Genomic DNA, 460,268 nt, shown 5'->3' on the forward strand with positions numbered 1-460,268 from the left:
GTCGACCGGGGCGTCGGCGAAGGCGGCGTACGCCATGCCGGTGAGGACCTCGAAGAAGGAGAGCCGGTAGGGCTGCTGGGCGTCGACCATCTCGACGTACGGCTTGATGTCCTCGTACGTCTCGATGAACCGCTCGGCCTCGATCGGGGAGCCGTCGAGGCTGATCCGCTCGGTGATCGACTGGACGTGCGGGGAGGTGTAGCGGCCGGTGCGCAGCTCGAAGGCGTTGAGCAGGGCCTCGATCATGCGGGCCGTGGAGGTCTTGCCGTTGGTGCCCGTGATGTGGATCGAGGGGTAGGCGCGCTGCGGCTCGCCGAGGACGTCCATCAGGGCGGCGATACGCGTGACGGAGGGCTCCAGCTTGGTTTCGCCCCAGCGCCCGGCGAGCTCCTGCTCCACCGCGCGCAGCGCCTTGTCGGTCTCCGGGTCGGCCGGGCGGGCCGGGACCGCTTCGCCCTGCGGCTGACCCGAGTGGGCGCGCAGCGTGCGGCTCCCGGCCTCGATCACCGCCAGGTCGGGGTCGCGCTGGGTCGCCTCGTCGACGATCTCCTCGAAGGTGTCGTCGGGATCGGACGCGTCGTGCCGGTCTGGGCGGGGCTCACTCACGGGCCCCAGTCTACGGATGGGCACCGACATCGCGCGCAGCGCCCGGCGAACTGTCGGCGAGCGGTACGGCGAAACCCCCGCGTCCCGGTCGGTCGGGTGCGCGGGGGCTTCGCCGTGCAGGGGATCAGCTCTGCGGGAGGGCCGCCAGCTGGGCGGAGATCCGCTCGATGTCGGCCTCGGCCTTGGCGAGCCGGCCACGGATCTTGTCGACCACGTTGTCCGGGGCCTTGGCCAGGAAGGCCTCGTTGCCGAGCTTGCCGGTGGCCTGGGCCTTCTCCTTCTGCGCGGCCTCCAGGTCCTTGGTGAGGCGCTTGCGCTCGGCCGGCACGTCGATCGTGCCGGACAGGTCCAGGGCGACGGTGGCCCCGGCGACCGGGAGGGACGCGGTGGCGTGGAAGCCGTCGCCGGCGGGCTGGAGCCGCAGGAGCTGGCGCATGGCCGCCTCGTGGGGGGCGAGCGCCGTGCCGGTCAGGGTCAGCTCGGCCGGGACCTTCTGGCCGGGCTGGAGGCCCTGGTCGTTGCGGAAGCGGCGGACCTCGGTGACGACCTGCTGGACCAGCTCGATCTCCTTCTCGGCCGCGTCGTCGCGGAAACCGGAGTCGGCCGGCCACTCGGCGATGACGATCGACTCGCGTCCGGTGAGCGCGGTCCACAGCGCCTCCGTGACGAACGGGACGATCGGGTGCAGCAGCCGCAGCATCACGTCGAGGACCTCGCCGAGGACCCGGCCCGAGACCTCGGCCGGGCGGCCGCCCGCGAAGAACGTGGTCTTGGAGAGCTCGACGTACCAGTCGAAGACCTCGTCCCAGGCGAAGTGGCGCAGCGCCTCGCTGATCTTGGCGAACTGGAAGTCGTCGTAGAACGCGTCGACGTCCGCGACGGTCTTGTTGAGGCGCGACAGGATCCAGCGATCGGTGACCGACATCTCCTCGGCCGAGGGCAGCTCGCCCTCGATCGTGGCGCCGTTCATCAGGGCGAAGCGGGTGGCGTTCCAGATCTTGTTGGAGAACTTCGCCGAGCCCTGGACCCAGTCCTCGCCGATCGGGACGTCGGTGCCGGGGTTGGCGCCGCGCGCGAGGGTGAAGCGCAGGGCGTCGGAGCCGTACTTGTCCATCCAGTCCAGCGGGTTGACGACGTTCCCGAAGGACTTCGACATCTTCTTGCCGTGCTCGTCGCGGACCATGCCGTGCAGGACGATGGTCCCGAACGGCGGGACGCCGTCATTGACGTACAGGCCGAACATCATCATCCGGGCGACCCAGAAGAAGAGGATGTCGTAGCCGGTGACCAGGACGGAGTTCGGGTAGAACTTCGCGAGGCTGTCGGTGCGTTCGGGCCAGCCGAGCGTGGAGAAGGGCCACAGGCCGGAGGAGAACCAGGTGTCCAGGACATCGCTGTCCTGGGTCCAGCCCTCGCCGGTGGGTGCCTCGTCGTCGGGTCCGACGCAGACGACCTCGCCGTTCGGGCCGTACCAGACGGGGATGCGGTGGCCCCACCAGAGCTGGCGCGAGATCGTCCAGTCGTGGAGGTTGTCGACCCAGTCGAAGTACCGCTTCTCCATCTCCTGCGGGTGGATCTTGACCTTGCCGTCGCGGACCGCGTCACCGGCGGCCTCGGCGAGCGGGGCGACCTTGACCCACCACTGGAGCGAGAGGCGCGGCTCGATGGTGGTCTTGCAGCGCGAGCAGTGCCCGACGGAGTGGACGTAGGGGCGCTTCTCGGCGACGATCCGGCCCTCGGCGCGCAGGGCGGCGACGATCGCGGAGCGGGCCTCCAGCCGGTCCAGGCCCTCGAAGGGGCCGGGGACGGTGATGACCGCGCGCTCGTCGAGGACGGTGATGAACGGCAGGTCGTGACGGTTGCCGATCTCGAAGTCGTTCGGGTCGTGGGCGGGGGTCACCTTGACCGCGCCGGTGCCGAACTCCGGGTCGACGTGGTGGTCGGCGACGACGGGGATGGTGCGGTCCGTCAGCGGCAGCTTGATCTGCTTGCCGATCAGGTGCCGGTAGCGCTCGTCGTCGGGGTGGACGGCGACGGCGGTGTCACCGAGCATCGTCTCGGCACGGGTGGTGGCGACGACGATGGTCTCCTCCCCCTCCCCGTACGTCATGGAGACGAGCTCGCCGTCGTCCTCCTGGTACTCGACCTCGATGTCGGAGATCGCGGTGAGACAGCGGGGGCACCAGTTGATGATGCGCTCGGCGCGGTAGATGAGCCCGTCGTCGTACATCTGCTTGAAGACGGTCTGGACGGCCTTGGAGAGGCCCTCGTCCATGGTGAAGCGCTCACGTGACCAGGCGACGCCCTCGCCGAGGCGCCGCATCTGGCCGGAGATCTGGCCGCCGGACTCGTTCTTCCACTGCCAGACGCGCTCGACGAACGCCTCACGGCCCAGGTCGTGGCGGGACTTGCCCTCCTTGCCGAGCTCGCGCTCGACGACGTTCTGGGTGGCGATGCCGGCGTGGTCCATGCCCGGCTGGTACAGCGCCTCGAAGCCCTGCATCCGCTTCCGGCGGACGAGGGCGTCGATCAGGGTGTGCTCGAAGGCATGGCCCAGGTGGAGGGAGCCGGTGACGTTCGGCGGCGGGATGACGATGCTGTAGGGCGGCTTGTCGCTGTGCTCGTCGGCTTCGAAGTAACCACGCTCTACCCAGCGCTCGTACAGCTTCCCCTCTACATCGGCCGGCGCGTACGTGGTCGGCAGTTCGGGGTTGCTGGCTGGCTGCTGCGATGAGTTCTCGGTCACGGGAGACAGTTTAGGGCCGTCACAGGTCTGCACTGAAACGGATTGGTTCAGTAACGGTGTCCGGGCCGACCCCCCGTGTCAGGGGGGCTTCCGTCAGGATGTTCGCAACGCATAAGGAATTCTTGAGGGGACACCGCAATGAGCTACAACCAGCCGGGCCCGTACGGCGGGCAGCCGCCGCAGGGCCAGCCCGGACCGTACGGACAGCAGCCGGGCCCGTACGGCGCCCCGCCGCCGCAGGGCCAGCCCGGCTACGGCTACCCGCAGCAGGCCCCGCAGGGCGTCCCCCAGCAGCAGCCGAACCCGTACGGGCAGCCTCCGGCGCCGCAGCAGGGTTACGGCTATCCGCAGGCGCAGCAGCCCGGCCCGTACGGGCAGCAGCCGCCCCAGCCGCCGTACGGCGGGCAGCCCCTGTACGGCCAGCAGCCGCCGCAGCCGAAGAAGAAGACCGGGCTGATCATCGGCGTCGCCGTGGTGGCGCTGGCGGTCATCGCGGGCGGGGTGTACTTCCTCACGGGCGACCGGGCCAGCAACTCGGACGTCTCCGAGGCGACCAAGGGCTACAAGATCACGCCCCCGGACGCGGTCGACGACTACAAGCGGGACACCACGAAGCCGGTGCTCAGCGCCCCGCTGACCGGGACGAAGAAGACGGACGTCGAGGCGCTGGGCATCAAGAACCCGAGCGCGGCCAAGGCCGACTACTCGGTGGGCACCGCGGCCGCCGCCACCAAGGTGCTCAACTTCGAGGGCCTCTGGGGCGAGATCGCCGATCCGGCCAAGGTGGTCAACGACGCCTTCAACGACGTCGAGAAGGACGCCAAGTCGGGCAGCGGCGAGGTCTCCATCGAACTCGTCGGTTCGGCCGAGAGCGCCGAACCCGAGGGGTTCGACGGGGCGGTGATGAAGTGCCAGGACCTCAAGGTGACCAACAAGAACGGCGACGGCTCGGTCGCCAAGGGGCCCCAGCACTTCATCCTCGCGGTCTGCGTCTGGGCCGACTACAGCACGGCCGGCATCACGACGACCGCGGACAAGGCGCTGGCACTCGCCGGTCAGGGTGTGCCCAAGGACCAGGCCGCGGCCCTCACCGCCAAGCTCTACAACACCGCCCGCACCAAGGTCTGACCGCTCGAAGGGGCGCCCGCCGGTTCATCCGGTGGGCGCCCCTTCGGCGTAGGACAAGTCCTCTGCGGCTAGGCCGACTTCTCGTGGCGGCCGCCGTCGTTCTTGCCGATCGTGCGCGGCTCGCGCGGGACCAGCGTGGGGTTGACGTTGTCGCGGACGACATCGGGCGTGATGACGACGCGGGCGACGTCCTTGCGGGACGGGACCTCGTACATCACGGACTGGAGGACTTCCTCCATGATCGCCCGCAGACCCCGCGCGCCGGTCTGGCGCAGGATCGCCTGGTCGGCGATGGCCTCCAGCGCCTCGCGCTCGAAGTCCAGCTCCACGCCGTCGAGTTCGAAGAGGCGCTGGTACTGCTTGACCAGGGCGTTGCGCGGCTCGATGAGGATCTGGAGCAGGGCCTCGCGGTCCAGGTTGTGGACCGAGGTCAGCACGGGGAGACGGCCGATGAACTCCGGGATCATCCCGAACTTCACCAGGTCCTCCGGCATGACCTCCTGGAACTGGTCGCTCGCCTGGATCTCCAGCTTGGAGCGGATCGTGGCGCCGAAGCCGATGCCCTTGGCGCCGGCCCGGGACTCGATGATCTTCTCCAGGCCGGAGAACGCGCCGCCCACGATGAACAGCACGTTCGTCGTGTCGATCTGGATGAACTCCTGGTGGGGGTGCTTGCGTCCGCCCTGCGGCGGGACGGAGGCGGTGGTGCCCTCCAGGATCTTCAGCAGGGCCTGCTGCACGCCCTCGCCGGAGACATCGCGGGTGATCGACGGGTTCTCGCTCTTGCGGGCGACCTTGTCGATCTCGTCGATGTAGATGATCCCGGTCTCGGCCTTCTTGACGTCGTAGTCGGCCGCCTGGATCAGCTTGAGCAGGATGTTCTCGACGTCCTCGCCGACATAGCCGGCCTCCGTCAGCGCCGTCGCGTCCGCGATCGCGAACGGGACGTTGAGCATGCGGGCCAGCGTCTGGGCGAGAAGCGTCTTACCGGAACCCGTGGGGCCCAGCAGGAGGATGTTCGACTTGGCGAGCTCGATCGCGTCCTCACGACCGGCGCCGCCGCCGTTCTCCCCGGCCTGGACCCGCTTGTAGTGGTTGTACACCGCGACCGAGAGGGCCTTCTTCGCGGGCTCCTGCCCGACGACGTACCCCTCCAGGAACTCGTAGATCTCGCGGGGCTTGGGAAGCTCTTCCCAGCGCACCTCGCTCGTCTCCGCGAGCTCCTCCTCGATGATCTCGTTGCAGAGATCGATGCACTCGTCGCAGATGTACACACCGGGTCCCGCGATGAGCTTCTTCACCTGCTTCTGGCTCTTCCCGCAGAACGAGCACTTGAGCAGGTCGCCGCCATCACCGATGCGTGCCACGAGGTGCTTCCCCTTCGCCTGGGACGCCGCCTGGTTCAGCGGCTCCTGGTGCCTCTATCCGACGGTACCTTGCCTGGGCCCCCGTTCGGGCCCCCCTTGGCACGGTTCACACGGCCGTGGTCGTGCAAACGGAATGTGCCAAGGGGAAAGACCGACGTCAGAGCGATGCGCCCGCGGTGGTCTTGCGGGTGGAAACGATCTGGTCGACCAGACCGTAGGCCAGGGCGTCCTCGGCCGTGAGGATCTTGTCGCGCTCGATGTCCTCGCTGATCTTCTCCAGCGGGGTCGTCGAGTGCCGGGCCAGCATCTCCTCCAGCTGCGTACGCATACGGAGGATCTCGTTGGCCGCGATCTCCAGGTCGGAGAGCTGCTCGCGGCCCGTCTGCGAGGACGGCTGGTGGATGAGGACCCGGGCGTGCGGGAGCGCCATGCGCTTGCCCGGGGTGCCGGCGGCGAGCAGGACGGCGGCGGCGGAGGCCGCCTGGCCCATGCAGACCGTCTGGATGTCCGGCTTCACGAACTGCATCGTGTCGTAGATCGCGGTGAGCGCGGTGAACGAGCCGCCGGGGCTGTTGATGTAGATCGAGATGTCGCGGTCGGGGTCCATCGACTCCAGGCACAGCAGCTGCGCCATGACGTCGTTGGCCGAGGCGTCGTCGATCTGGACGCCGAGGAAGATCACGCGCTCCTCGAAGAGCTTCGCGTACGGGTCGTACTCGCGCACACCCTGCGAGGTGCGCTCCACGAAGCGCGGGACGACGTAGCGGTTGTCCACCTGCGGGCCGGTGTAGAGGCCGCTCGCGGAGGCGCCGGAGAAGTTGTTCATGTGGGTGTTCACCATCCTGGTGGCGTTCTGGGGCTGGAGGTCTCGGCGTACGAGATGAGGGTGCGGGAGTGGTGCCGACGGTCCGGTGGGGACCGGATCAGGCACCGGTGCCGCCGCCGCCCGGGATGCCCGACGCGAACGTGATGATCTCGTCGATGAGGCCGTAGTCCTTGGCCTCCTCCGCCGTGTACCAGCGGTCGCGGTCGCCGTCGCGGATGATCGTCTCGACGGTCTGGCCGGAGTGGTGGGCGGTGATCTCCGCCATCCGCGTCTTGGTGCGGAGCAGGTACTCGGCCTGGATCTTGATGTCCGAGGCCGTGCCACCGATACCGGCCGAACCCTGGTGCATGAGGATGTCGGTGTTCGGGAGCGCGAAGCGCTTGCCCGAGGCACCGCCGGTGAGCAGGAACTGGCCCATGGAGGCGGCCATGCCCATGCCGATGGTGACGACGTCGTTGGGGATGTACTGCATGGTGTCGTAGACCGCCATGCCGGCCGTCACCGAACCACCGGGGCTGTTGATGTAGAGGTAGATGTCCTTGTCCGGGTCGGCGGCAAGGAGGAGGAGCTGTGCGGTGATCTTGTTGGCGATGTCATCGTCGACCTGCTGACCGAGGAAGATGATGCGCTCGCCGAGCAGTCGGCTGTAGACCTGGTCACCGAGGCCACCACCGAGGGACGGCTCACCGGCGGCGTAGGGCATCAGATTCGTCACGTATCCACCTGCTCGTCTCTGACGGCTCCGGCCGTCTCAGCGTCTTCGTACCGGGCGGGTGGAGCCACTGCTCCACCCTTCCTCTTCATGGACCCTAACGCGCAGGTGGGACAACGCCATCCCGCTTCCGCAACTGTTCGCTGGGAGCGCAAGGTCCGCAGTGGGCACAAGGGTTCCGGGGGCGCACGGCGATCCGGCGCACTACGCCGACGGGCCCCGAACACAGGATGCGTTCGGGGCCCGTCGTGACGGTCAGCGCGAGGCTGCCGCGGGTCGGAGCGAGGCTCAGGCCTCGTTCTTCTCCTCGGCCTTGTCGTCCGCCTTGTCCTCGGTGGCGGCCTCGGCCGTCTCCGTGGCCTCGGCGGCCTCGTCCTCGTCCTCGAGGTCGACGACCTCACCGTTGGTGTCGACGACCTTGGCGGCCTCGACGACCACGGCGAGCGCCTTGCCGCGGGCGACCTCGCCGACGAGCATCGGCACCTGGCCGCCCTCGACGACGGCCTGGGCGAACTGGTCGGGGCTCATGCCGGAGGAGGCGGCACGCCGCATGAGGTGCTCGGTGAGCTCCTCCTGGTTGACGTTCAGCTTCTCCTTGTTGACGAGCTCGTCAAGGATGAACTGGGTCTTGATGCCCTTGATGGCCTGCTCGGAGGTCTCGTTCTCGAACTCCTCCAGGGTCTTGCCCTGGATCTCGAGGTACTTCTCGAGGTCGAGGCCCATCTGACCGAGCTGGTGGTGCTCCAGGTTGTGCTTGCGGGTCTGGACCTCGTCCGCGAGCAGCTTCTCCGGAATCGGGACCTCGGCGAGCTTCAGCAGCTCCTCCAGGACGCGCTCCTGGGCCTGCGTGGCCTGGTCGTACTGCTTGGTGGTCTCCAGACGCTTGCGGCTGTCCGCCTTCAGCTCCTCCAGCGTGTCGAACTCGCTGGCCATCTGGGCGAAGTCGTCGTCCAGCTCGGGGAGCTCACGGGCGGCGACGGCGGTGACCTTGACGGTGACCTCCGCGTCCTTGCCCTCGGCGGAGCCGCCCTTCAGCTGCGAGGTGAAGGTGGCCTCGCCACCGGCCTCCAGGCCGGTCACGGCCTCGTCGATGCCGTCGAGGAGCTCGCCGGAACCGATGGTGTACGAGACACCGTCGGCCACGCCGTCCTCGAGGACCTCGCCGTCGACCTTGGCCTGCAGGTCGATCGTGACGACGTCGCCGTCGGCGGCTGCGCGCTCGACCGGGTTGGTGGAGGCGAAGCGCTCGCGGAGCTGCTCCACGGCCTTCTCGACCTCTTCGTCGGTGACCTCGAGGGCGTCGACGGTGACCTCGATGCCGGAGTAGTCCGGGATCTCGATCTCGGGGCGTACGTCAACCTCGGCGGTGAAGGCCAGCAGCTCGCCGTCCTTCAGCTCGGTGATGTCGACCTCGGGCTGGCCGAGGACGTTCAGCTCACCCTCGTTGACCGCCTCGGTGTAGAACTTCGGGAGGGCGTCGTTGACGGCCTCCTCCAGCACCGCACCGCGGCCGAACCGCTGGTCGATGACCCGGGCGGGGATCTTGCCCTTGCGGAAGCCCTTCACCGTGACCTGCTGGTTGATCTTCTTGTACGCCGCGTCGAGGCTGTCCTTGAGCTCCTCGAAGGGCACCTCGATGCTGAGCCGAACCCGGGTCGGGTTCAGGGTCTCCACGGCGCTCTTCACGGTTCGGTCTCCTTGGTGGCTGACTTCTTGGGGTTCTGCTGGGCCGCCGAGTGGCGGCTTCGCGGACCGAGCCCGGTACATCAGACACACGGGCACGCATTTTGCATAGTAACGGCAAGGGGGAGGACTCCCACAATGCGATCTTGCTGGTGGTCGGGGTGGCCGGATTCGAACCGACGACCTTCCGCTCCCAAAGCGGACGCGCTACCAAGCTGCGCCACACCCCGTCGGTGCGACACGTAGGGTACATGCACGGCGACCGTGGGATCCGCCGCTTTACGGAGCGGCTCCACCGGGCCGGGACGGTCGCGGCAACGGGTCCGGTCCGGCGGCCGGCACAACGGGTGTGCGGGCACCGCCGCCGACCCGCTACGATGCTCTTCGTGCCGCGGTCCACGGACCTGCGGTGCGACGCTTGCGGGCGTAGCTCAATGGTAGAGCCCTAGTCTTCCAAACTAGCTACGCGGGTTCGATTCCCGTCGCCCGCTCCACGCAGTCGAGGGCCCGGCCCGGAGGATGATCCTCCGGGCCGGGCCCTCGCGCTTGGCACGCTGTGCGCGGCAGACCGCTCCGTGCTTCAGATTCAGAGCTTCAGAAGCTGATCTGGTTGATGGTGTCGGCCACCGAGTTCATGAACCTGTTGATCGACGGCGCCATGCCGGTCGACGCCAGGAAGAAGCCGAAGAGCACGGCGACGATCGCGGGTCCGGGCTTGATGGAGCCGCTACGGATCATTACCACCAGGATGACCGCGAACAGCAGCACCATAGACAGTGATATAGCCACGTCTGATCACACCCTCGGTCGGTCCGCCTTGCCGGCCCGGAAGCGTGCACCACCGCGCGCCCCGTCGCCTCCATCGTGCCACCAACTCCCCCGTGGTTGCTGCCGGGTGACGGAACGGGGTGATGGGATCCCGCCATCCTTGACGGCCGGCGCCGTCGCGGCGGCGGGTGCGGGCTCGGGGCCGCGGCCGCACGGCGCCCGGGAAGCGGGCGGGAGCCGGGCCGCTGCGCCACTCCCTGTGCGTCGGCTGTGAATACCCGGCGGCCGAATATCCGTCACCGTGATCGTTTCCGCATCCCCACACTTCATTCACAGCCAATTGGCGGCGTGGATGCGACGTAATTCACTCCGGCCAACTGCTCGGCGCTATGCCCTGTTTAAGCCGGATCAATGGTGTCATAGCGGGCGGTGTTCGACGGTTTCACATTCGAATTGAGGGGAACACGCGCTATCTCCCCGCAGTTTTACACGAGGCAATCGACCGGTCTAAGGTGCCTTAGATGTTCCACGCTCCGAGCGTATTTCAGAGGGCCCCGCTCCCCCCGGCCACCCGGGAGTCGGAGCCCAGACACGCGCAGACGCTCACCGCCACCGCGCCCCGGCCCGCCCCCGGGACCAGCGCTCCGGATGCCGCCGCTCCGGCGCCCGCGGCGGCGAAGAAGCGCGACCCCTACTTCGACAACGTGAAGTACCTGGCCATCGTCCTCGTCGCGGTGGCACACGCCTGGGAACCCGTGATGGACGGCAGTCGGGCCACCCGGGCGCTGTACATGGTCGTGTACATGTTCCACATGCCGGCGTTCATCCTCATCTCCGGCTATTTCTCCCGGTCGTTCGACATGACGGCGCCCAAGGTGAAGCGGCTGCTCACCTCGGTCGTGGTGCCGTACCTGGTGTTCGAGACGGCCTATTCGCTCTTCAAGCGGTACGCCGACGATTCGCCCGACATGGCGATCAGCCTGGTGGACCCGTTCTTCCTGACCTGGTTCCTGATCGCGCTGTTCATCTGGCGGGTGACCACGCCGATCTGGCAGGCGATCCGCCATCCGCTGCCGGTGGCGCTCGCCATCGCCATGCTCGCCTCCGTCTCGCCCGACATCGGTGACGACCTCGATCTCCAGCGGGTGCTGCAGTTCCTGCCGTTCTTCGTGCTCGGCCTGCTGGTGAAGCCCGAGCACTTCCAGCTGGTCAGGCGGCGCGAGGTGCGGCTGCTGTCCCTGCCGCTGTTCGCCGGTGCGCTGCTCTTCGCGTACTGGGCCGCCCCGCGCATGCAGCTCGGCTGGTTCTACCGCGCCAACAGCGCCCAGGAGATGGGCGCTCCGTGGTGGTCGGGCGCGGTGATGACGCTCGCGATGTTCGGCTGCGCCCTGGTGCTGACGGTCGGCTTCCTGGCCTGGGTGCCCGGCCGGGAGCGGTGGTTCACGGTGCTCGGTGCCGGCACGATCTGCGGCTATCTGCTGCACGGATTCCTGATCAAGGGGGCCGAGTACGCGGGCCTGTTCGACCGCTACACCTGGCTCTCCGACCCGGTCGGGCTGGTCGTCGTCTCGCTCGTGGCGGCGGTGGCCGTGACGCTCATGTGCGCCCCGCTGGTGGGCCGCGCGCTGAAGTGGGCCACCGAGCCGGACATGAACTGGGCCTTCCGGAAGGTCTCCGCGCGGCGCTGAGCCCCGCGGGACCGGCGCCTTCACCGCCCCGGTCGCCGCCCTCGCCGCCGCTCCCCGCGCCACTTCCCCTGATCCACCCGCCGGACCCGCCGCGGGTGGATCAGTGCGTTCCCGGGTTGGCCGAATTCTTTCGGTCCGAGGGTGATTCGCCGCCGACCAGCCCCAGCAGCTCTCGCACCTGCGCATACTTCGCCGTCAGCCGGGTACGGGTCGGCTCGTCCAGGACCGCCAGGCGGGCGGGATCCGCGTTGTGGGCGAGATCCGCCTCTTTGACGAGCAGCGCGCCCGGGGTGGCCAGGATCCGCGCGGTGTACGAGGACAGCTCCTCCCCCGGCCGCTTGGTCACCGCCAGGACCATGTCCTTCACCGCCTGCGGCAGAGCCGCGGCCGCCAGCCACCCGGCGGAGAGCGCGTCGTCCTCGACCGCGTCGTGCAGCCAGGCCGCCGCGATCTGCCCGTCGTCGCCGCCACGTACCCGCACGCCTTCGGCCACCGCCGCGAGGTGTTCCACGTACGGGCGGCCCGCCTTGTCGGTCTGCCGCGCATGGGCCGCGCGGGCGATGGCCTCCACCTCGGAGACGCTCAGATGCCGTCCAGTCATGGGCCGACTCTACGGCCGCGTCCGGGGCCGGATCCGAACTCGCCGCTACCACACCGGTGTTGACGGGGCCTGTTGATCGGACCAAGCGGATAAACAGGGGCAATCAGACGGATCCATAGTTGCAGCGTCAATCGTTCGGTAAACTAATTACTGATGGATTCTTGATGCCCTCTTGACCCGCTCTTGACCGACCTTGAAGGACCAGGCTCATCGGACACGCAGACACCCTTCTCGCCATGGGCGGCGCCTTCCTGGCCGCTGCCGTCCTCGCCCGCCTCGGCGGCCGTATCGGGCTGCCGACGATCCCCCTGTTCATCCTGGCCGGGATCCTCCTCGGCCCGCACACCCCCGGATACACGCTCCTCTCCAACCCGCACGACCTGGAGATGCTCTCCGCGCTGGGACTCGTCCTCCTGCTCTTCTACCTGGGGCTCGAGTTCCACATGGACGACCTCAGGACGGGCGGCCGGAAGATGGCCATCGCGGGCGGGACGTATCTCGTCCTGAACGTCGGCGCCGGTCTCGTATTCGGCTTCGCGCTGGGCTGGGGCACCTCGGAGGCGCTGGTACTCGCCGGTGTCCTCGGTATCTCCTCGTCCGCGATCGTCACCAAGATCCTGGTGGACCTCGGGCGCATCGGTAATCCGGAGACCCGTCCGATCCTCGGCATCATCGTCGTCGAAGACATCTTCCTCGCCCTGTATCTCGCCGCGCTCCAGCCGATCCTGTCCGGTGCGGACAGCCTCTCGGCCGCGCTGGTCGACGGCGGCAAGGCCTTCGGCTTCCTGCTGCTGCTCGCGCTGGCGGCCCGGTTCGGCACGAAGCTCATCGGCAAGCTCATGAACACCAAGGACGACGAGCTCCTCGTCATCTCGTTCCTGGGTGTGGCCGTCTTCGTCGCCGGTGTCTCGGAGATGTTCGGCGTCGCCGACGCGATCGGCGCGTTCATGGTCGGCCTGATGCTCGGCTCCACCTCGTCGGGCGACCGCATCCTCAAGCTGGTCCATCCGCTGCGGGACGCCTTCGGCGCCATCTTCTTCTTCGCCTTCGGCCTCTCCATCGACCCGGGTGACCTGCCGAGCGTGCTGTGGCCCGTGGTGGCGGCCGTGGTGCTGACGCTCGCCATGAACATCGCGGCCGGACTCGCGGCGGCGAAGGTGTACTCCTTCGGTGCGCAGGCCACGTCCAACATCGCCACCACGCTGGTGGCCCGCGGTGAGTTCGCGCTCATCCTCGCCACGATGGCGGCGGCCGCCGGACTGGACGAGCGGCTCTCGCCGTTCATCGCCGGCTATGTCCTCCTGCTCGCCGTCCTCGCGCCGCTGGCCGCCGGACGCTCGCACTGGCTGGCCCGCATCCTGCCGGGCGGCCGCGACAAGGACGACCACCAGGACCAGGAGCAGGTACCGGTGTCGGTCTGACCCGGCACCGGCTGAGCACCACCGAACGGCGGAGAGGCGCCCCGATACCCGGCCCCGGGTGACGGGCGCCTCTCCGCCGTCCGGGTCCGGCGACGGCTCCGGGGTCCGTCCGGCTTCCGGAAGGCTCAGGCCCGGCGGGAGAGCAGCAGCAGCGCCCGGTCGTCGTTGACGTCCTTGGCGCAGGCCTCGATCAGGTGCCAGGCCGCGCCCTCGAAGCCGGTGGAGACATAGCGGTCGGCCTCGCCCGTCAGCCGGTCGATGCCCTCGGCGATGTCCCGGTCGGACGCCTCCACCAGACCGTCGGTGAAGAGCATCAGGACGTCGCCGGGCGCGAGCGAGCCCTTCACCGCGTCGAACTCGGCCCCGTCGTAGACGCCGAGCAGGGGCCCCTCCCCCGACTTCTCCTCCCACTGGCCGCTGCCCGCGTGCAGTTGGAGGGCGGGCGGATGGCCTGCGGAGTAGATCTCGTAGTCGCCCGACTCCAGGTCCAGCACCAGGTGGATGGAGGTGGCGAACCCCTCGTCCCAGTCCTGGCGCAGCAGATAGCCGTTGGCGGCGGGCAGGAAGGCGTGCGGGGCCAGCGAGCCGAGGAGCCCGCCGAAGGCGCCGGACAGCAGCAGGGCCCGGGAGCCCGCGTCCATGCCCTTGCCGGAGACGTCGGTGAGGACGGCTTCCAGGGTGCGGCCCCCGTGGGTGCGGGCCGCGACGACGAAGTCCCCCGAGAACGACTGGCCTCCGGCCGGGCGCAGGGCCATCTCGCGGTGCCAGCCCTGGGGCAGCCGGGGCAGGGAGCTCTGGACCCGGATGCGTTCGCGCAGGTCGAAGAGCATCGTGCCGCCGCGCCGCCAGGGCACGCCGACCCGGGCCCGGAACTGGGCGAGGACCAGCCCGAAGAACCCGCAGGCGGCGACCACGAGCACGGTGCCCGGGGTGACCCGGGCGGGACCGTCCAGATACGGGCCGAGGGTGAGCGCCTCCACGATCAGCGCACCGGCTGCCGTCGCGTACAGGCCGAGCAGGCTGGAGGGGCGCAGCAGGAGGCCGCCCGCCACGATGGGCAGGGCGAGGGCGGCCGGGTCGAACCAGATCGGACTGACGACGGTGGCCACGGTGATGGCCGGGATCGTCAGCAGCAGACCGGCCAGGGCGATCCAGTCGGAGCCGTCCCCGCGGAAGTAGTCGACCCCGGATTTGCGCACCCCGATACGGACCCGGTGCATCTTTCTTCGCCACCGGGCCCAGAAGTCGTCTGTTCCTCCGCTACGGGCCACTGCCGGGACCTTATCCACCCGAAGGCCTCCGGTGCAGGGGGACCCCGGTGACAATGCGCTCGAAATGGGGTCGTCCGCGCGCTCCCGTCCGTCTTCTTCGGGCGGTTTTCAGCCTTTTCCGCCGTCGGAGGGGGCGGTGGGCTGGCACCGGGGGCACCAGAAGAGGTTGCGGGAGACCAGGTCCGCGGTGCGGATCTCCGTACCGCAGATGTGGCAGGGCAGGTTCGCGCGCCGGTAGACGTAGACCTCGCCGCCGTGGTCGTCCTTGCGGGGCGGGCGGCCCATGGCCTCGGGGAGGTGTTCGGGGCGGACGGTGTCGATGCGGTTGTTGCGGACGCCTTCGCGCATCAGCTCCACCAGGTCCGCCCAGATCGTGTCCCACGCGGCGCGGGTGAGGTCGCGGCCCGTGCGGTACGGGTCGATGCCGTGGCGGAAGAGGACCTCGGCGCGGTAGACGTTGCCGACGCCCGCGATGACCTTCTGGTCCATCAGCAGGGCGGCGATGGTGGTCCGGCTGCGGGAGATCCGCTGCCAGGCCCGTTCCCCGTTCTCGTCGCCGCGCAGCGGGTCCGGGCCCAGGCGCTCGTGTATCGCGCGCTTCTCGGGCTCGGTGATCAGGGCGCAGGTGGTGGGGCCGCGCAGATCCGCGTAATGGCCTGCGTTGACCAGGCGGAGGCGGACGGTGTCGGTGGGCGGCGGGGGCGGGGCGGCGCCGAAGCCGAGCTTGCCGAAGAGGCCGAGGTGGATGTGGACCCAGCCGGTGGCACCGAAGCCGAGGAAGAGGTGTTTGCCGTGGGCGTCGGTGGCGGTGAGGGTGTGCCCGTCGAGCAGGGCCGCGCTGTCGGAGAACTTCCCCTGCGGGCTGCTCACCCGGACCGGCGCGCCCGCGAAGCGTTCGGCGTGGTCGTCGGCGAGACGGCGGATGGTGTGTCCCTCGGGCACGGCGGGGCTCCTGCGACTGCGACGAGGACGGGCGGCGGCATGGCCGTGCCGCCGGGTCCGGGACCCGGCGGCACGCAAGGGGGTGGGAGCGGGGTCAGCCCTGCTGGGGGTGGTGGGCCGGGATCGGGGGGAGCTCGCCGGTGTTCTCGTACGCCGAGAGCATCTCGATGCGGCGCGTGTGACGCTCCTCGTTCGAGTACGGCGTGGAGAGGAAGATCTCGACGAACTTCGTGGACTCCTCGACCGTGTGCATCCGGCCGCCGATCGCGACGACGTTGGCGTTGTTGTGCTCGCGGCCGAGGGCGGCGGTCTGCTCGCTCCAGGCCAGTGCGGCGCGGACGCCCTTGACCTTGTTGGCGGCGATCTGCTCGCCGTTGCCGGAGCCGCCGATCACGATGCCGAGGCTGTCCGGGTCGGCGGCCGTCTTCTCGGCGGCCCGCAGGCAGAACGGCGGGTAGTCGTCCTGGGCGTCGTAGATGTGGGGGCCGCAGTCGACGGCCTCGTGGCCGTGGGCGCCGAGCCACTCGACGAGGTGGTTCTTGAGTTCGTAGCCGGCATGGTCGGATCCGAGGTACACGCGCATGGTGCGAAGTGTGGCACGAACTCGGCGGGGCAACCGTCACGGGGCGGCGGTCAGCGGGGCTCCGGCCCCGATTCGATGGTTCGCAGGCCTGGAACCGATTTTGTGTGGCGAACACCACTCAAGCAACGATCCGGCAAACGATCCGAAAGAGGGGGTTCCCCTTCCGCCTTGTATCGGGCTTGAATGCGTGGCCTTGTCTTCGCACACCCCACGGGCACGATCCGACGGCGGAGCAGGGCACACCCTCATGCTCGAAAAGGTAAGGAATCCCCCCATGACGTCGCAGACGACGCTGGCGAAGCCGGGCCAGGATCCCGGTGAGCCGGACCGGCCGGACTCGTCGGGCGGGCTTCAGGCAGGCCTGAAGAACCGCCACCTCTCGATGATCGCGATCGGCGGCGTGATCGGCGCCGGGCTCTTCGTGGGATCGAGCGCGGGCATCGCGGCCGCCGGTCCGGCGATCCTGATCTCGTACGCGATGGTCGGCCTGATGGTCGTCCTCGTGATGCGGATGCTCGGCGAGATGGCCGCCGCCCGGCCGAGCTCCGGCTCCTTCTCCGCCTACGCCGACCAGGCGCTGGGCCGGTGGGCCGGTTTCTCCATCGGCTGGCTGTACTGGTTCTTCTGGGTCGTGGTGCTCGCCGTCGAGGCCACGGCGGGCGCGGCGATCCTGGAGAACTGGATCCCGGGCGTGCCCCAGTGGGCCTGGGCGCTGATCGTGATGGTCGTGCTGACCGCCACCAACCTGGTCTCGGTGGGCAGTTACGGCGAGTTCGAGTTCTGGTTCGCCGGGATCAAGGTCGTGGCGATCGCCGCGTTCGTGGTCGTCGGCTTCCTCGCCGTCTTCGGGTTCCTCCCCGGTTCGGACAACCCGGGGTCGGGTCTGGCCCATCTGACGGACAACGGCGGGTTCTTCCCCGAGGGTCCGGGCGCGATCCTGACCGGTGTGCTGATGGTCGTCTTCTCGTTCATGGGCAGTGAGATCGTGACGCTGGCCGCGGGCGAGTCCTCCGACCCGCAGCGCGCGGTGTCGAAGGCCACCAACAGCGTGATCTGGCGTATCGCCGTCTTCTACCTCGGCTCCATCTTCGTCGTGCTGACGCTGCTGCCGTGGAACGACCCGTCGATCCAGGAGAAGGGCAGCTATGTGGCCGCCCTCGACTCGATCGGGATCCCGCAGGCCGGCAACGTCATGGACTTCATCGTGCTGACGGCTGTGCTGTCCTGCCTCAACTCCGGCCTGTACACGGCCTCCCGGATGGCGTTCTCGCTCGGTGAGCGGGGCGACGCGCCGAAGTCCTTCGCCAAGGTCAACCGGCGCGGTGTGCCGCAGGCGGCGATCCTGGCCTCGGTCGTCTTCGGCTTCGTGGCGGTGTTCTTCAACTACCAGTGGCCGGACACGGTGTTCCAGTTCCTGCTGAACTCCTCCGGCGCGGTCGCGCTCTTCGTGTGGCTGGTCATCTGCTTCACCCAGCTGCGGATGCGCGGGATCATCCTCCGCGAGACCCCGGGCAAGCTGGTCGTACGGATGTGGCTCTTCCCGTACCTCACCTGGGCGACGATCGCGGCGATCTCGTTCATCCTGGTCTACATGCTGACCGACGACACCGCCCGCGAGCAGGTCGTGCTGTCGCTGCTGGTCGCGGCTCTGGTGGTGGGCATCTCGCTGGTCCGGGAGATGCGCAACCGCAAGGCCGTCTCGCAGTGATCCATACCTGACGAAGGGTGTCAGGTATCCCGGGGAGGCTTTTCTTCGAACCGCGCAGAACGCGAGCGAAGGAGAGCCTCCCCTCATGGTTTCCGCATCATCGGGCCTCATCACCCCCGCCACCTTCCAGACCGGTTTCCCGATCCGGCCCGACCGGCTGATCGAGGCCCGTACCCCCGAGGACGTACGGGAGGCCGTGGCGTACGCCGCCGGGCACGGGCTCCGGGTGACCGCGCACGCCACCGGGCACGGGCTGCCCGGGGCGGTCGAGGGCGGCGTGCTGGTGGTCACCCGCGGCCTGGACTCCGTCACCGTCGACCCGGTCGGCCGCACCGCCACGATCGGCGCGGGCGCGACCTGGGGCGCGGTGACCGCGGCGGCGGCCCCGCACGGTCTCGCCCCGCTCAACGGCTCGTCGCCCTCGGTGGGCGCGGTCTCGTACACGCTGGGCGGCGGACTGGGCATCCTCGCGCGGCAGTTCGGGTACGCCGCCGACCAGGTCCGGGCGCTGGAGGTGGTGACCGCCGACGGGGCCCTGCGCCGGGTCACGCCGGAGCGCGAGCCGGAGCTGTTCTGGGGGCTGCGCGGCGGCGGGCGCCGGCTGGGGGTGGTGACCTCGCTGGAGATCGGCCTGGTGGCGGTGGAGCGGCTGTACGGGGGTGCGATCGCCTTCGACGGGGAGCGGGCGGCCGAGGTGACGGCCCGCTATCTGGAGTGGACCCGGACCGTGCCGGAGACCCTGACGTCGTCACTGTGCGCACTGCCCTACCCGGACCTGCCGCAGGTGCCCGAGGAGGTGCGCGGGCGGTACGTCGTCTCGGTGCGGGTCGCGTTCACGGGGGACGCGGCCGAGGGCGGACGGCTGGTGGCCCCGCTGCGGGCGATCGGGCCGGTCCTGGAGGACTCGCTGCGGGAGATGCGGTACACAGAGAGCCCGGCGATCCACAACGACCCGCCGTTCCCGCACGCGTACTACGGGGAGGGGCTGATGCTCCGGGAGCTGGACGCGGCGCGGGCCGCGCGGGTGCTGGAGCTGACCGGGCCGGGGGCGCCGATGATGAACGTGGTGCAGCTCAATCATCTGGGTGGAGCCATGGCCGGGCAGTCGGAGCCGGAGAGCGCGGTGCCCTACCGGGACGCGGGTTTCCTGCTGCGGCTGCTGTCGCCGCTGGACGGTACGGACGTGCCCACGGTGCGCGCGCTGTACGGGGAGGTGTCCGGGGTCCTGGGGCCGCTCGTCCAGGGGCGCTCGGCCAACTTCTGCTTCGGCGGCGGGGACCGTACGACCGGTTTCCATGAGCCGGAAACGGCGAAGAGGCTCGCCGGTCTGGTCTCCCAGTACGATCCGGCGGGCCTCTTCGGGGGGCCTTACGAGGCCTGAGCCCTCAAGGGCGGGTGTCAGCCGCGGCGGCCGAGCAGCTTCCAGGTGGTCGGCAGGAGGCCCATGGCCAGCGCCGCCTTGAGGGCGTCACCGATCAGGAACGGGGTGAGCCCGGCCGCGACGGCGGCGCTCAGCGACATCCCGGTGGAGAGCGCCAGGTACGGCACGCCGATGGCGTAGATGATCGCGGAGCCGAGGACCATCGTGCCCGCGGTGCGCAGCACCGAGCGGTCGCCGCCGCGGCGGGCGAGGGCGCCGACGACGGTGGCGGCCAGGAGCATGCCGAAGACATAGCCGAGGGACGGCATGCTCCAGCCCGAGCTGGCTTCGGCGAACCACGGCATGCCGGCCATGCCGACGAGGGCGTACAGCGCGAGGGAGAGGAAGCCGCGGCGGGCGCCGAGCGCGGTGCCGATGAGGAGGGCCGCGAAGGTCTGGCCGGTGACCGGGACCGGGGAGCCGGGGACCGGGACGGCGATCTGGGCCGCTATGCCGGTCAGGGCCGCGCCGCCGAGGACGAGGGCCGCGTCCACGGCGTAGCGGTGCCGGGCTGCGGGCAGCAGGTCGGCGAGGACCGCTCCGGAGCGGACGGGGGCGGCAGCAGTGCTCATCGGGACTCCGCGGGTGAGGGCAGGTGGGCCGGGGTGGCCCCCGGCGGTCGGGGTGGGTCGGGCTCCCGCCGACGTTAGTCCACAGGTCAACGCTCGTTCACCATCAGCCGCCCACAAAGCGGTGGTTGATGGGTTGGTGGGATTCACACAAAGCCTGCGGCGCAATCACGTTCCCGCGTGACGCTCGTCACTGAGGTCGGGCGGGTGGGGGTCCGTTTTGGTGGGAGAGGGACCGCGGCCCCAGACTGTAGGTTCCCGATAAATCATCCGAGAGTGAACCGCACCCCATGCACGAGGCTCCCCCCACCCCCTCCCCCACCTCGCCGGCAGCCCCCGCCGAGCCGCTGTCGCACGGGCTCAAGCAGCGCCATCTGACGATGCTGGGGCTCGGCGGGGTGATCGGGGCGGGGCTGTTCGTGGGCTCGGGCGCCGGGATCGCGGTGGCGGGGCCCGCGATCGTCGTCTCGTATCTGATCGCGGGCGCGCTCGCGATGCTGGTGATGCGGATGCTGGGCGAGATGTCGGCCGCGATGCCCGCCTCCGGTTCGTTCTCCGTGCACGCGGAGCGGGCGCTCGGGCGGTGGGCCGGGTTCAGCGTCGGCTGGCTGTACTGGTTCCTGCTGGTGGTGGTCCTCGCCGTGGAGGCGACGGCGGCCGCGCAGATCGCCCACGGCTGGGTGCCGGGCGTCGAACCCTGGGCGTGGGTGCTGCTGTTCATGGTGGTGTTCACCGTGGCGAACCTGACGGCGGTGAAGAACTTCGGCGAGTTCGAGTTCTGGTTCGCCTCCTTGAAGGTCGGCGCGATCGTGGTCTTCCTGGTGCTCGGCGGGCTGGCGGTCTTCGGCCTGCTCCCGGACACCGACCCGGTCGGGATGACCAACCTGACCGGCCAGGGCGGCTTCCTGCCGAACGGCTGGAGCGGGGTCGTCTCCGGGGTGCTGACCGTGGTGTTCGCCTTCGGCGGGCTTGAGGTCGTCACCATCGCCGCCGCCGAGACGGACGACCCGGCGCGGGCCGTGGGGCGGGCGGTGCGCAGCGCGGTGGTGCGGATCCTCTTCTTCTACGTCGGCTCGATGCTGGTGATCGTGACCGTGCTGCCGTGGACCGCGCAGCAGGCCGGGCTGAGCCCGTACGTGAAGGTGCTGGACGCGATCGGGGTGCCGTCGGCCGGGCAGATCATGAACATCGTGGTGTTCGTGGCGCTGCTCTCCGCGCTCAACGCCAATCTGTACGGCTCCTCCCGCATGATCTTCTCGCTGGCGGAGCGCGGGGAGGCGCCGCGCGGGCTGCTGAGGGTCTCGGGCGGCGCCGAGAAGGGCAGTGGTGCCGAGGGCTCCTCCGGTCAGCCCGGTGGGGTGCCGAGGCGGGCGGTGCTGGCGTCGGTGGCCTTCGGTTTCGTCTCCGTCCTGCTCAATCTGCTGTGGCCCGACACGGTGTTCCTCTACATGCTCAACTCGGTCGGCGCGGTCCTGCTGTTCGTCTGGGCGCTGATCGCCGCGTCCCAACTGCGGTTGCGCGCCCGCCTGGAACAGGAGGCTCCCGACGCGCTCGTGCTGCGGATGTGGTGGTTCCCGTATCTGACGTGGGTGACGCTGGCCGGGCTGCTGGGCGTGCTGTTGCTGATGCTGACCGATGACGCGGCCCGGCCGCAGGTGCTGTGGTCGGCGGGGGCGACGGCGCTGGTGCTGCTGGTGGCGGTGGGGCGTGAGTGGCGGGAACGCCGGGCCCGTCGGGACCCCTCGGCGTTGACCGATCGGTAGGCGCGTGTGCACCTTGTGTGAGCCTGGTGACCGTATAGCGGACAGTCATTCCGTGTGAGCGGTACGGATGCCCAGACTGTGGGTTCGTCCCCCTGTCTCAGCTAACGAACAGAGCTCGTCCATGCCTCGGACCTCCGCGTCTCCCCCCACCGCAGACTCCGCGGCCCCCGCAGGGCCCTCGGCGGACTCCGCGCTCACCCACGGCCTCAAGCAGCGCCACCTCTCGATGATCGCCCTCGGCGGGGTGATCGGCGCCGGACTCTTCGTCGGCTCGGGCGCCGGGATCGCCGCCGCCGGACCCTCGATCATCATCGCGTACGCCATATCCGGGCTGCTCGTCATGATGGTGATGCGCATGCTCGGCGAGATGTCGGCCGCCAACCCGGCGTCCGGCTCCTTCTCCGTGCACGCCGAGCGGGCGATCGGCCCGTGGGCCGGGTTCACCGCGGGCTGGTCCTTCTGGTTCCTGCTCTGCGTCGCCGTGGGCCTGGAGGGCATCGGCGCCGCGCAGATCGTCAGCGGCTGGCTGCCGGGGACCCCGGAGTGGGCCTGGGTCGCCCTGTTCATGGTGATCTTCCTCGGGACGAACCTGGCCGCCGTGAAGAACTTCGGCGAGTTCGAGTTCTGGTTCGCCGCGCTCAAGGTCATCGCGATCACGCTGTTCCTGGTGCTCGGCCTGCTGGCGATCTTCGGCGTGCTGCCCGACACGGACGCGCCCGGCCTCACCAACCTCACGGGTGACGGCGGTTTCCTGCCGAAGGGCATGGACGGCTTCATCATCGGACTCCTCGCCTCCGTCTTCGCGTACGGCGGTCTGGAGACCGTCACCATCGCGGCGGCCGAGTCCGAGAACCCGGTGCAGGGCGTCGCGAAGGCGGTCCGTACGGCGATGTGGCGCATCGCCGTCTTCTACATCGGCTCGATGGCGGTCATCGTCACGCTGGTCCCCTGGGACGACCCGAAGGTCGCCGAGGTCGGTCCGTTCTACGCGATGCTCGACCACCTGGGCGTCGGGAGCGCGGCGCAGATCATGAACGTGGTCATCCTCATCGCGCTGCTCTCCGCGATGAACGCCAACATCTACGGCGCGTCGCGGATGGCCCGTTCGCTGGTCGCCCGCGGCCAGGGCCCGTCCGTGCTCGGCAAGATCTCCTCCGGGGTTCCGCGCAACGCGGTGATGTTCTCCTCGGTCTTCGGGTTCCTGTGCGTGCTGCTCAGCTACTGGCGCCCCGACGACGTCTTCCCCTGGCTGCTGAACATGATCGGCGCGGTGATCCTGGTGGTGTGGATCTTCATCGCGGCCTCGCAGCTGATCCTGCGTCGGCGCACCGAGCGGGAGGCACCTCAGACGCTCGTCGTGCGGATGTGGTTCTTCCCCGTCGGGACGATCGTCGCGCTGGCGGCCATGGTGGGCATCTTCCTGCTGATGCTGCGCCAGCCGGACACCCGTGACCAGCTGCTGGCCACGGGGGCGCTGACGGTGGTACTGATCGGCCTCGGCCTGCTGCGGCAGCGGCGGCGGGGCGACGAGGGAGCCGACGACGGCACGGGGGCCGGCACCGGCACCGCGGCGGAGATCCCGGCGCAGCGGAAGTAGTTCGCGCCCAGCGGTACGGCTGTGGTTTCCTGCCCAGCTGTACGGCTGCGGTTCCCGCACGGCCTCTACGAACGCCGGGCTCCTCCTCGTACCATCGGGGCGGAGCCCGGCGTTTCGGCGTTTCGGCCTCTCGCGCTCCGGTGCCGGACCCCGGCGCGGCGCGCATCCGTGGCCGACAGGACATCGCAGGGCCGGGCGCCGTACCCCGGGCCGTCACGCGTGCTCGCTTCCGTGATGGCTCACCCCATCCGAGGAGCCGTCATGTCCGTTGCCCCCAGGCGCCGTTCGATCCTCCTGGCCACCGCAGCCGTCACCGCCGCGGCCGCCGCCCCGGCCGTCGCCGCCCCCGCCGGGGACCGTCACCCCCACCGCCCGTCGGGCCCCCTGGTCATCGGGCATCGCGGGGCGGCGGGCTGGCGGCCCGAGCACACCGCCGACGCGTACACCTATGCCGTACGGGCCGGGGCCGACTGGATCGAGCCGGACCTCGTGCCGACGAAGGACCATGTCCTGGTCGTGCGGCACGAGAACGAGATCGGCGGGACGACGGATGTCGCGGGGCGCCCGGAGTTCGCGGACCGCCGCACCACGAAGACGGTCGACGGCAAGGCGGTGACCGGCTGGTTCACCGAGGACTTCACGCTGCGCGAGCTGCGGACGCTGCGCACGGTGGAGCGGCTGCCGCTGGTCCGGAACCGCAACACGGTCTTCGACGGGCGGGGCCGGGTGCTGACGTTCCAGGAGGTCGTGGACCTGGCCCGGCGGCTGTCGCGGGAGTCGGGCCGGCGGATCGCGGTGTTCCCGGAGACGAAGCACCCGACGTACTTCCGCTCGATCGGGCTGCCGCTGGAGGAGGAACTGATCCGGGTGATCCGCCGCAACCGGCTGACCGCCCGGGACTGTGTCGTCCAGTCCTTCGAGCCCGGCAGCCTGCGCCGGGTGGCCGCCGCCCGCCTCGGCCTCCCGTTGTGGCAGGCGCTGGGCACGAGCGGCGGCCCGTACGGGCACGGGATCACCTACCGGGACATGATGACCCCGGCCGGGCTCCGCGAGATCGCCTCGTACGCCGACTGGATCGGCCCGGACAAGTCCTCGCTGGTCCCGCCGAACACCCTGCTGGCGGACGCCCACGCGGCGGGCCTGAAGGTCGGCGCGTACACCTTCCGGGCGGAGAACCAGTACCTCCCGGCGGCCTACCGCCGGGGCACCGACCCGGACGCCTTCGGCGACGCGTTCGCCGAGTACGCCTTCCACTACGGGCAGGGCGTGGACGCGGTGGTGACGGACTTCCCGGACATCGCGGTCCAGGCCAGGGAGGACCTGCGGGGGTAGCGGGCGGCCGACGACGGCGCTCGGGCGAAGCGTCCGGGCCGACCGCCCCTCCGTGGCAGGTGTCAGCGGGTGGTGCGCCGGCTCGCCGTCGTCTTCTTCACCGCCTTCTTGGCGGTCTTCTTCGCCGCGGTCTTCTTCGCCGGGGCGGGCAGCGCCGTCTTCGTGGCTGGGGTGCGCTTGGCGGCGGCCCGCTTCGGGGACGCGGCTTCGGCCGCCGCCTCCTCGGTGTCGGCTCCGGCGTTCGACAGGGCGCCGGAGCTGGACTCCAGGTGGGCCCGGACGAACCACTGGAACTGCTCCAGTCCGCGCAGGTGCTCGATGAGCAGGTCCTCCGTGACGGGGTCGATCGCGCCGGCCTTCTCGACCGCGGCGCGGTGGTCCTCGATGATCCCGGTGTAGACGAGGTCCAGGGCGCCGAGGTGGGCGATGGCGTCGGCGCGGCCGACGCTGTAGTCGTCCCAGGTGCGCTCCCTGACCAGGGCGCCCGGAGTGCCGTTCGGCTCGCCGCCGAGGGCGGAGATGCGCTCGGCGGCGGCGTCCGCCATGTCCCGTACGGCGGCGGTCTGCGGGTCGAGCATCTCGTGGACGGCGATGAAGTGCGGCCCGACCACGTTCCAGTGGATGTGCTTGAGGGTGAGCGCGAGGTCGTTGAGCGCGTGCAGGCGCAGCGTCAGGAGGTCGATGACCTGGCGGCCCTCGTCGACGCCGAGGCCGGGGACGGTGTAACGGGGGGTGCGTGCGGGGGACATGGGGCTCCTGTTCCTGTGTACGTCGATCGATCGGGATGGCTTTTTCGGTGCGCGGTCCGGGCAGGGCCGGGGCCTAACCGGCGTCCCCGGTGCCGCCTTCGGTCGGGGTCGCGCCGGGCCGCTCCCCGCCGGGCCGAACGGGTCCGGCGGCAGCGCGGATGCTGTCCCGCGCGGCCTCGGCGACCGCGCCGGCCGTGATGCCGAACTCCTCGTACAGGCGCTGGTAGGCGGCGGACGCGCCGAAGTGCTCCAGGCTGACCATGCGGCCCGCGTCGCCCACCACGTCCCGCCAGCCCTGGGCGACGGCCGCCTCGACGCTCACCCGGGCCCGGACCCCGGGCGGGAGCACCTCGTCCTGGTACGCGTACGACTGGTCGGCGAACCACTCACGGCAGGGCATCGAGACCACCCGTGCGTCGACTCCGTCGGTGGCCAGCAACTCCCGTGCCTCCAGGGCGATGTGGACCTCGGATCCGGTGCCGACGAGGATCACGTCCGGGGTGTCGCCCCGGCTGTCGGCGAGGACGTAACCGCCCCGGGCGGCCCCCTCTGCGGAGGCGTACGCGCCGTCGCCCCCGCCCCGCTCCAGGACCGGCAGCGGCTGGCGGGTCAGGGCGAGACCGGCGGGCCGGTCGTGGTGCTCCAGGACGGTGCGCCAGCAGACGGAGGTCTCGTTCGCGTCGGCGGGCCGTACGACGTCGAGGCCGGGGATCGCGCGGAGTGCGGCCAGTTGCTCGACGGGCTGGTGGGTGGGGCCGTCCTCGCCGAGGCCGATGGAGTCGTGGGTCCAGACGTAGGTGACCGGCAGCTTCATCAGGGCGGCGAGCCGGACGGCGGGGCGCATGTAGTCGCTGAAGATCAGGAACGTACCGCCGTAGGGGCGGGTGAGGCTCTGGAGCGCGATGCCGTTGAGGGTCGCGCCCATGGCGTGCTCGCGGATGCCGAAGTGGAGCGTGCGGCCGTACGGGTTGCCGGGGAACTCGCCGGTCTGCTTGGACTCCGGCACGAAGGACGGCTCGCCCTCCATGGTGGTGTTGTTGCTCCCCGCGAGGTCGGCCGAACCGCCCCACAGTTCGGGCAGCACGGGGGCCAGCGCGGTGAGCACATCGCCCGAGGCCTTGCGGGTGGCGATGCCCTTGGGGTCGGCGTCGAAGACGGGCAGGCTGTCGGTCCAGCCCTCGGGCAGTTTCTGTTCCCGCAGCCGGTCGAGGAGTGCGGCGCGCTCGGGGTGGGCGGCGCGCCACACCTGGTAGCGGGGCTCCCAGGCGCGGTGGGCCGAGGCCCCGCGCTCGACGACCGCGCGGGCGTGCTCCAGTACGTCGTCCTCGACGGTGAAGTCGGCGTCCGGGTCGAAGCCGAGCAGCTTCTTCGTCGCGGCGACCTCGTCGTCGCCGAGCGCGGAACCGTGGGCCTTGCCGGTGTTCTGCTTGGTGGGCGCGGGCCAGCCGATGATCGTGCGCAGCAGGATCAGGGAGGGCCGGCCGCTCTCGCTCTTCGCGGCCTCGACGGCGGCGAGCAGGGCGTCGACGTCCTCGACGTAGTCGCCGGTCCGGGTGAAGTCGACCGTCTGGACGTGCCAGCCGTACGCGGCGTACCGGGCGGTGACGTCCTCACTGAAGGAGATGTCGGTGTCGTCCTCGATGGAGATGTGGTTGGAGTCGTAGAAGACGACCAGATTGCCGAGCTCCTGGTGTCCGGCGAGCGAACTGGCCTCGGCCGTCACGCCTTCCATCAGGTCGCCGTCGGAGGCGACGACGTACACATGGTGGTCGAAGGGGCTGGTCCCGGCGGGCGCGTCGGGGTCGAGGAGCCCGCGCTCCCGGCGGCCCGCCATGGCCATGCCGACGGCGGAGGCCAGCCCCTGGCCGAGCGGTCCGGTGGTGATCTCGACGCCCCGGGTGTGGCGGTACTCGGGGTGGCCGGGGGTGATGGACCCCCAGGTGCGCAGCGCCTTGAGGTCGTCCAGCTCCATCCCGTACCCGCTCAGGTAGAGCTGGATGTAGAGGGTGAGGCTGGAGTGGCCGCAGGAGAGCACGAAGCGGTCGCGCCCGATCCACTGGTCGTCGGCCGGGTCGTGCCGCATGACCTGCTGGAACAGCAGGTACGCCAGCGGGGCCAGGCTCATCGCGGTGCCCGGGTGGCCGTGGCCCGCCTTCTGCACGGCGTCGGCGGCCAGTGCCCGCACGGTGTCGACGGCGCGGACGTCGAGCGGCCCCCAGCCCGCCGCCTCGGCCAGGGGCGGGGCCAGTCGCGGATCGCGGCCGCGGTCCGGGCCGTCCGTCGCTTCGGGGGCGTTGGGGGGTGCCATCGAGTCCTCCTGGTCAGCGGGGTGGGCGGGCTGCGGGCGGCGCGCACGCGGTCCCGGCACCGGCCGCCCGGCTGCTGGGCCGGGTCCCCCGGAACGACGGGATCAAACGCGCGACGGCGTACGCAGCACTGAAGTAGGAGCAAATCACCTTTGCGCGACAAAACGGCGAAGGGCAGGGGCGCTGGTCCTAGGCCGAAGGGCTGATCACTTCGCGGACCGTCCTGCTGTTAGCCTGCTCCTAGATTGCTCCTGCATATAGGTTGCAATAACAACTGGACGGCATTCCCAGCAGTCGGAGGGTTCGAACCATGGCCACGTACACGCTCCCGGAACTCCCGTACGACTACGCGGCGCTCGAACCGGTCATCAACCCGCAGATCATCGAGCTGCACCACGACAAGCACCACGCCGCGTACGTCAAGGGTGCGAACGACACCCTGGAGCAGCTGGAAGAGGCCCGCGACAAGGAGGCCTGGGGAGCGATCAACGGCCTCCAGAAGAACCTCGCGTTCCACCTCTCCGGCCACATCCTGCACTCGATCTACTGGCACAACATGACCGGCGACGGCGGCGGCGAGCCCCTCGCGGCGGACGGCGTGGGCGACCTCGCGGACGCGATCACCGAGTCCTTCGGCTCCTACGCGGGCTTCAAGTCCCAGCTGACGAAGGCCGCGGCCACCACCCAGGGCTCAGGCTGGGGCGTCCTCGCGTACGAGCCCGTCAGCGGCAAGCTGATCGTCGAGCAGGTCTACGACCACCAGGGCAACGTCGGCCAGGGCTCGGTCCCGATCCTGGTCTTCGACGCCTGGGAGCACGCCTTCTACCTGCAGTACAAGAACCAGAAGGTGGACTTCATCGAGGCAATGTGGCAGGTCGTCAACTGGCAGGACGTGGCGAAGCGTTACGCGGCGGCCAAGGAGCGCGTGAACGTGCTGCTGCTCGCCCCCTGAGTGACGCCGGCCCGCCGGAATCGTCCTGCCTCGTGATCGTCTTCTCAACCTTCACTTCGGCAGGCGGATGAAAGAAGAGCCCCCGCGAGGACGTGACTCGCGGGGGCTCTTCCATGGCCACTACTTAGCTGTTTAGCTCATGTGCTAAACATGCACACATGGAATCACCCGCCGTTCCGTCCGATGACGAGGCGAGCGCCTTCCGCGCGCTCGCCGATCCCACCCGCCGCCAGATCCTGGAGGACCTGCGGGGCGGCGAGCTGGCCGCCGGGGAGATCGCGAGCCGGTTCTCGATCAGCGCCCCGTCCATCTCGCGCCACCTGGGCGTACTGAAGGGGGCGGGGCTCGTCACGGAGCGCCGGGACGCCAACCGCATCCTCTATTCGCTCGCCGAGGAGCGGCTCGCCCTGTGCGTGGGCCGCTTCCTCAGCACGGTCTGCCCCGAGCAGATCGTGCTCCGCAACACCAAGTGGCGCTCAGCGCCGGAAGGCGACGCCTCATGATCAGACCCCGGCTGTCCAGCGTCATCGAACGCCGCCTCCTGGTGAACTACCGGGTGGACCCGCACGTCGCGGCGGCCCTGCTGCCCGCGCCGCTGCGCCCCCAGTTGGTGCGCGGCCAGGCGGTGGCCGGGATCTGCCTGCTCCGGGTCGGCGGCGTCCGCCCCGCCTGGGCCCCGGCCGCGACCGGGCTGACCAGCGAGAACGCGGCGCACCGGATCTCCGTCGAGTGGGAAGGACCGGACGGCGTCCAGCAGGGCGTCTACATCCCGCGCCGCGACACCGCCTCCCGCCTCAACGCCTTCGCGGGCGGCCGGATCTACCCGGGCGAGCACGGCCGCGCGGACTTCACGGTGCGGGAGGACCCCGACGCCGTACGGGTGGCCTTCGCGACCCGGGACGGCGAGGTGGAGGTGGACGCCACGGTGGAGCCGGCCGGGGAACTGCACGGCAGCGGCCTGTTCACGGACCTGGCGGAGGCGTCGGAGTTCTTCCGCCGGGGCAGCCTGGGCCTCTCCCCCAACGCGGGCGGCACACACCTGGACGTCCTCGAACTCTCCACGGACGCCTGGAAGGTGACGGCGGGCCGCCCGCGCCACGTACGCTCCTCGTTCTTCGAGGACCTGGACCGCTTCCCGCCGGGCAGCGCGGTGCTGGACAGCGCGCTGGTGATGCGGGGCGTGGCGGCGGACTGGTCGCAGGGGGAGCCGTTCCGGGTGGGGGAGCCTTTCTCGCTGGGGTGCGGGGCGGGGGCCGCGTAGGGGGTTACCGGTCGGCGGATCCGGAGCCACACCGTCCGGGGAACAGGACGGCGGGCGGGGCGACTTCGTCCAGCCGTGCGCCGTCGATGCGCAGGCACGCCTCGTCGGGACTCCGGTCGCTGAGCGGGTAGTGCGGCGCGACCTGCACGGCGAGCGGGGTGACGTGTCCGGCGCGGTGAAGCTCCGCCGGCTGCGTACCGCCCGGGAAGCAGCCTGCGAGAGCCCCGAACGCCACGACTCCGTCCCCCTCGACGACGGCTTCCTGGACGTCGAACCGCCAGTGGTGCGCGGCATCGGCGAGGAGCCACCTGCCCTCGGCCCCGGACGCGGCGAGCAGACCGGCGTGGTGTCGGAGGTGGTCGGCGAGGGCGCAGCAGAGCGGGACGGCTTCGGCGTACGAGGTCGCGACCCGGGTGTGCCGGTCGCGGATGGCGAACGCCAGGGCGTCGTCGAGGAGCCCGAGGGCGGTCGCCCCGGCGTCCGGATGGCCGTCCCGCACGATGGCGAGCAGGATCGGCGCGGCGGTCACGGCGGCGGGAAACACGGCCCCGCTGTGATCGTGCACGAGCCCGCCGCCCGCCAGGAGCGAGCCGGCGCCGGCGGCCTGAACGAGCCCCTTCGCGGTGGCGAGGGCGCGCAGGCCGGTGGCGACGCGGTCGGACTCGTACAGGTCGCGGGGGCCCGGCAGGTCGCCCCAGTTCACCGCGTCGATCGCCTCCAGCACCACCGCATCGTCCCATCCCGCCCGGGCGGGAAACGCGTCGCGCGGCACCGGCCCCGAATGCCACGATGATCCACGTCTCCGTCTGCCCACCCTCACCCCGTCCCGGAGCGACCCCGTGTCATCTGCCCCCACCCCTTTCCCCGCGGACCCCACCGTCCTGCACCCGATGCCCGGCCAGCCGCGCGTGGTGCAGCTGAAGCCGCTGGTCACCTCGGAGCTGATCGAGGTGGGCGACTACGCGTACTACGACGACCCCGAGCACGCCACGGAGTTCGAGACCCGGAACGTGCTGTACCACTACGGCCCGGAGCGCCTGGTGATCGGCAAGTTCTGCGCGCTGGCCACGGGGGTGCGGTTCATCATGAACGGCTCCAACCACCGCATGGACGGCCCGTCCACGTTCCCCTTCCCCACGCTCGGCGGCTCCTGGACCGACCACTTCGACCTGCTGACGGGCCTCCCCGACCGGGGTGACACGGTGATCGGCAACGACGTCTGGATCGGCTACGAGGCGGTGATCATGCCGGGCGTCCGGATCGGCCACGGCGCGATCGTCAGCGCCCGGTCCGTGGTCGTCTCGGACGTCCCGGACTTCGGCATCGTCGGCGGCAACCCGGCCCGCCTGATCCGTACCCGGTACGAGGAGGCGGACATCGCGCGCCTGCTGGCGGTGGCCTGGTGGGACTGGCCGGCGGAGCACCTCACGCGCCATATCCGTACGGTGATGTCGGGCACGGTCGCGGAGCTGGAGGCGGCGGCGCCGGGGGGTGCGTAGGGCGGGCCTGCGGGGCGGTCACGCCTACGAGAACCGGGCGACGTACTCGCCGAAGGGCTCGATGCCGACTGTCGCCCGGAGTTCATCCACGCGCTCGGGCTCCTCGCAGGGCCACGGAACCGGTGCACCGTCCTTCACCCCGGCGATCTGCGTGCCGTAGATCTGCTCACGGCCCTCATTGACACCTGTGCGGTCGTGCAGGAAGGCCAGTTCGCGTGGGCCGGCCGCGCCCGCCGACACCGCCTGCTGCATCAGCTGAAGGGCGCGACGCTGAATGTCGAGCTGCCGGTCGGCGTGCTGAGCGACCAGCCATGCCGCACGTGCGGCTTCTTAGCCGACCAGTTCCGCCGTCGGCCAGCCGTACTCCGCCATGATCTCGCCGAGCCGGTCACCGTGCCGGGCGGTCAGCCGCCGCCAGGCCAACTGCTCGGCGGGATCGTCGCTGTTCGCGTGGACTGCGGTCCGGTGATCGGCCGCGGCCATGTCGGTGAGTTCCACCGCCAGTGCGGCAACGTCGTGCGTCACTCTCAACTCCCCGATCAGGTCGGCACTTTGCGTTCTGCCGGCAACCCTAGAGGCGCAAAGGGGGCGTAAAGATCATTCCGGAGAACGGTGACAGGCGCCCCGCCGCACGGAGATAATGGATCTACCGCTGGGTCCGGAGCCGTTGCGTCGCCCTTTCCCTGCGCCCGGCACTCCTCCACGACCTGGTCACCCGTACCGTCAGCTCGTGCGCGCACTTCGACCGCCACCTCGGCCCGCATTCCTGGGCCGTGACCGACCCTCTTGACGGGCTCCGCCGCGGCAACGGTCAGGACGCCCCCGGCACCCGGCTCCAGAAGTGGTCGACGATGTTCTCGATGTAGCGGCGGCCGTCCTCGCCGGATGCCGTGGTGCCGCCCGCCCGGCTCAGGGTGGCCGTCATCAGGGCCTGGTAGTCCTGCTGCATGGCCTGCAAGGGGGCCTTCAGGTCGCGGCGGTCCATGGACACCAGCTTGGCGATGGCGCGGATGTGGGCCTGCCAGCGGGTGGAGACCGCCTCCGTGAGCAGGCGGGCCAACTCCTCCTCCAGCCTCGTGATCGCGATGAAGTCGCGGGGAGGCAGGCGGAGGACCTCGCCGAGCTTGGCCGACTGTCGTTTGTCGCCGGTCCAGTGACCGGCCTCCTCCATGTACAGGTACGCGTCGAGGGTCAGGCCCGTGGCGCGGGCGACGTCCTCGGCCGAGACGCCACGCGCGATGCGGTGTTCCAGCAAGGTGCCCGGGTGGCCCATCAGTTCACTCGGCTGGCACCACAGCGCGCCTGCCAACGCCGTCAGTTCGCCCGCGTCCGGGACGTGGGTGCCGCGCTCCCAGGCGATCACGTGCTCGGGGGTGATGTGCGTTGTACCGAAGGACGCGCGCATGCCGTAGGCGACATGACCGGGGGCCATCCCGAGCTTCTCGCGCAAGGCGCGCGCTGCCCGCGCGTTGAAGGGGAGTGGTGGGTGCACACACGGAGAGTAGGGGAGTTGTCACTGTCACTTCCATGCCCTCTGTCGGCTGCCTGCCGGTTTGGCGGCAAAGGTCGCCGTCGATTCCGTAGGAACGCACAGGAGCGAAAGAGCATCAACTGCACGCTCTACGCGGGTAGTTGCGATCGCCTGAGCGCCGCGTATGATCCGCTCGCAAGGTGCCGTATGTGCGTTCGCACAGTGCCTGTCACTCGCTGCGGGGAGCGTCGGCGCCCACCCCGTCCCCCTCATTCATCCGCATGCCCAGGAGACTCCGTCATGCACGACAGCCCGACCAGCCCACCGCCGCCTGACGCGAAGCCCGCAGGATCGGAGGGCGCCGTCGACCGGTTCTTCCGCATCACCGAGCGCGGCTCGTCCTACATACGGGAGATACGCGGCGGATTCGCCACGTTCTTCACGATGGCATACATCCTCGTGCTCAACCCGATCATCCTCGGCGGGGCCGAGGACAAGTTCGGTGAGACGCTGGACAGCGTGCAGTTGGTCACCGCCACCGCTCTGGTCGCCGCGGTGATGACGCTGATCATGGGTGTGGGCGGCAACCTGCCGCTGGCCCTGGCGGCGGGGCTTGGCATCAACGCCGTCGTGGCCTTCCAGATCGCGCCCCTGATGAGCTGGGAAGACGCGATGGGCCTCATCGTGCTTGAGGGCTTGCTGATCTGTGTTCTGGTGATGACCGGGTTGCGCGAGGCGATCATGCACGCCATCCCGCAACCCTTGAAGCAGGCGATCAGCGTCGGCATCGGTCTGTTCATCGCCTTCATCGGCTTCGTGGACGCCGGGTTCGTCACCCGTATCCCCGATGCCGCGAACTCCACCGTCCCCGTCCAGCTCGGCACCGGCACGCTCACCGGCTGGCCGATGCTCGTCTTCTGCCTCGGCGTGCTCCTGACGATCGTCCTGGTCGCGCGGAAGGTGAAGGGCGCGATCCTCATCAGCATCGTTCTGATGACCGTCGTCGCCATCGTCATCAACGAGATCGCCGACATCAAGGCCTGGGGTCTGACGTCGCCCTCGATCCCCGGCAACCCCGTCGCCGCACCCGACTTCGGGCTGCTGGGGCAGTTCGACCTGTTCGGGTCGTTCGGTCAGGTCAGCGTGCTGACGGTCGTCCTGCTCATCTTCACCCTGATCCTCTCCGACTTCTTCGACACGATGGGCACCGTCGTGGGTGTCACGGCGGAGGCCGGTCTTCTCGACGAGCGAGGCCAGGTGCCCGGTCTCGGCCGCGTCCTGCTCATCGACGGTGCTGCCGCCGTCGCCGGTGGCGCCGCGTCCTCGTCGTCGGCCACCACCTACATCGAGTCCGCGGCGGGTGTCGGGGAAGGGGCCCGCACCGGCTTCGCCAACCTGGTCACCGGTGGGCTGTTCGCGCTCGCGCTGTTCCTCACGCCCGTGCTGACCATCGTGCCGATGCAGGCGGCGGCGCCGGCCCTCGTCGTGGTCGGGTTCCTGATGATGACCCAGGTCAAGCACATCGACTGGGACCGCTACGACGTCGCCATCCCGGCCTTCCTCACCATCGTCGTCATGCCGTTCACCTACTCCATCACCAACGGCATCGGCGCCGGCTTCGTCGCCTACGTGGTCATCAAGGCGTGCCTGGGCAAGGCGCGGGAGGTCCACTGGCTGCTGTGGGGCACGGCGGCGCTCTTCCTCGTGTACTTCCTCATCGATCCGCTGGAGCAGGTGCTGGGAATCAATTGACCATGCTCGCCCCCCATGTCTGAGGGCGATTCCCCTTAGCTCGTGTGAGCGGGCTTCGGGGTTTCACGCATCCGCCTCCGGCCGGTGGCCGGGACTCGCGTCCTCGGGACGCTGCGCGTGCTGTTGGTGACCGTGCCACCGGTCCGGCGGGCACGGGACTCGATCTCCACCGAGGCGTTGTGGTCGGCGTCGTCCGCGTGTCCGCAGTGGACACAGGCGAACAGCCGTCCGCATCCCTTGCGGGATTCGGGGTCGACCCGGCCACAGGCAGCGCAGGTCTGAGAGGTGTGGAACGGCGGTACGACCCGCAGTTCCGAGCCGTACAGGCGGGCTTTGCAGGCGAGCTGGCGCCGCCGTTCGCCGGGGGTGTTGTCCAGGATCGACCGGTTGAGCCCGGCCTTGGCCCTGACGTTCTTGCCGGGGTTCTCGCCGGTGCCTTTGGCGGAAGCCGTCATGTTCTTCACGCGAAGGTCCTCGATACCGATCCAGCCGTGGTTTTTGGCGAGGTCGGTGGTGAGTTTGTGCGTGAAGTCCCGACGGCGATTGGCCTGCCTGGCCCTGAGCTTGCCGATGTCCGCGATCGTCCTGCACAGGCGGCGGCCGTACTTCCCTCCGTTGTGTTTCTTGGCGTACGTGACCTGGCGGGCTTTCCTCTGTTCCAGGTGCTTGAGCCGCTTCTTCTCGCTGTCCGTCAGCGACGGCGGCATGAGGCGCGGGGTGGACTCGGTGGAAACGTACGCAGATGCACAGACGCCGAAGTCCACGCCGCAGCCGGGCTTGCCGTTCGGGGCGGCGGGCCTGGCCCCGGTGTGGACACCGAAGGAGATGTGCCAGCCGTTGCCGTCCCGCGAGACGGTGACGTTGCGGATCGTCCCCCCGATGGCACGGGACAACCGGAACCGGAGCCGTCCCGGCTTCGGAATACGCACCTCGGCCCACTTGCGGTTGAGCTTGCGAACCTCGACGGCCTGACCGGGGAACGGAATGGACAGGCGATGGCCGCGCTTCTTGCGCGCCGGGAACCTCGCCGGATGGTCCGGGTTCCAGAAATTGTCATAAGCGGCGTCGAGACGGCGAAGGATCTGCTGCCCCGCCTGCGCGGGCAAGTCTCCCAGCCAATCCAGCTCGGCGCGGGCCGCAGTGAGGTGCTGGCACTGCTCAACGGCCCGCAGCGTGTACCCCCGCTGCTCCCACAGATACACCCGCTGCTCCAGGGCGACGTTCCACAGAGCACGCCCGGTATGCCCCGGGTCAGGACCGACTCCTGCTCCCCGGTGGGGTACGCACGGTACCTGCGCCCCGCATCCGCCTTCACGCTGATCAACGTACTCACAGTACATAACAACTGCCCGTGGCATAGGCCACGTTCACCCCCATGAGAGCAGCAGGGGACACTCGTTCGAATGAACACCGGCACTCGACTCCCGCAGGCTCCGCTAGGAGTTCGTCCCGTCTCACTGAACCTTGATCGATCTCACCGCAGTTTGAGCGATCCGTCTGCTCGGCGCTTCGCCGGACTTCCGAGGCGTTCAAGGTTCAGTGAGACGGGACAGAGTTCCCCGACCCCGGCCAGCACTACTACCGGGCCGACGAACCCCGATCCGGCTCCCACTTCGCCGGGTCAGCGAGCGGGGCACCGCTGAACATCGTGGATCCCGGAGCCGGTAGCCCCGGGGCCGCAGAGCTTCCGGATCGCAGAGTTCCGGAGGTGTAGGGCCTCGGCGGCGGTCAGTGGCTGCCCGCGTCCGCCAGGCAGAACTCGTTGCCCTCCGGGTCCTTCAGGACCGTCCAGGTCATCCCCTGCATCGACTGCTCGCCGACGACGGTCGCGCCCAGCTTCTCCAGGCGCTCAACGTCGGCCAAGCGGTCGGGCGAGGCGAAGTCGATGTGCACCCGGTTCTTGCCGGGCTTGGACTCGGGCACCCGCTGGAAGCCGAGGACCAGCGGGGTGGCCGCGAGGACGACGAACGCGTCGTAGTCCTGGGTGTCCTCGACGCCGAGCGCCTCGGCCCACCAGGCGGCCAGCGTCTGGGGGTCGGCGCAGTCGATCGTGATCATCTCCGGTGAGATACGCATGCTGCTCACCGTACGGCGCACCACTGACAACGCCCCGCGGCACGGGGGCTCGTGGGGCCGTTCAGGCCAGAGCGATCTCCAGCAGCGGCAGCTCGCGGCCCGGGATGGAGCCGGACGGCGTGGCGCCGATCCGGACCGCGCCCATGGCACGGTAGAACGGCTCCGCGTTCGGGTCGGCGTCAATGGTGAGGCGGGTGAAGGCTAGGCGGCGCGCCTCGTCCATGGTGTGGGTGAACAGGCGCCGCCCAACGCCCCTGCCGATGGTGTCCGGCTCGACGAACATCATGCCGATCGCGCCTTCCGGCGGCTCGCCGTCCAGCGTGGTGAAGCCCAGGATCCGGCCGTCCCCCTCGGCGACCGCCGTCCGCCGCGCCGCCACCTCCGCGGGCCGCATCGTCAGCTCCTCGCGGCAGGCGGCCAGGAACTCCGCGTCGTACTCCCAGTGCCCCTTCGACCGCAGGGCCAGGTCGGTCAGTACGGCGGCCTCGGCCGCCTCGCCCGCGCGTATCCGCATGGAGGCATTCTCCCCCCACACGGATACCCGCGCTCGCGGATTTCCTGCCCGCACCAGTCGAGGATCGGGCGCTGCGTCAGTCGAAGACCGGCCCCTGCGTCCGAGTCCGCTTGATCTCGTAGAAGCCGGGGATCGACGCGACCAGCAGCGTGCCGTCCCAGAGCTTCGCCGCCTCCTCGCCCTTGGGGGCGGGGGTGACGACCGGGCCGAAGAAGGCGACCTGCTCGCCGTCCGCGCCGGGGACCGCGATGACCGGGGTGCCGACCTCCTGGCCGACCTTGTCGATGCCCTCCTGGTGGGAGGCCCGCAGCTCGGTGTCGTACGTGTCCTTGTCGGCGTACTCCGCGAGGTCCTCGGGCAGGCCGACGTCCTTCAGGGCCGCGGCCACGGCCTCGCGGGTGGGGCCTTCGCCGTTGTTGTGGAAGCGGGTGCCGAGCGCGGTGTAGAGGGGGCCGACGACGTCGTCGCCGTGGAGCTGCTGGGCGGCGATGACGACCCGGACCGGGCCCCAGGCCTGGTTCTCCAGCATGTCCCGGTACTCCTCGGGCAGCTCGTCCAGCTTGTCCTCGTTGAGGACGGCGAGGCTCATCACGTGCCAGCGGACCTCGACGTCGCGGACCTTCTCCACCTCCAGCATCCAGCGCGAGGTCATCCACGCCCAGGGGCAGAGCGGGTCGAACCAGAAGTCGACCGGGGTCTTGCCGTTCGCCGGGGTGTTCTCGGACATGTCTCTCCTCTGAAAGGCGCGTCAAGGGCGTGTTCCGCAGCAGGCGTGCCGCGCGGAGGGCGTGTTCGCCTTCGAACGAGAACGTCTCGCCGGGACGACCCATTCCCTGCCTGCCGCCGCGCGAGGACGCATGCAAGGATCAATAGGTTCGAACACGACACAAGACGCGCGTCACGAAGGAGTGCCCGTGCCCGGTGAAAACCTGTCCCGCGACGAGGCCCAGAAGAGGGCCGAGCTGCTGACCGTCGACGGATACGAGGTCGCCCTCGACCTGCGGTCCGCCGTCGGGGAGCCCGAGGGGGCCGGCGGGGACGGCGGTCCGCTGACGTTCCGGTCGCTCACCACGATCCGGTTCCGCTCGGCCCGGGCCGGCGCCTCGACCTTCGCCGACCTGGTCGCGCCGGGTGTGGACGCCGTGACGCTGAACGGGAAGGCCCTGGACCCGGCGGTCGTGTTCGACGGCGTCCGGGTGGCCCTGGACGGGCTCCTGGAGGGCGAGAACGTCCTCGTGGTCGACGCCCGCTGCGCGTACAGCCGGACCGGCGAGGGCATGCACCGCTTCGTCGACCCGGAGGACGGCGAGGTCTACCTCTACACGCAGTACGAGCCGGCCGACGCCCGCCGCGTCTTCGCCAACTTCGAACAGCCCGACCTCAAGGCCCCCTACCGCTTCCGGGTCACCGCCCCCGCCGGCTGGCGGGTCTGGTCCAACGGGGCCGAGGAGTCCCATGAGGACGGGGTGTGGACCTTCGCCGAGACGAAGCCGATCTCCACCTACATCACGGCCGTCGTCGCCGGTCCGTACCACTACGTGAGCGACCACTACAGCCGTACCTTCGACGACGGCACGACGCTGGACATCCCGCTCGGCGCGATGTGCCGCAAGGGGCTCGCCAAGCACTTCGACGCGGACGACGTCTTCCTGATCACCAAGCAGGGCCTGGACTTCTTCCACGACCACTTCGACTACCCGTACCCCTTCGGCAAGTACGACCAGGCGTTCGTGCCCGAGTACAACCTCGGGGCCATGGAGAACCCGGGGATGGTCACCTTCCGCGAGGAGTACATCTACCGCGGCAAGGTCACCTCTGCGGCCTACGAGCGGCGGGCCAACGTCATCCTGCACGAGATGGCGCACATGTGGTTCGGTGACCTGGTCACCATGGAGTGGTGGGACGACCTGTGGCTGAAGGAGTCCTTCGCGGACTTCATGGGCTCCTTCTCGATGGTCGAGGCGACCCGCTTCACCAACGGCTGGATCACCTTCGCCAACAACCGCAAGGCCTGGGCCTACCGCGCCGACCAGCTGCCCTCCACGCACCCCATCACGGCCGACATCCGTGACCTGGAGGACGCCAAGCTGAACTTCGACGGGATCACGTACGCCAAGGGCGCCTCCGTGCTCAAGCAGCTCGTGGCGTACGTGGGGCGGGACGCGTTCCTGGAGGGCGCGCGGCGCTACTTCAAGAGCCACGCGTACGGCAACACCCGCCTCGGGGACCTGCTGTCCGTGCTCGCCGAGACCTCCGGGCGGGACATGACCGCCTGGTCGCGCTCCTGGCTCCAGACGGCGGGCGTCAACACGCTCACCCCGGTGCCCGCGTACGACGCGGCGGGCGTCCTCACCGAGCTGGCCGTCGTCCAGGAGGCCGCCGCCTCGCACCCCGAGCTGCGCCCGCACCGCGTCGCGGTCGGCCTGTACCGGCGTACGCCCGAGGGCGGGCTGACGCGGTACGCGCGCGCCGAGGTGGACGTGGCCGGCGAGCGGACCGTGGTGGAGGCGCTGGCCGGCTCCGAGCGGCCCGATCTGATCCTGGTCAACGACGACGACCTCACGTACTGCAAGGTCCGCTTCGACGAGGGCTCGCTGGCCACGCTCCGCGAGCACCTGGGCGAGATCAGCGACCCGCTGGCCCGAGCCCTGTGCTGGTCGGCGCTGTGGGGCCTGACCCGGGACGCCGTTCTCCCGGCCCGTGACTTCGTCGCGCTGGTGCTGGCGCACGCCGGGCGCGAGAGCGACATCGGCGTGGTCCAGATGCTGCACGCCTGGGCGCAGTCCGCGCTGGTCAACTACGCGGCTCCCGACTGGCGCGAGGAGGGCGGCCGGGCGCTGGCCGAGGGCGCGCTGCGCGAGCTGCGGGCCGCCGAGCCGGGCAGCCAGCACCAGCTGGCCTGGGCCCGCTTCTTCGCGGCGGTCGCCTCGTCCGAGGAGGACTTCCAGCTGCTGGGCGGGCTGCTGGACGGCACGGGCCGGATCGACGGTCTCGACGTCGAGCAGGAGCTGCGCTGGGCCTTCCTCTCCCCGCTGGCCTCGCACGGGGCGGCGAACGAGGCGGCGATCGACGCCGAACTGGCCCGCGACGACACGGCGTCCGGCAAGCGTCACCACGTACGGTGCCTGGCCTCGCGGCCGTCGGAGGCGGTGAAGGCGCAGGCGTGGGCGGCGGTCGTGGAGTCGGACAAGCTGTCCAACGCGCTGGTCGAGGCGACCATCGCGGGCTTCGAGCAGTCCTCGCAGCGGGAGCTGCTGGCCCCGTACGCCAAGCGCTACTTCGAGGTGATCGAGCGCATCTGGGCGGAGCGGTCCATCCAGATCGGCATGCATGTCGTGCGGGGGATGTTCCCCGGTCTCCAGGACAGCCCCGCGACCCTCGCGGCGACCGACGCCTGGCTCGCCGAGCACGAGGACGCGGCCCCGGCGCTGCGGCGGCTGGTGCTGGAGTCCCGGGACGATCTCGCGCGGGCGCTGCGCGGGCAGGAGTGCGACCGGGCGGCCTGAGTTACGGGCGCGTGCGGGAGTGAGAGAGGGGCGCTCGGGTACGGCGTGCGCGCGGCGTAAAAGCGGCGCTCGTACATCCGCCCGGGACGCCCCTCCCCGATTCCCGGCGCGACGGCCCTTTTCGGTTGTCGAACGTCCGTGCTTTAGGACGGCGTTGTCCGGGAATGTCGACGGGCGTGTAACAGGGGTTAGGACCCCCTCCGCGGGCGGGAAACCCCGGGACATGACCCAGAACACCCCGCTCTCCGCCCGTCTCCCGCGTCTCCCCCTTCACCCCGGTGATGTGACGCAGCGTGTCCTGTCCGCCGCCCAGTTGAGGGCGCGGGGCGTGTCCGCCGCGCAGACGTCGGCCCAGTGCCTGCCGGGCGGCCCCTGGCAGCCCCTGCTGCCGGGGGTCTATCTGCTGCACCCGGGCCCGCCCACCGGGCAGGAGCGGTTGCACGGGGCGCTGCTGTACGCGGGGCGGCCGCCGGTCTCCGCGCGGCGCGGCGCGGCGGGCCCGTCGGACGCGGGGTACGGCGATGCGATGGTCACCGGGGTCGCCGCGCTCGCGCTGCACGGCTTCGCCTCGGTCGGGGAACTGGGCGCGCTGCACCGGATCGACGTGCTGGTCCCCCGCACCCGGCGGCTGCGGTCCACCCGGTTCGTGGAGGTGCTGCGGACCGCCTCGATGCCGGTCCCGGTGCGGGTGGGCGAGGTGCCCGTCGCCCCGGTGGAGCGGGCGCTCGCGGACGCGGTGGCGGCGACCTCCGACGCGGCGGACGTCCGGCGGCTGCTGATCGAGGCCGTTCGGGACGGGCACTGTGAACCGGCTACCGTGGTACGCGAGTTGAGCGAGGCGAAGCTGCTGGGGCGGCCCGCCGTGGTGGGTGCGGTGGACGCCCTGCTGGCCGAGGGGCGGGCGGTGGCGGAGGCGCGGCTGTACGCGATGGTGCGCGAGTACGGGCTGCCGGAGCCGGTGTGGAACGTGGAGCTGCGACTGCCGGGCGGGCCGGGCCTCGGCGGGGTGGACGCCTACTGGCCCGACCACGCGGTGGCGGTGGAGCTGGACTCCCGGGCGCCCCGGCACGCCGTGCACGGCGTGTCCGGCCGGAGGGGCGGCCGGTTCCAGGAGGACCCGCAGTGGGCCGCGTGCGCCGCGAAGCGGGAGCACCTGGAGCGGCTCGGGATCACGGTCGTCCACCTCACGCCGAGGAAGCTGCGCGAGGCGCTGGACCAGCAGGCGACGGTGGTGCGGACGGCGCTGATGGCGGCGACGGACCGGGAGCCGGCCGCGTACGTGATGGTGCTGCCGCGGTGAGCGGCCCCTGAGCCGGTCCGGATCACCGGCACCGCTGGTCCGGACCACGGTCGGGCTGGTCCGGACCACCCGCCCGGCCACGCGGGTCATCAGGCGCCACCGGCGTACCGTTTGGCCTCATTCCTCCCTCGTGGCATATCGCGCCCCGTGGCGGATCTATGCCATGTCCCTGACTCGTCTCCGTCAACTCTCCACAAACCCCTGTCATTTACGACAGGCTGAGCGGTCATCCGGTACCGAATTCCGGACTCTCTCTTTCAATTACAGGGATGCTGATGACCAAGGAATCCCCCAGCTCCATACCCGGGGCGAGACGCGCGGCTCGTATCGCGGCCGCTGCCGGTCTGGCGGCCGCACTGGCCGCCTCCGGCGCCGCACCGGCCCTCGCCGTCGACGACCCGGCACCGGCACCCGTCAAACCGGCCGCCACCAGCGACCGGGGCGACAAGCTCGGCAAGGCCGACGCCGATGTTCTGGCGAAGGCCGAGGCCAAGGGCGAGAAGAACATCACCATGATGGTCGCCACCACCCCCGGGGCGACCGAGCAGGTCAGCAAGCAGCTCGACGCCGTCGACGGCTCGGTGCTCGGCCAGACCTACGACAAGCTCGGCTACGTCCGGGCGACGGTCCCGACGAAGAGCGCCGAGTCCACCATCAAGGCGGCCTCCAAGCTCTCCTCCGTCCTCGGCATCGATCTCAAGCAGGAGATCAAGCTGGACGACCCGACGCCCAAGGGCGACCGGGCCGCCGGCGCCAAGCAGACCAAGGCCACCGGAAGTTACGCGGCGCCGAACAAGAAGACCCCGGCGAAGAACCCGTACAACCCGTCGTTCGAGACGGGCGCGGTCGACTTCGTCGCGAAGAACCCGAAGGCCGACGGCCGCGGGATCACCATCGGCGTCCTGGACTCCGGCGTCGACCTCGGTCACCCGGCGCTCAAGAAGACCACCACCGGCGAGCGCAAGATCGTCGACTGGGTGACCGCCACCGACCCGGTGAGCGACGGCGACGGCACCTGGCTGCGGATGACCGAGTCCGTCAGCGGCCCGACGTTCACGTCCGGCGGCAAGACGTACGCGGCCCCCGCGGGCAGCTACAAGTTCGCCACCTTCGCCGAGTCCGCCACCACCGGCGGCGACATGGCGGGCGACCTCAACCGCGACGGTGACACCACCGACGTCTGGGGCGTGCTGTACGACCCGGTCACCGGCACCACGCGGGTCGACCTGAACAGCAACGCGGACTTCTCCGACGACACGGTCCTCAAGCCGTACAAGGAGAAGTTCCAGGTCTCCTACTTCGGTGAGGACGACCCGCGGACCCCCGTCGTCGAGCGCATCCCGTTCGTCGTCGAGACCCGCAAGGGCGTCACCTACAACGCGGCCGGCGCCAAGGCCGACTTCGTCAACATCGGTGTCATCGAGGGCTCGCACGGCACGCACGTCGCGGGTATCACCGCGGCCAACGGGCTGTTCGGCGGCGAGATGAACGGTGCCGCTCCCGGCGCCAAGATCGTCTCCTCGCGCGCCTGCACCTGGTCGGGCGGCTGCACCAACATCGCGCTGACCGAGGGCATGATCGACCTCGTCGTCAACCGCGGTGTCGACATCGTCAACATGTCGATCGGCGGCCTGCCGCCGCTGAACGACGGCAACAACGCGCGCGCCGAGCTGTACAAGCGGCTCGTCGACATCTACGGCGTGCAGCTGGTGATCTCGGCCGGCAACAGCGGCCCGGGTCTCAACACGATCGGCGACCCGTCGCTCGCCGACCACGTGATCTCGGTCGGTGCGTCGATCTCCAAGGAGACGTGGGCGGCCAACTACGGCTCCAACGTCACCAAGAAGTACGACATGCTGCCCTTCTCCTCGCGCGGTCCGCGAGAGGACGGCGGCTTCACGCCGATCATCTCGGCGCCGGGTGCGTCCATCAACACCACCCAGACCTGGGCGCCGGGCGGTCCGGTCAAGGAGGCGGGTTACGACCTGCCGGCCGGCTACTCCATGCTCCAGGGCACCTCGATGGCCTCCCCGCAGGCCGCGGGCGCTGCCGCGCTGCTGCTGTCGAAGGCCAAGCAGACCGGCATCGAGCTTCCCCCGGCCGACCTGCGTGTGGCGCTGACCAGCACCGCGGGTCACATCGCGGACGTGCCCGCGCACGTCCAGGGCTCCGGTCTGATCGACATCGTCAAGGCCTGGAAGCAGATCTCCAAGCAGGGCAAGCCCGCGCACGAGTTCTCGGTGAAGGCCCCGGTCGACACCGCGATCGACTTCGCGCTCAAGGACCCGGGCTTCGGCACCGGCCTCTACGACCGCGAGGGCGGTCTGAAGGTCGGCGAGTCCAAGGTCTACGACGTGGTCGTCACCCGCACCACGGGCCCGGACCGCGACGTCCAGCACAGGCTGACGTGGAAGAACAACGACGGCACCTTCGAGCTCAGCAGCCCCGAGTACGTCTCGCTGCCGCTCGACACGCCGGTCAAGCTGAAGGTCAGGGCCAAGGCCAAGACCGCCGGGGTGCACAGCGCCATCCTCCAGGTCGACGACAAGAAGACCTCCGGCGTCGACCACCAGATCATGACCACGGTCGTCATCGCCCACGAGCTGCAGCAGCCCGGCTACGCCTACAAGGCGTCCGGCTCGGTGCAGCGCAACGGCACGACGTCGTACTTCGTCAACGTGCCGGAGGGCGCGAAGACCCTTGAGGTCGCCCTCAGCGCGCTGCGCTCGGGCAGCCAGACCCGGTTCATCGCCCTGCACCCGTACGGGACGCCGGTCGACCCGACCTCCACGGTCAACTGCTACCCGAACTACGAGAACCCGGCCAACACCTGCCGCCCGGACGCGCGCTCCTACAAGGACCCGCAGCCCGGCGTGTGGGAGATCGAGGTCGAGTCGCGCCGTACGTCGCCGCTGCTGGACAACCCGTACAAGCTGGATGTCTCGCTGCTCGGCGTGACCTTCGACCCGGCGGTGCGCACCATCGCCGAGGCGAAGATCGGTGCTCCGGCCGCGGTGGACTGGAAGGTCACCAACACCGCCGCCGCGCTCCAGGGCAAGCTCCAGGGCGGTTCGCTGGGCTCGGCCAAGGTGGACAAGCCGTCGATCTCCACGGGTCAGACCCGTGAGACCACGGTGACCATCGGTGCGGGTGTCGAGAAGCTCGACTTCGCCATCGGCGGTACGTCGGACGCCAACGCCGACCTCGACCTGTACGTCTTCCGGGGCGCCACGCAGGTCGGCAGCGGCACCACCGCCGGTTCCGAGGAGGCGGTCAGCCTGCTGAAGCCCGCCGCCGGCACGTACACGGTCGTCGTCGACGGTTACTCGGTCCCGACCGGGTCGACCACGTACGACTACCGCGACGTGTACTACGCGGCGTCGCTCGGCACGATCAAGGTCGACTCCGCCAAGGCGGTGAACCTGGCCAACGGCGCGTCCGCCCAGGTCGGCGCCGAGGTCGTGGTCGCCGGGGCGGCTCCCGAGGGCCGTCAGTTCTTCGGTGAGGTCCAGCTGGTCAACGCGCGCGGCACCGCCGCGGGCACCGGCAGCGTCGTGATCGAGAAGGTCACGCCGTAACGGATTCCTGCGATACGGCAGCGGGGCGGGCGCTCTCACGAGCACCCGCCCCGCTGTGCGTGTTCCTCGTCACAGGCCGCGTACGGCGCCGCAGATGTTTCCCCACGCGGGCACGGACGTTGCAGATTCTGCGGCCCTCGCGGGAAGAGTCCGCAGGTCGGACAATGGATTGGACAACCCGGGCCCGGACATACGCATCATGGTGCGGCATACGGACCGCACAGACGCACAGGTGTACAGAACAGAGGAGTCCTCGTGAAGGTCGGAATCGTCGGCGCCACCGGTCAGGTCGGCACAGTCATGCTCAGGATCCTGGCCGAGCGCTCCTTCCCGGTCGACGAGCTGCGGCTGTTCGCCTCCGCCCGGTCCGCGGGCTCCACGATCGACTTCCAGGGCTCCGCCGTCACCGTCGAGGACGCCTCCACGGCCGACTACACGGGCCTGGACATCGTGCTGTTCTCCGCCGGCGGCGCGACCTCCAAGGCGCTGGCCGAGAAGGTCGCCGCCCAGGGCGCCGTGGTGATCGACAACTCCTCCGCCTGGCGCAAGGACCCCGAGGTCCCCCTCGTCGTCTCCGAGGTCAACCCGCACGCGGCGAAGGTCCGCCCCAAGGGGATCATCGCCAACCCGAACTGCACCACGATGGCCGCGATGCCGGTGCTGCGCCCGCTGCACGACGAGGCCGGTCTCGAAGCGCTGACCGTCGCCACCTACCAGGCCGTCTCCGGCTCCGGTCTCGCCGGGGTCTCCGAGCTGCACGGCCAGGCGTCCAAGGTCGTCGCCGACGCCGAGAAGCTGGTCCACGACGGCGAGGCCGTGGACTTCCCCGAGCCCGGCGTCTACAAGCGTCCGATCGCCTTCAACGTGCTGCCGCTGGCGGGCTCGATCGTGGACGACGGATCGTTCGAGACGGACGAGGAGCAGAAGCTCCGCAACGAGTCCCGCAAGATCCTGGAGATCCCGGAGCTGAAGGTCTCCGGCACCTGCGTCCGGGTCCCGGTCTTCTCCGGCCACTCGCTCCAGATCAACGCCCGCTTCGCCCGCCCGATCGGCGTCGAGCGCGCTTACGACCTGCTCAAGGACGCCGAGGGCGTCGAGCTGTCCGAGATCCCGACCCCGCTCCAGGCGGCGGGCAAGGACGCGAGTTACGTCGGCCGCATCCGGGTCGACGAGACGGTGGACAACGGCCTCGCGCTGTTCGTCTCCAACGACAACCTCCGCAAGGGCGCGGCGCTGAACGCCGTGCAGATCGCGGAGCTGGTGGCGGCCGAGCTGAAGGGCTGACGCGCGGCGTCACGCGTACCGCCGAAGGGGCGGCCACCGGAGTGCTCCGGTGGCCGCCCCTTCGCGTGCGCGGGTCAGAGGGCGAGGTGGCGGCGCAGAGCCTTGTCGATCTCCGCCATGCGCTGACGGGGCACCTCACCGAGGCGCTTCAGAATTCGGTCGGGGGAGACCGCCCGGATCTGCTCGCACTGGGCCTTGGAGTTCTGCGGGAGGCGGCTCTCCTCCGCGGTGAGAAGCACCTGGAAGCTGAGGATCCGCGAGGTGTTCGAGGTCAGGGGCACCACAGCGACGACGCCCCTGCCGGACACCTCGGCCGACCGGTTGGCGGCGTTGTTGGAGACGATCACCGCCGGTCGCACCTTGTTGGCTTCGCTCCCCCGCGCGGGCTCCAGGTCCACGAGATGGATGTCGCCCCTACGCATCCGTGAGCCCGTCGGCCACCGTGCGGTCCCACAGAGCGGCGTCCTCACTCGCGTCCCACTCCTGGAACGCCTCGGTGTACTCCGCCTCCAGTCCCGCGGTGCGCAGCAAGTCGATGGCGGCGTGTATGACGGCGGACCGGGAATCGGCGTCGGTCTTCGCCGCGTACTCGTCGACGAAGGCGACATCCTCCTGGGGCAGACTCACACTAATCTTCATACCGTCGATGCTACCAAGGGTGGCACCGCGCTGCTACCCGGGAAGCGGGGGCCTTCAAGGCCGCCGCACCTCGAAGTGGAAGCACCCGTACTCCACGGCCCGCACCTGCGCCAGCGCCACCTCCGGGTCGGCGAACGCCTCGTCCAGGGCCGCGTCGAACCCCTTCGCCTCCCCGGCCGGGATCTCCAGCAGCCGGCCGCCGGCGATACGGCCGTGCGCGTCGTAGCGGCGGACCGTACGCAGGGCGCCGGGGCGCGAGAACGGGTAGCCCGCGCGCTCCGGGTCCGGGCCTGCGCACGCCTCGGCATGGATGAAGACCGGGCCCTGCTCGTCGTACGCCCCCGGGCTCGCCCCGGTCGCGGCGGCCCAGCGGCGCAGCGGGGCGTAGGAGACGAGGGCGATGCGCTCACCCGGCGCGCTGCCGCGCAGGCAGCAGCGCAGGGGGTGGCCGCCCTCGTCGGCGGTGAACGGCCGGCAGGGGCGGCCCGCGTCGTCGGTGGCGCGGAGGTCGCCGAGGGCGGCGGGATCGATGGGGCGGGGCTCGTATCCGGTCATGGTTCGAGCCTGTCCCCCGGAGCCGTCCGCGTCCGGCGGAAAACGGACATCGCGCTGGGAGCACGGTACGTGGAAGGATGGCCGGAAACGCCGCATATCAAGTCGCACACCTAGGAGATGACCGCGTGCCTGGCACGAATCTGACCCGCGAAGAGGCACAGGAGCGGGCGCGCCTGCTGACCGTGGACGCGTACGAGATCGATCTCGACCTCTCCGGAGCGCAGGAGGGCGGCACCTACCGGTCCGTGACCACCGTGCGCTTCGACTCCGCGGAGGCCGGTGCGGAGACCTTCATCGACCTGGTCGCCCCGGCCGTCCACGACGTGGTGCTGAACGGCAAGGACCTGGACGTGGCAACCGTGTTCCGTGACTCACGGATCGCGCTGCCGGAGCTGCGCGAGGGCGCCAACGAGCTGAAGGTCGTCGCCGACTGCTCGTACACCAACACCGGTGAGGGCCTGCACCGGTTCGTCGACCCGGTCGACGAGCAGGCCTATCTGTACACGCAGTTCGAGGTCCCGGACGCCCGCCGCGTCTTCGCCTCGTTCGAGCAGCCGGACCTGAAGGCGACCTTCCGGTTCACCGTGAAGGCCCCCTCCGGCTGGACGGTCATCTCGAACTCGCCGACGCCGGAGCCCAAGGACGACGTCTGGTCGTTCGAGCCGACGCCGCGTATCTCCACGTACATCACGGCCCTCATCGTCGGCCCGTACCACGCGGTGCACAGCACGTACGAGAAGGACGGCCAGACCGTCCCGCTCGGCATCTACTGCCGCCCCTCGCTGGCGGAGTACCTGGACGCGGACGACATCTTCGCCGTGACCCGGCAGGGCTTCGAGTGGTTCCAGGAGAAGTTCGACTACGCGTACCCGTTCGCCAAGTACGACCAGCTCTTCGTCCCGGAGTTCAACGCGGGCGCGATGGAGAACGCGGGCGCCGTCACCATCCGCGACCAGTACGTCTTCCGCTCCAAGGTGACGGACGCGGCGTACGAGGTGCGGGCCGAGACCATCCTGCACGAGCTGGCCCACATGTGGTTCGGCGACCTCGTGACGATGGAGTGGTGGAACGACCTCTGGCTGAACGAGTCGTTCGCCACCTACACCTCGATCGCCTGCCAGGCGGACGCGGCGGGCTCGAAGTGGCCGCACTCCTGGACCACGTTCGCCAACTCCATGAAGACCTGGGCGTACCGGCAGGACCAGCTGCCCTCCACGCACCCGATCATGGCGGACATCAGCGACCTGGACGACGTCCTCGTCAACTTCGACGGGATCACGTACGCCAAGGGCGCGTCCGTCCTGAAGCAGCTCGTGGCGTACGTCGGCAAGGACGCGTTCTTCCAGGGCGTGCAGGCGTACTTCAAGGCGCACGCCTTCGGCAACACCCGCCTCTCCGACCTGCTGGGCGCGCTGGAGAAGACCTCCGGACGCGACCTGAAGACCTGGTCGAAGGCGTGGCTGGAGACGGCCGGCATCAACATCCTGCGCCCGGAGATCGAGACCGACGCCGACGGCCGCGTCACCTCCTTCACCGTGCTCCAGGAGGCCCCGGCCCTGCCCGCCGGCGCCAAGGGCGAGCCGACGCTGCGCCCGCACCGGATCGCCATCGGCGCGTACGACCTCGACGCGGACGGCAAGCTCGTGCGCACCGACCGGATCGAGCTGGACGTCGACGGCGAGCGCACCGACGTGCCCGCTCTGGTGGGCAAGGCCCGTCCGGCGGTCGTCCTGCTCAACGACGACGACCTGTCGTACGCGAAGGTCCGCCTGGACGCCGAGTCGCTGCGGGTCGTCACCGAGCACCTGGGCGACTTCGCCGAGTCGCTGCCGCGCGCCCTGAGCTGGGCCTCGGCGTGGGACATGACGCGTGACGGCGAGCTGGCGACCCGCGACTACCTCTCGCTGGTGCTCTCGGGCATCGGCAAGGAGTCGGACATCGGCGTCGTCCAGTCGCTGCACCGCCAGGTGAAGCTGGCGCTCGACCTGTACGCGGCCCCGGAGACCCGTCAGGCCGCGCTCAACCAGTGGACGGAAGCGACGCTGGCGCACCTGCAGACGGCGGAGCCGGGCAGCGACCACCAGCTGGCCTGGGCCCGCGCCTTCGCGGCCACGGCCCGCAACCCGCAGCAGCTGGACCTGCTCCAGTCGCTGCTGGACGGCACCGAGTCGATCGAGGGCCTGGCCGTCGACACCGAGCTGCGGTGGGCGTTCGTGCAGCGGCTGGCGGCGGCTGGGCTGCTGGACGAGGAGGAGATCGCCGCCGAGTACGAGCGGGACAAGACCGCCGCGGGCGAGCGCCACGCGGCCTCCGCGCGGGCGGCCCAGCCGTCCGAGGAGGCCAAGGCCCGGGCGTGGGCCGAGGTCGTCGACTCCGGCGAGCTGCCCAACTCGCTCCAGGAAGCGGTCATCAGCGGCTTCGTCCAGCCGGACCAGCGTGAGCTGCTGGCCCCGTACACGGAGAAGTACTTCGCCTCGGTGAAGGGCGTCTCGGACTCCCGCAGCCACGAGATGGCCCAGCAGATCATCGTGGGCCTCTACCCGGCCCTCCAGGTCTCGCAGGAGACGCTGGACGCCACCGACGCCTGGCTGGCCTCGGCCGAGCCGAGCGCGGCCCTGCGCCGGCTGATGTCGGAGTCGCGGTCCGGTGTGGAGCGCGCCCTGAAGGCCCAGGCGGCGGACGCCGCGGCGGCCACGGCCTGACCCGCACAACCCGAGGGGGCGTCCTCTCCGCCGCGGCGGAGAGGACGCCCCCTCGGCGTGCGTCCGCGTGGGTGCGCCGTGCGCTCGCGCTTTTGCCGTACGCCGAAACGCTTTTGCCGTACGTCCGCGCGCGGGTGGGTCTCCCGTGGCCTACGGTCCGAAGGGTCGTCGCAAGCTTCGGCCGCAGGCCACGGGAGGGTCCGGATGCCCGGCTTCGCCGCCGTGCCGGTCGCGCTGGCCCTGTGCGCGGGGCTGATGACGGGCAGCCCCTCCCCCGCGCCCGCCGCCGTCACGTCTCCCGCCGCCGACTGCCGGGCCGGTCCGGCGGGCTGCTACGACCTCTACACATACGGCTACACCCTGGGGCTGCACCCGTTCACCGAGCCGGACGCCGTACGGCGGCAGCTGACCGACCACTTCTGGCTCTTCCCGGTCAGCGGTGGCTGTGCGGGGCGGATCCGGGCCGGGGCACGCTGCGAGCTGCTGGGCGGCAACCCGGTCGAGGTCGAGTACATCGGGGACGACTTCTTCCAGATCAACACGCTGCCGGGGCACCAGCTGGGCCGGGGCATGCACATCCGCTTCGCGTTCTCGCGGACCCTCGGCTTCCACACGATGACGGTCCGGGCCTGGCAGGACCGGCCCACCGAGTGCACGGGCGAGGTCTTCTGCAACGGGGTGAACCGTGGGTTCGCCTGGGTGACCTGGCGGGTGCTGGCCAAGACGCTGTACGTCACGGCGTACGCGGCCTGAGCCGCCGGGCCGCCGGGTCCGTTGGAAACCGCCCGGCGGGCGGGCGCTGATGCGCAACCGTCCGCCGGGCGGAGACTGGGGTGCTTTGCGGGTTACGCGCCCGACTCCTCGTAGCGGCGGGTCAGCTCGGCCGCGCCGGACTCCGTGAGGCTGCCGTGCAGCCGCATCCGGGCCACCCCGCCGTCGGGGAAGGCGTCGAGGCGGACGTGGGTGACGACGGCCTGGGCGCGCAGCACGAAGCGGTGCAGGGTGTCGGGCTGGAGGCGGGTGCGCGGGAGGATCTCGAACCACTCGCCGGTGTCGCCGTTGCGGCCCTGGAGGGCGATCCAGCCGGCGGAGTTGCCCTTGAGGTAGGCGGTGTCGATCTCGATCGCGCGGACGGCGCCCTGGGCGGGGAGGCGGAAGCGCACCCAGTCGTTGGTGTCGCGGACCCGGCGGCGGCGGTTCTCCCAGCCGTCGTCCATCTTGCGGGAGGTGCCCGGCAGGATGATCTGGGTGGGCGAGGAGTAGAAGCGGTCGGAGGCGTCCTCGTACGTACCGCCGTTGAGGACCGAGATCAGGTCGACGGTGCCGAGCGCGGCGAGCCAGGCCGGGTCCGGGACGACCTCGCCGTGCACGCGGAGGCGGGCGATGCCGCCGTCAGGGTGCTGGCAGAGGCGGATGTGGGTGTAGCGGCGGCCGCTCGTGATCTCGAAGGCGTTGGCCGCGTGGCCGCGGACGGGGGTGGGCGGGAGGATCTCCTCCCACTTCACGTCGTCGGCGAGCAGCTGCTCGGGGCCCGGGGCGCCCTCGACGGAGGTGGCCTGCACGGATACGCGCTGCGGGTAGTTGCCGCGGAAGTGGGCGGTGTCCACGACCAGGCCGCGGATGATGCCGGGCGCGCCGAGGCGGACGATCGCCCAGTCGTGGTCCTCGGGGGCCGGGAAGGGGGTCCCGGCGTCGGCTCCGCGGCGGCGGCGGGTCTCCCAGCCGTCCATGATCTTGCCCTTGTGCCCGAAGTGCTCGGGGTCGAAGACGGCGCGCTCGCGGATCAGGAGGTTCTCGCGCTCGGCGAAGAACTCGTCGTTGGCGGCGATCACGCCCGCGCCGAGGCGGCGGTCGGCGAGGTCGACCAGCTCGGTGAAGGGGAGGTCGCCGGCCTCGCGGTAGTCGGCGTACGGGTCGCCGCCGCCGTAGGGCGCGGCGTCATTGGCGTGGGGGTCGGTGTCGGAGTTCTGGAATGTGGTCTCGCTCGCGTCGAAGGTCATGTCTCTTACCTTGACGCCACCGAACCCATCAGGTCCATCGAAAGTTTTCGCAGATATCGTTCAGTTCAGCCGAAAGATCGGGCGGTCTCGGTGAGCGCCGCGAGCACCCGCGCCACCGCCGGTCCGCTCTCCGCCCCGTGGCGGACCGCCGCCACCACATGGCGGCGCGGCCGGTCCGCCTCCAGCACCCGCATCACCACGCCCTCGCGGCGCTGTTCCCGGGAGGCCATCCGGGGCACCAGCGCGACGCCCATGCCCGCCTCGACCAGGGCGAGGATCGCGGTCCAGCCGGCGGCGCTGTGGGCCTGCTCGGGGACGAAGCCCGCCGCCTCGCAGGCGGCGGTGGTGATCTCGGACCAGGGCCCGGAGCCGCCGAAGATCCAGCGGTCGGCGGCCAGGTCCGCGAGGCGCAGTCCGGGCGCGTCGGCCAGCGGGTGGCCGACGGGGAGCGCCACGTCGAGCGGGTCGGCGAGCAGCGGGAAGAGGCGGAAGCGGGGGTCGCGGGCGGTGGGCGCGTGGGCGGCCAGCGAGAGGGCCAGGTCCACCTCGCCCGCGGTGAGCAGCTCGTACGCCTGGGCGGCCTCGGCCTCCCGGACGCGTACGTCGGGTCCCGGGCGGTCCTCGGCGCGCAGCAGCCGGACGGCGGGGACGACGAGGGCGGGCACGGCGGTGGAGAACGCGGCGACCCTGACCTCTCCGGCCTCGCCGCGCAGATAGCCGGTCAGTTCGGCCTCGGCCCGCTCCAGCTGGGCGAAGACGGCCTCGGCGTGGCGCAGGACGAGATGGGCGGCGTCGGTGAGGCGGACCCGGCGGCCCTGGGCCTCCAGGAGGTCCACGCCGAGCTGCTTCGCCAGATTGGTGAGCTGCTGGGAGACCGCGGAGGGGGTCATCAGGAGCGCCTCGGCGGTCGCCGTGACCGTGCCCCGGTCGCGCAGGGTGCGCAGGATGCGGAGCTTCTTGACGTCCCACTCGGTCATGGGCGCAACCTACCGGGCGGGCGCGCTCCCCGGCGGGCCCGTCCGGGGCCGGACGCACGGATGCGCCGCGCGGTAGCTCCTACCGGCGGCGCACCCTTCACGCGTGTACGCGTGCGGGTCAGACCTGCTTCCTGGACTTGTCCAGGACCATCACCAGGGCCGTGATCACCACGAACAGGGCGATGGGCGCGACCACGTAGAGACCGATGGTCTCGATCGCGCTCAGGCGCGGAGCCGGGTCGTCACCGTCGTCGGGCGTGAGCGCGAGCGCCGGGGCCGACATGAGCAGCATCATCAGCGTCGTCCCGGCCGCAACGACGCCGGCGCGCATAGCGTTCTTCTTGTCCACGGTGCAAACGTAGCGAACGCCTAAGGACGGCGCTCGCCCGGGGGTGCCGTACGAGGCTTTCGGGGCCTGAGGACCTCCATCAGCGCGTGCAGCCGGGGCGAGGCGGTGATCTCCTCCAGGGTGACCGGATGGCCCTCGGGGTCGGCGATCGGGAGCCGCCAGTTGGGGTACTGGTCCCAGGTGCCCGGAAGGTTCTGCGGGCGGCGGTCGCCCACGGTGTCGGGGAGCCAGACGCCGGTCATCCGGGCGGGGGTGCGCAGCAGGAAGCGGTGGACGGCCCGGACGGCGGCCTCCTCGTCGCCGTCGCCCTCGGGGAGCATCCGCAGCCGGGCCAGGAGGGCCTGCCACTCGGCGGTGTCGGTGAGGTCGGCGGTCAGCTCCTCCTCCAGGGAGCGGGTGAGCAGGCCGAGGCGGTGGCGCAGCGTCACATGATCGCCGGTCAGCCGGGCGGCGGTGGAGGGCAGATCGTGGGTGGTGGCGGTGGCCAGGCAGTCCCGGCGCCACTTCTCCGGGGCGAGCGGCCGTCCGTCGCCCTCCCAGTCGCGCTCGAACCAGAGCACCGAGGTGCCGAGCACCCCGCGCCGGGCGAGCGCCTCGCGGACCCCGGGGGCGACGGTGCCGAGGTCCTCGCCGACGACGGCGGTCCCGGCCCGGTGGGCCTCCAGGACGAGGACGGCGAGCATCGCCTCGGCGTCGTAGGCGACGTAGGTACCGTCGGTGGGCGGGCGGCCCTCGGGGACCCACCAGAGCCGGAAGAGGCCCATGACGTGGTCGATCCGCAGGGCCCCGGCGTGGGCCAGCAGGCCGCGCAGCAGGCCCCGGTAGGCGGCGTAACCGGTGGCGGCGAGGACGTCGGGGCGCCAGGGCGGCAGGCCCCAGTCCTGGCCGCGCGCGTTGAACGCGTCGGGCGGCGCGCCGACGGACATGCCGTGGGCGAAGGCCTGCTGCTGGGACCAGGTGTCGGCGCCGGCCGGATGCACGCCGACGGCGAGGTCGTGGACGATGCCGACGCCCATCCCGGCGTCCTCGGCGGCCCGCTGGGCGGCGGCGAGCTGCGTGGCGGTCAGCCAGGCGAGGCGGCAGTGGAAGTCGACCCGGTCGAGCAGTTCGGAGCGGGCGCGGGCGGTCCCCGGCGAGCGGGGGTCGCGCAGGGCCTCGGGCCAGGTGTGCCAGTCGGGGCCGTGCACCTCGGCGAGCGCGCACCACAGGGCGTGGTTCTCCAGCGCCTGCCCCTGCTCGGCCAGGAAGTCGCAGTAGTCGGCGCGGCGGCCGGGGGTGAGGGGCACCTGGGCGACCAGCTCCAGGGCCTGGCGTTTCAGCTCCCAGACGGCGTCCCGGTCGATCAGGGCGCCCTTGTTCAGCACGGCCTCGCTGAGGGCGGCGGCGTCCTGCCGGAGGTCGTCCAGGGTGGCCCGGTCGCGGACGTGCCCGTATTCGGGGATCGACTCGACGTGCAGGTGGACCGGGTCGGGGAAGCGGCGCGAGGAGGGGCGGTACGGGGAGGGGTCGGTGGGCTTCCCGGGAACAGCCGCGTGCAACGGGTTGACCTGCACGAACCCGGAACCGACGCTGCGCCCGGCCCAGACGGCGAGGTCGGCCAGGTCGCCGAGGTCGCCCATGCCCCAGGAGCGGGCGGAGAGCAGGGAGTAGAGCTGCACCAGGAAGCCGTGGGTGCCCTCGGGCGGCTGCGGCACGCGGGGCGGGGCGGCGACGAGGGTGGCGGTGGCCCGGCGGTTGTCCGGCGTACGGACGTGGATGCGGTGGACGCCGTGGGGCGGCGGGATCCACCAGGCAGGGAGGGCGTCCGGCTCCGGGCCCCGGGGCTGCGCGTGCGGCACGGAAGCGGTGGCACGGCCGTCCGGCGCCGGGGCCGGCCCCATGGCGGCGTCGGCAGGAGCCGGGGCGGGGGCGGCGTTACCCGGAAGCGGAGCCGGAGGGGCGCTTCCCGAGACCGGCACGGAAGCCGCCTCGCCGTCTCCCGGGAGCCGCACGGCACCGGCCGGGGCGGCCGCCCTGGAGCGCATGCTCAGCGGGGCGGGCGGGCGGGCGGCGGGGTGTCCCGGGGACTCGCCCGGCTCCGGCTCGACCGTGACGGTCGAGCCGGGGGGCAGGCCGGCCAGAGCGGGCGGCAGGGGCTCGCCGGCCCAGACCACCACGGTCGGCGGCAGCAGGCGCGAGCGGGACTCCGCGGCGGCGAGGCACTTCCGTACGTCCGCCGGAGTGCCGGCGTCGACGCCCAGCGCGGCGAGCACGGCGATGACCGTGTCGTCGGGGACGGACACCGTGACATCCGGCGACGGGGAGTAGGAGGTGGCGACACCGTGCAGTGCGGCGAGCCGGGACAAGCCCATTCAGACTCCTGGGAACTCCATGCCCCCCGCGGTGCCGGGTGCGGTCGGCTCGCTGGTCAGTGGGGCGACGGCGGCGAGCGGCGGCTCGCTCGTGAGAGGGGTGGCATCGGCGAGCGGCGGCTCGCTGGTCAGCGGCGCGGAATCGGCGAAGGAGGATTCACCGAGCAGCAGGGAGACATCGGCGAGCGGCGGCCCGCTGATCAGGTGGGCGACATCGGGAAGGGGAAGTTCGCTGGTCAGCGGCGCGGACTCGGACTGGGTGGGTACCTGTTTGGAGAGGGCGGAGAGCAGAAGCTGCGCGGCAGCGGGCATGGTGGCCTCCTGGCCGTGGAGAACAGGACACAGCAGACCTACCCAGGCCTCGCTCCGGCAGACGTGGATGTGATGCGGGCGTTATGACAACGACCCCAACGTGCCCTGGGTCACATTCCGTTCCCCCGTACGGCAGGTATGGACCGTTTTCAGCCACTCCCATCCGCCGCACCGGCCGCACGGGGCCCGAGGTGTCGCGATTTCCGGCAATTCCGGCAGAACGGCCAAGCGCATTGACACCCTTGCGCCCGGGTGGTGGGCTCGGAGCCCGCCAGGGGCAGTGGGGACGTACGGAAGGGGACGCGACGTGCGGATCGGGCGCAGAAGGCAGGCGACGGCCGTGGCCGCCGCCGTGATCGGCGGACTCCTCGGATCCGTCTCCGTCGCTCCCTCGGCGGTGGCCGCCCCCGCCGCTCCCCGTGATCCCGGCGGGCCCGTCGCCGACACCGCCGACCGCGCCGACGCCACCCGGACGCCGTCCGTGTGGCCCCGCCCGCAGAGCATGAGGACCACCGGGCCCGCCGTGCCGCTCGGCTCGGAGGCCACGCTCGTCGCCGCGCCGGAGGCCGACCCGTACGCCGTCGAGCAGGCGCGCGACCTGCTGCGCTCGGCGGGCGTCCGGACCCTGCACGAGAGCCTGCCGGGCCGCGGCCCCGTGATCCGGCTCGGCGGCACGGGCGCCGGCGAGGCCCTGCGAGCGCTGCGCGCCCCCCACCGGGCCGATCTGCCGTCGGGCGGCTACCGGCTCGCGGTCGGCGAGGCCGCCGGACGGCCCACCGTCGCGCTGGAAGGGCTCGGCGGGGACGGCCTGTTCCACGCCGTCCAGACCCTGCGCCAACTGGTCGCCGGCGGATCGGTGGCCGGGGTGACCGTCCGGGACTGGCCGGGAACCGCCGTACGCGGCATGGCCGAGGGGTTCTACGGACAGCCGTGGACCCGCGAGGAGCGGCTCGCCCAGATCTCCTTCATGGGCCGCACGAAGCAGAACCGCTATCTCTACGCGGCGGGCGACGACCCCTACCGGCTGGCGCGCTGGAGCGAGCCCTACCCCGCGGACAAGCGGGCCGACTTCCGGGCGCTGGCCGAGCGCGCGCGGGCCGAGCACGTCACGCTCGGCTGGGCCGTGTCCCCCGGTCAGGCCATGTGCATGGCATCGGACCAGGACGTCAGGGCGCTGACCAAGAAGGTCGACGCGATGTGGGCGCTGGGCGTCCGGGTCTTCCAGCTCCAGTTCCAGGACGTCAGCTACAGCGAGTGGCACTGCGATCTGGACGCCGAGACCTTCGGCAACGGTCCGAAGGCGGCGGCCCGTGCCCAGGCCCGGGTGGCGGGCGCCCTCGCCCGGCATCTGGCGGAACGGCACCCGGACGCGGCCCCGCTGTCCGTCCTGCCGACGGAGTTCTACCAGGACGGGGCCACCGACTACCGCACCGCGCTGGCGGCCGAGCTGGACGACCGGGTGCAGGTGGCCTGGACGGGGGTCGGGGTGGTCCCGAAGAAGATCACCGGCGGGGAACTGGCCGGGGCCCGCGCCGCGTTCCGCCACCCGCTGGTGACGATGGACAACTACCCGGTCAACGACTACGCCCAGGACCGCGTCTTCCTCGGCCCGTACACCGGCCGGGACCCGGCGGTGGCGAGCGGTTCGGCGGCGCTGCTGGCCAACGCCATGGAGCAGCCGTCCGCCTCCCGGATCCCGCTGTTCACCGCCGCCGACTTCGCCTGGAACCCGAAGGGGTACGACCCCGCCGCGTCCTGGCGGGCGGCGATCGACGATCTGGCGGGCGGGGACGCGGCCGCCCGGGACGCGCTGCTGGCCCTGGCGGGGAACAGCGCGGGCTCGGTGCTCGGCGCAAAGGAGTCCGCCTACCTCCAGCCCCTGTTCGACGCCTTCTGGAGCACCCGCGCCGACGCCTCCCGCCGCGACCGGGCGGCGGACGGGCTGCGGGCGGCGTTCTCCGTGATGCGGCAGGCCCCCGAGCGGCTGAAGACCCCCGCGGAGGGCCGGCTGACCGACGAGGTGCGCCCCTGGACCGAGCAGCTGGCCCGCTACGGCCGGGCCGGTGAGCTGGCGGTGGACCTGCTCCAGGCCCAGGCCGCCGGGGACGGTGCCGCCGCCTGGCGCATCCAACTGGCCCTGGAGCCGCTGCGCGAGGAGATCAGGGCGAGCCGGGCCACGGTGGGCAAGGGGGTGCTGGACCCGTTCCTGGACCGGGCGGCGAAGGTGGCCGCCGGGTGGAACGGCACCGATCGCGCCTCGGGCCGGGTCACCAAGGACGCCCGCAGCTATACGGTCCGGCTGGACACGCCCCGCCCGGTGGAGGCCGTCACGGCGCTCGCCGAGCCCGGGCACGCCCTCGCCGACGCGGTCGTGGAGGCCCATGTGCCCGGCGAGGGGTGGCGGTCCCTCGGGCGGCTGTCGCCGAGCGGCTTCACCCAGACCGCCGCGAAGGGGCTGCGCGCCGACGCCGTACGGGTCACCGTGCCGGAGGCCGCCCGGACCGCCCGGCCGCCCTACCTGAGCCCGACCCTGCCCGCCGCGCCCGCCGTCGTGGCGGGGGCCCCGCAGGTGCGGGCCCTGGTGCCGTGGTTCGGCGACGAGCCAGCGGCCACGCTCGACCTGAAGGACGGCGAGACCGAAGCGGAGATCGGCGGCGAACCCCAGCGGGTCGCGGCGCGGCTGGCGGGCCGGCGTCCGGTCGAGGTGAAGGGCAAGCTCACCGCGAAGGCCCCGAAGGGCATCGAGGTGCGGGTCCCGAAGCAGACGACCGTGCCGCGCGGATCGCGTACGGAGGTGCCCGTGGACATCACCGTCCCGAAGGACACCCCGGCGGGCGAGTACGAGGTGCCGCTGACCTTCGGCGGCCAGGAGTCGACGCTGACCGTGCGGGCCTTCCCGCGTACGGGCGGCCCGGATCTGGCGCGTACGGCGAAGGCCTCCTCGTCCGGCGACGAGACCCCGGACTTCCCCGCGTCGGCGGCCACGGACGGCGATCCGGAGACCCGGTGGTCCTCACCGGTGGAGGACGGCGCCTGGTGGCAGACCGAGCTGGCGAAGCCGGTGCGGCTGGGCCAGGTGGTGCTGAGCTGGCAGGACGCGTACGCCTCCCGCTACCGCGTCCAGGTCTCCGCCGACGGCCGCGTCTGGCGCACCGCCGCGACCGTGGCGGAGGGCCGGGGCGGGCGCGAGTCGGTCCGGATGGACGCGAAGGACACCCGGTTCATCCGGGTGCAGGGCGAGGGCCGGGCCACGCAGTACGGCTACTCGCTCTGGTCGGTGGAGGCGTACGCGGTCGCGGACGACTGAGCCGTACGGCAGAGACGGACGACTGAGCCGTACGAGGGAGCCGGAGGACAGCCGAGGACGACGAAGGCCCGGACTCAGGCGGACACGCCGTCGATGCGGGCCATCACGTCGTCCGCGCCGAACGGTTGCAGATACGGCAGCCAGCGCGGGTCGCGGTGACCGGTCCCGATGATCCGCCAGGCCAGGCCGGTCGGCGGGGCGGGCTGGTGGCGCAGCCGCCAGCCCAGCTCGGGGAGGTGGCGGTCGGCCTTGACGTGGTTGCAGCGGCGGCAGGCCGCCACCACGTTGTCCCAGGCGTGCCGGCCGCCGCGGCTGCGCGGGATGACGTGGTCGACGCTGGTCGCGGCGGCCCCGCAGTACATGCAGCGCCCGCCGTCCCGGGCGAACAGCGCCCGCCTCGTCAGGGGAACGGGCCCGCGGTAGGGGACCCGGACGAAGCGCTTGAGCCGGACCACGCTGGGAGCGGGCACGGCACGGGTGGCACTGTGCAGGAAGGAGCCGGACTCCTCCAGGCAGATGGCCTTGTTTTCCAGGACGAGGACGAGCGCGCGGCGGAGCGGTACGACGCCGAGCGGCTCGTACGACGCGTTGAGAACCAGGACGTGCGGCACGGTGGATGCCTCCTTGTACGCCGGCGGCGCGTGGCTCGCGCCGGGACGATCCGATCTCAGTCTCTCCTCATGCCTGGTCAAAGCGCCACCACGTACGGGTAACGGGCCGGGAGGATTTTTCTCACCCCGGGCCCCGCGCACCGTTCCGCGGGGGTCGGACAAGTGCCTCACCAGGGCGGCCGTCCGCGCTGTGCGATCGGCCACAGCGCAGGTGTTCCCGGTGAGACCTGTCTCTCCTCCCACAACGGCAACGATCCACTCCCCCGGCTTCGTTAGTGTTGTTGACCAGCCGTCGTGCCCCTGGAGGTCTCTGCCGTGTCCCTGTCCGTCCTCTTGGCCGCAGCCCCGTCTCCCGGGCCGGGTGGCTCGCTGGACGAAGCCGCCGAACAGGCCGGGAACGCCGCGGGCTGGGTCGAGGAGAACTGGTCCACCTGGCTGAGCACCGGGTTGCGCATCCTGCTGATCGTCGCCGTGGCGATCACGCTGCGTTATCTGATCCGGCGCGCTCTGACCAACCTGATCGACCGGATGAACCGCAGCGCCCAGGCGGTGCAGGGCACCGCGCTGGGCGGGCTGCTGGTGAACGCGGAGCGCCGACGCCAGCGCTCGGAGGCGATCGGCTCGGTACTGCGCTCGGTGGCCTCGTTCCTGATCATGGGCACGGCCGCCCTGATGATCCTGGGCGCCTTCAAGATCAACCTGGCGCCACTCCTCGCCTCCGCCGGGGTCGCGGGTGTGGCGCTCGGCTTCGGCGCCCGCAACCTGGTCACGGACTTCCTCTCCGGCGTCTTCATGATCCTGGAGGACCAGTACGGGGTCGGCGACACGATCGACGCGGGCGTCGCCTCCGGTGAGGTCATCGAGGTGGGGCTGCGCGTCACCAAGCTGCGCGGCGACAACGGCGAGATCTGGTACGTCCGCAACGGCGAGGTGAAGCGGATCGGCAACCTCAGCCAGGGCTGGTCCACGGCCGGGGTCGATGTCACGGTGCGCCCGACCGAGGACCTGGAGCAGGTCCGTAAGGCGATCACCGTCGCGGCCGAGACGATGACCAAGGAAGAGCCCTGGGCGGAGCGGCTGTGGGGCCCGGTCGAGGTGCTCGGCCTGGACGCGGTGCTGCTGGACTCGATGACGGTCCGGGTGACCGCGAAGACGATGCCGGGCAAGTCGCTCGGGGTGGAGCGCGAGCTGCGCTGGCGCATCAAGCAGGCACTGGAGGACGCGGGCATCCGCATGATCGGCGTACTGCCGCTCCAGGCCGACGGCGAGTCCCCGGCGGACCCGACGGCGGCGATGGCGGCCCCCTCCGCGTACGCGTCGGCAACCTCCCCGCAGTCGATGGCGACCACCCCGATACCGCCGCCGACCAACCTCAACAAGCAGTAGGCAGCCCCTTCCGCCGACGCCCCCGGCCGCGCCTGGATCCCAGGACAGCGGCCGGGGGCGTCCGCGTCGCAGGTAACACTTTGACTGCCGGACAGGTGGCACCCATTGACGCCCCGGTGACCTGCGCCCTACCGTCCTCTCAACCGAATAGGAAACTTTCCTAACAGAGTCACGGCGGACGTCACGGGCGAACGTCGCGTGCGGACGTCACGGACGTGAGTTCCTGACAGAGGGCGGTGCATCCACGATGGCGGGAACCACTCCGGGCTCACCCGGCGCATCCGGCACTCCGGGCACCCCGCGTGTGCTGCGGGCCATGAACGACCGGGCCGCCCTCGATCTGCTGCTGGAGCACGGGCCGCTCTCCCGGACGCGGGTCGGCAAGCTGACCGGGCTCTCCAAGCCCACCGCCTCCCAGCTGCTGGCCCGCCTGGAGGCGGCCGGGCTCGTCGTCGCCACCGGGACCAGCGAGGGGCGCCCGGGACCCAACGCGCAGCTCTACACGGTGAACCCGCGCGCCGCCCATGTCGCCGGTCTGGACGTGAACGGGCAGCGCATCGTCGCCGCCGTCGCGGACGTGACCGGGGCGACCGTCGGGCAGTTCGAGCTGGCCACCCCGGGGCGGCGCGCCGACAGCGTGGTGCGGCAGGTCGCCGACGCGCTGGACGGGGCGGTCAAGGACGCGGGGCTGACCCGCGCGGACGTGCACCGGATCGTCATCGGCACCCCGGGCGCGTTCGACCCGGGCACCGGGCGGCTGCGGTACGCCTCGCACCTGCCCGGCTGGCACTCCCCCACCCTGCTGGACGAGCTGGCCGCGTTCCTGCCGATGCCGGTGGAGTACGAGAACGACGTCAACCTCGTCGCCGTCGCCGAGCAGCGCCTCGGTGCGGCCCGCGGCCACGAGGACTTCGTGCTGCTCTGGAACGAGGAGGGCCTCGGCGCCGCCCTCGTCATCAACGGCCGGCTGCACCGCGGCTTCACCGGCGGCGCGGGCGAGGTCGGCTTCCTGCCGGTGCCGGGCACCCCGCTGGTCCGCCAGGTCGTCAAGGCCAACAGCGGCGGCTTCCAGGAGCTGGCGGGCGCCCAGGCGGTGCCCCGGCTCGCGAAGGCGCTGGGCATCGACACCCCGCAGCAGCCGTACGCGAAGGTCGCCGCCGGACTGCTGACGCGGGCGGCCGCCGCGTACGAGGAGGACGAGGCGTTCACCGAGCTGCTGCGCCAGTACGCCCAGCGGCTCGCCACCGGCCTCGCCTCCGTCACCGCCGTCCTGGACCCCGGGCTGATCGTGCTCTCCGGCGGGGCGGTCGCGGCGGGCGGGGAGATCCTGCGCTCCCTGATCCAGTCCGAGCTGGCCGAGCTGGCCGCCTCCCGGCCGCGCCTGGTCGTCGGCGAGATCGACCGCACCCCCGTCCTGCGCGGCGCCCTGGAACGGGCGCTCGCCGACACCCGCGACGAAGTGTTCGACACCTCGCGCTGAGCCACAACCCGTTCCCCATCCCCCGTCGTCTGCCCTTCTTCCCCGCCCCCGGTCCCTGGGAGTTTCGTCATGCGCACCAGCCGTCTCACCACCACCGCTGTCGCCGTCGCCGCGATATCGGTGCTCGCCACCGCGTGTACCGGATCGTCCGAGGCCGGCGCCTCCGACGATCCGGACGCGAAGACCACCATCAACTTCTGGCACGGCTGGAGCGCGCCCGCCGAGGTGAAGGCGGTCCAGGACAACATCGACCGGTTCGAGAAGGCCCACCCGAACATCACGGTGAAGGTCTCCGGCAACATCAACGACGACAAGCTCAACCAGGCGCTGCGCGCGGGCGGTTCGGACGGGCCGGACGTGGTCTCGTCCTTCACCACGGCCAACGTCGGCAAGTTCTGCTCGTCCGGCGCCTTCACCGACCTCAAGCCGTTCATCGAGAAGTCGAAGCTGGACCTGGAGAAGACCTTCCCGAAGGTCCTCCTGGACTACACCCAGTTCGAGGGCAAGCGCTGCGCCCTGCCGCTGCTCACCGACGCCTACGGCCTCTACTACAACAAGGACGCGTTCGAGAAGGCCGGGATCACCGCGCCGCCGAAGACGATGTCCGAACTGGCCGACGTGGCGAAGAAGCTGACGGTCGCGAAGGGCGACACCTACCAGCAGCTCGGCTTCATGCCGAACTTCCACGGCTACGAGACCGTCGTCAGCCACTACATGCCCTCGTGGAACCACGCCTACTTCGACGAGAACGGCAAGTCCAACATCGCCAAGGACCCGGCGTTCGCCAAGATGTTCACGTACCAGAAGAAGCTGGTGGACAGCCTCGGCGGTTACAGCAAGCTGGAGAAGTACCGGGGCACCTTCGGTGACGAGTGGGGCGCCAAGCACCCGTTCCACACCGGCCAGGTGGCCATGCAGCTGGACGGCGAGTGGCGGCTCGGGATGGCCGAGGACGCCGGGGCGGACTTCGAGATCGGGGTCGCGCCGATGCCCGTCGCGGACGACGAGGCGGACAGCTACGGCAAGGGCTACCTCTCCGGCACCATCGTGGGCATCGCCCCGGCCAGCAAGAAGCAGAACGCCGCCTGGGAGCTGGTCAAGTTCATGACCACCGACACCGAGGCGGTCGTCAACTTCTCCAACGGCATCCGGAACGTGCCCTCCACCCTGGAGGCGCTGAAGTCGCCCGACCTGAAGTTCGACCCGCGCTTCAAGACCTTCCTGGACATCGCCCAGCACCCCAAGTCCAGCACCTCCGACGGGGCCGTCAACGGGGCCACGTACCAGCTGACCCTCCAGGACTTCGGCTACCAGTACGAGAAGGGCGCGGTGAAGGACCTCCAGGCGGGTCTGGAGAAGACCGCGCGGCAGATCGACACCGACATCGCCAAGGCCAAGTAGCCCGACGATGACGACGCACACCCTCCGCTCCAAGCGCCGCAGGTCGGCGCTGCGGAACGCGGCCTTCATGTCGCCGTGGCTGATCGGGTTCTCGTTCTTCTTCGCCTACCCGATGGTCTCGACGGTCTACTTCTCCTTCACCTCGTACGACGGGTTCGGCGCCCCCGCCTTCAACGGGCTGACGAACTGGACGTACGTCTTCCAGGACTACCCGATGTTCTGGCCGTCGCTGTGGAACACACTCTGGCTGGTGCTCGTCGTGGTCACCTGCCGGGTCGTGTTCGGCCTCGGGATCGGGCTGCTGATCACGAAGATCAAGACGGGCACCGGGGTCTTCCGCACCCTGTTCTACCTGCCCTATCTGGCCCCGCCGGTCGCCGCGACGCTCGCCTTCGTCTTTCTCCTCAACCCCGGCACCGGGCCGGTCAACGCGATCCTCGGGGACTTCGGACTGCCGACGCCCGGCTGGTTCAACGACGCCTCCTGGTCCAAGCCGGCGCTCACCATGCTCGCGGTGTGGGGCATCGGGGACCTGATGGTCATCTTCATGGCCTCGCTGCTGGATGTGCCGACCGAGCAGTACGAGGCGGCGGAGCTGGACGGGGCGTCCGCCTGGCAGAAGTTCCGCTTCGTGACCCTGCCGAACATCTCACCCATCGTGCTGTTCGCGGTGGTGACGGGCGTCATCCAGGCGATGCAGTACTACACCCAGCCGCTGGTCGCCGGAAAGGTCGCCTCCGGGGTCATCGGCGGCTCCGGCCAGTCCTTCGAACCCGGCTATCCCGACAAGTCGACACTGACGCTTCCGCAGCTCGTCTACAACCTGGGCTTCCAGCGCTTCGACTACGGCGCCGCCTGTGTCGTCGCCCTCGTCCTGTTCGCCCTGGCCATGGCCTTCACGGCGCTGCTGATGCGGGGCCGCAACAACCTGATCTCGGCGGGTGACTGAGCCATGACCGACCTCCTCGACCCTGTCCGCAAAGCCGCTGCCGTCGCCCCGGAGCGCCCCGCGCGGACGCCCGCCGCCCGCACCGCCCGCCGCAAGGCGCTGCTGCACTGGATCGCCGTGCACTCCCTCGGGATCGCCGCCGCGCTCTTCTTCGTGCTGCCGTTCGTCTTCGTGGTGCTGACCTCGCTGATGAGCGACCAGCAGGCGCTGACCCGCGACCTCACCCCGAACACCTGGGAGTGGGGCAACTACGAACGGGTCTTCAAAACCCCGGGCTTCCTGACCTGGTGGCGCAACACCCTGCTGTACGCGGGCCTCGGCACCGTCCTCACCGTGGTGTCGTCGATCCCGGTGGCGTACGCGCTGGCGAAGTTCCGCTTCCGGGGCCGCAAGCTGTCACTGATGCTCGTCATCTCGATGATGATGCTGCCGCCGCAGGTCGTCATCATCCCGATGTACCTGTTCTGGGCCAAGCAGATGGACCTGTCCGGCACCTTGTGGCCGCTGATCATCCCGATGGCCTTCGGCGACGCGTTCTCCATCTTCCTGCTGCGCCAGTTCCTGCTGACCATCCCGAACGAATACCTGGACGCCGCGAAGGTCGACGGCTGCGGTGAGTTCCGTACGCTGATGAAGGTCGTCCTGCCGATGGCCAGGCCAGGGATCGCGGCCATCGCCCTCTTCCAGTTCTTCGCCGCCTGGAACGACTACTTCGGACCACAGATCTACGCCTCGGAGAACCCGGCCGCCTGGACGCTCAGTTACGGCCTCGAATCTTTCAAGGGCGCGCACCACACCGACTGGAACCTGACCATGGCCGCGACCGTTCTGGTCATGGCCCCCGTGATCGCCGTCTTCTTCTTCGCCCAGAAGGCATTCGTCGAGGGCGTCACACTGACCGGAGTAAAGGGCTGACATGAAGCTCGCAGTAGTGGGTGGCGGGTCCACCTACACCCCTGAACTGATCGACGGATTCGCCCGGCTGCGGGACACGCTGCCGATCGAGGAGCTGGTGCTCGTCGACCCGGCGGCCGACCGCCTGGAGCTGGTCTCCGGCCTCGCCCGGCGGATCTTCGCCAAGCAGGACCACGCCGGGAAGATCACGACGACCACCGACATCGACGCGGGCGTCGCCGGCGCCGACGCGGTCCTGCTCCAGCTGCGCGTCGGCGGACAGGCCGCGCGCAACCAGGACGAGACCTGGCCGCTGGAGTGCGGCTGCGTCGGCCAGGAGACCACCGGCGCCGGCGGCCTCGCCAAGGCGCTGCGCACCGTGCCGGTCGTCCTGGACATCGCCGAGCGGGTCCGCCGCACCAACCCGGACGCCTGGATCATCGACTTCACCAACCCGGTCGGCATCGTCACCCGCGCCCTCCTCCAGGCCGGGCACAAGGCCGTCGGCCTGTGCAACGTGGCGATCGGCTTCCAGCGGAAGTTCGCCCGGCTGCTGGAGGTGGAGCCGGGCCAGGTGCACCTCGACCACGTCGGGCTCAACCATCTGAGCTGGGAGCTGGGGGTGCGCCTCGGCGGCCCGGACGGCGAGAACGTCCTGCCGAAGCTGCTCGCGGAGCACGGCGACGCCATCGCGGACGACCTCCACATGCCACGGAAGCTGGTGGACCGGCTCGGCGTCGTCCCCTCCTACTACCTGCGCTACTTCTACGCCCACGACGAGGTGGTGAGGGAGCTCGGCACGAAGCCGTCGCGGGCCGCCGAGGTCGCGGCGATGGAGAAGGAACTGCTCGCGATGTACGGCGACCCGGCGCTCGACGAGAAGCCCGAGCTGCTCGCCAAGCGCGGCGGCGCGTTCTACTCCGAGGCGGCCGTGGACCTGGCGGCCTCGCTGCTGGGCGACGGCGGCTCCCCGGTCCAGGTGGTCAACACGTACAACAACGGGACCCTGCCGTTCCTCCCGGACGACGCGGTGATCGAGACGCAGGCCCGGGTCGGCCGCGACGGGGCCACGCCGCTGGCCGTCCCGGCGCTGGACCCGCTGTACGCCGGTCTCATCGCGAACGTCACGGCGTACGAGGACCTCGCCCTGGAAGCCGCGCTGCGCGGGGGCCGGGACCGGGTCTTCAAGGCGCTGCTCGCCCACCCGCTGATCGGTCAGTTCGACTACGCCGAGGGCCTCACCGACCGGCTGATCGCGCACAACCGGGAGCACCTGGCGTGGGCGTGAACGTGTCGGTCGTCGCCATCGACGCGGGCAACAGCAAGACCGATGTGGCACTGATCGGCGAGGACGGCACGGTGCTGGCCACGGCACGCGGCGGCGGTTTCCAGCCGCCCGTGATCGGGGTGGAGGCCGCGATCGACGTGCTGGCCGGGGTGCTGGAGCGGGCGGTCGCGGAGCTGCCGGCTCCGCCCGTCCTCTCCGGTCATGTCTCGGCGTGCCTGGCCAACGCCGATCTGCCGGTCGAGGAGGCCGAGTTGGCCGCCGCACTGGGGGCGCGTGGGTGGGGCTCCTCGGTGGAGGTGCGCAACGACACCTTCGCGATCCTGCGCGCCGGGGTGGACGAGCCCCGGGGCGTCGCGGTGGTGTGCGGGGCCGGGATCAACTGCGTGGGCATGACCCCGGACGGGCGGACCGCCCGCTTCCCCGCGATCGGACGGATCTCCGGTGACTGGGGCGGCGGTTCGGGGCTCGCGGAGGAGGCGCTGTGGTTCGCCGCGCGCGCCGAGGACGGGCGGGGCGAGGCTTCGGAGCTGGCCCGCGCGCTGCCGCGCCACTTCGGGCTCGACTCGATGTACGGGCTGATCGAGGCGCTGCACCGGGGCGCGATCCCGCTGGGGCGGCGGCACGAGCTGACGCCGGTGCTGTTCGCGACGGCGGAGGCCGGGGATCCGGTGGCGGCCGCGCTGGTGAAGCGGCAGGCGCACGAGGTGGTGGCGATGGCCTCGGTCGCGCTGGACCGCCTCGATCTGCTGGAGGAGGAGGTTCCGGTGCTGCTCGGCGGCAGTGTGCTGGCCGCGCGGCACCCGCAGCTCAACGACCGGATCGCCGCGCTGCTGGCGGCCCGCGCCCCGAAGGCCGAGGTGCGCGTCGTGTCCGAGCCGCCGGTGCTGGGCGCGGCGCTGCTGGGCCTGGACCGGACGGGCGCGGGTCCGGAGGTCCACCGGAGGCTGCGCGCGCGGTACGCCTGAGGGTTCCGGTGCACCGCTCGTCGGGGAAACGCCGGGGAAACGTCCCTCCACGCAGACCGCGTGGGGGGACGCTTCTCGTTCGTTCCTCGTTCCTGCCTCGTTCCTTCCTCGTACGGGTGAACGACTGGCGTACGAGGGGCGCGAGGGAACCGATCGGGCTTCTGGAACGTGTACCTGATGGGAAGTCCGTTCGCTTATGGGGATGTATCCGGGCACGTTGTGCTGCTTGCCTTGATCGGCCGCGTCCGCCCTGATCGAATGCGGGGACTGATGACGGGGACGGGACGGGGACCCAACTGTCAGTGACCGAGGGGGAGGTCGAGTGACACACCCGCCGAGCGGCGGCTCGCAGACGTCGCGTACGCCGGACCCGGTGTCCGGGCACGTCGCCGTGCCCGCACAGCGCACCACGTGGACCGCGCAGGCGCAGCGCCTGCGCGCCGTGGCGACCACCGAGCCCGGCCGGCTCCAGATCATCGGGGCCGTTCTGGCCCTGCTGGTCGTCGCGTTCGGCGCGGTGACCACGCTGGAGATGGCGCAGCGGGCCTCCTCGGCCGACGACGTGGTCAGTCGCAGCCAGCCGCTCAGCGCCGACGCGGCGGACATCTACCGCTTCCTGGCGGACGCGGACACCACGGCGGCCAGCGGGTTCCTCGCGGGGGCGCAGGAGCCGGAGGCGGTGCAGGAGCAGTATCGGAAGGACATCGAGGAGGCGGCCCGGCTGCTGGTGAAGGCGTCGGGGAGCACCGACTCCGCCAGTGCGTCCAGCCGTGAGATAGCCACCCTCAACAAGCTGCTCCCGGTGTACACGGGCCTGATCGAGCGCGCCCGAGCCAACAACCGCCAGGGCCTCCCGCTGGGCGGCGCCTATCTCCGGTACGCGAACCAGAAGATGACCGGCGAGATGCTCCCCGCAGCCGAGCGGCTGTACGCGGCGGAGACGGGCCGGTTGGAGAGCGACTCGGCCGACGCCCGGCAGTGGCCGCTGTGGTCGATCGGGGCCGGGATCGTCGTGCTGGGGGCGCTGGGGTGGATGCAGTGGCGCACCTACCGCCGGACGAACCGGGTGCTGAACCACGGGCTGCTGGCGGCGACGGCCGCCGCATCGGTGGTGGTGCTCTGGCTGGCCGTGGGGCACACGGTGGCGCGCTCGGAGCTGCGGTCGGCGATGGTGCACGGTCAGGAGTCGCTGGACGTCCTCAACGACGCCCGGATCAACTCCCTGAAGGCGCGCGCCAACGAGAACCTCACGCTGGTGGCGCGGGGCGCGGTGCTGACGCCCGACGGCTCCGCCGACCAGTACGAGGCGGACTACAGCTCGGGGATGAAGGCGCTGAAGGCGCAGCTGGAGAAGGCCGAGCGGCTCGCGGACGACGACAGCGGGAGCGCGCCGGTGGCCACGGCGGCGGAGGGCGTGGCGCAGTGGCAGGCGCGGCACCGCGAGGCCCGGGCCACGGACGACCGGGGCGACTACGACGGCGCGCTGGCGCAGATCATCGGGGCGGAGAAGTCCACCGGGCAGTCCTTCCAGCAGGTGGACGCCGCGCTGGAGAAGGCGCTCGCCCATGAGCAGGGCGAGTTCACCTCGGCGGCGAAGGACGGGCGCGGGGCCCTGCGGGGCCTGCCGACCGGGGCCGCGGCCCTGGCGGTGCTGGGGGCCGTCGCCGTGATCGTCGGGGTCAACCGCAGGCTCTCGGAGTACCGGTGAGAGGGGCAGCGATGAGCAGGTCCGAGGACCGGCCCGGGCGCGGCGGCCTGCGCGGCTGGGGCGGGGTGACGGGGATGGCGGTGGCGTGCGCGGTCACCGCCGCGGTCACGCTGCTGCCGCTGGCCCACCACGACGGCGGATCGGCCGGGGCGGGCACGTCGGGCGGGGTCGTGACGGCCGACCGGACCAGGGCGGATGCGTGCACGGAGCCGGAGGCGAGCCTGCCCGCGTCCGGCGCCGACGGGCCGAGCATCGACAAGATCAAGGAGCGCGGCAAGCTGATAGCGGGCGTCGACCAGAACAGCTTCCGCTGGGGCTACCGCAATCCGGAGAGCGGGGATCTGGAGGGGTTCGACATCGATCTGGTGCGGGCCATCGCCGACGACCTCCTGGGCGACCCGGACGCGGTGATCTTCCGGGCCATCCCGACCAACCAGCGCATCGCCGCCCTGGAGAACGACCGGGTCGACGTCGTCGTGCGGACGATGACGATCAACTGCAAGCGGCTTGAGCAGGTCTCCTTCTCCACCGCGTACTTCCAGGCCGGGCAGCAGGTGCTCGCGCCCAAGGAGTCTCCGATCACCGGCTACGACGCCTCGCTGAAGGGCAAGCGGGTCTGCTCGGCCGAGGGCTCCACGGCGTATGAGGCGCTGGAGGGGAGGTCCTTCGGGGCGCTCTTCAAGGACGACTTCGACGGCACCGAGCGCGACCCGGACCGGCTGACCGTGCCCAACCAGCTGGACTGCCTGGTGCGGCTCCAGCTCGGCGAGGTCGACGCGGTCGTCACGGACAACGCCCTGGCGGCCGGGCAGGCGGCGCAGGACCCGGCGGTGGAGCTCAAGGGGAAGGATCCGTTCACCACGGAGTACTACGGCGTCGCCACGAAGAAGGGCTCCGACGATCTGGTGGCCCGGGTCAACAAGGTCCTCGTCGACTACCGGGCGGGCGGCAAGGACAGCGCCTGGATGCGGTCCTACGAGAAGTGGCTGGCGACCGGCCTGCCCGGGATCACCGCACCGCCCGCCCCCAAGTACCGCACCGACTGACCCGGTGACATCGCGGCACCCGCGCCGCGGCACCGTGCACCACAGCAGCGAACCGACCGGAACGAGCGGACCGGAGCAGACCGAAGCAGACCGATCCCGCGGGCCCACCGGCCCCGCGGGGAGAGCGGAGAGGTGATCGATGGGCGTCGCGGGATCCTTCCCCAGCTTCGCGGGGAGGCCCCCCGGACCGGTCATGGACCGGGAGGAGGCGGACCGTGCGCTGGCCCGGCTCGGGGCGGAGCACGAGGCCATCGAGACCTCGCTCCTCGCGCTCCAGGACCATGCCGGGCGCCGGCTCCTGGAGGGCGCCGAGCTGACCGGCGTCACCCGGGAGCGCTGGGCCGCCACCGAGCAGTCGATCACCCGCCTGTGGGGGTACTTCGACGCGTACGCGGGGGCGCTGTCCGAGGCCCGCGAGATCCGTGCGCGCCGCCGCCACCCCAACCGGGAGGACCTCTCCGCGCTGACCGAGCTGCTGCGCGGCGAGTCGGTCACGGTCGCCAACCCGGGTGCGGTGCCGCCGCCTTCGGCCGACGGCCCGGCCCGGCTCTCCGAGCGGTTCTCGCTCCAGGAGCTGGTCGCCCGGATGAACGAGCTGTACGCCAGGTCGCTGGACATGGTCGTCGCCTCCGACTCCGTCTGGTCGGCGCTGCCCGCCCGTATCGACCTGCTCGCGGCCGAGCTGCACCGGACGCGTTCGCTGGCGCACTCGGTGGGGGTGCGGCCCGGGGAGCATCCGGCCGGGGACGATCTGGCGGAGATCACCGAGGAGCTGACGACGCTGCGGGTGCAGGTGATCTCGGACCCGCTGGCGTTCTGGCTGCCGGGTCCTGGCAGCGCCGCGCCCGGCGGCGGCCGCCCCGACACCTCGCGCTACGACCGGGCCGCCCGCGCCCTGGAGGACGTACGGCGCGAGATCGAGGCGGTGCTCGCGGTACGGCAGGACGCGGAGGCGCGCCTGGTGCGGCTGCGGGACGTGCTCTCGCGGGCCGACCGCACCCTGACGGAGGCGCGGGCGGCGCGCGGCGAGGTGCTGGCGAAGATCGCCGCATCCGAGGTGCCCGCGGTCAGCGGTCCGCCGACCGCTCTCCAGGAGCGTCTGGCGGCCGCGTCGGAACACCGCAGGCACGCCCAGTGGCACCGGCTGTCGCCGCTGCTGGAGTCCCTGGAGCAGGAGGCCGAGGACGAACTGCTGCGTGCCCGTGAGTCGTTGACCTCGGTGACCGCGCCGCTGGCGGTCCGTGCCGAGCTGCGCGGCCGGCTCGACGCGTACAAGGCGAAGGTGGCCCGGCACGGCCTGGCGGAGGACCCGCTGCTGATCGAGCGGTACGACGCGGCGCGCCGCATGCTGTGGAGTGCGCCGTGCGATCTGCGGGTCGCCGAGCAGGCCGTCCTGCGTTACCAGCACGCGGTCGCGGAGTCGCTGCCGTCGCGCCGGCCCGACGGACCGCAGGGTGGGCAAGGCGCGGGCGAACAGGGGGAATCACGATGAGTACGCAGTGCCAGCGCCCCGCGTGCGAGGGCGACTACGAGGACATGGGCGGCGGTGAGCTGTACTGCGACACCTGCGGTCTGGCTCCGGTCGTCTCGCCGACGGGGATGGTCTCCTCGCCGCCGACCGGGATCGCCGGGGGTGGCCGGGCGAGCAGCCGGGACAGTGCCTCGCAGCGCTCCGGCTCCCGTGCCTCCGCGCGGTCCTCGTCCCGTTCGTCGACCTCGCGCCGTTCGGTCTCCGGCCGGCTGTCGCGTTCGCTGTCCGGGGCGTCGACCTCCCGTTCGGTCTCGGTGCGCTCCTCCGGCTCGACGTCGGCGGCCTCGGCCCGGGGGCGGCTCGGCGTGGGTCTGGTGGAGGTCCCGGACGTCCCCCGGCCCGATCCGCGTACGGCGGTGATGGAGCGGGCGGAGGTGCCCGAGCGCAAGCGGTTCTGCTCGCGTTCGGACTGCGGGGCCCCGGTGGGCCGTTCGCGCGGTGAGCGGGAGGGCCGCACCGAGGGGTTCTGCACCAAGTGCGGCCACCCGTACTCCTTCGTGCCGAAGCTGAGCGGCGGCGACATCGTGCACGGCCAGTACGAGGTCGTGGGCTGCCTGGCGCACGGCGGTCTCGGCTGGGTGTATCTCGCGGTGGACCGGGCCGTCTCCGACCGCTGGGTGGTCCTCAAGGGCCTGCTGGACACCGGCGACCAGGACGCGATGGCCGCCGCGATCTCCGAGCGCCGCTTCCTCGCCGAGATCGAGCACTCCAACATCGTGCGGATCTACAACTTCGTCGAGCACCTGGACCAGCGCACCGGCTCCCTCGACGGCTACATCGTCATGGAGTACGTCGGCGGCAAGGCCCTCAAGGAGATCGCCAACGAGCGCCGCACCCCGGCCGGGAAGCGTGACCCGCTGCCGGTGGAGCAGGCCTGCGCGTACGGGATCGAGGCGCTGGAGGCGCTCGGTCATCTGCACAGCCGCAATCTGCTCTACTGCGACTTCAAGGTCGACAACGCGATCCAGACCGAGGACCAGCTCAAGCTGATCGACATGGGCGCGGTGCGCCGGATGGACGACGACGAGTCCGCGATCTACGGCACGGTCGGCTACCAGGCCCCCGAGGTGGCGGAGCTGGGCCCGTCGGTCGCCTCCGACCTGTACACGGTGGCCCGGACGCTGGCGGTCCTCACCTTCGACTTCCAGGGGTACACGAACGTCTTCGTGGACTCGCTGCCGGACCCGGACACCATCGAGGTGTTGCGCACCTACGAGTCGTTCTACCGGCTGCTGGTGCGGGCCACCGACCCGGACCCGGCCCGCCGGTTCGGCTCCGCCGCGGAGATGGCCGAGCAGCTGACGGGGGTGCTGCGGGAGGTCGTGGCGCTGCAGACCGGCCGGCCGCGCCCGGCCCTGTCGACGCTGTTCGGCGCGGAACTGCGCGTGGTCGACACGGAGTTGTTCGCCCCGCAGACGGACGACGTCTCGCAGCTGGGCGGCCGGGACACCGGCTCCGCGCGGGGCGGGACGCTGGGCCGCCGCAAGGGCCGCGGTGGTCAGCCGGCCGGCATTCCCGCGCAGGCCGGCGCGGGGCAGGTCCACGGCGGTGCGGCTCCGGTCGCGCCGGGGGCCGTGACGTCCGCGGTGGCCGGGGCGCTGCCGGTGGGCGCGCAGCCGTCCGGCCCGGCGGGGGGTCACGCGGCGGGCGCCGCTCCCCTGGCCGTGCCGCCGACCCATGTCCGGGGCTCCGCGCCGGGCGGCGGGGCGCCGCCCCCGTACGCTCCCCCGGCGCACGCTCCTGTTCCGGCGCCCCGGGCGCCCGGCCAGGCCCCGGTCGCCGCCCCCGGCCCGTACGCCACCGGTCCCTCGGCCGGACCGTACGTCCAGACCGCCCCGGCCGGACCGTACGGCCCCGGCGGGGGTGTCCGGCTCGCCCCGTTCGACGCCCCGGCCACCGCGTTGGCGCTGCCGGTCCCGCGGGTCGACGCGACGGACCCGAACGCCGGTTTCCTCGCGGGTCTGATGGCCTCCGCCCCGGCCGAGCTGATCACCGCCCTGGACACGGTCCCCGTCCCCTCGCTGGAGACCCGGCTGCGGGAGCTGCGGGCCCGGCTGGAGATGCGGGAGCCGGATGCGGCCGCCCGTGCGCTGACCACCCTGGAGGGTGAACACGCGGACGACTGGCGGGTCGTCTGGTATCGGGGCGTCACCTCGCTGGTGACCGGCGACCACGAGACGGCGGCGCTCTCCTTCGACGCGGTCTACGACGCGTTCCCCGGGGAGATGGCGCCCAAGCTGGCGCTCGGGATCTGTGCGGAGGTGCTGGGCCAGCTGGACAACGCCGCCGAGTACTACCGCCTGGTGTGGGCGACCGATCCCGGGTTCGTCAGCGCCGCGTTCGGCCTGGCCCGGGTGCAGATCGCCGCCGGGGAGCGGGGTGCAGCGGTGAGCAGCCTGGAGTCGGTGCCGGAGGCCTCGATCCACTACACGGCGGCACGGGTCGCCGCCGTCCGGGCGCGGCTGCGCGAGCGCTCGCACCGGGAACCGCTGCTGACGGATCTGTCGGCCGCCGGGGGCCAGGTGACCGCTCTGGACGCCTTCGGTCTGGACCCGGTGCGGCGCGAGCAGTTGTCGACGGAGGTACTGGGCAAGGCGCTCGACTGGGTACTCTCCGGTAGTCCCGGTGTCCCGGGGCCGGGCGGACCGGCCGCCGGTCCGCCGGATGCACGGAAACTGCTCGGCGCCGAACTGACCGAGCGGGGACTGCGGTTCGGGCTGGAACGCTCGTACCGGATGCTCGCCCGGCTCGCGCAGCGGGGCGACGAGAGGATCGAACTGGTGGAGCGGGCCAACCGTTTCCGCCCCCGGACGTGGGTGTGAAGATGTCTCAGAGCCACCAGCAGCCCGCCCTGTCGAAGTGCCCCGGCTGCGACGAACCGCCGGCCGCGGGTGACCTGTTCTGCGGGGCGTGCGGCTACGACCTCTCGGCCGTGCCCGCGCGCGCGGGTGACCGGCCCACGATGGCCATCACCGTGCCCCCGGCCGCGTCGGGGTCCGAGGCAGTGCGGTGGCCCGCCGCCGCGGAGACCGACAGTTCGGACGTGCCCGCGCCCGTGCACCGTCCGTCGGACCTGCCGGGGACGGACTCGGGCGGCAGGCCCCTGGCGGACCAGGAGCAGCAGCGGGAACAGGCCCAGGAGCCGAGTGCGGCGGCCGGGCAGGGCGCGCCGACAGGGCCCAGGCCGGGGCCCGTCGGCGGTCCTGAGCCGTCGGCCGTTCCGGTGCGCCACGACGACCGGGCGGAGCCGGGCGGTGCGGAGCACTCCGGTGACTTCGCGCTGGCCGCGCCCGATCCCCGTACGGCCGAGCACACCGCGGCGGCCGCCGCTCCCACCGCCGGGGGGAAGGTCTGTGTGGCCTGCCGCTCCGGCCGGGTGGACCCCGACGGCTACTGCGAGAACTGCGGGCACGCCCAGCCCCGTGAGCGCGACCACATGGAGCAGGAGCTCGGCTCGGTGGCCGCGGTGAGCGACCGGGGCCTGCGCCACCACCGCAACGAGGACTCCTTCGCGGTGTCCTCGACCGCGCTGCCGGACGGTTCGCCCGCCGTGGTCGCGATCGTCTGCGACGGCGTCTCCTCCGCGAGCCGCCCCGACGAGGCGTCGGCCGCCGCCGCGAACGCCGCCAACGAGTCGCTGCTGGCGTCCCTGCCGCGCGGCACGCATCCACAGCAGGCGATGCACGAGGCGATCGTCGCCGCGTCCGAGGCGGTCAACGCCCTGGCGCAGGAGCCGGCCGGGGCGATGGAGCACGACGCGCACCGCCACCAGAACGCCCCGGCCTGCACCCTGGTCGGCGCGGTCATGGCGGGCGAGCTGCTGATCGTCGGCTGGGTCGGCGACAGCCGGGTCTACTGGGTGCCCGAGGACCGGAGCCGGCCGACCGCCCGGCTCACCGAGGACGACTCCTGGGCCGCGCAGATGGTGGCGGCCGGCCTGATGAACGAGGCGGAGGCGTACGCGGACGAGCGCGCCCACGCCATCACCGGCTGGCTCGGCGCCGACGCGTACGAACTGGAGCCGCACACCGCCGCGTTCAAGCCGGACCGGCCGGGCCTGGTCGTCGTGTGCACGGACGGCCTGTGGAACTACGCCGAGTCCGCCGAGGAGATGGCCGCCGCGGTCCCGGACGACGCCCAGGAACACCCGTTGCGCGGCGCCCAGGTGCTCGTCGGACACGCGCTCGACGGCGGGGGCCACGACAACGTAACCGTGGCACTTCTGCCGTTCGCCGTCCGGCCGCAAGGGGCAGGATCGGCCTGCGAAACCGTTTGAGCCTCAAGGAGCCGACCAGATGGCCAACTTCTCCAAGTCGCAGGTGCCGCAGTTCTCCGTCGAGGTGTACCAGAACGAGTTCCTGCCCGAGGGCGGCCGTGAGGTCAACGCGATCGTCACCGTGACCTCGACCGGCGGCGGCACCACCGGCGGAATACCGCTGGCGGACGCGGCGCCCGCGTACGGGGCCGGGCAGGGGCCCGGCGCGGCCGTGGTGCTGATGGTCGACTGCTCGGGCTCGATGGACTACCCGCCGACGAAGATGCGCAACGCGCGCGACGCGACGGCCGCGGCCATCGGCACCCTGCGCGAGGGGACCCGATTCGCGGTGGTCGCCGGAACGCATGTGGCCAAGGACGTCTATCCGGGCAACGGCCGGCTCGCGGTCGCCGACGCGCAGACGAAAGCGCAGGCCAAGGAGGCCCTGCGGAAGCTGAGCGCGGGCGGAGGCACCGCGATCGGCACCTGGCTGCGGCTGGCGGACCGGCTGCTGAACTCGGCCGACGTCTCCATCCGGCACGGCATCCTGCTGACCGACGGCCGCAACGAGCACGAGTCGCCCGAGGACCTGCGGGCGGCCATGGACTCGTGCGCGGGCCGGTTCACCTGCGACGCCCGCGGGGTCGGCACCGACTGGGAGGTGAAGGAGGTCACCGGCATAGCCGCCGCCCTCCTCGGCACGGCCGACATCGTCGCCGACCCCGCGGGGCTGGCCGCGGACTTCACGCACATGATGGAGAACGCCATGGGCAAGGAGGTCGCGGACGTCGCGCTGCGGCTCTGGACCCCGGTGGGCGTGGAGATCCGGTTCGTGAAGCAGGTCGCACCGACCGTCGCCGACCTGACCGCCCGGCGCACCGAGGCGAACGCCCGGGCCGGGGACTACCCGACCGGTTCCTGGGGCGACGAGTCCCGCGACTACCACGTGTGCGTCCTGGTGCCGGAGGCCGGGATCGGCCAGGAGATGCTGGCGGCCCGGGTCTCGCTGATCCTGCCCGGCCCCGCGGGCGCGGGCACGCCGCAGACGCTGTCGCAGGGGCTCGTACGGGCCGTGTGGACGGACGACATGGTGGCGTCGACCTCGATCAATCCGCAGGTCGCGCACTACACGGGGCAGGCGGAACTGGCACAGGTCATCCAGCAGGGGCTGGACGCACGCAAGTCGGGCGACTTCGACGGCGCGACGGCGAAGCTGGGCCGTGCGGTGCAGCTGGCGTCGGCGTCCGGGAACCAGGACACCGCGAAGCTGCTTTCGAAGGTGGTCGACGTCGTCGATGCCGCGACAGGTACTGTGCGACTGAAGGCGAAGGTCGCGGAAGCGGACGAGATGACCCTCGAAACGCGCTCCACCAAGACCGTTCGCGTCAAGAAGTAGCACAATTCGATCGCCTCGCGGTCAAGGCACCGCGACCGACAGCATGCGGCCTCCGCGGCCGGTAGAGGAGAGGGGGAAGCGCCGACATGCCGACCTGCCCGAACGGACACCAGTCGGGTTCCGAGGACTGGTGCGAGGTCTGCGGACACCGCATGACGACCGGCGGTGCGCCCGCGGGCGCGGTGCCCCCGCCGCCTCCTCCGCCGCCCGCGCCCGGTTACGGCTACCCGCAGCCGGGTTCCGGCACCGGTGGCGGACAGCCCACCATGCAGGCGGAGCTCTGCCCGCAGTGCCGTACGCCGCGTGAGGCGATGGCGCCGTTCTGCGAGGAGTGCCGCTGGAACTTCCTCACCAGCACGGCGACCTCCTACACCCCGCTGGCCCCGCAGCACAGCACGCCCAGCGGCCCGCCGCCCGGCCTCAACCTGCCGCCCGGCTTCCAGGCGCAGGGCCCCGGCGGTCAGCCCGGCCCCGGCGGTCCTGGTGGCCCCGGCGGTCAGCCCGGTCCTGGTGGTCCCGGTGGTCCCGGTGCGCAGGGCGGTCCGCCCGGCGCGCCTCAGCAGCGCGACCCGTTCGACTACCAGGGCTCGCGGCCCTCGCAGATGAACCGTCCCGCCGAGCCGCTCACCCCGGAGCAGAACGGTCCGCAGGGGAACAGCGGTCCGCAGGGGAACGGTGGCCAGGGCGGTCCTCCGCAGTCGTTCCAGCAGGGTCCCCCGCCGTCCGCGTTCCAGCAGCAGGGCGCGCCGTCGGCGCGTTCGCCGTTCGAACCGCAGCAGTCGGCTCCGTCGCCGTTCGAGCCCCAGCAGGCCTCGCCCTTCGCGCCGCCGCAGCAGCATCAGCAGTCGGCGCCGCCCGCGCCTCCGCAGTCGTCGGGGCATGCCGGCGGCGGGGACGACTGGATGCTGTCGCCGCCCTCCCAGGCGCAGCCGCCCCAGCAGTTCCAGCAGCCGGGTCCCCACCAGGGCCAGGGCCAGCCAGGTCACCCGGGCCAGGGCCAGGGTCATCAGCAGCACGGGCAGGACCAGGGGTACGACCAGGGTCAGCAGCACGGTGTGCCCGGCCAGGGCAGGCCGCAGCAGCCCGCCACGTGGACCGCCGTGATCGCCCCTGACCGTGCGTACTTCCTCGCGATGATGCAGCGCAGCGGCCCCGAGGCGACCGGGCTGAACCTGCCCGCGTACTCCCCGGAGCAGCGCCTTCCGCTCACCGGCAGCCAGGTCACCATCGGTCGTCGCCGGCAGAGCACCGGCGAGTCCCCGGACGTCGATCTGTCGGTGCCCCCGGAGGACCCGGGCGTCTCGCACCAGCACGCGGTGCTGGTGCAGCAGCCCGACGGCGGCTGGGCGGTCGTCGACCAGAACTCCACCAACGGCACCACGCTGAACGGCGCCGAGGAGCCGATCCAGCCCTACGTCCCCGTGCCGCTCCAGGACGGCGACCAGGTGCACGTCGGGGCCTGGACGACGATCACGGTCCGCCGGGACTGATACCGCCGGGCCGGCACGCGCGGGAGCCAAGCACACACCGGGCCCGCGCAGAAGCCCGACCACACGCCGGGCCAGGCAGGACGCCGGTGCTCGCCGCCCCCGTTCACCGACCGGCGGCGAGCGGCCAGGTGTAGGGGCCCTGCGGATCGTCGAGCCAGGCCCACTGCCGGCCCTGGCCGACCGTGATGCCGTACCTCTCCCGCTGCGGGCGCCCCTCGCGCTCCCAGAGGGAGAGGGCCTCGTGCGGATCGAGGGTGCCCGCGGTCAGCGTCAGGAGGAACCGGAACAGGTCGTCCCCGGCCACCCGGCGCGGCAGTCCGCCGAGGTGCGGCAGCCCGTCGGCCAGCGGCAGCGCCCCGCGCAGGGGCACGAAGTACGCCGGGGTGTGCAGAAAGTGCCCCTCGGCGCGCGGTCCGTGCGCCGTCGCGCGGACCTCCAGCAGGACCAGGCCGGTGGCGAGCGGCGCGAGGACCAGCGCCCCCGGACGGCACTGTTCCGGCCAGCTCTGCGGTACGGAGGGCAGGGTGCAGGTCGCGATGATCCGGTCGTACGGGGCGCGCTCGGGGCAGCCCAGGGCGCCGTCGCCGGTGATCACCGTCGGGTGGTACCCGGCCGCGGCGAGGTGGGCGCGGGCCGACTCCGTGATCTCCGGGTCCAGATCGACGCTGGTCACGGCGGGGTCCCCGAGCCGGTGGGCGAGCAGGGCCGCGTTGTAGCCGGGGCCGGTGCCGATCTCCAGGACCGTGTGTCCGTCCGCCACATCGAGGGCGTCGAGCATCAGGGCCATGAGGGACGGCTGGCTGGAGGACGAGACGAGTTCGCCGTCCTTGAGCCAGGTGGCCAGCGCCCCGTCCGCGTACACCCCGTGCAGCCAGCGTGAGCGTTGCCCGGGGTCGGCGCCCTCGGCCCCGAGGCGTTCGTAGCCCCCGATCCCGTGCACGTAGAAGAACGGCACGAACAGATGGCGGGGCACCTCGGCGAAGGCGGTGCGCCAGGCGGGATCGGTGAGTCCGCCCCGCGCGACGATCTCCCGCACGAGGGCGTCCCGCGCCGCGTCGGCCTCGGCGTCGGGAGCGGATGGGGAGGGGCCCTGCCGGTGTGCACCCATGTCTCCACTGTCCTGCGCCGGAGGCGTGGGGGCGAGAGGGGAAGCGCACGGCCGGATACCGGACGTTGGTCCTAGGACCGCTGACCTCGGGCGGTGCGTCTGCGACCATGGACGGGTGACTGAGATTCCGCGCGACACGCTTCAGGAGCAGACCTTCTACGAGCAGGTCGGCGGCGAGGCGACCTTCCGGCGCCTGGTCCACCGCTTCTACGAGGGCGTGGCGGGCGACGAGCTGCTGCGGCCGATGTATCCGGAGGAGGATCTGGGCCCGGCCGAGGAGCGGTTCGCGCTGTTCCTGATGCAGTACTGGGGCGGCCCGCGCACCTACAGCGACCACCGGGGCCACCCGCGGCTGCGGATGCGGCACGCGCCGTTCCGGGTGGACCGCGCGGCCCACGACGCCTGGCTCGCCCATATGCGGGTCGCGCTGGACGAGCTGGGGCTCGCGCCCGAGCACGAGCGGCAGCTGTGGGACTACCTGACGTACGCCGCCGCCTCGATGGTCAACACCGCGGACTGACCGCTTCCGGACGTCGGCGGATCACCGACCGGCGACCACGTGAACGTTCTGTGACCGCACGCCTCCGGAATTCGACGCTCCACCTCCGGATAACGATCACGATCGCATCAAGGTGCGCCTGTAAGCGGTTACCGAAACCCAGGTGCCTCTGAAAGCATCACCGGTACGTCGGGGGGCGTGCGCATGCGGTGTTTCCGGGGCTGGGGGATCAGGTGACGGGTTTCGTCCTTCTGCGGGTGCGGGCTCATCGCCTGTTGCTCTCCGCGGCCGTCCTCGCCGTCCTGCTGACCACCTCCGTCCTGGCCGCGCTCACCGCGTTCTCGGGTTCCGTCGGGGACGCGGCCCTGCGCCACACGCTCACCCACCGGTCGGCCGCGGCCGCCGCTCTCGTCGTGTCCGCGTCGGTCGACCACGAACAGCGCGCGGAGGCCGACGAGGCCGTCCGCACAGCCTCCCGAGACGCCTTCGACGGGCTGCCCGTGACCGTGGGGAAGCTGGAGAGTTCGGGCTCGTACGCGCTGCCGCGGAGCCTCCAGGACCCGGCCGCCCGGCGCGGTGAACCGGATCTCACCCACTTCGCCGCCCTCGACCGCGACCGGGTGCGGATCACGGAGGGCAGGGCGCCCTCCGCCTCCGACGGCACCGGCCCCGTACAGATCGCGCTGCCCGTCGTCGCCGCCGAGGCGCTGAAGCTGAAGCCCGGCGCCCGGCTCACCGTCACCGACCGGCTGCACGACGACAAGAAGCAGCGGGTCCTGGTCACCGGTGTCTACGAGGCGGCCGACCGGTCCGACCCGTACTGGCAGTTGGACCCGCTCGGCGGGCGCGGGGTGCGCAAGCTCGCCTTCACGACGTACGGCCCGCTGCTCACCGACCCCTCGGTCCTCGCCTCGGGCGCTCTCGGCGGCGGGCAGACGTCCTGGCTGGCGGCAGCCGACTTCGCCACACTGACCACCGGCTCCATGGCGGGGCTGCGGGACGCGTCGGCCGGCGCCCCGAAGGCGCTGGCGGCCGCCCCGGTGTTCAAGGCCGGTGTCACCGCGCGGATGCCTCTGCCGACCGTGCTCGACCAGCTCGACCGGGCGCTGCTGGTCTCCCGTTCCACGCTGATGATCGTCGCGGTGCAGCTGGTACTGCTCGCCGCGTACGCCCTGCTGCTCGTGGCCCGGCTGCTGAACAGCGAGCGGGACGGCGAGCGGGAACTGCTGCGGGCCCGGGGCGGTTCGCGGGGCCGGATCACCTCGTTCGCCGCGATCGAGGCGCTGCTGCTGGCCGTGCCCGCCGCCGTGGTCGCCCCGCTGCTCGCGGGGCCGCTGACCGGGCTGCTGGCCGAGCGCAGCGCCCTGTCCCGGATCGGCCTCGACGTCGGCGCTGCCTCGACCGGAACGGTGTGGCTGGTCTCCGCGGCCGTCGCGCTGGCCTGTGCCCTGGCCGTGGTGGCCCCGTCGCTGACGGCCTGGGCGGGCGGGCGCCGGACCCGGGCCGCTTCGCTGCCGGGGCCGGTGCGGGCGGGCGCGGACCTCGGGCTGCTGCTGATCGCGGGGGTGGCGTACTGGCAGCTGGACCGGCAGGCCGGCGGCGGGGCGCTCACCGGCGACCGGGCGGGCAACCTCGGGATCGACCCTCTGCTGGTCACCGCCCCGGCCCTCGCGCTGCTCGCCGGAACGGTTCTCACGCTGCGGCTGCTGCCGCCCGCGGCGCGGCTCGCGGAACGGCGTGCGGCCAAGGGCCGGGGGCTGCCCGCGGCCCTGGCGGGCTGGCAGTTCAGCCGCCGCCCGTTGCGGGGCGCGGGTCCGGTGCTGCTGCTGGTCCTGTCGGTCGCGATGGGCATGCTGGCGATCGGACAGAGCGCCTCGTGGAACCGTTCGCAGTCCGACCAGGCCGACTTCGGCTCCGGCGCCTCGGTCCGGCTGGTGGGCGGGCACGGCAGCGGTCCGGCGTCGGCCGGGACCTACAGCGGCCTGGACGGGGTGCGGCAGGCGGCCCCCGCCCACCGGACGACGGTGGAGGCCTCCGGGGGGCGCACGGCCGAGATCCTGGCCCTGGACACCGCCCACGCGGACGAGGGGATGCTGATGCGCTCCGACCTCGCCGGCGGAAGCCCGCGCCGGGTGTTCGACACCATCGCCCCGAAGCGGACCCCGCGTCCCGGGCTCGTCCTCCCGAAGGACAGCACCCGGGTGCGGATGGACCTGCGGATCACCACGGTGTCGCCGAAGCGCTCCGAGGCCGCCCCCGGCACATCGCCGCCGGTGGTCACCGTGCTGCTGGAGGACCGCTACGGCCTCCCCTACCGGTTCCTGGCCGGCCCCGTGCCCGTGGACGGCCGCCCGGTCCCGGTGTCGTTCGCGGTGTCGGCGGCGGGCGGGCTGGCCGTGACAGGCATCGAGGTGGACGACGAACCGCCCGCCGGCCGGGCGGAGAAGCGCCGGGTCGCGGTGAGCGACGTCCGCGTGGTCACGGGATCCGGCGACGGCGAAGCGTCGGGCTCCGGCTCCCCCGCAGGATCTGAAGGCTCCGCTGGCTCCGAGGACTCCGCAGGCCAGGGACGCCCGGAACGCCCGGTCCCGGCCTCCGGATCGGTGCGCTGGGACGCGTCGATGGCGCTCACCGACCGCGGTGACAGCCGGCCGGGCACGACGCCGGTGCGCAACGGGACAGCGGGACTGCCGGACTTCACGTACGACACCGGGGTGCGCACCAAGGACACCTGGGAGCCGACCACCAGCACCCTGCGGATCACCGCCGCCCGGCCGAAGGCCGCGCCCCTCAAGGCGGTCGCGACGGACGCCTATCTGAAGAGCACGAACGCGAAGCTGGGCGACGAGATCGACCTCACCCTGGCCGGGAACACCGTCCGGGTGACCCTGGCGGACGCGGTGCGCCGGCTGCCCACCACCGGAACCGCCGAGCTGTCCGGCACCGCGGACCCGGCGCAGTACGGCGGCGCGCTGCTGCTGGACCTCAAGGCCGTCACCGAGCTCCTGGCCGGGCGGACGACGGCCACCATCGAGGCGACCGAGTGGTGGCTGAGCGCGGCCCCCGGCGACGCGCCGAAGGTCGCCGCCGCCCTGCGCGCGCTGCCGGACACCGACCCGGCCCAGGTGCTGGTCCGGGCCGAGGCCGCCCAGCAGTTGGTGGACGACCCGCTGGGGGCGGGGCCGCAGTCGGCGCTGCCCGCCGTCGCGGTGGTCGCCGCCGCGCTGGCGGCGGTCGGCTTCGCGGTCAGCGCCTCGGGCTCCCGGCGCGAACGGGCGGCGGAGCTAGGCGTGTTGCGGGCGCTCGGTGCCCCGCGCCGCCAGCTGGCCCGGATGATCGCCGCAGAACAGGGCGTGCTGATCGCCCTCGCCCTGCTGATCGGGCTCGGCATCGGCACGGTGCTGACCCGGGCCGTCGTCCCGCTCATCGTCCTGACCGGGCAGGCGGACCGGCCTGTTCCGCCGGTGCTGGTCGAGCTGCCCGCCGGGCAGGTCGCCGCGCTGCTGGCCGGGGTCGCCGCCCTGCCGCTCGTGATCGTCGCGACGATGGCGCTGCGCCGCGGGGACCCGGCGGTCACACTGCGCCACCAGGGGGACCACTGACATGAGGGACGGCAAGCGGGCGGCGAGCGCGCCCTGGATACGGACCCGGCTGCGTACCGCACCGGGCGCCGCGGTGGCCCTCGCGGTGCTGGTGCTGGTGACGGCGTTCCTCGCCGCGGCGTTCCCGCGGGCCGTGGACGCGTACGAGACGAAGGGGCTCCGCCACGACATCCGGCTGGCCGACGCGGGGCGCAGCGCCGTGGAGGTCTCCCGTCCCCAGCCCGGACTGGAACTGCCGCGGGAGCAGCGGGAGGCCGGAGTTCGGACGCCCGAGCTGAAGCGGGTCGGCGGTGCGCTCGGCAAGGCCCTGCCCGAACCGCTGCGCGCGGACATGTCGTCCGTGGCGTACGGCCTGCGCACCATGAAGCCGGTCCTGGCGACCGAGCCGTGGCTGCCGAGGCCCGACACGGTGCCGCCGCAGCTCTCGTACACGGCGCAGACGGGGCTCAAGGAGCACGCCCGGCTGGTCAAGGGGGCCTGGCCGACGACGCCCGACGCGGTGACGGCCGGCTCCCGTGCGGTGCGGGGCGCGGTCACCGAGGAGACGGCGGCCGCGCTGAACATGAAGGTCGGCTCGGCCCTCCGACTGCCCACCGCCGTCGGGGGTCCGCTGACGGTGACCATCACGGGCATCGTCGCCCCCCGTGACCCGGGCGGCAGTTACTGGTCCGCCGATCCGCTGGTGCGCACCCCGTCCCTGATCCCGGACCCCGCGAGCCCCTTCCCGCAGAACTACTGGACCGGCACCGTCCTGCTGGCCGAGGACGCCGGGCCCGCGCTCCTGGCCACCGCCACCGAACCGTCCCTGTTCTGGCGGTTCCCGCCCGCCCCCTCCGCGCTCACCGGCCCCGACGGCGCCCGGCTGACGGCCGTCGTCAACTCGCTGGAGAGCGGACCCGGGCTGCTGAAGGTGCGGGCGATCGCCGGGGACACGGCGGAGGTCCTCACCGGGCTCGGGCACATCGTGCAGGCCAACGCGCGGATGCGGGACGCGATCAGCCCCGTGATCGCGGTGGCCGCCCTCGGCATCGGCTCCGTGGCGGCCGTCGTCCTGGTGATGACGGGCGCCCTGACCGCCGCCCGCCGCAAGGCCGAACTGGCCCTGATGCGCTCGCGTGGCGGCTCGCTGCGCGGTATCGGCGGCCGTCTGCTCGCGGAGACCGCGGTGACCGTGGTGCCCGCGAGCGCGCTCGGCCTGCTCCTCGCGGTCCTGGCCGTGGGCGAGGGCCGCTGGTGGCCTGCGGCGCTGGCGGCGGCGGGCGTCGGGCTTCTCGTCTGCGTCGCGCTGCCGCTGCGGACGACGCTCCAGCACATCCGGCCCACCCTGCACGGCGCCCGCGAGGACATGGTGAGCGCCCGGCCCTCGCGTCGGCGGACCGTCGCCGAACTGACCCTGCTGGTGCTGGCGGTCGGCGCGGTGACGGCGCTGCGCCGTCGCGGTACGTCCGGGGGCGGCACCGATCTGCTGGTCAGCGGCGCTCCTGTGCTGGTCGCGCTGATCGCGGCGCTGGTGCTGGTGCGGCTCTATCCGTTGCCCCTGCGGCTCGCCGCACGCCCCATGGCCCGGCTGCGCGGGGCGATCGGCTTCCTGTCGCTGGCCCGGGCCGGACGTTCCTCGGCCGGTGGGGCGCTGCCGCTGCTGGCCCTGCTGCTGGCGCTGGCCACGGCGGCGTTCGGCGGCTCGGTGATCGCCGGGATCGGGGACGCGCGGGACGACGCGGCGCTGACGGCCGTCGGCGCGGACGCCCGGGTCAGCGGGAAGAGCGAGCGGGCGACCCTGCCCGACGAACTGGTCAGCACGGTGCGCGATCTGGACGGGGTGCGGAACGCGGCGCCGCTGCGGATCGAGTTCGGCGTGACCATGCCGGAGACGGCGGCCGGTGACGGCGGGGCGGGCAGTGGTCCGGACGACAGCGGTACGGATACGGGTCCGGGCGCGGACACCGGTGGCGGCGACGCGGCCGCGGCGAGGGCCACGACCATGGTGGGCGTCGACCCGGCCTCGTACACCCGGCTGGCCCGCACGACCGGGCTGCCGGACTTCCCGAGCGGCCTGCTGAAGGCCACCGGCCCCTCGGCCCCGCTGCCCGAGGGCGCGAAGTCCGTACCGGAGCGGGTGCTGCCGGTCATCGCCTCCCCGGCGGTGGCGGCCCGTCTGGGCAAGGAGCAGCACGCGGTCGACACCCTGTCCGGGAACTTCAAGGTCCAGGTGGTGGGGACCGTCGAGCGGGTGGCGTCGCTCGCCTCCACGAACTTCCTGATCGTCAACTCCGCCTCCCTGGAGGAGCGGGCGCCCACCACGCTGCTGCTCACCGGCGCCCCGGACCCGGGGAAGCTGCGCGCGGCGGCCGACGGGAACGACGAGGAGTTCGTCGTACAGCTGCGTTCCGAGGAGCGCGCGCGGTATGTCAACACCCCGATGCAGGCGGGGGCCGGGCGGATCTATCTGGCGGCCGTCGCGGCGGGCGCCGGATACGCGCTGCTGGCCGTCCTGCTGTCGCTGCTCCAGACCGCGCCCGAGCGCAAGACGCTGCTGGCGCGGCTGCGGACGATGGGGCTCACCACCGGGCAGGGCAGGCGGCTGCTGGCCTTCGAGGCGACCCCGCAGGCGCTGCTGGCGGCGGGCGGCGGCCTGCTCACCGGCTGGGCGACCATCGTCCTGCTCTCCCCCGGCATCGATCTGGTGCCACTCGCGCTCGCGGGCGTCGCCGGATCGGACACGAGCCCCGTCACGCTGCGCGCCGACCTCTGGTCGCTGGCGCTGCCGGCCGCCGGGGTGGTCGCGCTCGCCGCCGCGGTCGCGGGCGTGCAGGCGTGGTGGGCGAGCCGCCGCGGATCGATCACCGAACTCAGGGCAGGAGACTCCCGATGACCTCGTCCACCGAGACGGCAGGCACGCCCCGCGCGGCCGAGACGACGCTGGCGGAGCTGGAGCGGCGGGCCGCGGCCCGCCGGGACCGCCCCTCCTACGGGCACGACGCGCTGATCGCCTGCGACCGGGTGGTGCGGATCTTCACCACGGACGGGGTGGAGGTACAGGCCCTCCAGGGTCTCGATCTGCTGGTCACCGAGGGCGAGTTGATGGCCCTGGTGGGGGCGTCGGGCAGCGGCAAGTCGACGCTGATGAACATCCTGGCGGGGCTGGACGTGCCGACGGCGGGCTCGGCGAAGGTCGCGGGCTGCGATCTGCTGTCGATGGGCCCGAAGGAACGGCTGCGCTACCGGCGGGACGTGGTCGGGTTCGTCTGGCAGCAGACCGCCCGCAATCTGCTCCCGTATCTCACCGCGATCCAGAACATCACCCTGCCCATGCAGTTGCGCGGCGGGGGGAACAAGCGCGAACGGGCCGCCCGCGCCGAGTCGTTGCTCGCCATGCTCGACATCGCGGACTGCCGCGACCGGCGGCCCCAGCAGCTCTCCGGCGGGCAGCAGCAGCGGGTGGCGATCGCGGTGGCGCTGGCCAACAACCCGTCCGTGCTGCTGGCGGACGAGCCGACCGGTGAGCTGGACTCGGCCACCGGGGAGCAGGTCTTCGCCGCGTTCCGGCGCGCCAACGAGGAGTTGGGCACCTCGATCGTGATCGTCACCCATGACCAGGCGGTCGCGAACGAGGTCCGGCGTACGGTCGCCATCCGCGACGGCCGTACGTCCTCCGAGGTGCTGCGCCGTACGGAGGTGGACGCGGCGACGGGCCAGGAGTCGCAGGTGGCCCGGGAGTACGCGATGCTCGACCGGGCGGGACGGCTCCAGTTGCCCGCGGACTACACGCAGGCGCTGGGTATGGAGCACCGGGTGCTGCTGGAGCTGGAGCAGGACCACATCGGCGTCTGGCCGGACGCGCACGGCGCTCCGGAGAAGCCGGAGGGGTCTTCGGACCCGCAGGAGAAGCGGGAGAAGCAGGCGAAGTAGCGGCGGAGGCGGCCGGCCTCGCCGATCCGGCCGATCCGGCGGTCGGCCCGGTCAGCCGGGCCTCCGGTTCAGCCGGGCTCGACCGACAGGCCGAGCCCGCCGAGCCCGCCGGCCGGGTCGCGGCGCAGCGCGATCGAGCCGAAGGGCGTCCGCAGCCGCAGCCAGCCGCCCGCGGAGAGCAGCGAGACGGGGAAGTCCGGGTCGGGACGCAGGAAACCGAGGGACTGGGCGGCGTGCACGGCGCGCAGGGGCAGGTCCGTGGTGCCGACCGGCCGGGACCAGATCTCGCGCCCGATCCGGTCGCGCTCGGCGCGGGTGCGCGACTCCTCGGGCAGCGCCTCGTCCCGCGTACGGAATTCGGCGACGGCCTCGTCGAGCGCGGCGCGCAGCGCGTCGGGGGCGGGCAGCCCAGCCTGCTCCTGCCAGGGCCCCCGGGGCGGCAGGACGCCGGTCCAGGGCGGCCCGGTGACGGGCGCGGGCAGCGCACCTCCCCGCTCCCCCGGGCGCTCGACGTCGCCGTCGCCGGAGACGTCGAGGGACTCCAGCAGCTCCCCGGCCGACACCGTGACGTCGAGCGTCTCGGGGCGGGCCAGGCGGGCGGTGCGGATGGCGAGGACCTCGAAGGAGGGCGGACGGCCGAACACGGCCAGCGCGTCGCCGCCGCCCGCCTGCAACCGGACCGCGGCGGCCCGGTCGTAGTGAAGCAGCCGGCCGAGGAAGGCGGCGAGATCCGCCGCCTCCCTCGGGTCGGCGAACAGCAGCGACTGCACGGGCACGGTCATGCCGCGGCGGGCTCCTCTGCCAGGTACTGCTGGAGGAAGAGCTTCTCCTCGGCGGAGATCCGCCGGGGCCGCTCCGCCGCCAGGTCGTACGGCACGACGACGGTCGAGGCACGTACGTATACCTGCTCGGGGTCCTTGATCTCATAGGCGATCGTCAGGGACGCGGCGCCTATCTTCGTGACCCACGACTCGACGGTCACCGGCTCGTGCCGGTGGACCAGCGGCCGTACGTAGTCGATCTCGTGCCGGGCCACGACGGACCCGCCCGAGAACGACGGGGAACCGTCCCCGGGCGCCAGCCGGAACATGAAGTCGATGCGCGCCTCCTCCAGATAGCGGAGGAAGACCACGTTGTTGACGTGGCCGAAGGCGTCCATGTCCGACCAGCGCAGGGGGCAGCTGTAGAGGTGACGGGCCAAGACGATCAGCCTCGCGTGAGCTTCTTGTACGTGGCACGGTGCGGGCGGGCCGCGTCCGGGCCGAGGCGGTCGATCTTGTTCTTCTCGTACGACTCGAAGTTGCCCTCGAACCAGTACCACTTGGAGTCACCCTCGTAGGCGAGGATGTGCGTCGCGACGCGGTCCAGGAACCAGCGGTCGTGGGAGATGACCACGGCGGCACCGGGGAACTCCAGCAGCGCGTTCTCGAGCGAGGACAGGGTCTCCACGTCGAGGTCGTTGGTGGGCTCGTCGAGGAGCAGCAGGTTGCCGCCCTCCTTGAGCGTCAGCGCGAGGTTGAGGCGGTTGCGCTCACCACCGGAGAGGACGCCGGCCGGCTTCTGCTGGTCCGGGCCCTTGAAGCCGAACGCGGAGACGTAGGCGCGGGACGGCATCTCGACCTGGCCGACGTTGATGTAGTCCAGCTCGTCCGAGACGACGGCCCAGAGGGTCTTCTTCGGGTCGATGTTGGCGCGGGACTGGTCGACGTAGGAGATCTTGACCGTGTCGCCGATCTTGACCGAGCCGCTGTCGGGGGTCTCCAGGCCCTGGATCATCTTGAACAGCGTGGTCTTGCCCGCGCCGTTCGGACCGATGACGCCGACGATGCCGTTACGGGGCAGCGTGAACGACAGGTCGTCGATGAGGACCTTGTCGCCGAAGGCCTTCGAGAGGTTCTCGACCTCGACGACGATGGAACCGAGCCGGGGGCCCGGCGGGATCTGGATCTCCTCGAAGTCCAGCTTCCGCATCTTGTCGGCCTCGGCCGCCATCTCCTCGTACCGGGCGAGACGGGCCTTGGACTTGGTCTGGCGCCCCTTGGCGTTCGACCGCACCCACTCCAGCTCCTCCTTGAGGCGCTTCTGGCGCTTCTCGTCCTTGCGGCCCTCGACCTTGAGGCGGGTGGCCTTCTTGTCGAGGTAGGTGGAGTAGTTGCCCTCGTAGGGGATCGCGCGGCCGCGGTCGAGTTCGAGGATCCACTCGGCGACGTTGTTGAGGAAGTACCGGTCGTGGGTGACGGCGACGACGGCACCCGCGTACTTCGAGAGGTGCTGCTCCAGCCAGTTCACCGACTCGGCGTCCAGGTGGTTGGTGGGCTCGTCGAGGAGGAGCAGGTCCGGGGCCTCGATGAGGAGCTTGCAGAGCGCCACGCGGCGCTTCTCGCCACCGGAGAGGTTGGTGACCGGCCAGTCGCCGGGCGGGCAGCCCAGGGCGTCCATGGCCTGCTCCAGCTGGGCGTCCAGGTCCCACGCGTTGGCGTGGTCCAGGTCCTCCTGGAGCTTGCCCATCTCCTCCATCAGCGCGTCGGAGTAGTCGGTCGCCATGAGCTCGGCGACCTCGTTGAAGCGGTGGAGCTTGCCCATGATCTCGGCGGCGCCGTCCTGGACGTTCTCCAGGACGGTCTTCGACTCGTCGAGCTTCGGCTCCTGCATGAGGATGCCGACGGTGAAGCCGGGCGACAGGAACGCGTCGCCGTTGGACGGCTGCTCCAGGCCCGCCATGATCTTCAGCACCGTGGACTTACCGGCGCCGTTGGGGCCCACGACACCGATCTTCGCGCCGGGCAGGAAGTTCAGATTGACGTCATCGAGAATCACCTTGTCGCCGTGCGCTTTGCGCGTCTTGCGCATGGTGTAGATGTACTCAGCCAAGAGAAACCGTCCGGCAGCAATAGAGGTGTGGGCAGATACACCCATCTTGCCTGACACCCGCCCCCGGACGGAAACCCGTCCACCCACCGGCACCGGAACCCTGGTCACCGGGGCCCCCGGAACCGCGACGCGAGAGGGCATCCCCTCACCTCATCGCGGGCAGGTTGCCATCCATGTGACTTTCGCAATCAGCCAGGGGGATTCCATGGGAAGCGCGCTCATCGGCTTAGCCGCTGCGGTGGTCGGCGTGACAGGCACACTCATCGCCTCCGTTCTGTCGCAACGCCTCCTCGGCCGCGTCCAAGCAGAACAGTTCGAGCGCCAGCAGCAGGTGGCCGAAGCACAGTGGCATCGCGAGCAGCAAGTAGCCGAGCTGAACCGTCGACGAGACGGCTACATGCAGGTCAACGCTTCCTTTCGTCGCTACCGGACGCACCTCATCAACTTCTTGTGGACCGTACACAAGGGAGCTGTCACGCCGGAGGCTCGGGAGTCCGTCGAGGAGGCCCGACGTGATCACCACTCGGTTTTCGCGGGGGCTCAGCTCATCGCGTCCACAGCCGTTCTGGCCGAGTTGGATGAGATGACCACAGCACTGTCCGAGGTCTACCGACGGACCATGTGCCTGGAGGAGGGAAACCCCGATCCGGATGGTTCCTTCGATGACATAAGGGCAGACTTCGTCCGCCTTTGGGATCGCTGGGAGAGGATGCGCGGCATTATGCGCACCGACCTCGGCATCGGGCACGTCGTCGGCGACCCCCCGGCAACCGGAGCCTGACGGCACTGCCCCACGCCTGCCCGACGTCCCAGAACCCTTACCTGCGGGAAGCCTGGAGGGGAGGGGCTCCGGCACCGGAACCCCGGTCACCACGTGTGGACGGGTGTTCACTCACCGTCGGTGTGCGGCTTCTTCCGGCGGAGGGCGAAGACCGCGCCACCGCCCGCGACGAGCAGCCCGATGGCGACGGCGGCGAGCATCGGGGTGGCGCTGGAGCCACCCGTGGCGGCGAGGTCTCCCTCCAGACCGGACGAGGCGGCGCCGGTCGTGGCCGGGAGGGACTGCTCGGCGCTCTGCGTGCCGACGTCGTTGCCCGCGCCGCCCGCCTCCTCGCTCGCCTGCTCCAGGACGCTGCCGCTGGTGGCGCAGTCCAGCGTCCCGGTGAAGGTACGGCTGAACCCTGCGGGCCCGGTGACGGTGAAGTCGTACGCCTGGTCCTCGGCGACGGGGACGGTGACCGTGCTGGTCTCCCCGGCGGCGACGGTGTGCTCCTCACCGGCCAGCTCGAAGGTGAACGGCTCGTCGCCCCGGTTGGCGGCCGTGACGTCCACCCCGCCCTTCGCGCAGTTCTTCCGGGCGGTCACCGCCGGGGCGGCGCCGGTCTCGGCCCAGGTGGCGGTGGCCCGGGCGGAGACGGTCGACTCGCTGGAACCGGCCAGGATCTGGGTCTGGGTCCGGCCCGTCCCGGCGAAGGCCCGGCCGACCGGCACGGACGTGGTCGCCTGGACGGTCAGCGACGCGGTGCCGTCCGCGGTGTCCTTCGGCACGGCGAGGTAGAGCCGGTCCCCGTCGGACGCCTCGGTGACCGGGGCCCCCTTCTTGTCGGTGACCTGGACGCCGCTGGCAGCGGCGTCCACCGGGGGCGACACCGAGACCTGGCCCGCGGCGGTGCGGACGGTCACCGGCCCGAGCAGCTCGCCCGCCCGGCCGGAGACGGCGGCCGGCTCCAGGGTCAGCGAGGTCCGGGGCTCCTTCTCCTGGCGTGCGCTGCGCTGCAGCCAGTCGGCGAGCTTCTCCGCCTGCTTGTCCGACGCGGTGACGTCGGCGTTGTCCGAGTAGCGCCAGATGGCGACCTGGGTGCCGGCGGCGGCGGTCCGCTCCGTCAGCGGGCCGGTACCGGCCGCCTCGGCGAGCGCTGCCAGGTCGTCGACCTGCGGGTAGGAGTGCTGGAGGATCCAGCGGATCCTCCCCGCGTTCCGGTTGCCGCTGAGCGAGGTCTCGGCCCAGGGGGTCTCCAGGTACTTCGCCTGGTCCTGGGTGGGGTTGTGGAGGTCGATGCAGTAGGTCTTGAGCTTGCCGCCGCCGTCCACGGTCATCTCGAACAGTCCGGCGGGCAGTTCCTGGGTCCGGGCGGGCGCGCCGTCCTCCCCCGCGATGCGGAGCACGGCGCTGTCGAAGGTCTTGAGTCCGTCGAGCACGGCGGCCGCGCCGCCGTGATGCCGGCTGGTGTCGTCGGCCGCCGCAGGTCCGGCGCCGACGAGCGCGGCGGCCGCGACGAGACCGGAGACCAGCAGCGCGGCGACCGGGCGGAGGATCCCGCGGCCGGGGTCCGCTCCTGTCGTGCCGGACGACGCAGCGGACGCTGAAGGCGCAGAAAACACAGAATTCCCCTCCGGGCGAGGCCCTCGCGCGTGGTGCGCGTGTGGGGAATGCCTCGCCAGCAGACCCAAGTGACCCGTGAGCACTGGGAATCCTAAAGAACGGGCCGAGGTGAGTCCCCCGAACTACCCTTCGCCAACCATTCCGAATCGGAATCGTTATCGCGGGATGGCGCCCGAACGCGTCGCCGAACAGTCTTTTCAGGACACTGCGGCCATTGCGCCGACCTGTTCCCGTTCTTTCGGGGACTCCTCCGCGTCGCCGTCCGTGACGCGCTCCGGACGCTCCGTCAGTTGGGGTTCCATCCTGGGCGCCCGGCGGAAGGCGGCCGTCCCCCGGCTCAGGTCGTGGCCGACGGCGACGGCCTCGACATCGACGAACGTCCGCCGCTGACCGGCCTGTTCCTCCTCGCGGACCTTCAACCGCCCGTGCACGACCAGCGGTTCCCCGACCGAAACGGAACCGGCGAGATTCGCGGCGAGCGTCCGCCAGGACCAGACGGTGTAGAAGCTGGTACGGCCGTCGGCCCAGAGCTGTTTCTCGCGGTCCCAGCGGCGCGGAGTGACGGCGAAACGGAATCGCGCCATTCCTCCGGTGGCCGTCTCCCGGAAGTCCACCGCGGTCGCCGCGTTACCCACCAGGGTCACCAAGGTCTCGTTCATTTCCCGCCCCCGCTTTCCTTGTCTTCCGTGTCGCACCGCGCGTACCTCGTCGTCCGGCGGTGTGTACGCACTCCATGGTGGGGGCCGGAAAGGAATCGCGTCGGGGCCTGTGGACTACCGGCCGGTTGTGGAAAACTCCGTCACCGTCACGTACCGCTCGCGCACTTCCCGGTAGCGCACCAGCTCGGCCGCGACCGGGTCCAGGACCCTGGCCCGGCCGCAGCCGGCCGCGGCCTCGCGCAGCCGTCGCTCGGCGTCCTGCCCGTACCGTCTGGCCGGTCCCCGGATGGCCGCGGCGCAGGCCCACTCGACCAGCGGGCCGCCGACGACACCGGCCAGCATGATGAGCGCGGGGGTGACGAGCCCCGGCTCCAGGACGCCGATGATCTGGCCGACCAGCCACAGGCCGCCGAAGATCTGCAGGAGCGTCATCGACGCCTGGGCCAGCACCGCGGCCGGCCACCACTTCGGCCGGGGCGGCTTGGGCGGCCGTCCGCCGAGCTGGGGGACCGTGCTCCTCCCCGTCTCCGTCCCGCCGCCCTGCTTCGACGCGCCGGGGGCGCCTACCTTGACCGCCAGTTCGTCCAGCGCCTCGGGCAGCCCCTGCGCCCCGGTGAACGCGGCCTCGCGCACCGCCTGCGCCCAGGGTCCCGGCAGCCCGTCGGCGGCGTCGTCCGCGACGATCCGCACCGCCTGCTCGACCCGCTGCCGGGCCGTCAGCTCCTCCTCGGGCGGAGTGAGCGCCTGGCCCATCCGGTCGAGGCTGCCGGGCAGGCCCCGGTTCTCGTACCAGCGCCAGAGCCGCAGCCACGGCGTCCCGCAGGCCCGGCTCGCGTTGCGGCGCCACTCCCGCTCGGCGGCCTGTCCGGCGGCCGCCGCGCCGACGGCCTCGGCCAGCCGGTCGGTGAACTCGTCGCGGGCCCGCTCGCCGAGACCGGGCCGCCCCTCGGCGACGTACACCTTGCGCAGCCGGGCCGCCGCCGCGTCGACGTCGGCGGAGAGGCGGCGGGTGGCGGCGGTGCGGTCCGAGACGAACCGGCCGATCATCTCGCGGAGTTCGGGGACCCCGTCGCCGGTGAGCGCGGACAGGGACATGACCGTGGCGCCGGGTTCGCCGTGCTCGCCGAGCGCGATGCCGTCCTCGTCGAGGAGGCGGCGGAGGTCGTCGAGGACGAGGTCGGCGGCCTCGCCGGGCAGCCGGTCGGTCTGGTTGAGGACGACGAAGGTGACCTCCGCGTGTCCGGCGAGCGGGCGCAGATAGCGCTCGTGGAGGGCGGCGTCGGCGTACTTCTCGGGGTCGACGACCCAGATCACCGCGTCGACCAGGGCCAGCACCCGGTCCACCTGGTCGCGGTGCTCGGTGGCCGCCGAGTCGTGGTCGGGCAGGTCGACCAGGACGAGCCCCTGGAGCGCCTCGTCGAACGCGGCGGGCCCCGGATGGGGCCTGCGCCGCAGCCGCCCGGGGACGGCGAGGCGGTCCAGCAGTCCCGCCGCCCCGTCGGTCCAGCTGCACGCGATGGGCTGGGAGGTGGTGGGACGGCGCAGTCCGGTGTCGGAGATGGGGGCCCCGGCGAGCGCGTTGAACAGGGTCGACTTCCCGCTGCCGGTGGCTCCCGCGACGGCGATGACCGTGTGCCGGGAGGAGAGCCGCTGCCGGGCCGCGGCCTCGTCCAGGACGCGGCCCGCCTCGGCGAGGGTGTCCCGGTCGAGCCGGGCGCGGGAGAGTCCGACGAGTTCGCGCAGGGCGTCGAGCCGGGTGGGCAGCGGTCCGTCGGCGGGGGCGTACGCCTCGACCTGCGGCTCCGCGTCGTCCTCGGCGGGCGTGGGCGGCGCGGCTTCCTCCGCTTGGCGTGCCTCGGCCGCGCGCCGGGCGATGAGCCCGTCGTCCCAGCGCCCGTCCGCGCGCCCGTCCGGCTTCCCCGTGCCGTCGCCCTTGCCGTGGTCCTCGTCCGTGACGGCAGTCATCGCTGCCACCTCTCCTTCTGCAGTACGGAAAGCGCGGCGATCAGTTCGGCCTGGGGTTCGGGGGCGACGTCGAGCGCGTCGAGCGGGGCGAGGCGGCGTTCGCGTTCGCCGCCGAGGACCTGTTCGAGCGTGGTCGTCAGCTGCTCGCCGCCCTTGTCGCGGAGGCGCAGCGCGCCTTGGGCGCCGATGCGTTCGGCGAGCTGCTCCCCCGCCGCCCGGGCGCGCCGCCCGCCGAGCAGGGCGGCCGCGAGGAGGGCTGCGACGCTCTCGGGGGCGGGCGCCACGCTGCGGTCGAGCTGGCGCACCTCCTCCTCGGCCAGCTCCTCCAGAACCCGGCGCCACCGGCGTACGGCGACGGCGATCCGCCCTTCGACGTCCTCGGCGGGCCCCCAGCCCCCGGCCTCCCGTCCCGCGCCCTCGAACCGGAACAGGGCCCCGGCGGGTTCGCGGCGCCAGTGGGTGCGGATCTGTTCGTCGGCGGCGGAGACCGAGCACTGGAGCAGGGCCACCAGGCTGTCGACGAGGGCTTCGAGGAGTTCCTCGGGCGAGCTGTAGAGGGGGTAGCCGCGCCACCGGGTCCGCGCGTCCCCGGAGAGCACCGCCCCGTTCTTCAGCCGGCGGCGGATCCGGGTGGCTTCCTTGCCGTACGCCTCGTCGACCGCCGTGGTGAGCCGTACGGAGGCGGCGTACTGGGCGGCGACGGCGGAGGCCAGGGCGGGCATCCGTACGTTGAGCGACTCGATGACGCCGGAGGCGGTACGCCCCACCGCCTGCTGCCGGGCGGCGGGGTCCTGGGCCCGGTGGGCGAGCCAGGCGCGCAGCGGGGCGACGGCGCTGGCGGGGAGGAGCCCGCTGCCGCCGCCGGTGGACTCGGGCAGTTCGGGGATGGTGAAGCGGGGAACGTCCCCGAGTCCGGACCGGGTCAGCAGGGCCGCGTACTGCCGGGACACCTCGGCGATCACCTGGTGCGGCACCCGGTCGAGGACGGTCACGAGGGCGGCGTCGTACTCCTTCGCGGTACGCAGCAGATGCCAGGGCACGGCGTCGGCGTAGCGCGAGGCGGTGGTGACCATGACCCAGACGTCGGCGGCGCAGATGAGTTCGGCGGCGAGGACGCGGTTGCGGACGACGAGCGAGTCGATGTCGGGGGCGTCCAGGATGGCGAGCCCGCGGGGCAGGCTGAGCGCGGTCTCCACCCGCAGGGCGGCCTCCCCGTCCTCTCCGCGTGCGGCGAGGTCGTCGAGCCCGTCGGGGTCGGGCGTCTGCCCCGGCGGCAGCCAGATCCGGGTGAGCTGCGGCAGTACCCGTACGCCCGCGAACCAGTGGTGGTCGTCCGGGTGGCAGACGAGCACCGGGGTCCGGGTGGTGGGCCGCAGCACTCCGGCCTCGCTGACCCGGCACCCCACCAGCGAGTTGACCAGGGTGGACTTCCCGGCCCCGGTGGATCCGCCGATCACGGCGAGCAGCGGCGCCTCGGGGTCCTTCAGGCGTGGCAGGAGGTAGTCGTCGAGCTGGGCGAGGAGTTCGACCCTGGTCTGCCGGGCGCGTTCGGCCCCCGGCAGGGGCAGTGGGAGACGCACGGCGGCGACACGGTCGCGCAGGGCGGAAAGTGCGTCGATGAGCTGAGGCCGTACGTCCATGGTCACCACATGCGAAGAATGCCCAATTTTGGAGCCTTTTTGAAGCGTATAGACCCCTCTGCGCGGCGGTTCCACCCTCTGGACAGAGTCAGGACAGAGGGGACGAGTGGGGCAGGGGCATAACGACTGCACAACACCCGGCGCGTGGTAGGCGAAAAGCGCTGCGGGAATCGCACCTACCTGCGATTATCGGTTCGCTTCACCGAACCTCCACAACGTGCCACGCAGGTGAAGCAACCGGGTCCAGGGGATCGGAGCCCTATCCTTGTCCCGGCACGGCCACGGAACCACCGATCAGGACTCCCGGCCCCCGTAGCTCAGTGGATAGAGCAGGCGCCTTCTAAGCGCTTGGCCGCAGGTTCGAGTCCTGCCGGGGGCGCCACCGACCTTCCTGACCTGCACTTCATGGTCAGGGAGGCCACGGAAGGCCACGTGACTCACCTACTCGTAGCAGCTAGGTGAGGTGCCTAGAGAACTGGCCCTTGCCTAGCTCCCGTTCCAGGGAGTCAACGCATGTCGGCAGAGCTTCGTTCCCCTCTCAGGGCAGCCAGCGCCACCAGGAGCACCCTCCGAGCAGTCCCCGACCAGTTGGGACAGTCGGACGCCAGGGCAGCCCTACAGGCCGACTACGCCACCCACCTGAGGGCTAGCAACAACAAGCATGGTCGGCCGTACCAGGAGAAGACTGTCACTGCGTACTGCAAGGCAGTCAGGACCCTGGATCAGTGGATGACAGCAGAAGGGATGGAAGGGGACTTCCTCTCTCTGGACACTGCCACGCTCAACCGGTTCTTCCGTTGGTACTTCGACAGCCACAACCAGGGAGGGACCAACACTCTCCAGAGGAACCTTCGTACGTTCTGCTCCTACCTGGAAGCTGAGTACGACACCCCCAATCCCTACCGGGACAAGAAGCTCCAGAGGTATGCACCCCCGACTGGAGCCAAGCCCAAGACCCTGAGTCACGACTTCATTGGCGACCTTCTTAAGGTGACTGGTAACGGCCACCCGAGGATCAGGGACTTTGAGAAGGTCAGGGACCACGCAATTATTAGGGTCCTGACTGAAGGACTGAGGGCAGAAGAACTCCTCACTCTCCGCCTTGACTATCTGCACCTCGAACAGGGCCTGTTGCAAGTGGTCCCCCTCAAGGATGCAAGGGCAGCAGGAGAGGGCCGGATCATTCCCCTTCAACCCAAGACCGTGGTTGCTCTGACTCGCTATCTCAGGGCCAGGGAATCCCACAAGCTGAGTGGAGGGGAATGGCTGTGGCTCGGCTCCAGGAACAGGGGCAGGCTCACCTACTCCGGTCTCTATCGGATGCTCGGCAGAAGGGCTAAGGACTGTGGCTATGGATCAGTCAGCCCTCACCAGTTCCGGCACACCTTCACTGACGACCTTCTCTCTGCTGGTGTCTCAGGGGAGGACGTGATGACCGTTGCTGGCTGGAAGGATCGGACCATGCTCAAGCGTTATGCGGCTGACATGGCCACCAGCAGGGCAGTGAAGGCAGTCAAGAGCCAGGGGGACAGGTACTAGCCCTTAGAGGGGCGCTGAGAGCCTTACGGGAGGGACCAAGCTAAGGCTTGGCCCTCCCTTTGTCATGCAGTCACCGAGACAGCAGTACCCCTGTCCCACAGTTCTTCTGCATGCTCCGAGAACCGGGAGAACATCCCATCTCCACCAATCCGGCGGAGATGAAGGAGAGGGGAGTCGTGCCCCACAAGCCTGGCTAGGTGAGGAGTAACCAAGGCTTGGTCATCGAACCTGAACACCGACAGAGACACATGGTTCATGGCGTCATGAGGGGAAGAGAACCTAGCCTCTACCCCTTCCACTCCACCAAGCCTTTCCAGGTGCTCCAGAGTGATCCTGATCCGAGTGGAGACCGTAAGGGCAACACCCTCAATCTCTTCTCTCTGCCTGGTTACCTCTCCATTAGGGTCACCCAGAAGGAACCTGACACGGCAGCCGTTCTCAGCCTTCCGCCGAACGGTGCCGATGAAGTCTGGAAGCTGAGACCACAGGAAGTAATTGGTGTAACCGGCCAAGAAGATATCCCGGCCAGAGTCCTTGACCAGATCAGACCAGACGGTTGAAGGGCAGGCAGAGCGATAGGGGTAGCTACGAACAATCTCCCTGTCTTCACCTGTCTTCACGCGGTCAGTGATGAGCTTCGGCCACAACACGGTCTCTTCCTCCACTCCCAACGCCCTACAGGCATCCTCCCGGTTCCTCGGGTGAGGGATGAGCCCGGGGTCACTGAGCCACCTCTCGACGGTCTTCCCAGTGACCCCCACAGCCAAGGCCAAACGCCGTGGGGTGAGACCGGCAGAGTCCATAGCAGTACGTAAGGCTGTGTTCAAGAGTCCCCCAGTGGACATCTAGGCGTTCTTAGAGGCTAGCGCCGAGACAGCCCAACTGTCCCCAGTCCGGGGCAGATACGGCCCCAATGGGGGCCGATGGTCACTCCATGACTCGCTACGTGGTGATCAGCACTCCCGGCCAGACTGGCTACGTGATCCTGGACAAGCACCTGTTCGGGTACTGCACCCTCCCGGATGACAGCAGTGCAGGGCATCCCAATCTTCTGCCTCTGGAGTGGAAGACAAGGGGGGCTGCAACAGCCTGGCTCAATCGGTGTTACATCCTCTGGAGGTCTGGAATGGTGCCAGCACCAGACGATTGGGAGCCCTTCTCTCCACAGATTTCCCCATGGGCCAGGTGAATAGTCCAGAAGAACCGGGTGGGGCCTGCCTTAGAGCAGGCCCTTCTCTGGTTTCTATGGCGGATGAGAGAGGGGACAGTCAACCCCAGCACATACCCCGTCCCCCTTTCATCTCCGCCAACCCCTGTGTCTTGTGATCCATGCTGCATTTCTAATGGGTCTCACACACCACACCACGAGTCCGATTTAAACACCCCCGGGTAACTCTCTGCTGATATCAGGCATTCTTTCTGTCACAGTCTGTGCTTGGCCTCTGCTCCTCTCTGCATTCACACAGCTACTCAGCGGAGAGGAAAGGGGAGAGCTGGGACAGGGAGATAGATATAGATAGTAGGGGCGGGCTGGATATGAATAACCAATGCCATTGATGAGCGGGGAGAAAGACTCCCCGCCTTATGACACCCACTGTGATGGGACAGCTACTGAAGTGGTGTCATCCTTGAGGATGATATTCAGTGGGCCAGTCAAGCAAACCCCCAGCTTGACGGTATATCCATAGGTGGAGGGGAAAGAAAGTTCCTGGACCCCGTATACGAAACAGCCAGGTATCCGGTATATCCATAAGTAGAGGGTGCTTACTCCCCCTCGCCTGGTTGTGAAAACAGCCACTACAACGGTATATCCATAAGTAGAGGGTGATTACTTCCCCTCCCCCACACACTCCACCCCACTCGATCGGGGTGGTACATGAAGGTCTGGTCCCCTTCTGTTGGTGCACGCCAGTGGCCCGGTTCTCTCTGGAGGATCGGGCCTCTTGCATTTCACCAGAGGCAGACCAACACCTGAGGCAACGAAGGTGTGACCAACACCCGAAGCAACACTCACACCCACACGGGCAGCCGGACCGAACCGGCCTGCCCTTTTTTTGATTGGAGTCAGACCAACATGAAGCGCCACTACCTGAAGCAGCCCAGTGGATCGGTTCGCTGTGTCCTCTGCCGACAGCTCTTCCCTTCTCCCTCCGCCTTCGGTGCTCACTGCATCCCCAGGGGTGAGAGAAGGGGCAATGGAGCAACCCTCTGTAAGCCTGCCTAAGAGGCTTTCAGGGGCTAGCCCTAGCAACTCCTCAGACAGACACTCAGAAGCCCCGAGAAGGGCACACAGACACCACCTATGCATACGGGGGCATTAGAGCCCCCGTTCCAACAGAAGGACCAACACCAATGAGCAACACCGATGAGACCTGCGTAGTCCATGGCTGCACCAACCCTGCCAAGCCTGAGCGCACCACAGAGGCAATCACCCTCACCATCTGCCGAGAGCACGTGTGGGACCTGGCTGCCTGGCATCACGAGTCGGCAAGGAACGCCATGGCGGAAGTGAAGGAGCAAGGGCTACTGCTTGGACCCACCAGGGGATGGACGTACATAATCCGGCTGAGCAATGGCAACGTGAAGATAGGAAAGGGAGGCACCAGGAGTAAGACCCTGACCGACAGGCTTCAGTCCCTCTCTACGGGCCTCACAGGGAACCAGGGTGTTCCTGTTCATGTGCTTGCAGTTCTCCAGGGAGGGACCAGCACAGAGCTTCTGACACACAGGCAATGGCTGCACCTTCGAGTGCCTGGCCAGATGGAGGAGTTCTACCCTGACCCATCTCTTCTCCAGTGGGCAGAGGAACAAGGCATTCACCCCGATGCAGGGCCTGAGGAGTTCCAGGGGTGGCAGGAAAGGAAGCACGCAGACCCTAAGAGGAACAAGGCAGAGGAGTGGGCAGAGGAGCTGAACGTCAGCACCCGGCTCACCGGAGAACTGAACAAGGACCCCAGGGCAGATTGGAGCCTTGAGGTTAGGACCGAAGACGATTGGAAGTTCTGATGAAGGTAGCTATCAGCGACGCAAAGGCCCGACTGCCTGAGTTGGTTCGGGCGGCAGACCAAGGGCAGACAGTAGAGCTGACCCGATACGGAAGCACTCAGGCAGTCATCATCAGCGAGGAGAGGTACCAGCGGCTGACACGCAGCCTTATGAATGGTGACTAGAAAGCCCTGAGAGCCATTCTCAGGGCCTTGCAGTATCCAGGTGACCCGATGCACCAGGGATGCAGTGCGCGGCTCCTAGAGAGGCACACAGCAGGCCTTACGGGTACGGGACTAAAAGAGCGTTTTGTCCTGGCAGGAGTGTTTGGGAACGCAGCGCTGGCGTGGATGATTGCGGGGTGTTGGTCCAAGTGGAAGCGGTGGGGAAGGTCGCCGACGGGCGCGCGACGGTTCGGGTGCGCTCGGAGGTGGGTGCCGCCGCGGCGTTCTGGTGCGGCGGTCCGACGGGAGTGGGCCGCGAACATCACGTGGAGTGGACGGTTGAAGAGGACGCGGCCTGGGGCGGCAACACTCGACCGGCCACTTCAATTTCACCCGGGGTGGATGAGAAGGAAGGCGACCGGATCGTCTTTCGGGGGCGGTTGGGCCTGACGGGCGATGGCGGAGCCACGTTGGAAGTAGCCGGAACCCACATCCTTTTCGACCTCGCCGACCCGCCGCCATCGACTGCTGTCGATGGAACGTGGGTCGAGATCAGCGTGGAGCGGAACAGCGTCAGCCTGTGGCCCTACCTGCTGTGATTCACAGGAGCCCGACGCTGCCGCCGTTCAGCTGTCGCGCCAGTTGTGGGTCGATTCGCGGGTGAGTCTGCGGCTCATGAGGTCGATCATCGCTATGTTGATCATGGCTTCGGAGCGGTGAGGGTGGGTTTCGTAGTCGCGGGCGAGGCGGCGGTGGTGCATGAGCCAGCCGAAGGTCCGCTCGACGACCCAGCGCCGCGGGATCACCTTGAAGCCCTTCTGGGCGGGGTCGCGGCGGGTGACTTCGACGTCGATACCGAGGCGGGCGCCGTGGTCGATGGCCTTGGTGCGGTAGCCGCTGTCGGCCCACGCCTTCGTGATGCGGGGGCTGCCTTCGGCGATGTTCGAGAGCAGGCGGATTCCGCCGGCGTTGTCGGAGACGCTGGCGGCGGTGACCAGCACGGCCAGGAGGAGGCCGAGTGTGTCAACGCCGATGTGGCGTTTGCGGCCCGCGATCTTCTTGCCCGCGTCGATGCCCTGGCCGGCCGCGGGCACGTTGGCCGAGGTCTTGATGCTCTGGGCGTCGAGGATGCAGGCGCTGGGCTCGGCGTCTCGGCCCTCGGCCTTCCGGACCAGATGTCGCAGGAGTCCGTTGAGCTGGTCGAAGACGCCGTCCTTCTGCCAGGCGGCGAAGTATCCGTAAACGGTTTCCCACGGGGCGAAATCGTGTGGGAGGTAGCGCCAGGGGATGCCGGTCCGGTCGACGTAGAGGATGGCGTCCATGATCCGGCGCAGGTCGTGTTCGGGCGGCCGCCCGATGTCCAGGCCCTTCCCTCTGCGTTCTGCTCGCCAGGCTGTCAGGGTTGGTTCGAGCAGTTCCCAACGAGCATCGGACAGGTCACTCGGGTACGGCCGCTGTCGGCGAGGCATGTTTCCGTAGTACCGATGGCCGCCGTCCCGCTACAGGGCGCAAACAGGCGTGAGCGGGGGCGTGTTGGGATCAGACAGGAGCGAACGGACCGAAGCGGACCCTCGAAAGCCGTCATCCGCATCACCTGTCACAAGAGACGTCTGCTGGCTCAGCCAGCCTGAAGCGGCCCGTCGCCCGAACTGCAATGAAGCACCTAAGCCGGAGCAAAACGCTCTTTAAGACGTCGTTTCTTATGGCTGTCAGAGCAGTGTGAGAGCCTCCTGGCATGAGCTACGACCTGGCCGTTTGGGAAGGCGAGCGACCGACGGACGACAAGAGCGCCCGCCGGTCCTTCAGCGACCTGTACGACCGCTACCTCGACGGTGATGTCAAGGAGCCTCCGTCCGAGCGCATCACTGCCTACGTCGCGGGGCTTCTTGACCGGTGGTGTGACATCACTGAGGACGAGGATGAGACGTCGCCGTGGTCGGTCGGGCCGCTGATCGACGGCGCAAGTGGTCCACTGGTCTACTTCGGGTTGGCCTGGGGCAGGGCCGAGGAAGCGTCGGCCCATGCGGCAGTCGTGGCGGAGTCCATGGGGCTGGTCTGCTTCGACGTGCAGCAGGACCGGATCAGGCCGTGAGCAGAGTCGCCAAGCGGCGTTGGCCGATGAGGGTTGCGGCTATGCCGACGAAGGCGAGAAAGTGTTCGGGCTTGCGTTCGTAGCGGCGGTGCAGCCGTCGGCAGCCCGCCAGCCAGGACACGGTTCTCTCGACCACCCAGCGGTGTCGACCCAGCCGTTGCGAGGATTCGACGCCCTTGCGGGCGATGCGGTGGCGGATGCCCCGCTGGCGGAGCCATCGACGCAGGTGGTCGTAGTCGTAGCCCTTGTCGGCATGTAGTTTCGCCGGCCGTCGGCGCCGGGGCCCGCGGCGGGACCGGATGGGCGGGATGCCGCGTACGAGCGGCTCCAGGCCCTGACTGTCGTGCATGTTCGCGCCGGAGATGCCCAAGGACAACGGCAGTCCGTTCCGGTCACAGATCAGGTGGATCTTCGATCCCGGCTTACCGCGATCGGTCGGATTCGGTCCGGTCAGAGGCCCCCTTTTGCAGCCCGCAGACTGACCGAGTCGATCGCGCACCGCGACCAGTCCAGTTCACCTCGCGCTCCGAGTTCATCGAGGATCACGCGGTAGAGCTTCGCCCAGACGCGGTCCCGGCTCCACTGGGCGAACCTGCGGTAGACCGTGGGCCAGGCCGGGCCGAACACCGGCGGCAACTGCCGCCACGTGCAACCCGACGTCGCCACGAAGATGATCGCAGCCAGAGCCTCACGGTCACCCGCCCGACGTCGGCCACCACCCTGCGGACGTATCACCACCGTCGGCGGCACCACCCGCCTGAACAACGCCCACAAATCGTCCGGCACCAACCGCTCCAGGAGATCCGTCATGCACGGCTCAACGAACGATCAAGCCATAAGAAACGACGTCTAAGGTCCCTCCCCCTGGAAGAACAGAGCAGCAGTACCCAACCAAGGGGCTCTTACCAATCCGGTGAGGGCCCCTTTCGCATGCCCAGATGTGGGCGGAGAGAAAGAGGACCAGACGTGAACAGCAGCTACGAGCATCTGTACACCGGAGACCTCGGCAGGTTTGCCGAACAGTTCAAGGCAGGCACATGGGCCGGTACAGCCAAGGCAGGGAAGCAGTGGCCCAAGGGGATACCCGGTCAGACTTCCATCGTGGCGTTTATGGCCGGTGCCCCATTCAAGAGGAAGGGGACCGGCTTCCTTGCCCTGTTCTCCAGTGGCATTGAGAGGCACCGGAAGATGCTCAACCGCAGGGGGCGACACCGGGTATCGACTGAGCCCCTGGCTAAGTTCGCATTGCCAGCGGAGCACCTGCCCCCTACTGGCCAGGCTTACGGCTGGTATCAGGAAGTCATCCACTACGTACCGCTCAGCGCTATGCACGTGGCTAAGCAGCTAGCCCGGCTGGCAGGGGATGACTGCGGGGTGACCATCCCTTGGCGCTCCTTGGCTGATGCAGTGGGTAAGGCTGACCGACTCAATCGGACCGTTGCGTACGTTCAGCGAGGAGTAGAGGCATTGGTCGATGGGGGGTGGCTGACCGTAGAGACAGTGGGCAGCAAGCGGGGAGCCAAGACCACGTTCTCTTTCCAGGTGGGTGACCACAGCGAGGAAGCCAGAAGGACAGCGAGCAGCTATTCGGAAGACCATGACCTCTTGATCGCTGAAAGCCTGGCCGATGAGACCGACTGACTTATGTACAGAAGAGTAGGGCGACCACTTCCCGCGACTTATGTACAGAAGAGTAGAACGGCACTCCGGCCATGGGGCCTACGCGCCTTAGTGGTAGTGACTGCGACTTATGTACAGAAGAGTAGAGACCGACAGTCCTGACTTATGTACAGAAGAGTAAGCAGGTCAGCAGCCCTACAGTATGCCCTCACCAAAGAGCTGCTGACTTATGTACAGAAGAGTAGTGGCCTCTCTATAGAACTGCACAGTCCGTTCCTTTGGAACAGATCGTGCGGTGAAGCAGACTGAAGACCTGTACGTCACTCCGGGCTAGGGCCCTGCGCTCCTATGGCGGAGGAAAAAGACTGTCGTCAAGGGGGAGCGACCCTAGGAGCGATCCCGTACAGAACCAATGGAACTCTACGGCTGCCCCCCTTAGGTCGGGTCAGCCTGTAAGAGCATCCCCTTTCATCTCCGCCAACAGCCGCACGGTCTGTCTCGAAGAGACGGCATGTGCAGTACCTAAGAGAACCAACCAAACCTTACGAGAGCTACGCCTATGGGCTGCGCTCTCTGCAACTAGAAGGGACCAACCATGTTCAAGCTTCCCAAGACCAGCAAGCCCAAGGCCATCACTCTCAGCCGTAAGCAGCTCCGGGCTATCAATCCTCTGTGGCTTGAGGACTACTCCTTCATCCGCCGACTCACCAAATAACCAAGGGGCCCTGAGCTAGAGCGAAGGGTTCCCCGTAGAGATTGGACTACCGATGAACCAGACCGTTACTCGCATCAACTCTCTTCTTCTCCGCCTACAGATTGCAGACCGACAGAACCGGCAGGGTGGAGCTGAAGGGATGGTTGCCCGACTGGCCGAGCAGGTGCAGATACTCGAAGAGCTTTATGCCCTTAGCCCTCTGTTCCGTATGAGGCTGATCCTGGCGGAGATGAAACTAGCTGGAGCCAGGAGCATGGTAAGCAGCAATCAGTAACCAAGGAGAGGCCGGGATCTAAGTCCCGGCTCTCCGTAACCAATCAGCGTAACCGTAACCAATGGGTGTAACCGATGAGCGTAACCAGTTACCTGTAACCAACAGCGTAACCACTTCACCGGGAAGTCCCGGTGAAGCTAACCAGAAGGGACCGTAACCAAATGAACGTAACCGAGGAACTTAGGTCCGTAACCAGGACCCGTAAGCTACTCAATGCAATGCTCTGGCTGATCGTGCTTGGGGCTATCTTCTACTCACTGATGACCAGTACCCCCCTTGTCTCTGCTCACAGTGAATGGGCTTGGTCTGGGTGGGCACTGGGTGTTCTTACCGATGCTGCCTTCATCCTTTCTATCTCCGCCGATGCAGTCCTTTCCAGGCATGGCATTGATAGTGGCAGGTGGCCCACTGTATTCAGGTGGGTTACAGGACTGGCCTCCCTGTTCCTCAACACCTGGAGTTCTGTGGCGGAGAAGGACTGGGTAGGTGTGGCCATCCATGCCATAGCCCCTGCCATCCTGATCTGTGCCGCTGAGGTTGCTCCTATCTACCGCCGTAAGTTCCGGGACCTTGAGACTGTTCTCAGTGCACTGGTTACGGAGGAGAAGGTTACGCATCTGGTTACGCCGAAGAAGGTTACGCGTAACAAGAAGCTGGTTACGCCACTGGTTACGGAGCCATTGGTTACGGGGGCTGTGGTTGCGGCGGAAGAGAAGGAGGTTACGGGTAGCCAGCTAATCGCCCCTTACTCACGTCGGGAACTCTCTGCTACTAAGCAGGGAATCAAGGATGCATTCCTTGCCGGACTCTCAGCTACCGATGCAGCCAAGAAGGTAGGGAAGTCTCGCCCTTACGTCAGCAAGGTCTACAAGGAGATCAGGGAAGGACTGGAGCTGACCGCTTGAGACACCCACGGAGGGCCTGGCCCATGCCAGGTCCCTCCTTAGGATCGATCCTGGAGAACTTAAGCACCTTCACTAGGGGTTCCTGCGCAAGGTGCCTGATAGGGGCTTCCCTGCTAGCCAGGATGCATCGTCCCTGGTTAGAGTCGTGGCTAGTCACATTGCCTTCTAAGAGCGGCTAACACAATGAGCTACATCAGCCCCGGTGGCCGTGCCTCGTAGGCGAGTTGGGCGTTGTCCGGACCGTGGGGACTTCACCGTGGATCGTGCCGGATGACCTGTGGGAGCGGATCGAACCGCTGCTGCCCAAGAAGGAGCGGCGGTTCCGCTACCCCGGTCGACGTCCGGTCCCGGACCGCCAGGTCCTGTGCGGGATCCTGTACGTCCTGCACACCGACATCCAGTGGGAACACCTCCCCAAGGAACTCGGCTTCGGCTCCGGGATGACGTGCTGGCGCCGACTGCGGGACTGGAACCAGGCCGGCGTCTGGCAGCGGCTCCACGAGACGTTGTTGGCCGAGCTCAACGCGGCCGCCCGGCTCGACTGGTCCCGCTGCGTAGTCGACTCCTCGCACGTCAGGGCGCTAAAAGGGGGCTCCACACGGGCCCGTCGCCGGTCGACCGGGGCCGGGCAGGCTCCAAGCACCACGTGATCACGGATGGCCACGGGACCCCGCTGGCGGTCCTCCTCACCGGCGGCAACCGCAATGACGTCACCCAGCTCATGCCGCTGCTGGACGCCATCCCGCCCGTCCGCGGCCGGGTCGGGCATCCTCGACGCAAGCCGGACTCGCTCTTCGCGGACCGCGGCTACGACCACGACATCTACCGCGACCAAGTCCGAGCCCGCGGCATCGTCCCCGCCATCGCACGCCGAAACACCCGCCACGGCACCGGACTCGGCGTCTACCGCTGGGTGGTAGAGCGGACCTTTGCCTGGCTCCACGGCTTCCGACGACTCCGCGTTCGCTGGGAACGTCGAGCCGACATTCACGAAGCCTTCCTCAAACTGGCCTGCTGCCTCATCACCCACCGGCAAATCAGGTCACTGTGCGAGCCGCCGCCAGACGGTTGACAACTTCGTCGGGGGTGAAGCTCCAACCGACCAGGCGCGGCCCGCTCCAGTTGATCCCGATCACGAGTCCATCCCGGGCGGCATCGGGCAGCACGTGATCGCACCAGGTGTCCAAGGGCATGGAATCGATGCGAAGCCCATGTCCCCAGATCTTTGCTGCCCTCTGGGCCCGCGACGAGGTCGACCAGAAAGGCAGACTTCGCGTGCCATCCGCAGAGAGGTGAGTCGGGCTTCCATCGTCACCCCGGACGAGCCAGACCGCGCTGTTCTGGCTGACGTCGCGGAAGAACGCCGCCGCTTCCGCACCACTCTGGCTCATGACCACCGACCTTACCGTCCTCCAGTGCTCATTTCGTTAGGAGTTCTAAGCGCTTGGCCGCAGGTTCGAGTCCTGCCGGGGGCGCCACCGACCGCACGATCGTGAGGCCCTCCGCGCAGGAGGGCCTTTCGTCGGTCCGGGGGACGTTAGCGGGTCCGGCGTCATGGCGGCGTAAGCGGCGGGGACCCGGCCTCTCTACACATCCCGCCGCCGGAGCAGCACCAGCGCCCCCAGCGCGAGCACCGCCGTGTACGCGGCCACCAGGAGCAGGGAGGGCCAGGGGCCCAGGCTGCCCACCGTGTCGGCGGCGGCGTCCGAGGTCTGGGTGAGCTTCTCCAGGGCGGCCGTCGGGGAGAGGCCGGCGATCCAGCGTTCCGCGTCGCCGAGGAACGGGCCGAACAGGGACGGCAGGAGCAGCAGGCCGATCACCGTGGTGACCGCCCCGGCGGAGTGGCGTACGAGGGTGCCGACGGCGAGACCCAGCAGGGCGGCCACCGCGAAGGACGCGGCGATCCCGAACAGGGCGGGCAGCGGCTCGCCCTGGGCGTACCGGCCCTCGGGCAGCAGGGCGTCCCCGACGAGGTAGGCGAGCGTGCAGGAGGCCAGGGCGAGGACGTACATCACGCCCGCCACCAGCGCGGCCTTGGCGGCGAGGACCGTGGAGCGGCGGGGGCGGGCCGCGAACGTCGTCCGGATGGTGCCGCTCCTGCACTCCCCCGTCACCACCAGCGCACCCACCACCGCCGCCAGCATCTGGGCGACGACGGAGAGCGTGAGGCTGCCGCCGAGGACGGTCTCGTCGGACTGGAGGCTTCCGGTCGTGGCGACGAACACCGCGCCCAGAACGGGCAGTACGGCGGTCGCCACCGTCGTCCACACCGTGGAGCGCACGCTGCGGAACTTGATCCACTCGTAGGCCAGGGCCTGGGCCCCGGGAGCGGCTGTCGTCGTCATCGGACTGTCTCCTTCCGGTGGAGCGCGGCGGGGTGACCAGGCCCGTTTCATAGGCGATGACCACCAGCTGGGCGCGCCCGCCGCCTCGGGGGCCTTCAGCCGGGCGAACTCCTCGATCACCTGGCGGGTGACGGCGGGGGCGAGCAGGCTCCGGCCCGCCGCGACCGTGCGGATCGCGGTGCGCAGGTCGTCCGGTGACGGACTCCGCCGCCCACCGCGACTGCCCGCTCCCGCATGCCGATCAGGCCGAAACCCTGCCCGGAGTCCGGGGCGGCGGACGGCCGCGCCGGGGGGCCATCGTCCACCACCTCGACGATCAGCCGACCGCCCTCGCAGGTCACGGACACGGCGGCCTGCCGTGCCGCGGAGTGCTTCACCACGTTCGTCAGCGCCTCCTGCACGATCCGGTACGCCGTGGCCTCCACGACCGCCGGAAGCGCGGCGCCCCGGGTGTCCCGCCGCAGGCTGACCCGTACGCCGCCCGCCTCGCCCCCCGCGACCAGTTCGTCCAGCTGGTCGAGGCGGGGCGCCGGGGCCGTGGACTCCGCCGCGCGCAGCACGGACAGCGTGGCGCGCAGTTCCCGTACGGCCTCCTTGCCCGAGGCCCGCACCTGGGTCATCGCCTGCCGCGACACCTCCGGCGCGGCGTCCAGCGCGTCCAGGGCCACTCCGGCCTGCACGGTCATCGCGCTCACCGTGTGGGCGAGGATGTCGTGGATCTCCCGGGCGACCCGCACCCGCTCCTGGCGGACGCGGCGGGCGGCCTCCCGTTCGCGGTCCTCCTCGGCCCGGGCGGCGCGCGCCGCGTACTCCGCGAGCAGCTCCCGGCGGGTCCGCACCACCTCGCCCAGGAGCAACGGGACGAGCGGCCAGACCATCTCCAGGACGGGCAGCCCCTGCGGGTTGACCACGTCCCGGCCGACCCTCAGCGCCACGAGGCCGGAGACCGTCGCGCCGATCGCCCCGGTCCACAGGGTGCGCCGGCGGTCCCCCAGCACCGCGACCGTGTACAGCGCCACGATCACGGGGAGGTTCAGCAGCTCGCCGATGTGCCCGTGCAGCGCCCACCCGGCGCAGGCCGCCCCGGTCACGCAGACCACCGGAACGGGCCACCGGCGGCGGCAGGCGAGCGCCGCCAGCGAGACCACGAGGAGGGCCCAGGTCAGCGCGTCGGCCTGCCGGTAGCCGGGTTCGTTGACGGCCGCGTCGGCGGTGGTGAACGCCCCCACCACCGCCACCACCAGCAGATCCGCGACGATCGGCGGCAGCGCCCGCACCCGGGCGGCCAGGCGGTCCAAGGTCATCACCCCCTCACGGCAGGAGGCACGGCACCCGGCCGCATACGCCGACGGGAGTAGGGCGACGCGTCCGACGGCCGCGACCTTCGAGCAGGAGTTCGGACACAACCGGACGGGAGTTCGGGTGCGGTGAAACCTTCCGCCCGGCGGGACGTTCGTCAGGGCATGGGAGCGGGCAAATCGATCAGGTGGGCTCCGAAAGGCGGAATCCCCTCCCGCAGGACCGGCCCCCCACCCCGTCCCGTCACCCGGCGGGCATGCGCGCCCCCGTGCCGCCGCCCGCCCGCCCGGTCCCGCCGCCCGCACACCGAAGCGCCTGCGTGAACCACGCACCATCAGGGAAAGGAGCGCCGCGATGGCGACGCCGCTGTCCGCCGACAAGCTGCTCAAAGCCCTCCGCGACGAAGGCCTCCACGTCGTCGAACACCGGAGCTGGCGTACCAACAACCGCAACCACAAGGGTCCTTGGGGGCCGACGCACGGGGTGATGATCCATCACACGGTCACCTCGGGCACCGCGTCCTCCGTCGAGCTCTGCTACAACGGCCACTCCGCCCTGCCGGGACCGCTCTGCCACGGTGTCATCGCCAAGGACGGGACCGTCCACCTCGTGGGGAACGGGCGGGCGAACCACGCCGGGCTCGGTGACGACGACGTCCTGCGCGCCGTCATCGCGGAGAAGGCGCTGCCCCCGGACAACGAGGCGAACACCGACGGCAACCGGCACTTCTACGGCTTCGAGTGCGTCAACCTCGGTGACGGGAAAGACCCGTGGCCGGCGGCCCAGTTGCTGGCGATCGAGCGGGCCGCCGCCGCCGTCTGCCGGGCGCACGGCTGGTCCGAGCGGTCGGTGATCGGCCACCTGGAGTGGCAGCCGGGCAAGGTCGATCCGCGCGGCTTCACGATGAACTCGATGCGTTCGCGGGTCGGCAAGCGGCTGGACGGCGCCCCGGACGGCCCCTCCAAGCCGCCGCCGAAGCCGACGTACGAGCCGTTCCCGGGGGCCGCGTTCTTCACGGTCGGCCGGAACAGCGCCGTCATCACGGCGATGGGCAAGCGACTGGTGGCCGAGGGCTGCGGCCGGTACACGGTGGGGCCGGGCCCCGCCTGGTCCGAGGCCGACCGGAAGTCGTACGCCGCCTGGCAGCGCAAGCTGGGCTACTCGGGCGGGGACGCGGACGGCATTCCCGGGAAGAGCAGTTGGGACCGGCTCAAGGTGCCCAACGTGTGACACGCGGGAAGGCGGCCCGGCTCGCGCTCTCCGGGAAGCTCCGGACGAGCGCGAGCCGGGCCGCCACACGCGGATCAGCCGTCAGCTGTTTCAGCGGCTGGCCGTCAGCGCTCAACGGGCAGCGCTCAACGGGCAGCGCTCAGCGGTCAGCGGTCAGCGGTCAGCGGTCAGCGGTTGAAGCTGCTGCCCAGTCCTGCCTTCGTGGCCACCGTGCCGAGCGTCCCGTGCCCGAAGCTGAACGAGCCCTTGGCCGCCAGGCCGGAGGCGGCGGCCGGGAACACCCACAGGGAGCCCTCGCCCGCGTTCTCGCCCGGTGCGCCCACGGCCAGTTCGGTGCGGCCGTCGCCGTTCAGGTCGCGCAGGGACACCGCGCCGCCGAACCGGTCGTCCTTCTCCACGGCTCCGACGACATCCGGGGTGCCCTGGTTGAAGCCGTAACTTCCCTTGCCCGTCGGGCCGGTGGCGGTGCCGGGGAGGACGACCATGCCGCCCGCGTTCGCGACGGTGCCCTGGTCCTCGCCGGGGACGCCCACCGCGATCTCGCCGTAGCCGTCGCCGTCGGTGTCCCCGATCGCCACGGACGCGCCGAAGTTGTCGCTGTGCTCGGCGGCTCCGGGGACGCCGGGCGAGTCCTGGTTGAGGACGACGGCCTTGGTGCCCTGCGGTCCGCTCGCGCTGCCCGGTACGTAGGTGAGCATCCCGCCCTTGGCGAGCGGCAGGTCCAGGTCGCTGTCGTACCCGCCGATGGCGCGCCCGACGGCGAGGTCGGCGTACTTGTCGTTGTTCACGTTGCCGACGGCGAGGTGTTCGCCGCCCTCCAGGGAGTACCCGTCCTTCCCCTTGATGGTGGTGAGCTCCTGGCCGAGCCCGGCCGCCGAGCCGAGGCCGATGTGGATGCGCCGGGCGTCGAACTCGTCGCCGTCGTTGACCAGGACGGCGAGGTCGTCGCGCCCGTCACCGTTCACGTCGCCCGCCGCCAGGTCGAGGTAGCGCTCGTCGTCGAGGTTCGGGATCTCGCCCTTCCCGGCCGCCGCGCCGTCCCGGGTGAAGGGGCCGGTGAGCGTGCGCAGGGCGGCGCCGCCCCCGACGACGAGGTCGGGTGCGCCGTCGCCGTTGAAGTCGCCGACGGTCAGGCCGCGCCCGAGGCCGTCGTACTCCTCGCCGGACAGCAGGACCGCCCCGCCGGCCAGGCCGCCGGGGCCGCCCCACAGGACGGTCGCACCGCCCGCGGCTTCGGCGGCGCCGACCGTCTCGCCGGGCGATCCGACGACCAGGTCCGCGTAGCCGTCCCGGTCGAGGTCGGCGGAGGTGACGGAGGTGCCGAAGGCGTCACCGGCCTCCGGAGTGCCGGGGACGCCCGCCGACGCCTGGGTGAACACCCTCTTCGCGGAGTCCTTGACCCCGGTGCGGGAGCCGTAGGCCACACCGACGTATCCGGCGCCCTTGAACCCCTTGACCGTCGCTCCGGGCGCGGCGAAGGCCAGGTCCGGGTAGCCGTCGCCGTTGAAGTCGGCGCGGGGGCCGTGGGGATCGGGGGCGGGGGCCGGTGCGGCCTGGGCGGTGGCGGGCAGGGCGACGACTGCGGTGGCGAGGGCGAGGGCCAGGACCACACCGGTACCGAGTGCTCGGGATGTCACAGGGACTCCTTCTGCTGGAACGTTCGCTGCGACGGTGACGGGCGGACATGCAGCGGGAAAGCGCTGTCCACCCGTCGCCGTGGCGTACTTGGCTGACACGGAAACGGAGAAGATCGAGTGGCCACTCGCACCCCTTCAGACGGGCTCACCGGGCGAAGGGTTGTGCCGGGCAGGGCAGTTCGCGCTCGCGCCGCCCTCTAGGGTTTCCCCGCGGCACCGGTGAACTGCCGGTGGCCCGCCGAGGGATTCCGAGGGACGGTGCGATGACGACCGAGGTACGAACGGTGCAGGCCGGCGAGGTGATCCGGTACGCCGACGGCATCCGCGACGTGTACGCGAGAGCCTTCTCCGCCCCGCCCTGGAGCGAGGATCCGGCGGGGGCCGACCTCTATGCGGAACGGCTCGCCCGGGACGCGCTCCGGCCCGGGTTCACGGCGGCGGTGGCGACGGCCGGGGGGACGGTAACCGGTTTCGCCACGGCCTGGATCACCCCGGAGGTCTTTCCGGCCGACCGCAGCTACGGACAGGTCGCCGAGACCCTCGGGGAGAGGCGTACGCGGGCGTGGCTCTGCGGGGCGCTGGAGGTGAACGAGCTGGCGGTCGCCCCGGAGGCGCACGGCGGCGGGCTCGGCGCGGCGCTGCTGGACGCGGTGACGGGGCCCGCCCCGGGCGGCCGTTGCTGGCTGCTGACCTCCGTGCGGGCCGAGGCGGCCCTGCGCCTGTACGAGCGGACCGGCTGGCGGCGGGTCGACACACCCGTGCCGGGGAAGGCCGCCCTGGTGGTGCTGCTCGGCCCCCGGCATCCGGGGCGGGAGGACGCAGGGGGCGGGGACGGGGACGGCCGGTAGCCGCGCCCCAGGCCTACAACGCGACGGCCAGCAGCACGAACGCCGCCAGCGAGAGCACCGTGCGCACCCGGTGCAGCATGTTCCAGCGGGACTCGAAGGCCGTGCGGGCCGCGCTGTCGTCGCCGTCCTCGGAGCCGGCGAGGGCGTTGTTGAGCGGGATGTTCCCGGCCACGGTGATCAGATGGCCCACGACCGAACAGATCAGCGCCGCCAGGATCGCCGGCCCCGCCCCATCGTCGTGCTCGCCGAGGCCCGTGACGAACGCGGCGGCGAGCAGCGCGACGACGCCGAGGAACAGGACCAGGAAGACCGGCCCGGGGACCTTCTCGTTGAAGCGCCGTATGGCCGGGGTGAACTGCTCGTCCGTCAGTTCTGCGAGGCCGGGAATGATCCCGGTCACGAAGGTCAGCATGAAGCCCGCGTAGAGGCCGGTGACGATCGTGGCGAGCACCAGGAGGAGGAGGAGGTCACGGCGGACATCATGGCCCGGGAGGGCGGTGAGCAGGACGCATTATCGGGCGGCCGTGCGGCCGGACGCGCCCACACCGGGGTCCGGTGCGGGTGGGGCTCGGTGCGGGCCGGGTACGGCGCGGGGAGACCCGGGCCGGGCAGGGGCCGGGCCGGGCAGAGGCCAGCACGGGCAGAGGCCAGCACGGGCAGAGGCCGACACGGGCAGAGGCCGACACGGGCAGAGGCCGGCACGGGCGGAACCCAGCGCGGATCCACACCCGGCGGGCACCGGCGCACCGGCGCCGGCGCATGCGGGCCCCGGCCGACACCGGCCCCCGTGCGGGCCGGCCCTCGCGCACGCGGGGTCCGGCCCGCAGCTCCAGGCCCGCGGGCCCGATCCCAGGGAGGCTCCAGTGCGGGCGGGGCCGGCCCGGGCAGACCCCGGCGCACACAGGCCCCGGCGCACGCGCCCCCGACCAGCACCGACGCCGGCCCGCGCGGGCGGTCCGTCTCAGCCGATCTCGCCCTCGCTCGGTTCCGGTTCGTCGTCCGTCCCGGCTCCGCGCTGCAGCCGGTCCGCCTGGCCGATGGCCGTGGCGAGCTTCTCCACCGCGCTGTCCTCGGTCGACTCCGCCAACCCGGACGCCTGGGAGGCGAGTTCGCCCAGGCCGGGTGCGCCGGGCAGGTCACCTCCGCGCAGGCGGTCGGCGAAGTAGGCCGCCACGGCTGCGACTTGGAGCCGGTCGTTCTCGCCGCCCCAGAGGGTTGTGTCGACCGCCCCGGTCGTGACGGTCCCGGTCTCCTCCTGGGCCTTGCGGGTCTTGGGGTCGAGCCAGCGGACCGTCGCCCTGGCCACCGTGCCGGACGCGCCCTCGCGCAGCCGTACGGCGTACAGAGCGGTCACGGTGTGGCCGGGACCGACCTCGCCGCCGTCGACGCTGTCGTCACGGAAGTCCTCGTCGGCGACCTTGCGGTTCTCGTAGCCGATCAGCCGGAACTGCTGCACGTTCTTCCGGTCGAATGCCACCTGGGCCTTGGCGTCGCGGGCCCGGATCTCCAGGTGGGCGGGCAGCTGGTCGACGAAGACCTTGCGGGCCTGCGTCTCGTCGCCGACGTACGTGGTGTTGCCGTCGCCCTTGTTGGTGAGCTGCTCCATGAACGCGTCGCCGTAGTCGCTGCCGACACCGACGCCGAAGAGCGTGATGCCGTACTCGCGGCGAGCGGAGTCGATCTTCTTCAGGATGCCCTCGGCCTCGGTGTCGCCGGTGTTGGCGAGGGCGTCGGAGAGGAGCACCACGCGGTTGGTGGCGCCTTCGCGGTGGCCCTCGACCGACTCCTCGTAGCCGCGGGTGATGCCCGCCTCGACGTTGGTGGACTGGGCGGGCTCCATCTCCGCCACCACATCCTTGATCCGGTTCCGGTTGCCCTTGATCCGGGTCATCGGCAGCCGGGTCTCGGCCTCGTTGCTGAAGGTGACCAGGGAGAGGGAGTCGTCGTCGCGCAGTTCGTCGGTGAGGATGGCCAGGGACTTCCGGACCAGGTCCAGGCGGCCCGTCTCGGACATGGACCCCGAGATGTCGACGACGAACGTGAGCGCGGCGGGCGGCCGTTCGGAGGCGGGCGGTGCGGTCCTCGTGGCCAGGCCGACCCGCAGCAGCGACCAGTCGGAGGCTCCGGTTCCGCCGTCCCCGCCGTTTCCGGAGCCGATGCGCGCCCCGTCGACGTTGACGGAGAAGCCGTTGCCCTCGGGCCGTTCGTACCCCTGGCGGAAGCTGTTGACGAACTCCTCGGGGCGTACGTCCTCGGCCGCGGGCAGCCGGCCGTCGCCGAGGGTGCGGCGCGCGTAGCCGTAGCTGGCGGTGTCCACGTCCAGGGCGAAGGTGGAGAGGTAGTCGGGCGCCTTGACGTCCGGCGCGGCGGAGGCCCCGGACTCGGCGTCCCCCTCCGGTGCGGCCGACCGGCCCGTCCCGGGCGCCACCGCGTCCGGCGCGGGCTGTCCGCCGCCGGTCGAGCTCTGCCCCTTGCGGGAGCCGGAGCTCACATCGCGCGTGCTGCTCGATCCGCCGTCGGAGGCGCTGCAAGCGCTGAGCGCCACGGCACCCGCGAGGAGCAGCGCCACAGCCCCCGCCCGGCTGCCTCCCGCCCGGCCCCCTACCCGGTACCCCGCTCGGTCTCCCGCCCGCTTCTCATGTCGTCGGCCGGCCTGGTTCATGCGTAACCCCCCACGTCGTCACGGTGTCCTCGACACCTGTGAATGTGACGTACGGGCCCGCCGACCGGAGTCGACGAAAGCGTTGCGGAACCATCTCGATGCGGCAACAGCGGGCGGGAAACCGGCGGAACATCAGGTTCAGGACACGATGTCCTTACGACTGAACCCGCGGAAGGCCAGCGCGAACAGGATCAGGGCATAGGACACTGATACGGCCGCGCCCTTGATCATGCCGCCCCACTCCAACTGCGGCTGGAGCGCGTCGGCCCAGGCGAACTGCCAGTGCGCGGGCAGGAAGTCGCGCCAGGAGCCGAGCGCGGTCACCGCGTCGAGCACATTGCCGACGATGGTGAGGAAGACCGCGCCGCCGACCGCGCCGAGCGGCGCGTCCGTCTTGGTGGAGAGCCAGAACGCCAGCCCCGCCGTGACCAGTTGGGAGACGAAGATGAACGCCACGACGAGCGCGAGGCGCGGCACGGTGTCCCCGGCGGACAGGGCTCCCCCGGTCGGCAGTTTCAGCGGCCCCCACCCGTAGGCCGCCGTCCCCGCCGCCAGCGCGACGACCGGCAGGAGCACCATCGCGGCGAGGCTGAAGCCGAGCGCGACGACGAGCTTGGACCACAGCAGCCGTACGCGCGGTACCGGCGCGGCGAGCAGGTAGCGCAGGGACGACCAGCTCGCCTCGGAGGCCACGGTGTCCCCGCAGAACAGGGCCACCGGGATCACCAGCAGGAAACCGGCCGAGACGAACAGCGAGGTGGCCGCGAAGTTCGCGGCGGACTCGGTCGCCACGTCCATCAGGTTGATCCGGCTGCCGCCGCCCCGGCCCCCGCCTCCGTCCTCGCCGTCCGGCGTGCCGCCGATCGCGAAGGCGATGATCAGGATGAAGGGGAGGGCGGTGAGCACCCCGCCCATGAGCAGGGTGCGGCGGCGGCGCAGTTGCCGCATGGCCTCGACGCGGAGCGGGAGCGTCCGCCCGGCGCGGTAGCCCGCGGCCTCCGGGTGTTCGCTCGCCACCCGGGCCTCGGGCGGCTGGACGGGGGCGCTCATGCTGCTCCTCCGGAGATCAGGGTGAGGAAGGCGTCCTCCAGGCGGCGGTGCGGTCCGACGCCGGTGACCGGGACGTCGAGCCGGACCAGGTCGGCGACGAGCCGCGAGGTGGTGGCCCCGTCCAGGCGGACGAGGAGCCCGAGCCGGTCGTCGGTGGGGACGGCGGAGCCGATGCCGGGCAGGGCGGCGACCTTCTCCGCGAGCGGTTCGGACACCTCCTCTGCCGTGGTCACCAGGATCATGTCGCCGGAGCCGGTGATCTCGGCGACCGGACCGGCCTGCACGAGCCGACCCCGGTCCATGACGACCAGGTGGGTGCAGGACTGTTCGACCTCCGAGAGGAGGTGGCTGGAAACGATGACGGTCCGGCCCCCGGCCGCGTACCGGATCATCACGTCCCGCATCTCGCGGATCTGCGGCGGGTCGAGCCCGTTGGTCGGCTCGTCGAGGATCAGCAGGTCCGGCATGCCGAGCATGGCCTGCGCGATGGCGAGCCGCTGCCGCATGCCCTGGGAGTACGTCCGTACGGCACGGGCCAGCGCGTCGCCGAGGCCCGCGATCTCCAGGGCCTCGTCGATGTGGGAGTCCTCGGCGGGGCGGCCGGTGGCCTGCCAGTACAGGTCGAGGTTGGCGCGCCCGGAGAGGTGCGGCAGGAAGCCCGCGCCCTCCACGAACGCCCCGACCCGGGACAGCACCGGGGCGCCGGGCCGGATGGCCTGCCCGAAGACGCGGATCTCGCCCTCGTCGGGGGTGATGAGCCCCATGAGCATGCGCAGCGTGGTCGTCTTGCCCGCGCCGTTGGGGCCGAGGAGCCCGAGCACCTGGCCCTTCTCCACGCTGAAGGACAGCTCGCGCACGGCGTACCGGTCGACGGACTTCGCGTACTTCTTGGAGAGCCCGGTGATCTGGAGCGGTACGTCGGCGAGTTCCGGGTCCGGGGCGGGCGTCGCGGTCCGCCGCCGGGCGGTGATCAGGAGTGCGGCCGCGATGACGAGCGCGGCGGCCGGGAGACCCCAGGTCCACCACGGGAGGGCGGCCGCTGCGGTCTTCACGGCGGGTGCGGTGGGGACGGTCAGCGGTCCGTCGAGGGTCACGTCGTACGTGGCGGGCTCGGCCGGGGACGCGTAACCGAGGTCCGTCGCGGAGAACACGAGGCGCATCCGGTGTCCGGCGTCGAACTCGTGGTCCACGGCGGGCAGGGCCAGCTCGATCGGCTTGCCCTGCTGGTCGGGGGTGATCCGGTAGGGGGCGACGAGCTGGTGGGGCAGCACCTGCTGTCTGCCGTCCGGCGACACGTCGTACACCTTGCCGAAGAGCACCGCGTCCCGGTCGCCGTCGGCCTTCACGTTCACCGTGACGGTGGGCGTGCCGGTGACGCGTACGGAGCTGTCCAGCGGCGCGGACTCGAACCGGCCGAACTGTCCGGGGAAGTCGAGCGAGAGCCCGACGCCGAGGGAGGAGAGCCGGGCGAGTCCGCCGCCGACGCCGGGCACGGCGGAGATGGCGGGCGGTACGGATCCGGCCGGGTTGCGGAAGGTCTTCGTCCCGCCGTCGAGCGCGATGTCCCGGCCGCCGCTGCGCAGCCCCGGGTAGGTGTCGCTGCTCGCACCGCGCAGGAGGGCGGCGCCGTCGGTGGAGTCGACGCCTCCGGTACGGGTGACGCGGAAGGCGGGCCCGGTGGCGGTGCCGGTGTCCTCCTTGAGATACCGGTCGAACCAGTCCCCGACCCGCCCCTCCACCCGGCTCGTCTCGCTGTCGCCGCCGTCGTGGCCGCCGGAGATCCAGTCGACGGAGACGGGTGCGCCGTTGGCGCTGATGGCCTTCTGCATGGCGTCGGCCTGGCCGAGCGGGAAGAGGGAGTCGGACTGCCCCTGGAGGAGCAGTGAGGGGACCTTGATGCGGTCGGCGACGGCGGACGGCGACCGCTCGGTGAGGAGCTTCACCGCCTCGGCGTCGGGCTTGCCGCTGACGGCGACGCGCTCGTACATCTCGCAGAGCTGCTTCTCGAACCGCTCGCAGCCGCCGCCGGTGGTGATGAAGATCCCGGCCCAGAGCTTCTTGAAGACCCCGTCGGGGAAGAGGGCGTCGGCGAGGTTCCAGTAGGTGATGACGGGCGCGATGGCGTCGACGCGCTCGTCGTGCCCGGCGGCGAGCAGGGACACGGCCCCGCCGTAGGAGGCCCCGGTGAGACCGACCCGGGGGTCGCCCTTGCCGTCCAGCTCCACCTCGGGCCGCTCGGCGAGCCAGTCGATGAGCCGGGAGACGTCCTCGACCTCGTGGTCGGGATCGTTGAGGGAGATCTTCCCGCCGGACTTCCCGAAGCCGCGCGCCGACCAGGTCAGCACGGCGTATCCATCGGCGGCCAGCTTCTCGGCCTGGGCCCGGACGTCGTTCTTGCTGCCGCCGAACCCGTGCCCGATGAGCACGGCGGGCCGCTTACCGGAACCCTTGGCATGGAAGTACGAGGTGTCGATCGGCACCCCGTCCATGCGCAGGATCCGGTCCTCGCGCTGCACGGCGGGCGAGCCGTCGTCGGCGACGGCGGACCAGGTGCCGCCGCCCACGAGCACGGCGAGCGCGGCGCCGACCGCGGCCCACCGGCCAGGTGTACGGGGCAGCAGGCGCCGCCATCGAGCAGTAGGGGTCTCCATCCCTCGACCCTAAACGGAGGACGCAAGCCGGTTGCGTGCCGCCAGGGTGAAGTGCGCGGCCTCCCTGAGAGGTACGGTGCGCCTCGCCCGTACTCCGGACGCGGTACGGAATTTCTGCCCCGGGAGGCCATTGTGGACATTCGCCCCGCTTCGACCGTCGCGGAGCTCCTGGCCGCCGGCCATCTCTTCGACGCCCCTCCCCGCGAGGAGTGGGCGGCCCGTTTCCTCGCCGCGGGCGGTCATGTGCTGCTGATCGCATACGTGGACGGTGTCCCGGCGGGCTTCGTCTCGGGCATCGAGATGCTGCACCCGGACAAGGGCACGGAGATGTGCCTGTACGAACTCGCCGTCGACGACCCCTTCCGCCGCCGGGGCATCGGTGGGGCCCTGACCCGGGCGCTGGTGGACCTCGCCCGGGAGCGGGGGTGCTACGACGTGTGGGTCGGCGTGGAGCCGGACAACGAGGCGGCGCTCGCCACGTACCGGTCGGCGGGGGCGGGTGACGACGGGCGGTTCGCGATGCTGGTGTGGGAGTTCGGGGGCGGGGCCGGGCGGTAGCCCCCCGGCGCCGCGAGGTCGAGCGGCGTCTCCACGGGCAGCAGGGCGGCGGCCCGCTCCCGCTCCCCCGCCCGGACCGCCGCGTGGACCTCGCGGGCGAGCGGGGTGACATCGCGTACGGAGACGGTCCACTCGTCCGCGTACCGCCGGGACGCCTCGCCGCTCAGCCCGAGCTGGAGGGAGCGGTACGGGAGGGGGTTGAGGTCGAGGTCGCGTTCGGGGTCCCACTGCACCCGGGCGGGGGCGGCGCGCAGGCTGCGCTGCCAGGAGGCCTGATCCGGGTGAACTCCGCTGACGTAGTGGGAGATTTCGGCGTGGGCGAGGGCCCATTCCAGACCGGACCGCTCGATCTCGACGGCGAGGACGACCTCCTGCCCCTCCTTGGTGCCCCAGCCGCAGCGGTACATCATCCACAGGAAGCTGGGCTTGATCCAGGTCATCCGGTCCCGCTTCCACTCGGCGGGGAACCGTCCGTCGCGGGCGGCGGGGAGGCCGATGGCCGGCCGGTACGCCTGGTAGACGGTGACCGTCGTGGCGGTCTGGAGCGCGCGGATCTGGTGGCGGGGCGGGACGGGCGGGGTGTTCATGTGCCCAGGATGCGGGACACGGCAGCGCTCGGGCATCCGGATTTCGCCGGAGGCCCGGGCGCTGCCGGGGGTGCGTCGGTCAGTGGTTGCGCGGGAAGCCGAGGTCGACGCCGGCCGGGGCGTCGGCCGGGTCGGGCCAGCGGGTGGTGGTGACCTTGCCGCGGGTGTAGAAGTGCACGCCGTCGTTGCCGTAGATGTGGTGGTCGCCGAAGAGCGAGTCCTTCCAGCCACCGAAGGAGTGGTAGCCCACGGGGACCGGGATCGGCACGTTGACGCCGACCATGCCGGCCTCGATCTCCAGCTGGAACCGGCGGGCCGCGCCGCCGTCGCGGGTGAAGATCGCGGTGCCGTTGCCGAACGGCGAGGCGTTCATGAGGGCGACGCCGTCCTCGTACGACTCCACCCGGAGCACGCACAGGACCGGGCCGAAGATCTCGTCCTGGTAGGCGTCGGAGTCGGTGGAGACCTTGTCCAGGAGGGACAGGCCGATCCAGTGGCCGTCCTCGAAGCCCTCGACCGTGTGGCCCGTGCCGTCGAGGACGACCTCCGCGCCCTGGGCGGCGGCGCCCGTGACGTACGAGGCGACCTTGTCGCGGTGGGCGGCGGTGATCAGGGGGCCCATCTCGGAGGTGGGGTCGTTGCCGGGGCCGATCTTGATCTTCTCGGCGCGCTCGCGGATCTTCGCGACCAGCTCGTCGCCGATCGCGCCGACCGCGACGACCGCGGAGATCGCCATGCAGCGCTCACCGGCGGAGCCGTACGCCGCCGAGACCGCCGCGTCGGCGGCGGCGTCCAGGTCGGCGTCCGGGAGGACGAGCATGTGGTTCTTCGCGCCGCCGAGCGCCTGGACGCGCTTGCCGTTGGCGGAGGCGGTGGCGTGGATGTAGCGGGCGATGGGGGTGGAGCCGACGAAGGAGACGGCGGCCACGTCGGGGTGGTTGAGCAGGCCGTCCACCGCGGTCTTGTCACCGTGCAGGACGTTGAGGACGCCGTCCGGAAGGCCCGCCTCGGACGCCAGCTCGGCCAGCAGGTTGGCGGCCGACGGGTCCTTCTCGCTCGGCTTCAGCACGAACGTGTTGCCGCAGGCGATGGCCAGGGGGAACATCCACATCGGCACCATGGCCGGGAAGTTGAACGGGGTGATGCCCGCGACCACGCCCAGCGACTGGCGGATCGAGGAGACGTCGACCCGGTTGGATACCTGGGTGGACAGCTCGCCCTTGAGCTGCGTGGTGATCCCGCACGCCAGCTCGACGATCTCCAGACCCCGGGCGACCTCGCCCAGCGCGTCCGAGTGCACCTTGCCGTGCTCGGCGGTGATCAGCGCGGCGATGTCGTCGCGGTGGGCGTCGAGCAGCGCGCGGTAGCGGAAGAGGACGGCGGTGCGCTGGGCGAGCGAGGAGGTGCCCCAGGTGGCGTACGCGGCCTTCGCCGCCGCCACGGCCGCGTCGACCTCCGCCACGGAGGCCAGCGCGACCTGCGTGGTGACCGCGCCGGTGGCCGGGTCGGTGACGGGACCGTACTGGCCCGACGTGCCCTCCACTGTCTTGCCGCCGATCCAGTGGTTGACGGTCTTCGTCATGACGTACTCCTTCAGGCTTCGGGCAGGCGCGGGGGCTGGTCTCACAGGTGGCGGCGTCGGGCGGCGACCTGGCGGTCGTACTCCTCCCGGGCCTTCACCGCCGCCGGTCGGCTCGCGGTTTCGGCTACCGGAACATCCCACCACGCCTGCGCCGGAGGGGGGCCCGACACTGTGTCGGGCGTTTCGGTCTCGACGTAGACACAAGTGGGGCCCTCCGCGTCGCGGGCCTCGGAGAGGGCTTTGCGCAGGTCGTCGACGGTGGCGGCGCGCAGGACCCGCAGGCCGAGGGAGGCGGCGTTGGCGGCCAGGTCGACGGGGAGCGGCGGGCCGGTGAAGCCGCCGTCGGGGTCGCGGTGGCGGTAGGCGGTGCCGAAGCGTTCGGCGCCGACCGACGCGGAGAGGCCGCCGATGGAGGCGTACCCGTGGTTCTGGAGGATCAGCAGCTTCAGCGGCAGGTTCTCCTGGACGGCGGTGACGATCTCGGTGGGGTTCATCAGATACGTGCCGTCGCCGACCAGGGCCCAGACGGGGCGGGTCCGCTGCCCGGTTCCGGCGGCGAGCAGGACGCCGATGGCCGCCGGGATCTCGTAGCCCATGCAGGAGTAGCCGTACTCCACGTGGTACTGGTCGCGGGAGCGGGTCCGCCAGAGTTTGTGCAGGTCGCCGGGGAGGGAGCCGGCGGCGTTGATGAGGATGTCCTCCTCGGTGACCAGGTCGTCCAGGAGCCCGAGGACCTGGGTCTGGGTGGGGCGCGCGGTGGGGTCGGGGGTGGCGAAGGACGCCTCGACCCGTTCCTCCCACGCCTCCTTCGCGCCGGTGTACTCCGTCTCGTACGCCGGATCGACCCGGTAGCCGCGTCCGGCGAGGGCCGCCGTGAGTGCCTCAAGCCCCGCGCGGGCGTCGGCGACCAGGGGGAGGGCGGCCAGCTTGTGGGCGTCGAAGGCGGTGATGTTGAGGTGGAGGAAGCGGACGGCCGGGTCGGCGAAGAGGGTGCCGGATGCGGTGGTGAAGTCGGAGAAGCGGGTGCCGATGCCGATGACCAGGTCGGCGGTGCGGGCCAGCTCGTCGGCGGTGGCGGTGCCGGTGTGGCCGATGCCGCCGACGTCGGCCGGGTGGTCGTGGCGGAGCGCGCCCTTGCCCGCCTGGGTGGAGGCGACCGGGATGCGCGTCGCGGCGGTGAACGCGGCGAGCGTCTCCTCGGCGGCGCTGTGCCGGACCCCGCCGCCCGCGACGATGAGGGGGCGGCGGGCGGAGCGGATCGCCCGTACCGCCGTCTCCAGCTCGTACGCGTCGGGTGCGGGCCTGCGGACGTGCCAGTCGCGCTCGGCGAAGAACTCCTCAGGCCAGTCGTACGCCTCCGCCTGCACGTCCTGCGGCAGCGCGAGCGTGACGGCCCCGGTCTCGGCGGGGTCGGCGAGGACCCGCATCGCCTGGAGGGCGGCCGGGATCAGCGCCACCGGCCGGGTGATCCGGTCGAAGTAGCGCGAGACCGGCCGCAGACAGTCGTTGACCGACACGTCACCGGCGTACGGCACTTCGAGCTGTTGCAGGACGGGGTCGGCGGGCCGGGTCGCGAAGGTGTCCCCGGGCAGCAGCAGGACGGGCAGCCGGTTGATCGTGGCGAGGGCGGCCCCGGTGACGAGGTTGGTGGCCCCCGGCCCGATGGACGTGGTCACCGCCTGCGCGGAGAGCCGCCCCGACTGGCGGGCGTACCCCACGGCCGCGTGCACCATGGCCTGTTCGTTACGGCCCTGGAGATACGGCATGCGGTGCGCGGAGCCGTTCCCTCCGTGGCCCGCCTCCACGAGCGCCTGGCCGATGCCCGCGACATTGCCGTGGCCGAAGATGCCCCAGGTGGCGCTGATCAGCCGCTGCCGGCGGCCGTCGCGCTCGGTGTACTGCCGGGCCAGGAAGGCGACCAGGGCCTGAGCGGTGGTCAGACGGCGGGTGGGGGTCGGGGCCTTCGGGCTCGCGGAACGTTCTGGGCTCGCGGGACTCGTCGGGCTCAAGGCGTTACCTCCGGGCCGGGCGACGGATGCGCCGTGTAGAGCGGGAGTCTGGCGTCGATCGGCTCATCCGGCCAGGTGTCGCGGATCCACCGGTGGTCGGGATGGTCGCTGATCAGCCAGGCGCGCTCCTCCCCCGGCCCGGCCATCACGTTCAGGTAGTAGAGCGTCCGGCCGGGCGGGGCGATGGACGGGCCGTGCCAGCCGTCGGGGATGAGGACCACGTCACCGCCGCGGACTTCGGCGAGGACGTCCGTACCGCCGTCGCGCGACGGGGAGACCCGGTGGTAGCCGAGCCCGCCGTCCTGCACCTCGAAGTAGTAGATCTCCTCCAGTTCGCACTCCTCGCCCGGCACGTGCTCGTCGTGTTTGTGGGGCGGGTAGGAGGACCAGTTGCCGCCGGGGGTGAGGACCTCGACGGCGATCAGCCGGTCACAGTCGAAGGTGTCGGCGGCGGCGAAGTTGTTCACCTGGCGGGAGCAGGTCCCGGAGCCGCGCAGCTCGACGGGTACCTCCGGCGCGGGGCCGTAGCGAGCGGGGAGTCGTCGCTCGCACCTCGCTCCTGCCAGGGCGAAGCGGCCTCCTGCGCCGGAGGAGATCTCTGCGCGGGCGTCGCGCGGTACGTAGGCGAAGTCGGAGACCCCGCTGAACACACTCTCCCTGCCCCGCAGTTCAAAGGTCTCACCTGCGATACGCACCGTACAGCCACCGGCCAACGGCAGGACGATCCATTCGCTGCCTCCGGTGACGAGCGTGTGAACACCACCCGGCTCCAGCTCCAGCACCCGCAGGGCGGAGCGGTCCCAGCCGGCGCCCTCGGGATCGATGTCGACGGCGTACGCCCCGCGCGCGGCGCTGCCGGACGGAAGGTGGAACCGGTGCTGTTCCTGTCCCTGGTCTCCGAGCTGTCCCTGTCCCTGGCCCTGGTGCTGCCCCTGGTCGGGGTGATCCGTCGTCATGGCCCTTACCTACCCGGCCGGAGCAGCGATACGGCGGTGTCGACGGCGAGCGTCACGTCCCCGTCGACCGGGTAGAGCAGTGAGCGTCCCACGACCAGCCCCCGCACCGTGGGCAGCCGCAGCGCGTCGCGCCACTTCCCGTACGCGGCGTCCTGGTCGTCGCCGACCTCGCCGCCGAGCAGGACGGCGGGCAGCGTGGAGGCCTCCATCGCCCGGCCCATGGCGTCGGGGTCGTCGGTGACGGGCACCTTCAGCCAGGTGTACGCGGACGTCCCGGCGAGGCCCGACGCGATGGCGATGGAGGTCGCCACGGCGGCGGCGCCGAGGTCGTTGCGGAGGCGGCCGTCGACGCGGCGGCAGAGGAACGGTTCGACGAAGACGGGCAGCCGGTGGGCGGCCATCGCGTCGATGGTCCGGGCGGCGGTGTGCAGGGTGTCCAGCGAACCGGGGTCGTCGTGGTCGATGCGCAGGAGCAGCTTTCCCGCGTCGAACCCCTGCCGGACCAGGTCGTCGGGGCGGTAGCCGGTGAACCGGTCGTCGAGCTCGAAGGCCGCGCCCGCGAGACCGCCGCGGTTCATCGACCCCATGACGACCTTGTCCTCCAGGGCGCCGAGCAGGAGGAGGTCGTCCAGGACGTCGGCCGATGCGAGCACCCCGTCGACCCCGGGGCGGGAGAGGGCGAGGCAGAGCCGCTCCAGCAGCTCGAAGCGGTTGGCCATGGCGAGGGACCGGTCCCCCACGGCGAGCGCGCCGCGCGCGGGGTGGTCGGCCGCGATGATCATCAGCCGGTCGCCGGGGCGCCGGATCAGCCGCCGCCTCTGCCGTCGCGCGGCGGCCTCGGCGACGGCTTCGGGCCGCTCGGCGCGCAGCCGGACGAGCGCGGAGAGGGAGGGCGCGAGCGGCGTCATGAGCCCGCTCCGGTCCGGGGGGCCTTGGGGGCTTCGGGGGCGGCGGGGGCAGTCGCAGGGACCGTCCCGGCGCCCGGGGCGGCCGGAGCTCCCGGACGGGCCGCATCGCCCGAGGCGGTCGGAGTCTCCGGATCGGCCGCACCGCCGGTCTCGGCCGCTGTGCCCGGGTCCGCCCGCGACGCGAGTTCCGCCGTCACGGCGCCTGCCGCGAGGGCCTCCTCGACCTCGTCGGGGAACGGCATCGCGGACGAGCAGGCGAGCCGGGAGGCGACGATGGCGCCGGCCGCGTTCGCGTACCGCGCGATGCGGCCCAGCGGCCATCCGGCGAGCAGCCCGTGGCAGAGCGCGCCCCCGAACGCGTCCCCGGCGCCGAGGCCGTTGACCACTTCGACCGGCAGCGGCGGGCAGTCGGCGGTGGTGCCGTCGCGGTGGACGGCGAGGACGCCCTTCGGCCCCTGTTTGACGACGGCGAGCTCCACCCCGGCCGCCAGCAGGGCCCGGGCGGCGGCGTACGGTTCGCGTTCGCCGGTCGCGACGGCGCACTCGTCGACGTTGCCGACGGCGACCGTGGCATGGGCGAGCGCTTCGCGGTACCGCGCGGGCGCCTCGAAGCTGTCGTCGCCCCCGTCCCAGAACATCGGCCGCCAGTCGAGGTCGAAGACGGTGGCCGTACGCCGCGGGGCGCCCGCCGGGCGCTCGGCCCGCGCGGCGCTCTCGCTGCGGGCCCGGAGGGCGGCCAGCGTCGCGGACCGGCTCGGCTCGGCGCTGAGTCCGGTGCCCGTCATCCAGAAGATCCTGGCGTCGCGCACGGCGTCCAGGTCGAGGTCCGGGGCGTGGATCTCCAGATCGGGGGCCTTGGGCCGCCGGTAGAAGTAGAGCGGGAAGTCGTCCGGCGGGAAGATCTCGCAGAAGGTGACCGGGGTCGGATACTCCGCGACGGCCGTCGCCCAGCGGGGGTCGACGCCGAACCGCTGCAGTTCCTGGTGGAGGTAGGCGCCGAAGGGGTCCTGCCCGGTCCGGGTGATGACGGCCGTACGCCGGCCCTGCCGGGCCACCGCCACGGCGACGTTCGCCGGGGAACCACCGAGGAACTTGCCGAACGTCTCGACCCGGGCGAGCGGTACCCCGACCTCCAGCGGGTAGAGGTCCACCCCGATCCGCCCCATGGTGATCACGTCGTACGGCTCAGGCATGCCCATCCCTTCGCACCACCGGCTCGCACCGCCGGTTCGCCCCACCGGTGGCCGGCTGGTCCCAGGTCTAGCCCTCCGCCCGGAACCCTGTCAACATTTTGTCCGGACATTCGGACGAACCCTTGACACTCTTCCGCGCGGGCCAGGAGGCTGGCCGTTATGACCCCCTCCGTCCCCTCCTCGGCCCGCATCCGTATCGGCTCGGCCCCCGACTCCTGGGGCGTGTGGTTCCCGGACGACCCGCAGCAGGTGCCCTGGCAGCGCTTTCTCGACGAGGTGGCCGAGGCCGGCTACGCGTGGATCGAGCTCGGCCCGTACGGCTATCTGCCCACCGATCCGGCCCGGCTGGCCGACGAGACGCGCGGCCGGGGGCTCACGGTCTCCGCCGGAACCGTCTTCACCGGATTGCACCACGGCCCGGACGTCTGGGACCGGACCTGGGCGCATGTCGCGGACATCGCCGCGCTGACCCGGTCCATGGGCGCCGAACACCTGGTCGTCATCCCCTCGTTCTGGCGTGACGACAAGACGGGCGAGGTGCTGGAGGACCGCACGCTCACCCCCGTGCAGTGGCGCGATCTGACCGCGCAGACGGAGCGTCTCGGCCGGGAGGTCCGGGAGCGGTTCGGGCTGCGGATCGTCGTCCACCCGCACGCCGACACCCACATCGACACCGAGGAGAACGTCAACCGCTTCCTCGACGCCACCGATCCGGACCTCGTCTCGCTCTGCCTGGACACCGGGCACTACGCCTACTGCGGCGGAGACAGCGTCAAGCTCATCGAGACGTACGGGGAACGCATCGGCTACCTCCATCTCAAGCAGGTCGACCCGGAGATCCTGGCGGCGGTGGTGGCGGACGAGGTGCCGTTCGGCCCGGCGGTGGCCCGGGGCGTGATGTGCGAGCCGCCCGGCGGGGTCCCCGCGCTGGAACCGGTGCTGGACGCGGCGCGGGCCCTGGACGTCGACCTGTTCGCGATCGTGGAGCAGGACATGTACCCCTGCCCACCGGACAAGCCGCTCCCCGTCGCACGCCGCACCCGGGAGTTCCTCCGCTCCTGCGGTCGCCCCGGCTCCCCCCTCTGAGCCCGGGGGCTGGGGGCCGGGGGGGGACCGGAGGGCGGCGCTCAGGCCCCGGGCCCGCAAGGCCCCCGGGACCGGAACCCGGGCTCCAGCAGCGGGTCAGACCCCCGTACGTCCGTCCACGCGTTCGCGGATCAGGTCGGCGTGGCCGCAGTGCCGTGCGTACTCGCCGATCATGTGCGTGTAGATCCAGCGCAGCGTGACCCGCGCGCCCATGAACGGGCTGGTGTCGTCGAGCGCCCGCGCCGCGCAGTTCTCCCGGGCCGCCGCCACCTCTCCCTCCCACCGCGCGAGCGCCTGGGCATAGGTGGCGTCCTCGGCCAGCCCCCAGCCGCCCTCGCGGCCCTGACTCCCGTCCCCGCCGCCGGCCGGAGGGGCGAAGAACGGCGGGGCGTCCTCCTGTGCGAGCACCCGGCGGAACCAGTTCCGCTCGACCTCGGCCAGATGCTGGAGCAGTCCGAGCAGGGTGATCGGCGAGGGCGCCGCCGACGCCTCGCGCAGGCCCTCCTCCGGCAGGTCAGCACACTTCTGGGCGAGGGTGGCGCGATAGAAGTCGAGCCAACTCTCCAGGGTGGTGCGTTCGTCGGCGTCCAGTGGGGGCATCGGGCGTTCGGCAGTGCTCATGCCTTTCATCGTGGCACCCGGGTCTGACAGCAGCCGCGCTTCATCCTTTCTGTCACAGCAGTAACCGTTTCGGGACACATGTCTCCGTTACGCGGGTTTTCTGTCACAGCCGGTCGACAGCCCCACCCCGCCTGCCGCCCGGGGTCGTTCAACCGAGCACAGGCTGAGTGATCGTCGACTTGGTCAGTGCAGAGAGGTGTCACCGATGACGGACAGAACGCTCTGGTCCTACAAGGACATTGCCGCGCACATCCAGGTCCAGCCGGACACCGTCCGCTCCTATCGCAAGCACGGGCTCCTGCCCCCGCCCGACCAGGTGAAGAACGGGAAGCCGTACTGGTACGGAGACACCGTCCGCGCCTGGGTCGCCTCGCGCCCCCGCAACCGGGGGCGCTGACGCCCGATCACTCCTCTTCGGCGGCCCTGCGGAAGAGGGCCGTCCAGAGGAACGGCTCCCCGAAGAGCGGGGATTCGGGCGCCTCGTCGTTCATCCGGCGCAGTTCGATCTCCGTCAGCCCGGAGAAGACGCGGCGCAGCTCGTCGTCCGTGTAGGCGAGTCCGCCGTGCAGGCCACCCGTCAGATAGAGCTCGGCGTCCGGCAGTTCCGAGCCCATCCCGCCCGCTCCGGCGGCGAAGCAGGTGAGTGCGAAGTGGCCGCCGGGCGCCAGGCAGCGCTCCAGGAGGGCGAGATAGCTGATCCGCCGGTGGGGCGGCAGATGGTGGAAGCAGCCCGAGTCGTAGATCAGGTCGTAGGGGCCGGTGAGGGCGGCCCCCGTCGCCGTCAGGGCGAACGCGTCACCGTGGTGGAACCGGACGGAGCCGGCCCCCGCTTCCTCGGCCCGCTCCCGGGCCCAGGCCAGCGCCGCCGGGGAGAGGTCGACCGCGTCGACGTCGAAGCCGAGCGCGGCCAGGTGGAGCGCGTTGCGGCCGGGCCCACAGCCGAGTTCGAGCGCGCGCCCCGGGGCGATCCGCCCTTGGCGGAGGTGGGCGTCGAGGTTCTCGTCGGGCTTGTCCGCGAAGAACGGCACCTCCCGTGAACGGTCCGCGTAGAACGCGTCCCACCAGGACGCCCCGTCGGCCGTCCACCGGTCCGCCTCCGGGGCGAACAGGCCGTCCATCAAAGCCAGTACGTCATCGACCGTGGATACGTTCCGGTCCATCCGGGCCCCCTTCTCCGTTGAGGGAATTTTAGGCTGGATGAGTAGGAAATCCCAGGTCAGCGCCGCTTTGCCGATGCCGCGTACGGGCCTGTGGAGCCTCCCTCGCAGGCGGAGGAGCCGGGCCCCCGCCCGCCACCCGTTCGGTGGCGGGCGGGCCCGTCCTGTCGCCTCCGGAGGACATTCCCGGCTCCCCCGAGGACCCTTTCCGGACGACTTTCCCGCGTGGGTCTCAGCGTCGCGCCGGTTCGCCGATGCTCCTGCCGGTGTCCGATATCTCCTCGGTCTCCACCGTCGGTTCGCGGTCCTCCCCCGGGCCTCCCCGGCCGCCCGGGTCCGGCACCGCGGCGGGGACGACGGCCGGGGCGGCCTCCCCTTCGCTCAGGCCGAACCTGCGGTGGAAGGCCCGCAGGGGCGCGGGGGCCCACCAGGTCGAACGGCCCATCAGCTTCATCACCGCAGGGACCAGCAGACTGCGCACCACCATGGCGTCCATCAGGACCGCGAGGGCGATGCCGAGCCCCAGCATCTTGGTGTTGGTGACCCGTGAGGTGCCGATGGCGACCATGACGACCGCGAGGATCACGGCGGCCGCGGTGATCAGCCCGCCGGTGTGCCGGAGCCCGAAGGTGACGGAGTGCTCGTGGTCGCCGGTGCGGTCGTACTCCTCCTTGATCCGGGATATCAGGAAGACCCCGTAGTCCATGGAGAGCCCGAAGGCCACGCAGAACATCAGGACGGGCAGCGTCGTCTCGATGTCGCCCGTGCTGGTGAAGGCGAGCAGTCCGGAGAGGTTCCCGTCCTGGAAGACCCAGACCACCGCTCCGAACATCGCGGTCAGGCTGAGGGCGTTGAGCACGACCGCCTGGAGCGGGATGAGCACGCTGCCGGTGAGCAGGAAGACCAGGAGCAGCGTCGCGACCACGATGATCGCCAGCGCCCAGGGCAGCCGGTCGGCTATGGCGTCCTTGGAGTCGACGAGGACCGCCGCCGTGCCCGTGACCGAGATGTCGAGCGAGGAGGCGGCGGGCACGGCCCTCAGGTCCCGCACGAGCTGTTGGGTCTCCTCACCGACGGCTTCGCCCTTCGGCAGCACGCTGTAGTAGGCGGCGGGGCCCTCGGCGACCGGGCCTTCGACCCGCAGGACGCCGGGGAGCTGCTCGATCCGGGTCTTCAGGTCCGCGTGGTCGGCCCGGGAACCCTGCCCCTCGGCCAGCACTTCCAGGCCGCCGCCGGGGCTGCCGGGGAAGCCGTCGCGGATGTGTTCCTGGACGACCCGGGACTCCGCGGAGGCCGGCAGCTGGCGGTCGTCCGCCGTGCCGAACTTGACCCCGAGGAACGGCAGTCCGAGGAGGAGCAGCCCGACGGTCGTGACGATGGCGAAGACGGGCGCCCGGCGCATCACCAGCGCACCCAGCGACGCCCAGCCCCGGCCGGGCGACGCGTCGGCGCCGCCGGCGGAACCCGCCCCGGGACCACCGGCCGTAGCGCCCTGCGGGTCCGCCCCGGCCGCCCCGGCCTTCTTCCGGCGGCGGAGGAGCCGGCGCAGGTCCAGCGAGTTGATCCGGGGGCCGAGCAGCACGAGCGCCGCGGGCAGCAGGATCAGTGCGGCAGCGGCGGCCAGGAGGACCACGGCGATCCCGGCGTAGGCGAAGGACCGCAGGAAGTACTGCGGGAAGACGAGCATGGCCGACAGGGACACCGCCACGGTCAGCGCGGAGAACAGCACCGTACGCCCGGCGGTCCGCAGCGTCGTGCCCACCGCCGTTCTGGTGTCCGCACCGGTCGCCAGCTCCTCGCGGAAGCGGCGGACGATGAACAGGGCGTAGTCGATGGCGAGTCCGAGGCCGAGGGCCGTGGTGAGGTTCATCGCGAAGACCGACACGTCGGTGAACTCCGTCAGCCCTCGCAGCACGGCGTTGGTGCCGAGGATGGCGACGATGCCGACGGCGAGCGGCAGCATCGCGGCGACGGCGCTGCCGAAGACCATGACCAGCAGGACGAGCGTCACTGGCAGGGCGATCAGCTCGGCCCGCAGCAGATCCTCCTGGATGATCGTCTGCATCTCGTGCTGCACGGCGACCGGCCCGCCGAGGGAGACCGTCACCGGCCCCCGCTCCCCCGCGAAGGCCGGGGCCAGCCGGTCGAGGGTCTCGCCCGCGGTCTTCTCGTCGCCCCCGATCCGGGCGGCGATGATCGCCTCCTGGCCGTCCTCGGAACGCAGGGCGGGCGAAGCGGTCTCCCAGTAGGACCCGACGCCCGATATCCCGGGCTCGGCCTTCAGCCGCTCCGCCAGACGGGCGGCCTCGGCGGCCACGGCCGGGTCGTCGACGCCGGCGGAGCCGCTGTCCACCAGCAGGAGCAGATTGGGCTGCGAGGCCGGGAACTCCCGGGCCAGCACCTCCGTCGCGTACGTCGACTCGGCGTCGGGGGCCTGCCAGCCGCCGCTGCCCATCCGGTCCGCCACCCCGCTCCCGGCGAACACGGCGAGTGCGGTGATCACCAGTGCGGCCAGCAGCGCGAGCCGTGGCCGGGCGGTGACGAACCGGGTCCATCCGCCGACCGGGGGCGGCGCGGAACGGTTGACTTCGGGCATGGTGCGGTGTCCCCTTCACCGAGACCCGGGCAGCGCAGGGCAGCATGGGTCGGTCGTTGCCGTTTATCGTGGCAAACACGAGTAGTCGCTCGCGTTTCTCTAGAATGCGAGCGACCACTCGCGTTTGTCAATCGCGTCATGAGAGCTGGGGATTGACCGTGCCGGAGGCCAAAGCCAACAAGACCGCCGCCGAGGCCGCCGTCGAAGCCGCCACCGGGGCCGCCGGGGACACCGCCGACGAGGCGCCGGACTCCGCCCGCCCCCGTCGGCGCCGCCAGGCCCGCGGCGAGGCCCGGATCGCCCAGCTGCTCCGGGCCGCGGCCGACGTCTTCTGCACCAGCGGCTACACCGCGTCCAGCACCAACGCGATCGCCCGCGAGGCCGGGGTCTCACCGGGCACGCTCTACCAGTTCTTCCCGAACAAGGAGGCCATCGCCGTCGAGCTCGGGGACCGGCTGCTGGACCGCTGGCGGGACACCTACGGAGCAGCCTTCGCCCAGAGCCACACGGAGCTGACGCTCGACCGCATGCTGGACGCCGTGCTCGACCCGCTGATCGCCTTCAACTGCGAGAACCCGGCGTTCTTCGTCCTGATGCACGGCTCGGAGATCCCCGGGCAGATCACCGAGGCGCACGACACGCTGCACGCCACGATGCTGACGCGAGTGGAATCGGTACTCGCCGACTACCTCCCGGACATGCCCGCACCCCAGATCCACCGCATCGCCGAAATGGCCTTCATGGTGTTCAAGGCCGGGCTGGACCTGGTCATGGCCTCCGAGGGCGAGGAGCGCACGGCCTACATCCAGGAGCTGAAGACGGTGATGTTCCGCTACCTGGACCCCCTGGTCGGCGACGACGCGTCGCGCCCGGCGCCGACGGAGCGCGTTGATACCCCCTAGGGGTATAGTATGCGTGAGGCGGGGACGTCACGGGAGCCTCCGCGGCCCCACGTGCCCCGCCGTGCCGCCCGAAACGTGTTCGCGAAGAGGAGAACGTCATGACCGCCGAGACCGACACCACGCCGTCCACCGGTTCCTGCTGCTCGCCCACCGGCTCCTGCCACGACGGCGCGGCCGACGTGCAGATCGAGCAGGCCGACTCGGTCACCACCGTGTACCAGGTCAAGGGCATGACCTGCGGCCACTGCGAGGGCGCCGTGTCGGAGGAGATCTCCGGGATCGCGGGCGTCACCTCGGTCGCCGCGGTCGCCTCCACCGGTCTGGTCACCGTGACGTCCAAGGCCCCGCTGGCCGAGGACGCCGTCCGTGCCGCCGTGGACGAGGCCGGTTACGAGCTTCTCGGCCCGGCCGCCTGAGCGCCGGCCCTCCGCCGCAGCACCCGTCCGCCGTCGGGCCGGCCGCACCAGTCGATACTGGTGGGGTACGGCCCGATCTGCGTTTTCCAGGAGTTCCGGACATGGCCAGCACAGCAGCAGCCCACTTCCCGGCCGCCGACGCCTCCGAGGCCGAGCTCATGATCGGCGGGATGACCTGCGCCTCGTGCGCGGCCCGCGTCGAGAAGAAGCTCAACCGGATGGACGGCGTCACCGCCACGGTGAACTACGCGACCGAGAAGGCCCGCGTCACTTTCGGGGAGGGGCTGAAGCTGGGGGATCTCGTCGCCACGGTCGAGAAGACCGGCTACACGGCCCGCCCCGTCGCCCAGCCGCCTGTTCCGGCCCCTGCACCCGCCCCTGAGGGCACCCGGGAGGCCTCCGGCCCGGGACCCGCGCCGGAGGTCTCCCCGAAGCCCGCCTCGGAGCCCACGCCGGAATCCGCCCCGGTACCCGCGCCGGAGTTCACTCCGGAATCCGTTTCGGAGCCGGCTTCGGACCCCACCCCCGACTCCGTCGCCCGGGACGTCGAAGCCGAGCAGGACGCCTCCCTCGCCGCGCTCCGTCAGCGCCTCGTCGTCTCCGCCGTGCTCGCCACCCCCGTCGTCCTGCTCGCCATGGTCCCGGCGCTCCAGTTCGACTTCTGGCAGTGGCTGAGCCTCACCCTCGCCGCGCCCGTCGTCGTCTGGGGCGGCCTGCCCTTCCACCGGGCCGCCTGGACGAACGCGAAGCACGGCGCGGCGACGATGGACACGCTGGTCTCGCTCGGCACGCTCGCCGCGTTCGGCTGGTCGCTGTGGGCCCTGTTCCTCGGCGACGCGGGCATGCCCGGCATGCGCCACGGCTTCGACTTCACCGTCTCGCGTGCCGACGCCACCTCGACGATCTACCTGGAGGTGGCGGCCGGAGTCATCACGTTCATCCTGCTGGGCCGCTATCTGGAAGCCCGTGCGAAGCGGAAGTCCGGCGCGGCGCTGCGGGCGCTGATGCATCTGGGCGCGAAGGACGTCGTCGTACTGAGGGGAGGCAGGGAGGTACGTGTCCCGGCAGGCACGCTCGTCGTCGGCGACCGCTTCGTCGTGCGCCCCGGGGAGAAGATCGCGACGGACGGGACGGTGGTCGAGGGCTCGTCCGCCGTGGACGCCTCAATGCTGACGGGTGAGTCCGTGCCCGTCGAGGTCACCGTAGACGACACCGTCACCGGCGCCACCCTCAACGCCGGCGGACGCCTCGTCGTCGAAGCCACCCGCGTCGGCAACGACACCCAACTCGCCCGCATGGCCAAACTCGTCGAGGACGCCCAGAACGGCAAAGCCTCCGCCCAGCGCCTCGCCGACCGCATCTCCGCCGTCTTCGTCCCCATCGTCATCGCCCTCGCCCTCGCCACCCTCGGCTACTGGCTCGGCAACGGCGCCGGACTCACCGCCGCCTTCACCGCAGCCGTCGCCGTCCTCATCATCGCCTGCCCCTGCGCCCTCGGCCTCGCCACCCCCACCGCCCTCATGGTCGGCACCGGACGCGGCGCCCAACTCGGCATCCTCATCAAAGGCCCCGAAGTCCTGGAGACCACCCGCCGCGTCGACACCATCGTCCTGGACAAGACCGGCACCGTCACCACCGGCCGCATGACCCTCCAGACCACCCACACCACCGACACCACCACCGAGACCGAAGTCCTCCGGATCGCCGGCGCCTTGGAGAACGCCTCCGAACACCCCATCGCCCAGGCCGTCGCCACCGCCGCGACCGACACCACCGGCCCCCTCCCCACCCCCGAGGACTTCGCCAACATCCCCGGACTCGGCGTCCAGGGCATCGTCGAAGGCCACGCCGTCCTCGTCGGCCGGCCCCGCCTCGTCGCCGACGCCGGGATCTCCCTCCCGCCCGCGTTGTCACGGGCCCTCGAGGAGGACGAGGCGCACGGGCGTACGGCGGTCGTCGTGGCCTGGGACGGGGAGGCCCGGGGCGTGTTCGGGGTGGCGGACGCGGTCAAGGAGAGCAGCGCGGCCGCCGTGGCCGAGCTGCGCGCCCTGGGGCTGGAGCCCATCCTGCTGACCGGCGACAACCGGGCGGTGGCGGAGGCCGTCGCCCGCGAGGTGGGCATCGACACGGTCCATGCGGAGGTGCTCCCCGAGGACAAGGTGGACGTCGTGAAGCGCCTTCAGGCCGAGGGGCGGGTCGTCGCCATGGTCGGCGACGGGGTCAACGACGCGGCCGCGCTGGCCACGGCATCCCTGGGGCTGGCGATGGGCACGGGGACGGATGCGGCGATCGAGGCGAGCGACCTCACACTGGTTCGTGGAGATCTCAAGGTGACAGCTGACGCAATCCGCCTTTCCAGGCGTACTCTGGCCACCATCAGGGGCAACCTCTTCTGGGCCTTCGGGTACAACGTCGCGGCTTTGCCCCTGGCTGCAAGTGGCCTGCTCAACCCTATGATCGCGGGAGCCGCCATGGCGTTTTCGTCCGTGTTCGTCGTCACGAACAGCCTCCGGTTGCGTGCCTTCACGTAACTTCCACAAAGAGATTTAGATCACACCGGTTTCAGGGTAACCATCCGGTGGGTTCGCGAGTCTTAGAGTGCGACTGCCAAGGATGTCTTGGGGGACGTCCGACGGAGTGTCTTGGGGGACGCTCCTGATGGCATGCGTTGGCCGGGGCACGTGCACCGGGGAAGCTTTGAGCGGCCCTCCCGTGCGTACGTACCCCGGCAGATCGCGGCACAACAGAACAACGGGAGCTTCGGCTCCCAGCAGACGCCCGGCCGGATCCCGTGGGGGGAATCCGCTCCGGGATATGGGAAGCGCCCCGACCGTCGACCCGTGGGGGGATCGGCGGGGGGGCGCTTCTTCTTTTTCGGGGCCTGCCACAGGCCGCCAGGCCCGTTCGAGGGGCCGCCACCGGCCTTGCACCGGCCCCGGAACGCCGAATCGCCCCGGACACCGCGCTCTGTGCGAAGCGCGGTACGCGGGGCGAAGGCAGTCGGCCGAAGAGGCCGGGGCACTACGGGGCGGTCATGAGGTCCGGGTCAGCGGCCCTCGACCGGGACGAAGTCGCGCAGGACCTCGCCGGTGTAGATCTGGCGCGGGCGGCCGATACGGGAACCCGGCTCCTTGATCATCTCGTGCCACTGGGCGATCCAGCCGGGCAGCCGGCCGAGCGCGAAGAGCACGGTGAACATCTCGGTCGGGAAGCCCATGGCCCGGTAGATCAGACCGGTGTAGAAGTCCACGTTGGGGTAGAGGTTGCGCGAGACGAAGTAGTCGTCGGAGAGCGCGTGCTCCTCCAGCTTGAGCGCGATGTCGAGCAGCTCGTCGGACTTGCCGAGCGCGGACAGCACGTCGTGCGCGGCAGCCTTGATGATCTTGGCGCGCGGGTCGAAGGACTTGTACACCCGGTGGCCGAAGCCCATCAGGCGGACGCCGTCCTCCTTGTTCTTCACCTTGCGGATGAAGGAGTCGACGTCGCCGCCGTTGGCCTGGATGCCTTCCAGCATCTCCAGCACCGACTGGTTGGCGCCACCGTGCAGGGGGCCCCACAGCGCCGAGATACCGGCGGAGATCGAGGCGAACATGTTCGCCTGCGAGGAGCCGACCAGACGCACGGTGGAGGTCGAACAGTTCTGCTCGTGGTCCGCGTGCAGGATGAGCAGCTTGTCCAGCGCCGAGACGACGACCGGGTCCAGCTCGTACTCCTGGGCGGGGACCGAGAAGGTCATGCGCAGGAAGTTCTCGACGTACCCGAGGTCGTTGCGCGGGTAGACGAAGGGGTGGCCGATCGACTTCTTGTAGGCGTACGCCGCGATCGTCGGGAGCTTCGCCAGGAGGCGGATCGTCGACAGGTGGCGCTGCTGCTCGTCGAACGGGTTGTGGCTGTCCTGGTAGAACGTGGACAGGGCGCTGACGACCGAGGACAGCATGGCCATCGGGTGGGCGTCGCGCGGGAAGCCGTCGAAGAACCGCTTGACGTCCTCGTGCAGCAGCGTGTGCTGGGTGATCTCGTTCTTGAACGCCGCCAGCTCGTCGACCTTGGGGAGGTCGCCGTTGATCAGCGTGTACGCGACCTCGAGGAACGACGAGCGCTCGGCGAGCTGCTCGATCGGGTATCCGCGGTAGCGCAGAATGCCCTGCTCACCGTCGAGGTACGTGATGGCGGATTTATAGGCGGCGGTGTTGCCGTATCCGCTGTCCAGCGTCACCAGGCCGGTATTGGCCCGGAGCTTCCCGATGTCGAAGCCCTTGTCGCCGACGGTGCTGTCGATCACCGGGTAGGTGTACTCGTCATCGCCGTACCGCAGTACTACAGCGTTGTTGGTGTGCTCGCTCACGTCATCCCTCACCGACGTAGTGCCTCTTCTTCGAGGTGCCCTGACTGTCTTCCACCCTCCCCCATTCGGCTCAGGAGAGTGCACTCGGGGTCGTCCATTGGACCTACTGACGGCACTGAGTGCCGCCAACTTACTCATCCTGCCCCCTTGACTGCGGTTCCGGAAGACCTCCGTGATGTTTCCCACCGGTTTGATCGATCATTTTCGTGCAGGGGTCACGAGAAGTCTTCGCCGGAGCCGCCCCGCAGCCGGAAATCCAGTGCCGTACAGCGTCTGCCTGCGGAAACCGTGCGGACCGCCTGGCCGATCGCCTTACGGGACCCGACGAGGACGACGAGCTTCTTGGCCCTCGTCACGGCGGTGTAGAGAAGGTTGCGCTGGAGCATCATCCAGGCACTGGTGGTGACGGGGATGACGACGGCCGGATACTCGCTGCCCTGGGAGCGGTGGATCGTCATGGCGTACGCGTGGGCCAGCTCGTCCAGCTCGTCGAAGTCGTAGCCGATCTCCTCGTCCTCGTCGGTGCGGACGGTGAGCTTCTGCTCGTCCACATCGAGGCCGGTGACGACGCCGACGGTGCCGTTGAAGACGCCGTTCTCGCCCTTGTCGTAGTTGTTGCGGATCTGGGTGACCTTGTCGCCGACCCGGAAGACCCGGCCGCCGAACCGCTTCTCGGGGAGGTCGGGGCGGCCGGGGGTGATGGCCTGCTGGAGCAGCCCGTTGAGATGGCCCGCGCCGGCCGGGCCCCGGTGCATCGGGGCGAGGACCTGCACGTCACGGCGTGCGTCGAGACCGAACTTGGCCGGGATGCGGCGGGCCGCGACATCGACGGCGAGCTTGCCCGCGTCCTCCGTCTCGTCCTCCACGAAGAGGAAGAAGTCGCTCAGCCCCTCGGTGAGCGGCGGCTGTCCGGCGTTGATGCGGTGCGCGTTGGTGACCACGCCGGACTGCTGGGCCTGGCGGAAGATCCGGGTGAGCCGGACGGCCGGGACCGGGCCGCCCTCCGCGAGCAGATCGCTCAGCACCTCCCCCGCCCCGACCGAGGGCAGCTGGTCCACATCGCCCACCAGGAGGAGGTGGGCACCGGGTGCCACCGCCTTCACGAGCTTGTTGGCGAGCAGCAGATCGAGCATCGACGCCTCGTCGACGACGACCAGATCGGCGTCCAGCGGACGGTCCCGGTCGTACGCCGCGTCCCCGCCCGGCTTCAGCTCCAGCAGCCGGTGCACGGTGGACGCCTCGGCCCCGGTCAGCTCGGAGAGGCGTTTGGCGGCGCGCCCGGTGGGGGCGGCGAGCACCACCTTGGCCTTCTTCGCCCGGGCCAGCTCGACGATCGACCGGACGGTGAACGACTTCCCGCAGCCGGGGCCGCCGGTCAGGACGGCCACCTTGCGGGTGAGCGCGAGGCGTACGGCCTGCTCCTGTTCGGGCGCGAGATCGGCCCCCGTACGCGTGGCGAGCCAGGCCAGGGCCTTGCCCCAGTCGACGTCCCCGAAGGCGGGCATCCGGTCCTCGCCGGTGTTCAGCAGCCGCCTGACCTGCCCGGCGAGGGACAGCTCGGCCCGGTGGAAGGGGACCAGATAGACCGCCGTGATCGGCTCGCCGCCCTCGGGGGACGGCACCTTCTCCCGGACGACGCCCTCCGGATCGGCGGCCAGCTCGGCCAGGCACTCGATGACCAGCCCGGTGTCGACCTGGAGCAGCTTGACGCCGTCCGCGATGAGCCGTTCCTCGGGCAGGAAACAGTGCCCCTGGTCGGAGGACTGGGACAGGGCGTACTGCAGTCCGGCCTTGATCCGCTCGGGGCTGTCGTGCGGGATGCCGACGGCCTGGGCGATCCTGTCGGCGGTGAGGAAGCCGATGCCCCAGACGTCGGCGGCCAGCCGGTAGGGCTGGTTCTTCACGACGGAGATCGAGGCGTCCTCGTACTTCTTGTAGATGCGGACGGCGATGGAGGTGGAGACGCCGACGCCCTGGAGGAAGACCATGACCTCCTTGATCGCCTTCTGCTCCTCCCAGGCCGCCGCGATCATCTTCGTGCGCTTGGGGCCGAGGCCGGGGACCTCGACGAGCCGCTTCGGTTCCTGCTCGATGATGTCGAGGGTGTCGACGCCGAAGTGGGTGGTGATCCGGTCGGCCATCACCGGTCCGATGCCCTTGATCAGCCCGGAGCCCAGATAGCGGCGGATGCCCTGGATGGTGGCGGGAAGGACGGTGGTGTAGTTCTCCACGGTGAACTGCTTGCCGTACTGCGAGTGCGAGCCCCAACGGCCCTCCATCCGCAGGGACTCGCCGACCTGCGCGCCGAGGAGCGCGCCGACGACGGTGAGGAGGTCGCCGGCTCCGCGCCCGGTGTCGACGCGGGCGACCGTGTACCCGTTCTCCTCGTTGGCGTAGGTGATCCGTTCCAGGACCCCTTCGAGGACGGCCATGTTGGACATGACCCGACGCTACCGGGTGGCGCTGACAGTACCGTTACCGAGCGGGGGCCCCGCCGGGGGGCTCCGGCGCGCTACTCCCTGGGGGCCGGGCCGGCGAACCCGCTCTCCCCTGCCTCGTTGCTGCTCCGGCCGGCGTTGAAACGCGCCTTCTTCTGGCGGTTGCCGCAGGTGTTCATGTCGCACCATTTGCGCGTACGGCTCTGACTGGTGTCGAAGAAGGCGGCCCGGCAGGTCGGTGAGGCACACAGGGCCAGCTTTCCGTCCCGTTCGCCCGACATGACGTCGACGGCGTCGGCGGCGATCACAGCGAGGGCGTCCTCCACGGAGGAGGAACCGAGCCGCCACCGCCGCTCCCCCTCGGGCGTCAGGACCGCTGCGGCCCGCCCCTCGACGCTACGGTCGTCGATGACCTGGACCGCGGCGGCGGGGAGAGCCTCCCGGAGCGCCGCGGCCGTCGCGGCCGCATGGATCGACTCCCGCAACTCCCTTGCGAGTTCGAGCTGTTCAGGGGTGCAGGAGTCCACGGTGAGGCCGTACACCGCCAGCCAGTCGATGAGCCGCCGCGGCACGGGGATGCGCTCCACGGAGTCGCCGAAGCGCTCCGACAGGGTCCAGGTGAAGCTCGTCGCCAGCACGTTGCCGAGGCGGAAGTCAGGAAAGCCAGCACGCATGGAACCACCTTAGCCGGTTGCGGGGTGGCCCGGAGGGCTGCTAGAACCGTCTTAGACGGTTCACGACGATGAGTCGGCTTCGACGCCCACGATCGCCAGGAGGCCCCCATGCCCCGCCCGGCCAGCGACGCACGCCCGTCCAGCGGCGTACACGCAACCGACGACGTACACGTCCACGCCTACGAGACCCATGCGACCGACGCCGACCTCGACGACCTGCGGGCGCGACTGACTGCGGCGCGGCTGCCGGAGGCGGAGACCGTCCGGGGCGCGCCGCCCGGCCCCCGCCGGTGGGACCAGGGCGTTCCGCTCGCCGACCTCGCCGATGTCGTGGAGTACTGGCGTACGGGATACGACTGGCGGGCGTTCGAGGAGCGGCTGAACCGCATGGGCCAGTTCCGTACGACCGTCGACGGGCTGGGCATCCACTTCCTGCACCGCCGGTCCGCGCGCCCGGACGCCGTCCCGCTGCTCCTGACGCACGGCTGGCCGGGCAGCGTCGTCGAATTCCTGCACGTCATGGACGAGTTGGCTGATCCGCAGGACGCCGAGGCGCCGGCGTTCCATGTGGTGGCCCCGTCGCTGCCGGGCTTCGGTTTCAGTGAGAAGCCCGCCACCACCGGGTGGGGTACCGAGAGGATCGCGGCAGCGTGGGTGGAGCTGATGGGGAGGCTCGGATACGGCCGGTTCCTTGCCCACGGCGGCGACTGGGGCGGCAACATCACCACGGTGCTGGGCGGCAGGTTCCCGGACCGGGTGATCGGCGTCCACTCCACCTTCGCCGAGGCCCCGCCCGGTCTGACCACGGACGGGCTGACGGAGACCGAGCGCCGGTGGACCGAGGAGACCCGGGACTTCTGGGGCCGCCGGGCGGCGTACGCGAAGCAACAGGCGACGCGGCCGCAGACCATCGGGTACGCGCTCGTCGACTCACCGGTCGGGCTGCTCGCCTGGATCCTCGACAAGTTCGCCGAGTGGTCGGACACCGTGGACAGCCCGTTCGAGACGATCTCCCGGGACCGGGTCCTCGACAACGTCACCCTGTACTGGCTGACGCGGACGGGTGCGTCGGCGGCCCGTATCTACTACGAGAGCCACAACTCGCTCGACCCCGCGCTCCGGGTCGACGTCCCGGCGGCGATCACGATGTACCCCGCGACATCGAGAAGACTCCGCGCCCCTGGGCCCAGGAGCGGTACCGGAACATCGTCCGGTGGCGGGCGCCCGAGGCCGGGGGCCATTTCCCGTCGCTGGAGATGCCCCGCTTCTTCGTCGCCGACCTGCGGGAGGGTCTCGCGGCGGTGCTGGCCGCCCGCGAAGTCGCCTGAGCCCTCGGTTCACATGAGCTTGCGGCGTCCGGTCTCCTTCTTGAGGGCGCCCACGTTGATCGGCTGGAGGATGACCGTGATCGCGCCGACGGTGAAGTGCTGCACCGGGCCGCCGGTGTTCCGCCCGTGGAAACTGTTCGGCAGCGCCTGCCCGTTGGTCGGTTCCGTGCCCGCCGTATACATGTCGATGATGCCCTCGTGCCCCTGACGGGCCTTCGCGTCGTTGCCGTCCGCGGCCTGTTCCACGGTGATGTGGTCGTCGCCGTCCACGGCGACCACGGCCGCCACGTGGTAGGGCCAGCCGCTCGTGTTGTCGGGCCGCTCGTACTCCCCCTGCCACGCGGTCTCCACGATCGCGTACGCCTCACCGGGACCCGGCCGCTCCTCGCCGTTCGCGTGCGGGCCGCCGGGCCGGGCCGCCGCGTAGGCCTGGGCGCCCGCCACGTTCTCCTGGTCGCCCAGGCCGAACTGGGCACCGCCCAGGGCGAAGGCGCTGGCGTCCTGCCCGAGAGCCAGCCGCTGCTGATGCATGATCTCCTCGGCCGTGTGGGCGCAGTCCGCGAGGAAGGCCGTCTCCGGCTCGTACTCCGTGTACGTACGGCCCCCGATGTCACCGCTCTGCCCGGTCGGCGTGCAGTACCGGGGCGCCGGGGCGCCTTCCGCGACCCAGATGACGGTGGTGTCCGCGCCCGACGTGAGCGGCATGAGGTAGAGACCGTTTTCCGAGAGCCGTACGCTCCCCAACTCCGCGGTGTTGCTCTCGGCGAAGCGCTGGACGGCCGTGGCGTCGGTACCGCGCGCCGCGTCCCGGGCGGTGGCGTCCGCTTCGCGCTGTACGGGGGTGTCGCGGGAGCCCTGATCGCTCCGGTCACCCTCGGCTCTCTGCTCGGGCGTCCGCCTCATCACCCGGACCGCATTGGCCTCGGCCTCGCGCTCGAAGCGGTCGCCGGGGTCGGAGACGCTCAGGCCCGAGCCGTTGTCCGTACCGGCCACCGGGCCCTGGCGCTGCTGGATGACGTGCGTCAGCTCATGGGCGAGCGTGTGCTTGTCGCCGCCGCCGTCGCCGATGACGACGTGGCTGCCGGAGGTGTAGGCGCGGGCGCCCACCTCGGCGGCGGAGGCCCGGGCGGCGGAGTCGGTGTGCAGGCGGACGTCGGAGAAGTCGGAGCCGAGCCGGGACTCCATCTCCTCGCGCAGTGGTGCGTCCAGCGGGCGGCCCGGCGCGCGCAGCACGTCGTGCACGGCGGAGCGCTGCACCGGCTCCGCGCCCGGCTGTTGGTGCCCGCAGTCGGGGCCGTGCCGGTGCCGGTCGAGCTGGAGCATGCGGAGGACGGCGGCGTTGCCGGTGGTGCGCTGGAGAGCGAGAAGCGTGTCGGGCACCCGGCCACTAGGGGCCGCCGCCTCCCCCGGCCGCTCGGCGGCGCCCCTGGCGGGGCGCTGCGGCTCCTGCTCGTTCTCTTTCGGCTCGTGCGCGCGCATGGACTTCCGCTCGTAGGACCGGCGACAGGGCTGTGCCCTTCCTGCCTACCCGGTGCGGCGGTCGTGGGTAAGGTCTGTACGGGACACGGTGCGGTGACCCGTGGGGGCAACACGTCCGCCCGGCGGGCCCCGCCCCTCACCCCATGCTCGCCGCGACCTCGCTCCGGAGCTGCGGCAGCTTGTCGTGCAGGACGCCGGGACAGAGGGTGTCGCCGAAGTCCTTGTGTCCGTAGAGGCGGCTGGGTGCGATGGCGTACTGCCGGCAGACGTACGCGCAGAGCGCCACCAGAACCTCCCACTGAGCCCGCGGGGGCTGTGCGCCGTCGTGGTACGCGCCCTCGTTGGCGATACCGATGGCCTGGTCGTTCTGGCCGGACGTGTGGGCGCCGAGGACGAAGTCGCTGCCGCCGCGCAGGGTGCTGAGGCTCTGGTGGCGGCCCTCGGTGATCCAGCCGCCCCGGCTGACGAGGAAGTGGTAACCCGTGTCGGTCCACCCGTTCTTGTCCAGGTGCAGGTCCTGGACCCAGTGGGCGTGACGGTGGGCCTGGGCGCGGGAGATGTCGGAGGTGTTGGCGCTGACCGTGTGGTGCACGATGATTTTCGTCGGACGTTTCCCCACCAACTCGATCGGCCCCTGCGGCGGACGGGCCTGCCACTGGGTCGTACCGTCGATGTCCGGTTCGACGACGGCGGCGTCCAGGGCGTGGGCCGTGCCCGGTAAGGCTGCTGCGGCCAGTCCGCCGGCACCGGCGAGCAGGATGTGGCGGCGGGACGGCTGCGGAAGGTTCACGGCGGGCTCCTGGTGTGAAGGGGTGGGCACACGGTGGGGGTGCGGCCGGGTGAGCCGCCGGCGGGCTCACCCGGTCGTCACGAGAAGGACTACGCCGTGTTGTTGGCGAGGGCCTGGAGCCGCGCGAGGCTGCCGTTGAACTTGTTGCGGTCCACGTCGCCGGAGACTCCGCCGACCCGGCCGGTGGCCGTGTACTGCCAGATCGTCCAGGTGGGGAAGCCTGCGGGGACGGTCGGGCTTGCGGTGCCCCAATGCGCGATCCACAGAGGCGACTTGGCGGCCATGCCGGTCCAGCTGCCGGTGCAGGTGTTCCACCAGCTGGCCGTCGTGTAGATGACGACATCCCGGGTGGTGCGCGCCTTGTAGGTGCTGTAGAAGTCGTTGATCCACGTCCGCATCTGGGTCGTGGAGAGGCCGTAGCACATAGCGCCGTACGGGTTGTGCTCGATGTCCAGCACACCGGGGAGGGTCTTGCCGTCCTGGGACCATCCTCCGCCGTTGCTCGCGAAGTAGCCTGCCTGAGTCGCCCCGTTGGAGACGTCGGGGCGGGCGAAGTGGTACGCGCCGCGGATCAGGCCGGCGTTGTAGGAGCCGGTGTAGTTCGCGCTGAAGCTGCTGTCCTTGAAGGTGGTGCCCTCGGTGGCCTTCATGTAGGCGAAACTGATGCCCGCGGCCTTCACCGAGCCCCAGTTGATCGCCCCCTGCCAGTGGGAGACGTCGATGCCCTGGACGCCGCTGGTGTCCATCGGCGTGATCCCGCCCGCCGCCGAGGACCCGGGGCCCTGCTCGATGCGGGTGCCCGCCCCCATCCACGCCTGGCCGGACCGGACCGGCTCGTCGGGTGCGGGCGGTGCGGCGGCGGCCGTGCCCGTTCCGGTCAGGATCAGCGCCACGGCAGCGCCGAGAACGCCGGTCGGCACAGCACCTCGGGGTCTCCTGAGTCGGCGGGACGGAGAACGGTACGCGAGCATGGCCACCTCCGGGCACGTTGGCGAGGACGGGATGCGCACGGCATGGCATCCGAGCGGCATCCGATCATCGAATGCCATGCACATGTCACGAGTAAGGCATGGACCCGGGAAGGCGTAAAGAGGCCTTTTGGTCTAGACCTGTGCCGCCACCCTCCACCTGCGAGAACGCCCCGAGGAGTCGAGAATTTTCATTTCTGAAGGCTGCGGCCGCCGTTGACCGTGGTATTCAAATTTGACTACAGTGCGGCGCATGACCGAGACGACGATCCCGATGCTTCCCTGCCGGACCTCCCTGATCGACTCCGTGGTCGCCTTCTACACCGCCCTCGGCTTCGAGACGACGTCCCTGCAGAAGAGCCCGTACGCGTACGCCGTCGTCGAACGCGGTGCGGTCGAACTCCAGCTGTACGGGATGAAGGAGTACGACCCCGCGTCCTCCCACTCCGGGTGCTACGTCCTCACCGAGGACGTGGACGGACTGCACGCGGCGTTCCGGTCGGGGCTCAAGGCGGCCTACGGGCGCGTCCCGGCGCGGGGGCTGCCGCGCATCGGTCCGCTGAAGGACATGTCGTACGGGGTGCGGCAGTTCCTGGTGACCGACCCGACCGGCAACACGATCCGGATCGGGCAGCCGATCAGCGACGACCTGAACCACCAGCCGGCCCCTAAGGAGACGTTCGCCCGCGCCCTGCACATGGCGGACCTCTTCGCGGACTCCAAGCAGGATCTGCCGGGGGCCGCGAAGATCATCGACCGGGTGCTGGGGCTGACGGACGAGCGGCCGACTCCGGTGCAGAAGCTGCGGCTGCTCGTCCTGCGCGGGGACATCGCCCAGCGGATGGGCGAGGCGGAGCGGGCGGCGGGGCTGCTGGAGGAGGCAGAGACAGTTCCGCTCGACGCGGATCAGCAGGCCTTGGCCGCCGACACCCTGGCCAGGCTGGCGGAGCTGCGGGGCTGACCCGGCCTGCTCAGACGGTCCGCGTCAGCTTCTTCGCCGTGCTGCAGGAACCGGCCCGCGCATGCCGCCACAGCTGGACGGCCGTGAGGGCGAACAGGGCCGTGAACGCGAGCAGGAACACGCCCGCGATCCCGACCTGCCGACCGCCCGGATCCCGGTCGGCCTGAAGGACGAGAACCAACAGGGAGAGGAGCATCCCGCCGAGGTAGAGCGGCCGGATCCGCCGCAACTGCCGTACGGCACGGGGTGCGAGAGCTACACGCTTCGAGGTGGCCATGCTCGCCGGGTACCCCCCGCCCGGCCGGCCACGCGTCGGTGCACCCGTTCGTGTCGGCCGCCGGGCTTAATTCGATGGCCGGTCCCCCGGCCCCCTTGTTACGGTGCTCGCTCCTCCACCGCGGGACCGACCGCGGGTGACCTCTGGGCGCGAGCCCTGGAAAGCAGTTGATGTATGCCCCGGACAGTGACTCCGAGCCTCCCTCGTCGCATCTGTGACGCCGGGGTGACCGGGCCTGACCGTCCGCGGCCGCCGTGCGCGACCGACTGCTGACACCTCACGGCCGGCTGCCGTCGCGCAGCTGTCCCGCCCCGCTCCCCCTACGCCCCTGACGCGAGGGGTGCTCGGTACTTCCCTGCTGCTTCGTTCCTCATCTTCGGCAAGGAGTATCCGGGTGTCTCACGACAACCCCCAGCACCGCTCAGCCATGTCCTCCCTGGACACCTTCACCTGCGTCCGCTGCGGACTGACGGTCGCCGCGTACGCGCCCGACGGCAGCCGGCGCAACCACTGCCCCAGCTGCCTGCACTCGCAGCACCTCGTCGACCACGTCGAGGGCGGCCGCTCCGACTGCGAGGGCCGGATGACCCCGATCTCCATCGCGGTGCTGCGCACCGGCGACTGGATGGTCGTCCACCGCTGCACCCGGTGCGACGAGCTGACCTCGAACCCGGTCTGCGGGGACGACAACCAGCTGATCCTGATGCGGACGGCCGTACGTCCGCTGGCCCAGCCGCCCTTCCCGCTCGAAGCCTTCGGTGACCTGTGAAGCGGGTGGACGGGAGGCCCCGATGACGCGCCGCAAGCCCCGCCGGGTATCGGAACGGCGTCCGCAGCGGGCCAAGGACGTGCTGCACGGGCCGGCCGGGGCGCGCGGTGACGCGTTCCGGTGTGTCGGCTGCCGGCTCGACGTCCCGCTGGCGGCGCCCGGCACCGCTCACCGCAACCACTGCCCGTCCTGCCTGGTCAGCCTGCATGTGGACGGGCGCGTGCCGGGTGACCGGGCGGCGGGGTGCCGTGGGCGGATGGTGCCCCTGAGCCTGTCCGTGCGGCAGGACGGGGAGTGGATGCTCATCCACCACTGCCTCGCGTGCGGGCGGCTCAGCGCCAACCGCATCGCGGGCGACGACAACGCGCTGGCGCTCGTCCGGCTGGCGCTGCGACCGCTCGCGGACGCGGCGGTCCCCGTGCGGGCGATGCTCGCGCTGTGATCCCGGGGGCCGCCCGGCAACCGCCGGGCGGCCCCCGGGTGAACCCCCTGCCCCTCAGGTCACCCCGGGTCCTCGCCCGTCAGGCCGTCGACCGACTCGCGGATGAGGTCGGCGTGGCCGACATGGCGGGCGTACTCCTCGACGAGGTCCAGGAGGATGCGGCGGAGGTTGGGGCGTTCGCCGCTGCGGGTGACGTACGCGCCGAGCTGGTCCAGGCCGCCGCCGGTGCTGAGTGCCTCCTCGACGACGGCCCGGGAGCGGGCCGCCGACTCCCGCCACAACGTACGCAGGTGATCGGGGGTGTCCTCGGCGGCGGTGCGGTAGGCCCAGTCCGGGTCGTTGTCCCAGTCGACCGTGTTCCACGGTGCGCCGACCGGGGCGCCGAGCCAGAGGCGGGCGAAGTGGCTGTCCTCGACGTGCGCCAGGTGCTTGAGCAGACCGCCCAGGGTGACGGAGGACGCGCCGACCGTGGCGCGCAGTCCGGCCGCGTCCAGGCCGGAGGTCTTCCAGGCCAGCGTGGCCCGCTGGCGTTCCAGCGCGCCGAGGACGGCCTCGGCCTCCGCGCCGGCGAGGGGAGGTTCGGGCCATTCTTCCGCTGCGCTCTCCGTCATGGCGGCAGATCCTAACGAACCGCGTGAGACCGGCCGACGGATGGCGTAGGGCCCGCCGGGAAAGCGGAATGGGGCCCGGCCTCGCGGCCGGACCCCCCTCGCTTTCCCCTCCCGTCGGGCCTTCCCGTTCCCCCCGGACCCCTCCCCGGAAGTCCCGACGCCATGTGTGACCCGGGAGGGTACCCAAAGGTTGCAGCCCTTTACGATCTCTTTACCTTCGACCGCGTCCAGGGCTCTCAGCAGGCATGTTGTACGTACCGCTCAGCCACTTCCGCCAGGACCTCCGCCCCGTCGCGGGCCCACAGCGCCTCGTTGAAGATCTCCACCTCGACCGGGCCGTCGAAGCCGGCGGATTCCACTGCGCGGCGGAACGCCCGGAAGTCCACGCTTCCGTCGCCCAGTTGTCCCCGGCCCAGCAGGACGCCCGCCGGGAGCGGGGTGATCCAGTCGGCCAACTGGAAGGAGTGGATGCGGCCGCCCCGGCCCGCGCGGGCGATCTCGGCGGACGCCCGGTCGTCCCACCAGAGGTGGTAGGTGTCCACGACCACCCCGACCTGTTCGGCCGGGAAGCGTTCCGCGAGGTCCAGGGCCTGGGCGAGGGTGGAGACCACGCAGCGGTCGGACGCGTACATCGGGTGGAGCGGCTCGATCGCCAGGCGTACGCCGCGTGCGGCGGCGTACGGGGCGAGGGCCGCCAGCGACTCGGCCACCCGCTCGCGGGCACCGGCCAGATCGCGGCTGCCGGGCGGGAGGCCGCCGGAGACCAGGACCAGGGTGTCGGTGGACAGGGCCGCCGCCTCGTCGATCGCCGCCCGGTTGTCGTCCAGGGCGCGGGCGCGCTCGACGGGGTCGAGGGCGGTGAAGAAGCCGCCCCGGCAGAGGCTGGTGACGGTGAGCCCGGCGTCCGCGAGGAGCCGGGCCGTGCGCTCGACGCCGTACGCCTGCACCGGGGCGCGCCACAGGCCGACCTTGCCGATGCCCGCCTTGACGCAGCCCTCGGCGAGCTCCGGCAGCGACCACTGCTTGATGGTCTCCTGGTTGATGCTCAGACGTGCCAGATCGCCGTGGGTCATCGTGCGCCTCCGTGGACGGCGAGCAGCGCGCGCATGCGGTGGGCGGCCAGGCCGGGGTCCGGGAACAGGCCGAGGCCGTCGGCCAGTTCGTACGCCGTCGCCAGGTGCGGCAGCGAGCGGGCCGACTGGAGTCCGCCCACCATCGTGAAGTGGTCCTGGTGGCCGGCCAGCCAGGCCAGGAACACCACGCCCGTCTTGTAGAAGCGGGTGGGCCGCTGGAAGAGGTGGCGGGACAGTTCGACCGTGGGATCGAGGAGGGCCCGGAAACCGGCCACGTCCCCCGTGTCCAGCACCCGCACCGCATGCGCCGCCAGCGGGCCCAGCGGGTCGAAGATGCCCAACAGGGCGTGGCTGAAGCCGCGTTCGTCGCCCGCGATCAGCTCCGGGTAGTTGAAGTCGTCGCCCGTGTAGCAGCGCACCCCGCCCGGGAGGCGGCGGCGGACGTCGATCTCGCGGGCCGCGTCCAGGAGCGAGATCTTGATGCCGTCGACCTTGTCCGGGTGTTCGGCGATGACCTTGAGGAAGGTGTCCGTGGCCTCGTCGAGGTCGGTGCTGCCCCAGTAACCCTCCAGGGCCGGGTCGAACATCGGGCCCAGCCAGTGCAGGATCACCGGTTCCGAGGCCTGGCGCAGGAGATGGGCATACGTGGCGAGGTAGTCCTCGGGCCCCCGGGCGGCGCGGACCAGGGCGCGCGAGGCCATGAGGATCGGCTGGACGCCGTGCTCCTCGGCCAGGGCGAGTTGTTCCTCGTACGCCGCCGTGACCTCGGCCAGGGTGGGTACGGGACCTTCGGGCAGCTGGTCGGTGCCCACGCCGCAGGCGATCCGGCCGCCCACCGCCTTCGCCTCGGCGGCCGAGCGGCGGATCAGTTCGGCCGCGCCCGACCAGTCCAGGCCCATCCCGCGCTGCGCGGTGTCCATGGCCTCCGCGACGCCCAGGCCGTGCGCCCACAGGTGGCGGCGGAAGGCGAGCGTGGACTCCCAGTCGACGGCCGCCGGGTCGTCCGGGCCGATGTCCGCGTACGGGTCCGCGACCACGTGCGCCGCCGAGAAGACCGTACGGGAGGAGGGGGCCCCGGCTCCCGGCGTCAGGTCGAGCGGGGTGGCGCGGGGGGTGTAGGGGCCCTGGGGGAGGTGGATCGTGGTCGTCATGCGGGCCGCTCCCCGTCGTTGCGCCGGGCGGTCGGGTGCGGCAGCAGGTCTCCGCCGTCGCGCCGGGCGGTCGGGCAGTACGTCACAGCGTCAGCTCCGGGATGTCGAAGCGACGGCCCTCGGCGGACGACTTCAGCCCCAGCTCGGCCAGTTGGACGCCCCGGGCGCCGGCCAGCAGGTCCCAGGTGTAGGGCGCGTCCTGGACGACATGGCGCAGGAACAGCTCCCACTGCGCCTTGAAGCCGTTGTCGAACTCCTGGTTGTCCGGGATCTCCTGCCACTGGTCGCGGAACGACTCGGTGACCGGGAGGTCCGGGTTCCAGACCGGCTTCGGGGTCGACGAGCGGTGCTGGACACGGCAGTTGCGCAGGCCCGCGACGGCCGAGCCGTGCGTTCCGTCGACCTGGAACTCGACCAGTTCGTCGCGGTTGACCCGGACCGTCCAGGAGGAGTTGATCTGCGCCACGGCCCCGCCCGCCAGCTCGAAGATGCCGTACGCGGCGTCGTCGGCGGTCGCCTCGTACGGCTTGCCCTGCTCGTCCCAGCGCTGCGGAACGTGCGTCCTGACGTGCGCCGTCACGGAGGTGACCGCGCCGAACAGCTCGTGGAGCACGTACTCCCAGTGCGGGAACATGTCGACGACGATGCCGCCGCCGTCCTCCGCGCGGTAGTTCCACGAGGGGCGCTGGGCCTCCTGCCAGTCGCCCTCGAAGACCCAGTAGCCGAACTCCCCGCGCACGGACAGGATCTCGCCGAAGAAGCCGCCGTCGATGAGGCGCTTCAGCTTGCGCAGGCCCGGCAGGAAGATCTTGTCCTGGACGACGCCGTGCTTGATGCCGGCGTCGCGCGCGAGCCGGGCCAGGTCGAGGGCCCCCTCGACGTCCGTGGCGGTCGGCTTCTCGGTGTAGACGTGCTTGCCCGCAGCGATCGCCTTCTTGATCGCCTCCACCCGGGCCGAGGTGACCTGGGCGTCGAAGTAGATCTCGACCGACTCGTCCGCGAGCACCGCGTCCAGGTCCGTCGACCACTCGGTCAGACCGTGGCGCTCGGCGAGTTCCTCCAGGGCGTGGGCGCGCCGGCCGACGAGCACGGGCTCGGGCCACACCACCTCGCCGTCGCCGAGATCCAGGCCCCCCTGTTCGCGGATCGCGAGGATCGAGCGCACCAGGTGCTGCCGGTATCCCATGCGTCCCGTGACGCCGTTCATGGCGATGCGCACTGTCCTGCGTGTCACGAAGGTCCCTCCATACAGCCGTAGCAAGCGCTTTCTACGGAAGATGACGCTAGCCTGCCGACAGCGGCCGGACAAGAGGGGGCCGCACGTGACCTCACGGAGGACAGCGATGACAGTCACCCTGGCGGATGTGGCGGCCCGCGCCCGGGTGTCCCCGGCCACCGTCTCCCGCGTGCTGAACGGCAACTACCCGGTGGCGGCGTCGACCCGGGAACGGGTGCTGCGTGCGGTGGACGACCTGGACTACGTGCTCAACGGCCCCGCCAGTTCGCTCGCGGCCGCCACGTCCGACCTGGTCGGCATCCTGGTCAACGACATCGCCGACCCCTTCTTCGGGATCATGGCGGGGGCGGCGCAGACCCAGATCGGCGGCCCCGGGGACGGTTCGGGGCGGGCGGGCGGCGAGAAGCTGGCCGTCATCTGCAACACCGGCGGCTCCCCGGAGCGCGAGCTGACCTACCTCACCCTCCTCCAGCGCCAGCGCGCCGCCGCCGTCGTCCTCACCGGCGGCGCGGTCGAGAATCCGGAGCACCAGGCCGCGATGGCGGCGAAGCTGGCGAAGCTCGCGGACGCGGGCACCCGGATCGTCTTCTGCGGGCGGCCCCCGCTGCCCGAGGGCGACGCGCTCGTCGCCGCGCTCGCGTTCGACAACCGGGGCGGCGGCCGACGCCTCACCGAGCACCTGCTCTCGCTCGGCCACCGCAGGATCGGTTACGTCGCCGGGCCCCGGGAACGCACCACCACCCGGCACCGGCTGGAGGGCCACCGGGAGGCGCTGCACGCGGCGGGGCTGGGTGCCCTTCCGGCGGAGGGCGACACGGGCGGTACGGGGGCCGGTTCCGGCGACCTGGGGGCCGACGCCGACCCGCTCGTCGTGCACGGGCCCTACGACCGGCGCTCCGGCTACGAGGCCACCCTCGAACTCCTGCGCAGGGCACCGGACGTGACCGCGCTCGTGGCCGCCAACGACACCGTGGCCCTGGGCGCGTGCGCGGCGGTACGGGACCAGGGGATGCGCATCCCGCAGGACATCTCGGTGGCGGGCTTCGACGACCTGCCGTTCTCGGTGGACGCGGTGCCGGCCCTCACGACGGTCCGGCTGCCGCTCTTCGAGGCGGGCGCGCGGGCGGGGCGGCTCGCGATGGGGAAGGAGAACCCGCCGCCCGGTGGCATCGCGACCATCGCGGCGGAGCTGATGATCCGGGGGTCCACGGCGGCGCCGAGGGGCTGAGCCGGCCGGCGGGGCGGTCCCCCGGTTCCGCCCTGCCGCCCACCGCGCACACCCGTGCGTTCGCTCACGGGGGCGGCCGCTGCGGGCCGGAGGGCGAAAGATGGGGGCGACTCCCCCATGTGCCCGTACCCCCTTCCCCGCCACGATGGGCGCGGGCGGCCCGCACGGGGCCGGCCCGGGACCGGGGAGGTGCGGTGCGATGGCGGAGAAGAACCTGATCGACAGAGGGACGAGCCGTCGCGTCGCCCCCGGTGACACCTCGCCCGCCCTCGACCCCCTGGCACCGTTCGGGCGCGCCCCCTCGGAGCCGTGGTGGCTGCCCGGTGTCGTCGGGGGCAGCACCTCCGGCGAACCCGCCTGGGCGGTCTTCGCCCGGGAGGCCGTGGCCGCCGCCCCGCGCGATGCGGTGGTCGCCGACCGCGCGTACCCGGGGCTCAGCGGCTTCGGGCCGATCGTCGCGCCGTTCGTCGAGGCGGCGGCGGGGAGACTCCGGGAGGCGCTGGCGGACGGGGAGCCCGAGGGGGACGGGGCTCCCGTCCTGGCCGACTTCCGGCGGCAGTTGACCCGGCGGCTGGCCCGGATCGCGGCGCGCACCCTCGTCACCGAGCTGCACGAGGCCCGGCTCCAGGGGCGGTTGAGTGGTGAGGGGGCCGAGGAGCGCTTCCGGGACTTCGTCGCGTCGACCGCCCGCCGCGACGGCCTCGACCGGCTCGTCACCGGCTATCCCGTGCTGGCCCGCCTCCTCGCGACGGCCTGCCTCAACTCCGCCGACGCCTTCGCCGAGCTGGTCGCGCGGCTCGCCGCCGACCGGCATCTGCTGGCCCCGGCGGGGGTGCTCGGCGACCGGGGCGGAGCGCTCGGAGCGTCCACGGGGCCGGGGGCGCTCACCGGGGTCGAGGCCGGTGCGGGGGACAGCCATCGCGGCGGCCGGTCGGTGATGCTGCTGCGGTTCGCCGACGGCACCCGGCTGGTCTACAAGCCGCGTCCGCTCGCGGCGCACCGGCACTTCAACTCCCTGGCCGAGTGGTTCGGTTCGCTCCCGGACGCCCCCGACCTGCGGGTCCTGCGCGTCCTGGACCGGGGGGACTACGGCTGGGCCGAGTTCGTCGAGGAACGGCCCTGCGCCTCGGAGGCGGAGACCGGGCAGTTCTACCGGCGCCAGGGTGCGCTGCTGGCCCTGCTGCACGCACTGGACGGTACGGACCTGCACCACGAGAACCTGATCGCCTGCGGACCGCACCCGGTACTGGTCGATGTGGAGACCCTGTTCCACCCGCCGCTGGGGCCCGCCCGGTCCGCCGATCCGGCCGCCCGGGCCCTGCACGACTCCGTCCACCGGGTGGGTCTGCTGCCCCAGTTGCTCGTCGGGGACACGACCGCGCTCGACATGTCCGCCATCGGCGGGGGCGGGGCCGCCTCCTCCCCCATCGAGACCGCCGACTGGGCGGAGGCCGGAACCGACCGCATGCGGCTGGTGCGACGAGCGGGCCGGTTCACCGAGTCCGCCAACCGGCCCCGGCTCGGCACCGAGGCCGCCGACCCCTCCGCGTACACCGAGGCCCTCTGCGACGGCTTCCGCGCCGGGTACACCGCGATCCACGACCGCCGCGACGAACTCCTCCGCCCGGACGGGCCGTTGAGGCGGTTCGCCGGGGACGAGGTGCGGGTCGTCCCCCGCCCCACCTGGACGTACACGACGCTGCTGGACGAGTCGACCCACCCCGACCTGATGCGGGACGCCACCGAACGGCACCGGGTGCTGTCCCTGCTGCGCACCCCGCTCCTGGGCGTCTCCGCGCTGTCCGGCGTGGAGGACGAGGAGATCGCGGAGCTGTGGTGCGGTGACGTGCCGGTGTTCACGACCCGGCCGGGCTCCGCGGAACTGTGGGGCGGTACCGGCCGTACGGTGGCGGGTCCGGCCCCCGACGGGTCCGCGACCGGGGCGGACACCGCCACCGGTCTGGCGCGCGTCGAGGCGAAGGTACGCGCGATGGACACCGTGGACCGCCAGGACCAGGAACGGATCATCCGGACCGCCATGGTGAGCACATCGCCCCGGCCGCCGCACCGGCCGGGACCGGGCGGCCGGACGCCGGGTGCGGCGATCGCACCGGAGCCCGAGCAACTGCTGTCCGCCGCAAGGTCGGTGGGCGACCGGCTCGTCTCCCTCGCCTACCGGCACGAGGGCCGCACCAACTGGATCGGGCTCGAACTGCTCGGCGAGCGCTACTGGCGGCTCACGCCGATGGCGGCGGACCTGGCCGGCGGCTATACAGGACCCGCGCTCTTCCTGGCCCAACTGGCCGCGCTCACCGGCGTGTCCCGGTACGCGGAGGCGGCCCGCGAAGCACTCGCCCCCGTCCCGGGGCTGCTGGACGCCCTGCACGGGCGGGCCGACGAGCTCGGCGCCCTGGGCTCCGGCGCCTACGCGGGCCTCGGCGGCATCGCATACGCGCTGACCGAGGTGGGCACGCTGCTGGGCGACCCGGAGGTGCTGGACCTGGCCGGTCCGGCCGTCCGGCTGAGCTGCGCGGCGAACGCGGCCGAGGACGGGTACGGGGTGCGCGGCGGCGCGGCGGGCGGGCTGGTCTCGCTGCTCGCGGTGTACCACGCCACCGGCCGCCCGCAGGCCTGGTGGGGCGCGGTGCGCTGCGCCGACCGGCTCGCCGCCGCCCCGGCTCCGGACACCGGAGGCTTCGCCGACGGGGCGGCCGGGATCGGCTGGGCGCTGCTGCGACTGACCGGGGCCGGGGGCGACGCCCGCCACCGGAGCGCCGGTCTTGCGGCACTGCGCCGGGCGACCGCGCTGACGGACGCCGCGAAGGACCACGGGCCCGCCTGGTGCGCGGGGGCGGCCGGGGTCGCGCTGGCCATCGCGGACAGCCCCGCCGCACGGGAGGACCCGGAGCTGTCCGGCTGGCTGGCGGCGCGCTCCGGCGAGCTGGCGGGCATCGGACCGCTCGCCGACGACAGCCTGTGCCACGGGGAGTCCGGGCTGCTCGAACTCCTCGCCCACAGCGCCCTGCCCGCCCTCCTGCCCGACGTACGCACCGCGTGGGTACGCCGGGCCGGGACGCTGCTGGCCTCGGCGGACCGGGCGGGACCGCAGTGCGGGACGCCCGGTGGCGTACCGCACCCGGGGCTGCTCACCGGGCTCTCGGGCATCGGGCACGGGCTGCTGCGGGCGGGGTTCCCCGACCGGATCGGCTCCGCCCTGCTCCTGGAACCCTCCCGCGCACCCTGACCCACGGCCCCACAGCCCCACAGCCCACTGTCACACCCGTACAGCACCGATCACCCATCACCGATCAGCAGAGGATGAGGCAGAGATGAAGCAGTTCGGCGAATCGGCCCTGCAGGCGTCCGGCGACATCGCTCACGAGGGCACTCCGGAGCACCCGGCAGGGCAGATCTCCCTCGGGTCCACCGGAGGACTCGGTGCGCGCAGCAGACTCCTCAGTGCCTCCGAGGGCGAGAGCGGCTTCAGCCACGACCTCCCCTGGACCACCATGACCGCCCCGTGGTGACCAGATTCGGCCAACTGGAGGGCAATTGAGCCGGATTGGCCTGCTGCCGTCGAAGTTGTCGCTCCAGTAATCTGCGGCCATGCGAGCCACTTCGCCGGTCATCGTCGGGCGGGACGAGGAAATCGGACTGCTGAGCAGCGCCCTGGACGCCGTACAACGGCGTTCGGGGCGCGCGCTGTTCCTCCTCGGGGAAGCCGGTATCGGAAAGTCCCGGCTGGTGGGCGAGTGCGCCTACCGGGCCTACGGGCTCGGCATGCCGGTGCTGCGCGGCCGGGCCACCTCCACCGGACTCGTCGTGCCGTTCCGCCCGCTCGCCGAGGCGCTGGCGTCCCGGTTCCGGGCGGCCGGCACCCCGACCGATCCGGAACTCGCGCCCTACCATCCGGCGCTGGCCCGGCTGGTCCCGGAGTGGCGCAGGGCCGGGTCGCCCGGTTACCCGGAGACGGTCGTGGAGCTGGCCGAGGCGCTGCTGCGACTGCTGTCCGTCCTGGGCAGGGAGGCGGGCTGCACGATCCTGCTGGAGGATCTGCACGACTGCGACACGGAGACCGTCGCGGTCGTCGAGTACGTCATCGACAACCTCGCCGATCTGCCCATCCTGTTCCTCGGCACCCTGCGCCCCGAGCCGGGCGCCGCGCTGGACCTCGTACGCTCCGCGGAGCGCCGGCACGTCGCCACCGTGCGGGAGTTGGGGCCGCTCCACGACGACCAGGTGCGGGCGCTCACAGCCGCGTGTCTGGAGGCCGGGCCGCAGGAGATACCGGATGCGGTGCACCGGCGGCTGGCCGAGCGGGCCGCGGGCAACCCGTATCTGCTGGAGGTGCTGCTCGCGGACCTCCTCGACACCGGCCGGCTCCGGCGGACGGACGGCGCCTGGGAGGCGGTGGAGCAGCCCGGCGGTCCCGTCCCCTCGGACATCGTGCGCAGTTGGGCCCGGCGGCTGGAACGGCTCGACGAGCCGGTACGCGATCTCTTGCTCGCGTCGGCCACGCTGGGCAGCCAGTTCTCGGTGACCGTGCTCCAGACCGTCACCGGCTTCGAGGACCGGGCCCTGTTCACGCATCTGCGGTCCGCGGTGGAGGCCGGGGTCATCGCCCCGGACGGCGCGGCCCCCGACCGCTACACCTTCCGGCACTCGCTGACCGCCGAGGCCCTGATCTCCTCGCTCGTCCCGGCCGAGCGCGCCTCCCTGGCCCGCCGTGCCGCCGCGGCCATCGAGCACTCCGGGGAGCCGCTGGACGAGGACGGGCGGCAGCTCGTGGCCTCGCTGCAACTGGCGGCGGGCGACCGGGCGGGGGCGGCCCGCCAGTTCGCGGAGGCCGGAAGACGGATGCTCGCTTCGGGAGCGCACGGTTCCGCCGTGGTGCTGCTGGAGCGGGCGCACCCCCTGGCCGCCGAGGCCGACCGGGCCGCCGTCGCCGAGTCGTTGGCGGTCGCCCGGGCCGAGGGCGGCGATCTCGACGGCGCGCTGGCACTGGCCGACGCGCTGCCGCCGGTTCCGGCGCGCTCCGAAGCCGCGGCCCGGCGCGGACAGTTCCACATCGACCTCGCCTGGGCGGCCGTCATGGCGGAGCGCACCGCCGATGCCGCGCTCCAGCTCGAGGCGGCCCGCGTGCTCCTGGGCCCGGCGCCGCCCCCGGGCCGCCGGGCCGCGCTCGTGGTGGTCGACGGTTATCTGGCCCTGCTCCCCGGGCTCCCCGGGACCGGGCGGCCGCACCGGGATCCGGTGGAGACCGAGCAGGCCGTCCAGAAGGCCGCCGAGACCGCCGAGGCAGAGGGGCTGCCCGTGGTGGCCTGCCAGGCCTGGCAGTTGCTGGCGCTGCTGCGGCGCGAGGAGGGGTTCGACGCGGCGGACGCCGCGCTGGAGCGGATGCTGTCGATCTCCACCGAACACGCCCTGCCCGTCTGGCGGGTGGAGGCGCTGGTGCGGCTGGGCGCGAACGCCTTCATGCGGACCGGGGACGCCTCCCGGCTGCTCTCCGCCCGGGCGGCGGCCACCGATCTGGGCGCGCTGCTGCTGACCCGTACGGTCGACGGGCTGCTCGCGATGAACGCGGTGCTGTGCGCCCGGTGGAAGGAGGCGCAGGAAATCATCGACCGCTCGGCCGAGGCCAGTGCCCGGGTCGGCGATCTGTCCGCCCACCGCTATCTGCTGCTGGCCGGGGCGACGATGGCCGCACACCGGGGCCGGCGGCGGGACATGGACCGGGCGCTGGCGGCGTTCCGGCGGGCCGGTGGTGAGCAGTCGCTGCTGGTGCCGCTCCGGTCGGGGCTCTGCCGGGCGTTCGGGGCGCTGCTGGAGGAAGACCCGGAGCGGGCGGCGGCGGGCCTGGACGAGGCCCTGGCCTGGGAGCTGGACCACCCGAGCTACTACTACCTGAGCGGGCGGTACGGGCTGCGCCCGCTGCTGCGGGTCCTCGCGGGGCAGGCGGACCGGACGGAGCTGGAGGAGGCGCGGGCGGCTCCCGGGGGCTGCCTCGCCTGGAACCGGCAGTTCCTGGACCTGGCGGACGCGGTGCTGCTGGGCCGGAAGGGGGATCCGGCCGGGGCCGCCCGGCTGATGGCGTCCTTCACGCAGCGCTCCGCCCTCTTCCCGGTCGCCCACCACCTGGGGCTGCGGCTGGTAGCGGACGCGGCCCGGGCGGACGGGTGGGGCGACCCGGTCGCCTGGCTGCGCACCGCCGAGGAGTTCTTCTACGGGGCCGGGGTGCAGCCGGTCTCCGCCGCGTGCCGGGCGGCGCTGCGGCAGGCCGGGGCGAGCGTGGGCCAGCACCGGGGCGGCTGGGACCGGATCCCGTCGCCGCTGCGGACCAGTGGGGTGACGCCGCGCGAGTACGAGGTGTTCGTGCTGCTGCCCGAACGGCCCGGGAACCAGCAGATCGCCCGCCGGCTGTCGATCTCACCGCGCACGGTGGAGAAGCACATGGCCAGCCTGCTGAACAAGACCGGCCGCGCGGACCGGGCGGCGCTGTGCGAGTTCGCCGCCGAGTGCGCGGCCGAGCCGGCCTGACAGACGACGAGCCGGCCCGCGGGACGACGAGCCGGCCTGCGGGGCGGCGGACAGGACGTACCGCGTACCGCGTCGCGGGAATGCGCGTATGCGGGATGGGCGCATGGGGGGCCGGAACGGGCAACATGGGGGTGCCGGGCGGTTTCGGTCGGGTGCCCGGGCGGAAAATGCGGGCGGGGCCCCGATGTACGGAGGTCCGGGCGGCAGCAGGATCGGACGTGCGTACGGTCCAGTCCGCCGCCCGTCCCCCTCCCGGAGGCCCGCTGATGACCCGACCTCCCGTCCGTACCGGCGTCCCCGGTGCTGCCGGTACCGCCGGTGCCGTGCACTTCTCCCTGCTCGGCCCGCTGACCGCCCGGCGGGACGGCCGTGAACTGCCGCTCGGCCCCCGCAAGCAGCGCCTGGTCCTCGCCACCCTGCTGGCCCGGCCCAACACCCCCGTACCGGTGGATGTGCTGACCGACGCGGTGTGGCCGGACGATCCGCCCCGCACCGCCCGCAAGAACCTCCAGGTGTACATCAGCGCCGCCCGTGCCCTCCTGGGCCCGGGCGGGGACGGCGGCACGGACCGGCTGGTGCACGGGTGCGGGGGCTATCTGCTGCGGATCGCCGAGGGTGAGCTGGACACCCTGCGCTTCGGGTCGCTGGCCCGGGCCGGGCGGGCGGCGGCCGAGCGGGGCGATCTGTCCGGCGCGGCCCGGCTGCTGCGCGAGGCGCTCGACCTGTGGGAGGGGCCGCCGCTGCACGATCTGCGGGACTCGTCCGGGGTGGCCGACGAGGCGGACCGGCTGGAGGCCCGATGTCTGACGGTGTACGAGGACTGGGCGGAGGCCGAGACCGAGCTGGGCCGGGCGGCCGTCGCGGTGGACGGGCTGCGGGATCTGGTGGAGCGCCATCCGCTGCGGGAGCGGCTGCGCGCCGCCTGGATGAACGCCCTGCACCAGTCCGGCCGACAGGCCGAGGCACTGGCGGTGTACGACGACTACCGGCAGTTGATGGCACGGGAGCTGGGCCTGGAGCCGAGTCCGGCGATGACGGCACTGTACCGCTCGATGCTCGGCCGGGGGCGTGAGGTGCGGCGGCCCGCCGCACCCCGGGAGACGCCGGGCCGGGTCACGCTGCCCGCCGGTACCGGGGCGTTCACCGGCCGCCGCGAGGAACTCCGCGACCTGCTGGACGTGTTGGGCGGAGGCGAGGAGCGCGTGGTGGTCGTCTCGGGTCCGGGCGGTGCGGGGAAGTCGGCGCTGGCGGTCCGGGCGGCCCAGCTGCTCGCCGACCCGTTCCCCGACGGCCGCGTGCACGTCCGGGTGCGCGGGGAGGACGGCACGGCGCGCGGCCGGGCGGAGATCCTGGCGGAGCTGGGGCGGTGGTGCGGGGTGGCGGAGGCGCGGGCGTCGGGGGCGAGCGCCGAAGTCCCCGCGTCGGCCGGTGCCCTCGCCGTCCTCGCGGAGGCCTGGCAGGAGTGGCAGGCCCGGCACCGGGCGCTGGTCGTCCTGGACGACGTACCGGACGAGGCGTCCGTACGGGGGTTGCTGCCCCGGTCCGGGAAGTGCGCCGTCCTGGTCACCGCCCGGGGGCAGTTGCCCGGTCTCGCCCCGGTGCACCGGATCGCGCTGCCCCCGCTGGCGGACGGTGAGGCGCTGGAGCTGCTGGGGAAGCTGATCGGCGCCGGGCGGCTGCGGACGGACCCGGCGGCGGCGCTGCGGATCGTCCGGGCCTGCGGAGGGCTGCCGCTGGCGGTGGAGGTGAGCGGGATGCGCCTTGCGGTGCTGCGGCATCTGCCGTTGGCCGAGTACGCGGACCGGCTCGACGACCCGTCGGCCGCCCTCGACGAACTGGTCGCGGGGGACGTCTCCGTACGGCACCGGATCGCGTCCGGCTGGCGGGACCTGGCCGACGGCGACCGGTGGGTGCTGGGGCGGCTGGCCGGGCTCGCCGATGACGGGTGCTTCACCCTGGACCGGGCCACGGTGGCGCTGGGCTGCGGGGAGCGGGCGGCGATCCGGGCCGTGGAGGCGCTGATCGACGCCGGTGCGGTGACCTCCCCGGCGGGTGAGGTCACCGCGCATGCCGCGCTGTACGAAGTGCCGCGCCTGCTCTGCCTGTTCGCGCGCGAGCAGGAGGCGGCGGGTGATCAGAGGGAGGCGGGCGAGCAGGGGGAGGCGGACGAGCAGGAGGTGGCGGGCGGCCTGACCGGCGCGCCCGCCGCCGCTGTCCTCAGCCCAGGGTGAGCAGTTTCAGCAGATCGTGCGGCCGGTGGCCGTCGCTCCCGGGGCCATGGCCCTCCGGGGCGGCGGCCTCGTCGGTGTCCGTGCTGGCGTCCGCCCCGGCCAGGAAGTGCAGGGCAAGCAGCAGTCCGGCCGCCCCGGTGGCCAGGTCGGCGGAGCAGCGGCGCAGCCGGGACCCGGGTACCAGCAGCCGGTCCTCGTCGGCGACCAGATGCCAGGACAGGTTGCGCACGGAGGCGAGTACCTCGGGCCCGGCCGGGCCGCCTTCCTCCAACTGGCGGGCGGTGGCGACGAGTCCGGCGCGTCCGGTGAACAGCCCCGGCTCGCGCACGAACTCGTTGCCGCAGCCCTTGCGCACCCCCGGCAGCATTCCGGCGAGCGAGGGCGCCTCCTGCCGGGCCAGATAGGCGCGGGCGACCAGAGCGAAGCCGCCGCTGCCCTGGTCGAGGTAGAGGAGGTGGCGGCGGCCGTCCTTGACCTGGACCGTGCCGTCGTCCATCGCGACGCAGTGGCCGGAGTCCCGGTACAGGGCGGTGCGGGCGGCGCGCAGCAGCCACTCCTCGCCGGTGAGCGCGTGCAGTTCGAGATGGAGCAGCGCCGCGCCGCTGAGCCCGCGCAGCAGTCCGGCCGAGGGCGGGGCCTCCGGGCCGCCCGCCACCGTCTCGCCCCGCACCAGGCAGTCGAGGTCCCAGGCGGTGCGCAGGGCGGTGTCCACCAGCTCCGGGTCCGGGGCGCCGGGTCCGGCCGTGGCCAGGCGGACGGCGGCCAGCGCAGTGCCCGCGCGCCCGGTCAGCAGGTCGGCCGAGGGGGACGGGCGGGCGGCCTCGACGGCCCGGGCGAACAGTTCGCGCCCCTCGTTCGGGCGGCCGAGCAGGGCCAGCGTCACCGCGGTGCCCGGCAGCCCGTCGTAGAGGCCGCCCGGGGACGCGGGGTCGCGGCGGCGGGCGGTCTCCGCGAGCCAGTCGGCCCAGTCGGCCGGGACCGGGGCGCCGACGCGGTGGAGGGCGTAGAGGACCCCGGCGGCCCCGTGCGCCAGGTCCGTACCGCCGGTGGCGAAGCCCTTGGGGTCGCCGGGGAAGAGCCGGTCGCGGCGCTCGGGTGTCGCACCCGCGTGGATGCCCGCGATCAGCCGGGTCCGCAGCTCGGCCCAGTCGGGCACGGGCCCGCCGAGGAGGGCGGCGACCTCGCTCTCCCGGCCGGCGGCGCGCTCGGCCGCCCGCAGCAGGGCGGGGCGGGCGGGTCCTGCGTCGGGCGCGAGGCCGTAGCGCTCCCGGGCCCAGGACTCCAGCGACAGCGCCTTGGCCCGGTCGTGGGAGGCCATCTCGGTCAGCGGCATCAGCATGGTGAGCCAGGTCGCCCACAGGGCGTAGGCGTCGGCCTCCGCGCCCGGGGTGCCGGGCGGCGCCTGGAGTCCGGGAGCTCCGGCCAACGGGGTCTTTCCGTCGTCGAGTTCGGCGGCGTACTCGAAGTCGACGAGGGCGAGCCGGCCGTCGGGCCGCAGGATGATGTTGGAGGGGTGCAGATCCCCGAAGCGCAGGCCCCGCCCGTGGATCTCCCGCAGGGCATGGGCAAGTTGGCCGGTCACCTGGTCCACCCATGCCGCGTACGGCGCGAGTTCGTCCGCCGTGCGGGCTCCGCGTACCAGCGCGAAGCGGGCCACGATCTCGTCGAGCAGCGTGGGCCCCTCCACGTACTCCGTCATCAGGAACCGGTGCTCCCACACGGTCCGTACGCCGTACACCTCCGGTACGCAGTCGAGCCCGGCGAGCGCCGTCAGGGCCCGGTGCTCGCGCTCCAGCCGGGTCACGGCGTCGTCGCCCACCGCGTCGAGCCCGCAGTGGGGACGGGCCTCGCGCAGCACGACCCGGTGGCCGGTCTCCCGGTGCCGGGCGAGGTAGATGCCGCCCGCGTTGGAGAACTGGAGCGCCTCGGTGACGGTGTACGGGAAGGAGTCGTCGCGGGCGGCGGCGCGGGCGGCGAGGTGGGGCCGCAGCAGCTCGGGCACCTTCACCCAGGCGGGCGTACGGAACACCACGCCCCGTTCGTCGGGGACGAGTTCGCCGGATGGGTGGCGCAGGGCGGGCACACGCTCGCCCCGGGCGTCGTGGCACCAGCGGTCGACGAAGGAGCCGTAGCGCACGTAGACGGGGGCGTCGCCGATGCGCAGATCGCTCAGGATGTACGGGCCCCGGCGGCCGGACAGGGTCGTGGTCAGCTCGTCGAGCAGCCGGGTCAAAGCCGTCTCGTCCGGCGGGTAGAGGGTGAGGAACTTCCCCGCGCTGCCCCGGGACATGTACTTCCCCGACATCAGCAGGAGCGCCTGCTCGCTGCGGAGGAACTTGAACGGGACCCGGTACCGGAGGCAGATCGCGGCGGTGTCGCGGAGGGTGCGGGCGGCCTCGTCGGGGACGGTCGACACGTGGATCTTCCAGCCCTGTTCGGCCGGTTCGCCGTCCTCGGGCAGGAGGGACGTCCACAGCCCGCCGGCCACGCGCCGCCACCCGGCGGGCGGTTCGGCCGTGTCGAGGGGGTAGCGGGTCTCCTGGTCGGGGAGCCGGGCCGGGGTGTCGTAGTAGCGGCGGTCGGCGAGGCAGTACAGCTGGGTCTCCTGGATGCCGGGCACGGCGATACCTCCTCAGAGTGCGCCGGGACCGGCGGCGTCGGGGACGGGGCGAGGCGCGGGCCGGTGCGGACCGGCGGCGTCGGGGACGGGCCGGACTGCGGGCTCGCGCGGGCCGGGGGCGTCGGAGTCCTCCGCATCGGCCTCCGGTGCGGCGGGGCTCGCGGGCGGCGGGACGGCCCCGGACCGTACGGAGGGGGCGAGCGTCATGACCGCCGCCGAGACGGCCAGCACCGCGCCGACCACGCCGAAGGCGTTGCGCGGGCCGAGCGCGGTCAGCAGCGCGCCACCCGCGAGCGGGCCGAACGGCTGGACGATCGACGACAGGAAGGAGGCCGCGCTCTGCACCCGGCCGACCCGGTCCTCGGGGGTGACGACCAGCAGGGTCGACAGGAACCCGATGCTGGCGACGGTCGACAGGCCCATGCACACAGCGCAGAGCAGGCCCGCCACCAGCGGGCTGCTGAGCCAGGCCAGCACCCCGGCCGTCAGGACGCAGCTCCAGCAGGTGACGACCAGGAGGGCCCGGATGTGGCGGTCGGGAGAGAGCCGGGGCGCGAGCAGTGCGCCGACGAGGGCGCCCGCCGAGACGCAGGTGATGACGAAGCCGCCGCCGAGACCGGAGCGGCCGCCCTCGGAGAAGACGGCGAGCGCGGTGAAGGTCAGGGCGCCGAACGCGAAGTTCATGCCGAGGCCGAAGACCAGCAACACCGTTCGCAGGTAGGGAAGTTGCCAAAGGAAGCCGAGTCCGGCGGTCAGCTCGTCGCGGCTGAAGACCGACCCGGCCTTCTTGTGGGCGGCCGAGCGGGTGCGCACGAGGGCCACGCAGACGGTCGACAGGAACAGGCCGAGGAACTGGGCGGTGAAGGGCAGCGCCTCGTGGATGCCGAAGAGTGCGCCGCCGACGAGCGGGCCGACCAGCCGGACCGTGGCGGTACGCGCCTGGAGCCGGGCGGTCGCCGTGCCCATCTGGTCCGGCGGCACGACCGCGCGCAGCAGGCCGAAGGCGGCGGGGGCGTAGACGCTGTTCAGCACGGCTCCGGCGGTGGCGACCAGCAGGACGAGCACCATGGGGGCGTGGCCGTTCCACACGGCGACGGTCAGGGCGGTGACCGCGAGCAGGCTTCCCCCGTCGCACAGCCGCATCAGCCGCCGGCGTTCGACCCGGTCGGCCATGACCCCGCCGGGCAGCATCGTGATCAGCACGGCGCAGATGGAGACGGTCCCCACGGTGCCGGCCTGCACGGCGGAGCCGGTCTCCTTGAGGATGAGCAGGGGCAGCGCTAGGGCGCTCATCTGGCTGCCCAGAACGGCGAACAGGCCGCTCATCCAGAGCAGCCGGAAGTCCCGGTTGGAGCGGAGGGGCGTGGCCATCGGCAGGCTCCCGGAGATCGGCATACGGACATGAGATGGGGGACAAGCGCGGCGGGGCGGCTCCCGTCGCTCGCGGAGCCGCCCCGTACCGCCTGTCCGCCGGCCGGGCGCCGCAGGGGCGAGGTCTCGGCCTCGTCCCGCCGCGGCGCACGGCCCGGTGGGTTCAGCGCTCAGTTCAGCGCTGCTGCTCGACGACGCTCAGCACGCTGATGCAGTTGCCGTCGGTCGTGTCGCCGCCCTGGACGGACGTCTCCTGGAGGTCCAGGACGGAGTGCGCCTCGACCTCGGGGGTCTCGTTGGTCTCGTCGCCGGCCGGCTTCGTGTTCTCGGACATGGTGATCTCCATCCACGGGATAGGCGGAACGCGGTATGCGGGAAAGCGGTGTGACGGAAATGCGGTGTGGCGGAAATGCGGTGTGCGGCGGGCGAGATCAGTTCTCGACGACGCTGAGCACGCTGATGCAGTTGCCGGGCGGCGCGATGATGTCGCGGTCGGCGTTGACGGACGTCTCCTGGAGGTCCAGCACGGAGTGCGCCTCGACCTCGGGGGTCTCGTTGGTCTCGTCGCCGGCCGGCTTCGTGTTCTCGGACATGGTGATCTCCATCCACTCGTCACTGCGGGACCGGAACGCCCGGGGGAATTCCTCCGGTGTCCGGTGCGGCGGGCCGGTGCCTGCCGTTGCCGAGAACGTTAGGAAGCCGGGCCTGGCGATCGCTTCGCCCCCGGTATGGCAGCGGTATCGGGCCAGCTCGCGGCGGACGGAGCACCCCCGGCGGGGCCGGTCACCACCCCGGGAACCCGCTGCGACCTGGGCCCATACCGCTGCCGAAGCGCCTTCGGACCGTCCTCGAACCGCCGGCCCACAGCCTGGGTACGCGCCCGACGCGCCCCGGCCCCGAAGGAGGCGGCCCGCATGGAACTCGCCGAACTCGTCGCACGGCGGCCCTTTCCCGCCGCAGGTCTGCTGCTCGGCCTCACCCGGCGCTGCCCGCTGAGCTGCGCGCACTGCTCGACCGGGTCGGACCTCTTCACCCGCCAGGAGCCGGACGCCGGCCAACTGGAGCGCTTCGTGGGCTCGTTCACGGCGGAGAACCGGCCGGACGTGGTCATGCTCACCGGCGGGGAGCCGCTGCTCCTGCCCGCGCTCGCCGAGCGGCTGAGCGCCCTGGCGCGGAACGCCGGATCCCGTACGGCACTGCTGAGCGGCATGTTCTTCGCCCGGAGCGGGGCTCTTCCGGGCAGCCGGGGCGGGGCTTCCCGGGTCAGACGGGGCGGGGCCTTCCCGGGCAGGCGCAGCGGAGCGATTCCGCCCGCCGTCCTGCGGGCGATCCGCTCCGTCGACCACTTCTCGGCCTCGCTCGACATCCACCACGAACGCGAGGTCCCCCGGGCCGATGTGTTCCGCGCCCTGCACCTCGTCCGGGAGGAGGGGGTGGCCGTGAGCCTCCACCTCACCGGGACGGGAGCCTCGGACCCGTACCTCGCCGACCTGACGCGGGCTGTGGAGAAGGAGTTCGACGGCCAAGTGCCGTGCCTGGTCAACGAGGTGCGGCCGTTCGGCCGGGCCGCTTCCTGGGCGCGGGCGGCCCGCACCGGACCCGACCCCGCCGCGGCGTCCCCGTGCCCGATGGCCGCCTGGCCGGTGGTCGCGTTCGACGGCCGGGTGGTGGCCTGCTGCAACCAGGACACCGTGGACCGCCGGCCCGTACCGCCCCATCTGGACCTCGGCCATATCGCGGAGGACGACTGGGCGACCGTACGCCGGCGGGCGCTGGAATCCCCGGTGCTGCGCATGCTCCGCACGGTCGGGCCGACGCATCTGGCCGCCCGGTACGGTTCCGGCCCCCGGCCGGACTCCTACTGCGACGGCTGCCGGGCGCTGGGCGGCGACGAGGCGGTGGCGGCCGGGGCGCAGGCGGTGGCGGGCGGTGCGGCGGGTGCGCTGCTGGATCTGACGGCCGCGCTGCGCGGCTCGCGGGAGGGGGCGCAGGGCATCGTGCGGCGCCACGGCTGCGCGGCGTACGCGCCCTTGGTGGTGGCAGGCGGGCCGGCCCTGCCGGAGACCGACGAACGGGACGTCCGGTGAGCACCGGGGCCGCCGCCCGGCTGCGGACCAAACTCCTGCTGCTGGAGCCCGAGTTCCGGGGCGCGACCCACCACATGTGGCGCGCCGACGGGCTGTTGCCTCGCTACCGGACATATCTGTGCACCATGCACGCCGTCATCCGGGCCTCCGTCCCGCTGATGGAGCTGGCTCTCGACCGTGTCCGTGCACGGGCCGGTTCCGGTGATCCGCTCGCGACGCCGCTCGCCGCGTATCTGGCGGAGCACATCCGGGAGGAGGAGGGCCACGATGCCTGGCTGCTGGAGGACCTCCGGGCGGCCGGCGGCGCGCCCGAGGACGCGCTCGGCCCGCTGCCCCCTCCCCTGATCGCCTCGCTCGTCGGGGCCCAGTACTACTGGATCGAGCACCACCACCCGGTGGCCCTGCTCGGCTACATCGCCGTGCTGGAGGGCTATGCGCCCGCCCCCGGCCTCACCGACCGCATCGCCCGGCGCACCGGGCTGCCCGCCGCCGCCCTGCGGACCGTACGGGAGCACTCGGTGCTCGACACGGAGCATCTGGACGAGCTGTACGGGCTGCTGGACCGGCTGCCGCTCGGCCGGGACCGGGAAGCGGCCGTGGCCGTCAGTGCCCTGCACTCCCTCGACGCGCTCACCCGGCTGTTCGTCCGGCTCGGGCGCTCCGCGCCGGCGCCGTCGCCGCGGGGAGCCGGACCTGTCTCACCGATGGGAGTCACACCATGACCGGACCACCCGAGAACGGCGAACGCCCGCCGCTGCCCGACGCGTTGTACGAGGCGGGCTTCCCCGTCGACCTGCTCACCGAGGAGCAGCGCGAGGTGCTGAGCGGGCTGACTCCCGAGGAGCTGGCGCTCCTGCTCGATGTGAAGAGCCGGCTGGACGCCGTGGGGCCGGAGGTCCAGGCGCACGGCGAGATCGCCGGGGGCGCGCTGTTCTGACCCCGGCCCGACCCGGTTCCGGCCGGTCGGCGGTACGGGCCCGGCGCCGCGATCACCGCCGCCGGGCCCCGTACCCGCCCGACATCCCGGAGAGCCCGACATCCCGGAGAGAAGGACCCCTGATGAACTGCCTCTCGTGCCAGCAGGACCTGCCGCCGACGGCCCGGTTCTGCTCGTCCTGCGGGACGCCGTGCGCGACCGCCGGGACCGCCGCGACCGCCCCTGCCGTCGCGGTCATCGGGGCCGGACCGGCCGCCGCTCCCCCGCCCGGTGACGAACGCAAGCCGGTGACCGTGCTGTTCTGCGATCTCGTCGGGTCCACCGCCCTGTCCGGCGTGCTCGACCCGGAGACGCTGCGCTCGGTGACCCTGCGGTACTTCGAGGCGATGAGCGCGGAGATCGTTGCGCGGGGCGGCACCCCGGAGAAGTTCATCGGGGACGCGGTGATGGCGGTGTTCGGCGTCCCGGTGGTCCGGGACGACGACGCCCGTCGAGCCCTGGCGGCGGCGCTCGGGATGCGCCGGGCGCTGGCCCGGCTGAACGAGGAGCTGACCGCCACCCTCGGCATCGAGCTGGCCATCCGGATCGGAGTCAACACCGGTCAGGTGGTGGCGGGTTCGGACCGGACCGCCCGGCAGGCGCTGGTCTCCGGGGAGACCGTGAACATCGCGGCCCGGCTGGAGCAGAACGCGGGCCGGGGCGAGATCCTGATCGGCCCCGGGACGCTGCTCGCCGCCGGTCCGACGGTGACCGCCGAGCCCACCGGGCCACTGCGGCTGAAGGGCAAGCGGGACAGCGTCGAGGCCCACCGGCTGCTCGCGCTGGGCGCGGACGACCCCGAGCTGCTGCGCCGTTTCGACGTCCCCTTCGTCGGGCGGGACGCCGAGCGGCGGGCGCTGGACACCGCGCTGGAGCGGGCGGTGCGCGAGGGCGCGGCCGGGCTGCTGCGGGTCACCGGGGAGGCGGGGATCGGGAAGACCCGGCTGGTACGGGAGTGGCTGGCGGGGCGTTCGGCGTCCGGCGGGCTTGCGTACGGGGCGGGGCGGTGCCGCAGTTACGGGGACCACGGCACCCTGGCGCCGCTGGCCGACGCGGTGCGTTCCCTGCTGGCCGCGACGGACCCTGCGGAAGGCGCGCAGGAGGCTGCCGACGGACTGGCGGTCGACGACGCGATGGCGCTGCTGTCCGGGGGTCTGCTGAGCGACGGTGCGCCGAATGCGCCATTCGAGGACATGTGCGCGGCCCTGACGACGGTCCTGGAACGGGTGGCCCGCGTCCGCCCGGCCGTCCTGGTGCTGGACGACTGGCACGCGGCGGCCCCGCTGCTGGTCCGCACGGCGCACCGGCTGACGGACGGTTCGGGGTGCGCGGGTGTGCTGGTGCTCTGCGCCGGGCGGCCGGACGGTCCTGGCGAGGACGGCGAACCGCCGGCCGGTGCGGGGCCGTTGCTCCAGCTGACGGGGTTGCCGTACGAGGAGGCGGCCCGGCTCGCCGCCGTTCTCGCCGGGCCGGGCGGCGGGCCCTGCGACGACGCCCGGCCCGCCGGGGACACGCCACCCGGCAACGATCTGCTCCTGGCGCGGGCCGGGGGCAACCCGCTCTACCTGGAACAGCTCCTGGTCGGTGACCGGACGGACGCCGGGAGCGGGGCGGCCGACGAGGAGTTGCCGCCCACGCTCCAGGCCCTGCTGGGCGCACGGATCGGTGCGCTCGCCCGGGCGGAGCGCGATGTGGTGGACCTGGCCGCCGTGATCGGCCGGGAGTTCACCGCACCGGAACTGGTCCGGCTCCAGCTGTCCGTACGGGCCGCGGAGGGCCACGGGACCGCAGCGCAACGGCGTTTCGTGGACGGGGCGTTGGAGGCACTGGCCCGCCGCCGGCTGGTCGAGTCGGGTGCCCCCGGAGACCGGGCGGCCGAGGCGGCGTACCGGTTCAGCAGCGGACTCGTGCACGAGGTCGCGTACGCCTCGCTGTCCAAGCGGGCCAAGGCCGAACGGCACGCCTGGGCCGCCGAGTTGCCCAGCGTGCTGCGCGGCGGCGACGGTGCGGTCGGGGGCCATCTGGAGCGGGCCTACCGCTACCGCGCCGAGCTGGGCCTGCTGGACGACCGGGCCCGGCGGCTGCGCGACCGGGCCGCCGCCGCGCTGGGCCGGGCCGGGGCGCAGGCCGCCGCCCGGTCCGACCTGCACTGGGCGCACGGCCTGCTGGAGCGGGCGGTGGACCTGCGACCCGGTGACCCGGCGGCGACCCGGCGGCTCGGCGAGGTGCGGGTGGCGCTCGGCCGCACCGCGGAGGGTGCCGAACTGCTGCTTCAGGTAAGGGAGATGGCGGCCGATCCGGTGGAGGCCGCGCACGCCCGCCTGGCGCTCGCGGTGCTGGACCCGGGCGGCCCCGGACCCGGCCCCGCCGCCGTGGCCCGTACCGTGCTCCCGGTGTTCGAGGCGGCCGGGGACTCGGTCGGCCGGGCGCGGGCCCATCTGCGGCTCGCCCAGCAGTTCCAGCGGTCCGGGCGGCACGAGGAGGCGGAGCGTGACCAGGCGCGGGCCCTGGAGCACGCGGTGCTGGCCGGTGCGGAGCCGGAACGGGCCGGGGCGCTCGGCGCGATCGGCATCTCCCTGTGGCGCGGGCCGGTCCCGGTGCCCGCCGCGGTGATCCGCTGCCGGACCCTGCTGGCGGCGCACGGCGCGGGCCGCCCCACGGTCCGGGTCACGCTCAACTGCCCCTTGGCGGTGCTGTACGCGCTCCAGGACGCGGCCGAGGACGCGCACGGCTGCCTGGCCGAGGCGGAGCGGCTGGCCGGGAAGCTCGGGTTCGCCGAGGCGGAGGTCTTCCTGCCGATGTTCCGGGCGACGGTGGAGGCGCTGTCCGGCCGGAGCGCCGCCGCGCTGGACCTGCTCGGCCGGGCGGACGCGGCGGCCCGGCGCACCGGGGCGGCCGGGATGCGGACGGCGGTGGCACTGGACGCGGCCCGCCTGGAGCTGGACGAGGGCCGGGAGGACCGGGCGGCCGGGCACCTGGCGGGCATCGGCGACGCGTCGGGGCTGAGCCGGGCGGACGCGGTGGATCTGGCGGGGCTGCGGGCCCGGCTGACGGCACGGGACCGGCCCGAGGAGGCGGCCGTGCTCGCGGCGCGGGCGGTGCGGGCGTCACTGCTCACCGATTCCCCGCTGGTGCAGGCGACGGCCGAACTGGACCGGGCGCACACGCTCGCCGCTCTGGGCCGGCTTCCGGAGGCAGCAGCAGCGGCCGGGGCGGCCGCGGTGCACTTCACCGGCAAGGGGCATCTGCCGGGGTTCCGCCGGGTCTCCGGGTTCCTCGCGCGCCCGCCCCTGCCGGTGGCCACGACGAGGGAGAGGAGCTGACCGATGACGACCACGGAACCGGCACAGGCACCGGCGGAACCGGCACGGACCGGGGTGCGTACGGGCCCGGGGCAGGGTCTGACCTGGAGTCTGCGCGGGCGCGGCCCCGACGACGTACCGGTGCTGGCGGACGCCGGGCCGCCGCTGGGCCGCCCGGCCGGGCCCGCCACCGGGCGCGGTGTCCGCGTGTGCGTCGTGGACTCGGGTGTGGAGCGCGACCATCCGCTGGTCGGCCCGCTGGCCGGCTCCTGGGTGGTCGTCAAGGACGGGGAGAGCGGCCGGATCACCGTCGAGCCGACCACGACCGGAGACACCTGCGGCCACGGCACCGCGTGCGCGGGCATCATCCGCCGGACCGCCCCGGAGTGCGAGATCCACAGTGTGCGGGTGCTCGGCGAGCGGTTCTCCGGCACCGGCGACATCCTGATGGCCGGGCTGCGCTGGGCGGTGGAGCAGCGGTTCGACGTGGTCAACCTCAGCCTGTCGACGACCCGCACCCGGTTCGCGCAGGAGCTGCACAGCCTGGCGGACAGCGCCTACTTCGCCCGTACGGTGATCGTGGCCTCGGCGCACAACACCCCGGTGGAGAGCTTCCCCTGGCGGTTCGCCTCCGTGATCTCGGTGGGCAGCCACCAGGAGGACGATCCCGAACTGCACCTGTACAACCCCGACCCTCCGGTGGAGTTCTTCGGGCCGGGCCAGAACGTGACGGTGCCCTGGCTGGGCGGCCGGACGATCCGCACCACGGGGAACAGCTTCGCCACGCCGTACGTCGCCGGGCTCTGCGCCCGCGTCCTGTCCGCGCATCCGCGGATGACGGCCTTCCAGCTCAAGAACGCCCTCTATCTCTCCGCGGCCAACGTGCGCCACGCGCCGCGTCCTTCTTCCCCTCCCGCTTCCTCCACTCCGGCAGGAGATACCCGTGATGACTCCGAGAACTGATTCCGCCGCCGCCTTCTCCTCCACCGCCACGGTCGCCGACGCGCCGCGCAGCGAGCTGCTCCAGTCGGTCGTCGATGTGGCCCGTGCCATCTTCGGGGCCGAGGCCAGTTCGGTGTTCCTGCTCGACGAGGAGGCGGACGAGCTGGTCTTCCAGGCCGTGTCCGGGCAGGGCGAGGAGTTCCTCGTGGGCCGCCGGTTCCCGGCCGGGCGCGGGATCGCCGGGTGGGTGGCGACCTCCGGGGAGCCGATGGTGGTCGACGACCTGAGCGCCGATCCGTCCTTCGACCGCTCGCTGGCGGAGTCGACCGCGTACGTCCCGAACGCCCTGATGGCGGCCCCGCTCATCAGCGACGCCCGGGTCCTGGGCGTCCTGGAGGTGCTGGACCCCTCCCCGCAGGCCCGGTCGGGGGTACGGGAGCTGGACCTGCTCGCGATGTTCGCCCGGCAGGCTGCCGCAGCCCTGCGGGTGATCACCCCGGAGCGGGTGCGGGAGGCCGAGGAGCGTACGGTCCTGGCCGGGCACACGCTGGCGGGCGCGCAGCGTGAGGACGCGCTGCGACTGCTGGGTAGCCTGGAGCGACTGCTGCGGGGCGCCGGCTGAGGCGGCCGACACCCGGGAGTAGCCACCGGCCCGGCGGGCAGGAGCGGGGCGTCAGCACCAAGGGAAGGACACGCACGATGAAGCTCGCTTTCTCCACCCTCGGGGTGCCGGGGACGCCGGTCGCCGAGGTCGTCCGGCTCGCCGCCGGCAACGGCTACCAGGGCGTGGAGCTGCGCGTCCACCCCGAGGAGCCCGTGCACCTGGGGCTCTCGTCGCTGGAACGGGCCGACGTGGTCGAGGCGTTCAAGGCGGGCGGGGTGGAGATCCTGACCCTCGCCGGGTACGTCCAGGTGGCCGCGGAAGGGGACGACGAGCCGGTCCTCGCGGAGCTGTCCGAGCTGGTGAAGCTCGCCCGGGACCTGGGCGCGTCCTACGTCCGGGTCTTCCCCGGCGGCGGCGACCAGGAGCAGGCGGAGGCCGACGCGGCGGCCGCCCGGCGGCTCGGCGCGGCGGCCCCGGCAGCGGCCGACATGGGCGTGACCATCCTGCTGGAGACCCATGACTCGCACCGTGCGGGCCTCGACGTCGCCCGGGTCGTCGCGACGGTCGGGCACCCCCGGGTCGGGGCGATCTGGGACGTGCTGCACACCTGGCTGGCCGGTGAGGAGCCGGCGGCCAGTCATGCGGTGCTCGCCCCGCACCTGGGCTACGTCCAGGTGAAGGACGTCGCTTCCGCCGAGGACCTCACTCCGCTGCCGCTGGGCTCCGGGGTGCTGCCGCTCGCGGAGTGCCTGGACGGGGCAGGTCCGGACACGTGGGTGTGCTGGGAGTACGAGAAGCGCTGGCACCCGGGGGCGGCGGAGCTGCCGGGTCTGCTGGCCGCCGGACGCGAGCACCTGCTGCGGCTCGGGGCCCCGAAGCAGTAGCGGAGCCGGCGACCGCCACAGCGGCACCGGCCGTCGCGGCACCGGCCCCGGCCTCCGGCCCCGGACGGGGCGCCGTGGTCCGCAGCCCGACGCCCGAGGTCAGCGCCACCCCGCCCCCCAGCGGCTCCGCCGCACACCAGCGCGGCGGGCTCACGTCCTCGCCGGGCGCGAGCGCCGCCGAGGGCATCCCGAAGACCGGGACGAGCAGGGTGAAGGGCGCCACGGACGAGGCGGGGTACGGGCCGAGCTGGACCGGGAGCATCCGGCGCTGGACGTCCGGCTGGACGAGGTGGATCCGCACCTGTCGGTGGACCTCGCGGCGAAGGGGGTCGTCGATCCGGCCGTGGCGCACGACGGGGACATCGCCCCGCTGCCCGCCCCGGAGGGCCTGGCCCAGCCGGTGATCGGGCTCGACCGGTGCGATCTGCTGGTCCCCGAGGGGCATGCGCTGGCCGGGCGGGACGGGGTGCGGCGCGAGGAGCTGGCGCGCGAGCGGTGGATCTGCCCGCCGGGGACGGTGTGCCACGACTGGCTGGTGCGGACGCTGCGCACGGCGGGGCACGAGCCCGGCATCCGGCAGCGGGCGGAGGAGAACCACACCCAACTGGCCCTGGTGGCCGCCGGTCTGGGAATCGCGATGATGCCCCGGCTGGGGCGGGGGCCGCTCCCGGACGGGGTGGTGGCGGTGCGTCTGGACCCGGTGCCGGAGCGGCGGCTGTACGTGCTGTGGTGTACGGAGGCGGCGCGGCGTCCGGCGATCACGGCGGCGGTGGACGCGCTGCGGGACCACGGTGCGGCGGCCGGGCTGGCGTGAGGCGGGTCCGGCCGCCGCCTTCCCGTAACCCACCCTTCCCACCCGTCCCACTCTTCTGGCGGCACGTCACTCCCGGCCCCGGCACGGCCTCTTGACCGGAAGTTATTTTCCCTATAAGCGTACTTCCTTGGAAGTTTCTTTCACCCCGGGAAGGAGCTCACGTGCCCCACCGCACCTCAAGACGCACCCTCCTCACCGCCACAGCGGCCGTCACCGCCGCCGCGGCGACCGGCGCCCTCACCCCGCCCGCCGTCGCCTCCGCGCACTCCACGAACGCCTCCACCGACCGCCGGCTGCGGCGGATCATCGCCGGGATGAGCCTGGAGGAGAAGGTCGGCCAGCTCTTCGTGATGCGGGTCTACGGGCACTCCGCCACCGACCCGGACCAGGCCGACATCGACGCGAACCTCAAGGAGATCGGGGTCCGTACCGGCGCCGAGCTGATCTCCACGTACCACGTCGGCGGCATCATCTACTTCACCTGGGCGCGCAACACCCGCGACCCGCACCAGATCGCCGATCTCTCCAACGGACTCCAGCGCGCCGCGCTCGCCGAGCGCCACCGGGTCCCGCTGCTCGTCTCCACCGACCAGGAGCACGGCATCGTCTGCCGGGTCGGCGAACCCGCCACGCTGCTGCCGGGCGCGATGGCCCTCGGCGCGGGCGGCTCGCGCTCCGACACCCGGCGGGCTGCCTGGATCGCGGGTGCGGAGCTGGCCGCGCTCGGCATCAACCAGAACTACGCGCCGGACGCCGACGTCAACGTCAACCCGGCCAACCCCGTCATCGGCGTACGGTCCTTCGGCTCCGACCCCGACGCGGTGGCCGACCTGGTCGCGGCGCAGGTGAAGGGCTACCAGGGCGCGGGCGTCGCGTCGACCGCCAAACACTTCCCCGGCCACGGCGACACGAACACCGACAGCCACACCGGGCTGCCCGTCATCAACCACACCCGGGCCCAGTGGGAGGAGCTGGACGCCCCGCCGTTCCGCGCCGCGATCCGGGCCCGGATCGACTCGATCATGACCGCGCACATCGTGGTCCCGGCCCTCGATGCGTCCGAGGACCCGGCCACGCTCTCCCGGCCGATCCTCACCGGCATCCTCCGCGAGGAGCTGGGCTACGACGGGGTGGTGGTCACCGACTCGCTCGGCATGGAGGGGGTGCGCACGAAGTACGGCGACGACCGCGTTCCGGTCCTCGCGCTGCTGGCGGGCGTGGACCAGCTGCTGAACCCGCCGAACCTCTCCGTCGCCTGGAACGCCGTACTGGAGGCGGTCCGCGGCGGCGAGATCAGCGAGGAGCGGATCGAGGAGTCGATCCTGCGCATCCTGCGGCTGAAGAGCGGACTCGGACTGTTCCGGGACCCGTTCGTGAGCCACCGGGGCGTCGAGCGCACGGTCGGCAGCCGCGCGCACCGGGCCGCCGCCGACCGGATCGCCGAGCGCACGACGACCCTGCTCGCCGACCCGGGATCGCTGCTGCCGCTCTCCCGGCGCAGCCACCGCAACCTGCTGGTGGTGGGGGCCGATCCGGCCTCCCCCTCCGGGACGACGGGCCCACCGACCGGCACCCTGGCCCACGCCTTCGGTGAACTGGGCTTCAGCGCACGGGCGTTGTCGACCGGTACGGCCCCGAACCAGGCGAAGATCGACGAGGCGGTCGCCGCCGCCGAGGGCAAGGACGCGGTGGTCGTCGCGACGTACAACGTCACGGCGAGCAGCTCGCAGCGCACGCTGGTGACCGCGCTCGTGGCGACCGGCGTCCCCGTCGTCACCGTCGCGATCCGCAACCCGTACGACGTCGCCCACCTCACCGGGACCGGCGTCGCGGCGAGCCTCGCCGCGTACTCCTGGACCGACGTCGAACTGCGCGCCGCGGCCCGGGTGATCGCGGGCCGCGCCGAGCCGGAGGGCACCCTGCCGGTTCCGGTGCAGCACGCGGACGACCCGACGCAGGTGCTGTACCCGGTGGGCCACGGGCTGTCGTACTAGCCCTACGGCGACCGGACGGCACCGGCCTCCGGTGATCGACGCAAAGCGCCCCCGCATCTGGCGTGGCCCCGCTCCGGCGGGCCACGCCAGGTGTACGTCTTTGAGGACGTGTTGGGGGGTTTTCATGGATGAGCGCATGTCCTCGGGGGCCCGGAGCCGACGGCCCGCCCCGTTACCGGCCCGCGTGGTCCTGGCGGCCCGCGTGCTCCTGGCGGCCCGCGTGCTCCTGGCCGTGGCCGCCTTCGTGGTCGCGCTCCTGCTGACGACGGCCTGCGAGGCCCCGGGCGGAACGGCCACCGACGACCGGGGGCCCGTCCCCGCCCCACCCGCCCCGTCCCCGTACGGCGTGGTGTTCCTCGGCCCCGGGGACTGCAGTTCGCGGGGCCCGGTGATCCGGGAGGTGTTCTGCCGCAGCGAGAAGGCGGCGGCCACCGTCCTCGCCCGGCACCTCGGCACCCCGTCGTCGGGCCCGCCCTGCCCGGACGCCACCGACTTCGTCCTGCATGTCTCCGAGACGGGCACCGGGGCCCGTTCCCGGCTCACGACCGGTTACGCCTGCATGCGGAACCTGGAGCCCCCGCACCCGGGCGACCCGGGACAGGGCGGCGGACCGCTGACCGTCGTCGGCGACTGCGTCACCGCATCCCGCGCGGGCGAGGTCACGGAGACCGCCTGCGCGGACGCGGGCGGCCGTGCCCCGCGCTACCGGGTGGAGTCGGCGGTGCGGCGGCGGGCCCAATGCCCGGACGACACGGACCTGTTCGTCTCCCTGCGCGGGGAGAAGCCGGTGGGCTGCGCCCGCCGGTCCACCGGATGGTGACGGTGACCGACGGGCGCGGCCCGGGAGGATCGGCTGCGAGTGGCTACGAGCGGCTACGGGCGGCTACGGGCGGCTACGGGCGGCTACGGGCGGCTACGGGCGGCTACGGGCGCAGCGTGGCCTCGTCGCGCTCGACCTCGCCGTTGCGCTGGTCCAGCCTGGTGTCGAACTTCGCCAGCGGCTTCGCCTTCGCCGGGTCGTTCTCGACGGCCGCCGGGGCGACGCCCGCCCAGCGCAGGATGTCGGCGGTGGCCTTGGCCCGCTGGGCCTCGGGGAGACCGGAGACCCGGGCGCCGTGGTTGCCGCCGGGAACGGTGTACACGGCGCTGTCCTTCGCGCCGCGGCCGAGGCGGAACGGCTCCGCGCTCCACGGGTCGTTCTCGCCGTTGACGTACATCATCCGCCGGGCGTTGTGCTTGACCCAGCTGTCGATGTCCCGCATGGCGCCCCGGTCGAACTTCATCGGGATGGAGCGGGGCACGAAGTTGCGCGGGGGCTGGTAGCCGTAGCGGCTCAGGTTGCCGAGCCAGGGCTGCTTGATGTCGGGCGATCCGAGCTGGGTGCCCGCCTGGTAGTAGTACGGGGTGTACGTCTCCAGGCCCTGGTCGGCGTAGGCGGAGAAGCCGGAGATGGAGTCGACGGTGCTCCAGATGTCGTCGTCCGTGGCCTTCTTCGCGTCGGCCGGGATGTCCACGCAGTCGGCGAGCAGGCTGTACTGCCAGAACGCCCACCCGTAGTCCATGACCGTGGCCTCGTAGGCGCGGTCCATGGAGCCGATGGTGTTGAAGGTCCAGCCGTTGGCGGCGGCCTGCTCCTTGTACTTCTTCTGGAGCGGGGCCCGCCGGATCAGCGCCTCGCGCTGGACGCCGGCCAGCTTGTCGCGGCACTCCTTGGTGCCGACGTTGCGGAAGAACCGGTCGTACGCCGAGTCCTCGTCGTTGTTGACGTCGTTGGGCGCGACGTAGGCGACGACGCCGTCCATGTCCTTCGGGTAGAAGCGCTCGAAGTACGTGGCGGTCATACCGCCCTTGGACCCGCCGGTGGCCAGCCACTTCTTGCCGTAGATCTTCTTCAGCGCCGTGAACACCCGGTGCTGGTCACTGGCGGCCTGCCAGATGTCCAGCTTCGACCAGTCGGCCGGGGCGGGGCGCGACGGGGTGAAGAAGCGGTACTCCAGGGAGACCTGGTTGCCGTCGATGATCTGCGTCGGCTCGCTGCGGCTGGGGTTGGTCGAGACGTTGTAGCCGCTGGTGGAGAAGACCGTCGGGCGGGAGACGTCCTTGTGCAGCACGGTGATGCGCTGCTGGAACGTGCCCTTGGACGGGCGCCGGTGGTCGACCGGCTGGGTGTAGTTGAGGACGAAGTAGCGGTAGCCCGCGTACGGCTTCTCCTCGATCAGGCTCATGCCCGGGATCGCCAGGATGCGGTCCTTGATGTCCTCGGCGCTCGCTTCGCCGCCGAGGGCGGTTCCGCTGCTCTTCGCGGCCGGTTCCGCGGCGGTGGCCGCACCGGCCGAGGCCCCCGTGGCTCCGACCGTGCCTATGAGCACGGCGAGCGAGAGAACCCCTGTGAGTGACTTGCGCATGCACGCTCCCCTTGGTTCACAACAGTCGCCGTGAACTTATCGGGGGTAACACACGCCACGCCAGACCCGGTTGTCCGTGTCAGCACAGAATGTCAGCGCAGATGTCCGCACCCGGTGTCAGCACCGGATGTCAGCAACCGGTGTCAGCAGAGGATCCATCCGGTGGAGACGGACTTCTTGCCGATCCCGCCGGTGGCCCGCACGCAGCGGTTCAGCGCGTTGACCGTGACCGGGCCCGCCATCTTCGTGTACGAGCCCTTGTCGGAGACCGCGCGACCGCCGCGCGCCTGGAGCGTGACGCTCATCGTCCGCCGCTTGCCGGGCTTCTTGGCGACGGTCACCGCGCAGGCATGAGCGCGGGTCTTGTAGACGCGCAGCTCTCCCGTGGAGAACTCGACCGTCTTCGCCGGGCGGCCGGAGCAGCCGGAGGCGGCCTGGGCGGTGCCGGGGGCGGCGAGGACGGGGACGAGCCCGCCCAGCAGGGGCAGGACGAGGAGGCCGACGAGCGGCAGCCGTCTCCGCCGCACCGGATTCACCGCTCCGGCCGGCTCCGCAGCCCCGTCCGGACCCACCGGCCCCGCAGTCCTGTCGAACACGTTCGCCCCCACCTGACATCTGTACGCCCATGCGTCCCTGGCTACGACGCAGCAGGCGCGCGAGAGGTTGCACGGCACCGGGCCGCCCGGCCCCGCCCCGGCTGGCTCTCAGACGGCCGCGGGCTCGTCCTCCCCTATGCCCTCCCCAATGAAGGTGCGCCACAGCCGGGCGTACTGCCCGTCCAGGGCGAGCAGCTCGTCGTGCGTGCCGTCCTCGGCGACGCGTCCGTGGTCCATCACCACGACCCGGTCAGCGCGGGCGGCCGTCGTCAGCCGGTGGGCGACCACCAGGGTGGTCCGGCGGCCGGTGAGCCGGTCGGTCGCCTGGTTGACGAGGGCCTCGGTGGCGAGGTCGAGGGCGGCGGTGGCCTCGTCCAGGAGCAGGACGTCCGGGTCGACCAGTTCGGCGCGGGCGAGCGCGATGAGCTGGCGCTGTCCGGCGGAGAGGTTGCGGCCGCGCTCGGCGACCTCGTGGAGGTAGCCGTCCTCCAGCGTGGCGATCATCTCGTGCGCGCCGACCGCGCGGGCGGCGGCCTCGACCTCGGCGTCGGTGGCGTCGGGCAGCCCGTAGGCGATGGCGTCGCGGACCGTCCCGGCGAAGAGGTACGCCTCCTGCGGGACGACGCCGAGGCGGTGCCGGTAGGCGGTCATGTCGAGCTTGCGGAGGTCGGTGCCGTCGGCGGTGACCCGGCCGCCGGTGGGGTCGTAGAACCGGGCGACCAGCTTGACCAGGGTCGACTTCCCGGCCCCCGTCTCCCCGACGAAGGCGACGGTCTGCCCGGCCGGGATGTGCAGGTCGATCCCGGTGAGGGCCTCCTCCTCGTCCCCGTACGCGAAGGAGACGTCCTCGAACGCGATCTCACCGCGCAGCGAGAGCACGTCGAGCGGCTCGTCCGGGTCGGCGGTCGAGGTGGGCTCGCGCAGCAGCTCCTGGATGCGGCCGAGGGAGACGGTGGCCTGCTGGTAGCCGTCGAAGACCTGGGAGAGCTGCTGGACGGGGGCGAAGAACAGGTCGATGTAGAGGAGGTAGGCGACCAGCGCGCCGACGGTCAGCGTGCCGTTGTCGATCCGGCCCGCGCCCACGATCATCACCGCGGCGGCGGCGACGGAGGCCAGCAGCTGGACGAACGGGAAGTAGACGGAGATCAGCCACTGGCCGCGTACCCGGGCCTGGCGGTAGCTGTCGCTGCGCTCGGTGTAGCGGGCGGCCCCGTCGTGCTCGCGGCCGAAGGCCTGGACGATACGGAGACCGGCGACGGACTCCTGGAGGTCGGCGTTGACGGAGCTGATGCGGGTCCGGGCCAGCTCGTACGCCTTGACGCTGCTGCGCCGGAAGAAGAAGGTGCCGATGATCAGCACGGGCAGGGTGGCGAAGACGACCAGGGCGAGCTGGATGTCCAGGACGAGCAGCGCGACCATGATCCCGAAGAAGGTGACCACGGAGACGAACGCGGTGACCAGACCGGTCTGGAGGAACGTGGAGAGCGCGTCCACGTCCGTCGTCATCCGGGTCATGATCCGGCCGGTCAGCTCGCGCTCGTAGTAGTCGAGGCCGAGGCGCTGGAGCTGGGCGAAGATCTTCAGGCGGAGCGAGTAGAGGATCCGTTCACCGGTCCGGCCGGTCATCCGGATCTCGCCGGTCTGGGCCACCCACTGCACGAGTACGACGACCAGGGCGATCGCGGAGGCGGCCCACACCGCGCCGATCGAGATCTGGCTGACGCCCTCGTCGATGCCGTGCCGGATCAGGACCGGCAGCAGCAGGCCCATCCCGGCATCGACGGCGACGAGCCCGAGGCTGATGAGCAGGGCCGCGCCGAAACCGCGCAGCAGCCGGCGCAGCCCGTACGAATCCTCCGGGCGCACGGCGCTGGCCTCGTCGACCTCGGGAAGGTCCGTGGCGGGCGGCAGCGCCTCGACCTGGGCGAGGAGTTCGGGGGTGGCGGGCATCCCGGCGACGGTGGTGTCCCGCTCCTCCTCCCGGCGGATCCACAGCTCGGGGGTGATGCCGCGCTCCGCGTCGAACTCGGCGTCCAGCTCCTCCTGGAGGGCGCGGTCGTCCTCGGGGCCGGCCTCGGTGCGCGACGGCCGGTGGCCGGGCGAGGGGGCGCCCAGCTCGTCGGGGTCGGTGAGGAGGCGGCGGTAGAGGGCGGAGGTGCGCTCCAGCTCCTCGTGGGTGCCGATCGCGGCGAGCTTCCCGCCGTCGAGGACGGCGATGCGGTCGGCGAGCTGGAGGGTGGAGCGGCGGTGGGCGATGAGGAGGGTGGTCCGCCCCGCCATCACCTGCTTGAGCGCCTCGTGGATCTCGTGCTCGACGCGGGCGTCGACGGCGGAGGTCGCGTCGTCGAGGAGGAGGAGCCGGGGGTCGGTGAGGATGGCGCGGGCGAGGGCGACGCGCTGGCGCTGGCCGCCGGAGAGGGTGAGCCCGTGCTCGCCGACGGTGGTGTCGTACCCGTGGGGCAGTTCGGAGATGAACCCGTGGGCCTGGGCGGCGCGGGCGGCCGTCTCGATCTGCTCCTGGGTGGCGTCGGGGAGGCCGTAGGCGATGTTGGCGCGGACGGTGTCGGAGAACAGGAAGCTGTCCTCGGGGACGAGCCCGATGGCGGCGCGCAGGGAGGACTGGGTCAGCTCGCGGACGTCGTGGCCGCCGATGAGGACGGCGCCGTGGGAGACGTCGTAGAAGCGGGGCAGCAGGAGCGAGACGGTGGACTTGCCGCTGCCGGAGGCGCCGACGACGGCGACGGTCTCGCCGGGTTCGACGGTGAGCGAGAACCCGTCGAGGACCGGACGCTCCTCGTCGTAGCCGAACCGTACGTCGTCGAACTCGATCCCGGCCGGGGCGTCGGCCGGCAGCTCCTTCGTACCGTCCTGCATCGACGGCTCGGTGTCGATCAGCTCCAGAACGCGTTCGACACCGGCGCGGGCCTGCTGCCCCACGGTGAGGACCATGGCGAGCATCCGGACCGGCCCGACGAGCTGGGCGAGGTACGTGGAGAAGGCGACGAACGTGCCGAGGGTGATCTCGCCCCGGGTGGCCAGCCAGCCGCCGAGGGCGAGCATGGCGACCTGGCCGAGGGCGGGCACGGCCTGGAGGGCGGGGGTGTAGCGGGAGTTCAGCCGGATGGTGCGCAGCCGCCCGGCGAAGAGCCGCCTGCTGACCTCGCGGAGCTTCCCGGTCTCCTGGTCCTCCTGCCCGAACCCCTTGACGACCCGGACCCCGGAGACGGCCCCGTCGACGACTCCGGCGACGGCGGCGGCCTGGCTCTGGGCGTACCAGGTGGCGGGGAACAGCCGGGTCTTGGAACGGCGGGCGATGAACCAGAGCGCGGGGGCGACGGCGAGGGCGACGAGGGTGAGCGGGAGGGAGAGCCACGCCATGATCACCAGGGAGATGAGGAAGAGCAGCACGTTCCCGATGGTCATCGGGAGCATGAACAGCAGCCCCTGGATCAGCTGGAGGTCGCTGGTGGCCCGGCCGACGACCTGCCCGGTGGACAGCTCGTCCTGACGTTTCCCGTCGAGCCGGGTGATCGTCGCGTACATGTCCGTACGCAGATCGTGCTGGACGTCCAGGGCGAGCCGGCCGCCGTAGTAGCGGCGGATGTAGGTGGCGATGTAGACGAGGACGGCCGCGCCGATGAGCAGCCCGGTCCAGACGGCGAGGGAGCGGGTGTGGTCGGTGACCACGTCGTCGATGATCACCTTGGTGATCAGCGGCACGAGGGCCATGACGGCCATGCCGGCGAGCGACGAGCCGAGGGCGAGCACGACGTTCCGCCGGTACCGCCACGCGTACCCGGTCAGCCGCCGGCCCCACCCCTGTTGCTCTACGCCCGTCACGCGTTGCCTCCCCGCCCTGTTCGACCCGGTCCCGTTCGATCTTCCGGAGGCACCAACGCGGTGGAGGGCGGATTTCATCCCGCCGCAACGATCGGAGCGGCGAATCGGGCCGATAGGCGGGGGTGGGATGGGACCAAGGGCGTAGGACCCGTCCGGCCGGGTTCGTGGGGCCGCTGCCGTGGGCCCGGGGTCGGCCGGTGCCGCGCGGACAGCCCGGATGCGGCGCGGGTAGTGATGGGCATCGCGACCGACCGGGGAGGAAACCCATGGCCAACGCTCTGCCGACCGACGCCTACCGCTGCGGACAGCTGTACGCCGTGATCACGGCGTAGGAGAAGCTGGCCTCGCCGAACGGCAGGTCGGCCCTGGACCAGCCCGGCGCACGGGCCAAGGCGGCGAAGCGCCCGTACGACCACCTGCACAAGCCGCTGAACCGGGCGGTCGAGTTCCTCATGGCGGCGCGGGCCAGGCGCAGGGGGACGGAGGCCGAGGTGCTGTTCCTGGCGATACCGGCACTGCTGCCGCAGACGCTGAACCTGCCGCGTGCGTTCAGCGACACGCAGCAGGAGCAGTTCGGGGACGGTTTCCACGCCTGGAGCGCGACGGCGGCGGGCAAGGCGTAGCGGGTGGACGGCGCACCCGGGGTGCGCCGTCCACATCCGGCGGACATCGCCGGCTACAGATGCGTCGGCTCGAACATCCGCAGCAGGGCCGGAAGCACGACGACCGACGGCCCCGGGGCCGCCAGAGCCTTCGACAGGTCGGCGGCGAGCGACTCCGGGCTGGTCCGGACGGCGGGTACGCCGAAGGACTCGGCGAGGGCGACGAAGTCCGGGCGGGCCAGCTCGGTGCCGGTGGTCTCGCCGAAGGCTCCCGTCATGTACTCGCGGAGGATGCCGTAGCCGCCGTCGTCGACGATCAGCCAGGTCAGCGGCAGATCGTACTGGCGGGCGGTGGCCAGCTCCGCGATGGAGTACATGGCGCCGCCGTCGCCGGAGACCGCGAGCACGGGCTTGGTCGGGTCGGCGGCGGCGGCCCCGATGGCGGCCGGGAAGCCGTAGCCGAGGCCGCCCGCGCCCTGGGCGGAGTGCATGGTGTTGGGGCGGCGGGCGTCGAACGCGGACCAGGCCCAGTACGCCAGGATCGTCATGTCCCAGAAGCTGGGCGCGGCGTCGGGCAGCGCCTCGCGGACGGCGGCGAGGACCTGCTGCTCCAGGGTGAGGTCCTGGGCCTCGATCCGGACCCGTACCTTCTCCAGCACCGTGCGTACGCGCTCGGCGGCACCCGCGTCCTCGCGGCGCTCGACGGCCTCCAGCAGGTCGGCCAGCGCCTCGCGGGCGTCGGAGTGGATGCCGAGGGCGGGGTGGTTGGACTCCAGCTTCCCGGCGTCCGCCTCGATCTGGATCACCCGGCCGCGCGGGCGGAAGGTGTGGTAGTTCGAGGAGAGTTCGCCGAGGCCCGAGCCGACGACGAGCAGGACGTCCGCGTCCTCCAGGAAGTCGGTGGTGTGCCGGTCCTCCAGCCAGGAGCGCAGCGACAGCGGGTGCTCCCAGGGGAACGCGCCCTTGCCGCCGAAGGTGGTGACGACCGGCGCGTCGAGCTTCTCGGCCAGCGCGCGCAGCTTGCCGGAGGCGTCGGAGCGTACGACTCCGCCGCCCGCGATGATCACGGGCCGCTCGGCCTTCGACAGCAGATGCGCGGCGGCGATGGTCAGCTCGGGCCGCGGGTAGAGCTCGCGCGGGGTGGCGTCCATGGCGCTGACGACGGGCAGGGTCGTCTCGGCCAGCAGCACGTCCTGCGGGATCTCCACCCAGACCGGCCCGTGCGGGGCGGTCAGCGCGGACTCCCAGGCGGCGGCGATCGCGGACGGGATCTGCGACGCGGTCCGCACGGTGTGCACGGACTTCACGATGTCCCGGACGGAGGCCTGCTGGTCGCGCAGTTCATGGAGATAGCCGTGCCGCCCGCCGCCGAGCCCCGCCGTCGGGATCTGGCTGGAGATGGCGAGGACGGGGGCGGAGGCGGCGGCCGCCTCCTGGAGCGCGGCGAGCGAGGTGAGCGCGCCGGGCCCGGTGGAGAGCAGCAGCGGGGCCACCTCCCCCGTGATCCGGCCGTACGCGTCGGCGGCGAACCCCGCGTTGTTCTCGACGCGGAGCCCGACATACCGGAGCGAGGAGCGGCGCAGCGCGTCGAACATGCCGAGCGCGTGCTGACCGGGCAGGCCGAAGACGGTGGTCGCGCCGAGCCCCTGGAGGGTTTCGACGACGAGGTCACCGCCGTTGCGGCCGGGGGGCGGATTCAGTACGGCGGCGGCCTGGGCGGCGGTGAGCTGCGGCCGGTCGTCGTGGTCGTGGCTCACTTGGCGTCCTCGGCTTCCTTTGCTTCCTTCTCCGCCGCGATCTGCCGGGACATGATCGTGGTCAGCTCGTACGCGGCGTGGGAGGCGGCCACGGAGGTGATCTCGGCGTGGTCGTACGCGGGGGCGACCTCGACGAGGTCGGCGGAGACCAGGTGGCAGGAGGAGAGCCCGCGCAGGATCTCCAGCAGCTCGCGGGAGGTCAGGCCGCCGGCCTCGGGGGTGCCGGTGCCGGGGGCGTGCGCGGGGTCCAGGACGTCGATGTCGATGGAGATGTACAGCGGCCGGTCGCCGATGCGCTGACGGAGCTGGTCGGCGATCTCGTCGACGCCGCGCCGCATGACGTCGGCGGAGGTGACGATGCCGAAGCCCATCTTCTCGTCGTCGGTCAGGTCCTGCTTGCCGTAGAGCGGGCCGCGGGTGCCGACGTGGGAGAGGGCGGAGGTGTCGAGGATGCCCTCCTCGACGGCCCTCCGGAACGGGGTGCCGTGGGTGTACTCGGCGCCGAAGTAGGTGTCCCAGGTGTCCAGGTGCGCGTCGAAGTGGAGCAGGGCGACGGGCCCGTGCTTCTTGGCGACGGAGCGCAGGAGGGGCAGGGCGATGGTGTGGTCGCCGCCGAGGGTCATCAGGCGTGCGCCGGTGCCCAGCAGGTCGTCGGCCGCGCCCTCGATGGTCTCGACGGCCTCGTTGATGTTGAACGGGTTCGCCGCGATGTCGCCGGCGTCGGCGACCTGGGCGAGCGCGAAGGGGGAGGCGTCCTGGGCCGGGTTGTACGGGCGCAGCAGCCGGGAGGCCTCACGGATGGCGTTGCCGCCGAAGCGGGCGCCGGGCCGGTAGGAGACCCCGGTGTCGAAGGGCACGCCGACGACGGCGACGTCGGTACGCCCGACCTCGTCGAGCCGGGGCAGCCGGGCGAACGTCGCGGGCCCGGCGTAGCGCGGGACACGGGAGGAGTCGATGGGGCCGCGCGGCGCGTCGGTGCTGCTCATGGGGGGTGTGCCTTTCCTTCGGTTTCGTACGGTGTCAAGTGTGCGGGGTGCGGTGGGGTGCCGTGGTCGTCCGGCGGCCGCTTCGCCCTCAATCGCCGGGCGGGCTGATTCGCTCGGCCCGCCCCGGCCAGATCAAGCCCATCCGGCCACAACCAGCCCGTCCGGCGATTGAGGACATCTTCGAGCTCAGCCGAACTCAGCCGGTCCGGCGATTGAGGACATCGGTGGGCTCGGCCGGATCCGGCGCAAGGGTTCCGTCCTCAAACGCCGGACGGGCTGGGTTGCCCGCCAACCGCTCGCGCCACGCGGCCAGCACAGCCGCATCCGTCGGCGGCGTGGCCAGCGACACGACCACGTACACGGCCAGCGACGCCAGCAGCCCGTAGTAGATCGGCTGATTGGCGAGGATCCCGTAGTGCCACATCAGCCCGACCACCGCGACACCCCCCACGGCCACCGCCGACAGCGCCCCGGCCGCCGTGCCGCGCCGCCACAGCAGCCCGCCGATGATCGGCACGAGCAGCCCGCCGACCAGCAGGTTGTAGGCCACGGTCAGCGCTTCCACCACGTCATTCAGCGCGATGGCGATCAGAATGACGGCGATGCCCATGATGAGGATGAACGCCCGGTTCCCCTTGACCTCGTCATGCGGCTCGTCGCCGGCGCCACCCCCGCCGCGCCCGACGACCCCCCGCAACCGCGACCAGATGTCGTTGTTGGCGACCGTGGCGCAGGCGATCAGCGCACCGGAGGACGTCGACATCACGGCGGCCAGCGCGGCGGCGAGCACGAGCCCGCGCACGCCCACCGGCAGCTCGTCCTTGACGATCGTCGCGAAGGCGGAGTCGGCACTGGCCAGGTCCGGGTACATGACCTTGGCGGCGGTGCCGATGACGGCCCCGGCGATGGCGTAGACGAGACAGTACGTACCGGCGACCGTCCCGCCCCACCGCGCCGTCGTGTCGCTGCGCGCGGTGAAGACCCGCTGCCAGATGTCCTGACCGATGAGCATGCCGAAGGTGTAGATCAGGACATACGTGAAGATCGTCTCGCCGCCGATGCCGAGCGGGTCGAAGTACTCGGTCGGCAGCTGGGCCTTCATCTCGCTGAAGCCGCCCGCCTTGACGACGGCGATGGGCAGCAGGAGCAGCAGCAGTCCGATGGTCTTGACGACGAACTGGACCATGTCGGTGAGAGTGATCGACCACATGCCGCCGAGCGTCGAGTACGCGACGACGATGGTGCCGCCGAGGATGATGGCGACGGTGCGGTTCACGTCGAAGAGGACGTCGAAGATGGTGGCGTACGCGATGGTCGAGGTGACCGCGAGCATCAGCGTGTACGCCCACATGACGACGCCGGAGATGATCCCGGCCCGCCCGCCGTAGCGGAGGTCGAGCATCTCGGAGACGGTGTAGACCTTCAGCCGGGCGATCCGCGCGGAGAAGAAGACGGAGAGCGCGAGGAGCCCGAGGCCGATGGTGAAGACCATCCACGCCCCGGAGAGCCCGTACTGGTAGCCGAGGCCGACGCCGCCGATGGTGGAGGCGCCGCCGAGGACGATGGCGGCCATGGTGCCGGAGTACATGGCGGGCCCGAGGCGGCGTCCGGCGACCAGGAACTCGCTCTTGGACTTGGCGCGGCGCATGCCCCACCAGCCCATGGCGAGCATGCCGGCCAGGTAGACGACGATCACGGCGTAGTCGACAGCCATGGGCTTCCCTCCGTCTCGCGCAAACAGATGTACGTGCGAGGAAGACGGTAGGTGGCCGAAAGCCGACGCTGAAGTGTACGTTTCCTCCACTCTCACCGAGCTGAATGGATGAACCGTCCATGCCGACCCCTCCTGCGAGCACCACACACCCGCCGCCCCTGTCCTCGCCCCCCGGCCCACCGACCCCGCCCATCCCTCTGGCGGAGCTGCTGGCGAGCAAGGACCTGGGCCTGCGCCGGATCGCGGGCCCGGCCGAGGCCGAGCTGCTCTGGGTGCACACCTCGGAGATGGCGGACCCGTATCCGTACCTCCTCGGCGGCGAGCTGCTGCTGAGCGCCGGGGTGCTGCTGACGGACCCGGACCACTACGTCGGCCGGCTGGTGGAGGCGGGGGCGGCGGCGCTGGGATTCGGAGTGCGCCCGGTGCACGAGACGGTGCCCGGGGCGCTGATCGAGGCGTGCGACCGGCAGGGCCTGCCGCTGCTGGAGGTGCCGCCGGAGACCCCGTTCACGGCGATCGCGCGGGCGGTGTGGCGGCTGATGGCCGAGGCGCGCCACCGTGAGCTGCGCCGGGTGACCCGCGCCCAGCAGGCCCTGGCGACGGCGGCGGCCCGCCCCGACCCCGTACCGGCTGTCCTGCACCAGCTGGCGACGCAGCTCGGCGGCCGGGCGGTACTGCTGACGGCACGGGGCGAGGAGGTCCACGCGGCGGGCCGCCGCCTGCCCCCGGAGCCGGCGGGAGCCCTGACCCGCCTGGCCCGCGTGGTGGCCCGGGAACGCCCCGGTTCCCCCGCGTCGGCCACGGACACCCACGGCGACACGCATCTGTCGGCGTACGCGCTGGGCGGCGGCGACGGCCTGGTCCTGGCGCTGGCGGCCGGGCGGCGGGAGTCCGGCGACCACACGGTGGCGGGCATCGCCGTGGTCCTCCTCTCCCTCCTGGCCGCCCCGCACCAGGGCGCGGACGCGGCGGGCCGTTCGGCGGCCCTGGTCCGCATGCTCCTGGGCGCCGCCCCCGCCGAGGTGGCCCCGCTCCTCGGCGCCACCGGCCCCTGGTCGGTGATCCACGCCCGCCGCACGGACGGCACCCCGGCGGACGGCTTGACGGCCGGGGCCCTGGGCGCGTCGCTGGGCACGGCCCTGGTGGACGCGGGCCGCGGGGGCGGCGAGGCGGTACGGCTGCTGCTGCCGCTCCCGGGCGCGGCGGAGGGCGGGGCGGCACGGCCGCTGCCGGAGGCTGAGGCTGAGGCGGACAGGATCGCCCCGCAGCCCGGCTGGACGCTCGGCGCGTCCGCCCCCACGCCCATCACCGCGCTCGACGCCGCCGACTCCCTGGCCGCCCGCGCCCTGGCCCACGCACAGGCGACCCGCGCCCCGCTGACGGTGGACGCCCCCGTGAGCGGGCTGGCCGCCCTGGTCCCGCCCGAACAGGCGGCCGCCCACGCCCGCGCCCTCCTCGCCCCGCTCACCGCGCCGCTGGCCGACACCCTGCGCTGCTGGCTCTCCCTGCACGGCAGCTGGGACCGTACGGCGGTGGCGCTCGGCGTCCACCGCAACACGGTGCGCCAACGCATCGGGCGGTGCGGGGAGTTGCTGGACGCGGACCTGGACGACATGGACGTACGGGCGGAGCTGTGGTTCGCGCTGCGGCAGGGGCGAGGAGGGCGCGGGGTCACCGATGAGTTTCGACGCCCACCCCTGTCCTACGGATGAACACCGGGACGAGCCACGCCGCGGGCTCACGGACAGACGGACAGGCGGTACCGACGATGGACAAGCAATTCACCGCGACTCTGCGGAAGAGCCCGAGCAAGGGCGGCTGGACCTATGTGGTGTGGCCCGAGTCGGCCGAGTTCTTCGGCACCCGCGGCCTGGTGAAGGTCCGGGGCACCGTCGACGGCCACCCGTTCCGGAGTTCGTTCATGGCCCTGGGCGACGGCACGCACAAGCTGCCCGTGAAGGCGGACGTACGCAAGGCGATCGGCAAGGAGGAGGGGGACACCGTGACCGTCCGCCTGGAAGAGCGCATTTCCGACTGACCAGGGGTGAGTGAGGGCACTAGCCTCGCGTCCATGCCTCCTGTCGTACGGCGCACCCTGTCCCGCTTCGACACCCCCCGGGCGCTGCGCGCGCTGAGCGTGTGGACACCGGCCGACGCCCCGGCCGGGGGCCTGCACCCCGGGGACGTGGGCTGGCTGCTGCGCCACGCGGACGCGACGGTCCACCTCTGGGTCGACGCGCGGGGCACGGGGCGGCCCGACCCTCGACTCGACCCCCGGCACGACGCCGCGGCCCCGGTCGCGGTGGGCTTTCTCGACGGACGCGTCCTGCGGGTGACGGCAGCGCCCGATGCCGACCTCGGGGCGCTCGCGGCGGACGCCGAGGAGTTGCTCGTACCGGGCATCGACCGGTCCGACGGCCTGCCCGTACCGGGGTGGCACCCCCACCCCGAGGCGACCCGGCTCGTCCTGTCCTGGACCCCGCAGCCGGTGACGACCCGCGCCGAACCGGTCGGCGAGCCCGATGCCGCCGACCGGGTACTGATCCACAGGTCGGCCTTCCCCGGATCGAAGTTCGCCCTGAAGCACTGGGAGACGATGCGGGCGGCCCCGGCGGGCCACATGTCGGTGGAGACGCTCGTCCGCACACCGGACGGCGACCCGGCGGCCGCCGCGACGGGCTGGTTCGCGGGCGCGGGCCGATGCGCCCTGCTCGAACCGGTCGGCACCCACCCGGACCACCGCGGCCACGGCTACGGCCGCGACGCCGTCCTGGGCGCGTGCGCAGCCCTCGCCGACCGGGGCGCGAGCGCGGTGGCCGTCGTGACTCCGGCCCGCGACGAGGCGGCGGTGGCGCTCTGCACATCGGCCGGATTCACCGTCGTACGCGAGAACCGCGACTGGACCCGCCCCCGCCGGGCGTGAAACCGCCCCCTCACTTCCGACGACCCTGGTGTGTACTCCGCGAGCGCCCCTCGGTATGTTGCAGTGGCAAAGGGGGATCGCGTGGCACGGGATTACGACAGTCAACTGCTGGAATCGGTGGGGGTACGCCGCCGCAGGATGCGCGATGCCCTGCTCTTCGGTGCGGGGCGCGCACGGCGCAGCGCCGACGAGCGGCTCGGGAAGGTATTCGCGGGTATCGCCATCACCGCTGTGCTCTGCGCCGGTTGCGTCGGCTGGTCCTTCCTCCAGCACACGCTGGAGAAGCAGAAGGCCGAGCAGGAGAAGCAGCAACAGCGGCAGGCGCAGCAGTACGAACCGCCGGCACATTCTTCCGGCCCGGAGAAGGGGCCCTGATCAACTCCGGCCGAGGAACGATCCGGTGGCCGAAAATTCACCGGGAGGCGTTGCAGGCGATATTCCGCCGGGATCAGAAATGCGCCAACCGCACGACACACTTGGCCCCATTGGCCCGAAATTTCGGAATATCACGATGATAGGTTTCCGTAAGTGGTGAGCACAGCAATGACGTCCCGCTCGGAACTGAGCCGGGTGACCCTGGTCGGTGAGCGGCGCCGGGCCGACATCGTGCTGCCCTCGGACACCCCGATCGGTCAACTACTGCCGGACATACTTCAGTTGCTCGACGACCGCGCGGCATCGCGGCCATTGACCAGGCAGTTGATCACCTCCGACGGCTCCGCCCTGCCGCACGACAGCACCCTCGCCTCGGCCGGCGTCAGCGACGGCGCCGTGCTGCGCCTGGTCAGGACCCACGCGGCGCCGCCCGCTCCGGTGGTCCACGACGTCACGGACCAGGTGGCCGACCATCTCGATCTCCAGGCCTGGCGCTGGCGTCCGGCCGCGCGCAGGGTCGCCGCCGGGGCGTCGACCGTGGCCTTCGCGGTGATCGCCGCTCTGCTGGCCCGGCGGGAGGTCCCCCTGGACACCCTGGCCGTCCTTCTGGCGGTCGTCACCGCGGTCCTTCTGGTGGGCGGCGCGCTGTGCGCCCGGATCGGGACGGGCAACCGCGGACTGGCCACCGCGCTGCTGTTCGTCTCCGGCGGCCTCGGTGTCCTCACGGCCTGGACCGCCGCCGACGCGTACGCCTGGTCCGGCCCGGCCCGGCTCGCCGCCGTGGCGACAGCGGTGGCCCTGGCCCTGCTGCTGCTCGGCTTCTTCTCACCGCTGGGCCGGGGCGGCCTGATCGGCGCGGGTGCCACGGCGGTCGTGGCCGCGGTGTGGGAGGCCGTCGCCGCGGTGGAGTCGGATCCGGCCCGACTGGGCGCCGTGATGGCGGTGTTCTCCGTGGTCCTGCTCGGCATGCTGCCCCGGCTGGCCCTGATGGCGTCCGGCCTCACCGCGCTCGACGACCGGCGGTCGGGCGGGGTCTCGGTCAGCCGCCACGACGTCGCCGACGCGCTGGCCGCCACACACCGCGGACTCGCCCTCGCGACCGTGGTCACCGCGGCCTCGGCGACCGCTGCGGGCTGGCTCCTGACGCTGGCCGCCCGGCCGACCGTGTGGACGGTTCTCCTGCCCTCCCTGGTGGCGGTGGTGCTCCTGTCGAGGGCGCGTGCGTTTCCCCTGGTGGCCGAGGTGGTGGCCCTGTTCGCGGCTGCGGCGGTCCTCCTCGTCCGCCTCGTGATGCTGTGGATGGACCAGGCATCCGGGGGCGCGGGCCCCGTCGTCGTACTCGGCGTGGCCGCGCTGCTGCCGCTGCTCGCTCTGTCGGTGGAGCCTCCCGAGCATGTACGGGTGCGGCTGCGGCGCACCGCCGACCTGGTCGAGTCCATCGGCATGGTGGGGCTGTTCCCGCTCGCCATCGGTGTGTTCGGCGTGTACGGCCAGTTGCTCGACAAGTTCTGACATTCATGCGCGGGCGGCTCCGGTCGGGGGATCGGAGCGGCGGAGGAGAAGGGCAGACATGCCGAACGCGAACAACTGGCAGGGTGACGTGCTCCGCGACCTGAGGGGTACGCCTCCGCAGCAGCAAGCGCCGGATCACGGCTCGGCGCAGGGTCATGCTCAGGCACAGAGTCACGACCCGGCGCAGGAGCAACACCCAGCGCAGCAGCAACAACAGCAACCCCAGCCTCAGCCCCAGCGACAGGAACCCGCAGGGACGGAAGCACAGCCACCGAGCCGGAACGCCGCCGCCTCCCCCGGATCCACAGCTCCCCCGCCCCGTACGCAACGCCCCGCCCGCTCTCCCGACTCACGGCCCGTCGTGGACAGCGCGCTGACCGGTACCGCACGACGCCCCCAGCGGGGCGAGTCGGCCGCCGCCCGAATAACGCGCGCCGCACGCCGGATCGTCTCCTCGTCCACGGCGCGCGAGGTCGCCGAGCTGACCCGGACCGCCGAGCAGATCCAGCAGCCGGTGACGACCGGCCGGCAGATCGCCGTCACCTCCATCCGGGGCGGTGCGGGCAAGACGACGGTGGCCGCTCTGCTCGGCTCGGCGTACGCGCACTACCGCCACGACCCGGTCCTCCTCGTCGAGGCCGACCCGGCGCTGGGTTCGCTGCCGCTGCGCCTCGGCGCCGACTCCCTGCGCTGGACCACCGCCGATCTGGCGGACATCGTGGAGCCGCAGATGTCGCTGCTCGACGTCACCGGCTATCTCGTCCAGCTCCCCGACAACGCCTGGCTGCTGCCCGGCAGTCAGGGCCGGATCGGGGCGATGCTGGACACGGCGGCGTACGAGCGGGTCATGGTGGCACTGCGCCGCTACTTCGGAGTGACCGTGGTCGACTGCGAGACCCTGCCTGCCGAGGTCGCCCGCGTAGCGCTCTCGGCCGCCCAGGCCCGGGTGCTGGCCGTCCCCGCCACGCTGGACGGCATCACCAGTACGTACGCGGTCCTCCAGTGGATGCAGGGGCTGCCCCGCCACATGATCGCCGGGACCGTGGTCGCGCTCACCAGCACGACGTCCCGCCCCGGGATCGACGTCGAGGCGGCCGCCGAGAAACTCCGGTCCACCGGTGCGGCCGTCCATGTCCTCCCCCACGACCGGCACCTGGCCGCAGGCGGAGAACTCCGCACCGAACTGCTCGCCCGCCCCACGCGGTTGGCAGCCACGCGGCTGGCCGCCGAGGTCTTCCAGCTCTCCCAGAAGCGCCGATGAGTACCCGCCTGATCCACCGCCCCGCCCGGACCACCCGTCCGTCGGCCACCCCCGCGCCCCGCACCATCGAAGCCCCGCCCAACCTCCCCGAGGGGAAGGCGGGCAACATCGCCATGTCACTGCTGCCGGTCGCCGGGGTCATGTCGTCCGTCGTGATGATGACGGTCGTCCGCAACAGCCAGTTCGCCGCCCTCGGCGCGATCATCCTCGTGGTCACCGTCATCGGCTCCGTGGTCCTGCTCTTCTCACAGCGGGGCAAGGCCCAGCGCACCCGCCGCACCCAGCGCGAGGCGTATCTCGCCTATGTGGAGGACCTGCGGGAGGAGCTTTCGGGCGAGGAGCGCGAACGCCGTGAGCGCGCCGATGTCCTGAATCCTCCGCCGTACGCCCTGTACGACATCGTGCGGGACCCGGCGCGGCTCTGGGAGCGGCGCAGAGTCGACGACGACTTCCTGCGGGTGCGGATCGGCACCGGCGAGATGCCCGTACGGGAACTGCAGATCGCCGAGCCGGGGTCGACGGTGCTCACCCCGCCGGACCTGTTCATGCTCAACGAGGCGTCGGCACTGGTGAACCGGTTCCGCAACGGCACCGAACTGCCGCTCACCGTCCCGCTGGACCGGATCGGCAACGTCAGTGTGATCGGCCCCCGCGAGGACTGTCTGCGGGTGGCCCGCGCCCTGCTGGTCCAGACGGCCGCCCTGCACGCCCCCGACGACGTGGCCATCGCCCTCGCTGCGCCGGGTGACCGCATGGCCGACTGGGAGTGGGCCAAGTGGCTGCCGCATCTGCTCGACACCGAGCAGTTCGACGGTCCGGTCGCCGCCCGCCGCATCGCCCCCTCCGCCCCTCAGCTCGCCCGGCAGATCGGGGCGGAGCTGCGCCGCCGGGCCTCGTACGCGGCCGAGGTCCGCCGGGGTCTGGCCGGCCGGGACGCGCTGTCCATGAACTCCCGGCTGCTCGTCGTCACCGACGGGCACGGCGAGGACGCCGTCGATCTGCCGCGCCCGGACGACGCCGTCGGCCTGCGGGAGATGGGCGTCACCGTGCTGCACCTGCTGGAGCAGCGGGTGCAGGAGCCGGGCCACGTCAGCGTACGGATCACGGTCGACGGCACGGACGTGACCATCGAGGACCTGCGTACCCCGGAGCCGGTGGAGGCGCACGGCACCGTGGACGAGGCGGGCATCCCGTTCGCCGAGGGTCTGGCCCGGATGCTCGCGCCGCTGCGGCTGTCCGCGGAGTCCCTGGGGGACGCCCCGCTGTCCGGTCCTGTGGAGTTCGCGGCGATGCTCGGTATCGACGACGTGGCCCGGCTCGACCTGGACCGGCTGTGGGCGCCACGCGGCGAACGCGCCTTCCTGCGCGTGCCGATCGGCATCAGCGACTCCCACGAGCCGGTGCTGCTGGACCTCAAGGAGTCCTCGGAGCTGGGGATGGGCCCGCACGGTCTGTGCGTGGGCGCGACGGGTTCGGGCAAGTCGGAACTGCTGCGCACCCTGGTCCTCGCCCTGGTGGCCACCCACCCGCCGGAGGATCTGGCGCTCGTGCTGGTCGACTACAAGGGCGGGGCGACGTTCGCGCCGTTCGCGGAGCTGCCGCATGTGGCCGGGGTCATCACCAACCTGGAGAACCAGGCCGGGCTCGTCGAGCGGGTCCACTCCTCCCTCGCCGGTGAGGTCAAGCGCCGCCAGCAGGCCCTCAAGGACGCGGGGAACGTCGCGGACATCGGGGACTACGCGGCTCTGCGCGCCGAGAAGCGGCCCGATCTGGACCCGCTGCCGCACCTGTTCGTGGTGATCGACGAGTTCGGCGAACTCCTCACCGCGAAGCCGGACTTCATCGACCTGTTCCTGTCCATCGGCCGGATCGGCCGCTCCATCGGCGTCCACCTCCTGCTCTCCAGCCAGCGCATCGAGGGCGGCAAGCTCAAGGGGCTGGACACCTACCTCTCCTACCGGCTCGGCCTGCGCACCTTCTCCGCCGACGAGTCCCGCACGGTCCTGGAGACCACGGACGCCTTCCACCTGCCGCCACTGCCGGGATTCGGCTATCTGAAGGTCGACACGAGCCACTACACCCGCTTCAAGGCGGGTTATGTGTCGGGCGGTTACCGGGGCCCGGTCCGCAGGCACGACGAGGACGAGACCGGCCCGCTGGCGCTGCCGTACGAGGCGTTCAACACCCTGGCCGGGGCGGACGAGGCGCGGCAGTCCCCGGAGCCGGCGTCCCGTCGCCGCGAAACGGGACCGACGGAACTCGGCGTCATGGTGGACCAGTTGGCCGGATCCGCCGCTGCCGTACGGAGCATCTGGCTGCCGCCGCTGCCCACGGCCACGGCGCTGGACACCGTCGCCGGCCCGCTGGACATCGGACCGGACGGGATGCGGCTGACGGGAGCGGACACGGAAGGACGCCGGACGCCTCTCCGCGTTCCCGTCGGCCTGCTCGACGACCCGGCCAGGCAGTGGCAGGGCCAGTGGTTCCTGGACCTGACCGTGGCCGGCGGTCACGCGGCGGTGATCGGCGGACCGCAGTCGGGCAAGACGACCCTGCTGCGCACGCTCGTCCTCTCCCTCGCCCTCACCCACACCCCGCGCGAGATCGGCGTCTACGGACTGGACCTCGTCGGCGGCGGGCTGCAAGCGCTGTCGGGTCTGCCGCACGTCGGCGGCATCGCCGGCCGCGCCGACCGGGAACGGGCCGCGCGCACCGTCGAGGAGGTCCGCACGATGCTCGCGTTGCGCGAGGACCTCTTCCGCGAGCACGGCATCGACTCGGTCGATCAGCTGCGCACCCTGCACGCGGCCGGCCGGCTGCCCGAACTCGCGTCGGCCGAGATCCTCCTCGTCATCGACGGATTCGGCGCGCTCCGCGACGACTTCGACGAGCTGGACGACGCGATCGCCGACATCCTCAAGCGCGGCGGTGGCTACGGCATCCACGTCGTCGCGGGCATGCTGCGCTGGAACGACGTGCGCATTGCCATCCAGTCCAACTTCGGCACGCGCGTCGAGCTGCGCCTCAACGACCCCGGCGAGTCCGGCATCGACCGCAAGCTCGCGGAGACCCTGTCGCCGGACGAGCCCGGCCGCGTCCTCACCGATGGGAAGCTCTTCGCCCAGGTGGCGCTCCCCCGTACGGACGGGATCGAGGACACGACGGACCTCGGCGCGGTCCTGGAGCGCACGGCCCGGACGGTCCGGGCGACCTGGAACGGCGAAGTCGCTCAGCCGGTGAGGGTGTTGCCGCATATCCTGGAACCGCACTCGCTGCCGGGCCCGGCGGCCGAGCCCACGCGCGTACCGATCGGGCTCGACCAGTCGGCGCTCGCGCCCGTACTGCTCGACCTGTTCCGCCACGACCAGCACCTGCTGGTCCTGGGGGACAGCGAATGCGGTAAGACGAACCTGCTGCGGACCGTCGCGCACGGCCTCATCGACCGCTACGGCGAGGACGATCTGGTGTTCGCCGTGATGGATCCACGGCGCTCGCTCCGCGGGGTGGTCCCCGAGGAGTTCAACGGCGGCTACGCGTACAACTCGAAGCTGTGCGCAGGACTTTCGACGGCCATCACGACCGAGCTGGAGAAGCGGCTGCCCGACGAGAACGCGCGTCTGGAGGACCTGGAGCCCGGCAACTGGGGCAAGGGCCCTCGCATCGTGGTGCTGGTCGACGACTACGACGTCCTCACGACCGCCGGGCAGTCCCCGTTGTCGCCCTTCCTCCCGTACATCCCCTCGGCGGTCGACATCGGCCTTCACTTCGTTCTGACACGCCGGGTCGCCGGTGCGTCGCGCGGCATGTACGAACCGCTGGTGCAGGGCCTGCGGGAGTCGGGGGCCTCGGCACTGCTGATGGCGGGCGACCGCAGCGAGGGCCAGCTCTTCCCCGGCGTGTATGCCTCTCAACAAGCGCCCGGCAGAGGCGTGTTCATCCGCAGGGGCCAACCGAACCGCCTGATCCAGACGGTGTACGCGCCGATGTGAGGCCACGGCGCGGCGCACTGCCCCCGCACACCCACCACCGATCGACGAAGGACCGGACGACCACGCCATGACCAAGGACGTCATCGCCCTCACCCCCAAGATGCCCGACCCCTGGGCCGTACTGGCGGGCCTGCTCTCGGGCGGCCCGGACAAGCTGGTGGGCGCCCGGGGCGAGGGGGCCGTGATCCAGCTCTGTGACGCGCAGGGCCGCCCGCTCGTCTCCGTGGAGGCGCCGCTGCTGGTCTCCGTCGAGGGCGAGGCCGAGCGGCTGCTCGGGACCACGGCGCCCCCGGTCCCGTACTGGTGGACGGAGGCGCGCGCCACGACGGGCGTCGCGGAGGCGGAAGCGCTCGCGGGCACGTTCGGGGCCCGGCTGGCCACGCTGGTGGGCGGCTCCGCCTGGCCGCCGGACGCGGTTGGCTCGATCGCCGTGGTGAAGACCGACGGCGTGAGCGTGGCCCCCGAACCGGCGGCGGACCGGCCCGCCATCGACGTGCTCACCGGCAAGGTCGCGGTCGTCATCCAGGACCGCCCGGTGGTGGCCATGACGGCCTGGCTCTCGGACGCGTTCCGCGCGGCGGCCGAGGCCGGTCTCGGCCTCCAGATCGTCAGCCCGGCGGGCACCACGCTCTCCCCTGCCGTACGGGACGCGCTGGGCGGCTGGCCGTCCCGCTGGATCGTCCAGGACGAACGGGACGGCTACTACGACGGACTGACGGGCGCCGTACTGCGCTGGCAGGACGGCGCATTCGACCCGGTCCTCTCCCCCGACGCCACCGAGGACGACCCGCGCACGCCGGTGGCGGCCGCCTATCAGCAGGTTCACGACACCGGCGACCGGCAACTGGGCCTGACCTTCCGCATGGTGCACCCGGCGGACGAGCGGCTGGTGCTGGGGGGCGGCCTGGAAACGGTGTGGCGTGAGCTGACCGGCGAACCTCCGGCCGGCTGGGGCACATCGGAACCGGCGAACCTCCCCTGGTCGCTGCGTCGACTGACGGACGTCGCTTACGAGCGGGCGCCCGAACCGACCTGGCTGGTGGTGGTCGGGAATCGCGCGCGACCGGGAATCGCGACCGTACGCATCACCCGTACGCAGGCGGGGGTGGAGGAGGAGGTCACGCTCGCGTTCGGCTACGGCGCCGGGGAGGAACCTCCGCTGGACGCCTTGCCCGCGGCGGCCGAGGCGCTCGCGACACGGCACCACCTCCAGTCGATGCTCGTACAACTTCGCAAAGCGCGCCGCGATGTGGCCGTACCCCCACGCTTCGAGGGCCCGGGGGTCCCGCTGGCCTTCGTGCTGGGTGCGGAGGAGGTCCGCACCATGCCGGGAGACCGGGCACGCCGCACTCCCTTGGCCGAACAGCCGGTGCCGCTCGGCCCGAAGACCAGGCAGGCGCTGTACTACCCGTTGCCGGGGGATCCTTCGGACCTGTCGGGGTGGCGGGACTTCGAGAGGCTGGTGCGGCACCTGAAGGGGGCGTAGGTCGCCATCGGCCGCAATCTGGCCGATTGCCGATTGCAGTAGCGATGTCAGGGTTGATAGACAGAGACATACGCGTACGTTCGTTCGATGTATGCGATGTGTTTTCGGTGGAACGTCGGTGGAACGGGGGATGTCATGAAGTTCGACATGGGGGCGTCGGTCCTGTCGAGGCTGTTGTCGGATTCGCAGGGTGCGAGTACGGATCTGGGGACGCTGATCCAGCAGCTGATCGCGGCGGCGGAGCCGTTGGAGGGGAAGTTCAACGGGGCGGGGAAGGTCGCGTTCGATGACTTCAAGACACGCTCGGACGAGATCACGAAGGCGTTGAACGCGTCGCTGTCGGGGATTCTGGGCGGTCAGGCGGGGATGGACGCGGCGTTCGGTTCGGGTGATCAGGAGCAGGACGAGAACGCGAAGTCGCAGATGGCGTCGGCGAATTTCGACGCGGCGCGTTTCGGCGGTCGCTGACACCGAGCGCGGCGACCGGTTCATACAGGCTTTTTCCAACGGGGAGTTGAGGATTGTGGCAGGCGGCACGGACCGGCGTTCGTACGACACGGGTGCTTCGACGGAGGTTCAGGCGGCGCTTCAGTCGGTGATCAGCCGTTTGGAGCAGGTGATCACGGCGCGGGACGCGCAGGTGAAGGCGGCGATGAACGACTTCGCGGCTGACGGGGTGGCGGATGAGTACCACGGCAAGGAGCTGCGGTGGTACGCGACGTCGCAGGAGGTGCGGAACATCATCCGGCTGCTGCGGACCACGTTGGAGAAGAACGACGGGACGGCCGCGCAGACGCTGGCGCGGGCGAAGGCCGCGGTCGACAGCATCGGCTGACCGCCGGACCGGCTTCGTGTTGTCGCCCGTCGTGCGGGGTGGGCGGCTCGGCTTTGTTGTGCGTACGGGGGATGTGGGATGACCGGGTGGGATATCAAGCCGCAGGGTGTGCAGGGCCAGTTGAAGGCCGTCGGGGTGCATGCCGGTGAGCTGGAGAAGGCGCTGAACGCGCTGATGAAGGACTTCGGGGAGGCCGCACGGTGGGCGGGGACCGCGGTTCCGGGGACTTCGGCGAGTACGCCGTTGCACGGTCCGGTGGCACCGGGGCAGGCGCCGTTGTCGCGGGCGGCGTCGGGGCCGGTGGCGGCGGCGCTGGGTGAGTACGTGACGGCGCGGCAGGCGCAGCTGACGTCGATGTCGGAGCGGATCCAGGCGGCTGTGCTGGGTGCGGCGACGGCGACGAACGAGTATGTGGAGGGCGACCTCGACACGGCGAAGCAGGCGCAGAACGCGGCGAAGTCGGTGCGTCTGGACGTGCTGAAGGACCTGCGGGGTGTGAAGTGAGTGATGACCAGCCGGTGGTCCTGGAGGGCATCCCGGTCTTCACGGGCGACCTCGCCCTGCTGGACGCCACGGTCAAGGAGCTGACCAAGGACGGGGCGAAGATCGCCACGGCCGCGAGTGACATCCACAGCAGCTTCGGCGGTCTGCAGGCCTTCTACCAGGCCCCCGAGGCCGATCAGTTGTTCGCGACGACGAAGCCGGTCGCCGACCGCGGGGCGGCGCTGAAGTCCGACCTGACCACGATCACCGGTGCGCTGAGCACGTACTCGGACGAGGCGCACCCGCTGGTCGAGAAGCTGAGGCAGCTCAAGCGGGACGCGGGTACGTTCCTCGTCAAGGTCAACGCGGACGACAAGTGGCGCGAGGACGGCGACCTGGTCGAGGAGAACAATCACCGGCGCGACGAGATCCGGGAGACCTGGGCGGCGTTCCAGGCGGTGGAGCGCGCCTGTTACAACAAGATCATCGCTATGGTCCCGGGCGGCAAGCCGCTCACGACGAATGACGGCTCCAACGGCAAGCACATGTACGGGTACGACGCCGAGGCCCTGAAACAGGCCAAGGGGCTGCCCTGGGGTGATCCGGTCAAGGAGTCGACCCGCTGGTACCAGTTCTACGAACACGTCTGGGACTTCGGCAAGGGCTTCGTCGTCGACGGCGTGTGGGGCACGGTCAAGGGCCTGGGCACCCTGTTCGGCACCGAGGGCTGGGACACCGCCAAGCAGGCCTGGACGGGCCTGGGGAACCTCGCCACGGGCGTGATCCTCACCGTCGCCGCACCGCACGTGCTGTGGCTGACCCCGGAGAAGGACCTGCCGGGCTTCGCCCGGGACGCGCGCAACGCGATGAAGGAGACCGGCAAGGCGCTGATCGCCTACGACCAGTGGGGCGAGAACCCGGCGCGCGCCGGAGGCGCGGTCACGTTCAACGTCCTGACGACGGTCTTCACCGGCGGCGCCGGAGGCGGCGCCTCGGGCGCCGGCAAGGCGGCCGCCGCAGCGAAGGCCTTGTCCTTCGCGAACAAGGCGAGCCGGGTCGTCGACCCGACGACGTACCTCTTCAAGGGCGCCGGCGCGGGCCTCACCAAGATCAGCGATGTGATGGCCGGCCTGAAGGGCAGCGGCACCATCGAGATCCCGCCACTGCCGGACAACATCTACACCCTGCCCGCAGGAGGCGTCCGCCTCGAAGACGGCACTGTGCACCTCCCGGCGGGCACGGCGATACCGGACGGTGCGATCCGCCTGCCCGACGGCACCGTCAAACTCCCGGAGGGAACCGTGGCTCTGCCGGAAGGCACGGTCAGGAACCCGTTCGACCTGGGCGCGCCCTACGTGAGCCGCGAAGGCCACCTCTACAACGAAGACGGCAGCATCGCCCAACTCGCCGACCAGGCCAAAAACGAAAAAACCCCCGAAGGGGCACCGGACAGCAACACCTCTCGGGTGGACACCCCCGCCAAAGTCGAGCTGCAGCCGCGTGAGCTGGCCCGCGTCGGCAGCCGAGGTGGCGAAGACACCGCACGCCTGGGTTCGGACGTCTCCGATCCGGTCCACTCAGTGGACAACAGCACACAGGTCAGCCGCCCTGACACCACTCCGGGCAGTTCGGTCGGCAACAACTCGCCACGCAACGACTTGGACAACGCTCAGCGTGGCGGGGCTTCCCACACCGGCACCACGCCGCCCCGTACGGGGGGTGCAGACGACGCTGGCACCGTTTCGAGTCACGCCGACGGCACCACAATAGGCCGTGGCCATCCCGACGGTCCGGGAGCAAACAGCCACCGGCCGGAGTCCCAAGGGACGGGCGGCGCGGGCGACGTAGGCAACCATGCGGACGACGCGAGCGGGGAGGCGGGATCCAGTGCCAGGGGATCTGATGCCCCGACGCATCGGGCCGACGGCGATGCTGCGGCAGGAGAATCCGGCCAAACTCCCGAGCGAGAGTTGACCGCTGCCGAGCGCAAGAAGTTGCAGGACAAACACGTTTGGTTGGCTAACAACGACGAAGCGTGGCGCAGAAAGCACTACCGTGATGACGCCCACCGCTGGGACAGGACAGTGAAGGTGGACGGCGTCGAGCTTCCCATCCTTAAGAAGCTTCCCGACGGCACTCTGATCGCCAAGTACGACCTCCCACACGGCCCGTCAGAAATCAGACACAGCCGCACCCCACTCAAACCTGAGTCGGTTGATCCGCAGCATCTTCCCAAACTTGACGAGGCGGCTAAGAACAGCCGGGTTAGCGTCGATCTAACCAATGCCAAGAAGGCATTCGACGAGAACCCCTCCGCTCTAACCAGATCCGACCTCGATGCAGCACAGCGAGCCTACGACGGCCAGCTCCCAGGAGTACCCAACAACAGTAAACATTCCGAGAAACTGGGAGAATTTGCTTCTAGGTACCACGCGATACCCGAACTCTTCCCGACCGCTAAACATATCAAACTACCGAAAACCCCGAATGGCGCCAACATGCTGGACGAGCTCTACGAGCTCGGAGATGACGGCAACTATCTGATAGTCGAGCAAAAGGGCCCCAAGGCGAATCTCAATCCTCCCCGACATGGTGCAGGGCCAGCCGCTAACATGATGGTTAAGCAGGGAACCAGACCATACCTTGAGACGATCTTCCACGAGATGTGGAAGCGAGGCGGCAAGGATAGGGCAATAGCAGAGAATTTGTTCGAAGCCCTCGATACCAGAAAAATTCAATACGTTCTGGTCAAGGGGAAGGAAAGGTCGGGATCCTATGACGGATCCGTTCTTGAGCACCTGAAGATCTACTAGAGGAATAGAACAGTGGTCACGATTTCTCGCCACGACTTCCCAGTCAAAGCAACCCAGGAGGACCTGGCCAGTCTCACAGAAAGCACCAATCGGGTACTTTCAAGGCTGGAATCCTCGGACATGTCCCGCTCTCGGGCACTCGGCTGCTGCATGACCGTGGCCATGTCCCACTGCGCAGGAGACCCCCAGGCGAACCAGTTTGACACTTGGGAAGCATGGGTTACAGCCATGCAGGTAGGCTCGGCGCTTTTCGACTCGGCAACGGCTGCAGAAGGCCCGGTAACTTGCCGCATCGGAGTCAACGACGAGACAAAGCAGCTTCCCGCAACCGGGCCCGCCCGCTACGCGCACGCAGGGGCATGGCTCACGACTGTCTATCTGGCAGTGATCTGCCGTGAGGAAGCTCGGCTGGACCGGCTCATGCGAGTTCCGGTGGCGCTCCTCCGTGAATCCGGAGCCATTTTTGACGAGTACGTCTACAAGTGGGTCGAGGCACTGCAAAGCTACTGGTCGCGCCGAGCTGGTGATATGTGGAGCAGTCTGGTCGCGGCGATCGAAGGAGCTCGTCCCGAGACAGCGAGCATCGCCGACGAGGAAACTCTGCTCAAAATTCTGTATCCGCCACTTGAACTCTTCCAGCTCTACAACCGTGGCGAGATCGAAAAGTTCAATGAATCACTGGCTGAATTTCTCACCTGGCACAGGCAGTACTGGAGCGCGGATGAGGCGCGAGCCACAGACCGTGATGGTCTAGTGGCGCTGGCCCCCTTGGCTATCGCCTGCATGGCTTACGACAATGGATTCCCGATCGATGTCGAGTCGGAATATCTGCCGAAAGAGCTCCTTCACTTCGGCTGGGCTGGCGAGGTTGATTCCTGAACTGCCGGGACCCCCAGGATCTTCGCTCACGATCAGCAGAAGGATGAACCGCCGAAGGGCGCCGGCATGCGATGAAGATGATATCCGCGGAATCTCTCATTGCATACGAATCTACGATCGGGATGCCGCCTGGCTCATCGAGCATGCCGTGCTCGGCGGCACGCCTCGAGGACCTGTTCAAGCAGTACACCCGCAGCCATAAACCCTCCCATAACTCCGGATCGATCGGACGCCTTCTATACCCCGGTGACGCGCACACCGCCTGCACGCCATGTTCGCGAAACCGGCCCCGGGGCAGCCACGCATAAGGAAGCATTTCCGTGGACGCACGTTTCAGGAACTTCTTCAGGGCGAACCTGGATCTTGAGCGAGGGTACGAGAATGCAGGAGACCTCAGGCCCACACTGTTGAGCTACAGCAATTCCTACGTAAAATTGATCCGAGATGGGTTCGAGCAGATCATGTCGGACAATTCCTTCGGGCTGGAGGAGTACGAAGGTTTGACTGACATAGATTTCCCAGATAAGGAAACCCTGCACATCTACCTTAGAAATATGTACGACTATCTTTTCAATGATGCATCAGAGTAGCCGATGCCGCCGGGCTACTAGTGGCCTGCGCGAAAAATGAAAATGGCCCCACCGCGCGAATTCTGAGCACGGATGCCGGGATGAATCCCATGGCCCCTTCGGGATCAGGCAGCAAACAGTTTCGGTGCCGAGCCCACCCTTCCCGCGCGCCTGACTCGGCGGACTACCCAGTTGATGCCCCTGGTCGCTCGCAACACCGGGGGCCTCTACCCTTTGCCGGCAGGGGCACATGCATTGACGTGCTGATCGTCGACTGGGATCACCTCATGTCTGCGCCAAGCGATGATCAGCGATACGCGATGCTGCATGACGCCGGCTCCTCTGTGGACGACGACGAGGACGTCTGGCCGGACCGTTCGCCGCCCGTCGGGCCTCAGTGGTTCTGGCCCTCTCTCCCTGCCGTCGGCTGGTTCGGGAAGTACGACTTCGGGGCCGTCGGTTTCTCGTACAAGGATCACTTCGCGGCGAGCGAGCACTGGGAGGCGACCCGGGCGTTCGTCGCGCCCGAGGTGTACTCGGCCGTGGACCGGTTCATCGATCCGCTCTTCTGGGGCGGGCTGGAGTGCATGGCCGACCAGGACGCCGAGGGCGCCGCGACACACGTGCCGGTGGTCTTGCCTGGTGCGCCTTCTGATCACCTCCTGTGGTGTCCGCCCGCAGCTGCCCCTTCGCTGAAACTGCTCTGGGATACCGTCGGCACGGAACTCGAAGCGCTCCGGCAGCCGTTCGAGCGGTATGCCCACGCCGGATCCAGCCGCATCAACAGCTTCGACGCGTTCGCCGGGCTGCTTCGCGGGTGGGGTGACGTCATCGGCCAGGCCCAACAGCGTGGCTGGGGCGTTGTTGGGCTGCGTTGCTGAAACAGGTTTGGAGCGACGTCCAGTTGGGGGGATTGGATAGTTCCATGGCGAGGCAGGAGCACACGAAGAAGAGGCGGGCGCCCTTCGGCATGCCCAAGGGCGTCGTCACTTCCCGCGACGCCGGAAGGCTGGCGCCACAGTGTCTCACCGAGGAGGGCGGGACACTCTGCGGGCGCCTGACCGGCCTGCCGCCCGATACCGGATCAGCGGCGTACCCGGGAGGCGGTCGGGCGTGGTTTTGTCCTTGATCCCGCCGAATCCGGGGTCCATCCCGGTGGTGTCCGTGGCCCATCCGTCCGGGATCACGATCGTGACGCCGGAGGTCTCCCCGTACGCCTCCACCACGACCTCCGCGAGGCGGCACTCGACCCGGGTGAAGTCGAGGCTCACCCCTCCCACGCCCGCGTGCGCGATCACGTGCCCGGGGACCTCCCAGCGGTCGGGGCCTCGGGACGCGCCGTACATGCCGCCCTTCAGTACCAGTAGGGGCAAGTTCTCGGCTGCCGCCGAAGGCGGCTTCGGCAAGTCGGCCGTAAGGAGGGCCAGTTCACCGTATGTCTTCGACGTAAGCGCCTGCTCCAGGCGGGAATCCAGCTCATCGAGATCGATGCGCCCCTCTGCCGCCGCATCGCGCAGCTGCTCCACCACTGCTTCCCGGTCGTCGTGAGAAGCGCGGAGCTCACCTGATGGGACGGGGCGTGGAGTGGGCTCCGGGGGCTGGGCAGTCATGATCCCAAGGATAGGCAGTCGGCGGACGGGGGGAACAGGGGCAGCGCATCGCGAGCGCCGCCCCTGCGACGCGCTCGCCCGGGCGTATCGAGCGAATCTCCGCCAGCATCCCGGTAGCTCACGAACGGCCTTGTCAGCCCATCCAGTTGCCGAAGCGGACCGCCGACGGCGTCACGCCCAGGCCCGCCTCGTCGAAGGAGACGCTGCCCTTGGCGACCGAGCCCGTGCGGCTTCCCTTGAAGAGCCAGACGCCGCCTTGGTCGGTGTTCTCGCCGGGGGCGGCCAGAGCAACCATGGTCGGTACGTTTTTGGCGCCGGACAGGTCCCGTCGGGAACCGAGGCGATCAAGTCCTCGCACCCGTCGCCGTTGAAGTCGACCGGCTGCCTTGCGACGGAGGCAGGCGCGTCGCCTGCGCATTGCCTACGTGGCTGGCTTCGGCGTCATCTTCTTGCGTTATAGGCAAGAGTGCATGCGTTTGACGCAGGAGACCGTACGCTCGATCTCATGGCTCACGCACACCAGCACCAGCACGGGGCTCCCTCCGCGCATGCCCACTCTCACCCCCACGCCCGCTCCCACACCTCCGACGCGACACCGAACAGCCTCCCCGAGATCCTCGACCTCGACGCCGCCCTCTTCGCGCCCCACCTGACCGCGCTCACCGGGCGTATCGCCTGTCTGGCCGGTGACGACGTCCGGCACGTCGTCGACCTCGGCTCGGGTACCGGGACCGGCACGTTCGCCCTGCTGGAGCGGTTCCCGACCGCCCGCGTGACCGCCGTCGACAGCTCCCCCGCGATGCTGGAACGGCTCGTCTCGGCGGCCCGCGAGCGGGGGCTGGGCGACCGGGTGCGCACGCTGGAGGCCGACGCCGGTGCGGGGCTGCCGGGGGTGGTCGACGCCGACCTCGTCTGGGCGTCGGCGTCCCTGCACCATCTGGACGACCCCGCGACCGGCCTGGCCGGCATCCGCGCCGCGCTGCGTCCCGGAGGGCTGCTGGCCGTCGCTGAGGTGGACGGCATGCCGTCCTTCCTGCCTGCGGGCAGCGGGCCGGGCGAACTGGAGGCCCGCTGTCGAACCGCGCTCGACGGCCTGCACGCCGAGCGGATGCCGCACCGGGGCGCCGACTGGGGCTCCCTGCTGACCGCCGCCGGCTTCTCCGTCGAGCAGGAGCGCGCCGAGCCGTGGGAGCTGCGCGCCCCGCTGCCCGAAGGGGCGGGCCGGTACGCCTTCCTGGTCTTCGAGCGGATCCGCGGCTCGCTCGACGGGCGCGTCGACGCCGACGACCTGGCCGCGCTCGACCGGCTGATCGACGGCGGGCCCGAGGACGTACGCCACCGCGACGACCTCGTCGTACGGTCCACGCGCCGGACCTGGATGGCCCGCCCCGCCCAGGAGACCTTGCCCAGCAGCTCCTGAAGCAGTGCAGGGCGAGGCCGGGGCTCCGCTGCCCCGGCCTCGGCCAGGCCGGGCGCAGACCCCAAGAGCTGGTGCGGGCCTCAAGAAATGGTGCAGACCCTAAGAACTACTCACGGCGACAGCGGTCCCCGCGGCAACCGCCGCCACCGTCCGCAGCACCGCCGCGTTCACCGCCTCCGCGCCCCAGCTGCTCCGCTCCAACTCCTTCGCCCGCTTGTAGACCTTGCCGGACCACGGGATGGAACGGTGCAGCGTCGGGAGCGTGCCGCTCGCGGAGAGCAGTCCGGCCAGCGCCGCCGTACGGTCGTCGGGCTCGGCCCCGTCGACCAGGACGGCCCGGACCTTCTCCACCAGGGCCATCTTGTACCCGGTGTCCGCCACCGAGATCGACGTCGTACGGAACAGGCCCAGGGTCTTCTTCGTCTCCTGGCGCAGCAGGCCCCGCTCGACCAGCCGGTCGAGCACCGCCTCCCGCTTCCCCACCCCCGTACCGATCTCGATCAGCAGGGTCTGTACGCCGCGCACCCGCTCGCCGACCTTCGCCTGCGCCGCCCGGAGCAGCGGATCCGAGGGCGTACGACCGGCGACGGCGTGCACCTTCACGCCGTTCAGGCCCGTGTCGTTCTCGTCGGCCCTGATGTACCCGCCGAGGCCCAGCTCCACGAGGAGCGCACCGCCCAGCGTGTAGTACAGCGTGCCCGCCCCCGCGATGGCCCCCGACCTGTCGTCCATCATCAGCAGCGTCAGGTCTTCGACGATGAGCAGGTCGTTCTCGTTCTTCTTCTGCATGACCTCTGTCCAACCGTCGGCGTCCGGTGCGCGGGTCTGGTCTCCCTCCAGCCTGCCCCGCGCGGGCGGAGAGGAGCGGTGCGCCCTGTCACCACTGTTCATGACAGACGTCATGTCCGGGCGTACGGCAGGGCCGCCCCGCCTCACGGATGCGCCGCTAGCATCCGGAGGGAGACCCGAACGGATCAGGAGCGGAGAAGGAGCGGCACGTGCGATTCGCGCTGGAAGCACTGCTCACGGACGTGCCGGCCGAGCAGGTCGCCGAGGCCCGGGACTTCTACCGGTCGCGGGCGGCGGGCCGGGGGCCAGCCGGCTTCGAGGAGCTCAAGGAGGCGCGGGCGAAGAAGCCCGCCCCTCGTGCCGCCGTGCCGCCGCCCGCCGAGGAGACGGTCGAGGCCCCGGGAGTACGCGTCCCGGTCCGGATCTTCCTGCCGTCCGGCGGTCCGCCCCGGGGTGTCCACCTGGACATCCACGGCGGCGGCTTCTACATGGACTCCGCCGCGCACAGCGACGTACGCAACCGGGCTCTCGCCGAGGCCCTGCACACCGCCGTCGTCAGCGTCGACTACCGGCTCGCACCCGAAGACCCGTGGCCGGCCGCGCCCGACGACTGCGAAGCGGTGGCCCTCTGGCTCGTCGAGCGGGCCGAGGCCCGCTTCGGGACCGCGCGCCTCACGATCGGCGGGAGTTCCGCCGGGGCCACCCTCGCCCTCGCGACCCTCCTCCGGCTGCGGGACCGGGGCGTCGTCGACCGGTTCGCCGGGGCGGCGCTCCGCTTCGGCACCTGGGACCTGAGCGCGCGCACCCCGAGCGGCCGCCTCATCGCGGACGAGTACTTCATCCAGGCGTACGTCGGCCACGTGCCGGACCGCGACCGCACCCTTCCCGACATCTCACCCCTCTACGCCGACCTGACCGGACTTCCCCCGGCCCTGCTGGTCGTGGGCGCCGAGGACGTCCTGCTGGAGGACAACCTGACCATGGCCGGGCGGCTGTCGGCGGCGGGGAACGACGTCGAGCTGCGCGTCTACCCCGCGGCGCCCCACGGTTTCACCGGCCACCCGACCGCTCTGGCCGCCACCGCGGTCGACGGGATCAATTCCTGGCTGAGCAAGCAGTTCGACTGAGCGAACGGATCAGCCGGAGGACGCCGCGATGGCCTCGTGCGTACGTCACCGGGTGCTGGACGCCCTGCCGTCCTGGGCGGGGTGCGTGTTCTGCACGGCCGGGGTCTGACGGCCCTACGGCCGCAGCCGCACCAGCCCTGGGCCCGACGGGTGGCCCGGCTCGAACGCGTCGGGAATCCCCAGCCGCAGGCCCCGGCTCCGGGCGACCCGGTGCACGTCCCGCAGCGAGTGCGCCAGGGCGGCGGCGACATGGCGGAGCTGGACGGCGGTGGACGTGTCGTCCGCCACCAAGTCGTCGGCGTGGTCGAGAAGGTCGTACGCCATGCCGAGTTGCATCGCTTCGACCTTGTCGGCCTCCCGCGAGACCTTGCCGTCGCCGTTGCCGACGACATAGCAGGGCCTGCCTGCGGTGCCGGCCCAGGGGAGCAGGCGGACGGTGTTCAGTGGCTGTTCTTTCATGAGGGCGTCAACTCCGTGTGCGGTGGGGGTGAATTCTTCGCTGCGTAGCGATCCACTCACAGCGTGCGAGCAGCGCGGCTAGGCTCGCCAGAGGGTTTGTGGTGACACCGCGTTCGTCGCACGGGAGTTGGCTGTGAGTAACACCTATGGCAAATGGTTGAAGGCGCAGCGTGAAGCGGCCGGCCTGACGCAGCAGCAGCTCGTGGACCGCGCGCTGATGACGCGGTCGCACATCTCGCACATCGAGGCGGGGCGTCGCATGCCGAGCGAGGAGGACGCCCGGCGGCTCGATATGGCCCTGGGGACGGGCGATGTGCTGACCACCTTCCGGCCTGGCACGGAGAATGACGCGGTCGCGGACTACTTCGCACCTGTGCAACACCTTGAGCAGCAAGCGTCGGTAATCCGTGAGTTCGCGCCCTCACTGGTTCCAGGCATTCTCCAGACCGAGGCGTATGCCCGCGCGGTTATCGGCAGGTCGTTCCCCTCGATGAGTCCCACCGAACGTGACAGGGTGGTCGTCGCACGCCTGAAGCGTGCCGAAATCCTTAAGAACCCGGTCACGCCTGTGGTCTGGGCCGTGCTCGATGAGGCGGTGCTACGACGCCCGGTCGGCGGCGCCGCAGTCATGGCCGAGCAGATCGACCACATCGTTGCACTGACGGAATCGGAACGCATCCGCGCGCATGTGATTCCGCTGGGCCTCGGATATCACCCGTTGCTGGACGGGATGCTGACGTTGATGTGGTTCGACGACCAGCCTCCGGTCGCCTACAGCGAAGGGCTGCGGATGGGCAGACTGCACGATTCGCCGTCCGTGGTCGAGGCGTTCCAGGGCGACTACACTCTCAGCCTGAGCGACGCGCTGCCGCTGAAGGAGTCGCTGGCAGCAATGAAAGCGACATCGAAGGGCTTCAGAGACCATGGATAGCGAATCCGTCCCGGCGACGTCGCTCCTCAACGGCTGGCGCAAGTCTTCGTACAGCAACGGTGACGGTGGCAGCTGCCTCGAAGTGCAGGACCACCACCCCACCGCCGTCCCCGTCCGCGACTCCAAGGTCCCCGGTGGGCCCGCCCTGCTCATCCCCGCCGCCGGGTGGACCTCCTTCGTGGACGCGGTCAAGCGCGGGGCCCTCTCCGCCTGACCCGGAGCAGCAGCCGGAAGAGCAGGCGGAGAGAGCGCGGGCCTCACTCCCCCACGTACTCCGCGAGGTGTTCGCCCGTCAGCGTCGAGCGGGCGGCGACCAGGTCGGCCGGGGTGCCCTCGAAGACGATCTTTCCGCCGTCGTGGCCCGCGCCGGGGCCGAGGTCGATGATCCAGTCGGCGTGGGCCATGACCGCCTGGTGGTGCTCGATGACGATCACCGACTTTCCGGATTCGACCAGGCGGTCCAGCAGGCCGAGGAGCTGCTCCACGTCCGCGAGGTGCAGACCGGTGGTCGGCTCGTCGAGGACGTAGGTCCCGCCCTTGTCGCCCATGTGCGTCGCCAGCTTCAGGCGTTGGCGTTCGCCGCCGGACAGGGTGGTGAGCGGCTGGCCGAGGCTGAGGTAGCCGAGGCCGACGTCCGCGAGGCGGTCGAGGATCTTGTGCGCGGCCGGGAGGGGCGCCTCGCCCGAGGAGCCGAAGAATTCCTCGGCCTCGGCGACCGACATCGCGAGGACCTCGCTGATGTCGCGGCCGCCGAGGTGGTAGTCCAGGACCAAGGGCTGGAACCGCTTGCCCTCGCAGTCCTCGCAGGGGCTGGAGACGCTGGCCATGACGCCGAGGTCGGTGAAGATGACGCCCGCGCCGTTGCACGTGGGGCAGGCGCCCTCGGAGTTGGCGCTGAACAGGGCGGGCTTCACGCCGTTGGCGTTGGCGAAGGCCTTGCGGATCGGTTCCAGCAGGCCGGTGTACGTCGCCGGGTTGCTGCGGCGGGACCCCTTGATGGGGCTCTGGTCGACCGAGATGACGTTCTCGCCCGCCGGGATCGAGCCGTGGACCAGCGAGCTCTTTCCGGAGCCGGCGACGCCCGTGACGACGGTGAGGACGCCGAGCGGGATGTCGACGTCGACGTCCTGGAGGTTGTGCGCCGTCGCGCCGCGGATCTCCAGCGCGCCGGTGGGCTTGCGGACCTCGTCCTTGAGGACGGCCCGGTCGTCGAGGTGGCGGCCGGTGACGGTGTCGGAGGCGCGGAGCCCGTCCAGGGTGCCTTCGAAGCAGACGGTGCCGCCCGCCGTACCGGCCCCGGGGCCGAGGTCGACGACGTGGTCCGCGATGGCGATGGCCTCCGGCTTGTGCTCGACGACCAGGACGGTGTTGCCCTTGTCGCGCAGGCGCAGCAGCAGGTCGTTCATGCGCTGGATGTCGTGCGGATGGAGGCCGATGGTCGGTTCGTCGAAGACGTACGTGACGTCGGTGAGCGAGGAGCCGAGGTGGCGGATCATCTTGACGCGCTGGGCTTCGCCGCCGGACAGGGTGCCGGAGGGCCGGTCCAGGGCGAGGTAGCCGAGGCCGATCTCCACGAAGGAGTCCAGCGTCTGCTGGAGGGCTTCGAGGAGCGGGGCGACCGAGGGTTCGTCCAGGCCGCGGACCCATTCCGCGAGGTCCCGGATCTCCATCGCGCAGGCGTCCGCGATGGAGATCTTCTTGATCTTCGAGGAGCGGGCGCCCTCGGTGAGCCGGGTGCCCTCGCACTCGGGGCAGGTGGCGAAGGTGACCGCGCGGTCGACGAACTCCCGGATGTGGGGCTGCATCGCCTCGCGGTCCTTGGACAGGAACGACTTCTGGATCTTGGGGATCAGGCCCTCGAAGGTGAGGGTGGAGCCCTCGACCTTCACCTTGGTCGGCTCCTTGTAGAGGAAGTCCTGCATCTCCCGCTTGGTGAACTTGGCGATCGGCTTGTTCGGGTCGAGGAAGCCGGACTCCGCGTAGATCCGCACGGTCCACCAGCTGTCCGACTTCCAGCCGGGGATGGTGAACGCGCCCTCGGCGATCGACTTGGAGTCGTCGTAGAGCTGGGTGAGGTCGATGTCGGAGACCGACCCGCGGCCCTCGCAGCGCGGGCACATGCCGCCGGTGCGGCTGAAGGTCGCCTTCTCCGTCTTCTTGTTGCCGCGCTCGACGGTGATCGCGCCGCTGGCCGTCACCGAGGGGACGTTGAAGGCGAACGCGCCGGGCGGGCCGATGTGCGGCTTGCCGAGCCGGCTGAAGAGGATGCGCAGCATGGCGTTGGCGTCGGTGGCGGTGCCGACGGTGGAGCGGGGGTCACTGCCCATGCGCTGCTGGTCGACGATGATCGCGGTCGTCAGGCCGTCGAGGACGTCGACGTCGGGCCGGGCCTGCGACGGCATGAAGCCCTGGACGAACGCGGGGTACGTCTCGTTGATCAGCCGCTGGGACTCGGCGGCGATGGTGGCGAAGACGAGCGAGCTCTTGCCCGAGCCGGAGACTCCGGTGAACACCGTCAGCCGGCGCTTCGGCAGCTCGATGCTGACGTCCTTCAGGTTGTTCTCCCGCGCACCGTGCACGCGGATCAGGTCGTGGCTGTCGGCAGCGTGCGGCGCGGGCGGCTGCGGGGTCTTCGTTCTCGGAGCCATGCTCGTCGTCTCTCCATCACTGGATTACCGGTGCGCGGAGACTACTGTCCGCGCGTGGGGCCGGGGCCCGGATTGCCGGGCTCCGGCCCTGGGGCGGTGGTGCGGTGGTGTGGGTACTACTTCTTGGCCTGGGTGATGCGCAGCATGTTCCCGGAGGGGTCCCGGAAGGCGCAGTCGCGGACGCCGTACGGCTGGTCGATCGGCTCCTGGAGCACTTCGCCGCCCGCGGCGCGGACCTTCTCGAACGCCGCGTCGACGTCGTCGGAGGTGAGGATGACGCCGCGCAGCATGCCCTTGGCGAGCAGCTCGGCCATGGTCTGCCGGTCGGCGGCCGGGGCGTTCGGGTCGGCGAGCGGGGGCTCCAGGACGATCTCCACGTCCGGTTGCGCGGGGGACCCGACGGTCACCCAGCGCATGCCTTCGAATCCGACATCGTTGCGTACCTCCATTCCCAGGGCGTCGCGGTAGAAAGCGAGCGCCTTGTCGTGGTCGTCGACGGCGATGAAGCACTGCGAGAGCTTGATGTCCATGGATTTCACGCTACGGGCGGGGCCTCCGATCCGCTTCTCCATTCCTGACCGGTCGCGTCAGCATCTTGGCGACGCACGCGGGGATGGTCTCGCCGGCGTCGTGGGGGCGGGCCCGGTAGGCGCTGGGGCTCTCCCCGACCAGCTCCGTGAAGCGGGAGCTGAACGAGCCCAGCGACGTACAGCCGACGGCGAAGCAGACGTCCGTGACCGACAGGTCGCCCCGGCGCAGCAGTGCCTTGGCCCGCTCGATACGGCGGGTCATGAGATAGCTGTACGGGGTCTCGCCGAAGGCGGCGCGGAAGCTCCGGGAGAAGTGGCCCGCCGACATCAGGGCGTCGCGGGCCAGCGAGGGGACGTCGAGCGGTTCGGCGTACTCGCGGTCCATACGGTCGCGGGCCCGGCGCAGCCGGACCAGATCCTCCAGCCTCACTCCCACACACCCACACCTTCCTCCTCTCGCCATCCCCGGCCACCGACGCCCGGCCCTCGTCCGCAGCCGGGTCACTCCTCGCGCTCCGATAGTCCCCCACGCCACTGACAATCGGGCCGCCCCTTGGTCTCCGCCGGCCTCCGCCGGCCTCCGCCGAGTCCGTCGCGTGCCGAGCATCACCCTGGACAGCGACCACAACCGGCGGGTAACTTCGAAGGGAGTCTGAGCAAGCGCTTAGCCATGTTCCGCGAGTTTCCGCGAATCGACTGCCGACCTAGGAGGCATTCCGTGCGCCGTACGGTATTCAACGAGGACCACGAGGCGTTCCGGGAGACCATCCGCGCCTTCATCGCGGCCGAGGTCGTGCCGGTCTACGACGAGTGGTTCGCCGCGGGCCAGGCTCCACGCGACTTCTACCTCAAGCTGGGCGAGCTGGGCGTCTTCGGCATCGAGGTCGACGAGGAGTACGGCGGCGCGGGCATCGACTCGCACAAGTACGAAGCCGTCATCTACGAGGAGACCGCCCGCGCCGGTGTGTCCTTCGGCGGCTCCGGCGTCCACACGCTGCTCGGCCTCCCCTACATCAAGATGCTCGCCACCGACGAGCAGAAGAAGCGCTGGCTGCCGAAGTTCGCGACCGGCGAGGAGATGTGGGCCCTCGCGATGACCGAGCCGGGCACCGGCTCCGACGTCGCGGGCATGAAGACCACCGCGAAGCTCTCCGAGGACGGCACGCACTACGTCCTCAACGGTGCGAAGACCTTCATCACCGGCGGCGTCCACGCCGACCGTGTCATCGTCTGCGCCCGTACCGCAGCCCCGCGCGAGGACGACCGCCGCTTCGGCATCTCCCTCTTCGCCGTCGACACGAAGTCCGAGGGCTACTCGGTCGGCCGCAAGCTCGACAAGCTGGGCCTGAAGGTCTCCGACACCGCCGAGCTGGCGTTCGTCGACGTCAAGGTCCCGGTCGAGGACCTCATGGGCGAGGAGAACAAGGGCTTCGGTTACCTCGGCACCAACCTGGCATCCGAGCGCTGGGGCATCGCCTTCGGCGCGTACGCCCAGGCCGCCGCGGCCGTCCGGTTCGCCAAGGAGTACGTCCAGGACCGCACGGTCTTCGGCAAGACCGTCGCCTCGTTCCAGAACACCAAGTTCGAACTGGCCGCCTGCCAGGCCGAGGTGGACGCGGCCCAGGCCGTCGCCGACCGCGCGCTGGAGGCTCTGGACGCCGGTGAGCTCACGGCAGCAGAGGCCGCCTCCGCGAAGCTGTTCTGCACCGAGGTCGCGCACCGCGTCATCGACCGCTGCCTCCAGCTGCACGGCGGCTACGGCTTCATGAACGAGTACCCGATCGCCCGCCTGTACGCGGACAACCGGGTCAACCGCATCTACGGCGGCACCAGCGAGGTCATGAAGTCCATCATCGCCAAGTCCATGGGCCTGTAAGGGATTACCTTCCCTCCATGAACGAGAGTCCCGATCCCCTGCTCGATCTGCTCCACCTGCTCGACCTGGAGCAGATCGAGCGGGACATCTTCCGGGGCGAGAGCCGCAGCGCGCTCGTGCCCCGGGTGTTCGGCGGACAGGTCGCGGCCCAGGCGCTCGTCGCCGCGGGCCGCACCGTCCCCGCCGACCGGGGAGCCCATTCCCTGCACTCCTACTTCCTGCGGGCCGGCGACCCCGGCGCGCCCATCGTCTACACCGTCGACCGCATCCGCGACGGGAAGTCCTTCACCACCCGCCGCGTCGTCGCCGTCCAGCACGGGCAGCCGATCTTCCACCTCTCCGCGTCCTTCCAGACGCACGAGGAGGGCATGGAGCACCAGGCCCCCATGCCCGCCGCCCCGGATCCGGAGACCCTGCCGACGGCCGCCGAGATGCTGCCCCGGTACGCGGACCGCTTCAGCGATCCCGGCGTCGTGGACCGGCTGATCGAGGCTCGGCAGGCGGTGGACCTGCGGTACGTGGACGCGCCGCCGTTCGGCACGGTGGGCGAGCCGCGCGAACCCCGCTCCCAGGTGTGGTTCCGGACGAACGGCAAGCTCGCCGACGATCCGCTCCTGCACGTCTGCATGGCGACGTACGTCTCCGACATGACCCTGCTCGACTCGGTGCTCCTCGCCCACGGGCGGGGCGGCTGGGCGGTCGGGGACGTGGTCGGGGCCAGCCTGGACCACGCGATGTGGTTCCACCGGCCGTTCCGGGCGGACGAGTGGCTGCTGTACGACCAGGAGTCGCCGTCGGCCTCCGGCGGACGCGGCCTGGGCCAGGCCCGCATCTACACCGCCGACGGCCGCCTCGCGATCACGGTCATCCAGGAAGGCGTCGTCCGTATCCCGCGAGGATGATGTGCATCCCGCGAGGATGAACGGCTCCTGACGCCGCGATTCCGACATACTCCCCACCATGAGCGACGCGAGAGCGAGCAGGGAAACCGATGGTGGGGAGTCCACCTTCACCGTGATCGTGGCGGCCCTCGCCAACCTCGGCATCGCCGTGGCCAAGGCCGTCGCCGGTCTGATCAGCGGCTCCAGCGCGATGCTCTCCGAGGCGGCCCACTCGGTCGCCGACACCGTCACCGAGGTCATGCTCCTCACCGCCCTCAAGCGGAGCGAGAAGCCGGCCGACGAGGAACACCCCCTCGGTTACGGCCCCGAGCGCTACATCTGGGCGATGCTCGCCTCCATCGCCACCTTCGTCGGCGGGGCCGTCTTCTCGATCTACGACGGGGTGCACACCCTCGTCGCGGGCGAGGACCTGGGCGACCCGCTCATCTCCTACATCGTCCTGGCCGTGGCCTTCCTGCTGGAGGGCTACTCGCTGCGCACCGGGGTCAAGCAGGTGCGGCGCGAGGCTTCCCGGCTGCGGGTGCCGGACACGTACTACCTGCGCCACACCCCCGACACGGCTGTGAAGGCCGTCGTGATGGAGGACTCGGCGGCGCTGATCGGCCTGCTGCTGGCGGCGGGCGGGCTGCTGGGCGGGCAGCTCTCCGGCTCGGGCGTCTGGGACGGCATCGCGTCCTGCCTGATCGGCCTGCTGCTCGTGTACGTCGCCTGGGTGCTCGGCCGGTCCAACGCCCAGCTGCTCATCGGGCGGCCGCTGCCCCCGGCGGTGCGGTCCGGGGTGCGCGAGGAGCTGCTGTCGGTGCCGCACATCGTGGAGGTGCTGGAGCTGACCACGCTGATCCAGGGGCCGGACGAGATCCTGATCGCCGCGAAAGTCGACTTCCGGGACATGGCCACCGCGGCGGAGGTCGAGTGGGCCTGCGAGGAGGCGGAGGCCCAGTTGCGCGAGCGGTTCCCGTCCATCCGGCGGGTGTATCTGGACCCGACGCCGGGGCGGGCGCAGCGGCTGCGGCGCGGCGGTTCCTGATCCGCCGGACACGGGCCTGAGGCGTCAGCTCCGCCGGAGACTCATCACCGACGCCCCTACGCGGCAGGCTCCTCCTCTTCCAGCAGCCCCGCCGCGTGCAGCAGGTAGTCCGTCATCGGGTCGTAGAAGCGCGGGTCGGTGACGTGGTCGTCCAGCGGGACCGTGACCTGGAGGGTGCCTTCCGACTCGCCGAGGAAGAGGGCCGGGTCGTTGCAGTCGGCGTAACCGATCGCGTCCAGACCCCGCTGTCCCGCGCAGCCCGCCCAGCCGTGGTCGGCGACGACCAGGTCGGGCAGCGGGCGGCCGAGATGGGCCATGGCGTCGAGGATGGCGGCCATGGGAGCCGGGGAGTGGGTGTGCCAGAGGGTCGCGCCGCGCTCCAGCATCGCGACGTCCGCGAACTGGAAGACCATGCCCTCGTCCGCGATCAGCCCGGACGGGATGCGGACGATCTCGCAGCCGGCCCGGCGCAGCGCGTCCGCCGTCTGCCGGTGCACGTCCAGCAGGCCGCCGGGGTGCCCGGTGGCGAACAGGACCCGCTCACGGCCGTCGGCGGCCTTGCGCAGGCGGGCCGCCATCCGCTCCAGGGCGTCGACCGTCAGCTCGGGGTCGATGGTGTCCTGGCCCTGCCGGTGCGCGGGGTCGTCGTTCACCCCGCACCGCTCGGCCATCACGGCGAGGACGTCCTGCTCGTCGGTCCAGCGGTCGCCGAGCTCCAGACCGAGCCAGTAGTGGCGGTCGCCGTTGGCGAGCTTGCGGTAGTGGGAGAGGTTGTTGTCGCGTGGCGTGGCGACGTCCCCCGCGATACGCGTACGGACGAGGTGGTCGACGAGGGCGGCGCGGCTGGGTATCGGCATGGACCCATTGTGCCGTCCGGTGTGCGGACTGTGCCCGGTTCCTGATCAACGGAGGCCATCGGCGGAGGGCAACAGAGGGCATCGGCGGAGGACATCGACGAACGGCGGGGTGCGGCCGTCAGGCGCTCTGGGGGCTCGGGCTGAGTCCTTCGACGGCGAGGGCGAAGAGGCGGTCGGCCTGGACGGACGGTTCGGTGTGGTGCTCGGTGGCCAGGGCGATGCCGACGGCGAGGGTCAGCAGATCGTGGAAGGTGGTGCCCGGCCTGACCGCCCCGTCGCGCAGGGCCCGGCGGAGCAGCGGAGTGGCCGCGTCCTCGATCACCGCCCCGCAGGAGTGCTGCCCGGGTTCGGCGGGGGTGTCGGTGGGGGGCTCGAAGGTCAGGGCGTCGGCGAGGCCGCGGGCGCCGACGGCGTACGCGAGCAGGCCGTGCAGCCACTCCAGCAGGGCGGCGCGGCTGTCCTCGGCCCGGCTCAGCTCCTCGGCGCGCTCGCACAGGGTCTGGATGCGCTCCTGGAAGACGGCTTCGAGCAGGGCCTGCCGGGTGGGGAAGTGGCGGCGCACGGTGGCGGAGCCGACGCCCGCCGTGCGGGCGACCTGTTCGAGGGAGGCGGCGGCCCCGTGCTGGGCGACCTCGGCCTCGGCCACGGCGAGGATGCGGCTGTAGTTACGGCGGGCGTCCGCGCGCTGACCGGTCACTTTCTCTCCCTGTTTGCTAAGTGGTGGGCCCCGCCATATCGTAGCCGGGAAGGAAACGGCGGGCCCCGCCGTTTTGCGTTCCCGCGCTGCGAGGAGACATCGCCATGGCATCGAATACCGCCCCCGTACTGGTCACCGGCGCCACCGGACGCCAGGGCGGGGCCGTCGCCCGGGCCCTGCTGGCCGCCGGCATCCCGGTGCGCGCACTGGTGCGCGACCCGCACACGCGGCGCGCGAAGGACGTCGAGGCGCTGGGCGTCGAGCTGGTGACCGGGGACCTGACCGACCGGTCCTCGCTGGACGCGCCCTGCGCGGGCGTCCGGGCCGTGTTCTCGGTGCAGATGCCGCCGATGGACGCGAGCGGCGTCGACTTCGCCGGGGAACGGGCGCAGGCGGCGAACCTGATCGAGGCGGCGCGGGCTGCGGGCGTGCCCCAGTTCGTCCAGTCCTCGACCAGCGGCGTCGGGGCTCACACGGAGACGCCCGGCTGGGCGGAGGGCCGCTGGGCCGCGATGGCCCCGTACTTCGACACCAAGCAGGCGATCCTGGAGCAGGTGCGCGGGGCGGAGTTCGCCCGCTGGGCCGTGGTCAAGCCCGCGTTCTTCATGGAGAACCTGCCCCAACTGGCGCCGAACGGGCCCGAAGGCGGCCTGGCGACCGTGATCCGGCCGGACACGGTCCTGGCGCTGGTGGCGAGCGAGGACATCGGCGCGGCCGTCGCCCACGCCGTACAGGAGCCGGACCGGTTCCACGGGGTGGAGCTGGAGCTGGCGGGGGACCGGCTCACGATGGAGCAGGTGGCCGAGGTGCTGTCCGCGGCCTGGGGACTACCGGTGACGGCCCCGTCGATGGACCTCGACGAGGCGCTCGCGGCGGGGATGCCCGCGTGGGGTGCCGGCCATCTGTGGAGCAACGCCATCACCCAGCCGGCCCGCCCCGAGCCGGCCCGGGAACTCGGCATTCCGGTGACCTCGTTCGCCACCTGGGCGCACCGGCACCTGTCGCCGGCGGCCTGAGGGACGGCAGCGATGGGAGGGGCGGCAGGCTGAGGGGCAGCGGGCCGGGAGCCGGGCCCTACGGGACCACCGAGAGCACCGTCACGACGGTCACCGTGGTGATCGCCGCCTGAAGGTTGCGGATCGCCTCGCGCACGCTCACGCCCGCCCAGTGACCGTCTGCGATCTCCGCCATACGCGGGTCCACCTGCTTCTTCGGCAGTCCGGGGAAGGCCTGCGGATGCATCCCCGTGGCGTGCACCAGGGCGACGAGCGCGCTGGTGCGGGCGTCCGGCTCGGCCCCCTCCAGCACCGCGGCGGCCAGCCGGGCGCGCAGCTCCCGTTCGACGGTTCCGTCGGCCTCCGGGTAGCGGCGCACCGGGAAGACGCCGAGGGCCCGGTGCTTCTCCTCCGTCACCAGGCCGCGGGCGACGAGGCTGTCCACGACGTCCTGAGAACCCTTGGCGTGGTCCCGGGTCAGCCAGGTGACGACCTTGCGGCTGCTGGAGGTCTCGTGGACCCAGCGCGTGAGCCGGTCGAGCCGGCCGTCCAGGAGGGCGTCGCCGGTCGGGGTCGGGTCGAAGACCTCGACGCGGCCGCCCCTCACCGTGACGCGCCCCGCCATGACGAGCTCCAGGAGCATGCCGGCCGCCACGCCCCAGCGGGCGGCGGTCTCCCCCTTCGCCGCGCCGGACTCGTCGTCCAGCGACAGCAGCATGATCTCTTCGCCCAGTGAGACGGTCATCGTACGGCTCCCCGATTCGTAGCTTGTCGACCGGAGAGACGTACGTACCCCGTTCATGGTTGCTCGGAACCCCGAGCGGTCCGGGCGGGAAAGCCGCAGCTCAGGAGGGTTCCGCCGCGGCGAAGGCGCCCCGGGCCAGCCGGTGCAGCAGGGCGGCGGTCGCCGCGCGGCCGGGCAGGGCGTCGGGCCGGGCCAGGTGCGGGGTGGAGTTCAGCAGGCCGAAGACGGCGTGCACGGTGACGCGGGCCCGGTTCTCGGGCAGCGACGGGTAGAGGGCGCGGACGACGCCGACCCAGACCTCGACGTACTCGCGCTGGAGGCGGCGCACCCGCTTGCGGTCCGTGTCGCGCAGCCGGTCCAGCTCCCGGTCGTGGAGGGTGATCAGGGGGCGGTCGTCGAGGGCGAAGTCGATATGGCCCTCGATGAGCGCGTCCAGGAGGGCCTCCGGGGAGCCGTCGCCCCGGGCCTGGTCCTCCGCCACCCGCAGCCGTCCGCCCTCCAGCAGGCGTTCGCTGATGCCCACCAGCAGTTCGGCGAGCATCGCGTCCTTGCCGGGGAAGTGGCGGTAGAGGCCGGGGCCGCTGATGCCGACGGCGGCGCCTATCTCGTCGACGCCGACACCGTGGAAGCCGCGCTCGGCGAAGAGGCGGGCGGCCTCCCGGAGGATCTGCTCGCGGCGGGTGGGGGCCGCGACGCGGGCGGCGGCATGGGTGCTCATGAGGATTCATTCTAGACAGGGTCGTTAGCGGTCGTTAACCTGAGGGAAACGCGTTAACGCTCATTAACAGCATGTCAACGCATTTCACCACTGCGGTACGGGCAAGGGGGCTCGACACGATGCAGCAGGCACCGGTCCTGGCGAGCGCGGCCGATCCCGCCTCGGAGGCCTGGCAGGCCAATGAGGCGGCGCATCGCGCGCTCTCCGACGACCTGGCGGGACGTCTCGCCACGGCACGGCTGGGCGGGGGTGAGAAGGCACGGGCCCGCCACGAGGCGCGCGGCAAGCTGCTCCCCCGGGACCGGGTGGACACCCTTCTCGACCCGGGCTCGCCGTTCCTGGAGCTGGCCCCCCTGGCGGCGAACGGGATGTACGGGGACCAGGCCCCGGCCGCGGGCGTCATCGCGGGCATCGGGCGGGTCTCCGGACGGGAGTGCGTGATCGTCGCCAATGACGCGACCGTCAAGGGCGGCACGTACTACCCGATGACCGTGAAGAAGCATCTGCGCGCCCAGGAAGTGGCTCTGGAGAACCGTCTCCCCTGCCTCTATCTGGTCGACTCGGGGGGCGCATTCCTGCCGATGCAGGACGAGGTCTTCCCCGACCGGGACCACTTCGGGCGGATCTTCTACAACCAGGCCCGGATGTCGGGGGCGGGCATCCCGCAGATCGCGGCGGTGCTGGGCTCCTGCACGGCGGGCGGGGCGTACGTCCCGGCGATGAGCGACGAGGCCGTCATCGTCCGCAACCAGGGCACGATCTTCCTCGGCGGCCCGCCGCTGGTGAAGGCCGCGACCGGCGAGGTCGTGACGGCGGAGGAGCTGGGCGGCGGCGAGGTCCACTCCCGTACGTCGGGGGTCACCGACCATCTCGCGGAGGACGACGCGCACGCGCTGCGGATCGTCCGCAACATCGTCGCGACCCTCCCGGACCGCGCCCCGCTCCCCTGGTCCGTCGAGCCGGCCGAGGAGCCGAAGGTCGACCCGGCCGGGCTGTACGGGGCGGTCCCCGTGGACTCCCGCACGCCGTACGACGTCCGCGAGGTGATCGCGCGCGTGGTGGACGGCTCCCGCTTCCAGGAGTTCAAGGCGGAGTACGGGCAGACCCTGATCACCGGCTTCGCCCGGATCCACGGCCACCCCGTCGGGATCGTCGCGAACAACGGCATCCTGTTCTCCGAGTCCGCCCAGAAGGGCGCGCACTTCATCGAGCTGTGCGACCAGCGCGGCATCCCGCTCGTCTTCCTCCAGAACATCTCCGGCTTCATGGTCGGCCGGGACTACGAGGCGGGCGGCATCGCCAAGCACGGCGCGAAGATGGTCACGGCGGTGGCCTGTACGCGGGTGCCGAAGCTGACGGTCGTCGTCGGCGGTTCGTACGGCGCGGGCAACTACTCCATGTGCGGCCGGGCCTACAGCCCCCGCTTCCTGTGGATGTGGCCGAACGCCAAGATCTCGGTGATGGGCGGCGAGCAGGCGGCCTCCGTCCTGGCCACCGTCAAGCGCGACCAGCTGGGCGACGACTGGAGCACCGAGGACGAAGAAACGTTCAAGGCCCCGATCCGCGCCCAGTACGAGACCCAGGGCAACGCGTACTACGCCAGCGCCCGGCTCTGGGACGACGGTGTGATCGACCCCGTCGACACCCGGCAGGTCCTCGGCCTCGCCCTGACCGCCTGCGCCAATGCCCCGCTGCCCCAGAAGGACCCGGCCGGGCCCGGCTTCGGCGTCTTCCGGATGTGAGGAACAGATGACGACGATGTTCGACACCGTGCTGGTCGCCAACCGCGGCGAGATCGCGGTCCGGGTGATCCGGACCCTGCGGGAGCAGGGCGTGCGCTCGGTCGCGGTCTTCAGCGACGCGGACGCGGACGCCCGGCACGTCCGGGAGGCGGACACGGCCGTACGGATCGGCCCGCCGCCCGCCGCCGAGAGCTACCTGAACGTGCCGGCGCTCCTGGAAGCGGCCCGCCGCACGGGAGCCCAGGCGGTCCACCCCGGCTACGGATTCCTGGCGGAGAACGCGGAGTTCGCGCAGGCGTGCGCGGACGCCGGGCTGGTCTTCATCGGCCCGCCCGCCGCCGCGATCGCGCTCATGGGCGACAAGATCCGGGCCAAGGAGACGGTCGCCGCGTACGGGGTCCCGGTGGTCCCCGGCTCCTCCGGCAGCGGCCTGACCGACGCCCAACTGGAGGAAGCCGCGCGGGAGATCGGCACCCCGGTCCTCCTGAAGCCCTCGGCGGGCGGCGGCGGCAAGGGCATGCGCCTGGTCCGCGACGCGGCGGTGCTGGGCGAGGAGATCGCGGCGGCGCGACGGGAGGCCCGCGCCTCCTTCGGCGACGACACGCTCCTGGTCGAGCGGTGGATCGACCGCCCGCGCCACATCGAGATCCAGGTCCTGGCCGACGCCCACGGCAACGTGATCCACCTGGGCGAGCGCGAGTGCTCGCTCCAGCGCCGCCACCAGAAGATCATCGAGGAGGCGCCGTCGGTCCTGCTGGACGAGGCGACCCGGGCGGCGATGGGCGAGGCGGCCGTCCAGGCGGCGCGCAGTTGCGGCTATGTCGGGGCGGGGACGGTGGAGTTCATCGTCCCGGGCAACGACCCGTCCTCGTACTACTTCATGGAGATGAACACCCGCCTCCAGGTCGAGCACCCGGTGACCGAGCTGATCACCGGCCTGGACCTGGTGGAGTGGCAGCTGCGGGTGGCGTCGGGCGAGCAACTCCCGTACGCACAGGAGGACATCACGCTCACCGGCTGGGCGATCGAGGCGAGGGTCTGCGCCGAGGACCCCTCCCGCGGCTTCCTGCCCTCCGGCGGTACGGTGCTGGCGCTGCGCGAACCGCAGGGCGGCGGGGTGCGGACGGACTCGGGGCTCAGCGAGGGCGTGCCGGTGGGCAGCCTGTACGACCCGATGCTGTCGAAGGTCATCGCGTACGGCCCCGACCGCGCGACGGCCATCCGCAAGCTGCGGGCGGCCCTGGCGGACACGGTGATCCTGGGCGTCCCGACCAACGCGGGTTTCCTGCGCCGCCTGTTGGCGCACCCGGACGTGGTGGCGGGCACCCTGGACACGGGTCTGGTGGAGCGCGAGGCGGTGGGCCTGGTGCCGGACGGCGTACCGGACGAGGTGTACGCGGCGGCTGCGGCGGTGCGCCTCGACGCCCTGGCCCCCCGGCCGGACGCGGGCGGCTGGACGGACCCGTTCTCGGTGCCGAGCGGGTGGCGTACGGGGGGTGTGCGGGCGCCGCTGGAGTTCCCGTTGCGCGTGTCGGGCGCGGACCCGGTGACGTACGGGGCCCCGGCCTCCGCGACGGTCACGGCGGACCGGGTCACGGTCGAACTCGACGGCGCGGTGGGCCACTTCCACCGCTCGGGCGACTGGCTCGGCCGGGACGGTGACGCCTGGCACGTCCAGGACCACGACCCGGTGGAGGCGTCCCTGAGCGGGGCGGGCCGGAGCGGGGCGGACACGCTGGCGGCCCCGATGCCCGGCACGGTCACGGTGGTGAAGGTGGCCGTCGGGGACGAGGTCGAGGCGGGTCAGAGCCTGCTCGTGGTGGAGGCGATGAAGATGGAGCACGTGATCTCCGCCCCGCACGCGGGGACGGTGACGGAGCTGGACGTCACGGCGGGCGCGACGGTGGCGATGGACCAGGTCCTGGCGGTCGTGGTCCCGGCGGCGGCGGACGGGGAGGACGCATGAGCGCGCAAGGACTGCCCATGAAAGTCCCGGCGCCGGGTCTGCCTTCCCGGGTCCGGATCCACGAGGTGGGCGCGCGGGACGGCCTGCAGAACGAGAAGGGGACCGTCCCGACCGAGGTGAAGGCGGAGTTCATCCGCCGCCTGGCGGTGGCGGGCCTGACGACGATCGAGGCGACGAGCTTCGTGCACCCGAAGTGGGTGCCCCAACTGGCCGACGCGGAGCAGCTGTTCCCGCTCCTAGGCGATATCGCCGACGTAGGGGACGTGTCCCTCCCCGTCCTGGTCCCGAACGAACGCGGGCTGGACCGGGCGCTGGCGCTCGGGGCGCGGTCGATCGCGGTGTTCGGCTCGGCGACGGAGACGTTCGCGGCCCGCAACCTGAACCGCACGGTCGACGAGTCACTGGCGATGTTCGAGCCGGTGGTGGCCCGCGCGAAGGCGGACAAGGTCCGGGTGCGCGGGTATCTGTCGATGTGCTTCGGCGACCCGTGGGAGGGCGCGGTCCCGGTCGCCCAGGTGGTGAGGGTGGCCAAGGCGCTGATGGACCTGGGCTGCGACGAGCTGTCGCTGGGCGACACGATCGGGGTGGCGACGCCGGGCCACGTGACGGCGCTGCTGACAGCCCTGAACGAGGCGGGCGTCCCCGCAGACGCCATCGGCGTGCACTTCCACGACACCTACGGCCAGGCGCTGTCGAACACCCTGGCCGCGCTCCAGCACGGCGTGACGACGGTGGACGCCTCGGCGGGCGGCCTGGGCGGCTGCCCGTACGCGAAGAGCGCCACGGGGAATCTCGCCACCGAGGACCTGGTCTGGATGCTCGAAGGCCTGGGCATCGAGACGGGCGTCGACCTGGCCGAACTGACCGCCACCAGCGTCTGGCTGGCCGGACAACTGGGCCGGCCGAGCCCATCCCGCACGGTCCGCGCCCTGACCCCTCCCCCTTCTTCCGCCTCCCACAAGGAGTGAGTGACCCCATGTCCCTGGACCACCGGCTGACCGCCGAACACGAGGAACTGCGCCGCACGGTCGAGGAGTTCGCGCACGATGTGATCGCGCCGAAGATCGGCGACCTGTACGAGCGCCATGAATTCCCGTACGAGATCGTGCGCGAGATGGGCCGGATGGGCCTGTTCGGGCTGCCGTTCCCGGAGGAGTACGGCGGGATGGGCGGCGACTACCTGGCGCTCGGGATCGCCCTGGAGGAGCTGGCCCGGGTCGACTCCTCGGTGGCGATCACCCTGGAGGCCGGGGTCTCCCTGGGCGCGATGCCGCTCCACCTGTTCGGCACGGAGGAGCAGAAGCGCCAGTGGCTGCCGAAGCTGTGCGCGGGCGAGGCGCTGGGCGCGTTCGGCCTGACCGAGCCGGACGGCGGCTCGGACGCGGGCGGCACGCGCACGACGGCGGTGCTGGACGAGGCGACGAACGAGTGGGTCATCAACGGCTCGAAGTGCTTCATCACCAACTCCGGCACGGACATCACGGAGTTGGTGACGGTCACCGCCGTGACGGGCCGCAAGGAGGACGGCCGCCCGCTGATCTCCGCGATCATCGTCCCCTCGGGCACCCCCGGCTTCACGGTCGCGGCCCCCTACTCCAAGGTCGGCTGGAACGCCTCGGACACGCGCGAGCTGTCGTTCACGGACGTCCGCGTCCCGGCGGCGAACCTCCTGGGCGAGCAGGGCCGGGGCTACGCCCAGTTCCTCCGCATCCTGGACGAGGGCCGCATCGCGATCTCGGCCCTGGCGACGGGCCTGGCCCAGGGCTGCGTCGACGAGTCGGTGAAGTACGCGGCCGAGCGCCACGCGTTCGGGAAGCCGATCGGCGCGAACCAGGCCATCCAGTTCAAGATCGCCGACATGGAGGTGCGCGCCCACATGGCCCGCATCGGCTGGCGCGACGCCGCCTCGCGCCTGGTCGCGGGCGAACCGTTCAAGAAGGAGGCGGCGATCGCGAAGCTGTACTCCTCGACGGTCGCGGTGGACAACGCCCGCGACGCCACACAGATCCACGGCGGCTACGGCTTCATGAACGAGTACCCGGTGGCCCGGATGTGGCGCGACTCGAAGATCCTGGAGATCGGCGAGGGGACGAGCGAGGTCCAGCGGATGCTGATCGCGCGGGAGCTGGGACTGCCGGGCTGAGCTGCCGGCTGATGCGCTGACTGCTGCCGCCCCGTCCGCCGTGGATCGCTCTGCGGCGGGCGGGGCGGATGTGCGGGGCCCACCGGCGTTACGGGGGGGGGGGGACCTCCGACGTGACCTTGAACGGGCCTTCGGCGGCGGCCACGCACGGGACGACGTCCGAGACCGCGCCCGCCGCCAGGCCGGGGCGGTGACGTTGGGCAGGTCGCCCGCCTCGGTGATGACCGCACCACCGCAGGAGTGGCCGACCAGCGGCACCGGCCCCTTCCACCGGGTGTCCACATGCTGATCCGAACAGTCGACACGTGGACACCCTTCGGCTCTCGCTCAGGGCGCTACCGGGCCCCCGGCACCGCCACCCCGCCCTCCGTCACGTACGTCACGCCGTCGTCGTTCTTCGTGATCGTGAACGCGTCCAGGGTCTCCCCCACCTCCTTGTCCGTCGTCGACCTGTCGTCCCACTTCGCCCCGATGACCGCCTCGTAGCGGATCGTGTCCTTGGAGACCGTGATCCCCTGGAACGTCGACGTGTGGGCCGCGCGGGCCACCTGCGTCGCGCCGTTGCGGGTCCAGACGTTGTCGTCGGCCGGGGACAGCTCGTAGTACTTCGGGCCCGCCATCGCGACCGCGTAGACCGGGCCCGTCGTCACGCCCGGCGTGTCCGTCGCGTCCGCGTTCACGTAGCCGCGGGCGTACACGTGGTCGTGGCCCATCAGGACCAGGTCGATGTCGTTGCGCTGGAAGACCGGCAGCCACGCGTCGCGGACCGGCTTCTCGTCGCGGCCGGCCGCCGCCGAGAAGACCGGCTGGTGGAAGGTGGCCACCGACCACTTGTTGGGGTTGTCCGCCAGGATGTGGTCCCGCCAGCGCGCCTGGAGGTCCAGCCACAGCTTCTGCGGGTCCGGGCAGTCCTGCGAGCACGGCGGCAGGTCCGGCGGGGTCATCAGCTCGCGGGCGTCGTGCGTGCTCGCGTTGAGGCTGATGAAGCGGACGTTCTGGTAGTCCGTGTAGTACGCCGTCTCCGCCAGGGACTTCGCCATGTGGGTTTCGTACGCGGCCCGTTGGCGTTCCGCCGGGGTGTCGTCCTTGGCCGGTACGGCCGTGGGACCGTTGGCCGGGTACGCGAACGTGGACTTCCACGTCTTCAGGAACAGGTCCGCGTTGTACTCGTGGTTGCCGGGAGCCGCGATCACGTTCGTCGTCTGACTGCGGCCGTTCATCGCGCCGAACCACTCGTCCCACTGGCCCGCGTTGCCGCCCGAGTCGACCAGGTCGCCCGCGTTGACGCTGCCGACCGCCTTCGGGAAACGCTGGTAGGCGCGTTCGACGACCGGGGCCCACTTCGCCTTGAGGTCGTTCTGCGCGTCGCCGAAGTAGAGGAACGTGAACTCATCGCCCGGCCTCCCGGCGGAGGTGAACACGTACGTTCCGCTCAGCTTGGTGCCCGTGCCCACCCGGTACTCGTACGCCGTTCCCGGCTTCAGCCGGTCCATCACCGCCGAGTGCGTGCGCGTCGGGACCCCGCTGCTCAGCAGCTCCTCGTTCGTCACCGCCTTCGCCTTGCGCCAGGCCGAGGTGGAGTCCTTCTCGCGGTACTGCGCCTCGCCGTTCGTCGTCCCGCTGCCCGTCCGCCACGTCACCGCCTGGTACGTGGCGGGCGTCTCCGTCGGGGTGAGGACGATGCGCTCCGGGGTCACGCCCGGCGCTTCCAGGTCCGGGTCGGTCGTCAGAGCCACGTCGAAGACGTGCATGATGCCCCGGTCCGTTCCCTGGGGCAGGGTCACCGACGTCACACGCTTCTTGCCGTCCAGGACCTGCGGGACCGTGCCGAAGACCACCGTGCGCGTCGTGTCCGACGTGCCGTTCACCTTGTTGCGGCCCTCGGTGACCACCAACGGGACGTTCCCGTAGAGGTAGTTGGCGCCGGGGGTCCAGTCCGTGAACTGCACCGCCACGTTCTGCGTCGAGCCGTCCTCGTACTCCACCGTCGCCAGACCCTGCGACGGGCCGTTCGTCGCCAGGCCCAGGAAGGAGATGCCGGTCGCCTTGACGCCCTTGCCGTTCCGGGCCGTGAGGTCGACGCGCTGGCCGTGCGGGATCCAGTTGTCCGGCTCCGCCTGCCGCGTCTTCGGCCAGGTGAACGTGACCCCGGTGTCGCCCAGTGGCAGCTTCGCGCCCGGGGCCGCGCCCGCCGCCGCCAGCTTCTCGCGGGAGAGGGAGTTGTCGCTCAGGTCCAGCGCGCCCAGCTTGCCCTGGCCGTCCGGGGTGGAGCCGATGTTGTTGCGGGCGTCGGAGCGGTGACCGCTCCGGCCAGGTCGACGCCCTGCCCGGTGCGGTCCGGGCGGGGCGAGGCGGGGATGAGCGCGAGCGCGGCGAGCAGGATGCCCAGCGAGAGGATGACCGGCGCGAAGAACACCCACCGCCAGTCGATCGCACGGTCGGCGCGGCGCTGCTCCTCTTCCTCTCCTTCGTCCTCATCGAGCGCTCCTCGTCCTCGCCGCTGGTGCGCCTGGGCGTCTTCCGCAGCGGGTCGCTGGTGCGCGCCAATGTGGCGGGGCTGTGATGAGCGCGTACGTCCTCGGCTACGGCGGCTTCATGAGACCGGCCGGCGTCATGAAGGCCGCGGCGATCCCCGTCACGAAGCGGGCGACGATCGCGTGGACGCGGTGCTCTCGCCGCTCCTGACCCCGAAGCTGGTCGCCCGGTTCGGCAACGCCCGGGTCATCTTCGGCGGGCTGCTCGTCGCGTCGCTCTCGTACGCCCTGTTCCTGCCGCTCCCCGCGGACTGGACGTACGCGGCGATGTTCCCGGGCCTGCTCCTGCTGGGCGTGGCCTTCTCCCTGGTCTACGGGCCGCTGACCATCGTGGCCACGGGCGGCATCGCCGAGGAGGAGCAGGGGGTGGCCGGCGGACTGCTCTACACGTCCTTCCAGTTCGGTGCCGCGCTGGGGCTGTCCGCCGTGACCGCCGTCACCATCGGCGCGACGGACGGGACGTCTCCGGCCGCCCTCCTCGACGGGTACCGGGCGGCCCTGGTGGTGCCGCTGGCCGCCGCCCTGATCGCCGCCGCCGTCAGCGCGTTCGGCCTCCGCACCCGGCGGGCGCGGGCGGGCGGCATCCCGGTCGGCGGCCACGGGGCCGAGCCGGACAGGAGCGGTGCACCGGGCGGGGTGGAGCAGCCCGCCCGGCTCGGTTCCTGATCGGGCGCACGGCAGCGGGGGTGCGGTCGCCGGGAACACCGGCGGGCCGTGCCCCCGCCGCCTTTCGGCGTACGGCGGGCAGCGGATGACGGCCCCAGCGGGCATCGGCCGGTCGACGGCGCACCGCCCGCTGCCGGGAATTGCGGTCGACACCTCTCCGGCCCGTCCGGCAGAGTCCGTTCATGGACCTCCGACATTGGCCGCTCTACGGGCTCCGCCTCCGCACCCCGCGCCTCGAACTGCGCCTGCCCGGGCCCGAACTCCTCGATGAACTGGCCTCGGTGGCGGCCCGCGGGGTGCACGATCCGGACCGGATGCCGTTCAGCGTGGCGTGGACCGACGGGAAGCCCGGCGAGGTGGCGCGCGCGGTGTTCCAGCATGTGCTCGGGACCGTCGCCGGCTGGACCGTACGGGACTGGACGCTGAGCCTGGCCGTGCTCCACGAGGGCGAGGTCGTCGGACGGCAGGACCTCATGGGCCGGGACTTCGGGGTGCGGCGGCAGGTCGAGACCGGGTCGTGGCTCGGGCTCGCGCACCAAGGGCAGGGCCTCGGTACGGAGATGCGCGCCGCCGCCCTGCATCTCGCGTTCGCCGGGCTCGGTGCGCGGTACGCCGTTTCGGCGGCCATGACCGACAACCTCCGTTCGCTCGGGGTCTCGCGGCGGCTCGGGTATGCGGACGACGGCCTGGACACGGATGTGGTGCGCGGGGCCCCGGTCACGCTGCGGCGGCTGCGCCTGGACCGGGCGCGATGGGAGGCGCACCGGGGCGTGGACGTCACCGTGGAGGGGCTCGACGCCTGCCGGGCGGAGTTCGGGGTGTGAGTCGGCGGCTTCCGGGAGTGTCGCACCACACCCCTTTCAAGCAAGGGTAGGCTAACCTTCCTTCGGATCGCCCCCGCTGGAGCCCGGGCCCGCCCGCCCGCCGCTGCGGCCCGTCCCGGAGGAGCTCCCGTTGACGTCGACGACCGCCGCCGCCCCCGAAGTCGCCCCGTTCCAGCTCTTCGATCTGACCGTGGTGCGGACCAGGCGGCTCGGCCCGTCCATCCTCCGGATCACGCTCGGCGGACCGGGGTCCGAGGGCTTCCGGGGTGGCGGCCGCGACCAGAGCCTGTCCCTCCTCCTCCCCCGCCCGGGGCAGCGCGAAGCCGTGGTCCCGGCGGCCGGGGGCGGGACCTGGCACGAGCGGTGGCGGGCGCTGCCCGAGGACGAACGGGCGGTGCTGCGCTCGTACGCCGTACGGGCCGAGCGGCTGCGGCCCGACGGCTCCACCGAGGTCGACGTCGACTTCGTGCTGCACGGTGACGGCGGCCCCGCATCCCGCTGGGCGCGGGCGGCGGCCCCCGGCGACCGGCTCACGGTGGCGGGCCCCGCCGTGGCGGACAACACCGCCGTACGCTTCCGGCCGCCGGCCGACACCGACTGGGTGCTGATCCGGGCCGACGAGGCCGCCCTGCCCGCCGCGGCCGCCGTCCTGGAGTGGCTGCCCGCGGGGCTGCAGGCCCGGGTCTGGCTGGAAGTCCCGTGCACCGAGGACCGGCAGGCACTGAACACCGCGGCGAAAGCCCGGATCCGCTGGCTCGTCCGGAACGAGGGGGCCGCCTGCGGCGCGGAGGCAGTCCGTGCCGCCGAGCTGCCCGCGGGCACACCGTACGCCTGGATCGCCGGCGAGGCGTCCCGGGTGCGGGCGCTGCGCCACCACCTGGTCCGGGAGCGCGGGTTCGCAGCGGAGCGGGTGACTTCCACCACGTACTGGACGCGCGGACCGAGCGAGGAGCGGGCGAGGGAGCGCGTTCAGAGGCGTCGGCCGCCGGATCGGGCACCCCGGAGCACCTCAAACCTGAGCAGGGACAGCAAGTGATCCGATAGGGGAAGGAAAGCGGACAACCGCCGCACCCACCCGGGGCGAGGGGAATGAAGGCTTCCGATTTAGGTTAGGCTCGCCTTACTTCGAGATCGCGCCCTCGCACCCTCTTCCTGCCCGGAGGGACGCGATGAAGTTCCCCTCACCCGGGAGGACCCCTTCATGCGTTCGCACCTGCTCAACAACACGACTGCGGAGCACTATCGGAGCACCGTCTCCGCAGGCGTGGAACGGGTCGCGGCCACCCTCGCCGCCACCGAGCGCCCCTTCAGCGGGGTCGGTGTCGACGAGCTCTCCCCCGTCGTCGACGCGATCGACCTCGACCGGCCGCTGGGCGACGCCGCCGCCGCCCTCGACGAACTCGGCGAGGTCTACCTCCGCGACGCCGTCTACTTCCACCACCCCCGCTACCTGGGCCACCTCAACTGCCCGGTCGTCATACCCGCGGTGCTCGGCGAGGCCGTGCTCTCCGCGATCAACTCCTCCCTGGACACCTGGGACCAGAGCGCGGGCGGCACGCTCATCGAGCGCCGGCTGATCGACTGGACCACCGAGCGGATCGGGCTCGGCCCGGCCGCCGACGGGATCTTCACCAGTGGCGGTACGCAGTCCAACCTCCAGGCGCTGCTGCTGGCGCGGGAGGAGGCGAAGACCCGGCCGGAGCACTTCACCCGGCTGCGGATCTTCACCTCCGAGTGCAGCCACTTCAGCGTGCAGAAGTCCGCCAGACTGCTCGGCCTCGGCCCGGACGCCGTCGTCTCCGTCCCCGTGGACCGCAACAAGCGCATGCAGACCGTGGCGCTCGCCCACGCGCTGGAGCAGTGCGTGGCCGAAGGGGCCGTCCCGATGGCCGTCGTGGCGACCGCCGGCACCACGGACTTCGGGTCCATCGACCCGCTGCCCGAGATCGCCGCGCTCTGCGACCAGTTCGCCACCTGGATGCACGTGGACGCCGCGTACGGCTGCGGGCTGCTGGCCTCCCGCGAGCGGCGCGGGCTGCTCGAAGGCATCGAGCACGCCGACTCGGTGACAGTGGACTACCACAAGTCCTTCTTCCAGCCCGTGAGTTCGTCGGCCGTCCTGGTCCGTGACCGGGCGACCCTGCGCCACGCCACCTACCACGCGGAGTATCTGAACCCGCGCCGGATGGCCGAGGAGCGGATACCCAACCAGGTCGACAAGTCCCTCCAGACGACCCGCCGCTTCGACGCGCTCAAGCTGTGGATGACGCTCCGCGTCATGGGCGCCGACGGCATCGGCGAGCTGTTCGACGAGGTCTGCGACCTGGCCGCCGAGGGCTGGAAGCTGCTCGCCGCCGACCCGCGCTTCGACGTGGTGGTCCAGCCGCAGCTCTCCACGCTCGTCTTCCGCTACATCCCGGCCGGGGTCACCTCCCCGGACGAGATCGACCGGGCCAACCTCCACGCCCGCAAGGCGCTGTTCGCCTCCGGCGAGGCGATCGTCGCGGGCACGAAGGTGGGCGACCGCCAGTACCTGAAGTTCACCCTGCTCAACCCCGAAACGACCGAGCACGACATCGCCACCGTCCTCGACCTGATCTCCGGCCACGCCGAGAAGTACCTGGGAGACTCCCTTGACCGCGCTTCCTGACCCCCATGACTTCATCGGGATCGGCCTCGGCCCGTTCAACCTCGGTCTCGCCTGCCTCACCGAGCCGATCGACGAACTGAACGGTGTCTTCCTGGAGTCCAAGCCGGACTTCGAGTGGCACGCCGGGATGTTCCTCGAAGGGGCCCATCTCCAGACGCCGTTCATGTCGGACCTGGTCACCATGGCCGACCCGACCTCGCCGTACTCCTTCCTCAACTACCTGAAAGAGCGCGGCCGGCTCTACTCGTTCTACATCCGGGAGAACTTCTACCCGCTGCGGACCGAGTACAACGACTACTGCCGCTGGGCCGCCGGGAAACTGAGCAGCATCCGGTTCGACGAGACCGTGGCGACGGTGACGTACGACGAGGGCACCGAGCTCTACACCGTGCGCACCGTGTCCGGCGAGGAGTTCCGTTCGCGCCACCTCGTCCTCGGCACCGGCACGCCGCCGCACATCCCCGAGGCGTGCCAGGGGCTCGGCGGGGACTTCCTCCACAACTCCCGCTACCTGGACGGGAAAGCCGAGCTCCAGAAGAAGAAGTCGATCACTCTGGTCGGCAGTGGGCAGAGCGCGGCGGAGATCTACTACGACCTGCTCTCCGAGATCGACACCTACGGCTACCGGCTGAACTGGGTCACGCGCTCCCCGCGGTTCTTCCCGCTGGAGTACACCAAGCTGACGCTGGAGATGACCTCCCCGGAGTACATCGACTACTTCCACGCGCTGCCCGAGGAGACCCGCTACCGGCTGGAGACCGGCCAGAAGGGGCTGTTCAAGGGCATCGACGGAGAGCTGATCGACGCGATCTTCGACCTGCTCTACCGGAAGAACCTGCCGGGCCCCGTGCCGACCAGACTGCTCACCAACTCCGCCCTCGTCAGCGCGCGTTACGACGAGGAGGGCGGCGCGTACAGCCTGGGCCTGCGCCAGGAGGAGCAGGGCAAGGACTACGAGCTCACCACCGAGGGCCTGATCCTCGCCACCGGCTACCGGTACGAGGCTCCCGCCTTCCTCGCCCCCATAGCCGGGCGGCTGCGCCACGACAGCCGGGGCCGCTTCGACGTGGCCCGCAACTACAGCATCGACACCACCGGGCGCGGGGTCTTCCTGCAGAACGCCTCGGTGCACACCCACTCGATCACCTCGCCCGACCTCGGCATGGGCGCCTACCGCAACGCGTACATCATCGGCGAGCTGCTCGGCCGTGAGGTCTACCCGGTCGAGAAGTGCATCGCCTTCCAGGAGTTCGCCGTATGACCCGCCCCGACAAACAGCACTCCGCAGCCATCGGAACGTTCACCGTCCGGCCGCTGGACCCCGCCGTCGACGCCGAGCTGGTGCACGGCTGGGTGACCCACCCCAAGGCCGCGTTCTGGCTGATGGGCGACGCCTCGCTCGCCGACGTGGAGCGGGAGTACCGGTCCATCGCCGCCCACCCGCACCACGAGGCGTTCATCGGGCTGCACGACGGCGAACCCGCCTTCCTGATCGAGCGGTACGACCCCACCGAGGTCGAGCTGAAGGGCCTGTACGAGGCGGAGCCCGGCGATGCCGGGATGCACTTCCTGGTCGCCCCCACCGACACCCCGGTGCACGGCTTCACCCGGGCCGTGATCACCGCCGTGATGGCCTTCCTCTTCGCCGACCCGTCGGTGCACCGGGTCGTCGTCGAGCCCGACGTGACCAACAGCGCCGTCCAGGCCCTCAACAAGGCCGTCGGGTTCGAGGTGCTCCGCGAGATCGCCAAACCGGAGAAGGACGCTCTGCTCAGCGCCTGCACCCGTGAGCAGTTCGAAGCAGCAACCGGAGGTAACGACCGATGACGACCGCCCTCACCGACAGCGTCGCCCACCTCTCCCCGGGGCGCTGGGCCACCGCAAACCGACTGCTGGTCCGCAAAGCACTGGCGGAATTCAGCCATGAGCGGCTGCTGGCCCCCACGCCGCTCGGCGATGACCGCTTCACCGTCCGTAGCGACGACGCGTCCACCGAGTACCGCTTCACCGCGCGCCTCTTCGCCCTGGACCACTGGCAGGTCGAGGCCGAGACCATCACCCGGCACCGGCACGGCTCCGAACTCCCGCTGGACGCTGTGGAGTTCTTCATCGAGCTGCGGCACACTCTGAGGATCTCCGAGGAGATCCTGCCGGTCTACCTGGAGGAGATCTCCTCCACGCTGGCCGGAACCGCCTACAAACTCACCAAGGAACCGGCCACCTCCGGCCAGCTCGTCGCCGCCGGTTTCCAGGCCGTCGAGACCGGGATGACCGAGGGCCACCCCTGCTTCGTCGCCAACAACGGGCGGCTCGGCTTCGGCGTGGACGAGTACCGGGCGTACGCCCCCGAGGCGGCGTCCCCGATCCGGCTGGTGTGGCTGGCCGCCCGCCGGGAGCGGGCCACCTTCACCGCGGGCGCCGGGCTCGACTACGACGCGCTGATCAAGGACGAGCTGAGCGAGGCGGCCCGGGAGCGGTTCGACGGCGCGCTGCGCGGTCTCGGCCTGGACCCGGACGACTACTTCCTGCTGCCCGTCCACCCCTGGCAGTGGTGGAACAAGCTCGCGGTCACCTTCGCCGGAGAGCTGGCCGAGCGCCACCTGGTGGTGCTCGGGGAGGGCGAGGACGGCTATCTCGCCCAGCAGTCGATCCGCACCTTCTTCAACACCGACCACCCCGAGAAGCACTACGTCAAGACGGCGCTCTCGGTCCTCAACATGGGCTTCATGCGCGGGCTTTCGGCCGCCTACATGGAGGCCACGCCCGCGATCAACGACTGGCTGGCCGGTCTGATCGAGCGCGACGACCTGCTGCGCGGGGCCCGGTTCTCGATCATCCGGGAGCGGGCCGCGATCGGCTACCACCACCGCTCGTACGAGGCGGCCACCGCGAAGGGCTCCCCGTACCGGAAGATGCTCGCCGCCCTGTGGCGCGAGAGCCCGGTCCCGGGCCTCCAGCCGGGCGAGCGGGTGGCGACGATGGCCTCGCTGCTCCACACCGACCACGAGGGCGCCTCGGTGGCCGGGGTGCTCATCGCCGAGTCGGGCCTGGACCCGCAGGTGTGGCTGTGGCACTACCTGGACGCCTATCTGGTGCCGGTGCTGCACAGCTTCTACGCCTACGACCTGGTCTACATGCCGCACGGCGAGAACGTGATCCTGGTCGTGGAGGACGGGGTCGTCACCCGCACGATCTTCAAGGACATCGCCGAGGAGATCGCGGTGATGGACCCGGAGGCGGTGCTGCCGCCGCAGGTCGACCGGATCCGGGCCGAGGTGCCCGAGGACATGAAGCTGCTGTCGGTCTTCACCGACGTCTTCGACTGCTTCTTCCGCTTCCTCGGCGCGGGCCTGGCCACCGAGGGCCTCCTCGACGAGGAGACCTTCTGGCGGACGGTCGCCGCCCGTGTGCGCGACTACCAGGAGTCGGTGCCGTACCTCGCGGTGAAGTTCCGTCAGTACGACCTGTTCGAGCCGGAGTTCGCGCTCTCCTGCCTCAACCGCCTCCAGCTGCGGAACAACCAGCAGATGGTCGACCTCAACGACCCCGCGGGCGCGCTGCAGTTGGTGGGCCGCCTGAAGAACCCGATCGCCGGGTTCTGAGCCCGGCCGCCGCGGCGCGGCGGCCCCCGGACGGTGAGCGCCCGAGGACGGTCCCTCGGGCGCTCACCCTTTTTCCGGGGCGGCCGGCTGGCAGAATCGGGGCCATGGCAGAAATCATCCAGCGGGACGGAACGTGGACGTTCGACGGGGACACCGTGCGCATCGTGCCGGGCGGAAAGGCGCATCCGGTCCGGCAGGAGCTGGGTGAGATCGCCGTCCCGCTGGAGGCGGTGGCGGGCGTCTCGTTCGAACCGGACCGCAAGGGCGGCCGGCTGCGGCTGCGGCTGCGCGGGGGCGCCTGCCCGGTGCTGCGGGCCGCCGACGGGCGGCTCAAGGACGGCGCCGACCCCTATGTGCTGACCGTGGAGAAGGACCGGACGGGGGTCGCGGAGTACTTCGTCGACGAGGTCCGCAACGCGCTGCTGATCGAGCAGGTGCCGGACACCCCGGTGGACCGCTTCCTGCTGCCGGGACCCGCGCTGCCGGTCTCCGGCGGGGGCGGCGACGGCACGGCGTCCTTCGACGGCGAGACCATCCGGCTGACCTGGAACTGGAAGGCCGAGGAGTCCAAGACCGCCGGGGGCGCGTCCACCCTCCCGCTGTCGCGGATCGCGGCGGTGCGGTGGCTTCCCTCGATCGGCCTGGAGAACGGCTATCTGCGCTTCGAGCCGGTGGAGGGGCCGGTCTCGGCGCCGCCGAAGTACGACCCGTACGCCCTGGACCTGTGGGGGATGTCCAAGAAGGAGCACACCGCGGTCCTGGTCGCGGCGGCGGTCCTGATGCGGCTGCCCGGGCCCCGCGCGGCCCTGGACGCCCCACAGGCGTCCCCGTCCCTGACCAAGGCGGCCGAGCCCGCCGCAGCGCCCGCGGGCGATCACGACGCGCTGCTGCGGCGGCTGCGGGAGCTGGGCGAGCTGCACCGGGCCGGGGTCCTCACCGACGAGGAGTTCAGCACCGCGAAGCAGGCCGTTCTGCGCAGCATGTGACGCGATCGGGCGACGTTCCCCACACCCGCTGCCCGATATCGGGCAGATTTCTTGCATAAGCGCGCCCCGGCACGCAATATCGACGGGTGCTTGAACGCCGCTCGTCGCACGACGACCTCATCGATCACCTCGTACGCTCCACCGCGCTCCAGCGCGGCGAGGCGGCCCGGGTGATCCTCGACGTGCTGGCGTACTTCGACGAGAGCACCGACGACTTCGTCCGGCGCCGCCACCGCGAACTGCAGTCCGGCGGCCTGGTCAACACGGAGATCTTCGAGCGGATCGCGGCCGAGCTGCCGCACCGCGCCGTGGCGCCGCCGGAGCTCTCGCTCCGCCAGCTGCGCCGCATCGTCTACGGCTGAGCGGGCCGGGCGCCCGTGCGCGGGGCGCCGCACCGCGTGTGTACGTGTACGTCGATGGAGGGGCAGAGAATTCATGTGCGGGATCGTCGGATACATCGGGAAGCGTGACGTCGCTCCGCTGCTGCTGGAGGGCCTGCAACGGCTGGAGTACCGGGGCTACGACTCCGCGGGCATCGTCATCACCGGCAAGGCGGCGGCGGGCAGGCCCGGCACGCTGAAGATGGTCAAGGCCAAGGGCCGGGTCCGTGAGCTGGAGGCCAAGGTCCCCAAGCGGTTCGCGGGCACCACCGGCATCGCCCACACCCGCTGGGCCACCCACGGCGCCCCGAGCGACGAGAACGCCCACCCGCACCTGGACGCGGAGAACAAGGTCGCCGTCGTCCACAACGGGATCATCGACAACGCCTCCGAGCTGCGCACCCGGCTCACCGCCGACGGCGTCGTCTTCCTCTCGGAGACCGACACCGAGGTGCTGACCCACCTGATCGCCCGCGCCCAGGCCGACACCCTGGAGGAGAAGGTCCGCGAGGCGCTGCGCCACGTCGAGGGCACGTACGGCATCGCCGTGCTGCACGCCGACTTCAACGAACGCATCGTGGTCGCCCGCAACGGCTCGCCGGTCGTCCTCGGCATCGGCGAGAAGGAGATGTTCGTCGCCTCCGACGTCGCCGCCCTGGTCGCCCACACCCGCCAGGTCGTCACGCTCGACGACGGCGAGATGGCCACGCTGAAGGCCGACGACTTCCGTACGTACACCACGGAGGGCTCGACCACGACGGCCACGCCGACCACCGTGGAGTGGGAGGCCGAGTCGTACGACATGGGCGGCCACGACACGTACATGCACAAGGAGATCTCCGAGCAGGCCGACGCCGTGGACCGGGTCCTGCGCGGCCGGATCGACGACCGGTTCTCCACCGTGCACCTGGGCGGGCTCAACCTGGACGCCCGCGAGGCGCGCGGGGTGCGCCGGATCAAGATCCTCGGCTGCGGCACCTCGTACCACGCGGGCCAGATCGGCGCCCAGCTGATCGAGGAGCTGGCCCGGATCCCCGCCGACGCCGAGCCGGCCTCCGAGTTCCGCTACCGCAACCCGGTCGTGGACCCCGACACCCTGTACGTCGCGGTCTCCCAGTCGGGCGAGACGTACGACGTGCTCGCCGCCGTCCAGGAGCTGAAGCGCAAGGGCGCCCGCGTCCTCGGCGTGGTCAACGTGGTCGGCTCCGCGATCGCCCGGGAGGCCGACGGCGGTACGTACGTCCACGCGGGCCCGGAGGTCTGCGTCGTCTCCACCAAGTGCTTCACCAACACGGTGGTCGCCTTCGCGCTGCTCGCGCTGCACCTGGGCCGGATCCGTGACCTCTCGGTCGCGGACGGCAAGCGGATCATCGACGGGCTCCGCCGGCTGCCGGAGCAGATCAGCGAGATCCTGGCGAACGAGGACGAGATCAAGCGTCTCGCGGCGGAGTACGCGGACGCCAAGTCGATGATGTTCATCGGCCGGGTGCGCGGCTATCCGGTGGCCCGTGAGGCCTCGCTGAAGCTGAAGGAGGTCTCGTACATCCACGCCGAGGCCTACCCGGCCTCCGAGCTGAAGCACGGCCCCCTCGCGCTGATCGAGCCCGCGATGCCGACCGTGGCGATCGTGCCGGACGACGACCTGCTGGAGAAGAACCGCGCCGCGATGGAGGAGATCAAGGCCCGCAGCGGCCGCATCCTCGCCGTGGCCCACCAGGTGCAGGAGAAGGCCGACCACACCATCGTCGTGCCGAAGAACGAGAACGAGCTGGACCCGATCCTCATGGGCATCCCGCTCCAGCTGTTCGCGTACCACACGGCCCTCGCGATGGGCCGGGACATCGACAAGCCGCGCAACCTGGCGAAGTCCGTCACGGTCGAGTAGCCGACCCCGCGAAGACGTTGGGCCCCGTACCGCGATGAAGCGGTACGGGGCCCAACGCGTTGCACTGCAAGGCCTTCTGGCGGTCCCTCAGGTGATGCGGCCTCTCAGAGGATGCGAACCCTCAGAGGATGCGGACCCTCAGGGGATGACGATGACCGGGCGTTGCGCGCGGCGGGCGAGACGGCCGGCCACGGACCCGAAGATCCGGCCGACGATGCCGTGCGTGGAGCCGACGACGATGGCGTCGGCGGCATACTCCCGGCCGACCTCCTCCAGCTCGTGGCAGATGTCGCCGCCGCGCTCGACCAGCACCCAGGGCACCTCGGAGAGATAGTCGGCGCAGGCCAGCTCCAGGCCGAGGACCTCGGTGCGGTGGTCGGGGACGTCGACGAAGACGGGGGGCTCGCAGCCCGCCCAGACCGTGGTCGGCAGCCGGTTGGCGACATGGACGATGATCAGGCCGGAGCCCGAGCGGCCGGCCATGCCGATGGCGTAGGCGAGGGCCCGCTCGCTGGATGTGGAGCCGTCGAAACCGACCACGACTCCGTGCCGGAAGGCGGGATCGCACGCATGGCGCGCTTCTTCGACCGTGCGCGGCTCCGACCCGGGGTCGGCTAGCGGCTTGCGGTCCTTGGGTTCAGGGATTTCGTGACCGGCCATCGGTGTCTCGGCGAAGAGAGTCCTCGTGAGGAGGGAACGGTTTCGATGTGCATCGGGTGCGTCAGCTGGCGGTGAAGCTCTGTCCGGGAATCATCTTCCCAACCCCATACCCCCAAGGGTACGGCGTCATTCCTCCATCGCCCAGACCCCCGCAAAAGCGTGCGTGACGCTGGAGGGAGCATGCACGAGCCCGTCCGGTATGGCAATGCCGGTTGTGTCGTACACGCGCCTTCGAGGGGGCGAACACCATCGGGCGTCCTGTTTTTCGCGAGGGTCCTCGACGGCCCGCGAGAGGTGGCGACGGAGGGCGCACCCGGTCGCTGTTGGCCACGCCTCCGAACGCCATGCGAAACCCGTCGTTCGCGTGTTCCCCGGCACATCAGCCGGTGATGCGGCCCTTCGGGGCCTCGGCCGGATCCGCGCCTCGACGCCCGCCGTGACCGCACCCTCTGACCCGAGCACGCCAGGTGCGCACGGCCGCGAGGGAGCGCACCGGCGCGGCCGCCTCAGGGCGGTTGTGCGCCCGGCGTGACTGGATGCAGCACACACAACCGATGGTTTTCAGCCAACTTCATCCGAGGGCTGACTCCTTCGCGGGATGGCCGGACAACCCACCGCCCACCAGGCAGGAACGGACCGCGCGGTACGCTTTCACCCGACGCGGACGGGCCACGTTGGCGAAGGGCACTTCCCTGTGCGCTTCGCAGGTGGAACGCTTCGTGATCGAACGCTTCACGCCACGTTTCCTTATCGACATTGAGCTGGTGGGGGAAGGTGTCACGGCGGGACCACGCGACGCAGTAGATTCGATCTTGAAAAATCGGGGGCTGGGGAACCGTGCGAAACCGAGGGGAAACGTGCAGGAGCGGCAGGCCCGTAAGGACCAGGGAGACGCGAACACCGAGGGGGGCTTAGCGTCATGAGCCAGGACTCCGCCACCGCGACGGAGGCCGCACGCAAGCTGACCGGGCGGCGACGCCGGGAAGTCGTTGCCGTGCTGCTGTTCAGCGGCGGCCCGATCTTCGAGAGCTCCATCCCGCTCTCCGTTTTCGGAATCGACCGGCAGGACGCGGGAGTTCCCCGCTACCGCCTGCTGGTCTGCGGGGGCGAGGAAGGACCGCTGCGCACCACCGGTGGGCTCGAACTCACCGCGCCGTACGGCCTGGAGGCGATCAGCAGGGCCGGCACCGTGGTGGTGCCCGCCTGGCGGTCGATCACCTCGCCGCCGCCCGCCGAGGCACTGGACGCGCTGCGGCGCGCCCACGAGGAGGGCGCCCGCATCGTCGGTCTGTGCACGGGAGCCTTCGTGCTCGCGGCCGCCGGCCTGCTGGACGGCCGGCCGGCCACCACACACTGGATGTACGCGCCGACGCTGGCCAAGCGCTATCCGTCGGTGCACGTCGATCCGCGCGAGCTGTTCGTGGACGACGGCGATGTGCTCACCTCCGCCGGTACGGCGGCGGGTATCGATCTCTGCCTCCACATAGTCCGCACCGACCACGGCACGGAGGCCGCCGGGGCACTCGCCCGCCGGCTCGTCGTGCCGCCGCGGCGCAGCGGCGGGCAGGAGCGCTACCTGGACAGGTCTTTACCGGAGGAGATCGGGTCCGACCCGCTCGCCGAGGTCGTGGCCTGGGCCCTGGAGCATCTGCACGAGCAGTTCGACGTGGAGACGCTCGCGGCGCGCGCCTACATGAGCAGGCGGACCTTCGACCGCAGGTTCCGTTCGCTCACGGGCAGCGCACCGCTGCAGTGGCTGATCACCCAGCGGGTGCTGCAGGCGCAGCGGCTGCTGGAGACCTCCGACTACTCGGTCGACGAGGTCGCGGGCCGCTGCGGCTTCCGCTCCCCGGTCGCGCTGCGCGGGCACTTCCGCCGCCAGCTCGGCTCCTCCCCCGCCGCGTACCGGGCCGCCTACCGGGCCCGTCGTCCGCAGGGGGTGGCGGAGAGCGCCGCGACGGTGGTCGAGACGATGGTGCCCAGCCAGGGGCCGCCGTCCGGACGCCGAGGCTCCCCGTTGTCCTCCGCACCGGTCGCCATGGCGGCCGCGACGGGTCCCGGGGAGCACTCCCTGCCCGGCCCCGACGCGTTCGTTCCCGGACGCCCGGCCCTGCCGGGACAGCGGAGTGCCCCGTAGGGTGGGGCCCATGAACGACCGCATGGTGTGGATCGACTGCGAGATGACCGGGCTCTCGTTGACGGACGACGCACTCATCGAGGTGGCCGCCCTGGTCACCGACTCGGAGCTGAACGTGCTCGGCGAAGGGGTGGACATCGTGATCCGCCCGCCGGACGCAGCCCTGGAGACCATGCCCGAGGTGGTGCGGCAGATGCACACCGCCTCGGGCCTCCTCGACGAGCTGGCCGGGGGCACCACCCTGGCGGACGCCGAGGAGCAGGTCCTGGCCTACGTCCGCGAGCATGTGAAGGAGCCCGGCAAGGCCCCGCTCTGCGGAAACTCGGTCGGTACCGACCGCGGCTTCCTGGCGCGGGACATGCGGGATCTGGAGAGCTACCTGCACTACCGGATCGTGGACGTGTCCTCGGTCAAGGAGCTGGCCCGGCGCTGGTTCCCCCGGGCGTACTTCAACAGCCCGGACAAGAACGGCAACCACCGGGCGCTGGCGGACATCCGTGACTCCATCACGGAGCTCCGCTACTACCGGGAGGCGGTCTTCGTCCCGCAGCCCGGCCCGGACTCGGAGCGCGCCAAGGAGATCGCGGCGCGCCTGGTGACCCCGGCCACACCGTAGGAACCCGCTGGTCACGGGCGTGAGAGCACCCGCGGACCGGCCCCGGGAAACGGGGGCGCGAGCACCCTCCCGGACCCTGTACACTTTTTCTCGGCCGGTCGGAAACGACCGGGCGACATGGTGGGTATAGCTCAGCTGGCAGAGCACCTGGTTGTGGTCCAGGATGTCGCGGGTTCAAGTCCCGTTACTCACCCTGAAGGAAGGGCCCCGGTCTTTGGACCGGGGCCCTTCCGGTTTTTCCCCCCGCTCGGGGCGGCGGTTCACATGACGCGCCGCCCCGAGTACACCGTCCGCACCAGGGCCACCACGCCCGTCACGACGAGTCGCGGACCACCAGCTCCGTCGGCAGCACCACCGAAGGGCGCTCGTCGCCCGGGGTGCGGCCCGCGATCTCGTCCAGGAGGAGCTGGGCCATGCGGCGGCCCATCTCCTCTATGGGCTGGCGGACGCTGGTGAGGGGCGGGTGCATGTGGCGGGCGACGACCGAGTCGTCGAAGCCGACCAGGGCCACGTCGTCGGGGATGCGGCGGTCCGCCTCGCGCAGGACCTGGCGGGCGCCGGCGGCCATCACGTCGGAGGCGACGAAGACCGCGTCCAGGCCGGGGCGGCGGGCCAGGAGGTCCCGCATGGCCGCCGCGCCGCCCTCCTCGGTGAAGTCGGCGGGGGCGATGAGGCGCTCGTCCGGGGCCAGACCGGCGGCGGAGACGGCCGCGCGGTAGCCGTCCAGGCGGCGCTGGGCCCCGTACACCTCCAGGCGGCCGGTGATCGTGGCCACCTGGCGGCGGCCCCGGGAGACGAGGTGCTCGACGGCGGCCCGCGCGCCCTCGAAGTTGTCGGAGTCGACCGAGGGCAGCGGCTCGGCGGCGTGCCGGGCGCCGCTGATCACGCACGGCATGCCCAGCTGCTCCAACAGCTCCGGCAGCGGGTCGTCCGCGTGCACGGCGACCAGGAGGACCCCGTCGACGCGGTGGGCGGTGAGGTACTGGGCGAGGCGGCGGCGCTCGCGGTCGTTGCCGACGAGGGTGAGGAGCAGCTGCATCTCGGTGTCGGCCAGGGCCGCCCCGACGCCGCGCACTATGGCGGAGAAGTACGGTTCGGCGAAGAAGCGGGTCTCCGGCTCGGGCACCACCAGCGCGATGGCGTCGGTGCGGTTGCCCGCCAGGGCGCGGGCGGCGCGGTTGGGGACGTAGCCCAGCTCGGCCACGGCCGCCTCGACCGCCTCGCGGGTCGCGTCGCTGACCCGGGGCGAGCCGTTGATGACCCGCGATGCGGTGCCCCGGCCGACGCCGGCCCGTGCCGCCACCTCTTCGAGCGTGGGCCGCCCGCCGCTCCGTACTCGCGCTGCCGCCATGGCCGCCTCCCCGTTCCCGGTCAATTTCTCACAGCCGTAACGTCAATCCAAGTCCTGGATCGATCACCTCGACGAGCGTAAGGACAGGATATTGGGAGCGCTCCCAAATGAGGTGATGAAAGGCCGGTGGGCCCGGTCGCCGAGACGACCGGGCCCACCGTTCCCGGGAGGGTCAGACCTCCGGGGGCAGTGCGTGACGGGCGATCACATCGCCGTACCAGTGGGCGCTGGACTTCGGCGTACGGCGCTGGGTCGCGTAGTCGACGTACACCGCGCCGAACCGCTTCCCGTAGCCGTAGCCCCACTCGAAGTTGTCCATCAGGGACCAGAGGAAGTAACCCCGCACGTCGGCCCCGTCGGCCACCGCCCGGCGGACCGCCTCCAGATGGCCGTGGAGGTAGGCGATCCGCTCGGGGTCGTGGACCCGGCCGTCCGCGTCCGGGGCGTCGTCGAAGGCGGCCCCGTTCTCGGTGACCATCAGCGGCAGGTCCGGGTGCTCGCGGGATACGTCCATGAGGAGGGCGTGCAGACCGTTCGGGTCGACCGACCAGTTCATGGCGGTACGCGGCTTGCCCTCGGCCAGGTGGAAGGCCACGTGCTCGGAGCCGGGCCACGGGGAGTGGTCGCTGCTGCCGTGGCCGTCGTTCCGGGTGTCCCCGGCGCCGTCGGCGGGCGTCGACACGATCGTGGGCGTGTAGTAGTTGACGCCGAGCACGTCGATCGGGGCCGCGATGGCGGCGAGGTCGCCCTCGTGGATCAACTCGGTCCAGTTCACGATGCGTTCGGTGTCGGCCAGCAGGTCTTCCGGGTACGCGCCCTTCAGCATCGGGCCGGTGAAGATCCGGTTGCCCACCGCGTCGATCCGGCGGGCCGCGTCCACGTCCGCCGCGCTGTCGGTCAGCGGGCGCACCTGATGGAGGTTGAGGGTGACCGAGGTCTGCGCGGCAGCGGGGAGGTTCGCGCGCAGCGCCTCGGTCGCCCGGCCGTGGGCCAGGTTGAGGTGGTGGGCGGCCCGCAGCGCGGCGGCCGGTTCGGTACGGCCGGGGGCGTGGACCCCGGAGCCGTACCCGAGGAAGGCCGAGCACCAGGGCTCGTTCAGCGTCGTCCACATCGAGACCCGGTCGCCGAGCGCGCGGGCCATGATCGCCGCGTAGTCCGCGAACCGTTCGGCGGTCGCCCGCTCGGGCCAGCCGCCCGCGTCCTCCAACTCCTGCGGCAGGTCCCAGTGGTAGAGCGTCGCGACGGGCTTGATGCCGGCGAGGAGCAGCTCGTCGACGAGCGAACGGTAGAAGTCCAGGCCGCGTTCGACCGCGGGGCCCCGGCCGGTGGGCTGGACCCGGGACCAGGAGATGGAGAAGCGGTACGCCTGGAGGCCGAGGCGCTTCATCAGGGCGACGTCGTCGCGGTAGCGGTGGAAGTGGTCGGCGGCCACGTCCCCGGTGTCGCCGTTCACGACCTTGCCGGGGGTGTGGCTGAAGGTGTCCCAGATGGAGGGGGTGCGGCCCCGCGCGGAGGCCGCGCCCTCCACCTGGTACGCGGCGGTGGCCGCGCCCCACAGGAAGCCGGTCGGGAAGGGGGCCTGGGCGGCGGGTGCCTGCTGCGGGACCGTGTCGGGTCGGACGGCTGTCATGCGGGAGCGCTCCCTAGGGGAAGTGAGGGGTGTGGGGAGGGGTGGGGTGGTGCTTCAGCCCTTGACCGCGCCGGACATGATGCCGCCGACGATCTTCTTGCCGAAGAGGACGAACACCACCAGCAGCGGCAGCGTGCTGATCAGCGCGCCCGCCATCACGATGGACTGGTCGGGGGTGTACGAGGCGCTGAGCTGGCCGAGGGCCACCTGAAGGGTCGGGTTCTGCTGGTTGAGGGCCAGGTAGGGCCAGAAGAAGTCGTTCCACGCCTGGACGAAGGTGAGCATCCCGAGCACCATCATCGCGGGGCGCGCCACCGGCAGCACCACGCTGCGCACGATGCGGAAGTTGTTCGCTCCGTCGATCTTGGCCGCTTCGATCAGCTCGTACGGCAGGGCCTCGATCAGGTACTGGCGCATGAAGAACACGCCGAACGCGCTGACCAGGGTCGGGAAGATGACCGATTCGAGCTGGCCGCCCCAGCCGAGGCCGGACATCATCATGAACAGCGGGACGACGCTGAGCTGCGGCGGGATGGTGAGGGTGGCGATGACCGCGGTCATCAGCCAGCCGCGGCCCCGGAAGCGCATCTTGGCGAACGCGTAGCCGGCGAGCGTGCAGAAGAAGAGCGTGGCGAGGGTGATCGAGGACGAGACGATGACGCTGTTGACGATCGCCTTGCCGAGGTTCGCCTGCTCCCAGGCGGTCTGGACGTTCTCGATCAGCTTTCCGCCCGGGAAGAACGGCGGGGTGGAGGCGAGGACTTCGTCCTGGGTGCGGGAGGCCGCGACCAGGGTCCAGTAGAGCGGCAGCAGCGATCCGAAGCCGACGACGGCGAGCGCGACGTACGCGAAGGGGCCGCCTTTCAGCTGCTGCCCGGCGCCCATCCGGAAGCGGCTCGGGCGGGACGGCCCGCCGTTCTTCGGGGCCGGGGCGAGCTTCACGGGGGCGGTGGGGGTGGGGCTGGTCAGGGTCATGAGGGCGCTCCCGGTCGGACCGCGGACGTACGGAAGAATCGGCCGACGATCCAGTTGGCCGCGGCGATGAGCAGCAGGAGGGCGAGCATCGCCCAGGCGACGGCGGCGGCCGGACCGAGATGGCCGAGGTTCCAGCCGTAGTTGTAGAGGTAGATGCTGAGCGTCTCGTACTGGTTCTCGTTGCCGCCGGTGGCGCCCAGCGCACCGCCCTCCAGCAGCAGCGGTTCACCGAAGAGCTGCATGGAGCCGATGGTGGAGATGACGATGGTGAACAGGATCGTCGGCCGCAGCGAGGGGATGGTGACCTTGCGGAACTGCTGCCAGCGCGATGCCCCGTCCAACGAGGCTGCTTCGTAGAGGTCGTTGGGGACCGCCTGCATCGCCGCCAGGTAGATCAGCGCGTTGTAGCCGGTCCACCGCCAGATGACGATGATCGAGATGGCGAGCTTCGACGTCCAGTGCCCGTTGGCCCAGTTGACCGGGTCGAAGCCGACGAGGCCCAGCGTCCAGTTGAGCAGTCCGCCGTCCGCCCGGAACACCAGGGCGAAGACGAGGGCCGCCGAGGCGACCGAGGTGGCGTACGGGGTGAGGATGATCGTGCGCCAGAACGTGCTGGCCCGCAGGCGGTAGTTGAGGAGATGGGCGAGGCCCAGGGCCATCAGGAGCTGCGGGACGGTCGAGATGACGCCGATCAGGAAGGTGTTGCTGACCGAGGTCCAGAACTCGGGGTCGTTCAGGATCTTGTCGAAGTTCTCCCAGCCCACCCACTCCATGGAGTCCAGGCCGGTCATCGAGACCCGGTGCAGGGCGATCCAGCCGGTGTAGAGCAGCGGGTAGAGGCCGAAGGCCCCGAAGATCAGGAAGAACGGCGCTATGTACGCGTACGGGGACGCCTTGTCGTCGAACCGCCACAGCCGGCTGCGCCACACCTGCCGTCGCTCGTCGGTCGGTTCCTTCTTCGATGGGCGGGGCGCTTGCGCGTACGCATCCCGGGTGGGGGTCGAGGTTGCCACGGGCGGGGAGTCCTTCCCTGGGTGCGGCTGGGGGTCGGGCGGGCGGGCCGGGGCGGGCGGGTCAGCTGCCGCCCGCCCCGGACGGTCGGATCGGGGTCAGCCGATGGCCTTGTCGATGGTCCGGACGGCCGCGTCCCAGGCGTCGTCGGGGCTGGTGCCGCGCTGCTCCATGTTGTTGATCTGGGTGGAGATGGAGTCCTTGATCACGCCGTCCTTCGGGCCGAGGACCGCCTCGGGGATGGACTTCGCGCCGTCGGCGTAGATCTGGCCGATGGGGGCGTTGTTGAAGTACGGCAGGGTCGCGTTCTTCACGTCGGGCAGCTCGTAGGCGCCCTGGTTGGACGGGAAGACACCGATCGCCTTGAAGACGGCGGCCTGCTGCTCGGGGGCGGTCAGCCACTTGACGAGCTTGGCGGCCTCGTCGACGTTCTTGCCGGACTTGGGGACGGCGAGGAAGGAGCCGCCCCAGTTGGCGGACGTACCGCCGGGGGCGCTGGTGATGTCCCACTTGCCCTTGTTGGCGTCACCGGCGTACGTGGAGATCTGGCCGGCCATCCAGGCGGGGCAGACGACGGTGGCCACCGTGCTCTTGCGCAGGGCCGCCTGCCACTGGTCCTCGAACTGGGCCAGGCCCTGCGTCAGCTTCTTGGACGCGGCCTGGGCGGCGAGTTGCCAGCCCTTCTCGACGCTGGCGCTGTCCTTGTAGATGGGCTTGCCGTTCGCGTCGTAGTACTGCTCGGGGCTGGAGCTGACCACGGCGTTGAACATGGCGCTCGCGGAGTCCATGAAGTACGTGCCGGAGGGGGCCTTCTTCTTGTACTGCTCGCCGAGGGCGAGGTAGGCCTCCCAGCCGCCCTCGGTCAGCTTCGCCACCTCGTCGCGTTCGGTGGGCAGCCCGGCCTTCTCGAAGAGTTCGCGGTTGTAGCAGAGGGACATGGGGCCGATGTCGGTGCCCGCGCCGATGACCGCGCCGCTGGGGGCGGTGGCCTGCTTCGCCTTCCAGGACACCCACTCGTCCACGCCGATGGTCTTGGAGAGGTCGGCGAAGGAGTCCGCCTTGGTGTCGACGATCTCCTTGATCCGGCCGACCTCGATGCCCTGGACGTCGGCGAGACCGCTGCCGGAGTTCAGCTGCTGGAGGAGCTTGGGGTAGTAGTTCTTCTCCTCGGCGGTGGTGTCCTCCTTGACCGTGATCTTCGGGTTCAGCTCGTGGTACTTCTCGAAGAGCCCGGCCTCCTTGTAACCGAACTGCCCGAAGTCGGCGACGGTCAGGGTGATGTTGCCGTTCGCGTCGGCTCCCTTGTCCGAGTCGGACGAGCCACCGCATCCGGTGAGGAGGAGGGCCGTGACCGTGAGGCCCGTGGTGGCCACGAGGGCGGTTCTGTGGCGTCGACCGGCAACGCTGCGGGTGATGCGCATTCCACTGCTCCTTGTTCCGGGGGATCCGGCAATGGCGCATGGGAGCGCTCCCATGCATCGTTGCCGGAAGGTTGCTGCCTCCAGGGGGTGAGTGTCAAGAGTTGAAGACGATTCCGTTGCCGAGGGATGTCCGGGGCGTCACTGAGGGGGTCTCGGGCGGCCCTCCCGTCGAAAGGTGAACGGGGGTGCCCCGGGCCGGGTGAGGTGCCGGTGCCCACCACCCCTGTTAATTTCTCCCTTATGCACCTTTTGATCACCCTGGTCGCCGACATCAGCCCCGGTGAGTGAGGCGGGATGGGCGTCCTGCGCGACCATCCCGAACTGGCCCTCTTCTTCTGCCTCGCGGCCGGCTATCTCGTCGGCAAGCTCCGCGTCGGCCCGATCACGCTCGGGGGTATCTGCGGCACCCTGATCGTGTCGCTGCTGATCGGCACCCGGCACGTCAGCGTCGACGACGACGTCAAGACGGTCTTCTTCGCGCTGTTCATCTTCTCGCTCGGCTACCTGGCCGGGCCGCAGTTCTTCGCCAACCTCAACCGCAAGAGCCTGCGCTTCTTCACGCTCTGCCTGATCGAACTGGTCTGCGTCCTCGGGATCGCCTTCGGGCTCGCCAAGGCCTTCGACCTCGACGTGGGCACGGCCTCCGGGATCCTGGCCGGGGCGGCCACCGAGTCCGCCGTGGTGGGCACGGCCACCGAGGCGATCGGGAAGCTCAGCGACCTGACCTCCGAGCAGATCACCCAGTACCAGGGGCATGTGGCGACCGCCTACACGGTCTGCTACCTCTTCGGCCTGATCACCATCGTGCTGTTCACCAGCCAGATCATGCCGATGCTGCTGCGCATCAATCTGGCGGACGCCTCGCGCGAGCTGTGGGAGAAGATGCGCGGCGGACAGGCCGGTCTGGAGTCCGACGAGCGCGAGGCGCTGCCCGGCATGGTGGGCCGCACGTATCTGGTGACGCGGGCCGACGGCCGGACCGTCGGTGATCTCCAGAGCGCCATGGGCGGCCGGATCACCGTCGAAGGGGTCAGGCGCGGCAGCAAGATGCTGACGCCCTCCCCCGGTCTGAAACTGACGCTCAGCGATCTGGTGCAGGTGGTCGGGGAGCGGGCGGCGATCATCGACGCGGGCCGGGAGATCGGCCCGGAGACCCCAGCGGTTCCGGGGCTCGACACCCCGCTGGCCACCAGCCAGGTCGCCGTAACCGAGAAGGAGACGATCGGCGCGACCATCGACCGGCTGGAGAAGCGGCACCCGGAGTTCCGCAAGGACGGCGTGTACATCACCGATGTGCTCCGCAACGACCAGCATCTGCCCGCCAGCGGGGAGACGGTCCTCGCCCGGGGCGACGTCCTCACCCTGGTCGGCGCCCGGGGCGGGCTGAACCGGCTCGTCGCCAAGCTCGGCGCGGTCGTGAAGAACGACGCCACCGACTTCGTCTACCTCGGCTTCGGCATCGTGGCGGGCTCGCTGCTCGGCCAGATCGTCGTCAAGCTCGGGGACGTCCCGATGTCGCTCGGCACCGGCGGCGGCTGTCTCATCTCGGGGCTCGTCTTCGGCTGGTTCCGCTCCCGCAGCCAGACCTTCGGGGCGTTCCCGCCGCAGGCCGCGACCACCCTCAAGGACATGGGCCTGGCCGTCTTCATCGCCTGTACGGGGCTGGCGGCGGGCCCGCAGGCCTGGCCGCTGCTGAAGGAGTACGGGGCGCTGCTGCCGGTCGCGGGCATCGCCATGGTGCTGGTCCCGGCGACGATCTCGCTGATCGTCGGGACCAAGCTGCTGAAGATCGAGAAGCCGCTCCTGATCGGCGCCATCGCCGGCCAGCAGTGCTCGACCCCGGCGATCACCTCCATCACCCAGGTGGCCCAGAGCTCCGTCCCGCTTCTCGGCTACACGATCACGTACACGCTCTCCAACTTCCTGCTGCCGCTGACCGGGCCCATCCTGGTCGGCGTCCTGGGGGCCTGACGTGGTCGACTTCCTGAACCGGAACATCTTCCAGCCCCATCCCGAGCTGCTCGTCTTCCTCGTGGTCGCGTTCGGCTTCCTGCTGGGCAAGGTCCGCTACAAGGCGATCGCCCTGGGCGCGGTGACGGGCTGTCTGGTGGCGGGGCTGCTGCTCGGAGCCCAGTTCAAGGTCCAGATCGACGACACGGTGAAGAACCTGTTCTTCATCATGTTCCTGTTCGCCCTCGGCTACCGGGTGGGCCCGCAGTTCTTCCGGGGGCTCAAGAAGGACGGCCTGCCGCAGGTCGTCAACGCGGTCGTCGTCTGTGTGACCGGGCTGCTGGTCTCCTGGCTCTTCGCCCGGCTGCTCGGTTACGGTCCCGGGCTCGGGGCCGGCCTGATGAGCGGGGCGTTGACGCAGTCGGCCGCGATCGGGGTGGCCCAGGACGCGATCGGCACGCTGCCGGGGCTGTCGGCGGACGAGGTGAAGACCGAGGAGAACCTGGTGGCCGTCGGTTACGCGGTGACGTATCCGCTGGGCACGATTCTGTGCGCGATGCTCCTGGCCAACGTGCTGCCCCGGCTCTACCGCCGTGACCTGGCGAAGGAGAGCGCGGAGCTCGCCGCCGAGCTGGACGCGCCGGACGAGAGCCCGGACGAGGGCGAGGGCTACTACGAGGTGGTCCTGCGCGCGTACAGCGTCCAGCGGCCGGACCTGGTCGGGCGCTCGGTGGCGGACTTCGAGGACCAGCAGAAGGCCCTGGGCCGCCGGGTCTACCTGACCGGGATCCGGCGTGACGGCACGGTGCTGGAGCACGACCAGTCCCGCACCCTCCGGCTCGGCGACACCGTCGCGGTCAGCGCGATCCGGGGCGACCTGGTGGACTTCGACGCCCGTACGCACATCGGGGCGGAGGCCGACGACATCGCGCTGCTCGGCTACCGCACCGAGACCCTGCACGTGGTCGTGGCGGAGAAGGAGCAGCTCGGGCGGACCATCGAGGAGGTGCGGCGTGAGCCGTTCATGGTCGGTGTGTACATCGACAAGCTGTACCGGGCGGGCGCCCTCTTCCCGTACCGCCTGTCCACGAAGCTGGAGCGCGGCGACACACTGATCCTCACCGGCCCGGAACGCCTGGTCGGCCCGGCCGGGAAGGCGCTCGGCAAGCCCGTCCCGACGAGCTTCGCGACGGACATGGTCTGGGTCGGCCTCGGCATCTTCCTCGGGGGCTGCATCGGCATCCCGGCGCTGACGGCGGGCGGGGTGCCGATCTCGCTGTCGACCTCCGGAGGCGGGCTGATCATGGGGCTGGTCTTCGGCTGGATCCGCGGCAAGTACCCGACGTACGGCAATGTGCCGCCCGGCGCCCAGTGGTTCATGGACACCCTCGGGCTCTGCCTCTTCGTGGCCGTCGTCGGCATCAACGCCGGGCCGAGCTTCACCAGCGGCCTGTCGTCCGCCGGCTGGGGACTGCTGCTGCTGGGGGCCGTCGCCACCGTCGTCCCACTGATCGTGGGCTTCCTGGTCGGCCACCACGTACAGAAGATCCGCTTCCCCATCCTGATGGGCGTCCTGGCGGGTGGCCAGACCACCACGGCGGCCATCGGCGCCGTCAACGAGACCTCGAAGTCCCAGATCCCCACCCTCGGTTACACCATCCCGTACGCCGTCGGCAACGTCCTGCTGACGGTATGGGGCGCCGTGATCGTCCTGCTCAACCACTGACCCGTAACGGAACGGACACCGCCATGCCGAAGACCCGCCTCAGCCGTGAAGAGATCCGGTCCTACGCCCAGCTCTCCCCCTTCGAGCTGAAGGACACGTTCATCCGGATCGCGACGGACGCGCAGAGCGGCCGGCCGGGCCAGAAGGGGAAGACGACCCGGGCCATGCTCAACGCCGGCCGCGGCAACCCGAACTGGGTCGCCACCGGCCCCCGCGAGGCGTACCACGCGCTCGGCTACTTCGCGATCTCGGAGTCCCGGCGGGTGTGGACGGCCGACAACCTGGGCGGCATGCCGGAGGAGGCCGGGTGCGCGGAGCGCTTCGACCACTTCGTCCGTACGCACCCGGAGCTGCCGGGCATCGAACTGCTGAAGGCGAGCGTGGACCTGGCGGTGAAGCGGTTCGGCTTCGACCGGGAGGCGTTCCTCCACGAGCTGGCGGACTCCTCGATCGGGGACAACTACCCGGTGCCGGACCGGATCCTGCGCCACACGGAGGAGATCGTGCGCGGCTATGTCGCGGACGAGATGTTCGACCACCGGCCGCCGGAGGGGCAGACGCTGAGCCTGTTCGCGACCGAGGGCGGCACGGCGGCGATGTGCTACATCTTCGACTCGCTGATGAAGAACGGGATCCTGGAGAAGGGCGACCGGATCGCCCTGATGGTGCCGGTGTTCACCCCGTACCTGGAGATCCCCGAGCTGGACACGTACGACTTCGACGTGGTGCACGTGGAGGCCAGCCTGTTCACCGAGACCGGGGTGCGGCAGTGGCGCTACCCGGAGGAGGAGGTCGCCAAGCTCGCGGACCCCTCGATCAAGTTGGTCTGCTGCGTCAACCCGAGCAACCCGCCTTCGCTGGCGCTCTCCACGCGGGTGTCCGAGCAGATCGTGTCCGTCGTCGGCGAGCGGAACCCGAACCTGATCATCGTGACGGACGATGTGTACGGGACGTTCGTGGAGGGCTTCCGCTCGCTCGCGGCGGACCTGCCCCGCAACACCCTCCTCGTCTACTCCTACTCCAAGCACTACGGGGCGACCGGCTGGCGGCTCGGGGTGATCGCGCTGCACGACGACAACGTGATCGACGCGATGCTGGCGGAGCAGGACCAGGAGCAGAAGGACCGGCTCAACAGGCGTTACGGCTCCCTGACGTTGGAGCCGGAGAAGATGCGGTTCATCGACCGGCTGGTGGCGGACTCCCGGCAGGTGGCGCTGAACCACACGGCGGGGCTCTCGCTGCCGCAGCAGGTGATGATGGCACTGTTCTCGCTCTTCGACATGCTGGACGAGGGACAGGCGTACAAGCACCGGATCCGGGCGATCGTGCGGCAGCGGCTCGAACTCCTGCTGGAGGGCGCGCACATGAAGGTATCGGAGGATCCGAAGCGGGCGGCGTACTACATCGAACTGGACCTGCTGGCCGAGGCGGAGCGGGTCCACGGGAAGCCGTTCGCCGACTTCCTGGAGCAGCACTACGAGCCGGTCGACCCGCTGTTCCGGCTGGCCGAGCAGACCTCGGTGGTGCTGCTCAACGGCGGTGGCTTCGACGGCCCTCAGTGGTCGGTGCGGGTGTCGCTGGCCAACCTGGACGACCTGGACTATCTGAAGATCGGCCACCATCTGCGGGCGATCTTCGACGCGTACGCCGAGGAGTGGCGGGCGGGTGGCACTTCCAGCCCGTCCGGCGTCTGAGGACATCTCTGTCTGTCCTGTACGACGGTCGGGGAGCCGGTATCCCCGCCGCCACCGGGGCGAACGGTGGCGGCGGGGGCCGACGTGGGGGCCCCGGGAGGAGGTGGGGGCTCGACGACTCCCGGGGTTGCTTCACGAGCACGCTATCGCCTGCGGAACGGGCGAAAAGGGCGTTACGGACAGGGGTCGGCGTTCTTAGGTTCCGCTTAAGGAACGCATCGGAGCGGGTTAATGCAGCGACCCGGCGGCCCGGTTCTCCTCGCGCCGCTGCCGTCCGACCCGGCGCCCCACCCGGCGGCCGTGGCCGCGCCGGCCGCGCTCGGGGCGGTTGCCGTGCAGGCCGATCCAGATCCGGACCTCGGTACCGCCGAGGACGGACCGGCCGATGCGCAGATCGCCCCCGGTGGACTCGGCGACCCGGCGCACGATGTCCAGGCCGAGGCCGGTGGAGCCGCTCGACCCCGCTCGGCCGCTGGCGCCCCGGGCGAGGGCCGCCTTCGGGTCGTCGATCCCCGGTCCTGCGTCGGAGACGAGCACGATGACCGCGTCGCCGCTGTGGTGGACGTCGACGGCGAAGGCGGTGCCCTCGGGGGTGTGGCGGAAGACGTTGCCGAGCAACGCGTCGAGCGCTGCGGCCAGTTCGGGGCGGGCGACGGGAATGCGTACCGTACGGTCGACCCCCGCGAGGCGCACCTCGCGGCCCTCGTCCTCGGCGAGCGCCGACCAGAAGCCCATGCGTTCGCGGATCACCTCGGAGGCGTCGCAGCCCGCCCCCGGCTGCCCGCCCTGGGTCTGCGGGCGCTGTTCGCGGGCGGTGCGGATGATCGTGTCGACCTCGTGCTCCAACTGCTGGACGGCCGCCCGGGTCTGCTCGGCCGCCGGGCCCTCGCCGAGGGACGCGGCGTTGAGCCGGAGCACGGTGAGCGGGGTGCGGAGCCGGTGCGAGAGGTCGGCGGCCAGCTCGCGCTCGTTGGCCAGGAGCTGGACCACCTGGTCGGCCATGGAGTTGAACGCGACGGCGGCGGACCGCAGTTCGGTGGGCCCCTCCTCGGGGACCCGGGTGCCGAGGCGCCCCTCCCCCAGGTCCTGGGCGGCCCCGGCGAGGCGCTGGGCGGGCTGCACCATCCGTACGCCGAGCCGGTCGGCGACCGCGACCGAGCCGACGATCAGGGCGACGCCGACGCCCGCCAGCATCAGCCAGGCGGTGGCGACCCCGTTGGAGACCTCGCCCTCGGGGACGAACACCTCGACGACGGCGATCTCCCCGGTGCTCAGCGCGGTCGGCTGGAGGAGCGCGAACCCGCCGGTGACCTCGGCGATCGAGGCCCGCCCGTCCTTCTGCACGGTCGCCACGTCCTTGGGGGCGGCGCGCCGGGTGCCGATGTCGAGGGGCCCGCCCGCGGCCCCTTCCGTGTCCTCGGCCCGGGCCTTGCCGGGGGCCGGGACGTGGACGGCGAGGTGGCCGCGGTCGCCCGGTTCGGTGGACAGGACGGCCCGGGTCAGCTCCTCGCGGTCGGTGGTGATGGAGAGGGTCGGGGCGATGGTCCCGGCCTGGCGTTCGGCGTCGGAGAAGGCCCGGTCGCTGGCCATCTCCCGGATGACGAGCCCGAGCGGTACGGCGAAGGCGATGACGACCATCGCGGTGACCGCCAGGCAGACCTTGACCAGGGCCCATCTCATACGGGCGGCTCCGTGGCGGGTGCGTCGGCGGGCGGCTGGAGCTTCACGCCGACGCCGCGCAGGGTGTGCAGATAGCGCGGGCGGGCGGCGGTCTCGCCGAGCTTGCGGCGCAGCCAGGACAGATGGACGTCGATGGTCTGGTCGTCGCCGTAGGACTGCTGCCAGACCTCGGCGAGCAGCTCCTTGCGGGCGACGACCACACCGGGCCGCCCGGCCAGAAAGGTGAGCAGGTCGAACTCGCGTCGGGTCAGGTCGAGTTCGGCCCCGTCCAGTTCGGCGCTGCGGCGCAGCGGGTCGATGGAGAGCCCGCCGACGCGGATGACCCGGGGCGACGGCGCCTCGCCCCCGGCGGCGCGCGAGCGGCGGAGCACGGCGGCCATCCGGGCGGAGAGGTGCTCGACGGAGAACGGTTTCGTCAGGTAGTCGTCGGCGCCGTCGTTGAGCAGCCGGACGATCTCGCTCTCGTCGTCCCGGGCGGTGGCGATGATGACGGGGACATCCGTGATGGACCGCAGCATCTTCAGCGCCTCCGCGCCGTCCAGATCGGGCAGCCCGAGGTCGAGGATGACCACGTCGAAGCGGAAGTGCGCGACCTCGCGCAGCGCTTCGAGCGCGGTGCCCACGCTCCGTACCGTGTGGGAGGCCTCACTGAGGTGCCGGATGAGGGCGGAACGTACGAACTGGTCGTCCTCGACCACGAGCACACTTGCCATGGGCGGCACCGTACGCCATGGCGAGGGGCCCGGTCCCGGCCCCGTCGGAATCCTCCGCAAAGGCCGGAGAAGGGCGTTTGCCCCCGTCGGCCCGGGCGGATTCGAGGCGGCCGGGGCGAGCCAGGAGCGGCCCGGGTGGTGCAGGATGTGCCGGATGCAACGAGGACTCGTACACGCGCTGGCGTGGTCGCTCGCCACCGGCGCGGCGGTCACGCTCTCGTGGTGGGGTGTGCACACGGTCATGACGGGGACGGCGTACGACCCGCCCCGGGCCGTACCGGTCTCGGTGGGTGCGGGGGCTCCGCAGCGCATCGGCCAGAGCACCGAGGAGCCGCTCGTCTCCTCGACGCACCGGACGTCGCCCGCCCCCACCGCCTCGCCGAGCACCGGTGACGCGCGCCCTTCGGCGTCGGCCCCGCGCCCCTCGCGTACACCGTCGGCGGCCCCGGCGAAGCCGCCCGCGCGGTCGGCTCCGGCGAAGGCTTCGGGGCAGGTGAAGAGCTACCGGACCGGCGGCGGCCGGGTGGTGTTCGAGCTGGGCAAGGAGTCGGCGAAGCTCGTCTCGGCGACGCCCGAGCCGGGCTGGTCGATGCAGGTGTGGACGAACGACGCCTGGATCCGGGTGGACTTCAGCGACGGGGGTGGGGAGGACGGCACGACGCACTCGGTGTTCTGCACCTGGAACGGGACGCCGCCGACGGTGCAGATCGTCGAACCGTGAGCCTTCGCCCTCCGGTCAGGGGTTTTCGAATACGGACGGCGGGGGCGCGGGCGACGGCTTGGCCGCCGCGTCGGTGACGACGGCCGCCCCGCCGGTGAAGTCGCTGAGCGCGCGGCCGTGTTCGACGCGGCCGGGGTGCGGGTCGCTCGCCACCCGCCGGGTGAACTCCGCGACCGGGAGCGGCAGCGCCGAGGCGAGCAGGACCGCGTTGCCGAAGCGGCGGCCCCGCCACACCACCGGGTCGGCGGCCAGCGCCAGTTCGGGGAAGACGGCGGCGGCGGTGGCGAGCTGGCCGCGCAGATGGGCGAGCGGGGGTCCGTCGGCGAGGTTGGCGGCGTAGCGCCCCTCGGGTTTCAGCACCCGGCGTACCTCGCCGAGGAATTCGGCCGAGGTGAGGTGGGCGGGGGTGCGGGCCCCGCTGAACACGTCCGCGATGACCAGGTCGGCCCAGCCGTCGGGGAATCTGCCGAGCCCTTCGCGGGCGTCGGCCGCCCGGACCCGGATGCGGGCCTGGGGGTCCAGCGGGAGATGGTCGCGGACGAACTGCGTCAGGGGCGCGTCGAGTTCGACGATCTGCTGGGTGGAACGGGGGCGGGTCGCGGCGGTGTACCGGGCGAGGGTGAACGCGCCGCCACCCAGGTGCAGGACGTGCAGCGGCTGGAGCGGGGGCGCGGCGAGGTCGATGATGTGGCCGAGGCGGCGCTGGTAGGCGAACGAGAGGTGTGCGAGGTCGTCGAGGTCCACGTGGGACTGCGGGGCGCCGTCGATCAGGAGCGTCCAGCCGTGCGGGCGCTCGCGGTCGGGCCGGAGCTCGGCGACGCCGCCGCCGACCGGCCGGGAGACGGCTTCGCGCTCGCCTCGGCCTGCGCCGCGTCCGGAGCCCTGGCGTTCCTGGCGGCCCTTCGCCTTCGCGCCTCCGGTGGCGGCCTTGTCCGCGCTCTTCCCCTTGGCCCGGCCCGGCGTTCCTCGACGTGCCACGTTCGCTGGTCCTTGCTGGTGGGGGCCCGGGGTCGCCGGCCTGGCGGAAGTGTGCGGAGGTGTTCCGCCCGTCCGGCCATTATGGGCTCAGCGGCAGCTATGGGCTCAGCGGCGGCTGTCGGCCGCCTCGATCAGCCGGGCCGCCTGGTCGAGGGCGGCGCGGAGCACGGCCGGGTCGGTGACCGGGGCGTCCTCGGCGGGCGGGAGCAGCCAGCCGGATCCGGAGACCGGCGGCTCGGCGGGGATGCGCAGCCCGCGGCCGTCGGTCCGCGTACAGGCGCTGCCGGGTACGTCCCAGGCGTCGGCGGTGCCCGGCGGCACGAGGAAGCCGAGGGTGTCGCAGGCCCCGTCGTGCAGGACCGGGCCGACGGCCTCCTGGTCGCCGCCGCGACGGAGGATGTCGACGGCTTCCAGGCCCTGCCGGGCCGGGACCGTGACGAGGTCCAGGGGCGGCGGGTCCGCCGGGGCGGGGGTCGTCGCGGTCGTCCGTGAGCCGGTCTCCCTGCCGAGGTGCAACAAGGGAACCCCTCCTCTCATCGCCGAACGGAGCCACACTCCGTCTCCACATGGACCAACGCCGCGGGGGCGTCAAGGGCTACGGGCCCACACCGCCGCAAAGGGTGGCAGTTCATGGCGGATCACGGGCGGTATGCCCGCTTTCGCAACGAAACGCTGTGTGTGCGCCTCGTCACAGCAGGTACGTTCATGCTCCGCCGGGACACCGGGACTCCGGGGAGGCCGGAGCGACCGGGAGGCCCGGGGACCGCCGGGTGGCACGCCCCCGGCTGCACCAGAGAGGGGCCGGACATGGCGTCGACAGGGGCAGTTCCCAACCTCGCCTTCCGTCAGCTGCGCGGACAGCGCTCCGCCGGGGAGTTCGCGGCTGCCGTCCGCAGAGCGGCCCGGGAGATCGGGGAGCAGGTCGCGTGCGACGCCCGGTACATCGGACGCGTGGAGTCCGGGGAGATCCGCTGCCCCAACTACGCCTACGAGCGCGTCTTCCTGCACATGTTCCCCGGGGCTTCCCTGACCGACCTGGGGTTCTCGGCCCGCGAGAGCGTACGGGGGCGGGGCGCCCGGGTCGTATCGGAACCCCCGCCTGCGCCCGGAGCCACGTCCCCGGGGCCGTCCCCCCGCCCCCCGTCGCCCCGCGACACCGATACCGACGACATCCCCGAGGAGAGCGACGTGCTGCGTCGCGTGTTCATGACGAGCGGCACCGCCACAGTGGCGGCCGCTTCTTTGGGTCTCGGCGGGGCGCCCGCCTCCGCCCGGGTCTCTCTGCCCACGCAGCGCCGGGTCGGCGAGGCGGAGGTGCTCGCCGTCGAGAAGGCCGTACGGGACATCCGGCTGCTGGACGACCGGCACGGCGGTGACGGGCTCTACCGGCGGGCCGCGCAGCCGCTGCGCGCGGCGTACGAGCTGCTGGACGCCGGGAGCACCGCGCGGCGCGCCACCTCGGACCGGCTGCACGCGGGCGCGGGTGAGCTGGCCATCTCGGTGGGGTGGCTGGCCCATGACTCGGGCCGCTTCGACGACGCCCGCTCGCACTACGCGGAGGCGCTGGCCACGGCGCGTCTTGCGGGGGACGCGGGGCTGGAGGCGCACGCGTTCTGCAACACGTCGTTCCTCGCCAGGGACGCGGGGCGGCCGCGCGAGGCGGTCCGGGCGGCGGAGGCCGGCCAGCGGGCCGCCCGCACGCTGGGGTCGCCCCGGCTGCTGGCGCTGCTCGCGCTCCGGGAGGCGGGGGGCCGGGCGGGGCTCGGTGACCGTACGGGGTGCGACCGCGCGATCGGGCGGGCGCGGGCGGCCTTCGACCGGGGCCCCGCGGCGGGCGACCCGGAGTGGATGAGCTTCTTCCGGGAGGCGGAGCTGGAGCTGCTGGAGGCGCAGTGCTGGTCGTCGCTGGGCGACTGGTCCCGGGCGGCGCGACACGGGCGGCGGGCGGTGGTGCTCCAGGACGCGCACTTCACCCGCAACCTCGCGCTGTACCGGGCCCAGCTCACGGGTGACCTGGCCCGGGCGGGCCGGGCGGACGAGGCGGCGGCGACGGGGCACCAGGTGCTGGATCTGCTGACCCGGGTGCAGTCGTCGCGGATCCGGGGGATGTTGGCGGGGGCGGCGCGAGCGCTGGGGCCGCGGGCCGGGGCGCCGGAGGTGTCGTCGTTCCTGACCCGCCACGGATCCGGCCCGTCCGGCGCGTAGGGCGGCGCCCCCTTCTTCAGCTCGTTCCGGGGCGCGCGAACCCGGCCTGTGGAGCGGTGCCCCCTTCCAGCCCGTCCGGCGGCGGCCACCCAGCCCGTCCGGCGTTTGAGGACGGAACCCTTCAGCCCGATCCGGGGCGCACAAATCCAGCCCGTCGAGCGGTGGCCTCGTCCAGCCCGTCCGGCGTTTGAGGACGGAACCGTTGAGCACGTTCTCGGGTGCGCATCAGGGTCTCCCCCGCCCCGGGGTCCGTGAAGTCCCCGCCCACCGGCCGCAGGGTTCCGTCCTCAATCGCCGGACGCGCTTGGGTGCGCCGGACGGGCTGGGGTGGCGCGGGCGGGCCGGGAGAGCAGGTACAGGCGCAAGAGGTGCGGGCGTGCGCAAGGGCAGCACAGGCGCAAGGGGTGCGGGCGCCCCGCGAGGTCAGCGGTCCAGGTGGCCCGTGTCGTTCCAGCGTTCCACGGCCGGGAGGCCGTACGCCCAGCCCAGGACCGACAGCGACGTCGGCTCCAGGCGGATCCGCGCGCCGAAGGACAGGTCCTCACCGAGCCAGCGGGCACCCAGAGCGCGCAGAATGTGGCCGTGGGCGAAGACCAGCACGTCCCGGTCCGCAGACCGCGCCCACGCGACGATCTCGTCCGCGCGGGCGGTGACATCGGCGACGGACTCCCCGCCCGGCACCCCGTCCCGCCAGATCAGCCAGTCGGGCCGGTCCGCCTTGATCTCGGCCGGGGTCAGCCCCTCGTACGCCCCGTAGTCCCATTCCATCAGCGCGTCCCACCGCTCCGCCCGCTCCCCGAACCCGGCGAGCTCGCAGGTCTCGGCGGCCCGGACGAGCGGGCTGGTGCGGACCTCGACGCCGGGCAGCCCCGCCCACGGCGCCCGGTGCAGCCGCTCGCCGAGCAGCTTCGCGCCCTCGCGTCCACTGTCCAGGAGCGGGATGTCCGTCCTGCCGGTGTGGTTGCCCCGGACCGACCACTGGGTCTGGCCGTGCCGGGCGAGCAGGATGCGCGGTGCCATGAAGGCTCTCCCTGGAACGCTGGTGCTGGGTTCCTCCATCATCCCGTACCGGCCCGCCAGGCAACCTCCCGGCCCCGGAGGGCGTCCCACCCTGCGCAGTCCCGGCCACGAATCGGACCACGGCGGGACCGCTGCGTACGGGACGTCCGGAAGGGGACCCCCGGGGGATGCGGTGGCACGGCGCCGCCGTACGGTTGAACGTTCGTCGTCGGCCGCATGAACATGGGGAGAGCTACCGGATGCCGCACGCCACCGCGCCGCCCGCGACCGGTCACCGGCCCCGCTGGTGGACGGAGCTGCCACTGATCGCGGTGGTGTACGCGCTGTATTCCGTGGGCCGCCTCCTGGTGCGCGGCGATGTGTCGACGGCGGTCGACAACGGCCTGGCGATCCTCCGGTTCGAACAGGCGCTGTACCTCAACGCCGAGCATCCGCTGAACCGTCTCTTCACCAGCACCCCGTCCATCGGCATACCCGCCGACTTCGCCTACGCCTCACTGCATTACGTGGTCACCCCGGCCGTCCTCGTCTGGATGTTCCGGCGCAGGTCGGCGGCGTACCGGGCGGCCCGGGTCTGGCTGATGAACTCCACGCTGCTGGGTCTGGTCGGCTTCACGCTGATGCCGACCTGTCCGCCCCGGCTGCTGGACGCGGGCCACGGCTTCGTCGACACGATGGCCCAGTACAGCGCGTACGGCTGGTGGGGCGAGGGGGCGAGCGCGCCGCGCGGGCTGAGCGGGATGACCAACCAGTACGCGGCGATGCCGAGCCTGCACGTCGGCTGGTCGCTCTGGTGCGGGATCCTGCTGTGGCGGCACGGCCGCCACCCCCTGATACGGGCGGCGGGGATCGCCTATCCGCTGATCACCACGATCGTCGTGATGGGCACCGCCAACCACTACTTCCTGGACGCCGTCGCGGGCGCGGCCGTGATGGGCCTCGGGGCCCTGCTGGTGAAGCCCGTCATCCGGTTCGCCGACGGGGTCAAGGCGCGGCTGGCCGGCGTCCTCCCCAGCAGCCTCCCCGGCGGCCGGAAGCGGGGCGGCGCGAGCACCTCCGCCGCGGCGATTCCGGCGACCGTGTCCCCGGATGTCAGTGCCGGGTGCAAGACTTCCACGGGTGAGCGAATCCCCGGCCAGCGGACCACCTCCGCAGATCCCCCCGGCACGGCAGTCGGCGGCACGGCAGCCAGAGACGCCGCCGACGCGGACGCGAGCGACGACGCTCCGGCAGCGGCTCGCTGAGCTGCGCGGCCCGTCCGTCGCACCGCATCCGCTGGACGCCAGAGCCCTGGCCGCCCTCGCCGCCAACCCCGGCTGCAAGCGGCGGGCCCTGCTCGACGGCGCCGGGGTGGACAAGGGCGTGCTGGCCACCGCGCTCGGCTCACCCGCCCCCTTCGGGCAGTCCCAGTTCGCCTTCATGCGGGGCAACGCCTTCGAGGCGAAGGTCAAGGCCGACGGCGGCGCGGAGCTGCTCCGTCTGCTGTACGAGCGCCTGGGCGGCTCCTCCCCCGCCCCGGGCCCGGACGCCGCCACGCCCGATCTGAGCGCCGCCGGTCCCGAGGGCCGCGCCGCGCGCACCGCGCTCGCCCTGCGGGAGGCCACGGCGGCGGGCGGCTGGGCGCTGCTGGACCACCCGATGCTGGCCCTGGAGGTGGCGGGCTCCCCCGCCTATCTGGAGCCGGACGCGGTGGTCGTGCATCCCGACGGCCGGTGGACGGTCGTCGAGATCAAGTCATTTCCCATGATCGACGCCTCGGCCGACGCGTCGAAGGTCGGCGCCGCCGCCCGGCAGGCCGCGGTGTACGTGCTGGCGCTGGAGCGGGTCGCGGCGGTGACGGAGGGTGCGGAGGTCGGGCAGCGAGTGCTGCTGGTCTGCCCCAAGGACTTCTCCAACCTGCCGACCGCCTCCGTCGTGGACGTACGCAAGCAGCGCGCGGTGACCCGCCGTCAGCTGACCCGGCTGACCCGGATCGAGGACATCGCGGCGGGGCTGCCGGAGGGGACGACGTTCGATCCGGCGTGCCCGTCCGAGGAGCTGGACGCGGCCGTGGCGGCGGTGCCCCCGGCGTACGCCCCGGAGTGCCTGGCCGCCTGCGAGCTGGCCTTCCACTGCCGGGCGAAGTCCCGGGCCGAGGGGGCGGTGGAGACGCTGGGCCGCAGTGTGCGCGGTGAGCTGGGCGGGCTGACGACGGTGGCCGGGGTGCTGGCCGCCGCCGCGGGCAAGGAGGGCGATCCCGCCGATCCGACGGTCGCGGCGCTGCGCCGGGCCGCCGCCCTGCGGGCCGAGGCCCTGGAGAGCGCCGCCGCCCTGCGGGCCGGGGCGCGGGGTGCCGCCTCGGTCCCGGGCGCCGGGACTCCGGAAGGCGCGGCCGCATGTCGCTGATCACCACCCTGGCCCGGCTCGAGGCCGTCGACTCCGGGCGCGCCCAGCCGCTCGCGACCGTCCGCCACCGTCATCTCACCGACCGGCCGCTGGTGCTGGTGCCGCTGACCACCGCCGGTGAGGCCGGGGCCCCGCTCGGGGCGCTGGTCGGCACGGACCGGGAGGCGCCCCGGCTGCTGGCCGTCGCCCAGCCGCGCGACCGGGACCTGCGGTTCGCGTTCCTGGCCGAGCTGGCGGAAGCGGTCCTGCCGCACATCGAGGCGTACGCGGACGTCGTCGAGCCCGCCGAACGCAACGAGACCGATCCGGCGACGGGCAAGAAGACCAAGGTCGAGGTCGAGCTGTGCACGGACGCGGGCCAGCTGATCGTGCCGAGCCGGGCGGGCGTCGAGTTCGTCCGGCTGCTGGGCCGGTCCATGCGGTTCCGCCGCACCGCCGAGGACGATCCGGACACCCCGTACCCGGCCCCGGCCCGGGTGCCGCTGCTCGGCCGCTGGCTGACGCACTACGGGGAGCGGGCCCGGGTGCCCGGCTCCTCGCTCCTGCTGGCCGCCACCGATCTGCTGAACCGGCACTGGGCGACCGGGCAGAGCAGCCTGGAGGACCAGCACCTGGGCGCGCTGCTGTCCTGGATCGACCCGCCGGCCGGCTCCTCGGGGGCCGAGGCGGCGCTGCGGGCGGAGCTGGCCCGGGACGAGGAGGGCCAGTTGCTGTGTCCCCCGGCCGGTCCGGCGACCGACCCGGACTTCGACAACCGGCTGCTCGCCCCGGCGATCGAGCGGTACGACCGGGCGCGCACGGCGCTCGCGTCCGCCGAGGACGGGCTCGCCGCGGATGCCCGCCTGGGTGAGCTGAGCGGCGCCGAGCGGGAGATCCGTTCGCTGCTGGCGCGGGTCATGCTGCCGACCTGGGACGCGGTCTGGCGCGGTCTCGACCTGCTGCGGGAGCTGCCCGAGGGGTCCCGGTCCGAGGACCGCTGGACCCGGGACCGCTGGTCGTTCACCGCGCACCGCGACCGGGTGCGCTCGGGCGAGCCGCCGCAGCCGCGCCGCGACGACGCGGTGACGGCGGCCCAGAAGCTGGCCTCCCGGGAGACCGCCCAGGCCCAGCTGGAGGCACAGGAGGCGCTGGACGATCCGCTGGTGCTGGCGGGGCGGCGGCTGGCGGGCGAGGCGTTCCTCGCCACGGTGACGGATGTCGAGATGACGTACACGGAGTCCAAGCGGCCCTCGCCGCGCCCGCTGGTCACCGTCCGCACGGACGAGCGACCGCATCTGGGCGAGCGGACGAAGGTCTACCGCTCGTTGGAGGGCAAGCCCCAGACGGCGGAGTTCGTGCGGGCCGAGGAGGAGCCGGACCAGGACGGCGACGTCCTGCTGGTGCTGCGGATCCTGGACCGGATGGGCCGGGGCAAGGAGCCCGCGCCGGGTTCGGTGCCGGAGCCCGGGGACCGGATCGCCTGGACCCTGTTCGAGCACGACCAGCGCGGCGGACCGAAGCTGCCGGACCCGGAGGAGACGCCGTGGACCCATGGCGGGCCGCCGGGCGCGGACGCCGCGACGCGTACGGAGCAACCCGACCCCGTGACCCCGGAGGACCTGCTGTGACCCCTGCCATCCGGGAGGACCTTCCGTGAGCACCGTGTTCGATCCGGGCGCGGAGGCGGCCCGTGCGACCGGCGCGATCCTCGACGACACCCTGCACGGCAGCAGCCGGGGCATCGTCGTGGACTCGCCCCCGGGCGCGGGCAAGTCGACGCTGGTGGTCCGGGCGGCCCTGGAGCTGGCCGCCGCCGGGCATCCGCTGATGGTGATCGCGCAGACGAACGCCCAGGTCGACGACCTGGTGGTGCGGCTCGCGGAGAAGGACCCGGAGCTGCCGGTGGGACGGCTGCACAGCAGCGACTCCGACCCGTACGACAAGGTCCTGGACGGCCTCGCCAACGTCACCAAGTCGGCGAAGGTGGCGGATCTGGCCGGGCTCGACGTGGTGATCTCGACGGCCGCCAAGTGGGCGCACGTGAAGAACGTGGAGCCGTGGGGGCACGCGATCGTCGACGAGGCGTACCAGATGCGCTCGGACGCGCTGCTGGCCGTGGCCGGGCTGTTCGAGCGGGCGCTGTTCGTCGGGGACCCGGGTCAGCTGGACCCGTTCTCGATCGTGGGCGCGGACCAGTGGGCGGGGCTGAGCTACGACCCCTCCGCGAGCGCGGTGTCCACGCTGCTCGCGCACAATCCGGAGCTGCCGCAGCACCGTCTGCCGGTGTCGTGGCGGCTCCCGGCGTCGGCGGCCCCGCTGGTGTCGGACGCGTTCTACCCGTACACGCCGTTCCGCAGCGGTACGGACCACGGGGACCGGAAGCTCTCCTTCGGGGTGGCGTCGGACGGGTCGGGGCCCGACCGGGTGCTGGACGAGGCGGCGGAGTCCGGGTGGGGGCTGCTGGAGCTGCCCGCCCGGCACACCCCTCGCACGGACCCCGAGGCGGTACGGGCGGTGGCCCTGGTGGTCCGGCGGCTGCTGGACCGGGGCGGCGTCGCCACCAGTGAGCGGGCGGACGAGCCGGTGCCGGTGACGGCGGACCGGGTCGCGGTCGGCACGGCCCACCGGGACCAGGCGGCCGCGGTGCGGGCGGCCCTCGCGGAGCTGGGCGTCACAGGGGTCGCGGTGGACACGGCGAACCGGCTCCAGGGCCGCGAGTTCGACGTCACGGTGGTGCTGCACCCCCTGTCGGGCCGCCCCGACGCCACGGCCTTCCACCTGGAGACGGGCCGCCTGTGCGTGCTGGCGTCCCGGCACCGGCACGCCTGCGTCGTGGTGTGCCGGGAAGGGGTGGCGGACCTGCTGGACGAGCATCCGTCCACGGAGCCGGTCCAGCTGGGCGTCACGGTGAAGTTCCCCGACGGCTGGGAGGCCAACCACGCGGTGCTGGCCCATCTCGCGGAGCACCGGGTGCGCTGGAAGCCGTAAGGGGTGGCCGGAGCTCAGGCCCTGGGGCGCTCTTGCGCGGGGTTGGACAATGGAGGGTGGCCGTCCTGGCCGTGCGAGGGAGGAACAGCACATGACAGAGTCCGAGCGGAACGAACGGCAGCGGCTGCGCCCCGCGCCCCTGCTCTTCGAGCCGTCTCAGGCCACGGCGGATCCGGAGCACTTCTTCGACCTGGAGTCGCTGGAGGACCCGCGTGAGCTGCTGGCCCGGGCGACCGAGCTGACGCAGGCCTTCCGGGCCGCGACGGACCGGTCGGTGGAGTTCCAGGCGATGGCGGCGGCGCAGCTCGCCGACCCGCGCCGGTTCGACCGGCTGACCGCGGCGGACGTCGCGGAGCGCGCGGAGTGGACCGAGGACTACGCGAAGAAGATGATCGAGTTCGGCCGCTCGCTGCTGGACTCCCCGAGAGCCTGACGTACGGGGACGGGCCGAGCCCAGGAGCCCGGGAGCCCGACCCCGTGGCCTTCGGGGCTTCCGGGGGCTCCGGGGCCGCTGGAGGCTCCGGGCCGATGCGGCCGGTGGGGCCTCCGGGGCCGGGTGGGGCCTCCGGGGCCGATGCGGCAGGTGGGGCCTCCGGGGCCGATGTGGCCGATGGGGTGGCCTGGACCGATGTGGCCGGTGGGACGGCCGGGGCAGGTGCTGCGCCGTCAGGCCGGGGGTCAGGTCCCGTGGCATATTCAGGCGGGCAAGATACCCCTCCCTCTCCTCACCTGTCCCGGTTTCCGGCAACTCTCGGAATCAGTTCCGTCACTCCCGGTAGACCTTGCTTCATGAGCGCATGGCTGAAAGACACAACGACCCTGCAGGCCGGTGCCGCCGTCGCGCACCACGGCGTCGACATCTTCGCCCTGCTCCGGGACCACTCCGGATCCCAGGCCGCCCAGGTCACGGCGGCCGGCGCCGCCTGGCTGGCCGGGGCCGCCCCCTACCCGCGCAGCACGCTCGCCCAGTGGGAGGAGCACCCCACCGCCCCCGGGGTGCTGCCCTGCGGTTCCGCTTTCGACGTGGTGAACGTACCGGCGCTGTTCGGGCGGCGGATGCTGGAGCGACTCTGGGCGGAGGGGCCCGGCTCCGGTCCGGTCGCCACGCACCGGGGCCGGATGCTGCTGTTCGCGGCCCCCGGAACGGCTCAGCGGCTGCCCTCGCTGCTCGCCTGGGAGGAGTGGGGAACCGGCGGTTCCGAGGGGTCCGGCGGCCCCGGGGAGTCGCGCGGCCCGGTGCCGCCCCTGCTCTGCCACGGCACCGGGGACGCCGTGACCGTACCGCCCCTGACCTGCACTTCGTCGGACGGTGGGCCGCGCTGGGTGGTCGCCCCCGACACCCGTACGCCGTGGCTGCCGGGTCCCGATGTGCTGCTCTGGGCCTGTGTGCGGGTGAGCCGTTCCGCGTCCTCCCGGGGCCCCGTGCCTGCGATTTTTCCTCGGGCGGATCAGGGTGCTAATGTCTACGACGTCAGCAGGCGCCGTTAGCTCAGTTGGTTAGAGCAGCTGACTCTTAATCAGCGGGTCCGGGGTTCGAGTCCCTGACGGCGCACAGACAGAAGAAGCCCCTCGCGCGAGCGGGGGGCTTCTTCGTGTGCGGGGGCCGGCGGGAAGGTGTCAGACCCCGGCGGTGATCCGGACGGTCCAGGAGCCGGACGGGGTCCGGTCGGCGACCTCGATACGGGTGGCGTCGCCCGGGACGGTGAAGGTCTCGCCGACCCCGAGCGGGGCGTCGGCCAGCGGCGGGTAGACCGAACGGTCCCAGCAGGCCCCGGTCTCCGGATGGGTGTCGACGACCTCGACGGGTCCGCCGCCGGAGGCCGTCTCGCTGCGGACGCGGTAGATCAGGATGCCCTCGGCGCAGGTGCCCCGGTCGTTGCCGGTGGCGCTGCGGGCCTCGATGGCCAGGGCGCTGTCGGTGCCGGTACGGACGACGGCGAGCCGGGTCCCGATCGAGCCGCCGGGCACCGGGGCGGCGGCGACCGGTTCCAGGGTGAGGTCGGCCGAGCCCTGGACGCAGACGACCTGCCGGCCGCCGAGCCAGCCGAGCTTCCACTTGTGCCAGCCGAACAGGTCGGGGGCGAGCCCGAACTGGCTGCCCATGACGTCCCAGTCGCCGACGTACGTGTCCCAGTCGCCCTTGCCGTCGGTGGGCCGGTGGTAGAGGTCGGCGAGGTCGAAGACGTGCCCGGTCTCGTGGGCGAGGACGTTGCGGTCGGGCGGGTGCTGCTCGAAGACCGTGACGACGCGCCGGATGTCATGGCCGTCGGCACGCAGCGGCCGGTCGAAGTTGACGACCTTCGTGGCGTCGGAGTCGACGCCGGGGGCGTCCGGATCGGCCACCAAGTAGACGACGTCGTACCGGGAGAAGTCCACGTCGTCGTCGGCGGCGGCGATGGCGTCCCGGAGGTAGGCGGTGCGCCGCTCGGCGTTCCAGTCCCGCTCTATGGCGTACCAGGTGGAGTCGCGCGGCATCTGCGTCCAGGTCCGCTGCGGGTGCGGGCGCAGGGTGAACCGGCCGTAGCTGGCCCGTTCGAAGAAGCGGGTGGTGGCGGGGAAGTGGTCGGCGGTGAGCGCCTCGGGAGTGAGCACCGGCTCGGAGTCCGGGAAGGACAGGAAGATCATGACGGCGTCGAGGCTCTGATCGGGGCGCGGGTAGGCCGCGTTCCAGGTGTTCAGGCCGAGCGAGTGGTGGGCCGCCGTCCGGGGCAGGGCGCAGGGCGTGGCGTCGCCCGTGGCGGCCCCGGCGGGGCCCGCGACGAGGGACATGGCGGCGAGCGCCAGGAGGGAGGTGGCGGCGGCGGCCAGACTGCGCAGAGGCAGCCGATCCTCTCCCCCGGGTCCGCGACGGGACGGCACATCGACCTCCGGGTGGGGAAACACGGTCCATCCCGTCCACCCTGTGCCGCTTCACCACGCCACGCCCTGTTGTGCTGCCCCACACGGGTCAGCGGTCAAAATCGCCGCCCACACCTTCACGGAACGTCACCATCAGTCGGTCCAGTCGCCCGATGCAACAGATCCGTGCAGAAATGAGCAGGACCGGGCAAACCGGAATGCCTGCTCCCGCTCACTTCCGGCCGTGCACGGTGGCCCGGACCGGACGGTGAGCTGGAACGGCCGACGCGGCACCCTCTATGCTTCACCACGCTTTCCCGCGTGGAACGGGCCCCTTCACGGGACCACCACCCGGCGGCCAGTCCGACCCCACCAGTTCACAACGACCTTCACAGCGGGAGCGAGCGGTGAGCGGAACCTCCGAAGGGCCGAGGGCCTCGGCAGGCACGGCCCCGGGCACGCCCGCCGCGCCGGTCACGGAGCGTCATGCGACGGCCCCGGCCGAGAACGGTCCCGCCCGGACCGACTCCACGCGGGCCGACTCCACGCGGGCCGATTCCGTCCGGACCGGTCCCGCCGGGGGCGACCCCGGTTCCGCCGCCTCCGAGCTGCGCGACTACCGGGCCGCGTTCAACGCCGCCACACTCCCCATGGGCGTCGTCGACGGCCGGGGCCATGTCGTGCGGGCCAACGAGGCGCTCGGCGGGCTCCTGGGCACCCCGGCGGCGGTCCTCGCCGGGCGGCAGGCGTGCGAACTGCTCGACCTCGCCGGCGACGACCGCACCTGGCACGCGTACCGCGAGGTGCTCCTCGGCCGGCGTTCCCGGTTCCGCTGCACGCGCCGGCTCAAGCACCCCGACGGGCGCTCGCTGTGGGCCGAGATCACCGTCGTACCGATGACGGGAGCCTCGGCGGCGGAGCCCGCCCGGGTGCTCCTGACGGTCGCGGACGTCAGCGACCGGCGGGAGCTCCAGGAGCGGCTGCGCCACCTCCAGATGCACGACCCGGTGACCCGGCTGCCCAACCGGACGCTGTTCTTCGAGCGCCTCGCCTCGGCCCTGGAGACCCCGCCGTACCAGGACGACTCCCTGCCGTCCCGGCAACACGCCCGGATCGGCCTCTGCTACCTGGACCTGGACGGCTTCAAGGCGATCAACGACACCCTGGGCCACCGCACCGGCGACCGGCTGCTGGCCGCCGTCGCCGCGCGGCTCACCGACTGCGCCGAGAACGACGCCTCCCGCAACGCCGGGGGCAACCGGCTGGTGGCGCGTCTGGGCGGCGACGAGTTCGCGATCCTGGTCGAGGACTCGGCCGGCACCCAGGAGCTGACCGACCTGGCCCGCTCGGTCCTCGCCGCGCTCCAGCAGCCGTTCGACCTGGCCGGACAGCGGCTCTCGGTCTCCGCTTCGATCGGCGTGGTGGAGCGGACCGCCGCGGGCACCTCGCCCACCGGTCTGATGCAGGCCGCCGACACCACGCTGTACTGGGCCAAGGCGGACGGCCGGGCCCGCTGGACCCTGTTCGACCCCGAGCGCAACGCCCACCGCATGACCCGGCAGTCCCTCTCCTCCACGCTCCGGCCCGCCGTGGAGCGCGGCGAGTTCACGCTGGAGTACCAGCCGCTCGTCGGGATGGCGGACGGGGTGCTGCGCGGCGTCGAGGCACTGGTGCGCTGGAACCACCCGCAGTTCGGGGTGCTGCCGCCGAATCGGTTCGTCCAGATCGCCGAGGAAGACGGTTCGATCGTCCAGCTCGGCCGGTGGATCCTGCGCACCGCGTGCCGCCAGGCGCGGCGCTGGGAGCTGGACCACCCGGACGAACCGCCGCTGTTCATCAGCGTCAACGTCGCCGTACGGCAGGTGTGGGACTCCGACCTGGTGGCGGACGTGGCGGAGATCCTGGCCGAGACCGGACTCGCCCCCGGGCTGCTCCAGTTGGAGCTGACCGAGTCGGCGGTGATGGGCTCCGGCGGCCGTCCGCTGAGAGCGCTCCAGGCGCTGAGCGACATGGGCGTACGGATCGCCATCGACGATTTCGGGACGGGTTATTCGAACCTCGCCTACCTCAGCCGGCTGCCCGTCTCCGTCCTGAAGCTGGACGGGGCGTTCGTGAAGGGCTTCCGGTACGAGGACGGTACGCATCCGAGCCCGGCCGACGAAACGATCGTGGAGGCCATGGTGCAGCTGGCGCACCGCCTGGGCCTGACCGTCACCGCGGAGTGCGTGGAGACGGCCGGGCAGGCGGAGCGGCTGCGGCGGATCGGCTGCGACACGGGGCAGGGGTGGCTGTACTCACGGGCCGTGGCGCCGGAGCAGATCGCCGGGCTGATCGGGTCCCGGCCGCTGGAGGGCTGAGGCCCCGGGGCGATCGGTACCGCCACCGCCCGCCCGGGACCCCGCACGGTCTACGGAGCGGTCGGCAGGCCGTACGCGTCCGCGATCAGGCCGTAGCTGCGCAGCCGGGCGTCCCCGCCGTGCGCGTTGGCGGTGATCATCAGCTCGTCGGCGCCGGTGCGCTTGGCCAGGTCGTCCAGGCCGGTGCGCACCTCGTCGGCGGTGCCGTGGATGACGTTGGCGAGCCAGCCGTCGACGAACTCCCGCTCCATCGGGGAGAAGTCGTACGCCTCGGCCTCCTGAGGGCTCGGGATCAGCCCGGGGCGGCCGGTGCGCAGCCGGACCATGGACAGGGCCCCGGTGAGCACCTGGCGGCGGGCCTCGCGCTCGTCGTCGGCGGCCAGCGCCGAGACCCCGATCAGGGCGTACGGGGCGTCCAGCACGGCGGAGGGCCGGAAGGACTCGCGGTACAGGTCGAGCGCCGGGATGGTGTTCTGCGCCGAGAAGTGGTGCGCGAAGGCGAACGGCAGCCCCAGCGTCCCGGCCAGCCGCGCGCTGAAGCCGGAGGAGCCCAGGAGCCAGACGGGCGGCCGGTGGGCGGACTGCACCCCGCCGGGCGACGTCGCCTGCACCGGGCCCGGTACGGCATGGATCCGGGCGTACGGGTGGCCGTCCGGGAAGTCGTCGTCCAGGAAGCGGATCAGCTCCATGAGCTGCTGCGGGAAGTCGTCCGCGCCCTCGTTCAGCCGGTCGCTGCGCCGCAGCGCCGCCGCCGTCGCGCCGTCCGTGCCGGGGGCGCGGCCGAGGCCGAGGTCGACGCGGCCCGGGGCCATCGCCTCCAGGGTGCCGAACTGCTCGGCGATCACCAGCGGGGCGTGGTTGGGCAGCATGACCCCGCCGGAGCCGAGGCGGATGCGCTCGGTGTGGGCGGCGATGTGCGCGAGGATCACGGCCGGGGAGGACGAGGCGACCCCGGGCATGGAGTGGTGCTCGGCGACCCAGAAGCGGTGGAAGCCGCGGCTCTCGGTGAGCTTCGCGATCTCCACACTCGTGCGCAGGGCCTGGGTCGCGGTGCGGCCCTGCCCCACGGTGACCAGGTCGAGGACGGACAGCGGAACGGTGCCCGTCCCGGCTGCGGCGCCCCGGATCCCGTCGCCGTCGGCCGCCCGGCCGCTCGTGTCGCCGCTGGTCTCGTCGCCTCGGATGTCGTCCACGTGTCGGCCTCTCCCGGTGCTGCTGTCGTACGTCTGCGTATCGGAGGGACAACAGGAGGGCGACTCCGTTTTATTCCCGGACGATGGTCCCGACGGGTCCGGGCCGGCTCGGCAGGCTCCCGGCGGACCAGGTCGCGGGCCGCGCGCTACTCCCGTACCTCGATGCCCTTCGGCTCCAGCTTCCCCAGCACCGGCTCGCGGCTGGCGAACAGGGTGCCGAGCGTGGGCGCCCAGGTCCGGCGGTCGGCGAGGCGCAGCCCCTCCCAGACGGTGACCTGGTTGGCGGTGAGCACGGGCTTGCCGAGCAGCTCCTCCAGCTCGGGGATGAACGCGGTGGTGTGCAGGGAGGTGTCCGGGACCAGCACCACCTCGGCGTCCGGGTGGTCCGCCTCGCGCACCAGCCGCTTCACCTCGTCCGGGCCCCAGGATCCGGCCTCGGCCGACGAGGCGGCCCCGCCGGACGCGGCGGCCACCACCTCGACGCCCGCCGACGCCAGGAAGTCGGCGAAGAGCCCGGTGACGTCGTCCGGATAGGGCGCGGCGACGGCGACCCGGCGGGCGCCCAGCTCCCGTACCGCGTGGCCGAAGCCGATGGAGGTGCTGGAGGCGGGCAGTCCGGCCGCCCGGGCGAGCGTGGCGATCTGCTCGTGGGCGCCCTCCCAGCCCAGCCCGAAGCTGCCGCCGCTGGAGGCCCAGATCAGCGCCTCGGCCCCGGCGAGGCGCAGCTCCTCGACGCCCTCGGCGATCCGGTCGGGGTCGCCCTGCTCGCGCAGCGCGTCGGCGCGGTAGACGTCCTCGCCGGTCTCGGTGGAGAACAGGGGCAGCCGGATGTCGGTGTCGAGCAGGATCTCGGTCCGTGGGAAGTCGTCCTCGGCGGCGTGGCCCGGGTAGAGAAGTCCTACGGTCGTCATGTCCACCCTTCCTTGTGCGTCGACGGCTCGCCGCGCGGCCGTCGGATCCCCTCACGGGATCGCGGCGGGCGGCCCGTCACGGGGCCGCGGCGCCTTCCGGACGCTCCGGCGGCCGTGACCGCGCGACCGGTCACTCTTGCCCCGGCTTGTTCCCAGTATTCCCCCGGGCGGTCGCCGGGGCGCGCGGCCGGGCGTCGTTGACGCGGCGATGACCGGCTGCGAGCGTGGGCGGTCGATCTTGTCCGTTCCGTCGCGGAGGGCCGACCACCCATGCCGGATCCCGTCCTGCTCGTCCTCGACGCCGAGCCCTCCCCGCGGCTCGGCCGGCTCACCGGCCGGGTGGAGGTGCGGTACGCGGACGCCGCCACGCTCGCCGAGCGGCTGCCGGCCGCCGATGTGCTGCTGGTGTGGGACTTCGCGTCGGACGCCGTACGGGACGCCTGGCCGGGCCCCGGGCGGCGGCCGCGCTGGGTGCACACGGCGAGCGCGGGCGTGGACCGGCTGCTCTGCCCGGAGCTGGTCGCCTCCGACACCGTCCTGACCAACGCGCGGGGTGTCTTCGAACGGCCGGTCGCGGAGTACGTGGCGGGGCTGGTGCTGGCAATGGCCAAGGACCTCCCCGGCACCCTGGAGCTGCAACGGGAGCGGCGCTGGCACCACCGCGAGGGGCAGCGGGTCGCCGGGGCGCGGGCGGTGGTCGTCGGCGCGGGCCCCATCGGCCGGGAGATCACCCGGCTCCTGCACGGTCTGGGGGTCACGGTGGCCCTGGTGGGGCGGACCGCCCGGCGCACCATCCACGGGGCGGAGGATCTGGACCGGCTGGCGGCGCGGGCGGACTGGGTGATCGCGGCGGCCCCGCTGACCGACGCGACGCGCGGGATGTTCGACTCCCGCTTCTTCGGTCTGCTCCAGCCGTCGGCGCGGTTCATCAACGTGGGGCGCGGGGCGAGCGTGGTGCAGGCCGACCTGGTGGACGCGTTGAACCGCCGCTGGTTCGCGGGCGCGGCGCTCGATGTGTTCGAGAACGAACCACTGGGCGCGGACAGCCCGTTGTGGGACGTACCGGGGCTGCTGGTCTCACCGCACCTGAGCGGGGACACGGCGGGGTGGCGCGACCGGCTGGGCGAGCAGTTCGTCGCGCTGTACGAACGATGGGCGCGGGGCGAGGCGTTGCCCAACGTCGTCGACAAGGAACGCGGTTACGTCCCCTCCGCCGACCTCGACGGACTCGACGGGACCGGCGAGCCCGGCGACCTCAACGGGTGAGCGGCGCGGCCCGGACGACGAACGCCTCGATGGCCTCCCTCGCCGCGGCGTCCAGCGTCTCGTGCTCGTCCCGGTCCTGGGCGGTCGAGACGTCCCGCGTGCACCGGTAGGCCTCTTCCGCGGCGGCGACCACTTCAGGGTCGTCGGTGAGCAGTTTGACCCGGTAGAGCACCTGCCGGGTGGCGGTGCGCAGGCGGTGGGCCTCGTCGCGCGCCTCGACGAACGCTTCGGAGCCAGGGCTCTGCCGCATGCGGTACCAGCGGCCCGCCTGCCCGTGCCGGTACTCCTCCGCCGCGGCGGCGAACGAGCTGTAGGTGGCGGTGCGTTCCTGCCGGAGCGCCTCCGACCGGGAGAACCTCTCCGTGCGCGCGGCGGTGAGGCGTTGGAAGAGGTACGTGAGCACGGCCCCCAGGAGCGTGCCCCCGACCGCCACGACGCTTGTCCATAGGGCAACCATGGCGCCAGCTGATCACAGAAATGACTGACATGGAGTCATGAATTCTCCGTGACGGGGGAACACGCCCCGGGCATCCCTGGTCGCCCTCCGCCCTGTTCGGGCACGGGAAGGTCACCTTCCGGCCACTGTTGGGTTACATGCCTCCGGCTACCCGCATAGACGTACGGGATCGGGCAGGCGCTCACCCTGTCCGGACTGTTCGACCTCCAGGAGATTGCGAACCATGGCTGAATTCCCGAACCTGTCCCGCCGGGGTTTCCTCAACGGAACGGCGGCCGTGGGCGGCCTCCTCGTCGTGCCCGGCCTCCTCACCGCGTGCAGCAAGACCGACGCCGGCTCCGCGACGGGCGAGGGTGCTCTGGAGAAGCTCCGCAAGCAGGGCTTCGTGCGGGTGGCGTACGCGAATGAGGCCCCGTACGGCTACCTGGAGGGCAAGGAACTCAAGGGCGAGGCCCCGACGCTGCACCGGGAGATCTTCAAGGCGCTCGGGGTGGACGAGCTGAAGCCGACGCTCTCCGAGTGGGACGGGCTGATCCCGGGGCTCCAGGCCGGCAAGTACGACGTGGTCAGCGCGGGCATGGCCATCACCCCGGAGCGCTGCGGCAACGCGATCTTCTCCGAGCCGGAGTTCATCTCGCCGACCGCGCTGATGGTGAAGAAGGGCAACCCGAAGAAGCTCACCGACCTGGCCTCCGCGAAGGAGGCAGGGGTCACCATCGGCGTGATGTCCGGTGCGGTCGAGGGGAGTTACGCCAAGGGCGCGGGCATCGCCGAGGGCAAGATCAAGACGCTGCAGAAGCCGCAGGACGGGGCGGACGCCGTCAAGGGCGGCCGGATCGACGCCTTCCTGCTCACCGGTATCTCGCTGCGCTGGCTGGCGAAGACCAACCCGGACACCGAGGTCACCGAGCCGTTCGTGCCCCAGATCGACGGCAACGCGCAGTTCTCGCCGGGGGGCGCGGTGTTCCGCAAGGGCAACGAGGATCTGCGGGACTCCTTCAACCGTGAGCTGAAGAAGATCGTCTCCGACCGCTCGCGCTATGTGCAGCTGCTGGAGCCGTACGGCTTCGGGGAGTCGGAGATCCCGCCGGAGGACCTGAAGACGGCGGATCTGTGCAAGGGCTGACGGGGCGGGCGGGCGCGCGCGCATGAGTGACTTCTTCTCCCTCCTCGTCGAGGAGTTCCCCCGCGTCCGCTCGGGCCTGTGGGTGACGCTCCAGGCCACGGTCCTGGGCGCGCTGCTGGCCGGGGTGCTGGCGTTCGCGCTGGGCCTGATGGCGGGCAGCCGGCTGCTTCTGGCGCGCGGGTTCTCCCGGGTGGTCGTGGAGTTCTTCCGGGGCACCTCGCTCTACGTCCAGCTGTTCTGGCTCTACTACGCGATGCCGCTGCTGACCGGCTACGAAATGGAGCCGCTGATCTGCGGGGTGGTCGCCTTCGGCCTCAACTTCGGCGCGTACGGGGTCGAAGTGGTGCGGGGTGCCATCAACTCCGTACCGCGCGGCCAGTACGAGGCGGCGATCGCCCTCAACCTGAGCCCCACCAGGCGGCTGTGGAAGGTGATCCTGCCGCAGGCCTGGGTGCAGATGATCCCGAGCTTCACCAACCTGCTGATCCAGCTGCTGAAGGCGACCCCGCTGCTGTGGCTGCTCTCGGCCGCCGATCTGATGACGGTGGTCCAGCAGCTGCGCGACCGCACCGGTGAGACGGTGACCGCCTACCTGACCTTGCTGGCCGTCTACTTCGTGCTGGCGTACGCCCTGACGATGCTGATGAATCTGCTGGAGCGGAGCGCCAAGCGGCGGCTCGGCCTGGACACCGGCGCGAAGAGCCTGTTCAAGAGCCGCAGTGCGTCCACCGCCGCCGTGGGAGGTGCCCGGTGAACGGTTTCGACTGGAATGCCGTCAGGGAGTCCCTGCCCGACCTGCTGAACGGGTTCAAGATCACCCTGCTCGCGACCGTCCTGGGCACCCTGGTGGCGGCCGTGCTGGGGCTGGTCGTCGCGATGGCCGGGCGGGCGCCCAGCCGGTTCGTGACCGTCCCGGTGCGCCTCGTCACGGAGTTCGTCCGCTCCACCCCGCTGCTCGTGCAACTGGTCGGCGCGGCGGCCCTGTTCAACACGGTGGAGCCGCTGTACATCGGCATCGCGGTGCTGGGGATCCACTACGCCGCGTACACCTCCGAGGTCTACCGGGCCGGGATCGACGGGGTGCCGAAGGGCCAGTGGGAGGCGTGCCGCGCGCTGTCGCTGTCGCCCCGGCGGACCTGGCAGGCCGTGATCCTGCCGCAGGCGGTGCGCAATGTGCTGCCCGCGCTCGGGAACTACGCGATCTCGATGTTCAAGGAGACACCGTTCCTCGCCGTGATCACGGTGCAGGAGATGGTCTTCGAGGCCCGGAAGTACGGGGCCGACAACTTCGCGTACACCGAGGTGTTCACCCTCGCCGGCCTGATCTTCCTGGTCGCGAGCTACCCCACGTCGCTGTTGATGAGAAAGCTGGAGAAGCGCCTTGGCCACTGAACCCCTCCCCCTGCAGAAGACGGATTCGCCCGGGCCGGCCGCCGCTCCCGAGGACGCCGCCCCCGCCACGGCCCGTACGGGCGAGCCGCTGGTCCGGTTCGACAAGGTGGTCAAGCGCTACGGCGACCATGTGGTCCTGGACGAGCTGGACTTCACCGTGGACCGCGGCGAGCACGTCACCCTGATCGGGCCCAGCGGTTCGGGCAAGACCACGATCCTGCGGCTGCTGATGACGCTGGAGAAGGTCAGCGGCGGGGTGATCTGGGTCGACGGCGCCCCGCTGACCCACCTACGCACGCCGGACGGTTCGCTGAAGCCGGCGGGCGAGAAGCAGCTGCGCGCGTCCCGGAAGAAGATCGGGATGGTCTTCCAGCAGTTCAACCTCTTCCCGAACATGAAGGTGATCGAGAACATCACCGAGGCCCCGGTCAGCGTGCTCGGCCAGAGCCGCGAGGCGGCGGAGACCCGGGCCCGGGAGCTGCTCGACCTGGTCGGGCTCTCGGCGAAGGTCGACGCCCACCCCTCACAGCTCTCCGGCGGCCAGCAGCAGCGGGTGGCGATCGCGCGGGCGCTGGCGATGGAGCCGGAGATCCTGCTCCTGGACGAGGTGACCTCCGCGCTCGACCCGGAGCTGGTGGCCGGGGTGCTGGAGCTGCTCGGCGACATCGCCCGCAACACCGACATCACCATGCTCTGCGTCACCCACGAGATGAACTTCGCCCGGGACGTCTCGGAGAAGGTCCTGATGTTCGACGCGGGACGGGTCGTGGAGTCCGGATCCCCGGAAAAAATCTTCTCGGATCCCTCGCACGAACGTACGCGCGAGTTCCTCAACGCGGTGCTGTGACCTCGCAGTTGACATGCCGCCCATGACAGTGGCATATGCCAGACGGGTGCGCCCCAGATGACAGCTCCGGGGCGCCCCTACTGACTCGTCAACTGCCGCCCCGCGGGGGCCTTCCGACGGCTATCGTGGGGCGAAAGCTTGCGGTCACAACCTGGTAGGGGGACACCGTGGCGTTGAAGCCCGAGCCGACGGCGCCGTTCCACTCGGTGCAGTACGCCCTGCGCGTGCTCGAATCGGTCTCCAAGCACGGCAACGGGGTGACCGATGCCCAGATCTCCCGCGAGACGGGACTGCCGACCGGCCACCTCGCCTCCCTCCTGCTCACCCTGCGCCGCGAGGGCTATGTGGAGCAGGTCAGCGACGGCGCGTACGTCATCGGCGCATCCCTGCTGCTGCTCGGCTCCGGGGCGGCCCGCCGCCAGGCCCTGGAGGACCGCCTCCAGCTCACCCTGTCCGAGCTGCGCGACTCCGTCGGCGCGGCCGTCTACCTCAGCCGGTATGTGGACGGCGAGGTCAGCGTGACCCAGGTCGCGGACGGACCGCTCACCCCCGCGGTCAACGAGTGGGTGGACTTCCGCTCCTCGGCGCACGCCAGCGCGGTCGGCAAGTGCCTGCTGGCCCAGCTCGACCACGACGGGCGGCGCGACCACATCTCCCGGCACCGGACGGCCCGGCTCACCTCGCGGACGATCACCGACGAGAAGATCCTCTTCTCCCAGCTGGACGCCCAGTCCGCCACGGTCCCGGTGCTGGATCTCCAGGAGTACGCGGTGGGCACCGTCTGCGCGGCCGTACCGCTGACGGCCGGCGCCGCCGCGGGCTGCCTTGCCCTGTCGCTGCCGATCGAGGACGCGCACCGCCTGCGGTCGGCGGCCGAGACGCTGAGCCGCCGGGCGGCGCCGGTCCTGCTGTCGCTGGCGCTGTAGCGGCCGGAGGGGCCCCGGACGGGCTGGTCATCAGCACCCCTCCGGACCAGGTATTATTTTCGAGTCAGCAGGCGCCGTTAGCTCAGTTGGTTAGAGCAGCTGACTCTTAATCAGCGGGTCCGGGGTTCGAGTCCCTGACGGCGCACGACACGGGGTGGCGGTCTTCTTCGCGAAGGCCGCCACGTCGCTTTTCCGGGGTACGGCTCACAGCGCCCTGCCGTGCTCCTCGTACTGCTCCAGCAGGGCCGCGAGCCCCGCCGCGTCCAGCGGCACATACGTCCCGTCGCCGTCCCGGTCCCACCAGACCGGGTCCGGGCAGCGGAAGCCCTCCCGGCGCAGGGCCACCCGGTGGATCTTGTTCGTCGCGGTGACCGGCATCCGGTCGAGGATCCGGATGAACCGGGGCGCCATCTTCGTCCCCAGGTCCGGCTGGGCGCGCAGGAACGCGGCGAAGGCCGCCGGGTCGAAGGCCGCGCCCGCCCGGAGCGCGAGGGCGGCCATCACCTGGTCGCCGGTGACCGGGTCCGGGACGGCGTGAACGGCGACGGCAGCCGCGTCCTCCCAGCGGGCCAGGATGTTCTCGATCGTCGCGGCGGCCAGGTTCTCACTGTCGACGCGGAGCCGGTCGTCGGCGCGGCCCGCGAAGTGGAGGAAGCCCTCGGCGTCCCGGTAGAAGAGGTCCCCGGTCCAGTACCAGCCGCGCCGGGCCCGTTCCGCGTCCGCCGCCGGGTTGCGCCAGTAGCCCTCGAAGGGTGTCGGGCCCCGGTTGACCAGCTCGCCGATGGCCTCGTCCCCGTTGAGCAGCCGCCCGCCCGGGCCGAACCGGGCCGGGGGCCGTTCCTCGCCGCTCTCCGGGTCGACGACGGCGAGGTCGTCGCCCGGGGCGGCCCGGCCGATCGCGCCCGGCGGGGTGCCCGGGGTGTGCTGGATCGCCGCGCCGCCCTCGGAGGAGCCGTACCCCTCCACCAGCCGCACCCCGAACCGCTCCCGGAACCGGGCCGCGTCCACCGCCCCGGCCTCGGTGCCGAAGCCCAGGCGCAGCGGGTGGTCCCGGTCGTCGGGGCGCTCGGGGGTGGCCAGCAGGTACTGCACGGCGCGCCCCACGTAGGTGAAGTACGTCGCCCCGTAGCCGCGTACGTCGTCGAGGAAGGCGGAGGCGGAGAAGCGGGGGCGGAGCGCTATGGCGGCCCCGGCGGCGAGGGCGGGGGCCCAGTCGGCGAGGACGGCGTTGCCGTGGAACATCGGCATGCAGATGTAGTGGGTGTCGGAGGGCCTGACGCCGAAGTGCCCGGCGAGGGAGGCGCCCGCTCCGGCGAGCCGGCCCTGGGTGCAGATCGCGGCCTTGGGCGCGCCGGTGGAGCCGGAGGTGAAGTAGAGCAGCATGCGGCTGCCGGGGCCGACGGGGGCGAGCCGGGCGTCGCCGGGGCGTGCGCCCGCGTACGGGGCGAGCAGGGCGGCGTACGCCTCGGTGTCGGTGACCAGGACCCGCACGCCGGGCAGCTCCAGACCGTCGAGGAGCGGCAGGTGGGCGCGCTCGGTGATCAGGAGGGGGGCTTCGATGTGCAGGATGTCGCGGGCCAGCTCGGGGCCGCGCCGGGTGGGGTTGATCCCCGCGACGGCGGCCCCGGCCAGGGCCGCCGCGCTGAGCCACAGCGGGAACTCAGGGGTGTTGTCGAGCAGTACGCCGAGATGCGGTTCGCCGCCGCGTGGCAGCAGATCCGCGAGGAGCGCCGCCCGTGCGGCGGCGCCCTCGACCACCTGGTGATGACTGAGCACGGTGGGGCCGTGCTTCAGGGCGGGCCGGTGGTCACCCCATTGACGTCGTACGAGCTCCGCGACGGTGCCGGTACTCCTCATGGCGCCGCACGATAACTGATGAAGCGTCAGAACTTAACGTCGGAGCAGGCGTAGAACGCGTTGGTGGTGTCCGCGACGTTCCACACGGCGAGGATGATGTGCTTGCCGGTCTTCTGGGTGGGGATCGTGCCCTGGTGGGTCAGGGTGGCCGGCGGCTGCTGGTTGCCGTAGGGCACGGTCATGAAGGGCTGCGATTCGAGTGCGGCCCGGGTGAGCGGCTTGGTGGAGTCCCAGCCGTTCTTGGTGATGTAGTAGCGGAAGTCGCTGGTGGAGTGGCGGGCGGTGAACTGCCAGCGGAAGCTGTAGCCCTGTCCGCCGGTGACCTGCGTGGCGGGCCAGTTGCCGCCTCTGGGGTCGTCGAGCTGGGCGAACTGCCCGTTGCCGCCGGAGCAGATCTTGCCGTCCGCCGGTCCTGCCGCCGGGAAGCCCTTGGGGCCCTCGACGCTCTGCGGCTCCCACTGGATGTTGCCGCAGCCGCTCACCGTGCCGTTGGCACAGAGCTTCTGACGGCTGATCGGGGAGTCCGTGTAGCCGTGGCTGCTGGCGGTGTTGGTCGCGAGCACCGAAACGCCCGCTATCGCCAGGCCGATCACGGCCGCGCTTGCCTTTTTCCGCATGGGCTGTCGCTCCTCTAGAACGTGGGGGAGGTTCCATGAGCATTGCTCGACTGCTGCGCGCTTGGTACGGAGTGCTGTGCGTGACGCGGTGCTGCGGTCTAGACCAAGTCTTAGATTATTGACGCGACGTGAACATGTCCAGACCAATGAGCGTCGTATTCCGGCGGCCCTCCCGGGCCGCCCCGGAACCTCCCCCAGGCCCTCAGGCCCCGTCCCCTCCCCCGCTGCGGCCGGTGTAGAAGGCAACCGTCAAGTCCTTGACGAGCGCCTTGCGTTCGTAGTCGTCGAGCTCGACGATGCCGCGCGTGGTGAGCCGGTTGACGGTGTCGTCGACCGCGTCCACCACGGAGGTGAGCACGCTGTCGCGGTGCTTGGAGTCGATCGCGGCGATCCGCCGCCGCTGCATGGCCGCGGCGACCTCGGGGGCGTACTCGATGCCGGTCGGCTGCGCGGAGTACACCTCGACGCCGACCGGTTCGCAGTCCGCCTTCAGCATCCGGGTCAGGGCGTCGCCGACCGCCTCCGCGTCGCGCAGGGTCGGGGCGTCCTCGTGGAACGCGTCGGCGGGCAGCTGCGAGAGGACCCGGGCCATCGCGGCCTCGACCTGGGCGCTCAGGTACGCCTCGTGGTCCTCGATGCCGAGGACGGCCCGGACGGTGTCCTCGATCCGCCACACCACGAGGACGACCACGCGCAGGGCGGTGCCGTTCGCGTCGACGGCGGGCAGCGGTTCGCTGCGCCAGTGCCGCAGGCGTACGTCGACGCGGCGGCGCAGCAGGAGGGGTGAGACCCAGACGAGGCCGGTGCGGCGGACGCTGCCCCGGTAGTCGCCGAACAGCGTCAGCACCCACGCGTATCCGACCCGGCCCCGGCCGAGGCCGCCGAGCGCGAGGAGCACGGCGGTGGCGAGGAGGGCGAGGGCGGCCCAGGCGCCGACGCCGATGCCGAGGTCGGGCCGGGGGGTGAGGCCGACGGCGCTCTGCCAGCCGGCGGGCAGCACGCCGCGCCACCACAGGACGGCCAGCGCGCCCGCGGTTCCGGCGGCCCCGGCGAGGAGGGCGGCGTAGCCGGACAGGGCGGGTCCGGGCCGCTCGGAGAGACGGGGGTCGGCGACCGGGGCGGGCCGGGTGGAGGGCCGTACCCGCGCCTGCGGCGAGCGCGGCACGGGGGGCCGCCGGGTGGCGGGTGCGCGGTCCCCGGCGGGCCGGTGGACGACGGCCCCGGGCCCGGGCAGCGCCGCCGTGCCGTCGGCCGGCTCCTGGTCGTCCCGGAAGAGGAGGTGTACGGGGATGGAGGCGGTGGTCTCGTTGGCGATGACGGACTGGCGGCGGCCCGGGTTCGGGGAGGTAGCGGTGGTCGCGGTCGCCGAGGCGGTGGCGGCGGCCGGGGCGGCCGTGGGCGCGGGCACGGAGAAGGTGGCCGAGGCGGCCCGGTCGCCGGGGGCCAGGTCGAGGACGAGGTCCAGCTCGGTGTCGGGCCCTGCGTCGCCCCGGCTCTCACGCTTGGGGCTTTCGGGCTCGGCCCCGTAGGAGGGATGCGGGGTCCACTCCGCCGAGGGTTCCGTCCTCAGACGCCGGACGGGCTTGAGATGGAGGTTCCCGTCGAGGGGGGCGGGGCGGGCGGGGGCGGGGCCGTCGGTGGCCGGGCTCGCGGGGGTGCGGGCCGGGCCATCAGCGGCGGGGCGGGGGGAGGCGGGGCCGTCGGTGGCCGGGCGGCCAGAGGCGGAGCCACGACCGTCGGCGGACGGACGGCCGGAGCCACGGCCATCGGCGGCCGAGCTCGCAAGGGTGGAGGCCGGGCCGTCAGCGGCGGCGCGGGCCGGGACCGGACCACGGACATCAGCGGCCGAGCGGGCAGAGGCCGGGGCCGGCCCGTCGGCGCCGGGGCGCGCAGAGAGGGGAGCGGGCCCATCGGGGGCCGGACGGCCGGAGCCGGAGCCACGGCCTTCGGCGCCGGGGCGCTCGGATGCGGGGGCCGGCCCGTCAGCGGCCGGGCGCCCGGGGGTGGAGGCCGGGCGGCCGGCGGCCGGCCCCTCCGGGGCAAGGAGGTCAGGAGCGGGGCGGTCCGGGACCGGCTCCAGGTGCAGGCTCACGTCCGGGGACTCCGGGGCGATGGTCCGGGGCGGCGCGGACGGAGCCTTGTCGCCCCCGGGGGGCGACGCCTTGCCACCCCCCGGCACTCGCACGGGCTCGCCCCCCGGCACCCGAGCAGGGTCGGCGCCCGGCCCACGCGCAGGGTCGGCGCCCGGCCCACGCGCAGGGTCGCCCCCCGGCCCACGCGCAGGGTCGCCCCCCGGCCCACGCGTAGGCTCGCCCCCCGGCCCACGTACAGGCTCGGCGTCCGGCGGCGGGGTCCGGTCGGTCACCGGGCGGAACAGCGGGGGCGGGGTGCTGCCCGCGCCACGCCTCGCCGGCGCGGGCGCAGGCTCCGCCTCCGGCGGCGGGGTCCCGTCGGTCACCGGGCGGAACAGCGGCGGCGGGGTGCCGCCCCCGCCACCCCCCTCCGAGAGCGCGGGACCGGGCTCGGCGTCCCGCCGTGGGGGCACCGGGCCGAACAGCGGCGGCGGCGTCCCCCTGCCCGGTGGGGCGAAGAGGGACGGGGGGAGCTGGTCGTCCAGGTTGTCCGGGGTGTGGGGGGTGTGGTCGTTGTCGGTGGTCACCGGTTCCCTGTTCCTTTCCGTCACGTCGTGCGTGGGCGTCACGCGAAGAGCCGGCGCCAGGTCTCCGGCCCCGGATAACCGTCGGCCGCACCGCCGCGCCAGCCCTGGGCCCGCTGGAACGCCTCGACGTTCCGGCGGTCGGCCTCGGTCCAGAGCGGGCTGGGGCCCGACACGTAGTGCTTGCCGTATCCCTTCTTCACCAACTGTTTGCCGAGCCGGTCGACATGGCTGTTGGACTGACCCGGCTTGAAATAGCCGCGTCCGGGGAACGCGACCGCCGTATTCGGGCTGCCGCCCGCTCCGGCGGCCGGAATGTCGCGGCCGCCGCCGGAGGTCAGCAGTCGCCAGGTGTGCGGGCCGGGCAGGCCGTCGGCCTCCTTGCCCTTCCAGCCCTGGGCCTGCTGGAACGCCTGGGTCGCACGCTTGTCCGCCGTTCCCCACACGGGCCCGGGGCCGACCGCGTAGAACCGCTTGCCGCCCCGCTGCACCAGCATCTGGCCGAGCTGGGTGACGTACTTGTTGTTCGCGCCGGGGCCGAACTGCTTGGCCCCGGGGAAGGCGGTGGAGGACCCGGAGCCGGGCGATCCGCCGGTGACCCCCTTGTAGCGGTAGGCGACGTAACGGTCGGAGTTGTTCCAGTACGCCAGGGGCGTCGTCTGCTTCCGGGTCTGCGGGCGCGCCTGCTCGTAGGCGACGTACTGGGTGCGCGCGGAGTTCGCCCAGCCGCCGAAGATCGTGACGTGCGAGCCCTTGGCCGGGTCGGCCGGGTTGTGGAAGAGGAGGATGTCGCCGGGCTGGAGGTCGGCGCGGGCGATCCGGGTGCCGTACGCGGCGAGGCTGCCGGTCCACTCGTTGGTGCCGAGGTTCCAGGCCATCGACACGAAGCCGGAGCAGTCCTGGCGGTACCCGTCGGACCAGTACTTCTCCATGCTGTACGGGACCTTCGCGCTCACCCACCGCTGCGCCCGGTCGAGGATGGCGGACCGGGTCGTCCTGGGCGCCGCCGCTCCGGCCGACGGCGGGCCCGAGGCGCCGGTGCCCCGCAGCGGTCCCTTCTCGCCCTGCGGGTGGGCGGCGGACGGCTCCGGGTCCGCTCCGTCGTCGGCGCGCGGGACCCCGGGGGCGTGACCCGCGGCGGCCGCCGCGCCCGCGGCCCCGCAGGAGAGGACCACCCCGGCGGCCGTGGCCAGCACCAGGGCGCGCCGTGCGCCGTGCGCGGCGGGATGGCCGCCGCGCCGCACCGGCAGGGCCCGTGCGGCGGAGCGCCGCCGCACAGCGCACCCCGCGCATCCGCAGTCGATGGCGGGTTCGTACTCCTCGAAGACCGGAACAGACATGCGATTCCCCTCCGCACTCGTCATTCGTCAAGATCTTTGGGCGCAGCCGCAACGGACGTCGGCGTCTTAACTCTCCTGACATATCGCATTTTGACGGAACAAAGGAAAAAAACGACTATCCGACGGGGCGTGGCGGCCGGTAAATGGTTCGGAGCACCCCGGCGCGTCCGGTAGAGTTCTCCAGGTCAGCAGGCGCCGTTAGCTCAGTTGGTTAGAGCAGCTGACTCTTAATCAGCGGGTCCGGGGTTCGAGTCCCTGACGGCGCACGCACAGTCAAAGCCCTCTCACGTTCCGTGAGGGGGCTTTGATCATTCCCCGTCCGGCATCCGGTGACACCCGGGGGCGCGAGCGCGCATCCGCGCTTCGTCACACCCTCTCCACAACCTGGGTTCAAATCGTGCGTATGACCGGCAAACAGTCCGTTTCACCCTTGCGATCGCCTTCGGTGTCGGACAATCTGTCTGGGGGCCGTCGGCCCCAAGGGGGCTGCTGATCCATACAGTTGGCACAGCAGAGCGTGACGTTCCGGTTATCCGTTCCGCGGGGTGGGGGTCCCGCTCGGGGGCGGACACCGAGAGGGCATCATGCAACCGGAAGGCTGCCCATCCATGTCTGTGGGGACGGTGGCTTGCCACCGTGTGCGCGCCCGGTGAAGAACGGAGCCGACCGCGCACGACGAGAGAGACCGAACAGTCACGCACCACCATGCGTGCGGGGGGATGTACCCATGACGTCGACGCCGCCAGGCGACCGGCAGGAGAACGACGCTTCCCGGACGACGCAGCTCCGGATACTGCCGAGGGCAGGCGCGGCGCGGCGGCGTGCCAAGAAAGAGCTGCCCCGCTACGACTACGAGCACTACAGCCGGCTCGCCGGACCGCTGACGCAGCCCCCCGCGGGCAAGCCGTACAAGGTCCAGTACCGCTCGCTCATATCGCAGGAACCGCACCGCGTGCGCGCGGCGCTCCTGCTCGGCGCGGCTCCCCTCGTCTCGCTCGGTCTCTTCGCCTGGCTGATGCAGCCGAGCCACTGGACCGACCGTGATCCGAACCTCGACAACGACCTCCTGCTCGTTCTCGACGTGATCATGCTCGTCTCGATCGGTCTGATCGAGCTGTTCCGCACGATGAACGTCCTCTCCAACGCGCACGCCACCCTCGTCGCCCGCGACCCGGTCCCCGTGGTCCCGGAGAGCGGCACCCGGGTCGCCTTCCTCACCTCCTTCGTCCCCGGCAAGGAACCGCTGGAGATGGTGACGAAGACGCTGGAGGCGGCCGTCAGGATCCGCCACCGCGGTCTGATGCACGTCTGGCTGCTGGACGAGGGCGACGACCCGGCGGTCAAGGAGGTCTGCGCCCGGCTCGGTGTGCACCACTTCTCCCGCAAGGGCGTCGCCCACTGGAACCAGGCCAAGGGCCCGCACCGCGCCAAGACCAAGCACGGCAACTACAACGCCTGGCTGGACGCGCACGGCGGCGACTACGACTTCTTCGCCTCGGTCGACACCGACCACATCCCGATGGCGAACTACCTGGAGCGGATGCTCGGCTACTTCCGCGACCCGGACGTCGGCTTCGTCATCGGCCCGCAGGTCTACGGCAACTACGACACCTTCGTCACCAAGGCCGCCGAGTCCCAGCAGTTCCTCTTCCACGCGCTCATCCAGCGCGCGGGCAACCGCTACGGCGCCCCCATGTTCGTCGGCACCAGCAACGCGGTCCGCATCTCGGCGCTGAAGCAGATCGGCGGTCTGTACGACTCGATCACCGAGGACATGGCCACCGGCTTCGAGATCCACCGCCACCGCAACCCCGCCACGGGGAAGAAGTGGCGCTCGGTCTACACCCCGGACGTGCTGGCCGTCGGCGAGGGCCCGACCGCGTGGACGGACTTCTTCACCCAGCAGCTGCGCTGGTCGAGGGGGACGTACGAGACGATCATCGGGCAGTTCTGGAAGGGCTTCGGGACCATGCCGCCCGGCAAGCTCTTCAACTACACGATGATGATCATCTTCTATCCGATGTCGGCGCTGAACTGGATCCTCGCGGCGCTCAGCTGCGCGCTCTTCCTCGGCATGGGCGCCTCCGGTGTCCAGATCGACCCGACGATCTGGATGATGCTGTACGGCAACGCCTCCGCGCTCCAGATCGGCCTGTACATCTGGAACCGCCGCCACAACGTCTCGCCGCACGAGCCCGAGGGCTCCGGCGGTCTGGCCGGCATGGTGATGTCCGCGCTCTCCGCGCCGATCTACGCACGCTCGCTGATGGACGCGGTGCTGCGCCGCAAGAGCTCGTTCGTGGTGACCCCCAAGGGCGACTCGTCCAGCCCGGACACCCTCTTCGGCACCTTCCGCATCCACCTGTTCTTCATCGTCGTCTTCGGCGCCTCGATGATCTCCTCCTTCTTCCTCGGACACAGCCACCCCGCGATGGTCACCTGGGCCACGCTGGCGCTGCTGATCACCGCCGCGCCGATCATCGGCTGGCGGTACACGATCCGGGCCGAGAAGAAGAAGCGCCGGTCGGGCGGCGGATCGCACCGCAGCGGCGGGCCGGCCCCCGAGCCGAGGCCCCAGCCCCTGCCCGGTGCACCGGGCAACGACCAGACCATGCAGATCGCTCAGATCGCCCTTGGGGGACGTAAGAAATGAAGTACCGTCCGAGCCGCCGTACGCGCCGCCTGGCGATCAGTACGGCGGTGGTTCTCGCGCTCGCGGGGGCGAACGGGCCGTGGCTGTACCGTTTCAGCACCGAGCGCTACCACGAGTACAAGATCAACCAGCCGGAGTACAAGGCGGCCAACGGCCACTGGGACTTCCTGGACGTGCCCTCCGAGCACCGGATCAACACGATCCACGCGGCGCTGCTGCACACCGGCAAGGTGCTGCTCGTCGCGGGCTCCGGGAACAACCAGAAGAACTTCGACGCGAAGAGCTTCCGCTCGGTGCTGTGGGACCCGAAGACGAACGTCTTCAAGGACATCCCCACCCCCAAGGACATGTTCTGCGCCGGGCACACGCAACTGCCCGACGGCAAGCTCCTCATAGCCGGCGGCACCAAGCGGTACGAGAAGCTCCAGGGCGATGTCACCAAGGCCGGCGGCCTGATGATCGTCCACAACGAGAACCCGGACAAGCCGATCACCCTGCCGGCCGGCACCCGGTTCACCGGCAAGAAGAACGGCAAGACGTTCGTCTCGAAGGACCCGGTCCTGGTCGAGAAGGCCACCAAGGTCTTCGACAAGCAGACCGGCGCGTTCCTGCGCAACGACCCCGGCCTCGGCCGGATCTACGTCGAGGCGCAGAAGACCGGCAAGAAGTACGAGACCGGCACCGAGGACAACTACCGGGTGGCGGGCCTCTCCGGCTCGGACACCCGCAACGTCTACGGCATCGCGCAGAAGCTCGCCCTGGACAAGAAGGACTTCCAGGGGATCAGGGAGGCCTTCGAGTTCGACCCGGTCGCGGAGAAGTACATACCCGTCGACCCGATGAACGAGGCCCGCTGGTACCCGACCCTGACGACGCTGGAGGACGGCAAGGTCCTCGCCCTGTCGGGTCTGGACGAGATCGGGCAGATCGTCCCCGGCAAGGACGAGATCTACGACCCGGCGACCAAGGAGTGGGAGTACACCGGCATCGTCCGGAAGTTCCCCACCTATCCGGCGGTCTTCCTGCTGAACGACGGCAAGCTGTTCTACTCCGGCTCCAACGCCGGATACGGTCCGGCGGACGTGGGCCGCGACCCGGGCGTCTGGGACCTGTCGACGAACAAGTTCAAGAAGATCCCCGGACTCAGCGACCCTGACCAGATGGAGACCTCGGCCACCGTGCGGCTGCCCCCGGCCCAGGACGAGAAGTTCATGGTGATCGGCGGGGGCGGCGTCGGCGAGTCGGAGAAGGCCAGCGAGAAGTCCCGACTGGTCGACCTCCAGCAGAAGAACCCGGAGTTCACCGACGGCGCGTCCCTCTCCGAGGGAACCCGCTACCCCAGCGCCTCCCTGCTGCCCGACGACTCGCTGCTGGTCACCGGCGGCTCCAGCGACTACCGGGGGCGCGGCGGCTCGGACGTGCTCCAGGCCCGGCTGTACGACGCGAAGAACGACACGTACAGACAGGTAGCGGACCCGGCGGTCGGCCGGAACTACCACTCGGGTTCGGTGCTGCTGCCGGACGGCCGGGTCATGATCTTCGGCTCGGACTCGCTCTTCTCCGACAAGGCCAACACCCGGCCCGGCGTCTTCGAGCAGCGCATCGAGATCTACACCCCGCCCTACCTCTACCGGGACTCCCGGCCGGAGCTGACGGCCGGGCCGAAGAAGATCGAGCGCGGCGGGACCGGCCTGTTCACCACACAGCACGCCTCGAAGATCACCTCGGCGAAGCTGATGCGGCCCTCGGCGGTCACCCATGTCACCGACACCGACCAGCGCACCATCGCACTGGAGATGGAGAAGTCAAAGGACGGGATCACCGTCACGGTGCCGGACAACCCGGCGCTGGTCCCGGCCGGCTGGTACATGCTGTTCGCCACCGACGACCAGGGCACCCCGTCCGAGGGCATGTGGGTGGAGGTGCCCGAGTAGGGCTTACGCACGGCGAAGGCCGCACACCGGGAGATCGGGGCTCCGGTGTGCGGCCTTCGGTCGTCTTCGCCCGTTCTTCCGCCGTTCTTCCGCTACTTCGTGGCGCCGGCCAGGCCCAGGGCGTACTCCGGCCACCAGTCGCCGGCCTTCGGGCCGCCCTTGCAGTCGCCGTCGGACTCGCCGGGGCGCTTGATCCACAGATAGGCGTCGACCAGCTCGTCGCCGGTCTGCGTGGTCGGGGCCTCGCCCAGGGCGCGGCCCGGGGGGTTGCACCAGCTCTCGGCGGGGTCGCCGCCCGTGTAGGGGCCGTTGCCGTTGCGGCTGGTGTCGATGACGAAGGGCTTGTTGCCGATCTTCTCCGACAGCTTCTTGCCGAACTCCGTGGAGACGGCCGTCGTCTGGAAGTTGGAGACGTTGAGCGAGAAGCCGTCGGCCTCGGCGATCCCGGCCCGCTGGAGCGGCTGGTACAGGGCGTCGGGCGACTGCCAGCCGGCGTTGCCCGCGTCCAGGTAGACCTTGGTGGCGGGCTGCTGCTTCAGCCGCTCGATGGCGCCCTTGAGGAGGTCGTAGCGCTCCTCGTGGAACTCCTGGGGCGTGCAGCCGTCGACCAGGTGGAGCAGGGCGTCCGGCTCCAGGATCACGGTGGCGCTGCGGTCCCCGATGCCCTTGGCGACCCCGTCCAGCCAGGCGCGGTAGGCGTTGCCGTCGGCGGCGCCGCCCTTGGAGAACTGGCCGCAGTCGCGGTGGGGGACGTTGTACAGGACGAGGAGGGCGTCCCGGTCGGCAGCGGCGGCGGCCTCGGTGATACCCCGCACCTGGGACTCCGGGTTGTCCGGGGTGACCCACTCGCCGACCGGCTGCTGCGCGATCTTCCGGATCAGCGCCGCCTTCTCGTCGTCGCCGTCTTCGGTGTACGCGGCGACCTGGCGGGCCGCGTTGCCGTCGGGGTTGACCCAGTACGGGTCCTTGTCCTTGGGCTGCTGTTCGACGGTGGGCGCGCTCTTCTTGTCGCCGCCGTCCCCGTCGCCGGAGCAGCCCGCCAGCAGCAGGGCCGCCCCGAGCGCCGCCGCCGTACCGGTCGTCCGCAGGCCCGCCACGCGCCTGCGCGTCCGGGACCGGCCGGTGTAACTGCCGTACATCCACTCCCCCTTGGGTGCACTGCCTGCACTGTTCGTCATTGGTTGCACCGATGTGCTGCCGGTCCGATCCATCCTGGCACAGCGGCCGGGCCTCCACGCCTGCACCCGTACAACGCGCACGCCCGGGCACCGGTTCCGGACATCCTGTTCGAAAGCCGGTCATCCGCCCGGCCGGTCCCCCTACAGTGGCGAGGACCGGAGCCTTTCCCACCGCACCGACCTCCCGTACCGCGCCGGGCGACTCCCGCGGCCGGGCGCACGCGGTCGAGGACCGGCCCGGCGGGCGCGCCCCGTGAGAGGCGGCCTGCCGGGCCGGGTTGAGCCTGTGTGCGTGTTCCCTGTGGTCCGGCGGTCAACCGCGGCCCTGGGCCACCGCCTGCGCGCGCTCCCCGCCGTCCCCGGCCGGCGCGCCCTTCGCGCCGGTGAGGTAGGCGGAGACGACCACGTTCGCCGTGTAGGAGCGGGTCTTGTGGTCGTACGTCCCGCCGCAGGTGATCAGCCGCAGTTCGGCCCGGCCGTCCTCGCGGGGCCCGTACGCCTTCTGCGCGTCGAAGCGTGTCCGGGTGACGAGCTGGACGTCGTCCACGGTGAACTCCGCGACGCTGCCGTCGGTCCGGGTGACCTCGATGCGGGCGCCCGGCTTCACCGCGCTGAGCCCGTAGAAGACGGCGGGCTTGGTGTCGGTGTCGACATGGCCGACGAACAGGGCCGTGCCCTTCGCCCCGGGCTGGGTGCCGTCGCCGTACCACCCGGCGGTCTTCGGCATCCCGTACGGGGGCGGGTCGATGGCCCCGTCGGGGTCGAGGCCGCGTGCGACGACGGGGGCCTCGATGCCGACGGAGGGGACCTCGACGCGCTCGGGGGCAGCCCCGTCGAGCGGGTCGTGGGCCGGGGGCAGCGAAGCCCCGAAGGGGCGGCCGACCGCGGCCACGTCGCCGGTGGTGGGGCCCGACAGTCCGCCGAACCCGCCGCCGGCCTCCTTGCCCCAGAGCCACAGGCCGAGCAGCAGCACGGCCCAGGTCACTCCGGTGAGCAGTCGCCCGTTGCCTGCCGGGCGGTCCGGGGCTCCCATGTCAGCTGCCGGCCGCTTCGCGGCGCCGGCGCGAGGTGCGCAGGGCGACGGCGACGGCCGCGACGGCGGCGAGCACCAGGCCGATCACCGCGTGCCGGGTGCCGGGTCCCTGGTCCTCGGCGGACCGTTCGGCGAGAGTGGCGGTGCCTCCGCCGCCCGCCTTGACGGGTGCGGCGGGCGAGGGCCGGTTGTGGTGGATGACGGTGAGGGTGCCGGTGGCCTTGCCAGCGCTGTCCTCGCACGTCACCCAGACGTCGTAGGAGCGGGGTTCGGCGTCGGACCGGATCCGGGCCTCGGCGAAGAGGCCTCTGTCGTCGGCCGGGCGGAAGTGGGCGACCGAGGTGAAGGCGTCGGAGTTGCCCTTGGCGCGGCGGCCCTTGCCGCAGACGTCGACCCACAGTTCCACCTGCCCGCCCGGGGCGATCGTGGACGGGGTGATCGAGACGGTGCCGGTGCGCCGGTCGTCGTCCCCGGCCGGGGCGGCCGGGGACGCCAGCGCGACGGGGGCGGGCACGGCTATGAGCGCGGCCGCCGCCGCGGCACAGAACGTGAGGGGAATGGAACGCATCGTGAACCTCCTACGGGAAGGTTCACGGCTGCGGTGGCGGCCCGCATCCGCAGTCCTCCATTCGGGCGACGCCGAGGCCGGCGCCCGAACGGCCGCGGATGCGGTCCGCGCAGGTCAGGGCAGTTCAGAGCAGGTCAGGGCAGGTCGGCGCAGCTCAGTCGCGGTTTCCCGCGGTGGGCTGGTCGGCCTGGTCCGGCAGCTCGACGAGGCTGACCAGGTCGGCGATGGACTCGACGACGTGGGACGGGCCGAACGGGTAGCGGTCGATGTCGGCGACGGTGGTGAGCCCGGTGAGGACCAGGAAGGTCTGCATGCCCGCTTCCAGGCCCGCCAGGACGTCGGTGTCCATCCGGTCGCCGATCATGGCGCTGGTCTCGGAGTGCGCACCGATGGCGTTCAGCCCGGTCCGCATCATCAGGGGGTTGGGCTTGCCCGCGAAGTACGGGTCCTTGCCGGTGGCCTTCGTGATGAGGGCGGCGACGGAGCCGGTGGCGGGCAGCGGGCCCTCGGCGGACGGGCCGGTCTCGTCGGGGTTGGTGCAGATGAAACGGGCGCCCGCGTTGATCAGCCGGATCGCCTTGGTGAGCGCCTCGAAGCTGTACGTGCGGGTCTCGCCGAGCACCACGTAGTCCGGGTCGTGGTCGGTGAGGACGTACCCGATGTCGTGCAGGGCCGTGGTGAGGCCGGCCTCGCCGATGACGTACGCCGTGCCGCCGGGGCGCTGGTCGTCCAGGAACTGGGCGGTGGCGAGCGCGGAGGTCCAGATGTTCTCCACGGGCACGTCCAGGCCCATGCGCTGGAGCCGGGCGTGCAGGTCGCGCGCGGTGTAGATGGAGTTGTTGGTGAGGACGAGGAAGGGCAGCCCGGAATCCCGCAACCGCTTGATGAAGGCATCGGCGCCGGGGATCGGGATGCCCTCGTGGATGAGGACGCCGTCCATGTCGGTGAGCCAGGAAGTGATGGGCTTGCGCTCTGCCATGTGTCGGGACTCCTGCCGTACGCACTGCGTGCTGGGGGTGCCCGGACCACGCCGTCCCGGCACCCCCAGCATAATTAGCCGGTCGTGACCTTGACCCCGTCGATCACCCAGTACCAGTTGTTGCTGCCGGTGTAGTGGAACCGGAAACTGACGTTGGCGGCCCCGGACGGGACGTTCAGGGTCAGGCTCTGGGGCTGCGAGATCACGTCGGAGGTGTAGCGCTTCACCTCGACGGGCGTGCCGCCGTTCCAGGAGGCGAGGATCCGGGCGCTCTGGCTGCCCTCCTGCCGGTAGAGGGTGGTGAGGCCGAGCGTCACGGTGGACTTGCCGGCGACGGCGTACGCCGGGGTGACGAGCGTGGAGTCGTACGGTCCGGAGGACGCCTTGTCGTCCCACTCGTCGGAGTCGGCGACCGCGAAGATCCCGCGCGAGCGGACGTTCAGCTCGCGGGACTGGTCGCGCTGGCTGCGGCTCCAGAACTCGTCGGTGGCGAAGGTCCAGCCGCGCCACTCGGTGACGCCTCCGGTGCCCATCGCGGAGTTCACGACGGACCAGCCGCTGGGCGCGGTGTGCGTCCAGCCGAGGACGCCCGCCGGGATGCCGGTCTCGTTGACGCGGGCGGACAGCGCGGGGTGGAGCGCCTCGAAGGGGTCGGTGGAGCGTTCCTGGATCGGCTTGCCGTCCAGGCCCCAGGCCGGGTCGGGGACGATGCCGAGCTGGTGGAACACGGTGGCGGCGACGTCCACGAGCCGGGTGTCGGCGGGGCGGGCGCCGGCGGCGATGCCCGGGCCCTGGGCGAGGACGAAGGTGCGCCGTTCCTCGATCGCGCTGCCGCCGTGGCCGCCGGAGTCGGTGTGGCCGTGGTCGGTGGTGACGATGACGGTCCAGCGTTCGGTGGCGTAGGAGGGCCGGGCCCTGATCGCGGCGAGGAGGCGGCCGAGGTGGCCGTCCTGGACCTCGATGGCCTGGCGGTAGGCGGCGCTGGCGGCTCCGGAGTTGTGGCCGGCGATGTCGGTCTGGCCGAAGTAGACGAAGAGCACGTCCGGGTTCTGGTTCCGGAGGATCGACTCGGTCTCGGCGGCGATGGTGGCGTCGTGCCCGGTGTAGCCGTCGCGGTCGCCGTCGAGGACGAGTTTGGCGTCGGCGCCCGGGGTGACGGTGCCCTGGGCGTCCAGGGGCTTCCAGTCGACGGCGGCGTAGGTGGAGAGCTGGGGGCGGACCTGGGCGAGGCGGGCGAGGAAGCCGGGGTACTTCGCGTAGTTCTTCCCGGCGAAGGAGTTCTCCTTGACGCCGTGCTTGTCGGGCCAGACGCCGGTGGAGATCGTCGACCAGCCGGGGCCCGATGAGGTGGCGGCCATCGGGTTGGCGTACAGCAGCGAGGTGCCGTACGTCCCGTTCGCCATCATCGACGTGAGGTGCGGGGCGTTCGCTGCGGCGATGACGTCGTGGCGCAGCCCGTCCATGCCGACGACGAGCACCTTGTCCTTGCTGGTGCCGTTCGGGAGCGCGGGCGCGGCATGGGCGGTGGTGGCGGTGGCGAGCGGGGCGACGGCGGCTGCCGTGGCCGCGGCGGCGGTGGTGGCGAGTACGGAGCGTCGGGACAGGGACACGTGATCCTCCAGGGAGAGGGCGGGCCGAGCGGGGACGGGACGTGAACTGCCTTCTGGACCAGACCCGTTACTCTCACGAGATATCCGGGGCGAGTCCAGATGATCGCAGGAATCCGTGGCCGAAAGGTGGCCGGTCAGCTTCCGGTGGCCGACTTCCAGGCGTCGATGTACGTGTCCAGGTTGGCGCCGACGTCCGCCCAGTCGGGCTCGAAGATCTCCACGCCCTCCATCAGTCCGGCCAGTTCGACGGCGTTGGCGTCGGTGGCCTTGACGTCCTTGCGGGCGGCGAAGCCCCCACCGACCGCGCTGACGTCGCGCTGGGCCTGCTCGGAGAGCAGGAAGTCGAGCAGCTTCTTGCCGTTCTCGCTGTGCGGCGCCTTCGCGACGAGCCCGGCCGCGTAGGGGAGAGCAAAGCTGGTGGGCTTCCCGTCGCCCTGGGCGGGGAACCAGATGGCGAGGTTGGGCATGTCCTTGGACTGGGCGAAGTTCATCTGGACGTCCCCGTTGGCGACGAGGAGTTCGCCCTTGTCGACCTTGGGGGCGAGCTTGCCGGTGGAGGCGGACGGGCCGACGTTGTTGGTCTGGAGCTTCTTCAGGTAGGCCATGGCCGGCTCCTTTCCGCCGAAGTCGTGCATGGCCTTGATGAGGACGGCGGTGCCGTCGCCCGCAACGCCGGGGGTGGAGTACTGGACCTTCTCCTGGTACGCGGGGTCGAGCAGGTCCTCCCAGGTGCGCGTCGGGGTCTTCAGCTCCTTCTTGTTGTGGATGAAGCCGAAGTAGTTGTTCACCACGGAGGTCCACTTGCCGTCGGGCGCCCGGCCGGCGTCGTCGACCTGGTCGGAGCCCTTGGGCTCGTACGCGGTCAACAGCCCCTTCTTGTCGGCCTGCTGGATGAAGGGCGGGAGGGTGACGAGCACGTCGGCCTGGGTGTTGGACTTCTCGCGGGCGGCGCGCTGCACCATCTCGCCGGAGCCGCCCTCGACGTACTTCACCTCGATGCCGGTCTGCTTCTCGAAGTCCTTGAAGACCTTGTCGTACCAACCGTCGCCGTTCTCGCCCTTGAGGCCGTCGGCGCTGTAGACGGTGACGGACGTGGCGTCGGACGCGGCGGAGGAGCCGCCGCAGGCGGTGAGGGTGAGGGCGGTGAGTGCGGCCAGGGGGAGGGCGAGGGTGCGGGCGGGGATGCGGACAGGATGGCGCATGGGATCTCTCCGGAAGGTCAGGGTGGGGATCAGCGGTAGGAGGCGCGGGTGCGGATACGGGAGACGGCGGCCAGGACGAGGAGCGTCGACGCCATCAGGACCACGGCGAGGGCGGCGCCGGTGAAGAGCGAGCCCCGGTCGGTGGCAGCGAAGATCTGCACCGGCAGCGGGGTCCAGTCCGGCGGGTAGAGCATCACCGTGGCGCTCAACTCCCCCATGGACAGGGCAAAGCAGAGCCCGACGGCCGAGGTGAGCGAGGGCAGCAGCAGCGGCAGCTTCACCCGCCACAGAACCCGTGCGGGGCTCGCGCCGAGACCGGCGGCGGCCTGTTCGTACACCGGGTCCAGACGGCGTACGGCGGCGGCGACCGACTGGTAGGCGAAAGCGGTGACGAGCACGGTGTGGGCGAGGATCACGATCCACCGCGTCCCGTTGAGCAGCACGGGCGGCTGGCTGTAGGCCACCAGCACGGCCAGTCCGACGACCACCGAGGGCACGGCGACCGGCAGGATGAACAAGGCGTCCAGCAGCCGCTTTCCGCGAGTACGGAGAGAGGCGGCGGCGAGCGCGGCCCAGCCGCCGAGGGTGAGGGCCAGCACGCTCGCGGCAAGAGCGGTGGCGAGGCTGGTGGTCAGCGCCTGGAGCGAGTCGCCGCTCGTCGCGGCGGCGTAGCGCTCGACGGTGGGCCCGGAGGGGAAGGCCCCGGACCAGTTGGTGGCGAGGGACGCGGCGAGGATGACGAGCAGCGGCACCGCGAACAGCGGGACGAAGAGGAGCAGGAAGACGGCCCAGGTGGCCCACTTCCCGGCCCGGCTATGCACCAGCACGACGGCTCACCACCCGGTAGAGGCTGTAAAGGCCCACGGAGATCGCGATGTTGACGACGGCGACGACGCAGGCGGCCGGGTAGTCCGACTCCAGAATCGCCTTGCTGTAGACGAGCATCGGCAGCGTGGTGACGTCCTTCGCCCCGGTGAACAGGACGATCCCGAACTCGTTCAGGCACATCACCAGCACGAGGCTGCCGCCCGCCGCGAGCGCCGGGAGCGCCTCGGGCAGGATCACCTGCCGGATGATCCGCACGGGCCCGGCGCCGAGCGAGGAGGCCACTTCCAGCTGTCCGGTGTCGAGTTGGGAGAACGCGGCGAGCAGCGGGCGCATCACGAACGGGGTGAAGTAGGTGATCTCGGCGAGCAGGACGCCCCAGGGGGTGGTCAGGAAGTGGAAGGGCCCGTCGGCCGCCCCGGTGACGTCGGTCCAGAGCCCGTTGGCCATGCCGACCGAGCCGTAGATGAACAGCAGGGCGAGCGTGATGAGGAAGGACGGGAAGGAGAGGAAGACGTCGACGAACCGGGCGACCGCCTTCCCGCCGGGGAACGGGACGAACGCGATGACCAGCGCGAGGACGAAGCCGAGGACCAGGCAGCCCACGGTCGACTCGACGGCGAGCCACACGGTGGTGGTGAGCGCGTCGCGGAAGACCTCGGAGGCGAAGACGTCGGCGTACGGGTCGGGCGAGACGCCGCCGCCGTCGTCGGGGGTGACGGACTGCTGGAGGACGAGGGCCAGCGGATAGAGGAACGCGAGGGCGAGGACGGCGACGGGCGGCAGCGCCCAGACCCAGGCGGGGACGGTACGGGACCGGGCGGGGCCGGGGGCGGGGGCGGTTGCTGCGGGGGCCGGTTCGCCGGGAGTACGGAGCACGGCGGAGGTGGTGGCGGTGCCTGTGGCGGTGGTGGCGGTCATCGGCCGACCCCCACCCCGTCGCCGGCCCCCGCAGGGAGCAGGACCGCGTCCTCGGTGGCGAAGTGCAGGGTGACGGGGTCGCCGATGGCCGGGGGCTCGCGCAGTTCGCGGAGGTCCGCCATGACGCGGTGGCCGTCGACATCGGCGTGGACGCGGTGGGTGGAGCCGCGCCACTGGACCTCCGTGACGCTGCCGGTGAGCGCGTTGGGCCCGTCGCCGAGGCCGACCAGATGGGGCCGGACGCAGAGGGTGGCGGTGGCGCCGGGTGCGGCGGCTTCCACGGGCACCCGGAGGGAGCGGTCGCCGAGCCGGACGGCTCCCTCGCCGGCCACGGTGACCGGGAGCAGGTTGGCGTTGCCGACGAACGAGGCGGTGAACTCCGTACGGGGTCGGCGGTAGAGCTCCTCGGGGGTGCCGCAGTCCTGGAGCCGGGAGCGGTCCATGACGGCGATCCGGTCGGCGAGGGTCAGCGCCTCGACCTGGTCGTGGGTGACGTACAGGATGGAGACGTCCGGCAATTCGCGGTGCAGCCGGGCCAGTTCGGCGAGCATCCCGGAGCGGAGGCGGGCGTCGAGGGCGGAGAGCGGTTCGTCCAGGAGCAGCACGCCGGGCCGGATGGCCAGCGCGCGGGCGATCGCGACGCGCTGCTGCTGGCCGCCGGAGAGTTCGCGGGGGTGCCGGTCGGCGTACGCGGCCATGCCGACGAGTTCGAGGGCCTCGGTGACCCGGCCGGGGATCTCGGCCTTCGGGGTGCGGTGGGCCTTGAGCCCGAAGGCCACGTTGTCCTTGACCTTGAGGTGCGGGAAGAGGGCGTAGCTCTGGACGACCATGCCGATGCCGCGCCGGTGCGGGGGCAGGGCGGTGACGTCCCGGCCGCCGAGGAGGACCCGCCCGGCGGCGGGCCGGACGAACCCGGCGACGGCGCGCAGGGCGGTGGTCTTGCCGGAGCCGGAGGGCCCGAGGAGGGCCATCACCTCGCCGGGTTCGACGGTGAGGTCGAGCCGGTCGAGGACGACGGTCCCGCCGTAGGCGACGGTGACGCCGTCGAAGCGGATTCCGCTGGGGGTGGCGGTTTCGCCGGGGGCGGGGGCGCTCATGCTTCGGCCCGCGCGACGGGGCCGGGCCGTTCGTCCGCTTCGGCCCGCGCGATGAGGTCGGGCAGTTCGGCGACGGAGCCGAGGACGTGGGTCGCGCCGTGCCGGGTCAGCTGGTCCTGGTCGTGGGCGCCGGTGAGAACCCCGGCGACGATCCCGGCGCCGGAGCGTACGCCGCTGAGCATGTCGTACGAGGTGTCACCCGCCACCACGGTCCGGCGTACGTCGGCCACGGCCCCGGTGCGGAGGAAGGCGGCCAGCACCATGTCCGGGAAGGGCCGGCCCCGGCCGCCCGCGTCGGCGGGGCAGAGGGTGAGCGGGACGAGGTCCTGCCAGCCGAGGGCGGCGAGGATGGCGTCCTGGGTGGCGCGGGCGAAGCCGGTGGTCAGGACGACGGTACGGCCTTCGGCGGCGAGGCGTTCGACGGCGGCGCGGGCGCCGGGGAGCGGGGCGATACGGCCGCCGTCGACGAGTTCCCCGTACGCCTCCTCGAAGGCGGTGTTGGCGTACTGCGCCCGGCCCTCGTCGCCGAACAGATGCCGGAAGACGGAGATCTTGGACTCGCCCATGGTGGCGCGTACGTAGGCGAGTTGGCGGGTGTGCTCGTCGGAACCGGGGCGCACGCCGAGGCGTTGGGCGGCGGCGGAGAAGGCCTGTTCGACGAGGCCGCCGTCGGCGACGGTGGTCCCGGCCATGTCGAGGACGACGAGGTTGTAGGGGGCACGCGGGGTGTCGGTCGCGGTGGTCACGTCGGTCGGGGACGTCAGGTCGGTCGGGGAAGTCATGTGGTTCACCAGCCCAGTTGGTCGGCGGTCGTTTCGGCGATGGCGGGCGAGCACGTCATGCCGCGCCCGCCGGGTCCGGTGACGAGCCAGACCCCGTCGCGCACCTGCTGCCGGTGGACGACGCGTGCGGTGTCGGTGCACTGGGCGTAGACGCCCGCCCAGCGGTGGCGGATACGCGGCAGCGGGCGGCCGAGGAAGGCCTCGACGACCCGGGTGAGGTGCTCGTACGGCTCCTCGACGGTGTCGAAGGCGAAGGGGTGCTCGTACTCGTGGGTGTCGCCGATGGTCAGCCCGCCGTCGCGGCGCTGGACCATGAGGAGCTGCATGCGGTGCTCGGCGGCGACGGGGTCCTGGACCTGTCCGGCGTTGAGGGCGTCGAGCGCCTCGCCCCGGTAGGCGGGGTAGTAGCGGAAGCTGTCGGCGTCGGCGACGGAGGTGGTGAGGGGCTCACCGAGAGGGTCGGTCTGCATCATCTGGAGGCGGACGCGGCGCACGGGCAGCTCGGGCCCGGCGAGTTCACGGACGAGCCCGCCGAGCCAGGCGCCGGTGGCGAGGATGACGGCGTCACCGGTGTGGACGTCTCCGTGGTCGTCGCGCACCGATGCGGTCCCGACGACCTCGCGGACCTCGCGGCCGCCGAGGTAGGCGTACCGCCCGGAGGCCAGCAGCTCCTGTTTGAGGGCGAGTTGGACGGTGCGGGGCTCGACGGCCGCGTCCCGCTCGCACCACAGGGCGGCGGTGAACGCGCCGCGCAGGGCCGGGTTGACCGCCCGGGCCTCGTCGGCGGTGAGCAGCTTGTAGCCGCGTGCCGCCGCGTCGGTCCTGGCGACGGCCGCCTCGGCGACGGCGACCTCGCGTGCGGTCCGCAGCGGGGTGAGCGAACCACAGGCCCGGAAGCCGAGCCCGGGCACCCGCTCACCGATGCCCTCCCACAACTCACGGGCGCGCAGGGCGGTTTCCAGCTCCTCGCCTCCGGCCCGCCCGCTGATCCATATCTGTCCGAAATTGCGGAGCGATGCCCCGCGCGCCTCGCTCTCGCGCTCGATCTGTACGACCTCGTGGCCGCGGCTGACTGCGTGCCAGGCGTGCATGGTTCCCACCACGCCGGCTCCTACGACGATGACTCTCACGTCGGCCACGCTCCTGGGGGCGGGTGTCCCGGACGCGTCCGGTCATCGACGGGACGGTGAACGACCCCGCAAGTTTGGACCAGACCCGTTATGCATCCGTGATCAAAGAGGCAGCCGCGCGGAAGGGCGGCGAGACGTCGGCAGAACGGTGATCAGGCCCTCTCAGGCCTGCCCCTGCCCCCGCAGATGCGCGGAGAAGGAGAACCGGTCCCCCCGGAACAGCGTCCGCACGCGCTCCAGCGGCCGGCCGTCGGTGTCCCGGGAGAGGCGGTGGATGAGGAGCATCGGCAGGGCGGGCGGGGTTCCGATGAGCAGGGCCTCTCGGGGGGTCGCGAGTACGGTCTCGATCCGCTCGTCGGCGTCGCCGAAGGCGATCCCGAGGGCGTCGCGGAGGTAGGCGTAGAAGGAGGAGTCCGGGTCGAACTCCGTGTCCAGGCCGGGGACGCGGGCGACGCCGACGTACGTGCTCTCCAGGCCGACGCGTTCGCCGTCGGCGAGCAGCACCCGCTCCAGGTGCCAGACCGGCTCTCCCCGCTCGACGCCGACCTCGGCGGCGAGCGCCTCGGGGCAGGGGAAGCGGTCCAGGCCGATGAGGTGGCGCCCGGGCCGCAGCCCCTGGCGGCGGACGCCCTCGGTGTAACTGGCCAGCGAGAGCGGCTGCTCCAGCTTGGGCCCGGCGACGACGGTGCCGCGCCCCTGCCGGCGCAGCCGCCCCTCCAGGAGGAGTTCGCGCAGGGCCTGGCGGACGGTCTCCCGCGAGACCTCGTGCACCTGGGCGAGTTCCCGCTCGGTGGGCAGGAGTCCGCCCTCGCCCAACTCGTCCAGCAGGACCGCGATGCGGGCCTTGACCGCGTAGTACTTCGGGATACGGCCGTGCTCGGGGATGCCGGAGCGGATCGGTGCGCCAGGTGCCTGGTCGTTCGGGTAGTCCACCGCCTGATCGTGGCAGAGTCACGTGAACGCTTCGACGGGAGGACGGATTCGGGCTCGCGGTACGCGGGTCCGGGCACCGGCGGCGGGGATTCGGGCCCGATCGCCCCCGAACCGGGCGGGCGGTGGGCAGGAGTCCGCCCTCGCCCAACTCGTCCAGCAGGACCGCGATGCGGGCCTTGACCGCGTAGTACTTCGGGATACGGCCGTGCTCGGGGATGCCGGAGCGGATCGGTGCGCCAGGTGCCTGGTCGTTCGGGTAGTCCACCGCCTGATCGTGGCAGAGTCACGTGAACGCTTCGACGGGAGGACGGATTCGGGCTCGCGGTACGCGGGTCCGGGCACCGGCGGCGGGGATTCGGGCCCGATCGCCCCCGAACCGGGCGGCCCCCCGCCCCGCCGGCCCTCCGGCTCAGTCCCCCGTGCGGCGGGCCCGGCGGGCGTACCGCAGCAGGGCGGTCCCGGCCAGCAGGAGGGCCCCGGCGGCGGCCCCGGTCCAGGCCGTCGACACCGGTCCGGTGCGGGCGAGTTCGGGGAGCGGGCGGCCGAGTCCGTCGCGGGCCGGCAGCCCGGGGCTCTCCTCGCCGCGGTCGCCCCCGTCCCCCTCCCCCGTGTCCGGGCGGGTCGACGGGTGGGGGCTGGAGGTGCCGTCCGGGGCCGGGTCCCGGCCCGTGCCCGGATCGGTGCGGGGGTCCTTACTGGGACCGTCGGGATCGCCGGGCCGTTCGGTACGGGTGCCGGTGCCGGGGCCGGTGCGCTCCGGATCCGGGTGCTCCGGATCCGGGTGCTCCGGATCCGGGTGCTCGGTCCGGGGGCCGTCCGGCTCGCGGATGCCGCCCGTGGCGCCGTCGACGATCACGAAGGGGTAGTCCTCCGACTCCCCCACCCACTCGCCGTCCTCGCGCCCGCCGCCCTTCCCCCGGCCCTGGTGGTGGCGCTGGACGACGGCCGCGTGGGCGGTGACCGGGCCGGGGGCGGTGTCGGAGGTGAAGGCCATCCGGACGCGTACGGAGACGGTCTCCCCGGCCGGGACGGTGAGCCCGGGGAACGGGTCGCCGAAGACGCCGATCTGCTCGTCGCGGTCGGTGGACTCCCAGGTGACCCGGTGTTCCTTCTCCGGGCTGCCGGGTTCGGAGAACTCCAGCTGGATCTGGTCCGACGTCAGCCTCCGGTCGCGGTCGGCGAGCACGAGGACCGGGTGCAGGGCCTGACAGGAGGTGTCGGTGGTGTTGGTGAGGTCGAGGAACCAGGTGCCGTAGCCGCCGCCGGAGGCATACCGGTCCGGGGCGCCCTGGATCCGGGTCTCGATGGGGAAGTCCTTGGCCTTCGGGTCACCGCACACGGGCTGTTCGTCGTCCGCGTTCGCGGCGCGTACGGCTGTGCCTGAGGCGTGTACGTCTGCGGCTGCGGCTAAGGGGGCGGATGCCACCGGGGCGGGCAGGGCGGTCGCCTGCGGTCCGCCCAGGAGCGTGGCGGGCACCGCGATCCCGGCGACCAGCCCGAGGGCGGCGAGCGTGCGGCCGTCACGTGGCCGTGCGCCGGAGGTGGGGGGCATGGGGGGTCACCCTTCGCTGCTCGCGGGACGACCGGGGCTCCCGGGAGGGGCGGGCGGGCCACCGGTGATGGCCTCCGACGGAATCACGCGCGCGCGAACTCAGAGAGTCGACATGCCGACACGATTAATAGGATCACCCGACCGCACTCGCTCTCGGGCTCCCCGGGCATCCGGCCGCCGTGCCCGCGGGCGCTCGGCCCCGCGGAATCTCGGCCCCGCGGGCTCGCGGGCCGCCGAGCTCGCGGGCCGCCGGGCTCGCGGGCCGCCGAGCTCGCGGGCCGCCGGGCTCGCGGGCCGCCGAGCTCGCGGGCCGCCGGGCTCGCGGGCCGCCGAGCTCGCGGGCCGCCGGGCTCGCGGGCCGCCGAGCTCGCGGGCCGCCGGGCTCGCGGGCCGCCGGGCTCGCGGGCCCTCAGACCCTCAGACCCTCCGAACCTCGGGCCCCTCGGACCCACGGGCCCCCGGACCCCCCGAGTTCTCGACCCCTCGGGCTCGCGGGCCGGCAGGCTCGCGAGCCCTCCGACTCCCGGACTCCCGGACTCCCGGACTCGCGGGCTCGCGGGCTCGCGGGCTCGCGGGCGCCCGGCCCCTCCGGCCCCCGGCTCCCGCGTTCCCGGGCCGACGGAGCCCGCCCAGGAACAGGCAGGGCCAGCAGGCAGGGCCCTACCCCCGCTCCCCCACCCGCCCGAACACCGGCGCGAGCACCAGCTGCGCCGCGCCCTCCGCGACCGGCCGGTCGCCGCCCCCGGCGACCGTGACGGTCACGCCCGCGCCCGCCCCGCCCCGGGCGGCCCGCTCCTCGATCACCGCCCGGACGCCCCGGACGTACGCGTCCTCGTCGGAGGCCACCGTCCGGCCGCCCAGGACGACCCGGTCGATGTCGAGCAGGCCGACCAGGTTCGCCGCGCCCGTGCCCAGCACCCGGGCCGCCTCGCCCCGGTCGCCGCGCGCCTCGGCGGCCAGGCACAGGGCCTCGATGCAGCCGCGCCCGCCGCAGCCGCACAGCGGGCCGTCCAGCTGGAGGGTCTGGTGCCCGAACTCACCGGCCCCCGTCCGCGCCCCCCGGTGCACCTCACCGCCGAGGACCAGGCCCGCGCCCAGACCCGTACCGAGGTGGAGGTAGGCGAAGTCGCCGCCGCCCGCGCTGCCGAGAGCGAGGGCCAGGGCGGCGGCGTTGGTGTCCTTGTCCAGGACCACCGGCAGCCCGGTCCGCTCGGCAAGCGCGGCGCGCAGCGGGTAGCCGTCCCACTGCGGGAAGCCGGTGACCCGGTGCAGCACGCCGTCCCGGTGGTCGAGCGGTCCGGGCACCGCGACGCCCACCCCGAGGACCGGCTTGTGCGGTTCGGCCGCGCTCAGGTCCCGTACGGCGTGGGCCGCGTCCGCGAGGACCTGCTCCGCCGGAGCGCCGAGGTCGAGCGGGGCGGTGGTGACCGCGACGGGCCGGCCCGCGAGGTCGACGAGGACGGCGGTGAGCCCGTCGCGGTCGAGGTGCAGGCCGACGGCGAACTGGGCGTCGGGGACCAGCCGCAGCACCGTGCGCGGCTTGCCGCCGGTGGAGGGGCGCAGGCCCGCGCCGACGGCGAGCCCGTCCTCCCGCAGCCGGGCGGTGATCTTGCTGACGGCCTGCGGGGTGAGGCCGGTGCCCTCGGCGAGCTCCAGCCGGCTGATGCCGTCAGCTCCCGCCGCCCGCAGCAGGTCCAGCACCAGCGTCGCGTTGTGGTGGCGCAGGGCAGGCAGGTTGACCCCGGCCTGGGTCCTCGTCCGGCTCCCGTTCACGGCTCACTCCTCTTCACCGCCCCATTGTGCCGGTCGCTTGCACTTTGGCAACAGCGTTGCTTAAGTGGATCGCATGACCCCCAACGCCTCCGGCGCCCCTCTCCGCGTCGCCCTCGTCGGCTACGGCCTGGCCGGCTCCGTCTTCCACGCCCCGCTGGTCTCCGCGACCGACGGCCTGGTCCTCGACACGGTCGTCACGTCGAACGAGGAGCGCCGGGCGGAGGCCCGTGCCGCGTTCGGCGACGTCCGGTTCGCCGCATCGCCGGACGAGCTGTGGGAGCGCGCGGACGAGCTGGACCTGGTCGTGATCGCCTCCCCGAACAAGACGCACGTCCCGCTGGCGACGGCCGCGCTGAAGGCCGGTCTCCCCGTCGTCGTGGACAAGCCGATCGCCGGGACCGCCGCCGAGGCGCGCGAGCTGGCGGCCCTCGCCGAGGAGCGCGGGCTGCTGCTCTCGGTCTTCCAGAACCGCCGCTGGGACAACGACTTCCGCACCCTGGCAGCCCTGATCGCCGACGGCGAGCTGGGCGAGGTGCAGCGCTTCGAGTCCCGGTTCGAGCGCTGGCGGCCGCAGCTGAAGGGCGGCTGGCGCGAGTCGGGCGACCCGGACGAGATCGGCGGTCTGCTGTACGACCTGGGCAGCCATGTCGTCGACCAGGCGCTGGTGCTGTTCGGAGCGGCTGTGCAGGTGTACGCCGAGTCCGACGTACGGCGTCCGGGCGCGGCGGCGGACGACGACACGTTCATCGCGATCACGCACGAGAACGGGGTCCGCTCCCATCTGTACGTCAGCGCCACCACGGCCCAGCTCGGCCCGCGCTTTCGCGTGCTCGGCTCGGCGGCGGGCTATGTGAAGTACGGCCTGGACCCGCAGGAAGCGGCCCTGCGCGAGGGGCTGCGCCCGGTGGCCGGCGAGCCGTGGGGCGAGGAGGGGGAGGAGCTGTGGGGCCGCATCGGCTCCGGCGAGTCCCCGCTGACCGGCGGCGGCACCCCCGTCCGTACGCTGCCCGGCGACTACCCCGCGTACTACGCCGCCGTCGCCGCGGCGGTCCGTGGCACCGGCGACAACCCGGTCACCGCACTCCAGGCGGCCGCGGCCCTGGACGTCCTGGAGGCCGCCCGCCGCTCGGCGCGCGAGGGCGTCTCGGTCACCCTTCTCCCCCACCACGACGACCCCCGCCACGACGAACCGCACCACGACGCAGAGGAGCGGCGCGCATGACCACCACCTCCCCCACCATCTCCGAGCTGATCGCCCAGGAGCGCCGGCTCACCCTCCCGCACTTCTCCTACGACGACGCGTTCGCGCTGGGCAGCCTGCTGGTCCAGCTGGCCCGGGAGCGGCACGCGCCGGTCGCGATCGACATCCGGCGCGGGGCGCAGCAGCTGTTCCACGCGGCGCTGCCGGGTTCGAGCGCGGACAACGACGCGTGGATCGACCGCAAGCGGAAGGTGGTCGAGCGGTACGGCGAGAGCTCGTACCTGGTCGGCACCCGGTTCCGCGCGAAGGGCACGACGTTCGAGGAGTCGTCCCGCCTGGACCCGGACACGTACGCCGCGCACGGCGGTTCGTTCCCGATCGCGGTGGAGGGCGCGGGCGTGATCGGCGCGGTCACGGTGTCCGGCCTGCCGCAGGCCGAGGACCACGCGATGGTGGTCGAGGCGCTGGAGCAGTTCGCGCCGACGCCGGGGGCCTGAGCCGGCCGTACGGGGAGGGCGGGCCCAGGCGTCCGAGCCGTACGCGAAGGGCGGGCCGGGACGCTGAGCAGCCCGTATGGGGAGGGGGCGCCGTCACGTACGAGTACACGTACAGCGACGACGACACCCCCTCCCCCGGCTACGCGTCCTTCAGCTCCTGCCGCTGCCGGCCGAGCCCCTCCACCTCCAGCTCCACCACATCGCCCGCCTTCAGGTACGGCTTGGGCTCGGGCTGCCCCATGGCGACCCCGGCGGGCGTACCGGTGTTGATGATGTCGCCCGGGTAGAGGGTCATGAAGTGGCTGAGGTAGCGGACGACCTCGCCGACCGGGAAGATCTGCTCGGCCGTGGTGCCGTTCTGCTTCAGCTCGCCGTTGACCCAGAGCCGCAGCGGCAGGGCCTGCGGGTCGTCCACCTCGTCGGCGGTGACGAGCCAGGGCCCCAGCGGGTTGAACGTCTCGCAGTTCTTGCCCTTGTCCCAGGTGCCGCCGCGCTCGATCTGGAACTCGCGCTCGGAGACGTCGTGGGCGGTGGCGTACCCGGCGACATGGGCGAGCCCCTGCTCGGCCGAGCCCAGGTAGCGGGCGGTGCGCCCGATGACGACGGCGAGCTCGACCTCCCAGTCGGTCTTGCGGCTGCCGCGCGGTACGAGGACCGTATCGTCGGGCCCGACGACGGTGTCGGGGGCCTTGAAGAACAGGATCGGCTCGGCCGGGATCTCCGCACCCGTCTCGGCGGCGTGGTCGTGGTAGTTCAGCCCGATGCACACGATCTTGCCGATGCGTCCCAGCGGCGGACCGATCCGCAGCCCTGTCGCGTCCAGGGCGGGCAGCACACCGGGGGCCTCGGCGGCCGCCCGTACGCGGGCGAGCGCGGAGGCGTCGGCGAGCAGATCGCCGTCGATGTCGGGGACGATTCCCGACAGATCACGCAGAGTCCCGTCGCGGTCGAGAAGTGCGGGACGCTCGGCGCCCGCCGTACCGACTCGAAGCAGCTTCAACGGTCCAACTCCTCTTGATCGAGGTGGAGAGCCCTTCGGCGGGGTGCGGCCGCCGAGGGGCTTGGCTGATCGTCCAAGAGATCGGATCACTCCGCAAGACCTCGTTCACACACTGGACCGGCGCATCGGCGGCGCCGATTACGCCGCGGTGGCCATGGCGCCACCGGCGACGGGCATGTCGCGGTAGAGCCAGGCCCGCTCGAGGGCGGTCCAGGTCGTCGTCGTGACGACGTAGAGGGCCGCGGCGAGCGGGACGACGGCCACGGTGATCAGCGTGAAGAACGACATCAGCGGCATGAGCTTGGTCATCGCGCCCAGGCCGGGCACGGGCTGTCCGTCCGGGCCCGCGGCGGGCGTCATCGGGTTGGCGGCCATCTGCCGCTTGGTGCGTCCGTAGTTGAACGTGGCGACGGCGGCGACGATCACGAAGAGCCCCAGGTAGACCAGCCCCTGCCCGCCGAACAGACCGCCGTGCGCGAGCGCGTCGTGCCAGCGCCCGCCGAGCGGTGCGCCGAGCAGGTCGTGGCTGAGCAGCGCGTTGGGCTCGCCGCCGATCGAGCTGCTGGAGAAGAGGTGGTAGAGCAGGAAGAACGCGGGCATCTGGAGCAGGCTCGGCAGGCAGCCGGAGAGCGGCGACACCTTCTCGGCGGCGTGCAGCTCCATGATCGCCTTCTGCATCCGCTCGGGATTCTTGCCGTGCTTCTTCCGCAGCTCGGCGATCTGGGGCTGGAGCCTGCTCCGGGCCTTCTGCCCGCGCGCGGCGGCCCGGGAGAGCGGATGGACGGCGAGCCGGACGAGCGCGGTGAACAGGATGATCGCGGCGGCGGTGGACGCGGTCTGGAAGAGCGGCTGCAGCAGATCGGCGAGGGAGCCGACCAGGCTCGCGAAAGCGGACATGAAGGCGGACATGGGTGAGCCCTCCGGGGGTCTCGTCGTGCCGGGAGGTACCTGCGCAGAAGGCGACGAGGTACGGGGTGATCACTCGGCATGACGACCGGCGCGGGGCGCACCCGTCCTGGGTGCGGCACCCGTACGCGAGGTACGGGCGGGAGGTGCGGGGTTGCGCTACGCGGCAGCCGTCAGGAGGGCGTGCCCGGGTGCCCGGGGCCTGGTGCGCCCCCGTGCGTCGGGGTCGCGTTGCGGGAGGAACGCGGTGCGCCGCTCCCGGTCCCTGATGGCGGTACGGACCCGGGTGCGGGGCACCGGGGACGCGCAGCGGGCGCTGATGACGGCGCAGGCGAGGAGGGCGGAACCGGCCGCGGCGGTGGCGGCGAGCGCGACGGCGGCGGAGAGGCTGCCGCCCTCGGCGAGAAGGATCTCGGTGAGGAAGAGGAGGAGGAGTCCGGCGGGCCGGAGCAGCCGGGCGAAGGCACGGCGCAGGGCGTTGGCGTCCCGCACGTTGTGCACCTCCCGTTCCTGGTTCCGGCCTCGTACCGTTCCTGCGGAGTGCCGCCCATCGGAGTGAACGGCACTCTTTCGTTATACACGATGATCGGGGCGGCCCCGGGGTTTCTCGCCACCGTTCAGCGGGGGCGCATCGCGGTGAGCTGCCCCCAGACGACGAGCCGGTAGCGCGAGCTGAACTCGGGGGTGCAGGTGGTGAGGGTGAGGTAGTAGCCGGGCTCGCTGTAGCCGACGGAGGTGGTGATGTTGCTGCGCGGTACGGGCGCGATGACACCGCTGTCGGAGGGCGCGGTCCGGGCGAGGCGTTTGCCGACGGTGTACGTGTAGACGGCGTCCCGGGTCTCCACGGTGATCCGGTCACCGTTGCGGAGCCGGTCGATGCGCCGGAAGGGTTCGCCGTGGGTGTTGCGGTGCCCGGCGAGCGCGAAGTTCCCGGCCTGCCCGGCCTGCGCGGTACGGGTGTAGTGCCCGACGTACCCCCGGTCGAGCACCCCGCCCTTGCTGGTGCCCTCGGCGACGGGGGCGGTGAGCCCGATCCGGGGGATGCGCAGGACGGCGTACGCCTGGTCCCAGCGGGGCGCGGCACGGGGCCGGGCGGCCGGGGCGGGCGCGGCCCCGGTCGCACGACCGGAGGCCGAAGGACGAGGCCCTCCGTCGAGCGCGTCCTCACCCCCACCCGGGTCGGGCGCAGGGGAGGGTGCAGGCTTGTCCCACTCCCGCTGGAGGCTCTGGACGGTGCGCCCGGCGTCGGCGCGGGCCTCGCGGTTGGTCCACCAGAGCTGATGGGCGACGAGCAGGAGCAGGACGACACCGAGGGTGACGACGACCTCGGCGGAGAGCCAGAGCCCGCAGGCGAGAAGATGCGAACCGCCTCCGCCACGGCCTCGCGCCCCGGACAACACCCCGCGCCCTCGCCCGGCTCCCCGCCTCCGCATCGACGCCACCCTCCCGCACCGCAAGCCTCGGGGCGCACGACCGCACACCGTTGAAGACTCGGAGCGCACGGTAGGGGCAAACCTCACAACTCTCCAGACTTCTCCCGCTTCTCCTCCTCCGCCCTGTTCTCCCCGCCGTCACCGTCCGGCAGTACCGTGTGGTCCATGCGCCCCGACACGCCTGCCGACCACACGACCGAAGCCGAGCGTCTGCTCCGCACCGCGGCGCAGTACCCCGAGGACCACGAACCGCTGATCCTCCAGGCCGCGGCCCACCTGGAACTCGCGGGCGACCGCGCCCGAGCGAGCACGCTCTACGACGACCTGCTCGCCGCCCCCGAGGCGACCGCCGACAACCCGCACCTGATCAAGGCCCTGAAAGCGGCCAACCTCTGGGAGTACGGTCACGAGGCCGAGGCCCGGGCGATCATCGACGGCATCCGAGCCGCGGGCCCGCTGAACGCAGCGCCGTGGCAGGTGGCGGCGGAGACCCTGGAGGCGCACGACGAGCTGGAGAAGGCGCACGACTTCCTCTCCACCGCCCTGACCCTGCTGCTGGCCCCCGGCGAGGAGGTCCCGTACGCCACGCAGTCCCTGCTGACCGGCCGCCACCGGGTGCGCCGGCTGATGGGCCTGGAGCACGACGCCTGGGACGAGCTGGCCGGCGAGCTGCACACGGCCGCGGTGCCCCTGGACGAACTGCACGACCCGAAGCGCCTGTGGTCGCTGGGGTCATCGGACCCGGTGGAGCTGAAGGCCGAGATCGCCCGCCTGCGCGCGGAGCTGGGCACGTACCGCACGGCGCTCTCCCGCCCGTTCCCGGTGGCGGTACTGCACTGGCCGGAACAGGAGCTCCGCGAACTGCTCACGGCGTACCCGGAGTTGACCGAGGAGTACGTGGACCGCACGACCCACCTGGACCGCCTGGAGGCGTCCCTGCGCGACCTCCACGCGACGGGCACCCCGAACCTGGGCATCGTGACGGGCACGGTCCCCTCGTACGAGGCGTTCGCCGCCTCGGAGGCCGCGTCCCCGTCCGACCCGGGCCTCCTCCCCCAGTACGCCACCACCCTCGCGGCCCGGGGCCGCGCGATCCCGTGGCCGCCTTCGCGCACGGCTGCCTGCTGGTGCGGGTCGGGGGAGGCTTATGGGGGGTGCCACGGGGGCGGGTGACACCCCAGCCCGAGCCTGGAGGGGGAGGGACCGACCGCTCTCACTCCAGGCCGCGCTCACACCTGGCTCGTTTGGTCCTCGCTCGCCGAGCCTCACCCGCCAACGGGGGTGCGCCGCGCAGTGGCCAGACAGCCTCAGCAGCCGCCACGGTGCCTGGTCCCGCCTCCTCGCGCCATCACGTCGCCGACAGGCCCAGCTTCCGGGATCCGGGCTGCCGTCATTGCCAGGCTGACGGAGCGGACTCACTCACCCCCTCTGGGAACTACACGTGAGTGTCAGGAGTCTGAGTCAGGTGCGTACCCTCCGTCAATCTCCTCTACGGAAGCGTGTCAGCGTGACTCTTTTTGAACCGCCCGGCCCCGTATCTGGCGTCTGTGACGATCCGGAACTGATGGTGGTGCACCACCACTTGATGAAGCTTGACCCTCACGGAACTCGATTCGCCAGAGTGCTACGGGACACGATCGACCAACTCCTCAACGGCGAGGCCACTGGACGATACGACTGGGCCACCCTATTCAAAACAGAAAAGACTCACGCAGGAACACTTGTTGAAATCAACCTACAGCGCGAATTTGAGTTTAATGACGGCGTCGACATGGACTATCGCATAGAGGGAATCGACGTCGACTGCAAGTATTCACAGAAATTCGGATCGTGGATGATTCCTCCGGAAGCCGAGGGCCATCTCTGCCTGCTTGTCTGGGCCGACGACTACCAGAGCCTGTGGAGTGCAGGCTTGCTGCGCATCCAGCGCGAATGGCTCAACGGCGGAACCAACCGGGACATGAAGTTCACGGTCAAAGCGGAACATCGCAACAACATCACATGGCTTTGGAAAGATGCCGTTCTTCCGGAAAACGTACTGCTCCACCTTCCGGCTGCAACACGGGCACGTATTCTGATCCCCGGCAAGAACAAGGGGCAGGCTCGCGTTCGCGAGCTCTTCCGTCTGGTACACGGCAAGCGTATCGGCCGAGGTGTCGTGCGAACTGCCGCTCAGCAACTCGACTACATGGCGCGCGTGAGGGAGGGAAGCAAGGGGCGCGCACGCCCCGCACTGCGACCCTACGGGATCATCATCCTCGGTGATTACCAGTCCCACCAGGCCGTGGCGAGGGACCTGGGCGGCCCGGTACCGGCGGAAGGAGAGTTCGTCGCGCATCGCGTCGTCCGCGCGCGACCGGAACACAGCGGCCTCCCGCAAGCCGAGATCGGCGGAGAGCTCTGGGTCGTCGCGCAGCCCGGTGATGCCGTGGAAGCTGCCCCACAGTTGCCCGAAGCCCAGGAGGGAAGCACAAGAGCGGCTCAGCAGCGACTCCTCGCACTGGAAGGCCACGGTGCCAGCCTGGCCACACCGCAACAGGAGGAGTTGGACAGTGACTGAGCCTGAGGGAGAGCTTCCGATGATCAGGCAGTTCCAGGACTGGATTCAGAAGAGTCCGTCTGAGAGCGATCCGGAGAGGTCTCGATTCTTCACTGAAGGCGTTATTGTACTCGATACAAACATCCTCCTCAGTCTGTACGAATACACTCCCGCCGCACGACAGCAGATCCTCGATGCCCTTCGGAGTGTACAGTCGCTCCTCTGGCTCCCGCATCAGGTAGGTCTGGAATTCTTCCAGAACCGCCACCGGGTAATCACCGGCAGGAAGAGGGCACTCGAAGATTCTCAGCGAGCTCTCCGAAACAAGATCAGCGAAGCCAAGCAGGCCCTTAAGGAAGCCCGCTCACACACGCAGAAAATGCTGATCAGGTACGCGCAGGACACCGAGGCGAGCAGCAGACTTGAGAAGCAGATTTCCGACAAATTCATCAGCGACCTCCTGAGCGATCTGAGCAGCACGCTTGAAAGCCAGGCGTCCCGGCTACGTGACTACGACATCTCAGTTTCACCAAGCAGTGATGGCGACACGGTACTGACACAGGTAGCCGCATTGTTCGGAGACCAAATTGCCAGCCCGCCCGCTCCGGACTTAACACGGCAACGCGTTGAAGATGCTTCGCAATACAGATTTCCAAATCTCATTCCACCTGGGTTCAAGGATGCAGGAAAGGGAACAGCACTGGCTTCTTCCGGGGATTTCCTCCTGTGGGAAGAGACCATTTCACACATGGCCGATGCAGAGAGCCGATCCCACCTGCTGTTCGTTTCGAACGACACCAAGGAGGACTGGTACCAGCCTCCAGGTGAAGGCCGTAACGAGCCACGCCCCTGGCCGTACCTAAAAACTGAGATGAGGATGCGAGCGGGAGCTGAGCTGCGAATCGAAACCCCGGGAGCCTTCTACCGCGGCATCAACCACTTTCTCCACGCAGAGATCACAGAGACGACCTACGCAGAGATCGACCGAGCTGCCGCAGGCGCCACACCAGCGTCGATCACCGAGGCTGCCGCAGTCCGGACCCCGCCTCCTCCAGACCTTGTGACTGCCGCACTGGACGCAGCTGGCTTGGAGGATGCGCTGGTGTGCACCATCGCAGACACCGCGCACCGCTCGCTGTTCCTCTGGTGGCTGATCGGCACTACCGCACAGCTTGAGCGGCGGCCCCTCATCGATGACGAGCCAGACGTTCTGTTCATGCCTGCGACTCGGCAGGCGGCGCAGCCGGATCCCAACTGGCTTCCAGGAACCCGCCTCCACCTCGGCGAATGGCCCTATCGCAGCTCCTCATGGATCGCCCCATGGTTCGTCGACACCCTCAACGCATCGTCTGTCCGGGACAGAAAGATCTTGCAAGGTCTCGCCGCACAACAGTTGGCATTCAGACCCAGGGACGTGTAGCTCAACCGATGGCACACACACCCAAGAAGGGATCCACCCCATGAGGAATCGACGTTCTCCAGAGGGCGAATGGAAGAGACTCAGGCCGGATGCTGAGCATGCGTTGCAAATGCTCCTTTCCGAGATCCCGAGCCACGCAACTCCTCAGTCCCTGTTTGAGGCCTACACCTACGCCAAGGACATCGCAGCGCGGGCAATGCAGTCCAGAATGCTGGGCGATCTTCCTGCCGAGAACAAGCAGTTTGAGCTGCTTCGTACAAAAATTAAGCAAGAAATGGACTCACGGTACAAGGAATTGATTCCACCGAACCTCCTCAGAATTCCATACAGCGGAAAGACTCACGAGCACCTGTTCTCACTACTTCAGAAGAATCTGGCTCAACCCGTTCAAGCAGCCATGCTACGCATCGTAACCGCAGACAACGTGCATACCGAACGCAGGGCCCGCGAACTGCGGGAACTTGGACTCGACGTACATTGGTACGACATAGAGGAGATCAGCGTCTACGAGCTCCGCTCACTCAACATCGACTTCGAGATGATTCCTGCCATCATCAGGAATAATGCACGGAAGAACAAGTCCATGACCAAAGAACAAAAGCACCTTATCCTCAGGAAAGCTGGAATCTCTGAAAAATGATGAGCGAAGAAGTCTGGGAACCGCCCGACGGCTCGTGGGCTTCATCCGCCGCTCGACGCCGAAACATGCAGGCGATCCGAAGCCGCGACACCAAGCCTGAACTGCTGGTGCGGAGAATCCTGCACGCTCAGGGGCTTCGATACCGCGTTGCGGCCAAGCCGTTGCCAGGGCTCCGCCGGACGGCAGACATTGTCTTCCGTCCGGCGAAGTTGGCTGTCTTTATTGACGGCTGTTACTGGCATGGCTGCCCGATGCATTACGTTCCGCCAAAGACCAACTCCGGCTATTGGTCAGAGAAGGTTCTTCGAAATGTCAGCCGCGACAGGGACACTGACCGTCATCTCCAAGCCGCTGGCTGGACGGTGCTGCGCTTCTGGGAGCACGAGTCAGCCGACGACTGCGCGCTCGCGATCGCTGCCGCGGTCAGCCGCCTTCGGAGCAGCCGGGACTGAGAGCTCAGTCAGCCTGAACAGCAGCTCGCTGCCAGTTTCGCTTCCTTCGGAGCGCGGCTGACGTACCGCGGCAACAACGCCAGCCTCCTTGCCTGCCTTCAGTGCTGCGATGATCTGTTCACCTACAGCCTGGGCAACCGGCGGCGGGAATGCGTTCCCCACCTGTCGGTAGGCAGCCGTCTTCCTGCCCTTGAACTTCCAGCTCGGCGGGAAACCCTGGATAATCGCCGCCTGCTCGACAGTCAGCTTGGGTCCTGCCGCAGAAAATAGGTCGCGCTCGTAGCTTTCCTGCTTCTTCATCTCTTCGGAGTCATTTGCGACTCCGAGTCCGCAGACGCCGAGAGCTGCCCATGCCTTTTTAGCCCGGGTCGGCCCCAGGTCAGCGCCTCCATGTTTCTTGGAACCGCCAACTAGCGTGGGGGCTACACCCTTAGATGCCTTGCCTTGCCATTCCTTTAGCGCTTCCGCAGCGCGCGGATCATCAACCTCGGCAAATCGCTTAGCCATCGTCACTTTCAAGGCTTCCCCCACTGTGCGCACAGGAAGCTTCTTTGGCTTAGTTTGAGCGAAGAAGGGCAGGTAGGGTTCTTTCAGCGCAACCAAGATGGCACGCGGCCGGAGCTGAGGAACACCGTAGTTCTTAGCTTCCAGCACTTCCCAGTAGCACTTTTTGTACCCCATGGACTCAAGGCGCTCCAGCAGGTGCTCACGGTAGTCCTGGAACTTCTCCCTCGGCTCCAGCAGCCCACGGACGTTCTCGATCATCACAGCCTTGGGCTCAAGCTCGTCCACAAGATTGAGCATGGTCGGGAACAGGTCACGCTCATCGTCTGGCCCCAACTGCTTGCCGGCCACCGAGAAGGGCGGGCAGGGCACACCACCCGCCAGGAGATCAAGATCCCCTGGCTCCAACCCCAGTTCCAGGCGCAGGCCCTTCGGGTCAAGCGTCGTCAGGTCGGCCTGCTTGACCGTGCAGCCTTCCCAGTCGTCATTTCCTTCCACGTTCGCCCGGAGCGTTTCCACGGCATGGGGATCGATCTCGATGAGCGCCAAGTGCCTGAACAGCGCATCGTGGAGCCCTAGCGCCTGCCCACCCGCCCCAGCGCAGATCTCAACTGAGGTGAAAGTCCTCTCAGTGCTGGTCATACACCCTCCTTCCTAACGTGCCCGACTGGCACCGGCTCTCGCCAGCCATCACAGAGGGTGACAGACCCCACTGACAACGCGATCGCCTTCAAGTGTGCGTCACGCACCACAACACTCCGACCGCCCCACACGTGACAGCGAACACTCATACGATATGGCCCATGCAGAGAAGCCCTGCATGGACCCAGGACGAGTTGCTGCTCGCCTGCGCTCTCGTAGTCGAGAACGGCTGGAGCGAGCTCCGCGAGGGCGACCTCCGAGTTTCGGATCTGTTTGACCTCCTCCGGTCCTTGCCCATCCACGAGGGCGCTGCACGCGCCATCCCGAAGTTCCGGTCCACTGGCAGCGTCAGCCGCAAGACCTCCGACCTGGCTTCTCACCACCCCGCGTACGTCGGCACACCGACGAAGGGGGGACACCTGGACAGAGAGATGATCAGCGCCTTCATCGCCCGGCCGGCAGGGATGCTCCTTGCCGCAGCCGCGCTGCGCCAAGGAATCGGCACAGGGGAGCTTTACTCCATTCCTCAGGATCCGGACGAGTTGGATGATGAGGGAAATTCGGCAGTCGAAGGCCGCATTCTCACGCGCTGGGCACTGCATCGCGAACGTAACAGAGGGCTGCGTGCTCGCAAGATCGCTCAAGCGACGAAGCTCGGACAGCCCCTGCAGCGTGAGGTATGCGATTTTGATTTCGGCAGCATCTACGGTGGCCTGGGCACCGGGTACATCGAGATGCACCATCGTCTGCCTCTCCACGTGTCCGGGCCTCGCGAGACCAGGCTGGACGATCTGGCCTTCCTGTGCGCCAACTGCCACCGGATGTGCCACAGGAACCGCGCCGGAGAATCGTGGCGCACGCCAAGTGCCCTGCGGACGGAAATAGCGAAATCTGCACCGTGACCAGCGCAAGGCTGGGAAGCTCCAGGCACACACGGGCAACCCGTAGGCTCCTCCGACCACATGCCTGGCTGATGAGGACCACGTCACAGCACGCGGCTCCTCTGGTCCTCAAAGCTCGCCTGCGCTCGGTCCAGGGCCCCGTCCGGGTCGCACCCATGAGCCCGAAGCCAGTGGAGGAGGTCGGCGATCACATCGATGGCCGACTCCTCCGCGTTCGCCACGGTCACCGGTCTCCGCTCAACACCCTTGTCCCGCCCAGACAATCCGAGCAGCCCGAGCAGCGCTTCGGCCCTCGCGACCCCGGGCCCGTCCATGTGGTCGACCGACGACCGCAGCCCGGTGACCAGCTCGCACCAAGTGGCCTTCGAGTCGGTTCGGAGGACAACACCCCAGCGGTCGGCGAGAGCGTCCACGAGAGCCAGCCCGCGGCCGTGCTCCTCCCCGTCCTCCCGCGTGGCGAGGACGGGGACACCGCGCGTGTCAGGGTCGCTCACCTCGATGCGCAGGCGACCACCGTTCATGGAGACGGCAAGACGTGCACGCGTGCCCGGCCCCACGTGCTTGATCACGTTCGCCGCAAGCTCCGAAGCACAGAGCTGAGCATCGGGGGCGACGTCGGCCAGGCCCCAGAGGTCCAGCCGAAACCTGACGGCGTTTCTCAGCCCTGCCAACCCCGCCGGCTCCGCCAGGAATGGCATCTCCCAGGCTTTGCGCACCACACCGAAACGACAGCCGCCCACGTCGATCACCACTCCCAGCAGACTCGCCATCACCATGCGTGAAGACGCGTAAGGGAAGGGTGTCATCGGAACTCTCATTTTGGAACTCTCATCAACACCATCCGGGAGCCCGCCCCCGTACCGCACGCCCCCGGCGCACGCCCACTTGCCCGTACAACGATCAACCGTGCACGCTCAGAAGCGTCGACGTGAGGAACCACAGCCATGACAGTCGGACCCACCACCCGCAGGCGCCAGCTCGGTGCCGATCTGCGCCGCCTGCGTGAGCGCAAGGGCCTCACCCTGGAGGAGGCGGGGGCGCTGGTCGGCATCTCCAAAGCGACCCTGAGCCGCTACGAGCGGAAGGAGGGCACGGTCAAGTGGCCGGCCGTGGACGCCCTGTGCCGCGAGTACGGCACCACGGACGACGAACGCTCCTCACTCGTCGAGCTGGCCAAGGGCGCACGCATCCAGGGCTGGTGGCGCTCGCTCGCGGATCCCGTCCCCGAGTCCATGAACCTCATGCTGACCCTGGAGGACGAGGTGGTCAGCGAGGACCACTACGCCTGCATGTACGTCCCCGGACTGCTCCAGACACACGCCTACGCCGAGGCCGTGCACCGCGCTTCGGAGATGCGGTGCTCGGACCAGGAGATCGCCCACATGGTGGACATCCGCATGAAGCGGCAGGAGCTGCTCGAACGACCCGAGCCGCCCCATATCTGGGCCGTGGTCGACGAGGCGGTGATCCGCCGCGTCGTGGGCGGACGCGAAACCATGCGGGCACAACTCCACCACCTGCTCGAACAAGCCCGACGCCCTCATGTCACCGTGCAGATCCTGCCGTTCGAGACCGGCGCCCACGCAGCGGCAGTGGGCAGCTTCGTCGTCCTCGGCGGACCGACGCCCGAGCTCGACGTCGTGTACGTGGACATCATCGGAGGCGGCCTCTTCATGGAGAAGCCCCAGGAACTGTCACGCTATAAAAGAGCGTTTTGTCCTGGCAGGAGTGTTTGGGAACGCAGCGCTGGCGTGGATGATTGCGGGGTGTTGGTCCAAGTGGAAGCGGTGGGGAAGGTCGCCGACGGGCGCGCGACGGTTCGGGTGCGCTCGGAGGTGGGTGCCGCCGCGGCGTTCTGGTGCGGCGGTCCGACGGGAGTGGGCCGCGAACATCACGTGGAGTGGACGGTTGAAGAGGACGCGGCCTGGGGCGGCAACACTCGACCGGCCACTTCAATTTCACCCGGGGTGGATGAGAAGGAAGGCGACCGGATCGTCTTTCGGGGGCGGTTGGGCCTGACGGGCGATGGCGGAGCCACGTTGGAAGTAGCCGGAACCCACATCCTTTTCGACCTCGCCGACCCGCCGCCATCGACTGCTGTCGATGGAACGTGGGTCGAGATCAGCGTGGAGCGGAACAGCGTCAGCCTGTGGCCCTACCTGCTGTGATTCACAGGAGCCCGACGCTGCCGCCGTTCAGCTGTCGCGCCAGTTGTGGGTCGATTCGCGGGTGAGTCTGCGGCTCATGAGGTCGATCATCGCTATGTTGATCATGGCTTCGGAGCGGTGAGGGTGGGTTTCGTAGTCGCGGGCGAGGCGGCGGTGGTGCATGAGCCAGCCGAAGGTCCGCTCGACGACCCAGCGCCGCGGGATCACCTTGAAGCCCTTCTGGGCGGGGTCGCGGCGGGTGACTTCGACGTCGATACCGAGGCGGGCGCCGTGGTCGATGGCCTTGGTGCGGTAGCCGCTGTCGGCCCACGCCTTCGTGATGCGGGGGCTGCCTTCGGCGATGTTCGAGAGCAGGCGGATTCCGCCGGCGTTGTCGGAGACGCTGGCGGCGGTGACCAGCACGGCCAGGAGGAGGCCGAGTGTGTCAACGCCGATGTGGCGTTTGCGGCCCGCGATCTTCTTGCCCGCGTCGATGCCCTGGCCGGCCGCGGGCACGTTGGCCGAGGTCTTGATGCTCTGGGCGTCGAGGATGCAGGCGCTGGGCTCGGCGTCTCGGCCCTCGGCCTTCCGGACCAGATGTCGCAGGAGTCCGTTGAGCTGGTCGAAGACGCCGTCCTTCTGCCAGGCGGCGAAGTATCCGTAAACGGTTTCCCACGGGGCGAAATCGTGTGGGAGGTAGCGCCAGGGGATGCCGGTCCGGTCGACGTAGAGGATGGCGTCCATGATCCGGCGCAGGTCGTGTTCGGGCGGCCGCCCGATGTCCAGGCCCTTCCCTCTGCGTTCTGCTCGCCAGGCTGTCAGGGTTGGTTCGAGCAGTTCCCAACGAGCATCGGACAGGTCACTCGGGTACGGCCGCTGTCGGCGAGGCATGTTTCCGTAGTACCGATGGCCGCCGTCCCGCTACAGGGCGCAAACAGGCGTGAGCGGGGGCGTGTTGGGATCAGACAGGAGCGAACGGACCGAAGCGGACCCTCGAAAGCCGTCATCCGCATCACCTGTCACAAGAGACGTCTGCTGGCTCAGCCAGCCTGAAGCGGCCCGTCGCCCGAACTGCAATGAAGCACCTAAGCCGGAGCAAAACGCTCTTTAAGTTGGCGTTCAATTATCTGCGCGCACAGGCCCTGAACATCGAGCGGTCTGCCGCGCTCCTGGATCAAGTGGGCAGGGAGCTTTGATGGTTCACCCCGTCGGTCAGTGGTTCAAGTCGTCGTACAGCGGGGGCAGCGGTACGGAATGCGTGGAGGTCGCCGACCTGTTCGCGACCGTGGGAGTACGCGATTCGACGAGGCCTGAGGGTCCTCGCATAGCCGTCGGCCATGCGGCTTGGGCCGGTTTCGTCGCTGGTGTGCAGGGGAGAGAGTGAGCTCTCTCCAACTTCAGGCTGACGCGTGGTGGTGAAGGACGAGGACGGCCTTCACCACGTCGGTGATGCGGTTGGTGCTGCAGCGGAGCTTCCGCAAGAGGCGCCAGCCCTTGAGGGTGGCCATGGCCTGCTCGCCGAGGCAGCGGATCTTGGCGTGGGTGGTGTTGTGACGGCGCTTCCATCGCTTGAGACGGCGGCCCCGAAACGGGACTCGGACGGTTCCGCCGGCACCTTGATACGCCTTGTCAGCCCAGCATCTGAGTCCCTCTTCAGCGAGGACTTCGATGATCCCGTGCTGTCGCGCGGCGATCCGGTCGATCGGCAGCAGGGTGCCGTCGAGGATGACGAACGCCTTCGCCCGGATCGCCTTGATCGCCTCGGCCAGGGACGGGGCGAGGGTGGCCAGGATGTCGACGGCCTCGCGTATGGAGCGGAAGGCGGTCGCGATCCCGATACCGAAACCGGCCGCGAGCTGTGCGTAGGTGTCACCGCACCGCAGGTGGGCCAGGGCCAGCAGAGCCTGTCTCGCTGCGGGAAGCCGCCGCCACCGCGTGCCGATCTCCCTCCGCCTGGCTGTCAGTTGCCCGGTTACTGAGGTTGAACTTGTGGTGTCGTAGGGGCTGACGGCTCCTCGCCGGTGCGGTATCACCGGGGCATGCGGTATCCACAAGGGGGCGGGCTGACCGCCGAGCGGCAGCAGTTCCGCGAGGAGTTACGACTGAAGGCTGCCGAGAGGTTCGCCCAGGGCGAGGCGAGCTCGGTGATCGCCAGGGACCTGCGGGTCAGCGTCCGCTCGGTGCAGCGGTGGCGGCGGATGTGGGACGAGGGCGGGCCGCGGGCTCTGCGGTCACAGGGCCCGGCATCGCTGCCGAGGCTGAGCGAGAAGCAGTTCGCCCAGTTGGAGGCGGAGCTGGCCAAGGGACCGGCCGCGCATGGCTGGGAAGACCAGCGCTGGACCCTGAGCCGTGTGAAGACGGTGATCGGCCGACGCTTCCACCTGACCTACACGATCCAGGGCGTGCGCAAGCTCCTGGTGCGCAACGGCTGGTCCTGTCAGGTCCCGGCCCGACGCGCCATCGAGCGGGACGACGAGGCGGTGGCCGGGTGGGTCAAGGAGGTGTGGCCGTGCGCGGAAGACTCGCGGCGGCCCGTGGAGCCTGGCTCGTCTTCGAGGACGAAGCCGGTTTCTCCATGACGCCGCCGCAGGCCAGGACCTGGGCCCAGCGCGGCCGGACCCCGGTGGTGCGTGTCCGCGGCCGTTCCCGCAGACGCATCTCCATCGCCGCGCTGACCTGCTACAAGCCCGGCCACCGGTCCCGGCTGATCTACCGGCCACGCCGGGACGACGACCGACGCGACAGTCGCAAGAGCTTCTCCTGGCGCGACTACCGGGACCTGCTGATCGCCGCCCACCAGCAGCTCGGCGGGCCGATCGTGCTCATCTGGGACAACCTGAACGTCCACAAAGCCGCCGGGCTGCGGGAGTTCGCCGCCTCCCGGGACTGGCTGACGATCTACTACCTGCCGCCCTACGCACCCGACCTCAACCCCGTCGAAGGGATCTGGTCCCTCTTACGACGCGGCTGGCTCTCCAACGTCGCCTTCTCCACCCCCGAACACCTCGTCCAGCGCATCCGACACGGCCTACGCCACATCCAATACCGCAGCCACCTCATAGACGGCTGCCTCGCCGAGACCGGCCTGACCATCAGACCCACCTGAGCAACCCAGCGACATCACGAGTTCAACCTCAGTAGGAACCGCAGGGTGCGGGTGGACAGATCGATCGACGACGGGTAGACAAGCACACGAAGCTCCTGACGGACACGGGTGATCTTGGTCGAGAACCCATCTACCAGGAGCTTCGTCGTTACGCAGGACCGTCCAACTCGTGGTCAACGCCGCCAGCTTGGAAAAGGCTCAGTGCCGACGGAGCCTCCTCAGAAGCGGTCGACCTTCTCACCGTCCGGAACTTGATAGCAGCCGGAGACGACCATGAGATTCAGGCTTGGCGTCTCACCCTTCGCGAAATGAGCGATCTTTACGCTGTGCTTCTTTTTATCGTTGTCGGCCGTGAGTTCAATGCTTTTATTCTTGCTCGTATTGGGACCGTAATCGACGACTTTCCAGCCGTGCTTGGGAAGTTCTCCCTTGAGCCGCTCCATCACGCCATCAAGCTCGCCGGGGGATGCTGGCGTGAAGCTCCAGGGATGAAAGATCTGAAAGTACTTCTCCGGATCCTTTCCGCCGCACTCCGAGACGCCCGGGCCAGTGTCTGACGCCTTTCCTTTGATGCCGATCAGGTCGAAAATCTCGCTGGAAATCTTCTCCGCCCGGTCGGCAGCAGAAAGTGACGTGCTGGTGCCCGCAGAGGGGAGGTCATCAGAGTCTGTGGTGTCAGTCATGCCGCATCCGGTGAGAGAAGTGAGGACGAGGGATACGAGGAGCGCGTGTGCGCCCATGATGTTCTTCACGTCGGAATCCCTCGGTAGGTCGGACCGGCCTGAAGGCCGGTCAACTGGGTTGGGCAGATGGCGAGGTATCTGGTTGGCCGTCCATCAAGACAATCGGGAATTGTTATCGCCCCCTTGTGTAAGCGGGGGGCACCGGTTTCAGTGCAGCTTCATCACCGCGCCCGGCCACAATCAACCCTTGATTCCGCAGACTGTCCGTACCCTGCTTCCAGTAGTCGCTGTGTCCCTCAGTGTCCGTGACTACCTGGTTGGCACCGAAGAGCGGGTCGCTGGGGATGATCCAAGCGCCGTCCCAGTCGGTTCCACCGTGACCGAATCGCCCGACGTCCGGGACCACGTCACCGTCGGCCTCCTGGTTCCAGACGTGCCCCTCGGGAACGTCCATCTGCTCGGCTTTGCTCACCTGAACTCCGGGGCTGCCAGCAAGGATCACGTCGTCCACGTTCAACTCGCCCTGGCGAGCGGCGGACCCGATCAGGGTGGTGCCGTACGAGTGGCCGACCGCCGTCCGGTGAGGGTCCGAATCAACGGTGCGCGAGGCATCAAGCCCGTCAAGGAAGCGGTTGTACGCGGGCGCTCCGTCATCCGCGTAATGGGCGAATGGCGCGTCCTTCACGATGCTCTGCGGCGCGTCGTATCCGAGCCAAGTGATCGTGGAAACCGAGCGACCGGCAGACGCACCATCTGCCACACGCCAAAGTTCCGCCATCCGGTTGATGTCCCCGCCCACGCTTCCAAGATTCGAGGTCGTGCCCGGCACGTACACCGCCTGGTGATCAGCCGTGTCCGGGTTCCCGTTCGCGACGATTGCTCGGCCATTTCCTTCGGTGCTGAATCCGAGCAGGTATGCCTCGGGAAGCCCCTTGGTGCCGGTCGCGTCGAACCGTTCCTGGATGCTCTTCATGCCGTCCTGCGACTTGGTGAGCTGCGCGAACCGCTCACCGTACTTCTCGTTCCACTTGGTCCAACTGGAGTTCTGGATGACGGCCGGATAAGTGCCGTTGGGGTTGGGCGAGTACCTGGTGGGCTCGGGAGGAATCTTGGCGAGTTCCAGTTCCACATGTGCCCTGCTCTGTGCCAGCACCATGCGGTTGGCCTCGTCACGCGTCTCGGCAGGCAACCCGTCCAGCGCGCCGACCGCGGCCGCGTTGAGGGCGAGGTGGGCCGCCTGCTCCTCCGGGCTGAGTCCCTTCCACCACGCTGCGTTGTCCTTCGGGGTGCCGTCCTTCGGGGGCTCAGGCAGGGAGTCGAAGTAGCTCTTACCGGCCTCGCGGACTCCGCCCGTGTCGGACTTCACGTCCGCCCAGTCCCGGTGAGAGACCTCCAAGTCGTCGTCAGCCTTCAGCGCACGCAGTTTCGGCGCCCACTTCGTATCCGCGTCTGTGGCTTCTTCCAGGGCGTCTGCGATCCGGTTGGCGTACTCAAGCGCCTTGCCGTAATGAGGGTTCGGGTGAATGTTGACGGCCTGGCGCTCCAACGCGTCGGACGTCGGGCTGCCCCCGGCGCTCCCGGTGACCGTGCCGCCGTCCGCCGTCTTCTCGTCGCCGGGCTTCTTTCCCGCCGGGTAGGAGACAGAGCCGTTCGCGTTCACGGTGCAGCCGTCGGCTCGGGCATCCTCCATCGCCGCTTCCAGCTTGCGCTTGGCCGCCGCGACATCGAAGGCAAAGCCGTTCAAGGCCGTGCTCACCAGACCACACTCGGTTTGCACATAGTGAAAGTTCTTCGACAGCTTCTTGAGCTGCTCGTGTGCGGCCCCCGCCGCATCACCCTTCACCTCGCTGCGCAGTCCCAAACCGATCCGGTTGTCGATCGCGTCCTTGGCCTCGGAGGCCATGTCGCCGGTAGCCCGATATCCGTCTGCGGCCTCCTCGTACTCCGACGGCTTGAAGGCCTTGAGCGTCGCAAGATCCATGAAATGACTCACTTCTCCTTCGACTGGCCGCCGACGGGGTCGGTGTCTTTGTATTTCACCTGGAGGTTCTTCAGATCCGCCAAGGCTTCCTCGTCCGACTTAGACAGATCGTGACCCGCCTTCTGCAGAAGTCCACCCAACTCCTCACAGCGGCCGCGTACATCGCTGACGTACTTCTTCCAGGAGTCGTAGAGTTCCTTCTGTGCCGCCGCGCTTACGGAACCGGTCGCGTCACCCAGCCCCGCCTGCCCATCGGCCAGCTTCGTCAGCGCCTTGCCGATGCCGCCCTTGAGGCCGGTAACGCCCTCACCGACCCGCACCCACGTCTTCCTGTTCGACTTGAGGTCACCCGAGGTTCCCCCCTCAGAAGGGGCCTGATTCAGCTGCATACCCGCTGGCCCCTTCGCCGCGACATCAGCCTTGATCTGCTCCCATTCGTCCCACGCCACCGTAAGATTCTCCCCGTTTCCCCTGATATCCCCGTTTCCCGTGGTCCCGTTCCCAGGATCCTCGGGTCGAGACGACATCGTCTCCGGCTTCTGCAGGTCAGATCAAATTCGGTCCTGCCGTCCGTGGCCGGAACCTGCTTCCCCTGGTTGTTCGTCCTCTGGAGCGGGAGCGAGCGGACGGGAAAACATGGTGGAACGGGCAGACAGCGGCGCCGTGGCGGCGGAGACGTCGGTGGTGCCTGGTGTAGGGAAACGGCGGCGGGGGTGGGTGCTCGCCGGGGTCGCCGTCGTTCTGGGCGGAGTGCTGGGGTTCCATCGACTTGTTCCCAACTGGCCCGGGCGACTTGGGAGTCTGATCGAGTCCTTTCTGCCCTGGGGCGGTGTCCTCGCCGTCGTGCTGCTGGTCGTCGCCCTCGTGCGGCGGTCCGCCGTCGCCCTCGTCGCTCTGCTGCTGCCGGTGGGCGTGTGGGTGGGCACCTTCGGCGGGCTGCTCCTGCCCGGTGAGGAGGGTGATGGGCGGGAGCTCGTCGTCGTCCAGCACAACGTCAGCGACGAGAACCGGGATCCCGCCGGAACCGCCCGCGTGCTGGTCGACTCCGGGGCCGATCTCGTAGCGCTGGAGGAGCTCGTGGATCCGCAGCTGGCCGCGTACGAGAAGGCCCTCGCCGCCGACTATCCCCATCACGTCGTCCGGGGCACCGTCGGGCTCTGGTCCAAGCACCCGCTCAGCGGTGAGCAGGTGGTGGACATCAAGCCCCGGAGTATTGAGGAGGGGTGGAGTCGCGGCTTGCGTGCCGTGGTCGACTCTCCGTACGGGGAAGTCGCCGCGTACGTCGCCCATCTGCCCTCCGTCCGCGTGGGGGTGAGTGGGCTCGCCTCTCAGCGGCGTGACGAGAGCGCCGCGTTGCTGGGGCGCGCCATCGCGGATGAGAGCGTCGAGCCGGTCATTCTGCTCGGGGACCTCAACGGTGTCGTGGAGGATCGGGGGTTGAGTCCTCTCACCTCACAACTTGCCTTTGCTGAGAGCGGGTTCGCCTTCAGCTTCCCCGCCACCTTCCCGTTGGCCCGGATCGATCAGGTCATGGCCCGCTCCGCCGCCGTGGGCCACATCCGCACCCTGCCCGCCACCGGCAGCGACCATCTGCCCGTCGTCGCCCGCGTCGCCCTGGAGTGAGCTGGCCTGGGGTGAGTCGCCCGCCCGCAGCGCGTCCGCCTTGCGTACGGCCGCGACGCGTTGCCGCCAGGTCATGTCCTCGGGGAACTCGTACGTGTCCGTGTCGACCATCCAGCTCGCGTACGCCGTCGCCCTGCGGCAGTCCGCGCACTCCGGCTCGTCGCCCAGCGGGCGGAAGACATGCTCCTCCCCCGGGCCCGCGCACGCGATCAGCTCCCTGACCGGGGGCGGCGGCGGGGGAACCGGCAACGGAAGCGCCGGGATCACCGGGATCACCGGGATCACCGGGCATTTCTGGGTCAGACGATGGCGCAGGAAGCCGACCGCCGAGTGCACCCCGCCTTCCGGCGGGTCGGCCAGGAGCGCCTGTCGCAGGTCCCCTTCCGGCAGGCCGCCCTCCAGCCACTTCACGGCCTCCACCGCCAAGGCGCGGGCCTCGCGGACACCCAGCAGCAGGTCGCGGCGCGTGTGGCGCAGAGACAGCAGCAGGCGTTCTGCCTTGGCCAGTTGGCTGGTGGGGTGTGGGGGCGGAGCCGGTGCCGACCCTGTCGCCTGTTCGGGGCTCGGCGCTGCCTCGGCCGGGGCTCCCGCTGTTTCGGGGTCCGGTGCCGCCGCCACCGCCTCCGGGTCCGGGGCCGTGCCCAGGTCCGCTACCCGCCCCCGCCCCGCTTCGGAGGGTGGGTGGGGAGTGGTCTTATCACTGTGGTCTTCCTCGGGTTGATAGCCACCGACCGACCGAGGAGTCGGTTCACCGACGGTCGGATACCGCACACCCGGAGAGCGCCCCGCGTCCGGCTCCAGCCTCGCCCAGACCGACCTGGCCTCCGCGCCCGACAGCGGTGTGTTCGTGAACAGCTGGGCCGTCGTCCAGAGCCCGTCATCCCGCTGGGTGCGCCACTCATGGACGTAACCGTGCTCCACCAACTGCTTCTTGGCCTGCTGGTACGGGCGGCCCTTCATGTCCAGCTTCCGCGCCAGTTCGCCGAGCGGGCGGTCCGTGGCGGAGTCGGGGAGGCCCTGGACGTACAGGATCAGGATCTTCGCGTTACTGCCCATCCGCCGGTCGCGCACGACCGTGTTTGAGGCCTTCGTCCAGCCCGAAGAGGGCGCGATAACATGACGCAGCATTTCTGGTGGGTCCTGTCCACTGGGGGTGTAGGCCCTCGGGTGGGTGTTGGCGCACCTCCGGGGGCCGCCCTTTGCGCGCGAGCGCGCACTGAGCGTGATGACCTCGTCACCGTATCTCACCGTTCTGACGCGTCGCCAGATCGAAGATCCGTTCGCCGAACCACCCCCTGCGTCAGCGCCCATAGGGCCAGTTGCCGGGGCGGTCGCGGTCAGCCAACCAAACCCCGCCCTCCACGTTCTGTACACGCTCTCATCACAATTCCGCTTCGCTTCCCGCATGCCTCTGATGTGCACCCGTACGCACTGCGAGCATCGGCTGCTCCACCGCACCTAGTTCGGCCTTGGGGGCAGCACATGGGGATGAGGAAGCAGTCACGGCGGTCCATGCCCGGAGCCCTCCGGATGCGCGTATCCGTGGGAGCGGGCGCGCTGGCGCTCCTCCTGACGGGCTGCGGGGGTGACGGCGACGCTGCGGACGGCCAGGGCGGGAAGGGAACCGTCGAGCGGACGCTGGCGCTCATGGACGACCAGCAGAGCGTGGACGCGGGCGACAGCCTGGACGTGGACGTCCTCGACAACGACTCCATCACCCTGGAGAGCAACGACCGGGCGGGGCTGCTCGACGCCTACGACCCCGCCGAGCTGACCCTGACCATCGAGACCGAGCCCGGCCACGGTTCCGCTTCGGTGTCCGGGGCCACGGTGACGTACACCGCCAGGGACGGGTACGCCGGCGAGGACGAGCTGACCTACGAGGTCCGCGTGAAGGGCACCGAGGTTCCCGCCGCCACGGCCGTCCTACGGATCACCGTCACCTCGCCCGCGCCCTGACCGGGAGACGCGACGCCGTACGGGGCGGCCGCCCGGGCCCGTTACGAGGTCTTCTGCTGCTCCTGCCGGCCGCCGCGCCGGCGCCGGGCGGTCAGCGCCAGGTGTGTCACCAGTCCCAGGACCAGGCCCCAGCACGCGGAGCCGACGCCGCCCAGAGTGACGCCCGAGGCCGTGGTGAGGAAGGTGACCACCGCCGCGTCGCGGCCCTGTTCGTCCGCCACCGCCTGGGCGAGGCTCGTGGAGAACGTGGCGAGGAGGGCCACCCCCGCGACCACGGCGATGAGTTCGGGCGGCAGCGCGGTGAACAGCCCCACGAGCGCGGCCCCGCAGACGCCCGCCAGCAGGTAGAAGACGCCGCACGCCACTCCGGCCACATAGCGGCGTCGCGGGTCGCGGTGGGCCTCCTCGCCGGTGCTGATGGCGGCGGTGATCGCCGCCAGGTTGACGGCGTGGCCGCCCAGCGGCGCGAGCGCCGTGGAGGCGAGGCCGGTGGCCGTGATCAGCAGCCGGTCGTCCGGGCGGTAGCCGCAGGCCGCCAGCACGGCGAGGCCGGGCGCGTTCTGCGAGGCCATCGTCACCACGGCGAGCGGCACGGCCAGGCCCACCAGCGCCGAACCCGTGAACTCCGGTGCCGTGAGGACGGGAAGGGTCAGCCCGATGTCCACGGACGAGGCGTCGATGCCCGGGACGACGGCGGTGACGAGCACGGCCGCGAGCAGGGCCCAGGCCACCGCGTACCTCGGTGACCGCTGTTTGACGGCCAGGTACGTGGCGAGCGAGACCAGCACCGCGACCGGCGCGCCGTCCAGTGCCGAGAACAGGCCGACGCCGAAGGAGAACAGCACACCCGCCAGCATGGCCGCCACGATGCCGGGCGGTACGCGGCGCATGACCTTCCCGAAGACGCCCGTCAGGCCGACCAGCGCCATGAGGAGACCGCTGACCAGGAAGGCGCCGACCGCCTCGGGGTACGAGTAGTCCCCGAGGCTGCCGACGAGGACCGCGGCGCCCGGCGTCGAGAACGCGGTGATCACCGGGATCCGGGTCCACCAGCTGAGCACGGCACACGTGACGCCGCTGCCCACGCACGCCGCCCACACCCACGACGCGGTCTGCTCATCGGTGAGGTGACCGGCGGCCGCTGCCGCCAGGACCACGAGGAGGGGGCCGGAACACGAGACCAGGACGGTGATCAGGCCCGCGAGGACGGCGGAGAGCGAGGCGTCCGCCAGGAGCCCGCGCCGCTCGGAGGGTCCTCGTCGCTCCGAGGACCCGCGCCGCTCGGAGAGCCTGCGCCGATCGGAGAGCCCGCGCCGATCGGAAGGCGTGCGCCCTTCGTCCGTCGGCCCGGGCGCCTCGTCCGTGCCGTTCTCGGCGCCCTGTTCGGCCGTGGCCATCGTGTCCCTTCCCCCTCGCCCGCAACTCCCGCTGCTACTCCGCTACTCCCCTACTCCGCCCGCTGTGCCACCGACGCCAGCCGCGTCACCCCCTCGGCGAACTCCTCGTCGCTCAGGGCCTGGAACGGCAGCCGGAGGAACACCGTTCCGGACGGTGGCGCCGAGTCCGCCGGGTAGAACGCCGAGCCACGGGTGAGGGCGACGCCCTCGGCGGCCACAGCCGCGAGGAACTTCTCCTCCGTGGTCCGTACCGGAAGATGCACGCTGATGTAGTAGCCGCCCTCGGGCACGCACAGCGCGGCCTCGCCGAGCGCCTTCCGCACCGCCTCGACCGCCGTGTCGTGCCGCGGCCGCAGCAGTTTCCTGACCTCGTCGATGTTGCGCCGGACCAGGCCGCTCGCGAAGGCCCGGGCGGCGACCACCTGGAGCAGGGGGGCCGGCGAGAGGTACGTGCTCTCCGCGAGCGCCGCCAGGGCGCCCGGCGTACCGGGCGGGCCGATCACATAGCCGACGCGCAGTCCCGGGCTGAGGATCTTGCTCAGCGAGCCGATGGTCAGCACCCGGGCGCCCTCGACCGATTCCGCGAGTTCGCCGAGGAGCCTGGGGGCCGTGCCCGCGAAACGGAGTTCCCGGTACGGAATGTCCTCCAGGATCGTGAAGCCGAACTCGGCCGACAGACGGACGAGTTCGCGCCGCTTCTCCTCGCTCGTCGTGACCCCGCCGGGGTTCTGGAAGTCCGGGATCAGATAGACGAACGCGGGTACCTCCGTACGCAGGCGCTCCCGCAGGACGTCCAGGTCCAGGCCGTCCCCCCGCAGGGGTATCCCGGAGACCTGCGCCCCGTGCCGCTCGAAGATCTGGACGGCACGGTCGTACGTCGGCGCCTCCGCGAGCACCTTCTTGCTGGGCGCGTCCTTGAGGAGGTGCGCGGCGAGCAGGTCGAGGGCCTGGAGGGAACCGTTGGTGACGAAGATCCGGTCGGGGTCGACCGAGTGGAACGCCCCGAGCTGGTCCCGGAGTTCGCGGTCACCGGTGTGGCGGCCGATGGGCGCGTACTGGAAGACGCGGTCCGGTTCGGCGGCGAGGACCGACCCGGTCAGCTCGGCGATGTCGGCGGACGGGATCGCTTCGAGCGGAGGGATTCCCCGCGAGAAGTGGACGGTCGGAGAGGTCGGAGAGGTCACAGCGTCCTTGGGGTTCGGGGAAGTCACAGAGGTCTCCTGGAGAAGGAACCGAGGGGAGGGAACGGGAGCGCGGAGAGCGGGAGCACGGAGAGCGAGGGCGCGGAACACGGAGAGCGAAGGCGTGGGTAGCGGGCAGGGCTTCCAGTGCTCAGGAGGCGCCCAGGCGCATGGCCCGGTGCGCGCTGACGGCGAAATCAGGGCCGATGTCGGCGACGCAGTCCGCGCCGAGCTGGAGCAGCGTGTCCTCGATCTCGCTCCGGAGGAGGTCGAGAACCGCCTCGACACCCTGCTGTCCGGCCAGGCCGAGGCCCCAGAGGTAGGGGCGGCCGACACACACCGCGTCCGCGCCGTACGCGAGGGCCTTGACGACGTGGACGCCGGAGCGGATGCCGCCGTCCATGAGGACCAGGGCGCGGCCGGCGACCGCGGCCGCCACCTGCTCCAGGGCGACCAGGCTGGGCACCGCGCCGTCGAGCTGGCGGCCGCCGTGGTTGGAGACGATGACGCCGTCCGCGCCCAGGGCCACGCAGTGTTCGGCGTCCTCGGCGCGCAGGACGCCCTTGACCACGATCGGCAGCCGGGTACGGGACCGTATCCATCCCAGGTCGTCCCAGGTCAGCGGCAGGCGTTCGATGCGGGCGCCGTCCGGGATGTCGCCGGTGAGCACGCCCAGCGCGCGCAGGTTGCCGAAGTCGACGTGCCCCGGGGTGCGGAAGCCCGCTCGCCGGGTGCCGATACGGCGGGCCGCGTAGCTGGCGTCGACCGTGACCACGAGCGCGGTCGCGCCGGCGTCCTCCGCCAGGGCGATCGTCGCGGCGACGTCGTCGCGGGAGCGGTAGGCGTAGAGCTGGAACCAGCTGTCGCTGCCGACCGCACCGGTCACGTCGGAGAAGGCGTAGTGGCTGTCCGTGCTGACGATCGACACGGTGCCCGCGGACTCGGCCGCGCGGGCGGTCGCGATCTCGGCGTCCTCGTGGAGGAGGCGCTGGGGGCTGGTCGGGGCGAGGAGGACGGGCAGGGCGAGCCGCTGCCCGAGCACGGTCACGGACGTATCGGGTTTCACGCCCGTGCCGCCGAGGGCCCGGGGGCGCAACCAGACCTGGTCGAAGGCCTCCGTGTTGGCACGGACCGTGAGCTGGGTGTCGGCGCCGCCCGCCACGTACGCCCAGCAGGCGGCGTCGAGCAGGGACTCCGCTGCCTGCTCGTAGTCGGTCAGCGTCAACAGCCCGGATAATTCCCTTGCCATGGAACCTCTTCCGTCGTCGGATGAATTCCTTGGGCGCCTGTCGTCCCGTCAAGTGAACGTGTCCGTCACATGGATTGACCCGTCAAGCGAACAGGGCCGTCAGGCGAACTGGTCGAATGCCATCTTGGCCACCATTCCGGTGACCACGAGCACGAGGACGATGCGGACGAATCCGGATCCCCTTTTCATGGCGGTGCGCGACCCGATCATCGCGCCCGCGATGTTCCCCACGGCCATTCCGAGACCGAGGGCCCACAGGACGTTTCCCTGCCAGGCGAAGACCGCGAGGGCCCCCAGGTTGGAAGAGGCGTTGATCACCTTCGCCATGGCCGCGCTTTCCAGGAACTGGGTCGCCAGGAGTGTGGTGAAGGAAATGATGAGGAAGGTGCCGACACCGGGGCCGAAGACCCCGTCGTAGAAACCGATGCCGACACCCGCGATGAGGATCGCCGCATTGCGGCGGCGCGGGGTGACGACGATGTTCCGCTGCTGGACCCCGAAACTGGGCCGGAAGGCCACGAAGAGCGCCACGGTGATGAGCAGGCCCATGATGACGGGCCGGAAGTAGGTCGTGGGAACGCTCGACGCGGACAGCGCGCCGAGCGCGCCGAAGGGGACCGCGAGTCCGGCGGCCGGCAGCAGGACCGAGCGGTCCAGCTTGGTGCGCCGCTGGTACATGTACGCGGCGGTCGCGGTTCCCATGACCGCCGCGATCTTGTTCGTGCCCAGCGCCACCGCCGGCGAGTACTGGGGGAAGGCCAACAGGAGCACCGGGATGAGCAGCACCCCGCCACCGCCGACGACCGCATCCACCCAGCCGGCCGCCGTCGCGGCCGCGAGCAGGCCGAGCACTTCGTACAGTTCCACTCTTCCTCATTCACGTGACGTGGCCCCGGCTCCCGGGGCCGGGTGCTGCCGCCCGCCGGGTCAGACGACCCCGCGGATCTCCGTCATCGCCGGCAGCACGCGCGGGTGCCGCATCATGCGCTGGGCCCAGAGCGGGGCGGATCGCAGGGAGTAGAAGCGGCGCAGCCAGCGGTCCTGGCCGTCGTAGCGGGGGGTGAACGCGGTGCGGCCGTGGACGACGACGTGGTTGTCGAGGACGACGAGGTCGCCCGGCGCGAGCACCAGGTCGCGGCAGACCCGCTCCAGGGCCGTGGCCAGGGAGCGCAGTGCGGCCCGCGCCTGCGGGTGGTCGCCCTGCGTGTTGTGCGAGTTGAAGCGCATGAACGGGCGGTCCGCCGGGCCGAAGATCACCGGATGCGGGCCGGCCGAGGGGCGGGGGCCGGTGGTGTTCCGGGTGAAGGAGGTCGGATACAGGCTGTGGAACTGCGGCTTCCGCAGCTCCGCCACCTCGTCGTCGGTCAGCAGCGGCAGCGCGTCGCGCACGGAGGAGACGCGGGTCGCGGCGATCTGGTCGTGGTCCTGGCGCAGGCAGAGCAGACCGAGGTAGTCGGGGCGGAGCGGATGGTGCACGTTCTCGGTGTGGAAGTCGAAGGCGACCGATCCGCTGTTCTCGATCCGGGCCTCCTCGCCGCGTACGGGATGTACGTCGTGGAAGAGCGCGCCGGCCTTCTCGTCCTGATAGCCGGTCAGCGAGCCGAGGAGGTCCGCGACGAGCATGAGGGTTCCGTTGGTGGGGTGGCCGTCGAGGATATGGGCCTCGTGCGCCTGCGGAGTCTTCGGCAATTCACCCACCGAAACTCCGCGCAATATGCAGTATCCACGGGATTCCGTGTCCGAACCGAAATCGAGGATCATCTTGCGCATCCCGTCCGGGAGATCCATGAGGAGCCCCGAGACAACGATGGGTACCGAGTCCGACAAGCGCGCGGCGAGCGCGGACAGCTCGCTCACCTTCTCCGCCTCGGACTCGCCTAATCGGTACTGATTCAGAGCCTGGGCAAGCATTCTCATAATCTCTCACCGATTCCCGAATGCAGGGTTGATCATGACGGTGAAAAACGTATCCCGCCCCGATTCTCTCCGTCAACAATCGCTTTCGGACAGTGACATCCCAGGTTAACGGGTCGGGCATTTGCGAGTTAACACGCGAATGTCTTCATCCTGCATGAAGCAGCCCGAAGCGGCCCACGCGGTAAGGGGTGCAGGCCCGGTCGCCACTTCCTGTTCACCGGGTTGAGCTGGCTCTACGGCGCAGGATGACGGGGAGATGAACAGCCCAAATCGCCCCGTCAGGTGCTTTCTGCACCCCCTTCCCGGCGCCCGCAGGAGTCACGCGGAGCCGGTTTCGCGCCATCCGGATCGCGGGAGGCGGGGTGGTGAATCGTGTGAAGGGGGTCACATGTCGCTGTGCCATACAGTGCGGGGCCGGACCTCACCCCGACCCCGGCCACTGGCCCCGGGTCACCGCCGGAGGTCACGCAGATACCGCGCCATCTCCTCGTACACCGCCGCCGAGTTGTCCAGATGGGCGTCGTGGCCCGCCCCCGGGATCACGGCGATCCGGGTCGCGGGGTGCCGGTCCCGCATCCGGTCCGTCTCGTCCGGCTTCATCGTCCCCTTCTCGCCGCGCAGCACCAGCACCGGGCAGCGCACCCGGTCCCAGGCGTCCCAGTAGTCGCGGTGCGCGTTCTCCTGGACCGTGGCCACCATGACGTCCCGGTCGACGCGGGGGTGCAGTCCGCCGGCGCCCGGAGCGAGGCCCGCCGCCCAGGCCCGGCCCGCCGGGCCGCCGCCGAAGAACGCCTCGGCCGCCGCCCTGTCCGGGAACGGCACCGGCCACGAATCCAGCCAGCGCCCGATCTGCTCCGGCAGCCCCGGGCTCGGACCCGCCGGGCCCGCCTCGATCAGGACCAGCGCACGGCACACCTCCGGGTGGGCCGCCGCCGTCAGCAGGGCGGTGAGGCCGCCCATCGACTGGCCGACCAGCACCGTGTCCTTTCCGGCCAGACCGAACCGGCGCGCCACGGCCCGTACGTCACTCACGTGCGCCGCCCGTGTCACGTCCCCGGGGCGGCGCGTACTCGCCCCGCTGCCGCGTGCGTCGAAGGCGATCACCCGGTGCGTGGCCGTGAACCGGGCCGCCAGCGCCTCCCACTCGCCGCAGTGCCCGGCCAATCCGTGCAGCAGAAGCAGCGGCGGGCCGTCTCCGCCGTGGTCGGTGCAGAAGAGGCGTACGGGACCGGCCCCGGCACCGGTCGCTCCTCCGTCGGCCTCGCCCGGGTCCGTCACCGTCACCGTGGTCGTTCCCCTGGCCGCTTCCACCCGGAACCCCCGCCTCCCCCGTACCGCCCTCCGGCCGCGTCGCCCCGAACGCTAGCCTCGGGCTCCGTACCGAACCACAGAAATACCGACGGTTCACAGGACGGCTCACAGAAAGCGATGGTGGCGGCGATGGCGAAGGTTCCGGCAGCGGCGGTGGCGGCGAGCGGGCTCGTCGGGGGGTACGGCGTCGCCCGGTGGACCAGGAAGCGGCCGCTCGGCGGTGCCGCGCTCGCCGCCGCCGGGTCGCTGGCCGCGTACGAGTGGAACCGGCAGGCCGGGCCGCGTGCCGCCGCCGGGCTGAGCGTCGCCTATGCCGCCGCCTTCGCCGGGTCGCACCCGCTCGCCAAGAAGGTCGGCGCCTGGCCCGCCGTGTTCGCCGTCGCGGGCGGCGTGGCCGCCGCCTCCTGGGCCGTCACCCGGCGGGCCGCACGGAGCTGAGCCCGCCCAGAGCTGAGCCCGCCCACCGCCCACATGGGATCCGGCTCCGGAAAGAATCCCGCCCCCACCTGAACACCCGCCGCCCCGCGCCCGTACTCCCCGGCAACTCCCCCGCGTAGGCCGGGTGCGTACCCGTACCGGACACGACAGGAACGTACGGGTACGCACCCGGAGCGGCGGGGCACAGGCCCACGGCCCCCGGCCCCGGTGAGCTGACCGCTCAACCCCCCAGCGCGTGCGACACCGTGTAGATCGCCAGGCCCGCAAGCGCGCCCACCACCGTGCCGTTGATCCGGATGAACTGGAGGTCGCGGCCGATGTGCGCCTCGATCTTCTTCGAGGTCTGGTCCGCGTCCCAGCCCGCGACCGTCTCGCTGATCAGCGAGGTGATCTCCGCGCGGTACGTCGTCACCACGTACACCGCCGCGTCCTCCAGCCAGCCGTCCAGCTTGCCCTGGAGCCGTTCGTCGCTCGCCAGCCTCGCGCCCAGCGACATCAGCGAGGCGCGGGCCCGCAGCCGCAGTTCGCTGCGCTCGTCCTCCGCCGCCGAGATGATCATCGTGCGGACGGAGGACCAGGCCGAGGCGATGACGTCCTGGACCTCGCTCCGGCCCAGGATCTCCGACTTCAGGCGCTCCACCCGGGCCCGGGTGTCGGCGTCGGTCTGGAGGTCGGCCGCGAAGTCGGTCAGGAACGTGTCGATCGAGCCGCGCGCCGGGTGCTCCGGCATGTCCCGCATCTCCGTGACGAACCGCAGCAGTTCCTTGTAGACCCGCTCCCCGACCCGCTTGTCCACAAATCTCGGCGTCCAGCCGGGGGCCCCGCCCTGCACCGCGTTCATCACCGAATCGCCGTGCTCCACCAGCCAGTCGTGCGCCCGTACGCAGATGAGGTCGACGACCTTGCGGTGGCCGCCGTCCGTGACGACCTTCTCCAGCATCTTGCCGAGGCCCGGGCCGACCTCCACCGCGTCCGCCCGCCGGGTGATCGCCTCGCCGACCACCGCCTGGACGTCGGAATCCCGAAGGACCGTCAGCGCACCGCGCAGCGCCGTCGCCAGCTCGGCGGTGACCCGGTCCGCGTGGGCCGGCTCCGCGAGCCACACACCGAGCCGCCGGCCGACCCCCAGAGCGTGAATTCGGTCACGAATGACGTCTCCGGAGAGAAAGTTCTCGCCAACGAAGGAACCGAGGGACTGTCCTAGCTGATCCTTCTTGGTGGGGATGATGGCTGTGTGCGGGATGGGCAGGCCGAGCGGGCGCCGGAAGAGCGCCGTGACGGCGAACCAGTCCGCGAGCGCGCCCACCATGCCCGCCTCGGCAGCCGCTGCGACGTAGCCCGGCCAGCCCCCCACGCCTGAGTTCTTCGCCCAGGTGGCCAGGACGTACACGAGCGCTACGAGCAGAAGGAGGCCGGTCGCCGTGAGTTTCATGCGCCGTACGCCGCGCTGCTTCTCCTCGTCGGCGGCGGTGTACGCGAACGAGGCCAGCGGGCCCGCGCCCGCTCCCGCCCCCGGCTCCCGCGCCCGCCCCGGCGGCAGCGCCGACCGCACCGACGCCGCGGCCTCCGGCGCCTGCTCCGCGTCCTTCTGCACCGCGTCCCCGTCCTGCCCCTGCTCGCCGGATCCGGTCCGTTCCATCCGCTCCACCCGTCCGCGTACGCCTCGCCCCCGTGACGTACGCATTGTCCCTACCTCCCCTACTCCTGGGCCGCATGTGGAGTTCCCGACGGCCTGTCGCATCATGGGACCAGCACGATCATCACAAGGAGAACCACCGCACATGCCAAGGCGCCAGGGGTATGCCCTGCTCATCGCCCTAGTGGCGGGCACCGCCGCGCTCGCCGCCGCCGTCGCCTTCGCAACGACGCTCCTCTCCGGCCCCGGGGCGACGCCACCGCCGCCCGCCGAGACCCAGGCGGCCGCCCGTAACCCGGTCGCCCCCGCCACCTCGGGCCCCTCGTGGGTCGCCACCTGGACCGCCGCGCCCGTCGGCGCCGAGAAGGGCACCGAGGGCGGGTTCCCCGGGCGCACCGTCCGTAACGTCGTGCACACCAGCATCGGCGGGGACGTCGCCCGGATCACGCTGTCCAATCTCTTCGGCACGACCCCTCTGGTCGTCGACCAGGCCACCGTCAACACCCGGCCGGTGACCTTCAAGGGCTCCGGGACCGTCACCGTCGCCGCGGGCGGACGGGTCGTCAGCGACCCGGTCGTCGTGCCGGTGGCCCCCGACTCCGACCTCCAGGTCAGCTTCCGTACCCCGCGGGGCGGCGGGCCGGTCACCTTCCACGGCTACACCCACCAGACATCGTTCCTGATCGACGAACGCGGCACCTTCACCACCAGCAACTGGCGCTACCTGACCGCCGTGGACGTCCGCAGCGAGCAGGCGCTCGGCGCGGTCGTCGCCCTCGGGGACTCCCTGACGGCGGGCAGCGGCTCCAGCACCGACGCCAACGCCCGCTGGCCCGACGTCCTCGCCGACCGGCTGGGCGGCCGGTACGGGGTCGCCAACGCGGGCATCGCGGGCAACCGGGTCGTGGGCATCGGCCGCGGCACCGGCGGCCAGTCGGGCACCGACCGGCTCGACCGGGACGTCCTGGGGGTCGCCGGGGCCCGGACCGTCGTCGTGGCGCTCGGCATCAACGACGTACAGCAGTACCCGCAGGAGGCCGACCCCCAGCGCATCGTGGACAGCCTGCGCGCCCTCACCGACCGGGCGCACGCCCGCGGGCTCCGGGTCGTCGGCGCGACGCTGACCCCGTTCGAGGGCTTCGCCACCTGGACGCCCCAGCGCGACGCCGTACGCCGCGCGGTCAACGAGCAGATCCGGTCGGGCACGGTCTACGACGCGTACGTCGACTTCGACGCGGCGGTACGCGACCCCGCCGCGCCGAACCGGCTCCTCGCCTCGTACGACTCCGGCGACCACCTGCACCTCAACGACGACGGGTACCGCGCGCTCGGCGACCGGGTGGACCTGAAGTCCCTGGACCGGGACCGCGCGCCCCGGTCCGACGCGCTGTGACCCGCTGAGGAGAGGCGAAGGGCCTCAGCGCCGTGAACCCGCCGGGCACGCCCCAGGGCCCTCAGAGCTTCTTGCGTCCTTCGCCGGAGCCGCCGTCGTCCGGGCCCTCCAGCTCGTGGCGGCGGCGCGCCTCCAGCTCCGCCTCCTTCGCCTCCTTCAAGCGGCGGCGCTCCGCCTTCGTCCGCTTGCGCTCCACCCCGACGCCGCCCATCAGGGCGAAGCCGGTGATCCGCACCCGCGGCGAGTCGGGGGCGATCTCGCCGTCCTCGTTGGAGCCCTCGCCGAAGCCGCCCATGATGCCGATGCCCCGGACCTCGACGTTCAGCTCCGGCGGTGCGGTCACATGGATGCCGCCCATGATCGTGAAGCAGCGGATCACGGTCTCGCGGTCCTCGAAGTGCGCGTCGCGCAGGTCGATCTCGCCGCCGCCCCACATCGCGAACGCGGTGAACTTCCGGGCCACCGTCCAGCGGCCCCTCCGGTTGAAGCCGCCCCAGAGCGCGAACCCGCCCGTGGAGGTCGCGGGGCCGCCGATCCGCGCGGGCCAGTTCGCGGCCGAGCCCCCCAGCGAGGCGGGCGCGGACGAACCGACCGGAGCGACCGCCGAGCCCGGTGCCGGCAGGTCCTGGACCAGCGGCTCCAACTCCCCGTGCGTACGGGCCTTGTAGGCCGTCTCCAGGCGCTGGTCGAACTCGTCCATATCCAGTCGGCCCTCGGCCACGGCCTCGCGCAGCAGCTCCGCGATCCGCTCGCGCTCGGCATCGGAGGCGCGCATGTCCGGACGTTCACTTGTCATACCGCGCAGCCTATTGAACGCACCCGTTCCCGGCACAGACCCGCAGGCCCACGACCTGCGCGCGCCGCCCCGGGGGAGGGCCCCTTACGGCGTCGACTCGTACATCCTCGCGATCACGGCCTCGATGTCCGGCTCCCGTACCGACAGGTCGACCAGCGGGTAGTCCGCGGCGATCCGTGCCACCAGCGGGGCCGCCGACGCGGCGGCGGGGAACGCCAGCCACTGGCGCGGACCCTCCACCTTGACCGCGCGCAGGGCGGGTTGCTCTCCCCCGTCCACCGACTCCAGCCGGATCGGTGGGAGTTCGCTCTCCAGGTCCACCACCAGCATGCGTTCGCTCTCCCCCACCTCGTGGAGGCCGGCCAGCGAACCGTCGTACATCAGGCGGCCGTGGTCGATCACCATGACCCGGCCGCACAGCTGCTCGATGTCGGTGAGGTCGTGCGTCGTCAGCAGGACCGTCGTCCCGCGCTCGGCGTTCAACTCCTTGAGGAACTGCCGCACCTTGGCCTTGGAGATCACGTCGAGACCGATCGTCGGCTCGTCCAGGTACAGCACCTCCGGATCGTGCAGCAGCGCCGCCGCGATGTCGCCGCGCATCCGCTGGCCGAGCGAGAGCTGCCGTACAGGGACCTCCAACAGCTCGCCCAGGTCGAGGAGTTCGACGCAGCGCTCCAGGTTCTCCCGGTAACGCCGGTCGGGGATGCGGTACATGCGGTGCATCAGCCGGTACGAGTCGCGCAGCGGCAGGTCCCACCAGAGGGTCGTCCGCTGGCCGAAGACGACACCGATGCGGTGCGCCAGGCGCGTACGTTCGCGGGAGGGGTCGATGCCCGCGACGCGCAGCCGGCCGCCGCTCGGGGTGAGGATGCCCGTCAGCATCTTGATCGTGGTCGACTTCCCGGCGCCGTTCGGGCCGATGTAGCCGACCATCTCGCCGCGCGCGACCCGGAAGCTGATCCCGTCCACGGCCCGCACCTCGTGGCGCTCCCGGCGCAGCAGGCCCGCCCGGCGGCGGACCTCGAAGACCTTCTCGACTCCGTCGAGGCTGATGAACCCGTCGTCCGCCATGTCCGTGCTCTCCCGCGTAGTCCCGTCCGACCCGGTCGGCTCCCGGTCCCTGTGGTCCCCGGGGTTCCTGTGGTCCCCCTGGCTCCCCTGCTTCCCGTGGTTTCTCAACTGCCCGTGCTCCGGTAGGACCTCAGGCCCGCCCGCCACGCCAGACCCGCGAGACCGCAGCAGCCCGCCGCGACGAGCGGCGGCAGGAACGCCACCCACTGCGGCAGATCCACCGGGTACTCCCGCCCCAGCACGTACAGCGCGGGCAGCCAGCTCGCGAAGGCCAGCGGCACCACGAACGTCACCCCGCGCACCAGGTCCTTCGCGAAGATGGTGGGCGGGTACTGGAGCAGCGTCGTCCCGCCGTACGTGAAGGAGTTCTGCACCTCCGAGGCGTCCTGCGCGACGAACTGGAACGCCGCTCCCGCGATGAAGATCGCCCCGAAGATCGCCGCCCCGCTGAGCACTGTCATCGGCAGCATCAGCATCTTCAGCGGCGTCCAGGCGATGTCGAGGGTGACGATCGCGTAGCCGAGCACCAACAGGCCCTGGGTGATCCGGCCCAGCCGGCGCAGCGCGAACCGGTCCGCCGCCACCTGTGCGAGCACCGGCACCGGGCGCACCAGCAGGGTGTCGAACGTTCCGTCCCGTACGCGCCCGCCGACCCGGTCCATCGATCCCAGCAGCAGGTCGCAGACCCCGAACGCCGTCGACGACAGGCCGTACAGCAGCGCGATCTCCGGCAGCGCGTAGCCGCCGAGCGCGTCGACGTGCGTGAACATCAGCAGGATCGTCACGAAGTCGAAGGCCGTCACCGCGAGGTTCCCGAACAGGGTCATGGCGAACGAGGCCCGGTACGCCATCGTCGAGCGCACCCACATCGCCATGATCAGCCCGTACGCCCGGACGCCTTCCAGCGGCCGGGGCCGGTCCTCGAAGGCGAAGCCGGCCGGCTCGCGTTCCTCGCCGTCGGCCCGTACCGCCACCGACTCAGCCACCCTGCACCACCACTCTCCTGGTCGCCGCGGTCTGCAGCAGCCGGCCCGCCCCGAGCAGCACGACCGCCCAGCCGGCCTGGAACACGTACGCCCCCACCAGCCCCCACCCGGTGTGCTTGCCGAGGAACACATCGGCCGGCACCTGGAGGAGCGAGGACCACGGCAGCGCCCGCGCCACCTCGCCCAGCAGCCCGGGGAACAGGTTCAGCGGCAGCAGCATCCCGGAGAAGAACAGCCCCGCCAGCATCGCCATCTGCATCGCCCCCGCGCCGTCGAGCAGCCAGAACGCCGACATCGCGACCAGATAGCGGATCGCGAAGCTGACCACGACACCCAGGAACACCGACAGCAGGAACGCCGGCCAGGTCCAGAGCGACCCGGGGAACGCCAGGTCGAAGGCGAGCGCCCCCAGGAACATCGGCGCCACCCCGCGCCCCAGCAGGTGGAACGCCGCCCGGCCCAGATCCGCCGCCAGCCACCACAGCTGGAGGTCGGCGGGCCGGTACAGGTCGACGGCGACGTCCCCCGTACGGATCCGCTCGACCAGCTCGCTCTCGAACCCACCGCCCATCAGGGCGCTGCTCATCAACAGGGCCTGGCCGAGCCAGACGTACGTCAGCGCCTGGGAGGTGTCGTAGCCGCCGAGCTGCGGACGTACGTCCCACAGGGCGATGTAGGTGTACGCCATGATGAAGCCGAAGACGGTGTTGGTGAACACTCCCGCCGCCGTCGCCGTCCGGTAGGTGGCGTAGCGCCGGAACCCGCCCGCCGCCACCACTGCGTACAGCCGCACGCCGCCCCCTCTCCCCCGCCACCGGCTCCCGGCACCAAAGCGCACGACCCTAGTCCACGCGTGAGGGCCGCGGCGACTCCTTTTCCACGACCGGAGGAGGGAACGAGACAGTAATAAACGCAGATTTCCTGATGAACCGGGCACTATGGGAGAACTGACCACGTCTCAGGAGCCCCCACCGACATGAGCGACGAGCCACAGAGCTGGGCCCCCCGCGACTCCTCGGGCGCGGGAGCCTCCCCCGGAAACGAGCGACCGACGGCATCCGGGGAGCGGCCCGGGCAGAAGCCCGGGAAGAAGGCCCGGCCCCGGCGCACCGGCTGGCGGCGCGCCGTCCCCACCTGGCGGATGACCCTCGGCACCCTCCTCGGCCTCGTCGTCCTCCTCGGCGCCGGAATCTTCGCCGCCTACCGGCTCGTCGACATCCCGGCCGCCAACGCGGCGGCCACCGCCCAGTCCAACGTCTACCTCTACAGCGACGGCAGCGTCATCGCCCGGGACGGCGATGTGAACCGGGAGAAGGTCAAGCTCTCCCAGGTCCCGCCGACCGTCCAGCACGCGGTCCTGGCCGCCGAGGACCGGGACTTCTACACCGACGACCGCGCCGTGGACGTGAAGGCGATGCTCCGGGCCGGCTGGAACACCGTCACCGGCAAGGGCAAACAGGGCGGCTCGACGATCACCCAGCAGTACGTGAAGAACTACTACCTCGGCCAGGAACGCACCGTCCTGCGCAAGGCCAAGGAAGCCATCATCGCGGTCAAGCTCAACCGCGAGGAGACCAAGGACCAGATCTTCGAGGGCTACCTCAACACCAGCTACTTCGGGCGCAACGCGTACGGCATCCAGGCCGCCGCCCAGGCCTACTACGGCAAGAACGTCGAGGAGCTCACCACCGCCGAAGGCGCGTACCTCGCCTCCCTGCTGAACGCCCCCAGCGCCTACGACGTCATCGCCCACCCCGGCAACAGGCCCGCGGCCCAGCGCCGCTGGAACTACGTTCTCAACGGCATGGTCAAGGAAGGCTGGCTCACCGCCGCCGAACGGGCGACAACGCGGTTCCCCACCCCCGGCGAGGCCAAACCGTCGAACGGGCTCTCGGGGCAGCGCGGCTACATCGTGCAGGCCGTCGAGGACTACCTGAACCGGCGCGGCATCCTCGACGCGAAGACCCTCGCCACCGGCGGCTACCGCATCACCACCACCCTCGACAAGGCCAAGCAGGACGCCTTCGTCAAAGCGGTCGCCGACAACGTGACGGCCAAGACCAGCGCCGACCGCGCCGCCGACCGCAACGTCCGCGTCGGCGGCGCCTCGATCGTCCCGAAGACCGGGGAGGTCGTCGCCCTGTACGGCGGCATCGACTACACGAAGCAGTACGTCAGCAACGCGACCCGCCGCGACTACCAGGTCGGCTCCGTCTTCAAGCCGTTCGTCCTCGCCTCCGCCGTCGTCAACGACTCCACCACCCAGGACGGCCGGCGCATCACGCCCAACACCGTCTACGACGGCACCAACAAGCGCACGGTCGTCGGCGTGCAGGGGTCCACCGACTACGCCCCCGCCAACGAGGACGACGTCGACTACGGCGACATCACCGTACGCATCGCCACCGACAAGTCCGTCAACTCCGTCTACGCCCAGATGGCGCAGGACGTCGGCCCCGCGAAGGTCCGGGACACCGCGATCGCCCTCGGCATCCCCGCCGACACCCCCGACCTCACCGCCGCCCCCTCCATCGCGCTCGGCACCGCCAACGCCAGCGTCCTCGACATGGCCGAGGCGTACGCCACCCTGGCCGACCACGGCCGGCACGGCAGGTACGTCCTCGTCGAGAAGGTCACCAAGGACGGCGCGGAGATCGGCCTCCCCGAACGCACCACCGACCAGGCCGTCAGCCGCGAGGCCGCCGACACCACCACCGCCGTCCTGCGCAGCGTCGTGGAGGGCGGCACCGGCACCGCGGCCCAGGCGGTGGGCCGCCCGGCCGTCGGCAAGACCGGCACCGCGGAGGAGGACCGGGCCGCCTGGTTCGCCGGCTACACCCCGGACCTCGCGAGCGTCGTCGCCGTGATGGGCCAGAACCCGGACACGGGCGCCCAGACCCCGCTCTACGGAGCCCTCGGCCTGTCCCGCGTCAACGGCGGCGGCGCCCCGGCCGAGACCTGGGCCGCCTATACGGAAGCGGCGCTGCGCTCGTCCCCGGCCCAGGAGTTCGACCTGCGGCCGGCCCCGGGCTCGGACGAGGGGGACGAGCTCCTGATCGACGAGAACGCCGACGGGGGCACGGACCCGTCCTCCTCACCGGACCCCGACGCCAGCCCGGACAGCACGTCCGACACCACCCCCGACGGCACCCCGGACGGCAGCGCCCCGCCCGACTCCGGCACGAGCACCGGCGGCAACACCGACGGGAGCACCGGCGGGAGCACCGACGGGAGCACCGGCGGCGGCACGACGGGCGGGGCAGACGAGGGAGCGGTGTCCGTTCCGGACGGAAACGGCTAGGGCCTGCCCGGAACGGACAGGCCCTGGGGCCTCAGTGCCCCGAGGTCGCCTTCAGGCCGACCACGGCCACCAGCAGCAGACAGACGAAGAAGATCCGGGCGGCGGTCACCGGCTCGTTCAGCACGACCATGCCCAGGATCGCCGCACCGGCCGCGCCGATCCCGACCCACACGCCGTACGCCGTACCGATCGGCAGCGTCTTCGCCGCATGCGACAGCAGCACCATGCTCGCCACGATCCCGAGGCCGGTGAACACGCTCGGCCACAGCCGGGTGAACCCCTCGGTGTACTTCATCCCGATCGACCAGCCCACTTCGAGCAGACCGGCGACGACCAGCAGAACCCACGCCATGACAGAACCTCCGACGACGAACACACGGACAACTTCACGGGTGCGTCGTCTTTGCCAACCCGGTACGGCGCGTCTCGTCGGGGTGGTTCCACCGTAGCAAAAAACGGGGAAAGGGCCTGGTGACACCGGTCACCAGGCCCTGAACAGCGCGGTTCTACAGATACAGCCCGGTCGAATCCACCGACCCCTCGAACCGGTCGGCGGCCACCGCGTGCAGATCGCGCTCCCGCATCAGGACGTACGCCACGCCCCGCACCTCGACCTCGGCCCGGTCCTCGGGGTCGTACAGCACCCGGTCGCCGGGCTCCACCGTCCGCACGTTCTGCCCGACCGCCACGACGACGGCCCAGGCCAGCCGACGGCCCACCGCGGCCGTCGCCGGGATCAGGATGCCGCCGCCGGAACGCCGCTCGCCCTCGGACGCGTCGTTCCGCACGAGCACGCGGTCGTGCAGCATGCGGATGGGAAGCTTGTCGTCGTGCGGGGCGCCGGGGGCGCCGGGGGTGGTGTTCTCGCTCACGCCCGCAACCTACCTGCCGGGGCCCGGACCGTACGCCGCCGGGTCCGGATCACGCGCGGCGCTTCGACAAGGTGAGCAGCCCCACCACGCCGACCACCAGCAGCGCCGCGGGGATCACCCGCTCCAGCCGCGGCGAGCCGTCCTCCGCGACGAACTGGGCCTTCACCTCCGACACCGAGCGGTTCACCGCGACGAAGGCGCGGCCGGCCGTCCGGTCCACGGTCTGGGCCGCCTTCGCCTTGGCATCGCCGATGATCGTCTTCGGGTGTACGCGCACCCCGATCTCGTCGAGCACCACAGCGAGCTGCTCACGCCTGCTGATGATGTCCGCCTCGATCTGCGCAGGGGTCCTGGCATCCGACACTGCGCCGCCTCCGTGGTCGTCGTCCGTTGAACCTTCGTCTGAAACCTTCGTCGACAGTCTGTCAGCTCGAACCTCCGCACACCCGGCGGCACCCCTATTACCCTCGGTCCCGTCCGACCAGCGCACCACCCGAGGAGAACCACATGAGCGAGCGACTGAAGCCCGGCGACACCGCTCCCGCCTTCACCCTTCCCGACGCCGACGGCAACGAGGTGTCGCTCGCCGACCACAAGGGCCGCAAGGTCATCGTGTACTTCTACCCGGCCGCTCTTACCCCCGGATGCACCAAGCAGGCCTGCGACTTCACGGACAACCTCGACCTCCTGGCGAACGCCGGATACGACGTCATCGGCGTCTCCCCCGACAAGCCGGAGAAGCTCGCGAAGTTCCGCGACACGGAGAACCTCAAGGTCACCCTGGTGGGCGACCCGGCGAAGGAAACTTTGGCGGCGTACGGCGCCTTCGGCGAGAAGAAGCTCTACGGCAAAGTGGTGACGGGCGTGATCCGCTCCACCGTCGTCGTCGACGAGGACGGCAAGGTCGAGCACGCGTTCTACAACGTGAAGGCGACCGGGCACGTGGCGAAGATCATCAGGGACCTGGGCATCTGACGGCCCCCTGGGACACCCCCCGAGACACTCTCTGGGACACCCCCGACACCCCCGCCCCTCACACGATCCCGACACCTCGGTGTGTCGAGATCGTGTGAGGGAGATCGCATCGACCCATGAAGTCGGTTTGCGGCCGTCAACTCTGCGCAGAAGCCTTTCCTGGAACACCCTTCGAGGAAAGGACCCCGGCCATGGCGGCCTCCGACCCCCAGCAGGCGGCCGACCCAGCAGCGGTCAAGCGCCACCCCGCGCTCTTCCGGGCCATCCGGAAGCGCCAGAACCCGCGGCTGCGCCGGACGGACATCACGGTCACGGACGACGCCGCGGTGAAGCGGGCCGTGAAGGCCGCCTCCCTGGGTAACGCCATGGAGTGGTTCGACTTCGGGATCTACTCCTACCTGGCCGTGACCATCGGCCACGTCTTCTTCCCGTCCGGGAACGACACCACGCAGCTGCTGTCCTCCTTCGCGACCTTCGCGGTGGCCTTCCTGGTGCGGCCGCTCGGCGGGATGTTCTTCGGCCCGATGGGAGACAAGGTCGGCCGCAAGAAGGTCCTCGCGCTGACGATGATCCTGATGGCGGTCGGCACGTTCGCGATCGGCCTGATCCCCTCGCACGACACGATCGGCGTCTGGGCCGCGGTCCTGCTGATCTTCTTCCGGATGCTCCAGGGCTTCTCGACGGGCGGTGAGTACGGCGGCGCGTCGACGTTCATCGCGGAGTACGCCCCCGACAAGCGGCGCGGCTTCTTCGGCAGCTTCCTGGAGTTCGGAACCCTGGCGGGCTACGTCGGCGCGGCGGGCCTGGTAACAGCCCTGTACGCCCTCCTGAACGACGCCCAGATGGAGGCCTGGGGGTGGCGGATCCCGTTCCTCGTCGCGGGCCCGCTGGGCCTGGTCGGCCTCTACCTGCGGCTGAAGCTGGACGAGACCCCGGCCTTCCAGAAGCTGGAGGGCGGCACCGCGCACGCGAGCGAGGCGGCGGACGGCGTCGAGGCCACGGCCAAGGGCGACCTGGCGAAGATCTTCCGGCAGTACTGGCCGACGCTGATCCTCTGCATCTGCCTGGTCGGCGCGTACAACATCACCGACTACATGCTGCTGTCGTACATGCCGACGTACCTCTCCGACGAGCTGGGCTACAGCGAGACGCACGGGCTGCTGATCCTGCTGGCGGTGATGGTGTTTCTGATGCTGATCATCAGCCAGGTCGGCAAGCTCTCCGACCGCTTCGGCCGCAAGCCGCTGCTGATGGCCGGAATGCTCGGCTTCCTCTTCCTCTCCCTCCCCGCCTTCCTCCTGATCCGGGTCGACGGCATCCTCCCGATCACGATCGGCATGCTGATGCTGGGCCTCTCGCTGGTCTGCATGCTGGGCACGATGTCGGCGGCCCTCCCGGCCCTGTTCCCGACGAACGTCCGCTACGGCTCCCTGTCGGTCGGCTACAACCTCTCCGCGTCGATCTTCGGCGGAACGACCCCGCTGGTGATCACGGCCCTGATCAGCTGGACCGGCTCCAACCTGATGCCGGCGTACTACGCGATGGCGGCGGCCCTGATCGGCGTGATCGCGGTGGCCTGCATGAAGGAGACCGCCCAGCAGCCGCTGATCGGCTCCCCGCCGTCGGTGGAGACGGACGAGGAGGCGGCGGAACTGGTCCAGGCGCAGGCGCCTGAGCCGAAGTTCTGAGGGCGGCCCGTTCCGTCCGTCCCTCGCGAGGAAATCTCATGCCGCCTCAGCCATCCGGCCCGGTACGATGACATGCGTCTGGCGGCGGTGGTGCAACTGGCGACACAGCAGACTTAGGATCTGTGGCCCGTGAAACGGCTTGAGGGTTCGAATCCCTTCCGCCGCACCGAGAACGGCCTGCGCATCGAAGCACTGATGCGCAGGCCGTCTCCCGTCTCCGGCCTATCCCACCAACTCCCGCACCACCGGCACCAACGCCCGGAACGCCTTCCCCCGGTGGCTGATCGCGTTCTTCTCCGCCGGGGTCAGCTCCGCGCAGGTGCGGGTCTCGCCCTCCGGCTGGAGGATCGGGTCGTAGCCGAAGCCGTTGGCGCCCGACGGGGTGGGGCGGAGGATGCCGTTCAGGCGGCCCTCGACCACGCGTTCCGTGCCGTCGGGGAGGGCCAGGGCCGCGGCGCAGGCGAAGTAGGCGCCCCGGTGCGGGGTGTCGATGTCGCCGAGCTGGGCCAGGAGCAGGTTGAGGTTGGCTTCGTCGTCGCCGTGGGTACCGGACCAGCGGGCCGAGAAGATGCCGGGGGCGCCGCCGAGGACGTCCACGCAGAGGCCGGAGTCGTCGGCGACGGCCGGGTGGCCCGTGGCGCGGGCCAGGGCGTGGGCCTTGAGGAGCGCGTTCTCGGCGAAGGTGACGCCGGTCTCCTTGACGTCGGGGATGTCGGGGTACGCGTCCGCGCCGACGAGGTCGAGGTCGAGTCCCGCGTCGGCGAGGATGGCGTGGAGTTCGGTGATTTTCCCGGCGTTGCGGGTGGCGAGGATCAGGCGCTTCATGGGGCGATTATCGCCGGGCCGGCGCTGTGGACGCTTCGGCCGACCCGGTCCCCTCTCCCCTTCCCGTGGGCCTGTGTTCTTACGGGCTGCAGACCTTGCCGATCTCCGTCGCCGCGTCCGTCACCGGGGTGATGTCAGGGGTGGCGTCGCCCGCCTCGATGGAGGTGCGGACCTCCGTGACGCCCGCCTGGAGGTCGTCGACGGCCTTGGAGAGGTCGGCGTTGTCCGTGGTGTCGTCGAGCTTCTTCAGCTCGCGGTCGATCTCGTCCAGGGACTCGGAGGCCTGGGTGATGTCCTCGGAGGCGTTGGAGACGGCCTGCTGGAGCTTGTTGACGCTGGTGGCGATGGCGTCGGCGGTGCGGACGCAGTCGAGCGCCTTGTCGAGGCCGGCGCAGCCCACTGCCGTGGTCAGCGTCAGCAGGGCGGCGGCGGTGGCGAGGGCGATACGTCGGTGGCGGCGCGAAGCCATGGTGCGGTTCCTCCCCGGGGGGTCGGTACGTGGACGGACGCACGGTTCGACCCGTGCGTCCGTATCCGTAACGACGCTCTGTGGTGCGTATTTGGTTGCTTCTTTACCCGAGGGGGGCGAGTCGCTACGCGTTCTGCGTGGTTGCGAGTGCGTCACGCTGGAGTGCGGCGAGGTCGACGCAGCCCGCGGTGGCCAGGTCCAGGAGGGAGCCCAGTTCCTTGCGGTCGAAGGGGGCGCCCTCGGCGGTGCCCTGGACCTCGACGAAGCGGCCGTCGCCCGTGCAGACGACGTTCATGTCGGTCTCGGCGCGGACGTCCTCCTCGTAGCAGAGGTCGAGGAGCGGGGTGCCGTCGACGATGCCGACGCTGATGGCGGCGACGGTGTCGGTGAGCGGCTTGCGGCCGGCCTTGACGATCTTCTTGCCCTGGGCCCAGGTGACGGCGTCGGCGAGGGCGACGTACGCCCCGGTGATGGCGGCGGTACGGGTGCCTCCGTCGGCCTGGAGGACGTCGCAGTCCAGGACGATGGTGTTCTCGCCGAGCGCCTTGTAGTCGATGACGGCGCGGAGCGAACGGCCGATCAGGCGGCTGATCTCGTGGGTGCGGCCGCCGATCTTGCCGCGTACGGCTTCGCGGTCGCCGCGGGTGTTGGTGGAGCGGGGCAGCATGGAGTATTCGGCGGTGACCCAGCCCTCGCCGCTGCCCTTGCGCCAGCGCGGGACGCCTTCGGTGACGGAGGCGGTGCAGAAGACTTTGGTGTCGCCGAAGGAGATGAGGACTGAGCCTTCGGCGTGCTTGCTCCAGCCGCGTTCGATGGTGACGGGGCGGAGCTGTTCGGGGGTGCGGCCGTCGATGCGAGACATGGGGCCGACTTTATCCGTTGGCGGGGGTGGCTCCGTTCGGGTGCGGTGAGCCCGGGGGCGGAGGGGGCGCGGGCGTGGCCGTCGCCGTCCGGGTGCGCCGCAGGCCCCGTCCCCTGCGATGGGGGTACGGGGCCTGCGGGTGCGGGCGCCTCGCGGAGGCGGGGCCGCGGGGTCCGGCGTGGGGTCAGCCGGTCACATCATGTCTTCGATGTCGGCGGCGATGGGGTCCGCGTCGGTGCCGATGACGACCTGGATCGCGGTGCCCATCTTGACGACGCCGTGGGCGCCGGCGGCCTTGAGGGCGGCTTCGTCGACCTTGCTGGGGTCGTGGACCTCGGTGCGGAGGCGGGTGATGCAGCCTTCGATCTCGTCGATGTTGTCGATGCCGCCGAGTCCGGCGACGATCTTCTCAGCCTTGGTGGCCATGTCCTTCTCCCTGTTTCGCGCGCAGACGGCCGCCCGCTGCGGGCCGTTTCGTCACGGTAACGCACGGTTGGCCCAACTTCGCGGGCGGGTAACCGGACGATCCCGAAAGATGACGATCACCGGTTCCCTGCCTTCAGGGCGGGGCTCGGGCCGTGACGCAACTGGTCTACACCAGTTTGCAACGACCGCCAAACGCGAAGTGTTCCGGGAGGACGCCCATGAGTGCGAGCGCCGCTGCGGCATCGCAGCAGAAATGGTGGAACGGACCGGTCCAGGGCCTCCAGAAGGTCGGGCGCAGCCTGCAGCTCCCCGTGGCCGTCCTCCCCGCCGCCGGTCTGCTCGTCAGCCTCGGCAACCTGTTCGCCTCCTATCTGCACGGCGCCTTCTGGGAGAAGACCTCCAAGGTCCTGCTCAACGGCGGCGGCGCGATCCTCGACGGCGAGCTCGGCCTGCCCCTGCTGTTCTGCATCGGCGTCGCCATCGGCTTCGCGAAGAAGGCGGACGGGTCCACCGCACTGGCGGCGGTCGTCGGCTTCCTCGTCTACCGGGGGGTGCTGACCGCCTTCCCCATCGACGGCACCGTGACCGACGAGCTGCCGACCGGGGAGCCGCAGAACCCGGGCGTGCTCGGCGGCATCCTGATCGGCCTGCTGACCGCCGTCGTCTGGCAGCGCTACCACCGGACCAAGCTGGTCGACTGGCTGGGCTTCTTCAACGGGCGGCGCCTGGTGCCGATCCTGATGGCGTTCCTCTGCGTGATCCTCGGCGTCCTGTTCGGGCTGTTGTGGCAGCCGGTGGGCGACGGGCTGACCTGGTTCTCCAAGCAGCTGATCGACCTCGGCTCCTGGGGTGCGGCGATCTTCGGCTTCGCGAACCGGCTGCTGATCCCGATCGGCATGCACCAGTTCCTGAACACGTTCTTCTGGTTCCAGGCGGGCGAGTTCACCGGAACGGACGGCCAGACCGTGCAGGGCGACATCTCCCGGTTCTTCGCGGGGGACCCGTCGGCCGGCCAGTTCACCTCGGGCTTCTTCCCGATCATGATGTTCGGCCTGCCCGCCGCCGCTCTGGCCATCACCCACTGCGCGCGGCCCGAGCGCCGCAAGGAGGTCGGTGGCCTGATGGTCTCGGTGGCGCTGACGTCGTTCGTCACGGGCGTGACCGAGCCGATCGAGTTCTCGTTCATGTTCGTCGCGCCGCTGCTGTACGGCGTGCACGCGGTGCTGACGGGCGCCTCGATGGGCATCACCTGGCTGCTGGGGGTGCATGCGGGGTTCAGCTTCTCGGCCGGGTTGATCGACTACGTCGTCAACTGGCATCTGGATACGAAACCCTGGCTGATCATCCCGATCGGCGCGTGCTTCGCCGTGATCTACTACGTGATCTTCCGCTTCGCGATCACCAAGTTCGACCTCAAGACACCGGGGCGCGAACCCGAGGAGATCGAGAAGGAGATCGAGCAGGATCTGACGAAGTAGCAGCACACCGGGGCTATGCCCCCGGCCCCGCAAGGCCCTCGGACCGCCCGGTCCGGGGGCCTTCGGCATGTCACCTAACGTATCGCGTCTGCTACTGCGAATGAGATAGGGAATTGAAGGTTCCTTATCTAACCCTCACCGTGCTAAAACTGGTCTACACCACTGAGTGGTCCAGACCACGGCGCTCTGCCGCAGGGTCTGTCGAGTCGCCGCCTCCCCGCATCAACGACCTGGGCGGCACCGTGTCCCATGGAGGAAGTTGATGACCACGGCTGAGACCGCACCCGCGGCCGAGAAGAAGAAGGGCGCTGCCGTGATGGCGGTCATGCAGCGCATCGGCCGCAGCCTCATGCTGCCGGTCGCCGTGCTGCCGGCCGCCGCGCTCCTGGTCCGCCTCGGCGACAGTGACATGCTGGGCCGCGAGTCGTTCCCGACCTTCATCACGAAGCTCGCCGGCTACATGGCCGCGGGTGGCGGCGCGCTCCTCGACAACATGGCGCTGCTGTTCGCCGTCGGCATCGCGATCGGCTTCGCGAAGAAGTCGGACGGCTCGACCGCCCTCGCGGCCGTCACCGGTTACCTGGTCTTCAAGAACGTGCTGGCCACGTTCACGGACCCGAACCTGGACAAGGTGGCCGAGGTCGTCGACGGCAAGATCGTGATGACGGAGGCGCCGGTGGACGCCAAGGTCCTCGGCGGTGTCGTGATGGGCATCGTCGTGGCCCTGCTCTACCAGAAGTTCTACCGGACCAAGCTGCCCGACTGGGCCGGCTTCTTCAGCGGCCGGCGCCTGGTCCCGATCCTCTCGGCCCTCGCGGGTCTGGTCATCGGCATCGTCTTCGGTCTGATCTGGCCGGTCCTCGGCGCGGGTCTGCACAACTTCGGCGAGTGGCTCGTCGGCTCGGGCGCGGTCGGCGCGGGCATCTTCGGTGTCGCCAACCGTGCGCTGATCCCGGTCGGCATGCACCACCTGCTGAACTCCTTCCCGTGGTTCCAGGCGGGCGAGTACAACGGCAAGAACGGCGACATCGCCCGGTTCCTGGAGGGCGACCCAACCGCCGGACAGTTCATGACCGGCTTCTTCCCGATCATGATGTTCGCCCTCCCGGCGGCCTGCCTCGCGATCGTCCACTGCGCCCGCCCCGAGCGCCGCAAGGTCGTCGGCGGCATGATGTTCTCCCTCGCGCTGACCTCGTTCGTCACCGGTGTGACCGAGCCGATCGAGTTCACGTTCATGTTCATCGCCCCGGTGCTGTACGCGATCCACGCGGTGCTGACCGGTGTGTCCATGGCCCTGACCTGGGCCCTCGGCATGAAGGACGGCTTCGGCTTCTCGGCCGGTCTGGTCGACTTCGGGCTGAACCTGGGCATCGCCACCAAGCCCTGGCTGCTGGTCCTGGTCGGCCTCTGCTTCGCGGTGGTCTACTACGTGATCTTCCGGTTCGCGATCATCAAGTTCAACATCCCGACCCCGGGCCGGGAGTCGGACGAGGAGCTCGCCGAGCTCCAGAAGGCCGAGGCGAAGTAGCCTCCGGCACCGGCGTCGTACGCCGAAGCCCCCGCCACCCGAGATGTTCTCCGGGGGGCGGGGGCTTCGGTCCGTCTGCCGTACGGTCGCCTCACACCTGGCGTACGGGAACGGGCACGTCGAGCCGGTAGATCTGGCGGGAGCCGCCCTCCGGACCGGGGTCGGTGGGCGCGCCGGGCGCGAAGCCGAGCTTCTCGTAGAAGGCCCGGGCCCCGCTCTCCACCGCCCCAGGATGGTCGGGCCCGAAGGTGACCACCTCGACGGTGCCGGGCCCACTGACGTACCGGAGCATCGCCTCCGCCATCAGCCGCCGGCCCACGCCCGCGCCCCGGCAGTGTGCGGCGGTGACGAGCCAGTGCACGTGGTACGTGGGCGGGTCGGCGCCGAACAGCAGGCCGCCGACCGGGCGGGAGGCCCCGGCGGAGGGGGCGGCGGGCTCCGTGGCCTCGGCGATCAGCGCCGCCCCGGTACGGATGTGGGCCTCCACCGCCCGGTGGAAGCCCGGCTCCTCGACCATCGGGCCGAACCAGTGCTCGACCTGGGCGGCCAGGGTCAGGAAGCCGTCGAGGTCGCCGTCCCGGGCGGGTCTGATCGTGATCATCCGGGCAGTCTCGCAGAGCCGCCCGGCCCCGGCCGCCGGCTCAGAGCTCGTACACCGCTCCCGGGACCGCCAGCTCCACCGGGCCCGGGTAGGCCGCACGGGCGTCGGCGGCGTTGCGGTCGGCGTCGGTCCACGGCGGGATGTGGGTGAGGACCAGCCGGCGCGCTCCGGCACGGGCGGCCGCCTCCCCGGCCTCGCGGCCGTTGAGGTGCAGGTCGGGGATGTCCTCCTTGCCGTCGACGAACGACGCCTCGCAGAGGAAGAGGTCCACGTCCCGCGCCAGGTCCTCCAGTGCCTCGCAGGTCCCCGTGTCGCCGGAGTAGGCGAGGGAGGAGCCGCCGTGCTCGATGCGGATGCCGAAGGTGTCGACGGGGTGGCAGAGCTTCTCCGTACGGACCGAGAACGGGCCGATCTCGAAGGAACCCGACTTGAGGGTGTGGAAGTCGAAGACCTCGCCCATCGCCCGGTCGGAGGGGGTGTCGCCGTGGGCGGCGGTCAGCCGCTGCTCGGTGCCCTCGGGGCCGTAGACCGGGAGAGGGCGGGGGCGGTCGCCGCCGTGCGGGTAGTAGCGCACGACGAAGTACGCGCACATGTCGATGCAGTGGTCGGCGTGCAGATGGCTGAGGAAGATCGCGTCGAGGTCGTAGAGACCGACGTGGCGCTGCAGCTCGCCGAGGGCGCCGTTGCCCATGTCGAGGAGCAGCCGGAAGCCGTCGGCCTCTACGAGGTAGCTCGAGCATGCCGAACCCTTGGACGGGAACGAGCCGGAGCAGCCGACGACGGTGAGCTTCATGGAGCGTGAACCTCCGGGGCGCGGGAACGGGAGGGTTCGTGCGAGACCGCCGGAGCCTGGTGTCGGTTCCTGCGGGATCGGTTTTGCGGTTCGTCGAGCGTAAGGCGCGAAACTCCACGTCGCTCCTCCGCTGCCCTCCGTTGTGGGGGAACTCACCTGCTCTGTCACCGGTTCGATGGAAGCGCGCCCACGGTCCGGGCCTCGGGGGCGCTCTTCGCCCCGCCGGTACGGTCGGGGGATGAACACGATCTGGTGGGTGGCGCTGGTCGCCGTGGTTCTGCTCGCGCTCGTCGCCGCGGTGGTGGACGGCCGGGGACGGTCGGACCGGGGGCCGAGGTCCCGACGGCCGGGTCGGCCCGCGGGGTCGGCCCGGCCGCCGTCCCGGCCTTCGCGGCCGTCTTCGTCGTCGCGGCCTTCGGGGCCGGATGGACGGGTGCCGCGGGCGGGCGAGGTGTGGTGGGCCGATGTGCCGTACGAGGACGGGCCCGGGTCGAAGGACCGGCCGTGCCTGGTGATCTCGGTACGGGGGCGGGGCCGGGGGCGTACGGCGCTGGTCGCGAAGATCACCAGCAAGCATCACGAGGAGCGGCCCGGGGTGATCGCGTTGCCGGCCGGCACGGTCGGGGACCGGCGGGGGCGGCAGAGCTTCCTGGAGACGGATGAGCTGCGGGAGGTGCGGATCGCCTCGTTCCGGCGGCGGGTGGGGGCGGTGGATCCGGGGGTGTGGGAGCGCGTGCGCAAGCTGGGGGCGAGGTGAGGGCGGGGCCCTTCGGGGCGCTGCCCCGGACCCCGCTCCCCAATCGCACGTACACCTAGCCCGTCCGGCGATTGAGGACGTCCTTACCGGGCTGGGCTCAAGATGTCCTCAAACGCCGGGCGGGCTGGGATTGCCCGGGCGGGCTGGGATTGCCCGGGCGGGACGGACAGTGCAGCTCGGGCTCACGCCCAGAGCTGGCCCTGCAGCGTTTCGATCGCCGCTTCCGTCGTCTCCGCCGTGTAGACGCCCGTCGACAGGTACTTCCAGCCGCCGTCCGCCACCACGAAGACGATGTCCGCGCTCTCCCCCGCCTTGACCGCCTTCTTCCCCACGCCGATCGCCGCGTGGAGCGCGGCGCCGGTGGAGACTCCCGCGAAGATGCCCTCCTGCTGGAGGAGTTCGCGGGTGCGGGTGACCGCGTCGGCGGAGCCGACCGAGAAGCGGGTGGTGAGGACCGAGGCGTCGTACAGCTCGGGGACGAAGCCCTCGTCGAGGTTGCGGAGGCCGTAGACCAGGTCGTCGTAGCGCGGTTCGGCGGCGACGATCTGGATGCCGGGGCGGTTCTCGCGGAGGTAGCGGCCGACGCCCATCAGGGTGCCGGTGGTGCCGAGGCCCGCCACGAAGTGGGTGATGGACGGGAGGTCGGTGAGGATCTCCGGGCCGGTGGTCGCGTAGTGGGCGCCCGCGTTGTCCGGGTTGCCGTACTGGTAGAGCATCACCCAGTCCGGGTGCTCCGCGCTCAGTTCCTTCGCCACGCGGACCGCGGTGTTGGAGCCGCCCGCGGCCGGGGAGGAGATGATCTCGGCTCCCCACATGGCGAGCAGGTCGCGCCGTTCCTGGGAGGTGTTCTCCGGCATGACGCACACGATGCGGTAGCCCTTGAGCTTGGCCGCCATGGCGAGCGAGATGCCGGTGTTGCCGCTGGTGGGCTCCAGGATGGTGCAGCCGGGGGTGAGCCGGCCGTCCTTCTCGGCCTGTTCGACCATGTGGAGCGCCGGGCGGTCCTTGACCGAGCCCGTGGGGTTGCGGTCCTCCAGCTTGGCCCAGATACGGACGTCCTCGGACGGGGACAGCCGCGGGAGGCGGACGAGGGGAGTGTTCCCCACGGCCGCCAGCGGGGAGTCGTACCGCATCAGCGCATGCCGCCGGCGACGGCCGGGAGGATCGTGACGTTGTCGCCGTCGCTGAGCTTGGTGGAGATGCCGTCGAGGAAGCGGACGTCCTCGTCGTTGAGGTAGACGTTCACGAAGCGGCGCAGCTGCTCACCGTCGACGATGCGCTCACGGATGCCGGTGTGGCGGCTCTCCAGGTCGGCGAAGAGGTCGGCGAGGGTGTCCCCGGTGCCTTCGACGGCCTTCGCGCCGTCGGTGTAGGTGCGGAGGATGGTCGGGATGCGGACCTCGATGGCCATGGCGTGGGCTCCTGTCGAAAGCGGAGAGGTGGCGTGGGGCGCGCGTTTCTGCCCCCGCGCGGGGGGTGGTGCGTGTGGGTGGGCGCGCGGACCGCGGCTCAGGCCGGGCGGCTCACGGGCAGGCTGCGGCCGGGACAGATCGCGCTGGCCAGCCTGCACAGGTCGACGTGCAGCCGCGCGACGAGCAGCGTGCCCGGCGTCTTGTTGCTCACGTCATGGGGAACCATGCGGGCATCGTATCGATTCCCTGTGCGGAAACCCGAGTGTGATCCCACATGGTGGATGGTGAGCGTTCGCTATGTGGGCAGAGTTCGGCTGCCCTGTCCCTCCGGGAGGTAGACGACCGTCGGTGCGCCGGTCTTCGGGTGGGCGCTGACCTCGGCGGCAACGCCGTACACCTCGCTCAGCAGTTCGGCCGTGAGGACCTCTTCCGGGGTGCCGGAGGCGACGACCCGGCCGTCCTTGAGGACGTAGATGCGGTCGCAGTAGTAGGCGGCGAGGTTGAGGTCGTGCAGGGCGAGCAGGTTGGTGGTGCCCAGTTCGCGGACCCGGGAGAGGATCTCCAGCTGGTAGCGGATGTCCAGGTGGTTGGTCGGCTCGTCCAGGACGACGAGCGAGGGCTGCTGGACCAGGGCGCGGGCGACCAGGGCCCGCTGGCGTTCGCCGCCGGAGAGGGAGGCGAACGTACGGGGTTCGAGTGCGGCGATCCCGACCCGGTCGAGGGCCTCGGTGACCAGGGCGGTGTCGGCGGCGGTGTCGGCCTCCCAGAACCGCTTGTGCGGGGCGCGGCCCATCGCGACGACCTGGCCGACGGTGAGCTCGAATCCGGCGTGGCCGTCCTGCGGGACGGTGGCGATGCGCTGGGCGCGGGCCTTCACGGGGAGGGTGGCGAGGTCGTCGCCGTCGAGGAGGACCCGGCCGTGGGTGGGGCGCAGGGTGCCGTAGACGCAGCGCAGGAGGGTGGTCTTGCCGCTGCCGTTGGGGCCGACGAGGCCGACGGTCTCGCCGTCGGCCGCGGTGAGGTCGACGGCGTCGACGAGATGGCGGCCCTCGCCGGTCCCGTACGAGAGGCCTTCGGTGCGCAGGGTGGTCACGGGCGGGCTCCCTCAGCCGTACGTACGGTCGACGTGCGGGCGCTCCGGACCGGAAGCGGCCTCGTGCGGGCGCTCCTCGCGGCGGGCCTCGTGCCGGTGCTCCTTCGGCTCGGACGAACGCACCTCATGCCGGTGCTCCTTCGGCTCGGACGTACACGCCTCATGCCGGTGCTCCTTCGGCTCGGACGTACACGCCTCATGCCGGTGCTCCTTCGGCTCGGACGTACACGCCTCATGCCGGTGCTCCTTCGGCTCGGACGTACACGCCTCATGCCGGTGCTCCTTCCGGCCTGCGCCGCAGCATCCAGAGGAAGAACGGTCCGCCGGTCAGCGCGGTGAGCACCCCGACCGGGATGTCCTGCGGGGCCGCGAGCGTCCGGGCGGCGAGGTCCGCGAGGACGAGGAACACCGCGCCGCCGAGCGCGACGACCGGGAGGAGGGCGCGGTGTGCGGCGCCGACCGCCATCCGGGCCATGTGCGGGACCATCAGACCGACGAAGCCGATCGCCCCGCTGTACGCGACGAGCACCCCGGTCATCAGGGAGGCGAGGACGAAGACGGCGGCGCGGAAGCGGGCGGTGTCGAGGCCGAGGACGGTCGCGCCCTCCTCCCCCACCAGGAGCAGGTCGAGCGGGCGGGCCAGGGTGAGGAGGACGGCGGTGCCCGCGACCAGGGTGACCGCGGGGAGCGCGAGCATGTCCCAGCGGGCCGCGCCGAGGCCGCCGAGGGTCCAGTAGAGGACTTCCTGGAGGTGGTCGGCGCGGGCGGAGGTGACGAGGATCAGGCTGGTCAGGGCGGAGAGGACGTAGGAGACGGCGACGCCGGCGAGGACGAGCCGGTTGGTGGTGAGGCCGCCCCCGCCGCGCGCCAGGGTGTAGACGAGCAGCAGCGAGAGGAGGGCGCCGGCGAAGGCGGCGGCGGGGATCGTGACGGTGGTGGCCAGGGACGCGCCGATACCGAGGACGATGACCAGGACCGCGCCGGTGGAGGCTCCGGAGGAGACGCCGAGGAGGAACGGGTCGGCGAGCTGGTTGCGTACGAGGGCCTGGAGGACGGTGCCGATGACGGCGAGTCCGGCGCCGACGACGATGCCGAGCAGGACCCGGGGCAGCCGCACGTCCAGGACGATCGTGCGGAACGGGCTCGCCTCCGCCCGCCCGGTCAGGATGTCGAGCACCTGGCCGGGCGGGATGCGGACGGAGCCGAGCGCGAGGGCGGCGAGGACGGCGAAGGCCAGGAGCGCGGCGAGGCCGCCGAGCACCAGGACGTAACCGAGCGGCCGCCGAGGAGCGGAGGCGCGGCAGGTCACGGGGTGGTGGCCGCCTTGACCGCCTCCGGGTGGAGCTGGGCCGCGAGCTTGTCGACGGCGGCGGGGACGCGGACGCCGAGGACCGCGTCGGACAGCGGCATGACGGCGAAGCGCTTGTTCTTGATGGCGGGGACGTCGGCGAGGGCCGGGTCGTCGAGGAGGCGCTTCTTCTTCTGTTCGACGGTGGTGGCGCCGTAGTCGTAGATCACGATGACGTCGGGCTTGCGGTCGACGACGTTCTCCCAGGAGGCGTCACCGAAGGCCTTGTCGAGGTCGGCGAAGACGTTGGTGCCGCCGGCCCGTTCGATCAGCTCGTTGCCGATGCCCTCGCCGCCCGCGGTGAAGGCGGTCTTGTCGCCGCTGTCGTAGACGAAGACGGAGAGGGGCTTGAGGTCGGCCAGCTTCTTGGCGGTGGCGGCGTTGTCGGCCTTGGCCTGCTTGACCCAGGCCTCGGCGCGGTCGCTGATGCCGAAGGTGCGGCCGACCTCGCGGATCTCCTCGTAGAGGGTGTCCATGGGCTGGTCGCCCTTGGTGCAGCTCTCGGTGTTGAGGCGGGTCTCGATGCCGGCCTTCTTGAACGCCTCGCGGCCTCGGCCGTCGCCCGCGGTGAAGGCGCTGCCGTAGCCGCCGTAGACGAAGTCGGGGTTGGCGGCGAGGACCTGCTCGTAGGAGGGGTACTCCTTGGCGAGGACCGGGACGGAGGCGTAGTCCTCGGCGTACTTCGGCAGGACCTTGTCGTCGAGGTAGGCGGTGCCGACGAGGGACTTCTTCAGGCCCAGTTCCAGCATGATCTCGGTGACGTGCTGGTTCATGGTGACCACGCGCTTCGGCGGGGCCTTGTACGTGGTGGTGACACCGCAGTTCTTGACGGTGTACGGGAAGCCTTCGCTCGTCGCCGACGCCTTGTCCCCGGTGGCGGCGTCGCCGCCGGAGGAGGCGGAGCAGGCGGTGAGGGCGAGCGGGAGCAGCGCGGCGGCGGCTATGAGCGCAGGGGTGCGCCGGGACATGGCGGGGCCTCTCCGGGGGATTTCCGCGTCCCCTGGTCGATGCGGAGAAGGCGACGGGCCAGTTCCTGGCTTCCGGGCCGCCCTCCGGCACGGTGTCGGAGTCCGTACGGGAGGGGGCCCGGTCACAGTGGCGGGACCGTGCCGGATTCGCACCGGCTTCCTGGTTCCTGCCGCCTTGATGGGTTCGGGTGCAGTGTGCCAGACCCGTCGGGCGGCTCCGCGCGGTACCCGGGGGCTCAGTACGCCGCGACGACCTGCACGTCTTCCTCGGTGATCTCGCCGTCCACGATGCGGTACGAGCGGAACTGGAAGGGGCCCGAGTCGTCGGTGTCGGCGGTGGAGACCAGGACGTAGTGGGCGCCGGGCTCGTTGGCGTACGTGACATCGGTGCGGGAGGGGTAGGCCTCGGTCGCCGTGTGCGAGTGGTAGACGATCACGGGTTCCTCGTCGCGGTCGTCCATCTCGCGGTAGAGCTTGAGGAGGTCGGCGGAGTCGAACTCGTAGAACGTGGGCGAGCGGGCGGCGTTGAGCATCGGGATGAAGCGCTCGGGGCGGTCCGTCCCGGCCGGGCCCGCGACCACTCCGCACGCCTCGTCGGGGTGGTCGGCGCGGGAGTGGGCGACGATCTGGTCGTAGAGCGTCTGGGTGATGGTCAGCATGGCGCCAGGATAAGCAGGCGGGCCCCCGTGTACCGGTGGGTGGTACGCAGGGGCCCGCATGGTGGACACGTCGGTCGTTGGGGCGGCCTGGACGGTCCGGGAGGAGGGTGGTCGTGGGGCCCGCCCTCGGGGTCGCCGGTGATCCGGGGCCGGTGGTGCGGCCCCCGGGTCAGCGGGTCTCGGTGGAGGTCTTCTCCGGGGCCGACGGGTTGCGCGACTGGAGCACCCGGTAGGAGACGAACAGGATGAGCGCCCACAGCGGTGCGCAGTAGAGCGAGATCCGGGCGTCCTTGTCGATCGCCATCATCACGATGACCATGCCGATGAAGCAGAGCGCGAACCAGCTGGCGTACGGGGCGCCCGGGGCCTTGAACGAGGACTGCGGCAGGAGACCGGCGTCGGCCTTGCGGCGGTAGCGGATCTGGCTGATCAGGATCATGATCCAGGCCCACATGCCGGAGATGGTCGCGAAGGAGACGACGTAGTTGAACGCCTCGCCCGGCCACTGGTAGTTGATCCACACGCCGACGAGCATCAGGGCGGCGGAGAACGTGGTGCCCGTCAACGGCAGGCCGTTCTTCGTCAGCTTGGTGAAGGCGCGGGGCCCCTGGCCGTTGAGGGCGAGGTCGCGGAGCATGCGGCCGGTGGAGTACATGCCGGAGTTGCAGGAGGAGAGCGCCGCGGTGAGGACGACGAAGTTGACGATGGCGGCGCCGACGCCGAGCCCCATCTCCTCGAAGGCCTTCACGAACGGGGAGACGCCGGGCTTGAAGGTGGACCACGGCACGACCGAGAGGATCATGATCAGCGCGCCGACGTAGAAGACGGCGATGCGCCACGGCACGGTGTTGATGGCCTTGGGCAGCACGGTCTTGGGGTCCTTGGACTCCCCGGCGGTGACGCCGACGAGCTCCACGGCGAGGAAGGCGAACATGACGATCTGGAGCGTCATGAGGGTGCCGGTGATGCCGTTGGGGAAGAATCCGCCGTCGTTCCAGAGGTTGGAGACGGTCGCGGTGTCTCCGGCGTCGGAGAAACCGATGGTGAGAACACCCGCGCAGATCAGGATCATGCCGATGATGGCAGTGACCTTGACCATGGAGAACCAGAACTCCAGCTCACCGAAGAGCTTCACGGAGATCAGGTTGGCGCCGTAGAGAATGATGGTGAACACCAGGGCGGACAGCCACTGCGGAATGTTCCACCAGTACGTCATATAGGTGGCGGCGGCGGTGACTTCGGTGATTCCGGTGACGACCCAGAACAGCCAGTAGGTCCAGCCGGTGACGAATCCGAAGAACGGGCTGATGAATTCGCGGGCGTACTCCGAGAAGGAGCCCGAGACGGGGCGGTACATGAGCAGTTCGCCCAGGGCCCGCATGATGAAGAAGATGACCAGACCTGCAATGACGTAGGCCAGGATGAGGCTCGGCCCGGCCCGGTCGATGGCTTTGCCCGCGCCGAGGAAGAGCCCGGTGCCGATGGCTCCGCCGATGGCGATCATCTGAATCTGGCGAGCTCCCAGACCGCGCTGGTATCCCTCACCGCCGGCTCCGGCGTCCCCGGAATTGCCGCCGGGCTGACCCTTGTCGACCTGTCCCTCGTCGACGTGCGCCGATGTCATGGTGGTGCGCCTTTCTCCACGCCGATCCGCGCCGTACAAGGCTGCGGATCAGGTCCTGATCCCCCCGGATATGGATGGAGTGCGACCGGCGTTCGGCCGGTGTGTAGCGCCCCCGGGAAACAGGGGTGGCGTCCCCGGGCGGTCGTGAAGATTTATCACGGCCGTCACAGGACACCGTGGGACATTCTGTGGCGCACACCACAGGCAAAAGGGGATGAAAGGCCCCGGCCGGAACGAATGACCCGAATGACTTGGGGGGATCGTTACTCGGATCTGAGCGTCCGTTGAGCGAACGACGGGCCCCCGCCACGGCGTGGCGGGGGCCCGTCGTTTCCGGAGGCTGCCTACGGCATGAGCGTCTCGACCAGGGATTCCTGGAGGGCGCCGAGCCAGAGGTAGGCCATCACCATGGGCTTGCGCGGATCGCTGTCGGGGAGCCGGTAGAGCGAGCCCTCCTCGCCCTGGTCCTCGTCGGAGACCTCCAGCCGGGTACCGATGGTCAGGCGCAGGTCGTTGAGGGAGCGGAGCCAGCTGAGGCACTCGTCGCCGGTGAGGGTGAGGACGGCTCCGCCGCCCTGGGCGGGCGAGAGCGCGTCCAGGGTGCGGACGACGGCGAGGGCGTCGTCGCGCTTGCCGGTGCGCAGGTCCATCTCGGTGAACCGGCGGAACTCGGCGGACCGCTCGCGCAGCTCCTGCTCCTCCTCCGGCTTTCCGGCCCCGGCACCCTCGGGCACCTCAGGCCTGCCGGGGCCGCCGTAGGCGTCGGGGAAGAGCCGGGCGAGTGCCGGGTCGGTGGGCGGCTTGCTGGGGCCTTCGGCGAAGAGGGCGGCGAGCGGGTCCTCACCTTCGGCGGGCTGGTCGCCGGGGCCGATCAGCTCCAGCAGCTGGACGGCGAGGGAGCGCAGGATGGAGATCTCGACCTCGTCGAGCGCGACGGCCGCGCCGCCGCCTGGGGTGGCCTCGAAATGGCCGGCCATGGATTCTCCGATGGTGGGTCGAACGGGGCGGGTGGCGGGGCGGAGCCCTGGAAAGCGGCGGGCGGAGCCCTGAGGAAGAGGGGCTAGTTGCGGTCCTGGGTGAGGGTGGCCCACAGCCCGTAACCGTGCATGGCCTGGACGTCGCGTTCCATCTCTTCGCGGCTGCCGCTGGAGACGACGGCGCGGCCCTTCTGGTGCACGTCCAGCATGAGCTTGTGGGCCTTGTCCTTCGGATAGCCGAAGTAGGCCTGGAAGACATAGGTCACATAGCTCATCAGGTTGACCGGGTCGTTGTGGACGAGCGTCACCCACGGGACGTCCGGCTCGGGGACCGCGAAGGTCTCCTCGGCCGAATCGGGACGTTCGATCTCTAGCGGGGTAGCAACGCTCACCTGTCCCATGCTGCCACCCGGGCGGGCCCGGCGCACAAACGGACCCCACATCTCGTCACTTTGACGAATAGGGGGTAGCATCCCAGCCATGAACACAGCGGACCTCGGTCGGCGGGTCGGCGTTCCGTCGACCGCGCTCTTCACCGACCAGTACGAACTGACCATGGTGCAGGCCGCCCTCAAGGCCGGCACCGCCGACCGCCACTCGGTCTTCGAGGCGTTCACCCGCCGGCTGCCCGAGGGGCGGCGCTACGGCGTCGTCGCGGGCACCGGGCGGGTGCTGGACGCGGTGGAGAACTTCCACTTCGACGACGAGATGATCGGCTTCCTGCGCCAGCAGAACATCGTGGACGAGCCGACCCTCGAATGGCTGGCGGACTACCGCTTCAGCGGCGACATCTGGGGCTACCCGGAGGGCGAGGTCTACTTCCCCGGCTCCCCGATCCTGCGGGTCGAGGGGTCCTTCGCCGAGTGCGTGCTGCTGGAGACGGTGATCCTCTCCATCCTCAACCACGACTCCGCCATCGCCGCCGCCGCCTCGCGGATGTCGGCCGCCGCCGGGGGCCGCCGGCTGATCGAGATGGGCGCCCGCCGCACCCACGAGCTCTCCGCGGTCGCCTCCGCCCGCGCCGCGTACGTCGGCGGCTTCGACGCCACCTCCGACCTGGCGGCGGGCTTCCGCTGGGCGATCCCGACGGTCGGCACCAGCGCCCACGCCTTCACCCTCCTGCACGACAGCGAGCGCGACGCGTTCCGGGCCCAGGTGGACTCGCTCGGCCGGGGCACGACGCTGCTGGTCGACACGTACGACGTGACCGAGGCGGTCCGGGCGGCCGTGGAGATCGCCGGGCCCGAGCTCGGCGCCGTACGCATCGACTCCGGGGACCTGCTGCTGGTCGCGCACCGGGTGCGGCAGCAGCTGGACGAGCTGGGGGCGACGGGCACGAAGATCGTGGTGACCTCGGACCTGGACGAGTACGCGATCGCCTCGCTGGCCGCCGCGCCGGTGGACGCGTACGGGGTCGGCACCCAGCTCGTCACCGGGAGCGGGCACCCCACCTGCTCGATGGTCTACAAGCTGGTGGCCCGCGCCGGCTCGGCGGAGCCGGACGCCCCGCTGGTGCCGGTGGCCAAGAAGTCGCTCGGCGCGAAGTCGTCGGTCGGCGGTCGCAAGTGGGCCGCGCGCCGGACCGACGAGCACGGCGTCGCCGAGGCCGAGGTGATCGGCACCGGCCCGGTCCCCGCCGAGCTGGCCGACAGGCAGCTGCTGGTGGAGCTGGTCCGGGGCGGCGAGGTGGTCGCCCGCGAGCCGCTGGACGCGGTCCGGGAGCGGCACGTGGCCGCGCGCGCCGGGCTGCCGATGTCGGCGATCCAGCTGTCGCGGGGCGAGCCGGTGATCCCGACCGAGTACGCCTGAGCCCGTCCGGGTACGCCCGGTGGCCGGCCCTCGGCCGCGCCGGGCGTACGGACCGGGCGACAGACCCGGCGTACGGCACGACTCGTCCGCGAATCCGCGCCGGGCGTGCGGACCGGGCCGGTCCGCAACCGGGGGTTTCGCGGACGGGGCTTGATTGTGACGTTCCAGTGCCTAGGCTCGAACCCCCGGCACCCTCCCGGAGACCCCGGACCCCCGGGGCCGCCGCTCGATCCCCACCCCGATCCCCGTCCCCACCCCGCCTCCGCTCACTCCGCTCCCGCCCCCACCGAAGGACACCCGCCATGCACCGCGCATTGATCGTCGTGGACGTTCAGAACGACTTCTGCGAGGGCGGCAGCCTCGCGGTGGCGGGCGGTGCCGACGTCGCCGCCGCCATCACCGACCTGATCGGTGACGCCCAGCCCGCCTACCGCCATGTGGTCGCCACCCGCGACCACCACATCGACCCGGGCGGCCACTTCTCGCCGAACCCGGACTACGTCGACTCCTGGCCGGTGCACTGCGTCGCCGGCACGGAGGGCGTCGGATTCCACCCGAACTTCGCGCCCGCCGTCGCCTCCGGTGCCATCGACACGGTGTTCGACAAGGGGGCGTATTCGGCCGCGTACAGCGGGTTCGAGGGCTCCGACGAGAACGGGACCGGCCTCGCCCAGTGGCTGCGCGACCGCGAGGTCACCGAGGTCGACGTGGTCGGCATCGCCACCGACCACTGCGTCCGGGCCACCGCGCTGGACGCGGCCCGTGAGGGCTTCGTCACCCATGTGCTGCTCGACCTGACCGCGGGCGTCTCCGGCGCCACCACGGAACGGGCCCTGGCGGAGCTGCGTACGGCGGGCGTGAAGCTCTCCGGGACGCCCGTCGTCGCGTCGTAGACCCCTCTGACAGGACCCGCCCGCCCTGGCTCTACGCGGCCGGGCGGGCCGGTCCGGCATACCCGCCGGGGCCCAGCAGCGCCCGGATCGGGTGCCACAGCTCCTGGCACGACGACCCCGGCGCCGTCGCCTGGCGCCCCAGGCCACCGGGCAGGGCGACCGGGTCCGCCTGCGGGGCGGCCCGCCACAGCAGGCCGTCCGGATGGTGCAGCACCGCCGTGACCTCGTCCGGTGTCGGCGGCTGGTCGTTGCCGCGCAGATAGACCGCCCGCAGCCCCTGATTGCGCAGCCTGGTCAGGGCGCGCGCCCGGTTCACCGCGTGCACCAGCACCCGTACCGGGGCCCCTGGCCCCGCTCCCGTACCGCTGCCGGGACCTGTGCCGTCGGCCGGTCTGGTGAGAGTCAGGGCGACCACCACCGTGCCGTTCGGCAACCTGCAGAAACCTCCGCCTGCCATGCTCCACGCTCCCCCGTGAGACGTCGTGTCAATAAGGATGTGAACAAGACGCACCTAAACACGATCGGCCGCCGCCCGCTAGAGGGCGACGGCCGATCATGGTTTGACCTGCGGTTTTACTTGATCAGCGGCCCGAGGGGCTGACCAGGACGGTCATCGTCCGACCATCGCGGGGCTCGTGGACGATGGAGATGCGGGTGTTCGTGTCAGAAACCTTGACACTGCCCGTGGGGTTCTCCTTGTACCAGTAGGTGCCCTTCCGGTCGTCGAAGACCGGGTTGCCCAGGCTGGGCTTGATGTACAGCGGCACGTCCGCGTTGTGGAGCGTGAAGCCCTTGTTCGGGTACCAGCTGAACGGGGCGTCGAACGGCTGGATCTTGTTGCGCAAGAGCGAGCCGTCCTTCCACTTGAGCGGCTTGGCGTGCGCGTCGATCGGCAGGATCAGACCCTGGCCCGGGTGGACCGAGGTGTTGTTGTCCTTCTGGGAGGTGTCCCAGAGCCAGACCAGCAGACCGGTCTGGTACGCGTAGTGCTCGACCCAGTCCGGACGGGTGCCGGAGAAGCCGAAGTTGTACGGGCCGACCTTCAGCGTCTCGTCGTAGGAGACGTACTGGCGGTTCTCCGCGATGTAGTACTGCGGGTAGTCCTGGGTGAAGGACTCGCCGATCCGCGAGAAGCCCTTGGCGGTCCAGCCGTTGTCGTCGCCCTCGGCGTTGTCCGAGAAGAGCGCCGCACCGTCGGCCGTGACGGTGATGGCGTCGGCCGCGAAGCCCTTGCCGCCCGCGCCGCCGTCCGTCTGGTAGCGGAAGCGGAGGTCGACCTTCTTGCCCGCGTAGGCGTCCAGCGGGAAGGAGAGCTTCTTGTACGCGCCCGAGACGTCGGTCAGGGCCGGCTTGTCACTGGCGTCGCGCGGGATGGCCTTGCCGTCGGCGGTGCCGTCGAGCGCGGTCCAGCTGGTGCCGCCGTTGTCCGACACCTCGGTGTAGAGGTAGTCGTAGTCGGCCTCGATGTCGTACCAGCCCGAAAGGTCCAGCGTGGCCTTGGACTTGCCGGTCAGGTCGACCGAGCGGGTCAGGGTGTTCGACAGGTCGTCGCCCATGTCGCTCCACCACTGCTTCGCACCCTCGGCGGGCTTGGTGACGGTGGTGGTGACGGCCTTCTTGGGCAGCTCGACGACGAGCGCCTGCGGGTTCTTGGTGTTGTACTCCGAGACACCCAGCTTGTGCAGCGAGGTCTTGCCGGCCTTGGCCTTGTCGTAGTCGAGCCAGCCGAGCTGGAGCTTGTCCCACGAGGTCATGTCGCCGGGCAGGTTGCCGATCTCGCCCTTGCCGGTGCCGAGCCAGGAGCCCGCCGACATCAGGGACCAGAAGCCGACCGAGTTCTCGCCGCCGCCGGAGGTGTCGTACAGGTCCGGCAGACCGAGGTCGTGGGCGTACTCGTGGGCGAAGACGCCCAGGCCGCCGTTCTCGGGCTGGACGGTGTAGTCGCCGACCCAGATGCCCGTGTCGCCGATCTGGGCGCCACCGGCCTTGTTGTCCGCGGGGCCGGTCGCACCGGCGTTGGTGCCGTACGCGTACCAGCGGTGCGCCCAGATGGCGTTGGTGCCCTCGGCGCCACCGCCGGCCGACTCGTCCTCACCGGCGTGGACCAGCTGGAAGTGGTCGATGTAGCCGTCGGGCTCGTTGAAGTTGCCGTCGCCGTCGAAGTCGTAGCGGTCCCACTCGTCGTACTCGGCGAGGTTCGCCTTGATCTCGGCGTCGGTGCGGCCCTTGGCCTTCTGGTCGGCGACCCAGGCGTTCACGCCGTCGCGGACCGCGTCCCACACATTGGCGCAGTTGGACTGACCGCAGTAGTTGGAGCCGTAACGGGCCTCGTTGTAGGGGACCTTGACCCAGTCGGAGACCTCACCCTCGACCGAGTAGCGGCCCGAGGAGGTCTTCTCGTAGTAGGTCTTGAGCGAGTTGACGCCCTTGCCCTCGCCGAAGTAGAGCTCCTGGAAGTGCTTCTGGTTGTAGTCGGACTTCCAGGCGGTGCTGTTGTCCTTCTTCGGGTCCGGCTTGGCGATCTTGTTGTGCGCCGGTCCGGGGGTGCCGCCGAACTTCTTGACGGGCGGCTTGGGGCCGTCGCCGTCCGGGTCGAACATCGTGGTGTCGTCGACCTGGTCGCCGAACTCCAGCAGGATGGTGAAGATCTTGTCGGTCTTCTCCCGGCCGAGCTCCACGTACTTCTTGTCGCCGAGCTTGACGACCTTGGAGCCGCTCCGGTTCGCGACCTTCTTGTCCCCGGCCAGCACCTGCTCCAGCGCGGCCTCGCGCTGCTCGGCCTGCTGCTCGCTGAAGGGGCCCTCCAGGTTGTGCTCCACATGCCCCTTGGCCGGCGCCGGGTCACGGCGGTCGACGGTGGAGACACCGGAACCTGATGAGCTGTCATGCGCCTGGGCGGTGGCGAAGGTCGACGCCGTCGCGGCGGTAGCGGCCATGGCCACGACAACGGCGGCGGCGCGAAGCGCCCGTCTCTGATTGGTCACTTGAAGCAGTCCTCCCCGGGCGTTCCGCGCTGCGGCCAGGGGGGTATGGAGAGGGCCGCGCGCGTGAACGCGTCACAAGTGACGACATTCGATCGGAGTTATGAAAGAAAAGACAGACCTTGACTTGAACAGACCAAGTGCACTATACGGAGCGCTCTTCCGGTATACGGACGGTATGAGAAGGGCATGGGAACGGCAAAGGAACGCCGACCGGCCCGGATCCGCCCGGTCGAACGCTCCAACAGGCGCGCCCGGCTGTCCGGTTGGTGAGAGCCGTGACTCCGTGCGCCCCCTGTGCACCGGTACCGTGCGTTAGGTCACGCTTACTACCGGTCCCTCTCGGGCATCCACCGTCGTAGGGTCGTTCGGCGTGCACGACCGCACCGAACGCCGCCCGCCCATCCGACGTCCCGAGGACGGAATCCGTCATGCCGCGTCCGACTGCCGCACAGTTCGCCTACGGTTCGGCCACCGTCGTCGCCACGACGCTCGCCCTGCTGCTGCTGTTCCGCACGGAGTCCGGCGTGGGGGTGGCCGCCGTCGGCGCGACCGCGCTGGCCCTCGGCCTCCTGGTCGCCCTGCGCCTGCCGCACCCCGGCCACCGGACGGCGGAAGGGGCCGGGCGGACCGCGACCGACCGGGCCTCCGCCGCCGCCCGGACGCACCACGCCCTGGAGGGCGTCGGCGCCCGGGAGCGGGTCCCGGCGGCGCGTTCGTCCGCGCGTCCGTCGGGCCGTTCGTCCGCGCGGACCGACGAGCACTCGCTGCGCCGCTAGAAGGCTCGGGGTCGGGCTCGGGCTCGCTAACGGGCCACGACGACGACCGTCTTGGCGGCCTTGTCCTGGAGCCCCTGCCGGTAGGGCTTGTCGGTGAACATCAGCACGATGTTGATCAGCCACCACAGGCACGGGCAGCACAGCAGCGCCGGGGCCCACAGCACGACCGCCCGCATCAGTGCGGCCCCGGTGTCGGGCACCCGCCCGTCGTTGAGCATCGCGACGCGCAGCTTCAGCAGCCGCTTGCCCAGCGTGCGGCCGTCCTTGTGGGTGAAGTAGGTGTCGTAGGCGACGTAGACCACCAGGCCGATGATCGACCAGAGCAGCTGGTGCCCGCTGTACCCGCTGGCGACCGCGTCGCCGAACCCGTCGTCGCCGTTGACGTCGACCGCGCCGCCCCAGGGCAGCGAGATCAGGTACAGCGGGATCGAGATGATGAGGAAGTCGATGAGCCGCGCCAGGATCCGCTTCCCCGGCTCGCCGAGCGGCGGCATCCCGGCGAGCGGGTCGGGCGCCCCGAACCCACGGCCGCTGCCGTACGGATCGTTCGGCGGGGGCGGAGGCGGCGGGGGCGGCGGGGCACTGCCGTACGGCTGACCGTCGGACGGCGGCGGGGGCTCCTGCGGCTTCTTGAGGAACGGATCGTCGTCCTCGGGCGGCTGGCCGGGCGTCGGCTGGTCGTTGCTCATGGGGGCAGTGCATCCCGCACCACCGGGGCCCGCAACGGCTCAGGTGCGTTCGGGGGACGCGGAGCGGCATACGAGCCTAGACCGGCATGTCGCCACCCGCCCGGCCAGTTCTTCCGATAAGCGGGCGGGTGGCTCCCGGTCAGCCGGTCCCGGTCAGCCCGCTCAGCCCGCCACGAACGTACGGGCCGCCTTGTCGTGCCAGCACTGGCGCCACGGGCGGTCGAACAGGCACCACAGGACGTTGACCACACCGAGGACGAGCAGCCCCAGCACGCCGTAGACGAGCCAGCGGCGCAGGGCCGCTCCCAGGGACGGGGTGTCATGGGACTCGATGTCCCGTACGTCGAGCCCGAAGAGCTTCTTGCCCAGCGTCCGGCCCCACTTGGCCGTCGGCAGGGCCTCCAGGAGGAAGCCGAGGAGCAGGAACGCGGCGAGCAGCGCCCCCAGCAGGACCCCGGTGGTGGAGTCCAGCAGCCAGACGGTGACGGTCTCCCCCGTCTCCTTCGCGGCGATGATCTTCCGGTCGATGTGGTCGAGCGCCCGGGCCGACAGCGGGACGGCCACCGCCCCGACGACCGCGCCGAGCAGGAGGTTGTCGACGAGCCGGGCGGCGAACCGCTTGCCGAGCCCGGCGGGGCGGGCCGAGGCCTGGTTGCGGGCGAGTTGCTGGAAGGGGTCGTCGACCGGCGGCTTCCACGGCACGACGGGCTGGTCCGCGCCGGCCGCCGGTCCCTGGTTCTGGTGGGGCTGCTGCTGCGGTTCGGGCTGGGCCAGTTGGTGGACCTGCTGAGCCCAGGAGGCCGAGCCGCCGCCGGGGCCGGGCGTCAGGGGCGTGTGCAGGGCCGGCGAAGGACCGGGGTCGGGGGACGGCGTGGGTACGGGGGCGGGAGCGGGAGCCGGGGCCGGTGCGGGAGCCGACGGCTGGGCCTGCTGTGCGGGCTGGGCACGGTGGGGCTGCTGGGGCTGCGCCGCCGGCTGCCGCCCCGGTGCCTGCTGGGCCGGTGCCTGCGGTGCCTGGGCCTGCGCCTGCGGTGCCTGGGCCTGCGCCGGGAGGGCCCGGGGCACCGGAGCCGGCGCGAGGCTGTTCGGCGCCGCGCTCAGGTTCTGCGGGCCCTGCGGCGTACCGGCGTTCGACGGCGCCGGACCGGTCTGTACGTCACCGGCCGCCGGGGCGCCGCCCCGTGCCGCGTTCGACCGGGGTCCCACCGCGCGGATCGTGACCGTCCCGTCCGTCGGCGGACGGGTCCCGGCCTCCTCGGCGGACCGGCCGCCGCTCTCCCGCATCCCCGGCAGCGCGCCGCCGGTCGGGTCCTGGGACAGCGGCGCCCTCGGGTCGGCCGACGGAGAAGGGTGGCCGGGGCTCGCGGGCTCCTGCGCCGGTCCGCCCCACTCGACCCGGCGGTCCCGTTCGCCGCCGAACCCGTTCTGGCGTGCGGCGTCCGCCTGCCAGACGGACGCGCCGTCAGCGGGCCCCGCCGCCCGGTCCGCGCCGGGTGCGCCGGAGCCGGGCGAGGCCCCCGGGCCGTCCTGGAGGGCGTCCTCCTCGTCGAAGAAGATCGGCCCGGTCTCCTCCACCGGCGCGGTCTGCGCACCGGCCGCCGGGGCGGGGGCGGTTGCGGCCGGACCCGTCTGCCGGGGCGCGGGCCGGCTCGTACCGGGGACCCAGGAAGCGCCGTTCCAGTACCGGACGTAGCCGGGGATGGAGGGGTCGGGGTAGTAGCCCTCGCGGGGGCTTTCGTCACCGGGTGCCGGAGTTGGCGCGCTCATCAGCGGGTCCCGTATCTCTTCGAGGCCTCAGGCCGTCCCCGCCGGGCGGGCGGACGGCTCAATACAAGGGTCCACATCTATCAGACAGCCGCCCGCCCCTGGGCCGGTCCACCTGTTTGGGCCCTCTTTCGAGATGCGTTCGGGGGCGGGATCGGGGACGCGGCCGGGGCTGCTTCGGGACAGCTTCCGCAACCGCCCGAAGTTTTTTCCGGAAGTCGCGTAATAGGTGGCGGGGAGGGCGCTCTCTCCTTGTGCGGGACGGTCACGGGACCTGCCCATGAGCACCGGAAGGTCGTGCATGTCGATGATGAGCATCGTGGAACGTGAGCTGGAGCTGAAGCTGGTCCTGTCCCCCGAGCGGTCCATCCCGGTGCCCGCCCGGCTGACGTACCGCACGAACGACCCGTACGCCGTGCACATCGCCTTCCACATCGGCTCCGAGTCGCCGGTGCACTGGACGTTCGCCCGGGAGCTGCTGGTGGAGGGCGTGTTCCGGCCGTGCGGGCACGGGGACGTGCGGATCTGGCCGACGAAGGTCGCGGGCCGCAGCGTCATCTGCGTGGCCCTCACCTCCCCCGACGGCAACGCCCTGCTGGAGGTGCCGTCCGCCGCCGTGGCCGCCTGGGTGGAGCGGACCCTGCGCGTGGTGCCGCCGGGCACCGAGAGCGACCGGCTGGGGATGGACGAGGCGCTGGCGGAGCTGCTGGCCCCGCTGCCGGCCGACGACCTGTGGCTGAGCGACCCGTGGACGGCGGAGGAGTCGCCGTCCCAGGACGGTGAGGCGTGAAAACCCCTGGCCGAAGCGGGGATCAGAAGAGCTTGCCGGGGTTGAGGAGACCGAGCGGGTCGAAGGCCGCCTTGATGGACCGCTGCAGTTCGACGCCGGTCTCGCCCAGTTCGCGGGCCAGCCACTCCTTCTTGAGGACGCCGACACCGTGTTCGCCGGTGATGGTTCCGCCGAGTTCGAGACCGAGCGCCATGATCGCGTCGAAGGACGCGCGGGCCCGGCGGGACTCGTCGGGGTCCTGGTGGTCGAAGCAGACGACGGGGTGGGTGTTGCCGTCGCCCGCGTGGGCGCAGACGCCGATGGTGAGGTCGTACTCCTCGGCGATGGCCGCCGTGCCCGCGAGCATCGCGCCGAGCTGCGAGCGCGGTACGCACACGTCGTCGATCATCGTGGCGGGCTTGACGGTCTCCAGGGCGGTGAGGGACATGCGGCGGGCCTGGAGGAGGAGTTCGGACTCGGCCGGGTTGTCGGCGGGGACCACCTCGGTGGCCCCGGCGGCGGTGCACAGCTCGCCGACGGCGGCGAGGTCGGCCAGCGGGTCCGGGGTGTCGAAGGCGCAGAGGAGGAGCGCCTCGGTGGTCTCGGGCAGGCCCATGGAGGCCATCGCGTTGACGGCACGCACGGTCGTACGGTCCATCAGTTCGAGGAGTGACGGGGTGTGACCGCGCTCCATGATCCGGCACACAGCGTCACAAGCGGTGGCCGCCGAGGGGAACTCGGCGGCGAGGACGAGCTGCTGCGGCGGCTGCGGCTTGAGCGCGAGTACGGCCTTGACGACGATCCCGAGGCTGCCCTCGGAGCCGACGAAGAGACGGGTCAGGTCGTATCCGGCGACACCCTTGGCGGTGCGGCGGCCGGTGGTCAGGAGCCGCCCGTCGGCGAGGACGACCTCCAGGCCCAGCACGTATTCGGCGGTGACCCCGTACTTCACGCAGCACAGGCCGCCGGACGCGGTGCCGATGTTGCCGCCGATGGTGCACGTCTCCCAGCTGGAGGGGTCCGGCGGGTAGTACAGACCGTGTTCGTCCACCGCGCGTGAGAGCACCGCGTTGACGACGCCCGGTTCGACGACGGCGATCCGGTCGACCGGGCTGATCTCCAGGATCCGGTCCATCTTCACCAGGGAGAGCACGATGCAGCCGTCGGAGGCGTTGGCCGCGCCGGACAGGCCGGTACGGGCGCCCTGCGGGACGACGGGGACGCGCAGCGCGGTGGCGGTGCGCATGACGTGCTGGACCTGCTCGACCGTGCGCGGGAGCACGACGACGGCCGGGGTGCCGGCCTCGCAGAAGCTCGCCATGTCGTGGGCGTAGGACGCGGTGACGTCCGGATCGGTGATCAGCGCCTCGGGAGGCAGTCCCGCGCGCAGCCGTTCGAGGAGATCGCTCATGATCCAAGCGTGTCACCCGGGGCCAATGGTGTGAACCCGTGGGCGGGGGCCGATCCCAAGGCGCGGTGTGCTCGTATGACTGACGCAGAGTGATGGCCATGGATGTCATGCCGCAGCAGGGCCCGGACTCCGGCCGGCCGCCCGAGCCGTCCCCGCAGGACCCCTACGTGCTGCCCGCCGAAGGCGCCACCGCCGCACCCCCGCCGCCGCCCACGCTGCGGACGACGCTGCGCCGGGCCGCGTTCGGCGCGGTGGCCGCCGGGGTACTGCTGGCCGGGGCGCTGGTGGCGGTGGACGACGGGGACGAGCGGCCGAAGGAGCCGGGGCCGGTCGAGCGGGCCGAGGCGGCGGCGACCGCGGGCTCCCCGGCCTCGCTCTCGGACCTCACCGCGCTGATCGGAGACCGCCAGAAGTGGGTGGAGTCCCACCCGAAGGACGCCCCGTCCCTGGCGACGCTCGGCACGGCGTACGTGGAGTGGGCGCGGCGCTCGGCGGACACGGCGTACTACGCCCGCGCCGAACAGGCCCTGAAGCGGTCGCTGGAGGCGCAGCCGGGCGAGCGCGGGAACGGGGCCGCGTGGCTGGGTCTCGCGGCCCTGGCCAACGCCCGGCACGACTTCCTCGCGGCGAAGCGGTGGGGCGAGACGGTCAAGAAGCAGCAGCCGAAGGCCTGGAACGTGTACCCGGTCCTCATCGACGCCTACACCGGGCTCGGCGATCAGAAGGCGGCGACCGCGGCGACGGAGACGTTCGGCGAGCTGCGCAAGGGCGTTCCCGCGCTGGCCCGGACCGCCGACCTCTACCGGGGCAACGGCTGGCGCGAGGACGCGCTGGCCACCGCCCGGGAGGCGGCGGACCGGGCGACGCAGCCCGCCGAGAAGGCAGAGGCGCTGCACCGGCTCGGCGAGCTGGCCCGGGAGCGGGGCGAGCCGGAGGAGGCGGTGGCGCAGTTCGACGCGGCGCTGCGCACGGACGCCGCCCAGTACGCCTCGCTGGCGGGCCGGGCCCGGGCCCTGGCGGCGCTGGACCGCACCGACGAGGCGCTGGCCGCGTACCAGAGCGCGCTGGAGAAGCTGCCGCGTCCGCAGTACGCGCTGGAGCTGGGCGAGCTGTACGAGTCGCTGGGGCTGGACGGGGACGCCCGCACCCAGTACGCCAAGCTGCGGGAGATGGTGGCCGCGGCGAAGAAGGACGGGGTCGACGAGTCCCTGGTCCTGGCCCGGTTCGAGGCCGACCACGGGGACCCGGAGGCGGCGGTGGAGCTGCTGCGGGCCCAGTGGCGGGGGCAGCACCGCAGTGCGGCGGTGGCGGACGCCCTGGGCTGGGCGCTGCACCGGGCGGGGAAGTCCGAAGAGGGCCTGGAGTACGCGCAGCTGGCCGCCGACACGGGCGTGCGGAACGCCTCGTACGCGTACCACCTCGGCGTGATCCAGCGGGAGCTGGCGGACTACGGTCCGGCGCGCCGGAATCTGGAGCAGGCCGTGCGCACCGACCCGGCCTTCTCGCCGCTCGCCGCGCCGCTGGCCCAGGAGGCGCTGGACGCGCTGGGCGAGCCGCCGCCGGGCGGACCGGGCGAGACGCAGCAGCCTCCGCCGCCGGCCCCCGAGCCCGAGCCGAAGCCGGCGAAGAAGCCGGAGCAGGAGCGGGACCAGGAGAAGAAGCCCGAGGCACCGGCCCCGGCGCCGTCCCGGACGGCCGCCGTGAAGTCCCCGTCGCCCACCGCGTCGCCCTCCGCTCCGTCCTCCGCGTCGCCCTCGGTGTCGAAGGGTCCGTGAAGCGGAAGCCGTGAACGGCGAACGCCGCCGCGGTCCGGGGTACTGCCCCGGGCCGCGGCGGCGTTCTGCACCGTCCGCGCGGATCAGAGGTTGCCGCGCTTCTCCTGCTCGCGCTCGATCGCCTCGAACAGGGCCTTGAAGTTGCCCTTGCCGAAGCCCATGGAGCCGTGGCGCTCGATCATCTCGAAGAAGACGGTCGGCCGGTCCTGGACCGGCTTGGTGAAGATCTGCAGCAGGTAGCCGTCCTCGTCGCGGTCGACGAGGATCTTCAGCTCGCGCAGGGTCTCGACCGGAACGCGGGTCTCGCCGGCCCACTCGCCGAGGGTGTCGTAGTACGAGTCGGGGGTGTCCAGGAACTGCACACCGGCGGCGCGCATCGAGCGGACCGTGGAGACGATGTCGTTGGTGGCGAGCGCGATGTGCTGGACGCCCGCGCCGCCGTAGAACTCCAGGTACTCGTCGATCTGCGACTTCTTCTTCGCGATCGCCGGCTCGTTGATCGGGAACTTGACCTTGAGCGTGCCGTCGGCGACGACCTTAGACATGAGGGCGGAGTACTCGGTGGCGATGTCGTCGCCCACGAACTCCTTCATGTTGGTGAAGCCCATGACCTCGTTGTAGAAGCCGACCCACTCGTTCATCCGGCCGAGCTCGACGTTGCCGACGCAGTGGTCGATGGCCTGGAAGGTCCGCTTGGCGGGCGGCTCGACGATCGGCTTGGCCGCGGCGAAGCCGGGGAGGTACGGACCGTCGTAGCCGGAGCGCTCCACCAGGGTGTGGCGGGTCTTGCCGTAGGTGGCGATGGCGGCGAGGACGACCGTGCCGTGCTCGTCCTTGACCTCGTGCGGCTCGGTGATGCCGCGGGCGCCGTGCTCGACGGCGTACGCGTACGCGGCCCGGGCGTCCGGGACCTCGATGGCGAGGTCGACGACCCCGTCGCCGTGCGCGGCGACGTGGTCGGAGAGGAAGGTGCCCCACTCGGTGGACGCCTTGATCACGGAGGTGAAGACGAAGCGGGCGGCGCCGTTGGTCAGGACGTAACTCGCGGTCTCGCGGCTGCCGTTCTCCGGTCCGGAGTAGGCCACGAGTTTCATGCCGAAGGCGGTCGAGTAGTAGTGCGCGGCCTGCTTGGCGTTGCCCACGGCGAAGACGACCGCGTCCATTCCCTTGACCGGGAAGCGGTCGGCCTGCGCTGCGGTGTCGGGGCTGGTGTGCAGAGTCTCAGTCATGTTCGAAGGCTCTCCCCGCATCGCAAGGTGCGCAATAGTTCGCGCAATCACTGGTCAATATGTGCAGAGGATCGCCATGATGGCCGGACTATCTGTACAGGCTGACCATCGGAGGCGGGCCCATGGCGATCGATCATCTGGACGGCCGGCTCATCGTGCTCCTCGCACGGGAGCCGCGCATAGGCGTCCTCGAAGCATCCCGGCGGCTCGGGGTGGCGCGCGGGACCGTGCAGGCGCGGCTGGACCGCCTTCAGTCGAATGGCGTCATCCGGGGGTTCGGCCCCGACGTGGATCCGGCGGCGCTCGGCTATCCGGTCACCGCGTTCGCCACGCTGGAGATCAAACAGGGCCAAGGCGCTGCCGTGCGGGCGCATTTGGGCGGCGTACCGGAGGTGCTGGAGCTGCACACCACGACGGGGCACGGCGACATGCTGTGCCGGCTCGTCGCCCGTTCCAACGCCGATCTTCAGCGGGTGATCGACCGGGTTGTCGGATTTGATGGCATTGTCCGAGCCTCCACGGCGATCGTCATGGAGAACCCGGTTCCGCTGCGGATCATCCCGCTGGTGGAACAGGCGGCCGAGGACACCGGCTGAGCCGGAGGGCTCGGCGACACCGACGGAGCCGAGGGAGTGCCGTGTGAGCTTCTGGGAGTATCTGATCACCCGCCACCAGCAGCTCCTCACGGACGCGTTCCAGCACGTCAGCGCGGTCTTCCAGTGCATGGTCATCGCCACCCTGCTGGGCGTGGTGATCGGGGTGGTGAGCTATCGCAGCGGCTGGGGCGGCTCGCTGGCGATCACCTCCACGGCGACGATCCTGACCATCCCCTCCCTCGCCGCGATCGGTCTGCTGATCCCGCTGGTCGGGCTCGGGGTCGCCCCGACCGTGATCACCCTGACGCTGTACGGGCTGCTGCCGATCGTCCGGAACTCCATCGTCGGGCTGCGGGGCGTCGATCCGTCGCTGGTCGACGCGGCGACGGGCATCGGGATGTCGCGCACGGCGCGGCTGCTCCGGGTGGAGCTGCCGCTCGCCTGGCCGCCGATCCTGACCGGGATCCGGGTCTCCACGCAGATGCTGATGGGCATCGCCGCCATCGCCGCGTACGCCTCCGGGCCCGGTCTCGGCAACGAGATCTTCCGGGGCATCGCCTCGCTGGGCAGCGCCAACGCGATCAACCAGGTGCTCGCGGGCACGCTCGGCATCGTCATCCTCGCCCTGCTCTTCGACGCCGCGTACGTCCTGCTGGGACGGCTGACCATCCCGAGGGGGATCCGTGCCTGAGACCGAGACCGACGCCGCCGTCACGACGGAGGAGAGGCCCGCGTCCGCCTCCGGGGCCACCATCCAGCTGGAGAACCTCACCAAGAGCTATCCGGGGAACCCGAACCCGGCCGTCGAGAACGTCTCGATGGAGATCAAGGCGGGCGAGACCGTCATCTTCGTGGGCCCGTCCGGCTGCGGGAAGTCCACCACGCTGAAGATGATCAACCGGCTGATCGAGCCGACCTCGGGCCGGATCCGGATCGACGACGAGGACGTCACGGACATCGACCCGGTGAAGCTGCGCCGCAAGATCGGGTACGCCATCCAGTCCTCCGGGCTCTTCCCGCACATGACGGTCGCGGACAACATCGCCCTGGTCCCGAAGATGGTCGGCTGGTCCAAGTCCCGGGTGAAGGAGCGGGTGGAGGAGATGCTCGACCTGGTGGGCCTGGACCCGCGCGAGTTCCACGGCCGCTATCCGCGCCAGCTCTCCGGCGGGCAGCAGCAGCGGGTGGGCGTGGCGCGGGCGCTGGCCGCCGACCCTCCCGTCCTGCTGATGGACGAGCCGTTCGGGGCGGTCGACCCGATCACCCGCGACCACCTCCAGGACGAGCTGATCCGGCTCCAGCACGAGCTGCACAAGACGATCGTGTTCGTCACCCACGACTTCGACGAGGCGATCAAGCTGGGCGACCGGATCGCGGTGCTGCGGGAGCGGTCGCACATCGCGCAGTTCGACACCCCCGAGGCGATCCTGACCAACCCGACGGACGACTTCGTATCGGGTTTCGTCGGCGCGGGCGCGGCCCTCAAGCGCCTCAACCTCACCCGTGTACGGGATGTGGGCATCGCGGACTTCCCGACGGTGACGGTCGAGGACCCGCTCCAGACGATCTTCAACAAGCTGCGCAACGGCCCGCACAACGAACTGCTGATGCTGGACCGGCGGAACCGCCCGTACAAGTGGCTGCGGCGCGGCGATCTGATGCGGGCGCGCGGTTCGCTGGCCCGGGCCGGACAGCTGGTGCACGACACAGTGACCCGGGACGCCACGCTCCACGACGCGCTGGAGGCGGTGCTCACCGACAGCGGGGGCCGGGTCGCGGTGACCGGGCGGCGCGGCGAGTTCATCGGGGTCGTCGACATGAAGACGCTGATGGACAACGTGCAGGAGCTGCTGGAGGCGGACCGGCTGACGGCGATGGAGCACCAGCACGAGCTGGAGGAGCAGCGGGTCCACCGGACGGAGCAGGAGCTGGAGGGGGGTGGCGGCGGAGTATGAGCCCCAGCCATCAGTCCGGCTCCGGCAAGGGTCCGGCCGCCCCGGCCCGGCCGCCGGGCGAACACGACGTCAAGGGCCACGCGTTCCACGACGAGGAGAGCGACCCCTCCCCCGCCCCGGCCGCGCCGCAGCGCCGGATCACCTGGCGGAAGCTGGTGCTCCTGCCGGCGGTGCTGGCGGTCATCCTGGTCATCACGTACGTCTGGATCACCAACATCCACCTGGACTCGATCGCGGAGAACTCCCTGTCCGGCGGCAACGTCCAGCTGCGCTGGTGGCAGCACGTACGGCTGACGGCGATCTCGACGTTCTGGGTGCTGATCATCGCGATCCCGCTCGGTATCGCGCTGACCCGGCGGCGGCTGCGGAAGGCGGCCCCGGCGTTCACGGCGCTGGCCAACATCGGGCAGGCGACCCCGGCGATCGGTCTGCTGGCGCTGCTGGTGATCTGGCTGGGCATCGGCCCGCGGACCGCGATCATCGGCATCGTGATCTACGCGGTGCTGCCGGTGCTCTCCAACACGGTGGCGGGCCTGCGGGCGATCGAGCCGAACATGATCGAGGCGGCGCGCGGGATGGGGATGTCCGGGCGGGGCGTCCTGCTGAAGGTGGAGCTGCCGCTCGCGGTGCCGCTGATCCTGGCGGGCGTCCGTACGGCCCTGGTCCTGAACGTGGGCACGGCGACGCTGGCCACGTTCGGCGGGGGCGGCGGGCTCGGCGACCTGATCACCTCGGGGATCCAGACCCAGCGGATGCCGGTGCTGATCATCGGCTCGGTGCTGACGGTGGTGCTGGCGCTGCTGGTGGACTGGCTGGCCTCGCTGGCCGAACTGGCGCTGACGCCGCGCGGGCTGGAGGAGCGGTGAGAAGCACGAGGAGGAGACTGCTGCTGGCGGTGGTGCCGGTGCTGCTGCTGGGCGGCTGCGGGCTCAAGAGCGGTTCGCCGATGGTGGACGACGTCTCGCCGGGGTCGGTCGGGCAGGGCGAGCCGTTGAAGGGCGCGACGCTGACGGTGACGTCGAAGAACTTCAGCGAGAACATCATCCTGGGCCAGATGACCGGCCTGGTCTTCAAGGCGGCCGGGGCGGAGGTCCTGGACCGGACGAACCTGCCGGGCTCGATCAGCGCCCGCGAGGCCATCATCAACGGCGACGCCGACGCCCAGTGGGACTACACCGGCACGGGCTGGATCACCTTCCTGGGCCACGCGGACCCGATCGTCGACCCGAAGAAGCAGTACGAGGCGGTCCGGGACGAGGACAAGGGCAACGGCGTGATCTGGCTGCCGCCGGCCCCGCTCGACAACACGTACGCGCTGGCGATCAGCAAGAAGAACAACGCGAAGTACCAGCTCAAGACCCTCTCGGACGTGGCCGCCCTCGCGAAGAAGGACCCGGGCGCGGTGACGATCTGCGTGGAGAACGAGTTCGCCTCGCGCGACGACGGTCTGCCGGGCATGGAGAAGAAGTACGGGATGAAGATCCCGGCGGGGAACATCCAGAAGATGGACGCCGGAATCATCTACACCCAGGTGTCCGGGTCCACCTCCTGCCTGCTGGGCGAGGTGTACACCACCGACGGCCGGATCAAGGCGATGAACCTGGACCTGCTGGAGGACGACAAGCACTTCTTCCCCAACTACAACGCGTCCGCGGTCGTCCACGAGGCCACCTTCGAGAAGTACCCGGTGATCGCGGAGCTGCTGGACCCGCTCGCCCGGAAGCTGACGACGGAGGTCGCGCAGACGCTGAACGCCAAGGTGGACGTGGACGGCGAGGATCCGCACGAGGTGGCGAAGGAGTGGCTGGTGGAGGAGGGGTTCATCAAGGAGGAGTGAGTTGCCAAGAGGTCGTTGCAAAAAAACCCTTGCAAAGATCTCTTTGCATCTCTACTGTCGAAGCATGACGGAGAACGAGGACGCCTCCCGCCCCTACCGCCACGACGGCACGGACCGCAGGATGCACAACGTGGACGCCCGCACGCTGCGCAGCCTCGCGCACCCGCTGCGGATCCGGCTGCTGAACACCCTGCGCGAGTTCGGTCCGGCCACCGCCTCCAAGCTCGGGGAACGGCTGGGCGAGTCGAGCGGCGCGACCAGCTACCACCTGCGCCAGCTCGCGGAGGCCGGACTGGTCGAGGACGCACCGGAGCTGGGCAAGGGCCGCGAGCGCTGGTGGCGGGCGGTGCACGAGGGGTCGATCTTCGAGAGCGCGGACTTCCTCACGCACACCGATCCGGAGGTGCGCGGAGCCATCGGCGTGGTCCTGCACGAGGTGGCCACGACGCACGCCCAGGAGCTGAACACCTGGCTCGGCACGATGAGCGAATGGCCGCAGGAGTGGCGGCAGAGCTCGGACATGAGCGACTTCAAGGTGCGCCTCACCCCCGAGCTGGCTCGGGAGCTCTCGGCGAAACTCCACGCAGTGGTGGAGAGCTACCGCGATGTGGTCCCCGAGGACACCGAGGGCTCGGCCGTCGTCCGCACCCATCTGCACACGTTCCCGCGCCCCTCCGAATGACGGCGCCGCACACCACCATTCCCCACCACCCGAAGGGAAGCCCGTTATGCACGCCGACGTCCACCACCTCCTGCACACGGCCGCATCGGCCGAACTCCGCTCCAGGGCAGGCGAGTTCCGCCTCCCCCGCGCCGGCCTGCGCACCCGGGTCGGCTGGGCCCTGGTCGAGGTGGGCCTGCGACTGACGGCCCAGGGCCGTGACGCGGCCGCACCTCGCGCCGCCGCCTTCCGTCCGGCGTAACCACCGGCCCGGGGGAACCATCGACCCGGGGCATCGATCGACTCGGGGGAGAAAGAACCATGGGGAACCGCACCCCGCTCGCCGCCACGCTCGCGGCCAACTCCATTTCCACCGCAGGCACTTCACTGACGCTGATCGGCGTCCCCTGGTTCGTCCTGGAGACCACCGGGAGCGCGGGCCGGGCCGGGGTGGTCGCGTTCTGCGCGACCCTGCCGATCGTCGTCGCCGCGCTGACCGGCGGACCGGTCATCGACCGGTTCGGCCGCCGCCGGACGGCCATCGTGTCCGACGCCGTGTGCGCGGCCGCCATCGCCGCGATCCCGCTGCTGCACTTCGCCGGCCTCCTCGACTTCTGGATGCTGTGCGCGCTCATGGCGCTCAACGGGTTCTCCCACACCCCGGGGAACACCGCGCGCTACGTGCTCATCCCGGACCTGGCCGAGCACGCCGGGACCACGCTCCCCCGGGCCGCCAGCCTCTTCGACGCGGTCTCGCGCGGGGCCCGGATGGTCGGCGCGGCCCTCGCCGGGATCCTCATCGCCTTCGTCGGCGCGGAGACGGTCCTGCTGCTGGACGCGGCGACCTTCGGGCTGTCGGCCCTGCTGATCGCAGCGGGGGTACGGGGCGTACGCGCGGCCGAACCACGGAAGGCCGAGGCCCCGGTCTCGCTGCGCGCCTACGGCACCGAACTCCGCGAGGGTTACGCCCACGTGCTCGGCAACCGGCTGCTGCTGGCGGTCGTGGTCATGGTGATGTTCATGAACGGCACCGACCAGGGCTGGTACGCCGTACTGCTGCCCGTGCACGCCGAGGCCGAGCTGGGCGGCGCGACCCACATCGGACTGCTCACCGCGCTGTTCGGCGCGGGCGGCCTGACCGGGGCGCTGCTGTACGGGGCGGTGGGCCACCGGTTCCCGCGCCGGGCGGTGTTCACGGTGTGCGTGATCCTGTGCGGCGCACCGAGGTTCCTGGTCGCGGCGGTGACCGGGACGACGCTGCCGCTCGCGGTGACGATGCTGCTCGGCGGGATCGCGGGCGGCGTGCTGAACCCGATCCTGACGACGGTCGTCTACGAGCGCGTGCCGGACCGGCTGCGCAGCCGGGTGTCGGGGGCGCTGACGGCGGGCTCCGAGTTCGCGATGCCGGTGGGCGGGCTCGCCGCCGGGCTGCTGGTGGAGGGCGTGGGGGCGACGGGGGCGCTGCTGGCGATGGGCGGGGTCTACTTCCTGGCGACGCTGAGCCCGCTGGTGTTCCCGTCCTGGCGGACGCTGGACGACGTGCCGGGGGCGGAGACCGTACAGAAGGCACCAGGGCCGGAGCCCGTACCGTCGGCACAGGCACCGGCACCGGCACCGGTCAGCAGCTCGGGAGCTTCCCGCCCGACTCCAGGGCCTTGAGCGAGCCGACCGCGTCCTTCAGCGTGGAGACGGGCACGATCCGCAGCCCGTCGGGCCGCTCGGCCTCCGCCTGACGGCACTCGGCCTTCGGTACGAGGAAGACGCTCGCCCCGTCGCGGTGGGCGCCCTGGACCTTCATCGACACGCCGCCGACCGCGCCGACCTTGCCGTCCGCGGTGATCGTCCCCGTACCGGCGATGGTGCGGCCGCCGGTGAGATCGCCGCCGGAGCCGTTGCCGTCGAGCTTGTCGATGATGCCGAGGGAGAGGAAGAGCCCGGCGCTCGGGCCGCCGATGTCGCCGAGGTCCACTTCCACCCGCATCGAGCCGAGGTCGCGGTCCAGGTAGTTCAGGGCGGCGTCGACGGCGACGTTCTGCGACTCCTTCATGTCGTCGAGGTTGTGCTTCTCGATCTCCTTCTCGGAGCCGCCGGTGGGGTAGACCGCGTCGCGCGGCATGACCGCCCGGTCGGTCCGGAACCAGCTGTCGAACACCTCACCGATGCGGACGTCCGCCTTCGGCCCGGTGGCGAGGATCGTCGTCATCCGCAGCTGCCCGTCGGTGGGCCGGGTCTCGGCGCCGCTGATGGTGATCACCGGTCGCCCGTCGTCCTTGCCGAGCACGTCCGCGGTCACCCCGGGCCGCGCCAGGGTGAACGGCAGCGGCGCGAGGGCCGCCGTACCGAACAGGGCGAGGACGGGAAGTGCGCAGAGGGCGAGGACGCGGGGGCGCGAGAGACGAGAGAGCACGCACCCAATCTAACCGCCGCGCCGGAACGGGAACGCGCCAGGCGTACGCCGCCCCGCGCGCTCCGACGCGTGCGCATCCACGTACCGGAGGCGTACGGTCACCCCGCCTACCGCAGCGCGTCCGCCACTTCCCGGGCGGCGTCGAGCACGCGGGGCCCGACCCGTTCCGGTACGGCGTCGGCGAGCATGACGACACCGACGCTGCCCTCGACGCCCGAGACCCCGACCAGGGGTGCGGCCGCCCCACTGGCACCGGCTTCGAGTTCGCCGTGGGTGAGGGTGTAACCGGGGTGGCCGGCCTCGGTGGCCTGCCGGGCGGACAGGATGGCCCGGCCCGCGGCGCCCCGGTCCAGGGGATGGCGGAAGCCGGCCCGGTAGGCGACGTGGTAATCGGTCCAGGTGGGCTCGACCACGGCGACCGCGAGGGCGTCGCTGCCGTCGACGAGCGTCAGGTGGGCGGTGGCCCCTATGTCCTCGGCCAGGGAGCGCAGCGCGGGCAGCGCCGCTTCCCGGACGAGCGGGTGGACCTGCCTGCCGAGCCGCAGCACACCGAGGCCGACCCGGGCGCGGCCGCCCAGGTCGCGGCGTACCAGGGCGTGCTGCTCCAGGGTGGCGAGCAGCCGGTAGACGACGGTCCGGTTGACACCGAGCTTGTTGGACAGCTCGGTCACGGTCAGGCCGTGGTCGGTGTCGGCGAGCAGTTTGAGGACGCGCAGTCCTCGGTCGAGCGTCTGGGAAGTCTCCGCTGTCACGACGCCCTCTCCTCTTCGGGGTGAGCGACGACGGCCCTGCTCCGACGGTAGCGACGCCGGTCCCAGCGGCGACGCACGGAGAGGCCGCCGGTCTGGCAAGGCACCGGCTGCGCTCCGCGGCGGCGTTGCCACGGGGCGTTCATATGGCGGGGACAGTAGCGAGCCAGTCCGCTCAGCGGAAGTCCTCGTCCAGAATCCGGTCCCCGGACCTGAGGCACCGGAGCGGCGCGCGCATAAGGGCCGGTCAGCGGGACGACGTCCGGAAAGCGAACATCTACGCGCGTTCACGTGTCACGACACCGCCGATCCCATCCGTCCACGGATGTGAACCGACGTTAACTGCGTGTGAACGGACACCGGAGAAATTTCCCGGGCCCGAGGCCCGGAAACACCGCCGGCCCCCCAAGGGGGAGCCGGGTAACACCGTCGGCCCGTACGGAGGTTGGGACCTCCGTACGGGCCGACGGGAACAACAGGAACAGCGGGCCGACGGGAACGATCGGCCGCGGGTCACCTCATCCGCGTCGCCCACTCCTGGACCTTCGCGATGCGCGTCTGGATCTGGTGGGCCGTGGCCTCGGCGCTCGGCGGGCCGCCGCAGACGCGGCGCAGTTCGTTGTGGATCACGCCGTGCGGCTTGCCGCTCTGGTGGGTGTAGGCGGAGACCATCGTGTTGAGCTGCTTGCGCAGGCTGAGCAGCTGCTTGTGCGTGACCACGGGCCGGGCCTCGGCGGGCTTCTCCAGGAGGTCGGCCTCCTCGGCCGGCTTCTGGCGGCTGTGCGCGATCTGCCGGCTCTGCCGCTTCTGGAGGAGGAGCTGCACCTGGTCGGGCTCCAGGAGGCCCGGGATGCCGAGGTAGTCCTGCTCCTCCTCACTGCCCGGGTGGGCCTGCATGCCGAACTCGGCGCCGTCGTACAGCACCCGGTCGAAGACGGCGTCGGACTCCAGGGCCTCGAAGGGCAGCTGGTCCTCGGTCTCCTCGTCCTCCAGCTTCTCGGCGTCGGCGAGGAGCTTGTCCTCCTCCGAGAAGGGGTTCTCCTCGTCGCTGCCCTTCTTCGGCTTGTCGAGGACGTGGTCGCGCTCGACCTCCATCTCGTTGGCGAAGTCGAGGAGCATCGGGATCGTCGGTACGAAGACGGAGGCCGTCTCACCGCGCCTGCGGGACCGCACGAAGCGGCCGACGGCCTGGGCGAAGAAGAGGGGCGTGGAGATGGTGGTCGCGTACACGCCGACGGCGAGGCGCGGCACGTCGACCCCCTCCGACACCATCCGGACCGCGACCATCCAGCGCGACTCGTCCGCGCTGAACTGGTCGATCTTCTTGGAAGCGGCCTTCTCGTCGGAGAGGACCACGGTCGGCGTCTCGCCGGTGACCTTCTTGAGAATCTTGGCGTACGCGCGGGCGGAGTCCTGGTCGGTCGCGATGACGAGGCCACCCGCGTCGGGGATGCCTTTCCGGACTTCGGTGAGCCGCTTGTCGGCGGCGGAGAGCACGTTGGGGATCCATTCGCCGGTGGGCGCCAGCGCGGTGCGCCAGGCCTGGCCGATGGCGTCCTTGGTCATCGGCTCGCCGAGCCGGGCGGCGATCTCGTCCCCGGCCTTCGTACGCCAGCGCATGTTGCCGCTGTAGCTGAGGAAGATGACCGGACGGACGACGCCGTCGGCGAGCGCGTTGCCGTAGCCGTAGGTGTAGTCGGCCGAGGAGCGGCGGATGCCGTCGTTGCCCTCCTCGTACTGGACGAAGGGGATGGGGTTGGTGTCCGACCGGAACGGCGTACCGGTCAGCGCGAGCCGCCGGGTCGCCGGGTCGAACGCCTCCTGGCAGGCCTCGCCCCAGGACTTGGAGTCACCGGCGTGGTGGATCTCGTCGAGGATGACGAGCGTCTTGCGCTGCTCGCAGCGGTTGCGGTGGAGCATCGGGCGGACGCCGACACCGGCGTACGTCACGGCGACCCCGTGGTACTCCTTGCTCAGCGGACCGGCGCTGTAGTCCGGGTCGAGCTTGATCCCTATCCGGGCGGCCGCCTCCGCCCACTGCTTCTTGAGGTGCTCGGTCGGGGCGACGACGGTGACCTGCTGCACGACATGGTGGTGCAGCAGCCACGACGCGAGGGTCAGCGCGAACGTGGTCTTGCCGGCGCCGGGCGTCGCGACGGCGAGGAAGTCGCGCGGCTGCTCCTGGACGTACCTCTCCATGGCGCCTTGCTGCCAGGCTCGCAGCTTGTTGGCGGTGCCCCAGGGGGCACGGCCGGGGAAGGCGGGTGAGAGGTGGTGGGAGGCGGTGGTAGTAGTCACGGTCTCCGGTTCGGGGCTCTCGGGTACGTGGGGCGCTGCCCGTACCGCACCCGTCCCGAAGGACCCGGCCCGCGATACGACAACCGGGCCACCTTACCGGGGGCCCGGTGGAAACCCGGTACGAACGAGCCGCGCCGGGGCCCGAGGAGACGGTGCTCACATCGCGTCGACGACCAGGTTCCGCAACCCCTGGGAGATCAGCTTGATCTCGTCCGTATCACCTGTGGCGACGTCGATCACCAGCCGTTCCGCCGCGTCGATGTCCGGGCGCAGGTCGACACCGTTCATGGCCAGGAACGTGACGCAGGAGAGCCAAGCCGTCCTCTTGTTGCCGTCGAAGAGGGGGTGGTTGACCGCCAGGGACTGGAGAAGCGCCGCCGCCTTGTCGATCAGATCGGGATAGGCCTCCTCGCCGAACATGGCGGCGGACGGGCGATGGGCAGCCGACTCCAGCAAGCCGACGTCCCGGACGACGATCTGCATGTCGTCGCAGGCATACCCGGCGATCACGAGGATGTCTTCGGAGCTCAGATAGACACAGCTCACTTCAACCGCTCCATCAGCTCGCTCCACTTGGCCGCCTGCTCCTTCGCCGTCTTGCGGACGATGGCCTGCTGCGCGGTTCGGGCGAGATAGTCGTCCACAGCCTGCAGCAGTATGGCGTGCATGCTGATGCCCTCCTGCTCGGCGCGCTGCTTGAGGGCTTCGGTCTGGTCATCGCGGAGACGCAGGTTCATAGCCATACCGAAACAGTACCACCGGGTGGGGCCAGAGTGGTACCGCCCTATTCCTCCCGTACGAGAACCCTTGTCGCCACCCACACCCCCACCAGCGCCACCCCCGCCATCGGCAGGAACACCGCCGCGAACGCGCCCGGGTGCGAGCCCGTGGACCCCGCCTGCACCGCCCCGTGCGCGGCCGCGCCCACCGCCCCGCCGCCCAGCGCCGCGAAGGCCGCGCCGCCGGAGGCCAGGAGCAGCACGTTGGAGAGGCCGTCGGAGATCTGGAGGGCGGCGGAGTTGGAGCCCGCCTCCTCGGGGGCCGACAGCTTCAGGAGCAGCACACTGGTGGAGGCGATCACCATGCCCATCCCGAAGCAGCCGAAGGCCCAGGCGACGGCGACGATCCAGACGGGGACCCCCTCGATCAGCACGGTGGGCGCCACGGCGATCGAGGCGGCGACGAGCAGCATGCCGGTCACCATCAGCCGCTCGCGGTGCGCCTCCATGCGCGGCCGGGACTGGACGAACGAACCGAGCGCCCAGGTCGCCCCGCCCACGGCCAGCGACAGCCCGGCCATCGTCGGGGACAGTCCGCGCTGGGTGACCAGCATCAGCGGTACGAAGGACTCGGCCGCGATGAACGACCCGGCGGCGATCCCGCGCAGCAGGACCACCGAGGGCAGCCCGCGCGCGGCCCGTACGGTCCCGGTGGGCAGCAGTCCGCGGACGGCGGGCACGAGCAGGGCGACACCGACGGCGGCGGGCAGGAGCGCGAGCCAGTTCAGCTCCTGCCCCGCGTACTGGAGCAGCCCCGCCCCGGCCGAGATCCCGAGGGCCAGCCGGATGCGGCGGCGGTCGTACGGCTCGGTGGCGGCGGCCGGGTCGGCGGGCCCGGAGGCGGTACGGCGGATCGCCGGGAGGGCCAGGGCGAGCGGGATCACGATGAGGACGGGGATGCCGACGAAGACCCAGCGCCACCCGAGCTGTTCGGTCACCGTCCCGGAGGCGAGCGGTCCGACGACGGAGGGGATCACCCAGCTCGCGGCGAAGGCGGCCAGGATCGCGGGCCGGATGTGCTCGGGGTAGGCCCGCCCGATGACGACGTACAGCGCGACGATCACCAGTCCGCCGCCGAGCCCCTGGACGGCCCGGCCCGCGATGAAGACCCACATGCTGGTGGCCGCCCCGGAGAGCAGCAGCCCGACGCCGAACGCGGTGATCCCGGTGGCGAGCGGCTGGAGCGGCCCGCGCCGGTCGGCCCACTGCCCGGAGAGGACCATGGCGAAGAGGCTGGTGGTGAAGTACGCGGAGAAGGCGAACGCGTAGAGGGGGATCCCGTTCAGCTCGCGGGCGGCGACCGGCATCGCCGTACCGACCGCCGTGGCCTCGAACGCGATGAGGAACACCACGGACACGATGCCGATGCTGAGCGCCCGGTAGGTGCGCCCGAGGACCCCTTCCACGGCCGCGGCGGGAAGACCGGACAGCGGGTCCGGGGAGGGGGCGTCGGTCGCGGGCGGCGCGAGGTGTGCGGCATCGGTGCCGTCACGGGGTTCGAGGGCGGTCATGAGGTCAGCGTAAGGGGCATGGGCCGGTTTGAACCCTGTCGATGTACGGTCCCGGGCTCGGCCCTTGGTCGTAGGTCCAGGGCCCGGCTGTGAACGGCGTATGGCAGTCGCGTTGCACGGCGGCCGGATTCCTTGAGGCGGCGGACGGGGACCCGTACTGTCGAGGACAGAAGAAGACAGAACAGCGGAAGAGCACCACCCCCGACCGTGTGCCCGAGAGGCTCAGGGGCTCGACTGCAACTCGAGTTACACCGGTTCGAATCCGGTCACGGTCTCCAAAACGCGGAAGGGGCCGCCCCACGACAGGGGCGGCCCCTTCCGCTTCCGCGTGCGCGGCGGCCCGCCCGGCCGGTCAGCCGTTCTTGAGCGCCTTCATGACATCCCGCATGTCATTGATCAGATGCCCCTGGTAGGCGAGGGTCTCGGGCTCCTCCGGCGCGTCCGGCATCTCCTCCACGCTTCCGCCTTCGCTCTCGTTGTAGGACAGCGAGGCGGAGAGAGCGAGCGTCACGACGGCACCGCCTTCCACCACGTTCAGGCGCAGGGAGTTGTCGTCCATGATCAGCAGATACGCCTGATCCCCGAGGTCCGGCACCCTCTCCACCCGATCCACGGACGTACCGTCCATGTCCGTCACGGTGCTGCTCGCCTCGAACTCGGGCCGGGGATCGGTCTCCTTGTGCAGCTCGGCCGTGAGGGAGGCCTGATAGCCCTTGTACCAGCCCGCCCCTTCCCCGCCGTCCCGCTCCCCGAGTTCCGACTCCGGGAAGTCGACGGTGCATCGGATGCGGTGGAGGGCGGGATGCTCGATTCCGTCCAGTTCGGTGGTCGTCTCGGACTCCGGCTTGCCCAGTGCCCTGGCGAGCTCCTTCAGCTCCATCGCCGCACAGGAACCGGACTCCACGCGGTAGCCACGGGAGTCCGGCTTTCCGTCGCCGCCGATCCCGTAACCGAAGACGGCCGCAGCCCACACGGCCGACGCCGTCAGCGCCCCGGCGACACCCCAGAGCGCCCCGTGCCGCCGCCGGCCGGAGGGAGCCCCCTGCTCCGCATCGAACCCGCTCACCACGTCCGCGGACGAGCCCGGCTCGTCCTCCCCCACCAACTCCGGCTCGGATATCACGCCGGCACCTCCCCCTGGTCAACGGCCACGGTACCGGCCGGACTTCTCGCCGCGGCACCGCACGTCACACGGGGTCGAGTGCCGGCCGGGGCTCCAGCCCTCCGTCGTTCTCGCAGCGCAGTTCCTTGGCCAGGGCCAGGGCGAAGGAATGAGCCACGGTCGCGTAGGCGTCCTTCAGCTCCTCCGGGTCGCCCTCGGGATCCGTGGGTGACCAGCGTTCCACGGCGAGCCTGATGTGAGTCGGTTCGGGACCAGGCAACTTCTCGCTCCGGCAGGCGAACCGGATAATCCCGGCGTTCGGGGCGGCCAAAGCCTGCTCCCCCATCGGGAGCACCGTGAACTCCGGAGCGGGTTCACTCTCCGATGGGCCCCAGGTCAGATCCCAGGTGACCTCCAACCGATCGTTCGGGACGGAGTCAATCGCGTACACGTGGCAGATATCCCCGCCATCAGCGGCGGGGGAAGCGTATGCATCACCCAAAGAACGTGCGGCGTGTGCAACGGTGTCCTCCGGCCCCGACGGCTCGAACCGCGACGACCCTGTGATCACGTTCAACGCCTTGCCCGCCTCGGCCGAGATCGCGTCGCCGCCGCAAAGCCGTGTACCCCTCACGGCCCTGTCATCCCGCTTCGCAGCGCCGCCCCCCTCGGTGCAGCCAACGACTCCGAGTGCCAGTGAGCCGACCAGTGATACGACGACGACTCCACGGCTCGCCTTCCTTCGACCGATCACCATATTCCTCGTTCTGCTCGCCCGACCACGGGTCTCAGCCAGTTTCCGGAGCATTACCCTGCTGCTTCTGACGGGCGTTCCCGGTGGAATACCCGACGCTCATCGATTCCTTAAGATCCCGCCCGAAAACACTATCGGGACCCACTCCATGGTGGTGCATGAATTCTTCCATGGGCGACTCGGCCATATTCTCACCAGCGGAATATATCTTCCGCTTCTCGGTCTGTACGAGTTCCTCGACCTTCTCCTTGTGCTTGTCAACTGAGTTATCAGAGACGTCGCCGATCGCCTGTCCGATGACCTGCTCGAGAGCACCGCTTGCAGTGTCGGTGGCCAACGGGATGAGGACGGCGGCCGCACCCACGGCCGCCGTCGCAGGCAGGAAGGCGACGCCCGCTGCCACGCCCGCGATCGCACCGAACTCGACCCAGCCCGCTCGCTTGGCCACCGCTTTCTCGTAGTCCTCATGAACTTTGAGATTCGTAGCCTCTACCTGGTCGGCCCTCGACTGGTCGAGCATGCCCTGAACCTCGGCCCCTGTATACACAGCCGCACGCGCTGCGCCTTGGCCGATCTGCCCATCACGGCCCACATGTGCTTCCAACACACTGCGGGTGTAGACCTCCTCCGCCGTGGAGACGGTCGCGTAGGCGTCCGGATGCTGGCCGAGTGCGCTCAGAAAACCCCGGACGATGTTGCGGCCGTTGCCTTCCTTGGTGTCCGCGAAGTCGAGATGCGCTTCACGGTTCGAACCCGGGGCGAAGATACTTTTCGCATTATTCTCATTCAGCGCCCAGTTGATGTCATCGATATATCCCGCGCCCATGACGCCCATGCTGTCCGCCAAACCCTCCTGGTGCTTGAGCAGGCCCGCATCCGCCCCGTACTTCTCCATGACCTTCTGCATGACCGCGGCATTGTCGGCGTCCTGCTTCACACTCGCGTCCGGCTCGCCCGCCGGGTAGCCCAGCGTCGCCGCCTCCAGGGCATGCCCCAGCGCGTCCGGCATGTACTGGAGAGTGGGTCCCAGCTTGTCCGGGTCGGTGGAGTTGGAGTCCGGGAACGACTCCCACTTCTCGTTTCCGAAGAAATCGAGGTAGTTGTCAATGGCTTCGCCATCCTGCTTGCCGAGGTCGGCCGTGGCGCCCCGGTTGACCGTGCCGTCCTCGTTGTAGGCCGTCGGGTCATCGGTGAAGAACTTCTTCGCCGCGTCCGGACTGTTCCCCAGCGCCTCCAGCATGGCGGTGGTCGGGTCATAGCCGGACCCGTTCTTCCCCGAGGGGTTGTACGGGTTGTCCAGAAATCCGTTCACCTGCTTGTTGCCGGCGAACCGGTAGGGATCCTGCTGGTGCAATTGCGCCACGTGCTCGGCGATCGGGTTGAGGAACTTCGCGTCATAGTTCCCGTACCGCATGATGCCGCCGAGCAGTTGGTAGCCGTACGGGCCGCCACCGTTGTCGTACTTGGACAACGGGATCTGCTGGGTGCCCATCTTGCGGAGCTCCGGCCCCCACTCCGCGGTGAACGCCTTGTCGTGCGAGGCGGTGGCCAGGTTGAGGCCGAGATTGCGCTGGAGCGCCTGGACGTCCGCCAGGCGCTCCTTGTCGACCTTGCTGTAGTCGTTCGTGTCCGTGGCAAGCTGGCCGAAGAAGGCGAGCGCCTTCTCCGGGCCGAGCTTCTCGTAGAAGTTCTTCGCGAACTCCACCGATGTGCCGTTGTCGCGCAGCAACTCGTTCAGCGCCTGGAGTTCCGCGTGTGTGAGGTCGCGGCCCTTGTTTGCCAGGGCCACGGCTCGGGCCGCCTCTTCCTGGTCGAACTTGGTGTACTTCGGGGCGCTGAAGTCCTTGCGGTCGGTGACGTTGGCCTCAAGGGAGTTCTTGAAGGTCACATCGGTGTCGTTGCAGTTTTCGACGATGGCGTCGATCTTCTTCTGCCACGACGCGATGTTCTCCCTCTCCTGCTGGAGGTACTTGCTGAAGTCGGGGTCGTGACGCGCCGCGTTGTTCTCGGAGATCGGGGAACGCGCCGTGACCTTTCCTCTGCCGTCCACCGAGATCCCGGCGGCCGGCCCCTCGTGGTCCCGGATGTTGACGAGGTCGTCCTTGGCCTTCTTGAAGGCCGCGTACCCCTCTTCGAGCAGCGTCTTCACGCCCTTGGCCTCGGCTGCGGCGTCCGCGAACTCCTTGACGGTCTTGCCGACGAACGCCTTGGTGACCCCCGCGTTGAGGCCTTCCCAGCTCGCCTTGTTCGCCTTCGCCTTCATTCCGTCCGACGCGTGATCGGCGAGCCTGTCCAGCTTCGTCGCCATTTCCGACCAGTCGTCGGCCGCCGCCTTGAGCTTCCCCAACGGGGCTTCGACGATGTCCTCGTAACTCAGCATGTGCGCGCTCCCCCGAGCCCTACTTCATGTATTCCGACAGCTTGGAGATCGACGTCAGATCTCCACCGATCTTCACGTCGTCCTTCGCATGCTGCGCCTTGGTGTAATCCAGGTGGTTCGAAATGTGCGCGCAGGAATCCAGCAGCGTCCTGAGGTGCTTCTGCCAGAAGTCGTGCACCTTCAGAACCGCCGAGCCGCTCGCGAAGTTGCCGTTGGTGAGCGCGATCGCCGCCGCGAAGGTGGTCGGGCGGGCGTGGTCACCGTCCTTCGACAGTCTCGTCCTGAGCTCGTAGGCGTCATTCCCGATAGCTCCGAGATCGTCCCGGTTCACCACCAGGTCCGGCGCACCGCCACCCTCGGCCGGAGCACTGTTGATCTGCATGGCGCTTCGCTGAGCCGCAGCCGAACGCAGTTCGGCCCATTCCTTCTCGAATGTCACGAATTCCCTCAGGTCTCATCCGTGCGGATTGCCTTCGCGGCAACGATACCGTTGGGGGAACAACGCGGACGAGCAAGGTCCACGCTTCTTGCCGGTCATGAATTCAACGAAGAGGCACTGGGCAGGGAAATGCCCTTTGTCGCCCCCCCTCCTACCGATTACCGCAGATTTCTGGGCTCACGTACGAAGTCTCGGCCGGGCGCAGGCTCCAGCGGCGACGCCCCCTGCTGAGCGCCGAACGCCGAGCGGGGCCGTCGCCGGGCACCACCTCAGCCCTTCGGCGCCGTCGCCACCGCCGCCTGCGGCCTGATCGGCAGGCGGTTCACCGGGCGGCCCGTCGCCGAGCGGACCGCTGAGGCCACCGCGGCCGGGGCCGTGACGACCGGGACGGCCGACGCGGGCTTCGCGCCGAAGGGGGCCACCACGTCGCGTTCCTCGACCAGTTTGACGATGCGGATGTCGGGGGCGTCCAGGGCCGTCGGGAGCGCGTAGCCCGTCAGGTCGGGGTGGCGGATCAGGCCCTTCGCGGTGCGGAGGTTCTCCGTGAGGGCCGCGCCGATGCCCTGGGTGATGCCCGCCTCGATGCGGATCGCCAGCTGGGCCGGGTTCAGGACGCGGCCGACGTCCTGGGCGACCGCCATCTCGACCACGCGGATCGAGCCGAGTTCGATGTCGACGTCGACCACCGCCCGTACCGCGCAGAACGCGAGGCCGACGAACGCGTCGCCCTGGCCCGCCTCGTCCAGCGGTTCCGTGGGGTGGGGGCGGCACTGCGCGGTGGCCCAGAGTTCCTTGCCGTCCATCGCCTCCATGACAGTGGTGGAGAGCACCCCGTCGTACGAGGTGATCTTGCCGTCGGCAATCTGGAGCAGCTCCGTGGACATGCCGAACTTGTGGGCCAGGGGCTGGAGGAGCTGGGTGCGCACCATCTTCGCCGCCCGTTCCACCGCCCCGCCGGAGACCCAGGTGTGGCGGCCGTGGGTGGCCGGGCCCGCGGGGGGCTGGTCGGTGTCCACCGCCGCCACGTGGACCTCTTCGACGCCCAGGGTCTCCTGGACGATCTGGCGGGCGAGGGTGGTGAAGCCCTGGCCTGTCTCGACCGCCGCGCAGATCACGGTGGCCACGCCGTCGTGGACCCTGACCGTGGCCGTCGAGACCTCGTCCGTGCCTTCGGCGCCGAGCATGTGGACCATGCCCAGGCCGTAGCCTACGCCCCGTCGCACCGCCCCCGGCTCCCCCGCGCCCTCGGGGCCGCCCGGCAGCAGCCAGTCGTCCTCCGGGGCGTCCTTGGGGAGGGCGGGGAGGGGGAAGTCGCGTACGGCCTGGAGCAGTTCGGCGACCGGGGCCGGGCAGGTCACCGTCTGGCCCGTGGGCAGGATGTCGCCCGTGGACAGGGTGTTGCGCAGGCGCAGTTCGGCCGGGTCGATGCCCAGCTTCGCGGCCAGCTTGTCCATCTGGCCCTCGTACGCCGCGCAGACCTGCATCGCGCCCTCGCCGCGCACATGGCCCGAGGGCGGGTTGTTCGTCCGGACCGCCCAGCCCTCGATGAAGGCGTGCGGAACGACGTACGGGCCGCAGGCGAACGCCACGGCGGCGGCCAGGGATTCGGAGGAGGCGTCGGCGTACGCGCCCGCGTCCAGGAGGATCTGGGCCTCCACCTTGACCAGCCGGCCCTCCGCGTCCGCGTGGTGGCGGTAGCGCAGGAGGGTGGGGTGGCGGTGGGTGTGGCCGAGGAAGGACTCCTCGCGGCTCGCGGCCAGCTTCACCGGGCAGCCGGTGCGCAGCGCCAGCAGGCCCAGCGGGATCTGGAAGCCCGGGTCCTCGCGGTCGCCGGTCGCACCGGGCACCCCGGTCACGACGACCTTGACCCGGTCCGGCTCCAGGCCGAAGCAGGCCGCGATCAGGTCGCGGTCGGTGTGCGGGTCGGTGGAGGCGGTGTAGATCTCGACGCCGCCGTCGGGCCTCGGCACGGCGAGGCCGGCCTCCGCGCCGATCGGGGCCGGGTCCTGGCGGCCGATGCGGTACAGGCCCTCGACGACGACCTCGCCGGCCGCCTCCGCGTCGCCGTAGCGCAGCGGGATGTGGCGGATCAGGTTGCCGTCGGGGTGCAGCGGCTCCGCCGCGAACGCCTTCTCCGGGTCCGTGACCGGCTCCAGCACCTCGTACCGCACGGCGATGGCGGCGGCGGCCAGCCGAGCCGTGTCCGGGTGGTCCGCGGCGACCGCGGCGATCGCCTCGCCGTGGTGGCGGACCAGGTCGGAGGCGAACACCGGGCGGTCCACCACGTGGCGGCCGTAGTTGCTCTCCCCCGGCACGTCCTCGTGCGTGACGACCGCCCGCACCCCGGGCATCTCCTCGGCGCCCGAGGTGTCGATGGACAGGATCCGCGCGTGCGGGTGCGGGGAGCGCAGCACGGCCGCCCACAGCAGTCCCTCGGCCCAGAGATCGGCGGCGTACGGAAAGGTGCCCTCGGTCTTCGCCCGGGTGTCGGCGGCGGGGAGCGACGACCCGAGACCGATCCGGGGCTGCTCCAGGTCCTGGTCAGGGCCGCTGCCGGGGCCGCCGCTCAGCGCGTCGATCCTGGGCAGGCTGGTGCTGGTCGCGTTGGCCGCGGTGGCCGCGTCGCTGCTCACGCCGCCTCCTTGTCGATCACGTGGTGCTGCCGGTGTCGCGTGTGCCGATGCTGTACGGCGGGGCCGCGGGCGTACCTCACAGCGCCTCTCCCTCGTGCGGGTGGGGGCCCTGCTGCACGCCGCCGGCGCCCGGCTCGGCCTGGTGCGGGATGCGTGCCTCGTCCGGGGCCGCCGTGGCCGCCGCCTCGGCGTTCGCCTCGCGGGCCGCGACGACGTCCGCCACCGCGTCGAGCACGCCCCGGTAGCCGGAACAGCGGCAGAGGTTGCCGCAGAGCGCCGCGCGGGTCTCCAGCTCGGTGGGGGCGTGGTTGCCCTCCAGCAGGTCGTGGACGGTCATCGCCATGCCGGGGATGCAGAAGCCGCACTGGACGGCTCCGCAGGCGGACAGGGCGCGCTGGACGTCGGACGGTTCGCCGTCGACCGCCAGGCCCTCGACCGTCCGCACCTCGCTGCCCGCCGCCGTGGCCGCGGGGACCAGGCAGGAGGCGACCAGCCGGCCGTCGACCTGGACGTTGCACGCGCCGCACTCGCCCTGCGAGCAGCCGTCCTTGGCCCCGGCCAGACCGAGGCGCTCGCGGAGCACGTAGAGCAGGGACTCGCCGATCCAGGCGTCGCTGACCGGGCGGTCCACGCCGTTCACATGGAGCAGGTAGGACGCGGCGGGGTGCTCGCTCGGCACGTCGGGGAGGGCGGGGGCCTCGTCGGCCGGGGCGGGGAAGTCGGTGGCGGTGAGGGCGGGGAGGTCGGTGGCGGTGGGTTCGGTTGCGGTGAGGGCGGTGTCCGCTCCAGCCTCCGTCGCTGCCTCCGCCTCCGCGTTCGGTTCCGCTTCCTCCTCCGGGAGCGCTTCCGCTTCGCCCGCCTCGGGCGCGATCGCTTCGGCTTCCGGCTCGGCTTCGGGTGGTGCCGCCGGGGACTCCGCCGCCGGTTCCGGTTCCGGGGTCTCCTCCGGCGCCGGCACGGGAGCGGCCTCCGGCTCCGGTGTCGCCCAGGGGGCGGGCGCGCCGCCGGGCAGCGTGGCCGGGCGGGCGCTGTCCGCGTACCACTGCGGGGTGTGCGCCGAGGCCAGGAACTCGCCCGATTCGTCCGGGAGATCCCCGTCCGCGACCGGGATCGTCCACTGGCCCGTGTGGCCGGAGTGACCCGTGTGGGCCGGGGCATCGGGCTCCCCCGCCGCCTCCGGGGCCGGTGCCGTGTCCCCCAGGGCCTCGGTGAAGTTCCACTGGGCCGTGGCGTGGGAGGTGTCCTGGTACGGGCCCTGGTAGCCGCTGTCCACACCGCCCTGCCGGTTCGGGTCAGGCCACTGGATCGCCCCGGCCTCCTGCGCGGCGGCCTCGTACGCGGCGGCGGCCTCCTGGGCGCGCTGCTCGGCCTGCGCCTGCTGGGTCTGCGTCTGGATCACCCAGCTGCCCGTCGCCGCCGGGTCCAGACCGGCGGCCGGGGTCAGCGGAACGATCATCGGCGGGACGTACCCGTGACCGGGCGCGGCCAGCGGGATGTTCGCCAGGTCCTCCGGCGGCAGGTGGACGAAGGCGGTGGCGTCGGCCGCGGTGGCGTCGGCGTCGAAGCCGTCGCCCTGCGGGGTCGGCTCCCAGCCGCCGTAACGGGGGTCCGGGTCCTCGGAGTGCCCCTGTCCCTGCTGCCCGTACCGCTGGTCGGGGTTTTCCTCAGTGCTCACGACAGTGCCCTCCCCAGCGCGCGTCGGGCGAGCGCGGCGACGGTGCGCCGCAGATGCAGGACGGCCGGGGACAGCGGCGGGGCCTCTGCTCCGTCGGCCGGCGGTGCGTGGTCCGGGATGCAGGCGGCGGCGACGTACTCGCCGAAGGCGGCCAGCGCGTCGGGGGCCACGCCCCGCTCGCCGTCCCAGTCGATCAGCGAGGCGATCCACCGCTCCGCCTCCAGCGGGCGCAGCGGCATCGGGGCGATGGCGCCGACGGCGCAGCGCACGCCCCGGCGGGCCGGGTCCAGGACGATGGCGACCGAGGCGGTGGCGCGGCCGGGGCCGGTGCGCCCGGTGGCCTTCAGGAAGACCTGCGGGGCGTGCAGCAGCGGTACGCGGACGAAGCCGATGAGCTCCGCGGGCTCCAGCAGTTCGCGGCCGGCCAGCAGATGGGAGACGGGGATCTCGCGGCGGGCGCCCTCGGGGCCCGCGATGACGAGCTCTGCCTCCAGCGCGGCCAGCACCGGCAGGGCGTCGCCGGTGGGCGCGGAGGTGACGATGTTGCCGCCGAGCGTTCCGGCGTTACGGATCTGGGGCGGGCCGGCGGCGCGGGCGGAGGCGGCGAGGGCGGGGATGAGGGCGGCGAAGTCCGGGCGTCCCATCCGGGCGTGGGTGAGTCCGGCGCCCAGGAGGGCGTGGCCGTCCTGGTAGTGCCAGCCGCGCAGCTCGCTGATCCGGCCGAGGCCGACCAGTCCCGAGGGGCGCAACAGCCCTTTGTTGACGGCTGCCATCAGGTCCGTGCCCCCGGCAACCGGAACGGCTGCGGGCATGGCGCCGAGAGCCGCCACGGCCTCGTCCAACGAGGTCGGCAGCGTCACCGACTGCATCGCCTGCGGTGCGTGCGTGGTCAACCCAGCTGCCCCTTCCCGGTGTCCCGGCGCTCTGGCCTGTTCCGCCGTACGGTACGTGTTCACAGCCCGGACGTGGCAACTCTGGCACATCTTCCGATCGGACCGGAGCGAGGGTCCGCGAAGGACGGTTCCGTCCCTGACCTGCGGGATGTTCCGGTTTCGCATGTCTTCGGCGGGGAAGGTGAATTGCCACTCTTCAGCGAGGCTTGTACGACTTATGCCGTTCGTTCCCTCGCGCTGTCCCGCGCCGGCGGGCGGGCTGTCCCGGACGCGCGCCGGCCGCAGCGGTCCCGGAGGACGGCTGCGGCCGACGGAGGCCCTGAGGGATCACACCACCGGAGGCTCCCCTTCCAGCGGGCGGCCGAGGATGCCGGGGCGCTGCTGGCGGGGGTACGGGCCGCCCGGCGGGCGGTAGTCGACGCCGAGGGCGTCGAGGCGGGCGTAGTGGGCTGCCCGCATCCGGGCGTCGAAGGCGTCGAAGTCCCGGTCGGCCGGGGCGGGCAGGGCGGACCAGGCGACCTCGGCGAACGCGGCGAGGCGCGGGAAGACCTGGTAGTCGACGCGGGCCCGGTTCTGCATGACCTCGGTCCACACGTTGGCCTGGGTGCCCAGGATGTGACGGGCCGCCTCCTCGCTCAGGCCCGGCGGGACGGGCTCGAAGCGGTAGACGTTCTCCAGGGTCCGTACGTACCCGATGGGCATCGGCTCGTCGGGGCCGCCGTCCTGACGGTGGTCCAGATACACCTGCTGCTCGGGACACATGACGACGTCGTGCCCGGCCTCGGCGGCCGCGATGCCGCCGCCGTAACCGCGCCAGGAGGAGACGGCGGCCCCCTCGGCGAGGCCGCCCTCCAGGATCTCGTCCCAGCCGATGAGGCGGCGGCCCCGGGCGGTGAGCCAGGCGTCGAAGTGGCGGATGAACCAGGACTGGAGGCCGTCCTCGTCCTTCACGCCGAGTTCGGCGATCCGGGCCTGGGCGAGCGGGGACTCCTTCCACTGGTCCTTGGGGCACTCGTCGCCGCCCATGTGGACGAAGGGCGAGGTCTCGGCGGGGAAGAGCTCCAGCACCTCCTGCAGGACGCCTTCGAAGAAGCGGAGGGTGTCGTCGGTGGGGGCGAGGACGTTCGGGTTGACGCCCCAGGTGTCCCAGACGGAGAGGGCGGCGGTGTCGACGACGTCGGTGTTGCCCAGCTCGGGGTAGGCGCTGATCGCGGCCTGCGAGTGGCCCGGGATGTCGATCTCGGGGACGACCCGGATGTGCCGCTCGGCGGCGTAGGCGACGATCTCGCGGATGTCCTCCTGGGTGTAGAAGCCGCCGTAGGGGGTCTCGTCCCACAGCTCGGAGGCGCGGTGGCCGTATTTGGTGCGCGAGCGCCAGGAGCCGACCTCGGTGAGGCGCGGGTAGCGCTTGATCTCGATGCGCCAGCCCTGGTCGTCGGTGAGGTGGAAGTGGAAGACGTTCAGTTTGTGGGCGGCCAGCAGGTCCAGGTAGCGCAGGACGTCGTCCTTGGGCAGGAAGTGCCGGCAGACGTCGAGCATCATGCCGCGCCAGCCGAAGCGGGGTTCGTCCTCGACGACGACCGGCGGGACCTCCCAGGTGCGGCCGGGGGCGAGGGGGGCGCGGCGGAAGGCGTCCGGGCCGAGGAGCTGCCGGAGGGTCTGGGCGCCCCGGAAGACGCCGGCCGCCGTGCCGCCCGTGAGGCGTACGGCGTTCGCCTCGACGGCCAGGCGGTAGCCCTCGGGGGCGAGCGAGTCGTCGAGCTCCAGCACGATGCCCTGCCCGGTGGAGCCCCGCCCGGAGCCGTCGCCCGCGCTCGTGCCGGTGCCGTCGCCCTCGGGCAGGGGCAGTCCGGTGGGCGGGCCGAGCGTGGCGCGCAGCCAGCGGGCGACTCCCTCGGTGCCCGGTCCGGCGGTCAGCGGGGTCCGGTAGCCGAGCGGGTAGGGCCCGGCGGCGGCCGCGGTCAGGGTGCGCGGGGCCGGGATCAGGCCGAGGGCCGAGGCGTCCACGGTGCCCGGGGAGGGGGAGTTCTCGGGTGTCATGACGTCAGTCCTTAACCGCTCCGCCCAGTCCGGAGACGAGGCGTCGCTGTACGAGTACGAAGAAGACCAGTACGGGGATGGTCATCACCGTCGAGGCTGCCATGATCCCTCCCCAGTCGTTCTCGTCCGGCTTGAAGAAGACCAGCAGCGCCATCGGCAGCGTCGACTGGGAGGTGTCGCTGATGATGAACGACTTCGCGAACAGGAAGTCGTTCCAGGTGGTGATGAAGGAGAAGACGCTGGTGGCGACCAGGCCCGGGAAGACCAGCGGGAAGAGGATCTGCCACAGGAACCGCGTACGGCTGGCCCCGTCGATGTAGGCGGCCTCCTCCAGCGCCTCGGGGACGGCCTTGACGAAGCCGCGCAGCATCCAGATGGCGAACGGCAGCGAGAAGGCGAGGTGGGGCAGGATCAGCGAGCCGAGCGTGTTCAGCTGGCCGAAGTCCCGCATGAGGAAGAACAGCGGGATGGTCAGCGCCTCCACCGGCACCATCTGCGCGACCAGGAACATGATCAGCAGCGTGGTGCGGAACTTGAAGCGGAAGCGGGTCACGGCGGTGGCGGCCAGGAAGGCGACCAGCGCGGAGAGGATGACGACGGTGCCCGCCACCAGCAGGCTGTTGAGGAAGTAGCGGCCGAAGTCCTGCTGTTCGAAGACCCGGCGGAACGAGTCGAGCGAGGGGGCCAGCGTCCAGGGGCGGGCGTCGGTGGACTGGATCTCCCCGGCCGGTTTGAAGGCGGAGAGCACCATCCAGTACAGCGGGAAGGCGACCGCGACGGCGATCAGCAGGGCGGCGGCCTCGGCCATCAGCCTGCCGGGCCGCTTGACGCGCAGAAGCGTGCGTGCGCTCACAGTTCCTCCCCCTGGCGGCGTACGAGACGCAGATAGACGAGCGTGACGGCCAGCAGGATCACCAGCATCACGACACCGATCGCCGATCCGAGGCTGTACTGCGAGGACGCGAACGCCTTCTGGTACGCGTACACGTTGAGCACCAGGTTCTGGCCGGCGATGCCGCCGCCGTTGGTCATGACGTAGATCTGGGTGAAGACCTTGAAGTCCCAGATGATCGACTGGATGGTGACGACGATCAGGATGGGCTTGAGCATCGGCGCCATGATGGTGCGCCAGATCCGCCACTGCGACGCGCCGTCCAGCGAGGCGGCCTCCAGCACCTCGGTGGGGATGGCCCGGATGCCCGCGTAGACGGTGACCATCACGAACGGGAAAGAGCACCACAGGACTTCGAGCAGGACGAGCGCGAAGGCGCTGTAGCGGCCGTACGTCCAGGAGAAGTCGCCGAGTCCGAGCACCTTGTTGACCGGCCCGAAGTCGGGGTCGAAGAGGAAGACCCAGACGGTGGAGCCGGTGATCGCGGGGGTCGCCCAGGCGCCGAGCGCGGCCATCATCAGCGCGAGCCGGGGCAGGGCGCGGATGCGGGTGAGCAGGACGGCGAGCGCGCAGCCGACGACCAGGGTGGAGACCACGCAGGCCGCGGCGAAGAGCACGGTGGCGAGGAGGACCTGCCAGAACTGGCTGTCGTTGAAGAGCGTGGCGTAGTTGCCGAACCCCTGGAAGGTGGTGGGTTCGCCGCCGCTGACCTGGGCCTGGGTGTACTCCAGGAACGAGATCAGGCCGAGCTGGTAGATCGGGTAGACCAGCAGTCCGGCGAGCAGGACGAGGGCGGGCAGCAGGTAGAGCCAGGGGGTCCAGCCGGAGTGCCCCTTGGGGGACACGGACCGGCCGCGCCGGGGCGGGCGGGCGGCCGGGGTGGCGTCGGCCGCCCCGGTCCCGCCCGCGGGCGGGACCTTGAGCGGAGAGGTGTGCGTGGTCATCGTCAGCCGGCTTCGGTGAAGGCCGCGTCCATCTTCTTCGCCGCGTCGTCCGAGGCCTTCGCCACGTCCTTACGGCCGGAGACGATCTCCTGGAACATCGTCGGCAGGATCAGCGAGGCGTCGATCTGGCCCCAGGCGGGCGAGGCGGGGACGAACTTGGCGCCCGAGCCGAGGGTCTCGACGAACGGGGCGACGAAGGGCTCCTTCTTCGCGGCGTTGTCCAGCACGTCGGTGTAGGTGGGCAGGAAGCCCATCGCGTCGAACATCTGGGCCTGGGTCTTCTTGCCGGACAGCGACTTCATCAGGTCGACGGCGAGGGTGCGGTGCGAACTGCTCTTGAGGACACCGAGATTGTTGCCGCCCGCGAAGGCCGGGGCGATGGAGTTCTCCGCGACGCCGGGCAGCGGGACGACGGCGTACTTGCCCTTGACGGCGCCCGCCTCGACGGCCGCGTGGCTGAAGTCGCCGCCGATGGCCATGGCGGCCTTGCCGGACGCGAAGGCGGTCACGGTGGCGTTGCCGCCCATGGAGGCGCACTTGGCGGCCGGACAGTTGTCGTCGCCGAAGAGGGAGGTGTACGCCTCGATGCCCTTGCGGGACTTCTCGCTGTTGATGCCGGAGGTGAACTTCCCGCCGGTCTCGCCCGCGAGTTCGCCGCCGTTGGCCCAGATGAAGGGCATCGCGCCGTAGGTATACGCGCCGCCGACCGCGAGACCGTAGAGGTCGGGCTTCGCCTTGCGGATCTTCTTGGCGGTGGAGACCAGTTCGGCCTGGGACTTGGGGGGATCGATGCCGAGGTCCTTGAAGACGTCGGTGCGGTAGTAGAGGGCCCGGACGCCGACGAAGAAGGGCGCACCGTAGACCTTGCCGTCCACGGTGACGGACTGCTTGGCGATCGGGTCGGTGTCCTTGGCCTCGTCCCAGGCGCCGAACTCCTCGGTGACGTCGGCGAGTCCGCCGTCCTTGACGTATCCGGCGGTGTCGCTGTTGCCGTACTCGATGAGGTCCGGGGCGCTCTCGGGGTCGTTGAACGCCGCCTTGATGCGCTGCGCCCGGGTGTCGACGGGTATGTACTCGACCTCGACCTCGGCACCCTTGTGGGTCTTCTCGAAGTCGGCGACGGCCGCGTCGACGACCTCCTCCTTGGGCTTGTTGCCGACCTCCTGGAAGAGCCAGACACGGAGCGTGCCGCTCTTGTCGTCACCCTTCGCACTGGTGTCGGAGGTCTGCGGCGCACAGGCGGTGGCGGTGAGGCCGGCCAGCACAAGCGCCGCGACTGGGGCGGCAATTCGGGCAGAAAGCTTCATCCGGAACCCCTACCGGTCAATCGTTGCACCATGTGCAACGTGCGTTTCGTTCTGCACAACTGGCAGGAGAGTAGGCCTGCGTTCCGGAGACGACAAGTGGTCTCGACCACTCTGTGACCAGCGGATGCAGCCCGTGCAACGCGACCGAACCGTCACCTTCCGTGAGCGGACACGGAGAAGGCCCCCGGGGCGTGCGGTGTCGCACGCCCCGGGGGCCTTCAGCAGGAGTCGGGGGCCGGACCTACTTCTTGTCCTTGCCGCCGCCCTTGCCCTTGTCCTTGTCGCCGCCGGCGCCCATGGACTCGTAGATCTCCTTGCACATGGGACAGACCGGGTACTTCTTGGGGTCGCGCCCCGGCACCCAGACCTTTCCGCACAGCGCGACCACGGGAGTGCCCTCCAGGGCGCTCGCCATGATCTTGTCCTTCTGGACGTAGTGGGCGTAGCGCTCGTGGTCGCCGTCGCCCCTCGACACCTGCGGCGTCGGCTCGACGAGGGTCCCCGTACCTGCCCCGCGATCGGGCTCAAGAGTGCTCATAACCGCCAAGGGTACTGAAAGAGACGGGGATCAGTTGAGCGAAGGGTCGTCCGGATACGTGGCGATCATCGCGAGCTCGCTGCGCTGGCGGCGGAGCACCGCGCGCCAGAGCTGTTCCGGGCGCGGGGACGAGACGTCGCCGGGCTCGGACTCGACCACGTACCACGCGCCCTCGCTCAGCTCGCCCTCCAGCTGACCGGGGCCCCAGCCCGCGTACCCGGCGAAGATCCGCAGCGAGCCGAGGGCGGGGCCGAGCAGCTCCGGCGGGGTCTCCAGATCGACCAGGCCGATCGCCCCGTGCACCCGCCGCCAGCCGAGCGGGCCCTCGTCGCCGGGGATCACCGCCACCCCGAGCGCGGAGTCGAGCGAGACCGGGCCGCCCTGGAAGACCACGTCCGGTTCACCGGTCAGGGCGGCCCAGGACGCGAGGATGTCGCCGACGCCCACCGGGGTCGGGCGGTTGAGGACCACGCCGAGGGAGCCCTCCTCGTCGTGGTCGAGGAGCAGCACCACCGCGCGGTCGAAATTCGGGTCCGTCAGGGCGGGTGCGGCCACGAGCAGTCGCCCTGTGAGCGAGGACACCTCGGTCATGGCACGAATGATCCCGCATCTTCGCCCGCCGCGGGGGCCGAGTGCCCGTGATGCCGCCCTCAGGAGACCGAGCGCAGCTCAGGGCGCACGGAGGCACGGGGAGCGCACCGTCCGGCGGGGACGCTGTGGGCCATCCGGACGGTAACCCTCCGCAAGATCGGGTGCGCGGAGGGTGTTGTGGCGGATTCATGACGTTCGTACACCCCCCTTCGCCTTACGGAACGGGGGTAGGAGGCCATTACCCTTTTCGTTGGCCCCCTGCCCGACCACTCCGGAACGCGAGATACATGACCGGCACAGACGATGTCCTGCTTGTCCACGGCGGCACCCCGCTGGAGGGCGAGATCCGCGTCCGAGGCGCCAAGAACCTGGTGCCGAAGGCCATGGTCGCCGCGCTGCTCGGCAGCGGGCCCAGCCGCCTCCGCAACGTTCCCGACATCCGTGACGTACGGGTGGTCCGGGGACTCCTCCAGCTGCACGGCGTCACCGTCCGCCCCGGCGACGAGCCGGGCGAACTGATCCTCGACCCCTCGCACGTCGAGTCGGCGAACGTCGCCGACATCGATGCCCACGCGGGTTCGTCGCGCATCCCGATCCTGTTCTGCGGCCCCCTGCTGCACCGCCTCGGCCACGCCTTCATCCCGGGCCTGGGCGGCTGCGACATCGGCGGCCGGCCGATCGACTTCCACTTCGAGGTGCTGCGCCAGTTCGGCGCGACCATCGAGAAGCGGGCCGACGGCCAGTACCTGGAGGCCCCGCAGCGGCTGCGCGGCACCAAGATCCGGCTGCCGTACCCCTCGGTGGGCTCCACCGAGCAGGTGCTGCTCACCGCCGTCCTCGCCGAGGGCGTCACCGAGCTGTCCAACGCGGCCGTCGAGCCGGAGATCGAGGACCTCATCTGCGTGCTGCAGAAGATGGGCGCGATCATCTCCATGGACACCGACCGGACCATCCGGATCACCGGTGTCGACAAGCTCGACGGTTACACCCACCGGGCGATCCCGGACCGCCTGGAGGCGGCCTCCTGGGCGTCGGCGGCGCTGGCGACCGAGGGCAACATCTACGTGCGCGGCGCCCAGCAGCGCTCGATGATGACCTTCCTCAACACCTACCGCAAGGTCGGCGGCGCCTTCGAGATCGACGACGAGGGCATCCGCTTCTGGCACCCGGGCGGCGCGCTCAACGCCATCGCGCTGGAGACGGACGTGCACCCCGGCTTCCAGACCGACTGGCAGCAGCCGCTGGTGGTGGCGCTGACGCAGGCCGCGGGCCTGTCGATCGTCCACGAGACGGTGTACGAGTCGCGGCTCGGCTTCACCTCCGCGCTCAACCAGATGGGTGCGCACATCCAGCTCTACCGCGAGTGCCTGGGCGGTTCGGACTGCCGCTTCGGCCAGCGCAACTTCCTGCACTCGGCGGTCGTCTCCGGACCGACGAAGCTGCAGGGCGCGGACCTGGTCATCCCGGACCTCCGGGGCGGCTTCTCGTACCTGATCGCGGCGCTGGCGGCGCAGGGCACCTCCCGGGTGCACGGCATCGACCTGATCAACCGCGGTTACGAGAACTTCATGGAGAAGCTGGAGAAGCTCGGCGCGAAGGTGGAGCTGCCGGGCGGTTCCCTGGTCTGACCCCGCTCAGTGCTGCCGCACACAGCACTGCGCACCCGGCGCCCCGGTCCCCTCGCTGAGGGGGCCGGGGCGCCGGCTTATCGCGCTCACGGAGAGCCGGGGCGCCGTGGCACCCGCGCGAACCGGCCCGGGGTGGTGCCCGCGATCCGCTTGAAGTGCCGAGTGAGGTGTGACTGGTCGTGGAAGCCGACCGCGACGGCCGCCTCCCCGGGCGGCACGCCCTCCAGCAGCAGGCGGCGGGCGGCGTCGACCCGGCGGGCCGTCACGTACTGGTGCGGCGCGATGGCGTAGGCCGCGCTGAAGGCCCGTACGAGGTGGGTCGGGTGCGCGTGGACCAGCCCGGCGGCCTCGGCGAGCGTGACGCCCTCCCGCAGCCGCTCGTCCAGCAGCTCGCGCAGGTCCCGGGCGACGCCCGGACCGGGCCGTGGCGGCTCCGGGGCCGCCGGAGGCCGCAGATGGCCGCGCAGCCGCTCCTCGACGAACGCCAGGCGGCTCTCGGCCTCCAGCGCGTCGCCGGGGTCCGCGAGGGCGGTGTGCAGCCGGGCGACGCGGGCGCGCAGCAGCGGGTCGGCCAGGTCCGGGGTGTCCACGGCGGGCCCGATGAGGCTCGCGTCGAGCCGGCTCATGTCCAGATAGAGCACCCGTTTGCGGAACCCGTCCGGGGTGGCGGGCGAACCGTTGTGCGGTACCTGCGGCGGCAGCAGGCTGACGGTGCCGTCCGGGGTGCCGTGCTGATGGCGGTCCAGGTCGTAGCGGACGGCCCCGTCGTCGACGATCAGGAGCGTCCAGGCGTCGTGGACGTGCATGGGGTAGGCGTGCTCGGTGAAGCGGGCGTGGAAGACCTCCACGACTCCGGCGACGGACGGTCGCCAGGCCGAGATCTCCTGCGGGCGGCTCACGCGGGTCACGCCAAGAACGTACAAGACGCTCCGGCGGGGCGGCGGCCAGTCTCGACCCATGGGAAACACGCACGAGAAAGCGAGCGGCGACGGGACCGCGCCCGTCCGTTTCGACACGAAGATCGCGGTGCTGCTCCGCGACGACCTGGAGACCTGGCAGCGGCTGAACGTGACCGCCTTCCTGGTGAGCGGCCTGGGGACGGTGGCGCCGGAGGTGATCGGCGAGCCGTACGAGGACGCCGACGCGACCGCGTACCTGCCGATGCTGCGGCAGCCGGTGCTGGTCTTCGAGGGGGCGAAGGAGACGCTGACCGCCGCGCACACGAAGGCGCACTCCCGGTCCCTGAAGGTGGCCGTGTTCACCTCGGACCTCTTCGGCACGGGCAACGACCGGGACAACCGCGCGGCGGTACGGGCCGTGGGGCGGGACGCGCTGGATCTGGTGGGTCTGGCCGTGTACGGGCCGCGGAACGCCGTGGACAAGGTCCTGAAGGGCGCGCGGATGCATCCGTGAGGTCCGGGGCCCCGAGGCGTACCGGCGGGGCTGTACGGGGCGCATGTGCCCCCGGCATGCGTGAGGGCGGCCCCTCCCGGTCGGGAGGGGCCGCCCTTGTCGCGCCTTGGGGTTACTTGCCCTTGGCGGCTTCCTTGAGCTTCGAGCCCGCGGAGACCTTCACGCTGTAGCCGGCGGGGATGTTGATCGGGTCGCCGGTCTGCGGGTTCCGAGCGGTGCGAGCGGCACGGTGGGTGCGCTCGAAGGTCAGGAAGCCGGGGATGGTGACCTTCTCGTCGCCCTTGGCGACGATCTCACCGACGGTCTCGGCGAGCGCGGCCAGCACGGCGTCGGCGTCCTTGCGAGTCACCTCGGCGCGGTCGGCCAGGGCGGCCACCAGCTCACTGCGGTTCATGTTGTTACTCCCGTGTTCTTCTTGCCTGTGAGGCGTGAGATCGAAGCCGATGCTGCCAGGGCCCTCTGACAGTCCCCGGACCCGGGTCTGATGTCAGACCCTCTCGCCCGATTACGCATCCTGCCCCCACCAGCGGCGGGAAAGCCAATCCGGAACCCCATCGGGGTCGATGAAAAGCGCCACGGTTTGCTCGTGGTGACGCTCCGTCGACTTGGCCGAGCGGTCCGCAGCGGATGCCGGGCCCCGCAGGGCCCACTGCCCGCCCACCCTAAAGGGGCGTTTGGGGCGCCGCGACCCGCGACGCGCCGTACGGCACGGGCGGGTGCGGCCCGGGGTACTTCGCGCGTACCCCTCGAAAGGGCCCCGAAACGGCTGGGTCAGACGGTCGTGGCGGGGTCGACGGCGGTGGCGCCGGCGGCCTTCGCGGCGGCCCGGACGGCGTCGGCGACCGCGCCCGCGACCTTGTCGTTGAAGACCGAGGGGATGATGTAGTTCGCGTTGACCTCGTCCTCGGCGACCACGTCGGCCAGGGCGCCGGCGGCGGCGAGCATCATCTCCGTGTTGACGGTGCGGGACTGAGCGTCCAGCAGACCGCGGAACACACCCGGGAAGACCAGCACGTTGTTGATCTGGTTGGGGAAGTCCGAGCGGCCGGTGGCGACGACCGCGGCCGTCTCCCGGGCGATCGCGGGGTCGACCTCGGGGTCCGGGTTCGCGAGCGCGAACACGATCGCGTCGTCCGCCATCGCGGCGACGTCGTCGCCGTTCAGCACGTTCGGGGCGGAGACGCCGATGAAGACGTCGGCGCCGACGACGGCCTGCTTGAGGGTGCCGGTGACGCCCTCGGGGTTGGTGTTGTCGGCGATCCAGCGCAGCGGCGAGTCGGGGTCGGCGGCGACCAGGTCCTCGCGTCCGGCGTGCACCACTCCGTGGATGTCGGCGACCACCGCGTGCTTGACGCCCGCGGCGATGAGCAGCTTCAGGATGGCCGTACCGGCCGCGCCCGCGCCGGACATGACGACCCGTACGTCGCCGACGTTCTTGCCCACCACGCGCAGGGCGTTGGTGAGGGCGGCGAGCACGACGATCGCGGTGCCGTGCTGGTCGTCGTGGAAGACGGGGATGTCGAGGGCCTCGCGCAGCCGGGCCTCGATCTCGAAGCAGCGGGGCGCGGAGATGTCCTCCAGGTTGATGCCCGCGAAGCCGGGGGCGATGGCCTTGACGATCTCGACGATGGCGTCGGTGTCCTGGGTGTCCAGGCAGATCGGCCAGGCGTCGATGCCGGCGAACCGCTTGAAGAGGGCCGCCTTGCCCTCCATGACGGGCAGCGCGGCCTTCGGGCCGATGTTGCCGAGGCCGAGCACCGCGGAGCCGTCCGTCACAACTGCGACGGAGTTGCGCTTGATGGTGAGGCGGCGCGCGTCCTCGGGGTTCTCGGCGATGGCCATGCAGACCCGGGCGACGCCGGGGGTGTAGATCATCGAGAGGTCGTCACGGTTGCGGATGGGGTGCTTGGACGCCATCTCGATCTTGCCGCCGAGGTGCATGAGGAACGTACGGTCGGAGACCTTGCCCAGCACGACCCCCTCGATGTCGCGCAGACCTTCGACGATCTCGTCCGCGTGCGAGGTGGAGGTGGCGGCGATGGTGACGTCGATCCGCAGCTTCTCGTGGCCGGACGCGGTCACGTCGAGGCCGGTGACCGAGCCCCCGGAGGACTCGACGGCCGTGGTGAGCTGGGAGACCGCGGTGCCGCTCGCGGGCACCTCCAGCCGGACCGTCATCGAGTACGAGACGCTGGGCGCCGTTGCCATGGCCGAGTCCTTCGCTTTCCTTAGCTTCATTGCCGCACATCCGGAGGGTGGGTTCCGGATGTGCTTCCCGATCGTCGCACCTACCGGCTGGTAGCCGGTAATGACTGCCGTCTTTCGGAAAGTAGTTTCCACCATACGAGAGATCACCCGTTCGGCGGAACCCCCAACGGGCCGGAAAGCAGTCGGCGGGACCCCGGCAACGAGAACAGACCCGCGCCACCGGGAGGTGACGCGGGTCTGTCCTTTTCGCTTGGATGGCACCGACCCGCCATGCTCGCCTCGCGGCAAGTGGTCGCTCGAAGCGACGAAGGTTGGGCCCGGGGGCTTGGATCGAGCCGGTGCCAGTACCACGGTAACAAAGACCCCGGAAAAGTGATTCCCGTGCGCCGGGTTGACTAGCGAAAGCCTCCCCGACCGGCCCGGCGTCAGTCCCTGAGCAGGTCCGGCACCCCGTCCTCGTCCGGCATGTCCCGCTCCCCCGAGACCACCGTGAGCTGCTGCGTCGCCCGGGTCAGCGCCACGTACAGCACCCGCAGTCCGGCCGGGGACTCGTCCGCGATCTCCGCGGGCGAGACGACCACCGTGGCGTCGTACTCCAGCCCCTTGGCCTCCAGGCTGCCCAGCGCCACCACCCGCTCCCCCAGCTCCGCGAGCCACGCGCGGGCCTGGGCGCGCCGGTTCATCGCGACGACCACGCCGACCGTGCCGTCCACCTGGTCCAGCAGCCGCGCGGCCTCCTCGCGGACCGTGGCGGCCAGGTCCCCGTCCCGTACCGGCTCGAAGCGCGGCACCACCCCGGTCGAGCGGACCGCCGCCGGGGACTCCATGCCGGGCATGGCCAGCGCCAGCACCTTGGCGGCGAGCTCCGCGATCTCCGCCGGGTTGCGGTAGTTGACGGTGAGGGTGAAGCGGCGGCGCGGCCGGGAGCCGAGCGCCTCGTCCCGGGCGGCAGCCGCCTCGTCCGGGTCGGACCAGGAGGACTGGGCCGGGTCGCCGACGATCGTCCAGGTGGCGTGCCGGCCGCGGCGGCCGACCATGCGCCACTGCATCGGGGTGAGGTCCTGCGCCTCGTCGACGATGACGTGCGCGTACTCCGTGCGCTCCGCCGCGAGCCGCTCGGCCCGCTCCCACTGGGTCTCCTCGCGCTGCGGCATCAGCTCCTCCAGCCCGGTGAGCTGGTCCAGCGGGTCGGCCTCGCGCTTGCGCTTGGGCCGGTTCGGCGTGCCCAGCAGCGCCTGGAGCTCGTCCAGGAGCGCCACGTCGTGGACGGAGAGCGGCCCGTTGCCGTCCGCGTCCAGGCGCTTGAGGGAGCGGGCCAGGCGGCGCGTCTCGCCCTGGTTGAGGATGCGCCGGGACCAGCGGCCGAGCCGCCGTTCGTCGGCCATCGCGGCCAGCACCCGGCGGGGCGTCAGCTCCGGCCACCAGGCGTCGAGGAACTCCAGGAACGGGGTCTCGGTGGAGACGTCCTCGTCGAACGAGGAACGCAGCTCCGCGATCAGTTCCGGGTCGGTGTAGCGGCCGCGCCCGGAGGACTTGTTCCACAGGGCGTCCAGCAGCAGCTTGCGGGCGCGCGGGCGCAGCAGGTTGACCGGGGCGGTGCCGCCCAGGGCGTTGTGCCGGATCCGCCGCAGCTCCTCGTCCTCCAGCTCGATCCGGGCCCCGAAGGCGACGACGCGCAGCCGGGTGGGGGTGGCCGGGGCGGCCGCCTGCGCGGGCTCCTCCCCGAAGGCGAGCTGGCCGCCCTCGTCCACCGGCCGCGGGACTTCCAGGGCGCCCCGGGCCGCCTTGCGCAGCACATGGAGCATCCGGGAGGAGCCCTTGACCCGGGCGACGGCCGGTTCGTCGTAGGCGGTGGCCCCTTCGAGGCCCGCCGCGTCGTCGGAGAGCGAGCCGATCGCACGGATCGCGACCTGGCCCTCCTCACCGAGCGAGGGCAGCACCCCTTCGGTGTACGCGACCAGGAGCGGGGTGGGCGAGACGATCAGGATGCCGCCCGCGTACCGCCGCCGGTCCTGGTAGAGCAGATACGCGGCCCGGTGCAGGGCTACCGCCGTCTTGCCGGTGCCGGGGCCGCCGGTGACCTCGGTCACCGAGGCGGCGGGGGCCCGGATGACCAGGTCCTGTTCGGCCTGGATGGAGGAGACGATGTCCCGCATGGTGTGACTGCGGGCCTGGCCGAGCGCCGCCATCAGCGCGCCGTCCCCGATCACCGGCAGCTTCTCGCCGTCCAGATACGCCGTCAGCTCCGGGCGCATCAGGTCGTCCTCGACCCCGAGGACCTTGCGGCCCTTGGAGCGGATGACCCGGCGGCGCACGACACGGCCCGGGTCCTTCGGGGTGGAGCGGTAGAACGGGGCGGCGGCCGGGGCCCGCCAGTCGATCACCAGCGGCGCGTAGTCGGAGTCCAGGACCCCGATCCGGCCGATGTGGAGCGTCTCCGCGATATCGGCGGTGGCGTCGTCGCGTACGGAGTCGTCGGCCGGCTCCACGGACGTGTACGCGCCGTCCGGACCGCGCTCCCCGTCCTTGCCGAGCAGCAGATCGATCCGCCCGAAGAGAAAGTCCTCGAACTCGCTGTTCAGCCGGTTGAGGTGGATCCCCGCCCGGAACACCTGGGCGTCCCGCTCCGCGAGCGCGCCGGGGGTACCGACCTGACCGCGCTTGACGGCGTCGTTCATGAGGAATTCCGCCTCGTGGATCTTCTCTTCGAGGCGGTGATAAACACGGTCGAGATGCTCTTGCTCGACACCGATTTCCCGGTCCCGCAGCGATTCGACAGCGGCATCCTGCGCGGCCACCGAGGCCCCCTTCTTAACGGCACTGGGCAGCCGTCAACCCTATAGCGAAGGGGGCCCGCGCGCACCTGCCGACCAGGGAGAGGATCGCGCGTCGCGCGGCAGACGGCAGACCCTAGGCTCCGATCTCCACCAGCCGCTCCCCGTCGAAGGTCCGCACCTCGAAGCGGGCGATGTCCTCGCGGTCCATCGCCGCCCCGCCGTGCACGTACAGCGGGGCCTTCGCCGCCGGGTTCGTCGCGCCCTCGATGCCGTACCCCCACTGCGGGACGGACCAGGAGGTGACGATCTCCTCCTCACCGGTCTTGGAGACGGCGACCAGCGTGCACTTCTGCGGTCCCTTGACGTTCTTCAGCTCCAGAACCGTGTGGGTGCCCCAGGCCTTCTCCTCCATGCCGACGGAGGCGCCGACCCGGGTGGTGGGGTCGGTCGCCGAGACCTTCTCCGTCATGTGCTCGAAGAAGGCGTCCTCGGCCGGGCTGGTGGGGTGCGGCTCGCCCACGGCCACCGGTCCGCCGCCGCGGTCGTCGCCCGCCGTGACCGCGAACGCAGCGACCGGGCCGCCGACGATCAGGGCGGCGGCCGCGGCGACCCAGTACCGGCTGCGCCGGGAGCGGCGGTGCCGTCTGCGCGCGACCTCGTCCATCAGTCCGCCGAGCAGCCGGGGCGCGGGCTTCTCGGGCACATGCGGTACGGGGCGGGCGCCGGGCACGACGGACGGGGCCTCGGCGAGCATCGCGAGCATCGGCTCCATCCCCGCGAACTCGTCGAGATGCGCGGCGCACCGGGCGCAGCCCGCGAGATGGGCCTCGAAGTCGCTCGCCTGCGCGTCGTCGAGGATGCCGAGGACGTACGCGGCGGCCGCGTCGTGCTCGGAGCCTTCGGAGCCCGTGGGCCCCGGGCCGGGGCCGGGTCCGGCGCCAAAGGGTCCGGGCGGACCGGGCGGGGCGGGGACGCCTGCGAGGTGAGCGGGCCCTGAGGGGTGTGCAGGACCCGCCGCATACGGGGGACTTGAGGGACCGGACGGCGTGCGGTGACCGGGAGGCCGGGGCCCGAACGGCTGCCACTGCTGGTCGCTCATGCCGTGATCCCCCTCTCTTCGAGTGCGAGCTTCATCGAACGCAGTGCGTAGAACACCCGGGACCGCACGGTCCCGCTGGGGACACCGAGCACTTCGGCGGCCTCGTTGACCGTACGCCCCTTGAAGTAGGTCTCGACCAATGCTTCCCGGTGCGCGGGGGTCAAATCTTCGAGTGCGTCGGAGAGCGTCATCAGCCACAGCGCCTTGTCGATCTCGTCCTCCGCGGGAATGACCTCCAGCGGCGACGGATCGACCTCGCGCGGCCGGGCCTGCCGGCTGCGGTGGTTGTCGATGACGATGCGCCGGGCGACCGTCACCAGCCAGGGTCGGACGGAGCCGGTGGCCCGGTTGAGCCGGCCGGCGTTCTTCCAGGCACGGATGAGCGTCTCCTGCACCACGTCCTCGGCCCGCTGGCGGTCGCCCGCGACGAGTCGGAGGACGTACGCGAGCAGCGGCCCGGCGTGTTCGCGGTACAGCGCCCGCATCAGCTCCTCGTCCGGTATCCCGGCAGGGGGCGGGGGCGGCTCACTGCGATGTCGAGCCCTGTGCGGACGGTCATCGGCCACGGCCGCATCCTTGCGCACCCGAACCTCCCGGTCGAGACCTCTGAAACGAGCTCCTGGACCATCGATACGGGGGTGGGCGCCGGTTCATTCAACGCCGGGCGGAATTTCTTTCTCCGGGCCGAACACGTCTGGTTCACCGGGGTCGTTCGTACCGGTCGTTCCGGAGGTTCTGCGCCGGTGGCGGGCGACCCGTTCGCGGTTGCCGCAGACCTCGCCGGAGCACCAGCGCCGCCGTCCGCCGCGCGAGGTGTCCAGGTAGAGCCGGTGGCAGTCCTCGCCCTGGCAGCGGCGCAGGGCCGCCCGCGCGACCGGGTCGGTGAGCAGGTCCACCGCGTCCCGGGCGACGACGGCGAGGAGACCCGCGCAGTCGGGCGCGGCACTCAGGGCCCGCACCAGGTCGCCGTCCGCCCCGCGCACCGCACGGGGGCCCGGAGGTGCGCCGGACGCCAGGGAGTTGACCCGCTCCAGCGCGCCGTCGGCCGGGGGGCCGCCGAGCCGGGCGGCCATCAAGCGGGAGATGTCGGAGCGGAGTTCGTGGAAGCGGACCACCCAGGTGCCGTCCAGCGCGTCCAGCGCGGTGCCCGGCGGGACGAGCCGGGCGTCGGTCAGCCACTGGCCCAAGTGGACCGGCCCGTCCAGCTGTTCGCAGGTGCCGGGCACCCCGCCCGCACGTTCCGTGGCCACCAGATCGAGGCAGATCCGGCCCGCGTCGAAGCGCCACATCCGCGCTCCCCTGCCCCCTGCCATGATCCCGCTCACCGCCCTGGGTCACCCGGTGGAACGACCACCCCCAGAGTGCTCCTGTCGGGGCCCCGCCGGAACCCCCGCCGCCGCCCCCGTACCGTGACGGCCATGAAGCACGAGGGGGAGATGCGCATGGACCCGTACGGCGAGAGCACCGTGAACGGCCCCGGGGGGCTGCGGCTGCGGCGGTGGCGCGAGGAGGATCTGCCCGCGGTGCTGCGGGCGTACGAGGATCCGGCGATGCGGCGGTGGCTGGCCATCCAGGTCTCCGGGGCGGACGGGGCGGCCGACTGGCTGGAGGAGCAGCGCAGGGGGTGGGCGGCGGGCACCCGCTTCGCCTTCGCCGTCACGGAGAGCGGGCGGGAGGACGAGCTGCTCGGCAACGTCGTGATGAAGCAGTTGGATCTGGTGAACGGACAGGCGGAGATGGGCTATTGGACGACTGCTCCGGCACGCGGCCGGGGCGTGGCGTCACGGGCGCTGGCGGCCCTGACCGACTGGGCGTTCACGACCTTCGCCGAACAGGGCCTGATGAGCCTGGAGTTGTTGCACCAGGTGGACAACGTGGCCTCGTGCCGGGTGGCGGAGAAGTGCGGGTATCCGTTGGCGCGGGTGATCCCGGCGCTGCCGCCCGACTATCCGCTGGACGGCCATGTCCATGTGCGGGAGGCTCCGGCGGCCGCGAAGGTCAGCCCGCCGGCGGATCGTCGTGAAGAAGCCGCTGGAACAGGTGGTGGTCGCGCCAGCGGGCGTTGATGTGCAGATAGCCGGGTGCGGTGCCGATCCGCTCGAACCCGGCCTTGGCGAGCACCTGTTGGGACGGGGCGTTGTCGGTGACGGTCGCCGCCTCGACGCGGTGCAGGCCCAGCCGGTCGCGGGCCGCCTCGCAGACCGCGCGGACGGCCGCGGTCGCCAGGCCGCGTCCGGTGTGGCCCTCGTCGACCCAGTAGCCGAGGCGGCCGTTGCGGAACGGCCCCCGCTCGATTCCGGAGAGCGTGAAGCCGCCGATCACCCGGTCGTCGGCGTCCGCGAGCACCCAGGGCATGGCCCGTCCGGCGTCCCGGTCGGCCAGCAGGGCGGTGAGCCGGGCGGACTGGCCCTCGACGGTGTAGAAGGCGTCGGGGCGTACGGGTTCCCAGCGGCGCATGTACGCGCGGTTGCGGGTGAGGGCCGTGGCGAAGGCGGGCGCGTCGGTGAGTTCGGCGGGCCGGAAGGCCACGTCCGGGGCGAGGAGATGGGTGCGGTCGGTCATCCGGTCACGCTAACCGGGACGGCCGGGCTCCGGCTCGCGGGCCCCCGGCTCGCGGGCCCCCGGCTCGCGGGCCCCCGGCTCCCGTGGAGGGCCCCTCAGCGCCCGTACTTCGTGTCCGCCGACGGGTCCAGCGCCAGCCGGTAGCCGCGCTTGACGACCGTCTGGATCAGCCGGGGCACGCCCAGCGCCGAGCGCAGCCGGGCCATCGCCGTCTCCACCGCGTGTTCGTCGGAGCCGCTGCCGGGCAGGGCCCGCAGCAGGTCGGCGCGGGCCACCACCCAGCCGGGGCGGCGGGCCAGCGCGTGCAGGAGGGCCATGCCGGCGGGCGGCACGGCGCGCAGTTCGTCGTCGACGAGGACGGCGTGGCCCCGGATCTCGACGCGGTGGCCGGCGACGGGCAGGACGCGGGCGGCCGCCGGGAGGTGGGCGCACATCAGCTGGACGAGGGGGCCGAGCCGGAAGCGTTCCGGCTGGAGGGTGTCGATGCCCCGGGCCTGGAGCGGGAGGGCGGTGACCGGCCCGACGCAGGCGACCAGCACGTCGTCGCGCAGGGCGCCGAGGATCTCCGGGAGCAGTCCTCGGGTCTCCGCCCGGCCCAGGAACGAGGCGGCGGCGGGCGCGCTGGTGAAGGTGATCGCGTCCAGGCCCCGGGCGGCCGTGACGTCGAGCATCCGGTCGAGCGGGGCGATGTCCTGCGGCGGCATCCAGCGGTAGACGGGGACGACGACGACCTCGGCGCCCGCGGCCGTCAGGGACTCGACGAAGCCGGGCAGCGGTTCGCCGTGCAGCTGGAGGGCGACCCGGCGGCCCGCGACGCCTTCGGCGAGGAGCCGGTCGAGGACCTCGGCCATCGATTCGGACCCGGGCGACCAGGTCTCGGTGAGCCCGGCGGCCCGGATGGCGCCCTTGACCTTGGGGCCCCGGGCGAGGAGTTCGACCCCGCGCAGGGTCTGAAGGAGCGCGTCACCGATGCCCCAGCCGTCGGCCGCCTCGATCCAGCCGCGGAAGCCGATCGCGGTGGTGGCGACCGCCACGTCGGGGGTATGGCCGATCAGCTCCTTGGTGGCGGCGAGGAGCTCGCTGTCGTCGGCGAGCTGAACGATCCGCAGGGCCGGGGCGTGCAGGACGGCGGCCCCGCGGCGTTTGAGGAGGGTGCCCAGCTCCTCGGCCCGGCGGGCGGCGGTCACCCCGACGGTGAAGCCCGCGAGGGGGCCGTGCGTTGTGTCGTCGTCCTGCATGGCGTGTTCCCCGGCTCCTGTGTTCCCGCTGGTGCGCGATGGTTCCCCGCTGATACGCGATGGTTCCCGCTGGTGACGCGAGGTGCGGAGGCCCGAGACTGCCAACGGTGCGTGACAGGCTCGGTTCCCCCGTATTTCCCGGCCGTTACGTCGCACGACGCCGGACCGCGCCGTTTCTACACCTCCGCGTAACCGAGCTGGGCCCGGGCGGGCACGGGTGCGGGGCGGCGAAGGTATACCGCCCACGTGAGCGTGATGCACACCCCGTAGAAGGCGAGGAAGGTCCAGAAGGCCGCGGTTCCGGCGCCGGAGGCCTGGAAGGACTGGCGGAAGGCGAGGTTGATCGCCAGCCCGCCGAGGGCGCCGACGGCCCCGATGAGGCCCATGGCCGCGCCGGAGAGCCGCCGTCCGTGGGCGGCGGCCGCCTCGCCGTCCAGGCCCCGGGCCAGCGCCTTGGTGTGGAAGATGCCGGGGATCATCTTGTACGTCGATCCGTTGCCGAGGCCCGTCAGGACGAACAGCGCGGTGAAGCCGGTGAGGAAGACCGGCAGCGAGGCGGTCCCCGAGGCGTGGATGACGACGCCGGTGGCGGCGGCCATCGCGACGAAGGTGGCCAGGGTGATGCGCGCGCCGCCGTACCGGTCGGCGAGGCGGCCCCCGACGGGCCGGATCAGGGAGCCCAGCAGCGGGCCGACGAAGGTGAGCGAGGCGGCCTGGAGCGGGGTCCGGCCGAACTGGGTCTGGAGCACCAGGCCGAAGGCGAAGCTGTAGCCGATGAACGAGCCGAAGGTGCCGATGTAGAGGACCGACATGAGCCAGGTGTGCGGATCGCGGACGGCCTCCAGGGCGGCCCCGGTGTCGTTCTTCACGGGCCGCAGGTTGTCCATGTACAGGGCGGCGCAGACGGCGGCCAGGACGATCAGCGGGAGGTACACGCCGAGGACGATCCGGGGGTGCGAGGCGCCCAGGGTGCCGATGACGAGCAGGCCGACCAGTTGGACGACGGGGACGCCGATGTTGCCGCCGCCCGCGTTGAGGCCGAGCGCCCAGCCCTTCTGGCGCAGCGGGAAGAAGGCGTTGATGTTGGTCATCGACGAGGCGAAGTTGCCGCCGCCGATCCCGGTGAGCGCCGCGACCGCCACGAACGTGCCGTACGAGGTCCCGGGCTCCATCACCCAGAACGCGGCCAGGGTCGGGACGAGCAGGCTCACCGCGCTGAAGATCGTCCAGTTGCGGCCGCCGAAGCGGGCGACGGCGAAGGTGTACGGCACCCGGACCAGCGCGCCGACGAGGGTGGCGGTCGAGATGAGGAAGAACTTCCCGGCCGGGTCGATGCCGTACTCCGGTCCCATGAACAGGACCATCACCGACCACAGGGTCCAGATGGAGAATCCGATGTGCTCGGAGAGCACGGAGAACCAGAGGTTGCGGCGGGCGACCCGTTCGCCCTTCTCCCGCCAGAACGTCTCGTCCTCCGGCTCCCAGGTCTCGATCCAACGGCCTGCCATCACGCGCCTCCACAGGGGGTCGGGGTGTTGTTCCCGACGCTAGGGAGCCCGCGTTTCGGCGTGGTGCCGCGAGGTGACCGGTGCGCAACCTTGCTCTCACCGGGCCGTTCCCGGCCCGGTGAGATGGCCCGGTGAGATGGCCCGGTGAGTTGGAGCTCTACCGTCTGCCGTCCGGCCAGAGCCGGGGCCGGCGCTTGGCGGCGACGTCCTCGACCCAGCCCACGGCGACGATCACGAGCGCGAGCAGCGGCCAGATCAGCAGGGTCATCAGCAGGGTGTACCCGGCCTCGACCGCCGATCCCAGGTGCGCGTCCACGTACGGGATCTCCCAGAGGAGGTCGATCAGCGGGATCGTCGCCAGGATCAGCAGGTTGTGCCAGAGGTAGATCGTCACGGCCCGGTTGTTGGCGAGCGTGACCAGGCGGTCGAAGCGGGCCAGCCGTCCGGGCAGCTCCTGCCAGGACGGGGCGTACTGGAGCAGGATCACGCAGAAGCCGAGCGACCAGGTCGCCTGGGCCAGCGGGATGTCGTTGAGGTCCCAGCCGTCCGCGGTGAGGTGCCCCGAGGCCCACCACAGGCCGAAGCCCATGACGATCGACGCCACCGAGACGGTGAGGTAGCGCGGCACGTCCTCGAACAGGCCGTCGTGGTGGGCGAAGCCCAGGACCCAGCAGGAGCCGAACACCGCGAAGTCGCTCAGCGCGTTGCCGGTCTCGCCCGGGATCGTCACGAGGCCGGTGCCGATCACGGCGGTCAGGCCGAGCGGGGCGAGCAGCGTCGCCCAGGGCAGCCTCCGGAACGCCCGGAGCAGCAGGGGCGAGGCGATGACGAACCAGAGGTAGGCGCGGATGTACCAGAGCGGTCCGGCCGCCTGGACCGCCCAGGTGTCCTCCAGCAGACCGGCCCGGTCACCGCTGGACCAGGGGAAGGGGGGTGCGCCGACCGGGAAGACGTACCAGGCCAGCTTGACGAACCACCACAGGCCGTCCTCCTTCACCGGCTGCCAGCTCAGCGCGAACATCATCGGTACGACGACGAGCGCGAACACCCACATGGGCGGCAGCAGGCGGCGGATACGGCCCCGGATGACGCCCAGGGCCGGGCGGCTCAGCGAACGGGCCATCAGCGAGCCGGCCAGGGCGAACATCACGCCCATGGAGGGGAACAGGATGGTCAGCCAGGCCCAGCCGAAGACGTGGTAGACCACCACGCGGACCAGGGCGATCGTCCGGAGCAGGTCGAGATAGCGGTCCCGGCCGGGCTTGCCCGTCGCGGCGGGGGGCGCCACGGGGGTTCCGGCGGGCACGGTGGCGGCGCTCATCCGACGGGCCTCCTCTCGGGGACGGACGCGGTGCCGCGCCGCTGGGCGGAGACGCCGCCGGGGGCCTCCACCGCGCCGGTGCGGCGCAGCTTCTGCCAGCGCAGCCGGCCGCCGGTGAGCGCGGTGATCCAGGACTGGAGCAGCACGACGTACATGAGCTGGCGGTAGAGGATCTGCTGGAGCGGCAGCGAGAGCAGGTGCGTCATGCGTTCCTTGTCCAGCCGGAAGGCGTACGCGGCGCAGACCGCCTGGACGACCAGGACGCCGAACCAGGCGGCCACGGTCTTGCCGGTCGGGCCGAAGACGAGTCCGTACAGCAGGAACACGTCGATGAGCGGTGCGAGCAGCGGGGCGACGACCATGAACAGGGAGACGAACGGCAGGCCGACCCGCCCGAAGCGGCCCGACGGCCCGCGTTCGATGACCGCGCGGCGGTGCTTCCAGATCGCCTGCATGGTGCCGTAGCTCCACCGGTAGCGCTGCGACCAGAGCTGCTGGACGGACTCCGGGGCCTCGGTCCAGGCGCGGGCGTTCTCGGCGTAGACGACGCGCCAGCCGTCCCGGTGCAGGGCCATGGTGATGTCGGTGTCCTCGGCGAGGGTGTCCTCGCTCATCCCGCCGACCCGCTCCAGGGCCTCGCGGCGGAACGCCCCGACCGCGCCGGGGATGGTGGGCATGCAGCCGAGCACGTCGTACATCCGGCGGTCCAGGTTGAAGCCCATCACGTACTCGATGTGCTGCCAGGCGCCGATGAGGGAGTCGCGGTTGCCGACCTTGGCGTTGCCCGCGACGGCTCCGACCCGGGGGTCGGCGAAGGGCTGGACCAGCTCGCGGACCGTGGCCGGTTCGAAGACGGTGTCGCCGTCCATCATCACGACGATGTCGTAACGGGCGTGGCGGATGCCGTTGTTGAGGGCGGCGGGCTTGCCCGCGTTCTGCTGGCGCACGACCCGTACGCGGGGCAGCCGCATGGCCTCGACGAGGTCGGCGGTGCCGTCGGTGGAGCCGTCGTCGATGACGATGATCTCGATGGGGTGCTCACTGGCGGCCAGGGAGCGCACGGTCGCCTCGATGCACTCGCGTTCGTTGTACGCGGGGACCAGGACGGAGACCGGGCGGCCGAGGGGGGCGCCCCAGCTGAAGTTCCTGCGGCGGACCTTGCGGGCGTGCAGGAAGGAGAGCAGCAGCATCAGGCCGAAGCGGGCCAGGACCAGGGCGCCGATGACGGCGAGCCCGACGACGAGGACGCCGGTGATCCGCTCGGACACGGCGACGGCGGAGACGAACGCCTTGCCCTTCCACAGGGCGAACCCGGTGACCGGGGTGTGCGCGCTGGGGGCGTCCAGGGCCGTGGTGAGGCGGGTGAAGGTGTAGCCCCGCTCCTTGAGGTCGGGCAGCAGGGTGTCCAGCGCGGCCACGGTCTGCGAGCGGTCGCCGCCGGAGTCGTGCATCAGGATGATCGCGCCCTTGCCGTTCTTCGGCGTGGCCCGCTCGACGATGGCGCGGACCCCGGGGCGCTTCCAGTCCTCGCTGTCGGTGTCGTTGACGACGGTGAGGTAGCCGCGGCTGCCGATGTACTCCGTGACCGGCCAGGACTTGTTGTCCATGGCGTCCGAGAAGGAGGAGTACGGCGGCCGGAAGATCGAGGTGCGGATCCCGGCCGCACCCGCCAGCGCCAGCTGGTTCTGGGACAGCTCCCAGTCGATGCGCGCGGTGGACTGGTAGGAGAGATCGGGGTGGTTGAAGGTGTGCAGCCCGAGTTCGTGGCCCTCCTCCACCATCCGCCGGACCAGGTCCGGGTGGCGGGCGGCCATGTTGCCGGTGACGAAGAAGACGCCGTGGGCGTCGTACTCCTTCAGTTTGTCGAGCACCTTGGGCGTCCACACCGGGTCGGGCCCGTCGTCGAAGGTCAGGACGATCCGGCGGTCGGGTATGCGCAGGGTCTTCGCGTCACCGGAGCGGGCGTCGATGACGGGCCCGCCGGTGAGGACGTCCTTCGGCACCTCGGTGGAGTGGTCGGCGTCGCGGACCCGGTGGTCGGCGAGGATCTCGCTGTGCACGTATCCGCGCAGCATCAGCATCGCGAGCAGGGCGACGAGAAGTGTCGTCGGCAGGAGGTAGCGCATGGGGAGCCTGAGCCGGCTCCGGCCACGTGACGCCTTCCTCTTCTTCCTGCCGTTCCTGCCCCGCGTGGCGGGGGAGTTCATTTACGGGGCGCTCTCTTCTTGCACCGGCGGGTCGGGGTTCTCGGCGGGCGGGACCGTCGGGTCGGTCGGCTCCGGCTCGGAGGACGGCGGCGGGGGGTCGACCGGCGGCTTCGCGGTCGAGGTGGTGGGGGCCGGCTTCGTGGCGCCGCCCCCGCCGCCCCCGGTCCCGGCGGGACGGGTCGGGTCCGCGGAGGCGGAAGCCGAGGGGCGCTCCGCCGCCCCGGCCGGGACGATCACGGAGGTGGCCGACGGGGTGGCGCCCGCGGGGGTACCGGACGCACCGGCCGACGGGGAGCCGGAGGTACCGGGCCCGGGCTCCGGGGCGTCGTCGGCCAGGCCGTCGTCCACGGTGCCGGCGCCGGGCTCGGGGAGGTCCTCGACCTGCTCGGCCCGCGCCTTCTCCTTCGGCCCGGACAGGGGCAGCCAGGGGGCGCTGGAGTTGCCGCCGAGGACGGCGAAGACCAGCGTCACGGCGTAACCGGCGCAGACCGTGGCCAGGACCCAGCCGAGGCGCCGGAAGGTCTTGCTGCGGCGGCCGCTCTCGTCGACGAAGACGGGGCCGTCGGAGCCGTCGGGCGGGGCGGGTTCGCCGGGCAGTTCGGCGAGTTGACGGCCCAGTCCGTCGAGCTGGATCGTCGCGTCGTTGGGCTCGTGCGTGTGCCCGGTTCTCTTACCTTCGCGCCAATTGTCCACAGGTGCAGCCATCCCCCACTCAATGAATCAGGCGCACCGAATTTGACCGGTTCTTTACTGTCGGACTGGGCCCCCACCCGTCCACGAACCTGGCGTCCATGCACCCGGACGATGAATGTAGCGCACGACGTTGACGCCCAAGTGCCCCTGAACGGAGTTGATCAGGAACGGTTGCGCATCAGTGACAGATCGGACGCGGGCAGCCAGGACCCGGACGGCCGGACCAGCCACCCCTCGGCAAGGGCCAACTGGTCAGTAGCGTTGCGCAGCGCGTCCACGCCGGGATGGCGCAACCCCTTCCGCCAGACCAGCGACACCGGCGAAAGCGGAATCGGGTCGACGAGCGGGCGCAGCACGGTCCCGGGCAGCGGCGGGAAGTCGACGACGGCCAGCACGGGGTGCCCGCCCTTCTCCATGACCCGCTGGAATTCGGCCACGCCCACGGCGAGCGGGACGGGCGGGGCCATCACGATGTCCCATGCGGCGAACAGTGATGCGGCGAGGTCGGTCCACTCCCGCGTCCGCTCGTTGCCCGCCCCCGCGTAGACGGTCTCGCCGGACAGCTCGGCCAGGGCGACGGTCTCCCGCTCGGCGAGGGGGTGAGTCAGGGGCAGCATCAGCGCCATCGGCTCGTACCGCACGGGGTGCGTGGAAAGCCCCGCCCGCACAGCGGGGGTCAGTCCGGCGGCCCGGCCGAATGAGGCGTCGAGCCGGCCGGCCAGGATCTCGGCGGCGGCCCAGGTGAGCCCGGACTCGAAGCGGGCCATCAGCTCGCACTCGGGCACCAGTTCCCGGGCGCGCGCCAGCACCCGGGCGGCGGTGGCCCCGTCACTGTTCAGGTCCACGAGCAGCGGTCGGGCGGGGGCGCCGCTGAAGGCCCCGGCGAGCTCGGCGTGCGCGTCGAGCACCCGGCGGGCGTACGGCAGCAGGCGTTCGCCGTCCGGCGTGAGCGCGACCTGCCGGGTGGTCCGGACGAACAGCTCGGCACCCAGCTCGCGTTCCAGCCGCCGGATGTCCCGGCTGAGCGCCTGCTGCGCGACGAAGAGCCGGGCGGCGGCCCGCGTGAAGTGCAGTTCGTCGGCGACGGCGAGGAAGGCGCGCAGGAGTCGGGGGTCGGTGTCGGCGGGAGGCACACCGCGAATCTACCGCGCGGGACCTCATTCACAACAGGCATGCGTGAATCGGTGCGGATCAGGTGTTGGACCCGGACGGCGGGGCGCGGCGAGCCTGGTCCGTATGCCGATATCCCCTGCCGCCCGCCCGGAGACCACAGCTGCCCCCCGCCCCGCCGTCACCGCCCGGCCCGGTCCGCGCGCCCGTCCGGCGGCCGCACCCCGGCCCGCCCGCCCGGACCGGGCCCCCGCTCCCCCGGCCACGCCCCTCCTCGCCGTCTCCGGCGGGCAGTTGGTCGCCGTCCCGCGCTCCGCGCCGACAGGGGCCGCGCGCCGGCGGGCGCGGCCGTCGGCGAATCCGTACCTCCGGCTGCTGGCGACGCCCGGGGCCCGCGCCTTCACGGCGGGCAATCTGATCGCCCGGCTGCCGATGGGCATGCTCAGTGTCAGCGCGGTCATCATGATCGCCGGGTCCCGGGGCTCGTACGCCCTCGCCGGGGCCGTCACCGCGACCGGCCTGGCCGCGACGGCGGTCGTCGCGCCGTTCACCGCCCGGCTGGTGGACCGCTTCGGGCAGGCGCGCGTCGCCGTGCCCGCCACCGCGCTCGCCGTGCTGGGGTCGCTGGCCCTGGTGCTGTGCGTGCACCACGACGCCCCGGCCTGGACCCTGTTCGCCGCGTACGCCGCGACCGCGACGACCCCGAACACCGGCGGGATGTCGCGGGCCCGCTGGGCGCATCTGCACCGGGGCGATCCGGCGGCCCTGCACACCGCGAACTCCTTCGAGCAGGCCGCCGACGAGCTGTGCTTCATGCTGGGCCCGGTGCTGGCCGCGACGCTCTGCGGGGCGCTGTTCCCGGAGGCGGGCACCTTGGTCGGCGCGGCGCTCCTGATGACCGGCGTCCTGATCTTCGCCGCCCAGCGCGCGACGGAACCGCCCGTCACCCCGCGTACGAAGACGGTGGCCTCGCCCCTGCGCACGCCGGGGATGCCGGCGCTGCTGGCGGTCTTCCTCGCGACGGGGGCCGTGTTCGGGGCCATGGAGGTCGTCTCCATCGCGCATGCCGGGGGCGCGATCCTGGCGCTCCAGGCGGCGGGCTCGTGCGCGGCGGGCCTGCTCTACGGTTCGCTGCGCCCGGCCCGGAACGCCCGCCTGCGGCTGCTGCTGTGCCTGGCCGCGATGACGGCCCTGATGTCCCTGCCGCTGCTGGCCGCCGCCGCGTCGGCCGGCCTGCCGGTCCTGGCGTTCTGCCTGCTACTGGCGGGGGCGGCGACCGCGCCGACCATGGTCACGGGCATGACGCTGGTCCAGCGGGCCACGCGCCCGGAGCAGTTGAACGAGGGCATGACGCTCGCGGTGACCGCGCTGCTGGGCGGGGTCGCGGCCGGGGCGGCGGCGGGCGGCTGGCTGGTCGCACACGCGGGCACGGCGTCCGGCTACGCGGCCCCGATGTCGGCGGCAGCCCTCGCGCTGGTCGTCGCGATTGCGGGCGGCGGGTACGGCCGGGGGCGGCGTACGTGAAAAGGGCGCCCCGCGGCGGGCGTGAAAAAAGCCGCTGCCCCGCGAGCGAACTCGCGGGGCAGCGGCCTACATGGGAACTGTGGAGATGGCGGGAATCGAACCCGCGTCCAACGGTGCGGAACCAGGGCTTCTCCGAGTGCAGTTCGCTACGCTTTTCTCGGCCCCGGAGGTCACGCGAACAAGCCTCCGACAGGCCCAGCCACTGTTTGATTTCCTTCTCGGCCCCGTGGCCGGGCCGAGAAGTTTAGATCCCTAGTTGATGCCAGGATCCGGGTCGGGATCACCCCCGGGCTGACACTCCGCAGAGTCTTCGCTAGCTGCTAATTAGGCAGCGAGGGCGAAGGCGGAGGAATCGCGCTTGGAATTGGCGATTATTGTTTGCGACATATGGTTTACGAGATCATTGCCGCTTCCTCGACTCGCTTCCCCTGCTTCGACATCCGCTGTCGAAACCGATCATCCCCATGTGGTGTTTTCAAAACGCGCACCTTCGCTGAGGTGCACGCCCCATCGTACGTGACCAACGCCGGACGATGCCAGCGTATTCCCCGCGCGGGGGTCCTCAGGCGCTGCGCTGCCTCCGGCGGGCCGCCGCGATGGCGCGGTTCGTCTCCCGCGTGTCCTGCTTCTCGCGGAGCGTCTGCCGCTTGTCGTACTCCTTCTTGCCCTTCGCGAGCGCGATCTCGACCTTGACCCGGCCGTCCTTGAAGTACAGCGCGAGCGGCACGATGGTGTGGCCCGTCTCCTGCGACTTCGACTCCAGCTTGTCGATCTCGGCCCGGTGCAGCAGCAGCTTCCGCTTCCGCTTGGCCGCGTGGTTGGTCCAGGTGCCCTGGACGTACTCGGGGACGTGGATGTTGTGGAGCCACGCCTCGTGGTCGTCGATCTGCACGAAGCCGTCGACCAGGGAGGCCCGCCCCATGCGCAGGGACTTGACCTCCGTACCCATGAGGACGAGGCCGCACTCGTAGGTGTCGAGGATCGTGTAGTCGTGCCGCGCCTTCTTGTTCTGCGCGATCATCTTGCGCCCGGTGTCTTTTTCCTTCGCCATAGTGTGGTCATTTTCGCACTACGACCCACCCCCGAGGCCACTCAATACCGTCTCGGCCCGCTGCTGGGCCCGCTCCCCCACCACGAGGTCGGGGGTGATGCCCCTGCCGTCGACGTTGCGGCCGCCCGGGGTGCGGTAGTGGCCGACGGTCAGCTCGGCCACCGAGCCGCCCGGGAGCCTGCTGGGCATCTGCACGGAGCCCTTGCCGAAGGTGGGCGAGCCGACGGTGACCGCGCGGCCCCGGTCCTGGAGGGCGCCGGTCAGCAGCTCGGCGGCGCTCATCGTGCCGCCGTCGACCAGGACGACGACCGGCCGGTCCGTGTCACCGCCCGCATCGGCGTACAGCGCGTGCTGGTCCCCGCGTACGTCGTACGTGGCGACCAGGCCGCCGTCCAGGAAGGCGGAGGCGGCGACGACGGCCTCGGCGACGAGTCCGCCGGAGTTGGCGCGCAGATCGAGGAGTATCCCCGCCCCGTCGGGGGCGTCCCGGACCGCGTCCCGGACGTCGGCCCCCGCGCCCTTGGTGAAGGCGGCGACCTTGACCAGGACCGCCGACGAGGGTTCGTCGCCCAGCCGCCGCACGGTGACCGCCTCGGTGGTCAGCCGGGCCCGCTCCAGGGTCTCGGTCCAGCTCCGGCCCTCCCGGACGAGCCCCAGCTCCACCTGGCTGCCCTCGGCCGCCCCCGTACCGTCGCCGCGCAGTAACGCGACGACCTCCGCGACGGGGCGTTTGCCGATCGCGCGGCCGTCCAGGGTGCGCAGCAGGTCGCCGGCGCGGATGCCGGCCCGGTCGGCGGGGCCGCCGGGCTGCACGCGGGAGACGGTGACGTCGCCGCGGCCGGTGCGCCGGGCGGAGAGCCCGACCCCGGTGTAGGTGCCGTCCAGCGCCTGCTCGAACTCCTCGTACTCCCGCTGGTCGTAGACCGCGCCCCAGCGGTCCCCGCTGCGGCTGACGACCTCCTCGGCGGCGTCCTTCACGGACTTCCCGTCGGCCTCGGCCTCGGCGGCGGCGTCCTCGATCTCGTCGCGGTCGACCGGGGCGACGGTGGAGGAGACGGCGCGGGTCTGCGGGCCGGGCCCGGAATCGGGGTCCTGCGGCAGCGAACCGGTCGCGGCGGCGGTGGCCAGAGCACACCCGAAGACCAATGTCAGGGCCGCCCCGCGGCGAAGACCGCGGGGCCCGAAGCGATGCCCACAATCCGACATGCCGCCGAGTCTAGGACAAGCCCCTGGGGCGCACGGGCGATCGCCCGTGCGCCCCAGGGGGCACATGTCACACCTTCAGGTACTTGCGCAGCGCGAAGAGAGCGGCGACGGCGGGCATCAGCAGACCGATCGCGAGCACCAGCGGAAGCTTGGTCAGGACCGCGTCCCAGCCGATGAAGTTGATGAGGTTCAGCTTCTCCTGGAGGGCCAGACCGCCGTCGATGAGGAAGTACCGGCCGCCGAGCAGCATGGCGCAGGCCAGCACACCGCCGATCAGACCGGCGACGGCCGCCTCCATGATGAAGGGGGCCTGGATGTAGAAGCCGGAGGCCCCGACGAGGCGCATGATGCCCGTTTCGCGTCTCCGGCTGAACGCGGAGACGCGCACGGTGTTGACGATCAGGATCAGCGCGATGACGAGCATGAGGATCATCACGTAGATCGCGACGACGTTCATGCCGTTCATCAGCTCGAAGAGGTTGTCCAGGATGGACCGTTGGTCCTGGACGGACTGGACCCCGTCCCGTCCGGCGAACGCCGTGGCGACGACCTTGTACTTCTGCGGGTCGTCCAGCTTCACGCGGAACGACTCCTGCATCTGGTCGGGCGTGATGTTGCCCGCCATCGGGGAGTCGCCGAACTGCTCCTGGTAGTGCTTGTACGCCTCGTCGACCGTCTCGAAGTGGACCGTCTCGACGGCGTCCATCTTCTCCAGATCGGCCTTGATCTCCGCCTTCTGCTCCTTGGTGACAGCCCCCTTGGCGCACTTGGGCATGTCCTTGGCGTCGTTCTTGTTGCAGAGGAAGATCGAGACGTTGACCTTGTCGTACCAGTAGTCCTTCATCGTGCTGACCTGCTCGCGCATCAGCAGCGCACCGCCGAACAGGGCGAGCGAGAGGGCGACGGAGACCACGACCGCGAAGGTCATCGTGAGGTTGCGGCGGAGACCGACGCCGATCTCCGACAGGACGAACTGGGCGCGCATGGCGTCCTTTCAGTACTCGATGCTCGAAATGCACGAAGGGCCGGGGCCCCTCGGTCAGTGCTGGTAGCCGTAGACGCCGCGTGCCTGGTCGCGTACGAGACGGCCCTGCTCGAGCTCGATGACGCGCTTGCGCATCTGGTCGACGATGTTCTGGTCGTGGGTCGCCATGATCACGGTGGTGCCGGTCCGGTTGATCCGGTCCAGCAGCTTCATGATGCCCACCGAGGTCTGCGGGTCGAGGTTGCCGGTCGGCTCGTCCGCGATCAGCAGCATCGGGCGGTTGACGAAGGCGCGGGCGATGGCCACACGCTGCTGCTCACCACCGGAGAGCTCACCGGGCATCCGCTCCTCCTTGCCGCCGAGGCCGACGAGGTCGAGGACCTGCGGCACGGCCTTGCGGATCTCGCCGCGCGGCTTGCCGATGACCTCCTGCGCGAAGGCCACGTTCTCCGCGACCGTCTTGTTGGGCAGCAGGCGGAAGTCCTGGAAGACCGTCCCCAGCTGGCGGCGCATCTGCGGCACCTTCCAGTTGGACAGCCGCGCGAGGTCCTTGCCGAGCACATGGACCATGCCCGTGCTGGCGCGCTCCTCGCGCAGGATCAGTCGCATGAAGGTCGACTTGCCGGAGCCGGAGGACCCCACCAGGAAGACGAACTCACCCTTCTCGATGTCAAGAGAGACATCGCGCAGAGCCGGTCGGGTCTGCTTCGGGTAGGTCTTGGAGACGTTGTCGAATCGGATCACGGATGCACCACGGTCGGCCGGGAGTAGGTGAGCGTGACCATACGCGAACCGGGCTCACGCGTGCAGGCGGCGTCCGGCAATGGGTGGTATGTGGCGAATCGCCCCGCGGTACGAAACGGGTCGTGCCGGACCTTGTCCGGCGGGCCGCGCCGAAATCGCCGCGAGCTGGCACAGTGGAGGGGGGAACGGTTGCGTTTCCGTGAGCGTTGTGCGGAGAGACAGCAGGCAAGCGGCTCCGCCGCGCGGGAGGAGGAATGCGCATGACCTATGACCGACTGGTGTGCGCGAACTGCGCGGCGCCCGTGAGCGAGGGCCGTTGCCGCGTCTGCCGTGCCGTGCGGCAGCAGATGCTGGAGGAGCAGGGCCAGGGCCCGCTGGCCGGGATGAGCCCGGCGATGCTGATCGCCCTGATGGTGGTGTTGCTGGCGGCGCTCGCGCTGCTGGCGCAGGTGGCCTGATCAGGTCCGCGCGGCCTCGGGGCCGCCCCTCACCGCCCCGTCGGGGCTCACAGACGTATGCGTAAGGCCGCCTGAGCGGTCCGGGCGCGCAGAAGGGCCCGGGAGGCGTCGTACGCCCTCCCGGGCCCTTCGTCATGCCGTGCTGCGCCGCGTACGGGCCTGATCCGCGCCCGCTACGCGCCCGGCAGGGTCCGTCACGGTCCGCGGCGGACGCCGCCGCGGACCCGGTCGCCGGACCTAGGCGACCGTGCGGCCGCCGCCGACCAGACGCGGCAGAATACGGAAGCCGATGCCGCCCGCGATCATCGTCGCGGCGCCGATGACCAGGAAGGTCGTCTCGGCCGCACCGGTCTCGGCGAGCTCTTCCTTGCCCTTGCTCTGCTCGACCGGCTTGTTGCCGACACTGTCGGTGTCGGTGTTGTCGGTGCACTCGGCACCGTCCAGGTCGACGGTGCAGCCGGCGTCGTCGCCACCGGTGGTGGAACCACCGGTCGCGCTGCTGCCGCCCTGGTCGCCGCCGGTGGAGCCGTTGGAGCCGTTGGAACCCGAGGTCCCGTTGGTGCCCGAGGTGCTGGTCTCGCCGGTGGTCTCACCCGTGGTGGTCTCACCCGTCGTCGAGGTCTCACCGGTGGTGGAGGTCTCGCCGGTGGTCTCACCGGTCGTGGTCTCACCGGTGGTCTCGCCCGTGGTGGTCTCACCCGTGGTGGAGGTCTCGCCGGTGGTCTCACCGGTCGTGGTCTCGCCCGTGGTGGTCTCACCGGTGGTCTCGCCCGTGGTGGTCTGCCCCTCGTCGACGCCGCCGGGGCCGCCGCCTCCGATGAGCTCACCGATGAGACCCTCGTCCTCGGTCTGGTCCTGGGTGGTGACCGTGGACTGCTCGCCGGAACCGTCAAGGTCCAGCGCCTGCGCCGCGCCGGCCGCAGTCAGCGAGGCACCCGCGGCAATGACCGCACCAGCGGCTATCCGCGCGACGCGCACACGCGTCTTCTTCGTCATCTGTTGCTACCCCCAGTAGCTGAATCTCGTCATGGAGCAGCGGTATGCGGGCCGTGGACCCTGGGGGTATCGCTCTCGGCAAGGCCACGTCGTGCCGTGGTCACCCCGCCCGCCCCCCGCTTCGCACCCGTCCCAGACATACGCACGCTGCTCTAGCACCCTGGCCAGAGTTAAGGATTACGTCAAGGCCGTTCCGTGCACTAGGCACCGATATGAGGGGTGTTGACGGCTATTCGGAAGCGCGACTGTGACGCATCGGGCACAGATCCTCCCCAACGCAGGAGGGCCCGGACAGAAACTGTCCGGGCCCAACCTCCGTACCGCTGAAGCTACTTCTCCCGCTGCTTGCGCCAGCGGATGCCCGCCTCGACGAAGCCGTCGATCTCGCCGTTGAAGACCGCTTCGGGGTTGCCCATCTCGAACTCCGTACGCAGGTCCTTGACCATCTGGTACGGGTGGAGGACGTACGAACGCATCTGGTTGCCCCAGGAGTTGCCGCCGTCGCCCTTGAGCGCGTTCATCTTGGCCTGCTCCTCCTGGCGGCGGCGCTCCAGGAGCTTCGCCTGGAGGACGTTCATCGCGGACGCCTTGTTCTGGATCTGCGAGCGCTCGTTCTGGCAGGAGACGACGATGCCGGTGGGCAGGTGGGTCAGACGGACCGCGGAGTCCGTGGTGTTGACGCCCTGTCCGCCGGGGCCCGAGGAGCGGTACACGTCCACGCGCAGCTCGGACTCGTCGATCTCGATGTGGTCGGTCTGCTCGACGACCGGGAGCACCTCGACGCCCGCGAAGGACGTCTGGCGGCGGCCCTGGTTGTCGAAGGGCGAGATGCGGACCAGCCGGTGGGTGCCCTGCTCGACGGAGAGGGTGCCGTAGGCGTACGGGACCTGGACGGCGAAGGTGGTCGACTTGATGCCGGCCTCTTCGGCGTACGCCGTCTCGTAGACCTCGGTCTTGTAGCTGTGCTGCTCGGCCCAGCGGAGATACATGCGCTGGAGCTTCTCCGCGAAGTCGGCGGCGTCGACGCCGCCGGCCTCGGCGCGGATGGTCACCAGGGCCTCGCGCGCGTCGTACTCGCCGGAGAGGAGCGTGCGGACCTCCATCTCGTCCAGCGCCTTCTTCACCGACTCCAGCTCGGCCTCGGCCTCCGCCTGCGCGTCGGCGTCGCCCTCGGCCTCGGCGAGCTCGAAGAGGACTTCGAGGTCGTCGATGCGGCCGCGCAGGGCCTCGGCCTTGCGGACCTCGGCCTGGAGGTGCGAAAGCTTGCTGGTGATCTTCTGGGCCGCGTCCGGGTCGTCCCAGAGGGACGGCGCCGCTGCCTGCTCCTCGAGCGCGGCGATGTCCGCCCTCAGCGCATCCAGGTCCAGGACGGCCTCGATCGACCCCATGGTCGAGGAGAGGGACTTCAGCTCTTCGGAAATATCGACGACTGCCACGGGTCCAGCGTAACGGCTGGGCGGATGAAGCTTGCCCTCACCCGGGAACCGGCCCGGGAAAGGGGTGCGCCCACCGTGCGCTCACGGGGTCGCCGGGGCCGAGTTCTCGCTGTCCTGGGGCGCCCCGTCCCCGTCGTCGCCTCCGGTGGCCAGCCAGCCGCCGACCGCGACGGCCGCGCAGAGCAGCACGGCCGCGGCGCCCAGGGTGATGCGGCGCTTGCGGACGGACGCCGCCTTGTTACGGGCGGAGCCGGGCCGGGGCTTTCCCGGGGCGCGGGGGGCGCGGGCCGTGCCGAGGGGGCCGCCCGCCAGCTCGTCCGGGGCCGGGACGCGCATGCTCGTGTGGGTGTCCCGGTTGGAGTCGGGGGCGGAGCCGGGCACCAGCGGGACCGCGCCGCGGCGGCGGGGCTCGTCGGCGGCCGGGGTGTACTGCTGCTCGTCGTAGCCCGGGGCCTGCTCGCTCTCCTCCGGGCCCGGCTCGTCCACCTCCAGCGGCGGTATCCCCGCCAGCAGGGGCAGCAGGTCGCGCAACCGTACGGCCAGCTCCGAGGCGCGCAGCCGGGAGGCGGGGGCCTTGGCCAGGCACTGGACCAGGAGCTGCCAGAGCTCCTCGGGGATGCCGGGGAGCGGGACGACGGTCTCGGTGACATGGCGGCGCAGGACCGCGCCGGGGTGGCCGCCGCCGAAGGGCGTGAACCCGGCGAGCAGCTCGTACAGCACGGTCGCCAGGGCGTAGATGTCGACGGCGGCGCGGGGCGGGAGGCCCTCGACGATCTCGGGCGCCAGATAGTCCGGCGTGCCGATGATCTTCGTGGCCTTGGTGCGGCGCGGGGTGTCGATCAGCTTGGCGACGCCGAAGTCGGTGAGCAGGGCGGGGTGGGCGCCGCCGGGGCCGAGCGGGCCCTCCATGTCGAGCAGGATGTTCTCCGGCTTGACGTCCCGGTGGACGATCTGGGCCTTGTGCGCGGCGGCCAGCCCGTCGGCGACGTCCGCGATGATCGCGACGGCGGCCTCGGGGGCGAGGCGGCGCTCGCGGTCCAGGCGGGTGCGCAGGTCGGTGCCGCGTACGAGGGTCATGACCAGCGCCAGGTCGTTGCCGTCCACGACGAGGTCCCGGACGGCGACCACGTGCGGGTGGTCGAGTCCGAGCAGGGCGGTGCGTTCCTGTACGAAGCGGCCCACGAGCTCCTGGTCGGACGCGAGGTCCTCACGGAGCAGCTTGATGGCGACCGGGCCCTCGGGCCCTTCGCCGAGCCATACCGTGCCGGCGCTGCCGCGCCCCAGGATCTGGTGGGCCGTGTACCGGCTGCCGATATTCCGTGCCAAGACTGCTCCCTCAGCGGCTGGCGGTGGACCCCCGGTCGACAAAGTTACGCGGCGTTCGGGGTGTCACGCGCCCAGGATGGCACCGACCTCGGCTTCTCCGGGCGGAATGGGCCCGGAGAAGTCGACAAAGAGACAGTTTTGCAGGTCAGGACATGGTTGCGGGCCGGGCCGCGGCCGGTCCTCCGGCGTACGGGTCAGGCCCCGCCCGAGCCTCCGGCGCTGTCGCCGAGCTTGGAGAACCAGTCGGTGACCGTGCCGATCGCGTCGCCGATCGCTTCCCAGTAGCCCTTGCCCTGGGCAACCCAGTCCTGGAGCGGGGTCAGCTCCCAGATCAGCCAGCCGGCGACGACCAGGAGCACCAGGGTGAACAGACAGCCCTTGAGGCAGCCGAGCCCGGGGATGCGCATCGGGTTGGCGCTGCGCTGGCGCGGCGGACGCGGCTCGCGCGGCGGCCGGGCGGCCGGCTGCTGGGGCTGCGGGGGCGCGTACTGCTGCCGCTGGGGCTGCTGCGGCTGCTGGTAGCGCTGCGGCTGTTGCTGCTGCTGGTATGGGTACTGCTGCTGGAGCGGCTGCTGCCTGCGCTGCACGGGCTGCTGCTGCCGCTGGGGAGGCTGCTGCGGCGGCTGCTGGCGCTGGGGGCGGCGGCGCAGCGGGTCCTGGCTCGGGTCCAGGTACTGCACCTGGGTCTGCTCGTTGCGGTCACGGGCCGCCTGGAGCTGCGACTGCCAGGGGTGCGGGCCGTCCGGCTGCGGCGGCCCGTCGGGGCGCTGCGGCACGGGCGGCATGACGGCGGTCGGGTCGGCGTGGCCCTGGTTGCCACCCTGGCCCTGTCCCCCGGGGCCGGTCTGCGGGAGCACGCTGGTGGCCGCGGCGGGGTCGTAGGAGCCCGCGTTGCTCGGCAGGACCTGCGTGGGGTCGGCCGCGCCCGGGGTGTCCGGGACGGCCGTGGGCGCCGGGTCGGGGGCGAGCAGGGCGCCCACGCCTTCGGCGGCGGCGATCTGGGCGGAGTTCGCGTGGACGCCGATGCCGGAGGCGACCGTACGCAGACCACGGGCCAGGTTCTCGGCGCTGGGCCGCTGGTCCGGGTCCTTGCGCAGGCAGCGCTCGATGACCGTCCACAGCGGGTCGGGGACGGTGGAGGGCCGGCGGGGCTCCTCGCTGAGGTGCCGGTGCAGGACTTCGAGGGCGGTGCCCCCGGCGAACGGCGGACGGCCGGTGACCAGCTCGTACAGCAGGATGCCCGCGCCGTAGATGTCGACGGCGGAGGTCTGCGGGCGTCCCTCGGCGGACTCCGGCGCCACATAGGCGGGCGTGCCGACGAACTCGTGAGTCCGGGTAAGACCCGGGGAGTCGGCGAGCCGCGCGATGCCGAAGTCGGTGAGCATCGGGGTCATGCCGCCGTCACGCTCGTCGAGGAGCACGTTGGCGGGCTTGAGGTCGCGGTGGACGACGCCGTCGGCGTGGCTGGCGGCGAGCGCGTCCGCGATCTGCGCGGTGAGCAGGGCGGCGGCGACCGGGGTGAGCGGGCCGTTCTCACGGAGGTAGCGGTGCAGGTCGGGGCCGTCGATCAGGTCCATGACCAGGGCGAGGAGATCGCCCTCGACGACGAGGTCCCGGGTGCGCACGATGTTCGGGTGCGTGAGCCGCAGCAGGACCGAGCGCTCCCGCAGGAACCGCATCACCACGTCGGCGTCGTTGGCCAGCTCCTCCTTGAGGACCTTGATGGCCACGGTCTCGCCGGGCTGACCCGCGACGGCCGCCTCGGCGCCCGCGGTCTCCCGCTGGCGGGCTCGCCAGACGGTGCCCGTGGCACCGCGCCCGAGCGGCTCCTCGAGCAGGTACTTGCTGCCTACAGGCCGCACGTCATGCGCTCCCTGCTGATCGTGGTGCTTGCGGACCCCGGGGGGTGTCGTACCGCTGGGCCCGCCCGAATGTTCCGGCCCACTGTAATGCCGCCGAACGGGGCACCGGGGGCTCGCGTTTCGAGGGAAGACGCGAAGACCCGGCGGAAGGTTGCCGCACAGCTGATCACAGGCCGGTCGGACGTTCGGTGATCCGGTGCGGCTTTTCGCCCGGCGTACGGCAGATAACTCCCGCCAAACCCTCCGAGCGGCGGGATTCGGACGCAAGCAGGCACTTTTGCGCCCACAGCCGACCATTCAAGATCATTTAAAGGTGACCGCCGGGCGTGTTGTCAGTGGCAGGTGCGAGGATGCCTCCAGCACGGACCTGCGGGCTCGGAGTCCCACGGTCCGTGACGACCTGTACGGACGACGTGTCCGTGCCGGGTGGGGGGAATCACAGGGCGTTTCCCCTGCCGGGCACCCCCGCGCAGAAGGGACCGCCCACGGCGATGCAGATCCGGCTGACCGTCCTCGCGCCGCGCAGCGGCCAGACCCCGGCGCGCTCCTGCGACGTGCTCGTGACCGCCCCCGCCGGGACGGCGCTGGCCGCCGTGGCCTCCCAGCTGGCCGCCGCCGTGTCGGGGCCCGAGAGCTCCCAGAGCGGCGGGGCGGTCGTGCTCTTCGCCGGGCGGGACCGGCTGGACGGGCACCGCATCGCGCTGGGTGAGCCGCCCCTGGTGGACGGCGCGGTCCTCTCGCTCCAGGTCCCCGGCGACGACGAGGCGACGGACGACGCCGTTCCGGCCCAGCTCCATGTGGTCGCGGGCCCCGACGCGGGCGGCGTCCATCTGCTGCACGGCGGGCAGATCCGGATCGGCCGCTCCGCCGACGCGGACGTCCCGCTGGACGACCCGGACGTCTCGCGGCTGCACTGCGCGGTGACGGTCTCGGACGACGGCCGGGTCTCGGTCGCCGACCTCGGTTCGACGAACGGCACCGCACTGGACGGCGTCGAGGTCCGCGAGCGGCCGGTCCGCCTCGCTCCCGGCGCGCTGCTGCGGCTCGGCGAATCAACGCTCCGCCTCACTTCGGGCTCCCGTCCGGCGACGCTGCCGACGGCCCCGGACGGCGAGGGGCACCTGCGGGTGACCCGCGCCGAGACGGGGGCGGCCGCCCCGGGACAGGGCACCGGTGCGCCGTTCGCCGCGCGCACCCCCGACCGCGGCGGCCAGGGCCCCGGCCAGGCGTACGGCGCGCCCGCCGCCGCCTCGTTCGCCTCCCCCGGGGTGTACGGGGACCCGGAGTCGTCCCCCGACGAAGCCTCCTGGCCGGAGCACACCGAGGCCGGCCCCGGCGCGTACGAGGGCGAGGGCGCCCACGCCCGCGGCGAGGAGGCCGCCGCGGCCCCGGCGCCCCGGCGCGGCATAGGAGCCTGGGCGAGGCGGCTCAAAGGCGGCGCGAAGGGCGAGCCCGCAGCGGGCGCGAAGGGCGGGTCCGGAGCCGCTTACGGGGAGCGGGCCGACGCGTACGGGTCTGCCCGCACCCCGGCCGGTCCGGGCTCCCGGGCGGCGCACGGATCGTCGTCGTACGGAACCGGGGCGTACGACTCCGGGACGCAGGGGTCCTCTCCGTACGGCTCCGAGGCCTACGGCTCCGACGCCTACGGAACCGGTACGTACGGCTCCGGGGCGCACGGTTCCGGCGAGCCCGGTTCCGGCGTACGCGGTTCCGGCGGGCACGACTCCGGGGCACGCGGTTCCGGCCGCCCGGGCGGGTCCGGCGATCCGGCCGGCGGCCCGTCGGGGGCCGGGCACCTCGCCTCACCGGCCTCCCCCGGCTCCCCCTTCTCCGCGCTGCCCTCCGCCCCCGAGGGCACCTGGCCGGACCCCGCGGCCGTGCTGCTGACCGCGCTCGGCCCGGGGCCACGGCTCTGGGAGCGCCACCCGGCCCACCCGGAGGCCCTGGTGGTGCGGCTCGGCACGACCGACCGGGCCGAGGTGCCCTCCGTGCCGGTGACCGTGGGGCTGCGGGAGGCCGGTTCGCTCGGGCTCGCCGGTCCGCGCGCCCGGCTGGCGGGTCTGGCCCGGGCGACGGTGGCGCAGCTCGCCGCGCTGCACTCCCCGTTCGACCTGGAGATCGTCCTGATCTCCACGGACCGTTCCCGCACGCTGGAGGAGCGGCGGCGCGAGTGGTCCTGGCTGGGGTGGCTGCCGCATCTGCGCCCGACGCACGGGCAGGACTGCCGGCTGCTCCTCGCCTACGACCGTGAGCAGGCGGAGGTCCGTGCGGCCGAGCTGGTGCGCCGTCTCGACGAGGGCCCCCTCGGTCCCGGCTGGCCGCATCTGGACCGGGCCGCGGTGGCCGAGGCCGCCCGCGCCCATACGGGCCCGCACACGGTGGTCGTCCTGGACGGCGACCCGGGCACGGCGTTCCTGCGCGAGACCACGGCACGGCTGGCCGGGGCGGGTGCGGCCGCCGGGATCCATCTGATCTGCCTGGCCGAGACCCCCGCCGCCTCCCCCACCTCGCCGGTGGCCGCGACGTACGAGGACGCCTGCCGCAGCTCCATCGCCTTCCGGGAGTGCGGGGCCGTCGCGATACTGAGCGGCGACGTGGCCACGGCGTTGCGCCTGCTGCGTACGGCGGGTGGGCAGGCCGCGGGGCACGGGACGGTGGCCGCGGTGGACGCGGTGTCGGCGGCCTGGGCCGAGCGGTTCGGGCGGGCACTCGCGCCGCTGCGCGAGGAGGGCTCGGCCGCGCTGGCGGGCCGCCCGACGACCGCGGCGCTGCCGCCGTCCGCCCGGCTGCTGGACGAGCTGGGTCTTGCCCGCGCCACTCCGGCGTCGCTGATGGCCCGCTGGGCGTCCACGGCGGAGGCCCAGCCGGGCGCTTCGGTGCCCCGGGCTGCCGCCGCGCCCCCGCCCCGCGCCGACCTGGACAGCCCCAACTCCGGGCGCACCCTCAGCGCGGGACCACGTGTCGGCCCCCAGCGCACGGCGGCCTCCCCGCACCACGACTCCGGCCGCACGCCGTACCCGGCCGCGGGCGCCCCCGACCCGGAGCGCACCCCGTATCCCCCGCTGGAGGCCCACGACTCGGGCCGCACGCCGTACCCGCCCCTGGACGCACGGGACTCCGGCCGCACGCCGTACCCCTCGCCGGACGCCCGCGACTCGGGCCGCACGCCCTACCCGGGCACCCGCTCCGACGCGGACCGCACCCCGTATCCGCCGCTGGACTCCCGCGATTCCGGCCGTACTCCGTATCCCCCGCTCGACACCCGCGACCCCGGCCGCACGCCCTACCCGCCCCTCGGCACCCGCGACTCCGAGCGCACGCCCTACCTGGGCGCCCAGCGCTCCGCGTCGGAGCCCGACGCCGAAACCCGGGAGCGAGGGGACACCACCGCGTCCACGGCCGGCTCTGGCGGGGCCGCCCCCGCCCACACCGGCCGGCCCGTCCTCGTGCTCGGGGCCGGACCCCGCGGCCCCCTCAGCGTCGATCTCGCCGACGAGGGCCCGCATCTGCTGATCGAGGGGCCCCCGGGCAGCGGCCGCACCGAACTGCTCCGGGCCGTCGCCGCCTCGCTCGCCTCCGCGGCCCGGCCCGATCGGCTCGGCATCCTCCTCGTCGACGGCTCCGGCGGCGAACAGGGCGAGCGCGGCGAGGGCCTGCTCCCCTGTACGGAGCTGCCGCATGTCTTCGCCCATCTCGTGGCGTCCGACCCGGTCCGGATGCGGGAGTTCGCGCAGGCCCTCGGCGGCGAGCTGAAGCGGCGCGCCGAGCTGCTCGGCGAGCTGGACTTCGCGACCTGGCACGAGCGGTACGGGCAGCAGCAGGCCCAGCAGGAGGCCGCCCCCCGCATCGTGGGCCAGCGGCCGCCGAGCGGTGCCGCTGGCCGGGGCGATCTGGACTCCCCGGCCAGCGGCACCCTGCGGCTGCGCCCGGCCGCCGCCCGGTCCGCGGACCCGGGACCTTCCCCGCTGCCCCGACTCGTCGTCCTCGCCGACGACTTCGACGCGCTGGTCGCCCCGGCGCTCGGCTCCCCCGGCCGGCCCGCCGCCGGTTCGGTGGTGCGGGCGCTGGAGGCGGTGGCCCGGGACGGCGGACGGCTCGGGGTGCATCTGGTCGCCACCTCCGCGCGCCCCGACCGCACCGAGGACACCGAGCTGGCCCGGGGCGCCCGGCTGCGCATCGTGCTGGACGCCCCGGTACTGCCGCCGTCCCCGGACGAACCGGCCCCGGGCCGGGGCAGGCTGGGGCATCCGGACGGCCGGGTGACGCCGTTCCAGGGCGGCAGGGTCACCGGGCGCATCCCGCGTACGGCGACGCTCCGGCCGACGGTCGTCCCGCTGGAGTGGGAGCGGATGGGCGATCCGCCGACCCGGCGCCCGGTCCGGGAGCTGGGCAACGGGCCGACCGACCTCGCGCTGCTCGCCAGTGCCTTGGAGCGCGCGGCCCGTTCGGTGAACGCCGAACGGCTGCCCGCCCTGGTGCCGTTCACGGCCTGACACCGAACCCGGGAGAACCGCTCCTACCCCTGCCCCGGCAGGCTTCCGACATGCCCTGACATGACGTCACGAGGCCATCACGATCAGCACGTCGAGGCCTCCGGCGGTATTGCGGGGCCCGTGCACCGGGCGTAGGACTGTGCGCACGGACGACGTGGTCCGGGCATGCGACGTGGCCGGGCGCGCAGGGAAGAAACGGGGCAGGAATGCGCACAACCTTCTCGATACGCAGGACCGCGGTCGTGTTCGCGGCGGTCGGCGCTCTGGCGCTCACCGGCTGCGGGGGCGACGGCGACGGCAAGAAGGAGTCGGGCGACGGCACTGGCAAGGGCACGGACAGCGCGTCCACGGTCGACCTGCCGAAGCTGGACGGAGAGAAGGTCTCCGTCGCCGCGGTCTGGACCGGGCCCGAGCAGGCCAACTTCACCAAGGTGCTGGACGAGTTCGAGAAGCGCACGGGCGCGGACGTCACGTTCGTCCCGGCGCAGGACCCGATCATCAACTTCCTGGGCACCAAGATCGCGGGCAAGCAGCCGCCGGACGTGGCGATGATCCCGCAGGTCGGCGCGATCCAGCAGGCGGCCGCGAAGAAGTGGGCCAAGCCGGTCGGCGCCGAGGCGAAGGCCCAGCTCGACAAGAACTACGCCAAGGTCTGGCAGGACCTCGGCGCGGTCGACGGCACCCAGTACGGGGTGTATTTCAAGGCCGCCAACAAGTCCCTGATCTGGTACAACGCCGCCGCGTTCGACAACGCGGGGGCGAGCGAGCCGAAGACCTGGAAGGACTTCCTGACCACCGCCGAGACGGTGGGCGCCTCCGGCGTCACCCCGGTCTCGGTGGGCGGCGCGGACGGCTGGACGCTGACCGACTGGTTCGAGAACGTCTACCTCTCGCAGGCGGGCCCGGAGAAGTACGACCAGCTGGCGAAGCACGAGATCCCGTGGACCGACCCGTCCGTGAAGGACGCGCTGACCACGCTGGCCGAGCTGTTCGGGAAGCCGGAGCTGATCGCGGGCGGGGCGGACGGGGCGCTCCAGACGGAGTTCCCGGCCTCGGTGACGCAGACCTTCACCGGGGGCGACCAGCCCAAGGGCGCGATGGTCTTCGAGGGTGACTTCGTCGCCATCAACATCGCGCAGACCGAGGCGGAGATCGGTACGGACGCCAAGGTGTTCCCGTTCCCGGCGGTCGGTGCGGACTCGCCCGTGGTGACCGGCGGCGACGCGGCGGTGGCGCTGAAGGACAGCAAGGGCGCGCAGGCGCTGCTGACCTGGCTGGCGTCGGCGGACGCGGCGAAGATCTGGGCCGAGGCGGGCGGGTTCATCTCCCCGAACAAGGGCCTGGACCTGAAGGCGTACCCGAACGACGTGCAGCGCACGATGGCGCAGGCGCTGATCGACGCGGGTGACGACGTCCGGTTCGACATGTCGGACCAGGCCCCGCAGTCGTTCGGCGGGACGCCGGGGGCGGGCGAGTGGAAGATCCTCCAGGACTTCCTGAAGGACCCGAAGGACATCGCGGGGACCCAGAAGAAACTGGAGTCCGAAGCGGTCAAGGCGTACAAGAGCTGACGGCGTGACGACAGCGACCGCGGGGGGCGCCGGTGCGGCGCCCCCCGCCGACGACACGAGTCCGAGCCCGTCCCCCGACCCGAAGAAGCCCGGCCGGAGCGTGACCGGCACCCGCAGGGCCGTCGCGGCGGTGTTCCTGCTGCCCGCGCTGGTGCTGCTCGGTGCGCTGGTGCTCTACCCGATCGGGTATTCGGTCTACCGGTCGTTCTTCGACCAGGCCGGTACGGGCTTCGCCGGGTTCGACAACTACACCGCTCTGTTCACCGACGACACGATCCTCACGGCGGTGAAGAACAACGCGATCTGGGTGGTCTTCGCCCCGACGGTCGCCACCGCGCTGGGGCTGATCTTCGCGGTGCTGACCGAACGGATCCGCTGGGGCACCGCGTTCAAGCTGATCGTCTTCATGCCGATGGCGATCTCGATGCTGGCGGCGGGCATCATCTTCCGGCTGGTGTACGACCAGGCTCCCGAGCGCGGGGTCGCCAACGCGGTGGCGGTGAGCGTGCACGACACGTTCAACGAGTCCGCGGGCTACCCGAAGGCCCGCCCGCTGCCCGTCCACCCCCTGGAGAAGGCGGCCGGCGGGACGTTCGTGTCCAAGGAGCCGATCCGGGCGGGCGAGCCGCTGCGGGTGCCGCTGGTCGGTGTGGCCCCGGCGAAGATGCCGGGCGACGCACGGCCGGCCGAGGGCGCGCCTGCGGCCTCCGGGGGCAAGATCTCCGGCACGGCCTGGCTGGACTTCACCCGGGGTGGCGGCGGGAAGCCGAACGTCGTCGACCCGAAGGAACTGGGGCTCAAGGGCCTCAAGATCGAGGCGGTGAAGGACGGCAAGGTCGTCGCCACCGCCACAGCGGGAGCGGACGGGGTGTTCACCCTGCCCGCCTCCGCCGACGGGGCCCAACTGCGGCTGCCCGCAGACAACTTCCGCGAGCCGTACAACGGCGTCGACTGGCTCGGCCCGTCCCTCGTGACGCCCGGGATCATCGGCAGCTACGTGTGGATGTGGGCCGGGTTCGCGATGGTCCTGATCGCCGCCGGTCTCGCCGGTCTGCCGCGCGAACTGCTGGAGGCGGCCCGGGTGGACGGGGCCAACGAGTGGCAGGTGTTCCGCCGGATCACGGTGCCGATGCTGGCACCGGTGCTCGCGGTGGTCCTGGTGACGCTGATGATCAACGTGCTGAAGGTCTTCGACCTGGTGTTCATCATCGCGCCGGGCTCCTCCCAGGACGACGCGAACGTCCTGGCGCTCCAGCTGTACCGGTCCTCGTTCGGCACGGACGCGGACCTGGGGATCGGCAGCGCGATCGCGGTGCTTCTGCTGCTGCTGGTGATCCCGGTGATGCTGGTCAACATCCGCCGGATCCGGAAGGAGGGACGGCGATGAGCAGCGCACCGGAGAAGAACAGCGCACCGGACGTGAACACCGCCCGTATCGGCCGCCAGAAGGCGGTCTCCCGGAAGACGGGCGGCACCCCTGAAGCGCCCAAGGCCGAGCAGTCCCTCGGAGCCAGGATCGCCGCCCGCGCGGGCGGCGGGGTGATGCGGGTCTTCCTGGTCCTGGTCGCCCTGTTCTGGCTGATGCCCACGATCGGTCTGCTGCTGTCCTCGCTGCGCGGTCCGCAGGACATCGCGGCGACCGGCTGGTGGAAGATCTTCACCACCCCGTCCGAACTGACCTTCGACAACTACCAGCGGCTGCTGGACAATGCGACGATCACCGGCTCGCTCGGCAGCACCATCATGATCACCGTGCCGTCCACGGTGCTGGTCGTACTGATCGGTTCGTTCGCCGGATACGCCTTCGCCTGGATGGAGTTCCCCGGCCGGGACTGGCTGTTCCTGCTGGTCGTCGGGTTGCTCGTGGTGCCGGTGCAGGTCGCGCTGATCCCGGTCTCCGAACTGTTCGGCACCATCGGGATCTTCGAGACGACGCTTGGGGTGGTGCTGTTCCACACGGCGTTCGGCCTGCCGTTCGCGATCTTCCTGCTGCGGAACTTCTTCGCGGAGATCCCCCGCGAACTGCTGGAGGCCGCCCGGCTCGACGGCGCGGGCGAGATCCGGCTCTTCACCCGGGTCGTGATGCCGCTGGGCGGCCCGGCGATCGCCTCGCTCGGGATCTTCCAGTTCCTGTGGGTGTGGAACGACATGCTGGTCGCGCTGATCTTCGCGGACTCCGAGTCGCCGCCGATCACCGTGGCGCTCCAGCAGCAGGTACGCCAGTTCGGCAACAACATCGATGTACTCGCGCCCGGCGCGTTCGTGTCGATGGTGATCCCGCTGGCGGTGTTCTTCGCCTTCCAGCGGCAGTTCGTCTCCGGCGTGATGGCGGGCGCGGTCAAGTAGCCCGGCCGGTCGAACAGCCCTGACAGCACAGACGTACGGCTGTACGTCAACACGGAGCGGCCCGGTTCCCCGGAACCGGGCCGCTTCGGCGTCCGCGTCCCCCGATTGCCACGTCCGGCGTAACCCTGTCATTCCATCCGACGTTTGCGCTCTGCCTGGATTTCCGCGAACGATCGACCCATGGATGTGTAGTGCCCCGGTTCTCCGTCATCGTGCCCGCATTCCGGGTCCAGGCGTATCTGCACGCGTGTCTGGATTCCGTGCTGGCCCAGTCCTTCAAGGACTACGAGATCATCGTGATCGACGACTGCTCCCCCGACGCCTGCGGACCGATCGCCGACGAGTACGCCCGCCGGGACCACCGCGTCACCGCACTGCACCTGCCCCGCAACATCGGCCTCGGCCCGGCCCGCAACGCCGGGATGGGCCGCGCGGCCGGCGACTACCTGATCTTCCTCGACGGCGACGACACCCTGCTGCCGGACGCCCTCCAGACCATCGCCGACCGGATCGACACGACCGGCGAGCCCGACGTCCTGATGTACGACTACGCCCGTACGTACTGGACGGGCCGCAGCGTCCGCAACGTCCTGGCCGCCCATCTCGACGAGAACGGCCCCGAGCGCTTCCGCCTCACCGACCGCCCCGAGCTGCTGCAACTCCTCATGGTCGTCTGGAACAAGGCGTACCGCCGCGCGTTCGTCGAGGCCGAGGGGTTCACCTTCCCGCCCGGCTACTACGAGGACACCCCCTGGACCTACCCGGTCCTCATGTCGGCCGATTCGATCGCGGTGCTCGACGCGGTGTGCGTCTCCTACCGGCAGCGGCGGCGCGGCAACATCCTCTCCACCACCAGCGAGAAGCACTTCGACGTCTTCGACCAGTACGACCGGGTCTTCGCGTTCATCGACTCCCACCCCGAACTCGCCCTGTGGCGGCCGGTGATGTTCCGCCGCATGCTGGACCACTTCTCGGCGCTGTTCGCCTCCCGGGACCGGCTGCCGCTGCACAGCCGCGCCGCGTTCTTCCGCCGGGCGACCGCCTCCTGCCGCCGCTACCACGCCCCCGGTGCCCCGGCCCCCCGCCGTGCGCTGCTGCGGCACGGCCTGATGCACCTCGGCGCGCGGCGCACCTACCGGGCCCTGTCGGAGGCACAGCGCCTCGGCGGCCGGCTGCGGAAAGGAGCGGCGGCCCTGCGCCGGGCGGTGCGGGGCGCGGCCCTGCGGGCGCACTACCGCATCCAGGTGCGGCTGCCGCTGCGCACCCGGGACGCGGTGTTCACGACACGGGGCGGCGGCGGGTACGGGGGCAGCCCGGCGGCGATCGAGGCGAAGGTCCGCGAGCTGGTCCCGGGGCTGCGGACGGCCTGGATCTGCCGCCCCGTCGACGCCCACACCGTGCCGACCGGCGCCCGGCATATCGCGCCCGGCACCTTCGCCCACCGGACCGCGCTGGCCCGCTCGGCATATCTGGTGAACGACGGCTCCTTCGACCGGGGGCTGGTCAAGCGGCGGGGCCAGATCCTGCTGCAGACGCACGAGGGCACGCCGCTGCGGACCGTGGGCACCGATCTGCTGGACCGGCCCGCCGCCGCCCGCGGCACGGACTTCGACGAGCTGCTGCGCCAGGTCGACACCTGGGACTTCTCCCTCTCGGCCAACCCGCACTCGACCCTCGTACGGGAACGGGCCTATCCGTCCGCGTACACGACGCTGGAGTACGGCTCGCCGCGCAACGACGTCTACCACCGCGCCGGTCCGGCCGATGTGGCGCGGCTGCGCGAGACGCTGGGCATCCCCGAGGGCAGCACGGCCTTGCTGTACGCCCCCGTCCCCCGCGACTACCGGCGGGTCCAGCGGCCCTCCCTCGACCTGGAGCGGCTGGTCCGGGTCCTGGGCCCGCAGTTCGTGATCCTCGCCCGGGCACCGCGTCCCGCCGGTCCGGGGGGCAGGAGCCGGGCACCGCATCCCCGGATCATCGACGTGAGCGCCCACCGGTCCGCGGAGACGCTGGCACTCGCCTCGGACGCCCTGCTCACCGACTACGCCTCGCTGATGTTCGACTACGTCAACCTGGACCGCCCGGTGGTGCTGCACCTCGACGACATCGAGGCGTACGAGGCGGCCCGGGGCACGTACTTCGACATCACGGCGTTCCCGCCCGGCGTCGTCGCCCGGAGCCAGGACGAGCTGTTCGACATCTTCGCCACGGACCACTGGCGGGGCTCCCGCTCGGCGCAGCTGCGGACCGCGTTCCGGGCCCGGTTCTGTCCGTACGACGACGGGTACGCCGCCGAGCGGGTGGTG

General features: G+C 71.3%; 382 protein-coding genes, 9 tRNA genes, 1 other RNA gene, 12 pseudogenes and 2 riboswitches (2 of these 406 only partly in view). Of the genes and pseudogenes, 188 read left to right on the forward strand and 216 right to left on the reverse strand.

Annotation, left to right across the window (positions count from 1 at the left end; all coding sequences use genetic code 11):
• Both folC and WQO_RS10830 read right to left on the reverse strand, forming a co-directional pair.
• Positions 1-606, reverse strand: partial view of a bifunctional tetrahydrofolate synthase/dihydrofolate synthase gene (folC, locus tag WQO_RS10825; RefSeq protein WP_058953945.1) — the 5' end (the start) only. It extends 915 nt beyond the left edge of the window; 606 of the gene's 1,521 nt are visible here — the first part of the coding sequence; it begins with the start codon at positions 604-606; its stop codon lies beyond the left edge, outside the window.
• A 124-nt stretch (positions 607-730) separates the two neighbouring features.
• Complete coding sequence (locus WQO_RS10830) at positions 731-3,352, reverse strand: valine--tRNA ligase (protein ID WP_010062961.1); 2,622 nt, start codon at positions 3,350-3,352, stop codon at positions 731-733.
• A 138-nt stretch (positions 3,353-3,490) separates the two neighbouring features.
• Between WQO_RS10830 and WQO_RS10835 the strand changes: the two genes are divergently transcribed.
• Positions 3,491-4,480, forward strand: a complete 990-nt coding sequence (locus tag WQO_RS10835; protein ID WP_058953946.1) for a hypothetical protein — start codon at positions 3,491-3,493, stop codon at positions 4,478-4,480.
• Between the two features lie 68 nt (positions 4,481-4,548).
• On the opposite strand, the gene clpX is transcribed toward WQO_RS10835, so the two are convergent.
• The 5 genes from clpX to WQO_RS10860 form a co-directional block, all read right to left on the reverse strand.
• The gene (gene clpX, locus WQO_RS10840) at positions 4,549-5,847 is read right to left on the reverse strand and encodes an ATP-dependent Clp protease ATP-binding subunit ClpX (protein WP_006124414.1); all 1,299 of its coding nucleotides are present in this window, start codon (positions 5,845-5,847) and stop codon (positions 4,549-4,551) included.
• 157 nt (positions 5,848-6,004) lie between these two features.
• Positions 6,005-6,688 carry an ATP-dependent Clp protease proteolytic subunit gene (locus tag WQO_RS10845; RefSeq protein ID WP_006124415.1) on the reverse strand — a complete coding sequence of 228 codons (684 nt, stop codon included), beginning with the start codon at positions 6,686-6,688 and terminating at the stop codon, positions 6,005-6,007.
• Between the two features lie 82 nt (positions 6,689-6,770).
• Complete coding sequence (locus tag WQO_RS10850; RefSeq protein WP_030708378.1) at positions 6,771-7,376, reverse strand: ATP-dependent Clp protease proteolytic subunit; 606 nt, start codon at positions 7,374-7,376, stop codon at positions 6,771-6,773.
• Positions 7,377-7,673: 297 nt separating this feature from the next.
• Positions 7,674-9,071: a trigger factor gene (gene tig, locus WQO_RS10855; RefSeq protein ID WP_010062964.1), complete on the reverse strand. Its 1,398-nt coding sequence runs from the start codon at positions 9,069-9,071 to the stop codon at positions 7,674-7,676.
• A gap of 150 nt (positions 9,072-9,221) precedes the next feature.
• A tRNA-Pro gene (locus WQO_RS10860) sits at positions 9,222-9,298 on the reverse strand.
• Between the two features lie 190 nt (positions 9,299-9,488).
• Here WQO_RS10860 and WQO_RS10865 point away from each other — a divergent pair.
• Positions 9,489-9,562, forward strand: a tRNA-Gly gene (locus WQO_RS10865).
• A 100-nt stretch (positions 9,563-9,662) separates the two neighbouring features.
• On the opposite strand, the gene WQO_RS34915 is transcribed toward WQO_RS10865, so the two are convergent.
• Positions 9,663-9,857: a hypothetical protein gene (locus tag WQO_RS34915; protein ID WP_029182536.1), complete on the reverse strand. Its 195-nt coding sequence runs from the start codon at positions 9,855-9,857 to the stop codon at positions 9,663-9,665.
• A gap of 500 nt (positions 9,858-10,357) precedes the next feature.
• Between WQO_RS34915 and WQO_RS10870 the strand changes: the two genes are divergently transcribed.
• The gene (locus WQO_RS10870; protein ID WP_010062967.1) at positions 10,358-11,524 is read left to right on the forward strand and encodes an acyltransferase family protein; all 1,167 of its coding nucleotides are present in this window, start codon (positions 10,358-10,360) and stop codon (positions 11,522-11,524) included.
• A 100-nt stretch (positions 11,525-11,624) separates the two neighbouring features.
• On the opposite strand, the gene WQO_RS10875 is transcribed toward WQO_RS10870, so the two are convergent.
• Positions 11,625-12,125 (reverse strand): HD domain-containing protein, encoded by a 501-nt coding sequence (locus WQO_RS10875; RefSeq protein ID WP_010062969.1) that lies wholly within the window; start codon positions 12,123-12,125, stop codon positions 11,625-11,627.
• 236 nt (positions 12,126-12,361) lie between these two features.
• Here WQO_RS10875 and WQO_RS10880 point away from each other — a divergent pair, with 236 nt between their 5' ends.
• Positions 12,362-13,546, forward strand: a complete 1,185-nt coding sequence (locus WQO_RS10880; protein ID WP_010062971.1) for a cation:proton antiporter — start codon at positions 12,362-12,364, stop codon at positions 13,544-13,546.
• Between the two features lie 125 nt (positions 13,547-13,671).
• Here the strand turns inward: WQO_RS10880 and WQO_RS10885 are convergent, their stop codons facing one another.
• The 3 genes from WQO_RS10885 to WQO_RS10895 all read right to left on the reverse strand — a co-directional run bounded on the left by WQO_RS10885 (position 13,672) and on the right by WQO_RS10895 (position 16,342).
• Positions 13,672-14,766 (reverse strand): PP2C family protein-serine/threonine phosphatase, encoded by a 1,095-nt coding sequence (locus tag WQO_RS10885; RefSeq protein ID WP_010062972.1) that lies wholly within the window; start codon positions 14,764-14,766, stop codon positions 13,672-13,674.
• Positions 14,767-14,925: 159 nt separating this feature from the next.
• Entirely contained in the window at positions 14,926-15,759 is an 834-nt protein-coding gene (locus WQO_RS10890; RefSeq protein WP_010062973.1) for an Fpg/Nei family DNA glycosylase, read from the reverse strand.
• Between the two features lie 94 nt (positions 15,760-15,853).
• Positions 15,854-16,342, reverse strand: a complete 489-nt coding sequence (locus WQO_RS10895) for a ribose-5-phosphate isomerase (protein WP_010062974.1) — start codon at positions 16,340-16,342, stop codon at positions 15,854-15,856.
• A 274-nt stretch (positions 16,343-16,616) separates the two neighbouring features.
• Here WQO_RS10895 and WQO_RS10900 point away from each other — a divergent pair, with 274 nt between their 5' ends.
• Entirely contained in the window at positions 16,617-18,050 is a 1,434-nt protein-coding gene (locus WQO_RS10900; RefSeq protein WP_010062975.1) for an amino acid permease, read from the forward strand.
• A gap of 85 nt (positions 18,051-18,135) precedes the next feature.
• On the forward strand, positions 18,136-19,431 hold the full coding sequence (locus tag WQO_RS10905) for an FAD-binding oxidoreductase (protein WP_010062977.1): 1,296 nt from the start codon (positions 18,136-18,138) through the stop codon (positions 19,429-19,431).
• 17 nt (positions 19,432-19,448) lie between these two features.
• On the opposite strand, the gene WQO_RS10910 is transcribed toward WQO_RS10905, so the two are convergent.
• Entirely contained in the window at positions 19,449-20,042 is a 594-nt protein-coding gene (locus WQO_RS10910) for a biotin transporter BioY (RefSeq protein WP_010062978.1), read from the reverse strand.
• A gap of 287 nt (positions 20,043-20,329) precedes the next feature.
• Here WQO_RS10910 and WQO_RS10915 point away from each other — a divergent pair, with 287 nt between their 5' ends.
• The 3 genes from WQO_RS10915 to WQO_RS10925 all read left to right on the forward strand — a co-directional run bounded on the left by WQO_RS10915 (position 20,330) and on the right by WQO_RS10925 (position 24,731).
• On the forward strand, positions 20,330-21,802 hold the full coding sequence (locus tag WQO_RS10915; protein ID WP_058953947.1) for an amino acid permease: 1,473 nt from the start codon (positions 20,330-20,332) through the stop codon (positions 21,800-21,802).
• Positions 21,803-21,923: 121 nt separating this feature from the next.
• On the forward strand, positions 21,924-23,399 hold the full coding sequence (locus WQO_RS10920) for an amino acid permease (RefSeq protein ID WP_029182538.1): 1,476 nt from the start codon (positions 21,924-21,926) through the stop codon (positions 23,397-23,399).
• 261 nt (positions 23,400-23,660) lie between these two features.
• Positions 23,661-24,731, forward strand: coding sequence for a glycerophosphodiester phosphodiesterase family protein (locus WQO_RS10925; RefSeq protein ID WP_010062981.1), 1,071 nt, complete (start codon positions 23,661-23,663; stop codon positions 24,729-24,731).
• A 62-nt stretch (positions 24,732-24,793) separates the two neighbouring features.
• Here WQO_RS10925 and WQO_RS10930 read toward each other — a convergent pair whose 3' ends face one another.
• Together WQO_RS10930 and tkt are read right to left on the reverse strand one after the other, a co-directional pair.
• Positions 24,794-25,480, reverse strand: coding sequence for a Dps family protein (locus WQO_RS10930; RefSeq protein WP_010062982.1), 687 nt, complete (start codon positions 25,478-25,480; stop codon positions 24,794-24,796).
• Positions 25,481-25,553: 73 nt separating this feature from the next.
• Complete coding sequence (tkt, locus tag WQO_RS10935; protein WP_010062983.1) at positions 25,554-27,788, reverse strand: transketolase; 2,235 nt, start codon at positions 27,786-27,788, stop codon at positions 25,554-25,556.
• 308 nt (positions 27,789-28,096) lie between these two features.
• Here tkt and WQO_RS10940 point away from each other — a divergent pair, with 308 nt between their 5' ends.
• The 3 genes from WQO_RS10940 to WQO_RS10950 all read left to right on the forward strand — a co-directional run bounded on the left by WQO_RS10940 (position 28,097) and on the right by WQO_RS10950 (position 29,999).
• Complete coding sequence (locus WQO_RS10940; protein ID WP_003969159.1) at positions 28,097-28,738, forward strand: superoxide dismutase; 642 nt, start codon at positions 28,097-28,099, stop codon at positions 28,736-28,738.
• A gap of 158 nt (positions 28,739-28,896) precedes the next feature.
• Positions 28,897-29,241, forward strand: a complete 345-nt coding sequence (locus WQO_RS10945; RefSeq protein WP_010062985.1) for a metalloregulator ArsR/SmtB family transcription factor — start codon at positions 28,897-28,899, stop codon at positions 29,239-29,241.
• A complete protein-coding gene (locus WQO_RS10950) occupies positions 29,238-29,999 on the forward strand; it encodes a DUF2071 domain-containing protein (RefSeq protein WP_010062986.1) in 762 nt (253 codons plus the stop codon). Before WQO_RS10945 ends, WQO_RS10950 begins: the two co-directional genes overlap by 4 nt.
• Positions 30,000-30,003: 4 nt before the next feature.
• Here the strand turns inward: WQO_RS10950 and WQO_RS10955 are convergent, their stop codons facing one another.
• Positions 30,004-30,723: a hypothetical protein gene (locus WQO_RS10955; RefSeq protein WP_237274117.1), complete on the reverse strand. Its 720-nt coding sequence runs from the start codon at positions 30,721-30,723 to the stop codon at positions 30,004-30,006.
• A 166-nt stretch (positions 30,724-30,889) separates the two neighbouring features.
• On the opposite strand from WQO_RS10955, the gene WQO_RS10960 reads away from it, so the two are divergent.
• Positions 30,890-31,498 (forward strand): CatB-related O-acetyltransferase, encoded by a 609-nt coding sequence (locus WQO_RS10960; RefSeq protein WP_063897875.1) that lies wholly within the window; start codon positions 30,890-30,892, stop codon positions 31,496-31,498.
• A 24-nt stretch (positions 31,499-31,522) separates the two neighbouring features.
• Here the strand turns inward: WQO_RS10960 and WQO_RS10965 are convergent.
• Positions 31,523-32,023: pseudogene (locus tag WQO_RS10965) on the reverse strand (DUF6624 domain-containing protein).
• 286 nt (positions 32,024-32,309) lie between these two features.
• The gene (locus WQO_RS10970; RefSeq protein WP_010062992.1) at positions 32,310-32,930 is read right to left on the reverse strand and encodes a helix-turn-helix domain-containing protein; all 621 of its coding nucleotides are present in this window, start codon (positions 32,928-32,930) and stop codon (positions 32,310-32,312) included.
• Positions 32,931-33,269: 339 nt separating this feature from the next.
• On the opposite strand from WQO_RS10970, the gene WQO_RS10975 reads away from it, so the two are divergent.
• Positions 33,270-34,721 carry an NCS2 family permease gene (locus WQO_RS10975; RefSeq protein WP_010062993.1) on the forward strand — a complete coding sequence of 484 codons (1,452 nt, stop codon included), beginning with the start codon at positions 33,270-33,272 and terminating at the stop codon, positions 34,719-34,721.
• A gap of 35 nt (positions 34,722-34,756) precedes the next feature.
• On the opposite strand, the gene WQO_RS10980 is transcribed toward WQO_RS10975, so the two are convergent.
• The 4 genes from WQO_RS10980 to WQO_RS10995 form a co-directional block, all read right to left on the reverse strand.
• Positions 34,757-35,923, reverse strand: coding sequence for an RNA-guided endonuclease InsQ/TnpB family protein (locus tag WQO_RS10980; RefSeq protein WP_010062994.1), 1,167 nt, complete (start codon positions 35,921-35,923; stop codon positions 34,757-34,759).
• A gap of 526 nt (positions 35,924-36,449) precedes the next feature.
• Positions 36,450-36,797 carry a VOC family protein gene (locus WQO_RS10985; protein ID WP_010062995.1) on the reverse strand — a complete coding sequence of 116 codons (348 nt, stop codon included), beginning with the start codon at positions 36,795-36,797 and terminating at the stop codon, positions 36,450-36,452.
• Between the two features lie 61 nt (positions 36,798-36,858).
• Positions 36,859-37,311 carry a GNAT family N-acetyltransferase gene (locus tag WQO_RS10990; protein WP_010062996.1) on the reverse strand — a complete coding sequence of 151 codons (453 nt, stop codon included), beginning with the start codon at positions 37,309-37,311 and terminating at the stop codon, positions 36,859-36,861.
• A gap of 76 nt (positions 37,312-37,387) precedes the next feature.
• Complete coding sequence (locus WQO_RS10995; protein ID WP_010062997.1) at positions 37,388-38,038, reverse strand: mycothiol-dependent nitroreductase Rv2466c family protein; 651 nt, start codon at positions 38,036-38,038, stop codon at positions 37,388-37,390.
• Positions 38,039-38,225: 187 nt separating this feature from the next.
• Here WQO_RS10995 and pepN (WQO_RS11000) point away from each other — a divergent pair, with 187 nt between their 5' ends.
• The 4 genes from pepN (WQO_RS11000) to WQO_RS11015 all read left to right on the forward strand — a co-directional run bounded on the left by pepN (WQO_RS11000) (position 38,226) and on the right by WQO_RS11015 (position 46,979).
• Entirely contained in the window at positions 38,226-40,817 is a 2,592-nt protein-coding gene (gene pepN, locus WQO_RS11000; RefSeq protein ID WP_010062998.1) for an aminopeptidase N, read from the forward strand.
• A gap of 223 nt (positions 40,818-41,040) precedes the next feature.
• Positions 41,041-42,117 carry a hypothetical protein gene (locus WQO_RS11005; RefSeq protein WP_010063000.1) on the forward strand — a complete coding sequence of 359 codons (1,077 nt, stop codon included), beginning with the start codon at positions 41,041-41,043 and terminating at the stop codon, positions 42,115-42,117.
• Positions 42,118-42,386: 269 nt separating this feature from the next.
• The gene (locus tag WQO_RS11010; protein ID WP_193407179.1) at positions 42,387-45,695 is read left to right on the forward strand and encodes a S8 family serine peptidase; all 3,309 of its coding nucleotides are present in this window, start codon (positions 42,387-42,389) and stop codon (positions 45,693-45,695) included.
• A gap of 255 nt (positions 45,696-45,950) precedes the next feature.
• On the forward strand, positions 45,951-46,979 hold the full coding sequence (locus WQO_RS11015; RefSeq protein WP_010063002.1) for an aspartate-semialdehyde dehydrogenase: 1,029 nt from the start codon (positions 45,951-45,953) through the stop codon (positions 46,977-46,979).
• Positions 46,980-47,053: 74 nt separating this feature from the next.
• Here WQO_RS11015 and WQO_RS11020 read toward each other — a convergent pair whose 3' ends face one another.
• Genes WQO_RS11020 through WQO_RS11030 form a run of 3 tightly spaced genes read right to left on the reverse strand, consistent with a single transcriptional unit; the run spans position 47,054 to position 48,173 of the window.
• Complete coding sequence (locus WQO_RS11020; protein WP_029182541.1) at positions 47,054-47,401, reverse strand: type II toxin-antitoxin system PemK/MazF family toxin; 348 nt, start codon at positions 47,399-47,401, stop codon at positions 47,054-47,056.
• Positions 47,394-47,618: a ribbon-helix-helix domain-containing protein gene (locus WQO_RS11025; RefSeq protein ID WP_029182542.1), complete on the reverse strand. Its 225-nt coding sequence runs from the start codon at positions 47,616-47,618 to the stop codon at positions 47,394-47,396. The genes WQO_RS11020 and WQO_RS11025 overlap by 8 nt, the downstream gene beginning before the upstream one ends.
• Positions 47,619-47,672: 54 nt before the next feature.
• A complete protein-coding gene (locus WQO_RS11030; protein ID WP_010063005.1) occupies positions 47,673-48,173 on the reverse strand; it encodes a DUF1203 domain-containing protein in 501 nt (166 codons plus the stop codon).
• Positions 48,174-48,298: 125 nt separating this feature from the next.
• Here WQO_RS11030 and pepN (WQO_RS11035) point away from each other — a divergent pair, with 125 nt between their 5' ends.
• Together pepN (WQO_RS11035) and WQO_RS11040 are read left to right on the forward strand one after the other, a co-directional pair.
• On the forward strand, positions 48,299-50,875 hold the full coding sequence (gene pepN, locus WQO_RS11035) for an aminopeptidase N (RefSeq protein WP_010063006.1): 2,577 nt from the start codon (positions 48,299-48,301) through the stop codon (positions 50,873-50,875).
• Between the two features lie 204 nt (positions 50,876-51,079).
• Complete coding sequence (locus tag WQO_RS11040) at positions 51,080-51,628, forward strand: hypothetical protein (protein WP_010063007.1); 549 nt, start codon at positions 51,080-51,082, stop codon at positions 51,626-51,628.
• Positions 51,629-51,720: 92 nt separating this feature from the next.
• On the opposite strand, the gene alc is transcribed toward WQO_RS11040, so the two are convergent.
• The 5 genes from alc to WQO_RS11065 form a co-directional block, all read right to left on the reverse strand.
• Complete coding sequence (gene alc / locus WQO_RS11045; RefSeq protein WP_010063009.1) at positions 51,721-52,875, reverse strand: allantoicase; 1,155 nt, start codon at positions 52,873-52,875, stop codon at positions 51,721-51,723.
• A gap of 65 nt (positions 52,876-52,940) precedes the next feature.
• Complete coding sequence (locus WQO_RS11050) at positions 52,941-53,852, reverse strand: LysR family transcriptional regulator (RefSeq protein WP_010063011.1); 912 nt, start codon at positions 53,850-53,852, stop codon at positions 52,941-52,943.
• A gap of 118 nt (positions 53,853-53,970) precedes the next feature.
• Complete coding sequence (locus WQO_RS11055) at positions 53,971-54,201, reverse strand: hypothetical protein (RefSeq protein ID WP_029182543.1); 231 nt, start codon at positions 54,199-54,201, stop codon at positions 53,971-53,973.
• A gap of 20 nt (positions 54,202-54,221) precedes the next feature.
• On the reverse strand, positions 54,222-56,552 hold the full coding sequence (gene malQ, locus WQO_RS11060; protein WP_010063013.1) for a 4-alpha-glucanotransferase: 2,331 nt from the start codon (positions 56,550-56,552) through the stop codon (positions 54,222-54,224).
• On the reverse strand, positions 56,553-56,864 hold the full coding sequence (locus WQO_RS11065) for a hypothetical protein (protein WP_010063014.1): 312 nt from the start codon (positions 56,862-56,864) through the stop codon (positions 56,553-56,555).
• Positions 56,865-57,171: 307 nt separating this feature from the next.
• Here WQO_RS11065 and WQO_RS11070 point away from each other — a divergent pair, with 307 nt between their 5' ends.
• Positions 57,172-60,171 carry a beta-N-acetylglucosaminidase domain-containing protein gene (locus WQO_RS11070; RefSeq protein WP_058953948.1) on the forward strand — a complete coding sequence of 1,000 codons (3,000 nt, stop codon included), beginning with the start codon at positions 57,172-57,174 and terminating at the stop codon, positions 60,169-60,171.
• 74 nt (positions 60,172-60,245) lie between these two features.
• Here the strand turns inward: WQO_RS11070 and WQO_RS11075 are convergent, their stop codons facing one another.
• The gene (locus tag WQO_RS11075) at positions 60,246-60,782 is read right to left on the reverse strand and encodes an HNH endonuclease (protein WP_010063017.1); all 537 of its coding nucleotides are present in this window, start codon (positions 60,780-60,782) and stop codon (positions 60,246-60,248) included.
• A gap of 315 nt (positions 60,783-61,097) precedes the next feature.
• On the opposite strand from WQO_RS11075, the gene WQO_RS11080 reads away from it, so the two are divergent.
• The 14 genes from WQO_RS11080 (at position 61,098) to WQO_RS11150 (ending at position 80,571) form a co-directional block, all read left to right on the forward strand.
• Entirely contained in the window at positions 61,098-62,168 is a 1,071-nt protein-coding gene (locus tag WQO_RS11080) for a mechanosensitive ion channel family protein (RefSeq protein WP_010063018.1), read from the forward strand.
• Positions 62,169-62,415: 247 nt separating this feature from the next.
• A complete protein-coding gene (locus WQO_RS11085) occupies positions 62,416-63,648 on the forward strand; it encodes an ROK family transcriptional regulator (RefSeq protein WP_029182544.1) in 1,233 nt (410 codons plus the stop codon).
• 69 nt (positions 63,649-63,717) lie between these two features.
• Positions 63,718-65,049, forward strand: coding sequence for an ABC transporter substrate-binding protein (locus tag WQO_RS11090; protein ID WP_010063022.1), 1,332 nt, complete (start codon positions 63,718-63,720; stop codon positions 65,047-65,049).
• A 7-nt stretch (positions 65,050-65,056) separates the two neighbouring features.
• Positions 65,057-65,998, forward strand: coding sequence for a carbohydrate ABC transporter permease (locus WQO_RS11095; RefSeq protein WP_010063023.1), 942 nt, complete (start codon positions 65,057-65,059; stop codon positions 65,996-65,998).
• Between the two features lie 3 nt (positions 65,999-66,001).
• On the forward strand, positions 66,002-66,913 hold the full coding sequence (locus WQO_RS11100) for a carbohydrate ABC transporter permease (RefSeq protein WP_010063024.1): 912 nt from the start codon (positions 66,002-66,004) through the stop codon (positions 66,911-66,913).
• Position 66,914: 1 nt separating this feature from the next.
• Positions 66,915-68,180: a 6-phospho-beta-glucosidase gene (locus WQO_RS11105; RefSeq protein ID WP_010063025.1), complete on the forward strand. Its 1,266-nt coding sequence runs from the start codon at positions 66,915-66,917 to the stop codon at positions 68,178-68,180.
• Entirely contained in the window at positions 68,171-69,145 is a 975-nt protein-coding gene (locus WQO_RS11110) for an N-acetylglucosamine kinase (protein ID WP_010063026.1), read from the forward strand. Before WQO_RS11105 ends, WQO_RS11110 begins: the two co-directional genes overlap by 10 nt.
• A gap of 322 nt (positions 69,146-69,467) precedes the next feature.
• The gene (locus WQO_RS11115; RefSeq protein WP_010063027.1) at positions 69,468-70,853 is read left to right on the forward strand and encodes a hypothetical protein; all 1,386 of its coding nucleotides are present in this window, start codon (positions 69,468-69,470) and stop codon (positions 70,851-70,853) included.
• Positions 70,854-70,864: 11 nt separating this feature from the next.
• On the forward strand, positions 70,865-71,899 hold the full coding sequence (locus tag WQO_RS11120) for a glutamate ABC transporter substrate-binding protein (protein ID WP_010063028.1): 1,035 nt from the start codon (positions 70,865-70,867) through the stop codon (positions 71,897-71,899).
• A gap of 139 nt (positions 71,900-72,038) precedes the next feature.
• The gene (locus WQO_RS11125) at positions 72,039-73,391 is read left to right on the forward strand and encodes a coiled-coil domain-containing protein (protein WP_029182545.1); all 1,353 of its coding nucleotides are present in this window, start codon (positions 72,039-72,041) and stop codon (positions 73,389-73,391) included.
• On the forward strand, positions 73,388-76,252 hold the full coding sequence (locus tag WQO_RS11135) for a serine/threonine-protein kinase (protein WP_079055538.1): 2,865 nt from the start codon (positions 73,388-73,390) through the stop codon (positions 76,250-76,252). Before WQO_RS11125 ends, WQO_RS11135 begins: the two co-directional genes overlap by 4 nt.
• A 2-nt stretch (positions 76,253-76,254) precedes the next feature.
• Entirely contained in the window at positions 76,255-77,706 is a 1,452-nt protein-coding gene (locus WQO_RS11140) for a PP2C family protein-serine/threonine phosphatase (protein WP_058954205.1), read from the forward strand.
• A 19-nt stretch (positions 77,707-77,725) separates the two neighbouring features.
• Positions 77,726-79,081 (forward strand): vWA domain-containing protein, encoded by a 1,356-nt coding sequence (locus tag WQO_RS11145; protein ID WP_010063035.1) that lies wholly within the window; start codon positions 77,726-77,728, stop codon positions 79,079-79,081.
• An 86-nt stretch (positions 79,082-79,167) separates the two neighbouring features.
• Positions 79,168-80,571 carry an FHA domain-containing protein gene (locus tag WQO_RS11150; RefSeq protein WP_010063036.1) on the forward strand — a complete coding sequence of 468 codons (1,404 nt, stop codon included), beginning with the start codon at positions 79,168-79,170 and terminating at the stop codon, positions 80,569-80,571.
• A 103-nt stretch (positions 80,572-80,674) separates the two neighbouring features.
• On the opposite strand, the gene WQO_RS11155 is transcribed toward WQO_RS11150, so the two are convergent.
• On the reverse strand, positions 80,675-81,679 hold the full coding sequence (locus WQO_RS11155; RefSeq protein WP_010063037.1) for a methyltransferase domain-containing protein: 1,005 nt from the start codon (positions 81,677-81,679) through the stop codon (positions 80,675-80,677).
• A 115-nt stretch (positions 81,680-81,794) separates the two neighbouring features.
• On the opposite strand from WQO_RS11155, the gene WQO_RS11160 reads away from it, so the two are divergent.
• The 4 genes from WQO_RS11160 to WQO_RS11175 all read left to right on the forward strand — a co-directional run bounded on the left by WQO_RS11160 (position 81,795) and on the right by WQO_RS11175 (position 89,689).
• Entirely contained in the window at positions 81,795-82,199 is a 405-nt protein-coding gene (locus WQO_RS11160) for a globin (RefSeq protein ID WP_003969111.1), read from the forward strand.
• Positions 82,200-82,411: 212 nt separating this feature from the next.
• Positions 82,412-85,780: an FtsX-like permease family protein gene (locus tag WQO_RS11165; protein ID WP_010063039.1), complete on the forward strand. Its 3,369-nt coding sequence runs from the start codon at positions 82,412-82,414 to the stop codon at positions 85,778-85,780.
• A gap of 1 nt (position 85,781) precedes the next feature.
• The gene (locus tag WQO_RS11170) at positions 85,782-88,652 is read left to right on the forward strand and encodes a hypothetical protein (RefSeq protein ID WP_010063040.1); all 2,871 of its coding nucleotides are present in this window, start codon (positions 85,782-85,784) and stop codon (positions 88,650-88,652) included.
• Positions 88,649-89,689: an ABC transporter ATP-binding protein gene (locus WQO_RS11175; RefSeq protein ID WP_010063041.1), complete on the forward strand. Its 1,041-nt coding sequence runs from the start codon at positions 88,649-88,651 to the stop codon at positions 89,687-89,689. The genes WQO_RS11170 and WQO_RS11175 overlap by 4 nt, the downstream gene beginning before the upstream one ends.
• Before the next feature lie 68 nt (positions 89,690-89,757).
• Here the strand turns inward: WQO_RS11175 and WQO_RS11180 are convergent, their stop codons facing one another.
• The 3 genes from WQO_RS11180 to ettA are packed head-to-tail and all read right to left on the reverse strand — an operon-like array spanning position 89,758 to position 92,560.
• On the reverse strand, positions 89,758-90,471 hold the full coding sequence (locus tag WQO_RS11180; protein WP_010063042.1) for a DUF8010 domain-containing protein: 714 nt from the start codon (positions 90,469-90,471) through the stop codon (positions 89,758-89,760).
• The gene (locus WQO_RS11185) at positions 90,468-90,890 is read right to left on the reverse strand and encodes an acyl-CoA thioesterase (RefSeq protein ID WP_003969105.1); all 423 of its coding nucleotides are present in this window, start codon (positions 90,888-90,890) and stop codon (positions 90,468-90,470) included. The genes WQO_RS11180 and WQO_RS11185 overlap by 4 nt, the downstream gene beginning before the upstream one ends.
• Before the next feature lie 5 nt (positions 90,891-90,895).
• Positions 90,896-92,560, reverse strand: a complete 1,665-nt coding sequence (gene ettA, locus WQO_RS11190) for an energy-dependent translational throttle protein EttA (protein ID WP_010063043.1) — start codon at positions 92,558-92,560, stop codon at positions 90,896-90,898.
• 205 nt (positions 92,561-92,765) lie between these two features.
• Here ettA and WQO_RS11195 point away from each other — a divergent pair, with 205 nt between their 5' ends.
• Entirely contained in the window at positions 92,766-93,341 is a 576-nt protein-coding gene (locus WQO_RS11195; RefSeq protein ID WP_148660112.1) for a hypothetical protein, read from the forward strand.
• 107 nt (positions 93,342-93,448) lie between these two features.
• Here the strand turns inward: WQO_RS11195 and WQO_RS11200 are convergent, their stop codons facing one another.
• The 4 genes from WQO_RS11200 to WQO_RS11215 all read right to left on the reverse strand — a co-directional run bounded on the left by WQO_RS11200 (position 93,449) and on the right by WQO_RS11215 (position 99,207).
• Positions 93,449-94,942, reverse strand: a complete 1,494-nt coding sequence (locus WQO_RS11200; RefSeq protein WP_010063044.1) for a Cys-Gln thioester bond-forming surface protein — start codon at positions 94,940-94,942, stop codon at positions 93,449-93,451.
• Positions 94,943-95,140: 198 nt separating this feature from the next.
• Entirely contained in the window at positions 95,141-95,602 is a 462-nt protein-coding gene (locus WQO_RS11205) for a single-stranded DNA-binding protein (protein WP_010063046.1), read from the reverse strand.
• 114 nt (positions 95,603-95,716) lie between these two features.
• Entirely contained in the window at positions 95,717-97,567 is a 1,851-nt protein-coding gene (locus WQO_RS11210; RefSeq protein ID WP_010063047.1) for a YfjP family GTPase, read from the reverse strand.
• On the reverse strand, positions 97,564-99,207 hold the full coding sequence (locus WQO_RS11215) for an ATP-binding protein (RefSeq protein ID WP_010063048.1): 1,644 nt from the start codon (positions 99,205-99,207) through the stop codon (positions 97,564-97,566). The genes WQO_RS11210 and WQO_RS11215 overlap by 4 nt, the downstream gene beginning before the upstream one ends.
• 306 nt (positions 99,208-99,513) lie before the next feature.
• Between WQO_RS11215 and WQO_RS11220 the strand changes: the two genes are divergently transcribed.
• Together WQO_RS11220 and WQO_RS11225 are read left to right on the forward strand one after the other, a co-directional pair.
• A tRNA-Arg gene (locus WQO_RS11220) sits at positions 99,514-99,589 on the forward strand.
• 131 nt (positions 99,590-99,720) lie between these two features.
• A complete protein-coding gene (locus WQO_RS11225) occupies positions 99,721-100,746 on the forward strand; it encodes a tyrosine-type recombinase/integrase (protein WP_010063049.1) in 1,026 nt (341 codons plus the stop codon).
• A 62-nt stretch (positions 100,747-100,808) separates the two neighbouring features.
• Here the strand turns inward: WQO_RS11225 and WQO_RS34920 are convergent, their stop codons facing one another.
• Complete coding sequence (locus WQO_RS34920; protein WP_167552032.1) at positions 100,809-101,549, reverse strand: XRE family transcriptional regulator; 741 nt, start codon at positions 101,547-101,549, stop codon at positions 100,809-100,811.
• Positions 101,550-103,098: 1,549 nt separating this feature from the next.
• Here WQO_RS34920 and WQO_RS35965 point away from each other — a divergent pair.
• The 3 genes from WQO_RS35965 (at position 103,099) to WQO_RS11230 (ending at position 104,494) form a co-directional block, all read left to right on the forward strand.
• Positions 103,099-103,752 (forward strand): hypothetical protein, encoded by a 654-nt coding sequence (locus WQO_RS35965; protein WP_148660113.1) that lies wholly within the window; start codon positions 103,099-103,101, stop codon positions 103,750-103,752.
• Positions 103,752-103,916, forward strand: a complete 165-nt coding sequence (locus WQO_RS37385) for a type II toxin-antitoxin system Phd/YefM family antitoxin (protein ID WP_079055539.1) — start codon at positions 103,752-103,754, stop codon at positions 103,914-103,916. The genes WQO_RS35965 and WQO_RS37385 overlap by 1 nt, the downstream gene beginning before the upstream one ends.
• Before the next feature lie 197 nt (positions 103,917-104,113).
• A complete protein-coding gene (locus tag WQO_RS11230) occupies positions 104,114-104,494 on the forward strand; it encodes a hypothetical protein (RefSeq protein WP_237274094.1) in 381 nt (126 codons plus the stop codon).
• A 27-nt stretch (positions 104,495-104,521) separates the two neighbouring features.
• On the opposite strand, the gene WQO_RS11235 is transcribed toward WQO_RS11230, so the two are convergent.
• Positions 104,522-105,364, reverse strand: coding sequence for an IS5 family transposase (locus tag WQO_RS11235; protein WP_058953856.1), 843 nt, complete (start codon positions 105,362-105,364; stop codon positions 104,522-104,524).
• A gap of 266 nt (positions 105,365-105,630) precedes the next feature.
• Here WQO_RS11235 and WQO_RS11240 point away from each other — a divergent pair, with 266 nt between their 5' ends.
• Positions 105,631-105,987 carry a hypothetical protein gene (locus WQO_RS11240; RefSeq protein WP_010056825.1) on the forward strand — a complete coding sequence of 119 codons (357 nt, stop codon included), beginning with the start codon at positions 105,631-105,633 and terminating at the stop codon, positions 105,985-105,987.
• On the opposite strand, the gene WQO_RS35655 is transcribed toward WQO_RS11240, so the two are convergent.
• Positions 105,977-106,797 (reverse strand): IS5 family transposase gene (locus WQO_RS35655; RefSeq protein WP_167552033.1). Its coding sequence is split into 2 segments (ribosomal slippage): positions 105,977-106,443 and positions 106,443-106,797, totalling 822 coding nucleotides; the frame shifts between segments, so codons are not numbered across the junction. The genes WQO_RS11240 and WQO_RS35655 overlap by 11 nt on opposite strands.
• A 156-nt stretch (positions 106,798-106,953) precedes the next feature.
• Here WQO_RS35655 and WQO_RS11255 point away from each other — a divergent pair.
• From WQO_RS11255 to WQO_RS34930, 3 genes and pseudogenes are all read left to right on the forward strand, one after another.
• Positions 106,954-107,628, forward strand: coding sequence for a hypothetical protein (locus tag WQO_RS11255; protein WP_010056821.1), 675 nt, complete (start codon positions 106,954-106,956; stop codon positions 107,626-107,628).
• Between the two features lie 1,129 nt (positions 107,629-108,757).
• Positions 108,758-109,501, forward strand: a complete 744-nt coding sequence (locus tag WQO_RS35970; RefSeq protein WP_148660114.1) for a peptidase C14 — start codon at positions 108,758-108,760, stop codon at positions 109,499-109,501.
• A gap of 263 nt (positions 109,502-109,764) precedes the next feature.
• Positions 109,765-110,573: pseudogene (locus WQO_RS34930) on the forward strand (IS5 family transposase).
• Here WQO_RS34930 and WQO_RS34935 read toward each other — a convergent pair.
• From WQO_RS34935 to WQO_RS11275, 3 genes are all read right to left on the reverse strand, one after another.
• Complete coding sequence (locus tag WQO_RS34935; RefSeq protein WP_010056898.1) at positions 110,539-110,892, reverse strand: DUF2750 domain-containing protein; 354 nt, start codon at positions 110,890-110,892, stop codon at positions 110,539-110,541. The pseudogene WQO_RS34930 and the gene WQO_RS34935 sit on opposite strands and share 35 nt — an antisense overlap.
• 195 nt (positions 110,893-111,087) lie before the next feature.
• Positions 111,088-111,846: an ABC transporter permease subunit gene (locus tag WQO_RS11270; protein ID WP_010064890.1), complete on the reverse strand. Its 759-nt coding sequence runs from the start codon at positions 111,844-111,846 to the stop codon at positions 111,088-111,090.
• Positions 111,847-111,962: 116 nt separating this feature from the next.
• On the reverse strand, positions 111,963-113,150 hold the full coding sequence (locus tag WQO_RS11275) for a sensor histidine kinase (RefSeq protein WP_237274118.1): 1,188 nt from the start codon (positions 113,148-113,150) through the stop codon (positions 111,963-111,965).
• A 349-nt stretch (positions 113,151-113,499) separates the two neighbouring features.
• On the opposite strand from WQO_RS11275, the gene WQO_RS11280 reads away from it, so the two are divergent.
• A complete protein-coding gene (locus tag WQO_RS11280; protein ID WP_010064892.1) occupies positions 113,500-114,375 on the forward strand; it encodes a peptidoglycan-binding protein in 876 nt (291 codons plus the stop codon).
• A 167-nt stretch (positions 114,376-114,542) separates the two neighbouring features.
• Here the strand turns inward: WQO_RS11280 and WQO_RS11285 are convergent, their stop codons facing one another.
• Positions 114,543-116,012 carry an FG-GAP-like repeat-containing protein gene (locus tag WQO_RS11285; RefSeq protein ID WP_010064893.1) on the reverse strand — a complete coding sequence of 490 codons (1,470 nt, stop codon included), beginning with the start codon at positions 116,010-116,012 and terminating at the stop codon, positions 114,543-114,545.
• Between the two features lie 263 nt (positions 116,013-116,275).
• Between WQO_RS11285 and WQO_RS11290 the strand changes: the two genes are divergently transcribed.
• Positions 116,276-116,860 (forward strand): GNAT family N-acetyltransferase, encoded by a 585-nt coding sequence (locus tag WQO_RS11290; RefSeq protein ID WP_010064894.1) that lies wholly within the window; start codon positions 116,276-116,278, stop codon positions 116,858-116,860.
• Positions 116,861-116,873: 13 nt separating this feature from the next.
• Here WQO_RS11290 and WQO_RS11295 read toward each other — a convergent pair.
• The 4 genes and pseudogenes from WQO_RS11295 to WQO_RS11310 all read right to left on the reverse strand — a co-directional run bounded on the left by WQO_RS11295 (position 116,874) and on the right by WQO_RS11310 (position 123,223).
• Positions 116,874-117,343: pseudogene (locus WQO_RS11295) on the reverse strand (anthrone oxygenase family protein).
• A gap of 478 nt (positions 117,344-117,821) precedes the next feature.
• A complete protein-coding gene (locus tag WQO_RS11300) occupies positions 117,822-119,522 on the reverse strand; it encodes a vWA domain-containing protein (RefSeq protein WP_079055542.1) in 1,701 nt (566 codons plus the stop codon).
• 138 nt (positions 119,523-119,660) lie between these two features.
• Positions 119,661-120,572 (reverse strand): ABC transporter permease, encoded by a 912-nt coding sequence (locus WQO_RS11305; protein ID WP_010064897.1) that lies wholly within the window; start codon positions 120,570-120,572, stop codon positions 119,661-119,663.
• A complete protein-coding gene (locus WQO_RS11310; RefSeq protein ID WP_193407181.1) occupies positions 120,569-123,223 on the reverse strand; it encodes an alpha/beta fold hydrolase in 2,655 nt (884 codons plus the stop codon). Before WQO_RS11310 ends, WQO_RS11305 begins: the two co-directional genes overlap by 4 nt.
• A 243-nt stretch (positions 123,224-123,466) precedes the next feature.
• Here WQO_RS11310 and WQO_RS37390 point away from each other — a divergent pair.
• A pseudogene (locus WQO_RS37390) lies at positions 123,467-123,658 on the forward strand (GNAT family N-acetyltransferase); the annotation flags it as partial.
• Here WQO_RS37390 and WQO_RS11320 read toward each other — a convergent pair.
• The 6 genes from WQO_RS11320 to iolC form a co-directional block, all read right to left on the reverse strand.
• Positions 123,652-124,368 carry a DUF4291 domain-containing protein gene (locus tag WQO_RS11320; protein ID WP_335339647.1) on the reverse strand — a complete coding sequence of 239 codons (717 nt, stop codon included), beginning with the start codon at positions 124,366-124,368 and terminating at the stop codon, positions 123,652-123,654. The pseudogene WQO_RS37390 and the gene WQO_RS11320 sit on opposite strands and share 7 nt — an antisense overlap.
• Positions 124,369-124,447: 79 nt before the next feature.
• A complete protein-coding gene (locus WQO_RS11325) occupies positions 124,448-125,950 on the reverse strand; it encodes a CoA-acylating methylmalonate-semialdehyde dehydrogenase (RefSeq protein WP_010064901.1) in 1,503 nt (500 codons plus the stop codon).
• Between the two features lie 41 nt (positions 125,951-125,991).
• Positions 125,992-127,959 (reverse strand): 3D-(3,5/4)-trihydroxycyclohexane-1,2-dione acylhydrolase (decyclizing), encoded by a 1,968-nt coding sequence (gene iolD / locus WQO_RS11330; protein ID WP_010064902.1) that lies wholly within the window; start codon positions 127,957-127,959, stop codon positions 125,992-125,994.
• Positions 127,956-128,915: a 5-deoxy-glucuronate isomerase gene (gene iolB, locus WQO_RS11335; protein WP_010064903.1), complete on the reverse strand. Its 960-nt coding sequence runs from the start codon at positions 128,913-128,915 to the stop codon at positions 127,956-127,958. The genes iolD and iolB overlap by 4 nt, the downstream gene beginning before the upstream one ends.
• A gap of 5 nt (positions 128,916-128,920) precedes the next feature.
• On the reverse strand, positions 128,921-129,823 hold the full coding sequence (locus WQO_RS11340; protein WP_010064904.1) for a Cgl0159 family (beta/alpha)8-fold protein: 903 nt from the start codon (positions 129,821-129,823) through the stop codon (positions 128,921-128,923).
• A complete protein-coding gene (iolC, locus tag WQO_RS11345) occupies positions 129,820-131,016 on the reverse strand; it encodes a 5-dehydro-2-deoxygluconokinase (RefSeq protein ID WP_010064906.1) in 1,197 nt (398 codons plus the stop codon). The genes WQO_RS11340 and iolC overlap by 4 nt, the downstream gene beginning before the upstream one ends.
• A gap of 159 nt (positions 131,017-131,175) precedes the next feature.
• On the opposite strand from iolC, the gene WQO_RS11350 reads away from it, so the two are divergent.
• On the forward strand, positions 131,176-132,102 hold the full coding sequence (locus tag WQO_RS11350; protein WP_010064907.1) for a sugar phosphate isomerase/epimerase family protein: 927 nt from the start codon (positions 131,176-131,178) through the stop codon (positions 132,100-132,102).
• A gap of 96 nt (positions 132,103-132,198) precedes the next feature.
• Here the strand turns inward: WQO_RS11350 and WQO_RS11355 are convergent, their stop codons facing one another.
• On the reverse strand, positions 132,199-132,723 hold the full coding sequence (locus WQO_RS11355) for a DinB family protein (RefSeq protein ID WP_010064908.1): 525 nt from the start codon (positions 132,721-132,723) through the stop codon (positions 132,199-132,201).
• 205 nt (positions 132,724-132,928) lie between these two features.
• Between WQO_RS11355 and WQO_RS11360 the strand changes: the two genes are divergently transcribed.
• On the forward strand, positions 132,929-133,120 hold the full coding sequence (locus WQO_RS11360; RefSeq protein WP_010064909.1) for a helix-turn-helix transcriptional regulator: 192 nt from the start codon (positions 132,929-132,931) through the stop codon (positions 133,118-133,120).
• A 7-nt stretch (positions 133,121-133,127) separates the two neighbouring features.
• On the opposite strand, the gene WQO_RS11365 is transcribed toward WQO_RS11360, so the two are convergent.
• Positions 133,128-133,883, reverse strand: a complete 756-nt coding sequence (locus WQO_RS11365) for a class I SAM-dependent methyltransferase (protein ID WP_010064910.1) — start codon at positions 133,881-133,883, stop codon at positions 133,128-133,130.
• Positions 133,884-134,112: 229 nt separating this feature from the next.
• Positions 134,113-136,476, reverse strand: a complete 2,364-nt coding sequence (locus WQO_RS11370) for an MMPL family transporter (RefSeq protein ID WP_010064911.1) — start codon at positions 136,474-136,476, stop codon at positions 134,113-134,115.
• 158 nt (positions 136,477-136,634) lie between these two features.
• Between WQO_RS11370 and WQO_RS11375 the strand changes: the two genes are divergently transcribed.
• From WQO_RS11375 to WQO_RS11385, 3 genes are all read left to right on the forward strand, one after another.
• Positions 136,635-137,378 carry a TetR/AcrR family transcriptional regulator gene (locus WQO_RS11375; protein ID WP_050992390.1) on the forward strand — a complete coding sequence of 248 codons (744 nt, stop codon included), beginning with the start codon at positions 136,635-136,637 and terminating at the stop codon, positions 137,376-137,378.
• A 98-nt stretch (positions 137,379-137,476) separates the two neighbouring features.
• Positions 137,477-137,794: a heavy-metal-associated domain-containing protein gene (locus WQO_RS11380; protein WP_010064914.1), complete on the forward strand. Its 318-nt coding sequence runs from the start codon at positions 137,477-137,479 to the stop codon at positions 137,792-137,794.
• 101 nt (positions 137,795-137,895) lie between these two features.
• Positions 137,896-140,325, forward strand: coding sequence for a heavy metal translocating P-type ATPase (locus WQO_RS11385; protein ID WP_058953949.1), 2,430 nt, complete (start codon positions 137,896-137,898; stop codon positions 140,323-140,325).
• Between the two features lie 515 nt (positions 140,326-140,840).
• Here the strand turns inward: WQO_RS11385 and WQO_RS11390 are convergent.
• From WQO_RS11390 to WQO_RS11400, 3 genes are all read right to left on the reverse strand, one after another.
• On the reverse strand, positions 140,841-142,139 hold the full coding sequence (locus WQO_RS11390) for a citrate synthase (protein ID WP_010056523.1): 1,299 nt from the start codon (positions 142,137-142,139) through the stop codon (positions 140,841-140,843).
• Positions 142,140-142,354: 215 nt separating this feature from the next.
• Positions 142,355-144,580: an SF1B family DNA helicase RecD2 gene (recD2, locus tag WQO_RS11395; protein ID WP_010056524.1), complete on the reverse strand. Its 2,226-nt coding sequence runs from the start codon at positions 144,578-144,580 to the stop codon at positions 142,355-142,357.
• A 71-nt stretch (positions 144,581-144,651) separates the two neighbouring features.
• Complete coding sequence (locus WQO_RS11400) at positions 144,652-145,251, reverse strand: CGNR zinc finger domain-containing protein (protein WP_010056526.1); 600 nt, start codon at positions 145,249-145,251, stop codon at positions 144,652-144,654.
• A 108-nt stretch (positions 145,252-145,359) separates the two neighbouring features.
• On the opposite strand from WQO_RS11400, the pseudogene WQO_RS34945 reads away from it, so the two are divergent.
• Positions 145,360-146,579 (forward strand): annotated as a pseudogene (locus WQO_RS34945) (epoxide hydrolase family protein).
• A 9-nt stretch (positions 146,580-146,588) separates the two neighbouring features.
• Here WQO_RS34945 and WQO_RS11405 read toward each other — a convergent pair.
• From WQO_RS11405 to WQO_RS11415, 3 genes are all read right to left on the reverse strand, one after another.
• Positions 146,589-148,058, reverse strand: a complete 1,470-nt coding sequence (locus tag WQO_RS11405) for an eCIS core domain-containing protein (RefSeq protein WP_029181911.1) — start codon at positions 148,056-148,058, stop codon at positions 146,589-146,591.
• A gap of 136 nt (positions 148,059-148,194) precedes the next feature.
• Positions 148,195-148,848, reverse strand: coding sequence for a peptidoglycan recognition protein family protein (locus WQO_RS11410; protein ID WP_010056531.1), 654 nt, complete (start codon positions 148,846-148,848; stop codon positions 148,195-148,197).
• A gap of 89 nt (positions 148,849-148,937) precedes the next feature.
• Complete coding sequence (locus WQO_RS11415) at positions 148,938-149,819, reverse strand: lysozyme (RefSeq protein ID WP_029181912.1); 882 nt, start codon at positions 149,817-149,819, stop codon at positions 148,938-148,940.
• 250 nt (positions 149,820-150,069) lie between these two features.
• On the opposite strand from WQO_RS11415, the gene WQO_RS11420 reads away from it, so the two are divergent.
• Entirely contained in the window at positions 150,070-150,777 is a 708-nt protein-coding gene (locus WQO_RS11420) for a bleomycin resistance protein (protein WP_010056533.1), read from the forward strand.
• 10 nt (positions 150,778-150,787) lie between these two features.
• On the opposite strand, the gene WQO_RS11425 is transcribed toward WQO_RS11420, so the two are convergent.
• Positions 150,788-151,054: a hypothetical protein gene (locus WQO_RS11425; RefSeq protein ID WP_010056534.1), complete on the reverse strand. Its 267-nt coding sequence runs from the start codon at positions 151,052-151,054 to the stop codon at positions 150,788-150,790.
• Between the two features lie 427 nt (positions 151,055-151,481).
• Here WQO_RS11425 and WQO_RS11430 point away from each other — a divergent pair, with 427 nt between their 5' ends.
• Together WQO_RS11430 and WQO_RS11435 are read left to right on the forward strand one after the other, a co-directional pair.
• Positions 151,482-151,823, forward strand: a complete 342-nt coding sequence (locus tag WQO_RS11430; protein WP_050992225.1) for an RNHCP domain-containing protein — start codon at positions 151,482-151,484, stop codon at positions 151,821-151,823.
• A 22-nt stretch (positions 151,824-151,845) separates the two neighbouring features.
• Positions 151,846-152,265 carry an RNHCP domain-containing protein gene (locus WQO_RS11435; protein ID WP_010056536.1) on the forward strand — a complete coding sequence of 140 codons (420 nt, stop codon included), beginning with the start codon at positions 151,846-151,848 and terminating at the stop codon, positions 152,263-152,265.
• 59 nt (positions 152,266-152,324) lie between these two features.
• Here the strand turns inward: WQO_RS11435 and WQO_RS11440 are convergent, their stop codons facing one another.
• The 4 genes from WQO_RS11440 to WQO_RS11455 form a co-directional block, all read right to left on the reverse strand.
• Entirely contained in the window at positions 152,325-152,876 is a 552-nt protein-coding gene (locus tag WQO_RS11440; RefSeq protein ID WP_010056538.1) for a DinB family protein, read from the reverse strand.
• Positions 152,877-153,112: 236 nt separating this feature from the next.
• Positions 153,113-153,949, reverse strand: coding sequence for a sugar phosphate isomerase/epimerase family protein (locus tag WQO_RS11445; RefSeq protein ID WP_010056540.1), 837 nt, complete (start codon positions 153,947-153,949; stop codon positions 153,113-153,115).
• A complete protein-coding gene (locus tag WQO_RS11450) occupies positions 153,946-155,100 on the reverse strand; it encodes a dihydrodipicolinate synthase family protein (protein WP_010056542.1) in 1,155 nt (384 codons plus the stop codon). Before WQO_RS11450 ends, WQO_RS11445 begins: the two co-directional genes overlap by 4 nt.
• Positions 155,101-155,182: 82 nt before the next feature.
• Positions 155,183-156,334 carry a Gfo/Idh/MocA family protein gene (locus tag WQO_RS11455; protein WP_010056545.1) on the reverse strand — a complete coding sequence of 384 codons (1,152 nt, stop codon included), beginning with the start codon at positions 156,332-156,334 and terminating at the stop codon, positions 155,183-155,185.
• 109 nt (positions 156,335-156,443) lie between these two features.
• Here WQO_RS11455 and WQO_RS11460 point away from each other — a divergent pair, with 109 nt between their 5' ends.
• The 5 genes from WQO_RS11460 to WQO_RS11480 all read left to right on the forward strand — a co-directional run bounded on the left by WQO_RS11460 (position 156,444) and on the right by WQO_RS11480 (position 166,333).
• Entirely contained in the window at positions 156,444-157,565 is a 1,122-nt protein-coding gene (locus tag WQO_RS11460; protein ID WP_010056546.1) for a LacI family DNA-binding transcriptional regulator, read from the forward strand.
• Positions 157,566-157,764: 199 nt separating this feature from the next.
• Complete coding sequence (locus WQO_RS11465; RefSeq protein WP_058953950.1) at positions 157,765-160,809, forward strand: type 2 lanthipeptide synthetase LanM family protein; 3,045 nt, start codon at positions 157,765-157,767, stop codon at positions 160,807-160,809.
• Between the two features lie 85 nt (positions 160,810-160,894).
• Positions 160,895-161,092, forward strand: a complete 198-nt coding sequence (locus WQO_RS11470) for a hypothetical protein (RefSeq protein WP_010056547.1) — start codon at positions 160,895-160,897, stop codon at positions 161,090-161,092.
• Positions 161,093-161,171: 79 nt separating this feature from the next.
• Positions 161,172-164,102, forward strand: coding sequence for a helix-turn-helix transcriptional regulator (locus WQO_RS11475; RefSeq protein ID WP_058953951.1), 2,931 nt, complete (start codon positions 161,172-161,174; stop codon positions 164,100-164,102).
• Between the two features lie 266 nt (positions 164,103-164,368).
• A complete protein-coding gene (locus WQO_RS11480; protein ID WP_010056549.1) occupies positions 164,369-166,333 on the forward strand; it encodes an AfsR/SARP family transcriptional regulator in 1,965 nt (654 codons plus the stop codon).
• Here WQO_RS11480 and lanKC read toward each other — a convergent pair.
• The 4 genes from lanKC to WQO_RS36385 form a co-directional block, all read right to left on the reverse strand.
• The gene (gene lanKC / locus WQO_RS11485; protein WP_010056550.1) at positions 166,320-168,953 is read right to left on the reverse strand and encodes a class III lanthionine synthetase LanKC; all 2,634 of its coding nucleotides are present in this window, start codon (positions 168,951-168,953) and stop codon (positions 166,320-166,322) included. The genes WQO_RS11480 and lanKC overlap by 14 nt on opposite strands.
• Before the next feature lie 12 nt (positions 168,954-168,965).
• Positions 168,966-170,324: an MFS transporter gene (locus WQO_RS11490; protein WP_010056551.1), complete on the reverse strand. Its 1,359-nt coding sequence runs from the start codon at positions 170,322-170,324 to the stop codon at positions 168,966-168,968.
• Between the two features lie 175 nt (positions 170,325-170,499).
• Entirely contained in the window at positions 170,500-170,658 is a 159-nt protein-coding gene (locus tag WQO_RS36380; RefSeq protein ID WP_164873495.1) for a hypothetical protein, read from the reverse strand.
• Between the two features lie 97 nt (positions 170,659-170,755).
• On the reverse strand, positions 170,756-170,917 hold the full coding sequence (locus WQO_RS36385) for a hypothetical protein (RefSeq protein WP_164873496.1): 162 nt from the start codon (positions 170,915-170,917) through the stop codon (positions 170,756-170,758).
• Between the two features lie 321 nt (positions 170,918-171,238).
• Here WQO_RS36385 and WQO_RS11495 point away from each other — a divergent pair, with 321 nt between their 5' ends.
• From WQO_RS11495 to WQO_RS11525, 7 genes are all read left to right on the forward strand, one after another.
• Complete coding sequence (locus WQO_RS11495) at positions 171,239-172,411, forward strand: radical SAM protein (RefSeq protein WP_010062915.1); 1,173 nt, start codon at positions 171,239-171,241, stop codon at positions 172,409-172,411.
• Entirely contained in the window at positions 172,408-173,133 is a 726-nt protein-coding gene (locus WQO_RS11500; RefSeq protein ID WP_010062914.1) for an iron-containing redox enzyme family protein, read from the forward strand. The genes WQO_RS11495 and WQO_RS11500 overlap by 4 nt, the downstream gene beginning before the upstream one ends.
• Complete coding sequence (locus WQO_RS11505; protein ID WP_010062913.1) at positions 173,130-173,348, forward strand: aroma-sacti cluster domain-containing protein; 219 nt, start codon at positions 173,130-173,132, stop codon at positions 173,346-173,348. Before WQO_RS11500 ends, WQO_RS11505 begins: the two co-directional genes overlap by 4 nt.
• A gap of 122 nt (positions 173,349-173,470) precedes the next feature.
• Entirely contained in the window at positions 173,471-176,710 is a 3,240-nt protein-coding gene (locus tag WQO_RS11510) for an adenylate/guanylate cyclase domain-containing protein (RefSeq protein ID WP_010062912.1), read from the forward strand.
• 3 nt (positions 176,711-176,713) lie between these two features.
• Positions 176,714-177,652 (forward strand): S8 family peptidase, encoded by a 939-nt coding sequence (locus WQO_RS11515; RefSeq protein ID WP_010062911.1) that lies wholly within the window; start codon positions 176,714-176,716, stop codon positions 177,650-177,652.
• Positions 177,636-178,253, forward strand: a complete 618-nt coding sequence (locus WQO_RS11520; RefSeq protein ID WP_010062910.1) for a GAF domain-containing protein — start codon at positions 177,636-177,638, stop codon at positions 178,251-178,253. Before WQO_RS11515 ends, WQO_RS11520 begins: the two co-directional genes overlap by 17 nt.
• Positions 178,254-178,330: 77 nt before the next feature.
• Entirely contained in the window at positions 178,331-179,119 is a 789-nt protein-coding gene (locus tag WQO_RS11525) for a sugar phosphate isomerase/epimerase family protein (RefSeq protein ID WP_010062908.1), read from the forward strand.
• 34 nt (positions 179,120-179,153) lie between these two features.
• Here WQO_RS11525 and WQO_RS36745 read toward each other — a convergent pair.
• Positions 179,154-179,357: pseudogene (locus tag WQO_RS36745) on the reverse strand (EamA family transporter); the annotation flags it as partial.
• Between WQO_RS36745 and WQO_RS11530 the strand changes: the two are divergent.
• From WQO_RS11530 to WQO_RS11540, 3 genes and pseudogenes are all read left to right on the forward strand, one after another.
• A pseudogene (locus WQO_RS11530) lies at positions 179,289-179,933 on the forward strand (LysR substrate-binding domain-containing protein); the annotation flags it as partial. The pseudogenes WQO_RS36745 and WQO_RS11530 sit on opposite strands and share 69 nt — an antisense overlap.
• A 161-nt stretch (positions 179,934-180,094) precedes the next feature.
• A complete protein-coding gene (locus WQO_RS11535; RefSeq protein WP_010062904.1) occupies positions 180,095-181,927 on the forward strand; it encodes a glycoside hydrolase family 3 protein in 1,833 nt (610 codons plus the stop codon).
• 124 nt (positions 181,928-182,051) lie between these two features.
• On the forward strand, positions 182,052-182,747 hold the full coding sequence (locus WQO_RS11540) for a hypothetical protein (protein ID WP_193407183.1): 696 nt from the start codon (positions 182,052-182,054) through the stop codon (positions 182,745-182,747).
• A 103-nt stretch (positions 182,748-182,850) separates the two neighbouring features.
• Here WQO_RS11540 and WQO_RS11545 read toward each other — a convergent pair whose 3' ends face one another.
• The 3 genes from WQO_RS11545 to WQO_RS11555 form a co-directional block, all read right to left on the reverse strand.
• Positions 182,851-184,332 (reverse strand): S28 family serine protease, encoded by a 1,482-nt coding sequence (locus WQO_RS11545; RefSeq protein ID WP_010062902.1) that lies wholly within the window; start codon positions 184,330-184,332, stop codon positions 182,851-182,853.
• Between the two features lie 143 nt (positions 184,333-184,475).
• Entirely contained in the window at positions 184,476-184,868 is a 393-nt protein-coding gene (locus tag WQO_RS11550; RefSeq protein ID WP_050992351.1) for a hypothetical protein, read from the reverse strand.
• A 168-nt stretch (positions 184,869-185,036) separates the two neighbouring features.
• Positions 185,037-188,768 (reverse strand): ABC transporter ATP-binding protein, encoded by a 3,732-nt coding sequence (locus tag WQO_RS11555; RefSeq protein ID WP_058953952.1) that lies wholly within the window; start codon positions 188,766-188,768, stop codon positions 185,037-185,039.
• 452 nt (positions 188,769-189,220) lie between these two features.
• On the opposite strand from WQO_RS11555, the gene WQO_RS36115 reads away from it, so the two are divergent.
• Positions 189,221-189,391 carry a hypothetical protein gene (locus WQO_RS36115; RefSeq protein WP_158514064.1) on the forward strand — a complete coding sequence of 57 codons (171 nt, stop codon included), beginning with the start codon at positions 189,221-189,223 and terminating at the stop codon, positions 189,389-189,391.
• Positions 189,392-189,444: 53 nt separating this feature from the next.
• Here the strand turns inward: WQO_RS36115 and WQO_RS11560 are convergent, their stop codons facing one another.
• The 3 genes from WQO_RS11560 to WQO_RS11570 all read right to left on the reverse strand — a co-directional run bounded on the left by WQO_RS11560 (position 189,445) and on the right by WQO_RS11570 (position 193,827).
• Positions 189,445-191,127, reverse strand: coding sequence for a thiamine pyrophosphate-binding protein (locus WQO_RS11560; RefSeq protein ID WP_058953953.1), 1,683 nt, complete (start codon positions 191,125-191,127; stop codon positions 189,445-189,447).
• A complete protein-coding gene (gene speB / locus WQO_RS11565) occupies positions 191,124-192,113 on the reverse strand; it encodes an agmatinase (protein WP_010062894.1) in 990 nt (329 codons plus the stop codon). The genes WQO_RS11560 and speB overlap by 4 nt, the downstream gene beginning before the upstream one ends.
• A gap of 196 nt (positions 192,114-192,309) precedes the next feature.
• Complete coding sequence (locus tag WQO_RS11570; RefSeq protein ID WP_010062893.1) at positions 192,310-193,827, reverse strand: sodium:solute symporter family protein; 1,518 nt, start codon at positions 193,825-193,827, stop codon at positions 192,310-192,312.
• 104 nt (positions 193,828-193,931) lie between these two features.
• Between WQO_RS11570 and WQO_RS11575 the strand changes: the two genes are divergently transcribed.
• The 15 genes from WQO_RS11575 to WQO_RS11645 all read left to right on the forward strand — a co-directional run bounded on the left by WQO_RS11575 (position 193,932) and on the right by WQO_RS11645 (position 211,833).
• Complete coding sequence (locus WQO_RS11575) at positions 193,932-195,539, forward strand: PucR family transcriptional regulator (protein WP_050992346.1); 1,608 nt, start codon at positions 193,932-193,934, stop codon at positions 195,537-195,539.
• A gap of 56 nt (positions 195,540-195,595) precedes the next feature.
• The gene (locus WQO_RS11580) at positions 195,596-195,865 is read left to right on the forward strand and encodes a DUF1905 domain-containing protein (RefSeq protein ID WP_010062891.1); all 270 of its coding nucleotides are present in this window, start codon (positions 195,596-195,598) and stop codon (positions 195,863-195,865) included.
• Positions 195,866-195,898: 33 nt separating this feature from the next.
• Positions 195,899-196,750: a GNAT family N-acetyltransferase gene (locus WQO_RS11585; RefSeq protein ID WP_010062890.1), complete on the forward strand. Its 852-nt coding sequence runs from the start codon at positions 195,899-195,901 to the stop codon at positions 196,748-196,750.
• 81 nt (positions 196,751-196,831) lie between these two features.
• On the forward strand, positions 196,832-197,125 hold the full coding sequence (locus WQO_RS11590; RefSeq protein ID WP_029182526.1) for a hypothetical protein: 294 nt from the start codon (positions 196,832-196,834) through the stop codon (positions 197,123-197,125).
• 168 nt (positions 197,126-197,293) lie between these two features.
• Positions 197,294-198,637: a type VII secretion integral membrane protein EccD gene (gene eccD / locus WQO_RS11595; protein WP_010062887.1), complete on the forward strand. Its 1,344-nt coding sequence runs from the start codon at positions 197,294-197,296 to the stop codon at positions 198,635-198,637.
• Positions 198,638-198,695: 58 nt separating this feature from the next.
• Complete coding sequence (locus WQO_RS11600) at positions 198,696-199,898, forward strand: MinD/ParA family ATP-binding protein (RefSeq protein WP_029182525.1); 1,203 nt, start codon at positions 198,696-198,698, stop codon at positions 199,896-199,898.
• Positions 199,895-203,887 carry a type VII secretion protein EccC gene (locus tag WQO_RS11605; protein WP_010062885.1) on the forward strand — a complete coding sequence of 1,331 codons (3,993 nt, stop codon included), beginning with the start codon at positions 199,895-199,897 and terminating at the stop codon, positions 203,885-203,887. The genes WQO_RS11600 and WQO_RS11605 overlap by 4 nt, the downstream gene beginning before the upstream one ends.
• 67 nt (positions 203,888-203,954) lie before the next feature.
• The gene (locus WQO_RS11610) at positions 203,955-205,373 is read left to right on the forward strand and encodes a DUF6177 family protein (RefSeq protein ID WP_058953954.1); all 1,419 of its coding nucleotides are present in this window, start codon (positions 203,955-203,957) and stop codon (positions 205,371-205,373) included.
• 135 nt (positions 205,374-205,508) lie between these two features.
• The gene (locus tag WQO_RS11615) at positions 205,509-205,841 is read left to right on the forward strand and encodes a hypothetical protein (protein WP_010062882.1); all 333 of its coding nucleotides are present in this window, start codon (positions 205,509-205,511) and stop codon (positions 205,839-205,841) included.
• 55 nt (positions 205,842-205,896) lie between these two features.
• Positions 205,897-206,208, forward strand: coding sequence for a pore-forming ESAT-6 family protein (locus WQO_RS11620; protein WP_010062881.1), 312 nt, complete (start codon positions 205,897-205,899; stop codon positions 206,206-206,208).
• Positions 206,209-206,286: 78 nt separating this feature from the next.
• Positions 206,287-206,712: a DUF6507 family protein gene (locus WQO_RS11625; protein ID WP_010062880.1), complete on the forward strand. Its 426-nt coding sequence runs from the start codon at positions 206,287-206,289 to the stop codon at positions 206,710-206,712.
• Entirely contained in the window at positions 206,709-209,504 is a 2,796-nt protein-coding gene (locus WQO_RS11630; RefSeq protein WP_010062878.1) for a hypothetical protein, read from the forward strand. The genes WQO_RS11625 and WQO_RS11630 overlap by 4 nt, the downstream gene beginning before the upstream one ends.
• Before the next feature lie 12 nt (positions 209,505-209,516).
• A complete protein-coding gene (locus tag WQO_RS11635; protein WP_237274119.1) occupies positions 209,517-210,383 on the forward strand; it encodes an immunity 49 family protein in 867 nt (288 codons plus the stop codon).
• A 320-nt stretch (positions 210,384-210,703) separates the two neighbouring features.
• Positions 210,704-210,973 carry a hypothetical protein gene (locus WQO_RS11640; RefSeq protein ID WP_010062875.1) on the forward strand — a complete coding sequence of 90 codons (270 nt, stop codon included), beginning with the start codon at positions 210,704-210,706 and terminating at the stop codon, positions 210,971-210,973.
• Between the two features lie 239 nt (positions 210,974-211,212).
• Positions 211,213-211,833, forward strand: a complete 621-nt coding sequence (locus WQO_RS11645) for a hypothetical protein (RefSeq protein WP_010062874.1) — start codon at positions 211,213-211,215, stop codon at positions 211,831-211,833.
• A 144-nt stretch (positions 211,834-211,977) separates the two neighbouring features.
• Here WQO_RS11645 and WQO_RS11650 read toward each other — a convergent pair whose 3' ends face one another.
• Both WQO_RS11650 and WQO_RS34950 read right to left on the reverse strand, forming a co-directional pair.
• On the reverse strand, positions 211,978-212,562 hold the full coding sequence (locus WQO_RS11650) for a DUF1707 SHOCT-like domain-containing protein (RefSeq protein WP_032749025.1): 585 nt from the start codon (positions 212,560-212,562) through the stop codon (positions 211,978-211,980).
• Positions 212,563-212,695: 133 nt separating this feature from the next.
• A complete protein-coding gene (locus WQO_RS34950; protein ID WP_010062872.1) occupies positions 212,696-212,857 on the reverse strand; it encodes a hypothetical protein in 162 nt (53 codons plus the stop codon).
• Between the two features lie 210 nt (positions 212,858-213,067).
• Here WQO_RS34950 and WQO_RS11655 point away from each other — a divergent pair, with 210 nt between their 5' ends.
• Positions 213,068-213,982: a class I SAM-dependent methyltransferase gene (locus tag WQO_RS11655; RefSeq protein WP_010062871.1), complete on the forward strand. Its 915-nt coding sequence runs from the start codon at positions 213,068-213,070 to the stop codon at positions 213,980-213,982.
• A gap of 99 nt (positions 213,983-214,081) precedes the next feature.
• Here WQO_RS11655 and WQO_RS11660 read toward each other — a convergent pair whose 3' ends face one another.
• Positions 214,082-214,771 (reverse strand): GOLPH3/VPS74 family protein, encoded by a 690-nt coding sequence (locus WQO_RS11660; protein ID WP_010062870.1) that lies wholly within the window; start codon positions 214,769-214,771, stop codon positions 214,082-214,084.
• Positions 214,772-214,980: 209 nt separating this feature from the next.
• Here WQO_RS11660 and WQO_RS11665 point away from each other — a divergent pair, with 209 nt between their 5' ends.
• Positions 214,981-215,898 (forward strand): alpha/beta hydrolase, encoded by a 918-nt coding sequence (locus WQO_RS11665; RefSeq protein ID WP_010062868.1) that lies wholly within the window; start codon positions 214,981-214,983, stop codon positions 215,896-215,898.
• A 114-nt stretch (positions 215,899-216,012) separates the two neighbouring features.
• Here WQO_RS11665 and WQO_RS11670 read toward each other — a convergent pair whose 3' ends face one another.
• Positions 216,013-216,357, reverse strand: a complete 345-nt coding sequence (locus tag WQO_RS11670; RefSeq protein WP_010062866.1) for a hypothetical protein — start codon at positions 216,355-216,357, stop codon at positions 216,013-216,015.
• A gap of 133 nt (positions 216,358-216,490) precedes the next feature.
• Between WQO_RS11670 and WQO_RS11675 the strand changes: the two genes are divergently transcribed.
• Together WQO_RS11675 and WQO_RS11680 are read left to right on the forward strand one after the other, a co-directional pair.
• The gene (locus tag WQO_RS11675; RefSeq protein WP_010062865.1) at positions 216,491-217,288 is read left to right on the forward strand and encodes a helix-turn-helix domain-containing protein; all 798 of its coding nucleotides are present in this window, start codon (positions 216,491-216,493) and stop codon (positions 217,286-217,288) included.
• The gene (locus WQO_RS11680; protein ID WP_010062864.1) at positions 217,281-217,502 is read left to right on the forward strand and encodes a DUF397 domain-containing protein; all 222 of its coding nucleotides are present in this window, start codon (positions 217,281-217,283) and stop codon (positions 217,500-217,502) included. The genes WQO_RS11675 and WQO_RS11680 overlap by 8 nt, the downstream gene beginning before the upstream one ends.
• Before the next feature lie 43 nt (positions 217,503-217,545).
• On the opposite strand, the gene WQO_RS11685 is transcribed toward WQO_RS11680, so the two are convergent.
• From WQO_RS11685 to WQO_RS11695, 3 genes are all read right to left on the reverse strand, one after another.
• Positions 217,546-219,936 carry an excinuclease ABC subunit UvrA gene (locus WQO_RS11685; RefSeq protein WP_010062863.1) on the reverse strand — a complete coding sequence of 797 codons (2,391 nt, stop codon included), beginning with the start codon at positions 219,934-219,936 and terminating at the stop codon, positions 217,546-217,548.
• A 116-nt stretch (positions 219,937-220,052) separates the two neighbouring features.
• Positions 220,053-220,466 (reverse strand): VOC family protein, encoded by a 414-nt coding sequence (locus tag WQO_RS11690; protein ID WP_010062862.1) that lies wholly within the window; start codon positions 220,464-220,466, stop codon positions 220,053-220,055.
• Between the two features lie 10 nt (positions 220,467-220,476).
• Entirely contained in the window at positions 220,477-220,896 is a 420-nt protein-coding gene (locus tag WQO_RS11695) for a helix-turn-helix transcriptional regulator (RefSeq protein ID WP_010062861.1), read from the reverse strand.
• Between the two features lie 288 nt (positions 220,897-221,184).
• Here WQO_RS11695 and WQO_RS11700 point away from each other — a divergent pair, with 288 nt between their 5' ends.
• Genes WQO_RS11700 through WQO_RS11710 form a run of 3 tightly spaced genes read left to right on the forward strand, consistent with a single transcriptional unit; the run spans position 221,185 to position 224,271 of the window.
• Complete coding sequence (locus WQO_RS11700; RefSeq protein ID WP_006124701.1) at positions 221,185-222,342, forward strand: acyl-CoA dehydrogenase family protein; 1,158 nt, start codon at positions 221,185-221,187, stop codon at positions 222,340-222,342.
• Between the two features lie 17 nt (positions 222,343-222,359).
• The gene (locus tag WQO_RS11705) at positions 222,360-223,244 is read left to right on the forward strand and encodes an acyl-CoA thioesterase (protein WP_010062859.1); all 885 of its coding nucleotides are present in this window, start codon (positions 222,360-222,362) and stop codon (positions 223,242-223,244) included.
• 58 nt (positions 223,245-223,302) lie between these two features.
• Complete coding sequence (locus tag WQO_RS11710) at positions 223,303-224,271, forward strand: cation diffusion facilitator family transporter (RefSeq protein ID WP_029182523.1); 969 nt, start codon at positions 223,303-223,305, stop codon at positions 224,269-224,271.
• Between the two features lie 56 nt (positions 224,272-224,327).
• On the opposite strand, the gene WQO_RS11715 is transcribed toward WQO_RS11710, so the two are convergent.
• Complete coding sequence (locus tag WQO_RS11715; protein WP_010062857.1) at positions 224,328-225,128, reverse strand: phosphatase; 801 nt, start codon at positions 225,126-225,128, stop codon at positions 224,328-224,330.
• A 118-nt stretch (positions 225,129-225,246) separates the two neighbouring features.
• Positions 225,247-225,825: a TetR/AcrR family transcriptional regulator gene (locus tag WQO_RS11720; protein ID WP_010062856.1), complete on the reverse strand. Its 579-nt coding sequence runs from the start codon at positions 225,823-225,825 to the stop codon at positions 225,247-225,249.
• A 104-nt stretch (positions 225,826-225,929) separates the two neighbouring features.
• On the opposite strand from WQO_RS11720, the gene WQO_RS11725 reads away from it, so the two are divergent.
• Entirely contained in the window at positions 225,930-226,841 is a 912-nt protein-coding gene (locus WQO_RS11725) for an NmrA/HSCARG family protein (protein WP_010062855.1), read from the forward strand.
• Between the two features lie 58 nt (positions 226,842-226,899).
• On the opposite strand, the gene WQO_RS11730 is transcribed toward WQO_RS11725, so the two are convergent.
• Positions 226,900-227,565 carry a GOLPH3/VPS74 family protein gene (locus WQO_RS11730; RefSeq protein WP_010062854.1) on the reverse strand — a complete coding sequence of 222 codons (666 nt, stop codon included), beginning with the start codon at positions 227,563-227,565 and terminating at the stop codon, positions 226,900-226,902.
• Between the two features lie 100 nt (positions 227,566-227,665).
• Complete coding sequence (locus WQO_RS11735) at positions 227,666-228,283, reverse strand: SACE_7040 family transcriptional regulator (RefSeq protein WP_010062852.1); 618 nt, start codon at positions 228,281-228,283, stop codon at positions 227,666-227,668.
• Positions 228,284-228,402: 119 nt separating this feature from the next.
• On the opposite strand from WQO_RS11735, the gene WQO_RS11740 reads away from it, so the two are divergent.
• From WQO_RS11740 to WQO_RS11755, 4 genes are read left to right on the forward strand one after another with little or no spacing between them, the layout of a single operon-like run.
• Positions 228,403-230,025, forward strand: a complete 1,623-nt coding sequence (locus WQO_RS11740) for a carboxyl transferase domain-containing protein (RefSeq protein WP_010062850.1) — start codon at positions 228,403-228,405, stop codon at positions 230,023-230,025.
• Between the two features lie 7 nt (positions 230,026-230,032).
• The gene (locus tag WQO_RS11745; RefSeq protein WP_058953955.1) at positions 230,033-231,991 is read left to right on the forward strand and encodes an acetyl-CoA carboxylase biotin carboxylase subunit; all 1,959 of its coding nucleotides are present in this window, start codon (positions 230,033-230,035) and stop codon (positions 231,989-231,991) included.
• Positions 231,988-232,959 carry a hydroxymethylglutaryl-CoA lyase gene (locus tag WQO_RS11750; protein WP_029182522.1) on the forward strand — a complete coding sequence of 324 codons (972 nt, stop codon included), beginning with the start codon at positions 231,988-231,990 and terminating at the stop codon, positions 232,957-232,959. The genes WQO_RS11745 and WQO_RS11750 overlap by 4 nt, the downstream gene beginning before the upstream one ends.
• 8 nt (positions 232,960-232,967) lie before the next feature.
• On the forward strand, positions 232,968-234,134 hold the full coding sequence (locus WQO_RS11755) for an acyl-CoA dehydrogenase family protein (RefSeq protein WP_010062846.1): 1,167 nt from the start codon (positions 232,968-232,970) through the stop codon (positions 234,132-234,134).
• A 335-nt stretch (positions 234,135-234,469) separates the two neighbouring features.
• On the opposite strand, the gene WQO_RS11760 is transcribed toward WQO_RS11755, so the two are convergent.
• Positions 234,470-236,554, reverse strand: a complete 2,085-nt coding sequence (locus WQO_RS11760) for a purple acid phosphatase family protein (protein WP_010062845.1) — start codon at positions 236,552-236,554, stop codon at positions 234,470-234,472.
• A gap of 20 nt (positions 236,555-236,574) precedes the next feature.
• On the opposite strand from WQO_RS11760, the pseudogene WQO_RS11765 reads away from it, so the two are divergent.
• The 10 genes and pseudogenes from WQO_RS11765 to glmS form a co-directional block, all read left to right on the forward strand.
• Positions 236,575-237,331: pseudogene (locus tag WQO_RS11765) on the forward strand (MFS transporter); the annotation flags it as partial.
• Positions 237,332-237,516: 185 nt separating this feature from the next.
• Positions 237,517-238,158, forward strand: coding sequence for a GNAT family N-acetyltransferase (locus tag WQO_RS11770; RefSeq protein WP_010062843.1), 642 nt, complete (start codon positions 237,517-237,519; stop codon positions 238,156-238,158).
• 130 nt (positions 238,159-238,288) lie between these two features.
• The gene (locus tag WQO_RS11775; protein ID WP_058953956.1) at positions 238,289-239,194 is read left to right on the forward strand and encodes a siderophore-interacting protein; all 906 of its coding nucleotides are present in this window, start codon (positions 238,289-238,291) and stop codon (positions 239,192-239,194) included.
• 165 nt (positions 239,195-239,359) lie between these two features.
• On the forward strand, positions 239,360-240,808 hold the full coding sequence (locus tag WQO_RS11780; protein ID WP_010062840.1) for a pyridoxal phosphate-dependent decarboxylase family protein: 1,449 nt from the start codon (positions 239,360-239,362) through the stop codon (positions 240,806-240,808).
• A complete protein-coding gene (locus WQO_RS11785; RefSeq protein ID WP_010062839.1) occupies positions 240,792-242,069 on the forward strand; it encodes a lysine N(6)-hydroxylase/L-ornithine N(5)-oxygenase family protein in 1,278 nt (425 codons plus the stop codon). Before WQO_RS11780 ends, WQO_RS11785 begins: the two co-directional genes overlap by 17 nt.
• Positions 242,066-242,635 carry a GNAT family N-acetyltransferase gene (locus WQO_RS11790; RefSeq protein ID WP_010062838.1) on the forward strand — a complete coding sequence of 190 codons (570 nt, stop codon included), beginning with the start codon at positions 242,066-242,068 and terminating at the stop codon, positions 242,633-242,635. The genes WQO_RS11785 and WQO_RS11790 overlap by 4 nt, the downstream gene beginning before the upstream one ends.
• Positions 242,632-244,410, forward strand: coding sequence for an IucA/IucC family protein (locus WQO_RS11795; RefSeq protein WP_010062836.1), 1,779 nt, complete (start codon positions 242,632-242,634; stop codon positions 244,408-244,410). Before WQO_RS11790 ends, WQO_RS11795 begins: the two co-directional genes overlap by 4 nt.
• Positions 244,411-244,514: 104 nt before the next feature.
• Positions 244,515-245,396 carry a DUF4429 domain-containing protein gene (locus WQO_RS11800; protein WP_010062835.1) on the forward strand — a complete coding sequence of 294 codons (882 nt, stop codon included), beginning with the start codon at positions 244,515-244,517 and terminating at the stop codon, positions 245,394-245,396.
• Between the two features lie 86 nt (positions 245,397-245,482).
• Positions 245,483-245,758: a hypothetical protein gene (locus WQO_RS11805; protein ID WP_003968990.1), complete on the forward strand. Its 276-nt coding sequence runs from the start codon at positions 245,483-245,485 to the stop codon at positions 245,756-245,758.
• A 73-nt stretch (positions 245,759-245,831) separates the two neighbouring features.
• Positions 245,832-247,661, forward strand: a complete 1,830-nt coding sequence (glmS, locus tag WQO_RS11810; protein WP_010062834.1) for a glutamine--fructose-6-phosphate transaminase (isomerizing) — start codon at positions 245,832-245,834, stop codon at positions 247,659-247,661.
• Positions 247,662-247,799: 138 nt separating this feature from the next.
• Here glmS and WQO_RS11815 read toward each other — a convergent pair whose 3' ends face one another.
• Complete coding sequence (locus WQO_RS11815) at positions 247,800-248,321, reverse strand: universal stress protein (protein ID WP_010062832.1); 522 nt, start codon at positions 248,319-248,321, stop codon at positions 247,800-247,802.
• Between the two features lie 919 nt (positions 248,322-249,240).
• Here WQO_RS11815 and WQO_RS11820 point away from each other — a divergent pair.
• The 3 genes from WQO_RS11820 (at position 249,241) to WQO_RS11830 (ending at position 251,267) form a co-directional block, all read left to right on the forward strand.
• Entirely contained in the window at positions 249,241-250,458 is a 1,218-nt protein-coding gene (locus tag WQO_RS11820) for a helix-turn-helix domain-containing protein (protein ID WP_010062831.1), read from the forward strand.
• 10 nt (positions 250,459-250,468) lie between these two features.
• Positions 250,469-251,074, forward strand: a complete 606-nt coding sequence (gene orn / locus WQO_RS11825; protein ID WP_010062830.1) for an oligoribonuclease — start codon at positions 250,469-250,471, stop codon at positions 251,072-251,074.
• Positions 251,075-251,194: 120 nt separating this feature from the next.
• Positions 251,195-251,267: transfer RNA gene (locus WQO_RS11830), tRNA-His, on the forward strand.
• Positions 251,268-251,387: 120 nt separating this feature from the next.
• On the opposite strand, the gene WQO_RS11835 is transcribed toward WQO_RS11830, so the two are convergent.
• The 5 genes from WQO_RS11835 to WQO_RS11855 form a co-directional block, all read right to left on the reverse strand.
• A complete protein-coding gene (locus WQO_RS11835) occupies positions 251,388-252,425 on the reverse strand; it encodes a LacI family DNA-binding transcriptional regulator (RefSeq protein WP_029182521.1) in 1,038 nt (345 codons plus the stop codon).
• Positions 252,426-252,597: 172 nt separating this feature from the next.
• Entirely contained in the window at positions 252,598-254,055 is a 1,458-nt protein-coding gene (locus WQO_RS11840) for a GH1 family beta-glucosidase (RefSeq protein WP_010062828.1), read from the reverse strand.
• Positions 254,056-254,109: 54 nt separating this feature from the next.
• The gene (locus tag WQO_RS11845) at positions 254,110-255,030 is read right to left on the reverse strand and encodes a carbohydrate ABC transporter permease (RefSeq protein WP_010062827.1); all 921 of its coding nucleotides are present in this window, start codon (positions 255,028-255,030) and stop codon (positions 254,110-254,112) included.
• Positions 255,027-256,043, reverse strand: a complete 1,017-nt coding sequence (locus tag WQO_RS11850) for a carbohydrate ABC transporter permease (RefSeq protein WP_029182520.1) — start codon at positions 256,041-256,043, stop codon at positions 255,027-255,029. Before WQO_RS11850 ends, WQO_RS11845 begins: the two co-directional genes overlap by 4 nt.
• Positions 256,044-256,139: 96 nt before the next feature.
• Positions 256,140-257,462 (reverse strand): ABC transporter substrate-binding protein, encoded by a 1,323-nt coding sequence (locus WQO_RS11855; RefSeq protein WP_010062825.1) that lies wholly within the window; start codon positions 257,460-257,462, stop codon positions 256,140-256,142.
• A 294-nt stretch (positions 257,463-257,756) separates the two neighbouring features.
• Here WQO_RS11855 and aspT (WQO_RS11860) point away from each other — a divergent pair, with 294 nt between their 5' ends.
• Genes aspT (WQO_RS11860) through WQO_RS11870 form a run of 3 tightly spaced genes read left to right on the forward strand, consistent with a single transcriptional unit; the run spans position 257,757 to position 262,832 of the window.
• The gene (gene aspT, locus WQO_RS11860) at positions 257,757-259,433 is read left to right on the forward strand and encodes an aspartate-alanine antiporter (RefSeq protein ID WP_010062824.1); all 1,677 of its coding nucleotides are present in this window, start codon (positions 257,757-257,759) and stop codon (positions 259,431-259,433) included.
• A 1-nt stretch (position 259,434) separates the two neighbouring features.
• Positions 259,435-261,138, forward strand: coding sequence for an aspartate-alanine antiporter (aspT, locus tag WQO_RS11865; RefSeq protein ID WP_010062822.1), 1,704 nt, complete (start codon positions 259,435-259,437; stop codon positions 261,136-261,138).
• 23 nt (positions 261,139-261,161) lie between these two features.
• Complete coding sequence (locus WQO_RS11870) at positions 261,162-262,832, forward strand: bifunctional aspartate transaminase/aspartate 4-decarboxylase (RefSeq protein WP_010062821.1); 1,671 nt, start codon at positions 261,162-261,164, stop codon at positions 262,830-262,832.
• A 228-nt stretch (positions 262,833-263,060) separates the two neighbouring features.
• On the opposite strand, the gene WQO_RS11875 is transcribed toward WQO_RS11870, so the two are convergent.
• Positions 263,061-264,512, reverse strand: a complete 1,452-nt coding sequence (locus tag WQO_RS11875) for a sensor histidine kinase (protein WP_010062820.1) — start codon at positions 264,510-264,512, stop codon at positions 263,061-263,063.
• The gene (locus WQO_RS11880) at positions 264,509-265,225 is read right to left on the reverse strand and encodes a response regulator transcription factor (RefSeq protein WP_029182519.1); all 717 of its coding nucleotides are present in this window, start codon (positions 265,223-265,225) and stop codon (positions 264,509-264,511) included. Before WQO_RS11880 ends, WQO_RS11875 begins: the two co-directional genes overlap by 4 nt.
• 154 nt (positions 265,226-265,379) lie before the next feature.
• On the opposite strand from WQO_RS11880, the gene WQO_RS11885 reads away from it, so the two are divergent.
• Entirely contained in the window at positions 265,380-265,946 is a 567-nt protein-coding gene (locus tag WQO_RS11885; protein WP_010062818.1) for a superantigen-like protein SSL4, read from the forward strand.
• A 15-nt stretch (positions 265,947-265,961) separates the two neighbouring features.
• Here WQO_RS11885 and WQO_RS11890 read toward each other — a convergent pair whose 3' ends face one another.
• Both WQO_RS11890 and WQO_RS11895 read right to left on the reverse strand, forming a co-directional pair.
• Positions 265,962-266,924: a spermidine synthase gene (locus WQO_RS11890; RefSeq protein WP_010062817.1), complete on the reverse strand. Its 963-nt coding sequence runs from the start codon at positions 266,922-266,924 to the stop codon at positions 265,962-265,964.
• 105 nt (positions 266,925-267,029) lie between these two features.
• A complete protein-coding gene (locus WQO_RS11895) occupies positions 267,030-267,443 on the reverse strand; it encodes a hypothetical protein (RefSeq protein WP_193407185.1) in 414 nt (137 codons plus the stop codon).
• A 288-nt stretch (positions 267,444-267,731) separates the two neighbouring features.
• Here WQO_RS11895 and WQO_RS11900 point away from each other — a divergent pair, with 288 nt between their 5' ends.
• Positions 267,732-269,129, forward strand: a complete 1,398-nt coding sequence (locus WQO_RS11900) for a hypothetical protein (RefSeq protein ID WP_010062814.1) — start codon at positions 267,732-267,734, stop codon at positions 269,127-269,129.
• A 423-nt stretch (positions 269,130-269,552) separates the two neighbouring features.
• Here WQO_RS11900 and WQO_RS11905 read toward each other — a convergent pair whose 3' ends face one another.
• Entirely contained in the window at positions 269,553-270,149 is a 597-nt protein-coding gene (locus WQO_RS11905; protein WP_010062813.1) for a histidine phosphatase family protein, read from the reverse strand.
• A gap of 239 nt (positions 270,150-270,388) precedes the next feature.
• Between WQO_RS11905 and WQO_RS11910 the strand changes: the two genes are divergently transcribed.
• The 7 genes from WQO_RS11910 to WQO_RS11935 all read left to right on the forward strand — a co-directional run bounded on the left by WQO_RS11910 (position 270,389) and on the right by WQO_RS11935 (position 277,053).
• Entirely contained in the window at positions 270,389-271,393 is a 1,005-nt protein-coding gene (locus WQO_RS11910; protein WP_029182518.1) for a phosphatase PAP2 family protein, read from the forward strand.
• 106 nt (positions 271,394-271,499) lie between these two features.
• On the forward strand, positions 271,500-272,534 hold the full coding sequence (locus tag WQO_RS11915; RefSeq protein ID WP_058953958.1) for a hypothetical protein: 1,035 nt from the start codon (positions 271,500-271,502) through the stop codon (positions 272,532-272,534).
• Positions 272,525-274,141, forward strand: coding sequence for a hypothetical protein (locus tag WQO_RS11920; protein ID WP_010062811.1), 1,617 nt, complete (start codon positions 272,525-272,527; stop codon positions 274,139-274,141). Before WQO_RS11915 ends, WQO_RS11920 begins: the two co-directional genes overlap by 10 nt.
• A 25-nt stretch (positions 274,142-274,166) precedes the next feature.
• Complete coding sequence (locus WQO_RS11925; RefSeq protein ID WP_032785214.1) at positions 274,167-275,501, forward strand: AAA domain-containing protein; 1,335 nt, start codon at positions 274,167-274,169, stop codon at positions 275,499-275,501.
• Positions 275,502-275,592: 91 nt separating this feature from the next.
• Positions 275,593-275,934, forward strand: a complete 342-nt coding sequence (locus tag WQO_RS11930; protein ID WP_010062808.1) for a hypothetical protein — start codon at positions 275,593-275,595, stop codon at positions 275,932-275,934.
• A 356-nt stretch (positions 275,935-276,290) separates the two neighbouring features.
• Positions 276,291-276,989, forward strand: a complete 699-nt coding sequence (locus WQO_RS34430; RefSeq protein WP_010062807.1) for a bifunctional DNA primase/polymerase — start codon at positions 276,291-276,293, stop codon at positions 276,987-276,989.
• A tRNA-Lys gene (locus WQO_RS11935) sits at positions 276,980-277,053 on the forward strand. The genes WQO_RS34430 and WQO_RS11935 overlap by 10 nt, the downstream gene beginning before the upstream one ends.
• 65 nt (positions 277,054-277,118) lie before the next feature.
• On the opposite strand, the gene WQO_RS11940 is transcribed toward WQO_RS11935, so the two are convergent.
• The gene (locus WQO_RS11940) at positions 277,119-278,360 is read right to left on the reverse strand and encodes a M6 family metalloprotease domain-containing protein (protein ID WP_010062806.1); all 1,242 of its coding nucleotides are present in this window, start codon (positions 278,358-278,360) and stop codon (positions 277,119-277,121) included.
• 386 nt (positions 278,361-278,746) lie between these two features.
• Here WQO_RS11940 and WQO_RS11945 point away from each other — a divergent pair, with 386 nt between their 5' ends.
• The gene (locus tag WQO_RS11945; RefSeq protein WP_058953959.1) at positions 278,747-280,696 is read left to right on the forward strand and encodes a putative bifunctional diguanylate cyclase/phosphodiesterase; all 1,950 of its coding nucleotides are present in this window, start codon (positions 278,747-278,749) and stop codon (positions 280,694-280,696) included.
• A gap of 50 nt (positions 280,697-280,746) precedes the next feature.
• On the opposite strand, the gene WQO_RS11950 is transcribed toward WQO_RS11945, so the two are convergent.
• Both WQO_RS11950 and WQO_RS11955 read right to left on the reverse strand, forming a co-directional pair.
• Positions 280,747-281,889 (reverse strand): LLM class flavin-dependent oxidoreductase, encoded by a 1,143-nt coding sequence (locus WQO_RS11950; RefSeq protein ID WP_010062802.1) that lies wholly within the window; start codon positions 281,887-281,889, stop codon positions 280,747-280,749.
• Positions 281,890-282,035: 146 nt separating this feature from the next.
• A complete protein-coding gene (locus WQO_RS11955) occupies positions 282,036-282,800 on the reverse strand; it encodes a maleate cis-trans isomerase family protein (RefSeq protein ID WP_010062801.1) in 765 nt (254 codons plus the stop codon).
• A 270-nt stretch (positions 282,801-283,070) separates the two neighbouring features.
• On the opposite strand from WQO_RS11955, the gene WQO_RS11960 reads away from it, so the two are divergent.
• Entirely contained in the window at positions 283,071-284,066 is a 996-nt protein-coding gene (locus WQO_RS11960) for a D-2-hydroxyacid dehydrogenase (RefSeq protein WP_058953960.1), read from the forward strand.
• On the opposite strand, the gene WQO_RS11965 is transcribed toward WQO_RS11960, so the two are convergent.
• Positions 284,056-284,523 (reverse strand): hypothetical protein, encoded by a 468-nt coding sequence (locus tag WQO_RS11965; RefSeq protein ID WP_029182514.1) that lies wholly within the window; start codon positions 284,521-284,523, stop codon positions 284,056-284,058. The two genes, WQO_RS11960 and WQO_RS11965, sit on opposite strands and share 11 nt — an antisense overlap.
• A 223-nt stretch (positions 284,524-284,746) precedes the next feature.
• Between WQO_RS11965 and ehuB the strand changes: the two genes are divergently transcribed.
• From ehuB to WQO_RS11995, 6 genes are all read left to right on the forward strand, one after another.
• Complete coding sequence (ehuB, locus tag WQO_RS11970; RefSeq protein WP_010062798.1) at positions 284,747-285,649, forward strand: ectoine/hydroxyectoine ABC transporter substrate-binding protein EhuB; 903 nt, start codon at positions 284,747-284,749, stop codon at positions 285,647-285,649.
• Positions 285,650-285,671: 22 nt separating this feature from the next.
• Positions 285,672-286,403: an ectoine/hydroxyectoine ABC transporter permease subunit EhuC gene (gene ehuC, locus WQO_RS11975; RefSeq protein ID WP_010062796.1), complete on the forward strand. Its 732-nt coding sequence runs from the start codon at positions 285,672-285,674 to the stop codon at positions 286,401-286,403.
• The gene (gene ehuD / locus WQO_RS11980) at positions 286,400-287,041 is read left to right on the forward strand and encodes an ectoine/hydroxyectoine ABC transporter permease subunit EhuD (protein WP_010062794.1); all 642 of its coding nucleotides are present in this window, start codon (positions 286,400-286,402) and stop codon (positions 287,039-287,041) included. The genes ehuC and ehuD overlap by 4 nt, the downstream gene beginning before the upstream one ends.
• The gene (gene ehuA / locus WQO_RS11985) at positions 287,031-287,888 is read left to right on the forward strand and encodes an ectoine/hydroxyectoine ABC transporter ATP-binding protein EhuA (RefSeq protein ID WP_010062793.1); all 858 of its coding nucleotides are present in this window, start codon (positions 287,031-287,033) and stop codon (positions 287,886-287,888) included. Before ehuD ends, ehuA begins: the two co-directional genes overlap by 11 nt.
• A 167-nt stretch (positions 287,889-288,055) precedes the next feature.
• Entirely contained in the window at positions 288,056-288,814 is a 759-nt protein-coding gene (locus WQO_RS11990) for an IclR family transcriptional regulator (protein WP_010062792.1), read from the forward strand.
• Positions 288,815-288,885: 71 nt separating this feature from the next.
• A tRNA-Lys gene (locus WQO_RS11995) sits at positions 288,886-288,959 on the forward strand.
• A gap of 59 nt (positions 288,960-289,018) precedes the next feature.
• Here the strand turns inward: WQO_RS11995 and WQO_RS12000 are convergent.
• The 4 genes from WQO_RS12000 to WQO_RS12015 form a co-directional block, all read right to left on the reverse strand.
• Positions 289,019-290,671: an AMP-binding protein gene (locus WQO_RS12000; protein WP_029182513.1), complete on the reverse strand. Its 1,653-nt coding sequence runs from the start codon at positions 290,669-290,671 to the stop codon at positions 289,019-289,021.
• A gap of 26 nt (positions 290,672-290,697) precedes the next feature.
• Complete coding sequence (locus tag WQO_RS12005; RefSeq protein ID WP_010062790.1) at positions 290,698-291,288, reverse strand: lytic polysaccharide monooxygenase auxiliary activity family 9 protein; 591 nt, start codon at positions 291,286-291,288, stop codon at positions 290,698-290,700.
• Between the two features lie 202 nt (positions 291,289-291,490).
• Entirely contained in the window at positions 291,491-293,380 is a 1,890-nt protein-coding gene (locus WQO_RS36750) for an SPFH domain-containing protein (RefSeq protein WP_418082099.1), read from the reverse strand.
• Positions 293,381-293,985: 605 nt separating this feature from the next.
• On the reverse strand, positions 293,986-295,284 hold the full coding sequence (locus tag WQO_RS12015) for a peptidoglycan-binding protein (RefSeq protein WP_058953962.1): 1,299 nt from the start codon (positions 295,282-295,284) through the stop codon (positions 293,986-293,988).
• Between the two features lie 192 nt (positions 295,285-295,476).
• Between WQO_RS12015 and WQO_RS12020 the strand changes: the two genes are divergently transcribed.
• The 3 genes from WQO_RS12020 (at position 295,477) to glxA (ending at position 299,871) form a co-directional block, all read left to right on the forward strand.
• A tRNA-Lys gene (locus tag WQO_RS12020) sits at positions 295,477-295,550 on the forward strand.
• 461 nt (positions 295,551-296,011) lie between these two features.
• On the forward strand, positions 296,012-297,937 hold the full coding sequence (locus tag WQO_RS12025) for a glycosyltransferase family 2 protein (RefSeq protein ID WP_010062786.1): 1,926 nt from the start codon (positions 296,012-296,014) through the stop codon (positions 297,935-297,937).
• Positions 297,934-299,871, forward strand: a complete 1,938-nt coding sequence (gene glxA, locus WQO_RS12030) for a radical copper oxidase GlxA (protein ID WP_010062785.1) — start codon at positions 297,934-297,936, stop codon at positions 299,869-299,871. The genes WQO_RS12025 and glxA overlap by 4 nt, the downstream gene beginning before the upstream one ends.
• 92 nt (positions 299,872-299,963) lie before the next feature.
• Here glxA and WQO_RS12035 read toward each other — a convergent pair whose 3' ends face one another.
• From WQO_RS12035 to WQO_RS12100, 15 genes and pseudogenes are all read right to left on the reverse strand, one after another.
• Positions 299,964-301,010 carry a glycoside hydrolase family 6 protein gene (locus WQO_RS12035; protein ID WP_010062784.1) on the reverse strand — a complete coding sequence of 349 codons (1,047 nt, stop codon included), beginning with the start codon at positions 301,008-301,010 and terminating at the stop codon, positions 299,964-299,966.
• A 352-nt stretch (positions 301,011-301,362) separates the two neighbouring features.
• Positions 301,363-302,082, reverse strand: coding sequence for a class F sortase (locus tag WQO_RS12040; protein WP_010062783.1), 720 nt, complete (start codon positions 302,080-302,082; stop codon positions 301,363-301,365).
• Position 302,083: 1 nt separating this feature from the next.
• Entirely contained in the window at positions 302,084-302,650 is a 567-nt protein-coding gene (locus WQO_RS12045; protein WP_010062782.1) for a hypothetical protein, read from the reverse strand.
• Between the two features lie 154 nt (positions 302,651-302,804).
• The gene (locus WQO_RS12050; RefSeq protein WP_010062781.1) at positions 302,805-303,629 is read right to left on the reverse strand and encodes an HAD-IIA family hydrolase; all 825 of its coding nucleotides are present in this window, start codon (positions 303,627-303,629) and stop codon (positions 302,805-302,807) included.
• Positions 303,630-303,703: 74 nt separating this feature from the next.
• Positions 303,704-305,239: an alkaline phosphatase family protein gene (locus WQO_RS12055; RefSeq protein ID WP_010062780.1), complete on the reverse strand. Its 1,536-nt coding sequence runs from the start codon at positions 305,237-305,239 to the stop codon at positions 303,704-303,706.
• A 134-nt stretch (positions 305,240-305,373) separates the two neighbouring features.
• Positions 305,374-306,441: a 2-aminoethylphosphonate ABC transporter substrate-binding protein gene (locus WQO_RS12060; RefSeq protein ID WP_010062778.1), complete on the reverse strand. Its 1,068-nt coding sequence runs from the start codon at positions 306,439-306,441 to the stop codon at positions 305,374-305,376.
• 29 nt (positions 306,442-306,470) lie between these two features.
• Complete coding sequence (locus WQO_RS12065; RefSeq protein ID WP_010062777.1) at positions 306,471-307,268, reverse strand: ABC transporter permease; 798 nt, start codon at positions 307,266-307,268, stop codon at positions 306,471-306,473.
• A complete protein-coding gene (locus WQO_RS12070; protein WP_010062776.1) occupies positions 307,255-308,187 on the reverse strand; it encodes a 2-aminoethylphosphonate ABC transporter permease subunit in 933 nt (310 codons plus the stop codon). The genes WQO_RS12065 and WQO_RS12070 overlap by 14 nt, the downstream gene beginning before the upstream one ends.
• The gene (locus tag WQO_RS12075) at positions 308,184-309,284 is read right to left on the reverse strand and encodes an ABC transporter ATP-binding protein (protein ID WP_010062775.1); all 1,101 of its coding nucleotides are present in this window, start codon (positions 309,282-309,284) and stop codon (positions 308,184-308,186) included. The genes WQO_RS12070 and WQO_RS12075 overlap by 4 nt, the downstream gene beginning before the upstream one ends.
• Positions 309,281-310,066: a phosphonatase-like hydrolase gene (locus WQO_RS12080; protein ID WP_193407187.1), complete on the reverse strand. Its 786-nt coding sequence runs from the start codon at positions 310,064-310,066 to the stop codon at positions 309,281-309,283. Before WQO_RS12080 ends, WQO_RS12075 begins: the two co-directional genes overlap by 4 nt.
• Positions 310,067-310,071: 5 nt before the next feature.
• Positions 310,072-311,196 carry a TIGR03364 family FAD-dependent oxidoreductase gene (locus WQO_RS12085; RefSeq protein WP_010062773.1) on the reverse strand — a complete coding sequence of 375 codons (1,125 nt, stop codon included), beginning with the start codon at positions 311,194-311,196 and terminating at the stop codon, positions 310,072-310,074.
• Positions 311,197-311,358: 162 nt separating this feature from the next.
• Positions 311,359-312,129: a GntR family transcriptional regulator gene (locus WQO_RS12090; RefSeq protein WP_010062772.1), complete on the reverse strand. Its 771-nt coding sequence runs from the start codon at positions 312,127-312,129 to the stop codon at positions 311,359-311,361.
• A gap of 100 nt (positions 312,130-312,229) precedes the next feature.
• A pseudogene (locus WQO_RS36755) lies at positions 312,230-312,394 on the reverse strand (GntR family transcriptional regulator); the annotation flags it as partial.
• Positions 312,395-312,538: 144 nt separating this feature from the next.
• Positions 312,539-313,681, reverse strand: a complete 1,143-nt coding sequence (locus WQO_RS12095; protein ID WP_058953963.1) for a hypothetical protein — start codon at positions 313,679-313,681, stop codon at positions 312,539-312,541.
• A gap of 660 nt (positions 313,682-314,341) precedes the next feature.
• Positions 314,342-315,454 (reverse strand): ROK family transcriptional regulator, encoded by a 1,113-nt coding sequence (locus WQO_RS12100; RefSeq protein WP_010062769.1) that lies wholly within the window; start codon positions 315,452-315,454, stop codon positions 314,342-314,344.
• Between the two features lie 73 nt (positions 315,455-315,527).
• Here WQO_RS12100 and WQO_RS12105 point away from each other — a divergent pair, with 73 nt between their 5' ends.
• Positions 315,528-316,676 (forward strand): Gfo/Idh/MocA family oxidoreductase, encoded by a 1,149-nt coding sequence (locus WQO_RS12105; protein WP_010062768.1) that lies wholly within the window; start codon positions 315,528-315,530, stop codon positions 316,674-316,676.
• Complete coding sequence (locus tag WQO_RS12110; protein WP_010062767.1) at positions 316,673-317,152, forward strand: heme-degrading domain-containing protein; 480 nt, start codon at positions 316,673-316,675, stop codon at positions 317,150-317,152. The genes WQO_RS12105 and WQO_RS12110 overlap by 4 nt, the downstream gene beginning before the upstream one ends.
• A 139-nt stretch (positions 317,153-317,291) precedes the next feature.
• Here WQO_RS12110 and WQO_RS12115 read toward each other — a convergent pair whose 3' ends face one another.
• The 4 genes from WQO_RS12115 to WQO_RS12130 all read right to left on the reverse strand — a co-directional run bounded on the left by WQO_RS12115 (position 317,292) and on the right by WQO_RS12130 (position 320,491).
• The gene (locus tag WQO_RS12115) at positions 317,292-318,152 is read right to left on the reverse strand and encodes a fumarylacetoacetate hydrolase family protein (RefSeq protein ID WP_010062766.1); all 861 of its coding nucleotides are present in this window, start codon (positions 318,150-318,152) and stop codon (positions 317,292-317,294) included.
• 138 nt (positions 318,153-318,290) lie between these two features.
• Positions 318,291-319,061 carry a YidC/Oxa1 family membrane protein insertase gene (locus tag WQO_RS12120; protein WP_010062765.1) on the reverse strand — a complete coding sequence of 257 codons (771 nt, stop codon included), beginning with the start codon at positions 319,059-319,061 and terminating at the stop codon, positions 318,291-318,293.
• Between the two features lie 156 nt (positions 319,062-319,217).
• Positions 319,218-319,550 carry a DUF6412 domain-containing protein gene (locus tag WQO_RS12125; RefSeq protein WP_029182512.1) on the reverse strand — a complete coding sequence of 111 codons (333 nt, stop codon included), beginning with the start codon at positions 319,548-319,550 and terminating at the stop codon, positions 319,218-319,220.
• Positions 319,551-319,675: 125 nt separating this feature from the next.
• The gene (locus tag WQO_RS12130) at positions 319,676-320,491 is read right to left on the reverse strand and encodes a class E sortase (RefSeq protein ID WP_418082100.1); all 816 of its coding nucleotides are present in this window, start codon (positions 320,489-320,491) and stop codon (positions 319,676-319,678) included.
• 165 nt (positions 320,492-320,656) lie between these two features.
• On the opposite strand from WQO_RS12130, the gene WQO_RS12135 reads away from it, so the two are divergent.
• The 5 genes from WQO_RS12135 to WQO_RS34970 all read left to right on the forward strand — a co-directional run bounded on the left by WQO_RS12135 (position 320,657) and on the right by WQO_RS34970 (position 325,542).
• Positions 320,657-321,664 carry an SEC-C domain-containing protein gene (locus WQO_RS12135; protein WP_010062762.1) on the forward strand — a complete coding sequence of 336 codons (1,008 nt, stop codon included), beginning with the start codon at positions 320,657-320,659 and terminating at the stop codon, positions 321,662-321,664.
• A 334-nt stretch (positions 321,665-321,998) separates the two neighbouring features.
• The gene (locus WQO_RS34965) at positions 321,999-323,051 is read left to right on the forward strand and encodes a NaeI family type II restriction endonuclease (RefSeq protein ID WP_010062760.1); all 1,053 of its coding nucleotides are present in this window, start codon (positions 321,999-322,001) and stop codon (positions 323,049-323,051) included.
• Between the two features lie 19 nt (positions 323,052-323,070).
• Positions 323,071-324,450 (forward strand): PIN-like domain-containing protein, encoded by a 1,380-nt coding sequence (locus WQO_RS35975; RefSeq protein ID WP_148660115.1) that lies wholly within the window; start codon positions 323,071-323,073, stop codon positions 324,448-324,450.
• Between the two features lie 40 nt (positions 324,451-324,490).
• Positions 324,491-325,090, forward strand: a complete 600-nt coding sequence (locus tag WQO_RS35980) for a hypothetical protein (protein ID WP_148660116.1) — start codon at positions 324,491-324,493, stop codon at positions 325,088-325,090.
• Positions 325,090-325,542, forward strand: a complete 453-nt coding sequence (locus WQO_RS34970; RefSeq protein WP_107115874.1) for a very short patch repair endonuclease — start codon at positions 325,090-325,092, stop codon at positions 325,540-325,542. The genes WQO_RS35980 and WQO_RS34970 overlap by 1 nt, the downstream gene beginning before the upstream one ends.
• Here WQO_RS34970 and WQO_RS12150 read toward each other — a convergent pair.
• On the reverse strand, positions 325,477-326,688 hold the full coding sequence (locus WQO_RS12150; RefSeq protein WP_010062757.1) for a DNA cytosine methyltransferase: 1,212 nt from the start codon (positions 326,686-326,688) through the stop codon (positions 325,477-325,479). The genes WQO_RS34970 and WQO_RS12150 overlap by 66 nt on opposite strands.
• A gap of 161 nt (positions 326,689-326,849) precedes the next feature.
• Here WQO_RS12150 and WQO_RS12155 point away from each other — a divergent pair, with 161 nt between their 5' ends.
• Positions 326,850-327,590 carry an HNH endonuclease gene (locus tag WQO_RS12155; protein WP_010062756.1) on the forward strand — a complete coding sequence of 247 codons (741 nt, stop codon included), beginning with the start codon at positions 326,850-326,852 and terminating at the stop codon, positions 327,588-327,590.
• Between the two features lie 83 nt (positions 327,591-327,673).
• Here the strand turns inward: WQO_RS12155 and WQO_RS12160 are convergent, their stop codons facing one another.
• The gene (locus WQO_RS12160) at positions 327,674-328,360 is read right to left on the reverse strand and encodes an ATP-binding protein (protein WP_050992347.1); all 687 of its coding nucleotides are present in this window, start codon (positions 328,358-328,360) and stop codon (positions 327,674-327,676) included.
• A 174-nt stretch (positions 328,361-328,534) separates the two neighbouring features.
• Between WQO_RS12160 and WQO_RS35685 the strand changes: the two are divergent.
• Positions 328,535-329,305 (forward strand): annotated as a pseudogene (locus tag WQO_RS35685) (helix-turn-helix domain-containing protein); the annotation flags it as partial.
• Positions 329,306-329,785: 480 nt separating this feature from the next.
• Here the strand turns inward: WQO_RS35685 and WQO_RS12170 are convergent.
• Positions 329,786-330,628, reverse strand: a complete 843-nt coding sequence (locus WQO_RS12170) for an IS5 family transposase (RefSeq protein ID WP_058953856.1) — start codon at positions 330,626-330,628, stop codon at positions 329,786-329,788.
• Between the two features lie 304 nt (positions 330,629-330,932).
• Here WQO_RS12170 and WQO_RS34980 point away from each other — a divergent pair, with 304 nt between their 5' ends.
• A complete protein-coding gene (locus WQO_RS34980; RefSeq protein WP_079055546.1) occupies positions 330,933-331,121 on the forward strand; it encodes a DUF397 domain-containing protein in 189 nt (62 codons plus the stop codon).
• A 13-nt stretch (positions 331,122-331,134) separates the two neighbouring features.
• Here WQO_RS34980 and WQO_RS12175 read toward each other — a convergent pair whose 3' ends face one another.
• Positions 331,135-331,701, reverse strand: a complete 567-nt coding sequence (locus WQO_RS12175) for a transposase family protein (protein WP_237274210.1) — start codon at positions 331,699-331,701, stop codon at positions 331,135-331,137.
• Between the two features lie 75 nt (positions 331,702-331,776).
• Here WQO_RS12175 and WQO_RS37460 point away from each other — a divergent pair.
• A protein-coding gene (locus WQO_RS37460; protein WP_470433552.1) for an IS630 family transposase occupies positions 331,777-332,843 on the forward strand; the annotation gives its coding sequence in 2 pieces (ribosomal slippage) (positions 331,777-332,220 and positions 332,223-332,843; 1,065 coding nt in all).
• A gap of 218 nt (positions 332,844-333,061) precedes the next feature.
• On the opposite strand, the gene WQO_RS12190 is transcribed toward WQO_RS37460, so the two are convergent.
• The 3 genes from WQO_RS12190 to WQO_RS12200 form a co-directional block, all read right to left on the reverse strand.
• Positions 333,062-333,595: a hypothetical protein gene (locus tag WQO_RS12190; protein WP_029182428.1), complete on the reverse strand. Its 534-nt coding sequence runs from the start codon at positions 333,593-333,595 to the stop codon at positions 333,062-333,064.
• 103 nt (positions 333,596-333,698) lie between these two features.
• On the reverse strand, positions 333,699-335,507 hold the full coding sequence (locus tag WQO_RS12195; RefSeq protein ID WP_010062019.1) for an alpha/beta hydrolase: 1,809 nt from the start codon (positions 335,505-335,507) through the stop codon (positions 333,699-333,701).
• 8 nt (positions 335,508-335,515) lie between these two features.
• Complete coding sequence (locus WQO_RS12200) at positions 335,516-335,956, reverse strand: hypothetical protein (RefSeq protein WP_029182429.1); 441 nt, start codon at positions 335,954-335,956, stop codon at positions 335,516-335,518.
• Between the two features lie 187 nt (positions 335,957-336,143).
• On the opposite strand from WQO_RS12200, the gene WQO_RS12205 reads away from it, so the two are divergent.
• Together WQO_RS12205 and WQO_RS12215 are read left to right on the forward strand one after the other, a co-directional pair.
• On the forward strand, positions 336,144-337,130 hold the full coding sequence (locus WQO_RS12205; protein ID WP_167552034.1) for an endonuclease/exonuclease/phosphatase family protein: 987 nt from the start codon (positions 336,144-336,146) through the stop codon (positions 337,128-337,130).
• 1,530 nt (positions 337,131-338,660) lie between these two features.
• Positions 338,661-339,089 carry an Ig-like domain-containing protein gene (locus WQO_RS12215; protein ID WP_237274120.1) on the forward strand — a complete coding sequence of 143 codons (429 nt, stop codon included), beginning with the start codon at positions 338,661-338,663 and terminating at the stop codon, positions 339,087-339,089.
• Between the two features lie 41 nt (positions 339,090-339,130).
• On the opposite strand, the gene WQO_RS12220 is transcribed toward WQO_RS12215, so the two are convergent.
• From WQO_RS12220 to WQO_RS12245, 6 genes are all read right to left on the reverse strand, one after another.
• Positions 339,131-340,486 (reverse strand): benzoate/H(+) symporter BenE family transporter, encoded by a 1,356-nt coding sequence (locus tag WQO_RS12220; protein WP_010062024.1) that lies wholly within the window; start codon positions 340,484-340,486, stop codon positions 339,131-339,133.
• Positions 340,487-340,536: 50 nt separating this feature from the next.
• Positions 340,537-341,697 (reverse strand): aminotransferase-like domain-containing protein, encoded by a 1,161-nt coding sequence (locus tag WQO_RS12225; RefSeq protein WP_010062026.1) that lies wholly within the window; start codon positions 341,695-341,697, stop codon positions 340,537-340,539.
• Positions 341,698-341,818: 121 nt separating this feature from the next.
• Positions 341,819-342,916: an alpha-hydroxy acid oxidase gene (locus tag WQO_RS12230; protein ID WP_032748789.1), complete on the reverse strand. Its 1,098-nt coding sequence runs from the start codon at positions 342,914-342,916 to the stop codon at positions 341,819-341,821.
• Positions 342,917-343,015: 99 nt separating this feature from the next.
• Positions 343,016-343,783, reverse strand: a complete 768-nt coding sequence (locus WQO_RS12235; RefSeq protein ID WP_010062028.1) for a sulfite exporter TauE/SafE family protein — start codon at positions 343,781-343,783, stop codon at positions 343,016-343,018.
• Between the two features lie 60 nt (positions 343,784-343,843).
• The gene (locus WQO_RS12240) at positions 343,844-344,614 is read right to left on the reverse strand and encodes a TauD/TfdA family dioxygenase (RefSeq protein WP_418082101.1); all 771 of its coding nucleotides are present in this window, start codon (positions 344,612-344,614) and stop codon (positions 343,844-343,846) included.
• A 669-nt stretch (positions 344,615-345,283) separates the two neighbouring features.
• Positions 345,284-346,117: an alpha/beta fold hydrolase gene (locus WQO_RS12245; protein WP_010062031.1), complete on the reverse strand. Its 834-nt coding sequence runs from the start codon at positions 346,115-346,117 to the stop codon at positions 345,284-345,286.
• Positions 346,118-346,273: 156 nt separating this feature from the next.
• On the opposite strand from WQO_RS12245, the gene WQO_RS12250 reads away from it, so the two are divergent.
• The gene (locus WQO_RS12250) at positions 346,274-346,582 is read left to right on the forward strand and encodes a hypothetical protein (protein ID WP_010062032.1); all 309 of its coding nucleotides are present in this window, start codon (positions 346,274-346,276) and stop codon (positions 346,580-346,582) included.
• A 220-nt stretch (positions 346,583-346,802) separates the two neighbouring features.
• Here WQO_RS12250 and WQO_RS12255 read toward each other — a convergent pair whose 3' ends face one another.
• Positions 346,803-348,221, reverse strand: a complete 1,419-nt coding sequence (locus WQO_RS12255; protein ID WP_010062033.1) for a DUF445 domain-containing protein — start codon at positions 348,219-348,221, stop codon at positions 346,803-346,805.
• A gap of 142 nt (positions 348,222-348,363) precedes the next feature.
• Here WQO_RS12255 and WQO_RS12260 point away from each other — a divergent pair, with 142 nt between their 5' ends.
• The gene (locus WQO_RS12260; RefSeq protein WP_029182433.1) at positions 348,364-349,611 is read left to right on the forward strand and encodes an SGNH/GDSL hydrolase family protein; all 1,248 of its coding nucleotides are present in this window, start codon (positions 348,364-348,366) and stop codon (positions 349,609-349,611) included.
• Between the two features lie 61 nt (positions 349,612-349,672).
• On the opposite strand, the gene WQO_RS12265 is transcribed toward WQO_RS12260, so the two are convergent.
• From WQO_RS12265 to WQO_RS12280, 4 genes are all read right to left on the reverse strand, one after another.
• Complete coding sequence (locus WQO_RS12265; RefSeq protein WP_010062036.1) at positions 349,673-350,386, reverse strand: DUF1707 SHOCT-like domain-containing protein; 714 nt, start codon at positions 350,384-350,386, stop codon at positions 349,673-349,675.
• Positions 350,387-350,491: 105 nt separating this feature from the next.
• The gene (locus WQO_RS12270) at positions 350,492-351,478 is read right to left on the reverse strand and encodes an ABC transporter ATP-binding protein (RefSeq protein WP_010062037.1); all 987 of its coding nucleotides are present in this window, start codon (positions 351,476-351,478) and stop codon (positions 350,492-350,494) included.
• Positions 351,479-351,582: 104 nt separating this feature from the next.
• Positions 351,583-352,464, reverse strand: coding sequence for an ABC transporter permease (locus WQO_RS12275; protein ID WP_010062038.1), 882 nt, complete (start codon positions 352,462-352,464; stop codon positions 351,583-351,585).
• The gene (locus WQO_RS12280; RefSeq protein ID WP_010062039.1) at positions 352,457-353,257 is read right to left on the reverse strand and encodes an ABC transporter permease; all 801 of its coding nucleotides are present in this window, start codon (positions 353,255-353,257) and stop codon (positions 352,457-352,459) included. The genes WQO_RS12275 and WQO_RS12280 overlap by 8 nt, the downstream gene beginning before the upstream one ends.
• A 183-nt stretch (positions 353,258-353,440) precedes the next feature.
• Between WQO_RS12280 and WQO_RS12285 the strand changes: the two genes are divergently transcribed.
• Positions 353,441-355,765, forward strand: a complete 2,325-nt coding sequence (locus tag WQO_RS12285) for a transglycosylase domain-containing protein (protein ID WP_010062040.1) — start codon at positions 353,441-353,443, stop codon at positions 355,763-355,765.
• Positions 355,766-355,796: 31 nt separating this feature from the next.
• Here WQO_RS12285 and WQO_RS12290 read toward each other — a convergent pair whose 3' ends face one another.
• The 3 genes from WQO_RS12290 to WQO_RS12300 form a co-directional block, all read right to left on the reverse strand.
• Positions 355,797-356,117, reverse strand: coding sequence for a DMT family transporter (locus WQO_RS12290; RefSeq protein WP_006124859.1), 321 nt, complete (start codon positions 356,115-356,117; stop codon positions 355,797-355,799).
• 39 nt (positions 356,118-356,156) lie between these two features.
• A riboswitch (guanidine-III (ykkC-III) riboswitch) is annotated at positions 356,157-356,215 on the reverse strand.
• Between the two features lie 56 nt (positions 356,216-356,271).
• Positions 356,272-356,574: a GroES family chaperonin gene (locus WQO_RS12295; RefSeq protein ID WP_042498713.1), complete on the reverse strand. Its 303-nt coding sequence runs from the start codon at positions 356,572-356,574 to the stop codon at positions 356,272-356,274.
• Between the two features lie 112 nt (positions 356,575-356,686).
• On the reverse strand, positions 356,687-357,001 hold the full coding sequence (locus WQO_RS12300; RefSeq protein ID WP_010062043.1) for a DUF3618 domain-containing protein: 315 nt from the start codon (positions 356,999-357,001) through the stop codon (positions 356,687-356,689).
• Positions 357,002-357,144: 143 nt separating this feature from the next.
• Here WQO_RS12300 and bcp point away from each other — a divergent pair, with 143 nt between their 5' ends.
• The 3 genes from bcp to WQO_RS12315 all read left to right on the forward strand — a co-directional run bounded on the left by bcp (position 357,145) and on the right by WQO_RS12315 (position 359,466).
• Positions 357,145-357,612, forward strand: a complete 468-nt coding sequence (bcp, locus tag WQO_RS12305; protein WP_006124862.1) for a thioredoxin-dependent thiol peroxidase — start codon at positions 357,145-357,147, stop codon at positions 357,610-357,612.
• A 191-nt stretch (positions 357,613-357,803) separates the two neighbouring features.
• Complete coding sequence (proP, locus tag WQO_RS12310) at positions 357,804-359,300, forward strand: glycine betaine/L-proline transporter ProP (RefSeq protein ID WP_058953966.1); 1,497 nt, start codon at positions 357,804-357,806, stop codon at positions 359,298-359,300.
• 81 nt (positions 359,301-359,381) lie between these two features.
• Positions 359,382-359,466, forward strand: a tRNA-Leu gene (locus WQO_RS12315).
• Between the two features lie 56 nt (positions 359,467-359,522).
• Here WQO_RS12315 and rdgB read toward each other — a convergent pair.
• From rdgB to WQO_RS12335, 4 genes are all read right to left on the reverse strand, one after another.
• Positions 359,523-360,125, reverse strand: coding sequence for an RdgB/HAM1 family non-canonical purine NTP pyrophosphatase (gene rdgB, locus WQO_RS12320; protein WP_010062046.1), 603 nt, complete (start codon positions 360,123-360,125; stop codon positions 359,523-359,525).
• A 79-nt stretch (positions 360,126-360,204) separates the two neighbouring features.
• Positions 360,205-360,594: a hypothetical protein gene (locus WQO_RS12325; protein ID WP_010062048.1), complete on the reverse strand. Its 390-nt coding sequence runs from the start codon at positions 360,592-360,594 to the stop codon at positions 360,205-360,207.
• Positions 360,595-360,718: 124 nt separating this feature from the next.
• Positions 360,719-361,456 carry a ribonuclease PH gene (gene rph / locus WQO_RS12330; RefSeq protein ID WP_010062049.1) on the reverse strand — a complete coding sequence of 246 codons (738 nt, stop codon included), beginning with the start codon at positions 361,454-361,456 and terminating at the stop codon, positions 360,719-360,721.
• Positions 361,457-361,648: 192 nt separating this feature from the next.
• Complete coding sequence (locus WQO_RS12335; RefSeq protein ID WP_010062050.1) at positions 361,649-361,882, reverse strand: PTS sugar transporter subunit IIB; 234 nt, start codon at positions 361,880-361,882, stop codon at positions 361,649-361,651.
• A gap of 218 nt (positions 361,883-362,100) precedes the next feature.
• Here WQO_RS12335 and WQO_RS12340 point away from each other — a divergent pair, with 218 nt between their 5' ends.
• The gene (locus WQO_RS12340; RefSeq protein WP_010062051.1) at positions 362,101-363,360 is read left to right on the forward strand and encodes a PTS transporter subunit EIIC; all 1,260 of its coding nucleotides are present in this window, start codon (positions 362,101-362,103) and stop codon (positions 363,358-363,360) included.
• A gap of 262 nt (positions 363,361-363,622) precedes the next feature.
• Complete coding sequence (locus WQO_RS12345) at positions 363,623-364,888, forward strand: PTS transporter subunit EIIC (protein ID WP_010062052.1); 1,266 nt, start codon at positions 363,623-363,625, stop codon at positions 364,886-364,888.
• 91 nt (positions 364,889-364,979) lie between these two features.
• On the opposite strand, the gene WQO_RS12350 is transcribed toward WQO_RS12345, so the two are convergent.
• Together WQO_RS12350 and WQO_RS12355 are read right to left on the reverse strand one after the other, a co-directional pair.
• A complete protein-coding gene (locus tag WQO_RS12350; RefSeq protein ID WP_010062054.1) occupies positions 364,980-365,489 on the reverse strand; it encodes a GNAT family N-acetyltransferase in 510 nt (169 codons plus the stop codon).
• Between the two features lie 40 nt (positions 365,490-365,529).
• Positions 365,530-366,282 carry an MBL fold metallo-hydrolase gene (locus tag WQO_RS12355; protein ID WP_010062055.1) on the reverse strand — a complete coding sequence of 251 codons (753 nt, stop codon included), beginning with the start codon at positions 366,280-366,282 and terminating at the stop codon, positions 365,530-365,532.
• Positions 366,283-366,520: 238 nt separating this feature from the next.
• On the opposite strand from WQO_RS12355, the gene WQO_RS34990 reads away from it, so the two are divergent.
• Entirely contained in the window at positions 366,521-367,039 is a 519-nt protein-coding gene (locus WQO_RS34990) for a type II toxin-antitoxin system PemK/MazF family toxin (RefSeq protein WP_073821026.1), read from the forward strand.
• A gap of 182 nt (positions 367,040-367,221) precedes the next feature.
• Here the strand turns inward: WQO_RS34990 and WQO_RS12365 are convergent, their stop codons facing one another.
• From WQO_RS12365 to clpS, 10 genes are all read right to left on the reverse strand, one after another.
• Entirely contained in the window at positions 367,222-368,172 is a 951-nt protein-coding gene (locus WQO_RS12365; protein ID WP_010062057.1) for a PLP-dependent cysteine synthase family protein, read from the reverse strand.
• Entirely contained in the window at positions 368,172-368,450 is a 279-nt protein-coding gene (locus WQO_RS12370) for a MoaD/ThiS family protein (protein ID WP_010062059.1), read from the reverse strand. Before WQO_RS12370 ends, WQO_RS12365 begins: the two co-directional genes overlap by 1 nt.
• 98 nt (positions 368,451-368,548) lie before the next feature.
• Positions 368,549-368,677 (reverse strand): putative leader peptide, encoded by a 129-nt coding sequence (locus WQO_RS37130; RefSeq protein ID WP_010062060.1) that lies wholly within the window; start codon positions 368,675-368,677, stop codon positions 368,549-368,551.
• Between the two features lie 69 nt (positions 368,678-368,746).
• Positions 368,747-369,544 (reverse strand): ABC transporter ATP-binding protein, encoded by a 798-nt coding sequence (locus WQO_RS12375; RefSeq protein ID WP_010062061.1) that lies wholly within the window; start codon positions 369,542-369,544, stop codon positions 368,747-368,749.
• Positions 369,545-369,812: 268 nt separating this feature from the next.
• The gene (locus WQO_RS12380) at positions 369,813-370,853 is read right to left on the reverse strand and encodes a FecCD family ABC transporter permease (RefSeq protein ID WP_010062063.1); all 1,041 of its coding nucleotides are present in this window, start codon (positions 370,851-370,853) and stop codon (positions 369,813-369,815) included.
• On the reverse strand, positions 370,850-371,860 hold the full coding sequence (locus WQO_RS12385) for an ABC transporter substrate-binding protein (protein WP_010062064.1): 1,011 nt from the start codon (positions 371,858-371,860) through the stop codon (positions 370,850-370,852). Before WQO_RS12385 ends, WQO_RS12380 begins: the two co-directional genes overlap by 4 nt.
• Before the next feature lie 39 nt (positions 371,861-371,899).
• Positions 371,900-372,083, reverse strand: a riboswitch (cobalamin riboswitch).
• 13 nt (positions 372,084-372,096) lie between these two features.
• Positions 372,097-372,519 carry a M67 family metallopeptidase gene (locus WQO_RS12390; protein WP_010062065.1) on the reverse strand — a complete coding sequence of 141 codons (423 nt, stop codon included), beginning with the start codon at positions 372,517-372,519 and terminating at the stop codon, positions 372,097-372,099.
• Between the two features lie 169 nt (positions 372,520-372,688).
• Positions 372,689-374,143, reverse strand: coding sequence for an amino acid permease (locus WQO_RS12395; RefSeq protein WP_010062066.1), 1,455 nt, complete (start codon positions 374,141-374,143; stop codon positions 372,689-372,691).
• A gap of 344 nt (positions 374,144-374,487) precedes the next feature.
• A complete protein-coding gene (locus WQO_RS12400; RefSeq protein ID WP_010062067.1) occupies positions 374,488-375,120 on the reverse strand; it encodes a DUF2017 domain-containing protein in 633 nt (210 codons plus the stop codon).
• An 83-nt stretch (positions 375,121-375,203) separates the two neighbouring features.
• The gene (gene clpS, locus WQO_RS12405) at positions 375,204-375,521 is read right to left on the reverse strand and encodes an ATP-dependent Clp protease adapter ClpS (protein WP_010062069.1); all 318 of its coding nucleotides are present in this window, start codon (positions 375,519-375,521) and stop codon (positions 375,204-375,206) included.
• 79 nt (positions 375,522-375,600) lie between these two features.
• Here clpS and WQO_RS12410 point away from each other — a divergent pair, with 79 nt between their 5' ends.
• Together WQO_RS12410 and WQO_RS12415 are read left to right on the forward strand one after the other, a co-directional pair.
• Entirely contained in the window at positions 375,601-376,929 is a 1,329-nt protein-coding gene (locus tag WQO_RS12410; protein ID WP_010062071.1) for a nicotinate phosphoribosyltransferase, read from the forward strand.
• Positions 376,930-377,231: 302 nt separating this feature from the next.
• Entirely contained in the window at positions 377,232-377,822 is a 591-nt protein-coding gene (locus tag WQO_RS12415; protein WP_010062072.1) for an isochorismatase family protein, read from the forward strand.
• Positions 377,823-377,853: 31 nt separating this feature from the next.
• Here the strand turns inward: WQO_RS12415 and WQO_RS12420 are convergent, their stop codons facing one another.
• Positions 377,854-378,279: a hypothetical protein gene (locus WQO_RS12420; protein WP_032748810.1), complete on the reverse strand. Its 426-nt coding sequence runs from the start codon at positions 378,277-378,279 to the stop codon at positions 377,854-377,856.
• Between the two features lie 124 nt (positions 378,280-378,403).
• Positions 378,404-380,806 (reverse strand): immune inhibitor A domain-containing protein, encoded by a 2,403-nt coding sequence (locus WQO_RS12425; protein WP_010062074.1) that lies wholly within the window; start codon positions 380,804-380,806, stop codon positions 378,404-378,406.
• A 428-nt stretch (positions 380,807-381,234) separates the two neighbouring features.
• Between WQO_RS12425 and WQO_RS12430 the strand changes: the two genes are divergently transcribed.
• Positions 381,235-381,582, forward strand: a complete 348-nt coding sequence (locus tag WQO_RS12430; protein ID WP_010062075.1) for a hypothetical protein — start codon at positions 381,235-381,237, stop codon at positions 381,580-381,582.
• 26 nt (positions 381,583-381,608) lie between these two features.
• Here WQO_RS12430 and WQO_RS12435 read toward each other — a convergent pair whose 3' ends face one another.
• Positions 381,609-382,271, reverse strand: coding sequence for an RDD family protein (locus WQO_RS12435; RefSeq protein WP_010062076.1), 663 nt, complete (start codon positions 382,269-382,271; stop codon positions 381,609-381,611).
• A 162-nt stretch (positions 382,272-382,433) separates the two neighbouring features.
• A complete protein-coding gene (locus tag WQO_RS12440; protein WP_058953967.1) occupies positions 382,434-384,038 on the reverse strand; it encodes an RDD family protein in 1,605 nt (534 codons plus the stop codon).
• 304 nt (positions 384,039-384,342) lie between these two features.
• On the opposite strand from WQO_RS12440, the gene WQO_RS12445 reads away from it, so the two are divergent.
• Entirely contained in the window at positions 384,343-384,825 is a 483-nt protein-coding gene (locus WQO_RS12445; RefSeq protein ID WP_029182437.1) for an SsgA family sporulation/cell division regulator, read from the forward strand.
• A 22-nt stretch (positions 384,826-384,847) separates the two neighbouring features.
• Here the strand turns inward: WQO_RS12445 and WQO_RS12450 are convergent, their stop codons facing one another.
• Positions 384,848-386,215, reverse strand: a complete 1,368-nt coding sequence (locus tag WQO_RS12450) for an FAD-binding oxidoreductase (protein WP_010062081.1) — start codon at positions 386,213-386,215, stop codon at positions 384,848-384,850.
• Between the two features lie 92 nt (positions 386,216-386,307).
• Here WQO_RS12450 and WQO_RS12455 point away from each other — a divergent pair, with 92 nt between their 5' ends.
• Positions 386,308-387,990, forward strand: a complete 1,683-nt coding sequence (locus tag WQO_RS12455) for a tetratricopeptide repeat protein (protein ID WP_107115813.1) — start codon at positions 386,308-386,310, stop codon at positions 387,988-387,990.
• 83 nt (positions 387,991-388,073) lie between these two features.
• On the opposite strand, the gene hppD is transcribed toward WQO_RS12455, so the two are convergent.
• Positions 388,074-389,219, reverse strand: coding sequence for a 4-hydroxyphenylpyruvate dioxygenase (gene hppD / locus WQO_RS12460; protein WP_010062083.1), 1,146 nt, complete (start codon positions 389,217-389,219; stop codon positions 388,074-388,076).
• Between the two features lie 122 nt (positions 389,220-389,341).
• On the opposite strand from hppD, the gene WQO_RS12465 reads away from it, so the two are divergent.
• The 8 genes from WQO_RS12465 (at position 389,342) to WQO_RS12500 (ending at position 395,927) form a co-directional block, all read left to right on the forward strand.
• Entirely contained in the window at positions 389,342-389,815 is a 474-nt protein-coding gene (locus WQO_RS12465; RefSeq protein ID WP_010062084.1) for an Lrp/AsnC family transcriptional regulator, read from the forward strand.
• Between the two features lie 43 nt (positions 389,816-389,858).
• A complete protein-coding gene (locus WQO_RS12470) occupies positions 389,859-390,506 on the forward strand; it encodes an ABC transporter permease (protein ID WP_010062086.1) in 648 nt (215 codons plus the stop codon).
• Positions 390,499-391,770 carry a betaine/proline/choline family ABC transporter ATP-binding protein gene (locus tag WQO_RS12475; RefSeq protein WP_010062087.1) on the forward strand — a complete coding sequence of 424 codons (1,272 nt, stop codon included), beginning with the start codon at positions 390,499-390,501 and terminating at the stop codon, positions 391,768-391,770. Before WQO_RS12470 ends, WQO_RS12475 begins: the two co-directional genes overlap by 8 nt.
• A complete protein-coding gene (locus WQO_RS12480; protein ID WP_010062088.1) occupies positions 391,767-392,636 on the forward strand; it encodes an ABC transporter permease in 870 nt (289 codons plus the stop codon). Before WQO_RS12475 ends, WQO_RS12480 begins: the two co-directional genes overlap by 4 nt.
• A gap of 80 nt (positions 392,637-392,716) precedes the next feature.
• Positions 392,717-393,607, forward strand: coding sequence for a glycine betaine ABC transporter substrate-binding protein (locus WQO_RS12485; RefSeq protein ID WP_418082124.1), 891 nt, complete (start codon positions 392,717-392,719; stop codon positions 393,605-393,607).
• 64 nt (positions 393,608-393,671) lie between these two features.
• On the forward strand, positions 393,672-394,289 hold the full coding sequence (locus WQO_RS12490) for an ArsR/SmtB family transcription factor (RefSeq protein WP_010062090.1): 618 nt from the start codon (positions 393,672-393,674) through the stop codon (positions 394,287-394,289).
• 46 nt (positions 394,290-394,335) lie between these two features.
• Positions 394,336-394,530 (forward strand): hypothetical protein, encoded by a 195-nt coding sequence (locus tag WQO_RS12495; RefSeq protein WP_010062091.1) that lies wholly within the window; start codon positions 394,336-394,338, stop codon positions 394,528-394,530.
• A gap of 59 nt (positions 394,531-394,589) precedes the next feature.
• Positions 394,590-395,927: an MFS transporter gene (locus WQO_RS12500; protein WP_010062093.1), complete on the forward strand. Its 1,338-nt coding sequence runs from the start codon at positions 394,590-394,592 to the stop codon at positions 395,925-395,927.
• Here WQO_RS12500 and WQO_RS12505 read toward each other — a convergent pair.
• The 6 genes from WQO_RS12505 to WQO_RS12530 all read right to left on the reverse strand — a co-directional run bounded on the left by WQO_RS12505 (position 395,887) and on the right by WQO_RS12530 (position 402,012).
• Positions 395,887-396,675: a S16 family serine protease gene (locus WQO_RS12505; RefSeq protein ID WP_010062094.1), complete on the reverse strand. Its 789-nt coding sequence runs from the start codon at positions 396,673-396,675 to the stop codon at positions 395,887-395,889. The genes WQO_RS12500 and WQO_RS12505 overlap by 41 nt on opposite strands.
• Before the next feature lie 107 nt (positions 396,676-396,782).
• Positions 396,783-397,427, reverse strand: coding sequence for an IclR family transcriptional regulator (locus tag WQO_RS12510; RefSeq protein WP_006124906.1), 645 nt, complete (start codon positions 397,425-397,427; stop codon positions 396,783-396,785).
• 510 nt (positions 397,428-397,937) lie between these two features.
• Positions 397,938-399,722, reverse strand: a complete 1,785-nt coding sequence (locus WQO_RS12515; RefSeq protein WP_073821011.1) for a DEAD/DEAH box helicase — start codon at positions 399,720-399,722, stop codon at positions 397,938-397,940.
• 156 nt (positions 399,723-399,878) lie between these two features.
• A complete protein-coding gene (locus WQO_RS12520) occupies positions 399,879-400,268 on the reverse strand; it encodes a type II toxin-antitoxin system death-on-curing family toxin (protein WP_010062096.1) in 390 nt (129 codons plus the stop codon).
• On the reverse strand, positions 400,265-400,465 hold the full coding sequence (locus WQO_RS12525; protein WP_010062097.1) for a ribbon-helix-helix protein, CopG family: 201 nt from the start codon (positions 400,463-400,465) through the stop codon (positions 400,265-400,267). The genes WQO_RS12520 and WQO_RS12525 overlap by 4 nt, the downstream gene beginning before the upstream one ends.
• Positions 400,466-400,506: 41 nt before the next feature.
• Positions 400,507-402,012, reverse strand: a complete 1,506-nt coding sequence (locus WQO_RS12530) for an MFS transporter (RefSeq protein ID WP_058953968.1) — start codon at positions 402,010-402,012, stop codon at positions 400,507-400,509.
• A 203-nt stretch (positions 402,013-402,215) separates the two neighbouring features.
• Between WQO_RS12530 and WQO_RS12535 the strand changes: the two genes are divergently transcribed.
• A tRNA-Cys gene (locus WQO_RS12535) sits at positions 402,216-402,290 on the forward strand.
• A 74-nt stretch (positions 402,291-402,364) separates the two neighbouring features.
• Here the strand turns inward: WQO_RS12535 and WQO_RS12540 are convergent.
• From WQO_RS12540 to WQO_RS12600, 13 genes are all read right to left on the reverse strand, one after another.
• Complete coding sequence (locus WQO_RS12540) at positions 402,365-403,135, reverse strand: hypothetical protein (protein WP_010062100.1); 771 nt, start codon at positions 403,133-403,135, stop codon at positions 402,365-402,367.
• Positions 403,136-403,199: 64 nt separating this feature from the next.
• Positions 403,200-403,358: a hypothetical protein gene (locus tag WQO_RS36760; protein ID WP_237274122.1), complete on the reverse strand. Its 159-nt coding sequence runs from the start codon at positions 403,356-403,358 to the stop codon at positions 403,200-403,202.
• Positions 403,359-403,902: 544 nt separating this feature from the next.
• Positions 403,903-406,248, reverse strand: a complete 2,346-nt coding sequence (locus tag WQO_RS12550; protein ID WP_010062102.1) for a VHS/ENTH/ANTH domain-containing protein — start codon at positions 406,246-406,248, stop codon at positions 403,903-403,905.
• 19 nt (positions 406,249-406,267) lie between these two features.
• Positions 406,268-406,687: a hypothetical protein gene (locus WQO_RS12555; RefSeq protein WP_029182441.1), complete on the reverse strand. Its 420-nt coding sequence runs from the start codon at positions 406,685-406,687 to the stop codon at positions 406,268-406,270.
• A 269-nt stretch (positions 406,688-406,956) separates the two neighbouring features.
• Entirely contained in the window at positions 406,957-409,320 is a 2,364-nt protein-coding gene (locus WQO_RS12560) for a xanthine dehydrogenase family protein molybdopterin-binding subunit (RefSeq protein WP_010062105.1), read from the reverse strand.
• Between the two features lie 76 nt (positions 409,321-409,396).
• Positions 409,397-410,995 (reverse strand): (2Fe-2S)-binding protein, encoded by a 1,599-nt coding sequence (locus WQO_RS12565; RefSeq protein ID WP_010062107.1) that lies wholly within the window; start codon positions 410,993-410,995, stop codon positions 409,397-409,399.
• Positions 410,992-411,888 carry an FAD binding domain-containing protein gene (locus tag WQO_RS12570; protein ID WP_010062108.1) on the reverse strand — a complete coding sequence of 299 codons (897 nt, stop codon included), beginning with the start codon at positions 411,886-411,888 and terminating at the stop codon, positions 410,992-410,994. Before WQO_RS12570 ends, WQO_RS12565 begins: the two co-directional genes overlap by 4 nt.
• 327 nt (positions 411,889-412,215) lie before the next feature.
• A complete protein-coding gene (locus WQO_RS12575; RefSeq protein WP_010062109.1) occupies positions 412,216-413,928 on the reverse strand; it encodes a beta-N-acetylhexosaminidase in 1,713 nt (570 codons plus the stop codon).
• A 4-nt stretch (positions 413,929-413,932) separates the two neighbouring features.
• Positions 413,933-414,781 (reverse strand): carbohydrate ABC transporter permease, encoded by an 849-nt coding sequence (locus WQO_RS12580; protein WP_010062110.1) that lies wholly within the window; start codon positions 414,779-414,781, stop codon positions 413,933-413,935.
• Entirely contained in the window at positions 414,778-415,764 is a 987-nt protein-coding gene (locus WQO_RS12585) for a carbohydrate ABC transporter permease (protein ID WP_010062111.1), read from the reverse strand. The genes WQO_RS12580 and WQO_RS12585 overlap by 4 nt, the downstream gene beginning before the upstream one ends.
• 2 nt (positions 415,765-415,766) lie before the next feature.
• Entirely contained in the window at positions 415,767-417,071 is a 1,305-nt protein-coding gene (locus WQO_RS12590) for an extracellular solute-binding protein (RefSeq protein WP_058953969.1), read from the reverse strand.
• 241 nt (positions 417,072-417,312) lie between these two features.
• On the reverse strand, positions 417,313-417,609 hold the full coding sequence (locus tag WQO_RS12595; RefSeq protein ID WP_006124925.1) for a DUF3039 domain-containing protein: 297 nt from the start codon (positions 417,607-417,609) through the stop codon (positions 417,313-417,315).
• Positions 417,610-417,639: 30 nt separating this feature from the next.
• On the reverse strand, positions 417,640-418,200 hold the full coding sequence (locus WQO_RS12600; protein ID WP_010062117.1) for a YqgE/AlgH family protein: 561 nt from the start codon (positions 418,198-418,200) through the stop codon (positions 417,640-417,642).
• A gap of 287 nt (positions 418,201-418,487) precedes the next feature.
• Here WQO_RS12600 and murA point away from each other — a divergent pair, with 287 nt between their 5' ends.
• Entirely contained in the window at positions 418,488-419,828 is a 1,341-nt protein-coding gene (gene murA / locus WQO_RS12605) for a UDP-N-acetylglucosamine 1-carboxyvinyltransferase (protein ID WP_006124927.1), read from the forward strand.
• 86 nt (positions 419,829-419,914) lie between these two features.
• On the opposite strand, the gene WQO_RS12610 is transcribed toward murA, so the two are convergent.
• Positions 419,915-420,787, reverse strand: coding sequence for an AraC family transcriptional regulator (locus WQO_RS12610; protein ID WP_418082102.1), 873 nt, complete (start codon positions 420,785-420,787; stop codon positions 419,915-419,917).
• Between WQO_RS12610 and WQO_RS12615 the strand changes: the two genes are divergently transcribed.
• Positions 420,786-421,241, forward strand: coding sequence for a DUF2000 domain-containing protein (locus WQO_RS12615; protein ID WP_010062120.1), 456 nt, complete (start codon positions 420,786-420,788; stop codon positions 421,239-421,241). The genes WQO_RS12610 and WQO_RS12615 overlap by 2 nt on opposite strands.
• A 112-nt stretch (positions 421,242-421,353) precedes the next feature.
• On the opposite strand, the gene WQO_RS12620 is transcribed toward WQO_RS12615, so the two are convergent.
• From WQO_RS12620 to WQO_RS12645, 6 genes are all read right to left on the reverse strand, one after another.
• Complete coding sequence (locus tag WQO_RS12620; RefSeq protein ID WP_003968811.1) at positions 421,354-421,635, reverse strand: HU family DNA-binding protein; 282 nt, start codon at positions 421,633-421,635, stop codon at positions 421,354-421,356.
• 377 nt (positions 421,636-422,012) lie between these two features.
• Complete coding sequence (locus WQO_RS12625) at positions 422,013-423,449, reverse strand: NAD-dependent malic enzyme (protein ID WP_010062121.1); 1,437 nt, start codon at positions 423,447-423,449, stop codon at positions 422,013-422,015.
• Positions 423,450-423,874: 425 nt separating this feature from the next.
• Positions 423,875-426,247, reverse strand: a complete 2,373-nt coding sequence (locus tag WQO_RS12630; protein ID WP_010062123.1) for a HelD family protein — start codon at positions 426,245-426,247, stop codon at positions 423,875-423,877.
• Between the two features lie 112 nt (positions 426,248-426,359).
• Entirely contained in the window at positions 426,360-427,325 is a 966-nt protein-coding gene (locus WQO_RS12635) for an anti-sigma factor family protein (protein WP_029182442.1), read from the reverse strand.
• Positions 427,322-427,909, reverse strand: coding sequence for a sigma-70 family RNA polymerase sigma factor (locus WQO_RS12640; RefSeq protein ID WP_029182443.1), 588 nt, complete (start codon positions 427,907-427,909; stop codon positions 427,322-427,324). The genes WQO_RS12635 and WQO_RS12640 overlap by 4 nt, the downstream gene beginning before the upstream one ends.
• A 66-nt stretch (positions 427,910-427,975) precedes the next feature.
• Positions 427,976-428,638 (reverse strand): CGNR zinc finger domain-containing protein, encoded by a 663-nt coding sequence (locus WQO_RS12645; protein ID WP_032748823.1) that lies wholly within the window; start codon positions 428,636-428,638, stop codon positions 427,976-427,978.
• Between the two features lie 105 nt (positions 428,639-428,743).
• On the opposite strand from WQO_RS12645, the gene WQO_RS12650 reads away from it, so the two are divergent.
• Positions 428,744-429,391, forward strand: coding sequence for a GNAT family N-acetyltransferase (locus WQO_RS12650; protein ID WP_237274123.1), 648 nt, complete (start codon positions 428,744-428,746; stop codon positions 429,389-429,391).
• Here WQO_RS12650 and WQO_RS12655 read toward each other — a convergent pair.
• From WQO_RS12655 to WQO_RS12685, 7 genes are all read right to left on the reverse strand, one after another.
• Positions 429,324-429,887: a GNAT family N-acetyltransferase gene (locus tag WQO_RS12655; protein ID WP_010062129.1), complete on the reverse strand. Its 564-nt coding sequence runs from the start codon at positions 429,885-429,887 to the stop codon at positions 429,324-429,326. The two genes, WQO_RS12650 and WQO_RS12655, sit on opposite strands and share 68 nt — an antisense overlap.
• Positions 429,888-429,982: 95 nt before the next feature.
• A complete protein-coding gene (locus WQO_RS12660) occupies positions 429,983-431,125 on the reverse strand; it encodes a uroporphyrinogen-III synthase (RefSeq protein ID WP_010062130.1) in 1,143 nt (380 codons plus the stop codon).
• Between the two features lie 176 nt (positions 431,126-431,301).
• Positions 431,302-432,633 (reverse strand): nitrate/nitrite transporter, encoded by a 1,332-nt coding sequence (locus tag WQO_RS12665; protein ID WP_010062131.1) that lies wholly within the window; start codon positions 432,631-432,633, stop codon positions 431,302-431,304.
• A gap of 157 nt (positions 432,634-432,790) precedes the next feature.
• Positions 432,791-433,954 (reverse strand): acyltransferase family protein, encoded by a 1,164-nt coding sequence (locus WQO_RS12670; protein WP_010062133.1) that lies wholly within the window; start codon positions 433,952-433,954, stop codon positions 432,791-432,793.
• Positions 433,951-436,161 carry a bifunctional polysaccharide deacetylase/glycosyltransferase family 2 protein gene (locus tag WQO_RS12675; protein ID WP_079055548.1) on the reverse strand — a complete coding sequence of 737 codons (2,211 nt, stop codon included), beginning with the start codon at positions 436,159-436,161 and terminating at the stop codon, positions 433,951-433,953. The genes WQO_RS12670 and WQO_RS12675 overlap by 4 nt, the downstream gene beginning before the upstream one ends.
• Complete coding sequence (locus WQO_RS12680) at positions 436,162-436,854, reverse strand: hypothetical protein (protein WP_010062136.1); 693 nt, start codon at positions 436,852-436,854, stop codon at positions 436,162-436,164. It abuts the gene before it with no gap.
• Between the two features lie 161 nt (positions 436,855-437,015).
• Positions 437,016-437,987: a LysR family transcriptional regulator gene (locus WQO_RS12685; RefSeq protein WP_010062137.1), complete on the reverse strand. Its 972-nt coding sequence runs from the start codon at positions 437,985-437,987 to the stop codon at positions 437,016-437,018.
• 409 nt (positions 437,988-438,396) lie between these two features.
• On the opposite strand from WQO_RS12685, the gene WQO_RS12690 reads away from it, so the two are divergent.
• Entirely contained in the window at positions 438,397-439,488 is a 1,092-nt protein-coding gene (locus tag WQO_RS12690) for an MFS transporter (RefSeq protein ID WP_032748844.1), read from the forward strand.
• 77 nt (positions 439,489-439,565) lie between these two features.
• On the opposite strand, the gene ssrA is transcribed toward WQO_RS12690, so the two are convergent.
• From ssrA to ftsE, 5 genes are all read right to left on the reverse strand, one after another.
• Positions 439,566-439,952: a transfer-messenger RNA gene (gene ssrA / locus WQO_RS34445) on the reverse strand.
• 98 nt (positions 439,953-440,050) lie between these two features.
• Positions 440,051-440,539: an SsrA-binding protein SmpB gene (smpB, locus tag WQO_RS12695; protein ID WP_003968790.1), complete on the reverse strand. Its 489-nt coding sequence runs from the start codon at positions 440,537-440,539 to the stop codon at positions 440,051-440,053.
• An 18-nt stretch (positions 440,540-440,557) separates the two neighbouring features.
• A complete protein-coding gene (locus WQO_RS12700; protein ID WP_050992329.1) occupies positions 440,558-441,745 on the reverse strand; it encodes a S41 family peptidase in 1,188 nt (395 codons plus the stop codon).
• A 67-nt stretch (positions 441,746-441,812) separates the two neighbouring features.
• A complete protein-coding gene (gene ftsX / locus WQO_RS12705; protein ID WP_010062141.1) occupies positions 441,813-442,730 on the reverse strand; it encodes a permease-like cell division protein FtsX in 918 nt (305 codons plus the stop codon).
• Between the two features lie 54 nt (positions 442,731-442,784).
• Positions 442,785-443,474 carry a cell division ATP-binding protein FtsE gene (gene ftsE / locus WQO_RS12710; RefSeq protein WP_003968787.1) on the reverse strand — a complete coding sequence of 230 codons (690 nt, stop codon included), beginning with the start codon at positions 443,472-443,474 and terminating at the stop codon, positions 442,785-442,787.
• Between the two features lie 260 nt (positions 443,475-443,734).
• Here ftsE and WQO_RS12715 point away from each other — a divergent pair, with 260 nt between their 5' ends.
• A complete protein-coding gene (locus WQO_RS12715) occupies positions 443,735-443,932 on the forward strand; it encodes a hypothetical protein (protein WP_010062144.1) in 198 nt (65 codons plus the stop codon).
• A 237-nt stretch (positions 443,933-444,169) separates the two neighbouring features.
• On the opposite strand, the gene WQO_RS12720 is transcribed toward WQO_RS12715, so the two are convergent.
• The 4 genes from WQO_RS12720 to WQO_RS12735 all read right to left on the reverse strand — a co-directional run bounded on the left by WQO_RS12720 (position 444,170) and on the right by WQO_RS12735 (position 449,552).
• Positions 444,170-444,928: an LPXTG cell wall anchor domain-containing protein gene (locus WQO_RS12720; RefSeq protein ID WP_058953970.1), complete on the reverse strand. Its 759-nt coding sequence runs from the start codon at positions 444,926-444,928 to the stop codon at positions 444,170-444,172.
• Between the two features lie 329 nt (positions 444,929-445,257).
• Positions 445,258-446,364 (reverse strand): peptide chain release factor 2, encoded by a 1,107-nt coding sequence (gene prfB / locus WQO_RS12725; protein WP_010062147.1) that lies wholly within the window; start codon positions 446,362-446,364, stop codon positions 445,258-445,260.
• Between the two features lie 81 nt (positions 446,365-446,445).
• Complete coding sequence (locus WQO_RS12730) at positions 446,446-447,690, reverse strand: serine/threonine-protein kinase (RefSeq protein WP_010062148.1); 1,245 nt, start codon at positions 447,688-447,690, stop codon at positions 446,446-446,448.
• Between the two features lie 194 nt (positions 447,691-447,884).
• Positions 447,885-449,552 (reverse strand): serine/threonine-protein kinase, encoded by a 1,668-nt coding sequence (locus WQO_RS12735; RefSeq protein WP_010062149.1) that lies wholly within the window; start codon positions 449,550-449,552, stop codon positions 447,885-447,887.
• A 491-nt stretch (positions 449,553-450,043) separates the two neighbouring features.
• On the opposite strand from WQO_RS12735, the pseudogene WQO_RS37395 reads away from it, so the two are divergent.
• The 7 genes and pseudogenes from WQO_RS37395 to WQO_RS12760 all read left to right on the forward strand — a co-directional run.
• Positions 450,044-450,562: pseudogene (locus tag WQO_RS37395) on the forward strand (FHA domain-containing protein); the annotation flags it as partial.
• A 548-nt stretch (positions 450,563-451,110) separates the two neighbouring features.
• Positions 451,111-451,257: pseudogene (locus WQO_RS37400) on the forward strand (hypothetical protein); the annotation flags it as partial.
• Between the two features lie 172 nt (positions 451,258-451,429).
• Positions 451,430-454,045 (forward strand): FtsK/SpoIIIE domain-containing protein, encoded by a 2,616-nt coding sequence (locus WQO_RS12740; protein ID WP_418082125.1) that lies wholly within the window; start codon positions 451,430-451,432, stop codon positions 454,043-454,045.
• Between the two features lie 206 nt (positions 454,046-454,251).
• Entirely contained in the window at positions 454,252-455,616 is a 1,365-nt protein-coding gene (locus tag WQO_RS12745) for an ABC transporter substrate-binding protein (protein WP_010062151.1), read from the forward strand.
• 100 nt (positions 455,617-455,716) lie between these two features.
• Positions 455,717-457,003, forward strand: coding sequence for a carbohydrate ABC transporter permease (locus WQO_RS12750; RefSeq protein ID WP_058954206.1), 1,287 nt, complete (start codon positions 455,717-455,719; stop codon positions 457,001-457,003).
• Positions 457,000-457,962, forward strand: coding sequence for a carbohydrate ABC transporter permease (locus WQO_RS12755; protein ID WP_010062154.1), 963 nt, complete (start codon positions 457,000-457,002; stop codon positions 457,960-457,962). The genes WQO_RS12750 and WQO_RS12755 overlap by 4 nt, the downstream gene beginning before the upstream one ends.
• Positions 457,963-458,153: 191 nt before the next feature.
• Positions 458,154-460,268, forward strand: the 5' portion of a protein-coding gene (locus WQO_RS12760; protein ID WP_058953971.1) for a bifunctional glycosyltransferase/CDP-glycerol:glycerophosphate glycerophosphotransferase. It continues 117 nt past the right edge of the window; the window shows 2,115 of its 2,232 coding nt (coding positions 1-2,115); it begins with the start codon at positions 458,154-458,156; its stop codon lies beyond the right edge, outside the window.

The organism is Streptomyces globisporus C-1027, assembly GCF_000261345.2.
GTDB lineage: Bacteria > Actinomycetota > Actinomycetes > Streptomycetales > Streptomycetaceae > Streptomyces > Streptomyces pakalii.

Excerpts from the sequence above, each read along its gene's own strand:
- WQO_RS10835 (WP_058953946.1), top strand. The coding sequence starts at position 3,491 with ATGAGCTACAACCAGCCGGGCCCGTACGGCGGGCAGCCGCCGCAGGGC.
- WQO_RS10845 (WP_006124415.1), bottom strand. The coding sequence starts at position 6,688 with ATGGTGAACACCCACATGAACAACTTCTCCGGCGCCTCCGCGAGCGGC.
- WQO_RS10850 (WP_030708378.1), bottom strand. The coding sequence starts at position 7,376 with ATGCCCTACGCCGCCGGTGAGCCGTCCCTCGGTGGTGGCCTCGGTGAC.
- WQO_RS10870 (WP_010062967.1), top strand. The coding sequence starts at position 10,358 with ATGTTCCACGCTCCGAGCGTATTTCAGAGGGCCCCGCTCCCCCCGGCC.
- WQO_RS10875 (WP_010062969.1), bottom strand. The coding sequence starts at position 12,125 with ATGACTGGACGGCATCTGAGCGTCTCCGAGGTGGAGGCCATCGCCCGC.
- WQO_RS10880 (WP_010062971.1), top strand. The coding sequence starts at position 12,362 with ATGGGCGGCGCCTTCCTGGCCGCTGCCGTCCTCGCCCGCCTCGGCGGC.
- WQO_RS10885 (WP_010062972.1), bottom strand. The coding sequence starts at position 14,766 with ATGCACCGGGTCCGTATCGGGGTGCGCAAATCCGGGGTCGACTACTTC.
- WQO_RS10895 (WP_010062974.1), bottom strand. The coding sequence starts at position 16,342 with ATGCGCGTGTACCTCGGATCCGACCATGCCGGCTACGAACTCAAGAAC.
- WQO_RS10900 (WP_010062975.1), top strand. The coding sequence starts at position 16,617 with ATGACGTCGCAGACGACGCTGGCGAAGCCGGGCCAGGATCCCGGTGAG.
- WQO_RS10905 (WP_010062977.1), top strand. The coding sequence starts at position 18,136 with ATGGTTTCCGCATCATCGGGCCTCATCACCCCCGCCACCTTCCAGACC.
- WQO_RS10910 (WP_010062978.1), bottom strand. The coding sequence starts at position 20,042 with ATGAGCACTGCTGCCGCCCCCGTCCGCTCCGGAGCGGTCCTCGCCGAC.
- WQO_RS10915 (WP_058953947.1), top strand. The coding sequence starts at position 20,330 with ATGCACGAGGCTCCCCCCACCCCCTCCCCCACCTCGCCGGCAGCCCCC.
- WQO_RS10920 (WP_029182538.1), top strand. The coding sequence starts at position 21,924 with ATGCCTCGGACCTCCGCGTCTCCCCCCACCGCAGACTCCGCGGCCCCC.
- WQO_RS10925 (WP_010062981.1), top strand. The coding sequence starts at position 23,661 with ATGTCCGTTGCCCCCAGGCGCCGTTCGATCCTCCTGGCCACCGCAGCC.
- WQO_RS10930 (WP_010062982.1), bottom strand. The coding sequence starts at position 25,480 with ATGTCCCCCGCACGCACCCCCCGTTACACCGTCCCCGGCCTCGGCGTC.
- tkt (WP_010062983.1), bottom strand. The coding sequence starts at position 27,788 with ATGGCACCCCCCAACGCCCCCGAAGCGACGGACGGCCCGGACCGCGGC.
- WQO_RS10940 (WP_003969159.1), top strand. The coding sequence starts at position 28,097 with ATGGCCACGTACACGCTCCCGGAACTCCCGTACGACTACGCGGCGCTC.
- WQO_RS10945 (WP_010062985.1), top strand. The coding sequence starts at position 28,897 with ATGGAATCACCCGCCGTTCCGTCCGATGACGAGGCGAGCGCCTTCCGC.
- WQO_RS10950 (WP_010062986.1), top strand. The coding sequence starts at position 29,238 with ATGATCAGACCCCGGCTGTCCAGCGTCATCGAACGCCGCCTCCTGGTG.
- WQO_RS10960 (WP_063897875.1), top strand. The coding sequence starts at position 30,890 with ATGCCCGGCCAGCCGCGCGTGGTGCAGCTGAAGCCGCTGGTCACCTCG.
- WQO_RS10970 (WP_010062992.1), bottom strand. The coding sequence starts at position 32,930 with ATGGCCCCCGGTCATGTCGCCTACGGCATGCGCGCGTCCTTCGGTACA.
- WQO_RS10975 (WP_010062993.1), top strand. The coding sequence starts at position 33,270 with ATGCACGACAGCCCGACCAGCCCACCGCCGCCTGACGCGAAGCCCGCA.
- WQO_RS10985 (WP_010062995.1), bottom strand. The coding sequence starts at position 36,797 with ATGCGTATCTCACCGGAGATGATCACGATCGACTGCGCCGACCCCCAG.
- WQO_RS10990 (WP_010062996.1), bottom strand. The coding sequence starts at position 37,311 with ATGCGGATACGCGCGGGCGAGGCGGCCGAGGCCGCCGTACTGACCGAC.
- WQO_RS10995 (WP_010062997.1), bottom strand. The coding sequence starts at position 38,038 with ATGTCCGAGAACACCCCGGCGAACGGCAAGACCCCGGTCGACTTCTGG.
- WQO_RS11005 (WP_010063000.1), top strand. The coding sequence starts at position 41,041 with ATGACCCAGAACACCCCGCTCTCCGCCCGTCTCCCGCGTCTCCCCCTT.
- WQO_RS11010 (WP_193407179.1), top strand. The coding sequence starts at position 42,387 with ATGCTGATGACCAAGGAATCCCCCAGCTCCATACCCGGGGCGAGACGC.
- WQO_RS11020 (WP_029182541.1), bottom strand. The coding sequence starts at position 47,401 with ATGCGTAGGGGCGACATCCATCTCGTGGACCTGGAGCCCGCGCGGGGG.
- WQO_RS11025 (WP_029182542.1), bottom strand. The coding sequence starts at position 47,618 with ATGAAGATTAGTGTGAGTCTGCCCCAGGAGGATGTCGCCTTCGTCGAC.
- WQO_RS11030 (WP_010063005.1), bottom strand. The coding sequence starts at position 48,173 with ATGACCGGATACGAGCCCCGCCCCATCGATCCCGCCGCCCTCGGCGAC.
- WQO_RS11040 (WP_010063007.1), top strand. The coding sequence starts at position 51,080 with ATGCCCGGCTTCGCCGCCGTGCCGGTCGCGCTGGCCCTGTGCGCGGGG.
- alc (WP_010063009.1), bottom strand. The coding sequence starts at position 52,875 with ATGACCTTCGACGCGAGCGAGACCACATTCCAGAACTCCGACACCGAC.
- WQO_RS11050 (WP_010063011.1), bottom strand. The coding sequence starts at position 53,852 with ATGACCGAGTGGGACGTCAAGAAGCTCCGCATCCTGCGCACCCTGCGC.
- malQ (WP_010063013.1), bottom strand. The coding sequence starts at position 56,552 with ATGGGCTTGTCCCGGCTCGCCGCACTGCACGGTGTCGCCACCTCCTAC.
- WQO_RS11065 (WP_010063014.1), bottom strand. The coding sequence starts at position 56,864 with ATGCCCGCTGCCGCGCAGCTTCTGCTCTCCGCCCTCTCCAAACAGGTA.
- WQO_RS11085 (WP_029182544.1), top strand. The coding sequence starts at position 62,416 with ATGGCGGGAACCACTCCGGGCTCACCCGGCGCATCCGGCACTCCGGGC.
- WQO_RS11090 (WP_010063022.1), top strand. The coding sequence starts at position 63,718 with ATGCGCACCAGCCGTCTCACCACCACCGCTGTCGCCGTCGCCGCGATA.
- WQO_RS11095 (WP_010063023.1), top strand. The coding sequence starts at position 65,057 with ATGACGACGCACACCCTCCGCTCCAAGCGCCGCAGGTCGGCGCTGCGG.
- WQO_RS11100 (WP_010063024.1), top strand. The coding sequence starts at position 66,002 with ATGACCGACCTCCTCGACCCTGTCCGCAAAGCCGCTGCCGTCGCCCCG.
- WQO_RS11105 (WP_010063025.1), top strand. The coding sequence starts at position 66,915 with ATGAAGCTCGCAGTAGTGGGTGGCGGGTCCACCTACACCCCTGAACTG.
- WQO_RS11120 (WP_010063028.1), top strand. The coding sequence starts at position 70,865 with ATGAGCAGGTCCGAGGACCGGCCCGGGCGCGGCGGCCTGCGCGGCTGG.
- WQO_RS11125 (WP_029182545.1), top strand. The coding sequence starts at position 72,039 with ATGGGCGTCGCGGGATCCTTCCCCAGCTTCGCGGGGAGGCCCCCCGGA.
- WQO_RS11135 (WP_079055538.1), top strand. The coding sequence starts at position 73,388 with ATGAGTACGCAGTGCCAGCGCCCCGCGTGCGAGGGCGACTACGAGGAC.
- WQO_RS11140 (WP_058954205.1), top strand. The coding sequence starts at position 76,255 with ATGTCTCAGAGCCACCAGCAGCCCGCCCTGTCGAAGTGCCCCGGCTGC.
- WQO_RS11145 (WP_010063035.1), top strand. The coding sequence starts at position 77,726 with ATGGCCAACTTCTCCAAGTCGCAGGTGCCGCAGTTCTCCGTCGAGGTG.
- WQO_RS11150 (WP_010063036.1), top strand. The coding sequence starts at position 79,168 with ATGCCGACCTGCCCGAACGGACACCAGTCGGGTTCCGAGGACTGGTGC.
- WQO_RS11155 (WP_010063037.1), bottom strand. The coding sequence starts at position 81,679 with ATGGGTGCACACCGGCAGGGCCCCTCCCCATCCGCTCCCGACGCCGAG.
- WQO_RS11170 (WP_010063040.1), top strand. The coding sequence starts at position 85,782 with ATGAGGGACGGCAAGCGGGCGGCGAGCGCGCCCTGGATACGGACCCGG.
- WQO_RS11175 (WP_010063041.1), top strand. The coding sequence starts at position 88,649 with ATGACCTCGTCCACCGAGACGGCAGGCACGCCCCGCGCGGCCGAGACG.
- WQO_RS11180 (WP_010063042.1), bottom strand. The coding sequence starts at position 90,471 with ATGACCGTGCCCGTGCAGTCGCTGCTGTTCGCCGACCCGAGGGAGGCG.
- WQO_RS11195 (WP_148660112.1), top strand. The coding sequence starts at position 92,766 with ATGGGAAGCGCGCTCATCGGCTTAGCCGCTGCGGTGGTCGGCGTGACA.
- WQO_RS11205 (WP_010063046.1), bottom strand. The coding sequence starts at position 95,602 with ATGAACGAGACCTTGGTGACCCTGGTGGGTAACGCGGCGACCGCGGTG.
- WQO_RS11210 (WP_010063047.1), bottom strand. The coding sequence starts at position 97,567 with ATGACTGCCGTCACGGACGAGGACCACGGCAAGGGCGACGGCACGGGG.
- WQO_RS11215 (WP_010063048.1), bottom strand. The coding sequence starts at position 99,207 with ATGGACGTACGGCCTCAGCTCATCGACGCACTTTCCGCCCTGCGCGAC.
- WQO_RS11225 (WP_010063049.1), top strand. The coding sequence starts at position 99,721 with ATGTCGGCAGAGCTTCGTTCCCCTCTCAGGGCAGCCAGCGCCACCAGG.
- WQO_RS34920 (WP_167552032.1), bottom strand. The coding sequence starts at position 101,549 with ATGGACTCTGCCGGTCTCACCCCACGGCGTTTGGCCTTGGCTGTGGGG.
- WQO_RS35965 (WP_148660113.1), top strand. The coding sequence starts at position 103,099 with ATGAGCAACACCGATGAGACCTGCGTAGTCCATGGCTGCACCAACCCT.
- WQO_RS37385 (WP_079055539.1), top strand. The coding sequence starts at position 103,752 with ATGAAGGTAGCTATCAGCGACGCAAAGGCCCGACTGCCTGAGTTGGTT.
- WQO_RS11235 (WP_058953856.1), bottom strand. The coding sequence starts at position 105,364 with ATGCCTCGCCGACAGCGGCCGTACCCGAGTGACCTGTCCGATGCTCGT.
- WQO_RS11240 (WP_010056825.1), top strand. The coding sequence starts at position 105,631 with ATGAGCTACGACCTGGCCGTTTGGGAAGGCGAGCGACCGACGGACGAC.
- WQO_RS35970 (WP_148660114.1), top strand. The coding sequence starts at position 108,758 with ATGAACGTAACCGAGGAACTTAGGTCCGTAACCAGGACCCGTAAGCTA.
- WQO_RS34935 (WP_010056898.1), bottom strand. The coding sequence starts at position 110,892 with ATGAGCCAGAGTGGTGCGGAAGCGGCGGCGTTCTTCCGCGACGTCAGC.
- WQO_RS11270 (WP_010064890.1), bottom strand. The coding sequence starts at position 111,846 with ATGACGACGACAGCCGCTCCCGGGGCCCAGGCCCTGGCCTACGAGTGG.
- WQO_RS11275 (WP_237274118.1), bottom strand. The coding sequence starts at position 113,150 with ATGACCTTGGACCGCCTGGCCGCCCGGGTGCGGGCGCTGCCGCCGATC.
- WQO_RS11280 (WP_010064892.1), top strand. The coding sequence starts at position 113,500 with ATGGCGACGCCGCTGTCCGCCGACAAGCTGCTCAAAGCCCTCCGCGAC.
- WQO_RS11290 (WP_010064894.1), top strand. The coding sequence starts at position 116,276 with ATGACGACCGAGGTACGAACGGTGCAGGCCGGCGAGGTGATCCGGTAC.
- WQO_RS11300 (WP_079055542.1), bottom strand. The coding sequence starts at position 119,522 with ATGAACCAGGCCGGCCGACGACATGAGAAGCGGGCGGGAGACCGAGCG.
- WQO_RS11305 (WP_010064897.1), bottom strand. The coding sequence starts at position 120,572 with ATGAGCGCCCCCGTCCAGCCGCCCGAGGCCCGGGTGGCGAGCGAACAC.
- WQO_RS11310 (WP_193407181.1), bottom strand. The coding sequence starts at position 123,223 with ATGGAGACCCCTACTGCTCGATGGCGGCGCCTGCTGCCCCGTACACCT.
- WQO_RS11320 (WP_335339647.1), bottom strand. The coding sequence starts at position 124,368 with ATGAACACCCCGCCCGTCCCGCCCCGCCACCAGATCCGCGCGCTCCAG.
- WQO_RS11325 (WP_010064901.1), bottom strand. The coding sequence starts at position 125,950 with ATGACGAAGACCGTCAACCACTGGATCGGCGGCAAGACAGTGGAGGGC.
- iolB (WP_010064903.1), bottom strand. The coding sequence starts at position 128,915 with ATGACGACGGATCACCCCGACCAGGGGCAGCACCAGGGCCAGGGACAG.
- WQO_RS11340 (WP_010064904.1), bottom strand. The coding sequence starts at position 129,823 with ATGACGCCGCTCGCGCCCTCCCTCTCCGCGCTCGTCCGGCTGCGCGCC.
- iolC (WP_010064906.1), bottom strand. The coding sequence starts at position 131,016 with ATGCCTGAGCCGTACGACGTGATCACCATGGGGCGGATCGGGGTGGAC.
- WQO_RS11350 (WP_010064907.1), top strand. The coding sequence starts at position 131,176 with ATGACCCCCTCCGTCCCCTCCTCGGCCCGCATCCGTATCGGCTCGGCC.
- WQO_RS11355 (WP_010064908.1), bottom strand. The coding sequence starts at position 132,723 with ATGAGCACTGCCGAACGCCCGATGCCCCCACTGGACGCCGACGAACGC.
- WQO_RS11360 (WP_010064909.1), top strand. The coding sequence starts at position 132,929 with ATGACGGACAGAACGCTCTGGTCCTACAAGGACATTGCCGCGCACATC.
- WQO_RS11365 (WP_010064910.1), bottom strand. The coding sequence starts at position 133,883 with ATGGACCGGAACGTATCCACGGTCGATGACGTACTGGCTTTGATGGAC.
- WQO_RS11370 (WP_010064911.1), bottom strand. The coding sequence starts at position 136,476 with ATGCCCGAAGTCAACCGTTCCGCGCCGCCCCCGGTCGGCGGATGGACC.
- WQO_RS11380 (WP_010064914.1), top strand. The coding sequence starts at position 137,477 with ATGACCGCCGAGACCGACACCACGCCGTCCACCGGTTCCTGCTGCTCG.
- WQO_RS11385 (WP_058953949.1), top strand. The coding sequence starts at position 137,896 with ATGGCCAGCACAGCAGCAGCCCACTTCCCGGCCGCCGACGCCTCCGAG.
- recD2 (WP_010056524.1), bottom strand. The coding sequence starts at position 144,580 with ATGTCCAACATGGCCGTCCTCGAAGGGGTCCTGGAACGGATCACCTAC.
- WQO_RS11400 (WP_010056526.1), bottom strand. The coding sequence starts at position 145,251 with ATGCGTGCTGGCTTTCCTGACTTCCGCCTCGGCAACGTGCTGGCGACG.
- WQO_RS11405 (WP_029181911.1), bottom strand. The coding sequence starts at position 148,058 with ATGCGCGCGCACGAGCCGAAAGAGAACGAGCAGGAGCCGCAGCGCCCC.
- WQO_RS11415 (WP_029181912.1), bottom strand. The coding sequence starts at position 149,819 with ATGCTCGCGTACCGTTCTCCGTCCCGCCGACTCAGGAGACCCCGAGGT.
- WQO_RS11420 (WP_010056533.1), top strand. The coding sequence starts at position 150,070 with ATGACCGAGACGACGATCCCGATGCTTCCCTGCCGGACCTCCCTGATC.
- WQO_RS11425 (WP_010056534.1), bottom strand. The coding sequence starts at position 151,054 with ATGGCCACCTCGAAGCGTGTAGCTCTCGCACCCCGTGCCGTACGGCAG.
- WQO_RS11430 (WP_050992225.1), top strand. The coding sequence starts at position 151,482 with ATGTCCTCCCTGGACACCTTCACCTGCGTCCGCTGCGGACTGACGGTC.
- WQO_RS11435 (WP_010056536.1), top strand. The coding sequence starts at position 151,846 with ATGACGCGCCGCAAGCCCCGCCGGGTATCGGAACGGCGTCCGCAGCGG.
- WQO_RS11440 (WP_010056538.1), bottom strand. The coding sequence starts at position 152,876 with ATGACGGAGAGCGCAGCGGAAGAATGGCCCGAACCTCCCCTCGCCGGC.
- WQO_RS11445 (WP_010056540.1), bottom strand. The coding sequence starts at position 153,949 with ATGACCCACGGCGATCTGGCACGTCTGAGCATCAACCAGGAGACCATC.
- WQO_RS11450 (WP_010056542.1), bottom strand. The coding sequence starts at position 155,100 with ATGACGACCACGATCCACCTCCCCCAGGGCCCCTACACCCCCCGCGCC.
- WQO_RS11460 (WP_010056546.1), top strand. The coding sequence starts at position 156,444 with ATGACAGTCACCCTGGCGGATGTGGCGGCCCGCGCCCGGGTGTCCCCG.
- WQO_RS11465 (WP_058953950.1), top strand. The coding sequence starts at position 157,765 with ATGGCGGAGAAGAACCTGATCGACAGAGGGACGAGCCGTCGCGTCGCC.
- WQO_RS11470 (WP_010056547.1), top strand. The coding sequence starts at position 160,895 with ATGAAGCAGTTCGGCGAATCGGCCCTGCAGGCGTCCGGCGACATCGCT.
- WQO_RS11475 (WP_058953951.1), top strand. The coding sequence starts at position 161,172 with ATGCGAGCCACTTCGCCGGTCATCGTCGGGCGGGACGAGGAAATCGGA.
- WQO_RS11480 (WP_010056549.1), top strand. The coding sequence starts at position 164,369 with ATGACCCGACCTCCCGTCCGTACCGGCGTCCCCGGTGCTGCCGGTACC.
- WQO_RS11490 (WP_010056551.1), bottom strand. The coding sequence starts at position 170,324 with ATGGCCACGCCCCTCCGCTCCAACCGGGACTTCCGGCTGCTCTGGATG.
- WQO_RS36380 (WP_164873495.1), bottom strand. The coding sequence starts at position 170,658 with ATGTCCGAGAACACGAAGCCGGCCGGCGACGAGACCAACGAGACCCCC.
- WQO_RS36385 (WP_164873496.1), bottom strand. The coding sequence starts at position 170,917 with ATGTCCGAGAACACGAAGCCGGCCGGCGACGAGACCAACGAGACCCCC.
- WQO_RS11495 (WP_010062915.1), top strand. The coding sequence starts at position 171,239 with ATGGAACTCGCCGAACTCGTCGCACGGCGGCCCTTTCCCGCCGCAGGT.
- WQO_RS11505 (WP_010062913.1), top strand. The coding sequence starts at position 173,130 with ATGACCGGACCACCCGAGAACGGCGAACGCCCGCCGCTGCCCGACGCG.
- WQO_RS11510 (WP_010062912.1), top strand. The coding sequence starts at position 173,471 with ATGAACTGCCTCTCGTGCCAGCAGGACCTGCCGCCGACGGCCCGGTTC.
- WQO_RS11515 (WP_010062911.1), top strand. The coding sequence starts at position 176,714 with ATGACGACCACGGAACCGGCACAGGCACCGGCGGAACCGGCACGGACC.
- WQO_RS11520 (WP_010062910.1), top strand. The coding sequence starts at position 177,636 with ATGACTCCGAGAACTGATTCCGCCGCCGCCTTCTCCTCCACCGCCACG.
- WQO_RS11525 (WP_010062908.1), top strand. The coding sequence starts at position 178,331 with ATGAAGCTCGCTTTCTCCACCCTCGGGGTGCCGGGGACGCCGGTCGCC.
- WQO_RS11540 (WP_193407183.1), top strand. The coding sequence starts at position 182,052 with ATGGATGAGCGCATGTCCTCGGGGGCCCGGAGCCGACGGCCCGCCCCG.
- WQO_RS11545 (WP_010062902.1), bottom strand. The coding sequence starts at position 184,332 with ATGCGCAAGTCACTCACAGGGGTTCTCTCGCTCGCCGTGCTCATAGGC.
- WQO_RS36115 (WP_158514064.1), top strand. The coding sequence starts at position 189,221 with ATGGCGGCGCGGGCCAGGCGCAGGGGGACGGAGGCCGAGGTGCTGTTC.
- speB (WP_010062894.1), bottom strand. The coding sequence starts at position 192,113 with ATGAGCAGCACCGACGCGCCGCGCGGCCCCATCGACTCCTCCCGTGTC.
- WQO_RS11570 (WP_010062893.1), bottom strand. The coding sequence starts at position 193,827 with ATGGCTGTCGACTACGCCGTGATCGTCGTCTACCTGGCCGGCATGCTC.
- WQO_RS11575 (WP_050992346.1), top strand. The coding sequence starts at position 193,932 with ATGGATGAACCGTCCATGCCGACCCCTCCTGCGAGCACCACACACCCG.
- WQO_RS11580 (WP_010062891.1), top strand. The coding sequence starts at position 195,596 with ATGGACAAGCAATTCACCGCGACTCTGCGGAAGAGCCCGAGCAAGGGC.
- WQO_RS11585 (WP_010062890.1), top strand. The coding sequence starts at position 195,899 with ATGCCTCCTGTCGTACGGCGCACCCTGTCCCGCTTCGACACCCCCCGG.
- eccD (WP_010062887.1), top strand. The coding sequence starts at position 197,294 with ATGACGTCCCGCTCGGAACTGAGCCGGGTGACCCTGGTCGGTGAGCGG.
- WQO_RS11600 (WP_029182525.1), top strand. The coding sequence starts at position 198,696 with ATGCCGAACGCGAACAACTGGCAGGGTGACGTGCTCCGCGACCTGAGG.
- WQO_RS11605 (WP_010062885.1), top strand. The coding sequence starts at position 199,895 with ATGAGTACCCGCCTGATCCACCGCCCCGCCCGGACCACCCGTCCGTCG.
- WQO_RS11610 (WP_058953954.1), top strand. The coding sequence starts at position 203,955 with ATGACCAAGGACGTCATCGCCCTCACCCCCAAGATGCCCGACCCCTGG.
- WQO_RS11615 (WP_010062882.1), top strand. The coding sequence starts at position 205,509 with ATGAAGTTCGACATGGGGGCGTCGGTCCTGTCGAGGCTGTTGTCGGAT.
- WQO_RS11625 (WP_010062880.1), top strand. The coding sequence starts at position 206,287 with ATGACCGGGTGGGATATCAAGCCGCAGGGTGTGCAGGGCCAGTTGAAG.
- WQO_RS11650 (WP_032749025.1), bottom strand. The coding sequence starts at position 212,562 with ATGACTGCCCAGCCCCCGGAGCCCACTCCACGCCCCGTCCCATCAGGT.
- WQO_RS34950 (WP_010062872.1), bottom strand. The coding sequence starts at position 212,857 with ATGGTTGCTCTGGCCGCCCCCGGCGAGAACACCGACCAAGGCGGCGTC.
- WQO_RS11655 (WP_010062871.1), top strand. The coding sequence starts at position 213,068 with ATGGCTCACGCACACCAGCACCAGCACGGGGCTCCCTCCGCGCATGCC.
- WQO_RS11660 (WP_010062870.1), bottom strand. The coding sequence starts at position 214,771 with ATGCAGAAGAAGAACGAGAACGACCTGCTCATCGTCGAAGACCTGACG.
- WQO_RS11670 (WP_010062866.1), bottom strand. The coding sequence starts at position 216,357 with ATGAAAGAACAGCCACTGAACACCGTCCGCCTGCTCCCCTGGGCCGGC.
- WQO_RS11680 (WP_010062864.1), top strand. The coding sequence starts at position 217,281 with ATGGATAGCGAATCCGTCCCGGCGACGTCGCTCCTCAACGGCTGGCGC.
- WQO_RS11685 (WP_010062863.1), bottom strand. The coding sequence starts at position 219,936 with ATGGCTCCGAGAACGAAGACCCCGCAGCCGCCCGCGCCGCACGCTGCC.
- WQO_RS11690 (WP_010062862.1), bottom strand. The coding sequence starts at position 220,466 with ATGGACATCAAGCTCTCGCAGTGCTTCATCGCCGTCGACGACCACGAC.
- WQO_RS11705 (WP_010062859.1), top strand. The coding sequence starts at position 222,360 with ATGAACGAGAGTCCCGATCCCCTGCTCGATCTGCTCCACCTGCTCGAC.
- WQO_RS11710 (WP_029182523.1), top strand. The coding sequence starts at position 223,303 with ATGAGCGACGCGAGAGCGAGCAGGGAAACCGATGGTGGGGAGTCCACC.
- WQO_RS11715 (WP_010062857.1), bottom strand. The coding sequence starts at position 225,128 with ATGCCGATACCCAGCCGCGCCGCCCTCGTCGACCACCTCGTCCGTACG.
- WQO_RS11725 (WP_010062855.1), top strand. The coding sequence starts at position 225,930 with ATGGCATCGAATACCGCCCCCGTACTGGTCACCGGCGCCACCGGACGC.
- WQO_RS11730 (WP_010062854.1), bottom strand. The coding sequence starts at position 227,565 with ATGACCGTCTCACTGGGCGAAGAGATCATGCTGCTGTCGCTGGACGAC.
- WQO_RS11735 (WP_010062852.1), bottom strand. The coding sequence starts at position 228,283 with ATGAGCACCCATGCCGCCGCCCGCGTCGCGGCCCCCACCCGCCGCGAG.
- WQO_RS11740 (WP_010062850.1), top strand. The coding sequence starts at position 228,403 with ATGCAGCAGGCACCGGTCCTGGCGAGCGCGGCCGATCCCGCCTCGGAG.
- WQO_RS11745 (WP_058953955.1), top strand. The coding sequence starts at position 230,033 with ATGACGACGATGTTCGACACCGTGCTGGTCGCCAACCGCGGCGAGATC.
- WQO_RS11750 (WP_029182522.1), top strand. The coding sequence starts at position 231,988 with ATGAGCGCGCAAGGACTGCCCATGAAAGTCCCGGCGCCGGGTCTGCCT.
- WQO_RS11755 (WP_010062846.1), top strand. The coding sequence starts at position 232,968 with ATGTCCCTGGACCACCGGCTGACCGCCGAACACGAGGAACTGCGCCGC.
- WQO_RS11770 (WP_010062843.1), top strand. The coding sequence starts at position 237,517 with ATGGACCTCCGACATTGGCCGCTCTACGGGCTCCGCCTCCGCACCCCG.
- WQO_RS11780 (WP_010062840.1), top strand. The coding sequence starts at position 239,360 with ATGCGTTCGCACCTGCTCAACAACACGACTGCGGAGCACTATCGGAGC.
- WQO_RS11790 (WP_010062838.1), top strand. The coding sequence starts at position 242,066 with ATGACCCGCCCCGACAAACAGCACTCCGCAGCCATCGGAACGTTCACC.
- WQO_RS11795 (WP_010062836.1), top strand. The coding sequence starts at position 242,632 with ATGACGACCGCCCTCACCGACAGCGTCGCCCACCTCTCCCCGGGGCGC.
- WQO_RS11800 (WP_010062835.1), top strand. The coding sequence starts at position 244,515 with ATGGCAGAAATCATCCAGCGGGACGGAACGTGGACGTTCGACGGGGAC.
- glmS (WP_010062834.1), top strand. The coding sequence starts at position 245,832 with ATGTGCGGGATCGTCGGATACATCGGGAAGCGTGACGTCGCTCCGCTG.
- WQO_RS11815 (WP_010062832.1), bottom strand. The coding sequence starts at position 248,321 with ATGGCCGGTCACGAAATCCCTGAACCCAAGGACCGCAAGCCGCTAGCC.
- WQO_RS11820 (WP_010062831.1), top strand. The coding sequence starts at position 249,241 with ATGAGCCAGGACTCCGCCACCGCGACGGAGGCCGCACGCAAGCTGACC.
- orn (WP_010062830.1), top strand. The coding sequence starts at position 250,469 with ATGAACGACCGCATGGTGTGGATCGACTGCGAGATGACCGGGCTCTCG.
- WQO_RS11835 (WP_029182521.1), bottom strand. The coding sequence starts at position 252,425 with ATGGCGGCAGCGCGAGTACGGAGCGGCGGGCGGCCCACGCTCGAAGAG.
- WQO_RS11840 (WP_010062828.1), bottom strand. The coding sequence starts at position 254,055 with ATGACAGCCGTCCGACCCGACACGGTCCCGCAGCAGGCACCCGCCGCC.
- WQO_RS11845 (WP_010062827.1), bottom strand. The coding sequence starts at position 255,030 with ATGACCCTGACCAGCCCCACCCCCACCGCCCCCGTGAAGCTCGCCCCG.
- WQO_RS11855 (WP_010062825.1), bottom strand. The coding sequence starts at position 257,462 with ATGCGCATCACCCGCAGCGTTGCCGGTCGACGCCACAGAACCGCCCTC.
- aspT (WP_010062824.1), top strand. The coding sequence starts at position 257,757 with ATGGGCGTCCTGCGCGACCATCCCGAACTGGCCCTCTTCTTCTGCCTC.
- WQO_RS11870 (WP_010062821.1), top strand. The coding sequence starts at position 261,162 with ATGCCGAAGACCCGCCTCAGCCGTGAAGAGATCCGGTCCTACGCCCAG.
- WQO_RS11875 (WP_010062820.1), bottom strand. The coding sequence starts at position 264,512 with ATGAGATGGGCCCTGGTCAAGGTCTGCCTGGCGGTCACCGCGATGGTC.
- WQO_RS11880 (WP_029182519.1), bottom strand. The coding sequence starts at position 265,225 with ATGGCAAGTGTGCTCGTGGTCGAGGACGACCAGTTCGTACGTTCCGCC.
- WQO_RS11885 (WP_010062818.1), top strand. The coding sequence starts at position 265,380 with ATGCAACGAGGACTCGTACACGCGCTGGCGTGGTCGCTCGCCACCGGC.
- WQO_RS11900 (WP_010062814.1), top strand. The coding sequence starts at position 267,732 with ATGGCGTCGACAGGGGCAGTTCCCAACCTCGCCTTCCGTCAGCTGCGC.
- WQO_RS11905 (WP_010062813.1), bottom strand. The coding sequence starts at position 270,149 with ATGGCACCGCGCATCCTGCTCGCCCGGCACGGCCAGACCCAGTGGTCG.
- WQO_RS11910 (WP_029182518.1), top strand. The coding sequence starts at position 270,389 with ATGCCGCACGCCACCGCGCCGCCCGCGACCGGTCACCGGCCCCGCTGG.
- WQO_RS11920 (WP_010062811.1), top strand. The coding sequence starts at position 272,525 with ATGTCGCTGATCACCACCCTGGCCCGGCTCGAGGCCGTCGACTCCGGG.
- WQO_RS11930 (WP_010062808.1), top strand. The coding sequence starts at position 275,593 with ATGACAGAGTCCGAGCGGAACGAACGGCAGCGGCTGCGCCCCGCGCCC.
- WQO_RS34430 (WP_010062807.1), top strand. The coding sequence starts at position 276,291 with ATGAGCGCATGGCTGAAAGACACAACGACCCTGCAGGCCGGTGCCGCC.
- WQO_RS11955 (WP_010062801.1), bottom strand. The coding sequence starts at position 282,800 with ATGACGACCGTAGGACTTCTCTACCCGGGCCACGCCGCCGAGGACGAC.
- WQO_RS11960 (WP_058953960.1), top strand. The coding sequence starts at position 283,071 with ATGCCGGATCCCGTCCTGCTCGTCCTCGACGCCGAGCCCTCCCCGCGG.
- WQO_RS11965 (WP_029182514.1), bottom strand. The coding sequence starts at position 284,523 with ATGGTTGCCCTATGGACAAGCGTCGTGGCGGTCGGGGGCACGCTCCTG.
- ehuB (WP_010062798.1), top strand. The coding sequence starts at position 284,747 with ATGGCTGAATTCCCGAACCTGTCCCGCCGGGGTTTCCTCAACGGAACG.
- ehuC (WP_010062796.1), top strand. The coding sequence starts at position 285,672 with ATGAGTGACTTCTTCTCCCTCCTCGTCGAGGAGTTCCCCCGCGTCCGC.
- WQO_RS12000 (WP_029182513.1), bottom strand. The coding sequence starts at position 290,671 with ATGAGGAGTACCGGCACCGTCGCGGAGCTCGTACGACGTCAATGGGGT.
- WQO_RS12005 (WP_010062790.1), bottom strand. The coding sequence starts at position 291,288 with ATGCGGAAAAAGGCAAGCGCGGCCGTGATCGGCCTGGCGATAGCGGGC.
- WQO_RS12015 (WP_058953962.1), bottom strand. The coding sequence starts at position 295,284 with ATGTCTGTTCCGGTCTTCGAGGAGTACGAACCCGCCATCGACTGCGGA.
- WQO_RS12025 (WP_010062786.1), top strand. The coding sequence starts at position 296,012 with ATGACGTCGACGCCGCCAGGCGACCGGCAGGAGAACGACGCTTCCCGG.
- glxA (WP_010062785.1), top strand. The coding sequence starts at position 297,934 with ATGAAGTACCGTCCGAGCCGCCGTACGCGCCGCCTGGCGATCAGTACG.
- WQO_RS12035 (WP_010062784.1), bottom strand. The coding sequence starts at position 301,010 with ATGTACGGCAGTTACACCGGCCGGTCCCGGACGCGCAGGCGCGTGGCG.
- WQO_RS12040 (WP_010062783.1), bottom strand. The coding sequence starts at position 302,082 with ATGGGAGCCCCGGACCGCCCGGCAGGCAACGGGCGACTGCTCACCGGA.
- WQO_RS12045 (WP_010062782.1), bottom strand. The coding sequence starts at position 302,650 with ATGCGTTCCATTCCCCTCACGTTCTGTGCCGCGGCGGCGGCCGCGCTC.
- WQO_RS12050 (WP_010062781.1), bottom strand. The coding sequence starts at position 303,629 with ATGGCAGAGCGCAAGCCCATCACTTCCTGGCTCACCGACATGGACGGC.
- WQO_RS12060 (WP_010062778.1), bottom strand. The coding sequence starts at position 306,441 with ATGCGCCATCCTGTCCGCATCCCCGCCCGCACCCTCGCCCTCCCCCTG.
- WQO_RS12070 (WP_010062776.1), bottom strand. The coding sequence starts at position 308,187 with ATGACCGCCACCACCGCCACAGGCACCGCCACCACCTCCGCCGTGCTC.
- WQO_RS12075 (WP_010062775.1), bottom strand. The coding sequence starts at position 309,284 with ATGAGCGCCCCCGCCCCCGGCGAAACCGCCACCCCCAGCGGAATCCGC.
- WQO_RS12080 (WP_193407187.1), bottom strand. The coding sequence starts at position 310,066 with ATGACTTCCCCGACCGACCTGACGTCCCCGACCGACGTGACCACCGCG.
- WQO_RS12095 (WP_058953963.1), bottom strand. The coding sequence starts at position 313,681 with ATGCCCCCCACCTCCGGCGCACGGCCACGTGACGGCCGCACGCTCGCC.
- WQO_RS12105 (WP_010062768.1), top strand. The coding sequence starts at position 315,528 with ATGACCCCCAACGCCTCCGGCGCCCCTCTCCGCGTCGCCCTCGTCGGC.
- WQO_RS12110 (WP_010062767.1), top strand. The coding sequence starts at position 316,673 with ATGACCACCACCTCCCCCACCATCTCCGAGCTGATCGCCCAGGAGCGC.
- WQO_RS12120 (WP_010062765.1), bottom strand. The coding sequence starts at position 319,061 with ATGTCCGCCTTCATGTCCGCTTTCGCGAGCCTGGTCGGCTCCCTCGCC.
- WQO_RS12130 (WP_418082100.1), bottom strand. The coding sequence starts at position 320,491 with ATGCGGAGGCGGGGAGCCGGGCGAGGGCGCGGGGTGTTGTCCGGGGCG.
- WQO_RS12135 (WP_010062762.1), top strand. The coding sequence starts at position 320,657 with ATGCGCCCCGACACGCCTGCCGACCACACGACCGAAGCCGAGCGTCTG.
- WQO_RS35975 (WP_148660115.1), top strand. The coding sequence starts at position 323,071 with ATGATCAGGCAGTTCCAGGACTGGATTCAGAAGAGTCCGTCTGAGAGC.
- WQO_RS35980 (WP_148660116.1), top strand. The coding sequence starts at position 324,491 with ATGAGGAATCGACGTTCTCCAGAGGGCGAATGGAAGAGACTCAGGCCG.
- WQO_RS34970 (WP_107115874.1), top strand. The coding sequence starts at position 325,090 with ATGAGCGAAGAAGTCTGGGAACCGCCCGACGGCTCGTGGGCTTCATCC.
- WQO_RS12150 (WP_010062757.1), bottom strand. The coding sequence starts at position 326,688 with ATGACCAGCACTGAGAGGACTTTCACCTCAGTTGAGATCTGCGCTGGG.
- WQO_RS12155 (WP_010062756.1), top strand. The coding sequence starts at position 326,850 with ATGCAGAGAAGCCCTGCATGGACCCAGGACGAGTTGCTGCTCGCCTGC.
- WQO_RS12160 (WP_050992347.1), bottom strand. The coding sequence starts at position 328,360 with ATGGCGAGTCTGCTGGGAGTGGTGATCGACGTGGGCGGCTGTCGTTTC.
- WQO_RS12170 (WP_058953856.1), bottom strand. The coding sequence starts at position 330,628 with ATGCCTCGCCGACAGCGGCCGTACCCGAGTGACCTGTCCGATGCTCGT.
- WQO_RS34980 (WP_079055546.1), top strand. The coding sequence starts at position 330,933 with ATGGTTCACCCCGTCGGTCAGTGGTTCAAGTCGTCGTACAGCGGGGGC.
- WQO_RS12195 (WP_010062019.1), bottom strand. The coding sequence starts at position 335,507 with ATGGATCTTGCGACGCTCAAGGCCTTCAAGCCGTCGGAGTACGAGGAG.
- WQO_RS12205 (WP_167552034.1), top strand. The coding sequence starts at position 336,144 with ATGGTGGAACGGGCAGACAGCGGCGCCGTGGCGGCGGAGACGTCGGTG.
- WQO_RS12215 (WP_237274120.1), top strand. The coding sequence starts at position 338,661 with ATGCGCGTATCCGTGGGAGCGGGCGCGCTGGCGCTCCTCCTGACGGGC.
- WQO_RS12220 (WP_010062024.1), bottom strand. The coding sequence starts at position 340,486 with ATGGCCACGGCCGAACAGGGCGCCGAGAACGGCACGGACGAGGCGCCC.
- WQO_RS12230 (WP_032748789.1), bottom strand. The coding sequence starts at position 342,916 with ATGGCAAGGGAATTATCCGGGCTGTTGACGCTGACCGACTACGAGCAG.
- WQO_RS12250 (WP_010062032.1), top strand. The coding sequence starts at position 346,274 with ATGGCGAAGGTTCCGGCAGCGGCGGTGGCGGCGAGCGGGCTCGTCGGG.
- WQO_RS12255 (WP_010062033.1), bottom strand. The coding sequence starts at position 348,221 with ATGGAACGGACCGGATCCGGCGAGCAGGGGCAGGACGGGGACGCGGTG.
- WQO_RS12260 (WP_029182433.1), top strand. The coding sequence starts at position 348,364 with ATGCCAAGGCGCCAGGGGTATGCCCTGCTCATCGCCCTAGTGGCGGGC.
- WQO_RS12265 (WP_010062036.1), bottom strand. The coding sequence starts at position 350,386 with ATGCGCGCCTCCGATGCCGAGCGCGAGCGGATCGCGGAGCTGCTGCGC.
- WQO_RS12270 (WP_010062037.1), bottom strand. The coding sequence starts at position 351,478 with ATGGCGGACGACGGGTTCATCAGCCTCGACGGAGTCGAGAAGGTCTTC.
- WQO_RS12285 (WP_010062040.1), top strand. The coding sequence starts at position 353,441 with ATGAGCGACGAGCCACAGAGCTGGGCCCCCCGCGACTCCTCGGGCGCG.
- WQO_RS12290 (WP_006124859.1), bottom strand. The coding sequence starts at position 356,117 with ATGGCGTGGGTTCTGCTGGTCGTCGCCGGTCTGCTCGAAGTGGGCTGG.
- WQO_RS12295 (WP_042498713.1), bottom strand. The coding sequence starts at position 356,574 with ATGCTGCACGACCGCGTGCTCGTGCGGAACGACGCGTCCGAGGGCGAG.
- bcp (WP_006124862.1), top strand. The coding sequence starts at position 357,145 with ATGAGCGAGCGACTGAAGCCCGGCGACACCGCTCCCGCCTTCACCCTT.
- proP (WP_058953966.1), top strand. The coding sequence starts at position 357,804 with ATGGCGGCCTCCGACCCCCAGCAGGCGGCCGACCCAGCAGCGGTCAAG.
- rdgB (WP_010062046.1), bottom strand. The coding sequence starts at position 360,125 with ATGAAGCGCCTGATCCTCGCCACCCGCAACGCCGGGAAAATCACCGAA.
- WQO_RS12325 (WP_010062048.1), bottom strand. The coding sequence starts at position 360,594 with ATGGCTTCGCGCCGCCACCGACGTATCGCCCTCGCCACCGCCGCCGCC.
- rph (WP_010062049.1), bottom strand. The coding sequence starts at position 361,456 with ATGTCTCGCATCGACGGCCGCACCCCCGAACAGCTCCGCCCCGTCACC.
- WQO_RS12335 (WP_010062050.1), bottom strand. The coding sequence starts at position 361,882 with ATGGCCACCAAGGCTGAGAAGATCGTCGCCGGACTCGGCGGCATCGAC.
- WQO_RS12340 (WP_010062051.1), top strand. The coding sequence starts at position 362,101 with ATGAGTGCGAGCGCCGCTGCGGCATCGCAGCAGAAATGGTGGAACGGA.
- WQO_RS12345 (WP_010062052.1), top strand. The coding sequence starts at position 363,623 with ATGACCACGGCTGAGACCGCACCCGCGGCCGAGAAGAAGAAGGGCGCT.
- WQO_RS12350 (WP_010062054.1), bottom strand. The coding sequence starts at position 365,489 with ATGATCACGATCAGACCCGCCCGGGACGGCGACCTCGACGGCTTCCTG.
- WQO_RS12355 (WP_010062055.1), bottom strand. The coding sequence starts at position 366,282 with ATGAAGCTCACCGTCGTCGGCTGCTCCGGCTCGTTCCCGTCCAAGGGT.
- WQO_RS34990 (WP_073821026.1), top strand. The coding sequence starts at position 366,521 with ATGAACACGATCTGGTGGGTGGCGCTGGTCGCCGTGGTTCTGCTCGCG.
- WQO_RS12365 (WP_010062057.1), bottom strand. The coding sequence starts at position 368,172 with ATGCGGTACGACTCCCCGCTGGCGGCCGTGGGGAACACTCCCCTCGTC.
- WQO_RS12370 (WP_010062059.1), bottom strand. The coding sequence starts at position 368,450 with ATGGCCATCGAGGTCCGCATCCCGACCATCCTCCGCACCTACACCGAC.
- WQO_RS37130 (WP_010062060.1), bottom strand. The coding sequence starts at position 368,677 with ATGGTTCCCCATGACGTGAGCAACAAGACGCCGGGCACGCTGCTCGTC.
- WQO_RS12385 (WP_010062064.1), bottom strand. The coding sequence starts at position 371,860 with ATGTCCCGGCGCACCCCTGCGCTCATAGCCGCCGCCGCGCTGCTCCCG.
- WQO_RS12390 (WP_010062065.1), bottom strand. The coding sequence starts at position 372,519 with ATGCTGACCATCACCCAGACGCTCTACGACCAGATCGTCGCCCACTCC.
- WQO_RS12395 (WP_010062066.1), bottom strand. The coding sequence starts at position 374,143 with ATGACATCGGCGCACGTCGACGAGGGACAGGTCGACAAGGGTCAGCCC.
- WQO_RS12400 (WP_010062067.1), bottom strand. The coding sequence starts at position 375,120 with ATGGCCGGCCATTTCGAGGCCACCCCAGGCGGCGGCGCGGCCGTCGCG.
- clpS (WP_010062069.1), bottom strand. The coding sequence starts at position 375,521 with ATGGGACAGGTGAGCGTTGCTACCCCGCTAGAGATCGAACGTCCCGAT.
- WQO_RS12410 (WP_010062071.1), top strand. The coding sequence starts at position 375,601 with ATGAACACAGCGGACCTCGGTCGGCGGGTCGGCGTTCCGTCGACCGCG.
- WQO_RS12415 (WP_010062072.1), top strand. The coding sequence starts at position 377,232 with ATGCACCGCGCATTGATCGTCGTGGACGTTCAGAACGACTTCTGCGAG.
- WQO_RS12420 (WP_032748810.1), bottom strand. The coding sequence starts at position 378,279 with ATGGCAGGCGGAGGTTTCTGCAGGTTGCCGAACGGCACGGTGGTGGTC.
- WQO_RS12430 (WP_010062075.1), top strand. The coding sequence starts at position 381,235 with ATGCCGCGTCCGACTGCCGCACAGTTCGCCTACGGTTCGGCCACCGTC.
- WQO_RS12435 (WP_010062076.1), bottom strand. The coding sequence starts at position 382,271 with ATGAGCAACGACCAGCCGACGCCCGGCCAGCCGCCCGAGGACGACGAT.
- WQO_RS12440 (WP_058953967.1), bottom strand. The coding sequence starts at position 384,038 with ATGAGCGCGCCAACTCCGGCACCCGGTGACGAAAGCCCCCGCGAGGGC.
- WQO_RS12445 (WP_029182437.1), top strand. The coding sequence starts at position 384,343 with ATGATGAGCATCGTGGAACGTGAGCTGGAGCTGAAGCTGGTCCTGTCC.
- WQO_RS12450 (WP_010062081.1), bottom strand. The coding sequence starts at position 386,215 with ATGAGCGATCTCCTCGAACGGCTGCGCGCGGGACTGCCTCCCGAGGCG.
- WQO_RS12455 (WP_107115813.1), top strand. The coding sequence starts at position 386,308 with ATGGCCATGGATGTCATGCCGCAGCAGGGCCCGGACTCCGGCCGGCCG.
- hppD (WP_010062083.1), bottom strand. The coding sequence starts at position 389,219 with ATGACTGAGACTCTGCACACCAGCCCCGACACCGCAGCGCAGGCCGAC.
- WQO_RS12465 (WP_010062084.1), top strand. The coding sequence starts at position 389,342 with ATGGCGATCGATCATCTGGACGGCCGGCTCATCGTGCTCCTCGCACGG.
- WQO_RS12480 (WP_010062088.1), top strand. The coding sequence starts at position 391,767 with ATGAGCCCCAGCCATCAGTCCGGCTCCGGCAAGGGTCCGGCCGCCCCG.
- WQO_RS12485 (WP_418082124.1), top strand. The coding sequence starts at position 392,717 with ATGGTGGACGACGTCTCGCCGGGGTCGGTCGGGCAGGGCGAGCCGTTG.
- WQO_RS12490 (WP_010062090.1), top strand. The coding sequence starts at position 393,672 with ATGACGGAGAACGAGGACGCCTCCCGCCCCTACCGCCACGACGGCACG.
- WQO_RS12495 (WP_010062091.1), top strand. The coding sequence starts at position 394,336 with ATGCACGCCGACGTCCACCACCTCCTGCACACGGCCGCATCGGCCGAA.
- WQO_RS12500 (WP_010062093.1), top strand. The coding sequence starts at position 394,590 with ATGGGGAACCGCACCCCGCTCGCCGCCACGCTCGCGGCCAACTCCATT.
- WQO_RS12525 (WP_010062097.1), bottom strand. The coding sequence starts at position 400,465 with ATGGCTATGAACCTGCGTCTCCGCGATGACCAGACCGAAGCCCTCAAG.
- WQO_RS12530 (WP_058953968.1), bottom strand. The coding sequence starts at position 402,012 with ATGACCGCCCTCGAACCCCGTGACGGCACCGATGCCGCACACCTCGCG.
- WQO_RS12550 (WP_010062102.1), bottom strand. The coding sequence starts at position 406,248 with ATGCTGAGTTACGAGGACATCGTCGAAGCCCCGTTGGGGAAGCTCAAG.
- WQO_RS12575 (WP_010062109.1), bottom strand. The coding sequence starts at position 413,928 with ATGACACCCGAGAACTCCCCCTCCCCGGGCACCGTGGACGCCTCGGCC.
- WQO_RS12585 (WP_010062111.1), bottom strand. The coding sequence starts at position 415,764 with ATGACCACGCACACCTCTCCGCTCAAGGTCCCGCCCGCGGGCGGGACC.
- WQO_RS12590 (WP_058953969.1), bottom strand. The coding sequence starts at position 417,071 with ATGAAGCTTTCTGCCCGAATTGCCGCCCCAGTCGCGGCGCTTGTGCTG.
- WQO_RS12595 (WP_006124925.1), bottom strand. The coding sequence starts at position 417,609 with ATGAGCACTCTTGAGCCCGATCGCGGGGCAGGTACGGGGACCCTCGTC.
- WQO_RS12600 (WP_010062117.1), bottom strand. The coding sequence starts at position 418,200 with ATGACCGAGGTGTCCTCGCTCACAGGGCGACTGCTCGTGGCCGCACCC.
- murA (WP_006124927.1), top strand. The coding sequence starts at position 418,488 with ATGACCGGCACAGACGATGTCCTGCTTGTCCACGGCGGCACCCCGCTG.
- WQO_RS12615 (WP_010062120.1), top strand. The coding sequence starts at position 420,786 with ATGGGAAACACGCACGAGAAAGCGAGCGGCGACGGGACCGCGCCCGTC.
- WQO_RS12610 (WP_418082102.1), bottom strand. The coding sequence starts at position 420,787 with ATGGGTCGAGACTGGCCGCCGCCCCGCCGGAGCGTCTTGTACGTTCTT.
- WQO_RS12620 (WP_003968811.1), bottom strand. The coding sequence starts at position 421,635 with ATGAACCGCAGTGAGCTGGTGGCCGCCCTGGCCGACCGCGCCGAGGTG.
- WQO_RS12625 (WP_010062121.1), bottom strand. The coding sequence starts at position 423,449 with ATGGCAACGGCGCCCAGCGTCTCGTACTCGATGACGGTCCGGCTGGAG.
- WQO_RS12635 (WP_029182442.1), bottom strand. The coding sequence starts at position 427,325 with ATGAGCGACCAGCAGTGGCAGCCGTTCGGGCCCCGGCCTCCCGGTCAC.
- WQO_RS12645 (WP_032748823.1), bottom strand. The coding sequence starts at position 428,638 with ATGGCAGGGGGCAGGGGAGCGCGGATGTGGCGCTTCGACGCGGGCCGG.
- WQO_RS12650 (WP_237274123.1), top strand. The coding sequence starts at position 428,744 with ATGAAGCACGAGGGGGAGATGCGCATGGACCCGTACGGCGAGAGCACC.
- WQO_RS12655 (WP_010062129.1), bottom strand. The coding sequence starts at position 429,887 with ATGACCGACCGCACCCATCTCCTCGCCCCGGACGTGGCCTTCCGGCCC.
- WQO_RS12660 (WP_010062130.1), bottom strand. The coding sequence starts at position 431,125 with ATGCAGGACGACGACACAACGCACGGCCCCCTCGCGGGCTTCACCGTC.
- WQO_RS12665 (WP_010062131.1), bottom strand. The coding sequence starts at position 432,633 with ATGGCAGGCCGTTGGATCGAGACCTGGGAGCCGGAGGACGAGACGTTC.
- WQO_RS12670 (WP_010062133.1), bottom strand. The coding sequence starts at position 433,954 with ATGAGCGCCGCCACCGTGCCCGCCGGAACCCCCGTGGCGCCCCCCGCC.
- WQO_RS12675 (WP_079055548.1), bottom strand. The coding sequence starts at position 436,161 with ATGAACTCCCCCGCCACGCGGGGCAGGAACGGCAGGAAGAAGAGGAAG.
- WQO_RS12690 (WP_032748844.1), top strand. The coding sequence starts at position 438,397 with ATGGGCATGCTCAGTGTCAGCGCGGTCATCATGATCGCCGGGTCCCGG.
- smpB (WP_003968790.1), bottom strand. The coding sequence starts at position 440,539 with ATGGCGAAGGAAAAAGACACCGGGCGCAAGATGATCGCGCAGAACAAG.
- WQO_RS12700 (WP_050992329.1), bottom strand. The coding sequence starts at position 441,745 with ATGTCGGATTGTGGGCATCGCTTCGGGCCCCGCGGTCTTCGCCGCGGG.
- ftsX (WP_010062141.1), bottom strand. The coding sequence starts at position 442,730 with ATGCGCGCCCAGTTCGTCCTGTCGGAGATCGGCGTCGGTCTCCGCCGC.
- WQO_RS12715 (WP_010062144.1), top strand. The coding sequence starts at position 443,735 with ATGACCTATGACCGACTGGTGTGCGCGAACTGCGCGGCGCCCGTGAGC.
- WQO_RS12720 (WP_058953970.1), bottom strand. The coding sequence starts at position 444,928 with ATGACGAAGAAGACGCGTGTGCGCGTCGCGCGGATAGCCGCTGGTGCG.
- WQO_RS12745 (WP_010062151.1), top strand. The coding sequence starts at position 454,252 with ATGCGCACAACCTTCTCGATACGCAGGACCGCGGTCGTGTTCGCGGCG.
- WQO_RS12755 (WP_010062154.1), top strand. The coding sequence starts at position 457,000 with ATGAGCAGCGCACCGGAGAAGAACAGCGCACCGGACGTGAACACCGCC.